380 protein-coding genes, 5 tRNA genes, 2 pseudogenes and 1 riboswitch (2 of these 388 only partly in view) are annotated in these 461,373 nt (G+C 71.8%); of the genes and pseudogenes, 168 read left to right on the top strand and 219 right to left on the bottom strand.

Annotation, left to right across the window (positions count from 1 at the left end; all coding sequences use genetic code 11):
• Positions 1-533, bottom strand: the 5' portion of a protein-coding gene (locus tag ACFFXY_RS06455) for a ferritin-like fold-containing protein (protein WP_382347230.1). The gene continues 151 nt to the left of window position 1, outside the view; 533 of the gene's 684 nt are visible here — the first part of the coding sequence; it begins with the start codon at positions 531-533; its stop codon lies off the left edge, out of view.
• A gap of 370 nt (positions 534-903) precedes the next feature.
• Here ACFFXY_RS06455 and ACFFXY_RS06450 point away from each other — a divergent pair, with 370 nt between their 5' ends.
• Both ACFFXY_RS06450 and ACFFXY_RS06445 read left to right on the top strand, forming a co-directional pair.
• Positions 904-2,583: a DEAD/DEAH box helicase gene (locus ACFFXY_RS06450; protein ID WP_382347227.1), complete on the top strand. Its 1,680-nt coding sequence runs from the start codon at positions 904-906 to the stop codon at positions 2,581-2,583.
• 297 nt (positions 2,584-2,880) lie between these two features.
• Positions 2,881-3,111, top strand: coding sequence for a hypothetical protein (locus ACFFXY_RS06445; protein WP_382347224.1), 231 nt, complete (start codon positions 2,881-2,883; stop codon positions 3,109-3,111).
• Between the two features lie 52 nt (positions 3,112-3,163).
• On the opposite strand, the gene ACFFXY_RS06440 is transcribed toward ACFFXY_RS06445, so the two are convergent.
• The 9 genes from ACFFXY_RS06440 to ACFFXY_RS06400 all read right to left on the bottom strand — a co-directional run bounded on the left by ACFFXY_RS06440 (position 3,164) and on the right by ACFFXY_RS06400 (position 11,949).
• A complete protein-coding gene (locus tag ACFFXY_RS06440) occupies positions 3,164-3,715 on the bottom strand; it encodes a hypothetical protein (RefSeq protein WP_382347221.1) in 552 nt (183 codons plus the stop codon).
• A gap of 23 nt (positions 3,716-3,738) precedes the next feature.
• Positions 3,739-4,371: a MarC family protein gene (locus ACFFXY_RS06435; protein ID WP_382347218.1), complete on the bottom strand. Its 633-nt coding sequence runs from the start codon at positions 4,369-4,371 to the stop codon at positions 3,739-3,741.
• Positions 4,372-4,446: 75 nt separating this feature from the next.
• Positions 4,447-5,628 (bottom strand): hypothetical protein, encoded by a 1,182-nt coding sequence (locus ACFFXY_RS06430; protein WP_382347215.1) that lies wholly within the window; start codon positions 5,626-5,628, stop codon positions 4,447-4,449.
• Entirely contained in the window at positions 5,625-6,170 is a 546-nt protein-coding gene (locus tag ACFFXY_RS06425; RefSeq protein WP_382347212.1) for a SigE family RNA polymerase sigma factor, read from the bottom strand. The genes ACFFXY_RS06430 and ACFFXY_RS06425 overlap by 4 nt, the downstream gene beginning before the upstream one ends.
• 243 nt (positions 6,171-6,413) lie before the next feature.
• Positions 6,414-7,247 carry a PH domain-containing protein gene (locus ACFFXY_RS06420; RefSeq protein ID WP_382347209.1) on the bottom strand — a complete coding sequence of 278 codons (834 nt, stop codon included), beginning with the start codon at positions 7,245-7,247 and terminating at the stop codon, positions 6,414-6,416.
• Positions 7,248-7,260: 13 nt separating this feature from the next.
• Positions 7,261-7,419, bottom strand: a complete 159-nt coding sequence (locus ACFFXY_RS06415) for a hypothetical protein (protein ID WP_176953298.1) — start codon at positions 7,417-7,419, stop codon at positions 7,261-7,263.
• Positions 7,420-7,742: 323 nt separating this feature from the next.
• On the bottom strand, positions 7,743-8,378 hold the full coding sequence (locus ACFFXY_RS06410; RefSeq protein WP_382347201.1) for a TrmH family RNA methyltransferase: 636 nt from the start codon (positions 8,376-8,378) through the stop codon (positions 7,743-7,745).
• A 224-nt stretch (positions 8,379-8,602) separates the two neighbouring features.
• The gene (locus tag ACFFXY_RS06405; RefSeq protein ID WP_382347198.1) at positions 8,603-10,531 is read right to left on the bottom strand and encodes an acetoacetate--CoA ligase; all 1,929 of its coding nucleotides are present in this window, start codon (positions 10,529-10,531) and stop codon (positions 8,603-8,605) included.
• 98 nt (positions 10,532-10,629) lie between these two features.
• Entirely contained in the window at positions 10,630-11,949 is a 1,320-nt protein-coding gene (locus tag ACFFXY_RS06400; protein WP_382347195.1) for an MFS transporter, read from the bottom strand.
• 301 nt (positions 11,950-12,250) lie between these two features.
• On the opposite strand from ACFFXY_RS06400, the gene ACFFXY_RS06395 reads away from it, so the two are divergent.
• The 3 genes from ACFFXY_RS06395 to ACFFXY_RS06385 all read left to right on the top strand — a co-directional run bounded on the left by ACFFXY_RS06395 (position 12,251) and on the right by ACFFXY_RS06385 (position 14,440).
• Positions 12,251-12,919: a FadR/GntR family transcriptional regulator gene (locus ACFFXY_RS06395; RefSeq protein ID WP_382347192.1), complete on the top strand. Its 669-nt coding sequence runs from the start codon at positions 12,251-12,253 to the stop codon at positions 12,917-12,919.
• Positions 12,920-13,020: 101 nt separating this feature from the next.
• On the top strand, positions 13,021-13,479 hold the full coding sequence (locus ACFFXY_RS06390; RefSeq protein WP_382347189.1) for an RrF2 family transcriptional regulator: 459 nt from the start codon (positions 13,021-13,023) through the stop codon (positions 13,477-13,479).
• A gap of 37 nt (positions 13,480-13,516) precedes the next feature.
• Positions 13,517-14,440: a YihY/virulence factor BrkB family protein gene (locus ACFFXY_RS06385; protein ID WP_382347186.1), complete on the top strand. Its 924-nt coding sequence runs from the start codon at positions 13,517-13,519 to the stop codon at positions 14,438-14,440.
• Between the two features lie 63 nt (positions 14,441-14,503).
• On the opposite strand, the gene ACFFXY_RS06380 is transcribed toward ACFFXY_RS06385, so the two are convergent.
• The 4 genes from ACFFXY_RS06380 to ACFFXY_RS06365 all read right to left on the bottom strand — a co-directional run bounded on the left by ACFFXY_RS06380 (position 14,504) and on the right by ACFFXY_RS06365 (position 21,417).
• A complete protein-coding gene (locus ACFFXY_RS06380) occupies positions 14,504-18,226 on the bottom strand; it encodes a rhamnogalacturonan lyase family protein (RefSeq protein WP_382347183.1) in 3,723 nt (1,240 codons plus the stop codon).
• 243 nt (positions 18,227-18,469) lie between these two features.
• Entirely contained in the window at positions 18,470-19,717 is a 1,248-nt protein-coding gene (locus tag ACFFXY_RS06375) for an RICIN domain-containing protein (RefSeq protein WP_382347180.1), read from the bottom strand.
• Positions 19,718-19,889: 172 nt separating this feature from the next.
• On the bottom strand, positions 19,890-20,957 hold the full coding sequence (cds1, locus tag ACFFXY_RS06370) for an L-cysteine desulfhydrase Cds1 (protein WP_382347177.1): 1,068 nt from the start codon (positions 20,955-20,957) through the stop codon (positions 19,890-19,892).
• Positions 20,944-21,417 carry an Lrp/AsnC family transcriptional regulator gene (locus tag ACFFXY_RS06365; protein ID WP_382347174.1) on the bottom strand — a complete coding sequence of 158 codons (474 nt, stop codon included), beginning with the start codon at positions 21,415-21,417 and terminating at the stop codon, positions 20,944-20,946. Before ACFFXY_RS06365 ends, cds1 begins: the two co-directional genes overlap by 14 nt.
• Positions 21,418-21,643: 226 nt before the next feature.
• Between ACFFXY_RS06365 and ACFFXY_RS06360 the strand changes: the two genes are divergently transcribed.
• The 3 genes from ACFFXY_RS06360 (at position 21,644) to ACFFXY_RS06350 (ending at position 25,856) form a co-directional block, all read left to right on the top strand.
• Positions 21,644-21,859 (top strand): BldC family transcriptional regulator, encoded by a 216-nt coding sequence (locus tag ACFFXY_RS06360; protein WP_091048212.1) that lies wholly within the window; start codon positions 21,644-21,646, stop codon positions 21,857-21,859.
• A 386-nt stretch (positions 21,860-22,245) separates the two neighbouring features.
• Complete coding sequence (locus ACFFXY_RS06355; protein WP_382347171.1) at positions 22,246-23,685, top strand: glycoside hydrolase family 6 protein; 1,440 nt, start codon at positions 22,246-22,248, stop codon at positions 23,683-23,685.
• Positions 23,686-24,095: 410 nt separating this feature from the next.
• Positions 24,096-25,856: a glycoside hydrolase family 6 protein gene (locus ACFFXY_RS06350; RefSeq protein ID WP_382347168.1), complete on the top strand. Its 1,761-nt coding sequence runs from the start codon at positions 24,096-24,098 to the stop codon at positions 25,854-25,856.
• A 181-nt stretch (positions 25,857-26,037) separates the two neighbouring features.
• Here the strand turns inward: ACFFXY_RS06350 and ACFFXY_RS06345 are convergent, their stop codons facing one another.
• Positions 26,038-26,694, bottom strand: coding sequence for a TetR/AcrR family transcriptional regulator (locus tag ACFFXY_RS06345; RefSeq protein ID WP_382347165.1), 657 nt, complete (start codon positions 26,692-26,694; stop codon positions 26,038-26,040).
• 14 nt (positions 26,695-26,708) lie between these two features.
• Positions 26,709-28,310, bottom strand: coding sequence for an MFS transporter (locus ACFFXY_RS06340; RefSeq protein WP_382347163.1), 1,602 nt, complete (start codon positions 28,308-28,310; stop codon positions 26,709-26,711).
• Positions 28,311-28,667: 357 nt separating this feature from the next.
• Here ACFFXY_RS06340 and ACFFXY_RS06335 point away from each other — a divergent pair, with 357 nt between their 5' ends.
• Positions 28,668-30,137 (top strand): menaquinone biosynthesis decarboxylase, encoded by a 1,470-nt coding sequence (locus ACFFXY_RS06335; RefSeq protein WP_382347161.1) that lies wholly within the window; start codon positions 28,668-28,670, stop codon positions 30,135-30,137.
• Complete coding sequence (gene mqnP / locus ACFFXY_RS06330; RefSeq protein WP_382347158.1) at positions 30,130-31,014, top strand: menaquinone biosynthesis prenyltransferase MqnP; 885 nt, start codon at positions 30,130-30,132, stop codon at positions 31,012-31,014. Before ACFFXY_RS06335 ends, mqnP begins: the two co-directional genes overlap by 8 nt.
• Here the strand turns inward: mqnP and ACFFXY_RS06325 are convergent.
• On the bottom strand, positions 31,011-31,727 hold the full coding sequence (locus ACFFXY_RS06325; protein ID WP_382347155.1) for an NAD(P)-dependent oxidoreductase: 717 nt from the start codon (positions 31,725-31,727) through the stop codon (positions 31,011-31,013). The two genes, mqnP and ACFFXY_RS06325, sit on opposite strands and share 4 nt — an antisense overlap.
• A gap of 106 nt (positions 31,728-31,833) precedes the next feature.
• Here ACFFXY_RS06325 and ACFFXY_RS06320 point away from each other — a divergent pair, with 106 nt between their 5' ends.
• From ACFFXY_RS06320 to htpX, 6 genes are all read left to right on the top strand, one after another.
• Positions 31,834-32,508 carry a TetR/AcrR family transcriptional regulator gene (locus ACFFXY_RS06320; RefSeq protein WP_382347152.1) on the top strand — a complete coding sequence of 225 codons (675 nt, stop codon included), beginning with the start codon at positions 31,834-31,836 and terminating at the stop codon, positions 32,506-32,508.
• A 188-nt stretch (positions 32,509-32,696) separates the two neighbouring features.
• Positions 32,697-33,032 carry an NADH-quinone oxidoreductase subunit NuoK gene (nuoK, locus tag ACFFXY_RS06315; protein WP_382347149.1) on the top strand — a complete coding sequence of 112 codons (336 nt, stop codon included), beginning with the start codon at positions 32,697-32,699 and terminating at the stop codon, positions 33,030-33,032.
• A complete protein-coding gene (locus ACFFXY_RS06310; RefSeq protein ID WP_382347146.1) occupies positions 33,029-34,813 on the top strand; it encodes an NADH-quinone oxidoreductase subunit 5 family protein in 1,785 nt (594 codons plus the stop codon). Before nuoK ends, ACFFXY_RS06310 begins: the two co-directional genes overlap by 4 nt.
• 85 nt (positions 34,814-34,898) lie before the next feature.
• Complete coding sequence (locus ACFFXY_RS06305) at positions 34,899-36,659, top strand: complex I subunit 4 family protein (protein WP_382347143.1); 1,761 nt, start codon at positions 34,899-34,901, stop codon at positions 36,657-36,659.
• Positions 36,656-38,047 carry a proton-conducting transporter transmembrane domain-containing protein gene (locus tag ACFFXY_RS06300; RefSeq protein WP_417398520.1) on the top strand — a complete coding sequence of 464 codons (1,392 nt, stop codon included), beginning with the start codon at positions 36,656-36,658 and terminating at the stop codon, positions 38,045-38,047. Before ACFFXY_RS06305 ends, ACFFXY_RS06300 begins: the two co-directional genes overlap by 4 nt.
• A gap of 73 nt (positions 38,048-38,120) precedes the next feature.
• Positions 38,121-38,984, top strand: coding sequence for a zinc metalloprotease HtpX (gene htpX, locus ACFFXY_RS06295; RefSeq protein ID WP_382347137.1), 864 nt, complete (start codon positions 38,121-38,123; stop codon positions 38,982-38,984).
• A 95-nt stretch (positions 38,985-39,079) separates the two neighbouring features.
• Here the strand turns inward: htpX and ACFFXY_RS06290 are convergent, their stop codons facing one another.
• The 10 genes from ACFFXY_RS06290 to ACFFXY_RS06245 all read right to left on the bottom strand — a co-directional run bounded on the left by ACFFXY_RS06290 (position 39,080) and on the right by ACFFXY_RS06245 (position 48,239).
• Entirely contained in the window at positions 39,080-39,394 is a 315-nt protein-coding gene (locus ACFFXY_RS06290) for a DUF2516 family protein (RefSeq protein ID WP_106364019.1), read from the bottom strand.
• 44 nt (positions 39,395-39,438) lie between these two features.
• Entirely contained in the window at positions 39,439-39,540 is a 102-nt protein-coding gene (locus ACFFXY_RS06285; protein ID WP_081687713.1) for a 30S ribosomal protein bS22, read from the bottom strand.
• Positions 39,541-39,685: 145 nt separating this feature from the next.
• Entirely contained in the window at positions 39,686-39,889 is a 204-nt protein-coding gene (locus ACFFXY_RS06280; protein WP_091031906.1) for a helix-turn-helix domain-containing protein, read from the bottom strand.
• Between the two features lie 203 nt (positions 39,890-40,092).
• Complete coding sequence (locus tag ACFFXY_RS06275) at positions 40,093-41,832, bottom strand: hypothetical protein (RefSeq protein WP_382347132.1); 1,740 nt, start codon at positions 41,830-41,832, stop codon at positions 40,093-40,095.
• A gap of 133 nt (positions 41,833-41,965) precedes the next feature.
• The gene (locus ACFFXY_RS06270) at positions 41,966-42,886 is read right to left on the bottom strand and encodes a proline dehydrogenase family protein (protein ID WP_382347129.1); all 921 of its coding nucleotides are present in this window, start codon (positions 42,884-42,886) and stop codon (positions 41,966-41,968) included.
• Positions 42,887-43,045: 159 nt separating this feature from the next.
• Positions 43,046-43,666 carry a hypothetical protein gene (locus ACFFXY_RS06265; protein WP_382347127.1) on the bottom strand — a complete coding sequence of 207 codons (621 nt, stop codon included), beginning with the start codon at positions 43,664-43,666 and terminating at the stop codon, positions 43,046-43,048.
• Positions 43,663-44,997: a glycosyltransferase gene (locus ACFFXY_RS06260; protein ID WP_382347124.1), complete on the bottom strand. Its 1,335-nt coding sequence runs from the start codon at positions 44,995-44,997 to the stop codon at positions 43,663-43,665. The genes ACFFXY_RS06265 and ACFFXY_RS06260 overlap by 4 nt, the downstream gene beginning before the upstream one ends.
• Complete coding sequence (locus ACFFXY_RS06255) at positions 44,987-45,517, bottom strand: hypothetical protein (protein ID WP_382347121.1); 531 nt, start codon at positions 45,515-45,517, stop codon at positions 44,987-44,989. Before ACFFXY_RS06255 ends, ACFFXY_RS06260 begins: the two co-directional genes overlap by 11 nt.
• Before the next feature lie 5 nt (positions 45,518-45,522).
• Positions 45,523-46,731, bottom strand: a complete 1,209-nt coding sequence (locus ACFFXY_RS06250) for a glycosyltransferase (protein ID WP_382347119.1) — start codon at positions 46,729-46,731, stop codon at positions 45,523-45,525.
• Positions 46,728-48,239: a glycosyltransferase gene (locus ACFFXY_RS06245; RefSeq protein WP_446685444.1), complete on the bottom strand. Its 1,512-nt coding sequence runs from the start codon at positions 48,237-48,239 to the stop codon at positions 46,728-46,730. Before ACFFXY_RS06245 ends, ACFFXY_RS06250 begins: the two co-directional genes overlap by 4 nt.
• 266 nt (positions 48,240-48,505) lie before the next feature.
• Here ACFFXY_RS06245 and ACFFXY_RS06240 point away from each other — a divergent pair, with 266 nt between their 5' ends.
• Together ACFFXY_RS06240 and ACFFXY_RS06235 are read left to right on the top strand one after the other, a co-directional pair.
• The gene (locus tag ACFFXY_RS06240; RefSeq protein WP_382347116.1) at positions 48,506-50,098 is read left to right on the top strand and encodes a glycosyltransferase family 4 protein; all 1,593 of its coding nucleotides are present in this window, start codon (positions 48,506-48,508) and stop codon (positions 50,096-50,098) included.
• Positions 50,099-50,164: 66 nt separating this feature from the next.
• Positions 50,165-50,755, top strand: coding sequence for an acyltransferase (locus ACFFXY_RS06235; protein ID WP_382347113.1), 591 nt, complete (start codon positions 50,165-50,167; stop codon positions 50,753-50,755).
• Positions 50,756-50,763: 8 nt separating this feature from the next.
• On the opposite strand, the gene ACFFXY_RS06230 is transcribed toward ACFFXY_RS06235, so the two are convergent.
• The 7 genes from ACFFXY_RS06230 to ACFFXY_RS06200 all read right to left on the bottom strand — a co-directional run bounded on the left by ACFFXY_RS06230 (position 50,764) and on the right by ACFFXY_RS06200 (position 61,635).
• Positions 50,764-53,832, bottom strand: coding sequence for a glycosyltransferase (locus ACFFXY_RS06230; RefSeq protein ID WP_382347110.1), 3,069 nt, complete (start codon positions 53,830-53,832; stop codon positions 50,764-50,766).
• A gap of 29 nt (positions 53,833-53,861) precedes the next feature.
• Complete coding sequence (locus ACFFXY_RS06225) at positions 53,862-55,145, bottom strand: nucleotide sugar dehydrogenase (RefSeq protein WP_382347107.1); 1,284 nt, start codon at positions 55,143-55,145, stop codon at positions 53,862-53,864.
• Positions 55,146-55,280: 135 nt separating this feature from the next.
• Positions 55,281-56,750, bottom strand: coding sequence for a glycosyltransferase (locus tag ACFFXY_RS06220; RefSeq protein WP_382347105.1), 1,470 nt, complete (start codon positions 56,748-56,750; stop codon positions 55,281-55,283).
• Positions 56,747-57,751 (bottom strand): Gfo/Idh/MocA family oxidoreductase, encoded by a 1,005-nt coding sequence (locus ACFFXY_RS06215; protein ID WP_382347103.1) that lies wholly within the window; start codon positions 57,749-57,751, stop codon positions 56,747-56,749. The genes ACFFXY_RS06220 and ACFFXY_RS06215 overlap by 4 nt, the downstream gene beginning before the upstream one ends.
• 3 nt (positions 57,752-57,754) lie before the next feature.
• Positions 57,755-58,843 carry a DegT/DnrJ/EryC1/StrS family aminotransferase gene (locus ACFFXY_RS06210; protein WP_382347101.1) on the bottom strand — a complete coding sequence of 363 codons (1,089 nt, stop codon included), beginning with the start codon at positions 58,841-58,843 and terminating at the stop codon, positions 57,755-57,757.
• Between the two features lie 132 nt (positions 58,844-58,975).
• The gene (locus tag ACFFXY_RS06205; RefSeq protein WP_382347099.1) at positions 58,976-60,694 is read right to left on the bottom strand and encodes a stealth family protein; all 1,719 of its coding nucleotides are present in this window, start codon (positions 60,692-60,694) and stop codon (positions 58,976-58,978) included.
• A gap of 146 nt (positions 60,695-60,840) precedes the next feature.
• Positions 60,841-61,635 carry a sugar phosphate isomerase/epimerase family protein gene (locus ACFFXY_RS06200; RefSeq protein WP_382347096.1) on the bottom strand — a complete coding sequence of 265 codons (795 nt, stop codon included), beginning with the start codon at positions 61,633-61,635 and terminating at the stop codon, positions 60,841-60,843.
• 97 nt (positions 61,636-61,732) lie between these two features.
• Between ACFFXY_RS06200 and ACFFXY_RS06195 the strand changes: the two genes are divergently transcribed.
• Entirely contained in the window at positions 61,733-62,572 is an 840-nt protein-coding gene (locus ACFFXY_RS06195; protein ID WP_382347093.1) for a DUF3109 family protein, read from the top strand.
• Positions 62,573-62,620: 48 nt separating this feature from the next.
• Here ACFFXY_RS06195 and ACFFXY_RS06190 read toward each other — a convergent pair whose 3' ends face one another.
• From ACFFXY_RS06190 to ACFFXY_RS06150, 9 genes are all read right to left on the bottom strand, one after another.
• Positions 62,621-64,351 carry a stealth family protein gene (locus ACFFXY_RS06190; protein WP_382347090.1) on the bottom strand — a complete coding sequence of 577 codons (1,731 nt, stop codon included), beginning with the start codon at positions 64,349-64,351 and terminating at the stop codon, positions 62,621-62,623.
• 124 nt (positions 64,352-64,475) lie between these two features.
• Positions 64,476-66,218 carry a CDP-glycerol glycerophosphotransferase family protein gene (locus ACFFXY_RS06185; protein ID WP_382347088.1) on the bottom strand — a complete coding sequence of 581 codons (1,743 nt, stop codon included), beginning with the start codon at positions 66,216-66,218 and terminating at the stop codon, positions 64,476-64,478.
• A 109-nt stretch (positions 66,219-66,327) separates the two neighbouring features.
• Positions 66,328-67,023: a phosphocholine cytidylyltransferase family protein gene (locus ACFFXY_RS06180; RefSeq protein ID WP_382347085.1), complete on the bottom strand. Its 696-nt coding sequence runs from the start codon at positions 67,021-67,023 to the stop codon at positions 66,328-66,330.
• A gap of 179 nt (positions 67,024-67,202) precedes the next feature.
• A complete protein-coding gene (ispD, locus tag ACFFXY_RS06175; protein WP_382347083.1) occupies positions 67,203-67,910 on the bottom strand; it encodes a 2-C-methyl-D-erythritol 4-phosphate cytidylyltransferase in 708 nt (235 codons plus the stop codon).
• Between the two features lie 60 nt (positions 67,911-67,970).
• Complete coding sequence (locus ACFFXY_RS06170; protein ID WP_382347080.1) at positions 67,971-69,041, bottom strand: glycosyltransferase; 1,071 nt, start codon at positions 69,039-69,041, stop codon at positions 67,971-67,973.
• Between the two features lie 386 nt (positions 69,042-69,427).
• Positions 69,428-72,187: a type I DNA topoisomerase gene (gene topA / locus ACFFXY_RS06165; protein ID WP_382347077.1), complete on the bottom strand. Its 2,760-nt coding sequence runs from the start codon at positions 72,185-72,187 to the stop codon at positions 69,428-69,430.
• Between the two features lie 132 nt (positions 72,188-72,319).
• Positions 72,320-74,653 carry a sodium-translocating pyrophosphatase gene (locus tag ACFFXY_RS06160; RefSeq protein ID WP_382347074.1) on the bottom strand — a complete coding sequence of 778 codons (2,334 nt, stop codon included), beginning with the start codon at positions 74,651-74,653 and terminating at the stop codon, positions 72,320-72,322.
• Positions 74,654-74,844: 191 nt separating this feature from the next.
• The gene (locus ACFFXY_RS06155; RefSeq protein WP_382347071.1) at positions 74,845-75,366 is read right to left on the bottom strand and encodes an ATP-binding protein; all 522 of its coding nucleotides are present in this window, start codon (positions 75,364-75,366) and stop codon (positions 74,845-74,847) included.
• Positions 75,363-75,722 (bottom strand): STAS domain-containing protein, encoded by a 360-nt coding sequence (locus tag ACFFXY_RS06150; protein WP_232014141.1) that lies wholly within the window; start codon positions 75,720-75,722, stop codon positions 75,363-75,365. The genes ACFFXY_RS06155 and ACFFXY_RS06150 overlap by 4 nt, the downstream gene beginning before the upstream one ends.
• Before the next feature lie 146 nt (positions 75,723-75,868).
• Here ACFFXY_RS06150 and ACFFXY_RS06145 point away from each other — a divergent pair, with 146 nt between their 5' ends.
• Positions 75,869-78,187 carry a DNA 3'-5' helicase SftH gene (locus ACFFXY_RS06145; RefSeq protein WP_382347067.1) on the top strand — a complete coding sequence of 773 codons (2,319 nt, stop codon included), beginning with the start codon at positions 75,869-75,871 and terminating at the stop codon, positions 78,185-78,187.
• Here ACFFXY_RS06145 and ACFFXY_RS06140 read toward each other — a convergent pair whose 3' ends face one another.
• Positions 78,188-78,778, bottom strand: a complete 591-nt coding sequence (locus ACFFXY_RS06140; RefSeq protein WP_382347064.1) for a heme-binding beta-barrel domain-containing protein — start codon at positions 78,776-78,778, stop codon at positions 78,188-78,190. It lies immediately after the preceding gene.
• Positions 78,779-78,929: 151 nt separating this feature from the next.
• Here ACFFXY_RS06140 and ACFFXY_RS06135 point away from each other — a divergent pair, with 151 nt between their 5' ends.
• Both ACFFXY_RS06135 and ACFFXY_RS06130 read left to right on the top strand, forming a co-directional pair.
• The gene (locus ACFFXY_RS06135; RefSeq protein ID WP_382347061.1) at positions 78,930-79,715 is read left to right on the top strand and encodes an HAD-IIA family hydrolase; all 786 of its coding nucleotides are present in this window, start codon (positions 78,930-78,932) and stop codon (positions 79,713-79,715) included.
• Between the two features lie 24 nt (positions 79,716-79,739).
• A complete protein-coding gene (locus tag ACFFXY_RS06130; protein WP_382347058.1) occupies positions 79,740-80,132 on the top strand; it encodes a DUF3263 domain-containing protein in 393 nt (130 codons plus the stop codon).
• 51 nt (positions 80,133-80,183) lie between these two features.
• On the opposite strand, the gene ACFFXY_RS06125 is transcribed toward ACFFXY_RS06130, so the two are convergent.
• From ACFFXY_RS06125 to mdh, 3 genes are all read right to left on the bottom strand, one after another.
• Positions 80,184-81,434, bottom strand: coding sequence for an APC family permease (locus ACFFXY_RS06125; protein ID WP_382347055.1), 1,251 nt, complete (start codon positions 81,432-81,434; stop codon positions 80,184-80,186).
• 30 nt (positions 81,435-81,464) lie between these two features.
• Entirely contained in the window at positions 81,465-82,244 is a 780-nt protein-coding gene (locus ACFFXY_RS06120) for a phosphatase PAP2 family protein (protein WP_382347052.1), read from the bottom strand.
• Positions 82,245-82,339: 95 nt separating this feature from the next.
• Positions 82,340-83,290, bottom strand: a complete 951-nt coding sequence (mdh, locus tag ACFFXY_RS06115) for a malate dehydrogenase (RefSeq protein WP_382347049.1) — start codon at positions 83,288-83,290, stop codon at positions 82,340-82,342.
• Between the two features lie 249 nt (positions 83,291-83,539).
• Here mdh and ACFFXY_RS06110 point away from each other — a divergent pair, with 249 nt between their 5' ends.
• Entirely contained in the window at positions 83,540-84,436 is an 897-nt protein-coding gene (locus tag ACFFXY_RS06110) for a TSUP family transporter (protein ID WP_382347046.1), read from the top strand.
• 42 nt (positions 84,437-84,478) lie between these two features.
• Here ACFFXY_RS06110 and ACFFXY_RS06105 read toward each other — a convergent pair whose 3' ends face one another.
• Positions 84,479-85,645 (bottom strand): acyl-CoA dehydrogenase family protein, encoded by a 1,167-nt coding sequence (locus ACFFXY_RS06105; RefSeq protein WP_382347043.1) that lies wholly within the window; start codon positions 85,643-85,645, stop codon positions 84,479-84,481.
• 293 nt (positions 85,646-85,938) lie between these two features.
• Here ACFFXY_RS06105 and ACFFXY_RS06100 point away from each other — a divergent pair, with 293 nt between their 5' ends.
• Positions 85,939-87,333, top strand: a complete 1,395-nt coding sequence (locus tag ACFFXY_RS06100) for a UDP-glucose dehydrogenase family protein (protein ID WP_382347040.1) — start codon at positions 85,939-85,941, stop codon at positions 87,331-87,333.
• A gap of 134 nt (positions 87,334-87,467) precedes the next feature.
• Here the strand turns inward: ACFFXY_RS06100 and ACFFXY_RS06095 are convergent, their stop codons facing one another.
• Positions 87,468-87,719 carry a hypothetical protein gene (locus ACFFXY_RS06095; protein WP_382347037.1) on the bottom strand — a complete coding sequence of 84 codons (252 nt, stop codon included), beginning with the start codon at positions 87,717-87,719 and terminating at the stop codon, positions 87,468-87,470.
• 3 nt (positions 87,720-87,722) lie between these two features.
• Positions 87,723-88,322 carry a UbiX family flavin prenyltransferase gene (locus ACFFXY_RS06090; protein ID WP_382347033.1) on the bottom strand — a complete coding sequence of 200 codons (600 nt, stop codon included), beginning with the start codon at positions 88,320-88,322 and terminating at the stop codon, positions 87,723-87,725.
• Between the two features lie 52 nt (positions 88,323-88,374).
• Here ACFFXY_RS06090 and ACFFXY_RS06085 point away from each other — a divergent pair, with 52 nt between their 5' ends.
• Positions 88,375-89,280, top strand: coding sequence for a polysaccharide deacetylase family protein (locus tag ACFFXY_RS06085; protein WP_382347030.1), 906 nt, complete (start codon positions 88,375-88,377; stop codon positions 89,278-89,280).
• 7 nt (positions 89,281-89,287) lie between these two features.
• Here ACFFXY_RS06085 and ACFFXY_RS06080 read toward each other — a convergent pair whose 3' ends face one another.
• From ACFFXY_RS06080 to ACFFXY_RS06060, 5 genes are all read right to left on the bottom strand, one after another.
• Positions 89,288-89,734, bottom strand: a complete 447-nt coding sequence (locus ACFFXY_RS06080) for a hypothetical protein (RefSeq protein WP_382347027.1) — start codon at positions 89,732-89,734, stop codon at positions 89,288-89,290.
• A 106-nt stretch (positions 89,735-89,840) separates the two neighbouring features.
• Positions 89,841-91,823: a CDP-alcohol phosphatidyltransferase family protein gene (locus ACFFXY_RS06075; RefSeq protein WP_382347024.1), complete on the bottom strand. Its 1,983-nt coding sequence runs from the start codon at positions 91,821-91,823 to the stop codon at positions 89,841-89,843.
• Positions 91,820-92,683, bottom strand: coding sequence for an ABC transporter ATP-binding protein (locus tag ACFFXY_RS06070; protein WP_382347021.1), 864 nt, complete (start codon positions 92,681-92,683; stop codon positions 91,820-91,822). Before ACFFXY_RS06070 ends, ACFFXY_RS06075 begins: the two co-directional genes overlap by 4 nt.
• A gap of 120 nt (positions 92,684-92,803) precedes the next feature.
• Positions 92,804-93,133 (bottom strand): hypothetical protein, encoded by a 330-nt coding sequence (locus ACFFXY_RS06065; RefSeq protein ID WP_382347018.1) that lies wholly within the window; start codon positions 93,131-93,133, stop codon positions 92,804-92,806.
• A gap of 14 nt (positions 93,134-93,147) precedes the next feature.
• Positions 93,148-95,610 (bottom strand): glycosyltransferase, encoded by a 2,463-nt coding sequence (locus ACFFXY_RS06060; protein WP_382347015.1) that lies wholly within the window; start codon positions 95,608-95,610, stop codon positions 93,148-93,150.
• A gap of 163 nt (positions 95,611-95,773) precedes the next feature.
• Between ACFFXY_RS06060 and ACFFXY_RS06055 the strand changes: the two genes are divergently transcribed.
• A complete protein-coding gene (locus ACFFXY_RS06055; RefSeq protein WP_382347012.1) occupies positions 95,774-97,273 on the top strand; it encodes a glycosyltransferase family 2 protein in 1,500 nt (499 codons plus the stop codon).
• Positions 97,274-97,282: 9 nt separating this feature from the next.
• Positions 97,283-98,707, top strand: a complete 1,425-nt coding sequence (locus ACFFXY_RS06050) for a glycosyltransferase family 2 protein (protein ID WP_382347009.1) — start codon at positions 97,283-97,285, stop codon at positions 98,705-98,707.
• Here the strand turns inward: ACFFXY_RS06050 and ACFFXY_RS06045 are convergent.
• The gene (locus ACFFXY_RS06045; RefSeq protein WP_382347006.1) at positions 98,624-99,727 is read right to left on the bottom strand and encodes a glycosyltransferase family 2 protein; all 1,104 of its coding nucleotides are present in this window, start codon (positions 99,725-99,727) and stop codon (positions 98,624-98,626) included. The genes ACFFXY_RS06050 and ACFFXY_RS06045 overlap by 84 nt on opposite strands.
• Positions 99,728-100,065: 338 nt before the next feature.
• Here ACFFXY_RS06045 and ACFFXY_RS06040 point away from each other — a divergent pair, with 338 nt between their 5' ends.
• Positions 100,066-101,352 (top strand): nucleotide sugar dehydrogenase, encoded by a 1,287-nt coding sequence (locus ACFFXY_RS06040; RefSeq protein ID WP_382347003.1) that lies wholly within the window; start codon positions 100,066-100,068, stop codon positions 101,350-101,352.
• Between the two features lie 58 nt (positions 101,353-101,410).
• On the opposite strand, the gene ACFFXY_RS06035 is transcribed toward ACFFXY_RS06040, so the two are convergent.
• Together ACFFXY_RS06035 and ACFFXY_RS06030 are read right to left on the bottom strand one after the other, a co-directional pair.
• Complete coding sequence (locus ACFFXY_RS06035) at positions 101,411-102,172, bottom strand: ABC transporter permease (protein WP_382347000.1); 762 nt, start codon at positions 102,170-102,172, stop codon at positions 101,411-101,413.
• A 2-nt stretch (positions 102,173-102,174) separates the two neighbouring features.
• The gene (locus tag ACFFXY_RS06030) at positions 102,175-103,143 is read right to left on the bottom strand and encodes an ATP-binding cassette domain-containing protein (protein ID WP_382346997.1); all 969 of its coding nucleotides are present in this window, start codon (positions 103,141-103,143) and stop codon (positions 102,175-102,177) included.
• A gap of 153 nt (positions 103,144-103,296) precedes the next feature.
• Here ACFFXY_RS06030 and ACFFXY_RS06025 point away from each other — a divergent pair, with 153 nt between their 5' ends.
• From ACFFXY_RS06025 to ACFFXY_RS06015, 3 genes are all read left to right on the top strand, one after another.
• On the top strand, positions 103,297-103,971 hold the full coding sequence (locus ACFFXY_RS06025) for a PadR family transcriptional regulator (protein WP_382346995.1): 675 nt from the start codon (positions 103,297-103,299) through the stop codon (positions 103,969-103,971).
• Positions 103,972-104,135: 164 nt separating this feature from the next.
• A complete protein-coding gene (locus ACFFXY_RS06020; protein ID WP_382346992.1) occupies positions 104,136-105,878 on the top strand; it encodes an acetyl/propionyl/methylcrotonyl-CoA carboxylase subunit alpha in 1,743 nt (580 codons plus the stop codon).
• 184 nt (positions 105,879-106,062) lie between these two features.
• Positions 106,063-107,499, top strand: a complete 1,437-nt coding sequence (locus tag ACFFXY_RS06015) for a GuaB1 family IMP dehydrogenase-related protein (RefSeq protein WP_382346989.1) — start codon at positions 106,063-106,065, stop codon at positions 107,497-107,499.
• Here ACFFXY_RS06015 and ACFFXY_RS06010 read toward each other — a convergent pair whose 3' ends face one another.
• A complete protein-coding gene (locus ACFFXY_RS06010) occupies positions 107,500-108,156 on the bottom strand; it encodes a response regulator (RefSeq protein ID WP_382346986.1) in 657 nt (218 codons plus the stop codon). It lies immediately after the preceding gene.
• Positions 108,157-108,244: 88 nt separating this feature from the next.
• Positions 108,245-109,288 (bottom strand): sensor histidine kinase, encoded by a 1,044-nt coding sequence (locus ACFFXY_RS06005; RefSeq protein ID WP_382346983.1) that lies wholly within the window; start codon positions 109,286-109,288, stop codon positions 108,245-108,247.
• Positions 109,289-109,397: 109 nt separating this feature from the next.
• Between ACFFXY_RS06005 and ACFFXY_RS06000 the strand changes: the two genes are divergently transcribed.
• The 3 genes from ACFFXY_RS06000 (at position 109,398) to ACFFXY_RS05990 (ending at position 112,040) form a co-directional block, all read left to right on the top strand.
• A complete protein-coding gene (locus ACFFXY_RS06000) occupies positions 109,398-110,129 on the top strand; it encodes an ABC transporter ATP-binding protein (protein WP_382346980.1) in 732 nt (243 codons plus the stop codon).
• Complete coding sequence (locus ACFFXY_RS05995) at positions 110,126-110,881, top strand: ABC-2 transporter permease (protein ID WP_382346977.1); 756 nt, start codon at positions 110,126-110,128, stop codon at positions 110,879-110,881. Before ACFFXY_RS06000 ends, ACFFXY_RS05995 begins: the two co-directional genes overlap by 4 nt.
• Positions 110,882-111,032: 151 nt before the next feature.
• A complete protein-coding gene (locus ACFFXY_RS05990) occupies positions 111,033-112,040 on the top strand; it encodes an L-type lectin family protein (protein WP_382346974.1) in 1,008 nt (335 codons plus the stop codon).
• A gap of 58 nt (positions 112,041-112,098) precedes the next feature.
• Here the strand turns inward: ACFFXY_RS05990 and ACFFXY_RS05985 are convergent, their stop codons facing one another.
• Complete coding sequence (locus tag ACFFXY_RS05985; RefSeq protein WP_382346971.1) at positions 112,099-113,484, bottom strand: NAD(P)H-quinone dehydrogenase; 1,386 nt, start codon at positions 113,482-113,484, stop codon at positions 112,099-112,101.
• Between the two features lie 63 nt (positions 113,485-113,547).
• On the opposite strand from ACFFXY_RS05985, the gene ACFFXY_RS05980 reads away from it, so the two are divergent.
• Positions 113,548-113,991, top strand: a complete 444-nt coding sequence (locus ACFFXY_RS05980; protein WP_382346968.1) for a gamma-glutamylcyclotransferase family protein — start codon at positions 113,548-113,550, stop codon at positions 113,989-113,991.
• 253 nt (positions 113,992-114,244) lie between these two features.
• On the opposite strand, the gene ACFFXY_RS05975 is transcribed toward ACFFXY_RS05980, so the two are convergent.
• Together ACFFXY_RS05975 and ACFFXY_RS05970 are read right to left on the bottom strand one after the other, a co-directional pair.
• Positions 114,245-115,435, bottom strand: a complete 1,191-nt coding sequence (locus ACFFXY_RS05975; RefSeq protein ID WP_382346966.1) for an amidohydrolase — start codon at positions 115,433-115,435, stop codon at positions 114,245-114,247.
• Positions 115,436-115,971: 536 nt separating this feature from the next.
• A complete protein-coding gene (locus ACFFXY_RS05970) occupies positions 115,972-117,558 on the bottom strand; it encodes an acyl-CoA mutase large subunit family protein (protein WP_382346963.1) in 1,587 nt (528 codons plus the stop codon).
• 182 nt (positions 117,559-117,740) lie between these two features.
• On the opposite strand from ACFFXY_RS05970, the gene ACFFXY_RS05965 reads away from it, so the two are divergent.
• Positions 117,741-119,696: a serine/threonine-protein kinase gene (locus ACFFXY_RS05965; RefSeq protein ID WP_382346961.1), complete on the top strand. Its 1,956-nt coding sequence runs from the start codon at positions 117,741-117,743 to the stop codon at positions 119,694-119,696.
• Between the two features lie 56 nt (positions 119,697-119,752).
• Positions 119,753-121,426 carry a phospho-sugar mutase gene (locus tag ACFFXY_RS05960; RefSeq protein ID WP_382346958.1) on the top strand — a complete coding sequence of 558 codons (1,674 nt, stop codon included), beginning with the start codon at positions 119,753-119,755 and terminating at the stop codon, positions 121,424-121,426.
• 47 nt (positions 121,427-121,473) lie between these two features.
• Here ACFFXY_RS05960 and upp read toward each other — a convergent pair whose 3' ends face one another.
• On the bottom strand, positions 121,474-122,106 hold the full coding sequence (gene upp / locus ACFFXY_RS05955; RefSeq protein WP_382346955.1) for a uracil phosphoribosyltransferase: 633 nt from the start codon (positions 122,104-122,106) through the stop codon (positions 121,474-121,476).
• Between the two features lie 94 nt (positions 122,107-122,200).
• On the opposite strand from upp, the gene deoC reads away from it, so the two are divergent.
• The 8 genes and pseudogenes from deoC to ACFFXY_RS25410 all read left to right on the top strand — a co-directional run bounded on the left by deoC (position 122,201) and on the right by ACFFXY_RS25410 (position 131,454).
• Positions 122,201-123,115 carry a deoxyribose-phosphate aldolase gene (deoC, locus tag ACFFXY_RS05950; RefSeq protein ID WP_382346952.1) on the top strand — a complete coding sequence of 305 codons (915 nt, stop codon included), beginning with the start codon at positions 122,201-122,203 and terminating at the stop codon, positions 123,113-123,115.
• A 2-nt stretch (positions 123,116-123,117) separates the two neighbouring features.
• Complete coding sequence (locus ACFFXY_RS05945) at positions 123,118-124,536, top strand: aldehyde dehydrogenase family protein (protein ID WP_382346949.1); 1,419 nt, start codon at positions 123,118-123,120, stop codon at positions 124,534-124,536.
• A complete protein-coding gene (locus tag ACFFXY_RS05940) occupies positions 124,529-125,401 on the top strand; it encodes an aldehyde dehydrogenase family protein (RefSeq protein WP_382346946.1) in 873 nt (290 codons plus the stop codon). Before ACFFXY_RS05945 ends, ACFFXY_RS05940 begins: the two co-directional genes overlap by 8 nt.
• A 141-nt stretch (positions 125,402-125,542) precedes the next feature.
• Entirely contained in the window at positions 125,543-126,343 is an 801-nt protein-coding gene (locus ACFFXY_RS05935) for a SatS C-terminal domain-containing protein (RefSeq protein ID WP_382346943.1), read from the top strand.
• Between the two features lie 311 nt (positions 126,344-126,654).
• A complete protein-coding gene (locus ACFFXY_RS05930) occupies positions 126,655-128,187 on the top strand; it encodes a hypothetical protein (RefSeq protein WP_382346940.1) in 1,533 nt (510 codons plus the stop codon).
• Positions 128,184-128,609 carry a roadblock/LC7 domain-containing protein gene (locus ACFFXY_RS05925; protein WP_091048495.1) on the top strand — a complete coding sequence of 142 codons (426 nt, stop codon included), beginning with the start codon at positions 128,184-128,186 and terminating at the stop codon, positions 128,607-128,609. The genes ACFFXY_RS05930 and ACFFXY_RS05925 overlap by 4 nt, the downstream gene beginning before the upstream one ends.
• A gap of 295 nt (positions 128,610-128,904) precedes the next feature.
• Positions 128,905-129,852, top strand: a pseudogene (locus ACFFXY_RS05920) (DUF222 domain-containing protein); the annotation flags it as partial.
• 132 nt (positions 129,853-129,984) lie between these two features.
• Entirely contained in the window at positions 129,985-131,454 is a 1,470-nt protein-coding gene (locus ACFFXY_RS25410; protein WP_512700548.1) for an HNH endonuclease signature motif containing protein, read from the top strand.
• A 12-nt stretch (positions 131,455-131,466) separates the two neighbouring features.
• Here ACFFXY_RS25410 and ACFFXY_RS05910 read toward each other — a convergent pair whose 3' ends face one another.
• From ACFFXY_RS05910 to ACFFXY_RS05900, 3 genes are all read right to left on the bottom strand, one after another.
• Positions 131,467-131,844 (bottom strand): DUF742 domain-containing protein, encoded by a 378-nt coding sequence (locus tag ACFFXY_RS05910; RefSeq protein WP_125249874.1) that lies wholly within the window; start codon positions 131,842-131,844, stop codon positions 131,467-131,469.
• A gap of 216 nt (positions 131,845-132,060) precedes the next feature.
• A complete protein-coding gene (locus ACFFXY_RS05905) occupies positions 132,061-132,459 on the bottom strand; it encodes a roadblock/LC7 domain-containing protein (protein WP_030161947.1) in 399 nt (132 codons plus the stop codon).
• Positions 132,460-132,504: 45 nt separating this feature from the next.
• Positions 132,505-135,642: a nitrate- and nitrite sensing domain-containing protein gene (locus tag ACFFXY_RS05900; RefSeq protein WP_382346935.1), complete on the bottom strand. Its 3,138-nt coding sequence runs from the start codon at positions 135,640-135,642 to the stop codon at positions 132,505-132,507.
• 637 nt (positions 135,643-136,279) lie between these two features.
• On the opposite strand from ACFFXY_RS05900, the gene ACFFXY_RS05895 reads away from it, so the two are divergent.
• From ACFFXY_RS05895 to ACFFXY_RS05875, 5 genes are all read left to right on the top strand, one after another.
• A complete protein-coding gene (locus ACFFXY_RS05895) occupies positions 136,280-137,083 on the top strand; it encodes an MHYT domain-containing protein (protein WP_382346932.1) in 804 nt (267 codons plus the stop codon).
• A gap of 80 nt (positions 137,084-137,163) precedes the next feature.
• Positions 137,164-138,246 (top strand): MHYT domain-containing protein, encoded by a 1,083-nt coding sequence (locus tag ACFFXY_RS05890; RefSeq protein WP_382346929.1) that lies wholly within the window; start codon positions 137,164-137,166, stop codon positions 138,244-138,246.
• A gap of 199 nt (positions 138,247-138,445) precedes the next feature.
• Entirely contained in the window at positions 138,446-138,775 is a 330-nt protein-coding gene (locus tag ACFFXY_RS05885; RefSeq protein WP_359945484.1) for a hypothetical protein, read from the top strand.
• A gap of 11 nt (positions 138,776-138,786) precedes the next feature.
• The gene (locus ACFFXY_RS05880) at positions 138,787-139,491 is read left to right on the top strand and encodes a hypothetical protein (RefSeq protein WP_382346926.1); all 705 of its coding nucleotides are present in this window, start codon (positions 138,787-138,789) and stop codon (positions 139,489-139,491) included.
• A gap of 2 nt (positions 139,492-139,493) precedes the next feature.
• Complete coding sequence (locus ACFFXY_RS05875) at positions 139,494-141,110, top strand: WXG100 family type VII secretion target (RefSeq protein ID WP_382346922.1); 1,617 nt, start codon at positions 139,494-139,496, stop codon at positions 141,108-141,110.
• A 188-nt stretch (positions 141,111-141,298) separates the two neighbouring features.
• On the opposite strand, the gene ccsB is transcribed toward ACFFXY_RS05875, so the two are convergent.
• The 8 genes from ccsB to ACFFXY_RS05835 all read right to left on the bottom strand — a co-directional run bounded on the left by ccsB (position 141,299) and on the right by ACFFXY_RS05835 (position 149,442).
• On the bottom strand, positions 141,299-142,306 hold the full coding sequence (gene ccsB / locus ACFFXY_RS05870) for a c-type cytochrome biogenesis protein CcsB (protein ID WP_382346919.1): 1,008 nt from the start codon (positions 142,304-142,306) through the stop codon (positions 141,299-141,301).
• Positions 142,303-143,904, bottom strand: coding sequence for a cytochrome c biogenesis protein ResB (gene resB / locus ACFFXY_RS05865; protein ID WP_382346916.1), 1,602 nt, complete (start codon positions 143,902-143,904; stop codon positions 142,303-142,305). Before resB ends, ccsB begins: the two co-directional genes overlap by 4 nt.
• A complete protein-coding gene (locus tag ACFFXY_RS05860; RefSeq protein ID WP_382346913.1) occupies positions 143,901-144,665 on the bottom strand; it encodes a cytochrome c biogenesis CcdA family protein in 765 nt (254 codons plus the stop codon). Before ACFFXY_RS05860 ends, resB begins: the two co-directional genes overlap by 4 nt.
• A 40-nt stretch (positions 144,666-144,705) precedes the next feature.
• A complete protein-coding gene (locus ACFFXY_RS05855; protein WP_382346910.1) occupies positions 144,706-144,852 on the bottom strand; it encodes a hypothetical protein in 147 nt (48 codons plus the stop codon).
• Positions 144,852-145,421 (bottom strand): TlpA family protein disulfide reductase, encoded by a 570-nt coding sequence (locus ACFFXY_RS05850; protein ID WP_382346907.1) that lies wholly within the window; start codon positions 145,419-145,421, stop codon positions 144,852-144,854. The genes ACFFXY_RS05855 and ACFFXY_RS05850 overlap by 1 nt, the downstream gene beginning before the upstream one ends.
• A gap of 23 nt (positions 145,422-145,444) precedes the next feature.
• Positions 145,445-146,098 (bottom strand): histidine phosphatase family protein, encoded by a 654-nt coding sequence (locus tag ACFFXY_RS05845; RefSeq protein ID WP_382346904.1) that lies wholly within the window; start codon positions 146,096-146,098, stop codon positions 145,445-145,447.
• On the bottom strand, positions 146,095-147,399 hold the full coding sequence (gene hemL, locus ACFFXY_RS05840) for a glutamate-1-semialdehyde 2,1-aminomutase (RefSeq protein WP_382346902.1): 1,305 nt from the start codon (positions 147,397-147,399) through the stop codon (positions 146,095-146,097). The genes ACFFXY_RS05845 and hemL overlap by 4 nt, the downstream gene beginning before the upstream one ends.
• A 195-nt stretch (positions 147,400-147,594) precedes the next feature.
• The gene (locus ACFFXY_RS05835) at positions 147,595-149,442 is read right to left on the bottom strand and encodes an adenylate/guanylate cyclase domain-containing protein (RefSeq protein ID WP_382346899.1); all 1,848 of its coding nucleotides are present in this window, start codon (positions 149,440-149,442) and stop codon (positions 147,595-147,597) included.
• Between the two features lie 640 nt (positions 149,443-150,082).
• Between ACFFXY_RS05835 and ACFFXY_RS05830 the strand changes: the two genes are divergently transcribed.
• From ACFFXY_RS05830 to ACFFXY_RS05815, 4 genes are all read left to right on the top strand, one after another.
• A complete protein-coding gene (locus ACFFXY_RS05830) occupies positions 150,083-150,937 on the top strand; it encodes a lytic transglycosylase domain-containing protein (protein WP_382346896.1) in 855 nt (284 codons plus the stop codon).
• Between the two features lie 71 nt (positions 150,938-151,008).
• Complete coding sequence (locus ACFFXY_RS05825) at positions 151,009-152,034, top strand: GNAT family N-acetyltransferase (protein WP_382346893.1); 1,026 nt, start codon at positions 151,009-151,011, stop codon at positions 152,032-152,034.
• Positions 152,035-152,130: 96 nt separating this feature from the next.
• Positions 152,131-153,942 carry a potassium channel family protein gene (locus ACFFXY_RS05820; RefSeq protein WP_382346890.1) on the top strand — a complete coding sequence of 604 codons (1,812 nt, stop codon included), beginning with the start codon at positions 152,131-152,133 and terminating at the stop codon, positions 153,940-153,942.
• Between the two features lie 155 nt (positions 153,943-154,097).
• Complete coding sequence (locus tag ACFFXY_RS05815) at positions 154,098-155,363, top strand: trypsin-like serine peptidase (RefSeq protein ID WP_382346887.1); 1,266 nt, start codon at positions 154,098-154,100, stop codon at positions 155,361-155,363.
• A 151-nt stretch (positions 155,364-155,514) separates the two neighbouring features.
• Here ACFFXY_RS05815 and mqnC read toward each other — a convergent pair whose 3' ends face one another.
• The 6 genes from mqnC to ACFFXY_RS05785 form a co-directional block, all read right to left on the bottom strand.
• On the bottom strand, positions 155,515-156,666 hold the full coding sequence (gene mqnC / locus ACFFXY_RS05810) for a cyclic dehypoxanthinyl futalosine synthase (protein WP_359953900.1): 1,152 nt from the start codon (positions 156,664-156,666) through the stop codon (positions 155,515-155,517).
• 93 nt (positions 156,667-156,759) lie between these two features.
• On the bottom strand, positions 156,760-157,530 hold the full coding sequence (locus tag ACFFXY_RS05805; protein WP_382346882.1) for an FAD-binding oxidoreductase: 771 nt from the start codon (positions 157,528-157,530) through the stop codon (positions 156,760-156,762).
• Positions 157,531-157,637: 107 nt separating this feature from the next.
• A complete protein-coding gene (locus ACFFXY_RS05800) occupies positions 157,638-158,489 on the bottom strand; it encodes a menaquinone biosynthetic enzyme MqnA/MqnD family protein (RefSeq protein ID WP_382346880.1) in 852 nt (283 codons plus the stop codon).
• A gap of 76 nt (positions 158,490-158,565) precedes the next feature.
• On the bottom strand, positions 158,566-158,880 hold the full coding sequence (locus ACFFXY_RS05795) for an HPr family phosphocarrier protein (RefSeq protein ID WP_382346877.1): 315 nt from the start codon (positions 158,878-158,880) through the stop codon (positions 158,566-158,568).
• Between the two features lie 149 nt (positions 158,881-159,029).
• Positions 159,030-161,417: a hypothetical protein gene (locus tag ACFFXY_RS05790; protein WP_382346874.1), complete on the bottom strand. Its 2,388-nt coding sequence runs from the start codon at positions 161,415-161,417 to the stop codon at positions 159,030-159,032.
• 107 nt (positions 161,418-161,524) lie between these two features.
• The gene (locus tag ACFFXY_RS05785; protein WP_382346871.1) at positions 161,525-162,889 is read right to left on the bottom strand and encodes an NlpC/P60 family protein; all 1,365 of its coding nucleotides are present in this window, start codon (positions 162,887-162,889) and stop codon (positions 161,525-161,527) included.
• A 243-nt stretch (positions 162,890-163,132) separates the two neighbouring features.
• Here ACFFXY_RS05785 and mqnE point away from each other — a divergent pair, with 243 nt between their 5' ends.
• From mqnE to ACFFXY_RS05770, 3 genes are read left to right on the top strand one after another with little or no spacing between them, the layout of a single operon-like run.
• Positions 163,133-164,308 (top strand): aminofutalosine synthase MqnE, encoded by a 1,176-nt coding sequence (gene mqnE / locus ACFFXY_RS05780; RefSeq protein WP_382346868.1) that lies wholly within the window; start codon positions 163,133-163,135, stop codon positions 164,306-164,308.
• A 2-nt stretch (positions 164,309-164,310) separates the two neighbouring features.
• Positions 164,311-164,718 carry a hypothetical protein gene (locus ACFFXY_RS05775; protein ID WP_382346865.1) on the top strand — a complete coding sequence of 136 codons (408 nt, stop codon included), beginning with the start codon at positions 164,311-164,313 and terminating at the stop codon, positions 164,716-164,718.
• Positions 164,715-164,954, top strand: a complete 240-nt coding sequence (locus tag ACFFXY_RS05770) for a DUF4229 domain-containing protein (protein WP_382346862.1) — start codon at positions 164,715-164,717, stop codon at positions 164,952-164,954. The genes ACFFXY_RS05775 and ACFFXY_RS05770 overlap by 4 nt, the downstream gene beginning before the upstream one ends.
• Before the next feature lie 101 nt (positions 164,955-165,055).
• Here ACFFXY_RS05770 and ACFFXY_RS05765 read toward each other — a convergent pair whose 3' ends face one another.
• The gene (locus ACFFXY_RS05765; protein ID WP_382346859.1) at positions 165,056-165,817 is read right to left on the bottom strand and encodes an oxidoreductase; all 762 of its coding nucleotides are present in this window, start codon (positions 165,815-165,817) and stop codon (positions 165,056-165,058) included.
• Positions 165,818-166,169: 352 nt separating this feature from the next.
• Between ACFFXY_RS05765 and acs the strand changes: the two genes are divergently transcribed.
• The 3 genes from acs to ACFFXY_RS05750 all read left to right on the top strand — a co-directional run bounded on the left by acs (position 166,170) and on the right by ACFFXY_RS05750 (position 170,412).
• The gene (gene acs / locus ACFFXY_RS05760) at positions 166,170-168,128 is read left to right on the top strand and encodes an acetate--CoA ligase (protein WP_382346856.1); all 1,959 of its coding nucleotides are present in this window, start codon (positions 166,170-166,172) and stop codon (positions 168,126-168,128) included.
• Between the two features lie 104 nt (positions 168,129-168,232).
• Positions 168,233-169,153, top strand: coding sequence for an alpha/beta fold hydrolase (locus ACFFXY_RS05755; RefSeq protein ID WP_106364114.1), 921 nt, complete (start codon positions 168,233-168,235; stop codon positions 169,151-169,153).
• Positions 169,154-169,269: 116 nt separating this feature from the next.
• Positions 169,270-170,412, top strand: a complete 1,143-nt coding sequence (locus ACFFXY_RS05750) for an amidohydrolase (RefSeq protein WP_382346853.1) — start codon at positions 169,270-169,272, stop codon at positions 170,410-170,412.
• A gap of 104 nt (positions 170,413-170,516) precedes the next feature.
• On the opposite strand, the gene ACFFXY_RS05745 is transcribed toward ACFFXY_RS05750, so the two are convergent.
• Both ACFFXY_RS05745 and ACFFXY_RS05740 read right to left on the bottom strand, forming a co-directional pair.
• The gene (locus ACFFXY_RS05745) at positions 170,517-170,732 is read right to left on the bottom strand and encodes a hypothetical protein (RefSeq protein ID WP_382346850.1); all 216 of its coding nucleotides are present in this window, start codon (positions 170,730-170,732) and stop codon (positions 170,517-170,519) included.
• A gap of 285 nt (positions 170,733-171,017) precedes the next feature.
• A tRNA-Lys gene (locus ACFFXY_RS05740) sits at positions 171,018-171,092 on the bottom strand.
• A gap of 429 nt (positions 171,093-171,521) precedes the next feature.
• Here ACFFXY_RS05740 and ACFFXY_RS05735 point away from each other — a divergent pair.
• Entirely contained in the window at positions 171,522-172,265 is a 744-nt protein-coding gene (locus ACFFXY_RS05735) for a YaaA family protein (protein ID WP_382346847.1), read from the top strand.
• Between the two features lie 301 nt (positions 172,266-172,566).
• Here the strand turns inward: ACFFXY_RS05735 and ACFFXY_RS05730 are convergent, their stop codons facing one another.
• A complete protein-coding gene (locus ACFFXY_RS05730; protein ID WP_106364117.1) occupies positions 172,567-173,064 on the bottom strand; it encodes an inorganic diphosphatase in 498 nt (165 codons plus the stop codon).
• A gap of 54 nt (positions 173,065-173,118) precedes the next feature.
• On the opposite strand from ACFFXY_RS05730, the gene dacB (ACFFXY_RS05725) reads away from it, so the two are divergent.
• On the top strand, positions 173,119-174,570 hold the full coding sequence (gene dacB / locus ACFFXY_RS05725) for a D-alanyl-D-alanine carboxypeptidase/D-alanyl-D-alanine endopeptidase (protein ID WP_382346843.1): 1,452 nt from the start codon (positions 173,119-173,121) through the stop codon (positions 174,568-174,570).
• 297 nt (positions 174,571-174,867) lie between these two features.
• Here dacB (ACFFXY_RS05725) and ACFFXY_RS05720 read toward each other — a convergent pair whose 3' ends face one another.
• Positions 174,868-176,667 carry a carbohydrate-binding module family 20 domain-containing protein gene (locus ACFFXY_RS05720; protein WP_382346840.1) on the bottom strand — a complete coding sequence of 600 codons (1,800 nt, stop codon included), beginning with the start codon at positions 176,665-176,667 and terminating at the stop codon, positions 174,868-174,870.
• A 251-nt stretch (positions 176,668-176,918) separates the two neighbouring features.
• Between ACFFXY_RS05720 and ACFFXY_RS05715 the strand changes: the two genes are divergently transcribed.
• Positions 176,919-177,962: an Rv3626c family coenzyme F420 biosynthesis-associated protein gene (locus ACFFXY_RS05715; protein WP_382346837.1), complete on the top strand. Its 1,044-nt coding sequence runs from the start codon at positions 176,919-176,921 to the stop codon at positions 177,960-177,962.
• Positions 177,955-179,022, top strand: coding sequence for a tRNA lysidine(34) synthetase TilS (tilS, locus tag ACFFXY_RS05710; RefSeq protein WP_382346834.1), 1,068 nt, complete (start codon positions 177,955-177,957; stop codon positions 179,020-179,022). Before ACFFXY_RS05715 ends, tilS begins: the two co-directional genes overlap by 8 nt.
• A gap of 468 nt (positions 179,023-179,490) precedes the next feature.
• Here the strand turns inward: tilS and hpt are convergent, their stop codons facing one another.
• Entirely contained in the window at positions 179,491-180,105 is a 615-nt protein-coding gene (gene hpt / locus ACFFXY_RS05705; protein ID WP_359950769.1) for a hypoxanthine phosphoribosyltransferase, read from the bottom strand.
• 292 nt (positions 180,106-180,397) lie between these two features.
• Between hpt and ftsH the strand changes: the two genes are divergently transcribed.
• The gene (ftsH, locus tag ACFFXY_RS05700) at positions 180,398-182,377 is read left to right on the top strand and encodes an ATP-dependent zinc metalloprotease FtsH (protein WP_382346830.1); all 1,980 of its coding nucleotides are present in this window, start codon (positions 180,398-180,400) and stop codon (positions 182,375-182,377) included.
• Positions 182,378-182,487: 110 nt separating this feature from the next.
• A complete protein-coding gene (gene folE, locus ACFFXY_RS05695; protein WP_382346827.1) occupies positions 182,488-183,129 on the top strand; it encodes a GTP cyclohydrolase I FolE in 642 nt (213 codons plus the stop codon).
• Positions 183,130-183,222: 93 nt separating this feature from the next.
• Here the strand turns inward: folE and ACFFXY_RS05690 are convergent, their stop codons facing one another.
• On the bottom strand, positions 183,223-183,855 hold the full coding sequence (locus ACFFXY_RS05690) for a hypothetical protein (protein ID WP_382346824.1): 633 nt from the start codon (positions 183,853-183,855) through the stop codon (positions 183,223-183,225).
• 158 nt (positions 183,856-184,013) lie between these two features.
• On the opposite strand from ACFFXY_RS05690, the gene ACFFXY_RS05685 reads away from it, so the two are divergent.
• A complete protein-coding gene (locus ACFFXY_RS05685; RefSeq protein ID WP_382346821.1) occupies positions 184,014-184,586 on the top strand; it encodes a hypothetical protein in 573 nt (190 codons plus the stop codon).
• Positions 184,587-184,675: 89 nt separating this feature from the next.
• Here ACFFXY_RS05685 and ACFFXY_RS05680 read toward each other — a convergent pair whose 3' ends face one another.
• From ACFFXY_RS05680 to ACFFXY_RS05670, 3 genes are all read right to left on the bottom strand, one after another.
• Positions 184,676-185,824 (bottom strand): DNA polymerase III subunit delta', encoded by a 1,149-nt coding sequence (locus tag ACFFXY_RS05680; RefSeq protein WP_382346818.1) that lies wholly within the window; start codon positions 185,822-185,824, stop codon positions 184,676-184,678.
• On the bottom strand, positions 185,821-187,959 hold the full coding sequence (tmk, locus tag ACFFXY_RS05675; RefSeq protein WP_382346815.1) for a dTMP kinase: 2,139 nt from the start codon (positions 187,957-187,959) through the stop codon (positions 185,821-185,823). Before tmk ends, ACFFXY_RS05680 begins: the two co-directional genes overlap by 4 nt.
• A 107-nt stretch (positions 187,960-188,066) precedes the next feature.
• Positions 188,067-188,738 (bottom strand): TetR/AcrR family transcriptional regulator, encoded by a 672-nt coding sequence (locus ACFFXY_RS05670; RefSeq protein WP_359950757.1) that lies wholly within the window; start codon positions 188,736-188,738, stop codon positions 188,067-188,069.
• 357 nt (positions 188,739-189,095) lie between these two features.
• Between ACFFXY_RS05670 and mshA the strand changes: the two genes are divergently transcribed.
• The 8 genes from mshA to ACFFXY_RS05630 all read left to right on the top strand — a co-directional run bounded on the left by mshA (position 189,096) and on the right by ACFFXY_RS05630 (position 196,968).
• Positions 189,096-190,331 carry a D-inositol-3-phosphate glycosyltransferase gene (mshA, locus tag ACFFXY_RS05665; RefSeq protein WP_382347410.1) on the top strand — a complete coding sequence of 412 codons (1,236 nt, stop codon included), beginning with the start codon at positions 189,096-189,098 and terminating at the stop codon, positions 190,329-190,331.
• Positions 190,331-190,804 carry a type III secretion system chaperone family protein gene (locus tag ACFFXY_RS05660; protein WP_382347408.1) on the top strand — a complete coding sequence of 158 codons (474 nt, stop codon included), beginning with the start codon at positions 190,331-190,333 and terminating at the stop codon, positions 190,802-190,804. Before mshA ends, ACFFXY_RS05660 begins: the two co-directional genes overlap by 1 nt.
• Before the next feature lie 91 nt (positions 190,805-190,895).
• Entirely contained in the window at positions 190,896-191,648 is a 753-nt protein-coding gene (locus ACFFXY_RS05655) for a phosphoglyceromutase (protein WP_382346812.1), read from the top strand.
• A gap of 122 nt (positions 191,649-191,770) precedes the next feature.
• Positions 191,771-193,012: a sensor histidine kinase gene (locus tag ACFFXY_RS05650; protein ID WP_382346809.1), complete on the top strand. Its 1,242-nt coding sequence runs from the start codon at positions 191,771-191,773 to the stop codon at positions 193,010-193,012.
• A gap of 12 nt (positions 193,013-193,024) precedes the next feature.
• Positions 193,025-193,711, top strand: a complete 687-nt coding sequence (locus ACFFXY_RS05645; protein WP_359950749.1) for a response regulator — start codon at positions 193,025-193,027, stop codon at positions 193,709-193,711.
• 103 nt (positions 193,712-193,814) lie between these two features.
• On the top strand, positions 193,815-194,807 hold the full coding sequence (mgrA, locus tag ACFFXY_RS05640) for an L-glyceraldehyde 3-phosphate reductase (protein WP_382346805.1): 993 nt from the start codon (positions 193,815-193,817) through the stop codon (positions 194,805-194,807).
• 146 nt (positions 194,808-194,953) lie between these two features.
• Entirely contained in the window at positions 194,954-195,451 is a 498-nt protein-coding gene (locus ACFFXY_RS05635; RefSeq protein WP_382346802.1) for a PH domain-containing protein, read from the top strand.
• Positions 195,448-196,968 carry a PH domain-containing protein gene (locus ACFFXY_RS05630; RefSeq protein WP_382346799.1) on the top strand — a complete coding sequence of 507 codons (1,521 nt, stop codon included), beginning with the start codon at positions 195,448-195,450 and terminating at the stop codon, positions 196,966-196,968. Before ACFFXY_RS05635 ends, ACFFXY_RS05630 begins: the two co-directional genes overlap by 4 nt.
• Positions 196,969-196,990: 22 nt before the next feature.
• Here the strand turns inward: ACFFXY_RS05630 and ACFFXY_RS05625 are convergent, their stop codons facing one another.
• The 8 genes from ACFFXY_RS05625 to ACFFXY_RS05590 form a co-directional block, all read right to left on the bottom strand.
• Positions 196,991-198,211 (bottom strand): NAD(P)/FAD-dependent oxidoreductase, encoded by a 1,221-nt coding sequence (locus ACFFXY_RS05625; protein WP_382346796.1) that lies wholly within the window; start codon positions 198,209-198,211, stop codon positions 196,991-196,993.
• 92 nt (positions 198,212-198,303) lie between these two features.
• Positions 198,304-199,500, bottom strand: a complete 1,197-nt coding sequence (locus ACFFXY_RS05620; RefSeq protein WP_382346793.1) for an LPXTG cell wall anchor domain-containing protein — start codon at positions 199,498-199,500, stop codon at positions 198,304-198,306.
• A gap of 80 nt (positions 199,501-199,580) precedes the next feature.
• A complete protein-coding gene (locus ACFFXY_RS05615; protein WP_382346790.1) occupies positions 199,581-199,850 on the bottom strand; it encodes a hypothetical protein in 270 nt (89 codons plus the stop codon).
• Positions 199,847-200,857, bottom strand: a complete 1,011-nt coding sequence (locus ACFFXY_RS05610) for a hypothetical protein (RefSeq protein ID WP_382346787.1) — start codon at positions 200,855-200,857, stop codon at positions 199,847-199,849. Before ACFFXY_RS05610 ends, ACFFXY_RS05615 begins: the two co-directional genes overlap by 4 nt.
• Before the next feature lie 167 nt (positions 200,858-201,024).
• Entirely contained in the window at positions 201,025-201,768 is a 744-nt protein-coding gene (gene narI / locus ACFFXY_RS05605) for a respiratory nitrate reductase subunit gamma (protein ID WP_382346784.1), read from the bottom strand.
• Positions 201,765-202,376 carry a nitrate reductase molybdenum cofactor assembly chaperone gene (gene narJ, locus ACFFXY_RS05600; protein WP_382347405.1) on the bottom strand — a complete coding sequence of 204 codons (612 nt, stop codon included), beginning with the start codon at positions 202,374-202,376 and terminating at the stop codon, positions 201,765-201,767. Before narJ ends, narI begins: the two co-directional genes overlap by 4 nt.
• A 26-nt stretch (positions 202,377-202,402) precedes the next feature.
• Positions 202,403-204,130: a nitrate reductase subunit beta gene (gene narH / locus ACFFXY_RS05595; protein WP_382346781.1), complete on the bottom strand. Its 1,728-nt coding sequence runs from the start codon at positions 204,128-204,130 to the stop codon at positions 202,403-202,405.
• Positions 204,130-207,804, bottom strand: a complete 3,675-nt coding sequence (locus ACFFXY_RS05590; protein ID WP_382346778.1) for a nitrate reductase subunit alpha — start codon at positions 207,802-207,804, stop codon at positions 204,130-204,132. The genes narH and ACFFXY_RS05590 overlap by 1 nt, the downstream gene beginning before the upstream one ends.
• A 136-nt stretch (positions 207,805-207,940) precedes the next feature.
• Here ACFFXY_RS05590 and ACFFXY_RS05585 point away from each other — a divergent pair, with 136 nt between their 5' ends.
• The 3 genes from ACFFXY_RS05585 to ACFFXY_RS05575 all read left to right on the top strand — a co-directional run bounded on the left by ACFFXY_RS05585 (position 207,941) and on the right by ACFFXY_RS05575 (position 211,278).
• Positions 207,941-209,146: a nitrate/nitrite transporter gene (locus tag ACFFXY_RS05585; protein ID WP_382346775.1), complete on the top strand. Its 1,206-nt coding sequence runs from the start codon at positions 207,941-207,943 to the stop codon at positions 209,144-209,146.
• Between the two features lie 84 nt (positions 209,147-209,230).
• A complete protein-coding gene (locus tag ACFFXY_RS05580) occupies positions 209,231-210,100 on the top strand; it encodes an ABC transporter ATP-binding protein (protein ID WP_382346772.1) in 870 nt (289 codons plus the stop codon).
• The gene (locus ACFFXY_RS05575; protein WP_382346770.1) at positions 210,097-211,278 is read left to right on the top strand and encodes an ABC transporter permease; all 1,182 of its coding nucleotides are present in this window, start codon (positions 210,097-210,099) and stop codon (positions 211,276-211,278) included. Before ACFFXY_RS05580 ends, ACFFXY_RS05575 begins: the two co-directional genes overlap by 4 nt.
• A 77-nt stretch (positions 211,279-211,355) precedes the next feature.
• On the opposite strand, the gene ACFFXY_RS05570 is transcribed toward ACFFXY_RS05575, so the two are convergent.
• Together ACFFXY_RS05570 and ACFFXY_RS05565 are read right to left on the bottom strand one after the other, a co-directional pair.
• The gene (locus tag ACFFXY_RS05570; RefSeq protein WP_382346767.1) at positions 211,356-212,723 is read right to left on the bottom strand and encodes an NCS2 family permease; all 1,368 of its coding nucleotides are present in this window, start codon (positions 212,721-212,723) and stop codon (positions 211,356-211,358) included.
• A gap of 448 nt (positions 212,724-213,171) precedes the next feature.
• Positions 213,172-214,191 (bottom strand): LPXTG cell wall anchor domain-containing protein, encoded by a 1,020-nt coding sequence (locus ACFFXY_RS05565; protein WP_382346764.1) that lies wholly within the window; start codon positions 214,189-214,191, stop codon positions 213,172-213,174.
• A gap of 246 nt (positions 214,192-214,437) precedes the next feature.
• Here ACFFXY_RS05565 and ACFFXY_RS05560 point away from each other — a divergent pair, with 246 nt between their 5' ends.
• Positions 214,438-216,702, top strand: coding sequence for a glycosyl hydrolase family 95 catalytic domain-containing protein (locus ACFFXY_RS05560; RefSeq protein WP_382346761.1), 2,265 nt, complete (start codon positions 214,438-214,440; stop codon positions 216,700-216,702).
• Between the two features lie 72 nt (positions 216,703-216,774).
• On the opposite strand, the gene ACFFXY_RS05555 is transcribed toward ACFFXY_RS05560, so the two are convergent.
• The 5 genes from ACFFXY_RS05555 to ACFFXY_RS05535 all read right to left on the bottom strand — a co-directional run bounded on the left by ACFFXY_RS05555 (position 216,775) and on the right by ACFFXY_RS05535 (position 219,798).
• On the bottom strand, positions 216,775-217,278 hold the full coding sequence (locus tag ACFFXY_RS05555; protein ID WP_382346758.1) for a hypothetical protein: 504 nt from the start codon (positions 217,276-217,278) through the stop codon (positions 216,775-216,777).
• Positions 217,279-217,322: 44 nt separating this feature from the next.
• Positions 217,323-217,877 carry a hypothetical protein gene (locus ACFFXY_RS05550; protein ID WP_382346755.1) on the bottom strand — a complete coding sequence of 185 codons (555 nt, stop codon included), beginning with the start codon at positions 217,875-217,877 and terminating at the stop codon, positions 217,323-217,325.
• 64 nt (positions 217,878-217,941) lie between these two features.
• Positions 217,942-218,319, bottom strand: coding sequence for a hypothetical protein (locus ACFFXY_RS05545; RefSeq protein WP_359950706.1), 378 nt, complete (start codon positions 218,317-218,319; stop codon positions 217,942-217,944).
• Positions 218,320-218,401: 82 nt separating this feature from the next.
• Entirely contained in the window at positions 218,402-218,770 is a 369-nt protein-coding gene (locus tag ACFFXY_RS05540; RefSeq protein WP_359950704.1) for a hypothetical protein, read from the bottom strand.
• 191 nt (positions 218,771-218,961) lie between these two features.
• On the bottom strand, positions 218,962-219,798 hold the full coding sequence (locus ACFFXY_RS05535) for a hypothetical protein (protein ID WP_382346751.1): 837 nt from the start codon (positions 219,796-219,798) through the stop codon (positions 218,962-218,964).
• A 429-nt stretch (positions 219,799-220,227) separates the two neighbouring features.
• Between ACFFXY_RS05535 and glnII the strand changes: the two genes are divergently transcribed.
• The 7 genes from glnII (at position 220,228) to ACFFXY_RS05500 (ending at position 228,541) form a co-directional block, all read left to right on the top strand.
• Positions 220,228-221,241, top strand: a complete 1,014-nt coding sequence (glnII, locus tag ACFFXY_RS05530) for a glutamine synthetase (protein WP_382346748.1) — start codon at positions 220,228-220,230, stop codon at positions 221,239-221,241.
• Between the two features lie 170 nt (positions 221,242-221,411).
• Complete coding sequence (locus ACFFXY_RS05525; RefSeq protein WP_382346745.1) at positions 221,412-222,149, top strand: DUF6270 domain-containing protein; 738 nt, start codon at positions 221,412-221,414, stop codon at positions 222,147-222,149.
• Positions 222,150-222,291: 142 nt separating this feature from the next.
• Positions 222,292-223,008, top strand: a complete 717-nt coding sequence (locus ACFFXY_RS05520) for a DUF6270 domain-containing protein (protein WP_382346742.1) — start codon at positions 222,292-222,294, stop codon at positions 223,006-223,008.
• 50 nt (positions 223,009-223,058) lie between these two features.
• Positions 223,059-224,729 (top strand): asparagine synthase-related protein, encoded by a 1,671-nt coding sequence (locus ACFFXY_RS05515; protein WP_382346739.1) that lies wholly within the window; start codon positions 223,059-223,061, stop codon positions 224,727-224,729.
• Between the two features lie 63 nt (positions 224,730-224,792).
• The gene (locus tag ACFFXY_RS05510; protein WP_382346736.1) at positions 224,793-225,662 is read left to right on the top strand and encodes a polysaccharide lyase family 20 protein; all 870 of its coding nucleotides are present in this window, start codon (positions 224,793-224,795) and stop codon (positions 225,660-225,662) included.
• A gap of 107 nt (positions 225,663-225,769) precedes the next feature.
• Positions 225,770-226,912 (top strand): O-methyltransferase, encoded by a 1,143-nt coding sequence (locus tag ACFFXY_RS05505; protein ID WP_382346733.1) that lies wholly within the window; start codon positions 225,770-225,772, stop codon positions 226,910-226,912.
• Between the two features lie 48 nt (positions 226,913-226,960).
• Entirely contained in the window at positions 226,961-228,541 is a 1,581-nt protein-coding gene (locus ACFFXY_RS05500; protein ID WP_382346730.1) for a glycosyltransferase family 2 protein, read from the top strand.
• A gap of 10 nt (positions 228,542-228,551) precedes the next feature.
• Here the strand turns inward: ACFFXY_RS05500 and ACFFXY_RS05495 are convergent, their stop codons facing one another.
• From ACFFXY_RS05495 to ACFFXY_RS05455, 9 genes are all read right to left on the bottom strand, one after another.
• The gene (locus ACFFXY_RS05495) at positions 228,552-230,138 is read right to left on the bottom strand and encodes a hypothetical protein (protein WP_382346727.1); all 1,587 of its coding nucleotides are present in this window, start codon (positions 230,136-230,138) and stop codon (positions 228,552-228,554) included.
• Between the two features lie 60 nt (positions 230,139-230,198).
• The gene (locus tag ACFFXY_RS05490) at positions 230,199-232,163 is read right to left on the bottom strand and encodes a glycosyltransferase family 2 protein (RefSeq protein ID WP_382346724.1); all 1,965 of its coding nucleotides are present in this window, start codon (positions 232,161-232,163) and stop codon (positions 230,199-230,201) included.
• Positions 232,160-232,765: a hypothetical protein gene (locus ACFFXY_RS05485; RefSeq protein ID WP_382346721.1), complete on the bottom strand. Its 606-nt coding sequence runs from the start codon at positions 232,763-232,765 to the stop codon at positions 232,160-232,162. The genes ACFFXY_RS05490 and ACFFXY_RS05485 overlap by 4 nt, the downstream gene beginning before the upstream one ends.
• A gap of 152 nt (positions 232,766-232,917) precedes the next feature.
• The gene (locus ACFFXY_RS05480; protein ID WP_382346718.1) at positions 232,918-235,200 is read right to left on the bottom strand and encodes an acyltransferase family protein; all 2,283 of its coding nucleotides are present in this window, start codon (positions 235,198-235,200) and stop codon (positions 232,918-232,920) included.
• Positions 235,201-235,374: 174 nt separating this feature from the next.
• Positions 235,375-237,501, bottom strand: coding sequence for an acyltransferase family protein (locus ACFFXY_RS05475; RefSeq protein ID WP_382346715.1), 2,127 nt, complete (start codon positions 237,499-237,501; stop codon positions 235,375-235,377).
• 126 nt (positions 237,502-237,627) lie between these two features.
• Positions 237,628-239,304 (bottom strand): ABC transporter permease, encoded by a 1,677-nt coding sequence (locus tag ACFFXY_RS05470; protein WP_382346713.1) that lies wholly within the window; start codon positions 239,302-239,304, stop codon positions 237,628-237,630.
• Positions 239,291-240,346, bottom strand: a complete 1,056-nt coding sequence (locus tag ACFFXY_RS05465; RefSeq protein WP_382346710.1) for an iron-containing alcohol dehydrogenase family protein — start codon at positions 240,344-240,346, stop codon at positions 239,291-239,293. The genes ACFFXY_RS05470 and ACFFXY_RS05465 overlap by 14 nt, the downstream gene beginning before the upstream one ends.
• Positions 240,346-241,140 (bottom strand): phosphocholine cytidylyltransferase family protein, encoded by a 795-nt coding sequence (locus ACFFXY_RS05460; protein ID WP_382346707.1) that lies wholly within the window; start codon positions 241,138-241,140, stop codon positions 240,346-240,348. Before ACFFXY_RS05460 ends, ACFFXY_RS05465 begins: the two co-directional genes overlap by 1 nt.
• 208 nt (positions 241,141-241,348) lie before the next feature.
• A complete protein-coding gene (locus ACFFXY_RS05455; protein WP_382346704.1) occupies positions 241,349-242,572 on the bottom strand; it encodes an NADP-dependent isocitrate dehydrogenase in 1,224 nt (407 codons plus the stop codon).
• A gap of 347 nt (positions 242,573-242,919) precedes the next feature.
• Between ACFFXY_RS05455 and ACFFXY_RS05450 the strand changes: the two genes are divergently transcribed.
• From ACFFXY_RS05450 to ACFFXY_RS05425, 6 genes are read left to right on the top strand one after another with little or no spacing between them, the layout of a single operon-like run.
• A complete protein-coding gene (locus ACFFXY_RS05450) occupies positions 242,920-244,020 on the top strand; it encodes an ABC transporter permease (protein WP_382346701.1) in 1,101 nt (366 codons plus the stop codon).
• A 32-nt stretch (positions 244,021-244,052) separates the two neighbouring features.
• Positions 244,053-244,931, top strand: a complete 879-nt coding sequence (locus tag ACFFXY_RS05445) for an ABC transporter permease (protein WP_382347402.1) — start codon at positions 244,053-244,055, stop codon at positions 244,929-244,931.
• A 4-nt stretch (positions 244,932-244,935) separates the two neighbouring features.
• Positions 244,936-245,985, top strand: a complete 1,050-nt coding sequence (locus ACFFXY_RS05440; RefSeq protein ID WP_382346698.1) for an ABC transporter ATP-binding protein — start codon at positions 244,936-244,938, stop codon at positions 245,983-245,985.
• Positions 245,978-247,120 (top strand): ABC transporter ATP-binding protein, encoded by a 1,143-nt coding sequence (locus ACFFXY_RS05435; protein WP_382346695.1) that lies wholly within the window; start codon positions 245,978-245,980, stop codon positions 247,118-247,120. Before ACFFXY_RS05440 ends, ACFFXY_RS05435 begins: the two co-directional genes overlap by 8 nt.
• Entirely contained in the window at positions 247,108-247,296 is a 189-nt protein-coding gene (locus ACFFXY_RS05430; protein WP_359950656.1) for a hypothetical protein, read from the top strand. Before ACFFXY_RS05435 ends, ACFFXY_RS05430 begins: the two co-directional genes overlap by 13 nt.
• Positions 247,293-249,077: an ABC transporter substrate-binding protein gene (locus tag ACFFXY_RS05425; RefSeq protein WP_382346691.1), complete on the top strand. Its 1,785-nt coding sequence runs from the start codon at positions 247,293-247,295 to the stop codon at positions 249,075-249,077. The genes ACFFXY_RS05430 and ACFFXY_RS05425 overlap by 4 nt, the downstream gene beginning before the upstream one ends.
• Positions 249,078-249,268: 191 nt before the next feature.
• Here the strand turns inward: ACFFXY_RS05425 and ACFFXY_RS05420 are convergent, their stop codons facing one another.
• The 8 genes from ACFFXY_RS05420 to ACFFXY_RS05385 form a co-directional block, all read right to left on the bottom strand.
• Positions 249,269-249,754, bottom strand: a complete 486-nt coding sequence (locus ACFFXY_RS05420; protein ID WP_382346689.1) for a hypothetical protein — start codon at positions 249,752-249,754, stop codon at positions 249,269-249,271.
• 240 nt (positions 249,755-249,994) lie between these two features.
• Positions 249,995-251,893 carry a Stk1 family PASTA domain-containing Ser/Thr kinase gene (gene pknB / locus ACFFXY_RS05415; RefSeq protein ID WP_382346687.1) on the bottom strand — a complete coding sequence of 633 codons (1,899 nt, stop codon included), beginning with the start codon at positions 251,891-251,893 and terminating at the stop codon, positions 249,995-249,997.
• 70 nt (positions 251,894-251,963) lie between these two features.
• Positions 251,964-253,244 carry a serine/threonine-protein kinase gene (locus tag ACFFXY_RS05410; protein ID WP_382346685.1) on the bottom strand — a complete coding sequence of 427 codons (1,281 nt, stop codon included), beginning with the start codon at positions 253,242-253,244 and terminating at the stop codon, positions 251,964-251,966.
• 231 nt (positions 253,245-253,475) lie between these two features.
• Positions 253,476-254,942 carry a penicillin-binding transpeptidase domain-containing protein gene (locus tag ACFFXY_RS05405; RefSeq protein WP_382346682.1) on the bottom strand — a complete coding sequence of 489 codons (1,467 nt, stop codon included), beginning with the start codon at positions 254,940-254,942 and terminating at the stop codon, positions 253,476-253,478.
• Entirely contained in the window at positions 254,939-256,867 is a 1,929-nt protein-coding gene (locus tag ACFFXY_RS05400; RefSeq protein WP_382346679.1) for an FtsW/RodA/SpoVE family cell cycle protein, read from the bottom strand. The genes ACFFXY_RS05405 and ACFFXY_RS05400 overlap by 4 nt, the downstream gene beginning before the upstream one ends.
• Before the next feature lie 78 nt (positions 256,868-256,945).
• Complete coding sequence (locus tag ACFFXY_RS05395) at positions 256,946-258,175, bottom strand: protein phosphatase 2C domain-containing protein (RefSeq protein ID WP_382346677.1); 1,230 nt, start codon at positions 258,173-258,175, stop codon at positions 256,946-256,948.
• A gap of 115 nt (positions 258,176-258,290) precedes the next feature.
• Positions 258,291-258,773, bottom strand: a complete 483-nt coding sequence (locus ACFFXY_RS05390; protein ID WP_382346674.1) for an FHA domain-containing protein FhaB/FipA — start codon at positions 258,771-258,773, stop codon at positions 258,291-258,293.
• Between the two features lie 187 nt (positions 258,774-258,960).
• Positions 258,961-259,695, bottom strand: a complete 735-nt coding sequence (locus ACFFXY_RS05385) for an FhaA domain-containing protein (RefSeq protein WP_106364180.1) — start codon at positions 259,693-259,695, stop codon at positions 258,961-258,963.
• A gap of 217 nt (positions 259,696-259,912) precedes the next feature.
• Between ACFFXY_RS05385 and ACFFXY_RS05380 the strand changes: the two genes are divergently transcribed.
• The gene (locus ACFFXY_RS05380; protein WP_359950639.1) at positions 259,913-260,251 is read left to right on the top strand and encodes a helix-turn-helix domain-containing protein; all 339 of its coding nucleotides are present in this window, start codon (positions 259,913-259,915) and stop codon (positions 260,249-260,251) included.
• A gap of 37 nt (positions 260,252-260,288) precedes the next feature.
• Here the strand turns inward: ACFFXY_RS05380 and hisC are convergent, their stop codons facing one another.
• Together hisC and ACFFXY_RS05370 are read right to left on the bottom strand one after the other, a co-directional pair.
• Positions 260,289-261,344, bottom strand: coding sequence for a histidinol-phosphate transaminase (gene hisC, locus ACFFXY_RS05375; RefSeq protein ID WP_382346671.1), 1,056 nt, complete (start codon positions 261,342-261,344; stop codon positions 260,289-260,291).
• Positions 261,341-262,201, bottom strand: a complete 861-nt coding sequence (locus ACFFXY_RS05370) for an RDD family protein (protein ID WP_382346669.1) — start codon at positions 262,199-262,201, stop codon at positions 261,341-261,343. The genes hisC and ACFFXY_RS05370 overlap by 4 nt, the downstream gene beginning before the upstream one ends.
• A 506-nt stretch (positions 262,202-262,707) precedes the next feature.
• On the opposite strand from ACFFXY_RS05370, the gene ACFFXY_RS05365 reads away from it, so the two are divergent.
• Positions 262,708-263,346 carry a DUF4190 domain-containing protein gene (locus ACFFXY_RS05365; RefSeq protein ID WP_382346667.1) on the top strand — a complete coding sequence of 213 codons (639 nt, stop codon included), beginning with the start codon at positions 262,708-262,710 and terminating at the stop codon, positions 263,344-263,346.
• 53 nt (positions 263,347-263,399) lie between these two features.
• Here the strand turns inward: ACFFXY_RS05365 and nagA are convergent, their stop codons facing one another.
• On the bottom strand, positions 263,400-264,518 hold the full coding sequence (gene nagA / locus ACFFXY_RS05360; protein ID WP_382347399.1) for an N-acetylglucosamine-6-phosphate deacetylase: 1,119 nt from the start codon (positions 264,516-264,518) through the stop codon (positions 263,400-263,402).
• Between the two features lie 189 nt (positions 264,519-264,707).
• On the opposite strand from nagA, the gene ACFFXY_RS05355 reads away from it, so the two are divergent.
• Positions 264,708-265,493, top strand: coding sequence for a DeoR/GlpR family DNA-binding transcription regulator (locus ACFFXY_RS05355; protein WP_382346665.1), 786 nt, complete (start codon positions 264,708-264,710; stop codon positions 265,491-265,493).
• A 20-nt stretch (positions 265,494-265,513) separates the two neighbouring features.
• On the opposite strand, the gene ACFFXY_RS05350 is transcribed toward ACFFXY_RS05355, so the two are convergent.
• From ACFFXY_RS05350 to ACFFXY_RS05320, 7 genes are all read right to left on the bottom strand, one after another.
• Complete coding sequence (locus ACFFXY_RS05350) at positions 265,514-265,843, bottom strand: nucleoside triphosphate pyrophosphohydrolase family protein (RefSeq protein ID WP_382346662.1); 330 nt, start codon at positions 265,841-265,843, stop codon at positions 265,514-265,516.
• Between the two features lie 72 nt (positions 265,844-265,915).
• Positions 265,916-267,223, bottom strand: a complete 1,308-nt coding sequence (locus tag ACFFXY_RS05345) for a hypothetical protein (protein ID WP_382346659.1) — start codon at positions 267,221-267,223, stop codon at positions 265,916-265,918.
• A 33-nt stretch (positions 267,224-267,256) separates the two neighbouring features.
• Entirely contained in the window at positions 267,257-268,492 is a 1,236-nt protein-coding gene (locus tag ACFFXY_RS05340; protein ID WP_382346657.1) for a hypothetical protein, read from the bottom strand.
• Between the two features lie 136 nt (positions 268,493-268,628).
• A complete protein-coding gene (locus tag ACFFXY_RS05335) occupies positions 268,629-269,183 on the bottom strand; it encodes a DUF3180 domain-containing protein (protein ID WP_382346654.1) in 555 nt (184 codons plus the stop codon).
• A complete protein-coding gene (gene folK / locus ACFFXY_RS05330) occupies positions 269,176-269,697 on the bottom strand; it encodes a 2-amino-4-hydroxy-6-hydroxymethyldihydropteridine diphosphokinase (RefSeq protein ID WP_382346652.1) in 522 nt (173 codons plus the stop codon). Before folK ends, ACFFXY_RS05335 begins: the two co-directional genes overlap by 8 nt.
• Positions 269,694-270,059 carry a dihydroneopterin aldolase gene (gene folB / locus ACFFXY_RS05325; protein WP_382346649.1) on the bottom strand — a complete coding sequence of 122 codons (366 nt, stop codon included), beginning with the start codon at positions 270,057-270,059 and terminating at the stop codon, positions 269,694-269,696. Before folB ends, folK begins: the two co-directional genes overlap by 4 nt.
• Positions 270,060-270,116: 57 nt before the next feature.
• Positions 270,117-270,914 (bottom strand): hypothetical protein, encoded by a 798-nt coding sequence (locus tag ACFFXY_RS05320; protein WP_382346646.1) that lies wholly within the window; start codon positions 270,912-270,914, stop codon positions 270,117-270,119.
• 70 nt (positions 270,915-270,984) lie between these two features.
• Here ACFFXY_RS05320 and ACFFXY_RS05315 point away from each other — a divergent pair, with 70 nt between their 5' ends.
• The 3 genes from ACFFXY_RS05315 (at position 270,985) to ACFFXY_RS05305 (ending at position 274,175) form a co-directional block, all read left to right on the top strand.
• Positions 270,985-272,742: a glycerol-3-phosphate dehydrogenase/oxidase gene (locus tag ACFFXY_RS05315; RefSeq protein WP_382346643.1), complete on the top strand. Its 1,758-nt coding sequence runs from the start codon at positions 270,985-270,987 to the stop codon at positions 272,740-272,742.
• Positions 272,743-272,756: 14 nt separating this feature from the next.
• Positions 272,757-272,832: transfer RNA gene (locus tag ACFFXY_RS05310), tRNA-Arg, on the top strand.
• 164 nt (positions 272,833-272,996) lie between these two features.
• The gene (locus tag ACFFXY_RS05305) at positions 272,997-274,175 is read left to right on the top strand and encodes a hypothetical protein (RefSeq protein WP_382346640.1); all 1,179 of its coding nucleotides are present in this window, start codon (positions 272,997-272,999) and stop codon (positions 274,173-274,175) included.
• A 131-nt stretch (positions 274,176-274,306) separates the two neighbouring features.
• Here the strand turns inward: ACFFXY_RS05305 and ACFFXY_RS05300 are convergent, their stop codons facing one another.
• Positions 274,307-274,582: a hypothetical protein gene (locus tag ACFFXY_RS05300; protein ID WP_382346637.1), complete on the bottom strand. Its 276-nt coding sequence runs from the start codon at positions 274,580-274,582 to the stop codon at positions 274,307-274,309.
• Between the two features lie 559 nt (positions 274,583-275,141).
• Here ACFFXY_RS05300 and ACFFXY_RS05295 point away from each other — a divergent pair.
• Positions 275,142-275,384, top strand: coding sequence for a DUF397 domain-containing protein (locus ACFFXY_RS05295; protein WP_382346634.1), 243 nt, complete (start codon positions 275,142-275,144; stop codon positions 275,382-275,384).
• A 119-nt stretch (positions 275,385-275,503) separates the two neighbouring features.
• The gene (locus ACFFXY_RS05290; protein ID WP_382346631.1) at positions 275,504-276,379 is read left to right on the top strand and encodes a Sco1979 family transcriptional regulator; all 876 of its coding nucleotides are present in this window, start codon (positions 275,504-275,506) and stop codon (positions 276,377-276,379) included.
• A gap of 121 nt (positions 276,380-276,500) precedes the next feature.
• Here the strand turns inward: ACFFXY_RS05290 and ACFFXY_RS05285 are convergent, their stop codons facing one another.
• The 4 genes from ACFFXY_RS05285 to ACFFXY_RS05270 form a co-directional block, all read right to left on the bottom strand.
• Complete coding sequence (locus ACFFXY_RS05285) at positions 276,501-277,319, bottom strand: SAM-dependent methyltransferase (RefSeq protein WP_382346628.1); 819 nt, start codon at positions 277,317-277,319, stop codon at positions 276,501-276,503.
• A 232-nt stretch (positions 277,320-277,551) separates the two neighbouring features.
• Positions 277,552-278,712 carry an LCP family protein gene (locus ACFFXY_RS05280; protein WP_382346625.1) on the bottom strand — a complete coding sequence of 387 codons (1,161 nt, stop codon included), beginning with the start codon at positions 278,710-278,712 and terminating at the stop codon, positions 277,552-277,554.
• Positions 278,713-278,827: 115 nt separating this feature from the next.
• Positions 278,828-279,796, bottom strand: a complete 969-nt coding sequence (locus tag ACFFXY_RS05275) for a UDP-glucuronic acid decarboxylase family protein (protein WP_382346622.1) — start codon at positions 279,794-279,796, stop codon at positions 278,828-278,830.
• An 82-nt stretch (positions 279,797-279,878) separates the two neighbouring features.
• On the bottom strand, positions 279,879-281,450 hold the full coding sequence (locus tag ACFFXY_RS05270) for a sugar transferase (protein ID WP_382346619.1): 1,572 nt from the start codon (positions 281,448-281,450) through the stop codon (positions 279,879-279,881).
• Between the two features lie 186 nt (positions 281,451-281,636).
• Between ACFFXY_RS05270 and ACFFXY_RS05265 the strand changes: the two genes are divergently transcribed.
• Positions 281,637-282,797 carry a glycosyltransferase family 4 protein gene (locus ACFFXY_RS05265; RefSeq protein WP_382346616.1) on the top strand — a complete coding sequence of 387 codons (1,161 nt, stop codon included), beginning with the start codon at positions 281,637-281,639 and terminating at the stop codon, positions 282,795-282,797.
• Between the two features lie 41 nt (positions 282,798-282,838).
• Here ACFFXY_RS05265 and ACFFXY_RS05260 read toward each other — a convergent pair whose 3' ends face one another.
• Complete coding sequence (locus ACFFXY_RS05260) at positions 282,839-283,543, bottom strand: CDP-alcohol phosphatidyltransferase family protein (RefSeq protein ID WP_382346613.1); 705 nt, start codon at positions 283,541-283,543, stop codon at positions 282,839-282,841.
• A gap of 248 nt (positions 283,544-283,791) precedes the next feature.
• Between ACFFXY_RS05260 and ACFFXY_RS05255 the strand changes: the two genes are divergently transcribed.
• The gene (locus ACFFXY_RS05255; RefSeq protein ID WP_382346611.1) at positions 283,792-285,288 is read left to right on the top strand and encodes a glutamate-cysteine ligase family protein; all 1,497 of its coding nucleotides are present in this window, start codon (positions 283,792-283,794) and stop codon (positions 285,286-285,288) included.
• Between the two features lie 51 nt (positions 285,289-285,339).
• On the opposite strand, the gene ACFFXY_RS05250 is transcribed toward ACFFXY_RS05255, so the two are convergent.
• Positions 285,340-286,617: an HMG-box domain-containing protein gene (locus ACFFXY_RS05250; protein ID WP_382346609.1), complete on the bottom strand. Its 1,278-nt coding sequence runs from the start codon at positions 286,615-286,617 to the stop codon at positions 285,340-285,342.
• A gap of 223 nt (positions 286,618-286,840) precedes the next feature.
• Here ACFFXY_RS05250 and glyA point away from each other — a divergent pair, with 223 nt between their 5' ends.
• From glyA to ACFFXY_RS05230, 4 genes are all read left to right on the top strand, one after another.
• A complete protein-coding gene (glyA, locus tag ACFFXY_RS05245; RefSeq protein WP_382346606.1) occupies positions 286,841-288,115 on the top strand; it encodes a serine hydroxymethyltransferase in 1,275 nt (424 codons plus the stop codon).
• Between the two features lie 203 nt (positions 288,116-288,318).
• Entirely contained in the window at positions 288,319-289,914 is a 1,596-nt protein-coding gene (locus ACFFXY_RS05240; RefSeq protein WP_382346603.1) for a hypothetical protein, read from the top strand.
• Positions 289,915-290,094: 180 nt separating this feature from the next.
• Positions 290,095-291,633 carry an LPXTG cell wall anchor domain-containing protein gene (locus ACFFXY_RS05235; RefSeq protein WP_382346601.1) on the top strand — a complete coding sequence of 513 codons (1,539 nt, stop codon included), beginning with the start codon at positions 290,095-290,097 and terminating at the stop codon, positions 291,631-291,633.
• A 147-nt stretch (positions 291,634-291,780) separates the two neighbouring features.
• A complete protein-coding gene (locus tag ACFFXY_RS05230) occupies positions 291,781-292,602 on the top strand; it encodes a hypothetical protein (protein WP_382346598.1) in 822 nt (273 codons plus the stop codon).
• A 156-nt stretch (positions 292,603-292,758) separates the two neighbouring features.
• Here the strand turns inward: ACFFXY_RS05230 and ACFFXY_RS05225 are convergent, their stop codons facing one another.
• Positions 292,759-292,977 (bottom strand): hypothetical protein, encoded by a 219-nt coding sequence (locus ACFFXY_RS05225; protein WP_382346595.1) that lies wholly within the window; start codon positions 292,975-292,977, stop codon positions 292,759-292,761.
• Between the two features lie 327 nt (positions 292,978-293,304).
• On the opposite strand from ACFFXY_RS05225, the gene ACFFXY_RS05220 reads away from it, so the two are divergent.
• Both ACFFXY_RS05220 and ACFFXY_RS05215 read left to right on the top strand, forming a co-directional pair.
• Positions 293,305-294,126 carry a P1 family peptidase gene (locus ACFFXY_RS05220; RefSeq protein WP_382346592.1) on the top strand — a complete coding sequence of 274 codons (822 nt, stop codon included), beginning with the start codon at positions 293,305-293,307 and terminating at the stop codon, positions 294,124-294,126.
• A 35-nt stretch (positions 294,127-294,161) separates the two neighbouring features.
• A complete protein-coding gene (locus tag ACFFXY_RS05215) occupies positions 294,162-295,079 on the top strand; it encodes a glycoside hydrolase family 191 protein (protein ID WP_382346589.1) in 918 nt (305 codons plus the stop codon).
• Here the strand turns inward: ACFFXY_RS05215 and ACFFXY_RS05210 are convergent.
• Positions 295,061-296,563, bottom strand: a complete 1,503-nt coding sequence (locus ACFFXY_RS05210) for a GGDEF domain-containing protein (protein ID WP_382346586.1) — start codon at positions 296,561-296,563, stop codon at positions 295,061-295,063. The two genes, ACFFXY_RS05215 and ACFFXY_RS05210, sit on opposite strands and share 19 nt — an antisense overlap.
• Before the next feature lie 230 nt (positions 296,564-296,793).
• Between ACFFXY_RS05210 and ACFFXY_RS05205 the strand changes: the two genes are divergently transcribed.
• The 4 genes from ACFFXY_RS05205 (at position 296,794) to ACFFXY_RS05190 (ending at position 301,481) form a co-directional block, all read left to right on the top strand.
• The gene (locus ACFFXY_RS05205) at positions 296,794-297,741 is read left to right on the top strand and encodes a hypothetical protein (RefSeq protein ID WP_382346583.1); all 948 of its coding nucleotides are present in this window, start codon (positions 296,794-296,796) and stop codon (positions 297,739-297,741) included.
• Between the two features lie 176 nt (positions 297,742-297,917).
• Positions 297,918-299,057 carry an LCP family protein gene (locus tag ACFFXY_RS05200; protein WP_382346580.1) on the top strand — a complete coding sequence of 380 codons (1,140 nt, stop codon included), beginning with the start codon at positions 297,918-297,920 and terminating at the stop codon, positions 299,055-299,057.
• A gap of 78 nt (positions 299,058-299,135) precedes the next feature.
• Positions 299,136-300,251, top strand: a complete 1,116-nt coding sequence (locus ACFFXY_RS05195; RefSeq protein ID WP_382346578.1) for an LCP family protein — start codon at positions 299,136-299,138, stop codon at positions 300,249-300,251.
• Positions 300,252-300,359: 108 nt separating this feature from the next.
• Positions 300,360-301,481 (top strand): LCP family protein, encoded by a 1,122-nt coding sequence (locus ACFFXY_RS05190; protein ID WP_382346575.1) that lies wholly within the window; start codon positions 300,360-300,362, stop codon positions 301,479-301,481.
• A 57-nt stretch (positions 301,482-301,538) separates the two neighbouring features.
• Here ACFFXY_RS05190 and ACFFXY_RS05185 read toward each other — a convergent pair whose 3' ends face one another.
• The 4 genes from ACFFXY_RS05185 to ACFFXY_RS05170 form a co-directional block, all read right to left on the bottom strand.
• On the bottom strand, positions 301,539-302,483 hold the full coding sequence (locus ACFFXY_RS05185) for a siderophore-interacting protein (RefSeq protein ID WP_382346572.1): 945 nt from the start codon (positions 302,481-302,483) through the stop codon (positions 301,539-301,541).
• Positions 302,484-303,120: 637 nt separating this feature from the next.
• On the bottom strand, positions 303,121-305,085 hold the full coding sequence (locus tag ACFFXY_RS05180; protein WP_382346570.1) for an FtsX-like permease family protein: 1,965 nt from the start codon (positions 305,083-305,085) through the stop codon (positions 303,121-303,123).
• Positions 305,082-305,849 carry an ABC transporter ATP-binding protein gene (locus ACFFXY_RS05175; RefSeq protein ID WP_382346567.1) on the bottom strand — a complete coding sequence of 256 codons (768 nt, stop codon included), beginning with the start codon at positions 305,847-305,849 and terminating at the stop codon, positions 305,082-305,084. Before ACFFXY_RS05175 ends, ACFFXY_RS05180 begins: the two co-directional genes overlap by 4 nt.
• On the bottom strand, positions 305,846-305,977 hold the full coding sequence (locus ACFFXY_RS05170) for a hypothetical protein (RefSeq protein WP_382346564.1): 132 nt from the start codon (positions 305,975-305,977) through the stop codon (positions 305,846-305,848). The genes ACFFXY_RS05175 and ACFFXY_RS05170 overlap by 4 nt, the downstream gene beginning before the upstream one ends.
• Before the next feature lie 114 nt (positions 305,978-306,091).
• Between ACFFXY_RS05170 and ACFFXY_RS05165 the strand changes: the two genes are divergently transcribed.
• On the top strand, positions 306,092-307,309 hold the full coding sequence (locus ACFFXY_RS05165) for a sensor histidine kinase (RefSeq protein WP_382346562.1): 1,218 nt from the start codon (positions 306,092-306,094) through the stop codon (positions 307,307-307,309).
• A 79-nt stretch (positions 307,310-307,388) separates the two neighbouring features.
• Here the strand turns inward: ACFFXY_RS05165 and ACFFXY_RS05160 are convergent.
• Positions 307,389-307,470, bottom strand: a tRNA-Tyr gene (locus ACFFXY_RS05160).
• A gap of 227 nt (positions 307,471-307,697) precedes the next feature.
• Here ACFFXY_RS05160 and ACFFXY_RS05155 point away from each other — a divergent pair.
• Complete coding sequence (locus tag ACFFXY_RS05155; RefSeq protein ID WP_359950534.1) at positions 307,698-308,189, top strand: YajQ family cyclic di-GMP-binding protein; 492 nt, start codon at positions 307,698-307,700, stop codon at positions 308,187-308,189.
• A gap of 4 nt (positions 308,190-308,193) precedes the next feature.
• Positions 308,194-308,379, top strand: a complete 186-nt coding sequence (locus ACFFXY_RS05150; protein WP_382346560.1) for a hypothetical protein — start codon at positions 308,194-308,196, stop codon at positions 308,377-308,379.
• Here ACFFXY_RS05150 and recD2 read toward each other — a convergent pair.
• Positions 308,376-310,595 (bottom strand): SF1B family DNA helicase RecD2, encoded by a 2,220-nt coding sequence (recD2, locus tag ACFFXY_RS05145; RefSeq protein WP_382346557.1) that lies wholly within the window; start codon positions 310,593-310,595, stop codon positions 308,376-308,378. The two genes, ACFFXY_RS05150 and recD2, sit on opposite strands and share 4 nt — an antisense overlap.
• Before the next feature lie 130 nt (positions 310,596-310,725).
• Here recD2 and ACFFXY_RS05140 point away from each other — a divergent pair, with 130 nt between their 5' ends.
• Positions 310,726-311,403 (top strand): exonuclease domain-containing protein, encoded by a 678-nt coding sequence (locus ACFFXY_RS05140; RefSeq protein ID WP_382346554.1) that lies wholly within the window; start codon positions 310,726-310,728, stop codon positions 311,401-311,403.
• Between the two features lie 88 nt (positions 311,404-311,491).
• Here ACFFXY_RS05140 and ACFFXY_RS05135 read toward each other — a convergent pair whose 3' ends face one another.
• Entirely contained in the window at positions 311,492-312,268 is a 777-nt protein-coding gene (locus tag ACFFXY_RS05135; protein ID WP_382346551.1) for a hypothetical protein, read from the bottom strand.
• A 408-nt stretch (positions 312,269-312,676) separates the two neighbouring features.
• Here ACFFXY_RS05135 and ACFFXY_RS05130 point away from each other — a divergent pair, with 408 nt between their 5' ends.
• The 4 genes from ACFFXY_RS05130 to ACFFXY_RS05115 are packed head-to-tail and all read left to right on the top strand — an operon-like array spanning position 312,677 to position 315,682.
• Entirely contained in the window at positions 312,677-313,174 is a 498-nt protein-coding gene (locus ACFFXY_RS05130) for a CarD family transcriptional regulator (RefSeq protein ID WP_091049057.1), read from the top strand.
• A 25-nt stretch (positions 313,175-313,199) separates the two neighbouring features.
• Complete coding sequence (gene ispF, locus ACFFXY_RS05125; RefSeq protein WP_382346548.1) at positions 313,200-313,685, top strand: 2-C-methyl-D-erythritol 2,4-cyclodiphosphate synthase; 486 nt, start codon at positions 313,200-313,202, stop codon at positions 313,683-313,685.
• Between the two features lie 20 nt (positions 313,686-313,705).
• On the top strand, positions 313,706-314,530 hold the full coding sequence (locus ACFFXY_RS05120) for a tetratricopeptide repeat protein (RefSeq protein WP_382346545.1): 825 nt from the start codon (positions 313,706-313,708) through the stop codon (positions 314,528-314,530).
• A gap of 42 nt (positions 314,531-314,572) precedes the next feature.
• Positions 314,573-315,682, top strand: a complete 1,110-nt coding sequence (locus ACFFXY_RS05115) for a fumarylacetoacetate hydrolase family protein (RefSeq protein WP_382346542.1) — start codon at positions 314,573-314,575, stop codon at positions 315,680-315,682.
• 63 nt (positions 315,683-315,745) lie between these two features.
• Here ACFFXY_RS05115 and ACFFXY_RS05110 read toward each other — a convergent pair whose 3' ends face one another.
• Complete coding sequence (locus ACFFXY_RS05110) at positions 315,746-316,240, bottom strand: RidA family protein (protein WP_382346539.1); 495 nt, start codon at positions 316,238-316,240, stop codon at positions 315,746-315,748.
• Positions 316,241-316,242: 2 nt separating this feature from the next.
• Positions 316,243-316,401, bottom strand: coding sequence for a Sp36 family protein (gene sp36 / locus ACFFXY_RS05105; RefSeq protein WP_181245771.1), 159 nt, complete (start codon positions 316,399-316,401; stop codon positions 316,243-316,245).
• A gap of 291 nt (positions 316,402-316,692) precedes the next feature.
• Here sp36 and ACFFXY_RS05100 point away from each other — a divergent pair, with 291 nt between their 5' ends.
• From ACFFXY_RS05100 to ACFFXY_RS05090, 3 genes are read left to right on the top strand one after another with little or no spacing between them, the layout of a single operon-like run.
• Positions 316,693-317,109, top strand: a complete 417-nt coding sequence (locus ACFFXY_RS05100) for a hypothetical protein (RefSeq protein ID WP_382346536.1) — start codon at positions 316,693-316,695, stop codon at positions 317,107-317,109.
• Positions 317,110-317,123: 14 nt separating this feature from the next.
• Complete coding sequence (locus ACFFXY_RS05095; protein WP_382346533.1) at positions 317,124-318,077, top strand: ArsA-related P-loop ATPase; 954 nt, start codon at positions 317,124-317,126, stop codon at positions 318,075-318,077.
• Positions 318,067-319,191, top strand: a complete 1,125-nt coding sequence (locus tag ACFFXY_RS05090) for an ArsA family ATPase (protein ID WP_382346530.1) — start codon at positions 318,067-318,069, stop codon at positions 319,189-319,191. The genes ACFFXY_RS05095 and ACFFXY_RS05090 overlap by 11 nt, the downstream gene beginning before the upstream one ends.
• Positions 319,192-319,297: 106 nt before the next feature.
• Here the strand turns inward: ACFFXY_RS05090 and ACFFXY_RS05085 are convergent, their stop codons facing one another.
• Positions 319,298-319,624: a WhiB family transcriptional regulator gene (locus ACFFXY_RS05085; protein ID WP_359950511.1), complete on the bottom strand. Its 327-nt coding sequence runs from the start codon at positions 319,622-319,624 to the stop codon at positions 319,298-319,300.
• A gap of 341 nt (positions 319,625-319,965) precedes the next feature.
• On the opposite strand from ACFFXY_RS05085, the gene ACFFXY_RS05080 reads away from it, so the two are divergent.
• Positions 319,966-322,428, top strand: a complete 2,463-nt coding sequence (locus ACFFXY_RS05080; RefSeq protein ID WP_382346527.1) for a penicillin-binding protein — start codon at positions 319,966-319,968, stop codon at positions 322,426-322,428.
• A gap of 88 nt (positions 322,429-322,516) precedes the next feature.
• On the opposite strand, the gene ACFFXY_RS05075 is transcribed toward ACFFXY_RS05080, so the two are convergent.
• From ACFFXY_RS05075 to ACFFXY_RS05065, 3 genes are all read right to left on the bottom strand, one after another.
• A complete protein-coding gene (locus ACFFXY_RS05075) occupies positions 322,517-323,215 on the bottom strand; it encodes an ABC transporter ATP-binding protein (protein ID WP_382347396.1) in 699 nt (232 codons plus the stop codon).
• 183 nt (positions 323,216-323,398) lie between these two features.
• A complete protein-coding gene (locus tag ACFFXY_RS05070; RefSeq protein WP_382346524.1) occupies positions 323,399-324,328 on the bottom strand; it encodes an endonuclease/exonuclease/phosphatase family protein in 930 nt (309 codons plus the stop codon).
• Between the two features lie 121 nt (positions 324,329-324,449).
• A tRNA-Ser gene (locus ACFFXY_RS05065) sits at positions 324,450-324,540 on the bottom strand.
• Positions 324,541-324,648: 108 nt separating this feature from the next.
• Here ACFFXY_RS05065 and deoD point away from each other — a divergent pair.
• Entirely contained in the window at positions 324,649-325,356 is a 708-nt protein-coding gene (gene deoD, locus ACFFXY_RS05060; RefSeq protein ID WP_382346521.1) for a purine-nucleoside phosphorylase, read from the top strand.
• Positions 325,357-325,400: 44 nt separating this feature from the next.
• Here deoD and ACFFXY_RS05055 read toward each other — a convergent pair whose 3' ends face one another.
• Complete coding sequence (locus ACFFXY_RS05055) at positions 325,401-327,455, bottom strand: acyltransferase family protein (protein WP_382346518.1); 2,055 nt, start codon at positions 327,453-327,455, stop codon at positions 325,401-325,403.
• A 159-nt stretch (positions 327,456-327,614) separates the two neighbouring features.
• Between ACFFXY_RS05055 and ACFFXY_RS05050 the strand changes: the two genes are divergently transcribed.
• The 3 genes from ACFFXY_RS05050 to ACFFXY_RS05040 all read left to right on the top strand — a co-directional run bounded on the left by ACFFXY_RS05050 (position 327,615) and on the right by ACFFXY_RS05040 (position 330,961).
• Positions 327,615-329,138, top strand: coding sequence for an acyl-CoA carboxylase subunit beta (locus ACFFXY_RS05050; protein WP_382346515.1), 1,524 nt, complete (start codon positions 327,615-327,617; stop codon positions 329,136-329,138).
• Positions 329,139-329,152: 14 nt separating this feature from the next.
• Positions 329,153-330,280, top strand: a complete 1,128-nt coding sequence (locus ACFFXY_RS05045; protein WP_382346512.1) for an acyl-CoA dehydrogenase family protein — start codon at positions 329,153-329,155, stop codon at positions 330,278-330,280.
• Between the two features lie 195 nt (positions 330,281-330,475).
• The gene (locus ACFFXY_RS05040; protein WP_382346509.1) at positions 330,476-330,961 is read left to right on the top strand and encodes a Rieske (2Fe-2S) protein; all 486 of its coding nucleotides are present in this window, start codon (positions 330,476-330,478) and stop codon (positions 330,959-330,961) included.
• Between the two features lie 92 nt (positions 330,962-331,053).
• Here the strand turns inward: ACFFXY_RS05040 and ACFFXY_RS05035 are convergent, their stop codons facing one another.
• From ACFFXY_RS05035 to ACFFXY_RS05020, 4 genes are all read right to left on the bottom strand, one after another.
• Positions 331,054-331,443 (bottom strand): DUF3151 domain-containing protein, encoded by a 390-nt coding sequence (locus ACFFXY_RS05035; RefSeq protein WP_359950498.1) that lies wholly within the window; start codon positions 331,441-331,443, stop codon positions 331,054-331,056.
• Positions 331,444-331,475: 32 nt separating this feature from the next.
• Positions 331,476-332,909, bottom strand: a complete 1,434-nt coding sequence (gene nhaA / locus ACFFXY_RS05030) for a Na+/H+ antiporter NhaA (protein ID WP_382346506.1) — start codon at positions 332,907-332,909, stop codon at positions 331,476-331,478.
• A 39-nt stretch (positions 332,910-332,948) separates the two neighbouring features.
• On the bottom strand, positions 332,949-333,371 hold the full coding sequence (locus ACFFXY_RS05025; protein ID WP_382346503.1) for a Fur family transcriptional regulator: 423 nt from the start codon (positions 333,369-333,371) through the stop codon (positions 332,949-332,951).
• Positions 333,372-333,551: 180 nt separating this feature from the next.
• A complete protein-coding gene (locus ACFFXY_RS05020) occupies positions 333,552-334,142 on the bottom strand; it encodes a helix-turn-helix domain-containing protein (RefSeq protein ID WP_382346500.1) in 591 nt (196 codons plus the stop codon).
• A gap of 107 nt (positions 334,143-334,249) precedes the next feature.
• Between ACFFXY_RS05020 and ACFFXY_RS05015 the strand changes: the two genes are divergently transcribed.
• Complete coding sequence (locus ACFFXY_RS05015; protein ID WP_382347393.1) at positions 334,250-335,026, top strand: TSUP family transporter; 777 nt, start codon at positions 334,250-334,252, stop codon at positions 335,024-335,026.
• Here the strand turns inward: ACFFXY_RS05015 and ACFFXY_RS05010 are convergent.
• Positions 335,023-336,120 (bottom strand): calcium:cation antiporter, encoded by a 1,098-nt coding sequence (locus ACFFXY_RS05010; protein ID WP_382346497.1) that lies wholly within the window; start codon positions 336,118-336,120, stop codon positions 335,023-335,025. The two genes, ACFFXY_RS05015 and ACFFXY_RS05010, sit on opposite strands and share 4 nt — an antisense overlap.
• Positions 336,121-336,270: 150 nt before the next feature.
• Here ACFFXY_RS05010 and ACFFXY_RS05005 point away from each other — a divergent pair, with 150 nt between their 5' ends.
• Positions 336,271-337,662: an aldehyde dehydrogenase family protein gene (locus ACFFXY_RS05005; protein ID WP_382346495.1), complete on the top strand. Its 1,392-nt coding sequence runs from the start codon at positions 336,271-336,273 to the stop codon at positions 337,660-337,662.
• On the opposite strand, the gene ACFFXY_RS05000 is transcribed toward ACFFXY_RS05005, so the two are convergent.
• Positions 337,631-338,137, bottom strand: coding sequence for a MarR family winged helix-turn-helix transcriptional regulator (locus tag ACFFXY_RS05000; RefSeq protein WP_382346492.1), 507 nt, complete (start codon positions 338,135-338,137; stop codon positions 337,631-337,633). The two genes, ACFFXY_RS05005 and ACFFXY_RS05000, sit on opposite strands and share 32 nt — an antisense overlap.
• Positions 338,138-338,233: 96 nt before the next feature.
• Between ACFFXY_RS05000 and ACFFXY_RS04995 the strand changes: the two genes are divergently transcribed.
• Positions 338,234-338,665: a nuclear transport factor 2 family protein gene (locus ACFFXY_RS04995; RefSeq protein WP_382346489.1), complete on the top strand. Its 432-nt coding sequence runs from the start codon at positions 338,234-338,236 to the stop codon at positions 338,663-338,665.
• 313 nt (positions 338,666-338,978) lie between these two features.
• The gene (locus ACFFXY_RS04990) at positions 338,979-340,163 is read left to right on the top strand and encodes a sulfotransferase family protein (RefSeq protein WP_382346486.1); all 1,185 of its coding nucleotides are present in this window, start codon (positions 338,979-338,981) and stop codon (positions 340,161-340,163) included.
• Positions 340,164-340,233: 70 nt separating this feature from the next.
• Here the strand turns inward: ACFFXY_RS04990 and ACFFXY_RS04985 are convergent, their stop codons facing one another.
• Positions 340,234-343,251, bottom strand: a complete 3,018-nt coding sequence (locus tag ACFFXY_RS04985) for an FG-GAP repeat domain-containing protein (RefSeq protein ID WP_382346484.1) — start codon at positions 343,249-343,251, stop codon at positions 340,234-340,236.
• A gap of 238 nt (positions 343,252-343,489) precedes the next feature.
• Here ACFFXY_RS04985 and ACFFXY_RS04980 point away from each other — a divergent pair, with 238 nt between their 5' ends.
• The 5 genes from ACFFXY_RS04980 (at position 343,490) to ACFFXY_RS04960 (ending at position 348,047) form a co-directional block, all read left to right on the top strand.
• Positions 343,490-343,852 (top strand): BlaI/MecI/CopY family transcriptional regulator, encoded by a 363-nt coding sequence (locus tag ACFFXY_RS04980; RefSeq protein WP_382346481.1) that lies wholly within the window; start codon positions 343,490-343,492, stop codon positions 343,850-343,852.
• A complete protein-coding gene (locus ACFFXY_RS04975) occupies positions 343,849-344,793 on the top strand; it encodes a M56 family metallopeptidase (protein ID WP_382346479.1) in 945 nt (314 codons plus the stop codon). The genes ACFFXY_RS04980 and ACFFXY_RS04975 overlap by 4 nt, the downstream gene beginning before the upstream one ends.
• A 128-nt stretch (positions 344,794-344,921) precedes the next feature.
• Positions 344,922-345,941: a coiled-coil domain-containing protein gene (locus ACFFXY_RS04970; RefSeq protein ID WP_382346476.1), complete on the top strand. Its 1,020-nt coding sequence runs from the start codon at positions 344,922-344,924 to the stop codon at positions 345,939-345,941.
• Between the two features lie 132 nt (positions 345,942-346,073).
• Positions 346,074-347,033, top strand: coding sequence for a C40 family peptidase (locus ACFFXY_RS04965; protein ID WP_382346473.1), 960 nt, complete (start codon positions 346,074-346,076; stop codon positions 347,031-347,033).
• Positions 347,034-347,087: 54 nt separating this feature from the next.
• On the top strand, positions 347,088-348,047 hold the full coding sequence (locus tag ACFFXY_RS04960; protein ID WP_382346470.1) for a helix-turn-helix transcriptional regulator: 960 nt from the start codon (positions 347,088-347,090) through the stop codon (positions 348,045-348,047).
• Positions 348,048-348,084: 37 nt separating this feature from the next.
• Here ACFFXY_RS04960 and ACFFXY_RS04955 read toward each other — a convergent pair whose 3' ends face one another.
• Entirely contained in the window at positions 348,085-348,645 is a 561-nt protein-coding gene (locus tag ACFFXY_RS04955; protein WP_382346468.1) for a VOC family protein, read from the bottom strand.
• Between the two features lie 69 nt (positions 348,646-348,714).
• The gene (locus ACFFXY_RS04950) at positions 348,715-350,571 is read right to left on the bottom strand and encodes a heavy metal translocating P-type ATPase (protein ID WP_382346465.1); all 1,857 of its coding nucleotides are present in this window, start codon (positions 350,569-350,571) and stop codon (positions 348,715-348,717) included.
• A 57-nt stretch (positions 350,572-350,628) separates the two neighbouring features.
• Here ACFFXY_RS04950 and ACFFXY_RS04945 point away from each other — a divergent pair, with 57 nt between their 5' ends.
• The 3 genes from ACFFXY_RS04945 (at position 350,629) to ACFFXY_RS04935 (ending at position 354,521) form a co-directional block, all read left to right on the top strand.
• Complete coding sequence (locus ACFFXY_RS04945; RefSeq protein ID WP_382346460.1) at positions 350,629-350,976, top strand: ArsR/SmtB family transcription factor; 348 nt, start codon at positions 350,629-350,631, stop codon at positions 350,974-350,976.
• 126 nt (positions 350,977-351,102) lie between these two features.
• Positions 351,103-351,483 carry an effector-associated constant component EACC1 gene (locus ACFFXY_RS04940; RefSeq protein WP_382346457.1) on the top strand — a complete coding sequence of 127 codons (381 nt, stop codon included), beginning with the start codon at positions 351,103-351,105 and terminating at the stop codon, positions 351,481-351,483.
• On the top strand, positions 351,483-354,521 hold the full coding sequence (locus ACFFXY_RS04935) for a caspase family protein (RefSeq protein ID WP_382346454.1): 3,039 nt from the start codon (positions 351,483-351,485) through the stop codon (positions 354,519-354,521). Before ACFFXY_RS04940 ends, ACFFXY_RS04935 begins: the two co-directional genes overlap by 1 nt.
• Before the next feature lie 106 nt (positions 354,522-354,627).
• Here ACFFXY_RS04935 and ACFFXY_RS04930 read toward each other — a convergent pair whose 3' ends face one another.
• The 5 genes and pseudogenes from ACFFXY_RS04930 to ACFFXY_RS04910 all read right to left on the bottom strand — a co-directional run bounded on the left by ACFFXY_RS04930 (position 354,628) and on the right by ACFFXY_RS04910 (position 358,141).
• Positions 354,628-355,026 carry a (R)-mandelonitrile lyase gene (locus ACFFXY_RS04930; RefSeq protein WP_382346452.1) on the bottom strand — a complete coding sequence of 133 codons (399 nt, stop codon included), beginning with the start codon at positions 355,024-355,026 and terminating at the stop codon, positions 354,628-354,630.
• Between the two features lie 11 nt (positions 355,027-355,037).
• Positions 355,038-355,172, bottom strand: a pseudogene (locus ACFFXY_RS04925) (IMP dehydrogenase); the annotation flags it as partial.
• Positions 355,173-355,299: 127 nt separating this feature from the next.
• Positions 355,300-356,190 (bottom strand): aldo/keto reductase, encoded by an 891-nt coding sequence (locus ACFFXY_RS04920; protein WP_382346450.1) that lies wholly within the window; start codon positions 356,188-356,190, stop codon positions 355,300-355,302.
• A 46-nt stretch (positions 356,191-356,236) separates the two neighbouring features.
• A complete protein-coding gene (locus ACFFXY_RS04915) occupies positions 356,237-357,013 on the bottom strand; it encodes a helix-turn-helix domain-containing protein (RefSeq protein WP_382346447.1) in 777 nt (258 codons plus the stop codon).
• Positions 357,014-357,058: 45 nt separating this feature from the next.
• Positions 357,059-358,141, bottom strand: coding sequence for a hypothetical protein (locus tag ACFFXY_RS04910; RefSeq protein WP_382346445.1), 1,083 nt, complete (start codon positions 358,139-358,141; stop codon positions 357,059-357,061).
• Between the two features lie 128 nt (positions 358,142-358,269).
• Between ACFFXY_RS04910 and ACFFXY_RS04905 the strand changes: the two genes are divergently transcribed.
• Both ACFFXY_RS04905 and ACFFXY_RS04900 read left to right on the top strand, forming a co-directional pair.
• On the top strand, positions 358,270-359,322 hold the full coding sequence (locus tag ACFFXY_RS04905; RefSeq protein ID WP_382346442.1) for a sensor histidine kinase: 1,053 nt from the start codon (positions 358,270-358,272) through the stop codon (positions 359,320-359,322).
• Entirely contained in the window at positions 359,319-359,972 is a 654-nt protein-coding gene (locus tag ACFFXY_RS04900; protein ID WP_382346440.1) for a response regulator, read from the top strand. Before ACFFXY_RS04905 ends, ACFFXY_RS04900 begins: the two co-directional genes overlap by 4 nt.
• A 96-nt stretch (positions 359,973-360,068) precedes the next feature.
• Here ACFFXY_RS04900 and ACFFXY_RS04895 read toward each other — a convergent pair whose 3' ends face one another.
• The 5 genes from ACFFXY_RS04895 to ACFFXY_RS04875 all read right to left on the bottom strand — a co-directional run bounded on the left by ACFFXY_RS04895 (position 360,069) and on the right by ACFFXY_RS04875 (position 364,127).
• Positions 360,069-360,710 (bottom strand): response regulator, encoded by a 642-nt coding sequence (locus ACFFXY_RS04895; RefSeq protein WP_382346437.1) that lies wholly within the window; start codon positions 360,708-360,710, stop codon positions 360,069-360,071.
• Positions 360,707-361,948, bottom strand: a complete 1,242-nt coding sequence (locus ACFFXY_RS04890; protein ID WP_382346434.1) for a sensor histidine kinase — start codon at positions 361,946-361,948, stop codon at positions 360,707-360,709. The genes ACFFXY_RS04895 and ACFFXY_RS04890 overlap by 4 nt, the downstream gene beginning before the upstream one ends.
• 4 nt (positions 361,949-361,952) lie before the next feature.
• Positions 361,953-362,657: an ABC transporter permease gene (locus tag ACFFXY_RS04885; RefSeq protein ID WP_382346431.1), complete on the bottom strand. Its 705-nt coding sequence runs from the start codon at positions 362,655-362,657 to the stop codon at positions 361,953-361,955.
• A 33-nt stretch (positions 362,658-362,690) separates the two neighbouring features.
• Positions 362,691-363,605: an ABC transporter ATP-binding protein gene (locus ACFFXY_RS04880; RefSeq protein ID WP_382346428.1), complete on the bottom strand. Its 915-nt coding sequence runs from the start codon at positions 363,603-363,605 to the stop codon at positions 362,691-362,693.
• A gap of 448 nt (positions 363,606-364,053) precedes the next feature.
• Positions 364,054-364,127: transfer RNA gene (locus ACFFXY_RS04875), tRNA-Phe, on the bottom strand.
• A gap of 271 nt (positions 364,128-364,398) precedes the next feature.
• On the opposite strand from ACFFXY_RS04875, the gene ACFFXY_RS04870 reads away from it, so the two are divergent.
• Positions 364,399-365,646 (top strand): glycoside hydrolase family 27 protein, encoded by a 1,248-nt coding sequence (locus ACFFXY_RS04870; protein WP_382346426.1) that lies wholly within the window; start codon positions 364,399-364,401, stop codon positions 365,644-365,646.
• Here ACFFXY_RS04870 and ACFFXY_RS04865 read toward each other — a convergent pair.
• Entirely contained in the window at positions 365,643-366,032 is a 390-nt protein-coding gene (locus ACFFXY_RS04865) for a VOC family protein (protein WP_382346423.1), read from the bottom strand. The two genes, ACFFXY_RS04870 and ACFFXY_RS04865, sit on opposite strands and share 4 nt — an antisense overlap.
• Positions 366,033-366,122: 90 nt before the next feature.
• Here ACFFXY_RS04865 and ACFFXY_RS04860 point away from each other — a divergent pair, with 90 nt between their 5' ends.
• Positions 366,123-366,875, top strand: a complete 753-nt coding sequence (locus tag ACFFXY_RS04860; RefSeq protein WP_382346421.1) for a TetR/AcrR family transcriptional regulator C-terminal domain-containing protein — start codon at positions 366,123-366,125, stop codon at positions 366,873-366,875.
• A 45-nt stretch (positions 366,876-366,920) separates the two neighbouring features.
• Here the strand turns inward: ACFFXY_RS04860 and ACFFXY_RS04855 are convergent, their stop codons facing one another.
• Both ACFFXY_RS04855 and ACFFXY_RS04850 read right to left on the bottom strand, forming a co-directional pair.
• Positions 366,921-368,780, bottom strand: a complete 1,860-nt coding sequence (locus ACFFXY_RS04855) for a YhgE/Pip family protein (protein ID WP_382346419.1) — start codon at positions 368,778-368,780, stop codon at positions 366,921-366,923.
• Complete coding sequence (locus ACFFXY_RS04850; protein ID WP_382346417.1) at positions 368,780-369,715, bottom strand: hypothetical protein; 936 nt, start codon at positions 369,713-369,715, stop codon at positions 368,780-368,782. Before ACFFXY_RS04850 ends, ACFFXY_RS04855 begins: the two co-directional genes overlap by 1 nt.
• A 150-nt stretch (positions 369,716-369,865) precedes the next feature.
• Between ACFFXY_RS04850 and ACFFXY_RS04845 the strand changes: the two genes are divergently transcribed.
• Positions 369,866-371,944, top strand: coding sequence for a S9 family peptidase (locus ACFFXY_RS04845; protein WP_382346414.1), 2,079 nt, complete (start codon positions 369,866-369,868; stop codon positions 371,942-371,944).
• A gap of 60 nt (positions 371,945-372,004) precedes the next feature.
• Here ACFFXY_RS04845 and ACFFXY_RS04840 read toward each other — a convergent pair whose 3' ends face one another.
• Complete coding sequence (locus tag ACFFXY_RS04840; RefSeq protein ID WP_382346411.1) at positions 372,005-372,208, bottom strand: hypothetical protein; 204 nt, start codon at positions 372,206-372,208, stop codon at positions 372,005-372,007.
• Positions 372,209-372,392: 184 nt separating this feature from the next.
• Between ACFFXY_RS04840 and fbaA the strand changes: the two genes are divergently transcribed.
• Positions 372,393-373,415 carry a class II fructose-bisphosphate aldolase gene (fbaA, locus tag ACFFXY_RS04835; RefSeq protein WP_382346408.1) on the top strand — a complete coding sequence of 341 codons (1,023 nt, stop codon included), beginning with the start codon at positions 372,393-372,395 and terminating at the stop codon, positions 373,413-373,415.
• 106 nt (positions 373,416-373,521) lie between these two features.
• Here fbaA and ACFFXY_RS04830 read toward each other — a convergent pair whose 3' ends face one another.
• The 3 genes from ACFFXY_RS04830 to ACFFXY_RS04820 form a co-directional block, all read right to left on the bottom strand.
• Positions 373,522-375,660: a peroxidase family protein gene (locus ACFFXY_RS04830; RefSeq protein WP_382346405.1), complete on the bottom strand. Its 2,139-nt coding sequence runs from the start codon at positions 375,658-375,660 to the stop codon at positions 373,522-373,524.
• A 365-nt stretch (positions 375,661-376,025) separates the two neighbouring features.
• Positions 376,026-377,573 (bottom strand): glycoside hydrolase family 13 protein, encoded by a 1,548-nt coding sequence (locus ACFFXY_RS04825; protein WP_382346404.1) that lies wholly within the window; start codon positions 377,571-377,573, stop codon positions 376,026-376,028.
• A 15-nt stretch (positions 377,574-377,588) separates the two neighbouring features.
• A complete protein-coding gene (locus ACFFXY_RS04820) occupies positions 377,589-378,590 on the bottom strand; it encodes a LacI family DNA-binding transcriptional regulator (protein ID WP_382346401.1) in 1,002 nt (333 codons plus the stop codon).
• A 154-nt stretch (positions 378,591-378,744) separates the two neighbouring features.
• Here ACFFXY_RS04820 and ACFFXY_RS04815 point away from each other — a divergent pair, with 154 nt between their 5' ends.
• The 3 genes from ACFFXY_RS04815 to ACFFXY_RS04805 are packed head-to-tail and all read left to right on the top strand — an operon-like array spanning position 378,745 to position 382,439.
• The gene (locus tag ACFFXY_RS04815) at positions 378,745-379,977 is read left to right on the top strand and encodes a sugar ABC transporter substrate-binding protein (protein ID WP_382346399.1); all 1,233 of its coding nucleotides are present in this window, start codon (positions 378,745-378,747) and stop codon (positions 379,975-379,977) included.
• A gap of 39 nt (positions 379,978-380,016) precedes the next feature.
• A complete protein-coding gene (locus ACFFXY_RS04810; protein WP_382346396.1) occupies positions 380,017-381,561 on the top strand; it encodes an ABC transporter permease subunit in 1,545 nt (514 codons plus the stop codon).
• Positions 381,561-382,439 (top strand): sugar ABC transporter permease, encoded by an 879-nt coding sequence (locus ACFFXY_RS04805; protein ID WP_382346394.1) that lies wholly within the window; start codon positions 381,561-381,563, stop codon positions 382,437-382,439. Before ACFFXY_RS04810 ends, ACFFXY_RS04805 begins: the two co-directional genes overlap by 1 nt.
• A gap of 110 nt (positions 382,440-382,549) precedes the next feature.
• Here the strand turns inward: ACFFXY_RS04805 and ACFFXY_RS04800 are convergent, their stop codons facing one another.
• From ACFFXY_RS04800 to ACFFXY_RS04785, 4 genes are all read right to left on the bottom strand, one after another.
• Positions 382,550-382,936, bottom strand: a complete 387-nt coding sequence (locus tag ACFFXY_RS04800; RefSeq protein WP_382346392.1) for a hypothetical protein — start codon at positions 382,934-382,936, stop codon at positions 382,550-382,552.
• A gap of 14 nt (positions 382,937-382,950) precedes the next feature.
• Positions 382,951-383,133 (bottom strand): hypothetical protein, encoded by a 183-nt coding sequence (locus tag ACFFXY_RS04795; protein WP_382346390.1) that lies wholly within the window; start codon positions 383,131-383,133, stop codon positions 382,951-382,953.
• Between the two features lie 92 nt (positions 383,134-383,225).
• Positions 383,226-383,438: a heavy-metal-associated domain-containing protein gene (locus tag ACFFXY_RS04790; protein ID WP_382346387.1), complete on the bottom strand. Its 213-nt coding sequence runs from the start codon at positions 383,436-383,438 to the stop codon at positions 383,226-383,228.
• 12 nt (positions 383,439-383,450) lie between these two features.
• On the bottom strand, positions 383,451-383,795 hold the full coding sequence (locus ACFFXY_RS04785; protein WP_382346385.1) for a metal-sensitive transcriptional regulator: 345 nt from the start codon (positions 383,793-383,795) through the stop codon (positions 383,451-383,453).
• Between the two features lie 189 nt (positions 383,796-383,984).
• A riboswitch (cyclic di-AMP (ydaO/yuaA leader) is annotated at positions 383,985-384,150 on the top strand.
• A gap of 39 nt (positions 384,151-384,189) precedes the next feature.
• Here ACFFXY_RS04785 and ACFFXY_RS04780 point away from each other — a divergent pair.
• Positions 384,190-385,098: a C40 family peptidase gene (locus ACFFXY_RS04780; protein ID WP_382346382.1), complete on the top strand. Its 909-nt coding sequence runs from the start codon at positions 384,190-384,192 to the stop codon at positions 385,096-385,098.
• A gap of 211 nt (positions 385,099-385,309) precedes the next feature.
• Here ACFFXY_RS04780 and ACFFXY_RS04775 read toward each other — a convergent pair whose 3' ends face one another.
• The 9 genes from ACFFXY_RS04775 to ACFFXY_RS04735 form a co-directional block, all read right to left on the bottom strand.
• The gene (locus tag ACFFXY_RS04775; RefSeq protein ID WP_382346380.1) at positions 385,310-386,929 is read right to left on the bottom strand and encodes a beta-N-acetylhexosaminidase; all 1,620 of its coding nucleotides are present in this window, start codon (positions 386,927-386,929) and stop codon (positions 385,310-385,312) included.
• 237 nt (positions 386,930-387,166) lie between these two features.
• Entirely contained in the window at positions 387,167-388,456 is a 1,290-nt protein-coding gene (locus tag ACFFXY_RS04770; RefSeq protein ID WP_382346377.1) for a coiled-coil domain-containing protein, read from the bottom strand.
• Between the two features lie 165 nt (positions 388,457-388,621).
• A complete protein-coding gene (locus ACFFXY_RS04765) occupies positions 388,622-389,641 on the bottom strand; it encodes a hemolysin family protein (RefSeq protein WP_382346375.1) in 1,020 nt (339 codons plus the stop codon).
• Positions 389,638-391,020, bottom strand: a complete 1,383-nt coding sequence (locus ACFFXY_RS04760) for a hemolysin family protein (RefSeq protein WP_382346373.1) — start codon at positions 391,018-391,020, stop codon at positions 389,638-389,640. Before ACFFXY_RS04760 ends, ACFFXY_RS04765 begins: the two co-directional genes overlap by 4 nt.
• Before the next feature lie 128 nt (positions 391,021-391,148).
• Positions 391,149-391,469, bottom strand: a complete 321-nt coding sequence (locus tag ACFFXY_RS04755; RefSeq protein ID WP_382347390.1) for a heat shock protein transcriptional repressor HspR — start codon at positions 391,467-391,469, stop codon at positions 391,149-391,151.
• 274 nt (positions 391,470-391,743) lie between these two features.
• Positions 391,744-392,871, bottom strand: a complete 1,128-nt coding sequence (dnaJ, locus tag ACFFXY_RS04750) for a molecular chaperone DnaJ (protein WP_382346370.1) — start codon at positions 392,869-392,871, stop codon at positions 391,744-391,746.
• A gap of 81 nt (positions 392,872-392,952) precedes the next feature.
• Complete coding sequence (locus ACFFXY_RS04745; protein ID WP_382346367.1) at positions 392,953-393,744, bottom strand: nucleotide exchange factor GrpE; 792 nt, start codon at positions 393,742-393,744, stop codon at positions 392,953-392,955.
• Positions 393,744-395,585: a molecular chaperone DnaK gene (gene dnaK, locus ACFFXY_RS04740; protein ID WP_359950359.1), complete on the bottom strand. Its 1,842-nt coding sequence runs from the start codon at positions 395,583-395,585 to the stop codon at positions 393,744-393,746. The genes ACFFXY_RS04745 and dnaK overlap by 1 nt, the downstream gene beginning before the upstream one ends.
• A gap of 168 nt (positions 395,586-395,753) precedes the next feature.
• Positions 395,754-396,203 (bottom strand): hypothetical protein, encoded by a 450-nt coding sequence (locus tag ACFFXY_RS04735; protein WP_382346364.1) that lies wholly within the window; start codon positions 396,201-396,203, stop codon positions 395,754-395,756.
• A gap of 536 nt (positions 396,204-396,739) precedes the next feature.
• On the opposite strand from ACFFXY_RS04735, the gene ACFFXY_RS04730 reads away from it, so the two are divergent.
• Complete coding sequence (locus ACFFXY_RS04730) at positions 396,740-397,231, top strand: DUF1349 domain-containing protein (protein ID WP_382346361.1); 492 nt, start codon at positions 396,740-396,742, stop codon at positions 397,229-397,231.
• A gap of 191 nt (positions 397,232-397,422) precedes the next feature.
• Here the strand turns inward: ACFFXY_RS04730 and ACFFXY_RS04725 are convergent, their stop codons facing one another.
• On the bottom strand, positions 397,423-400,038 hold the full coding sequence (locus ACFFXY_RS04725) for a glycoside hydrolase family 48 protein (protein WP_382346358.1): 2,616 nt from the start codon (positions 400,036-400,038) through the stop codon (positions 397,423-397,425).
• A gap of 520 nt (positions 400,039-400,558) precedes the next feature.
• Between ACFFXY_RS04725 and ACFFXY_RS04720 the strand changes: the two genes are divergently transcribed.
• The 5 genes from ACFFXY_RS04720 to ACFFXY_RS04700 all read left to right on the top strand — a co-directional run bounded on the left by ACFFXY_RS04720 (position 400,559) and on the right by ACFFXY_RS04700 (position 406,614).
• Positions 400,559-401,899, top strand: coding sequence for an extracellular solute-binding protein (locus tag ACFFXY_RS04720; protein ID WP_382346356.1), 1,341 nt, complete (start codon positions 400,559-400,561; stop codon positions 401,897-401,899).
• Positions 401,900-402,223: 324 nt separating this feature from the next.
• On the top strand, positions 402,224-403,159 hold the full coding sequence (locus ACFFXY_RS04715; RefSeq protein ID WP_382346353.1) for a carbohydrate ABC transporter permease: 936 nt from the start codon (positions 402,224-402,226) through the stop codon (positions 403,157-403,159).
• Positions 403,156-404,085, top strand: a complete 930-nt coding sequence (locus ACFFXY_RS04710; RefSeq protein ID WP_382346350.1) for a carbohydrate ABC transporter permease — start codon at positions 403,156-403,158, stop codon at positions 404,083-404,085. Before ACFFXY_RS04715 ends, ACFFXY_RS04710 begins: the two co-directional genes overlap by 4 nt.
• A complete protein-coding gene (locus ACFFXY_RS04705; RefSeq protein WP_382346347.1) occupies positions 404,085-405,509 on the top strand; it encodes a GH1 family beta-glucosidase in 1,425 nt (474 codons plus the stop codon). The genes ACFFXY_RS04710 and ACFFXY_RS04705 overlap by 1 nt, the downstream gene beginning before the upstream one ends.
• A gap of 31 nt (positions 405,510-405,540) precedes the next feature.
• On the top strand, positions 405,541-406,614 hold the full coding sequence (locus ACFFXY_RS04700) for a LacI family DNA-binding transcriptional regulator (RefSeq protein ID WP_382346344.1): 1,074 nt from the start codon (positions 405,541-405,543) through the stop codon (positions 406,612-406,614).
• Positions 406,615-406,670: 56 nt separating this feature from the next.
• Here ACFFXY_RS04700 and ACFFXY_RS04695 read toward each other — a convergent pair whose 3' ends face one another.
• The 6 genes from ACFFXY_RS04695 to ACFFXY_RS04670 form a co-directional block, all read right to left on the bottom strand.
• On the bottom strand, positions 406,671-407,774 hold the full coding sequence (locus tag ACFFXY_RS04695) for an FG-GAP repeat domain-containing protein (RefSeq protein ID WP_382346342.1): 1,104 nt from the start codon (positions 407,772-407,774) through the stop codon (positions 406,671-406,673).
• Complete coding sequence (locus ACFFXY_RS04690; protein ID WP_382346339.1) at positions 407,771-408,421, bottom strand: FG-GAP repeat domain-containing protein; 651 nt, start codon at positions 408,419-408,421, stop codon at positions 407,771-407,773. The genes ACFFXY_RS04695 and ACFFXY_RS04690 overlap by 4 nt, the downstream gene beginning before the upstream one ends.
• Complete coding sequence (locus ACFFXY_RS04685; protein WP_382346336.1) at positions 408,400-410,148, bottom strand: FG-GAP repeat domain-containing protein; 1,749 nt, start codon at positions 410,146-410,148, stop codon at positions 408,400-408,402. The genes ACFFXY_RS04690 and ACFFXY_RS04685 overlap by 22 nt, the downstream gene beginning before the upstream one ends.
• 165 nt (positions 410,149-410,313) lie before the next feature.
• Positions 410,314-412,020, bottom strand: coding sequence for an FG-GAP repeat domain-containing protein (locus ACFFXY_RS04680; RefSeq protein ID WP_382346333.1), 1,707 nt, complete (start codon positions 412,018-412,020; stop codon positions 410,314-410,316).
• Between the two features lie 172 nt (positions 412,021-412,192).
• Positions 412,193-415,804 (bottom strand): FG-GAP repeat domain-containing protein, encoded by a 3,612-nt coding sequence (locus ACFFXY_RS04675; RefSeq protein WP_382346330.1) that lies wholly within the window; start codon positions 415,802-415,804, stop codon positions 412,193-412,195.
• A gap of 126 nt (positions 415,805-415,930) precedes the next feature.
• Positions 415,931-419,545 (bottom strand): FG-GAP-like repeat-containing protein, encoded by a 3,615-nt coding sequence (locus ACFFXY_RS04670; protein ID WP_382346327.1) that lies wholly within the window; start codon positions 419,543-419,545, stop codon positions 415,931-415,933.
• A 264-nt stretch (positions 419,546-419,809) separates the two neighbouring features.
• On the opposite strand from ACFFXY_RS04670, the gene ACFFXY_RS04665 reads away from it, so the two are divergent.
• Positions 419,810-421,963 carry a (Fe-S)-binding protein gene (locus tag ACFFXY_RS04665; protein ID WP_382346324.1) on the top strand — a complete coding sequence of 718 codons (2,154 nt, stop codon included), beginning with the start codon at positions 419,810-419,812 and terminating at the stop codon, positions 421,961-421,963.
• 87 nt (positions 421,964-422,050) lie between these two features.
• Here ACFFXY_RS04665 and ACFFXY_RS04660 read toward each other — a convergent pair whose 3' ends face one another.
• The 6 genes from ACFFXY_RS04660 to ACFFXY_RS04635 form a co-directional block, all read right to left on the bottom strand.
• Positions 422,051-422,590 (bottom strand): nucleoside deaminase, encoded by a 540-nt coding sequence (locus tag ACFFXY_RS04660; RefSeq protein WP_382346320.1) that lies wholly within the window; start codon positions 422,588-422,590, stop codon positions 422,051-422,053.
• A gap of 12 nt (positions 422,591-422,602) precedes the next feature.
• Complete coding sequence (locus tag ACFFXY_RS04655) at positions 422,603-423,109, bottom strand: tRNA adenosine deaminase-associated protein (RefSeq protein WP_382346317.1); 507 nt, start codon at positions 423,107-423,109, stop codon at positions 422,603-422,605.
• 465 nt (positions 423,110-423,574) lie between these two features.
• Positions 423,575-424,960 (bottom strand): PrsW family intramembrane metalloprotease, encoded by a 1,386-nt coding sequence (locus ACFFXY_RS04650; protein WP_382346314.1) that lies wholly within the window; start codon positions 424,958-424,960, stop codon positions 423,575-423,577.
• On the bottom strand, positions 424,957-425,331 hold the full coding sequence (locus tag ACFFXY_RS04645) for an STAS domain-containing protein (protein WP_382346311.1): 375 nt from the start codon (positions 425,329-425,331) through the stop codon (positions 424,957-424,959). The genes ACFFXY_RS04650 and ACFFXY_RS04645 overlap by 4 nt, the downstream gene beginning before the upstream one ends.
• Before the next feature lie 193 nt (positions 425,332-425,524).
• Positions 425,525-426,079 (bottom strand): response regulator, encoded by a 555-nt coding sequence (locus ACFFXY_RS04640; RefSeq protein WP_382346308.1) that lies wholly within the window; start codon positions 426,077-426,079, stop codon positions 425,525-425,527.
• Positions 426,076-430,509, bottom strand: a complete 4,434-nt coding sequence (locus tag ACFFXY_RS04635; RefSeq protein ID WP_382346305.1) for a HAMP domain-containing protein — start codon at positions 430,507-430,509, stop codon at positions 426,076-426,078. The genes ACFFXY_RS04640 and ACFFXY_RS04635 overlap by 4 nt, the downstream gene beginning before the upstream one ends.
• Positions 430,510-430,839: 330 nt before the next feature.
• On the opposite strand from ACFFXY_RS04635, the gene ACFFXY_RS04630 reads away from it, so the two are divergent.
• A complete protein-coding gene (locus tag ACFFXY_RS04630; RefSeq protein WP_382346303.1) occupies positions 430,840-432,864 on the top strand; it encodes a SpoIIE family protein phosphatase in 2,025 nt (674 codons plus the stop codon).
• 110 nt (positions 432,865-432,974) lie between these two features.
• Here ACFFXY_RS04630 and ACFFXY_RS04625 read toward each other — a convergent pair whose 3' ends face one another.
• Positions 432,975-433,943 (bottom strand): C40 family peptidase, encoded by a 969-nt coding sequence (locus ACFFXY_RS04625; RefSeq protein ID WP_382346300.1) that lies wholly within the window; start codon positions 433,941-433,943, stop codon positions 432,975-432,977.
• 332 nt (positions 433,944-434,275) lie between these two features.
• Between ACFFXY_RS04625 and ACFFXY_RS04620 the strand changes: the two genes are divergently transcribed.
• On the top strand, positions 434,276-434,773 hold the full coding sequence (locus tag ACFFXY_RS04620) for a cysteine dioxygenase (protein WP_382346298.1): 498 nt from the start codon (positions 434,276-434,278) through the stop codon (positions 434,771-434,773).
• A 211-nt stretch (positions 434,774-434,984) separates the two neighbouring features.
• On the opposite strand, the gene ACFFXY_RS04615 is transcribed toward ACFFXY_RS04620, so the two are convergent.
• From ACFFXY_RS04615 to sepH, 8 genes are all read right to left on the bottom strand, one after another.
• Positions 434,985-436,445 carry an NAD(P)H-hydrate dehydratase gene (locus tag ACFFXY_RS04615; protein ID WP_382346295.1) on the bottom strand — a complete coding sequence of 487 codons (1,461 nt, stop codon included), beginning with the start codon at positions 436,443-436,445 and terminating at the stop codon, positions 434,985-434,987.
• Positions 436,446-436,475: 30 nt separating this feature from the next.
• Complete coding sequence (locus tag ACFFXY_RS04610) at positions 436,476-436,847, bottom strand: holo-ACP synthase (protein ID WP_106364325.1); 372 nt, start codon at positions 436,845-436,847, stop codon at positions 436,476-436,478.
• A 197-nt stretch (positions 436,848-437,044) separates the two neighbouring features.
• Entirely contained in the window at positions 437,045-438,649 is a 1,605-nt protein-coding gene (gene dacB, locus ACFFXY_RS04605; RefSeq protein WP_382346292.1) for a D-alanyl-D-alanine carboxypeptidase/D-alanyl-D-alanine endopeptidase, read from the bottom strand.
• A gap of 200 nt (positions 438,650-438,849) precedes the next feature.
• Positions 438,850-440,703, bottom strand: coding sequence for a glutamine--fructose-6-phosphate transaminase (isomerizing) (gene glmS, locus ACFFXY_RS04600; RefSeq protein ID WP_382346289.1), 1,854 nt, complete (start codon positions 440,701-440,703; stop codon positions 438,850-438,852).
• A 183-nt stretch (positions 440,704-440,886) separates the two neighbouring features.
• The gene (locus tag ACFFXY_RS04595; protein WP_382346286.1) at positions 440,887-442,797 is read right to left on the bottom strand and encodes an outer membrane protein assembly factor BamB family protein; all 1,911 of its coding nucleotides are present in this window, start codon (positions 442,795-442,797) and stop codon (positions 440,887-440,889) included.
• A 264-nt stretch (positions 442,798-443,061) separates the two neighbouring features.
• Complete coding sequence (thpR, locus tag ACFFXY_RS04590; RefSeq protein WP_382346284.1) at positions 443,062-443,727, bottom strand: RNA 2',3'-cyclic phosphodiesterase; 666 nt, start codon at positions 443,725-443,727, stop codon at positions 443,062-443,064.
• Positions 443,728-444,051: 324 nt separating this feature from the next.
• Complete coding sequence (locus tag ACFFXY_RS04585; RefSeq protein ID WP_382346282.1) at positions 444,052-445,314, bottom strand: MFS transporter; 1,263 nt, start codon at positions 445,312-445,314, stop codon at positions 444,052-444,054.
• A gap of 328 nt (positions 445,315-445,642) precedes the next feature.
• Positions 445,643-446,662 (bottom strand): septation protein SepH, encoded by a 1,020-nt coding sequence (sepH, locus tag ACFFXY_RS04580; protein WP_382346280.1) that lies wholly within the window; start codon positions 446,660-446,662, stop codon positions 445,643-445,645.
• A gap of 208 nt (positions 446,663-446,870) precedes the next feature.
• Between sepH and ACFFXY_RS04575 the strand changes: the two genes are divergently transcribed.
• Positions 446,871-447,194 carry a DUF2530 domain-containing protein gene (locus ACFFXY_RS04575; protein WP_382346278.1) on the top strand — a complete coding sequence of 108 codons (324 nt, stop codon included), beginning with the start codon at positions 446,871-446,873 and terminating at the stop codon, positions 447,192-447,194.
• Between the two features lie 15 nt (positions 447,195-447,209).
• Here the strand turns inward: ACFFXY_RS04575 and ACFFXY_RS04570 are convergent, their stop codons facing one another.
• Positions 447,210-447,998 (bottom strand): DUF3027 domain-containing protein, encoded by a 789-nt coding sequence (locus ACFFXY_RS04570; RefSeq protein WP_382346276.1) that lies wholly within the window; start codon positions 447,996-447,998, stop codon positions 447,210-447,212.
• A gap of 292 nt (positions 447,999-448,290) precedes the next feature.
• Here ACFFXY_RS04570 and mqnB point away from each other — a divergent pair, with 292 nt between their 5' ends.
• From mqnB to ACFFXY_RS04530, 8 genes are all read left to right on the top strand, one after another.
• Positions 448,291-448,905 (top strand): futalosine hydrolase, encoded by a 615-nt coding sequence (mqnB, locus tag ACFFXY_RS04565; RefSeq protein WP_382346274.1) that lies wholly within the window; start codon positions 448,291-448,293, stop codon positions 448,903-448,905.
• Between the two features lie 54 nt (positions 448,906-448,959).
• The gene (locus tag ACFFXY_RS04560; protein ID WP_382347388.1) at positions 448,960-449,775 is read left to right on the top strand and encodes a 1,4-dihydroxy-6-naphtoate synthase; all 816 of its coding nucleotides are present in this window, start codon (positions 448,960-448,962) and stop codon (positions 449,773-449,775) included.
• A gap of 163 nt (positions 449,776-449,938) precedes the next feature.
• Positions 449,939-450,340 carry a cold-shock protein gene (locus ACFFXY_RS04555; RefSeq protein ID WP_382346272.1) on the top strand — a complete coding sequence of 134 codons (402 nt, stop codon included), beginning with the start codon at positions 449,939-449,941 and terminating at the stop codon, positions 450,338-450,340.
• A gap of 152 nt (positions 450,341-450,492) precedes the next feature.
• Positions 450,493-451,407: an ATP-dependent sacrificial sulfur transferase LarE gene (gene larE / locus ACFFXY_RS04550; RefSeq protein WP_382346270.1), complete on the top strand. Its 915-nt coding sequence runs from the start codon at positions 450,493-450,495 to the stop codon at positions 451,405-451,407.
• A 554-nt stretch (positions 451,408-451,961) separates the two neighbouring features.
• Positions 451,962-452,228, top strand: a complete 267-nt coding sequence (gene yidD, locus ACFFXY_RS04545) for a membrane protein insertion efficiency factor YidD (RefSeq protein ID WP_382346268.1) — start codon at positions 451,962-451,964, stop codon at positions 452,226-452,228.
• 22 nt (positions 452,229-452,250) lie between these two features.
• On the top strand, positions 452,251-452,487 hold the full coding sequence (locus ACFFXY_RS04540) for a hypothetical protein (protein ID WP_382346266.1): 237 nt from the start codon (positions 452,251-452,253) through the stop codon (positions 452,485-452,487).
• Positions 452,488-452,669: 182 nt separating this feature from the next.
• Complete coding sequence (gene pulA, locus ACFFXY_RS04535) at positions 452,670-458,318, top strand: pullulanase-type alpha-1,6-glucosidase (RefSeq protein ID WP_382346264.1); 5,649 nt, start codon at positions 452,670-452,672, stop codon at positions 458,316-458,318.
• Between the two features lie 143 nt (positions 458,319-458,461).
• The gene (locus ACFFXY_RS04530) at positions 458,462-459,517 is read left to right on the top strand and encodes a hypothetical protein (protein ID WP_382346262.1); all 1,056 of its coding nucleotides are present in this window, start codon (positions 458,462-458,464) and stop codon (positions 459,515-459,517) included.
• 46 nt (positions 459,518-459,563) lie between these two features.
• On the opposite strand, the gene ACFFXY_RS04525 is transcribed toward ACFFXY_RS04530, so the two are convergent.
• Positions 459,564-461,373, bottom strand: the 3' portion of a protein-coding gene (locus ACFFXY_RS04525) for an AfsR/SARP family transcriptional regulator (RefSeq protein WP_382346260.1). 980 nt of this gene lie beyond the right edge of the window; the window shows 1,810 of its 2,790 coding nt (coding positions 981-2,790); its start codon lies beyond the right edge, outside the window; the stop codon is at positions 459,564-459,566.

Genomic DNA, 461,373 nt, shown 5'->3' with positions numbered 1-461,373 from the left:
CCGACGAGGCGCCGGGCCCACAGGGAAAGGCGGCCGGTGACCGACTCGTCGGCCTCGACGGCGGCGCGGATCTCCGCGGCGGCGAGGTCGGCGGCGCCGGACTCGGCGAGGACGGTCTCGATGACGGTGCGGTCGGCGTCCTCCAGGCCCGAGGAGACGGCGCGGAAGAAGTCGTCGGCGACGGCGTCGCCGAGGTAGACCTTCACCAGGGCTTCGAGCCAGTCGCGCGGCGAGGTGGACGCGTCGAAGGAGCGGAACGCCTCGCGGAACGGGGCCATGGCCTCGGCGGGGTCGGCGCCGAGGGCGTGCAGGCGGTCGGCGATGAGCCGGTAGTTGCGAATCTCACCGACGGCCGCCTCCGAGAGGGCCGCGCGTCGGCCGAGGTCGGGGGCGAGACGGGCGTCGAAGACCATGCGCTCGAACGCGAGCAGCTCGCCGAGGGCAAGCAGCCCAAGGAGTTCGACGACGGCCTCGCGGCCGGGGGGCTCGGTCGCCGGGGCGGCGGTCGGGGCGGGATCTGAAGTCTCGGACACCGGGGCAGGTTACCACTGGGCCGTCGCGGCCCTCGCCTTCACGGGGGTGTCGCCGATCGGACCGTTCCGTGCGTCTTCGCAGGCCAGAAGGGCCGGATCGGGGGCCTGGGAGGGAAGGCGCGCCTCGCCCGGGAACGGCGCACCGAGACGATGGTGCCGGGAGAGCGTACGATGGACGGGAGGGACCGCGGCCCCGACGGGGCGACCCTGTACCAGGCGGTCCTCAAGCGGTACCGGTTTCTTCACCGGGCCGCTCCTGCGAAGCGGCGACTCACCGAATCCGGCGGTCGTCGCCGCTGTGTAAAACGAGACATGATGTGGCGCCGAGTTCCCCGGATCTGGTGACGTCCTCCGCCACGAGGTGAACAGAGTGAACGAAGTGAACAACGACCGGCCCGTGAACGACGGGCCGACATTCGCGGCCCTGGGAATTCGGGAAGAGACCGTCGAAGCGCTTGCAGCGCTTGGAATCGAGCGGGCCTTCGCGATCCAGGAGTACGCGATTCCCATCGCCCTCCGGGGCTCCGACATCATCGGGCGCGCCCCCACGGGCACCGGCAAGACCTTCGGGTTCGGCCTCCCGATCATCGACCGGATCACGTCCGCCGGCGAGGGCTCCGACGGCCGCCCGCAGGCGCTGATCCTGGTCCCCACGCGCGAGCTGGGCCTCCAGGTGGCCCGCGACCTGGAGGACGCGGGCAAGACCCGCTCCATCCGGGTCCTGCCGATCTACGGCGGCCGCGCGTACGAGCCGCAGGTCGAGGCCCTGAAGGCGGGCGTCGACATCATCGTCGGCACCCCGGGCCGCCTGCTCGACCTCTACAAGTCGAAGCACATCAAGCTCGACGGCATCAAGCACTGCGTGCTCGACGAGGCCGACCGGATGCTCGACCTCGGGTTCTCCGAGGACGTCGAGAAGATCCTCAAGCTCCTGCCGGAGCGGCGCCAGACCATGCTGTTCTCGGCGACGATGCCCGACACGATCATGTCGCTGTCGCGCCGCCACATGAACCGCCCGATCACCGTCGCCGCGGACGTCAAGGGCCCCGACGACGAGGCCGTGTCCAAGACCCGGCAGCTCGTGTACATGACCCACGCGCTCAACAAGATCGAGGTGACGGCCCGGATCCTCCAGGCCAACGGCCGCGGCCTGACGATCCTGTTCTGCCGCACCAAGCGCGCCGCGCAGAAGCTCGCCGACGAGCTGGACTTCCGCGGCTTCGCGGTCGGCTCGGTCCACGGCGACCTCGGCCAGAACGCGCGCGAGCGGGCCCTGCGGGCCTTCCGCTCGGGGAAGATCGACGTGCTCGTGGCGACCGACGTGGCCGCCCGCGGCATCGACGTCCCCGACATCACGCACGTCATCAACTTCGACGCGCCCGAGGAGGCCGAGACCTACGTGCACCGCATCGGCCGCACCGGCCGCGCGGGCGCGACGGGCATCGCCGTCACGTTCCTGACGTGGGAGGACCTCCCCCGCTGGAAGATCATCGTCAAGGCCAACGGCCTCGACCTCGGTGAGCCGCAGGAGACGTACCACACCTCCGACCACCTGTACACCGACCTCGACATCCCCGAGGGCGCCCCGCCGGCGCTCCCGAGCGAGCTCCGCAAGCGCGACGGCCTCTCCGCCGAGCGCGAGGAGAACGTCGAGGGCGAGCCGCGCAAGAAGGGCCGCTCCCGCAGCCCGCGCGGGCGCGGCCGCGAAGGCGGCCGGGGCCAGAGCGACCGCCGTGGCGGCGGTCGCGAGGGCTCCCGCGACAGCGCCCCCCGCGGCGGCTCCTCCCGCGACGGTGCTTCCCGTGACAGTGCTTCCCGTGACGAGGGCGACCGCCCCGAGCGCCGCTCCGACGCCGAGGGCGACGCCCCGCGCAGCCGCCAGCGCCGCCGCATCCGCACCGACGAGGACGCCGCCCCGCGCGAGTCCAAGCCGCGCGCGGACGCCCCCGCCGCGACCGCCGACGCCGAAGGCGACGCCCCCGCGCGCCGCCGCCGCCGTCGCCGCCGCCCCACCGGAGGCAACGACCGCCAGGCCCCGAGCCAGGACTAGGCCGTGAGCGAACGCCGCGGGCGGGGTCCCCCCAAAGGGGACACCGCCCGCGGCGTTTCGTCGTACCCGCCGGGCACCGTCGATTCGGGGGCGCTCGAAAACCGCCGCCCGCGGCGCTCCACCCTGCCCGCGTCCTGTCACACCTCCGAGGCACCCTTGTGCCGGGGGCCCAACGCAGCGCCGCCCACGGCACCCCGTGCTGCCCCCGACCTGTCGCACCCCCGAGGCACCCTTGTGCCGGGGCCCAGCGCAGCGCCGCCCACGGCGCCGCGGGCTGCCCGGCGTTAGGCTTGCGCCATGAGCGACGAGAGTCCCGCCTATGAAGGCCCGCCGGTGAGCGTGCCGCCGCCTCCGGGGTGGCGGGTCGAGTCGGTGGCGCTGCCCGGGGAGCCGCGGCGGATGCCGCCGCAGGACCATGCGGCGATCGACGCGGCGGAGCAGCGGGCGCGGCTGGTGACGCAGTGGCTGACGCTGGTGTCCGTGGCGCTGATGTTCACGGTCCTCATCATCGGGCTCGTCGAGTTCTAGACGGACCGAAGCCCCCGTCCCGGTCCGGGACGGGGGCTTCGGCGTGTCCGCGTCAGTTCTGGACGACGCCGCCCCACACCATCTCGGCCCCGGTGTGCCCGGTCTGGAACAGCCACCAGGCCGCCAGGCCCAGCAGCGCCAGGGCGATGAGGCCGATGACGAACATGATCACCTTGCGCCCGCCCGCGGCCGGGTCGTCCGAGCCCGTGGCGGTCTCGCCGTCCTCGGGCGCCGCGGGCTTGGGGGCGTCGCCGCCGCGCAGGAGCGCGGCGCGGCGCCCGCGGTCGAGGCCCGTGAACAGGAACCACACGGGGATGAGCGCCAGGAGCGTCCACAGGAGCCAGTAGGCGTTGTCGTGGTGCTGCTGCACCGCGTCGGGCCAGCCGTCGGGGTAGGTGAAGTCGGCGAACTGCTGTCCGGAGAGGATCGACCCGTACACGGTCGCGGGGGCGACGAGCACGAGGATCGCCGCGGCCCAGCCGATCCGCTGGCGCAGCGGCGGAATGAGCAGGTAGGCGGCGCCGAGGAGCACGAGCAGCGCCACGAAGATGATCGGCGCGTGCACCGCCAGGGGGTGCAGGGGCAGGTCGAGAATCGTCGTCATGGGTTCATTGAACCCTAAAGCGATCACCAACCGGTAGCGCCGGATGAACTTTCGAAGTGGGCGGCGTAGCTCATGACCGCGTCGGCGATCAGCTGGACGGCGATCGCGGCGAGGAGGACGCCCGCGATGCGGGTGAGGACCTCGATGCCGCCGCGGCGCAGGATCTTGACGAGGACGCCGGAGAAGCGCATCACCAGGTAGATCAGGAAGTGGATCACGACGATGGCGAGGGCGATCCACAGGTAGTCGGTGCGCGAGGGCGCCTGCTGCACGAACAGGATGACCGCGACGATCGCACCGGGGCCCGCCAGGAGCGGGGTGCCGAGCGGGACGAGGGCGATGTTGGAGGTCGCGGCCTCGTTCGGGTCGTCGGCCTTGCCGGTGAGGAGTTGGAGGGCCACGAGGAGGAGCAGGAGCCCGCCCGCGCCCTGGAGCGCGGCGAGGTCGATGTGGAGGTACGAGATGATCTGCTGCCCGAGCAGCGCGAACAGCGAGATCACCCCGAGCGACAGCAGGGTCGCCTGGAGTGCCGCCCGGTTGCGCTGCCGCTTGTCCATGGTCCCGGTGAGGGCCAGGTAGATCGGCACGATCCCGGGCGGGTCCATGATGACGAAGAGCGTCACCATGACGGTCAGCAAGTATTCGAGTCCACCCACGCAGCGAGTATGGCAAGTCCGCCGCGTCACAGCCGCGGATTCCGACCCTTGTGTTACGTGCGGCTCAGCGCCGGGTCACCCCGAGGGGACGTAGTCCGCGACCGGGAGCACCGCGCCCGCGGGCGGGGTGAGCAGCGACATGACCGGGGTCTCGCCGGTGTAGTCGATCATCATCCAGGTGGCGTCGTCCGGGTTGTACGACACCTCCCAGCGGTTGTACGGGTCGCTGAACATCATGCTGGAGCTGTAGAACCGGTCCTCGTACTCCCCCAGGTCGGCGGCGTCCATGGGGAAGTACATGTCCCCGCTGACGCTGTCGGTCGTGGCCCTGACGGCCGCGACGGCGGAGTCGCTCCCGGCGGTCGCCGTGAGGTCGTCCTTGATCCGGTCGGTCGCGAACGGCCCGCACTCCTCGCCTTCGCGGGCGACGCCGCCGAAGGCGTCGAGGTCGGCGACGCACACGTAGTCGGGGTTCGTCGAGTCGATGACGGCGACCGACTCGAACCCGGCCGCGGCGACCGAGGCGAGGTTCCAGTCGTTCTGGTCGTTGAAGTAGTAGGTGCTCTCGGAGCCGCCGGTGGTGGACCAGATGTCGGCGGTGAAGACCGCGGTCCTGGCGTCCCAGTTCATGAGGGTCAGGTCGTAGCTGACCGAGAACGTGGTCGCGTCGGCGACGGCGGCGAGGGTGACGTCGTTGAGCGCGTAGGACTCCTCGGTCATCTCCGCGTTCGGGGTGACCAGCGCGTACTCGGTGGCCGCGACGTTGACGGTGCCGTACGTGTTCGGCCCGGGCGAGGCGTAGGACGCGCTCATGGAGCCGTCGAGGCTGTAGACGTCCGTCACCTCCCGCTCGGGGTCTTCGAGGACGTACGCGTCGTCCAGGCGCAGGACGCTCTGCGGCTCGTCCTGGCCGACGGGGATCGTCTCGCCGTCCTCGTTGACGATCGCGTAGCCGTCGTCGCTGCGGACGAGGAACTCCATGCCGAGGTCGTTGCGGACCTCCGCGGTGCTGGAGGTGTCGGCCGCGATGGTGCCCTGGTCCTGGAGGTCCATGAGCGGCTGGAACGCGAACACGCCCGCGCCGATGACGAGGAGGCCCGCGCCGCCCGCGGCCGCGCCGATGCGGCGGCGGCGCCGGATGCGGTGGGCCCCGGCTATGGCGAGGTCGGCCAGGGCCGGGTCCTCGACCGACCCGGGCGCGCGCTCGGCCTGCTCGGCCAGCCCGCTGCGCAGGAGGGCCTCGATGTCCCCGTTCACGCCGCCTCCCTCGGTTCCATGGCCACGCCGAGCGCGGCGGCGGGTGTGCCGAGGCGCTTGCGCATGCCCGCGAGGGCCCGGGAGGCCTGGCTCTTGACGGTGCCGATCGAGATGCCGAGGATCTCGGCGATCTGGGCGTCGGAGCGGTTCTCGTAGTAGCGGAGGACGAGGACCGCGCGCTGGCGCTTGGGGAGGGCGGCGATGTGGCGCCACATGGCGTCGCGGACGGCGCCGTGCTCGGTGAAGTCGCGGGAGAGGTCGGCCCGGTCCTCGAACACCTCGGTGGGCTTCTCGCGGTTGGAGCGCTTGCGCCACCAGGAGGCGTTGGTGTTGTAGAGGATGCGGCGGGCGTAGGCGTCGATCGAATCAGTCGTCCTGATCCGGCTCCACGCCAGGTAGGTCTTCGTCAACGTCGTCTGCACCAGGTCCTCCGCTGTCGCCCAGTTCCCCGTGAGGAGATACGCCGCACGATGCAGCGCGGCCGAGCGCGCCGCCACGTACTCGCGGAACTCCTCGTCCTGAGACGATTTGACCTCGCTCACGCGTCTCCCTGGGGGGGTCGAACAACAGACGACGTACCCCCGGTGGAAAGTTGCCCCGCAGGGCGGAATTCTGCCAAAAGATGGGTGTCATCGGCAACCGAGGGTTGGTACGAAAGCGAGTATACGAAGTAGGTGCCAAGGGCCGCCTCCCGGATTCATGCCACGAGTCCCCCGTCATGCCGGGACGGCGAACGCCCGCCGGCGGGTGCCGGCGGGCGCGCTCGTGAACGGGTCGGGACGCGGTCAGGTGCCGTCGCTCTTGCCGGGGACGGCGGCCTCCCCGTCGGGGATGAGGTCCTCCTCGGGCTCGGCCATGCGCTCGTCGACCGCCTCGGGCTCGTACATCTCCTCGCACATCTGGAGGTAGAGCTCGTTGGGGTTCGGCAGGTGCGGGACGTTCCGCAGCGCCTGGTCCTGGCCCGCGGACTCGATGATGAACTCGCCGTAGTTGAGCATGCGGCCCATCGGCGTCTGCGAGTACTTCATGTCGGTGACGCGCCCGAGGGGCATCATGGCGACCGAGCGGGTGATGACCCCCTGGATCAGCATGATCCGCTTGTTGGTGAGGATGAACCGGTCCATGTACCAGTCGAGGATCTTCCAGCCGACGAAGCCGAGGATCAGCAGCCACACGATGACGGTGACGGACAGGGCGGTGTCGCGGTTCGCGTTGTCCCACTTCGTGAGCATGCCGGAGGCGAGGCCCATGATGAAGGTCGAGAGCGTGCCGATGATGTACCAGGGCATGAGGTGGACCCAGTGGCGGCGCCACTCGCCGCGGTACTTCTCGGTGGGGAAGAGGTAGCGCGCCGAGATCGGCGACGGGACGTCGGGGACGGCCGGGGCGCGCACGCCGGAGAGCAGCCCCCCTGCGGGGCTGTCGTCGAAGCGGACGCCGTCGATGTCGGAGGCGGCGGCCGCGGGGGCGCCGGGCGAGACGCCCGGGGGGAACTGGAATTCGCGCGTGGGGGACTCGGCGCCCGGGGCGGGGCCGTCGGAGGGGGCGCGGGGACTGGGGGGTTCCAGCGGCTCGGTGTCCTTCATGTCCCCCGAGCCGCCTGCACCGGAATCGGTCATGGCGTCGCCGTGATCAGGTCACGAGGTTCGTGAAGAACGCTGCGAAGCCGTTGGCGGCATCGAGGATGCCGCCGGCGAGTGATCCGACGACACCGCTGGCTTCGTCCGGCCTGAAGGCTACAAAGAACACCAGGAACGCAAGTCCGCCCCAGGTCAGAATCTTCTTCAACATCCTCACCCCTCCCGTCAAAGGGTCCTGGCCGATCGTTCGTCTGGCGCAGGCTGGCACGAGTCTACCGTACGAGCATGACTCGGCTTTCAGTTTTCTGATGGGCCCCGACGGTGTGAGCCGAGGGGCCGATCGACGGGCTACAGCGTAACAACATCGTTCCACTTTTGCCCGACTCCGCCTATCTACCAGCGGAATAACCTATTCGGTTGTGCCACGGGCGAGCTTACCCCAAGTCACGTTCCATTGGCTCAATGTAGGCGCATCGCCCCCGCGAACCCCAGGGAAGCGTCAGGTATCCGACACTGCTCCCTGCATCTGCACCTTCAGGGCCGCTGCTCGAACACGTGTTCCCTCACCCACGCGTGCATGGCGATCCCGCTCGCGACGCCCGCGTTGATCGAGCGCGTCGATCCGAACTGGGTGATCGAGCAGACCATCGCGCAGGCGTCGCGGACCGGTTCGGACAGTCCCGGGCCCTCCTGGCCGAACACGAGGACCGCGTTGCGCGGCAAGGAGGCCGTCTCGATGGGCACGGAGCCGGGGAGGTTGTCGATCCCGACGACGGCGAGGCCCTCGGCGGCGGCCCAGGCGGTGAACTCCTCGACCGTGGCGTGGTGCTCCACGTGCTGGTACCGGTCGGTGACCATGGCCCCGCGGCGGTTCCAGCGGCGCTTGCCGACGATGTGGACGGTCTTCGCCAGGAACGCGTTCGCGTTGCGCACGACGGTGCCGATGTTGAAGTCGTGCTGCCAGTTCTCGATCGCCACGTGGAAGTCGTGGCGGCGGGCGTCGAGGTCGGCGACGATCGCCTCGCGGGTCCAGTACCGGTAGGCGTCGACCACGTTGCGGCGGTCGCCGCCGCGCAGCAGCTCCGGGTCGTACCGGTCGCCTTCGGGGAGCGGGCCCTCCCAGGGCCCGACCCCGACCTCCATCGCGTCCTCATCAGTCACGCGGACCATTGGAGCACAGGGCCCGCGGGCGCGATGGGGAGCGGAGGGCATGGCGCCGCCCCGGCGGCTACGGGGGAAACCGACCGGGGCGGCGCGTTTCATACTAACGACCGCACGTCTGCGACTGGGCACACACCCAATTGAATTCCCTTGCCGCAGAAGGAAATCGGGTTACCAGTGGCCCCACGTCACTCCGAGTTCCACTCGTCTCAGAGGTGCGGGGCCGGGCGGGCTCAGGAGGGCGGGAACCAGCGCAGCGCGTCGGGGTTGGCGAGCGCGTCGCGGGCGATGGCCTCCTCGGGCCTGACGCCTTTGAGGATCTTCTTCACCGGCACCTCCACCTTCTTCCCGCTGAGCGTGCGCGGGACCTCGGGGACCTGCCGCACCTCGTCGGGCACGTGCCGCGGCGACAGCTGCTCGCGCAGGGCCGCGGTGATCCGGCGGCGCAGGTCCTCGTCCAGCTCCGCGCCGTCCTTGAGGGCCACGTACAGCAGGAGCCGGTCCCGGTCGTCGTCGTCCAGGTGGACCACGAGGGAGTCGGCGACGCCGTCCACGGCCTCCACGACCGCGTAGAACTCCGAGGTGCCCATGCGGACCCCGCCGCGGTTGAGGGTGGCGTCGCTGCGCCCGGAGATGACGGCGGAGCCGCGGTCGGTGATGGTGATCCAGTCGCCGTGGCGCCAGATCCCGGGGAAGTCGGTGAGGTAGGTGTCCCGGTAGCGGTGCTTGAGCGGGTCGCCCCACAATCCCACGGGCATCGACGGCATCGGGGAGGCGATCACCAGCTCCCCCTCGCGCCCGATCCCCGGGCGCCCCTCGGGGTCGAAGGACTGCACGTCCGCGCCGAGGCACCGGCACGACAGCTCGCCGCGCCACACCGGCACCGTGGGCGCGCCGCCGATGAACCCGGTGCACAGGTCCGTGCCGCCCGACAGGGACTGGAGCTGCGCCGTCGCCGAGACCGACTCGTACACGTAGTCGAAGCCGACCGCCGGGAGCGGGGCGCCCGTGGAGCCGATGCCCTTGAGGCGCGAGAGGTCGGCCTCCTCGGACGGTTTGACGCCGCGCGAGCGGCAGGCCATGAGGAACGGCGCGCTCGTGCCGAAGAACGTCGTCCCCGACGCCTCGGCAAGCCGCCACATCCCGGCCGGGTCCGGCATCCCGTCGAACAGGACCACGCCCGCGCCGACGATCGGCGCCGACACGAGGTAGTTCCACATCATCCAGCCGGTCGTGGAGTACCAGAAGAACCGGTCGCCGGGGCCCAGGTCGTGGTGCAGCGAGTGCATCTTCGCGTGCTCGATCGCCATGCCGCCGTGGGAGTGGACGATCGCCTTCGGCAGGCCCGTGGTCCCCGAGGAGTACAGGATGTAGAGCGGGTGGTCGAACGTGAGCGGCTCGAACGCGACGCCCTCGTCGTAGGCGCAGAACCGGTCCCAGGTCTCGCCCTCGACCGCCGCGTCCGGGTCCAGGTACGGGAGGGTCACGACCGAGCCGAGCCCTTCGAGGCCGCGCACGACGCGGCGCACGTCCTCGGTGCGGTCCACCGACTTCGGCCCGTACCGGTAGCCGTCCACGGCCACGAGGATCTTCGGCTCGATCTGCGCGAACCGGTCGAGAACGGCCTTCGCGCCGAACTCGGGGGCGCAGCTGGAGAACACCGCGCCGAGGCTCGCCGAGGCGAGCATGAGCGCGAACGTCTCGGGGATGTTCGGCATCCAGGCCGCGACGCGGTCGCCGCGGCGCACCCCGTGGGCGACGAGGCCCGCGCGGGCGCGGGCGACGGCCTCGCGCAGGTCCGCGAGGGTCCACTCGACCGGCCCGCGCGTGTCGGAGTAGGCGCGCACGAGCACGTCGTCCTCGGCCACGCCCGGCGCGGTGAGGACCGCTCTCGCGTAGTTGAACGTCTCGTCGGGGAACCACACCGTGTCGGGCATGGTCTCGTCGGCGAGGACCCGGTGCTCGGGGACCGTGGAGCCGAGGCCGAAGTACTCCCACACCGCGCCCCAGAACGGGCGCAGGCGCTCGACCGAGTACTGCCACAGCGCGGGATAGGAGGTGAGGTCGCGCTCCTCCCGCCGCGACAGCCACTGGCCGAAGCGGCCGATGTTCGTCGTCTCCACCGCGTCAGGGCGCGGCAGCCACAAGACCTCGCTGGTCACGATCGCCTCCCGGTCTCCACAGCACTGTGGTCCACAGCACTATCGTGGCACGGCTCGGGTCCGGCGCCGCCTGCGGGGGATCGTTTGCGCGCTTTTGCCTATTCGACCGGTTTCGCCTGGGACAGTTCGTCCTCGATGTACCGCTCGCGCGTCACGTACAGGCCCGTGGCGAACAGGAGCACCGCCAGGACCGACAGCAGCGCGAACGGCACGGTCCATGAGAACGTCAGCCCGTAGACCCACCCGACCGCGAGCGGCCCCGACCCGGCCAGCAGGTACCCGCCCGACTGCGCGAACGACGACAGCGCGCTCGTCCCCGCGGGCGTGCGGGCCCGCAGCCCGAACAGGGTCAGGATCAGCGGGAACACCGAGGTCGCGACCCCGAACAGCGCCATCCACAGCCACGTCAGCGCCCCGCCGCCCCCGAGCCACAGCCCGGCGATCGCGGGCGGGTAGCAGGCCATGAGCACCAGGAACGTCGGCCGCGGGCCCCACCGGACGGTGAGGATCGGGACGACCACCGACACCGGGATCTGCACGATCGTAAGCACCCCGAGCATCGACCCGGCCGCGGCCGCCGACATCCCGTCGGCCGCCAGGATCGTCGTCGTCCACCCCATGAGGATGTACGCGATCGCCGACTGCGCGCCGAACAGCAGCAGCATCATCCACGCCAGGCGCGAGCGGTGCGCCCCGTGCAGGTGCGACACCGGCGCCGCCCCCGGCGCGGCCGGGGCCGGGCGCCACAGCAGCCACGGCACGATCGCGATCACCGCCGGGAGCGCCCACGCCGCCAGCGCGAACCGCCAGTCCCCCGACAGGTGCTCGATCGGGGCCGTGGAGGCGGCCGCGACGGCGGTGCCGACCGCGAGGGTCGTCGAGTACAGGGTGGTCATGACCCCGATGCGGTCGGGGAAGTACCGCTTGACGATCACCGGGATCGCGACGTTCCCGATGGCGCCCGCCGCGAGCGCGAACAGGCTGAACAGCAGGAACAGGGCCGTGTTGGGCGCGTAGGCGCGGGCGACGAGCCCGGCGCTCATCGCCAGGAGCGCGCCGGTGAGGAGCATCCGGGGGCCGAAGCGGCGGGCCAGGCGCGGTGCGAACGCGCCGAGTCCGGCGAACGCGAGGACCGGGAGCGTGGTGAGGAGACCTGCGACGGTCTCGGACATGCCGAGGCCGCCGCGGACCTCGGCGAGGATCGCGCCGACGCTGGTGACGGCGGTGCGGAAGTTGAAGGCGGCGAGGACGACGCCCGCGACGAGCATCCAGCCCGCGGCGGCCACGACGCGGCCGGGCGGCGGGTCGGCGATCTCGGCGGCGGGCGGCGGGACGGGGTGCTCCAGGGCGGTGTTGTCCGGGGCGGTGTCGCTGTCGGGCGCGTCAGCGGGCGCGCTGGCAGTGGCATCGGTCGTCACGAGGACGTCTCCTTCCGAGGCCGGGGTGTTCGCGGCAGGTAGGTCGGGCGGTGCCGGCAATCGCTGTCCGCGCCCTCGGGAGGAGTGCCGGGGGATCGTGACCGACCCGATTCACGGCGCACCGGCGGGGGCGCCGGCAGCCGGGATAGAATCGAGTCAATTCATGGGATGAATTGACGGCCTGTCAACGGTATCGCGACGGCTGTCTGCTTTAATCCTTCTAGTGTCAGGAAACACGCACACCCCCCATGGCGGGCCCCCCGCAAGCCATGGCCCCGATCCGGGAAGGTCAGGTCCGCCAGTGGCATTGCAGTCGACGCGCAAGTCCGCCCTCGTCGATCAGGTGATCGACCAGCTGCGGCAGCAGATCAGCGACGGCGAGTGGGGCCTCGGATCGCGCATCCCCACCGAGAGCGAACTGGCCGAGCTCCTCGGCGTCGGCCGCAACACCATCCGCGAGGGCGTGCGCGCGCTCGCCCACGCCGGACTCCTTGAGATCCGCCAGGGCGCCGGGACGTTCGTGGTCGGCCGCAGCGAGGTCACCGCCGCCGTGCGCCGCCGCATCGCCGCGAGCCCCGCGTCCGACGCCATGGAGGTCCGCCGCGGCCTGGAGGTCGAGGCCGCGCGCCTGGCCGCCCACCGCCGCGACGAGGCCGACATCACCCGCCTGCGCATCCTCCTCGCCGAGCGCGAGGCGACCCACGAGGTCGGCGACACCGAGGCGTTCGTGGCCGCCGACATCGCCCTGCACCAGGCCGTCGCCGAGGCGAGCCACAACAAGCTCCTCGCGGAGCTGTACACCGAGCTGGCCGAGTCGCTGCGCGACACCGTGCGCGCCGGGCTCGGGCCGGTCCTCGCCGAGGAGCCGCACATAGACCACTCGGTGGCGATCGAGGCGATCATCGCCGGGGACGCCGACCTGGCGGCCGCCGAGACCGCCGCGTACCTGCGCCTGCTCGTGGACGACTGACCCGGGCGGCTCACAGCGTCCTTGTGAAGTGCGGGAGCGCGGCGCACCTAGAGATAGAGTCGGAAGCACCGCTCGTCCGAGCGGCACCGAGAGGAGTCCTCATGCGCCTGTCCGCCCGCGTCGACTACGCCCTGCGCGCCGCCGTGGCCCTGGCCGGGTACGGGGACCGCTGGGTGTCGGCCGAGCAGATCGCCGAGGACCAGGCCATCCCCCGCAAGTTCCTGGAGTCGATCCTGCTCCAGCTGCGCCGCGGCGGCATCGCCACCTCCAAGCGCGGCTCCGAGGGCGGGCACCAGCTCGCGCGGCCCGGCGACCAGATCAGCCTCGCCGACGTCATCCGCGCCGTGGACGGGCCCCTCGTGGGCGTCCGCGGCGAACGCCCCGAGCAGGTCGCCTACCCCGGCACGGCCGCCGCGCTGACGAACGTGTGGATCGCCCTGCGCGTCTCCGAGCGGAACATCCTCGAATCCGTGTCGCTCGCGTCCGTCGCCGCCGACGACCTCCCGACCTCGGTCACCAAGCTGCTCGAAGACCCCGACGCCTGGGTCATCCGCGACTGAACGCCCCCGGCGGTTCACGCTCTGCCAGAATCGGCACGTGAGATTCCCTGACCTGGGCGCGTGGTGGGACCGGGTGGTCGACGCCTCCCGCAGGCGGTCCAACCTGGTCGACCACGCCTGGCGCGCCGGCGAGCGGTACGGCGAGGTCCACTGCGGGCAGCTCGCGGCCGCGATCTCGTACTACGCGTTCTTCGCCGCGTTCTCCATGTCGCTGCTGGCGCTCGCGATCTTCGGGTACCTGCTCAACTTCCCCGACATCTACGACTCGGTCGAGAAGTGGCTCTCGACGAACCTGCCGGTGATCGACATCGGGGTGCTGGAGTCCTCGCGCAAGTCGGTGACGATCTTCGCGGCGGTGGCCCTGGTCGTGGCCGGGGTGGCGTGGGTGCAGTCGGTGCGGGCGGCGATCCGGATCGTGTGGGGCCTGGACGCGCAGCCGGGGAACCCGTTCCTGCGCTGGGCGATCGACCTGGGCATCCTGCTGGGGATCGCGGTGCTGCTGCTCATCACGATCGGCGCCACGGCGGGCGCGGAGTTCGTGATCGGGTGGCTCGACTGGGACCAGGTGACCGGGAACCTCGCCTGGCTGGTCCGCGCCGTCTCGGTCGTGGTCGGCCTCATCGCGAACGCGCTGCTGGCGGCGGTGCTGCTCCAGGCGCTCCCCCGGGTCGTCATGCTCCCGCGGCGGGTCGTCTGGGCCTCGCTGGCGGTGTCGATCGGCATGGAGCTGCTCAAGACCGCCGGGCGGATCTACGTGCTGCACGTCTCCGACCGCCCGGCCTACCAGGCGGTGACGACCGCGGTCGGCCTCCTGGTGTTCTTGTACCTGTTCAACGTGATGCTCCTGGCAGCCGCGTCCTGGACGGCGACCTCGCTGCGCGGCAAGGCGATCGACCTGTACGACCGGGAGTCCATCCCGAACGGGCACGGCCGCCTGTACAAGCCGCCGGGGGCGTTCTGACGGCCCGGACGCGAACGCCCGGGCCGTCGTTCCCTATAGGATATATCCTATAGGATATCGGATTCAGGTGGCGGCGCAGACCTGGCCGTTCATCAGGAACATCCCCGGGTCGTCCGGGTCGCCGGTGCCCTGGAAGCCGATCTGCTTCGTGTGGCCGGGCTTGAGCGGGAAGTTCCAGAACGCCGGGTCGGCGGCCATGGCGTCCCCGTCGATCGCGATCTCGCCGCCCCAGTCGTATTCGACCGTCTCCACCCCGCCGGACCTCCAGCGCAGGTCCCACTCGTCGATCGCGGTGTCACCGGTGTTGGTGACCTTGATCTGGACGACGAAGCCGGAGCCCCAGTCGGCCGCGACCCGGTAGTCCACCTCGCACGAGCCCGCCGCGTACGGCGCGGCGGCGGCGTCGCGGGTGGACTCAGCGGCGATCGGGCGCCACTGCGGCTCCTCCATGCCGAAGCCGATGAAGAAGCTCGGCCACGGCGGCTGGTTGTACGAGATGTTCTGCCAGGCGACGCCGAGGCGGTACTGCGGGTCCTGCATGAGCGTCGGGATCGCGTACTCGGTCGGGATCGTCGTGGTGAAGATCCGCACCCCGTCGTTCGACTCCTTGCGGAGCACGACCTCCTCGCGCCAGTCGCCGAACAGGTCGCCGGTGAGGACCGCGTTGCCCTTGGTCCCGTTGTTCGTCTGCACCCCTTCGGGAGTGAAGATCTCCTCCTGCGCGCCCGTCTCGGGGTCCCATTCGGCGATGTACGGGTACACCGGCGTGTACGAGGGCTCGTCGAACTCATGGTCGAAGATCTCGCGGCCCAGGTCGCCGTCCCACCAGACCATCGAGTTCGCTGACGGGATGGTCGTCCCGATGAGCGTCCCGTCGGCGGCGCGCAGCTCCCCCTCGCGCGAGTTCCATGCGCCCGTGGCGGACACGGCCCAGCACTCGGCCCCCGGGTAGGCGGGGTCGATGTCGCCGCAGGTGCCGCGGCCGGTGTCGCGCACGCCCGGGACGTCCCACAGGACCTCCCCGGTCTCGGCGTCGCGGAAGGCCGCGGCGCGGTTGCCCGAGGCGCTCATGGACTCGAAGGGGCTGAAGACCTCCAGGCCCTCGCGGGACGGGTCGAAGTCGGAGACGTGCAGCGCGTCGCCGTGGCCCAGGCCCGCCGACTGGAGGATCGTGCCGTCGTCGTTGAGCGTCAGCGACCCGTACACGATCTCGTCGCGCCCGTCGGCGTCCACGTCGGCCACCGACAGGTTGTGGTTGCCCTGCCCGGAGTACTGCGCGCCCCAGTCCTGCGAGCGGAACGCCCAGCGCTGCTCCAGCTGCGAGCCGTCCCAGTCCCAGGCGGTGAGCTCCATCTTGGTGTAGATGCCGCGGGTGGTCACCAGCGACGGCGTGCTCCCGTCGAGGTAGGCCACGGCGGCCATGATGCGGTCGACGCGGTTGCCGTAGCCGTCGCCCCAGTCGGTGACGTTGCCGCGGTCGGGCTGGAAGTCCACCGACTGGACCGCCGCGCCCGTCCGGCCGTCGAACACGGTCAGGAACTCGGGCCCGGACAGGACGTACCCGCCGGAGTTGCGGTAGTCCGCGTCCGCGTCGCCGATCACGGCGCCCGTCCCGTCGACGGTGCCGTCCGCGGTCTTCAGCGCGACCTCGGCCTTCCCGTCGCCGTCCAGGTCGTAGGCCATGAGGAACGTGTAGTGCGCGCCCGCGCGGATGTTCACGCCGAGGTCGATGCGCCACAGCAGTTCACCGTCGAGCGTGTACGCGTCCACGTAGACGTTCCCGGTGTACCCGGACTGCGAGTTGTCCTTCGCGTTCGTCGGGTCCCACTTCTGGATCAGCTCGTACGTGCCGTCCCCGTCGAGGTCCGCCACGGTGGCGTCGTTCGGCCGGTACTCGTACGCGACGCCGTCGGGGGTCGTGCCGCCCGCGGGGCGCTGCATGTCCACGTCCACGTACTGGTCGCCCCACACGCCGAACTCGGCGGTGTACCCGGTCTCGACCCCGTCCTCCACAGTGGCGATCCAGTAGGTCGCGTTCGCGGTGCCGCCCTGGTCGGTGAGGTTCGTCAGCCCGGTCGGCTCGGCGGTGATGAGCCGGCCGTCGCGGTAGACGTTGAACGCCAGGCCCTCGGGGTCGGTCGCGAGGCTTCGCCAGGACAGGTAGTTCCCGTCCTCGGCGGCCACGGCGACCGGCGCGCGGCCGAGGTCCTCGATCTGCGCGGCGCAGTCGGCGCACGGCTCGTCGGGGCCTTCGCCCCCGGAGCCGGGCACGTCGCCGATCCTGGTGAGCTCCAAGCCGTTCAGGTGCCCGGTCTGGCCGGAGACGTTGACGTTGAGCTGGCCGTCCTCGACGACGATGCCCTCGAAGTCCTTGGTGAGGATCGACTTCGACCCGGCATTCGCCGCCCCGTAGTCGACGCCCTCGAACTTGAGGTTCGTGCGAGCCGAGCCGAGGTAGTCGCCGGTGACGACGCGCGCGGTGTACAGGCCGTCGGCCACGTCCACGGCGAAGTCGTAGGAGCCGCCGAACCAGGCCACGAAGTCGGACCCGAGCGGGTCGGTCGCCACGCCGCGGTCGCGGTCGATCGCGCTGGTCATGTCGGTGGTGAAGCCGTAGCCCTTGGTCGCGTCGTACACGGTGCCGCGGTTGACCTCGGTGTAGCCGGGGGCCACGGTCTGGCTCGCGGGGCCGAAGTCGTACTTGAACCCGGCGGTCGCGGTCGTGGCCGCGAGGACGTCCGAGTAGGCCGACTCGCCCCTGCCGTTGACGGCGGCCACCGCGAACTCGTACGCGGTGTCCTCTTCGAGCCCGGAGACGCGGCCGACGCCGACGGTGGCCGTGGTGCCCAGGCGCCATTCACTGCCGGGCTCGCGCACGTAGACGCGGTAGACGTCGGCGTCGTCCTGGTCGGCCCAGTTGAGGGTGATGCTCGCGTTCGCGACGGTCGCGGCGACCACTCCCGTGGGGGCGGCCGGGACGGCGTCCGGGGGCGCGACGTCCACGACGTGCTCGCTCAACGGGAGCCCGAGCGTCGCGGTCTCCTCGGCGACCAGGCGGGCCATCTGGATGGCGCCGTACTCCTGGAAGTGGGTGTCGTCGGTGGTCCCGTTGGGCCGGTTCGGGTAGACCCCGGCCGGGACGTGGAGGAACACCGACTCGGCCTCTTCGGGGCCGATTTCGTTGAGGTAGGCGCGCGAGGAGGCCGAGAGGTCGACCACGGCGACGCCGGTCTCCTCGTGCAGCTCGTGGACCTTCGCGACGTACTCGGGGAACGAGACGTTGAACTCGCCGGTGGCGGCGTCGAAGCTGCGGCGCGACACCGGGGTCACGAGGACGGGGATGGCGCCCTTCTCGATCGCACCCGCGATGTAGTAGTCACGCAGGTACATCTTGTAGTCGTCGGGCGAGGTGTACCGCTCGGGAACGGAGACCGTCGCGTCGTTGTGCCCGAACTGGACGAACAGGTAGTCGCCGGGCTGGATCACGTCGAGGATCGCGTCGAGGCGGCCCTGCTCGATGAAGGACCGGGAGGAGCGGCCGCCGATCGCGTGGTTCGCGATCGTGACGTCCTCGTCGAAGTACCGGTCGATCACCTGCCCCCACCCGGCCTGCGGCTCGTAGTAGGGGTCGTAGGTCTGGACGGTGGAGTCGGACGCGAGGTAGACGGTGATGCCGTCGTCGTCCTGGGCTCGCGCGGGGGCGCCGGCCGAGAGGACGCCCGCGAGCGCGGTCGCCCCGGCCAGGGCGGCCGCGAGGGCGCGGCGCCAGGGGGGTCGAGGAGTCATGGACCTCATGTTCACTTCCGTAGTGAGAGGAGGACGCTCGCCGGGCAAACATGAATGAAACGATTCAATCACGCGAGAGATTGCGGGGCAAGCGGTTGCTACCTCCGGGACGCTACCGAGTCCGCCTCCGAAAGTCAATACATGTCGATACCTGTTGGAAACGGCGACGGTCTCGCGGTGATTTGCGGGGACCGCGGGATCGTGCATCCTATAGGAAATAGGATGCACGATCCGGTGCGCGCGCTAGCGGACGTGCGCGGCGATCGGGCGGCTCAGGGCCTTCGCGCCCTCGGACACCAGGCGCGCCATCTGGTTCGCGCCGTACTCCTGGAAGTGCGTCGAGTCGGCGAGCCCGTCGGGGTAGGCCGGGTAGGCCCCGGCCGCGAGGTGCATGAACACCTGGGTCTGGGCCCGCGCGGGGGTGATCGCGTTGAGGTAGGCGCGCGAGCGGGCGCCGAGGTCGATGAAGGACACCCCGGTCTCGCTCACCAGCTCGCGGACCTTCGCCGCGTACGTCGCGAACGACTCGTTGAACTGGCCCGACGAGTTGTAGTCGAGCCGGTTGACCGGCGTGAGCAGGACCGGGATCGCTCCCTTGGCGGTGGCCCCGGCCATGTAGTGGTCCCGCAGGTACATCTTGTAGTCGTCGGGCGAGGTGTACCGCTCGGGGTTGCCGGTGCTCGCGTCGTTGTGGCCAAACTGGACGAACAGGTAGTCCCCCGGCTGGATCGCGTCGAGGATCGCCGCCAGGCGGCCCTGCTCGATGAACGAGCGCGAGGAGCGCCCGCCGATGGCGTGGTTGGCGATCCGCGTGTTCGCGTCCATCCAGCCGCCGAGCTTCTGGCCCCACCCGGTCATCGGGTAGACCGAGGAGTTGTAGGTCTGCGCGGTGGAGTCGGAGGCGACGTAGATCGTCGGGACGCCCGAGGCGGGCGCGGCGTCGGCCGGGATGAGCTTCCACTGCTGGTTGATCCCTCCGGCCGAGTCGTACTGCGACAGGCGCGAGCCGAGGGCGATGCTCCACTCCCAGACGTCGAGGGCCTTGCCGGAGTTCCGGTTGACGAAGCGCAGCCAGGTGCCGTCGTCAATGACCTGCCACTGCTGGTTGGTCTGGCCGTTGGAGGGGTACTGGATGACGTCGGCGCCGTTGGCCGCGGACTTGCCGTAGACGTCGAGGACCTGCCCCGAGTGGCGGACCTCGATCCGGTAGTAGCCGCTGTCGGCCGCCACGAAGCGGAACTGCTGGCTCGCGGCGTAGGTGCGGTTGCCCTGGACGAGCTTGGCGGCGTTGGCGGTCGAGGCCCCGGCGATCTCCAGGACCAGCCCGGAGTAGCGGGACTGGAGGTGGTACCAGGTCCCGGGGGTGAACGCCGCGCTCGCGGCGCCCGCGCCGAGGACGCCCCCGGCGGCCGCGCCGGCGCCGAGGCCCGCGAGGAGGCCGAGCGAGCGGCGGCTCAGCTTGGCGCCGAGCGGGTTCGGAAGGTCGGACATGTGCGCTCCAGTGCGTCGAAGGTCGAGGGCCGCGGCGCCCGCGGGCGCCGCGGCCCCTGTGAGAGGCGGGGACCGGCCTGAAACGATTCAAGAAGAATCTACATACTGATGAGTATCGATTTGTTTTGCCGGGTATCGTAACCCGATGTAAGCGCTAACACAAGGCTTCCCGTCAGGGCAGGATCGGGGCGAGGCGCTCGGCCGCCGCGTCGAGGTCGATGCCCTGCTCGGCGATCCACTCGTCGCTGAAGTAGCTGGTGGCGTAGCGCTGCCCGGAGTCGCACAGGAGCGTGACGACGCTGCCGCCGCGCCCGGCCTCGCGCATCTCGGCGATGAGTGAGAGGGCGGCGACGAGGTTGGTGCCGGTGGAGCCGCCGAGGGGGCGGCCGAGGCGCTTGGAGGCCCAGCGCATGCAGGCGACCGACTCGGCGTCGTCCACTTTGACCATGCGGTCGACGAGGCCGGGGATGAACGAAGGCTCCACGCGCGGGCGCCCGATCCCCTCGATGCGCGAGCCGCGGTCCACGGTCGCCTCGGGGTCCCGGTCGCGCCAGCCGGCGAAGAACGCCGAGTGCTCGGGGTCGGCGACGCACAGGTTCGTCTCGTGGCGCCGGTAGCGCACGTACCGGCCGATGGTGGCCGAGGTCCCGCCGGTGCCCGCGCCCACGACGATCCAGGCCGGGACCGGGTGGCGCTCCAGGCGCATCTGCTCGAAGACCGACTCGGCGATGTTGTTGTTCCCGCGCCAGTCGGTGGCCCGCTCGGCGTACGTGAACTGGTCCATGAAGTGCCCGCCGGTCTCGGCCGCGAGCCGCTCCGCCTCGGCGCAGACCTCGGAGGCCTCGCGCACCAGGTGGGCCTTGCCGCCGTAGAACTCGATCTGGCAGATCTTGGCGCGGCTGGTGGACTCGGGCATGACGGCGGTGAACGGCAGGCCGAGCATCCGCGCGAAGTACGCCTCGCTCACGGCGGTGGAGCCGCTGGACGCCTCGATGACGGGCGTGCCCTCGTCGATCCAGCCGTTGCAGATGGCGTACAGGAACAGCGAGCGGGCGAGGCGGTGCTTGAGCGAGCCGGTCGGGTGGGCCGACTCGTCCTTGAGGTACAGGTCCACGCCCCACTCGGGGGGCAGCGGGAACGGGAGCAGGTGCGTGTCGGCGGAGCGGTTCGCGTCGGCCTCGACGGCGGTGATCGCCCAGTTGACCCAGAGGCGGTCGCGGGTGCGGTCAGCCGACTCCATCGAGGTCCCCGTCCTCGGGGATCGGCTGGGGCCGGTCCTCCCATTTCGTGGAGAGCGTGATCGTCGTGCGCGTCTGGGCCACACCGGGAATCGCGCCGACCCGATGGATCAGCTGTTCGAGGTCGGCCATCTTCGGCACGCGGACCTTGAGCTGGTAGCACTCGACCCCGGCGAGGAAATAGCACGACTCGATCTGCGGAATGGCGCGGAGGCGTTCGCAGATGTCCAGGTGGTCCGCCGAATTGTCGGGAATGATGCCTATGAGTGCGGTGATCCCGAGTCCGATCGCCTCGGAGTCGATCACGGCCTTGTAGCCTGCGATGACGCCGTTGCGCTCCAGTTTCACGACGCGGTCCTGCACCGAGGGCGCGGTGAGACCGACCCTGCGCGCCAGTTCGGCGTAAGAGGTCCGCCCGTCGGTCCGCAGGAGGTTCACGATGGTCCGGTCGATCTCGTCCACTCCATGAGGATAACGGGAGTTGCATCTTGGGTCCTGTGCCTACCTCATACCCGGGAACTCCTAGAGCGAAGGAAACAGCTCAGAGCGCCGTTGACATACGCGTGGTACGTTCAGGCAATACCTACCAACCGAAAGTATGTCCAAGAACTCATGGCAGGTTTGACTGAATAGTGGTGTAATGGGTTTAACGCACGAAGTGAGTCTTCATCACGGGGAGGAAGAAATCATGGAGACCGAGGACCGCCTACTCACACCCGGCGAAGTCGCCTCGCTGTTCCGCGTGGATCCGAAAACGGTCACGCGATGGGCCGCGGCGGGCAGGATCGGGAGCATTCGCACACCGGGCGGCCACCGTCGGTTCCGCGAGTCAGAGGTCCGGGCCCTGCTCGAAGGGGATGCCGGAGCGCAGGCCACGTTCGAATCGGGGAACGCCCAGTCCTAGCGCGGCACTCGCCGCCGGGCCGCCGCAGCGGCCGCCAATCAGAAGACCTGCCTGGCACAAGCCGGTCCAGCGCAGCGCACCGCGTCCTCCGGGACGACGGGGGACGCGCGAGCGGACCGGCTTTTCGCATGCCCGGATTCGGACGGATGAATCCACATCGGAGTTGATTTGTTCCATTTAGGGCAATTGCCCACTCTGTGAAGTCGGATCAATACCCTGAGTCGCCATCTATGCCGCCAATCTGACTTTTCCGGATTCTCCGGTCGTGAACCTCTTGACATCACTGTGATACATAGGCAAACTTCGATGTGATGTTGGGAGCGCTTCCGTGGACACCCGGTACACGCGGAGCCGTTCCCCAGCCCCGACCAGCGAAGGGAAGGCACATGACGCTCAACCGAAGCAGACACCACAGCGGCCGCAGGAGAATCGTGGCGCTCGGCGCGGCGGCGGCCGCCGCCGCGACCGCCGGAGCCCTGGCGGTGACCACCGCCGGCGCCGAGGAGATCACCGCCGAGGGGAGTCCCGTCGAGGCGCAGCAGGCGAAGGTCGACAACCCCTACGAGGGCGCGCAGGTCTACGTCAACCCGGTCTGGTCGGCCAACGCCGCGGCCGAGCCCGGCGGCGAGGCCGTCGCCGACGAGCCGACCGGCGTGTGGCTCGACCGCACCAGCGCCATCGAGGGGAACGACTCCCCCACCACCGGCTCCATGGGGCTGCGCGACCACCTCGACGAGGCCCTGGCGCAGGGTGCCGACGTCATCCAGGTCGTCGTCTACAACCTGCCGGGCCGCGACTGCGCGGCGCTCGCCTCCAACGGCGAGCTGCCCGCGGACGCGATCGACCGGTACAAGACCGAGTACATCGACGCGATCGCCGAGATCCAGGGGGACCCGGCCTACGCGGGCCTGCGGATCGTCAACGTGATCGAGATCGACTCGCTGCCGAACCTGGTCACCAACGTCTCGCCGCGCGCCACCGCGACCGCGAACTGCGACACGATGAAGGCCAACGGCAACTACGAGGACGGCGTCTCGTACGCGGCCGCGACCCTCGGCGCGCTGCCGAACACCTACAACTACCTCGACTCGGGCCACCACGGCTGGATCGGGTGGACCAACGACGACCCGCAGTACGACAACTTCCACGCCTCCGCGGCGCTGTTCGGCTCCCTCATCGGGCAGAACGGGATGACCGCCGACGACGTCCACGGGTTCATCACGAACACCGCGAACTACTCGCCGCTGGAGGAGCCGTACTGGGAGGTGGACCAGGTCGTGGGCGGCAAGCCGATCAACCAGAACGGCGACGTCAAGTGGGTCGACTGGAACGCCTACAACGGTGAGATCGACTTCTCGACCTCCTTCCGCGACGAGCTGGTGTCCAACGGGTTCAACTCGGACATCGGCATGCTCATCGACACCAGCCGCAACGGCTGGGGCGGCGCGGACCGGCCCGCGGGCCCCTCGTCCTCGACCGACCCGGTGACCTTCGTGGACGAGTCGCGCATCGACCAGCGCTACAACAAGGGCAACTGGTGCAACCAGGCCGGGGCGGGCCTCGGCGAGCGGCCGCAGGCGAGCCCGGAGGCGGGCATCGACGCCTACGTGTGGATCAAGCCCCCGGGGGAGTCAGACGGCGCCTCCGAGGAGATCCCGAACGACGAGGGCAAGGGCTTCGACCAGATGTGCGACCCCGCGTACGAGGGCAACATCCGCAACGGCAACAACCCCAGCGGCGCGCGCGGCGAGATGCCGCTGTCGGGCCACTGGTCCTCCGAGCAGTTCCAGGAGCTGCTGGAGAACGCCTACCCGCCGGTGAATTGATCGGACCGCCAGCAGCTCCTGGAACCAGGAAGCACAGCCAGGAGCTGCTGGAGAACGCGTACCCGCCCGTGAACTAGGCGCGGGGACAGGGCGGACCGGCACTCCGCCCGCTTGAAGACGGCGGGGCCGCGCATCGCGCGGCCCCGCCGCCGTGCGCGCCGAACTTTTTCTCAGCTACCCTTCGCGTTTCCGCGGGAGCGTTTTCACTGATTCAAACGCTTGCCGGGCGGCCGGTCGGGCGTGAAACGGGTGGTTCCAGCGCTCCCATGCGCGAAATATCCAGCCGGACCTCTTGACAGCCCATCTATATATCGGAGATTATCAATGCACATCTTGGGAGCGCTTCCCTCGATGGACACCCGTTCCTGGCTGCCGGAGTGCGGCCCTTCAACCCCGAAGGACATCGAAACATGCAAGTACCTAAGAAACGAAGGAGATTGGCCATCATCGGCGTCGCGGTCGCCGCGCTCGCCGCCACCGGGCTCACCTTCGCTTCGGCGAACCAGGCACTCGCCGAAGAAGGCTGCAAGGTCGACTACAAGGTGGTCAGCAGCTGGGGCTCCGGTTTCCAGGCCAACGTCACCATCACCGCGCAGGAGGCGATCAACGGCTGGGAGCTCAAGTGGAACTTCCCGTCCGGGACCACCGTCTCCAGCGCGTGGAACGTGAGCTACACCCAGAGCGGCACCGCCTTCACCGGTAAGGACGTCGGCTGGAACGGCTCGATCGCGTCCGGCCAGAGCAAGGAGGTGTTCGGCTTCATCGGTTCGGGCTCCTCCACGACGCCGGCGCAGTTCACCATCAACGGCGACGTCTGCAACGGGACCACCCAGCCGCCGACGAGCGAGCCGCCGACCACCGACGACCCGGGCAACCCCGGCGGCGGCGACAAGGTCGACAACCCCTACACCGGCGCCCAGGTCTACGTGAACCCGCAGTGGTCCGCGCGGGCCGCGGCCGAGCCCGGCGGCGACGCGGTCGCCGACGAGCCGACCGGCGTGTGGCTCGACCGCACCAGCGCGATCTACGGCAACAGCTCCCCGACCACCGGGTCGATGGGCCTGGAGGACCACCTGGACGAGGCGCTCGCGCAGGGCGCGGACGTCATCCAGATCGTCATCTACAACCTGCCGGGCCGCGACTGCGCGGCGCTCGCCTCCAACGGCGAGCTGGCGGCGGGTGAGATCGCCGAGTACAAGAGCGAGTACATCGACCCGATCGTCGACATCATGGGCCAGTCGAAGTACGCGGACCTCAAGATCGTCAACGTCATCGAGATCGACTCGCTGCCGAACCTCGTCACGAACGTCTCGCCGCGTGCGACCGCGGTCGCGAACTGCGACACGATGAAGGCGAACGGCAACTACGTCGACGGCGTCTCGTACGCGACGGCCGAGCTCGGCGCCCTGCCGAACACGTACAACTACATCGACGCCGGCCACCACGGCTGGATCGGCTGGGGCGACACGAACCCGCAGTACGACAACTTCTTCGCCGCGGCCGAGCTGTTCGGCTCGCTCATCGGCGAGAACGGGATGACCGCGGACGACGTGCACGGCTTCATCTCCAACACCGCGAACTACTCGGCGCTGGAGGAGCCCTACTGGGCGGTGAACCAGGTCGTCGGCGGCCAGGCGCTGAACCAGAACCCGAACCTCCCGTGGGTCGACTGGAACGACTTCAACAACGAGAAGGACTTCACCGAGGCGATGCGCGAGGAGCTCATCGCGAACGGGTTCAACGACGACATCGGCATGCTGATCGACACCAGCCGCAACGGCTGGGGCGGCGACTACCGCCCGACCGGCACCTCGACCTCGACGAACCCGGTGACGTTCGTGGACGAGTCGCGCATCGACCAGCGCTTCCAGAAGGGCAACTGGTGCAACCAGGCCGGTGCCGGCCTCGGTGAGCGTCCGCAGGCCGACCCCGAGCCGTGGATCGACGCCTACGTCTGGATCAAGCCCCCGGGCGAGTCCGACGGCGCGTCGGAGGAGATCCCGAACGACGAGGGCAAGGGCTTCGACGAGATGTGCGACCCGGACTACGGCGGCAACATCCGCAACGGCAACAACCCCTCCGGGGCGCGTGACGACATGCCGCTGTCGGGCCACTGGTCCTCGGAGCAGTTCCAGGAGCTCCTGGAGAACGCGTACCCGCCCGTGAACTAAGGGCGCAGCAACCGGGCCCGGCGTTCCGGGAGGCGGATCGCCGGGCCCCCTGACCACATCCTCGGTTCCTTCCGGAGACCGGGCCCCGCGGGACGGCGGGGCCCGGTCGCAAACCTGAGTGCGACGCAGTGCGGCCCCGGCCGGTCGGTGACCGGTCGGGGCCGCATTGTGCTTGCGCGCCTTACGGGTTGCGGGTCTCGCAGAGCGGGCCGCCGATGCCGCGCAGCAGATGGTCGACGAACGCCTCGATGGTGCCGTCCTTCTGGAGGGACGGGTACTGCCCGTAGACGAAGGTCGTCAGGAGCGGGCTGGTGAACATGGCGGCCGCGAGTTCGAGGTCGAGGTCCGCGGCGAGTTCGCCGCGGCCGGCCCAGTGCGCGAAGGTGTCGCGCACGAACTGGCGCCGCTGCTCGACGAGGCGGTCGTGGTGCTTGCGGTACTCGGGGTCGTCCTTGAAGACGGTCATCATGCAGCGGATGACCTTGAGGTCCCGGGGACCGTAGGTGCGGCGCATGCTGTTGCCGATGTGCACGAGGTCGTCGCGCAGCGAGGTGCGCGGCAGGTCGCTCGCGATCGGCGCCTTGACGCTCTCGAAGGCCGCGGCGATGAGCTCCTCCTTGGAGGACCAGCGCCGGTAGATCGTGGCCTTCGAGACGCCCGAGCGCTCCGCGACGGCCTCGACGCTCACGTCGGTGACCGTCCCGTGCTCCGCGATGAGGTCCAGCACCGCTTCCAGGATGGACTCGCTCACCGCCTGGCTGCGTGGGCGGCCCTTGGCGGGGGTCGTCGGCGCAGGGGCCCGGTGGTGGGCGGTCGCATCGCGGAGCTCGGGTCGCATGACTCGATTGTCCCTCAGACCTCGACGAGTGCGGGCTCGGCCGCTTCGGCGGGGGTCTCGGTCCCTTCGGCGCGGCGCTTCCCGGGGAAGAACAGCGCGATGATGACGAGGCCGACCACGCCCACGGCGACCGCGGCGAGCGCGGTGGTGTGGAGCGCGTGGATGAACGAGTCGTTCGCGGCCTGCGCGACCTGGGCGGCGGCGTCGGCCGGGATCGCCCCGGTCTCCAGGGCGCCGTAGGTGGACGCGTAGGACTCGCGGGCGGCGTCGGGCAGCTGCGGGGCCGCGTCGGTGATCTGGGTCCGGTAGACCTGGGCCATGATCGTGCCGAGGACGGCCACGCCGAGCGCGCCGCCGACCTGGCGGAGCGTGTTGGCGAGGGCGGAGCCGACGCCGGCCTTCTCGCGCGGGACCGAGGCCATGAGCGTGTTCATCGCGGGCGGCATGAGGTTGGCCATGCCGGCGCCGGTGATGAAGAACAGCGCGATGACGACCCACACGGAGGTGTCGGCCTCGAAGACGAGCGCGGTCACCGTGAAGTTGGTGATGACCAGGAGCATCGCGACGATGCCGACGGTCTTGGCGCCGAACTTGTTGACGAGGGTGTTCGACAGCGGCGCGAACACGAGCATGGAGGCGCCGAACGGCAGGAACAGCAGGCCGGTCTCCAGCGGCGAGTAGCCCTTCAGGATCTGGAGGTAGAAGGTCATGAAGAACATCAGGCCCATCATCCCGAAGAACGTCAGGGTGATGATCGCCGAGGACGCGGAGAAGCGGGTGCTCTTGAACAGCTTCATGTCGAGGGAGGCGTGCGGGATGCGCCGCTCCCAGAGGACGAAGCCGACCAGGACGAGGACGCCGAGGGCGATGGTGCCCCAGACCTCGACGCCGGTCCAGGACCCGGCGTCGCCGGCCTCGATGATGCCGTAGGTGAGGCTGACGAGGCCGATCATGGACAGGGCCATGCCGACGAAGTCGGCCTTGGCCTGGCTGCCCTTGGACTCGGGCGCGAGGATCGTGATGGCGATGAGGCCGAACACGACGATCGGGACGTTGATGAGGAAGACCGAGCCCCACCAGAAGTGGTCGAGGAGCGCGCCGCCGACGATCGGGCCGATGGCGCCGCCGATGCCGACCGCGCCGGTCCAGATGCCGAGGGCCTTGGGGAACTCCTTGGCGGAGAAGACGTTGCGCAGGAGCGACAGCGTCGAGGGCATCATGACCGCGGCGCCGGCGCCCATGAGGGCGCGGTACCAGATGAGCTGGTCGGGCGTGGAGGCGTAGGCGGAGAGCAGGGAGGCGACGCCGAAGACGACGAGGCCGGCCAGGAGCATCCGCTTGCGGCCGATGCGGTCGCCGATGACGCCGGAGGCGAACAGCAGGCCCGCGAAGACGAGCGTGTACGAGTTGATCATCCACGCGAGGTCGCTCTGGGTCGCGCCGACGCCCTTCTCGGGGTCGGCGAGGGTCTTCATCGCGACGTTGAGGACGGTGTTGTCGAGGACGACCACGATGAGGCTGAGCACGAGGACGCTCAGGATGGCCCACCTGCGGGGGTGGCCGTGGTCGTCGTCGGTTCCGGCCGCCGGGACCGGAACGGAACGGGTTTCGCTCACAGGGTTTCCATTTCTGCGATCGCACCGGGGCAGCGCCGGAGGGCGCTGCCGGATGGTGCGGAGATGTCGCCGCGGCGCCGAGACCGCGGGTGGTGTCGTGTCGTCTATGACGGTCCGCGGGCGGGAATCGTGACTTCCCGGGCGCGGGCGGCGCGTGCTCGTGAGCCTGGGGCTTCGCAGGGCGCGGCCTGGTGTTGCCCAGAACTCTACGGCATTCCGAAACGATACGGTACCGTATCGTTAAGTAGATCACAGGGAATCGTACCGCCGGGGTGCGACGGTCCCGTGAACTCCGCGCGAAGGACCGTGTTCACTCCGCATCGGCCTCGCCGGACGCCCACCGTCCCGGGTGGTTGAATGGGCTCCGTGGCACCCAAGTTCCCTTACGACGACCTCCAGTCGTTCCTGGCCGCCCTCGAAGCCGACGGCGACCTGAAGCGGATCACGGCCGAGGTCGACCCCCACCTGGAGATCTCCGAGATCGTGCAGCGGGTGGTCCGCGACGGCGGTCCCGCCCTCCTGTTCGAGCGGCCCGCGGGCAGCGACATCCCCCTCGCGATCAACCTGTTCGGGACCACCGAGCGCACCGCGAAGGCCCTCGGCGTCGGCGACCTCGACGAGATCGGCCAGCGCATCGGCGAGCTCGCCAAGCCCGAGCTGCCCGTCGGCTGGGCGGGCATCCGCGACGGCCTCGGGAAGCTCATGCAGCTCAAGTCGGTGCCGCCCAAGCGCGTGAAGAAGGCCCCGTGCCAGGAGGTCGTCTTCACCGGCGAGGACGTCGACCTGAACATCCTCCCGGGCCTCCAGGTGTGGCCCGGCGACGGCGGGGTCTTCCACAACTTCGGGCTCACCCACACCAAGCACCCGGAGACCGGGAAGCGGAACGTGGGCCTGTACCGGCTCCAGCAGCACGACGAGCGGACGATCGGCCTGCACTGGCAGATCCACAAGAACTCGACGTCCCACTACGCCGAGGCCGAGAAGCGCGGCGAGCGCCTCCCGGTGGCGATCGCGATCGGCGCGGACCCGGTGATGGCGTACGCGGCGACCGCGCCGCTCCCCCCGGACATCGACGAGTACCTGTTCGCGGGGTTCCTGCGGGGCGAGCGCGTCGAGATGGCCGACTGCCTGAGCGTGCCGCTCCAGGTCCCGGCGAACGCGCAGATCGTCCTGGAGGGCTGGGCCGAGCCGGGCGAGCGGATGCCGGAGGGGCCCTTCGGGGACCACACGGGGTTCTACACGCCGGTGGAGCCGTTCCCGGTGATGCACGTCGAGACGATGACGATGCGCCGGAACCCGGTCTACCACACGATCATCACCTCGGCCCCGCCCCAGGAGGACCACGGGCTGGGGAAGGCGACGGAGCGGACGTTCCTGCCGCTGGTCAAGATCATGATCCCGGAGATCGTGGACTACGACATGCCCGCCGCGGGGGTGTTCCACAACTGCGTGATCGTCTCGATCGACAAAAAGTTCCCGAAGCAGGCGCAGAAGGTCATGAGCGCGATCTGGGGCCTCCAGATGATGAGCCTGACGAAGCTCATCGTCGTGGTGGACGCCGACTGCGACGTGCACGACTACCGCGAGGTCGCCTGGCGCGCACTGGGGAACGTGGACTACTCGCGGGACCTGCTGCTCACCGAGGGCCCGGTGGACCACCTCGACCACGCCTCCTACCACCAGTTCTGGGGCGGCAAGGCCGGGATCGACGCGACCGCGAAGTGGCCCGAGGAGGGCTACACGCGCGGCTGGCCGGAGGCGATGCGCATGAGCGCGTCCGTGAAGGCCACCGTGGACCGACGCTGGAAAGAATACAAAATTGACTGAGACACTGCCCAGAAAAAATCCGGTCAAGGACTTCCTGAAGCTCGTCGCCTTCGAGCACTCGGTGTTCGCGCTGCCCTTCGCGTACCTCTCGACGCTCACCGTCATGCGCCTGGAGGACGCGTTCTCCTGGTGGGACCTGGTCCTGGTCACCCTCGCGATGGTCGCCGCCCGCACCCTCGCCATGGCCGCCAACCGGATCATCGACCGCAAGATCGACGCCCGGAACCCCCGCACGGCCCAGCGCGAGCTCGTCACCGGCAAGGTCTCGCTGAAGACCGCGTACACCGGGTGCGCCGTCAGCCTCGTCGTGCTGCTCGCCTCGGCGGCCGCGCTCAACCCGCTGTGCCTCTACCTGAGCCCCCTGGCCGTGGCGCCGCTCATCGTCTACCCGTACGCGAAGCGGTTCACCGACTACCCGCACGCGGTCCTCGGCCTCGCGCAGATGGTCGCCCCCGTGGGCGCCTGGCTGGCCGTCACCGGGACGTTCGCGGGCTCGGGCCCGGCGATCGTCCTCGGGGCGGCCGTGGGCCTGTGGATCGGCGCGTTCGACCTGATCTACGCGTGCCAGGACGCGGAGATCGACCGAGAGATCGGCGTCCGCTCGACCCCGGCCCGCTGGGGCGTCAGGGCCGCGCTCCACGCCTCCTCTGTCGCGCACGTGGTCACCGTGGGCCTGTTCGCGTGGTTCGGGCTGCTCACCGGCTTCGGGCTCCTGTACTGGATCGGGCTCGCGCTCGTCTCGGCCGCGCTCGTCTACGAGCACTCGATCGTGCGGCCCGGCGACCTGTCGAAGGTCAACCGGGCCTTCTTCACCGCCAACGGCTTCGTGGCCGTGGCGCTGTTCGCGTTCGCGCTGGCGGACCTGCTGCTGCGCTAGGCGGCTTCGGCCGCGTGGGCGAGCGCTGAGGGTGTGAGGCGGCCGTTGATGGCGGGCGCCTCGCGCACGAGCGATTCGTCCTCGATCGCGGCGACCATGAACAGCGCGAAGTCGGTGCGGCGGGTCAGGTTGCTCTCCAGGACCGGGTCGCCGACGTGGCGGCTCCAGACCGGGAGGCCCTGGCTCTCGCCCTCTTCGAGGTCGGAGCCGCGCACGACGGTCCAGCGGGTGTCGCTGTTGAAGATCATGTCGGTGGCCCGGTACTGGTCGGCGATGTCGACGAGGCGCGTGATCTTCATGAGCTTGGCGAAGGCGACGGCGGCCTTGATGCCCCGCTTGTACTTGTCCTCGCCGTCGCGGCTGATGTGCCAGCCGCACGAGAAGACCAGGCGCGCACCGGGCTCCGCGAAGTCCATGACGGCCTTGGCCGTGCCCGAGGCGTAGTCGTGGACGCCCCAGGGGACGAGGACGGAGAGGACGGCGTCGCAGCCGTCCACGGCGCGCTCGATAGCGGCGCGGTCGTCGGTGCGGGCGCCGTGGACGGTGATCCGCCCGGCGAACTCGTCCAGTTTGTGGACGCTCTTCTCGCGGCAGACGCCGACGACCTCGTAGCCGCGGTCGAGCGCGTGCCGCACCATGTATCGGCCGAGCTTGCCGGAGGCGCCGACGATGCAGACCTTCTTGCCGACGCCGGTCTGCGGGATGGGTTCCATGAGGTGCTCCTGGAGTGAAGAGTGAGCTGCTGAAGGGTACTTCCTCCTTTACACTGTACAGGAAAACCTTACGGTGTACAGTACGGCGGACGGATAGGAGCGCCACGTGACCGACGAACCCGCCAACGGCACCGCCCGCGGCACGCTGACCAGGGAGAAGGTCCTGCGCGCCGCCGTCGGCATGGCCGACGCCGCCGGCGGGGAGGTCCCCAGCACCCGCAAGCTCGCCGAACGCCTCGGCGTGCGCGCCATGGCCCTCTACCACCACTTCAAGAACAAGGACGAACTCCTCGACGGCATGGTCGACCTCGTGTTCGCCGAAGTCGACCTCCCCGAGAAGGGCGAGCCCTGGCGCGAGGGCATGCGCCGCCGCGCCGCGTCGATGCGCGCGGCCCTCGGCCGCCACCCCTGGGCCGTCGGCCTCATGGACTCCCGGCTCAACGCGGGCCCCGCGACCCTCCGCCACCACGACGCGGTCCTCGGATGCCTGCGCGCCGACGGCTTCTCCGTCGCCGGTGCGGCCCACTCCATCTCGCTCCTCGACAGCTACGTGTACGGCTTCGCCGTCCAGGAGGCCGCCCTCCCCTTCGACTCCGCGGGCGGCGACGACATGCAGGCCCTCACCGAGACCATGATGGCCCAGGCCGCCGACCGCTTCCCCCACCTCGTGGAGATCGCCGTCGACCACGCCATGCGGCCCGGCTACGCCTACGCCGACGAGTTCGCGATCGGCCTCGACCTCATCCTCGACGGGCTGGAGCGCCGCCGCCCCGACTGGTGACGCGCCGCGGCACCGCCGGTCCCGCGTGGACCGTGGGGCCGGTGGTGACCGGGGGGCGGGCCGGGCCCGCGCCCCCGCGGTCCGGCCGGATCGACACGGCCCCGGGTCTGGACTTTCACGACCCGCGTGGTCCAAGATGGGGCCATGTGGCCCCGATCGACCGATCCCCTCCCCGCCGGGAGGACCGAGTGCATCCGCTGATCGGGTACCTGATCGCCGTGGGCCTCTTCGCCATCGGCCTCTACGGCGTCCTCACGCGGCGCAACGCCGTCCTCCAGCTCGCCGCCGCCGAACTCATGCTCGGCGGCGTCCACCTCGTCCTCGTCACCACCGACCTCGTCGTCCGCTCCCACACCGGGCAGAGCTTCGCCCTGTTCATCGTGGTCATCGCCGCCGCCGAAGTCGGCGTCGGCCTCGCGCTCGTCCTCAACCTGTGGCGCGAACGCGCCTCCATCGACACCGACGGCCTCCCCGGGGAATCCCCCGACGAGCGGGGCGCCGCGGACCGGCGGGTGCCCCGGTGACCGCCCTCGCCTGGCTCCTCATCGCCGTTCCCGCCGCCGCAGGACTCGCCGGACTCCTGGTGCGCCGCAGGGACCTCGCGGTGGTCCTCGCCTACGCGGGCCCCGGGGCCGCGCTGGCCTGCGCCGCCGCCGTCTCCTTCGCGAACCCGCAGGCGTCCTATGTGCTCGCCGACTTCGGCACCGTCACGGCGACCGCCGCGCTCGACCTCTCCCTCGGCGCGTGCGCCGTCGCGCTCGCCACCGGGTTCGTCTCGCTCCTCGTGCAGCTCTACTCGGCCGCGTACCTGCGCGACGACCCCCGCTACGCGCCCTTCGCCGCGCAGGTGAACCTCTTCTGCGCCGCGATGCTCCTCGTCGTCGCCGCCGACGACCTCGTGCTCCTCCTCATCGGATGGGAGGTCATGGGCGCCTGCTCGTACCTGCTCATCGCCCACTACGCGAAGCTCCCGCAGGCGCCGGGCGCCGCCGCGAAGGCGTTCCTGGTGACCCGCTTCGGCGACGTGGCGTTCGTCCTCGGCGTCATGGTCCTCGGCGTCTCCTCGGGCACCTTCCGCATCGGCGAGATCCACGACGCCCCGGCGCTCGCGATGCTCCTGATCCTGTTCGGCTGCATCGGGAAATCGGCCCAGTTCCCCCTCCAGATCTGGCTCCCCCCGGCCATGGCCGGGCCCACCCCGGTGTCGGCGCTCATCCACGCCGCGACGATGGTCGCGGCGGGCGCGTACGTGCTGACCCGGCTCCTCCCGGCCTGGCCCGCGGACCTGCTGCTCGCCGTCGCGGTCGTCGCGGCCGTGACGATGGTCGGCGCGGGGCTGTGCGCGCTGGCGGCGCGGGACGTCAAGGGCGTGCTCGCGTGGTCGACGGTCTCGCAGGTCGGGTTCATGTTCGCGGCCGTGGCGGTCGCGGCGGGCGATGCGGCGCTGTTCCACCTGGTGGCGCACGCGGCGTTCAAGGGCCTGCTGTTCCTCACCGCGGGCGTCGTGATCGCCCTGGCGGGCACGGACGGTTCGCTGCGGGCGACGCGGCTGCGGCCGGGCGATTCGCGGCTCGCGTTCTGGGCCATGACGATCGGCCTCGCGACGATGGCGGGGCTGCCGCCGCTGGGCGGGTTCTTCTCGAAGGAGACCGTGCTCGGCGCGGCCTACGAGGCCGGGACCCCGGCCGGGGTCGTCGTGTTCTGGGCGGGGGTCGGCGCGAGCATCCTGACCGCGGCGTACGCGACGCGGCTGTGGCTCCTCCTGTTCTGGCGCGGCCCCGGGCCCGCGGCGATGCCCGCGGTGCCGCGCGCCGAGTCGTTCAGCCTGTGGGCGCTCACCGCGGCCACGGTGCTTGTCGGTGCCCTCTACTACGCTGGGCCGTTCGAGGTGCCCGCGCTCCACGGGGACCTCATGGCGCTGCTGCTGCTCGCCACGCTCGGCGGCATCGCCGTGGTCGCCGACTCCTGGTGGCGCGACGGCCGCGCCCGCGAACCGGTCCCCGACCGCGACCCGGCGCGTGTGCTCGGCCGCGCGCGAAGCGCGCTCGCCGAGGGCCTGTACGCGGAGCGCCTGGCGTCCAAGGCGACCCGCGGCGCGGCGGCGGCGCTCAGCGCCGCCGCGGCGGCCCTCGACGTGCGCCTGGTCGACGGCGCCGCCGTCGAAGGCTCGGCACGCGCGACCCTCGCCGCTGCCGAGAGCACGGCGGCGGGCCACCGCGGCGGCCTGGTGCGGTACCTGCGCCTGAGCGCCGCCGGGACCCTCGTGGTCGCAGCGGTTGCGATCGGGGTGAGCCTGTGGAACTGACCGCGACGCCGAAGCGGCCCGGAGCGCGGACGCGCGGGAGCCGCGCGGCGGCACCGCGCCGGATCGGGGCAGGCGGATGAACGCGATGCTGGTACTGGCGGCGGCGCTGCCCGCCCTCGGGGCGCTCGCGGTCTGGGCGCTGCGGCGCAAGCCGTACGCGCACTGGATCGGGGCCGGGGCCGCCGCGCTCGCATTCGCGGCGGTGGCGCTGCTGCCGGTCGGGCGCGACACCGGCGCGCTCATCGCCGGGGACGGCGCGACCTGGTGGCACCGGCTCGCGATCCCCTGGGCCCCTTCGCTGCACCTGGAGTTTTCTCTCGCGGTCGACGGCGTCTCCTGGACCCTCGCCCTCCTCACCGCGCTCCTCGGCGTCCTGTGCTGCCTCCACAACGCCGTCGGCGCGGAGCAGCGCGCCGCCGACCTCTACGGCGCCGACCACGCGACCGCTTCAGCCTCCCTTCAGCCCGCTTCAGCTCCCCTTCAGGAACCCGCAGGTAGCGTTGAAAACGGGGGGTCCCCCGGCGGCGGGGGGCCGGTGCTCGGGGTGCGCGCGGCGAGCCCGGCGACTTCAGGCCACCTTCAGGTCGCCTCGGGTGCTTCAGGTTCCCTTCAGGATGGTGCGGGTAGCGTTGAAACCGGGGGGCCTCCCCTGGCGGCGGCGCCGGTGCACGGCGTGCCCGCCGGAGCCGGGGCGGGCGGCGAGGAGCAGGACGGGTGGCAGTCGCCCGTGCTGACCGCGCTGCTGCTGGCCGTGCAAGCCGCCTCGACCCTCGTCTTCCTCGCGGACAACCTCGTCCTGTTCTTCATCGCGTTCGAAGCGGTGCTCCTGCCGATGTGGGCGATCGTGCACCGGTTCGGCGACCCGGCCACGCGGCGGCGGGCCGCCGCGAAGTTCGCGCTGTTCACCATCGCCGGGTCGCTGCTCATGGCGACCGGCCTGTTCGTCGCCGTGGCGGACACCGGGACCGCGGACCTCGGCGCGATCATCGCCGCGGGCGGCGTCAGCGGAGACGTCTCCCTGCTCGTGTTCTCGCTCCTCGCGATCGGGTTCGCCGTCAAGGCTCCCTTGTGGCCGCTGCACTCGTGGCTCCCCGACGCGCACACCGCCGCGCCCACCGTCGGGTCCGTGCTCCTCGCCGGGGTCCTCCTCAAGCTCGGCACCTACGGCCTCATCCGCGTCGCCGGGGGCCTCGCCCCCGCGGGCGCGGCCGAGGCCGCGCCCGTGCTCGCCGTGCTCGCCGCGCTCGGCATCCTCGTCGCGGGCCTGGTGTGCCTGCGCCTGCCCGAGATCAAGCGCCTCATCGCCTACTCCTCGGTGGGCCACATGGGATTCGTGGTCCTCGCGTTCGCCGCCGGGACCGAAGCGGGCGTCCGCGCCGCCCTGTTCGGGAACCTCGCGCACGGCCTCGTCACCCCCCTCCTGTTCTTCCTCGCCGGAGCCCTCAAGGCCCGCACCCACACCGGCAGCCTCACCGCCCTCGGCGGCGTGCGCCTCGCCGCGCCCGCGCTCGCCGGGCTCCTCGGGTTCGCCGCCCTCGCCTCCCTCGGCCTGCCCGGCCTCGCCGGGTTCTGGGGCGAGGCGTTCACCGTGTACGCCGCGGCCGAACGCGGCGGCGCCTGGCTCCTCCTCGCCGCGGCCGCCGCGTTCGGCGCGTTCCTCGCCGCCGCCTACCTGCTGCGGATGCTCAAGCACGTCAGCCACGGCCCCATAGCGCCCGCGGCCTTCGGCATCGGGGACGTCTCCGCCGCCGAAGCCGCCGTCTGGTCCCCGCTCGTCGCCGGGACGCTCCTCCTCGGGCTCGTCCCCGGCCCGCTCCTGACCCTCTTCTCGGAGGGCCTCCTCTGATGCGCGCCCAAGCGATCGACCACGCCGCGATGCTGCCGCTCTACCTCGCCGCGGCCGCCGCCGTCGCGGCGCTGTTCGCGGGCCGGCTCGCCAAGGCCGCCGCCATGACCGGGCTCGGCCTGACGGCCGCGGCGGCCGTGTGGATCGGCGCCGGGCCCGACCGGGCGACGTTCGCCGTCGGCCAGTGGCACTCCTACGTCGCCGACGACGCCGCCATGGGCGCCGCCGCCCTCTTCGCCGCGCTCGCCGTCCTCGTGGCCGCCGTCAGCGGCAGGCGGCCCGGCGAGTACTGGTTCCTCCTCACCGCCTCCGCCGCGGGCGGCGTCGCGCTCGCCGGGGCCCGCGACCTGGTCACCCTCGTCGTCGCCGTCGAGACCCTCACGCTCCCGCTGTACGTCCTCGTCGCCCGCCCCGGCCGCGACGGCGCCGAAGCCGGGACGACCTTCCTCATCGCCTCCGTGACCTCCTCCGCGACCGCGCTCATGGGCGCCGCGCTCCTCTACGCCGCCACCGGGACCGTCCACCTCGAAGGGCTCGCGGCCGCCGCGGGCGGCGCCCACGCGGGCCTCACCGCCGCCGGGACCGCGCTCCTCCTCGCCGGGCTCGCGTTCAAGCTCGCCGCCGCCCCGCTCCACGCCTGGGCGCCGCTCGTCCTCGAACGCGCCCCGCTCCCCGTCGCCGCCTACCTCGCGAGCGCCTCGAAACTCGGCGGCGCCGTCGCGATCGTCTGGGTCGTCGCGTTCGGGCTGCCGCACGTGGCGAGCGCCGGGGTCGTCGTCGCCGTGCTCGCCGTCGCCTCGATCGCGGTCGGGAACCTCGGGGCGCTCGCGCAGCGCCGCACCGTGCCGCTCCTCGCCTGGTCGGGGATCGCCCACGCCGGGTACGCGCTCGCGCCCCTCGCGGTCATCGCAACCGCCGAGGGGCGCGGGCACGCGGGCGCCGCCGCGTCGGCCGCGTTCGCGTACGCGGTGTTCTTCGTGCTCCTGGAGGCCGGGGTCTTCGCGGCCCTCACGGCCGTGCGCGCCGAGGACGGCGGCGCGGTCGCCGACCTCGCCGGCCTGTGGAAGGCCGCGCCGCTGCCCGCCTCGGTGTTCCTGTTCGCGGTGGTCGGCCTGGCCGGGCTGCCGCCCGCGCTCGCGGGCACGGTCGCGAAGGTCGCGGTCCTGGAGGTGCTCGCGTCGTCGGCGGTGTGGCTGGCCGTGGTGGTCGCGGCCGGGGCGGTCGTGGGGCTCGCGTACTACCTGCCGCTGGCGCGCGCGGTGCTCACCGGCAGGTCGGGGCCGGTCCCGCGGCGGTACGCCGTGGCGCTCGCGGTCGCGGGCCTCGCCCTCGCCGCGGTGTCGCTCGCCCCGCAGCTCGTGTTGGACTTCACGTCCGTTTCACGGTGAATTCCCAGTTCGCACAGAAATACTGGCAGTAACCAGGATGTTGCTTTTCCCACCAGGAGGGAAACCAACCAGCATGAAGCACCACAACGGCCTCAAGACGGCGGTGCTGCTCGGCGCGATGTCGGCGATCGTCATCGCCATCGGCTACGCCTTCGGCGGCTCCACGGGCGTCCTCATCGCCGCAGTGATCGCGGTGGGCATGAACGCCTACGCCTACTTCAACTCCGACAAGATCGCCCTGCGCGCGATGCGGGCCCGGCCCGTGTCCGAGGCGCAGGCCCCGCAGCTGTACGCGACGGTCCGGGAGCTCTCGCAGCGCGCCGGGCAGCCGATGCCGCGGCTCTACGTGTCCCCGACCATGCAGCCGAACGCGTTCGCCACGGGCCGCAACCCGCAGCACGCGGCGGTCGCGGTCACCGAGGGGATCGTGCGCCTGCTGACGCCCGCCGAGCTGCGGGCCGTCATCGGCCACGAGCTGTCGCACGTGTACAACCGCGACATCCTCATCTCCTCGGTCGCGGGCGCGCTCGCCTCGATCATCACGATGATCGCGAACCTCGCGATCTTCCTGCCGTTCGGCTCCTCCGACGAGGACCGGCCGAACCCGATCGTGCTGCTGCTGACCATGATCCTCGGCCCCGTCGCGGCCGGGATGATCCAGATGGCCGTCTCGCGTTCGCGCGAGTACGAGGCCGACGCCGACGGCGCGCGCCTCACCGGCGACCCGCTGGCGCTCGCGAGCGCGCTGGAGAAGATCTCCGCGGGTGTCGACCGGATGCCCGCGCGGGCGGACAGCCGGATCGCGGAGCAGTCGCACCTGATGATCGAGTCGCCGCTGCGCGGCGGCGGCCTGGCGAGCCTGTTCTCGACCCACCCGCCGACGGCGCAGCGCGTCGCGCGGCTGCGGGCGATGGCCCGCGGCGTCGTCGACCGCTAGTCGTCGGTCAAGGAACGGGCACACTGAAAGCCGCGCCAGCGCAGTGCTGGCGCGGCTTTCCGCGAGTCAGTTCGCTCCGGCGCGAGGTTCGCACCTTAGTAGGTGCTGCCGCCGATGTCTTTGATGCCTGTGCGCACGTCCAGGAGGTACACCAGTGCCGCCGCGATGGCGACGAGCGCGAACAGGTTGAGCCGGCCGTAGCCGCCGAAGAGGAGCGCCAGCACCAGGCTCACGACGAGGAGCCCGAGCCAGGTGCCCTTCGAGAGGGTGCCGACGGCGTTGAACGCCTCGGGCTTCTGCACTGCGCAGTGGATGACGGCGATCAGGGACAGGAGCGCGGCTCCGTATCCGATGATCTGCGAGATCACGCCCCGGACATCGAAGGCGAACACGGCATCGAACTCTGGCATGTGGCCCAGCCTACCCGCAGGCGCTCGGAAGCCGGTCGCCTCGGTTACTTGCCGAGCTTGCGACGCTGAACGCGGGTCTTGCGGAGCAGCTTGCGGTGCTTCTTCTTCGCCATGCGCTTGCGCCGCTTCTTGATGACCGAGCCCATAGAGCTTCCTCACAGGTGTTGACTAGACGATAGTTAGAGCCCGACCAGCCTAGCCCGTCCTCCCGGCGGCCCCCTCGCCGGGCGAGTTCGAGCGAAGGCCCCGTCACAGCTCGCGCGTGGCGGGGCCGGGACTGGCCGAGCAGGGTCACTCGTCCGTCTGGAGGGCCTCGGAGAGGTAGGTCTTCACGGCGCTCTCGGGGACGCGGAAGGAGCGCCCCACCCGCACCGCCGCGATCTCACCGTTGTGGACGAGCCGGTACACCGTCATCTTCGAGACGCGCATCAACTCGGCCACTTCCGTCACCGTCAAGAACTTGACCTCGTCGAGGAGGTCCCCGGGTTCGCTCATGTGTCTCACCGTTCTGTCGAGGGCTGTTGCGAGCACTATTGCCTGTGCAAGGACGTGGGGTTGTGTGATGTGTTAGAGGTGCGGTGGACGCGAATGCCCTATGAACCGAAACAAGTCGGTCGTCACGAAGCGTGACGTTGATGTCTTTAGATTGGGATGTTGCTCATGTTACGGCAGTCCGCGCCACCCGGCAACACCCGATCTCACACGGTCTGGGCAATGAACGCCGTAATCTCCTCCATCAGCGCGGCGTAGTCCTTGCCGTAGACGGTCTGCGCGGCGTCGACCGCCGGGGTGCCCTCGCGCGCGGTCAGCCCGAAGAACTCGGCGAACGCGTCGACCCCGTAGGTCTCGATCATGTAGTGGACGCCGAGGAACCCGCAGCCGTACTTGCCCGAGCCCGCGAGCGTGTCGTCGTCCTCGTCGGGCGGGAGGATGTCGGCCGCGCAGCCGCCCTGGGCGACGTAGTCGCGGACGTCCCACATGCGGTCGTAGTCCTCAAGGGCCCGGTCGCCGTGGTCGATGTACTCGGCGACGCCCTCGACCATCCACCAGGTGTCGTCGGCGTACCGCTCCGAGGGCGCGGCCCACAGGGTCACGGCGTGGCCGAGCTCGTGGCGGATGACCGAGGTGAGGCCCTCGCCCCAGCCGGTGCGGTCGACGCCCATGACGGTGGCGTACGTGGACGGCTGGCGCTCGCCGTCGTTGGTGCCGTTGAGCGGCAGGGCGAAGCCGAGGACGTCCTCGGAGTCCCACATGCCGCCGAACCAGGTGTCGAACTCCTCGTCGGAGGCGATGTAGATGACGTACCGGTCGGGTTTCTCCCAGTACGCCCACTGGTCGGCGTTCTCGGCGGCGGCCTCGGAGACCGCGAGCGCCTCGTCGAGGCGGGCCTCCATGGAGGCGGGCACGGCGGTGACGGTGCGCTCGCCGACGGCGGCGACGAGGTCGGTGACCTCCCACGGGTGCGGGCCCTGGCCGAACTCGGAGTTCTGGACCTCGATCATGCGCATGCCGTCGTCGTCGGCGCGCCAGCGCGTGTCGAAGACGATGTCGGCGGCCTTGCAGGTCTCGGCGGGCTCGACGAAGCAGTAGGAGAGGGCGATGGAGATGTCGTAGAGAGGGACGGCGCCGGAGGCGTCCTCGATGGGGCCGGACGCGATCTGGTAGTCGAAGCGGGAGACCTGCATGGAGGTGAGCGACTCGTACCGGCCGGTCATCTGGGTGTGCAGGGTCGGGTCGTAGGCGGCGAGCCAGCCGTCGATGCTGCGGTTGAGGAGCGACTCGGCCTGGGCGTCGAGGACGAGCTGGGCCTGTTCGCGCAGGTAGGCGAGGATCTCGGACGCGGAGGCGTCGGGGCCGGGGCTGGGGACGGTGCCTTCGCCGGGTTCGACGGCGAGGCCGTCGATGGTGCCGGTGGGGTTGTCGGCGAAGCCGGGGCGCCAGCCGTTGACGAGGGCGCCGGCGAAGACCGAGGAGGCCACGAGGGCGACGACGACGAGGATGGTGGCGAGGCGGTTGCGCCGGGGTTCGGGGCGGGGCGCGTAGTAGCCGGCGGGGCCGCCGGGCCAGGGGGGCATGGCGCTGACGGGGATGGGGCCGGGTGGGAGCTGTCCGGGTGGCATCTGCCCAGGGTGCCCGTAGCCGGGCGGGACGGCTCCCGGCGGCGCCATGCCGGGGGCGCCGGGGGGCATCATGCCGGGGGCGGCCATGTCGACCGGGAGCGCCGAGGGCGGCTGCGTGGGTTCGATCATGGGCGGCATGGGCGCGGCCTGGGGGATTCCGAGGTCGCCTTCGGCCTGCGGCAGGACGGGGCGCGGCGCGTCGGAGGCGCTGCGCTGTCCGGGCACGAGCGGCGCGGGCCCGGGCGGGTTCGCCGCCGCGGGTTCGGCGGCGGGCTGCTCGGGGGAGGCCGGGGGGAAGTCCTCGGGGGCTTGAGTCACGTTCGCAACTGTAGTCGCCGTTCGCTAGTCGCGCGAGCCGCGAATGCGGGGTGTGCGCTGGGCGTCCACGGGTCGCGGCGCAGCTCACCCGGGCCGGTGCGGCACCCGCCGCGCCGGCCCGGATGGGAATCCTCTAAGACTTGGTCCACAGTGAGCGGAGGAACACGGCGAGGTTCGCGGGGCGCTCGGCCATGCGGCGCATGAGGTACCCGTACCACTGGTCGCCGTAGGGGACGTAGACGCGCATCCGGTAGCCCTCGGCGGCGAGGCGGAGCTGCTCGGAGGAGCGGATGCCGTAGAGCATCTGGAACTCGAAGGAGTCCTTGTCGCGGTCGTACCAGCGGGCGCGGTCGATGCCGATCTCGATGAGCCGGGGGTCGTGGGTGGCGAGCATCGGGTAGCCGTCCCCGGCCATGAGGGCGTTGATGCACCGCACGTAGGAGCGGTCGACGTCGAGGCTGCGCTGGTAGGCGACGGACTCGGGCTCCTTGTAGGCGCCCTTGCAGAGGCGGATGCGGGAGTCGGCGACGGCGTGGGCCTTGCAGTCGTCCTCGGTGCGGCGCAGGTACGCCTGGAGGACGGCGCCGGTGAGGGTGAACTCCTCGCGGAGGCGCTGCACGATCTCCAGGGTGGAGTCGGTGACCGTGTGGTCCTCCATGTCGACGGTGACGGTGGTCCCGGCGTCGGCGGCGGCGGTGCAGATCTCGCGGGCGCGGTCGTAGGCGAGTTCGGCGTCGAGGCGCTGGCCGAGCGCGGAGAGCTTGACGGAGACCTCGGCGGCCTTGGAGAGCCCTTCGCCCTTGAGGGCGGCGAGGAGGCTGAGGTACTCGTCGCGGGTGGCGTCGGCCTGTTCGACGACGACGGTGTCCTCGCCGAGGTAGTCGAGGGTCACGAGGAGCCCGTCGGCGGCGAGGGCGCGGGTGGTGGCGACCGCCTCGGCCGTCGTCTCGCCCGCGACGTAGCGGCGCACGAGCGACCGGGACACGGGCGCGGTGCCGACGAGGCGCTCGATCTTCGAGGACCTGGCGGCGGCGAGGATGACAGAACGCATCATGTGTGCAGCGTAGCCTCCCGGTATGCGGGATCAGGTCACGGTGCCATAACACGTGTGCCGCAACATTGGAAACCAAGCCTTGGAAGGGAAGGAACACTCCTCTTCCAAGGCCCAGTCGTGGCGGTGCCTCGGTTCACAGTGGCCTCGCGGGGGTCCGGGTCAGACCTGCGCGTACGGCCGCTCCGCTGCGGCGGGGTCCCGGTCCAGGTCGGGGGCGGGGTCGGTGACCGGGAGGGCCTCGAAGGCGCTCACGTCCATCGCGCGCGTCACGTCGAGGCCGGGGCGGCGGGCGAGCGTCCACCCGAAGGGGACGGCCGCGGTGTCGGCGATGACGACGCGGCGCACGCCGTCGAGGCGCAGCGCCTCCAGGCGGCGCAGGGCGATCCGGCGGAGGCTGTGGCCGCGCACGGCCTGGTAGCCGCGCCAGAAGAACCATTTGCGGATCTTGCGGACGGCCTTGACGTGGACGCGGCCGAGCCTGCGGCCGGCGCCGCCGACGGGGCCGGGGGCGTTCCCGAGGCGGCGCAGCAGCCCGCCGGGGCCGCGCTCGACGAGCATCGTGTACGTCCACACGAAGGGCTGCCGGTTCTCGCGGTCGCCGATGGAGAGGACCTCGGCGCGCGGGTCGAACCGCGGCGCCTGCTTCCAGCCCTGCCCGTCGGCGACGAGCACGGTGACCGCCACGCCGCGCGAGAGCAGGTAGTCGAGGTAGGAGTTGACGCGCTGCACGGCGGCCTTCCTGAAGGCCACCACGAGGACGCGGTCGGGGGTCGTCGTCACGGCCGCGCCGCCTTCCGGGCGACGAGCTCGCGCGCCCACTGCTCGAACGGGGCGAGCGCCGCCTCCCTGGTGAAGGAGCGGGCGTACGCGCGGGCGCGGGCCGCGGTGTCGGCGTCGCCCTTGCGGGCGGCGTCCCCGGCCTCGATCATCGACGCGGCCACGTCGGCCGGGTCGAGGCTCGCGGGCTCGAACCACAGCGGGTAGTCCCGCAGCAGCTCCTCGGCAGCGCAGCCCTTCTCGTGGACGGAGACGATGGGCTTGCCGGTCGCCATGTACTCGAAGACCTTCCCGGTCGTGACGTACTTGGAGCCGCCGTTGAGGAACACGAGGACGTCGCTGGCGGCGTACGCGGTGCCGATCTCGGACTTGGGAACGGGGCCGCGGTAGGCCACGCCGGGCCGCTCGCGGTCCAGGCCCAGCTCGGCGCGGAGCTTCATCTCCTGGGAGGAGAAGAACCCGATGTGGCCGTACAGGTCCAGGCCCGCGCCGGGGTGGGCGCCGGACTCGGCCATGATCCGGTGGCCCTCCAGGAGCGACCCGATCGGCTGCACGTGGGTGAGGGTCCCGATGAACGCGAACGACAGCGGCCGGGCCTCGTCGGGGGCCGAGGCGATGGCCTCGGCGTCCATGATGTCGGGGTCCCAGCCGTTGAGGACGACCTGCATGCGGTCGGCCGCGAACGGGTACTTGGCGGCGTGCCAGGCCCGCAGGGCGTCGTTGACGTGGACCGCCGCCGACGCGGTGCGGTGGACCGCCTCCTCCCACTTCCAGGCGGCGTGCCCGGGCGGGAACTTGTCCGAGTTGTCGAACTGGTCGAGCGTCCACGAGTCGCGGTAGTCGATGACGAACGGGACCTTCGTGCGCCGCTCCAGCTCCCAGGCGGCCCAGAACGACGCGAACGGGTTCCCGGTGGCGATCACCAGGTCGAAGGGGTTGCCGCGGTGGAGGCGGCGGCCGGTCCTGACGGCGCTCTCGGCCCACGTGACGTAGTGCTCGGGGAAGGTCCGGTCCAGGCGCCGCTGGTACCGCTTCTGGGCGAGGACGGGGAAGTTCCCGCGCCAGAAGGAGTAGTCGCGCAGGTCGTTCTCCCACGCGAAGAAGTCCATCGGCGGCTGGTGGACCTCCACGCGCGGGTCGATCGTCTCCACGAGCGCCTCGTCCACGGACTTGACGATGTCGTAGAAGAACCGGTCGGGCGCGCGCAGCACCGTGACGTCCCAGCCCTGCTCCGCGAAGTGGTTCGCGGTGGCGCGGGCGCGGAAGACGCCGCTGGCGCGCGAGGGCGGGAAGTAGTACGCCAGGTACAGCAGGCGCGGGCGTTCAGCGCTCACGTGCGGCCTCCGCTCGGGGCTCGAAGGAGAAGGTGGTGACGAGTCCGGGGCGCTCGTCGAGGAGCCGCGGCAGCCAGTCGACGCCCAGCTCCACGGCCTGCGGCTCGTGCAGGACCAGCCAGTCGAACTCCGCTTCGGCGACCGCGGCGGCCACGGCCGCGCGCCGGTGCGCCTCGCGCAGCCGCTTCGTCTCGGGCCAGCGGCGCTTCTTCAAAGGACCCAGGACCGTGCGCCGCCACCAGCGCGACAGCCCGTCGGCGGGCCCGCGCAGCGGGCCCCGCCCGACCAGCCGCAGAGCCCCGAGGGGGATCCTGCGCAGGAGGATCGCCGTGGCCTTCGGCTCGGGGGCGCTCACCTTGCTCGACCCGGTCCAGCGGGCCTCGACGCGCGGGTCGAGGGGGGTCGCGTCCCACTCGGGGGACTCCTCGGCGATGACGCGCACCTCGTGCCCGGCGTCGGCCGCGGCGCGCGACTCGGCCGCGAGGGCCTGGCGCCACGCGCTCTTGGGCGCTACGAACACGATCCTCATCGGCGGCCTTCCCGGTCCCAGACCTCGAAGTGGCGCGCGGCCACGGTCTCGTAGGAGTACTTGGCGCGCAGGTGCTCCCGCGCGGCGTCCACGTCGGTCTTCTCCGGGTGCCGCTCGCGCAGCTCCAGGTAGGCGGCCACGAGCACGTCCGGGTCCTCGTCCACGTCGTACAGCTGCCCGGCCTCCGACTCGATGCCGCGCAGCACCTGGTCGGAGCCGCCGCAGCGGCTCACCAGGACCGGGGTGCCCGCCGCGAGCGCCTCGACCACGACGACGCCGAACGTCTCGTGGCGGCTGGTGTGGACGAACAGGTCGTGCGAGGCCATCAGGCCCGGGACCTCGGCGGGGTCCACCGAGCCGAGGAACTCCACGGCGTCGGCCACCCCGAGGTCCGCGGCGAGGGCCTCCAGCACCGGGCGCAGCTTCCCGTCCCCGGCGAGCGTGAGCCGGAGCTCCGGGTCGTCCGCGCGGCAGCGGCGGAACGCCTCCAGGAGGTAGTCGATGCGCTTGCGCTCGTTCAGGGCCGCGACCGACAGCCAGCGGCGCAGCGCCCGCGGGGCCTCGGCCCGGGAGGTCCCGAAGTCGATCGGGTTCGCGATGTACTCCAGCTTGTCCGCGAAGTGCGGGAACGTCGCCGCGATGAGGTCGTGCAGCGGCTCGCCGACGACGAAGAACCCGTCGGCGCGCTCCAGGACCCGCTCGTACCGCTCGCGCGCCGCGGGCTGCGCCAGCAGCTCGGCGAGGAACGAGGAGTGCTCGGTCATGTACACCCGCGCGTCGGGCCGCGCGTTCTCCAGGGCCGCCCAGCCGCCGGTGATCGGCACGTGCGCGTGGACGATCGGCGCGCCGAGCGGGTGCCCGCCCAGGAACGTCCGCAGCCACCGCGATGAAGCGTCCGAGTGCGCGATCCACGCCGTGTCGCGCGGCGTCAGCGTCGGGACCCGGTGCAGCACCGCGCCGCCCGCGGTCGCCAGCGGCGCGTCCGCGCGCGACAGCAGCCGCGCATGCAGGTCCAGGACCCGCGGGTCCGCGTCCAGCGGGGCGCCGACGGCGCCGACCGGCCAGCTCTTCAGGTGGTACACGTCCAGGTCCGCGCATCCCCCGGAGACGGCCTCCACCTGGGCCCTGACGAAGGCCCCCGCGTAGGTCACCTGCGGGTCCGGGTACCAGGGCGTCACCACGGCGACGTGCCGGTCTGCGTTCACGGTCTCGGGTGCTCCTCTTCCTCTCCAGCGGCGCCAAGGAGGCGCCCGTACAGGTCGGTCAGGCGCTTGGCCTGGGAGTCCCAGGTCCACTCGCCGAGGGGGACGCGCTCGGCGTACGCCTTGCGGTACGTCTCCGGGTCGTCGAGGACGGCCCGCACGGCGCGCGTGAAGTCGGCGGTGTCCTCGGCGGTGAAGACCTCCCCCTGGCCGGTGCGGCGCACCAGCCCCGACATGGTCTTCACGTCCGAGACGACCACGGGGATGCGCGCGTGCGAGTACTCGAAGAACTTCGTGATGAGGGAGATCTCGTGGTTCCCCCAGTGGTGGATGGGGATCACGCCCAGGTCCGCCTCGGACAGGAACGGCACCACCTGGCGGTGCGGCACGTATTCGAGGACGTGCACGCGGTCGGCGACGCCCAGCTCCGCGGCCCGCTCCTGCGTCCGCTTGACGTACCGCCACTGCGGGTACGACACGATGAGCGCCGCGTGGACCCCCGGCAGGTCCGGGAGGGCCTCCACGAGGATGTGCAGGCCGCGCTGCTCCAGGGGCGCGCCCGAGTAGACCATGAGCGGCGTCCCCGGGCCGATCCCGCACCGCTCGCGCAGGCCCGGCACGGGCTGCTCGACGCTCCCCGAGGTGTCCGGGACGTTCATGACGACCTCGGGCAGCTCAGTGAGGCCGTGCCGGTCGCGGAGCATCTCGGCGAGCAGCTCCGAGACCGTGACCACCGCGTCCGCGTGCGGCGCGAACTCGTTCTCGTGGCCGATCTGCGCGTCCTTCCACCACGGGTGGCCCTTCCACGACTTCATGCCCGGCAGGTACTCGTGCGCGTCCCACACCAGCTTCACGTCCCGGCCCCCGGCCCTCGCCCGCAGCTTCGCGCGGGCCCCCACGCCGAGCATCTGGAAGTCGTTGGCGTGGATCAGGTCCGGGCGCAGCTCGTCCACCACCGGTCCGAACGACAGCTCCAGGTCCCACAGGGCCGGGTCCAGCCGCCGCCACGCCCGGTCCCCCATCGCCGCCTTCCAGAACCGCGCGGCGAGGCGGTCGACCCCGCCCTTCGCGGCGGCACGGTCCGCCTCCAGCCTCCGGGTCGCCTTGCGGCGCAACCCCGTCCAGCCCCAGAACACCCGGTACGCGGCCTCGCGCGGCGCCAGCGCCGCAGCCGAAGCCCCCCGGGCGCGGGCGGTGTCGAGGTCGGTGCGCCACGCGCGCGCCTGCCGCTGCCGGTACGCGGCCAGCGGCCCCGGCGGGTAGGCGAGCGGGGAGCGCAGCCAGCCGCGGCGCATCTCGTGGCGGCGCCGGTCGAACACGCGGTTGACCGGGACGAGGCGCACCGTCGCGCCCCCGAGCGCCCACTCCTCGGCCTTCCCCGAGGGCGACGCGCCGAGCAGCACGACCTCGTAGCCCGCCGCAGCGGCCGACTCGGCCTCCTTCTGCACGCGGGAGTCGCCGGTGACGCCGTTCTGCACCAGCATCACGATCCGCCGGGGGTGCTCCGCCATCGTTCCTCCGTGTTCAACGTACGCCCGCCGGGCAAACAGGGGGTCCCGGCGCGCACATCGTACGAAACCGACTGCTTCACCTGGCGTTTCCCTAAACTTGGGCCTTTGTACCCGGTCAATTCGGGCCGTATTCGCGCGGCCGCGCCGTGCCCGGCACCATCCACGCCGACCCGCAGGTCCATACGCTAGCGTTGGACGGCCGCCCGCCTCTCGGTGCGCGAACACAGCAGCGGCGCCCACCCCCCGAACCGACTCCGAGGAGATCAGTGAGCAATCCCCGGCCGCGCATCGTCATGCTGGTGCACAACAACGTCAAAGGCGACTCCCGCGTCCAGAAGCAGGCGCGGTCGATCGCCGCGCTCGGATGGGACGTGACCCTCCTGGGGGTCTCCCCCGGCCGCCGCCGCTTCACCGGCGACCTCGGCGGCGCGAAGGTCGAGCTGATCCCCCTCCAGCCCGGCCTCCACCAGCGCCCCCACGAGCTGCGCACCAGCTTCCCCCGCGACCCCCTCGCCTACGGCAACGCCCTCAAGGCCCGCTGGAAGGACCAGCACCTCAAGGCCCGCCGCGCCGACCTCGGCGCCGCGAAGGCCGAGTTCCAGCTCTACGGCGACCGCCTCCCCGCCCCCAGGCGGGCCCTCACCTGGGCCCGGCTCCAGGCCCGCCGCGCCGGATTCAAGATCGACGCCAAGTGGACGAGGCTTCGCGTGCGCCGCACCGACGCGCTCCTGGAGCGGCGCCTCCTCGGCACCGCCCCCCTCGACATGGCGATCACGAAGTTCTGGCTCAAGACCATGGGCGACCGCGCGTGGCGGCGGCTCGACCCCGACCTGTGGCGCTACGAGCTCGCGTTCGGCAAGGCCATCGACAAGCTCGAACCCGACGTCATCCACGCCAACGACTTCCCCGTCCTCGGCGTCGGCGCGCGCGCGAAGCTCCGCGCCCTCGCCAAGGGCCGCGACGTGAAGCTCGTGTGGGACGCCCACGAGTACCTCGCCGGGATCAAGCCGTGGCGGCCCCACCCGCGCTGGCACGTCTCGCAGCTCGCGCACCAGCGCGAGTACGCCCCGTACGCCGACGCCGTGGTCACCGTCTCCGCCGAGCTGGGCGAGCTCCTCGTGCGCGACTTCCACCTGGCCGAGCCGCCCGCGGTGGTCCTCAACGCCCCCGGCGACCCGGCCAAGGCCGGGCAGGAGCAGGAGCTCGTCGTCACCGACGCCAAGGGCGCCAAGGCGTGGGAGCCGACCGTGTCCGACGCGGAGGCCGCGGTCCCGAGCCTGCGCGCGCGCTGCGGCGTCGGCCCCGACGTGCCGGTCATGGTCTACTCCGGTGCGGGCGCGCCCCAGCGCGGCCTCGACACGATGGTCGAGGCCCTCCCGGACCTGCCCGGCGTCCACGCCGCGTTCATCCTCCCGCGGCAGGCCGACGCGTACGCCGCGGCGCTGCTGGCCCGCGCCGAGGAGCTCGGCGCCGCCGACCGGGTCCACTTCCTGCCGTACGTCGAGCACTACCAGGTCGTGGAGCACCTCGCCGAGGCCGACTTCGGGGTCATCCCGATCCACCACTGGCCCAACCACGAGATCGCGCTCATCACGAAGTTCTTCGAGTACGCGCACGCGCGCCTGCCGATCGTCGTCTCCGACGTCGAGGCCATGGGCTCCATGGTCCGCGCCACCGGGCAGGGCGAGGTGTTCGCCGCCGAGGACGCCGCCGACTTCGCGCGGGCCGCGCAGGCGGTCCTGGCCGACCCCGAGCGGTACCGCAAGGCCTACGACGGGGCCGTGGACCTGGACGCGTGGACGTGGGAGCGGCAGGCCGAGGTCCTCGAAGGGGTCTATCGCCGCCTGCTCGAACGCTGAGGGCCCGCCCGTAGAATCGGCGGCCCCGGCTCCCCCGAGCTCGAACCAGTACGAGGAAAGCAGCAGATGTCTTACAGGGTCCAGGAAACCGCGCAGGTCCACGAGTCCGCGAAGGTCGGCGACGGCAGCTCCGTGTGGGAGCTCGCCCAGATCCGCGAGCACGCCGAGCTGGGCGTCAACTGCGTGATCGGGCGCGGCGCGTACATCGGCACGGGCGTGCGCATCGGCGACAACGTGAAGATCCAGAACTACGCGCTCGTGTACGAGCCCGCGCGGCTCGCCGACGGCGTGTTCGTCGGCCCCGCGGCCGTGTTCACCAACGACCACAACCCGCGCGCGGTCGCCGTCGACGGGTCCCTCAAGAGCGCCCACGACTGGGAGGCCGTCGGCGTCGACGTCGCCGAGGGCGCCTCCATCGGGGCGCGCGCGGTGTGCGTCGCGCCCGTGCGCATCGGCCGCTGGTCGATGGTCGCCGCCGGCGCGGTCGTCACCAAGGACGTGCCGGACTTCGCGCTCGTCATGGGCGTGCCCGCGCGCCGGGCCGGATGGGTCGGGCGCACCGGGGAGCGCCTCACCGACCTCGGCGGCGGCGAGTGGGAGGACCCCAAGAACGGGGACCGCTTCCGCGAGAGCGACGGGGTGCTCGCGGAAGCCTAAGGGCCGCTTCAGCTTTCGAGGAAGGGTCGCAGCGCTTCGGCTGCGGCCCTGCCGTCGTGCACGCGGCGCGCGAAGCGCAGCGACTCGGCCCCGATCGCGCGGGCCCGGTCGCGGTCCTCCACGAGCGAGACGACGACCTCTTCGAGGGTCGGCACCGTGGCGTGGACGACCGGCGGCTCCTCCCCCATGCGCTCGGCCGTCGCCTCGTGCAGGTACGCGACCGCGGGCCGCCCCGCGGCCATCGCCTCGACCGCGAGGGTCGAGTAGCAGCCCAGGGCGATCTGGTCCACGATCAGGTCCGCGCCGCGCACCAGGTCCCGCATCCGCGCGGGCGGCAGGCCCTCGGCGAGGCGGAACTCGATCTTCCCGGCCGCGTCGAGGCGCTCCAGGACCGGCAGGATGTCGTCGCTGCCCTTGGTCCAGCGCTTGGAGGGCGCGTGGAGCACGACCGGGCGGGCCCGCTCCATGACCGGCAGGTCGGAGTACCAGCGGTCCACGTCCACCGTCAGCGGCACCCACGTCGCCTCCGGCAGGTCGTCGAGGAGGTCCAGGGTGGTCGCGAACAGCGGCAGGCCCGACTCGCGGGCGGCGGCCCGGCTGCCGGTCGCCTTGAGCCGCAGCACCTCCAGGGTCCCCTCGGGGGCCCGGCGGTACGCGGAGTGCTCGTGGCGGGCCAGGTGCGCGTCGGGGTCGCGGACGTCGGAGCCGTGGAAGAGCAGCGCCGTGCGCACCCCCGCGCCCCGCAGCGACGGCAGGTCGCCGAGGATGTCGTTCCCGTTGCGCCGCCCCAGGACCGGCCCGGCCCAGTCGGAGAGCACGTGCGTGTACCCGTCGAGGACGCGGGCGGCGCGGGCCCGCTGGAACTCGGTCTTATTGAGCTGCGAGGACTCGAAGTACTCGTCGGCGGGGTAGCCGAACACGCCGCGCGGTTCGAGGGCCACCAGCTCGACGCCGGTGTCCGGGTAGTGCCAGGCGACGGCCTTCGCGATCGCCATGAGCTGCCCGGCGCTGTTGACCGGGCCCAGGCCCAGGCGCACCGCGTCGGTCGCTTCGAGCTTCGGCCACGGCGTGGGCGTGCCCAGGCGGGCGCGGGCGCGCAGGTGCCGGACCCGGTCGGGGTCGGCGAGGAGCTGCTTGACGGCGGCGGCCACCGCGCCCGGGTCGTCGGCGCGCGCGGCCTGGCCGACGCGGTGGCGCTCGCAGAAGTCCAGCGCCGCGGGCGTGGCGGGCGCGATCACCGGGACGCCCGCTTCGAGGGCGAGGACCAGGCCCGGCGGCAGCACGTCGTCGCGGGCCGCGGCCGGGAGGACCACTGCGGAGGCGGTGGACAGGAACGCACTGACCGGGCCGGTCGGCACGACCGCGTCGGCGAACGCCGCCGCGCGGGCGGGGTCGGCGCAGACGACGACGGTGCGGGCCTCGGTGAGCGCGGCGAGGCCGCGGACGGCGGTCGCGGTCCACGCGTCGTCCGGCCCGCCGTCGAGGACGGCGACCACGGGCAGGTCCGCGGGGGCGCCGGAGCGCTCGCGGAGCATGTCGCGGGCGGGCGCGGGCGCGGCGGCGCGGGCGGGCGCGGGGCCGAGCAGCTCCTCGTAGAGGGCCGTGTACCGGCGGGCCTGGTGCTCCCACGTGTACTCCGACAGGAGCGCGGGGTCGCGGTAGGCGCGGCGGTAGGAGTTCGGGTCGGCGGTGATCCGGCGGATCGCCTCGGCGAGGGCGGCGGGGTCGCCGGAGGCGTACACCTCTCCGCTGCCGAGGCGGCGGACCTCGGCGGCCATCGTCGCCACGTCCGAGACGACCAGCGGCAGGCGCGCGCGGCTGTACTCGAAGTACTTGTTCGGCAGCGACACCTCGTGGTTGATCGGCCCGGTCTGGAGCGGGTACACGCCGAGGTCGGCGGTCTCCAGGAACCGCGGCAGGTCCTCGTAGGCCACGTACCCGCGGAAGTGGACGCGGTCGCCGATGCCGTAGGACTTCGCGAGGGCCTTGAGCGACTGCACGTACGGGTTCTTGTGGCGGCTGACGATGAGCGCCAGGTGCAGGCCGGGGACGAGCCGCGCGGCCTCGATCATCTCCTCGATGCGCCGCTCGGGCGAGGCCCAGCCCGCGTAGACGGCGAGCGGGTCGTCCGGGCCGAGCCCGCAGGAGGTCCGGATGTCGCCGGGGTGGGCCCGGTTCGGGTCGGGCGCGACGGGCGCGTTGAGGACCACGGCCGGGAGCCGGTCGAGACGGTGCGTGTCGCGCAGCAGCTCGGCGAGCGGCTCGGAGACGGTGACGACGGCGTCGGCGTGCGGCAGGTAGCGGCGCTCGTAGCCGGTGAGCGCGAGCTTCTGCGCGGGCGGCTGCGCGTCGAGGCCGGGCCGGAACTCGTGGGCGTCGTACACGAGCTTCACGTCGCGGCCCTTGGCCTTGAGGTGCGCGGCGGCGCGGGCGCACACGCCGAGCGGGTACACGTCGTGGGCGTGCAGCAGGTCCGGTTCGAGCTTGAGGATGCGGGTGCGCAGCGCCAGCTCGATCCGGGTGGTGTTCACGTCGAGGCGCTTCCACGCGCGGTCGCCCAGGAGCGCGGCCCACCAGCGCCGCTCCAGGCGCTCCAGGCCGCCCTCCTCGATCCCGGTGAACCGCTCGCGGGCCTTCGTGGCCGCGGCGCGGCGCTCCATCCAGTTGCGCTGGACCTTCCGGCCGAGGCGGCGGACCTTCCGCGGGGTGCGCAGGAGGCCGTCGTCGCGGGCGCGGGACCGCTCCCGGTCGTCCGCTTCGAGGTCGATGCGGGCCGCGCGGACCCGGTACCGGACCTCCTTGGCCCGGGCCGGGTCGGCGTAGGCGAGCGGGAACCGGACCCGGGCGACGCGGTCGCGCAGCGCGGCCGGCGCCGCCAGGTCGGGCAGGGGGCAGCGGTGGACCGTGTAGTCGCCCTGGCGGTACTCCTCGGCCTTGCCGGAGACGGAGAAGCCGACGAGGTGGACGTCCCAGCCGTCCTCGGCCATGGACTGCGCGGCCTTCTGGACCCGCGAGTCGCCGTCGATCCGGTTGGCCACCACCATCACGACACGGGGAGGACGGGTCTGGGGCTCCATGCTCGGGCGGGTCCTTCCAGGCGCTCGGCCTAACTGCCGAGGACGATGTGGCGCCGACCTTCCCATGCGTCGGGGTCGGTGACGCGGCGGCCGTCGAGGAGGACCGTCACCCCGGGCAGGTCGGAGGGGGTCAGACCACGGTACTCGTCGTGGTCGGCCTGGACGACGGCGGCCGTCACCTCTTCGCCCCGATGGGCGGGGAGTCCCTCGGATTCGAGTTCCGCGGGCGTGTACATCGGGTCGGAGACGTACGGCACGGCGCCGTGCTCGCGCAGCGACTCCACGAGCGGGAACACGCCGGAGAACGCGGTCTCCTTGACGCCGCCGCGGTAGGCCGCGCCGAGGACGAGGACGCCTCGCCCGGCGAGGTCGCCGCACGCGGCGGCGAGCACGTCCACCGAGTAGGACGGCATGGCGCGGTTCGCGGCGCGGGCGGCGCGCACGACCGTGGCCTCCGGGTCGTTCCACAGGTACATCTGCGGGTAGATCGGGATGCAGTGGCCGCCGACGGCGATGCCGGGGCGGTGGATGTGGCTGTACGGCTGCGAGTTGCAGGCCTCGATGACCTTCATGACGTCCAGGCCCCGCTTGTCGGCGAACCGCGCGAACTGGTTCGCCAGGCCGATGTTGACGTCCCGGTAGGTGGTCTCGGCGAGCTTCGCCATCTCGGAGGCCTCGGCGGCGCCCAGGTCCCACACGCCGTTGGGCCGGGGCAGGTCGGCGCGCTCGTCGAAGTCGAGGACGTCCTCGTAGAACGCGACGCCCGCGGCGGTGGAGGCCGCGTCGACGCCGCCGACGAGCTTCGGGTAGCGGCGCAGGTCGGCGAAGACCCGGCCGGTGAGGACCCGCTCGGGGCTGAACACGAGGTGGAAACCCTCGCCGACAGTGAGGCCCGAACCGGCCTCCAGCATCGGGCCGAAGCGGTCGCGGGTGGTGCCCACGGGCAGGGTCGTCTCGTAGGACACGAGCGTGCCGGGCTTGAGCCCCTTGGCGACCGCCTCGGTGGCGGCGTCCATCCACCCGAAGTCCGGGACGCCCTCGGCGTCCACGAACAGCGGGACGACGACGACCACGGCGTCGGCCTCGGCGACGGCGGCGGTCGTGTCGGTGGTCGCCCGCAGGCGGCCCGCCGCCACGTTCTCCTTGAGCAGCTCCGCGAGCCGGTGCTCGCCGGGGAAGGGCTCGACCCCGTCGTTGACGGACTGGACGGTCCGGGCGTTGACGTCGGCGCCGACGACCCGGTGCCCCTTCGAGGCGAACTGGACCGCCAGCGGCAGCCCGATCTTCCCCAGAGCGACCACACAGATGTTCATGGGATCTCTTTCTGACGAGTTGCGTTGAAGCTATAGCTACGCAGCCGAGAATGAACGGCACCCGAACGCCGGGGGACGTGTCGATGTCGGGTCAGTGCACCAACGGTGCGCGGAACCGCTTCGGGGCCGTCCGATTCACCTGTCGGACAGGAAGCCGAGCAGTCGGGAGGCCCCGTGCCGGGTCGCACGCTGGCGGACCTTCACGACGATGCTCCGCTTCCGGCCCCACTCTACAGAGACCCCGCGGAGCTCCCCCTCCCGCCGGACGTACCCCTGGGGGGCCTTGAGCGGCAGGTCGTACACGTGCGCGCCGAGGCGGACCGAGGCGCGCAGCGCCCACTTGCCGACCCCGCCGGCGAGCCCTTCGAGCGGCAGCCGGGCCGTGGCGACCGTGGCCGTCCCGTCGGGGGCGGTCGCGGTCGCGGCGGCGGCGTCCGGCTCGGGGAAGCCGGTCGAGGCGGCGGCGGGCGCGGGTTCGGCGCCGTCGGGGAGGCGGACCGCCCCGACCCGCACGGCGTCCGCGTCCAGGCCCTCGACGGGCAGGAAGCACGAGTATTCGAGGTGGTAGTCGCTGCGGCGCACGCCGGTCCACACGAGGTAGCGGGGCTCGACGCCGCGCGCGAACGCCTCGGTGAGGGGCTCGCCGTCGGCGGCGAACCACTCGTCGGGGAGGTCGGCGGCGGTGCGGAACCCGGGGTAGCGGGCGTAGAGGCGCCCGTCCTCGACGAGGTACCGGGGGGCGGCCTGGGCGAGGGCGGCTTCGAGGAGTTCGAGGTCGCGGTGCTGGGCGAGGGACACGCGCACGCGCAGGGCCACGGGCAGGCCCGCGCGGAGGCCCTCGGTGAGGTGCGCGTCGGCGAAGTCGGCGGCGGCCCGCCACGCCTCGGCGCGCGCGAACGCGTCGAGGGCCAGGAACCGCGGGTCGAGGGCGGCGGCGATCTCGCGGGCGAAGACCCCGGCGAGGACCGCGTCGCGGGAGTCGGGGCCGAGGGAGGCATGGTCGAGGCCGTCCGCGGCCTCGGCGAGGCGCTCGGCGGCGGCGACGAGTTCGAGGGGGGACGCGGCGGAGGGGGCGGCCGGGGCGTCGTCCTCGCAGACGGCGACCGCGGCGGCCTTCGCGAGCGCCCGCAGCGCGAACAGCTCGGCGGCGGCGGGCCCGTCGGGGTAGTCGAGGCCGTCGAGGAGGTCCCGGCGGAAGAGGCGCGCGGCCCCGAGGTCCGCGAGCGCGGCGGTCCCCGCCGCGCCGCCGAGGTCCGCGCTCGCGCCGCACAGCAGCACGTCGGCGTCCCCGGCGGCGGACAGGAGCCGTTCCAGCCGTTCGGGTGCGGGCGTCTCGGCGTGGTCGACGAAGACCACGTAGCGCCCGCGGGCCGCCGCGAGGGCGGCGGTGCGGGAGGCCCCGCCGGGGGCCCCGGCGCGGACGACGCGGACCAGGTCCGGGTGCTTCTCGGCGAACCGGTCGAGGTCCTCGGCGTCCCCGTCGTCCGCCACGGCGACGACTTCGAGGCGGCCGGGGCCGAGGGTCTGCGCGGCGAGCGCCGCCAGGCAGTCCAGGCTTCCTCGGTGCACCGTCACCGCGGTGAGGTCCGGCGGGGCGTCGGTCATGCGGTCGGGGCCAGGGAGACGGTCTCGCCCGTGGCGGCGGAGTGGAGGATCGACTCGGAGACGGCGACGGTGGCCGCGCCCATGCGCAGGTCCACGATGTCGTTGGACTTGCCGAGGATCGCGTCGCGGAACTGCTCGTGCTCGACCAGCAGCGGCTCGCGCTTGCGGATCGCGTACCGGATCATGTCGCCCTCGGAGACGCCGCGGAAGTTGCTCAGGGCCTCCCACTCGTTGGCCTCGATGCCGTTCGCGTAGAACGTCAGGTCGGCGGTGAGCGTGTCGGCGATGAAGCAGCCGCGGTCGCCGGTGACGACGGTGGTGCGCTCCTTGAAGGGGCTCAGCCAGTTCACGGAGTGGTTCGCGATGACGCCGTTTTCGAGCACGCCGACCGCGGAGACCATGTCCTCGTGGGGGCGGCCGGAGCGGGAGACGGTGCGCGCGGAGACCGACGCGTACCGCTGCCCGGTGACGAACCCGGTGAGGTCGATGTCGTGGGTGGCGAGGTCCTTGACGACGCCGACGTCGGCGATGCGGCCGGGGAAGGGGCCCTGGCGTCGGGTGACGACCTGGAGGATCTCGCCCAGCTCGCCCGCGGACAGCCGCTCGCGCAGGCTCGCGATCGCCGGGTTGAACCGCTCGATGTGGCCGACGGCGCCGACGAGGCCCTTGGCCTCGAACGCGTCCGCGAGGCGGGTCGAGGCCTCCGCGGTGTGCGCGAGGGGCTTCTCGATGAGCGCGTGGACGCCGGCCTCGGCGAGCGCCAGGCCGATCGGCTCGTGGTGCACCGTGGGGCAGGCGACGACGGCGTAGTCGAGGCCCAGTTCGATGAGCTGCTCGACGGTCTCGACGAGGCGGACCCCGGACGGGAGCGAGGAGGCGGCGGCGACCGGGTCCGCCACGGCCACGAGCTCGACGCCTTCGAGGGCGTGGAGGACGCGGGCGTGGTTGCGGCCCATCGCGCCGAGGCCGATGAGGCCCGCGCGGAGCTGGGTGTCGGTCATGCCTCAGACCTCCAGGGCGTTGACGGCGTCGACGATGCGGTCGAGCTGGTCGTCGGTGAGCGAGGGGTGCACGGGGATCGAGAGGACCTCGGCCGCGGCCCTGTCGGTCACGGGGAGTTCGACGTCCATGTGCGCGTACGGGATGAGCTTGTGGATCGGCGTCGGGTAGTAGACGGCCGAGCCGACGCCCGCGGCCTTGAGCTGCTCCAGTGCGCCGTCGCGGTCGCCCTCGACGCGGACGGTGTACTGGTGGTAGATGTGGCGCGCGCCCGCGGCGACCGGCGGGATGGTCACGGTCTTGATGGCGGCGTCGAAGCGCGCGGCGTTGGCGCGGCGCTGCTCGGTCCAGCCGTCGAGCTGCCGGAGCTGGACGCGGCCGATCGCGGCGGCGACGTCGGTCATGCGCATGTTCGCGCCGACGATCTCGTTCGCGTACCGCTGCTCCATGCCCTGGTTGCGCAGGAGCCGGAGGGTGCGCGCGAACTGGGCGTCGTCGGTGGAGACCATGCCGCCTTCGAGCGAGTGCATGTTCTTCGTCGGGTAGAAGGAGAACGTGCCGCCGATGCCGAAGGACCCGACGGGCTTGCCGTCGACGGCCGCACCGTGCGCCTGGCAGGCGTCTTCGAGGATCGCGAGGCCGTGCCGCTCGGCGATCTGGACGAGGCGGGTCATGTCCGCGGGGTGCCCGTACAGGTGCACCGGCATGATCGCGACGGTCTTGGGGCCGACGAGGGCCTCGACGTGCGCGGGGTCGATGCAGAAGGAGCCGGACTCGATGTCGGCGAACACGGGTTCGGCGCCGACGAGGCGGACCGCGTTCGCGGAGGCCGCGAAGGAGAACGACGGGACGATCACCTCGTCGCCGGGGCCGACGCCCATGGCCATGAGCGCGAGCTGGAGGGCCGAGGTGCCGGAGTTGACCGCGACGCAGTGCGCGGTGCCGGAGACGGCGGTGAACTCCTCCTCGAACGCCGCGACCTCGGGCCCCTGCACGACCATGCCGCTGCGCAGCACCGCTACCGCGGCTTCGATCTCTTCCTCGCCGATGTGCGGCTTGGCGGGGGGGATGAACCCCTGGTTGTCCGTTGGCACTGGGCCCCCTGTACTGGTGGATCGGTGATGGTGGATGCGCGGCCGGGGTGCGGACGCGTGACGATGGTACCGACGCTCCGGGCCGGGTCCGCCGCCACACCGCGCGCGCTATGGCGCCGCCGCCCCGCCCCTTCAGGTCTTCTCGTAGGGCGAGGGGAACGGGAAGTAGTGGTCGAGGAAGCGGCGGACCATGAGGGCGATCGCCTCCTCCTTCTCGGGCGGGGTGTCGACGTCGTTGAGGCAGAAGTACTCGGCGTCGCGGCCCTCGGCGAGCTCCGCGAGCTGCTTGGGGGCGTCGCGGTGGCCGATGTCGACGTAGTGGAGCTTCGAGGCGCCGGGGACGGCCCGGCCGGTGAGCATCGAGTAGTGGTGGAGCATCCCCACGAACTCGATGTCGGCGGGGTCGCGGAAGCGCGAGCGGGCGGTGGCGTCCACGGCGGGCGCGTACCGCCCTGCCATCTCGGCGGCGGCCTCGCGCAGCTGCGGGTGCGGCAGGTGCTTGAACTTGCTCACGGTCTGGCGCCCGAAGTCGGCTTCGAGCAGGGCCCGCACGTTGCGGCCCGCGGAGTTCGGCGCGGAGTCCTCGGCGCGGGCGGCGCCGACGCCGATCTGGAGCGGCGAGAACGGGAGCTGCGCGACCCCGGAGGCGTGGAAGAACTTCTCGGCCCGGCTGGGCACGCCGAAGAACACGTCGTCGTTCATGACCAGGTAGTGGTCGGCGAGCCCGGGGATGCGGTGGAGCTGCGTGGCGATCGCGTGGGAGGAGAACACCGGGAGCACCGAGGGGTCGGCGAAGATCTCCGCGTGGTCGACGACCTTGACGTTCGGGGCGTCGGTGTCGAGCCAGGCCGGGACCTGCCCGGCGGTCACCAGGTACACGTTGCGGATGAACGGCGCGAACGTGTGCAGCGAGCGCAGCGAGTACTTGAGCTCGTCGCGGCTGACGTACCGGGACGCGCCCGTCAGGTGCGTGTGGTCGGCCGCGCCGCCGCCGAGGTGGCGGGCGCGCTGCTCGGCCCAGTCGGGGTCCGAGCCGTCGACCCACATGTAGACGGCGTCCACGGGGAAGTCCACGTCGTCGACGAGCCGGTGCGTGAACGCCCGGAACGTGGGGTGCTTGTGGTCGCCGACGTCGGTGCTCGCCGGGACCAGCTCCTCGGCGGGCAGCACGTCGGAGACGCGGTTGGGCCGCGGCGCGACCAGGCCGCCCGCGAGCATCGCGGCCGGGACCTGGACCTTCAGGCGGGCGTTGCGCCGCTCGAAGTCCGGCTCGGCGGCGAAGTCGTCCCCGTCGCGCCAGAACTCGACGTCGCAGCCGTAGTCCAGGCCCGACAGGACCTGCCCCTGCGGGCCGAGCGTGAACCGGCCGAAGCGGATGACCTGCGCGAACTTGACGGCCTTCGGGAGGGCCCCCTCGCAGTACAGCGCCACGGACTGGTGCGCGGCGCTGATCTTCGCGGCGTACACCTCGGTGTCGCCGTAGTGCCCGCGCATGGCGTCGAGCAGGGTCTTCTTGTCCGCGCGGCGCACCCCCACGGCGTGGCGCAGGTGCGACCTGCCGGGGACGAGGAAGTACGGGACGCCCGCGGCCTCGGCGGCGTCGGTGACGATCCGCAGGTTCGCCTCGGCGGCGTCCGCGGCCGTGAAGCCGGCGGCGAGCCGCCCGGCGACCTGGTGCCCGTCGAGGCGGAACGCCCGCAGCGCGGGGTCGGCGGCGACCAGGGCCGCGATCCGGCGGCGGCCGGTGCGGCGGCGGCGCCGCTCCAGGACCCGGTCGCGCAGCCCGGCGGGGAGCACCAGCCCGGCCAGGTGCCGCACCGCGGCACCGGGGCTCCGCTGCTGACCGGGCATCCGTCCTCCTTCGGGATTCGCACGAAATGAGGGTCCGTGCGAAGTTGATAATACAGCGGCAACGCGCAGTGAATGAAACGTGAACGTACAGGGTGTAGACGGCCTGCACCCCCCGAACGGTTGCGCCGCCGCTCCTGTGACCCTCGTCAGGCGCTCGCGCCGAGCGCGTCGCGCGCGAACTTCAGCGACTCGTGCAGGTCGTCGGCCCGGCGGGACCGGTTGCCGCTCTTGCGGGTCGAGACCTCGACGGTGATCGAGCCGTCCCAGCCGGCCTTGCCGAGCGAGCCCAGCAGCTCCCCGCACGGCTGCGTCCCGCGGCCGGGCACGAGGTGCTGGTCCGAGCCGGGCGCGGTCCCGTCGCACAGGTGGATGTGCCTCAGGCCCTTGCCCATGCGCTCGGCCATGGCGAGCGCGTCGGCCCCGGAGGCCGCGCAGTGCGACAGGTCCAGGGTGTAGGAGTCGTACCCGTGCCGGGTGGGGTCCCAGTGCGGCCGGTACGGCACCAGGTTCCGCTTGCCGACCTTGAGCGGGAACATGTTCTCGACCGCGATCGTCACCCCCGGGTACCGGGCCTTGAGCCCGTCGAGGACCGTCGAGAACTTCGCCGCGTACTCCCGCTGCCACGAGAACGGCGGGTGGATGACCACCGTGGGCGAGTCGAGGTACTCCGCGGCCTGCACCGACCGGCGCAGCCGCGTCCAGGGGTCGGCGCTCCACACCCGCTGCGTCACGAGCAGGCACGGGGCGTGGACGGCGCCGATCTTGACGCCGTAGTGCTTCGCGAGGCTGGCCGCGGCCGACGGGTCCTGGGAGACCCGGTCGGTGAAGACCATCAGCTCGACCCCGTCGTAGCCGAGCTCGGCGGCGAGCTCGAACCCCACCGCGGTGGGCTCGGGGTACACGGACGTGGTCGACAGCAGAACCGGGACGGACTGGGTCACGCCCACCAGGGTACGCCGCCCTCCGAACGCGCCGACGGCTTCGTGGTCAGCGCGGCGTGAACCGGACCTGAACCCCCGGTACGGGTACCGTTGAGCGATGACCGACGAGGTGCCCGCGGGCTTCGACCGCGAGTGGGTCGAGTTCTTCGATCCCGCTGACTCCGACACGATGGTCCGCGCGGACCTGACCTGGCTCCTGTCCCGCTGGGGCTGCATCTTCGGGAAGCACCCCGACCAGGGGGGCTGCCCCGGGATCGAGGCGAACCAGCCCGCCGACGGGTGCTGCCTCCACGGCGCGTTCTACACCGACGAGGCCGACATCCGCCGCACCCGCGAAGTCGTCAAGAAGCTCACGCCCGAGACCTGGCAGCTCCACCGCAAGTGGAAGCACACCATCGTCGACGACACCCTGGAGAACGACGAGGGCGAGGAGGAGCCCGCGAAGAAGACCGCGGTCGTGGACGGCGCGTGCGTCTTCCACAACCGCGAGGGCTTCCCCGCGGGAGCCGGGTGCGCCCTGCACCAGCAGGCGATGCGCGACGGCGTCCACCCGATGGAGTACAAGCCCGAGGTGTGCTGGCAGCTCCCCGTCAAGCGCGACTTCAAGACCGAGCACCGCGCCGACGGCACCGACGTGTCCGTCACCCTCATCACCGAGTTCGACCGCGCCTCCTGGGGCCCGGGCGGCCACGACTTCGACTGGTGGTGCACGAGTTCGCCGCTCGCCCACACCGCCGTCGAGCCCGTGTACCTCTCGTACGCCGTGGAGCTGACCGAGCTGCTCGGGGCCGCGGCCTACGAGAAGCTCGCGGACCTGTGCGACGAGCGCGAGCGCCGCGGCCTCGTCGCCCCGCACCCCGCGACGGCCGCGAACGGCCCGACCCCGCTGCCCCCGCCGGTGCGGCTGGTCCCCAGCCCCGCCGAGCGCGCGCGCTAGCGCGGAGGAGGCCCGGCGGATCACCGCCGGGCCTCCCCTTTCCCCGTCTTAAGCCCGCTTCTCCCAAGGGGACGGGAACGGGAACATCCGCTCCAGGAACCCGCGCACGAGCGCGTCGATCCGCGCCGCGTTGCCCTCGTTGGTGTCCACGTCGTTGAGGCAGAACGTGTCCGTGCTCCGGTCCGCCTCCAGCTCCGCGAGCCGCTCGGGCGCGCCCGGCGCGGTCACGTCGATGTACTGGAGCCGGAACGCCCCCGGCACGGCCTTGCCGGTGAACAGCGCGTAGTGGTGGTGCAGCGCCGTCGCGAAGTTGATGTTGTCGGGCGCGCGGAACCGCGACGCCGTCGTCGTGCGCACCTCGTCGGCGTACCGCTCCTCCAGCTCCTCGGCGAGGGTCCGGATCTGCGGGTGCGGCACGTGCTTGAACTTCGAGGCGATGAACCGGTCGAAGTCCGCCTCCAGGAGCGCCCGCACGTTCTTGCCCGCCGAGCTCGGCGCGGCCTCCTCGGCCTGCGGGCGGCCCAGGCCGATCTGCGCGGGCGAGAACGGCACCTTGATGATCCCGTTGGCGTGGAAGAAGTTCGAGGGCGTCGAGGGGCGGCGGAAGAACGTGTCGTCGTTGAGCACCAGGTACCGGTCCGACAGGCCCGGGATGCGGTGGAGCTGCGCCTCGATGGCCTGCGAGTTGAACACCGGGAGCACCGTCGGGTCCGCGAAGATCTCCGAGTGGTCCACGATCCGCACGCCCTGGGCCTGCGGATCGAGCCAGTGCGGGGTCTGCCCGGCGGTCACGATGTACACGTTCCTGATGTACGGCGCGAACGCGTGGAGCGAGCGCAGCGAGTACTTCAGCTCGTCGCGGCTGACGAAGTTCGAGGCGGCGGAGGCGATCTTGGAGACGCCCTCGCCGAGGTGCTCGGCGCGGCTGGCGGCCCAGACCGGGTCGTCGCCGTCGACCCACATGTAGACGGCGTCCACGGGGAAGTCCACGTCGTCCACGAGCTTGCGGTTGAACGGCTCGAACGTGTCGAACTTGCGCTCGCCGACGACGCGGTGCGCGGGGACGCGGGCCTCGGCGGGCAGCACGTCGGCGACCTCGTTGGCGCGCGGGGCGACCCAGGCCCCGGCGAACATCGCCGGGGGGATGCGGACCTTGAGCTTCTCTTGGCGCTCAAGGAACTTCGGGTCGTTCCCGAGCGCGTCGGCCTCGTCCCAGAACTCGACGTCGCAGCCGAGTTCGAGCCCGGACAGGAGCTGGCCCTGCGGGCCCAGCAGCAGGCGCCCGAAGCGCAGGACCCGCGCGGTCGCGAGGCGGCCGGGCAGCTCGCCCGCGAACGGGAACGGGCCCGCCGTGAACTCGTTGGAGATCCCGCCCTCGGGGCGGCCCACGTAGTACTCGGAGGCCCCGAAGCGCTCGCGCATCGCGGCGAGGAACGCCGCGCGGTCGCCGCCGCGGACGCCCACGACGTGGCGCAGGTGGGTCTTGCCGCGGACGAGGAAGTACCCGATCCCGGCGGCCTCGGCCGCGCCCACGACGTCCACGAGGTGCGCTTCGGCCGCGTCGGCGCCGGTGAAGGCGTCCACGACGCGCCCGACCATCGGCAGGCCGTCGGCCTCGACGGCCCGCAGGCCAGGGTCGGCGGCGAGGAGCCGGTCCTGGGTGCGGGCGGCCGCGCGGGCCTCCCGTCTGCCGCGCGCGCCCGTCTTCAGCGACCGCCGGAGCTCGCGCAGCCGCTCCCACAGCGGCGCGGGGACCGCGCGCTTGACAAGCCCTTTCACCGAACCGGCTACCACAGTTCTCCGTCCGATCGTCTACTCGAAGTCGACCATCAGGTTAACCGCTCATGGCGCGCGCGAGGACGCCCCGGGGGCGCGGCGGCCCTGGATCACGCCGGGGCGTCGCTCACGCCACTCCAGACCCTTGCGCCTCTTTGCGGGCCATCGAGGGGATCGCGGACTCGCCGAGCGCGGTCTTGCGGACCGGTTCGGCGTACGTGGCCTTGACCTCGTCGGTGAACACGCCGATGAGCTCGTCGGGCGCGAAGTCCCCGAGGTAGTACTCGCGGACCTCGGCGCGCACCGCGGCCTTGGTGTCGTGCAGCAGCAGCTCGTCGAGGACCTCCTCGATGTTCCCGGCCTTCGGGTCGAGCAGGTACGCGGCCTTCGCGAGCGGGAACTCGTCGAGGTACCGCTCGCGGTAGCCCTTCGGGTCGGTCATCGCGAACGGGCGGCCGCTGTAGAGCCAGTCGGAGGCGGTCCCGGAGATGTCGGAGATCGCGACGTCGGCGGCGTTGATGCAGTCGGTGAGCGACACGCGCGACTCGGCCTGCGCGCCCCACAGGTGCGGGCGGCCGGTCTTCGCGGCGTCGGCGGCGATGATCGACTTGATCTCCGCGGCGAGCGCGAGGTACGCGGCGTTGGTCTTGGTGTACGGGTGGGTGCGGAACACGAGCGTGATGTCGCGCTCCAGCAGCGCCTGCACGATCTTCTTGCCCTGCTTGAGGGACGAGTAGTTGACGTCGGCGGTCAGGCCGGTCCAGGTGGGCGTGTACAGGACCACCTTGCGCTCGCCCTCGGCCTTCTCGCGGTCGCCGACGCGCAGGTCGTGCAGTTGCGGGCGGCCGATCTTCTTGAACTTGTAGTTCGGGATGTCCACGCCGTACCGGTGGTACCGGTCGACCCCGGCCTGCCCGGCGACGAACACCCGGTCGTACATGAGCGAGACGGGGCTGCGGCTGATGGCCTTGTCGGAGTCGCCGTGCATGAGCTGCACGTGGAGGTACTTGTCGAGCTTGATGAGCTGCGCGTTCTTGATCGCGTGGTTGACGTAGTAGCAGGCGCGCACGCTCTCGGGGAGGATCGTGTCGAGCACCGACTGGGCCGGGACGAGCACCACGGGCGCCTCGGTGCGGGACACGATGCCGTCGTAGAGGTACCGGTCGCGGATGAGGATCAGGTACGGGTCGCCGACCTTCTCGAAGTACGGCAGCCACATGTTGAGCTGGTACTCCGAGGCGCGGGCGCCCGCGAAGTAGACGATGAACTTCGGCTGGAGCCGGGTCACGGCGGTCATGACGCGCCCGTCGACCGGGTGGGACTCGCGCCGCCGGTGGAAGTACCCGGAGAGGAACGCCTGGCCGGTCCAGCCGAACGAGGCGAGCGCGAGCAGCAGGAACACCCAGTCCACCGCCGCCGAGTAGCCGGCGGGGACGGCCGCGGCGGCGACGTACGCCAGGCCCAGGGCGCTCATGATGCGGACGATCACCGGCGGCGTGGACCAGCGCTCGCGGGTGCTGCGCTCGACGTCGAGGTTGACCGAGAGCAGGTAGCCGACGTTCAGCGCCCGGTCGACGATGTCGGAGGAGACGGCGAACAGGGCGATGAGCACCCCGGCCGCCAGGAGGGGCCACCGCTCGAACCCGCTGACCTGCCACACCGCGACGAGCACGGCGGTGGAGGCGACGATGCGGGCGGCCCGGAGGTTCGCGATGTTCTCGGTGGTCCGGCGGGCCACGCCCGCGAACGCGACGAGCGCGAGGAGGAGCGGCGGCCACGGGGCCTGCCAGGCGGTGAGGGCCAGGGCCAGCGCCGCGGCCCCCGACGCGGTGGGCAGGAAGGTCCGTGACTTGAGCAGCTTCTTCAACAACTTGGCGTGCCTTTGCTCGAATGGTCGGTGTCGTGGTGATGCTGGGGGGCGTCGGCGACGGTGCCACGCGGGTTCGGGGCGGCCTTCGAGGGCGGGACGGGGGCGGGGCCTACTTGAACGCGCGGTTGACGCTGTTGAGGTCCTCGGCGAAGTCGACTTCGATGACGTTGTGCGCGGAGATGTCGACGGCCTCGAACTTGACGCCGTCCTTCGCGATGGCGAGCTCGATGCCGCCCTCGAAGTAGTCCTGGTCGTCGACCTCGGCGAGGCGCTTGGCGACGAGCGCGCGGTCGTCGGCGGAGACGTAGTTGATGCCCACGGCCTCGCCGAGGGCGCCGTCGTGGACCTGCTTGGAGAGCTTGGCGATGTAGCCGTCGGCGCCGAGGGTGTACTTGACCTCCTCGTCGGAGACCTTCGCGGTGTTGACGGCGACGAACGAGTGGTCCATGGCGATGTGCGGGAGGAGCACGTCGAGGACCTGCGGGTCGAAGACGACGTCGCCGTTGAGCCACAGGACCCCGCCGGGGCCGAGGATGCTGAAGGCCTTGAGGAGGCTCTTGGAGGTGTTGGTGTCGCCGTAGGCCTGGTTGTAGATGAAGCCGACGTCGGGCACCTCCTCCATGATCATCTCCTTCTTGAAGCCGACGACGAGGTGGATGGAGTGGCGGCTGAACCGGGAGGTGAGCAGGCGCAGCGAGCGGCCGAGGATCGTCTCCCCGGTGTTCAGGGGCGTCAGGGGCTTGGGGTGCGGTTTGCCGAGCCGGGAGCCGACGCCGGCCGCGAGGATCACGATGTTCGTGGACATGTCGAGTGCCACCTCGTTCGGTTTAGGTGCTGGATTGGTGCAGTTTACCTAGCTGAACGGCCGGTGACGCAGTCGCCAACGCAAGGTTTACGTGACCGTCACATGAGAATCCGCTGATCATGCGGCCCGTGACCGGGGCCCGACCGGCGGTGACCGCACCGGCGTTTCCGGGGCGCGGCTCACGGCGCTCCGAGGAGCGCCGCGGCGATGCGGAGGTCCTCCGGGCCGGTCACCTTGAGGTTCCGCTCGGCGCCCTCGACGATGCGGACGGGCACGTCAGGGCGGTAGCGCAGGACCACGGAGCAGTCGTCGGTGGGCGTGAAGCCGGGGTCGGCGGCCGCCGCCTCGTGCGCGGCGGCGATGAGCCCGAGCCGGAAGCCCTGCGGGGTCTGGACGCGGGCGAGCCGGGCCCGGTCGGGGACGGCGGTGATGCGCCCGCCCTCGGTCTCCACGACGGTGTCGGACGACGGGACCGCGGCGGTCACCGCCTCCCATTCGTCAAGGGCCGCAGCGACATCGGCGATGATCCGGCCGGTGACGAGCATCCTCGCGGCGTCGTGGACGAGCAGCTTCGCACCGGGTCCGGCGGCCTCCTGGGCCCACCGGATCGCCGCCACGGAGGAGTCGGCGCGGGTCGCCCCGCCGCCGATCACCGCCGAGAGTTTTGTCACATTTGCGGCTTTGGCTATGTTCCAGGCCGCTTCGTGGTGGCCCTCGGCCATGACGAGCACGATCCGGTCCACCGCCGCGCTCGCCTCGAACGCCTCCAGGGTGTGCCGCAGCACGGGCTTCCCGGCGACGTCGAGGAGCTGCTTGGGCAGGCCGGCGCCCATGCGGGCGCCGGTCCCCCCGGCGAGCACGGCCGCGATCGTCGGTTCACTCGGCACAGCGCGTCTCCAAAGGCTCGGGGGCGGGTCGCCGCTCAATCTACAAGCGCCCGCTCCGGCTCAGGCGCGGGCGCGCGCGACCTTCTCGAACACGGCCACGTGGAGCCCGACGACCTCGCCGGGCTCGTACCGCTTCGCGGTGGACCGGCCCGCGTCGGCGAGCTTGCGGCGCAGCCGCGGGTCGCCCATGAGCCGGCGCAGCGCGTTCGCGAGCGCGGTCGGCTTCATCGGCGGCACGAGCAGGCCGTTCTCCTCGCTCTGGATGATCTCCAGCGGCCCGTGCTTGACGGCGCTGCACACCACCGGCAGCCCGGCGGCCATCGCCTCGACGATGACGAGCCCGAACGGCTCGAACCGGGAGGGGATCGCCGCGATGGAGGCCTTCTCCCACTCGGCGTCGAGGGGCGTCACGGGCCCGGGCAGCTCCACGCGGCCGTCGAGGCCGAGCTCGGCGATCATCGCCAGGAGCTTGTCCTTGTTGGGCCCGCGACCGAAGATCTTGAGCCGCCACTCCGGGAACTCCTCGGCGACCTGCGAGAACGCCTTGACGAGCGTGTCGAAGCCCTTCATGCCGGTGAGGCGGCCGGCGGTCATGATGAGCGGCTCGGCGAGCTCGGCGGCGGGCCGGGAGCTCGGCGGGATCGAGTTGGGGATGCACGCGATCTTGTCGCCCAGGCCGGGGAACGCCTCGTGGTAGACGGCGGCGTCGGCCTCGGTGATGGTGACGATCGCGTCGAGCTTGGGGTACTGGGCCTCGATGCGCTTGCGGACCTCGGGCCGGTAGTGGTCGAGGTACATGTGCTCCTGGGCGACCATGGCGTACTTCTCGGGGCGGCCGTACTCGGCCATGTACAGGTTCACCGACACCTGCGTGCCGACCACGACATCGGTCTCGGCGCCTTCGAGATAGCGCTTGACGCGCAGGTCGAGGAGTTTCGAGGACTCGCCCTGGTTGTTCACTTTGTCGACGTCCAGGAATGAATGCCGCTTCGCCTGCCAGCGCTCGACGAATGAAAGGCGCTCGCCGCCCTTCTCCGGAGTGCGGGTGTCCCACAGATTGACCACTGTGATGCGTGGGTCGATGGTGAAGTCGGATTTCTTCTTGTGTCTGACGAATGATGCGATCGTCACGTCGTGACCGAGGTCTACCAGGGCTTCCGCGGTGTTGAGGGTGGTCTTGATGGTACCGCCGATGCCCCAGATGTTACGGACCAGAAATGTGATTCGCATGTACTCGAAACCCGCTTTCGAAGAATTGCCGTCTTCAGCCACATCGGACGATCGTCGCTCCGCATCGAGCGGTGTCCGCAAAGCCTTGACGCGCCGGACCCCGGACGAGGTTGCATCCAAGCAGAAATTAGTTTACGAACGGTTGAACCGTAGGGGGACGCGCCGAGGCGGGACGTGGCCGGGCGCATTCGGGTGTCAGACATGCCACATATCGGCGAAACCCGACCACTCGGGCAAAGCGGAGGCCCGGCCCCGTCAACCGGGGCCGGGCCTGTGGTCCGGGGCCGCTACTCGGGCTTCTGCGCGGCCTTCTTGGCCGCAGCCTTCTTCACCGCGGCCTTCTTGGCCGCGGTCTTCTTCACGGCGGCCTTCTTCACCGCCGTCTTCTTGGCGGCCGTCTTCTTCGCGGCGGTCTTCTTGGCCGCCTTCTTCGCGGTCTTCTTCGCCGGGACGACGCCCGAGGCGACCTTCTCGCGCCGCTCGGCGAGCAGCTCGGCCGCGCGGTCGATCGTCAGGTCCTCGACGGAGTCGGTCTTGCGGATCGACGCGTTCGTCTCCCCGTCAGTCACGTACGGGCCGAAGCGCCCGTCCTTGAGCGAGACCTCCTTGCCGGTGACCGGGTCGGGCCCCAGCTCCTTGAGGAGCGTCTGCGCCCGCTGCTGGCGCCCGCGGGTCTTCGGCTGCGCGAGCAGCTTCTCGGCCTCTTCGAGGGTCAGCGAGAACAGCTGCTCCTCCCGGTCGAGCGAGCGGTAGTCGCGGCCCTTCTTCACGTACGGCCCGTGCGGGCCCAGGCCCGTGCGGATCTCCTCGCCCTCGGCGTCCTTCCCGACCAGGCGCGGCAGCGTCAAGAGCCGCACGGCGTCGTCGAGGGTGAGCTCCGAGAGCTTCTGGCCCGTCAGCAGCGACGAGGACTTCTCGCCCGACGTCACGTACGGCCCGTACCGGCCGCTCTTGGCGAACACCGGCTCCCCGGTCTCGGGGTGCGTCCCCAGCTCGCCCTCGGCGGACCCGAGCTCGTACAGCTCCTCGACCTTCGCCTCGGTCAGCTCGTCGGGGGCCACCGACTCGGGGACCGAGACGCGCTCGCCGGGCTCCCCGGCCTCGGCCTGCGCGGGCGTGGTCCGCTCCAGGTACGGCCCGTACCGGCCGACCCGCGCCACGACCTGCCGCTGCTGGGCGTCGGTGTACAGGGGGATCGAGTTGACCTGGCGCGCGTCGATCTTCGCCAGCTCCTCCTCGACCATGTGCCGGAGCCCGCCCGAGGCCGCGACGGTCCCCTCCTTGTCCTCGCCGCCGAAGTAGAACTTGCGCAGGAACTCCTCGCGGGACTCCTGCCCGGCGGCGACGCTGTCGAGCTCGTCCTCCATCCCGGCGGTGAAGTCGTAGTCCACCAGGCGCGGGAAGTGGCGCTCCAGCAGCCCGACGACCGCGAACGCGCGGAACGCGGGCACGAGCGCCTGGCCCTTCTTGAAGACGTACTCGCGGTCCTGGATGGTCTGCATGATCGAGGAATAGGTGGAGGGCCGGCCGATCCCGCGCTCCTCCAGGGCCTTGAGCAGGCTCGCCTCGGTGTAGCGGGCGGGCGGCTGCGTGGTGTGCCCGACGGCCTCCAGGCCGCGCTCGGCGAGCGCCTGGCGCTCGGCCAGCTCGGGGAGGCGCTTCTCCGCGTCGTCCGCGTCGCCCTCCTCGATGGACTCGACGTAGGCGAGCAGGAAGCCCGGGTTCGTGATGGTCTTGCCGGAGGCCGCGAAGTCGGCCTCCTCCCCCGCCTCGGTGACGCCGCGGGTCCGCACCGACGTGGAGTTCCCGGTCGCGTCGACCATCTGCGACGCGAGCGTGCGCCGCCAGATGAGCTCGTACAGCCGGTACTCCTCGGCGGAGAGCTGCCCGCGCAGCTCCTGCGGGGTCGCGAAGCGGTCCCCGGCGGGCCGGATGGCCTCGTGCGCCTCCTGCGCGTTCTTGACCTTCCGCGCGTAGGAGCGCGGCTCGGCGGGCACGTACTGCGCGCCGTACAGCTCGGCGGCCTGCGCCCGGGCCGCGCTGATCGCGGTCGCGGACAGGTTCGTCGAGTCGGTCCGCATGTAGGTGATGTGGCCGTTCTCGTAGAGCCGCTGGGCGACCCGCATGGCCTGCGCGCTGGAGAGCCGCAGCTTGCGCCCGGCCTCCTGCTGGAGCGTCGAGGTGATGAACGGGGGGTACGGGCGGCGCCGGTACGGCTTCTTCTCGACCTTGAGGACGGTGAAGCCGCGCCCCTCCAGGCGTCCGGCCAGGCCGCGCGCGCCCGCCTCGTCGAGGTGGACGACGTTGCCCTTCACCTTGCCGGTGGTCGGCTCGAAGTCCTTGCCGGTGGCGACCCGGTCGCCGTCGACGGCGATGAGCCCGGCCTTGAACGACTGGCCGTCGGCGGTGGCGAGCTCGGCGGTCACGTCCCAGTAGTCGGCGGCGCGGAACGCCATGCGGGCGCGCTCGCGCTCGACGACGATGCGCGTGGCCACGGACTGGACGCGCCCGGCCGACAACCGCGGCATGACCTTCTTCCACAGGACCGGGCTCACCTCGTAGCCGTAGAGCCGGTCGAGGATGCGCCGCCCCTCCTGGGCGTCCACCAGGTCCTGGTTGAGCTCGCGCGGGTGCGCGGCCGCGTCGAGGATCGCCTGCTCGGTGATCTCGTGGAAGACCATCCGCTTGACGGGGATCTTCGGCTTGAGCACTTCGAGGAGGTGCCACGCGATGGCCTCGCCCTCGCGGTCCTCATCGGTGGCGAGCAGGAGCTCGTCGACCTCCGCGAGGTAGCCCTTGAGCTTCTTCACATGGGCGGAGCGGTCGGGGTTGACGATGTAGAGCGGCGCGAAGTCGTTGTCGACGTCGACCCCCAGCCGCGACCAGGCCTTGTCCTTGTACTTGGCGGGGATCTCCTTCGCCGACCGCGGCAGGTCGCGGATGTGACCCAAAGAGGAGTCGACGATGTAGCCGGGGCCGAGGTACGCGGAGATTTTCTTGGCCTTCGTCGGCGACTCCACGATGACCAGGCGTTTGATGTCCGGCACTGCTCCCACCGTTCACTCGGAAAATGCACTCGAATCGTTACGGTAGCTCACGCTTCCGCACTGCGTCCCCTGAGTATGGGTGTGCCCCGTTCCGATGGAACGGGGCACACGCCGGTTCAACGACCCGGAAAGCTAGCCGACCTCGACCGACTCACGCTGCTCCGGGGTGCGGGCTTCCCCCGCCTCCACCACCGAGGAGCGGCGCTTGGAGACGACGATCGCGGTCACGAGCGCGGCCACGGCCAGGCCCGCGATGATCCAGCGGATCGGGCCGCCGGCCTCGTCGCCGACGCCGTCGACCGTGTAGACCACGACGGCGGGGGCGATGATGAGGCTCACCAGGTTCATGACCTTCAGCAGCGGGTTGATGGCCGGGCCCGCGGTGTCCTTGAACGGGTCGCCGACGGTGTCGCCGATGACCGCCGCGGCGTGGGCCTCGGAGCCCTTGCCGCCGTGCGCGCCGTCCTCGACGTCCTTCTTCGCGTTGTCCCAGGCGCCGCCCGAGTTCGCGAGCATGACGGCCATGAGGACGCCGCACGCGATCGCGCCGGCGAGGTACGCCGCGAGCGGGCCCACGCCGAGGCCGAAGCCGACGGCGATGGGCGCGGTGATCGCGAGCAGGCCCGGGGTGACCAGCTCGCGCTGGGCGTCGCGGGTGCAGATGTCCACGACGCGGCCGTACTCGGGCCGCTGCGTGCCCTCCATGATCCCGGGGAAGCGCGCGAACTGGTCGCGGACCTCGTTGACGACGGACCCGGCGGAGCGGGCGACGGCGTTGACGGCGAGGCCGGAGAACAGGAACACGACGCTCGCGCCGATGATGAAGCCCACGATGTTGACCGGGTCGGCGATGTTCAGCGTCTCGAACAGCGCGCCGCCCGCGAGGCCCTCGGAGGCCACCGCGTCGGTGTAGGACCCGAACAGGGCGGTCGCGGCCAGGACCGCGGTCGCGATCGCGATGCCCTTGGTGATGGCCTTGGTGGTGTTGCCCACCGCGTCCAGGTCGGTGAGGGTGCGCGCGGCGTCGCCCTCGACGTCGCCGGACATCTCCGCGACGCCCTGCGCGTTGTCGCTGATGGGCCCGAAGGTGTCCATTGCGACGATGACGCCGACGGTGGTGAGCAGGCCGCAGCCCGCGAGCGCGACCGCGAACAGGGAGACGAGGAAGACCCCGCCGCCGAGCAGGTACGCGCCGAGGACGGCCGCGGCGATGGTGAGCGCCGTGTAGACCGCCGACTCCAGGCCGAGCGAGAAGCCCGACAGGATGTTCGTGGCCGCGCCCGTGCGGGTCGAGGCCGAGACGGTCTTCGTGGGCTTGTACCGGGTGTCGGTGTAGTAGCCGGTGAGCGCCAGGATCGCGGCGGCCAGGGCGATGCCGATGAGGACCGCGACGATCGCGAGGACCTGCGGGTTCACCGGGATGTCGGCGATGTCCTCGGCGGAGATCTTGCCGCCGAGCTCGGACCACGACGTGGGGACGTACCAGACGACGGCCGCCGCGGTCAGGGCCGCGGCCGCCACCGCGGAGATGTAGAACGCGCGGTTGATCGCGGTCAGGCCCGAGGCGTCGGAGGCGCGCATGCGCGTGATGACGACGCCGAGGATCGCGACGACGATGCCGACGGAGGCCACCAGCAGCGGCAGGATCAGCCCGGTCTCGCCGAACGCGGCGCGGCCGAGGATGAGGCTCGCGACGAGCACGACGGCGTAGGACTCGAACAGGTCCGCGGCCATGCCGGCGCAGTCGCCGACGTTGTCGCCCACGTTGTCGGCGATGGTCGCCGGGTTGCGCGGGTCGTCCTCGGGGATGCCCTGCTCGACCTTGCCGACGAGGTCGGCGCCGACGTCGGCGGCCTTGGTGAAGATGCCGCCGCCGACGCGCATGAACATGGCCAGGAGCGCGGCGCCGAAGCCGAAGCCCTCCAGGACCACCGGCGCGTCGGCGTTGTAGATGAAGACCACGACCGAGGCGCCGAGCAGGCCCAGGCCCACGGTCATGAACCCGACCACGCCGCCGGTGCGGAAGGCCAGGTGCATCGCGGTGGTCGGCTTGCCGTCGCGGGCGGCCGCGGCCACGCGCACGTTCGCGCGGGTCGCCATGCTCATGCCCGCCCAGCCGATGAACGAGCTGAACACGGCGCCGACGATGAAGAACACGCTCCGTCCGACGCGGACGTCCGTGCCGCCTTCGGCCGGGAGCAGGAACAGCAGGACCACGGCGATGACGACGAAGATCCCCAGGGCCTTGAACTGGCGGTTCAGGTAGGCGGAGGCGCCTTCCTGGACGGCGCCGGAGATCTCGCGCATCTTGTCGGTGCCGGTCCCGGCGCCCAGGATGCTCTTGACGAGCGCCGCGGCGCCGCCGAGCGCGATGAGCGCCAGCACGGCCGCGAGCACGACGAGGCTGAGGTTCGCGCCTTCCAGCGCGCCTACGCTCTCGTCGCCGTTGGCGAGCAACGTATGCATGTAGTTCCTCCATAGAAAAGAAGCAGCGCAGGCAGGGCGCGCTCCTTCGCAGACACGTAGGGGGCCGCTCCGGGGAAGCGGGCGGCCGGTGCCGCGCTTGGCGACGCGGCTGACTTAACGTGCGGAGTGTAACGAGATGAGGGCTTTCGGAGTGGGTTCGGTCACGCGCCCCCGCGGGGGTGTGCAGGACCTCAGTGGTCGGACTGCGAACCGGACCCCGGCAGCGGCCACGACATGCTGACGGTGGTCCCCCCGTCGGCGTCGGGACCGGTCACCACCAGGTCTTCGACCAGCCCGCCGAGGACGATGAGGGTGATCTCCTCGGAGAGGGTGTCCTCTTCGAGCGCGTCGTGATCGTTCGCTCGCGCATCGCCGCCGACGGTGCCCGCGCCGACCCGGTCCCCGGAGCGCGCGCGCAGATCCTGCGCGTTGTCGGTGATTTTCGCTACAAAACGATCACCGATCGAAAACTCTACGCGCACGAGGTCGCGCAGACCGCGGTCCCTGTGCCGCAGGACCGCGCGCGTGCACGCCTCGCCGACGGCCTGGCGCACCTCGTCGAGGAGCCCCGTGGCGACGCCCGAGCGGGCCGCGACGTCCGCGGCGACGAGCCGCGCGGCGCGCACGTAGGCGGCGGCGGGGGTGAAGGCGAACCTGACCGTCGCGGGCTCCGGCCGCCTTCCACCGGTGCGGTCGTGCCTGGAGCCGTTCACTCGCCGGGCACCGCTTCCCTCACGTCGAGGACCTTGTCCAGGCCGGTGAGGTCGAGGAGCTTGCGGATGCGGGGGTTGGCGCACACGACCACGAGGCTGCCCCCGGCGTCGGAGAGGCGGCGGCGGGCGCCGATGAGGACGCCCAGGCCGGTGGAGTCGCAGAACTCGGTGGGCGTCAGGTCGATGGCGACCCGCATGCGCCCCTCGGAGGAGAGCTGTCGGACGGCTTCGCGAAGCTGCGGCGCGGTGTACATGTCGATCTCGCCGGTGACGCTGATGACCGCGTAGTCGCCGACGGTCGAAAGGCCCAGCCCCAGTTCGGGCTCGGGCGCCCCGTCGCCTGAAGTTCCCCTCACGCCGTCTCTCCTAGCTGGCTGGAGTGTGTCTTGGCCCATAAGCGTACTGCGTTCCGAGTGGACAGGAGCCGGGAGCGTATGACCGATATGCGGGCGGGCACTGTCGCCGGAGGCCGGGTGTCGGCCCGTTGCGGCATCATTGCAGGATGTCAGCCGACCAGCTCATCGCCGCCCTCGACTCCGAGGACGGCGGGGTGCGCCACCTCCGGAAGCTCCCCGCGCGGGCCTCCGTGCGCGCCGCCTGGCCCGAGTGGGTCCCCGACGAGGTCCGCAAAGCCTTGGGGGACACCGGGATCACGCTGCCGTGGCCGCACCAGGCCGAGGCCGCCACGCACGCCTTCGAGGGCCGCGACACCGTCATCGCCACCGGCACCGCCTCCGGGAAGTCCCTCGCGTACCTGCTGCCGCTGCTCACCGAGGCCGCCGCCGACGGGCCCGGCCGCACCCTCTACCTCGCCCCCACCAAGGCCCTCGCCGCCGACCAGGCCCGCGCCGTCGCCGAGTTCGACGTCCCCGGGCTCATCCCCGCGATCGTCGACGGCGACACCCCGTTCGAGCACCGCCAGTGGGCGCAGCGGTTCGCGAACCTCGTCCTGTCCAACCCCGACCTGCTCCACCACTCGCTGCTCCCCCGCCACCGCATGTGGCGCTCGCTGCTGAAGGACCTCAAGTACGTCGTCGTCGACGAGTGCCACGTCTACCGCGGCGTCTTCGGCGCCCACGTGGCCCTGACGCTGCGGCGCCTCCTGCGCCTCGCCGAGCACTACGGCGCCAGCCCCGTCGTCATCGCCGCCAGCGCCACCGCCGCCGACCCCGCGGCCTCGCTGTCGGTCCTCACCGGACGGCCCGCGACCGCCGTCACCGTCGACTCCTCGCCCTCCCCGGGCGCCACGGTGGCCCTGTGGGAGCCGGTGACGTACGAGGTCGAAGGGGAGCCGCAGCAGGCGTCCACGCTCTCGGAGACCGCGCGGATGCTCGCGCAGCTGGTGCGCCGCGGGGTGCGCACGCTCGCGTTCGTGCCCTCCCGCCGCGGCGCGGAGATCGTTGCGGCCGAAGCGAAGTCGCGGCTCGGCGCGGACCCGGCGGCGGGCCGCGTCGCCGCGTACCGGGCCGGGTACCTGCGCGAGCACCGCCGGGACCTGGAGGCGGACCTGCGCGAGGGGCGCCTGCTCGGGGTCGCGACGACGAACGCCCTGGAGCTGGGCATCGACGTGACGGGCCTGGACGCGGTGCTCCTGTGCGGGTATCCGGGGCGCCTCGCCTCGTTCTGGCAGCAGATCGGGCGCGCGGGCCGCGGCGACACCGAGGCGCTCGCGGTGATGCTCGCGAAGGACGACCCGCTCGACACGTTCCTGGTGCACCACCCGGAGGCGATCTTCGACCGCCCGGTGGAGGCGTCGGTGTGCGACCCGTCGAACCCGTACGTGCTCGCCGGGCACCTGTGCCTGGCCGCCGAGGAGCTGCCGCTCAAGGAGTCCGACCTCGCGTCGATCCCCGGGAGCAAGGCCGTTGCCGACGAGCTGTGCGAGCAGAAGCTCCTGCGCAAGCGGGCCGGGGGCCGGTACTACTGGGTCGGCTCAGAGCGCCCGGAGGTGACGCTGCGCGGGTCGGGGCCGATGGGCGTGGACATCGCGGAGACGAGCACGGGCCGGCTCATCGGCACGATCGACGCGGCCGCCTCGCACCGCCTCGTCCACCGCGGGGCCCTGTACCTGCACCAGGGCGAGTCGTACCTCGTGGACGACCTGGACCTGGAGGAGGGCCTCGCGCTGGTGCACGCGGCGAAGCCGCCGTGGACGACGAGCGCGCAGGAGATCACGCACCTGGAGATCCTCGCGGAGCGCGAGCGCCTGGAGATGGGCGACGTGACGCTGAGCCTCGGGGAGGTGGAGGTCACGTCGTGCGTCATCTCCTACCAGCGCCGCCGCCTGCCCTCGGGCGAGGTGATCGACACGCAGCAGCTCGACCTGCCGCCGCAGACGCTGCGCACCGTCGCCGTGTGGTGGACGGTGGACCCGGAGTCCCTCGACGGCCTGAAGGACCTCGCGGGCTCGCTCCACGCGGCCGAGCACGCCTCGATCGGCCTGCTGCCCTTGATCGCCACGTGCGACCGGTGGGACATCGGGGGCCTGTCCACGGCCGCGCACATGGACACCGAGCTGCCCACGGTGTTCGTCTACGACGGCCATCCCGGGGGCGCGGGCTTCGCCGAGCAGGCGTTCCGCAAGTGGACGGACTGGCTTCAAGCGACCCGCGAGGCCATCGCCGGGTGCGACTGCACTTCGGGGTGCCCCTCGTGCATCCAGAGCCCCAAGTGCGGCAACGGCAACGAGCCGCTGAGCAAACCGGGGGCGCTGACGCTCCTGAAGAAGGTCCTGGCGGCGGCCGAGGGCCCGGTCACCGCGAAGACCTTCGCCGAGAAGGCCGAAGGGCCGGAGGACGACCTCTGGCCCGGCGACTTCTAGCTACCCCGCGACGCGGTTGAGGCTCGCGCTCAGGTGCGGGCTCATCGGGTGGCCCTCGGCGGCCATCTCCTGCGCGTACATGAGGGCCCCTTCGACGATCCCGTAGAGCCGCTTGCCCGCGGTGACCTCCTTGGCCTGCGGGCTGCGGACCACGGCGTCGGTGGCGATCTCGATCCTGGTGCCGTCGACGTGCCCGTAGTACAGGTCCAGCACCCCCGTCGGGTGCGCCAGGAGCACCTCGATCTCGGGCTTCTTCGGGTCCTCGCCCTTGACGACGCGCCACCAGCCGGTCTCCTGCGCGGCGGGCCGGACCGGCTTCCCGTCGGGGTCGACGATCCACGAGCGCGAGTGGTAGCGCAGGAACGGGCGGCCGTCGTGGAGGAACGACGCCTCCTGCGCGAACAGGAAGTCCTCGGACCCCGGGTACCCGCCCTGCCCGCGCCCGCGCCAGCGGCCGACGAGCGGCAGGAGCGGCAGCAGGTCGTCGTGCAGGTTCGGGCCCTGCCTGAGGTCGTCGGTCTCCTCGAACGGGTAGGGCTCGACCTTCTCGAAGGTCGAGGCGAACTCCGCCGGTACTTCGCGCTCGCTCATTTGTTCCTCGCGGTTCGGATGGTCCAGTAGCCGAGCGCGCCCGCCATGGCGCCTGCGGCGATGACGAGCGCGGCTGTCAATGCCGTCTCCACGGCCACCACTTTACGTCCGCACCTCGCCGTTCGGCCGATGCGATGGCAAGATGTTGTCCATGACTACACCTGGACCCTTCGACAACTGGCTCTCGGACATGGACGGCGTGCTCGTCCACGAGGGGGTGCCCGTCCCCGGCGCCAACACGCTCATCGAGAAGCTCCAGTCGGCGGGGAGGGGGTTCCTCGTCCTCACCAACAACTCGATCTACACGCCGAACGACCTTCATGCGCGCCTGAAGAAGTCGGGTCTGGACGTACCGGCGGGGAACATCTACACCTCGGCGATGGCGACTGCTGACTTCCTGCACTCGCAGCGCCCGAAGGGCTCGGCGTACGTCATCGGCGAGTCGGGGCTGACGACCGCGCTGCACGAGATCGGGTACGTGCTCACCGACTTCCGCCCCGACTACGTGGTCCTGGGCGAGACCCGCCGCTACGACTTCGGCGCCTTGACGACCGCGGTGCGGCTCATCAAGGCCGGGTCGCGGTTCATCTGCACGAACCCGGACACGACGGGCCCCTCGCTGGAGGGCATCCTCCCCGCGTGCGGCGCGATGGCGGCGATGATCACTGCGGCGACCGGCGCGGAGCCGTACTTCGTGGGCAAGCCGAACCCCCTGATGATGCGGAACGCGTTGCGGCGCATCGGGGCCCACTCCGAGTCGACCGTGATGATCGGCGACCGCATGGACACCGACGTGCTCTCGGGCCTGGAGGCGGGCCTCGAAACGGTCCTCGTTCTGTCGGGGGTCACTGACAGTATGGAAGAGGTCGAGCGCTACCCGTTCCGGCCCAACCACGTCAAGGACTCGGTCGCCGACCTCATCGACTGGATCGAGTGAGCCGAGCCAGCAAGGAGCAGCCCCATGCCTCCCGGTCAACGCCCCGCCGCCAGGACCCCCCGCACCCGCCACGAGGACGACGCGCCGCCCGCACCCCAGCGAGCCCCGCGCGAGGCCCCCGTCCGGGAGGCCCCGCAGGCCCAGGCCGCCCCCCGCCAGCAGGCCGCGCCGCGCACCCCGCGCGAGGCCGAGTCGAAGCTCTCCGGCCCCGAGGCCCGCATCCTTGAGTTCGAGGCGCGCTGGTGGCGCGCCTCGGGCGCGAAGACGCAGGCCATCGCCGACGAGCTGGACCTCACCCCCGAGCGGTACTACCAGCAGCTCGCCCGCCTCATCGACCACCCGGAGGCCGCCGCCGAGCAGCCCGCGGTCGTGCGCCGACTCCGGGCGGCCCGCGACGCGAGGCGCGCCGCGCGCTAGACCGCGCTGCCGGAACCGCTGCGCCTCAGCAGAACTGCGAGGGCGAAGCCCTCACTGGTCCGGGGTGCGGGTGGGGTGACGGGTGTGGGTCACCCAGAACCACACGGCCCCGGCGACGAACACCGCGAGCCCGCCGAGCACCGACGCGGGAGGCAGGCTCGCGGCCACGAGCAGGCACCCGGCCAGCCCCAGCCACGGCAGCGGGGCCCGGGTGTCGAGCGTGGCCGCGGCGGCGTTCGCCACCGCGTAGTAGATCAGGACGCAGAACCCCGAGAACCCGATCGCCCCCGTCAAGTCCATCGTGGACACCATGACGAGGACGACGGCGCTCGCGGCGATCTCGGCCGCCCACGGGACCCCGAACCGCTCCGAGACCGCCGCCAGCGGCCCCGGCAGCCGCCCGTCGCGGGCCATCGCCAGCGCCGTCCGCCCGATCCCCGCCAGCAGACTCAGCAGCACGCCCGCGGTCGCGATCCCCGCGCCGACCGCCACCAGCGGCTTCACCGCGGGGGCCGCGGCACCCGCGAGGTCGGCGAGCGGCGCGTCCGACTCCGCGAGCGTCCCCGCCCCGAGCACGCTCAGCGCCGTCACCGCGACCGCCGCGTACACGACCACCGTGGCGCCCAAGGCGATCGCGATGGCCCGCGGGATGGTCTTCTCGGGCCGCGACACCTCCTCGCCCAGGGTCGCGATGCGCGCGTACCCGGCGAACGCGAAGAACACGAACCCGGCTGCCGTGAGCACGCCCCACGGGTGCGTGTCCCCCAGCGGCCGGGCCGCGACCGGGCCGGTGAGCCCGGCCGCCACGACCGCGGCGAGGACCGCGACGGTGATCGCCGCGAACACCGCCGAGGCGAGCGCGGTCCGCTTGACGCCCAGCAGGTTCACGGCGCAGAACGCGACGACCGCGGCCGCCGCGAGCGCCCGCGGATGGTCCGGGAGCAGGTACGCGCCCAGCGTGAGGGCCATCGCGGCCCCGGAGGCGGTCTTCCCGACCAGGAAGCCCCAGCCCGCGGCGAACCCGGCGGCCGGGTGCAGGCGCACCGTCCCGTACACGTACGCGCCGCCCGACTGCGGGTGCAGCGCGGCGAGGCGGGCCGAGGACCGGGCGTTGCAGTACGCGATGATCGCGGCGACCGCTAGCGCCGCAAGGAGTCCGGGGCCCGATCCGGCGGCGCGTGCGGCGGGCGCCCAGACGGTGAAGACCCCGGCGCCGAGCATCGAGGCGAGGCCGATCGCGACGGCTGAGAACAGGCCGAGGCGGCGCTGGAGGGGCGGCCGCGCTCGCGGCGGAGTGGGCATGCCGAGACGATACCGCGCACGGGTTTCCGCTCAGGGGCGGCGATATCGCCGCTCGGGTTCGAGCCAGAGCGGCAGGGGGACGGTCGTCCAGTGGACGCGCTGCATGACCCTGATGAGGGCCAGGCCCATGAAGAGCCCCGCGATCGAGTCGGTGAGCCAGTGGAACCCGAGGTACGTCGTGGAGAAGAACACGATGGCGACCGGCGCGGTGAGCAGGAGCCGCCGCTGCCAGGTCTTGAGGACCGCGCCGGTGAGCATCACCAGGAGCCCGTACCAGATGAGCGTGTTCACCACGTGCCCCGAGGGGTACGCGCCGACCGCGGTGTCCCCGAGGTCGCCGAGCTCGGACCGGTCGGGGTAGTACAGGAGCGCCTGCGCGGCGTCGGCGTACGGCCCGGGCTCGGGGCGCGGCCAGTGCGGGTAGATCCGCGGGAACGCGAGCTTGAGGACGAGCACGAGCGCGGTGAGGATGTACGCGCCGAAGAACATGACCACGGGCCGCACGGTCTGCTTGAAGTAGCCGATGATCGCGGCGATGCCGAGCGCCAGTCCCGAGAGGAACCCGCCCTGGCCGAGCTTGTTGGTCTGGACCAGGAACCAGTCGAACCAGGGGGGCCGGTGCGCGTCGGAGAAGTCGCGGACCCAGATGTCGAGGTCGATCAGGGGGCTGTGGAACGCCGCGAGCCACGTGCACAGCGCGAATCCGGCGGTCAGGAGGATCTCCGGCCACCACGAGACCGGTCGCCGCACGACGAACGGCTCCCAGCCCCCTGGGGCGATTCGACCGATGCGCTGCCTGATGCCCGTCACGGGCGTAAGCCTAGCGACGCCGGATCGGGGACCGGACCGCATGTCGGAACGCGTGAGGGGCGCCCGCGGTCCGCGGGCGCCCCTCACGAGAGTGCTTACAGCTCGGCGACGTCGGCCTGCTTGGCGCGGACGGCCTCGGCGGCCTCCTTGAGGTTCGCCAGCTCGCCGTCGGTGAGGGGGGTCTCGACGACCTCCTTGACGCCCTCGGCGCCGATCTTGGCGTTGACGCCCAGGTAGACGCCGGAGATCCCGTACTCGCCGTCCACCCACGCGCACACCGGGAGCACCGCGCCGGAGTCCTCGGCGACGGCCTTCGCCATGCGGGCGGCCGCGGCCGACGGCGCGTAGTACGCGGAGCCGGTCTTGAGCAGGGCCACGATCTCGGCGCCGCCGTTGCGGGTCTTGGTCACCAGCTCCTCGACCTTGTCGGCCGGGAGGAGCTCGGCGAGCGGCTTGCCGTCGACCGAGGACTGCGAGGGGACGGGCACCATGGTGTCGCCGTGCGAGCCGAGCGTCAGGGTCGTCACGGACTTGACGGGGACCTGGAGCTCCTCGGCCACGAAGTTCGTGAAGCGGGCGGTGTCGAGCATGCCCGCCTGGCCCAGGACCCGGTTCTTGGGGAAGCCGGAGGCGAGCTGCGCGAGGGCGGTCATCTCGTCGAGCGGGTTCGAGACGACGATGATGACGGCGTTCGGGGAGTGCTTGACCAGGTTCTCGGTGACGCCGCGGACGATGCGGGCGTTCACTTCGAGGAGGTCCATGCGGCTCATGCCGGGCTTGCGGGGGAGCCCCGCGGTGATGACGATGACGTCGGACCCGGCGGTCTTCTCGTAGCCGTTGCCGTCGTTGTCGGTCGTGGCCCCGACGACCTTGGTCTCGAAGCCCTCGATGGTGCGGGACTGGTTCATGTCCAGGGCGATGCCCTCGGGCTTGCCCTCGACGATGTCGGTGAGGACGACCTCGTCGAAGACGTCGTACTCGGCCAGGCGCTGGGCGGTGGTGGAGCCGTAGAAACCGGCGCCGACGACCGTGACCTTCTTACCCATCGAATGCTCCTCTGCATCTCTAGGAAACTCTGCGCGAATGCCTGTGGGCTGCCGCAGGCTGGTTGCTGCCGGTAGGGGCTACGCGAGCGTAACCAGGACCGTTCCCCCACGCTATGACCCTGGTCTCGCCCAGCGCATCCGGCCCCTCACCGGGTGGCGGGCGCCTCTGATCCGGCACTTCGGACGCGTGCGGGGACGGCTCGCCGCCCCGTTCTATCCTGGTGCCGTCCGAACCGGAGGGAACCGCACGTGTCCGTGTCGATCGCCGTCGTCTCCGCCGCCGCCGCGGGCCTGGTCGCCCAGCTCGTGGACGGCGCCCTCGGCATGGGCTTCGGCACCGTCTCGGCCGCGCTGCTGACCGGGATCGGCCTCGCGCCCGTCGTGGCCGCCGCCGCGCTCGCCTCCGCGTCCCTGGTCGCCGGGACCATGTCCGCGGCCGCGCACACCCGCTTCGGGAACGTCCACTGGCCCACCGCGACCCGCCTCGCCGCCGCCGGTTCGGCCGGCGGCTTCGTCGGGGCCTGGGCCCTCGCGTCCCTCGCCGGGCTCGACGGCGCGACCCCCGTCGCCAGCGCCGCGCTCATCGCGGTCGGCGCGGTCCTCGCCTGGCGCGGCTACCGCGGCAGGCTCCCCCTCGGCGCGGCCCGCACCGGCTTCACGCTCCCCACCGGCCTCGTCGGCGGCTTCGCCGGGGCCGTCGCGGGCGGCTGGGGCCCGGTCACCGTGCCCGTCCTCATGGCGGTCTCGCGGCTCGAACCCCGCCGCGCGGTCGGCTCGGCCGCCGTCGGCCAGGCCGCCGCCGCCGCGGGCGCGCTCCTCGGCTTCTGGATCTTCGCCCCGCAGTCCCTCGCGGTCGGCATGCCCCTCGCGGAGGGCCTCGCGATCGGCGGCGCGCTCGCGGCCCCGTTCGCCGCCTGGCTCACCGGCCGCGTCCCGGCCGCGCAGCTCACCGCCACGATCGGCATGCTCGCCGTCGCCCTCCACCTCCGCGCCCTCCTCGCCGACGTCCCCCTCCCCTGGCCCGCCGTCGCGGGCGCCTACCTCCTCCTCGCCGCCCTCTGGGCCCTCGCCCTCACCGGCCCCCGCAGACGCACCGCGCCCCACATCCCCGAGCAGCGCCCCGAACGCGTCGAAGCCGGGGCATAGCGAAAGGCGGGCCCCGCAGGACCCGCCTCCGCTCTCAACTCGCTAGAACGCGTTGCCGCGCTGCAACTCCCGCGCGATGACGATGCGCTGGACCTGGTTGGTGCCCTCGTAGATCTGGGTGATCTTGGCGTCGCGCATCATGCGCTCCAAGGGGAAGTCGCGGGTGTACCCGTAGCCGCCGAGGACCTGGACCATGTCGGTGGTGATCTGCATGGCGGCGTCGGAGGCGAAGCACTTGGCGGCGGCGCCGAAGTAGGTGAGGTCGCCGTCGCCCCGCTCGGAGCGGGCCGCGGCGGCGTAGGTGAGCTCGCGGGCGGCGCTGATCTTCATGGCGGCGTCGGCGAGGAGGAACTGGACGCCCTGGAACGCGGCGATCGGCTTGCCGAACTGCTCGCGCTCGGCGGCGTAGGCCGTCGCGGCGTCGAGCGCGCCCTGGGCGATGCCGAGGGCCTGCGCGGCGATGGTGACGCGGGTGTGGTCGAGGGTGCGCATGGCGAGCGAGAACCCTTGGCCCTCTTCGCCGATGAGCCGGTCGGCGGGCAGGCGCACGCCGTCGAAGTAGACCTCGGCGGTCGGGGAGCCCTTGATGCCGAGCTTCTTCTCGGGCTTGCCGAAGGAGACGCCCGCGTCGTTCTTCTCGACCACGAACGCGGAGATCCCCTTGGGGCCCTTGCCGGGCTCGGTGACGGCGAAGACCGTGTAGTACTCGCTGACGCCCGCGTTGGTGATCCAGCGCTTGACGCCGTTGAGCACCCATTCGTCGCCCTCGCGCACGGCCCGGGTCGTCATCGAGGCGGCGTCGGAGCCCGCCTCGGGTTCGGAGAGGCAGTAGGAGAACATGGCGTCCCCGGCGGCGACCGGCGGCAGGTAGCGGCGCTTGAGCGCCTCGGAGCCGTCGAGGAGGACCGGGAGGGACCCGAGCTTGTTGACCGCGGGGATGAGCGAGGAGGAGGCGCACGCGCGGGCGACCTCCTCGATGACGATGGCGGTGCCGAGCGCGTCGATGCCGGCGCCGCCGTACTCGGCGGGGATGTGCGGGGCGTGGAGGTCGGCGGACTTGAGCGCCTCGTAGGACTGCTCGGGGAACGTCGCGGTCTCGTCGGCCTCGGCGGCGTGCGGGGCGACCCCGGCGTCGCAGACCGAGCGGGTCGCGGCGCGGATGTCGTCGTACTCTTCTGGCAGCTGGTACGGGGTGAACCCGGTGGACATCGATGGCTCCCGGCAGTGTCTGTCAGCGATTGTTACTCGTCGGTAATACAGGGCGAGTGTAGCCCATGGAGTGGCCGCCCGGTGACGGCCGACACCGTGAATTATCCGCGGCTTCCCCGCAACGTCATCCGAAGTTCAAGCGTGGAGCTGAATATACGATGGCGCAGGCCATAGGGACGTTCACGTACAATTCGAGGTCGCCGCGCGATGCGGGATCATGTGTACGGGCGCCGCAGCACCCCGGACCCGCACCGACCAGCACTGCACCGATCTACAGACAGGGCACGCATCTGATGGCCAACGCGAACCAGACCCCCTCGCAGAACCCCACGACCCGGCCCCGCATCTCGTTCCTGGGCTGCGGCTACCTCGGGGCGACCTACGCGATCTGCTTCGCGGAGCTGGGCTACGAGGTGATCGGGTACGACGTCGACACCGCGAAGATCGAGTCGTTCGCGTCCGGCACCGTCCCCTTCCACGAGCCGGGCCTGCCCGAACTGCTGAAGAAGAACCTCGAATCGGGCCGCCTGCGGTTCACCACCGACGTCGGCGCCGTCGCCGACTTCGCCGACGTCCACTTCATCTGCGTGGGCACCCCCCAGCGCAAGGGCGAGCACGGCGCGGACCTGTCCTACATCGAGGCGGCCGTGGTCGACCTCGCGCGGCACCTGACGCGCAAGGTCCTCATCGTCGGCAAGTCCACCGTCCCGGTCGGCACCGCCTCCTGGGTCCAGGAGCTGGTCGACCGCCACGCCCCCGAGGGCCTGGGCGTCGAGGTCGGGTGGAGCCCGGAGTTCCTCCAGGAGTCGAACGCGATGCACGACGTCCTGCGCCCCAACCGGATCGTCTACGCCGCCCAGTCCGAGTGGGCCTCGCAGCTGCTCAAGGACGTCCACCGCGGCATCCTGGAGCTCGCCGCGGTCGAGGACCGCGAGGTACCGGTCGTGGAGACCGACCTGGCGACGGCGGAGCTGGTGAAGGTCGCGGCGAACGCGTTCCTGTCCACCAAGATCTCCTTCATCAACGCGATGGCCGACCTGAGCGAGGCCGCCGGGGCCGACGTGGTCGACCTGGCCCGCGCGATCGGCTACGACCAGCGCATCGGCAACAAGTTCCTGCGCGCGGGCATCGGCTTCGGCGGCGGCTGCCTGCCCAAGGACATCCGGGCGCTCTCGGCGCGCGCCGGGGAGCTGGGCGTGGGCGAGTCGTTCCGGTTCCTCGACGAGGTCGACGCCGTGAACACCCGCCGCCGCACCCACACGGTGCGCTCGGTGGCGAACCTGGTGGGGCGCACGCCGGGCCCGAACGGGCCGGACCTGTCGGGGGTGCGCATCGCGTACCTGGGCGCGACGTTCAAGCCCGACACCGACGACATCCGCGACTCCCCCGCCCTTGACATCGCCCGCCGCCTGCGCGCGGCGCGCGCCGACGTGGTGGTCTACGACCCGGAGGGCCTGGAGAACGCGAAGGCGTTCGCGCCGGAGCTGTCGTTCGTAAAGACCCTCGCCGAGGCCGTGGCGGGCGCCGACGTGGTGTGCGCGATGGTCCCGTGGGAGGAGTTCCGCACCCTCGACCCCGAGGCCCTCGGCCGCCAGGTCTCCGAGCGCCGCCTCCTCGACGGCATGAACGCCTACGACCCGGAGCAGTGGCGCAAGCACGGCTGGACTTATCAGGGCATCGGCCGCTAAAAGCCCTAAAGGCCACATTTCGGACTCTAAAGGGACCCCTGGCTCAATACTGACACAGGGGTCCGACAAGAACACTTTCGCACAAGTCGCGACGAACCCTCGCGACCAGCCGCGCCCGGTGCGCGCCGCGCGGTTCAGGTCGCGGTGTTCACCCGCGTGAACGGCCACGCGTGCGGGGGCCGCGCGATGAGCTCCTCCGGCGGGTCGGGAAGCCGCCGCGGCGGCTCGTCGGCGACGGCGATCACGACGACGCGGTCGCCCGAGACGAAGACCTCGGTGCGCACCGCCGGGTCGGCAATCGCGCGGACGCCTTCGTCGAGGACCCAGCGCAGCAGGGCCGCGCCGCGGCCCTCGGCGGCCTTGGCCTCCCACATCAGGGTGTCCACCGGCTACTCCTCGTCCCCAGGTTCGGCAGTGGACCCATTGTCCCCCAAGCCGTCCCAGCGCCGCGCCTTGGCGTGGTCGAGCCCGAACTGGTCGAGGGTCCGGGCCACCACGTGGTCCACGATGTCGTCGATGGTCTCGGGCCGGTTGTAGAACGCGGGCACCGGCGGGAGCACGACCGCGCCCATGCGCGAGAGCGCGAGCAGGTTCTCCAGGTGGATCTCCGAGAGCGGCGACTCGCGGGCCAGGAGCACCAGGCGCCGCCGCTCCTTCAGCGTCACGTCGGCGGCCCGCCCGATGAGACCCTCGGTGTACCCGGTGCGCACGGCCGCGACGGTCTTCATCGAGCACGGCGCGATGATCATCCCGTCGGTGCGGAACGACCCCGAGGAGATCGGCGCGGCCTGCTCCGAGGCGCCCCACGTGAAGTCCGCGAGCGCCGCGACCTCAGCGGGCGAGTAGGGGGTCTCCAGGCGCAGCGTCGTGCGCGCCCAGCGGCTCATCACCAGGTGCGTCTCGACCCCGCCGGCCGCGCGGAGCGCTTCGAGCAGGCGCACCCCGAACACCGCACCCGTCGCACCCGTCATTCCCACGACCAGTCGCATCGCCACTCCTCGAATCACCGGACAGATGGCCCGGGACACCTACAATCACGGCATGGGACGCCACAAGTTCGGCATTGCCGCCGCGCTGCTCGCGCTGCTCCTGCTCGCCTGGATGTGGCCCGAGGGCGACGCGCCGCCCGCGGGGACCCTGACCGCGACCGAGCCTACCGGGAGCGAGGCGCCCTCGTCCGCCGCCGAGGACGCCGGGGAGTCCGCCGACACCGGGAGCGACGGCGCGCAGGACCCCGGGACGACCGGCGCGGAGGACCCGGCCGAGACGAGCGGGTCCCCGTCGCCCTCGTCCGAGGCCCCCGAGGCGCCGTCGTCGGCGCCCGCCGTCGAGCGGGCCGCGAACACGTACGACGGCCCCCTGGGCACCCGCAACCACACCGGGGACGACTCGGTGGCCCTGACCTTCGACGACGGCCCGTCCCCGGAGTGGACGCCGCAGGTCCTCGACATGCTCCGCGAGCGGGGCATCAAGGCCACGTTCTGCGTCATCGGCGCCTACGCGGAGTCCTACCCCGAGCTGGTCGCGGACATCGTCCGCGAGGGCCACACGCTGTGCAACCACTCCTGGTACCACGAGTTCGACCTCGGCACGTGGAGCGAGGCGGAGATCCGCGCGAACCTCCAGCGCACCAACGACGCCATCACCAAGGCCGCCCCGGGCGCGACCGTCGAGTACTTCCGCCACCCCGGCGGGCAGTGGACCGACCGGGCCATCGCGGTGGCCGCGGACATGGGCATGGAGTCGCTGCACTGGGCCGTGGACCCCTCGGACTGGGACAACGCGACGACGGAGTCGCAGATCAAGGACCGCGTGCTCGACGCGACGAAGCCGGGCGCGATCATCCTGCTGCACGACGGGGCGTCGAACCAGAAGGACATGTGCGGGGCGCTCGGGTCGATCCTCGCCGAGTTCGAGCGCCGCGGCTACACGTACTCGGCGCTGTAGACCCGGTTCAGCGGAGGTTCGCGGGCATCCTGCGGCCAGGCAGGAGCGCCAGGAACGCGAGCGCGAGGAGGCCGACGCTCATGCCGGCCTGCACGGGGAACGAGAGGCCGAGGAGGCCGCCGGTCTTCTCGCCGCCGGAGCCGCCGTCCACGGGGCCCGAGCCGGGTTCGCCCGCCTCGCCCGTGGGGCCGTCGCCCCCGGGGCCCCCGTCGCCGTCACCGTCGGTGCCCCCGTCGTCGCCGTCGGCGGTGCCGTCGCCGTCGTAGCTGGGGCTCTCGGTGAGGTCGGTGCCGGGCGGCCACGGGTTGGTCTCGTCGGCGTTCACCCAGTCCACACGGGATATGGGCTCGCCGTCGGTCCCGGTTGCGGCGCCGTACCAGGGCAGGGAGAGCAGGCCCACCGCCCCGATCACGGACGCGACGAGCACCAGACGCCGGAGCCCACACTTGCGCACACGTACACCTTAGTCGCGCAAAGCGAGCGGCGCCCGCCCGTCCGGGCATGTACGCCGAACGAGTTCGCTTGGAAGTCAAGAGGACGCGGGCCCCGGAGGGTCCGCGTCAGGCGGCCGCCGCGCGCGAGGCGCGCACCGTCCCGGCGACGACCGCGCCGACGAACACCGACGCCACGTACACCGCGAGCACCCCGTAGACCACAGTGGCCACCACGGGCGCGGTCGCGACGGCGACCGCCGCGGCGGCGAGCGCGATGAGGCTGCGCACCGGCCAGCCCAGGCCCAGGTCCCGGCGGGCCACCGGCGAGGCGGCCTTGTCGAGGCCAGCGGCCAGGTCGTAGAAGTACAGGGCGATCACCGTCAGCAGCAGGTACAGGACCGGCCAGGCGACCTCCGCGGCGATCCCGGCGGCGCAGATCGCGCCGAGCTCGACGGCGCGCAGCCCGGCCGGGATGTACCAGTCGAGGATGCCCTCGTGGTCGGTGCGGGCCACCGACCCGGCGAGGACCAGCGCGAGCGCGGCCAGGCCGAACGGGACCCACGGCGGCGTCCCCAGGGACGCGGCGAGCACGGCGGCCCCCGCGGCGAGGACCGCCGCGGCGGTCGCGGCGAACGGCGTCATGTCGCCGCCGAAGCGGGCGCGCGGGGCGAGGCGGGCGATCGGCCCGTCGTCGCGGTGCGCGGACCGGTCGGGGCGGCGCAGGGCCGCGGTCCGGGCCGCGAGGGACCGGAGCGTGCGGCCCGCGGTCGTGTACGCGAGCGCGAGGAGCTGCCAGCACAGGAGCGCGGCGAGCGCGACCTGGGGGCCGAAGGCGACGGCGGCGACGGCGAGGAGGAGCCAGCGCTCGCCGACGGGGGCGACGACGGTCCGCTTGGCCCAGTACAGGACCGAGCGGTGGGCGCCCATGACCTGCTCGGAGGCGGAGCCGAGGCGTTCGCCGAGGTGCGCGGCGCGGCCCGCGGGCGGCGCGGACTCGCGCCTGCGGGCCTGGCGGACCACGGCGGTGTCGAGGAGCACGGCGTACCAGGTGTCGGCGGTGTGCCTGACGGTCTGGGTGGCCATGGCGGCGACGGCGAGCCCCCATGCGGCGGGCGCGGGGGTCCCTCCGGCGACGGCGCCCGCGGCGAGGCCCGCGTAGATGAGGAACTCCTTCGAGCGGTCGGCCATCATGTCGAGCCAGCCGCCGAAGGACGAGAAGTTCTGGGTGTACCGGGCCAGCTGGCCGTCGACGCAGTCGAAGACGAAGCTGAAGTACATGAGCGCGGCCGCCGCGACGTACCACCAGGACCATCCGGTGGCGAAGATCCCGGCGGCGGCGACGGCGAGCGTGATCGACACCCACGTGATCGGCGTGGGGGTCCAGCCCAGGCGCGCCGAGAGCTTCACGAGCTTCGGGGACCAGGTGGACACGGCGTAGGTCGCGAAGAAGTCGTCGTCGTGCTTGACGGCGTTGCGCAGGCGCCAGGCGTCCATGTCGACGGCCTCGAACGCGGCGATGACCTCGCGGGCCTCGTCGCCGGTCGCGGCCTGGCGGTGCTCCAGGCCCGGCGTCCGGTACGCGTTGACGGGGACGGCGCGGGCGTGCAATGCCGCGAGGACGCCGTCGAAGGCGTCCCCCTGGGTCTGGCGCGGCCAGTGCCGCTCCAGGCGGGCGAGGTGCGCCGCGGAGACCTTCGCGAGGCCGCCGAGGCGGGTCGGGCCCGGCCCGGGGCCGGTGACGAGGCCGCGTTCGACCTGCACGGGCGCGGCGGACGGGTCGTCGCCGCCGACGAGCACGCCGGAGCGGCGCGAGGAGTCGGAGAGGACGGCCGCGACGGTGGTCTGCGAGGCGACGAGGTCGGCGCACGCGACGAACAGGGGCCCGTCCCCGGAGAACGCGATCTCCCCGAGGTGGGCCAGGTCGGCGTCCGCGTCGGCGGACGGGAGCTGGGTCGCCTTGACGGGCCGGTCCGTGCCGGGCCTGGTGAGGACGGTGACGTCGTCGCAGCCGGCCTCGCGGATCTGGGCGATGAGCCGGTCGAGGACCGTGCGGTCCTCATCGATCTCGGCGAAGCCGCCCGGGGCCGGCAGGATGACGGCTCGGCTCACGCGCCCGCCTCGGCCGCTCCCGGTACGAGGGCCGGTGCGGGGGCGGGGGCCTGCTCGGCGGCCTTCGCCGCGGCGGCGGCGCGGCGGGCCTTGCGCTCCTCCTTGGCCTTGGCGTCGCGGGCCTCGGCCTCCTTGTACGCGGCGAGGGCCTCGGCGACGGTGCCGTCGGTCTCCAGGGTCCCGGCGTCGAGGAAGATGCCGCGCTCGCAGTACTTCTTCAGGTCGCCTTCGGAGTGGGACACGAACACGAGGGTGCGGCCCTGGTCGAGCAGGCCCTTGATGACCTGCTGGCACTTGCGCTTGAACGCGGCGTCGCCGACGGCGAGGGCCTCGTCGACCAGGAGGATCGGGTGCGGGAGCTGCGTGATGACGCCGAAGCCGAGGCGGACCTTCATGCCCGAGGAGTAGTACTTGACGGGCGTGTCGATGAAGTCTTCGAGCTCGGAGAAGTCGACGATCTCGTCGAACTTCGCCTTGATCTCCTTGGTGGTCATGCCGTGGAGGGCGGCAACCAGGTTGACGTTCTCGCGGCCCGTGAGGTCGCCGGAGAACCCGGCGGACAGGGCGATGAGCGGCGCGACGCGGCCTTCGCGGCGGACGTACCCCTCGTCGGGGATGAGGACCCCGGTGATGAGGCGCAGCAGCGTGGACTTGCCGGTGCCGTTGCGTCCGATGATGCCCACGGCGTCGCCGGGGAAGATGTCGAAGTTGACGTGGCGCAGCGGCCAGAAGTCCTGCTGCTGGGCGCCCTGCTTGTTGGCGGCGCGCCGCACGAACAGGTCCTTGACCCGGCCTTTCTTCTGCTTGCCCTTCGCGAAGCAGATGCCGAGGTCACGAGCCTGAATGATCGGCTCCTCCATGGGGGCGGCCCTCCGGGACTGATGGTGGCTGTGCGGCCTTTCGATGGCGCGCCAATACTACCGCCCGGTCATCGGGGCCGGTCCACGGCCGATAAGAGAGGAATCTCGCAGGTCCGGGGCTCAGGCAGCGCGGTCGGTCCCGGCGCGGCGGCGCTCGGCGGCCAGGCGCTCGACCTCGAACGCGGCGAGGATGCGGCGGTAGGTGACCTCGGCGCGCTCGGCGGACGCGCGGGCTTCGAGCCGCGCCTGCCTCGCCTCGCGCCACACCAGCGCCAGCGCGGCCAGCGTGATGAGGCTCATCGCGAATGACGCGGCCCACACGAGCCGCTGCGGTCCGAGGAGCGCGACGGCCATGAGCCCGGCGGCGGCCAGGACGGCGAGCACGGCCCCGGCGCGGGCGGGCGAGGGCCGGCCGAGGCGGCGGTGGACGGCCTTGAGCAGTTTCTTCATCGACGCTCTCTCGGTCAGGCTGACGCGGTTCGGACGGGGCTGTCGGCCAGCAGGTCCGACACGAGCTTTCGGTAGGAGTCGTGGCTGAACCGCTCGCGCACCCGCTGCTGGGCGAGGGCGCTGCGGGCCAGGTACCGCTCGGGGTCGGCGTACAGGCCGTCCACCAATGGGACCACTTCGGAGGGCTCGCAGTACAGGGCCGCGTCGCCGAAGACCGGCTCGAACCGGGGCGGGAGGACCGTGACGCACCCGGCGGCGAGCGCTTCGAGGACGGCGCGGCCGAACGCCTCGTACTGCATCGGGTGCGGGAAGTAGATCCAGAAGTCCAGCTGGTACAGGAACGAGTCCACGTCGGTCTCGTTGAAGCCGTAGCAGGTCCACTCGGGCGGGACGGGCTCGCCGGTGATCTGGGGGACGGCTTTGACGCCGCCCATGATGCGCACGTCCCAGCGGCCGTCGCCGGGGTAGACGAGCGGCAGGTCCGCGGCCTCGGGCCATTTGGTGCGATCGTCGCGGGAGTGTCGCCCGACGACGGGCAGCACGGACCGGAACCCGGTGCGGGCGGGCGCGATGTCGGCGGTGTCGAGGATGCCGGGCATGTCGAAGTCGGCGAGGCGGCCCGCGGTCAGGCCTGAGAGCGCCTCACGCACTTGGGGCCCTTGGGGGACCCACAGCGGTTCGGTGCCGAACATGTCGGTCGCGTTGGCGTGGCAGCCGTCCGGGTCGTAGCGGACGTCGGTGCCGTCGCGTTCGGCCGGGGCCTGGTTGGCGAGGACGATCATCCGGTCGGGGCGCACGTTCGAGCGCTCGCCGGAGCGGAACTGGAGGATCGGCGGGTAGCGCAGGACGAGGAGGTCGCACGCGACGTCGTCGGTGGGGAGCACCTGGTCGACGTCGCCGTCGTTGACCATGCGCTGGATCGGCTCGCACATGGGCCGGTCCTCGGTGGTCATGTGCCGCCACGACTCCAGGTGCATGACGGCGATCGACATGCCTTCGGCGCGCAGGGCCTTGATCTCCTCGATGGTGGACTTCTGGGGGCCGCCGAAGGGCCGCCAGTCTAGGCAGTAGACGACGTCGAAGCGGCGCGGCCGCTGGTCAGCGCTCGCGACGGCCGCGTGGTACGGGGCCCAGAACGGGCGCGGCTCAGGGTGCCGCGGCAGGTGCGGGTCGGCTTCGCCCGCAGCGATCTTCTTGTGCCACAAGGGGTATGCGGACTGGTAGGCGCGGCGGGAGGGGTGCTTCCAGCCGGGCCCGAACTCCTCGCGCGAGAGCGACCCGGGCGCCTGGCGCATGAGCGTGTCGGTGGCCTTGAGGCGCTGCACGGCGTCCTGGCCGTAGGCGGCGGCGAAGCGGTGCAGCAGTTCGGTGTCGGCGCCCTTGCGGATCTCGTCGTAGTAGCCGAGGCGGTCGAGTGCGCTGCGGCGGAACGTCATCGACGCGGTGGACGTGGTGGTGAGGACCCGCCCGGGGCGGGTCGCGGCGAGGTCCTCGGTGAACAGGAACGCCTCGCCGTACGTCAGTTGCAGGCCCGGGTCGGCCAGGAGCGGGGCGACCGAGCGCGCGATGCGGCCGGGCGCGGCCCAGTCGTCGGAGTCCAGGCCGGTGACGAACTCGCCCGTGGCGGCATCGAACGCGGTGTTGCGGGCGGCGAACGTGCCGCCGTTGGCGTCCTCGCGGATCACGCGGACCCGCCCGTCCAGCGCGGCCGCGGCGTCCAGGACGGCGTCGTACTCCGCCCCCGAGGCGTCGTCCACGACGAGCACCTCCAGGTTCCCCCAGGTGCCTTCCAGGAGCGACCGGACGGCGGTGAGCAGGGCCCGGCCGGGCCGGTACGCGGTCACGACGACCGAGACGTTCGGGCCGTCCACGCTGGCGGGCACGGCGTCCGAACGCAGCCGGTCGAACCACGGCAGCGACGCGTCAGGGTCCAGACGGAGCTCCGGCTGCCCGCACAGCGCCGCGATCCGCCTGGTCCAGGCGCGCTCGTCGCCGCCCGCGTCCGGGTGCTCCAGGTCCGCCAGGAGCGCGTCGCGCTCCAGCTCCGGCAGGTGCCGGTAGCGGCGCATGAGCCGCCGCACGCGCTCGGCGTCGCCGGTGGCGTGGGCGAGCTGCGCGTGGACCGCGGCGTTCCGCGCGGCGATCCGCTTCGGGCCGCCCAGCTCCAATGCGAGGTCGAACAGGGCGAGCGCGTCCGCGCGGTCCTCGCCGGTCCCGAACTGGAGGCCGACGACGCGGGCGAGGTCGGCCAGGGCCTCCGGGTCCGCCTCGACGCGCCGCCCCTCCCGGGCCGCCGCGATCAGCCCGTGCAGCGTCAGCTCCCGGGTCGCGGCCGCGGCGAGCAGGTACCGGCCGCCCGGGGAGCGCGTCCGCAGGGCGGTCGACACGAGCGAGCCGCGCCTGCGGGCCCGCGACTGCCGCAACTGGTCGTCGATCAGGCGGGCCGGGTAGCGGGCGTCCTCGCTAGCTGGAGTCATCTCGTCCGTTCATCTCTGCGTCGCTTTCGACTGAGATCCTCGCGTGCCCAATGGCCGCCAAGTTGAATTGAAAACGAACGGTCTCCCTCACCTGCGTAAACAGATGTTGAACTGGGAAGCCGGTCAATGTCCTCCGCCGCTGCCGGGATATCGTGGGCGCGAAATGAGCGACTCACCGAAACGCCCGCGCATCGTCCGCAACGACTATAGGGCCCTCCACCCGCCGCAAGGCGAAACCTGGAAGCCGAGTCTCGCGGTGAGCGTCGTCATCCCAGCTTACGGGGCCCAGGAGAAGCTGGACCTCACCCTGGCCGCCCTCGCCGCCCAGACCTACCCGGCCGAGCTGACCGAGGTCGTCGTCGTGGACGACAACTCGGCCCCGCCCCTGCGCCTCCCCGAGCTGCGCCCCGAGCACACCCGCCTCGTCACCACCACCCCCGACTCGTGGGGCTCGGCGCACGGCGTCAACACCGGCGTCGCCCACGCCGACGGGCAGGTCGTGCTGCGCCTGGACTCCGACATGGTCGCCTACCGCGACCACGTCGAGCAGCAGATGCGCTGGCACCACACCGCCGACTACCTGGCCGTCCTGGGCCACAAGCGGTTCACCGCGTGGGAGCCGGGCCGCCTCACCCCCGAGCAGGTCCACGAGAAGGTCCTCGTCGGCGAAGGCGAGGCCCTGTTCGCCGTCGAGGACTCGACCGCGCACTGGATCGAGAAGGTCATCGCCGACACCGACGACCTGACCGCGCACCACCCCACGAACTACCGCGTGTTCATCGGCGCCACCGGCTCCCTGCACCGCGACTTCTTCAAGACCGTCGGCGGCCTCGACACCGACCTGCGCCTGGGCTCGGACACCGAGTTCGCGTACCGGCTCGCGCAGGCCGGGGCCGTGTTCGTGCCCGAGACCCGCTCCTCCGCTTGGCATCTGGGCATGCCGCAGATGCTGGAGCGCCAGGACGAGGGCCGCCAGCAGCGCGTCCCCTACATCGCGCAGCGCGTCCCGCTGCACGGCTGGCGCCGCACCGCCGCGCCCCGCGCCTGGCGGGTCCCCCTGGTGGACATGGTGATCGACATCGGCGAGGCGACCGCAGCCGAAGTGGACGCGGCCGTCGCACCCGTCCTCGGCGGCCCCGACGGGGACGTGCGGATCACGCTCGTCACCGGCCAGGGCCCGGCCCCGCAGGACCGCGCGTCGATCCTCGCCGGGGACGGCGCACAGCTGCGCCTCATCGAGGAGCTGTACGACGCCGAGGCCCGCGTGCGGATCGCCCAGCAGGCGCCCGAGGCCGACCCGGCCGTCCCGTACCGGCTCCTCCTCCCCAGGCCCGTGCCGATGCGCGCCAAAGGGCTCGGACGTATGCTGCACCTCATCGAACGCGTCGACGCCGGGCTCGTGCTCGCCGAACTCCCCGACGGGCCCCCGGCCCGCCTGGAGCGGACCGCCGCGTTCGCCCGCGCCCGCCACATCACCGGCGGCGCCGGCCTCGACCAGGTCGTCGCCGGGATCTGGGGCGCCACCGTCTTCGAGGGCCTCCTCGCCCCCGAACCCGAAGGCTCCGTGTTCAACCCGCCCCCGGCGGACCTCGCGCGCCGCTTCGCCCGCAAGTACTTCGACGCCCGCCAGCGCGCCCGGCTGCGGGCCCTGCTCAAACGCTAGGAGCCAGCAGTGACCGTCCTGCGCCGCAACGACTACGGCCCCCTCGACAGGCCGGGCGCGGACTGGCGGCCGAAACTCACCGTGAGCGTGGTGATCCCCGCCCACGGCCACCAGGACAAACTGGACGTCACGCTCGCTTCCCTTGCGGCGCAGTCGTACCCGTCGTCGCTGGTGGAAGTGGTCGTGGTCGACGACGGCACGGAGCCGCCGCTGCGCCTGCCGGACCTGCGGCCCGAGTCGACGCGGATCGTCAAGCCGCTCCCGGGCGGGTGGGCCTCGGCGCACGCCACGAACTCCGGTGCGGCGCAGTCGGACGGCGACGTGGTCCTGCGCCTGGACTCGGACATGCTCGTCTTCGACGACCACGTCGAGTCGCAGCTGCGGTGGCACCACGCCGCCGACTACCTGGCCGTGCTGGGGCACAAGCGGTTCGTGGACTACCGGCCCGGGGACCTGGACCCGGTGGACGTGTTCGAGGCGGTGCGCGCCGGGAAGGCCGCGTCGCTGTACGACCGGGCCGAACCCCAGTGGATCGAGCAGATCATCGACGCCACCGCGGGCCTGCGCGATGCCGACCACCGCGCGTTCCGGGTGCTCGTGGGCGCGTCGTTCTCGTTGCGCCGCAGCATGTTCGACGCCTCCGGCGGGATGGACGCGGACGTGCTCCTCGGCTCCGACACGATCTTCGGGTACCGGCTGCACCAGGCCGGGGCGCTGTTCGTGCCCGACGAGGACTCGTCGGCGTGGCACCTGGGCCCGCGCCAGATCGCCTCCCGCGGCGACCTCGCGAAGGCGTACCGGCGGCCCCGCATCGCCGACCGCGTCCCGGAGGTGGACCTGAAGCGGCCCAGGGCCAACCGAAGCTGGGGCACCCCGCTCGCCGACGTCGTGGTCGCCTCGGGCGAGGGCGCCGAGTCCTGCGTGGACGCGATCCTCACCGGCTCGGTCCGGGACGTGCGCGTCACGGTCACCGGCGATTGGCCCGAGCCGCACACCGGCCGCCATGCGCCCCTTGACGACCCGCACTTCGCGGCCCGGAACCTCCAGGAGGCGTTCGGGGGCGAGGCCCGCGTCCGCTTCGCGGCCGAGGCCGAACGCGACCGCGGCGTGCCGTACCGCATCGAGGTCCCCGCGGGCGCCGAGCCCGGACCGGAGGCCGTCAAGACGCTCCTCGCCCACGCCAACGAGCACCGGCTGGGACTGCTGGAAGTCGAACTCCCCCAAGGGACCGTGCGCCTCGAACGCGCGGCCGCCGCGGCCCGCGCGGCGCACCTCGGCGCGTCCATCGCGGACGTGTGGGGTGCGGAGCGGGTGGGCGAGGGCCCCCTCGCGGCGGCGTTCGCCCCGGACTCAGGTGCCGGTGACGCGGGTGGCGGTCGGGAGCGCGGTCTCGGACCGCTGCGCCGGGCCGTCAGGCGCGGCCTCGGCCGCTGAGTCCCGCTCGCTCACCTCGGTGTGCTTGAGGCGCTGGGCGAGGCGGTACACCTGGCGCAGGGCCTCGTACCCGAGGTAGGCGCGGGCGGCGAGGAGCCGCTGCTTGAGGCCGGTGACGCCCTCGGCGGGGTGCCACGCGTCGGGGCCGGGGTGGTAGCGGCGGTACAGGCCGGAGGTGCGGCGGAAGAACTCGCGGCGCTTCTTCGGGTCGACGCGCTCGGTGTTCCCGATGACGAGCAGCAGGTGCCACACCATGTGGTTGAACAGCGCGACGCGCACGCCCTGGTCCTCGACGCCCTCGAAGTCGTCCCAGACGCGCTGCCACTGCGTGAACACGTCGAAGTGGCGGTCGTCGCGGGTCCGCGTGATCGAGGACCCGGCCCGCTGGCGCCACTGGTAGCAGCACTCGGTGACGACGCTGATCCGCTCGGCGCGGCGCAGCAGGCCGTACGTCCACGGGATGTCGGTGTACCAGCCCGCGGGGAAGCCCAGGTCGATGCCGGTGAGGAACTCGCGGCGGGAGACCTTCGTCCACGGGGTGTGCGTGTAGTCCACGATCTGCGGCCACTCGGCGAGCGTGAACGCGGCCGGGTCGGCGGGGCTGTGCGCGGCCAGGTCGGCGAGCTCGCCGGTCTCGACCACGCCGGTGTCGCGGACCTTCTCGTGCTGCACGAGGACCACGTCGGGCCGCTCGGGCGCCTGGACGGCGGCGAGCACGCGCTCGACGGCGCCGGGCTTGAGCTCGTCGTCGCCGTCGACGAACCACACGTAGTCGCCCTTCGCCTGCGTCAGGCCGAAGTTCCGGGCCGGGCCCGAGCCCGCGTTCTGCGGGGTCGAGACGACGCGGATGCGGGGGTCCTCGGCGGCGAAGGCCTCGGCGACGGCGCGGGAGCCGTCGGGCGAGCAGTCGTCGACGACGACCACTTCGAGCCGGTCGCCCCCGCCGGTGATCGTCCGGAGGCAGCCGGCGAGGTACGCCTCGGCCTCGTAGACGGGGATGACGATGCTCAGTGCGGGCATGCACCGATCGTAGCCCTCAGAGAACACCCGGACCGGCCGGAGAATGGGGCCCGGGTCACGCCGCGCACCGGGCGAAATCGCATGTGAACCGTAGAATTCAGGAGGCGGTTCCCGCAGGTGGGCGCAGCCGCGGGCGCACCCGGGGAATGGTGAACATTCGCCTATCAATCGGTGAACAGACTCGCACGGCGACGATTTCGCGCACATTACATGACGAATGAATGAACGAACAGCCAACAAGAATTGACGTTTGCCCTGGTTGGACCCCTGGGCGTTGCCGTTGCTAATCTCGATTCACCCCCGAGCACCCACCCTGCCGATTCGCAAAGGACTCCACTGTGGTTAACGACGCGGCACCGAACGAGCCGGCCCTCGACGTCGACCTGGTCGTGGTCGGCCAGGGCTATGTGGGCCTGCCCCTCGCGCAGGCGGCGACCGCCAAGGGCCTGAGCGTGGTCGGCCTCGACCGCTCGCAGGGCGTGGTCGACGCCCTCAACGGCGGTGCCAGCCACATCGACGACATCGCCGACGCCGAACTCGCCGTCATGATCGGCCAGGGCTACACCGCCACCACCGACGCCTCGGTCCAGTCGCGCGCCAAGGCGATCGTCATCTGCGTCCCCACGCCCCTCGGCGAGGCGGGCGGCCCCGACCTGGCCGCCGTCATCGGCGCGTCCCGCTCCGCGGGCCAGTACCTGCGGCGCGGCGCGCTCGTGGTCCTGGAGTCCACCACCTACCCGGGCACCACCGAGGAGGTCGTGGCCCCGATCCTCGAAGAGGAGTCGGGCCTGACCGCGGGCACGGACTTCCGCCTCGCGTTCTCGCCCGAGCGCGTCGACCCGGGCAACCCGGTCTACGGGATCGTGAACACCCCCAAGGTCGTCGGCGGCCTCACCCCCGAGTGCACCGCCGCGGCGAAGGACCTGTACTCGCGGTTCATCGAGACGATCGTGGAGGCCAAGGGCCCGCGCGAGGCCGAGATGGCGAAGCTGCTGGAGAACACCTACCGGCACGTCAACATCGCGCTGGTGAACGAGATGGCGGTGTTCTGCCGCGAGCTCGGCGTGGACCTGTGGGACGCGATCGGCCTCGCCAAGACCAAGCCGTTCGGCTACCAGGCGTTCTACCCGGGGCCGGGCGTCGGCGGGCACTGCATCCCGATCGACCCGAACTACCTGTCGTACAAGGTGCGGACCCTCGGGTACCCGTTCCGGTTCGTGGAGCTGGCGCAGGAGATCAACAACCGGATGCCCGAGTACGTGGTCAACCGGGCCATGGCGAAGCTCAACGGCAACGGCATCGCGCTCTCGCGCGCCCGCGTCCTCCTCCTCGGCGTCACCTACAAGCCCGACATCGCCGACCAGCGCGAGTCGCCCTCGACCCCGGTGGGCCGCAAGCTCATCGAGGCCGGCGCCGAGGTCGCCTACCACGACCCGCACGTGACGGCCTGGAACGTCGGCGGCCACGAGGTCGAACGCGTCGCCGACCTCGCCACCGCGAAGGCCGACCTCATCGTCCTCCTCACCAACCACGCCGAATACGCCCCCGACACCCTCCCCGCGGGCGTCCCGGTCCTCGACACGAGAGGCGCCCTCCGCGGCGCCGACGGCGTCGAGACCCTCTGATACGCAGGAAAAACCGCCGCGAACCTCACGGTTCGCGGCGGTTTCCGGTTTCCTGGTGCTATGCCACGGCGCGGGCGAACTTCCGGGTCGCCCACCAGACGAGGAGGATGGCGAGGGCGCCGATGTAGGCGGCGGCCTGCCAGATCGCGTTCGCGCCCATGTCGCCCTCGAAGAGCGAGCGGGCGGCCTCGACCGCGTAGTAGAACGGGTTGAAGTCGGCCACGTTCTGGAGCCACTGCGGCGCGAGCGCCATCGGGAGCATGATGCCCGAGAGCAGCATGATCGGCTGGACGAACGTGTTCAGGACCGGCGCGAGCGTGTCCTCGCTCTTGAGGACGATCGCCACGCCGTACGAGAGCGCGCCGAGCATGAACGAGGTCAGGAGGATGATCCCGAGCATGAGGAACACGCCCGGCCAGTAGATGCTCAGGCCGCCGATCGGGGCGGCGAGCCCGACCAGGATGAGCGCCTGGATGATCGTGGTCGTGACCGTGGCCAGGGTCCGCCCGATGAGGAGCGCCGCCCGGCTGACGGGCGTGACGCGCATCCGCTCGATGACGCCCGCGCGGAGTTCGGCGATGAGGCCGAAGCCGACGAAGGTGGACCCGAACAGGGCCATCATGATGATGAGGCCGGGGACGAAGGTCTCCATCGCGCCGGCCTCGAACCCGGGGGCGCCGTCGAGGCCGTTGAGGAGCGGGGCGAAGAAGATCAGGAAGTACAGCGGCTGGATGAGCATGACCACCAGCCAGACCGGCTGCTTCAGGTTGAGCTTCATCGCCCGGGAGTAGACGAGCCAGGTGTCGCGCAGTGCCTTCATGGTCAGGCCTCCTCTCGCAGGGACCGGCCGGTCTGCTTCAGGAAGACGTCGTCGAGGCTGGGCCGGTGCAGCTCGATGGACGCGGGCGCGATGTCCTTGCCGTCGAGGGAGCGCAGGAGCTCCGGCAGGGCGGCGGCGCCGTCGTCGACGTACATGCGGAGCGTGGCGACCCCGGTGGCCGGGTCGGCCTCGCCCGCCTCGATCTCGCGGACGAAGTCCTTGGCGCCCAGGAGGTCGACCGCCTCGGAGGCGGCCCCGACGATGCCGATGGCGACCACGTCGCCCGCCACTTCCTTCTTGAGTTCGAGCGGGGTCCCCTCGGCGACGACCTCGCCGTGGTCGATGATCGCGAGCCGGTCGCACAGGGCGTCGGCCTCGTCGAGGTAGTGGGTGGTGAGGAAGATCGCGGTGCCGCGCTCGCGCAGGGCCCGCACCTCGTCCCACATGTGGGCGCGCGACTGCGGGTCCAGGCCCGTGGTCGGCTCGTCGAGGAACAGGAGCTTCGGCTCGTGCATGATGCCGAGCGCGATGTCGAGGCGGCGCTTCTGGCCGCCGGAGTAGGTCTTGACGTTGCGGTCGGCGAACTCGGTGAGCTGGAACGCCTCCAGGACCTCGGCGGCGCGCACGGCGGCGCGCTTCTTGGTCATGCCGTAGAGCCGGCCCTGCATGACGAGCTCCTCGCGGGCGGTCACCTCGCCCCAGGTGCCGCCCTCCTGGCCGACGTAGCCGATGTCGCGGCGGACGGCGGCGGACTGCTTGGCGAGGTCGTGGCCGCAGACGACGGCCCGACCCTCGGTGGGCTCGATGAGGGTCGAGAGCATCCGCATGGTGGTGGTCTTGCCGGCGCCGTTGGGGCCGAGGAGGCCGAAGACCTCCCCTTCCTTGACGGCGAGGTCGACGCCGCGCACGGCCTCGACCTCCTTGCCGCGGGACTTGAAGGTCTTCTTCAGCCCCTTGGTCTCGATGAGCATTGGTACCTCACGGGTGGTGGACGGGTTCAGTGGACGGTGTTGGATGAACCTGTTTCCTTGTTCAAGTTTGACTATAACCACTCCCCTGAGACGACTGCAACTCGGTTTCGGTGTCCGTAGCGGCATAGTCAACGTTGAAGTACCATGGTCGGCATGTGGAGCACGCGCTTGCTTGTCCTCGGCCTGGTCAGGTGGCTCGGCCCCGTCCACGGCTACCTCGTGCGCCGGGAGCTCGACTCCTGGCGGCTGCCCGGCGTGTCCGAGATCGGCGCGGGCTCGATCTACCACGCGCTCAAGCGGCTCACCGCCGACGGAAGCATCGAGGTCGTCGGCACCGAGTCGGTCGACGCGCGGCCCGCGCGCACCACGTACAAGGTCACCGCCAAGGGCGAGGCCGAGTTCCAGCGGACCCTCCGCGAGAAGCTGTGGGAGGTCTCCGCCTCCGAGGACCCGTTCCACACCGCGTGGACGTTCGCGCAGGTCCTCAGCCCGGCCGAGAACATCGCGATGCTCAGGCAGCGGGCCGAGACGCTGTACGAGCGCGTCGAGACCGTCACGCAGGTGCTCGCGGCGACGACCTCCGACTTCAAGGAGGCGAACGCCGGGTCGTTCGTCCCGGCCCACGCGCGGGCGATGATCAAGCGCCAGGCCGACCTGTGGGCTGTGGACGCCGAGTGGTGCGAGCACACCGCCGAGCGGATCGAGTCCGGCGACCTCGAACTCGGCCCCGACCTCGATGCGCAGCAGGCGCAGTACTGGCGCGAGTCGATCCAGGGCGACAAGTTCGTGGAGCAGGTGGCGATGTGGCGGGAGGGGACCGGGAAGTGACCGCCCGGGGCGCCCCTGAACGATCGTTTAACAGATCACTCTAAAAAATCGACAACCCGTCTTATGGAGACCCTCTAAAAACAGTCCGGTTCGTGCCGGTTCTTCCGGGCCTTGCGTCTCGTGGTCCTCCCGGTCCCGGATACCCGGCAACTACACTGCGGGACGTGCGCAAGGTTTTGATCGCCAACCGCGGCGAGATCGCAGTGAGAGTCATCCGGGCCTGCCGTGACGCCGGCTTCGAGTCCGTCGCCGTCTACGCCGACGGCGACCGCGATGCCCCCCACACCCTCCTGGCCGACGAGGCGTTCGCCCTCGACGGCCTCACCGCCGCCGACACCTACCTGCGGATCGACAAGCTGCTGAAGATCGCGCAGCGGTCCGAGGCGGATGCCGTGCACCCCGGGTACGGGTTCCTCTCGGAGAACGCCGAGTTCGCCCAGGCCGTCAACGACGCCGGGCTGACCTGGATCGGCCCCACCCCGCAGTCCATCAGGGACCTCGGCGACAAGGTCACCGCCAGGCACCTCGCCATGAAGGCGGACGTGCCCCTGGTGCCCGGCACCAAGGACCCCGTCGCCGACGCCTCCGAGATCCTCGCGTTCGCCGACGAGCACGGCCTGCCCGTCGCGATCAAGGCCGCCTTCGGCGGCGGCGGGCGCGGCCTCAAAGTCGCCCGCACCCGCGAGGAGATCCCCGACCTGTTCGAGTCCGCGGTCCGCGAGGCCGAGGCCGCGTTCGGGCGCGGCGAGTGCTTCGTCGAGCGGTACCTCGACCGGCCCCGCCACGTCGAGGCGCAGGTCCTCGCCGACACGCACGGGAACGTCATCGTCGTGGGCACCCGCGACTGCTCGCTCCAGCGCCGCCACCAGAAGCTCGTGGAGGAGGCCCCCGCTCCGTTCCTCACCGACGAGCAGCGCGCCGTCATCCACAGCGCCGCCAAGGCCATCTGCAAGGAGGCCGAGTACCACGGCGCCGGCACGGTCGAGTTCCTCGTGGCCGTGGACGGCACCATCTCCTTCCTCGAAGTGAACACCCGCCTCCAGGTCGAGCACCCCGTCTCCGAGGAGACCAGCGGCCTCGACCTGGTCCGCGAGCAGTTCCGCATCGCCTCCGGCGAGCAGGTCCCCGTCACCGAGGACCCCGCGCCGCGCGGCCACTCCATCGAGTTCCGCATCAACGGCGAGGACCCCGGCCGCGGGTTCCTGCCCGCCCCGGGCGCGGTCGCGAAGCTGCGCCTCCCGGCCGGGCCCGGCGTGCGCGTCGACACCGGCATCGAGGAGGGGTCCGTCATCGACGGGAACTTCGACTCGCTGCTCGCGAAGGTCATCGTCACCGGCGCCACCCGCGAGGAGGCCCTGCGCCGCTCCGCGCGCGCCCTCGCCGAGATGGAGGTCGAGGGCATCGCGACGGTGCTCCCGTTCCACCGCCTCGTCGTCGAGGACCCGGCGTTCGCCGAGGACTTCACCGTCCACACCCGGTGGATCGAGACCGAGTGGGACAACACGCTGGAGCCCTACACCGCGGGCGGCGCCGGGAACGGCGACGCCGAGGAGCGCACCAGCCTCGTCGTCGAGGTCGGCGGCAAGCGCCTCGAAGTGTCGATCCCGGCCGGGCTCCTCAACCCGGTGGCGTCCAGCAAGCCGAAGAAGCGCGCCGCGAAGAAGCAGGCCGACGGCGGACCCGCCATCGGCGGCGACGCGCTCCCCTCGCCGATGCAGGGCACCATCGTGAAGGTCGCCGTCTCCGAGGGCCAGTCCGTGGTCAAGGGCGACACGATCGTGGTCCTGGAGGCCATGAAGATGGAGCAGCCCATCGAGGCGCACAAGTCCGGGACGGTCTCGGGCCTGGAGATCGGCATCGGCGACGTCGTCGCCGCGGGCGCCCAGATCTGCCGCATCTCCGAGTAGCGCCACGAGACCGTAACGGATCTGTCGGGTCCAAGACTTACAACCCGGCATCCCGCGGGGGACAATGGTCAGTGCTGTGCGTAGCACCACAAGCACTGCATTTCACGACCGGAAACGGGTTAGGGTACCCGGCGGCGGTTACTCGGCCGCCGGACCTCGACCACTCCCTACAGGGGGCCTCGCCATGCGCTTCATCGACCGCCAGCCCGAGCACGACCTCACCTACTCGGACGTGTTCATGGTCCCGAACCGGTCGAACGTGGCGTCCCGCCTCGACGTCGACCTCTCGACGAACGACGGCACCGGCAACTCGATCCCGATCATCGCGGCCAACATGACCGCGGTCTCGGGCCGGCGCATGGCCGAGACGCTCGCCCGCCGCGGCGCGCTCGCCGTGATCCCCCAGGACATCCCCGCGGACGTCGTCGCCGACGTCATCGCCCGCGTCAAGTCCCGCCCCCTCGACTGCGACGCGGCCCTGACCCTCCCGCCGACCGCGACGGTCGCCGAGGCCATCGCCCTGTTCCCCAAGCGCGCGCACGGCGCGGTCATCGTCACCGACTCCGAGCGCCGCCCCCTCGGCGTGGTCACCGAGGCCGACTGCCGCGGCGTCGACCGGTTCACGCAGCTTGAGCAGGTCGCCTCCGACCGGCTGGTGACCCTCCCGATCGGCACCACCGAGGCCGAGGCGTTCCGCGTCCTCGAAGAGACCAACGTGAAGCTCGCGCCGGTCCTCGACGCCGACGGGCGCCTCCACGGCGTCGTCACCCGCGCCGGGGCCCTGCGCAACACCATCTACCGGCCCAACACCGACGCCGACGGGAAGCTCCGCGTCGCCGTCGCCATCGGCATCAACGGCGACGTCACCGGCAAGGCCGCGCAGCTCGTCGAGGCGGGCGCCGACGTCATCGTCGTCGACACCGCCCACGGCCACCAGGAGAAGATGCTCGACGCGCTCAAGCTCGTGCGCGACGCCGCCCCGCACCTGCCCGTCGCCGCCGGGAACGTCGTCACCGCCGAAGGGGCCATGGACCTCATCAACGCGGGCGCCGACATCGTCAAGGTCGGCGTCGGCCCCGGCGCCATGTGCACCACCCGCATGATGACCGGCGTGGGCCGCCCCCAGTTCTCCGCGGTCCTCGAATGCGCCGCCACCGCGCGCCACATGGGCCGCCACGTGTGGGCCGACGGCGGGGTCCGCCACCCCCGCGACGTCGCCCTCGCCCTCGCCGCGGGCGCCTCCAACGTCATGATCGGCTCCTGGTTCGCCGGGACCCACGAGTCCCCCGGCGACATGCACTACGACGCCAACGGCAAGCCGTACAAGGAGTCCTTCGGCATGGCCTCGGCCCGCGCCGTCAAGGCCCGCAGCGCCGGCGAGACCTCCTTCGACCAGGCCCGCAAGGCCCTGTTCGAGGAGGGCATCTCCACCGGCCGCATGTACCTCGACCCCCAGCGCCCCGGCGTCGAGGACCTCCTCGACTCCATCGTCGCGGGCATCCGCTCCGCCGCCACCTACGCGGGCGCCACCAACCTGGAGGAGTTCTACGAGCGCGCGGCCGTCGGTGTCCAGTCCGCCGCGGGCTACACCGAAGGCGCCCCGGTCCCCTCCAGCTGGTAGTCAGCTCCGGGCGTCCCTCGCGAGGAGGGCCGCTTGGACGCGGTTCGTGCAGCCGAGTTTGGCGAGGACGCGGCTGACGTAGGTCTTGACGGTGGCTTCGCTCATGTGGGCGCGGGCGGCGATCTCGGCGTTCGGGAGGCCCTCGGCGAGCAGGTCGAGGACCTCGCGCTCGCGCGCCGCGAGGCGGTCGACGCGGGCGAGCGCGTCCCTGCGGCGCGGGGCCGCTTCGGGGGCGACCAGGCCCAGGACCATGCGCGTGACCGCGGGCGAGAGGTACGCCTCCCCGGCGGCGACCGCGCGGACCGCGGTCACCAGTTCCTCAGGGGTGCACGACTTCAGCACGAACCCGGCCGCGCCGCGCTCCACCGCGGCGAGCACGTTCGCCTGGTCGCCGAACGAGGTGAGCACGAGCGCCCGGGTCAGCGGCGAGGCCGCGGCGAGCCGCTCGGCGACCGCGAGGCCCCCGAGGCCCGGCATGTGCAGGTCCAGGAGCGCCACGTCAGGGCGGTGCCGCTCGGCGGCGGCGACGGCGGCGCGGCCGTCGTTGGCGGTGGCCGCGACGCGGAACCCGGCCGCTTCGAGGACCGTGCGGACCCCCTCGACCACGAGCGGCTCGTCGTCGGCGATGAGGACCGAGGTCGCGGGCGCGGCCGTCATCGGACCGCCGAGGCTGCTGAAGTGCGCGCGACGGACGCTGCGAGCGTCGGTCCCCCACGGCCGACGCGAACGGGACGGGCGTGGCCGGTCATCGGACCCCCGCGACGGACGTGAGCGGCACGAGCACCAGCAGGAGCACGAGCGTCGCGAACGCGGCGGCCTTGACCCGCCGGGCCACCTTCGGCTCCCGGGCGCGGGGCAGCATGGCGCTCAAGCGGAACCGGCCGTTCTCGGCCCGGTGGTCGAGCAGGCCCCCGGCGGCGTCCACGCGTTCGCGCAGGCCCGTGAGCCCATGCCCGCCCGCGAGCGGCGGGAGCGCCGAGTCCGCGGCGGGGACGGCCGCGGCGGGGACGGCACTGACGGCCGCGGCGTCGGCCGAGCCGAAGACACCGGCAGCGGCGTCAGGGCCGGAGCCGGAGGCGAATTCCGGGCCGGAGGCGGAAGCGAGATCGGGGCCAAAGGCCGTGTCGGGAGCGGGAGCCGAGGCAACCCCCGGGAGCGGGTTCTCCACCGTCACCAGCAGCGCGTCGTCCTCCCACGCCACCGTCGCGACCACGAGCGTCCCGGGCGCGTGCTTCGCCGCGTTCGCCAGGCCCTCCTCCAGGACCGCGTAGGCCGCGCGCGACCCTGCCGCGGTGAACGGGCCGGGTTCGCCGCGCTGGCGGAACTCGACGCGGGCGCCGGCCTCGATGAAGCGGGCCGCGAGCGAGGCGGCCGCGGCGTGGTCGAAGGCGGCGTTGAAGTCGACATCAGCCGCTTCGTCCGCGCCGCGCAGGACCGCGACGAGACCGTGGAGGTCCTCGACGGCCCCGCGGAGGGAGTCGCCGACGCGGCGGGCCTCGGCGCGGCGTTCGGGGTCGGTCTCGCGGACTTCGAGGGCCGCGGCCTGGACCGCGGCGAGGCCGAGGCGGCGGCCGATCCGGTCGTGCATGTCGCGGGCGAGGCGCAGCCGCTCCTCGTTCACCGCGGCCTCCTGCTCGCGCTCCGCGCGCCGGTACCGCTGCCACAGGGCCACGACGACGGCGGCGGCGAGCAGCGCGAGGACGCCCGCGGGGACGGGACCGGTCGGGATCATGGCGAACACCGCGAACTCGACCAGGACGACCGCGACCGCCGCAAGGAGACCTCTCATGCGGCCAGGGTACGCACCCGGCACCGGGCCCGGCCGTCCGCTTTCGTCGCGCCGGCGGGCGACTTTCGGGGACTCCCCTGCCGCCCTTCGGCGTCCGTACGTTGGCGGCGTGATCGAAGTCCACAACCTGACCAAGCGGTACCGCGGCGGCACGGCCGTCGACGGTCTCACCTTCACCGTGGAGCCGGGCCGCGTCACCGGCTTCCTCGGACCCAACGGCGCGGGCAAGTCCACCACCATCCGCATGATCCTCGGCCTCGACCGGCCCACGGCCGGGACCGCGCTCGTCGGCGGCCGCCCCTACACCGCCCTGGAGCGGCCCGTGACCGTCGTCGGCGCGCTCCTGGAGGCGGGCGACCTGCACCCGGGCCGTTCGGCCCGCGAGCACCTGACGTGGATCGCGAGGTCCAACGGCCTCGGCCGCGCCCGGGTCGCGGCGGTCCTGGAGGAGACCGGCCTGACCGAGGTCGCGGGGAGGGCGGCCCGCACGTTCTCCCTGGGCATGAAGCAGCGCCTCGGGATCGCCGCGGCCCTGCTCGGCGACCCGGAGGTGCTCATCCTCGACGAGCCGGTGAACGGCCTCGACCCCGAGGGCGTCATCTGGATCCGCACGCTCGCGAAGCGCCTCGCGGGCGAGGGCCGCACGGTCCTCGTCTCCAGCCACCTCATGTCGGAGATGGCGGTGACGGCCTCGCATCTGGTCGTCATCGGCCGCGGGCGCCTGCTCGCCGACCTGTCCACCGAGGAGTTCGTGGCCGCGCACTCCGGATCGAACCTGGAGGAGGCGTTCATGCGCCTGACGAGCGACGCGGTCCAGTACCGCGCGGGAGGGACCCGATGAGCGCGTTCACGCAGGCCGCGTCCGCCGAGTGGGTGAAGGTCCGCTCCGTGCGGTCCACCGCGATCACCCTGGGCCTGTTCGCGCTCGTCGCGCTCGGCCTGGCGCTCCTCATCGCCCGCGGCTTCTCGCCGGACGGCCCGAAGGAGGACGCGGTCCTCCCGATCTTCTTCGGGCTGCTCACCGGGCAACTCGTGCTCGTGACGTTCGCGGTCGCCACCGTCGGCTCGGAGTTCTCCACGGGCACGATCCGCACCTCGCTCGCGGCCGTGCCCTCGCGCGGGCGCTTCTACGCCGCGAAGATGACCGTCATCGGCCTCACCCTCGCGGCCGCGGCCCTCCTCGTGGAGTCCGTCTCGTACACGCTCGTGCGGCTCGTCATCGGCGACGCGGCCGCGCCGCTGGACCAGTGGTGGACGATCCAGGCGCTCCTCGGCGGCTGGCTCCACCTCACGCTGCTGGGCCTGTTCACCGCGGCCGTCGCGGTCATGCTGCGCAGCACGGTGGTCGCGCTGTCGGTGCTGCTGCCGATCCTGTTCCTGGGCTCGCAGGGCCTGGGGAACCTCCCGGCGATCCAGCCGGTCGTGCAGTACTTCCCCGACCAGGTCGGCATGGTCATCATGCACCTGACGGTGCCCGGCGACGACCGCTTCGGCCGGGACTACGGCCCCTGGGAGGGCATCGCGATCCTGGTCCTGTGGACGGCCGCCGCGCTCGTCGGCGGGTGGATCGCCATGCGCCGCAGGGACGCCTGAACGGCGGGCGCGGGGCGGCCGGAGCCGTCCCGCGCCCTTGTGGACCGTCCCCAATTGAGGGAAGATCCCCACTTCGCGCACCGTTCTCATATAACTTCGCTCTGTAGTCGGCCCGTCACTGAGGTCGCGCGACAGGAACGAAGGAGCACCAGTGAAACGCATTGCCATCCTCGGCGCAGGCTCGATGCTGCTCGCCGCCGCCCTGGCCGCGATCCCCGCGACCGCAGGCGCCCAGGGAGCGGAAGAACTCACCAAGAAACTGCTGTTCACCGCCCCCATGACCGACGACGGCACGAACGTCCCGGCCGACGCCGTCTCGATCGACGCCTGCCTGACCGGCGCGACCGAGATCCTCGGCACGAACTTTTTCGACTCCTGCGCGGACCAGGCCACCGGCCCGGTCCCGGAAGCGGGCAAGACGCCCGGGTACCTCCAGCTCACCGACGCCAGCGAGTACAACAGCGGCGCGGCGTTCCTGAACAAGGCGCTCCCGAACAAGGGCGGCATCGAGGTCACGTTCGCGCAGTACCAGTACGGCGGCACCGGCGCCGACGGCATCTCGTTCTTCCTCGTGGACGGCGACACCGACCTCACCGAGTCCGGCGCCCTCGGCGGCAGCCTCGGCTACGCGCAGAACAAGAACTTCGACGGCGTCGACGGCGGCTACCTGGGCCTCGGCCTCGACGCCTGGGGCAACTTCTCGGCCGACACCGAGGGCCGGGGCGTCGGCTGCCCCGAGGACTACCGGGCCCCGTCCTACCTGAGCGTCAACACGAACAAGGCGCCCGACAACGTGGCGCTGCGCGGCCCGGGCCAGGGCAAGGAGGGCTACTGCCTGCTCGCGACGACCGCCACCGACGAGAAGATCGGCGAGTACACCGGCGGCGACATCTACGGGACGGACTTCCCGGAGAGCCTGCGCTCGGAGACGCTCGCCGACGCCAAGCGCCTCGTGAAGCTCAAGGTCGGCGACGGCGATCACCCGAAGGTCACCGTCGACATCGACTTCCAGGACGGCGCGGGCTGGACCCGGGTCCTGGAGTCCGAGGTGCCGTTCGCGGCGCCCGACACGTTCAAGATCGGCTTCGCGGCCTCCACCGGCCGCGCGACCGACGTCCACCTGATCCGCCACCTGCGCGTCGAGACCTTCGTCGACTAGGGAACCAATGAAAGAGGGGCCCGCGCCGAGACGGCGCGGGCCCCTTTCGCGTCGCCTGCTAGAACTCCATGAGCTGGCGGGCGGCCTCGGCGACCGAGCCCGACAGCGACGGGTAGATCGTGAACGTCCGCGCGACCTGCTCCACGGTGAGCCGCTGCTCCACCGCGAGCGCGATCGGCGTGATGAGCTCGGAGGCGCGCGAACCGACGACGACGCCGCCCGCGACGATCCCCGAGGACTTCCACGCGAACAGCTTCACGAAGCCCTCGGTGCGGTCGAGCATCTTCGCGCGCGGGTTCGACGCGAACGGCAGCATGACCCCGCGGCAGTCCACTTTGCCCGAGTCCACGTCGGCCTGCGTGACGCCGACGGAGGCCAGCTCCGGGTCGGTGAACACGTTCGCGGCGACGTGGGCGAGCTTGATGGGGCGCACGGCCTCGCCGAGCGCGTGCCAGATCGCGATGCGGCCCTGCATGGCCGCGACCGAGGCGAGGGCGTGGACGCCGGTGACGTCGCCCGCGGCGTACACGCCGGGGACGTTGGTGCGGGAGACCTTGTCGACGGGGATGAACCCGCGCTCGTCCACGGTGATCCCGTAGGCGTGCAGGCCCAGGTTGTCGGAGTTGGGGATCGAGCCGACGCAGATGAGCGCGTGGCTGCCCTCGATGACGGTGCCGTCGTCGAGTTCGACCTCCACGCCGGTGTCGGTGCGGCGGGCCGCGGCGGCGCGGGAGTGGTTGCGCACGTCCATGCCGCGGCGCACGAACACGCGGCCGACGGTCTCGGCGGCCTCGGCGTCCTCGTGGGGCATGACGCGGTCGCGGGAGGAGATGAGGGTGACCTCGGAGCCCATGGCGAGGTACGCGGAGGCGAACTCGGCGCCGGTGACGCCGGAGCCGACGACGATGAGGTGCTCGGGGAGCTCCTTGAGGTCGTAGAGCTGACGCCAGGTGAGGATGCGCTCGCCGTCGACGGGGGCGGAGGTGAGGGTGCGGGGGGTGGCGCCGGTGGCGATGAGGACGACGTCGGCGTCGGCGTCGAACGGCTCTCCTTCGAGAGGGACCACGTGGAGCTCGTGGACGTAGTTGTAGCCCTTGTCGACGCGCAGGGCGCCGCGCCCGTAGACGATGTTCACGCCCTGGTTGACGAGCTTCTGGGCGATGTCGGCGGACTGCTGGGTGGCGAGGCGGCGCACCCGGCCGTTGACCGCGACGGGGTCGGTCGAGGCCTCTTTGGCCGCCACGCCGAGCTCGGCGGATTCGTGGATCTCGGTGAGCACGTTGGAGGCGGCGATGAACGTCTTCGAGGGGACGCAGTCCGACAGGACGCAGGCCCCGCCGGCGCCCGTGGCCTCGATGAGGGTGACGTCGGCGCCGAGCTGGGCCGCCACGAGGGCGGCCTCGTACCCGGCCGGGCCTCCGCCGATGATCGCTACTCGTGCCACGGGGCGCGCCTTTCGGTGTTCGGGATGCTTCAGTGCGGGCAGGTTTAAGGGTATCTTCGAGTCGTGCATCTCTATGCCGCGTATGGCTCGAATCTCGACCCTGCCCGCATGCGCGCGACCTGCCCGCGGTCGCCGCTGGTGGGCACGGGCTGGCTGGAGGGCTGGCGACTCACCTTCGGCGGCGCCGACCTCGGCTGGGAGTCCGCGGTCGCCACGGTGGTCGAGGCCCCCGGCGAGCGGGTCTTCGTGTCGCTCTACGACCTCGACCCGGCCGACCGCCAGGTCCTCGACGAGCTGGAGGGCTTCAACTCCAAGCTCTACCGCAAGATGCACTCCCAGGCCGCGACCCTGGAGGCGAACCGCCAGGTGTGGCTCTACGTCTTCGAGGGCTTCGAGGGCGGCCTGCCCTCCCAGTGGTACCTGGACGAGATCCTCCGCGCCGCCGAGGCCGCCGGAGCCCCCCAGGACTACGTCGAGGCCCTCCGCAAACGCCCGACCGCGGAGTAGCCGCAGCTCACCACCACATGTCGCCCCTACCGGATACGGTTCGGATAGGGGCGCTTCGGATGTCCGTTTTGCCCGGACCCTCCGTTCACGTTCGCCGCGCTGGCGACGGTGTCGCACCTCGCGGATAGCGTTGAAAACGGGGGTCCCCCGGTGTCCGATTTGCCCCGGACGCTCCGTTCACTTTCCGCCGACCGGCGGCCCGGACACGGCAGCGGGGCGGGCGCATAGCGCCCGCCCGCTCCCTTGTCTGCGTCTAGAACGCCGGGCTCTGCGCCGCGGCCAGGGCCGTGTGGGTCATGACGCGCACGCCGTGCGAGAGGGCGTCCTCGTCGATGTCGAAGTTGCCCTGGTGGATGTCGAGCCGCTCCCCCGGGCGCCCGACCCCGAGGCGCGCCATGGCGCCGGGGATCTGCTCCAGGTAGTACGCGAAGTCCTCGCCGCCCATGGACATCGGGGCCTCCACGACGGCGTCCGGGCCGAGCGCGGCGGCCGCCGCACCCGCGAACATCGCGGAGGCGGCGCGGTCGTTGACGACCGGCGGCACGCCGCGGCGGTAGTCGATCTCGCACTCCACGCCGGAGGCGCGGGCGACGGAGCGGGTGACCTCCTGGACCAGGTCCGGGATCATGTCCCAGGTCTCGCGGCCGTGGACACGGACCGTGGCGCGCGCGAGGGCCTCCTGCGGGATCGCGTTCGCGGCCTCACCGGCCTGGACGGCGCCGAAGACGATCGCGACGGACTGCCGCGGGTCGAGGCGGCGGTTGACCAGCGCGGGGACGTCGACGACGACGCGGCCGATGGCGTTCACGAGGTCGTGGGTGAGGTGCGGGCGGGACGTGTGGCCGCCGCGGCCCTTCATGCGGACCTCCATGACGTCGCACGCGGCCGTCAGGGGCCCGTTGCGCACGCCGACCTTCCCGGCCGGGAACTGCGGGTCGCAGTGGAACGCGAAGATCGCGTCGACGTCGGTGAGCGCCCCGTACTTGATCATCGTGGGCGCGCCGGACGGGAACTGCTCCTCGGAGGGCTGGAACACCAGGCGGAACCGCCCGGGCAGGCCCTCGCGGGCCTCCAGCTCGTGGAGGACCCGGCCGACGCCGAGGAGCATCGCGGTGTGCGCGTCGTGGCCGCACGCGTGGCAGACGCCGTCGACGGTGGACCGGTACGGGACCTGCTTCGGGTCGTGGATCGGCAGGGCGTCCATGTCGGCGCGGATCGCGATGACCCGGTCGCCGGTGCCGATGTCGCAGGTCAGGCCCGTGCCGTCGGGGATGATCTGGGGCTGGAGCCCGGCTTCGAGGAGCCGCGCGGCCACGTAGTCGGCGGTGTCGTGCTCCTGGCGCGACAGGCGCGGGTTCGCGTGGATGTGGCGGCGGGCCGCGACGACCTCGTGCGCGTGGGCGTCCAGCCAGGCGTCGAGGAAGTCCGGCAGCGATGTGGACATGACCTGCTCCGAAGCGGTGGTGCCGGAAACAGCGCTCCCGGCTGCGGTGTCGAACGAGGGCAGTGCGGCGGGTACCACGAGACAGGACTCCGGTGCGACGGCACTCGGCAGCGGCTCATTGGCTTTCGTGGCGGTACCCATCTCGACGACTTTCTCCGCAGTGAGCGTGTGCATTTCCTTCGCGCCTCGCAATTCGCGTTCGAGGATCAAAGCCAATGGAGTGCGATCCGGCAAGCTTAATCCGATCGCGCTCCGTTGCGGCTAGCGCCGTGATTTGCGACGCCCGGCGGCCGCGTCCGGGTTCATCGTGGCGAGCCCGGGGTCACGGCCGCGCGACAGCCGGTCACGGCCCTGTGGGCCGAACCTGCCGTCATAAGGCATAACGCTTGCCGGGCCGATAAGTTACGGCCGAGATCCGACTTTTGAACAGACGGCGGACGCGTCGCCGTTCGATGACGCGTCCGCACCGAGTCTTTCCCCGCGAGGGCATTCCGGCGACAGACGCGATGTGCGTTCACCGGTCCGGGTCCGTTCGGTCACCAGTTGTCGGCGGGGACGTGGCGGCCCCATTCGGCGGCGAGCGCGGTGCACACCTCGCCGACGGTGGCCCCGGCCTTGAGGGCGCGCTTGAGCGGGTAGAGCACGTTCGCGGTCCCGGCGGCGGCGGCCTTCACGTCGGCGAGGGCCGCTTCCAGCTCCGCGGCGTCGCGCCCGGCGCGGTGGGCGGCGAGGCGGTCAACCTGCGCTGCCTCGATGGCGGGGTCCACTTTGAGCGGTGAATAGGGGGCTTCGTCCCCGTTGAGGATGTATTTGTTGACGCCGACGACGGTCTGCTCCCCGGAGTCGATGCGCTTGGCCGTCTCGTAGGCGCTGCGCTCGATCTCGCCCTTCTGGAAGCCCTCTTCGATGGCGGCGACGGCGGAGCCGTGCGCGAAGACCGCGTCGATGAGGCGCAGGGCCTCGGCCTCGACCTCGTCGGTGAGGGCCTCGACGGCGTAGGACCCGGCGAAGGGGTCGACGGTGGCGGTCAGGTCGGTCTCGGCGGCGATGACCTGCTGGGTGCGCAGGGCCAGGCGCGCGGAGGCGTCGGTGGGCAGCGCGATGGCCTCGTCGTAGGCGTTGGTGTGGAGCGACTGGGTGCCGCCGAGGACGGCGGCGATCGCCTGGACGGTGACGCGCGCGAGGTTCACCTCCGGCTGCTGCGCGGTGAGCTCGACCCCGGCGGTCTGGGTGTGGAACCGCAGCCGCATGGAGCGGGGGTCCTTCGCGCCGAAGCGGTCGCGCATGACGTGGGCCCAGATGCGGCGCGCGGCCCGGAACTTCGCGACCTCGGTGAGGAGCGTGGAGCGGGCGACGAAGAAGAAGGACAGGCGCGGCGCGAACGCGTCGACGTCGAGCCCGGCGTCCAGGGCGCAGTTGACGTACTCGATGCCGTCGGCGAGCGTGAACGCGAGCTCCTGTGCGGGGGTCGCCCCGGCCTCGGCCATGTGGTAGCCGGAGATGGAGATGGTGTTCCACTGCGGGAGCTCGGCGGCGCAGTACGCGAAGGTGTCGGCGACGAGCCGCAGGGAGGGCGCGGGCGGGAAGATGTACGTCCCGCGGGCGATGTACTCCTTGAGGATGTCGTTCTGGATCGTCCCGCGCAGCGCGGCGGGGTCGACGCCCTGCTCCTCGGCGACGAGCTGGTACAGGAGCAGCAGCACGGCAGCGGGCGCGTTGATCGTCATCGACGTGGAGACCTCGCCGAGGGGGATGTCCGCGAAGAGGGTCCGCATGTCGGCCACGGAGTCGACGGCGACGCCGACCTTGCCGACCTCCCCGGCGGCCTCGGGGGCGTCCGAGTCGTAGCCCATCTGGGTGGGCAGGTCGAACGCGACGGACAGGCCGGTCGTGCCCGCGGCCAGGAGGTCCCGGTAGCGGCGGTTCGACTCGGCGGCCGTGGCGAAGCCCGCGTACTGGCGCATCGTCCAGGGGCGGGAGGTGTACATGGTCGGGTGGACGCCGCGCGTGTAGGGGAAGGACCCGGGTTCGCCGAGCCGCTCCGCCAGATCGTCCGCGGCGTCGGCGGGGCCGTAGACGGGTCGGATCTCGATCCCGTCGCGGCCTTGCGGTGACGACTGCATGGCTGCCATCCTAGGTGGTGAACCGCGCCTCCGGGAAGCAGTGCGCCCCCCGGCGGCGCCTTCGCGCACCTGGCCCAGCGCCGCGCCCGGGCCGTGACCGAGGATCACTTGTGTATCCCCGGTCCCGCACCGGTGGCCGGGACGCGGCAGACTAGGGGGGATCCCTCGCGAGGAGTGGTTGCATGACGTACTCATCTGACTACGGTCGCGGTGGTCCCGGCGCCTATGAGGACCCCCGATCCGGCCCGGTGCCGTCCCCTCGGTACTCCCCCGAGTCCGAAGGCCGCCAAGGCGACCCGTACGGCTCGGAGCCCCGGCGCGACCCGCACCCGTCCCTGGGCGGGAGGTTCACGGGCTCCGACCCGTACTCGTCGAGCCAGCAGGGCTACAACCGCGACCCGTACGGCGGGGACTCCTACGGCGACTCCTCGTACCGGCACAGCTCCTCGTACGGCAACTACGGGAACCTCGGCCAGTCCTTCGCCGTCGGCGGCGAGCCGGGCCAGCGCCCTCCGGGCCCCGGCGGCCCCGCGAACCGGGCCCGCCCCGGCGACCTGGTGGGCGACCGGTACCGGCTCGAAGACCTCGTGGGCAAGGGCGGCAACGGGTCCGTGTGGCGCGCGACCGACACGGTGCTGCGCCGCGAAGTGGCCCTCAAAGAGGTGTTCCTGCCCCCGGACCTGCCGCCGCACGAGCGGGTCCAGCTCATCGACCGGTCCCGACGCGAGGCCCAGATCGCGGCGGGGCTGTCGCACCCGTCGGTGATCCGCGTGTTCGACGTCGTCGAGCACGGCGGCCTGCCGTGGATCGTCATGGAGCTGCTCCAGTCGCGGAGCCTCGCCGAGATCCTCTCGCAGGACGGGCCGCTCCAGCCGCGCGTCGCCGCGAAGATCGGCCTGGCCCTCGTGGGCGCCCTCCAGGCGGCGCACGACGCGGGGATCATCCACCGCGACGTCAAGCCCGGGAACGTCCTCATCTCCACCGACGGGCGCTGCGTCCTCTCCGACTTCGGCGCGGCCCAGCTCCACCAGGTCTCGGGCGGCACGACCCCGGGCAAGGTGCTCGGCTCGGCGCACTACATCGCGCCCGAGCGGGCCGTGGGCCACCCGGCCGAGCCCGCCTCCGACGTGTTCAGCCTCGGCGTGACCCTGTACGCGGCCGTCGAGGGGCGCCCGCCGTTCGACCGGGGCGACGCCGTCTCCACGATGCGCGCGGTCGTCCAGGAGCCGCCGGAGAGCCCCCGCAACGCCGGGCCGCTCACGCCGCTGCTGGGCGGGATGCTCGCGAAGGACCCGGGGCAGCGCATGCAGCTCCCCGAGGTGCGCCACGAACTCCAGACGCTGCTCTCCGGGCAGTTCGCGGGCCCCGGCGGGCCCGGCCACCAGTCGCCGCCCTACCGCCCCGACCAGGGCTACCAGGAGGGGCCGCCGTCCACGACGGGCCCGCGCCCGCGTGTGCGGGAGGCCGAACCCGAGCCCGAGCGCGGCAACCCGTGGAAGTCCGGGGCGGTCATCGCGATCTGCATCCTCCTCGTGCTCGTCCTCGGCTGGGGCGCCTACAAGCTCCTCACCGGCGAGGACGGCGGCGGGTCGGGCGCCGAGGACCCCGGGACCAGCGACAGCGCATCCGACGGCGGCGGCGAGTCGCCCGAGGGCGGGGGCGAGTCCCCCGAGGGCGACGACGGCGCCGCGCCGTTCGAGACCACCGTGTACGAAGGGGACGGCTTCTCCGCGGCTTACCCGAAGGACTGGTCCGAGGGCGAGGGCGGCGACGACTCCGTGTCGTTCTTCAACCCCGAGGACGACACCCAGTGGGTGCGGTTCTACTCCGGTTCCGACCGCGGCGCGGGCGATCCCGAGGGCTACCTGTCGGACTACTTCGACGGCCTCGGCGCCGAGATGACCGACCTGGAGCGGGTCCGCCTGGAGGAGACCGAGATCGGCGGCATGAGCGGCGCGGTCCTGGAGTACACCGGGACGAACCTCGACGACACCGGCGCCGAGCGGCACTCGGTGTGGGCGATCGTGGACGCCGGCGACGGCACCACGTTCGGGATCTTCGTGTCCGGCGACGCGGACACATGGGACCTATCACAAGGGGTGTACGACACCGCCGCCTCCTCGTTCGCTACCGGCTGAGGCCACACCGTCCGCAACACCGGTCTCCCAGGCTGCGGATATGCGACCATTTCCCCATGACCGACTCTGCGCCAGCCATCGACGCGAACCTTGATGCGCTGCGAGCCGAAGCGCTCCAGTGGATCACCGACGACCCCGACAAGGCCGGCCGCGACGAGCTCTACCGGCTCCTCGACGGCCTCCCCGGGACCACCGCCGAACTCGCCGACCGCTTCTCCGGCCGCCTGAAGTTCGGGACCGCGGGCCTGCGCGGCCCGCTCCGCGCGGGCCCCAACGGGATGAACCTCGCCGTCGTCCGCGCCGCCGCCGCAGGGCTCGCGAACTGGCTGGACGCCAAGGGCGCCGAAGGGCCCGTCGTCATCGGGTACGACGCCCGCCACGGCTCCCGCGACTTCGCCGTCGAGACCGCCCGCGTCGTCACCGGCTCGGGCCGCCGGGCCCTGCTCCTGCCCGGCCCGCTGCCGACGCCGGTGACCGCGTTCGCCGTCACCCACCTCGACGGCGCCGCCGCCGTGCAGGTGACCGCCAGCCACAACCCGCCGCAGGACAACGGCTACAAGGTGTACCTGGGCCGCGAGCTCGGCGGGGACCTCGGCGCGGGCGCGCAGATCGTCCCGCCCGCCGACACCGAGATCGAGGCCGCCATCGAGGCGCTCGGGCCGCTCTCGGAGATCCCCCTCGGCGACGAGGGCGAGACCCTCGACGGGACCGTCCTCGACGCGTACCTCGCGGCCGTCGCCTCCGTCGTCGACCCCGACGACCCCAAGCGCCTCGCCTCCGTCGCGACCCCGATGCACGGCGTCGGCGGCGCCACCTTGGTGAAGGCCATGGAGCGGGCCGGGTTCGGGGCGCCGACGCTCGTGCCCGAGCAGGCCGAGCCCGACGCGGACTTCCCGACCGTGGCGTTCCCGAACCCGGAGGAGCCCGGCGCGATCGACCTGCTCAAGGCGCTCGCGGCCGAGGAGGGCGCGGACGTGGCGCTGGCGCTGGACCCGGACGCCGACCGCTGCTCGGTCGCCGTCCCCACCGGCGACGGCGGCTGGCGCCAGCTCTCCGGCAACGAGGTCGGCGTGCTCCTGGCCGACCACTGGATGCGCAAGGGCCGCACCGGGACCTACGCGACCACGATCGTCTCCTCCACGCAGCTCAAGGCCATGTGCGAGCGGCGCGGCCACGCCTACATGGAGACCCTTACGGGCTTCAAGTGGCTGGCCCGCACCAGCCCGGACCTGGCGTTCGCGTTCGAGGAGGCCCTCGGGTACTGCGTCGCGCCCCAGTTCCTGCGCGACAAGGACGGCATCTCCGCGTCCCTCGTGGTCGCCGAGATCGCCGCCGGGCAGGCCGCCCGGTTCGCGACGCTCCAGGACCGCCTGGACGAGCTCGCCGAGGAGTTCGGCGTGTACGAGACCGGGCAGCTGTCGGTGCGCGTGGAGGACCTGAGCGAGATCGCCGCGTGCATGAAGCGCCTGCGCGCCAACCGTCCCGCGTCGCTGCTGGACGAGCCCGTCACCGACTACCTCGACCGGCTCCCGGAGGCGGACGTGGTCACGGTGACGACGGCCAACGCCCGCGTCGTGTGCCGCCCGTCCGGGACCGAGCCGAAGCTCAAGGCGTACCTGGAGGTCCGCGAGGACACCGGCGGCGACCTGACCGCGGCCCGCGAGCGGGCCCGCGCGGGCGTCGAGGCGCTGCGCGCGGAGGTCGCCGGCATCCTCGGCGTCCCGCACTAGAGGACACGCAGAAGGGGGCCGCGGGATGCGGCCCCCTTTTGCTTCGTCTAGAAGCGGCGGTAGGCGCCGAACTGGCGGTCGCCGGCGTCGCCGAGACCGGGGACGATGTAGGCCTTCTCGTTGAGTTCGGGGTCGACCGCGGCGGTGGTCATGCGCATCGCGATCCCGGAGGCTTCGAGGCGCGCGATCCCGTCGGGCGCGCACAGCACGCTGACCAGGTCGATGTCCGTGCAGCCGCGGGAGGCGATCATCTCGCAGCAGCGCAGGAGCGAGCCGCCGGTGGCGACCATGGGGTCGAGGACGATGACGTGGCGTCCGGCCAGGTCGTCCGGGAGGGATTCCATGTAGGCGTAGGGCTCGTGCGTCTCCTCGTCGCGGGCGAGGCCGACGAAGCCCATGGAGGCGTCGGGGATCATGGCCTGCGCGGCGTCGGCCATGCCGAGCCCGGCGCGCAGGACCGGGACCAGGAGCGGCGGGTTCCCCAGCCGGAAGCCCTTCGCCTTGGCGACGGGCGTCCTGATCTCGTATTCGGCGACGGCCACGTCGCGCGTGGCCTCGTAGACGAGCATCATGGTGAGCTCGTGCAGGGCGGCCCGGAACCTCGGTGAGTCCGAGCGCTCGTCGCGCATGGCGGTGAGCCGTTCGGCGGCGAGCGGGTGTTCGACGATCTTGACATCCACGGTTCATAACCTTAACGCCCAGTTCGCCGCGCTAATGTGAGCTGGTCACCACAGTCTGATTCACGCGTCTGACAGATACGGATACGATCGGGTCATGGGATCAATTCTGAGCGGCGCCGAGGCCGCGTCCCTCGTCCGCGCCCTCCCGGGCGTCGACGCGGTGGGCCTCGAAGCGCGCGCGGCGGGGCTCTCCACCCGCTCGGTCAAGACGACGTCGAAGGCGCACGCCATCGACCTCGCCATCAGCATGATCGACCTCACCACCCTCGAAGGGGCCGACACCCCCGGCAAGGTCCGCTCGCTCGCCGCGAAGGCCGTGCGCCCCGACGGCGACGCGCCCGCCACCGCCGCGGTCTGCGTCTACCCGTCGATGGTCGCCACCGCCAAGGAGGCCCTCGCGGGCAGCGGCGTGCTCGTCGCGTCTGTCGCGACCGGGTTCCCCGCCGGACAGGTCCCCCTCGACGTGCGGCTCGCCGACACCGAGTCCGCGGTGCGGGCCGGGGCCGACGAGATCGACATGGTCATCAACCGCGGCGCGTTCCTCGCCGGGGACCTCGAACGGGTCTTCCACGAGATCAAGGCCGTCAAGGCCGCGTCCGGCGAGGCCCGGCTCAAGGTGATCCTGGAGACCGGCGAGCTCGCCACCTACGACGCGGTGCGCCGGGCCTCGTGGCTCGCGATGTACGCGGGCGCCGACTTCATCAAGACCTCCACCGGCAAAGTGGGCGTCAACGCGACCCTGCCGGTGACGCTGCTGATGATGCAGGCCGTGCGCGACTACCGGGCCGCCACCGGCGTCCAGGTCGGCGTCAAGCCCGCGGGCGGCATCCGCAACACCAAGGACGCGATCAAGTACCTCGTCACCGTGAACGAGGTCCTCGGCGACGACTGGCTCTCGAACCACTGGTTCCGCTTCGGCGCGTCCAGCCTCCTCAACGACCTGCTCATGCAGCGCCAGAAGCTCAAGACCGGCCACTACTCCGGCCCCGACTACGTGACGGTGGACTAGCCATGTTCGAGTACGCCCCCGCGCCCGAGTCGGTGCGGCCCCACATCAAAGAGCACTACGGGCTCTTCATCGACGGCGAGTTCACCGACAGTGACGCGGTGTTCAAGTCCGTCAACCCCGCCACCGAGGAAGTCCTCTTCACCGTCGCCGAGGCGGGCGAAGCGGACGTCGCGCGCGCCGTCGCCGCGGCCCGCCGCGCCCAGGAGACCGTGTGGGGGCCGATGAGCGGCGCCGAGCGCGGCAAGTACCTGTTCCGCATCGCCCGGCTCCTCCAGGAGCGGGCCCGCGAGTTCGCCGTCGCCGAGTCCCTCGACAACGGCAAGCCCATCAAGGAGACCCGCGACTTCGACGTCCCGACCGCCGCGCAGCACTTCTTCTACCACGCCGGATGGGCCGACAAGCTGGAGTTCGCGGGGCTCGGGTCCGACCCGAAGCCCTTGGGCGTGGTCGGCCAGGTCATCCCGTGGAACTTCCCGCTGCTCATGCTCGCGTGGAAGATCGCGCCCGCGCTCGCGTGCGGGAACACGGTGGTGCTCAAGCCCGCCGAGACCACGCCGCTCACTGCGTTGATGTTCGCCGAGCTGTGCCAGGAGGCCGACCTGCCCGCGGGCGTCGTCAACATCCTCCCCGGCGCCGGTGCGGCTGGCGCCGCGGTTGTCAACAGCCCTGTGGACAAAGTCGCCTTCACCGGCTCCACCGCCGTCGGGCGGGCGATCGCGAAGGCCGTCGCGGGCTCCAAGAAGAAGGTCACCCTGGAGCTGGGCGGCAAGGCCGCCAACATCGTCTTCGACGACGCCCCGATCGACCAGGCCGTCGAGGGCATCGTCAACGGCATCTTCTTCAACCAGGGGCACGTGTGCTGCGCCGGGTCGCGGCTCCTCGTGCAGGAGTCCGTCGCCGACGAAGTGCTGGCGCGGCTCAAGGAGCGCGTCTCCACGCTGCGGGTCGGCGACCCGCTCGACAAGAACACCGACATCGGCGCCATCAACTCCGCCGAGCAGCTGGAGCGCATCACCGCCCTCACCGAGGCCGGGCGCGGCGAGGGCGCCGAGGTGTGGCAGCCCGCCTGCGACCTGCCCGAGAACGGCTTCTGGTTCCGGCCCACCGTGTTCACCGGGGTCCAGCAGTCCATGCGGATCGCGCAGGAGGAGATCTTCGGGCCCGTGCTCAGCGTCCTCACGTTCCGCACCCCCGACGAGGCGATCGCGAAGGCCAACAACACGCCCTACGGCCTCTCGGCCGGGGTGTGGACCGAGAAGGGCTCCAAGATCCTGTGGGCGGCCGAGCGGCTGCGCGCGGGCGTGGTGTGGGCCAACACGTTCAACCAGTTCGACGCCGCCAGCCCCTTCGGCGGCCTGAAGGAGTCCGGATACGGCCGCGAAGGCGGCCGCCAGGGACTGGAGGCGTACCTCGATGTCTGATCGACTCCAGGTCAAGAAGACCTACAAGCTGTACGTCGGCGGGAAGTTCCCCCGCTCCGAGTCCGGAAGGACCTACCCGGTGAGCAGCCCCGACGGGACCGAGCTGGCGAACGCCGCGCTCGCCAGCCGCAAGGACGCCCGCGACGCCGTCGCCGCCGCCCGCAAGGCCCAGCGGCCCTGGGCGGGGCAGACCGCGTACCTGCGCGGGCAGATCCTCTACCGGGCCGCCGAGATGCTCGAAGGCCGCGCCGGCCAGTTCGCCGAGGAGCTCGCGGACGCCACCGGCGCCGAGCCGCACGAGGCGCTCGGCACCGTCGAGGCCGCGATCGACCGGCTCGTCCACTACGCGGGCTGGACCGACAAGTACACGTCCGTGCTCGGCGGCGCGAACCCCGTGGCCGGGCCGTACTTCAACCACACGACCCCCGAGCCGCTCGGCGTGATCGCCGTCCTCGCCCCGCAGGACGACCCGTTCCTGGGCCTCATCGAGGTCATCGCGCCCGCCGTCGCCACCGGGAACACCGTCGTCGTCCTCGCCAGCGAGGCGAAGCCCCTGCCCGCGTTGAGCTTCGGGGAGGTCCTGGCGACCTCCGACCTGCCCGGCGGAGTGGTGAACCTGTTGAGCGGCAAGGCCGCCGAGGTCGCGCCGCACCTGGCGTCCCACGCCGACGTCAACGGGCTCGACCTGACCGGCGCCGACGCGGACCTGGCGGCCTCCCTGGAGGCCGCGGCCGCCGAGACCCTCAAGGTCGTGCGCCGCCCCGGGAAGGGCGGGAACGCCCTCGACCTGCTGCGGCAGTGGACCGAGTACAAGACCGTGTGGCACCCGGCCGGGATGGCCGCGGGCGCCGGGGGCGCGTACTAGTGATCGATCCGGGGCCCTTTCCGCCACCGCGGAAAGGGCCCCGTCGCTATCCACAAAGAAAAGCGCACACCGGATGCGATGGGGCGCGCCCTTGCGTCGTAGGCTGTTCCCCAGCTAGACGACTTACGGGAGGGACGCGACATGGCGGCCGAATCTGACGCGCCGGAGCGCGGTGCCGACACCGAGAAGCTCTGGAACGAGACCGGGGTGGACCCGGTGGAACTCCATCTGGGCAAGGACTCGGGGTACACCCTCCGCGCCTACCGGATGTCGGACACCCTGCCGGGACCGGAGAAGGAGGAAGCGGCCGAGGAGGAGCCGGAGGACGACGACGAGGACGCCGAGGACGCCGTCCCCGAGGACCCCGACGCCGACGAGCCCGACCCCGCCGACTTCGAGGACGACGAGCCCGAGGCCGAGGAGGACGACGACGAGGACGCCCTCGACGCCGCCCCCGAAGAGGTCCCGGTCTTCCTGACGCGCAAGGGGAAGCTCCTGGTCTTCCGCGAGCCCGCCGCGCTCGTCGCGTACGTCAGGGACAACGACGACCACGACCTCGCCGCGATCGAGGAGTGGGCCGACCTCAAGGACCGCGTGTCCGAGGACGACATCGTCTGTGACGAAGCCGACACCTACGAGCTCGACCTCGTCGTCGCCAACCTCCGCGGCGGCCAGGACGCGTGGGAGCCCGAGCTGCTCATCAAGGCCGCCGAGGTCGGCCGCGACCTCGGGTACGCGCTCAAGAACGACTCCGTGATCGCCGCGCTGGCACCGGGATCGCCCCTCGACGACCTGGACGAGACGTTCCGCGTGGTCGTGGACGGCGGCCTCAAGGGCAAGTTCGCGAAGCGGCGCCTCAAGCGCAACGACGCGCAGCAGGCGGCCATCGCCTGGCGCGGCGTCATCGCCAAGATCAACGACCATGTGGAATGGCGCGGATAGGGCGCGTCCCCACTCAGCCGAACGGCCACACTCCGATGGCCGCCGAGTCCGATTTCACGAGCCGCCGCGGCAGTCCCGCGGCGGCTCCGCTGCGTTATTCCACAAGGGAATGGGCAGGTCGGGACTGCCAGCGAATTGACGGATATGTGTGCTATGGCCTTCGCTCCGTAGGCGAACCCGCACAGGCAGTCCGCTTGCAGAACCGAGTATTCTGCGGAAAACTGATAACGGACTGGTAAAAACGGGCCGGGCACCAGCCCCGGCGACAGGGGACAGCGCCGGCTGCGCGCCCTACGAGAGGAGCTCCGCGGGTGCAAGTGTTCTGCGGCATCACCACCGACCAGCAGGTGTCCGGGGCCGGGCACGGCGACACCGCGTGCGCCGTCGCCCTCGTGGCCGCCGGAGGCGGCCTCATCGCCACCGACACCTTCGGCGACGACCCCCGCGGCTGGGTCCGCTTCAACGGGCTCCTCGCCAGGTCGGCCCCCGGCCAGTCCGTCTCCATCTCCGTCGCCGGAGACGTCGTCCAGCTCGCCGAGTTCGCGGCCGCCGCAGGACAGCTCGTCGTCCGCGCCGACTCCCGGGCGCTGCGCTCCAAGGACGCCCTCGACGACGCCATCGCCATCGCCCGCGGACTCGCCACCGGCGAGGTCGCCGGGCAGCCCCTCGCCGCACGCCCTGAGGTCGCCGCTCTGCGCCCGATCCTGGACACCGTGGCATCGGCCGCCCGTGCGCGCCACGACGCGGCAGAGGCCCTCACATGCCTCCTGCGGGCCGTGTTCCCGGCGGCGCTGGCCGCCTGGGACGACCCGAGCGAGGCCAACGCCGTCGCGATCCTCACCCGGCTCCCCCAGCCCGGCGCCCTCCAGTCGATCTCGACCGAGGAGCTCGCCGCCGACCTCGCCACCGTGGCCGACCCGGGACAGGTTGCGGCGATGGCAGGTGCCCTGACCGAGGCCATCAGGGAGATCGGCGGCGGCGACGACCCGTCCGTCGCCCCCTCGGTGTCCGCCACCGCCGAGGCCGTCTCGGCCTGGGACCGCTCGCTCGAAGGGCTCATCGGCCTCCTCCAGGCCAAGCGCCCCAAGCCCGAGTCCGCGCTTCCGCACATGTCCCCGCCCCAGGTGGACGAGGACCGCACGTCCCGCCGCCGCGGCCGCGGGCACGACTCCGACACGCACCGGACGGTCCGCCTCCCCGGCGACCTCCCCGACCGACAGAGCCTGCGCGCCCTCGACCCCGCGTCGCAGCTCCACTCGGTCGTCATGCCCGACCTCGAAGCGACGCAGGTCCTCCCGGACTCGTTCTCCTCGCCGTCGATGCAGCAGCCGGTCGACAGCGAAGGCAGCCAGACCCGCTCGATCCGCCGCCGCCGCGCCGAGCCCGCCGAGCTCCCCCACGAGGAGCCGCCGCGCCGCCACCCGTGGCAGCCGCGGGAGGATGTCGCCATGGTCGACGTCGCGGCGCTCGCCGCCGACGACGACGGCCTCCTGATCTTCGGCCAGGCCAAGAGCGCCTGGTTCAAACGGCCCGAAAGCGAAGAGCCCGAATCCGAGTCGTGGAACCTCCCCGGCGACGACGGCTGGCGCACCGCCCGCTCGGCCACCGAGACCCCCGCCACCGAGGAGCCCACCACGGCAGCCGGCCTCCCGCGCCGCAAGCCGCAGGCCAACCTCGTCCCCGGTGCGGTCGTCGCCGACGAGCACCCCCGCTTCGACGAGCCCATCGACCGCGACCCCGAACTGCTGGCGCAGAACACCGCCGGCTACTTCCGAGGCTGGGGCCGCGCCCGCGGCGGCCGCCCCGGCAGCCCCGCCAGGACGGAGAGGATGGCCGCCCGATGAGCGCCAACCTCGGCGTCTACGAGCGCTCCCTGAGCATGCTCCTCGGCTCCCTCGTCGCCCGCACCCCTGGGCTGTCCCATGCCGTACTGGTGAGCGTCGACGGCCTGCCGCTGGCGGTGTCCGCCGGACTGCCGAAGGAGCGCGCCGATCAGCTGGCGGGCATCGGCTCCGGGCTGCTTTCTATTGGCGAGGGCGCTGGGCGATCGATGGATCATGGCCCTGCGCAGCAGGTCATCGTCGAGATGGCGGAAGGCGTGCTTCTGGCGGCCCCGGTGGGGCCGCAAATCTGCCTGACGCTTCTCGCTGTGTCGCAATGCGATCGAGAACAGCTCGGGTACGAGCTCGGGCAGTTCACGATGCAGGTGGGGCCATTGTTGAACGAGGCCCTGACCAATACCGGTTCGATCCCGAAGGTCGTCTAAGCAAGCGCTGATACGGCCCTGAGGCAGCTCTGCTGCTTTGGGGCCGTTTTGTTTTGGGTTAGAGCGGGCAGCGACGAAGAGGTCCCAGGGCGGGCGGGGTCGGGTTGGCGGCCATGGGGTCCGCGGTGGGAGCCTGGCATGGTGCGGGTGAGGCGGGTCGAAACTTCCTCACCAAAGATCACCCTTCTGGGTGTTGACGCACTTTAGCACACAGAGTCACAATTGAAGCACGGCAATCGAACAGGCAGACAGAAAACAGCAAGACATTCGAGAACAGTACGAGGGGGTGATCCCGATGGCGACCGATACGATCCACAGCCGGACCAGCACCAGCGACCAGGCCCAGACCATCCGGACCCTCCTCGAAGACGCCGCCACCGTGGTCAACTCCCAATACGCGGCAGTCCTGTCCTCGGTCATCGCGATGAAAGAGGCCAACCTCCACCGCACCGCCTTCGGCTACTCGGCCCTGCGGGACCTCCTGCTCTCCCAGTTCGACTTCACCCACCGCACCGCCTCGGACATCGCGGCCATCGCCCGCCTCTCCTCCAAGTTCCAGGCCCTCGTGGAGGCAGCCGTCTCAGGCGACGCGAGGATCGACCAGGTCGCCTACGCCGTCCGCCAACTCGACCGGACCCCGGCGATGCGCCTGTTCACCCTCACCCCCTTCCGCACCCCCGTGGCCTCCCCCTTCAATGCCGACACCCTGTGCGCGACCCCTGAGCACCTGATCGCCCAGTACTGCACCCACGCCCCCTTCAAAGACCTCCAACGCCACCTTGACGAGCTGGCCGCGCATCTGGCCGAGGAGACCGAACTCCTCGACACCCTCGGCGAGCAGTCCCTCCAGTGGATCGAAGTCGCCGAACAGGACAACGGCATGTGGGCCCTCTCCGGGGAACTCTCCTCCGACACCGGTCGCCTGCTCGACAAATACTTGAAGACCGCCTGCCCGCCACCCAGGCAGGACGAGCAGGACCCCGACGAGGTCCTTCCGGCCCAGCCCAACCGCCACGCCGAAGCCCTCCACCAACTCCTCGCCGGATACGGCACCTCCCCCGACGCCGTGAAACGCCACGGGCACACCGCCACCCTCGACCTCATGGTCGACATCGAAACCCTCAAGGGCGAAGACACCGGCCGCACGCCCCTCCTGGAGGGCCAGCCGGTCAGTGTCGCCAAAGCCCGCCACCTCGCCTGCGAAGCCGGTGTCATCCCCGGCGTCTTCGACTACGAGACCGGGGAAGCGATCGAGCTGGGCAGGGAGAAGCGCCTCCCCAACGCGGCCCTGCGCCGCAAGCTCGAACTGGAGCAGCGGGAAGGCTGCGCCTGGACGGGCTGCTCGCGGCCGGTCGCCTGGACCGAAGCCCACCACATCCAGCATTGGGCCGACGGGGGCGAGACCAACGCCAGCAACCTGATCCTGCTGTGCCGCTTCCACCACGGCCGCATCCACACCGCAGGCTGGACGGTAGCGAAGACCGGGCCCGGCCAAGCCACCATCACCCACCACAACCACCCCGACACCCACACCGGGGCCGAGGAGGCCAGAGAGTGCGGATGCTCCGACTGGCGGACCGATGCCGACATGGACACCGAACACCGGGGATCGGACTGGGATGTGTTCCCGACCGGGCTCTACCGCAGCGAATGGTCGGACACACTCAAACCCGACCTGGACTCACGAACCGAAGCAGCCGAAAGGCAACGAGCCCTCGCCGCCATCCGCGCCGCCCGAGCCAAATGCCGAACACGGTTCACACCCCAACCCAAGGAACCCGCACCGGTCCCCGCAGGCAGCCGAGGCGACCCGCCTTCCTTAGGAGGCCCGCCCCGGCCAGCCAACCGGGCCGGGAGGACCAAGCAAAGGCCCAGGCGCACAAGCACACCAGACCCCAGGCCCGACACCCCAACCCCGGCCCGCCCCCACATCCCTCCGTCGCCGCCAAAAAGACCCGCACCCCATCACCCCCCGAAGGCCGCAGCACCCAACCCCACCCCACCACCCACCCCGTTGTCGCCGCCCGCTCTAACCAGCACCACCCCTCAACGGCAAAGCTGCAATCCACTCCCGTCCCCTCCCCGCCCCACCCACTCCGCCCCGACCCGCCCCGCCCCGCCCAGGGAACACCAAAGGGGCGCAAGGCAGATGAGTTGCCTTGCGCCCCTTCGTTATGGTCCAGGTGTTTTGGGTCAGCCTAGACGGTCGCCGCGCGGGTCAGGCGCGGGTCGCGATTGTTGTCGGGTGTCCGTTTGTGGGCACTTAGTGGACGCCGACGGTGCGGGTGCGGCGCATCGAGAGCACGTACTCGACGAGCTTGATGAGCACCTGCTTGGTGGACTCGCGGTTGCGCGCGTCCGTGTAGACGACGGGGACTTCCTGGGAGATCTGGAGGGCATCGCGGATGTCCTGGATCTCGTGGAGCTGCTTGCCGTCGAAGCAGTTGACCGCCACCAGGTAAGGCAGCTTCCGGTGCTCGAAGAAGTCGATGACCGAGAAGCAGTCGGCGAGGCGGCGGGTGTCGACCAGGACGATGGCGCCGATGGCGCCGCGGACCAGCTCGTCCCACATGAACCAGAACCGGGTCTGGCCCGGGGTGCCGAACAGGTACAGGATCAGGTCCTGGTCGATCGTGATGCGGCCGAAGTCCATCGCGACCGTGGTCGTCGCCTTGTCGGGCACCAGGTTGTTGTCGTCGACGCCCTCGGAGGCGGAGGTCATGATCGCCTCGGTCGTCAACGGGGTGATCTCGGAGACCGAGCCGACCAAGGTCGTCTTGCCGACGCCGAAGCCACCGGCGATGACGATCTTGGCAGAGGTCACACGAGAGGTGTCTGCGGGTGAGTTCATTAGGGTCTATAGCCTCCTGAGTCCACTGAGAACGCGCTCAAGGAGCTCGGTTCCGACCGATTCGTCGGCGCCGTCCGCGTCGAAACCGGTGGGTTCGTGCACTGCCAGCAAGCCGTCGGCCGCCATGTCGGCGACCAGCACGCGGGCGACCCCGAGGGGCACCTCCATGCGTGCGGCGATCTCGGCCAGGGACTGGAGGCGGCCGCCGCACAGGTCGACGATCACCTTCTGCTCCCTGCCGCCGAGGAACTGCCCGGACCTGCCGCGCGCGGTGGTCTCCACCAGCGCTTCGAGGGCGATCTCCAATTGCGGCCGCGTACGGCCGCGCGTGACCGCGTACGGTCTGACGAGTGAGCCAGTAGGCTCATCACCACCGAGGACCATTGTTACCTCCAACTACGGCCTCGGATCCCACAACCCTTGTGCCGCAGTCTTGTCAGTTATCCATGTACCGGATGCCCGGGGAGGCACCGGCCCGTCGCCTGGGGATGCGACGGAGGGGTCGTTGTTCAGTTCGTCCCACTCGTGCTGCGTTCCGCTCGAATGGAGCCTACCGTGCCGCAACCCGTTGCGCCAAGCGCGCACCGGAAGCGGCCCGGATCAGCTTCGGGCCGAAGGCGTCAGGGCCTGGCCGACCCGGTCGACCAGGAGGGCCATCTCGTAGCCGACCTGGCCCACGTCGCAGTTCTTCGACGCCAGCACCGCGAACGAGGAACCGTCGCTGATGGACATCAGGAAGAGGAAGCCACGGTCCATCTCGACAACCGTCTGGAGGACGGCGCCGCCCTCGAAGCAGCGGGACGCGCCCTGGGTCAGGCTCACCAGACCCGAGGTCACCGCCGACAGCTGGTCGGCGCGGTCCCTTGGCAGGTCCCGGGAGGACGCCAGCAGCAGACCGTCGGCGCTGACCGCCACGGCGTGGGCCACGCCCGGCACGCGTTCGGCGAAGCCGGCCAGCAGCCAGCCCAGGTCCTGGACCGAGGTTCCACCAGTGCTCATCGTTTGCGCTCCTTAGTAGCGTCTGCCGTGTTGCGGATCAGCGACTCAGTTGCCGTCATTGCCACGTCCTCGCTGCACCCCACGGTGATAGGCCGACAGCAGGCCCCGAATGCCCTCGGGGTTGCGCTTCTGCGCGCTGACGGTCTCCTGAGATTCCTCCACCGCGCCGGGAACGAGGCGTTCCATGGGGCGGCGCTTGGGAAGACCGACCGTGGTCGTCTCCTCGATGGTCTCCGCGAAGGCGTCGTCGACGCGCGACCACCCGTCGTCGGCGGCGGTGCGCCAGGCGTAGGACCCGGTGTCGGTCTCGGGGGAGGTCAGGCGGCGGCGTTCCATGCCCGGGGCAGCGGCCGGCGACTCGTCGGCGGCGGGGGTGTGCTGCATGGTCGGGCCTTCCGTGGGCTGCGGAGGGGACGGCGGCGCCGCGTCCCAAGCCGGGGCGGGGGACTCGGCCGCACCTGACTGGTCAGCGTAGCGCGGCGAGGTTGCGTCCGCCACCTCCGCGGGTGCCGCTGGGGCGGCCCGGAAGGACGACGCGGGGGCGTCCTCGACCTTGGCGGCCTCGTCCTCGACCTTCTTGGGCGCGGGGGTGACCGCCTTGAACCAGGCGGACTCCACCTCGCGGAAGATCGGCAGCTCGGTCGTCGCGTCCAGTGCGGACACGCGGTCCCGGCGGGCGGCGCGGGGCGCCTCGGTCCCGGCGGGGGCCGCGGCCACGTCGGGCCACGACGGGGGCGCCGGCTCCGGCTCGGGGGTCCACGCTTCGAGCTGGATCTTCGGCAGGGCCACGTGCTCGGAGGAGACGATCTCCCCGGTCACCTCCATGACCTTGCCGTTGGCCTTGCGCTCGTCGGCGAGGCCGCCGGGGCGGAACATGAAGCCCGGCTCCTCGTCCGCCGGGGCGGTCTGCGGGAACGGCGGCTGGAACGACTGCTGCTGCGGGCGCTGCATCGGGTACTCGCCGGTGACGGGCTCGACCGGGTGCGGCGGCACGTTCGGGCGCGAGGGCATCGGCGGGGCGCTCGGCTGCCACGCGGGGGGCGTGGGCTGCGGCGGCGGCGGGGAGTGCGGGGCCTGGGGCGCGGCGGTGTCGAACAGGCCCGCGGGGCTCTCGGGGACCCGCGGCAGCGCGCCGGTGGCCTCCATGCCCGACAGGAGCTCGCCGCGCGGCGCGGAGCCGTTGACCGCGTCGAGCGGGACGCCGGAGCGCAGGCCGCGCTCGGGGAGCTTCGCCTCGGTCAGGACGGCGTCGCCGAGGATGACCTCCGCGACGGTGCCGCGCTGCTCGCCGGGGCGCAGCTCGACGTGGACCTCGTGGCGCTTCGCGAGGCGCGCGACCACGACCAGGCCCATCATGCGCGAGGACGCGAGGTCGATGACGTCGGCGGACTCGGAGAGCTGCCGGTTGATGTCCTCGATCTGCGCGGGCGGCATGCCGATGCCGACGTCGTGGATGCGGACCCGGATGGCGCCCTGCGGGGCCTCGGCGGTGCGCATCTGCTCGGCCTCGACCAGGACCGGGGACTCCGGCGGGGAGAACGCGGTCGCGTTGTCCATGAGCTCGGCGATGAGGTGCACGAGGTCGTTGACGGCGGCCGGGCGGATCTCGCGCTCGGCCTCCAGGGACCCGAACTCGATGCGGGTGTACTGCTCGACCTCGGACTGGGCGGCCTGGAGGATGTCGCCGATCGGGGCCGGGTACCGCTCCTGGCGGGTGGAGTCCGCACCGGCGAGCACCAGGAGGTTCTCGTCGTTGCGGCGCATGCGGGTCGCGAGGTGGTCGAGCTGGAACAGCTCGGCCAGGCGGTCCGGGTTCTCCTCGCCGCGCTCCAGGTGGTCGAGGTGGCCGATGAGCCGGTCGACCAGGTTCTGGGACCGGCGGGCCAGGTTGATGAACATCTGCGAGACGTTGGCGCGCAGGGCGGCCTGCTCGGCCGCGATGCGGATGGCCTCGGTGTGGACGATGTTGAACGAGTGCGCCACGTTGCCGATCTCGTCGCGCTGGTCGATGTCGATGACCGCGCCGGTGTCGGCGGCGACCTCGTCCGGGGTCCGGTTGCCGATGGTCTCCGCGTCGCGCATCTGCGCCACCGCCTGGGGCAGCGACACGTGCGCCACGTCGAGCGCGCCTTCGCGCAGGCGCCGCAGCCCGGTCGCCATGTTGCGGGCGATGAGCAGGGCGACCACGGTCGCGACGACGAACGCCGCGAGGATGAGCACGGCTTCGAGCAGGAGCTGGAAGATCTGCGCGTTCAGGTCGCTCTCGGCGTCCGCGAGGACCTGCTCCGACTCGTCGTTGATGTAGTCGAGGCCGTTCTCAAGGATCGCGTTGTACGAGTCAATGACCGCGGCGTTCACTTCGAGCGGCTTCGCGGTGCCCGCGTTGACGGCGTCGTTCTCGAACGTCAGGGCCGCCTCGGCCTCGCCGGTGTTCAGGCCGCCGGGGCTGAAGAAGAACGCGAGCTGCTCGTCGCGGTCGGCGACGGTCTTGAACTCGTCCTCGGCCGTCTCGCGGAGCTTCGCGAAGGCGATGAAGTTCTGCCAGCGCGTGTTGTTGATGAAGTTCTTGCCGTTGCCGACGTTGATCGCGATCGACCGCTCCTCCTCCAGCGTCTCCAGGACGGTGGTGGCGGCGGCGATGGCCTGGAGGTTCCGGGCGATCTCGGGGTCGTTGACGATGCGCGAGGAGATGTCGGTGATCGTCACGAGCTCGGCGACGAGCCGCTGGTAGACGCGGGAGGTCTGGTCGATGGAGACGCCGTCGGGGCTGTCGGCGGCGGCCTGGCGGATCTGCACGAGGGTCTCGTACTGGGTCCGGACGGCGTCGATGCGGTTGGAGATGTCGTCCGAGATGTCGGGGAGGCCGTCGGCCTTCTCGTTGAACTGGGCGAGGGCGTCGTCGGTCTCGGCCTGGCGGGCGGCCACGGCCGCCTCGTCGTACTGGGAGACGTCGATGTCGGCGACGTGCTCGTCGCCGATGCGGAGGTGCGTGACCAGCAGGGACCGCTCGACCTGGAGGTCGTAGCGGAGTTCGGCGGTCACGGCGTTGAACTCGACGAGGCTCACCATGTCCTGGGACTCGAACACCCGGTCCGCGAGGTCGTACAGGCGGAGGCCGGCGACCGCCACCAGGACGACGAGGGGCACGAGGAGGATCAGTCCCAGCTTGGACCGGATTCGCATGTCGGCGATGCGGGGCAGGCCGAGCGGTCCTCGTCGAGCCGCTGAACCCGCACGGTTCGAGCTGCGCTTGCTCACCTTGTCTAGCCTCCTGGGGTGGTCCTCTGTGTCAGACCGACGGGCCCGTGCCGGGCCGGGCTCGGTCTCGGGCCGACGGCGCGCGCCGGCTGCCGTCCTGCCGCCGGGGGCGGCGGGGGTTCGGCATGTGAAGCCCAGCAGATTCCATCATGACGAATGAGGGCGTCGAAATCCAGGGGCGTACCGGAGTACTGAACTCGGGCCCGTATCGCACCGAGTTACCGGGCGGATCACAAGAAACGCTGGTATTTCGGACACACACCTACCGCGTATTCGGCCGTCCGGTCGAGAAAAGCGACTACTCGGACGATGAGGCTCAGACCAACGGCCCCGTCCGCGGAAAATCACCGCCGTCGATACGTTGCGCGGCATCGCGAGCACGGTCGGTAGCGACCGTTTCGCCACCTTAGTCCAGTGACGCAGCGGGTCCATGCGACCACGCGTTCCGGACAGATCCTGCATATCCCCGGCCGCGCGCCGGACAAATCGCACCTCTTGTGCGACAGACTCCACCCCCCGTTGAGGCACCGTTGACCCACAACGCCTTCCAGGAGGTAACCCCATGGACCCGCTCGCGGTCACCCTAGAGCACCACCACTTCACGTACGGCTGGCTCAATCCGGCGATGGGCCTCGCCTTCGCCGCCGCCGGGTCCTACCTCGGCCTCTCGGCCTCCCGCTACGCCCGCGCCGCTGCGACGCGCGGCTCGCGGCTGCGCTGGACCCTCATGGCGTCCTTGGCCATCGGGGGCATCGGCATCTGGATGATGCACTTCATCGCGATGATCGGCTTCACCGTCACCGGTGCGGACATCGCGTACGACCCCGCGCTCACCGCCCTGTCCTTCGGGCTCGCGGTGCTCGCCGTGGGGACCGGGCTGTCCGTCTCGGGCGGCAGGCGCGCTGGCTGGCCGCGCCTGCTGCTCGGCGGGCTGCTCTGCGGCGCGGGCGTGGTCGGGATGCACTACACCGGCATGGCGGCGGTCGCGACGGGCGGGCGGGTCGTCTACGACCCGGTCCTCGTCGCGGCGTCCGCGGCCGTTGCGGTCGTCGCGTCCACGGTCGCGCTCCGCTTCACGGCGGTGGTGGACCGCCGCGGCTCGATGGCGCTCGCCGCGGCCGTCATGAGCGTCGCCGTCGTCGGCATGCACTACACGGGCATGGCGGCGGTGGAGGTCGAGGGCCCCTCGCGCGGGGACATCGCGGGGATCAGCCCGCTGATCCTGCTGCTGCCGATCCTCCTGCTGGCGCTCATCGCGATCGTGGGCATGGTCTTCGGGGTGCTGGCCTCGCCGAACCTCGACGGATCGGACCGAAATGACCGTCCTAGTGCAACTGTCCGTCTTGCGGATGCAGCCGGACAGTAGTCGTATAAGTTTCAAATCGCGTCGATTCCAATCGCGCAACATTCCGGATACGGGCATCTGCCTGAGGAGGAAGACCACTGATGGAACATGTGAGTCACTTCACTTATGGGTGGATCAACCCGATCATGTCGTTCGGGTTCGCCTTCGCGGGCTCGATCCTGGCGCTGATGTGCATGACGCAGGCGCGCCGGCAGGACGGCACGGTGAAAGCGGCCCGCAAGCGCGTGCAGTGGATCGCCCTCGCCGCATTCTCCTTGGGCGCCACGGCGATCTGGATGATGCACTTCACGGCGATGATCGGCTTCAAGGTCCTCGGCTCCGACATCGCCTACGACCCGCTCGTCACCTTCCTGAGCCTCGTGGCCTCCGTCGGCTCGGTGTTCTTCGGCCTCCTCGTGGCCGGCACCGGCACCCGCGGCACCGTCGGCAAGATCCTCATCGCCGGGCCGCTCACCGGGCTCGGCGTCGTCGTCATGCACTACTCGGGCATGGCCGCGATCAACGTCTCGGGGCACATCACCCACGACCAGACCTACTTCGTCGCCTCGGTCGTCATCGCCGTCGTCGCCGCCACCGCGGCCCTGTTCTGCGGCATGTACCTCGAAGGCTGGAAGTGGCACACCGCCGCGGCGGTGGTCATGGCGATCGCGGTGTGCGGCATGCACTACACGGGCATGGCGGGCGTGCGCGTCACCCTCTACAACGAGGGCCGCGACACCGTCGAGGGCATCGACCCGATCATGCTGATCCTCCCGATCCTCGGCGTCGCCACCATCGGCATCATCGTGCTCCTGTTCGCGCTCATGGGGACCACCCCCAAAACCGTCAGCCGCCGCGAGCAGCTCGGCATCCACGTCGAGGACGAAGAGGTCCTCCCGACCGCCACCGGCGCCATCCGCGTCGACCGCCTCCGCTCCCAGCAGCAGCGCGCCCGCACCCCGGGCCGCGTCCGCAACCGCACCGAGCGCACCCCCGGCTACGTCCCCGACCAGCGCCCCGCGACGCCCCCGGTCCCCGCCCCCCAGGGCCACGACGACATCCCCCGCATCGTCCCCGACCACCCCCGCGCCCAGCGATCCTTCCAGCAGGCCGACCTCGACGTCACCGCCGAACGCTACGGCGCCGCCCGCAACGGCACCTCCCCCAACCCCCGCGGCCACTGACCCGCGCACCCGGCAAGCAGCCCGAACGGCCCCCGCTCTGGAGAGCGGGGGCCGTTCCCGTGCACCTTATATATATGCGCGGCTACGCACCGTCGATTCCATGCGCCCGACCGGGTTTCGGTGTACCACACGATCAGTGACGAGCCGATACCATGAAGCTCAGAGCAAATGATCCCGATTTAACCCCGGAGGTCCCGTCATGGCCCAACGGATCCTCGATCCCGCATACCTGGAAGCCTTCCGAGACGAGCTGGTCGCGAGGCTCAACTTCGTCACCGAGCTGACCCAGAAGCTCGTGTCCGGCAACGAACTCGGCGTCGAGCCCGGGTTCGGACTACTCGAAGCCTCGCAGCAGGCCCGCGCCGACTACGCACGCGCGCACGAGGAGACCTGGAACAACCTCCAGAAACTCCGCCAGGACCTGTACGGTGCGATCGTGACGCTCAACGACTCGCTCGGCGTCCACACGGACTCCGAGGAGCTGAACGTCCAGATCCTCAGCGCACCAGACGCGGACACCGAGAGCTAGGACCCCTCACCATGAAGCGATTCACGAAGACCGCCGCGGCCGCCGGAACCGCCGCGCTCCTGCTCGCCGCCTGCAACAGCGCCGACGAGCCCTCCGGGGAGGCGACCGACGGCGGCGGCGACGACCCCGTCTACGCCGCGATGGCCTCCTGGAACGCCTGCGAGGTCCTCGGCGACCTCCAGCCGGTCACCGACTACATGGGCATCGTCGGCTGGGGCGCCTCGACCTCCGAGGGCGGGCTCCCCGGCAACTCCGAGCTCGGCAACACCTGGGACCCGGACGCACTGGGCTGCAACGGCCTCTTCAACCTCGGGGACTACGAGGGCTACTCGATGAGCGGCGAGTTCAGCGTCGGCATCATCCCCGCCGAGAGCGAGGACGCGGCGGCCGACCTGTTCACAGGACGGGTCTCGCGCATCGAGTCCGATGCGGCGGAGGGACAGGACCTCGTGCAGGAGGAGATCGGCGACCCCTGGGACCAGGGCGCGGCCTATTCGTGGGTCGGCGACGCCGACCAGCCGTACACGCAGGTCATCGCCCAGGACGGGCAGTGGGTGTTCCACATCGACCTTTACCACTCCAACGATTACGGGCTCCGCGGCGGCGGCGATCCCGCGCTGGCCTTCACCGAGGACGGCCTCCGGCAATGGTTCATCGAGACCTATCTGCCGCAGGTGAACCAGACCGTCAACGAGCGGATAACGGAGGTGCAGTAGCCATGGGCGACGACATCGAGTACGCGACCGAGGACTACAGCGGCATGGAGGGCGGGACGGCGTCGGGGGGCGTGGCGTCCGCCGAGGAGTCGTACCTCGTGAACGGCGAGGGCTGCGCCGACTCCAACTGCACGAACCGGCAGAGTCCGGCAGAGGTGGCCTGGATCAAGCTGGTATCGGCGATCCCCGTCGCGGGCCAGGCCGAGAGCTTCCAGTGCGTCGCGGGCGGAACGGCGGCCCCGACGCCGCAAGAAGTCCAGTCGATGGTCGCCCAGATCCGGCCGGCCAACGGCGACGACTACGCGCTCCGCACGATCGCCGAGAAGTGGACGACCGCGCAGTTCGACTTCGCCGCCAACGAGTCCACGGCCGTCGCCTCGATCCTGCGGACCAAGCTCTCGGAACTGTCGAACGGCTGGCAGGGCACCGACTTCGACGCGTTCGCCGAGCAGATGGAGACCGTCTTCACCAACTGCGAGCAGATCGGCGCGGAGATCGGCGACGGCACCGACGGCATGTCGGGCCTCCTCAACCAGGCGGCCGACGAGATCTACGCCCTGCAAGGCGGCGACTCGAAGGAGCTCCCCTACCCCGCGCCCCAGTACTGGGTGAAGGACGAGGGCGGGCTGTTCTCCGATCCCGAAGTGCACCACCGGCCCCCCTTCACCGACGGCGGGTGCGAGGTCACCGACGGCTGCTCGTGGGACGGCGAGGACGACTCCGCGAACCGGGCCATGGAGCTCGGCGGGTTCGACGGCGACTACGCCAACGAGCTGGGCCAGTACGTCACCGACCAGACCGAGTACCACCTGTCGCGGCTGAAGAGCGAGAACCCGGACGCCACCGACGCCGAGCTGCGCACCGAGGCCGAAGATCTCGCCAAGAGAGACGGCGACACGCGCGCGAAGCGCGACTACGACAGCGGCTCCGAGGACTACCAGGACCGCGCCGCCGAGCAGAACGACACGGTGATCGCCCGCTGGGAAGACGCGGAGATCACGACGCAGGAGTTCAGCCCCACCGTCGAGACCGTGCAGGACACCACCTTCCGCGAGTCCGGGGCCGACCTCGACGGCGGGGGCTACTCCCCTCCCAGCGGCGGGGACTTCAACGGGTCGCCGACGAGTTCCGGGTCGAGCGGGCTGAACCCGCCTGCGAGCACGACGAAATTCGGGGAGGGGACGACCACGTCGACCGTGCCGTCCTGGTCCCCCGACGACGCGGGGAACGGAGAAGACGACCCGTCCGGAGGTCTCGCCAGCGGCGGGCTCGGGGCGGGCGGGCTGCCCGGTGGCGGTGCGGGCGGCGGGGCCGGTGGGCTTCCCGGCGGTGGCGCCGGGGGCGGGATGGGCTCCGGGATGGGGCTGTTCGGGCCCGCGGGCGGCGGAGTCGGTGCTGGCGCCGGGGCCGGTGCCAAGGCCGGCGGGGCCGGGCTCGGGAAGGGCCAGGGGCTGTTCGGGAAGACCGCGGGCGGCGCCGGGATGATGGGCGGCGGCGCGGGCGGACGCCCGGGGGCCGGTGGCGACGAGGACGGCGAAGGCCAGGACACATGGCTGACCGAGGACGAGGACGTCTGGGGCCTGGCGAGGTTCGAGGACGACAACGACCCGCTCGCCTAGCCGAATACTGACAGCAGCCGACAGCAGCCGTCCTGACTGAACCAGTTCCGAACCGGCCGGGACCTGCCCAGACCTGCCGGACCGACCCGAACTGAATCGACCTGATGGAGCGATCGGGCCCCCTTGCACTGGCGCGCAAGGGGGCCCGATCGGTGTCCGTGTCCGTGTCGGCGTTCCGTGGCGGAGAGTCAGACCCCCGCGTAGGAGTGGAGGCCGCCGAAGACGAGGTTGACGGCGGTGAGGTTGAACAGCATGACCGCGTACCCGAGGATCGCGATCCAGGGGGCGTTGGCCTTGGCGGACTTGCCGGAGACGCGCGCGTGCAGGTAGGCGGCGTAGACGACCCAGGCGATGAAGGCCCAGACCTCCTTGGGGTCCCAGTTCCAGTAGCGGCCCCAGGCGAGGTGGGCCCAGACCGAGCCCGCGACGATGCCGAAGGTGAGGAGCGGGAACGCGAAGACGTGGATCTTGAACGTCAGGCGCTCAAGCACAGTGGCGTCGGGCAGGCGCTCGGCGATGTTGATGGGGAAGCGGACCGGCTTGCCGTCGGAGACGCGGCGGTCGTGGCCGCGGCGCAGGAGGTGCAGGATCGCGAAGACGCAGCCGATGAGGAGGATGCCGGAGGCGACGATGGCGGCCGTGACGTGGATGATGATCCAGTACGAGTCGAGGGCCGGGACGAGCGGTCCGGCCTCGGTGTAGACGCGGACCGAGGTGCCGAGGACCATCGTGACGGCGAACGTCGCGAACAGGCCGAGGCGCCGCGGGACGGAGCCGCGCGAGACGAGGATCAGCCAGGTGACCATGCCCGCCAGGGCGACGCCCACCGTGTACTCGAACATGTTGCCCCACGGCCACCGTCCGGTGTAGACGACCCGGACGACGATGCTCGCGGCGAGGGCCGCGGTGCCCAGGAACGTCAGGACGAGGCCGAGGCGGCCCGCGCCGCGGGCGGCCGCCGGGCTGATGGGGGCCTCGGAGGAGCCCTCGTCGGAGGCGTCGGCGGCAGCGGATGCGGTGTCGGCTCCGCCGCCGGGGGCGACGGTGCCGCTTGAGCCGCCGGAGGCGGCGAGGGCCTTGGCGCGCTTGGGGGCGCGCTTGTCGAAGGCGTATTCGACGGCGTAGGAGAACATCGCCGCCGCGTAGACGAGGATGGTCGCCACGAACAGGGCGTTCGCGACTTCGGCACCGGTCATTGGTCACTCCTGTCGGTACTGGTTCCCGGCGGCTGGAAGTCGGGAGCGATCGCGGCGGTGAGTTCGTCGCACTCCTCGTCGAGGCCGTCGAAGTCGTTGCGGTTGAGGCCGGCGGTCTCGACGGTGCCGTCGGGGTTCCACCGGATCCAGTAGCGCCTGCGGCGCACGGCGAGTCCGGGCAGGAGGCCGAGGAGCAGCAGGACCGCGCCCGCGAGGACGACGGGCCCGCCGGGGTCGTGGCGGACCTGGAGGACCGCGTACTGCTCGACGCCGTCGAAGGTGAGGGTGGTCCCGTCGGGGAGGGTCATGGCGTCGCCGACGCCGATGACCTCGACGTCGTCGTTGACCTGCTCCAGTGCGCCGGAGGCGATCTGGTCCTCGTTGACCGAGTACACCGACTCGGGCAGCCCGTCGCCCAGGCCGAGGTCGCCGGTGTAGGCGGTGAGCGCGAGGACGGGGTTGTTCAGCTCGGGGTCGGAGCCGAGGAGCATCGCGGTCGAGTCGTCGAAGGTGGGCACGAGGATCGCGTCGAAGCCGACCTCGGCGTCCTCGTCGACCGCGCCGGTCTCAGGGTTGACGTTCGCGTCGGGGAACTTGAACGCGCCCTCGGAGTTCAGGGCCGCGTCCATCGACAGGAACTCCTGGTGGAGCGTCTGGGTCTGCCCGTAGCGGTCGGTGTAGGTGACGACGGCGGTGTAGCCGTGGCCGATGAGGAAGACGTTGGTGCCGTCGATGTTCAGCGGGTGGTTGACCTTGAGGTCGTACTCGCCGGTCTCGGTCCCGTCGTCGCCGGTGGTCTCGTAGGTGACGTCGGCGTCGAAGGCGGTGGGCCCGCCGTTGGTGAACTCGGCGTCGAACTCGTCGAGGGTGACGCAGAACCGCGGCAGGTCGGTCTCGTCGACCCACGCGCCGAGCCCGTACTCGTCGTACTGCTGGAGGTTGTTGCAGTACGCCTTGTCCTCGGAGAGGATGCGGTTCCCGTACCAGCTCATGAGGCTCCCGGCGGCGACGCCGACGAGCACGAAGATGATCGAGGTGTGGAACAGGAGGTTCCCGGTCTCGCGCAGGTAGCCCTTCTCGGCGGCGATGACGACGGTGCCGTCCTCGTGCTCGCGCACGGCGGTGCGCCAGCGCCGCTGCTTGAGGACGGCGCGGGCGCGGCCCTGGTTGGCGTCGGTCCCGGGGTCGAGGACGCGGTGGTACGGGAGGATGGAGAGGCGCTTGGGGGCGTCGGGGACCTTGGCGCGCAGGGCTTTCCAGTGGACGCCGAGGCGCGGGACGATGCAGCCGACGAGGCTGATCATGAGCAGCAGGTAGATCGCGGAGAACCACGGCGAGGTGTAGACGTCGAAGGCCCACACGCGGTCGAGCCACGGCGCGAGGTCGGGGTGCTCGTCGAAGTAGTTCGCGACGTCGACGGTGCTGATGGACCGCTGCGGGAACGTCGATCCGGGGATCGCGGCGAGCGCGAGCGCGAGGAGGAGGATCAGCGCGGTGCGCATGGCGGTGAGCTGGTGCCACCAGCGGCGGCCGAACGCGCGGAGGCGCTTGGCGGCCTTGGGCTTCCTGCGCGGCGGGGAGGTGAGCGTGGCGGTCACAGCATGCTCACCCCGGTCCCGACGGTGGCCCTGAGCCAGTTGGTGAACTCGCCCCAGGCGCCGGTGGCGAGCATGACGCCGACGGCGACGAGCATGACGCCGCCCGCGACGGAGATGGCGCGGCCGTGGCGCTTGAGGAAGTCGAGGGCGCGGGCGAGGCGGTGCATGCCGACGGCGAAGAGCACGAACGGGAGGCCGAGCCCGGCGCAGTAGGCGATCATGAGGCCGACGCCGCGGGCGGTGCCGTCCTGGATGACGGCGAGGCTGGTGATGGCGGCGAGCACCGGTGAGGTGCAGGGGATCCAGGAGAGCGCGAAGACCGCGCCGAACAGGGGCGCCCCGGCGAGGCCGACGGCGGGCCGCCATCTGGGGGCGAAGCCGCCGCGGGTGGGGATGAGGCCGATGAACATGAGGCCCATGGCGATCATGACGACCCCGGCGACGGTCTCCAGGACGGAGGTGTTCTGGAGGAGGGCGCGTCCGGCGCTCTGGAGGGCGAAGACGAGGACGGTGTAGACGGCGGTGAACCCGGCGACGAACAGGAGCGCGCCGGTGAGGACGCGTCCGATGCGGCGGTCGGCGGGGCGTGCCGCGGGGTCGTCGCCGCGCAGTTCGGTGCCGCTCATGCCGGTCACGTAGGACACGTACCCGGGCATGAGGGGGAGGGTGCACGGGGACGCGAAGGAGACGAGCCCGGCGAGCGCGGCGACGCCGAAGGCGAGCAGCAGCGGCCCGGAGGCGGCGGTCTCGGCGGGGTTCACGCGGCCACCTGCGGCCGGGGCCGGGCGGTCTGGGGGCGGGTCACTCGGCCTCCTCGCGGACGGGGGGCTCGGGTGGGTTGAGGCGGCGCTTGACGAGGGAGGTGACGGCGACGGCGGCGGTTCCGGCCATGACGGCGCGCTTGGCGGCCTTGCGGAGGGCGGGGTTGCCGGAAGGGTTGGCGCTCATCAGGACTCCAGGGCTTTGGTCACGTCGGCGACGATCGTCTCGGTGTCGTCGAGGCCGCCGCGCCAGATGGAGAACACGCGGTGCTGGGCGTCGATGACGATCGTGGCGGGGATGTCGTTCGGGGAGAGGCCGTAGTCGACGAACTGGTCGGCGATGCGGCCTGCCTCGTCTTCGATGGACGGGTACTGGACGCCCCAGCGGTGCTCGAAGGCCTTCGCGGCGTCGGCGGTGTCGCGGATGTTCACGCCGAGGAACTGGACCGGCTCGCCCGCGAGGGTCTCGGCGGCCTCGACGAGGTAGGGGGCCTCGGCGACGCAGGGCGGGCACCAGGAGCCCCAGAAGTTGACGACGAGGACGGTCCCGGCCCACTCGTCGGTGTCGACCGGGTTCCCGTCGAGGTCGGTCCCTTGGAGGCGGGGCGCGTCGAAGCGCTCCTCGGGGTCCTCCCACCGGTAGTTCGAGCCGTCGCCGGAGACGAAGCGGTCCCGGTTGATCTCGTTGACCCGGTCGGCGTTCTCACCGGACTCGCCGCAGGCCGCGAGGGCCAGCAGCGGTGCCGCAGCCAGCATGGTCCTCCGCCGCAGCCCCACGGTCAGGCGCCCTTGGCCCGCCGGGCCGACGCGGACCTGAGCACGAGGTGCGCGGCCGGTTCGGAGTACTCGACGCGGGCGAGCGACTCGCCTTCGTAGACGAAGCTGGTGACGGACGCGAGGGCGCACTGGCGCTTGCGCGGGTCGTGCCAGAGGCGCTTGCGCTCGGCGAAGCGGCGGACCGTCCAGATCGGCAGCTGGTGGGAGACGATGACCGCTTCGGCGCCGTCGGCGGCGGCGCGGGCCTTGTCGACGGCGTCCATCATGCGGCGGGCGATGTCGAGGTACGCCTCGCCCCAGGAGGGGCGGAAGGGGTCGCGCAGGCGCCACCAGTAGCGGGGCTCGCGCAGGGCGCCGTCGCCGACGCCGACCTTGAGGCCCTCGAAGGAGTTCCCGGCCTCGATGACGCCGTCGTAGGTGACGGTGTGGAGGCGGTGGGAGGCGGCGACGGGCTCGGCGGTCTCCTGGGCGCGCTGGAGGGGGGACGCGCCGACGTGGACGATGTCGCGCTTGGCGAGCCGCTCGGCGGCGGCCACGGCCATCTCCCGGCCGAGCTCGGACAGGCCGTACCCGGGCAGGCGCCCGTAGAGGATGCCCTCCGGGTTGTGGACCTCGCCGTGGCGCAGCAGGTGGACGATGGTCTTGGAGCCGCTCATGAGCGCACCTTAGCCGCGGCTTCGGCGGCGGGTTGCAGCGCCTGTTCGATGTGTGACAGGGCTTCCTCGTCGATCGCGGCGGACGTGAACCAGCACTCGAACGCGCTGGGCGGCAGGTACACGCCGTGTTCGAGCATCGCGTTGTGGAACGCCCCGAACGCGGCCGTGTCCTGGGTCTTCGCCTCGGTGAAGTCCTTGACGGGCGTGTCGGTGAAGAACACGGAGAACAGGTTCGAGGGCGCGGACACGTAGTGCGGGACGCCGGCCTTGGTGAGGGCTTCGGCGGCCATGCGCTGGATCTCGGCGGCGGTGGCGTCGAGGGTGCGGTAGACGGCGTCGTCGCAGGCGCGGAGGGTCGCGAGCCCGGCGGCGACGGCGAGGGGGTTGCCCGAGAGCGTCCCGGCCTGGTAGACGGGCCCGGCGGGGCTGATCATCGACATGAGGTCGGCGCGGCCGCCGAACGCGGCGGCGGGCAGGCCCCCGCCCATCACCTTGCCGTACGTGTACAGGTCGGCGGGGGCGGCGAGGCCGCCGGGGGCGACGCGGAAGCCGGTCATGACCTCGTCGGAGATGAGGAGCGCGCCGCGGGCGTGCGCGGCGGCGTAGAGCTTCTCGTTGAACCCGTCGAGGGGGGCGACAGCGCCCATGTTGCCGGGGACGGCCTCGGTGATGACGGCGGCGATCTGCCCGGGGTGGGCGGCGAACGCGGCCTCGACGGCGCCGAGGTCGTTGTAGGGCACCACGACCGTGTCGGCCGCGGCGGCGGCGGGGACGCCGGGCGAGTCGGGGTGGCCGAGGGTGGCGACCCCGGACCCGGCTTCGGCGAGGAAGTAGTCGGCGTGGCCGTGGTAGCAGCCCGCGAACTTGATGACCTTGTCGCGGCCGGTGGCGGCGCGGGCGAGGCGCACGGCGCTCATGGTGGCCTCGGTGCCGGAGGACACGAGGCGGACCATCTCGCAGGGCGTGCGGTCGATGATGAGCTCGGCGAGCTCGATCTCGCCGACGGTCGGCGCCCCGTAGGAGGTGCCGCGGGCGGCGGCCTCGGCGAGCGCGGCGACGACGTCGGGGTGGGCGTGGCCGAGGATGAGCGGGCCCCACGAGCCGACGAGGTCGACGTACGTGTTCCCGTCGACGTCGGTCATCCGCGCGCCCTTGGCCTCCGCGATGAACACGGGGTCCCCGCCGACGCCCCGGAAGGCCCTGACCGGCGAGTTCACGCCGCCGGGGATGACACGCGCCGCCCGTTCGGCGGCGGCCTTCGAGCGGGAGCGGTCGAGCGGCCCCGGTTGCCTGTCAGTCACGGCCCCAGCATCGCACACGCCCCGCGCGGCTCACGGGTTCGCCTCGGACGGCATGGCGGACGCGACGCGCGCCGCCCGCAGGGCGGGTGGGCGGGGTAGTAGTGGTTCCATCCCCAGCCCCCACCCACCCCGGGGACCGGACCGGACCAGCCTCCCGCGCGGGTACGACAGAAACGCCGCCCCGGGCCGCCCGTGTCACCCGGAAGAGTGGCGGCGGCGGGGTGTGAACCCCGCCGCCATGCTTTCCGGTGCCCGGAAGACGGGTGCGGACCCCGCCATGTCTTCCGGTGCTCGGAGGGCGGCCCGGGCCGGATCGGACCGGCCGGACCGCTGCCGCGACCGCGCCCCGGTAAGGCGACCGCGCGCAGGCGCGGACACCAGTCGGGCCGCTCGGCGGTGAGCAGGTGCCCGTAAGGCGACCGCGCGCAGGCGCGGGGCGTTGAACGGGACCGGGTGGACGAGGCGCTCGGCGAGGTCGAGGCGGGCCGCGGGGGCCGGTTCCGGGACCGCGTCGGGGCCGGCGAGGAGCCAGCGGAGCGGCGCGGGGACCCGGTAGACGGCCTGGTCCATGGCGGGCCGCTCGATGACCACGAGGGCGGCGTCCACGAGCTCGACGAGCGCTTCGAGGCTGCCGTCCCTCTGGCGGCACAGGTCGAGGACCTCGTCGACGCTCGCGCCCCGCTCGCGCGCGGCGAGTTCGAGGAGGACCGCGCGGGCGGGGCCGGAGATCGCGGCGACGGCGTCGTCGATGGCGGCGCGGAACCGCCCGCCCGCGTCGAGGACCGCGACCGGGTCGTCGCGCAGCCGCCGCAGGGCCGCCTGCGGCGAAGCGAGCGCGACGAGGTCGGCGAGCGCCAGGAGCGCGGGCGGGAAGTTCTCGACGGCGGCGGCCAGGCCGCGGCAGTCGGCGGCCGTCCACGGCGCGCCGCGGTCCTCGCAGAACCCGGCGAGCATCGCGGCGCCCACGGCGCCCGCGGGCAGGTCCAGGGAGCGCTTGACGGCCCCCGGCAGGTCGATCGGCCTGCGGCCCACGGCGAGCAGGTGGAGCTCCGGGCAGGACTCCAGGAGCAGCAGCAGCTCGGAGCGGCGCTCGGCGCCGAGGCGGTCGGTGCCGTCCACGACGAGGAGCGCACGCCGGTCGCGGAAGTGGTCGGTGACCGTGGCCATCGGGTCGCGCAGCGGCTCCGAGCGCAGGTCCAGGGCGTCGAGGAGGGCCCGGCCGAGGTCGGGTCCGGCGTCGGAGTACCAGACGCCGTGCTCGTAGCAGGCGAGGCGCTTGCGGGCCCAGGCCTTCGCGAACACGGTCTTGCCGCACCCGGGCAGCCCGGAGAGGGCGACCATGCGGCTGACGGCGAACGCCCGGTCCAGTTCGCGGGCGTCCTCGGGGCGGTCCACGGGCGGCTTCAAAGCGTGCGGCAGGTTGTGGCGGCGGGGGCGCGACGACGGCGGCGGGAAGGACTCAGGAAGGCCGGGCGTGTCGATCTGGACCAGTTCGGTGGCGCCGGGCAGGCCGCGCAGCTCGAAGTCGCCGAGGCGGCGCACCCGGGTCGGCGGCAGGCCCGCGGCGGCCGCGCACGCCGCGGACGCCAGGATCTGGTCGCCGTGGGCCGCGGAGCAGATGCGCGCCGTCCTGTGGACCTCGGGCGTGGCGTACCCGCCCGCGGAGGGCCAGGCCTCGCCGGTGTGCAGGCCCATGCGCACGCGCGGGCGCAGCGGCCCCGAGCCGTGGTCGGGCCAGTCTGCGCCGTGGAGCGCCGTCTGGATCCCGGCCGCGGCGGCGCAGGCCGAGGCCGCGTCGTGGAACGCCACGAAGAACGAGTCGCCCTCGGTGTCGATCTCGACGCCGCCGCAGTCCCTCAGGACCTCGCGGACGAGCGCGCGGTGGCGGTGGAGGACGACCCGGTAGCGCTCGGCGCCGAGCCCGGAGGCCAGGCGCGTGGAGCCCTCGATGTCGGTGAACAGGAACGTGACGTCCCCGGCGGGCAGCAGTGCCGGTCCCGACGGGCCCTCGCCGCCCCCGCCGGCCGCCGGAAGTCCGGCCACATCGGACGGAGAATCGAATGCGGGCGCCGCATTCGCGAACGGCCGGACCCCGCCCCCGTCCGACGGGTTCCGAAGATCCGGTCTCTCGTTGCCAAGCATCGAAAAGGAAGCCAGTGCGGCGTGCGATGCCGTTGTCGTATCCACGTGTCGGTCAACTTTCGTTCAGCCCCCGTATGCCGGGCTGTGGCGCGCTGGTGCGCGGGCACAAATGCCCAGCGGCCTCACAGTGTCACCCCCATCTCAGTCGGTTACCTGCCGTGATGGGAACTGGCACTCCGCATGGCCGTGTCTCCTTGCCCTTCCGCGGACGTGAGGCCTTCTCGACGCGGGTTTGCTCGTGGCAACCACCGATCCGATATAGGAGAACGATCCGGCCGCCCGCCGGTAGCGGGCAGCCGGGAGAATTGTTGCCCCTCAGGCGTTGCCCGCGGGAACGAAACTAGGGAATACTCGCATTCAGTCCGGTCCCGCCGCGGCGCCGCACGCGCGCCGCCCCGCGGGTGCATACTGGGCGCGCCGCACCGCGCCCGCGCGCTCCCGCCAGCGCCGACTCCGCTCCGCCCCGGGCGCCGACGCGTTCACCGCCGCAAGCCCCGCCGCACCACCGGCCGCCACGATCGAGAAAGGACGACCCGCACCCGTGCTGCACCTCCTCCGACGCCTCGCACGCCGCCTCGCACTCCTCCCCTGGCGCGCCCTCAAGGCCGCCGGCAGGGGCGTCCGCGCCGCCTGGCGCGCCCTGCGCGCCCCCGCGGGCCGCCTCGGCGTCCAGGTCGCGCTCACGGTCCTCGCGGTCACCGGCGCGCTCGCCGCCGGATGGCTCGTCGTCCCCGGCGCCGGACCCGCCTGGTCCTTCGGCACCGAGCCCAGCCCCGAGGCCGAGGAGGCCCCGCTCGTCCTCACCCCCGAGGACGCCCCCGCCGCCGGGCTCCCCGCCGAGACCGACGACCTCGACGAGGCCGCCACCGGCTCCCCCACCGACGGCACCACCACCCAGGCCGGCGCCACCGACCTCGACTCGTGGGCCCGCAGCCTCGCCCACCTCGGCATCCCCGAGCGCGTCCTCGTCGCCTACGGCCGCGCCGAGCTCGTCTCCGCGGTCGAGAACCCCGGCTGCAACCTCTCCTGGACCACCCTCGCCGGGATCGGCGCCACCGAGACCAACCACGGCACCACCGGCGGCAACCGGGTCCAGGCCGACGGCACCACCCTCACCCCCATCCGCGGCGCCGACTACGACGAGATGGGCCCCATGCAGTTCCTCCCCAGCACCTGGGAGACGTGGAAGGCCGACGGCGACAAGGACGGCCTGTTCAACCCCGACGACATCGACGACGCCGTCACCGCCGCCGCCAACTACCTCTGCCACGGCGACCGCGACCTCGCGACCCCGGACGGCTGGCAGAAGGCCGTCAACTCCTACAACCCCAGGGACGACTACGTGCAGAAGGTGTTCGACCGCGCCGACCAGTACGGCAGGACGAGCACCGCCTGACAGAGGCCCCGACCGCTGCGATCGGTGAGCCGGGGGTTCCGTTCGGTGACGATTTCGGGTAAGGATAAGAGATGCCCCTGAAGCAGCTCGCTCCCGGCGAGATGACGGACGACGACCTCCGCGACTGGTGCTCGGTGCTCAACGACATGACCGCCGCGGACATGCCCGCCGAACCGCGCTGGCGCACCGACCGCCTCCGCGACTACCTCGACGCGACCCTCCCCGAGGACGAGCGGCACCTCTTCCTCGACCGCGACGCCGACGGCGACCTCGTCGGCCACGCCAGCCTCATCGTCTTCGGCGGCGAGCAGGCGGGCACCGGCGTCGTCGAGATGTCCACCAGGCCGTCCGCGCGCGGCAAGGGCGTGGGCACGCGACTGCTCCGCGCCGTCGCCGAGTGCGCCAAGGCCGGCGGCTGCCGGACCCTGTCCGTGGAGGTCATCGCGACCACCCCCGCCGTCGGCTTCTACGACCGGCACGGCTTCGCCCGCTCCACCGTGGAGCAGCGCCACCTCCTGCGCTGGGCCGACATCGACTGGGAGAAGATCGAGCACGCCGCCGGTCGCCTCGCCGCCGGGTACCGCCTCGAATACCACGCCGGGGGCGTCCCCGACCGCCTCATGGACTCCTACGCCGACGTCAAGGCGAACCTGCGGTCGGCCCCTGGGAACGTCGCGTTCGTGCCCGAGTGGCGCGGCTCGGCCTACGCGCCGGCCCTCCGCGACTCCTTCCAGACGCTCGCGCGCCGCGGCATGCGCTCGCACATCGCCGTGGCCGTCTCCGAGCCGTACGGGAACGTCGTGGGCCTCACCGAGCTCGTCGTCTCCGCGCAGCGGCCCACCCGCGCCGACCAGTACGACACCGTCGTCGCCCCCGCCCACCGCTCCTACGGGCTCGCGATGACCATGAAGGCGCGCCTCCTGACCGAGCTGCGCCGGGCAGAACCGCAGCTCGTGGACGTCCAGACCTGGACTCTCGACTCCGCCGACGACGTCCGCTGGATCAACGGCGAGCTCGGCTTCGTCCACGACGTCGACTGGTACGACTACGAGGCGGACGTCGACAAGCTCCTGTCCCGCCTCGCCCGCCCCGCCTGACCGGCCCGCCGGGCGGGCCGCTCGGCGGGCCGCTTGTGAAGATTCTGTGAACATCTGTACCGCAACCGTTTGCGAATGTTCTTTACACTGACGGTCATGCACCCCCGCCACACCGACCCCGACGACGCGCGCCACGAGCGCCGCGTCATCGTCGTCGGCGACAACGGGCTCACCCTCAGGTTCATCAGGAACCTCGTCGACAACTTCGCGTTCCACGTCGTCGCCGTCATCCCCTCCGGCCCCGGCGGCCAGCGCGAGGAGATCCGCCGGGCCGCCGAGCACAACCACCGCCTCACCATCCGCGAGGCCCGCAACGTGGACGCCGACGTCATCCGCGACGCCGGGCTCACCGACGCGTACGCGGTCGCCCTCATGGACCAGAACGACGTCGGGAACCTCCACCTCGCGCTGAAGCTGCGCGAGATGTCCCGCTACCTCAACGACGACACCCTCCCGCGCCTGGTCATCCGCATGTACAACAGCGGGCTGCGGGCCCACATGCAGAAGCTCCTCGGCGACGACGGCGTATTCGTCAAGTCGGACGCCGACATGGTCGCCCGCACCTACGCGGCCGCGGCCCTGGAGCAGATCCCGCCCGGCGACATCGTCATCTGGGAGCGGCGCCTGTACCTCGCGCGCGCGGGCGACCCGCGGGCGCAGGCGCAGTGGGTCGTCGCCACCGGCAACGAGTTCGGCGTCGACATGATCCCCCCGGACCCCGACCGGCCCGAGGACGCCGACGAGGCGGTGCGGCTGCTGTGCCTGGAGCCGGTCGCCGCGCGGCGGTGGGTCGGTCCGATGTGGGAGCGGGTGCGGCAGTGGTTCCGGCAGTCGCTGCACACGCTGCGGCGCACGTTCTCCAAGGGCCTGTGGATGGCCGCGGCCGTCCTCATGGCGGTGATGCTCGGCGGCATGACGACGCTGCTGACGGTGAACAGCCTCAACGCGAGCCGGGAGGTGAACGGGGACTTCTGGGACGCGCTGTACATGCTCGCGATGATGGCCGCGGGCGGCGCCGACCCGGACACGACCGACCACTGGGAGCTGCGGCTGACGCACGTCGTCGTGGTCGTCTCGGGGGCGCTGCTCATCCCGGTGGTCACCGGTGCGATCGTCCAGGCCGTGGTGGAGCGCCGGTACGCGCTCGCCGAGGGCCGGATGGTGCGCGCGGTGCGCGACCACGTCATCGTCGTGGGCCTGGGCAACATGGGGACGCGCGTGGTGGAGACGCTGCGGGAGCGGCGCATCCCGGTGGTGGCCATCGAGAAGGACCGGGACGCGATCGGCGTGCGCGCGGCGCGGGCCGCGGGCGCGCAGGTGCTCCTGGGGGACGCGAGCCGCCCGGCGACGCTCCAGGAGGCCGAGGTCAAGTACTCGCGGTCGCTGGTGGCGATGGCGAAGCAGGACTCCGCGAACCTGGAGACGGCCCTGTCGGGGCTGGAGTGCAAGCCGGACCTGCGCACGGTCATGCGCATCTACGACCCCGAGTTCGCGGCCCTGATCCGCCGGAACCTGAACAAGAACCGGTCGCTCCACGAGGCGTCGCAGCACTCTTCGTACAGTGCGCCGCAGGTCGCCGCGGGGTCGTTCGCGCGCGAGCTCACCGACGACGAGATCCTGGAGACGATCCCGGTGCGCGGCCAGATCGCGTACATCGCGGAGGTGACGGTGGAGGAGGGCGCGTGGCTCGACGACGTCCCCGCCCGCCAGGCGACCGTCCCCGGCTCCCACCGGCTCCTCGCGGTGCGCCGCCCGACCGGGAACGTCAGGTGGAACCCCGACGCGGGCTTCCAGATCACCCACGGCGACACGCTCCTGGTGCTCGTCACCCGCAAGGGCCTCAACGAGGTTCGCGCATGCTGCGCGCCGCGCCCCGCAGAGGACGAGGACGACTTCGGCCGCTTGTGAGTCTCGCCGGTCGGGTGAGTGCGCCCCACCCTCCACCGGCGATCCGGGCCGCGTCCGTCCGCCTGTGACCCTCGCCGGTTGGTGTGAGTGTGCGCAACTTCCGGGCCGCTCGCTCGTTTCAACCGTGGAAACATCTCTCACGGAAGGGGCCGGCAGTGGCGGCGAGCGAGCGGAGACCGCGGGCGGATCGAGACGGCGCCGGAGGCGCGGGGAGCCTGAAGCGCAAGCGCCGCAAGGCCGTCCTCGCGGCGACCGCGGGCGCTCTGGCGCTGGGGGGCGCGGCGGTCGTGGTCCCCACGGCGTTCGCCGACGACCCGGTGTCCGAGGCCCTCGCGGGTGCTTCGGAGCTCCTCCCGGTGGACGACTCGCTGCTGGGCCTGGTCGACGTCGGCGAGGTCGAGGCGCTGACCGAGTCGCTGACGTACGCGGACGCGCAGGACGCGGTGACGGTCTCGGGGCCCGACGCGGGGTACGTGAAGGTCCACTTCGAGCGGCTGCTGCTCGACGACGGCGACTACGTGACGGTGTCCAGCCCCGACGGCGCCGAGTCGTACCGGTATGAGGAGTCCCTGGTCGACACGTGGGCGACCTCCATCACCGGCGACACCGCGATCGTGGAGCTCCACCGGGCCGAGTCGAGCCCGGCGTCCGACGCGCTCGGGGTGCTCATCGACCGGGCCGCATACGGGTTCGCCTCGGACGTGGTGGACGCGCTCGTGGCCGAGCAGGCCGACGCGGCCCGCCCGGAGGAGAGCGTCTGCTCGGGCGACGAGAAGAAGTCCTCGGCGTGCTACCGGTCCTCGTACCCGGAGGTCGTGGAGCACGCGGAGCCGGTGGCGCGCCTGCTCATCGACGGGACCGTGCTGTGCACGGCGTTCCGGGTGGGCGAGGACAACCGGATGCTCACCAACCACCACTGCTTCACGGAGACGTGGGAGGCCCAGCAGACGGAGGTCTGGTTCGGGTACGACTGCGTCGCGTGCGGCGCCGACGCGGCGAACATCCCGGTGAAGGTCTCCGGCCAGCAGGTCCTGAAGACCTCCAAGCCCCTGGACTACACGCTGTTCACCGTGGACAACTTCTCGCGCATCGACCAGTTCGGGTACCTGGAGCTGGCCGACGAGCCCGCGAAGGCGGGCGAGGCGATCTACATCCCGCAGCACCCGGCCGGTCGGCCCACGGAGATCGCGATGGAGTCCTCGGTCGACGGCGGCAACTGCGTCGTCAAGAACGCCGTCTACGACGGCTACGTCGCGGGCAGCGACGTCTCCTACTACTGCGACACCGAGTTCGGGTCCTCCGGCTCCCCGGTCATCTCCCGCGACACCCACGAGGTCGTCGCCCTCCACCACTTCGGAGGCTGCCCCAACTCGGGCGTCAACGCCCAGCTCATCAAGGCCGAGATCGGCCACCTGCTCTAGCGACGGCGAACGGCGGGGGGGCGGACCGATGGTCCGCCCCGCCGCCGCCGTCGTATGCACTTCGTTGTCGTACCCCTGGGGCACTGTTGAATCGGGGGCGCCTCGCGGCGCCCGATTTGCCCGGAACCGCCGTTCACATTCCGGCAGTGCCCTACTTGACCTGCAACTCCGCGACGATCGTCGAGTAGTGGGAGCGGATGCGGTCGTCGGTCGGGTCGTCCTCGGGCGTCCAGTGGATCGCCATGCGCTCGTACAGCGTGTCGCGCTGCGCCGGGATGCGGTCGGCGGAGCGGATGAGGCCGATGAGCTCCGAGAGGCGCGACTGGTGGCGGGCGCCCGCCGAGGAGATGACGTTCTCCTCCAGCATGATCGAGCCGAGGTCGTCCACGCCGAGGTGGAGGCTGAGCTGCCCCGAGGCCTTCCCGGTCGTCAGCCACGACGACTGGAGGTGCTTCACGTTGTGGAAGAACAGGCGCGCGGTCGCCAGGAGCCGCAGGTACTCCAGGGTCGTCGCCTGGGTGCGGCCCTTGAGGTGGTTGTTCTCCGGCTGGTACGTCCACGGGATGAACGAGCGGAAGCCGCCCGTGCGGTCCTGCACGTCGCGGATCATCCGCAGGTGCTCGATGCGCTCGGCCGCGGTCTCGCCGGTGCCCATCATCATCGTCGCGGTCGATTCGAGGCCCTGCCCGTGCGCGGCCTCCATGATCTCCAGCCAGCGCTCGCCCGACTCCTTGAGCGGCGCGAGCGCGGTCCGCGGCCGGGCCGGGAGCATCTCGGCGCCGGCGCCGGCGATCGAGTCGAGCCCGGCGGCCTTGATGCGGCGGATCGACTCGTCGATCTCCACGCCGGAGACCTTCGACATGTGCGCGATCTCGGAGGGCCCGATCGAGTGAATCATCAGCTGCGGGTACTCGCGCTTGACGGAGGAGAACAGCTCCTCGTAGTACTCGACGCCGAAGTCCGGGTGGTGCCCGCCCTGGAGCATGACCTGCGTCGCGCCCAGGCCCACGGCCTCGCCGCAGCGGCGCAGAACCTCCTCCATCGGGTGCGCCCAGCCCTCGTCGTGCTTGGGGGCGCGGTAGAAGGCGCAGAACTTGCACGCGGTGACGCACACGTTCGTGTAGTTGATGTTGCGGTCGATGATGTACGTGACGATGTTGTCGCCGACGACGCGCCGCCGGGCCGTGTCGGCGGCCTCGGCGAGGGGGTGGAAGGGCGCTTCGGTGTAGAGCAGCAGGGCTTCCTCGGCGCTGATGGCGCCGCCGTCGGCGGCGCGGGCGAGGATGTCGTCGATCTCGGCCATGCACGAAGCGTATCCGCCGCGAGGCCCTGCGGGACAGTGCGCCCGAGCGGATTGACTCGTGGGTTACCCGACGGCGCCGCTCGGCCGCGGCTCCTACACCGTGTAGAGCTCGGTGTGGATCTCGCCGGTCCCGGCCTCTTCGAGGACCTCCTTGACGCCGAGGACCATCTCGTACGGGCCGCACAGGAACCACTCGTCGACCTCGCGGGCGTCGACGACGGTGCCGAGGACCTCGCGGAGGCGTTCGGGCGTGAGGCGGCCGGTGAGCAGCGGCGTGGGGCCGTCGGTGCGGGTGCGCACGTGGTGGAGGCGCAGGCGGTCGCCGTGGACGCGTTCGAGTTCGCGCAGTTCGGGCGCGAACATCGTGGTGTCCTCGGTGCGGTTGGAGTACAGGAGGGTCACGGTCGCGCCGGATTCGAGGGCGGCGGTGGCGATCGCGATGATCGGGGTGATCCCGGACCCGGCGACGACGGAGCCGTAGTGGCGCTCGGGCCGGATGTCGGTGCAGAAGTTCCCGAGCGGCGGGAGCACTTCGAGGACGTCGCCGGGCAGGAGGCTCCGGTTCGCGTACCCGGAGAAGGAGCCCTTGGGGATCGAGCGGATGCCCAGGCGCAGGGTGCCGCGCTCGGCGAGTTCGCGCGGGGTGGAGGCGAGGGAGTAGGAGCGGCGGACCTCCGAGCCGTCGGGTTCGACGCGCTGGAACGTGAGGTGCTGGCCGGGCTTGAAGTCGAACTTGGGCCGCAGGTGCTCGGGGACGGCGAGCGTGACCTCCACGGCGTCGTCGGTGAGGGCCCGGACGGCGCTGACGGTGAGCTTGTGCCACGCGGGGCGGTTCTTGCGGGGCTGCTTCAGCTCGATGGCCACGGGGCGGTCCTCTCGTCGCGCGGGGTGTCGGTGGCGGGGTGTTCGGTCGCGGAGTGTCGGTCGGTGCGGTCGCGCATTCGCTGCGTCCGCGCAGATGTCACTGGTGTTCAGATGTCACTGTCGAAGAATTCGGGCCCTTCGGGCGAAAGGTCTTTCACTTCCGTGTAACGGGCGGCGCGGGAGGCGAATTCCCGCAGGCCCGCGAGGTGCCGCTCACTGAGGCCGAACTGGAGGCGGTCGAAGTACTCGGCGAGCGCGGCGGGCGCGAAGGGCTCCCAGCGGGCGGCGGAGGCGACGACCGCGTCGATCTCGGCGCGGCTGAGGCGCACGGAGTCGCGGAAGGCGAGGTGGACGTCCTTGACGAGCCCGGGGTGGGCTTCGGCGTAGTCGCGGCGCACGGCCCACACGGCGAAGACCATGGGCAGGCCGGTCCAGTCCTTCCATTCGGCGGCGAGGTCGAGGACGTGGTTGCCCTGCGGGTCGTGGTGGACGCGGAGGGCTTCGTCGCCGATGAGGACGGCCGCGTCGGCGCCGTCGAGCGCGGAGTCCACGTCGGGCGCGGTGACCCGGTAGGCGGGCTTGCGGCCGTAGCGGTCCTCCAGGAGCATCTTGCCGAGGAGGACGCCGGTGCGCGAGAACGACGCGAGCGAGACGCGCGGCTCGGCGGGCAGGTCGGCGAGGGGGACCTTCGAGACGAGGTTGACGCTGAGGACCGGGCCGTCGGCGGCGACCGCCGGGTCGGGGATGAGCAGCAGGTCGTCGGCGTGCTTGAGGTACTCGACGAGGGTGATCGGGCCGATGTCGAGGTCGCCTTCGACGAGGAGGCGGCTGAGTTCGTCGGGCGCGTCGCGCCGCAGCTCGAATTCGAGCAGCGCGCCCGTGCGGGCCAGTCCCCAGTAGATGGGCATGCAGTTGAGGAAGGCGATGTGGCCGACCCTCGGGCGTCGCGCGTTGTTCACGGTTCCGACCGTATCCCCCCTCGGAGTCCTAGGACGGTCCCGAGAGGGCGACGGCGTCGCCGGCGTCACCAAGGTTTCAGCGTTCGTCGATGTCCGCGAGGTCCTTCCCGCCGTCGGACCCGGCGTGCTCGCCGTCGGCGCCGTCGGCGGTGACGAGCGCGACGAGCCGGTCGAGGACGTCCTCGTCGTCGCCGGTCAGGACGATCTCGTCGCCGGGGCGCACGTCGAGGACGAGCACCTGGAGGATCGACTTCGCGTCGTGCGACTGGTCGTCGCCGGTCTTCGCGATCGTCACCTCGCCGGGCGACGAGGCCGCGGTCTCCACGAACACCGTCGCGGGCCGCGCCTGGATCCCGACCTCTGTGCTCACTTTCACACGGCGCTCGGCCATGCTGCTCCCCTCCCCCGGTTCAGCGGCGCCCGGACCTGGTGGTCGCCGCCGCCGGGCCGCCGCGGCGGCCCTCCAGCAACAGCATGGACCGGGCGCGGGGACGGCGGGCGTGTTTTCGGGCTATTGCAGCGAGAAGCGGGACAGAGCGGTCAGCCCTCGGGGGCGTCGTCCTCGGGCTTGGCGCCGTAGACGGTGGGCCGCGGGAGCGGGATGTGCTCGGGCAGCTCGGAGCGGTCGAGGTGGTTCTGGACGCGGGCGCGGCCGCGCCGGTAGCCCTCCTCGTCGGCGGGCGGCCAGGATGCGGGCGGCAGCTTGTGCGCGCCGGTCTTGGTGGTCGGCTCCTCGAAGAGGCTGATGTCGGGCGCGTTCACGATCTTCTTGCGCGAGGACTCGGCCTCGGTCCGCGGGCCCTCCTCGGGGGCCTCGGACGGGGGCGTGTCGGCCTCGACCGGGGCCTGCGGGGCGGCGGGCGTGGGCGCGGGGACCGGCTCCTCGTACGGGGCGGCGTCGGAGAACGGGCTGTCGTCGGCGTACAGGTACGACGGCGGCGGCGTGGGCTCCGGGCGCGGCACGGGCTCGGGGTCCGGGACGGGGCCGGGCTCGGGGCGCTGCGGCGGCGTCGGCTCGGGGTGCGGGACCGGTTCCGGCTCGGGGACCGGGGTCGGCTCCGGCGGCAGCGGGTCGGGCACCGGCGGGGTGGGGACGGGCTGCGGCGGCGTGGGTTCGGGGGCCGGGGTCGGCTCGGGGGCCGGGGTCGGCTCGGGGGCCGGGTCCACGGCGACCGGGTCGGCGCTGCGCTCGTTGAGGGTGACTCCGGATTCGAGGTCCGCTGAGGCCTTCGCGACGGCGTCGCTCATCACGGCGTCGCTGAACGCCTTGGCGCCCAGGCCGATCACGGGCTCGGGGACGTCGTCCACGGGGACGCCGGCGATGTCGGCGGCGGCTCCGGCGGTCTCGACCAGGTCGGCGCCGGGGCTCGGGGCCTCGACCACGGCGGCGACCGCGAGGGCCTCCTCCAGCTCCGGTTCCACGACGGACTCCGGGTCGTCGCCGAGGCCGGGCGCGTCCGCCGGGGCGGGCGGCAGGGACTCGCCGGGGACCTCGTCGCCGAGGCCCGCCAGCGCGGACTCGTCCTCGTCGCTGAGCTCGGCGTCGTCGTCGGGCTCCTCGGGGTCGGGGAGGGTGTCCCAGGCGCCGTCCTCGTCGTCGTCCTCCGCGAGCGGCGCGGGGACCGCGGGTGCGGTGGGAGGAGCGGGCGGGGCCGGTTCGGGCTCGGGGGCGGGCGCGCTGAACGCGGCGCTCTCGGCGGCCGGGGTGCCGAAGACGGCGCTCTCGGCGCCCGGGGTGCTGAACGCGGGACCGGCGGCAGGGGCGCTGGTCGCCGGGTCGCCGAAGGCGGGACTGGTCGATGCAGGGGTGCTGGGCGCGGGACTGCTTGGCGCAGGGCTGCTGAACGCGGGACTGCTGAACGACACCGCCGGTTCGGCGGGTTCGGCGCCGGGGACGGTGAAGCCGGGGGCGTACGCGGCGCCGGGGCTGCTCTCGGAGGAGGGCACGCTGAACCCGGGCGGGGCGGCCGCGGGGACGGCGGGCGCGGTCGGGCCCGGATCGGCGAAGGGCGCTTCGAGGGGCGGCGGGGTGCGGCGCAGGATCTGGGTGCCGTCGGGGGCGGGGGCCGGGAGGTCGGGCGCGGGCGGGGCGCCGGGCGGCGCGAACATGCCGGAGTCGGCGGACGGCAGGCTGAAGCCGCTGCTCGCGGGCGGCGCGTAGGGCGGGCCGGTGACCGGGGAGGACGCCGAGGGCGGTTCGGTGAACGTCGGGTTCGCGGCCGGCGGCGGGAAGGCCGGAGGCGGCGGGGAGACCGGCGGGACCGTCGAGGGCGCGGACGCGACCGGCGGCAGCGACTGCGAGGACTGGTACGGCGGCGGGGCCGACTGGTAGGGCTGGCCGGGCGGCTGCGGCGGCTGGTAGGGCGGGTACTGGCCCTGCTGCGGGGGCGGCGGGTAGGCGGGGACCTGCGCGGCGCCGTATGCGGGCGGCGGGGGGACCGGGGCCGAGCCGTACTGCGGTGCTTGCGGGACCGCGGCCTGGCCCTGCGGTGGCATGGGCGGGGGGACGGCGGCCGAGCCCTGGGCGGGCGGCGGGGCCCACTGCTGCTGTTGCTGCGGGGCGCCGTACGGCTGGTTCGGGGGCGGGACGGCCGCGTAGCCCTGGTTGGGGCCGCCCTGGTTCAGGGGCGGTTCGGGGTGGGCGGTCGGCTGGTAGGCGCCGGGCGGCGCGTACTGGGGCTCGGGCGGGGGCGCGTAGGCCTGGGGGTCGCCGGGCGGGGCGTACTGGGGGACCGCGGCCGCGCCGTACGCCTGGGGCGCACCGGGGGGCGCGTAGGACGGCGGCGCGCCGTACCCGGCGGGCGGCGGGTAGTTCGGCTCCGCGGGGAAGCCGCCGATCGGGGGCGGCAGGGGGGCGCCGCACTGGGGGCAGCGGCGCTGCCCGGACGTGAGCCGCTGGCCGCAGGAGCTACAGCTGTTTCCGTCCACGGAAGCCTCCTCGGGGCTGGAGCGTCGTCATTCGGGCACCTCGGTGACCATCGTGCCATCATCCGGTCGCGTCGCGTGCACGCCTTCCCACTACCCGGGGACGCCTCTCAGGCCGCGGTCTGGCGCAGGAGCGCCCCGGCGACCGTGTCGGCCAGCGTCGGCGTCGGCGACTCGCCTTCGTCCTCGGTGGGCGTCTGCGGGTCGTCGGTGGGGCTCGGCGAGGGCGACTCGGACGGCGACTCGCTGTCGGTGGGCTCGGGGTCCGGGCTGGGCGACTCGGTCTCGCTGGGCGTCGGCCGGGGCGTGCTCGTGGTCGGGTCGTCGTCCGGGGAGCTGGGCTCGCCGGGGGTCTGCGTCGGGTTCCCGGCCCCGGGGTCGGTCTGGATCGCGTCGACCACGCGGTGGGCGCCCGCGAAGTTCGTGAACCAGATCGAGGAGATCTTCACGACGTCGCCGGTGCGCGGGGCCTGGATCATCTTGCCGTCGCCGAGGTACATGCCGGTGTGGTAGACGGACTGCCAGTTGCCCGGGTCGTCCCACCAGTAGAGGAGGTCGCCGGGGAGGAGCTTCTCGACGTCGACGGGCTTGTCGCGGGTCGCGTTGTACTGGTCGGCGGCGACGCGCGGGAGGCTCACGCCCGCATAGGCGTACGCGGACTGGACGAGCCCGGAGCAGTCGAAGGAGTCGGGTCCCTCGGCGCCCCACACGTACGGGTCGCCGAGCTGCGCGAGCGCGTACTCGACGGCCTTCTTCGCCTCGGGGGCGGCGTCCCAGCCGTCGACTTCGGACGAGAAGTCGTCGGAGTACTGGGCGGCGGCGGCCTCGCGTTCGCGTTCGAGCTGCTCCAGGGCCTCGCGGTTCTGCTCGACGAGCAGGTCGAGCGCGGCCTGCGCGGCGTCGAACTCGGTGTCGAGGGCGAGGTAGCGGGTCTCGGCGCGGTCGGCGGAGAGGACGGCGGCGTCGTAGGCGGCGCGGGCGACCTGCTCGGCGGTGGCGGCGTCGTCGAGGTCGGCGGACAGCGCGGGCAGGTCCCACTCGCCCCCGACGGGCGCGAGCCCGGTCAGGTCCGGGAGCTCGGCCTCGGGGACGCCCGCGGTGTCGGCGTAGGCCTCGCCCGCGGCGAAGTCGAGGGCGTCCTGCGCGGCGGCGAGCTCGCCGGTCGTCGCGGTCCACTCGGTCTGGGCGGCGGCGAGGCGGGTCTCGCGGGCGGTCCACTCGTCCTGCGCGGCGGTGGTCTCCTCGGCGAGCTGCGCGAGGTCGATCGAGGCGGCGGTGACCTGGTCGCCCAGGGGGCCGTCGGCGGTCTCGGGGTTGGTGACGGGCGTGTCGTCGCCCGCCCCGCCGAGGGGCCGCGAGCCGTCGTCGGGGACCGTCACCCCGGGTTCGGCGAACGCGGGCAGCGCCCCGCCGAAGACGACGGCCGCCGCACTGGCGGCGGCGATCATGCGGGCACCGAACCGTGAAACGCGCATGTGAGGTGTCCTTCTGTGGGGGAAGCCACGGATACTGTACCGAAGACACGCAACTCTCGCGTCCACGGTTGCCCCCGGCCCCCGATCGTGTTGCCCGCCACTCGAACTCACACCACCCCGGACGAACCGCCCGAATCGGTCCCACACCGCCGGGCCCGCGGCCTCACAAGCGAATCGTGCGCGGCGGCCGCCGCGTGTCCGCGGGGCTACGCTGGCACCGAACGCGACAACGTTGGGAGCGCCATGGACGACACCGCCAGGTTCAAGGCCGGGATCGAGGAGAAGCTCGCCGCGGGCGAGCGGTTGAGCTTCGAGGACGGCGTCGGGCTGTACGAGGTCGACGACCTCGCCTGGCTCGGCCGCCTCGCGCACGGGGTCCGCACCGCCAAGAACGGCGACCGGACCATGTTCAACGTCAACCGCCACCTCAACCTCACCAACGTGTGCTCCGCGTCCTGCGCGTACTGCTCGTTCCAGCGCAAGCCCGGCGAGACCGACGCGTACACGATGCGCGTCGAGCAGGCCGTGGCCCTCGCCGAGCAGATGAAGGGCGACGCCCCCACCGAGCTGCACATCGTCAACGGCCTCCACCCGACCCTCCCGTGGCGCTACTACCCGCGGGTCCTCAAGGCGCTCAAGGAGACCCTCCCCGAGGTGAACCTGAAGGCGTTCACCGCCACCGAGGTCCAGTGGTTCGAGAAGATCTCCGGCCTGGGCGCCGACGAGATCCTCGACGAGCTCATCGAGGCGGGCCTGGAGTCGCTCACCGGCGGCGGGGCCGAGATCTTCGACTGGGAGATCCGCCAGCACATCGTCGACCACGACTGCCACTGGGAGGACTGGTCGCGCATCCACCGCCTCGCCCACGCCAAGGGCCTGCGCACCCCCGCGACCATGCTGTACGGCCACATCGAGGAGCCTCGCCACCGCGTCGACCACGTGCTGCGCCTGCGCGAGCTCCAGGACGAGACCGGCGGCTTCGCCGTGTTCATCCCCCTGCGCTACCAGCACGACTTCCACGACTCCAAGGACGGGAAGATCCGCAACCGGCTCCAGGCGCGCACCACGATGGCGAGCCCGGCCGAGTCGCTCAAGGTCTTCGCGGTCTCGCGGCTCCTGCTCGACAACTTCGACCACGTCAAGTGCTTCTGGGTCATGCACGGCCTCGACGTCGCGCAGCTCTCGCTGTCGTTCGGCGCCGACGACCTCGACGGCTCGGTCGTGGAGTACAAGATCACCCACGACGCCGACGAGTACGGCACGCCCGACAAGATGACCCGCGACGACCTCCTGGAACTCATCCGCGACGCCGGCTTCCAGCCCGTCGAGCGCAACACCCGCTACGACGTGGTGCGCGAGTACGAAGGGCCCCAGTCGATCGCGGAGCGCCGGGCCGAACCGCAGTCCGTGAAGTTCTAGCGGTGCAGGCGAAACCGGAGGAGTCCAAGGCGGCCGGGACGCTCGGCCAGCTCGTGGGGACCGCGCTCGCGTACTTCGTGATGGGCGCGGTCGTCCTCGCCGTCATCGACCTGCTGTTCGTGTTCCCCAGCGGGCGGCCGTTCGGCGAGACCTCCGGGTGGATCGCCGCGCTGCCGACCGTGTGGGCGTACAGCGAGCAGTTCCGGCGCTACGGCGGCGCGGCCCGCTGGGGCGTCATGCTCGTCGGCGTGGTCCTCGGGATCGGGGCCGGGCTCGCCGTCGGGGTGCTCCTGCCCCCGACGTGGCCGCCGATGCTCGCCGGCGGCCTCGCCGGACTCACCGCAGCACTCGTCTACGCGCCCCTGTGGTACGCAGGGGTCCGCACCTTCGGAGAGGAGCGGCCCGCATGAACCCGGTCGCCAAGTTCTACCTCGCACGCGTGGCGCTCGTCGCCGTCGTCGCGATCCCCTTGATGTTCTTCATCAACGCGCTGCTCGCGGTCGCCGCGGGCCTGCTCGTGTCGATGGTCCTCGGCTTCGTGCTGCTGCGCAGGCAGCGCGAGGCGATGATCGAGCACATCGACGCGGGCGTCAAGCGCCGCCGCGAGGAGAAGGAGCGGCTGCGCGCCGAACTCGCGGGAGAGTAAGGGACTCAGGGCGCCTTATGGGGTGAGGGACTCACCTCATAAGGCGCCTTCCGCGTCCTTGCAAGCCGTCCTTGCGGGTCCCTGCGGGGCCGTGCCCGGCCTTACGCGTCCTTCATCAGCTCCGAGCAGATCTGGAGCGTCTCGCCCGCCCCGGCCTCGAGGGCCTTGCCGTAGTGCTTGAGCCAGGACCGGACCCCGTCGGGCGTCCCGGTCGACCAGGCGCGCTGCGCGCCCACGTACTCGGGCTGGCGCTCCAGGTGCCCGGCGTCCACGGTGATGAGCAGCTTCGGGTCGAGTCCCTTGCTGGCCAGCGCGAGGCGGGCCGCCGCGCGGGCGACCACGTTGTTGGCCACGGGGAACGGGCGCACGGACAGGAGCTCGCCGTGGACGACGGCGGCGGCCATCGCGGCGGGGATCTCCTTGGTGGGGTTGGTGACCAGGGCGCAGAGGGCGTTGATGCGCGCCGAGCCGGACTCGTCGACCTCGATGCGGCCGGGCTCGAACTCGACGCCGGCGTCGGGGAGGTCGCGGGTGGCGAGCAGGTGGAGCTTCGCGAGGACGTACCGGGGCGAGACGGGCCAGACGCCGGCGAGGGAGGGGAGGGCGTCGGTGACGGCGAGGACCCCGGAGACGACCGGGTCGTCGAAGTCCCCGGCGCGCAGGCGCTCCACGTCGCAGTCGTACCCGTCGAGGGCGAGCGTCGCGGACGCCGAGTGCAGTGCGACCTCCGCTTCGACGAGGGCCTCGCCCTCCTCGCCGCCGCGCAGGGCCTCGTGCCAGAGCATGCGGTCGACGCCGGCTCGGGCATTCTCAAGGGCGTCGGCGACCTCGGAGAGTTCGAGGAGAGGCGCGAGAGGATCCACGGGCGGAACCTTACCTTTAGTGCGGAGCACGCAAACGGCGCACCGGGCGGGCTAGAGGGCAGTCACAGAACAGTATCGGACTTCGCGGGTCGACACCGCTCCGACGATACCCGGCGAATCGGCGCGCAAGGGTCCCCGAGTCGAGGGAACACAGGCGGGGAGCGGGCGGGCGCCCCGACCGCTCGGCGGCCGCCGGACGCCCGCCCGCGGGCCGTTCGGCGACGGCAGGTCCCAGATGCCGGTGGCGCCTCAGGGGCACGTTCCGTGTCGCCCTGTTCGCGGTAGTGTTACCGGACATAGACCCGCCTCACAGTCGCGCACAGGCGCGTAGATCTGTAAGGAGCCAATACCAGTGGCAGATACCCCGCAAGAGACGCTTGCCAATCTCCTGTCGGAGGACCGGACCTTCCCGCCGTCCCCCGAGTTCACCCAGGCGGCGAACGTCACGGCGGCCGCCTACGACGAAGCCGCCGCCGACCGCCTCGCGTTCTGGGAGGCCCAGGCCCGCCGGCTCGACTGGGCGAAGGACTGGGACCGGGTCCTCGACTGGGACAACCCGCCGTTCGCGAAGTGGTTCACCGGCGGGGAGCTGAACGTCTCCGCCAACTGCCTCGACCGGCACGTGGCCAACGGGCTCGGGGACCGGGTCGCGATCCACTTCGAGGGCGAGCCGGGCGACACGCGCGCGGTCACGTACGCGGAGCTGCTCGACGAGGTCAAGCGGGCCGCGAACGCGCTCACTGATCTCGGTGTGGGCGCGGGCGACCGAGTCGTCATCTACATGCCGATGATCCCCGAGGCCGCGGTGGCGATGCTCGCGTGCGCGCGCATCGGCGCCCCGCACTCGGTGGTGTTCGGCGGGTTCAGCGCGAACGCGCTGTCGAGCCGCATCGACGACGCGGGCGCGAAGCTCGTGATCTGCGCCGACGGCGGGTTCCGCAAGGGCAAGGCGTTCGCGCTCAAGCCGACCGTGGACGAGGCGCTGGAGTCGTGCCCGTCGGTGGAGCAGGTCCTCGTGGTGACCCGCACCGGGCAGGAGGTCGCGTGGAACGAGCGCGACGTCAAGTGGGAGGACGCCGTCGGCGGGGCCTCCAATGAGCATGAGGCGCAGCCGTTCGACGCGGAGCACCCGCTGTTCATCCTGTACACGTCGGGGACGACGGGCAAGCCCAAGGGCATCCTGCACACCTCGGGCGGGTACCTGACGCAGGCGTCGTTCACGCACCACGCGGTGTTCGACCTGAAGCCGGAGACGGACGTGTACTGGTGCACCGCCGACATCGGCTGGGTCACCGGGCACTCGTACATCGTCTACGGGCCCATGTCGAACGGCGCCACGCAGGTCATGTACGAGGGCACCCCGGACACGCCGCACACCGGCCGGTTCTGGGAGATCGTCCAGAAGTACGGGGTGACGATCCTGTACACGGCGCCGACGGCGATCCGCACGTTCATGAAGTGGGGCGACGACGTCCCCGCGCAGTACGACCTGTCGAGCCTGCGGGTCCTCGGGTCGGTCGGCGAGCCGATCAACCCCGAGGCGTGGGTCTGGTACCGCGAGCACATCGGCGGCGGGAACACGCCCGTGGTGGACACGTGGTGGCAGACGGAGACCGGCGCGATCATGGTGTCGCCGCTGCCGGGCGTGACGTCCACGAAGCCGGGCTCGGCGCAGCGGCCGCTCCCGGGGATCAGCGTCGACGTGGTCGACGAGCAGGGCGAGTCGGTGCCGGACGGCGGCGGCGGGTTCCTGGTGATCCGCGAGCCGTGGCCGTCGATGCTCCGCACGATCTGGGGCGACGACCAGCGGTTCCTCGACACGTACTGGGCGCACTTCGACGGCATGTACTTCGCCGGGGACGGCGCGAAGAAGGACGACGACGGGGACCTGTGGCTCCTCGGCCGCGTCGACGACATCATGCTGGTCAGCGGGCACAACATCTCCACCACTGAGGTGGAGTCGGCGCTCGTGAGCCACGCGACGGTCGCGGAGGCGGCGGTCGTGGGGGCGTCGGACCCGGTGACGGGGCAGGGCATCGTCGCGTTCGTGATCCTGCGCGGGCAGTCCGAGTCGAGCCCCGAGCACCTCGCGGAGCTGCGCGCGCACGTCGCGAAGACGTTGGGCGCCATCGCGAAGCCGCGCCAGGTCATCATCGTGGCCGAGCTGCCAAAGACCCGCTCGGGCAAGATCATGCGGCGGCTCCTGCGCGACATCGCCGAGGACCGCGAGATCGGCGACGTCACGACCCTCGCCGACAACACCGTCATGAGCCGCATCAAGACGGGGCTGCAAGGCGGCAAGGAAGACTGAGGCGCCCCGGATCGTAGATCCTATAGGAAATAGGATCTACGATCCGGGCCACCGCGCGCCCGGCGGCCCGCCGTGACCTCACCGTCACCTCGTACGCTGTCCGCGTGACCCGCAAGACCTTCGCCGACAGCGCCGCCCTGAAGCAGGGCCCCTGGACCCACCGGCAAGTCGACGCCAACGGCTCGCGCTTCCACGTGGCCGAGGCCGGAGAAGGCCCCCTCATCCTGCTCCTGCACGGCTTCCCCGAGTTCTGGTGGGCGTGGCGCCACCAGATGCCCGCGCTCGCCGACGCGGGCTTCCGCGTCGTCGCCGCCGACCTGCGCGGCTACGGCGCCTCCGACAAGCCGCCGAAGGGCTACGACGCGTACACGATGGCCGCCGACGTCGTCGGGCTCGTCCGGGCCCTCGGCGAGCGCGAGGCCACGGTCGTCGGGCACGACCTCGGCGGCATCCTCGCGTTCGCGGCGGCCGCGTTCCACCCCAGGCAGTTCAAGTCCCTCGTGGTCCTCGGCGCGGCGCACCCGCTGCGCCAGCGGGCGGCGCTCGCGGTGGACCCGAAGGGGCAGCTCTCGGCCTCGCGGCACCTGTTCGCGTTCCAGATGCCCCGCTACGAGCACAAGCTGACCGCTTGGGACGCAAGGAAGGTCGCGGACCTGATGTACGCGTGGTCAGGGCCGGGCTGGCGCGGGACGCGGGACTTCCAGGAGTACGTGCGCGCGTGCCGGGACGTCATCCAGATCCCGCAGGCCGCGTTCTGCGCCCTGGAGGCGTTCCGGTGGCCGTTCCGCACGTCGGTGGGGCTGGCGGGGCGGCGGTTCGTGAAGCTGCTCCAGCGGCCGACGCCGGTGCCGGTGCTCCAGCTGCACGGCGCGCTCGACACGTGCGTGCTGCCGCGGACGGCGCAGGGCTCGGGGCGGTACGTGCACGGGCGGTACGAGTGGAAGCTCCTCGACGGGGTGGGGCACTTCCCGCAGCAGGAGGCGCCGGAGACGGTGACGAAGGAGATCATCCGGTGGGCGTCGTGAGCCGCGGTCGCCGCTCCAGGTGAGCGCCGGTCACAATACGGTCAACAATTAGCCGCTCGGCTAGTTCGTGCGGCAGGATTGGGCGGCAAGCTGCTGTCGAATCCGAAGGCGGGTCCATGTCCCATGCCGCGTACGCGCTCACCGGCGCGACGATCGTCCCCATCACGTCGGCTCCGATCGAGCAGGGCGTCATCATCGTCGAGGACGGCCGCATCAGCGCCGTCGGCGGCCCCGGCCTCGCGGTCCCCGCGGGCGCCGAGGTGATCGACGCGACCGGCAAGTGGATCGTCCCGGGCCTCATCGACGCCCACACCCACCTCGGCGTCCACGAGACCGGCGAGGGCTGGGCGGGCGACGACACCAACGAGATGACCGACCCGAACACCGCGCACGTGCGGGCCCTCGACGGCATCAACCCCGCCGAGCCCGGCTTCGCCGACGCGCTCGCGGGCGGCGTGCTCACCGCGTGCGTCAACCCCGGGTCCGGGAACGTCATCGGCGGCGAGTGCGTCGCCGTCAAGACCGCCGGGAGCCGCCGCGTGGACGACCTCGTGGTCCGCTCCCCCGCCGGGATCAAGTCGGCGCTCGGCGAGAACCCCAAGCGCGTGTACGGCGACAAGGGCCAGACCCCCAAGACCCGCATGGGGACCGCGGGCGTGCTCCGGTCGGCGTTCGTCGCCGCCGAGAAGCACCGCGCCGCCGAGGACCCCGACCGGGACCTGAAGCTGGAGAACCTCGTGAAGGTCCTCGACCGCGAGATCCCCTGGCGCCAGCACTGCCACCGCGCCGACGACATCGCCACGGCGATCCGCGTCGCCGACGAGTTCGGGTACGACCTGGTCCTCGACCACGGGACCGAGGCGCACCTGCTCGCCGACGTCATCGCCGAGAAGGGCATCCCGGTCCTGTTCGGGCCGCTGCTGACGGCGCGCGCGAAGGTCGAGACCGCGAAGCGGTTCCCCGCCAACGCCGTGAGGATGGCCGAGGCGGGCGTCAAGCTCGTCATCATGACCGACCACCCGGTGGTGCCGATCCAGTACCTCATCGTGCAGGTCATGGAGTGCGTCAAGGCGGGCCTGGACCGCGAGACCGCGCTGCGGTCCGTGACGATCAACCCCGCCGAGGTCCTCGGCGTGTCCGACCGGCTCGGCTCCCTTGAGGCGGGCAAGGACGCCGACTTCTGCGTGTGGTCGGGCGACCCGCTCGACTACTACTCGACGGTGGAGCGCGCGTACATCGACGGCGTGCAGGTCAACTGAGACGACAGAGAGAGGCCCGGAAGGCGATGCCTTCCGGGCCTTTGCGGTACTTCGCTCCGGCGCACTCCGCTCGGGAATCGCCCCGAGCTCGCCCCGGGTCTCCCCTAGGCGGCGCGGCGGACGTCGGCGCGCGACGGGAGCGTCGCGAACTCGCCGCGGACGCGCAGGTCGCGGGCGATGAACCCGTGCCGGGCGGCGGCGAAGCCCCCGACGATGCGGTCGAGCAGTGTGGGACGGTCCTCGACCACGGGTGCGTCGGGCAGTGCCGACATGGCCTCGGTCTTCAGCATCGGGAGCGCGAGAATCGCGTAGTGGTCCATGGTGTTTCCTTCCGGGCGGTGATGCAGGTTCGCGTGCCGCGCCGGTGCGGCGTGAGGCCCGACCGGATCGCGGTCCCCCGGGGCCTCGCCGACAACTCTGCCCGTCCGGTGTCACCGGCTCATTACGCCCCAGCAAACCCTCGGGCAAGCCTCGTGAACACCAAGGTGCCGATCATGCCCCCGGTCACACTCCACGGGGTTCCGGCGGGCGACCGGCCCTCTACCCGGGGCCGCTCGCCCGGGGCAAGGAAAAAGGTGCGAGCCGACCGCCCGCACCGTCCAAGATGGTGGGCCCCCTCGGACTCGAACCGAGAACCTACGGATTAAAAGTCCGCAGCTCTGCCATTGAGCTAGAGGCCCTTGCCGGGGACCTTACCGCATCCGGGAGGACGGGGCGCAGGTGGCGGGGTCCGGATGGCCTGGGGCACTCGGAATGTCGGAGGGGCCGGGCAGGATGGCGGAAGCGGCTCGCGGACCGGGTCCGGGCGGCTTCCGGGCAAGCTCCACCGCCGGGCCGGTGGCGGTGGAACCCGCGGCGGGCGGTGTGGGCTCGGCGCCGCCGCTGGACGGCGCGGCGGCAGTCGCGGAGAACCGCCGCCGCGCCTATTCGACCCGGCGTCACACGTGGCCCTCGGTGGGGGCGGGCCCGCTCCCGCTGGAATCGAACATATGTACTATAGCGGATCGCCGCCCGCCCGTGCACCCCCGGTCGGGTGAAAACCCGGGAGGCCCGCCGCGCGGGTGCGGCCCCGACGGCACCAGGCGAACGGGCCGGTAGACTCGCCTGCTGTGCTCATACTGCTGCCGCCGTCAGAGGGGAAGGCCGTCCAAGGCGACGGTCCGTCCCTCGACCTCGGGCGACTCTCCTCACCGGCGCTGAACCCCATCCGCGAACTCCTGGTCGACCGGCTCGTCGAGCTGTGCGCCGACGAGGAGACGGCCGTGCGGACCCTGAAACTCCCTGCGACGCAGCGGCATTACGTCCAGGCCAACCGCACGCTCCGCAGCGCCCCGACCCTCGCGGCCTGGGAGCTCTACAACGGCGTCCTCTACGACCGGCTCGGCCTCGGCGACCTGCCCGACGGCGAGCAGGTCCTCATCGCGTCGCCGCTGTGGGGGCTGCTGCGGCCCTCCGACCGGGTGCCGCCGTACCGGATGCCGATGAGCGCGAAGCTCCCCGGGACCGAGACCCTCGCGAAGCTGTGGCGCCCGGCCGTCGCCGAGGTGCTCGGCGCGCGCGACGAGCTCGTGGTCGACCTCCGCTCCGGCGCGTACGCGCAGGTGTGGGGCCCCAAGGACCGCGGCGTGTCCGTGCGCGTGTTCAAAGAGGACGCCGACGGGCGGCGCAGCGTCGTCACCCACATGGCGAAGGCCACCCGCGGCGAGGTCGCCCGGGCCCTCCTCGCCGGCGGCGCCCGCCCCGAGTCCGCGGCCGAACTCGGCGACTTCCTCGCCGGCCAGGGCTGGAAGGTCGAACTCTCCGAACCCGCCACCCGCTCCAAGCCCTGGCTCCTGGACATCGTCGGCGCCTGACCGGCCGAAAGCTACCCTCGCGTGTAGTAACCAGCACCCCCGGTGCCGATGATGCCCGCGAGCACCTGAAGCCCCGCTGAAGACGGACCCGACTTACCCTCGGGTGTAGTAAGCGGGACCCCCTGCGTCAAGGGTGCCCGCGGGTAGCTGAAGGGCGGCTGAAGAGGGTCGCGACCTACCCTCGGGTGTAGTAAGCAGGGCCCCCGGTGCCGATGGTGCGTCGGGGTTGCTGAAGGGGAGCTGAAGATGACGGAAGGGGCGGTCCGGGCGAGAGCCCGGGCCGCCCCTTCGGTGCGTCCGTCTAGTGGTTGGAGTGGTATCCGGCGGCCTTCGCGCGGTCGAAGGAGCGGCGGACCTCTTCTTCGGCCTCGGCGCGGCCGGTCCAGGTGGCGCCTTCGACGCTCTTGCCGGGTTCGAGGTCCTTGTAGACCGTGAAGAAGTGCTGGATCTCCAGGCGGTCGAACTCGGGGACGTCGGCGATGTCCTTGAAGCGGTCCTTGCGCGGGTCCTCGGCGGGGACGCAGAGGACCTTGTCGTCCACGCCCTTCTCGTCGCGCATGCGGAACATGCCGATCGCGCGGGCGCGGATCACGCAGCCGGGGAACGTGGGCTCGACGAGCACCAGCGCGTCCAGCGGGTCGCCGTCCTGGCCCAGGGTGTCGTCGATGAAACCGTAGTCGGCCGGGTACACCGTGGCGGTGAACAGCGTCCGGTCCAGGCGGATGCGACCGGTCTCGTGGTCGATCTCGTACTTGTTGGCGCTCCCCTTGGGGATCTCGACGGTCACGTCGAACTCCATCGGCCGACCTCCTCCAGGCTCCTGTGCAGTGTCTCCATGGCTTAGTCTCTGTGCATGTCCCTCAGCGACAACGCCGACCCCAAGGTCGCGAGTAGTACGCCACACGCCCGGCCCGCCGCGCCCGCTCCGGCGCGGCCCCAGAAGCAGGGACCGCGGCGGCGCCGCCGGGTCCTGACCGGCGTGCTCGCGGCGCTGGCGGTCCTGGTCACCGTAGCCGCCGCCGGCGGCCTGTTGTGGCAGATCTCGGCGGTCGCCGCTCCGCGAACCGGAACGTTCACCACGCCCGAGGCGTACCCGCCTGCCGCGGTGGCACCGGTGCTGGCCTCGACGAACGCCGACGCGCCGGTGCCGGACCTCCAGTCGGTGCTCCCGGCGCTGCTCGCGGACGCGGGCCTGAACGGGAGCCTGTCGGCGTCGTTCGCCGACGCGCTCACCGGCGAGGTCCTGTTCGAGCAGGAGGGCACGACGCCGCTCGCGCCCGCGTCGTCGATGAAGGTGGTCACGGCCGTCGCGGCCCTGGAGCACCTCGGCGCCGAGTACCGCATCCCGACCACCGTGGTCGAGGGCCCGACCGAGGACAGCGTCGTGCTCGTCGCGGGCGGCGACGTGACGCTGACCGTCGACGGCGAGGGCTACTACACCGAGTACGCCGACGGCGCGAGCCTCCAGGAGCTCGCCGACCTGGTGCTGGAGGCGCGCGGCGGCACCGCCCCGGCCACGGTGTACCTGGACACGAGCGTGTTCACCGACAACCCGAAGGCCGAGGGCGTGCCGACCACGGACCTGGAGACCGCGACCGCGCCGATGGCGCCGTTCATGGTCGACGGCGGCCGCGTGGACAACACCCAGAAGTACGCGCAGCACTACCCCGACCCGGCGCAGGTCGCGGCCGAGCAGTTCGCGGACCTCCTCGGCGCCGCCACGGTGGCCGACGGGACCGCCGAGGCGGGCGCGGCCGAGCTGGCCGTGGTCTACTCGGCGCCGCTCGCGGCGCTGGTCGACGAGCTCATCCTGACCTCGGACAACCTGCTCGCCGACGCGGTGTCGCTCCAGACGGCGCTGGTCGTCGAGGGCGAGATGACCTGGGCGGCGATGTCCTCGGTGCACCTGGCGACCCTGGAGGGCCTGGGCGTCGACAACACCGGGCTGGTGTTCTACGACGGCTCGGGCCTGTCCCCCACCAACCGCATGACCGCGAACGGGTTCACGCAGCTGCTGCTCGGCGCTGCCGGGTCCGGGTCGTCGGCGGTCTTCGGGTCCCTGCCGGTCGCCGGGTACTCCGGGACGCTCCACGACCGGTTCGGCTCGGCCGAGGAAGGCAAGGGCGTCGTGCGGGCCAAGACCGGCACGCTCACCGGCGTGAGCTCCCTGACCGGGACGCTGACCACCGTTGACGGACGCCAGCTCATCTTCTCCCTCATCAGCAACGGCGCGACCTCCGGCGAGGTGGCGGTCGAGGCGGCGCTGGACGGGATCGCGACGGGCGTCGCGCTCTGCGGCTGCTAGGCGGTCGGCTCGCGGTCACCAGTCTCTGGTCACCGGTTGTGTCGGTCGTCGGTTGCCCGTTGCGGGGCGTCGGCCGCCGATGGCCGGTCGCCTGCTCGCTCTATTTCATCGGCCTCCTCCTTTCTGCGGCCCGTCCATGATGGGTCGCCGGGCCTGAAGCTGGGCTGAAGGCGCCTGAAGGGCCCTTCAGGAAGGCGGCAATGCGGGAGGGCCGCTGCCCGAACCGTTGCGGGAGTACGGCATAGGGGCCCCGGGCGCTTCGCGCCCGGGGCCCCAAAGCCGTCGGTGGGGGCGGGGTCAGGCCGTGTTCCAGGTCTGGTTCAGGGCCAGGCACCCGGTGCTCGGGACCGTGGCCGACCGGTTGCCGATGGACTCCCACGTGAGGCTGCCGTTGGACCGGACGATCACGTACTTGTACTGGAACGATGTGCCGGCCGGGACCGCGACAGTGGCCTTCCAGTACGGGTAGCCGGTGCCCGACAGGTGGGCGGAGGCGATCGGGGTCCAGTTGCCGAGCTGCGGGATCGAGCCGACGATGTAGACCTCGTCGCCGACGCTCGTGCCGGTCACGTACGCGCTCACCTCGACGCAGTCGCCGGTGCCGCCGCCGTTGCCGCCGCCCGAGTCGTTGCCGACGTAGATCGCCAGCGCGGTCTTGGCGGCGACGGTGGCGGTGAAGGCGCCGCCGGAGACGGTGACGGTCGAGCCGGAGATGACGTCGATGTAGGAGCCGTTGGGGAGCGACGTGGTGAACGTCTGGGTGATCGGGGAGGTCCCGGCGTTGATGACGACGTGGCCGGAGTCGCCGCGGCCGAAGGCGAGGGCGTCGCCCGAGCCCCAGATGTTGACGACGGCGTCGCCCGCGGTGGCGGCGCGGAATCCGGCCATGCCGCTCATGTACGGGGAGCGGTGGATGCAGGTGAAGGCGTCGGCGCCGCAGTTGACGTCGGCGACGGAGCCGTCCGCGTTGAGGGGCGGGCCGGAGTGGTTGGCGGAGAAGGAGTAGCCGGTGTAGGAGGCGGGGGTGCCGAACGGGTAGGCGAGCATGAAGGCCTCGCCGAGGAGGTAGTCCTGGCCGTTCTTGTAGCTCATGGTGAGCGAGCCGCGCTCGGTGTCGTGGTTGGCGACGAAGACGCCCGCGGGCGAGGTGTAGCCCCAGGAGGTGCCGAGGGTGGTGAGGTGGCGGGCCTCGGAGGAGCCGTTGATGTGGTTCTTGAGGTCGTAGGAGTAGGAGAACTCCTGGACGTCGCCGATGCCGGTGTACTCGGCCTCGGTGATGGGTTCGCCCGCGGCGCCGATGACTTCCTGGACGATGTAGGGGTCGCCGTCGACGAGGTCCATGATGGCGTCGAGGTCGGTGGCGGAGATGTGCTTGGCGGCGTCGACGCGGAATCCGGCGACGCCGAGGCTCATGAGGTCGTCGAGGTAGGCGGCGATGGTCTCGCGGACGTGGGTGGAGCCGGTGTTCAGGTCGTTGAGGCCGACGAGGTGGCACTCCTGGACCTGGGTGCGGTTGGTGTAGTCGGTGATTTCGCAGTAGTTGGAGCCGGTGTTGTGGAAGTCGTCGGCGTCGTATCCGGCGTCGGGGTAGTAGAACTGGCGGTATTCGCTGCCGTTCCAGCCGTGGCGGGTCTGGGTGGCGGACCCGGCGGCCATGTGGTTGATGACGACGTCGGCGATGACGCCGATGCCGTTGGCCTCGCAGGTGGCGACCATGTTCGCGTATTCGGCGCGGGTGCCGAGGCGGGACTCGATCTCGTAGCTGACGGGCTGGTAGTGGATGTACCAGGCGTCCTGTTCGCCGGAGGAGGCGTCGGTGCCGAGGATGTGCTCCTGGGGCGGGGAGGTCTGGACGTAGGTGTAGCCGGTGTCGGCGAGGGCGCCGTCGCATTCGGCGGCGATGGAGTTCCAGGTCCACTCGAACATGTTGAGGATGGAGTCGCCGCCGCCGAGGGCGGCCGCGGCGGCGAGGTCGGCGGCGGTGTCGGCGGTGGGGTCGGGGGCGGTCTGCGGGTAGGCGGCGGCGAGCACGGCGGTCGCGGCGAGGGCGGCCCCGCCTGCGGCGGCGAGCATCCGCCTGGCGATGGATTGAGGCATTGTTGCTCCCTGTGCAATTCCTGCCCGCAATCTATGCAAGATGTTGCGAGCTTGGAGAGAACGTAACATCCGCAGCCCGAAACTTTCAAGACGTTCGATATTTGAATTCGTGAGCACCGGGTCCGGCGAGCCAGGGCGGCCGGGGCGGGTTCGCCGGGACTGGCCCGGTTCGGACCCGCTTGCGCGGGATGGTGGCGAGACGACTGCGCTGTGGATAGGCTTGGACGATGGCGCCGCCCGCAGGAAACCCGATGCTGCCGTCAGTCGACTGGCGGACCGCCGCGTCGTGCTCGCGGGCGTTCAGCAAGGGCGGGCCGCGCATGAGCCCCGAAGGCGCCCTCGACGTCGTCGCCGACCTCCACCGCCACGCGCGCACCGCGATCGACCTGGTCACCGATTACACCGGTCTCGTCCCCGCCGCGCAGGCCCCCGTGGACGTCGTCGACCGCATCCGCTGGAGCCGCATCAACATCGCCGGGTTCCGGCGCCTCCTCACCGGCCTCGGCGCCGACGTGGAGGAGACCGGCGTCCCCAGCGCCGCCGCGCGGCTCACCGGAGTCCAGGCCGGGGCCGTCCTCGCGTTCCTGTCCTCGCGGGTCCTCGGCCAGTTCGAGACGTTCTCCTCCGACACCGGGCGGCTCCTGTTCGTCGCCCCCAACATCGTCGAGGTCGAACGGCGCCTGCGCCTGCCCTCGCGCGAGTTCCGCCTGTGGATCGCCGTCCACGAGGCCGCGCACCTCACCCAGTTCACGGCCGTCCCGTGGATGCGCGGCCACTTCGAGGGCCTCATCCAGACGTTCTTCGACGCCGCCGAGCCCGACCGGTCCTCCGCGGCCGGCCTCGCGCTCGCCGTGCGCCGCGCCCTCGCCTCCGCCCGCGAGGACGAACCGCCGCAGGGCTCCGGCGCCGACGTCATGACCGCGGTCACCAGTCCCGAACAGCGCCAGGCGATCTCGCAGATCCAGGCGCTCATGACGCTCCTGGAGGGGCACGCCGAGGCCGTCATGGACGGCGTCGGACGCACCTCCATCAACCACGTCGCGCTCCTGCGCCGCCGCTTCGACCGGCGCCGCACCAACCCGACCACGTTGCAGCGGTTCGTGCGCCAGCTCCTCGGCCTCGACGCGAAGATGCGCCAGTACGCGGCCGGGCGGCGCTTCGTCGACCACGTCGTGGGCGAACGCGGCCTCGACGGGTTCAACCGCGTCTGGGACGCCCCCGCGAACCTCCCCACCGAGGCCGAGATCGACCGCCCCGAGCTGTGGACCGCCCGCGTCCTCGGAGCCCGTGGCTAAGCTCCCGCCCGCGGTGGCGCGCCTGCGCGCCGCCGTCCGGGACGGCCTCGACGGCCTCCCGCCCGGATCGCTCGTCCTCGTCGCCTGCTCCGGCGGGCCCGACTCGCTCGCGCTCGCCGACACCGTCGCGTTCTGCGCCCCGCGCATGGGGCTGCGCGCCGGGCTCGTGAGCGTCGACCACGGGCTCCAGGACGGCTCCGACGCGCGCGCCGCGTCGGTCGCGGCGTGGGCGCGGGGGGCCGGGCTCGACCCGGCCGAGGCCGTGCGCGTGGAGGTCGGCGCGGACGGCGGGCCCGAAGGGGCCGCCCGCGCGGCCCCGTACGCGGGGCTCGACGCGGCCGCCGAGCGGTGGGGCGCGGCGGCGGTCCTGCTGGGGCACACCAGGGACGATCAGGCCGAGACCGTGCTGCTGGCGCTCGTGCGCGGCGCCGGGCCGCGCGGCATCGCCGGGATGCGGGCCGTGCGCGGACGCTACCGGCGGCCCCTGCTGGGGATCGCGCGCGCCGACACGCATGCGGCGTGCGCCGAACGGGGCCTGCGGCCCTGGGCCGACCCGCACAACGAGGACCCCCGGTTCCTGCGCTCGGCCCTGCGGCCCGCGCTCGACTCGCTCGTGGCGGTCCTCGGCGACGGACTCGTCGCGAACCTCGCCCGGACCGCGGCGCTGGTCGGGGAGGACACGGACTACCTGGACGCGCTCGCGCTGGCGGCGCTGGACGAGTGCCGGGACGGGGACGCGGCGGGCGAGGGCGGCCCGGTCGGCGGCGAGGCGAAGGGCGGCGACGGCCGGGATGGCGGCTCGGGCCGCGGCGGCGCGCTGGACGCGAAGCGGCTCGCGGCGCTGCCGGGGCCGGTGCGGACGCGGGCGCTGCGTGCGTGGGTCCTGGAGTCGGGGGTGGACGGCGCGGAGCTGAACCACCGGCACCTCGCCGCGGTGGACGCGCTCGTCGCGCAGTGGCGCGGGCAGGGCCCGGCGTTCCTGCCCGGGGGCATCGAGATCACGAGGGCGGACGGGCGCCTGCGGGCGCGCCGCGCGTATGCACGCCGTCAGCCACACTGAGGCCCGCGCCGCCGGGCGCCTGCGCACGGCCATCGCAGCCGAGGCTCGCGCCTGCGCGCGCCGCGCGTATGCACGCCGTCGGCCACACCGAGGCCCGCGCCGCCGGGCGCCTGCGCACGGCCATCGCATGGGCGCGCGGGCGGGGCGGGACGTGCGCCGCCCGGAGGGCGGGTGGGTGGGGTAGACGTCTTTCCATCCCCAGCCCCCACCCGCCCAGGGGAGATATAGGTGCGATCCTCCGGCGGGGGTCCGACAGTTCCGGGGCCCTCCGGACCGGATGTGATCCGGTGGTTTCCGCTTATAGCGAAACTGGGAGAACTCCCAGTGAACCGAAACGGGGCGGGGAGGCGAACCGGAAGCGGGGAGGCTCGGAGCGCGGGGGCGGGCGCGGCGCGAAGCGGGCCCGCAAAAGAGAAAGGGCCCGCGCTTCGCGCGGGCCCTCGGACGGTTGGGTGTGGGGATGCTCCCCTACTGGTAGACCTCGGGGTTGAGGACGCCGATGAACGGGAGTTCGCGGTAGCGCTCGGCGTAGTCGAGGCCGTAGCCGACGACGAACTCGTTGGGGATGTCGAAGCCGACGTATTTGACCGGGATGTCGACGCGCTGGACGCCCGGCTTGCGGAGCATCGAGACGACCGAGACCGACGCCGGGCGCAGGCCCTCAAGGTACTTGAGCAGCCACGACAGGGTCAGGCCCGAGTCGATGATGTCCTCGACGACGAGGATGTGCTTCCCGGCCACGTCCGAGTCGATGTCCTTGAGGATGCGGACCGTGCCCGAGGAGGTCGTGGAGCTCCCGTACGAGGACAGCGCCATGAACTCCATCTTCACCGGCACCGTCAGCGCCCGCGCGAAGTCGGCCATGAACATGACCGCGCCCTTGAAGACCCCCACGAGCAGCAGCTCGTCGGTGGTGTCGGCGAAGTCCGCCGAGACCCGCTCGCCGAGCTCGGCGACCTTCGCGCGGAGCTCCTCCTCGGTGATGATGGTGCGCTCGATCTGCCCGGCGTACCACGCATCCGGATCGAACACCGCGTCCTGCGCCGCGGCTGACGGCACCTCGTTGACCAACTCCGACGTCATGCAACAAGGGTGCCACCCGTTCGCTCGCGCCGCAGGCTTGGGTGGGCGAAGTCAAGCCGCCCGTGGTACTAATTACGGACTATCGGCGGGGCGGGTAAAAGGCGGCGACCGGCGCGAAGCGCCATCTTCGGGGTGCGAACGCTACGGGACGCCGATCCTTCACACCGTGTACGTTCGAGGTGTCAAAGCCTTGCGGCCAAGGAAACCCAGCAAGGCCACACAGCGAGGCCGTCGCGCCGTGCACGACCGCGGCCCCGCTCGAATACGCGACGAACGCAGCAGGAGGAAACGAGTGGTCGACGCCGGGAGACCCACACCTGAGCGGAAGCGGTTCTTCCGCAGGCCGCTCGTATGGATCGTGCTGATCGCCCTCATCGCGGTCCTCATCGGCAGCTTCTGGTCCGGCGGCTCCGACTACGACGAGGCCACCACCTCCGAAGTCCTCAAGGACATCAACGACGGCAGCGTCAAGGAGGCGAACCTCCTCGACAAGGAGCAGCTCGTCCAGTTGACGCTCACCAACGGCGACCAGGTCGAGGCCTACCTCCCCGCGGGGATGATGGAGACCGTCGCCACCGAGCTGGAGGACGCGGGCGTCAAGTTCGACACCGAGGTCAACGAGACCTCCGTGTTCGTGAGCTTCCTGCTCAGCCTCCTGCCGATCGTCCTCATCGTCCTGCTGCTGCTGTTCTTCATGTCGCAGATGCAGGGCGGCGGCTCGCGCGTCCTCAACTTCGGCAAGTCGAAGGCGAAGATGGTGTCCAAGGACACCCCGAAGACCACGTTCGACGACGTGGCCGGCGCCGACGAGGCCGTCGAGGAGCTCCGCGAGATCAAGGACTTCCTCGAAGACCCGAAGAAGTACCAGGAGCTCGGCGCGAAGATCCCCAAGGGCGTCCTCCTGTTCGGCCCGCCCGGCACCGGCAAGACGCTCCTCGCGCGCGCCGTCGCCGGCGAGGCCGGGGTCCCGTTCTACTCCATCTCCGGCTCCGACTTCGTGGAGATGTTCGTCGGCGTCGGCGCCAGCCGCGTCCGCGACCTGTTCACCCAGGCCAAGGAGAACGCGCCCGCCATCGTGTTCGTCGACGAGATCGACGCCGTCGGCCGCCACCGCGGCGCCGGCATGGGCGGCGGCCACGACGAGCGCGAGCAGACCCTCAACCAGCTCCTCGTCGAGATGGACGGGTTCGACACGCGCGGCGGCGTCATCCTCATCGCCGCGACCAACCGCCCCGACATCCTCGACCCGGCGCTCCTGCGCCCCGGCCGCTTCGACCGCCAGATCCCCGTCGACGCCCCCGACAAGGAAGGGCGCCAGGCGATCCTGGCCGTCCACGCCAAGGGCAAGCCGTTCGTCCCGAACGTCGAGTTCGAGACGATCGCGCGCCGCACGCCGGGCTTCTCCGGCGCCGACCTGGAGAACGTCATCAACGAGGCGGCCCTGCTGACCGCCCGCCACAACGAGAAGGCGATCTCCGCGGACGCCCTCGAAGAGGCCATCGACCGCGTCATCGCCGGACCCGAGCGCAAGGGCCGCGTCATGGGCGACGCCGAGAAGAAGATGACCGCCTACCACGAGTCGGGCCACGCGCTGGTCGCCCACGCGCTCCCCCACGCCGCGCCCGTCCACAAGCTCACGATCCTGCCGCGCGGCCGCAGCCTCGGCCACACGCTCGTCCTGCCGACCGAGGACAAGTACACGCAGACGCGCTCCGAGATGATCGACACGCTCGCGTACGCGCTCGGCGGCCGCGCCGCCGAGGAGCTCGTCTACCACGACCCGACGACCGGCGCCTCCGACGACATCTCGAAGGCCACCAAGGTCGCCCGCGCCATGGTCACCGAGTACGGCATGTCCTCCAAGCTCGGCGCCGTCAAGTACGGCTCCAGCGGCTCCGAGCCGTTCCTCGGCCGCGAGTACGGGCACCAGAAGGACTACTCCGACGAGATCGCGGCCCTCGTGGACTCCGAGGTCAGGGCCCTCATCGAGATCGCCCACGACGAGGCGTACGCGATCGTCACCGAGTACCGCGACGTCCTCGACCAGATGGTCACCGAGCTCCTGGAGAAGGAGACCCTGAACCAGGAGGACCTGGAGCGGATCGCGGCGCGCGTCGTCAAGCGCCCGCCCATGTCCCCGTTCAACGGCACCGACAAGCGCAAGCTCGGCCAACCGCCCGTCTCCACGCCGAACGGGTCCCGCCCGGTCGACGGCCCCGAAGAGGGCATCGAGGTCGGCCCCGGCACCGAGGGGCAGACGCCCCTCCCGTAACACGGAGCGAATATTTCCCGGGCCCGCCTACCTGCGTAGGCGGGCCCGCGTGTTTCCAGCCCGTGACGAAGCGCACTCGGATTGTCGGGGCGGAAACGTAAGCTTGCGCCATGGCTGAACTCGACAACCTCGCCGCGCGGCTCATCGACGGCAGAATCAACGGCGGCCCCGTCGAGGACGCGGTCGACCTCGACCGCATCGAGGGCGCCGTCCGCGAGATCCTCGCCGCCATCGGCGAGGACCCCGACCGCCCCGGCCTCAAGGAGACCCCCCGGCGCGTCGCCCGCGCCTACGCCGAGCTGTTCGCCGGGCTCCGCGTCGACCCCGCCGAAGTCCTCAAGACCTCCTTCGACGAGAACCACAACGAGCTCGTGCTCGTCCGCGAGATCGAGGTCCAGTCGTTCTGCGAGCACCACCTGCTGCCGTTCACCGGCGTCGCCCACGTCGGGTACATCCCCGGCGCGAGCGGCCAGATCGTGGGCCTGTCCAAGCTCGCGCGCCTCGTCGAGGTGTACTCGCGGCGCCCCCAGGTCCAAGAGCGGCTCACCAGCCAGATCGCCGACCAGCTCTACCGGTCCCTCGAAGCCAGCGGCGTCATCGTCGTCGTCGAGTGCGAGCACACCTGCATGTCCATGCGCGGCATCAGGAAGCAGGGCTCCAGCACCATCACCTCCGCGGTCCGCGGGACCCTCCAGTCCGACGCGCGCACCCGCGCCGAGGCCATGTCGCTGCTGCGCGGCACCAGCGGCTGAACCCGGACGCGACGAAGGGCCGGATGCGTCGCATCCGGCCCTCGCGTATGGAAGGACTGAGGCCAGGGGTGTCCGGTCTCAAGCACCCGGTTGTTAGATGACCTGCCCGGTCTGGGACTGGAACGAGTCGCCCTCGGGGGTGGTCTCGGTGTAGACGGTGTCCAGGAACGCGTCCTGGTTCTCGTCGGTCAGGACCGCGTCGGCCACGCCGTCGCCGTCGGAGTCGATCGAGATGTCGTCCACGAAGCCGTCGCCGTTGGTGTCCGAGGCCACGACGTCGGTGTAGCCGTCGCCGTTGGTGTCGGTGGCGACCGAGTCGATGTAGCCGTCGCCGTTGGAGTCCACCGAGACCTGGTCGACGAAGCCGTCGCCGTCGGTGTCGGACTCGTAGGTGTCGATGTAGCCGTCGCCGTCGGCGTCGGAGGCGTAGGACTCCAGGGTCCCGTCGCCGTCCGCGTCGAGGATCAGCTCGTCGCTGACGCCGTCGCCGTCGTAGTCGGTCGCCACGCCCTCGGCCTCGCCGTCGCCGTCCGAGTCGATCAGGGTCACGCCGTCGGCGGTGATCGTGTTGTCCTCGTAGCCGTCGCCGTCCAGGTCGAAGGTCTCCTCGACCGTCGAGACCGACGTGTCGTCGTAGCTGTAGTCCTCGGTGTACGAGGTCTCTTCCTCAGCGGTGTAGTCCTCGGTGGCGTCCGCCTCGACCGCGGGCTCTTCGTACTCGCTCATGTCTTCCATCCTCAGGTGCTTGAAGTGTTCGGTGCTTGTGAGAAGAACTTTACGACCGGCCCCCGGGCCGTGAATCCCCAGAGTGTGCCAACCCCCTATGCTTTCTCCGGTCCCCCTTGCGCGCAGTTGTCACAGAAGGTCAGGAGCGTTCCTTGGGCTTGCCGGACAGCTCATTCGCGGTCCCGGACCCGCCTCCGGCCCTGGTCCCGGTGCCCGCGGGGCGGGCGTTCGACCTCCACTCCTCGCGGGTCCTCACCGGATCGCCCGGATGCGGGTGGGTGTTCGACCTCCGCGCCGACGACCCCGTCACGCGCGACGGGACGCTCCTGGTGCCGCTGATCTCCGAGGCCGACTACTACCGGGCCGTGGACGGCGACGGCGACGCGTACGCGAGCCTCGTCCCCGCCGAGGACGTGTGGGTGCAGCGGCCCGAGCCCGGGACGGGCGCCCCGCGGCCCGGGTACCTCATCGAGCGGCTCTCCGACCCCGACGCGCCCCCGGTGCGCCGGCCCTACCCGGCGTCGGACGTGCCGAACCTGATCGGGCGGCGCGTGTGGAACTGGACCGACGGGGTGTTCCGCGACGACTTCCGGTGCGTCTCCGAGCCGTTCGAGACCGACGGGGACTTCTGCGTGCGCGTGGTCGAGGAGCGCGCCTGGTACCGGTGGCGGCGCAGCGGGCAGATCCCGAAGGCGCAGGACGCGTTCATCCACCACCTGTGGACGCAATGAGCCGCTGACGGCCCCCGCGGTCGGGCGTGTCGCGAACGAGCGTCCCCCGGTTCAACAATGGCGCGGGGGTGCGACATCGGGGAACGGGGTCAGGCCCGCCACAGCGACAGCATCATCGCCTCCACGGCGATGCGGGGGCGCACGTTCGCCTCGATGGCCTTGCGGCAGGCGAGGATCGCGTCGATGCGGCGCAGCAGGGACTCCGCGGAGAGGCGGGCGGCCGCGGCGCGGGTCGTGTCGGCCATGTCCGGGTGGACCGGGTCGACGCGGGCGCCGAACCCGGCGGCGAGGGCGTCGCGGTAGAACGCGGCGAGGTCCACCAGGGCCCGGTCGAGGGAGTCGCGCTGGGCGCGGGTGTCGCGGGTCTTCTGCTTCTTCTCCAGGTCCTTGAGCGCAGCGGAGGCGCCGCGGGCGGCGCGGGACGCGCCCTTGCCGGTGCCGCCCTTGCCGAGCGCGGTCTCCAGGGCCTCGCGTTCGGCGGCCGACCGCTCGGTGTACGTGCCGGAGGCCTCCGCCTCGGCGGCCTCGATGAGCTCGACGGCGGCGGTGAAGCACGCGCCGAGGCCGGTGAGGCGGCGCGGGATCTGGAGGACGTCGTGGCGTTTCGCGCGGGCCTCGGCGTCGGTGGCGAGGCGGCGCGCGCGCCCGACGTGGCCCTGGGCGGCGGCGGCGAACAGCTCGGCCTCGCGGCGGTCGAGGCCGTCGCGGGCGACGAGGAGGTCGGCGATCGCGCCGGGCGGGGGCTGGCGCAGGCCCATGACGCGGCAGCGGGAGCGGATCGTCACGGAGATCTCGGCGGGGTTCGTGGACGGCGCGCACAGGAGGAACACCGTGCGCTCCGGGGGCTCCTCGACGGCTTTGAGCAGTGCGTTCGCGGCGGCCTCGGTGAGGCGGTCGGCGTCCTCGACGATGAGGACCTGCCAGGGCCCGGAGGTGGGGGCGCGGGAGGCGTCGAGGATGAGGCCGCGGACCTGGTCGACGCCGAGGGACAGGCCCTCGGGGATGACGCGCGTGACGTCCGGGTGGGTGCCGCCCAGGGCGGTGCGGCAGGCGTGGCACTCGCCGCAGCCGCCGTCGGGGCACTGGAGGGCCGCGGCGAACGCGACCGCGGCAGTGGAGCGGCCGGACCCGGGCGGGCCGGTGAACAGCCATGCGTGGGTCATGCCGGTGCCGCGGGCGGCGTCGGAGAGGGCCCGGCGGGCCTCGTCCTGGCCCACGAGTTCGTCGAAGACGCTCACGCGCGCCCGGCCTCTTCGGCGACGCTGCCCCAGCCGTACTCCTCGTCGCTGCCCCGCTCGGGGGCCTTGTCGGAGTCCAGGCCCGGCCAGCCGGCGTCGGTGCGGGCGGTCTGGGTGCGGATGTCGAGGCGCTCGGCGACGGCCTCGCGGACGGCGGCGGCGATCTCGTCGGGCGTGCCGCCCGCGGGGATCACCAGGTAGCGCTTGGGTTCGGCGGCGGCGAGGCCGAGGAACGTGGCGCGGACCTTCTCGTGGAACTCCAGGCGCTCCTGCTCCAGCCGGTCCCCTTCGCCGCCCGCCTTGGCGCGGTGCAGGCCCTGCGCGGGGTCGACGTCGAGGAGGACCGTCAGGTCGGGCTTGAGCCCGCCCGTGGCCCACTGGGAGACCCACGCGACCTCGTCTTTGCCGAGGTCGCGGCCCGAGCCCTGGTAGGCGATCGAGGAGTCGATGTAGCGGTCGGAGACGACGACGGCGCCGCGTTCGAGGGCGGGCCGCACGACCCGCTCGACGTGCTGGGCGCGGTCGGCCGCGTACAGCAGGGCCTCGGCGCGCGGCGACGGCGCGGAGTCGCCGCCGGAGTCCAGGACCAGGGAGCGGATGCGCATGCCGATGTCGGTCGCGCCGGGCTCGCGGGTGAGGACCGCCTCGTAGCCGCGGAGCTTCAGCCACGCGGCGAGCTTCACGGACTGGGTGGACTTCCCGGCGCCCTCGCCGCCCTCGAAGACCACGAAGAAGCCGTCGCTGGCGAGCGGCACGGCCGCCGAGAGCGGGCGGCCGCGCAGCGAGGACCACAGGTCGGCGAGGACCGGGACGCCCGGCTTGTCGTCCATGGACCGGAACGCGGTGACGCCCAGCCACACGACGAGCCCGGCCGCGACGAACAGGAGGATGCGGCTCATCGACACCTGCACCTCGGTGAACCCGAGGTTCAGCTGCCGGGCGGCCTGCCAGCCCGCGAGCGGCGCGGAGATCGTCATGGCGAGCATGAGGATGACGCGCGCGGAGACGGCGATGAACGCGAACATGCGGCCGCGGATCTCGTCCTCGGTGGAGCGCTGGAGCAGCGTGATCCCCGCGAGGAACGCCATCCCGGCCCCGAGGCCGATGATGACCGACCCGATGACGGAGAAGACCATGTGCGGGGCGACCGCGTCGATGGCGAGCCCGGCCCCGGCGAGGACGATGCTCATGCCGAACCAGCGCAGGCGCGAGAGCTCGCCGATGAGCTTGGGGCCGAAGGCGATCCCCGCGCCGAGGCCGAGGAACAGGAACACCGCGAGCGTGTAGAACGCGGCGTCCCCGGCGCCGAGCGTGGCCGCGTAGACGGTGCCGACGCCGATGAGGATGCCCGCACCGCTGAACGCGCCGAGCATCCCGAGGATCAGGCCGCGAACGCGTTCATTGGTGCGCAGGTAGGACCAGCCCTCGACGAGGTCGTACCAGACGCTGGTGGCCTTCGCGGCAGTCTGGCCGTAGCGGCCGGAGATCTGCGGGATGAAGAAGTACACGGTGACGGCGAGGATCGCGAACATCGCCGCCGTCAGGTACAGCGCGATGACCATCGGCTCGGCCCAGGAGCCGAGGTTGGACCAGACGTTCGAGCCGCGCTCCAGGACCGCGAGGACCGCGAACGCCAGCGGCGGGGCGATGCCGTACGTGGTGGCGAGGCTGAGCTGGTTCGCGGCCTCGTACTTCTCCGCCGGGAGGAGGTTCGGGACCGCGGCCTCCTTCGCGGGCGACCAGATGAGGACCGCGCCCTCGATGCACAGCTGGGCGACCGCGAGCCACACGACGGTGAACGCGGTGTTGTCGGTGATGAGGTAGACCGTGGGGACGGAGGCGATGAGCAGGAACCGGGCGGTGTCGCACGCGGCCATGGTCTTGCGCCGGTCGAACCGGTCGGCGAACACGCCCGCGACGGGGCCGAGCACCAGCGACGGCAGGAGCCGCAGCACGATCGTCGCGGAGAACGCCGCGCCCTTGGCCGCGGGGTCGTCGAACAGGGACTGCGCGAACCCCGCCGTGGCGAAGATCGCGAGCCAGTCGCCGAACGAGGCCAGGCCGAGCACGGTCCACAGCCGCCGGAAGGGCCTGATCCGCAGCACCGTCTGGATGTCGGCAAGGGTGTTCGCCATGCTGCTCCTCGAAAGTCAGAAGACCGCACCGGGTCGACTACGAGACTAGTCGGCCCGATGCGGCCTCATGTCCCGGCGCGGTGTTGAGAGTGGCCTGGGACGTGCCGCTACGGCAGGCGGCGGGCGAGGTAGTCGCAGACGACGCCGTTGGCCTCGGCGATCGACGCCGTGCAGCCCTCGGGGTCGCGGCGGAACGCCAGGCGGACCAGGGCCTGCCCGGTCTCGACGGCCACGGTCACGGTCTTGCCGAGCTCGTCGTCGCCGCCGATGCCGAAGCGCTGGGCGAGCCCGGCGAGGATCTGGTCGGCGATCACGTCGCCGCCGGTGGTGACCGCGTCGGCCCGGCCCGGGTCGATCGCGTCGGCCAGGTGGAGGACGCGGAAGCCCGGCGCCGTGCGGTACATGTGCACGTACTCGCCGATGGCGGCCTCGACCCCGGCCCGCCAGTCGGCGGGGGGCTCGGCGTCGAAGCGGGCGGTCAGGCGCTCGAAGTACAGGTCGATGTACCGCTGCGAGAGCGCCTCGGCCAGCGAGCGCTTGTCGCCGAAGAACTGGTAGACCGAGCCGATCGCGACGTCGGCCCGCTGCGCGATGGCGGTGGTCGAGAGCCGGTCGTAGCCGACCTCCTCGATCAGGTCGGCGGCGGCGTCGAGCATCCGGCGCACGCGGGCGGCCGAGCGCTCCTGGACGGGCAGGCGGCGAAGCGAGTGCGTCTGGCCGAACTTGGACACCGGTGACATCGTGGGCTGCCTCGCGGCCGGCACGGTGGCAGTGCTCATGGTGTTGTCTCCCCCCTCGTGATGACAAGTCACCCCATCATGGACGACTTGCCCGGATTTGAGGCTCATTCCCGGTCGTGTCGCGAGAGAAATTCCGGCTTCCCCCGACCGAGTGTCACCATTCGGCCACGAAATCGAACGAAAGCGTCATGTCGCCTCCCGTCTTGCGGGAATGCGGAGTTGGTCACTCCCGCGCGTGCGGCGGTTGTGCCCGGACGCCCGGAGGCGGAAGGATGACGAGTGTTTTGCGCGTTGCTCTAGGGGATGGCAGCCGCGGGAGAGGAAGCACACGTGAGTCAACGGCGCACACCGGCGTTCCGGGCACGATGCCGAAAGCAGGCCGTCCACCGCGTGGCGATGGTCTCGGTCCACACCTCCCCGCTCGCGCAGCCCGGCACCGGCGACGCCGGCGGCATGAACGTGTACGTCCTCAACACCGCCCGCGAGCTGGCCCGCGCCGGCGTCGAGGTGGAGATCTTCACCCGCGCCACCTCCTCCGAGGAGCCCCCCACGGTCGAGGCCGCCCCCGGCGTCCTCGTCCACCACCTCCCCGCCGGGCCCTTCGAGGGCCTCTCCAAGAACGACCTGCCCACGCAGCTGTGCGCCTTCACCGGCGGCCTCCTGCGCGCCGAGGCGCACAACCGGCCCGGCCACTACGACCTCATCCACGCCCACTACTGGCTCAGCGGCCAGGCCGCGTGGGTGGCCTCCGAGCGGTGGAACGTCCCGCTCGTGCAGACCTTCCACACCCTCGCCAAGGTCAAGAACGCGCAGCTCGCCGAGGGCGACAAGCCCGAGCCGATCGGGCGCGTGTGCGGCGAGGAGCAGCTCACCACCGAGGCGGACCTCCTCATCGCCAACACCGCCGCCGAGGCGGACGAGCTGCACCGCTACTACGGCGCCGACGCCCGCCGCGTCGAGGTCGTCCACCCCGGCGTGGACCTCGGCGTGTTCCGGCCCGGCGACCGGTACGCCGCGCGCGAGGCCCTGGGCCTGCCCCAGGACGCGCTCGTCGTCGCGTTCGTCGGCCGCATCCAGCCCGCCAAGGCGCCGGACGTGCTGCTGCGGGGCCTGGCGCGGCTGCGCGAGACCGACCCGGGCCTGGCCGAGCGGATCGTCCCCGTGTTCGTCGGCGGGCCCTCCAACACCGACCTCTACTGGCTGCCGAAACTCGCCGGCGAGCTGGGCCTGGGCGACCGCGTCCAGTGGCGGACCCCGCGCTCGGGCGAGGCGCTCGCGCAGGTCTACCGGGCCGCCGACGCCGTCGCCGTCCCCTCCTACAACGAGTCGTTCGGGCTCGTCGCCCTCGAAGCGCAGGCCACCGGCACGCCCGTGCTCGCGGCGAAGGTGGGCGGCCTGACCACCGCCGTCGCCGACGGCGTCTCCGGGATGCTCGTCGACTCCCACCGCTCCGACGACTGGGCCGCGGCCCTCGGGCGCCTCATGGGCGACGGCGCGCTGCGCGAGCGCCTCGCCGCCGGGACCCGCGCCCACGCCGCGCTGTTCTCCTGGCAGGCCACCGCCGAAGGGCTCGGGGCCGCCTACCGGCGCACCGTCCTGCGCCGCTCCCAGGCGATTACGCTGAACCGGTGATCGAGCGACTCAAGGCCGCCCTCGACGGGACCGGCGCCGACTACCGCCTGGACACCCCGCGCTCGGCGGTCGTCACCCTCCCCGGGAACCGCAAGCTCACCACCGAGTGCGGCCTCATCCTCGAAGACCACGCCCTCCGCGTCGAGGCCTTCGTCGCCCGCCGCCCCGAGGAGAACCGCGAGGCCGTCTGGGCGGAGCTCCTGCGCCGCAACGGGAAGCTCTACGCCGTCGCGTTCGCCACCGACGCGAACGACGACATCCACCTCGTCGGCCGCCTCCCCTTCGCCGCCGTCACGGCCGACGAGCTCGACCGCGTCCTCGGCCAGGTCCTCGAAGCCGCCGACGACACCTTCAACACCATCCTCGAACTCGGCTTCGCCTCCTCCATCCGGCAGGAATGGCGCTGGCGCCTCGCCCGCGGCGAGTCCACCAGGAACCTCGAAGCCTTCGCGCACCTCAAGCCCGAGGACTGATCCCGCCGGGCGGGACGCGCGGGGCGACGGCCGCCACACCTTCGCGGCGACCGGGGGACGCTCACTGCGTGGGAGCGGCAGGATAGGGGGCATGACTTACACGCTCGTGCTGCTTCGCCACGGCGAAAGCGAATGGAACGCCAAGAACCTGTTCACCGGCTGGGTCGACGTCAAGCTGTCGGCCTCGGGCGAGGACGAGGCGCGGCGCGGCGGGCGGCTGCTCGCCGAGGCCGACCTGCTCCCCGACGTGGTGCACACCTCGCTGCTGCGCCGCGCCATCAACACCTCCGAGCTGGCGCTGGCCGAGGCTGGGCGCTCGTGGATCCCGGTCAAGCGGTCGTGGCGGCTCAACGAGCGCCACTACGGCGCGCTCCAGGGCAAGAACAAGGCCGAGACGCTCGCCGAGTTCGGCGAGGAGCAGTTCATGACGTGGCGCCGCTCGTACGACGTGCCGCCGCCCGTGATCGAGGCGGGCTCGGAGTTCGCGCAGGACGGCGACGCCCGCTACGCCGACCTGGCCCCCGAGGTGCGCCCCGGCACCGAGTGCCTCAAGGACGTCCTGGAGCGGATGCTCCCCTACTGGTACGACGGGATCGTCCCCGACCTGCGCGCCGGGAAGACGGTCCTCGTGGCCGCGCACGGCAACTCGCTGCGCGCGCTGGTGAAGCACCTCGACGGCGTCTCCGACGAGGAGATCGTGGGCCTGAACATCCCCACCGGCATGCCGCTGCGGTACGAGCTGGACGAGGAGACCCTCAAGCCGGTCAAGGCGGGCGGGGAGTACCTCGACCCCGAGGCCGCCGCCGAGGCGGCCGCCGCGGTGGCCGCGCAGGGCAAGAAATAAGCGGACATCGGCGCGTTGGGTGAACAACGCGTGAATTGCGCTGAGCTGTTTTTTCGGCTCGCAAGCGTCGCAGAAACGGCCCGGTGCTCGACGCCGGGCCGTTTCCTGCTTAATCTGGGCTCGTGGCCCACAACGAACCGCAGCCCAAGAGCCTCGGCAGAGGCATCGGGCGCGTCCTGACCGGTCTCGCCGCCGGCGCCGCTTTCGGCGCCGCCGCGACCGCCCTCATGCGGATCAGGCACCGGGGGACGCCCCACCCCGAGCCGCGCACCGCGCCCGTCCCCGACACCCGCCCGTGGGAGGCCGCCGTCGGCCTGCTGCGCACGGGCGTCTGCCTGGTCGACGACCACAACCGCGTCCTGTACACCAACCGCGCGGCGCGGGACCTGGGCCTCGTGGACGACCACGAGATCGTGTCCCTGACGCTGCGGGCGCTGCTCGCGCAGGCGCGGCGCTCCGGACGCTACCGGGACGCGGAGATCGAGGTCCCTAAGCAGGTCATGGGCGAGCCGAGCGCGGTGAGCGTGCGCATCACGCCGCTGCCCGACGGCGTCTCGGTCGCCGAGTTCCAGGACATCTCCGAGCTGCACCGCGTCGAGCGGGTCCGCCGCGACTTCGTGGCGAACATCAGCCACGAGCTGAAGACCCCCGTGGGCGCGATGCAGATCCTCTCCGAGGCGCTCAAGGACGCCGCGGAGGACCCCGACGCGGCCGCGCGCTTCGCCGACCGCATCCGCTCCGAGTCCAAGCGCATGAACCACCTGGTCACCGACCTGCTGGAGCTGTCGCGGCTCCAGGGCGCGGAGAAGCTGCCGGACCCCGAGCCGGTCGAGGTCGACCGGATCGTCATGGAGGCGTTCGACCAGACGCGGATAGCGGCCGAGGAGAAGGGGATCGAGCTGCGGCTCACCGGCCTGGAGGACATGGAGGTGCTCGGGAACGAGGCGCAGCTCGTCACCGCGGTGAAGAACCTCGTGGGCAACGCCATCTCCTATTCACCCGAGAACACGGCCGTGGAGGTGGAGACGTCGATGACGTCCCCCACCGGTCATCTGGCCGGTGTCAAGATGGTGTGCATCAGGGTGCGCGACCAGGGGATCGGCATCCCCGCGGAGGAGCTGGACCGGATCTTCGAGCGGTTCTACCGGGTGGACGCGGCGCGGTCGCGCCAGACCGGCGGCACGGGCCTCGGCCTGGCGATCGTCAAACATGTGGCCGTCAATCACGGGGGTAGGGTGGAAGTGTCCAGTATGCCCGATGCCGGATCAGTGTTTACCTTGATGTTGCCTGCTCGTTCCCTTCCGTCCGACGCCACGGCACCGGACTCGGCTGAAATCGGAACAAGCCAGCAAGCCGCCCGTTAGGAAGGTTCACTCGTGACCCGCGTGCTCGTAGTTGAAGACGAGGAATCGTTCTCCGATGCCCTCTCCTACATGCTCCGCAAGGAGGGCTTCGAGGTGGCCGTCGCCGCCGACGGCGACGCCGCCATCAAGGAGTACGAGCGCGCCGGCGCCGACGTGGTCCTGCTCGACCTGATGCTGCCGGAGAAGTCCGGCACGGAGGTCTGCCGGGAGCTGCGGGCCAACTCGAACGTCCCGATCATCATGGTCACCGCCCGCGACTCCGAGGTCGACAAGGTGGTGGGCCTGGAGCTGGGCGCCGACGACTACATCACCAAGCCGTACTCTTCGCGCGAGCTGGTCGCCCGCATCCGGGCCGTGCTGCGCCGCTCCGCCGAGCCCGACGACCCGATCGTCACGGTCCTGGAGGCGGGCCCGGTGCGCATGGACGTCGACCGGCACACAGTCACCGTGGGCGGGGCCGACGTGCAGCTCCCCCTCAAGGAGTTCGAGCTGCTGGAGATGCTGCTGCGCAACGCCGGGCGCGTGCTCACCCGCGGCCAGCTCATCGACCGGGTCTGGGGCGCCAACTACGTGGGCGACACCAAGACCCTCGACGTGCACGTCAAGCGCCTGCGCTCCAAGATCGAGCCCGAGCCGGGCAAGCCGCGCCACCTCGTCACGGTCCGCGGCCTCGGCTACAAGTTCGACCCGCACGCGTAAGGTCCCCTCAGGGCCTTCACCCGCCGTTCACCTCCGGAAATCGCATATCCTATACGATATAGGATATAGGGATAACGCTTGCCGCATCGGATAGGCTGCCTTCGTGACCTACCTTCCCGCGGACGACCGCTACGAGTCCATGCCCTACCGCCGCTCCGGACGCAGCGGCCTCAAGCTCCCCGCGATCTCGCTCGGCCTGTGGCACAACTTCGGCCACACCCGGCCCCTCGACACGCAGCGGGCGATCGTGCGGCGCGCCTTCGACCTCGGCGTGACCCACTTCGACCTCGCCAACAACTACGGGCCGCCCGGCGGCAGCGCCGAGGAGAACTTCGCGCGCCTCCTCGCCGACGACCTCAAGCCGTACCGGGACGAGATCGTCGTCTCCTCCAAGGCCGGGTACTACATGTGGCCCGGCCCGTACGGCGAATGGGGCTCGCGCAAGAGCCTCATCGCCTCCGCCGACCAGTCGCTGAAGCGCCTCGGCCTCGACTACGTGGACGTGTTCTACCACCACCGGCCCGACCCGGACACGCCCCTGGAGGAGACCATGGGCGCGCTCGACGCGATCGTGCGCTCCGGCAAGGCCCTCTACGTGGGCGTCTCGAACTACACCTCCGAGCAGGTCACGGCCGCCGCCGCGATCCTGCGGGACCTCGGCACGCCGCTGCTCATCGACCAGCCGCGCTACTCGATGTTCGACCGCCGCATCGAAGAGGACCACCTCCTCGACGCCCTCGAAGGGGCCGGCGCGGGCTGCATCGTCTTCAGCCCCCTGGAGCAGGGCGTGCTCACCGACCGGTACCTGCGGGGCATCCCCGCGGACTCCCGCGTCGCCACCAGCCACTTCCTCAACGAGGACCGCCTCGACGACGCCACCATGGCGAAGGTCAAGGCCCTCAACGAGATCGCCGCGGCCCGCGGCCAGTCGCTCGCGCAGACCGCGCTCGCCTGGGCCCTGCGCGACGACCGCATGACCAGCGTCATCATCGGCGCCAGCTCCGTCAAGCAGCTGGAGGACAACGTCGCCGCCACCGCGAACCTCGCGTTCACCGCCGACGAGCTCGCCGCGATCGACGCGGCCTCCATCGGATAGCAAGGCCCGCAAGGCCGCGGCGGGACCGTCCGGGTGCAGCGGCACCTGCGGCGGTCCCCCACCCGATACCTCGGTATGACACGCCACGCCGGGAAATCCGCCGCAAGTCGGAAGCAGCGGCCGCGGGCATTTCCTACTATTCGGGCATGACCGCTCCACGGACCGCCCTCCGCCCGCCCCGGCACCGCTTCGACCCGCGCGTCAAGCCCTGGTGGCGCGCCCAATGGCTCATCACCACCGCCGTCCCCGTCGTCCCCCTCGCCGTCCTCGGCCTGCTCATCGCCCCGGCCCGGACCTGGCTCCTCCTGCCCGCCGCGGCGATCCTCGCGCTCGGCCTCGCCGCCGCGTTCACGATGCCCGCGTGGTGGTTCCGCGTGCACCGTTGGGAGGTCACCGACACCGCCGTGTACACGCTGACCGGGTACTTCTGGCGGACCTGGCGCGTCGCGCCCATGTCGCGCATCCAGACCGTCGACACCACGCAGGGCCCCGTGCAGCGCTCCTTCGGACTGTCCACGGTGGTCGTGACGACCGCGTCGTCGGCGGGCGCGGTCAAACTCGAAGGTCTCGACCAGGACGAGGCGTCGGCCCTGGCCGAGCGGCTCACCGAGCTGACCGACGCGACCCCCGGGGACGCGACGTGATCGGCATCGAGCACGCCGAGGGGAACGAGCCGTGGCGACGGCTCCACCGCGACGGCCTCAAGGTCACCGCGCTGTACATGATCGGCGTGATGATCGGCGCGGGCGTGCCCGTCGCGATCGGGATCGGCTCCGGCCCGGGACTGCTCATCGCGCTCGCGTTCGTCGTCCCCGGCGCGGCGCTCGTCATCGGCCTGGTCGTCGGGTACGAGGCGATCCGCCTGCGCGTCACCAGGTACCGCGTCACCGACGCGCGCGTGGAAATGCACACCGGCGTCCTGTTCAAGACCCGCCGCTCGCTCATGCGCGAGCGCATCCGCTCCGTGGACCTCACCGCGAACCCGCTCGAACGCGCCTTCGGCCTCGCGAAGGTCAAGGTCGGCACCGGCGAGACCGGCGGCGGCTCCGGCTCGACCAGCGAGCAGACGCTCACCCTCGACTCGGTGGGCCGCGCCGAGGCCGAGCGGCTGCGCGCGGAGCTGCTGCGGCGCAGCGCGGCCGAAGTCGGCGCGGACGGCGAGCAGCGGCTCGCCACGTGGGAGCCCGGCTGGCTCAAGTACGCGCCCCTGTCGTTCCTGACGCCGGCACTCGCGGGCGCCGCCGTCGGCGGCACGTTCCAGATCGCCGACTGGTTCGGCAAGGGCGGCCTGCCCGTGGAGATCGTCGGCGGCCTGGTGGACGAGTACGGCCCGTGGGCGGTCCTCGGGCTGGGCCTGGTCGGCCTGCTGCTCCTCGGCGCCATCGCCAGCCTTGCGCTGCAAGGCGAGGCATGGTGGGGGCACCGGCTCGACCGGGAGCCCGGCGGCACCCTCCGGGTGCGCCGCGGCCTGCTCGTGTCGCGCTCGCTCAGCCTGGAGGAGGAGCGCATCCGCGGCGTGGAGATCGTCGAGCCGCTCGGCGTGCGCTCCGCGGGCGCGGGACGCCTCGACGTCGTCGCGATCGGCCTCAAGACCGACCAGGAGGGCTCGGACCTGTCGACGCTCGTCCCGGCCGCGCCGCTCCCGGCGGTCACTGACGCGGCCGAGGCGGTCATCGGGCCCGTCGACTGCGCTTTGGCAGCGCACCCGCGGACGGCGCGGACGCGGCGCCTGCGCTGGGCCGCCGTCGCCGTCGTGGTCCTCGCGGCCGCGGCCGTGGTGCCGCACCTGCTGTGGTCGCTCCCGGCGCTGCTCAGCGCGGCGATCGTCCTGGCGGCCGTGCTGAGCGCGGGGTTCGCGGCGTGGACGGCGTTCGACTCCTATGCGTCCCTGGGTCATGCGCTCACTGCGCGGCACCTGGTGTCGCGGCGCGGGAGCACCCGCCGGGCCACCGTCCACTTGGACCGGTCGGGGATCATCGGCTGGCGGATCACGCAGTCGGTGTTCCAGCGGCGCATGGGGCTGATGACGCTCGACGCGACCACCGCGGCCGGGAAGGGCCACTACGCGGTGATCGACGCCGACGAGCACGAGATCCTCGACTTCGCCGCCGAGGCCGTGCCGGACCTGCTGCGGCCCTTCCTGGCCACGCCGCCTGAATGACCACGCCGCCTGAATGACAGTGTCACAGGAATGACCGGAGCGCGTCCTCCCCGGGCGGCTCCTCGGCCCGGATGAGCGCCTCGATCTCGCCGATGCGGTCCCACGTGTTGATCGCCATCCCGGCGAGGACGCGGCCGGCCTTCGTCCAGAACGCCACGAACTCCAGGGACTCGACGGAGCCGGAGACGACGACCTCGTCGTAGGCGTCCGGCCCGGCCACGAACCCGAGGTACTCCATGCCCAGGTCGTACTGGTCGGTGAAGAAGTACGGGAGCTTGTCAAAGGCCGCGTCGGACCCGAGCGCGGCCTTCGCGGCGTGCTCGCCGGTGTCGATCGCGGTCTGCCAGTGCTCCACGCGGATCGGGCGACCGTAGTGCGGGTAGGGGGCGCTCGCGACATCGCCTGCGGCCCAGACGTCTTCGGCGCTGGTGCGCAGCGTGGCGTCCACGGCGAGGCCGCCTCCGAGCGCGCGCTCGCGCTGCTGGAGCCCCGCGGCGGCGGCGAGCCCGGCGTTGGGGACGACGCCGACGGCGACGAGCACCAGGTCCGCGTCGATGCGCTCGCCTGCGGTGGTCTCGACCCCGACGGCGCGGCCGTCCTCGCCGACGATCTTCGCGATCTCGGTGCGGCGGTGCAGGTCCACGCCCTTGTCGAGGTGCAGCTGCGCGAACACGAGGCCCATCTCGGGGCCGAGGACGCGTTCGAGGGGCTGCGCGCCCATGCCGAACAGGGTCACGTCGCGGCCGAGCTGCCGCGCCGACGCGGCGACCTCCATGCCGATCCAGCCGTCGCCGACGATGACGACGCGTCCCTCGCCGCCTTTCAGTTCGGCCGCAAGGAGATCGGCGTCCTCGACGGTGCGCAGCAGGTGCACGCCCCGCAGGTCCGCGCCCGGCACGGGCAGGGCCCTGGGGCTCGACCCGGTGGCCAGGATCAGCTTCGCGTAGTCGAGTCCGCTCCCGTCGGCCAGCGCGACCCGGTGCGCGGCGGTGTCGAGCCCGGTCGCGGGCGTGCCGACCCGCAGGTCGGCGTTCTGCCGGTACCACTCCTCGTCCACGGTGAACAAGGCCCCGCGCCCGGCTTCGCCGCGCAGGTAGTCCTTGGACAGCGGCGGCCGCTCGTAGGGCCGGTGCGGCTCCCCGGTCACGACGACCAGGTCGCCTTCGTACCCCTCGTCGCGGAGGGTCTGCGCGGCCTTGGAGGCGGCGAGGCCGCCCCCGACGATGACGAACGGTGCATTCATGACGACTCCGGCTCCCGTAGGCGGTATGGTCCGCCTCCCATTCTCACCCCGAACGGGTGACCGCGGCACGGCCTCCCGACACTCGGTCCGCGCTAGAGATTTCTGAGGGTGCGGCGGCGCAGGAGTGCGAGGAGCAGCGCTCCGGCGGCGATGGTCCCGGCTCCGGCGAGGCCGATCGCGGTGAGGTCGTCGCCGGTCTCGGGCAGTTCGGGGCCGCCGGGGCCGGGTGCGGCGCCGGTGACGTCGAGGTGGAGGGCGGCGGTGTTGTCGGCGGGGTCGGCTTCGAAGTCGGGGTACTCGGGGAGGGCCGTGCCCAGGTGCTCGGGCGGGGTCTCCTCCCAGATCCGGGACTGTTCGAGCATCGAGATCGCGCCGTCGTTCGATACGGCGTCCTCGGTGATGCGGAAGTCGATCGGCAGGGGCGCTGCTTCGCCGGGGTCGAGGATTCCGGGTCCGAAGCAGAGGAGGTCGATGCGGTCGAGGCCGTACAGCGAGGCGTCGGGCGGCGGGTACTGGTAGTCGGGGTAGATGAGGCAGTAGTTGTCCATGTCGATGTCGAAGACGCCCGGTGGGATGCCGGGTCCCTGGTGGACGACTTCGAGTCCGGCGGGAAGGGTGATCGCCATGGTGAAGTTGCGCCCGCCGGTCTCGGGGTTCTCGTAGGCGACGGCTCCGGCCGGGCCGAGGTTCGTGTAGGCGAGGTCGGCGGTGAAGACGTCGCCGGGCGCGCCCTCGATGGTGTGGTCGGCGACGGCGATGTCGTAGGCGCCGTCGGCGACGGTGACGAGCATGTAGGGGTGCTGCTCGATGTCCTGGTCGTCGCTGGGTTCGAAGGCGAGGACGGTGTCGGCGTCGTCGGGTTCGGGGCCGTCGGCGGCTTCCGCGGGCAGGTCGCCGATGGTGAAGTCGTTGGCGAACGCCTTTTCGACGGCGTCTTCGGCGAGCGTGGTGGTGAGCGGGGCGGTGAGTTCGTAGACGACGCCGGGTTCGGGGGCGAAGTCCTCGAACGCGCAGTAGCCCTCGCCGCAGTTGGCGTAGTCGGCGGTCGTCGTCAGGTACCGGCCCGAGGTGAAGGTCAGCTGGACGCCGTGCTCGGGCGCGGTCGCCCCGTCGTACCGGAACTTCAGGGTCGAGGTGAAGGAGGCGCCGGGTTCGACGCCGGCCATGTCCTCGACCTGGAGCGTGTACGTCGCGGGATCGTCTTGCGCCTGCGCGGGCACCGCGACCAGCACCAGTCCGGCCGCGACCACCGCCGCCGCGATTCGGATGAGACGACGCTGTCTGTCCATTCGGGAAGGGCTCATGATTCCGACACGCGCGGCATCGGGCGGCCGTTGCACCCCCGGTGAACTTCCGGTGAACGCGGCGGTCAGGGTTCGGGGCGGAAGTCGTAGTAGGTCATGTTTCGGGGTTCGAGGAGGGCTTCGATGAAGAGGTCGGGGTGGTCGGGGGTGACCATGGCGCCGAGGCGTTGGAGGAGGATGCCGTCGGTGAGGTAGCCGCGGGCCATGCGGGCCCAGCGGTCGTCGAGAACGGTGAGGGTGATGCCGTCGGCGGTGCGGTCGTAGACGGCGACTTTGCGCATGCCGTCGGCTTGGAGGGCGTAGAAGCCGACCTTGTCGGGAATGCTGCTGGTCACGGTCTCGTCTCCCTTGCCACGTAGAGCGGGTGGGCCTCGGTGATGCGGCCGGGCCAGTTGGCGCCGGTGATGCCGCCGTTCTGTCGGATCTCGTCGAGGCGGCTGAGGGCGCCGTCGATCGCCGGCTCCTCCAAGCCTAGTCGCGCGAGGTCGTCGCCGAGGCGGTCGGAGTCGACGCGGTTGAGGCCGTCGACGATGTCCTGGTCCATGTAGGTGCCGTACTCGTTGGCGACGAAGTCGGAGCGGATGCCGCGGATCGGGCCGCGGTCGAAGGAGTCCTGGTCGACGGGGAAGCTGTAGCCGTGGTCGATGGGGACGACGCCGCCGTTCTGGTCGGTGAGGTAGTTGCCGTTGTGCCTGTCGCTGTTGCCGATCACGTAGTCGAGCACGGCCATGCGCTGCTGCTCGGAGGAGGTGTAGTCGCCGGGGTCGTTGCTCGGGGTGTTCGGCATCGCCATGCGCTGCAGCGAGCCCGGTCCTTGGGGCCCGTCCCAGTTGGTCGTGGCGGGGGTGAGGCCGAGCCCGAGGTGCCGGTCCACGACGGAGGCGCCGACCTCGCGCGGCGCCAGGCCGGAGGGCGGCACGCCGGTCACGGTCGTGGTGTCTTCGCCGGTCACGGGCTTGTAGAGGCCTTGCGACCCGTCCTCGAAGGTCACGACGTACGCCTCGTTGAGGTGCGCGTTGGCGTTCATCGGGGCGATGCTCTGGACGGCGAGGTCCATCGGGTCCGGCCAGGGTTCGGTGTGGTGGGTCCCGTGGGTCGCGCCGGAGGGGTGCGTCCCGGGAGGGTTGGCGGACGCGGAGGACGAGGGCCTCGGGGTGGCGCTCGTGTTGGAGGGGCGGGACGCGGTGATGCGGTCGCGGGTCGCGCGGGCGTCGTCGGCGTGGCTGCGGCCGGGGAGGGGGCTGCGGGGGCGGCTCGGGGCGCCGTCGTCCCCGCGGGTGTTCGGGGAGTCGGTGTCGGGGGTGCCGGTGCGGGGTGCGTCGGTCCCGTGGTGGCGGGTCATGGCTGCTCCGTTCCGCTTGGAGGCCAAGGGTCTCGCCCGGCCCGGCGGTGGCTGCGAACCAACAATATAGACGCTGTTCATCCATTGTGGGGGTCGCGCGTGGGGCGTCCGGCTCCTGGTGGGGGTAACGGGATCAGCGGGGCGGCATGGACCGAAGTTGGCACGTTCTAGGTCCAGCCGCGGCGGATCGGGCGGGTCGACTGCGTGGGCTCCTTGTCGCGGGTGCGGTACACGACGTAGGGCCGGAAGAGGTACCAGACGGGTGCGCTGAACGCGTGGACGAGGCGCGTGAACGGAAACAGCGCGAACAGGGCGAGGCCGATGAGCGCGTGGAGCTTGAACGCGCCGGTCGCGGCGCTCATGGCGGCAACGTCGGGCTGGAGGTAGAAGACGCTGCGGAACCACGGCGAGACGGTCTCGCGGTAGTCGGCCTCGTGCGCGCCGGTGAGGCCCGCGACGGCGCTGAGGAGGGTGGTGGCGATCCCGGCGAGGATCGCGGCGACGAGGACGAGGTACATGACCTTGTCGTTGACGGTGGTGGCGCTGAAGACCGGGCCGGTGGTGCGGCGTCGCCAGATGAGGAGCGCGATGCCGCCGAGGGTCGTCACGCCCGCGATGCCGCCCAAGGAGAGTGCGGTGACGTGGTACTGGTCGTTGGTGATGCCCGCGGCGTCGGTCCAGGACTCGGGGATGAGCAGGCCCACGACGTGGCCGACGATCACCACGAGGAGTCCGAAGTGGAACACGGGGCTGGCGATGCGCAGCAGCCGCGACTCGTACAGCTGCGAGGAGCGGGTGGTCCAGCCGAACCGGTCGTACCGGTACCGCCACACCGTCCCTCCGATGAGGACGGCGAGGACGACGTACGGCAGTGCGCCCCACAGCAGGTAGTCGACGGCGGTCGGGTTCATCTCGCGGCTCCGATCTTCGCGGGCATGCCGAGCGCCACCGCCCCGGAGGCGCCGGCGCCGTACGGGTCGAGCCCTACGTCCTCGGCGGGAGGTCCGGCGGCGGCCAGGCGGGCGGCCTCGCGGCGGGCTTCGTCGGGGGGCGGGAGGGTTGCGGCCACGGTGTCGAGGACAGCGGCGTACGCGCTGGCGCCCTCGTGGAGGGCGGCGCGCAGGAGCTCGATGCCGGGCTGGAACCGGACGAGGAGCCGTCCACCCGCCTCCACGTCCCCTCTGGCGGCGAATTCGAGCACCACTGCCAGGTGGTCGGGCAGTTCGGCGGCGTCGAGTCTCCAGCCGCAGGCGCCATAGATCTCCTTGATGCGCGCGAGGGCGTGCCCGCGCCTGCGGGTGTCGCCGTCGGTGTAGTAGGTCAGGTGGAGCGCCCTGCGGCGCTTGAGGTCGAAGGTCCGCACGTACTCGCGGCCGAGGTCGAGCGCGGTCTGGGCCCGCGCGTAGGAGCAGAACGCGGTGAGCGCCTCCCGCGCGTCGCCCGGTTCCAGTTCGGCCGCAGCGGCTTCCACCAGCGGCAGCCGCTCGAAGAACGCGGCGTCGGGGTAGCACAGGAGCATCGCGGCGGCCTGGCGGATCACGGCGGTCACCGGGCCTCACCGCTTCCTTTGAGGTGCTTGCCGTCCGAGGAGTTCTGGTCCGCGTCCTGCTTGTCCCTCTCGGGGAACAGCCCCGGCGGCCGGCCGTTGCCGTCCCAGTTCAGGAGGTTCAAGCGCCGCGCCGGACCCGAGCGCCCGTCGCTGGTCTGGCGGTCGCGCAGGGCGTGGAAGTTCTCCACGGACGCGGGCTGCGGCCGCCCCGACGCCTCCCCGAACGGCACGCCGCCGCCCATGCCGCCCATGCCGGGGCCGCCCTCGAAGTCGAGGCTGCACCCGATCTCGTCGATGACGCCGCGGTCGGCCTCGTCGACGCCGTACGCAGTCGGGATGACGTACCGGTCGTCGTACTTCGCGATCGCCAGCAGCCGGTACATCGCCTCGATCTCCGTGCCGCTCATGCCGACCGCCTCGGCGATCGACTCGTCGGGCTCCTGCCCGAGGTTGAGGCGACGCATGTACGCGCGCATCGCCGCGAGCTTCGCGAGCACCGCCTTCACCGGCTCCGGGTCGCCCGCGGTGAACAGCTCCGCGAGGTACTCGACGGGGATGCGCAGCGTGTCGATGGCCGCGAACAGGTTCCCGGCGTCCTCGCCGTCGTGCCCGGTCTCGCTCAGCGCGTCGACCACAGGGGACAGCGGCGGCACGTACCAGACCATCGGCATCGTCCGGTACTCCGGATGCAGCGGCAGCGCGATCCCGAACTCCTTGGCCAGCTTGTACACCGGCGAGCGCCGCGCCGACTCGATCCACCGCTCCGGGATGCCGTCGCGGATCGCCGCCGCGGCGACCTCCGGGTCGGACGGGTCGAGGAACACGTCGAGCTGCGCCGCGAGGAGGTCGTGCTCGTCCTTGACGGCGGCGGCCTTCCCCACCCGCTCGACGTCGTAGAGGATCACCCCGAGGTACCGCAGCCGCCCCACGCACGTCTCCGAGCACACCGTGGGCATCCCGACCTCGACGCGCGGATAGCAGAGCGTGCACTTCTCGGCCTTGCCGGTCTTGTGGTTGAAGTACACCTTCTTGTACGGGCACCCCGTCACGCACATGCGCCAGCCGCGGCACTTGTCCTGGTCCACCAGGACGATGCCGTCCTCGGCGCGCTTGTACATCGCCCCCGACGGGCACGACGCCACGCAGCTCGGGTTCAGGCAGTGCTCGCAGATGCGCGGCAGGTAGAACATGAACGACTGCTCGTACTCGAAGCGGACCTTGTCGCCGATCTTCTGCACGATCGGGTCGTTCGACGCCAGCTCCTCCCCGCCCGCGAGGTCGTCGTCCCAGTTCGCGGACCACTTGATCTGCATGGGGTCGCCGGTGAGGAGCGACCTGGGCCGCGCGCCGGGGATGTCGTCGCCCAGCGGCGCGGTCACGAGGTGCTCGTAGTCGTACGTCCAGGGCTCGTAGTAGTCCTGGATCGCGGGCATCTTCGGGTTCGCGAAGATCGTGGCGAGCTTCTTCAGCCGCCCGCCCGCGCGCGGCTTGAGACGCCCTGCGGCCGTGCGCTTCCATCCGCCCTGCCACCGCTCCTGGTCCTCGTGGCGGCGCGGGTACCCCTGGCCGGGGCGGGTCTCGACGTTGTTGAACCACACGTACTCGACGCCGGAGCGGTTCGTCCACGCCTGCTTGCACGTCACGGAGCACGTGTGGCAGCCGATGCACTTGTCGAGGTTCATGACCATGGCGACCTGGGCCATGACTTTGCCGATGCGGGCCATCAGTACGTCACCTCGGTGCTGCGCTTGCGGACCACCGTGACTTCGTCGCGCTGGTTGCCGGTGGGGCCGATGTAGTTGAACGCGTAGGAGAACTGCGCGTACCCGCCGATGAGGTGGGTCGGTTTGACGAGCAGGCGGGTGAGCGAGTTGTGGATGCCGCCGCGCTTCCCGGTGGTCTCGGTCTTCGGCACGTCCACGACCCGCTCCTGCGCGTGGTACATGTACACCGTGCCCTGCGGCATCCGGTGCGAGACGACGAGCCGCGCGGCCACCACGCCGTTGCGGTTGACGGCCTCGACCCAGTCGTTGTCCCCGGCGCCGATGGCCTCCGCGTCGGCGGGGCTCATCCAGATGTTGGGACCGCCGCGCGAGAGCGTGAGCATGAGCAGGTTGTCCTGGTACTCGGAGTGGATGGACCACTTCGAGTGCGGCGTCAGGTACCTGACGGCCACGGCCCGCTCCCCCGTCGGCCCGATCTCCGGCTCCCCGAACAGCGCCGCCATGTTCAGCGGCGGCCGGTAGACGGGCAGGGCCTCGCCGAACTCGTGCATCCAATCGTGGTCCACATAGCAGTGCATGCGCCCGGTGAGGGTGTGCCAGGGCTTGTCGTGCTCCAGGTTGATCGTGAACGGCGAGTACCGGCGGTCGTGCGCCTCCTTGCCCGACCACTCGGGGCTCGCGCCCACGGGCGTGGGCCCGTGCTGGGTGTCGGAGAAGACCACGCGGCGCTCGGACGCGCCGTGGATCAGCTCGTCGAAGTCGGTGCCGGTGCGGGCCGCGAGCCGCTCGAACCCCTGGGCCGCAAGGCGTCCGTTGCTGGTGCCGGAGAGCGCGAGGATCATCTCGCAGGCCTTGACGTCGGTGTCGATGAGCGGCCGCCCGATCGCCGGATGCTGCCGGGAGGCGCCGTTCCTGGCCGCGAGCCAGCCGATCTCGACGTCGGGTGTGAACGCGACGCCCTTGACGGGCAGGCCCTTCTCCTCGGCGAGCGGGCCCAGCGCGGCCATCTTCGCCGCCACGGCCGGGTAGTCGCGCTCGACGGCGATGATCGCGGGCATCGTCTTCCCCGGGACCGGCCGCCGCCCCTCGGCCTTCCAGTCGGGGGCGGTGCCGCCGGGCTGGGCGAGCTCGCCGGGGGTGTCGTGCTGGTGCGGGGCGGCGACGAGGTCGGTGGCGACCCCCAAGTGGTCCTCGGCGAGCTCCGAGAAGCGGCGGGCGAGCGCGTGGAAGGCCTCGAAGTCGGTGCGGGCCTGCCAGGGCGGGTCGATCGCGGGCGAGAACGCGTGCACATACGGGTGCATGTCCGTTGTGGACAGGTCGTGCTTCTCGTACCAGGTGGCGGCCGGGAGCACCAGGTCGGAGAGGAGCGTGGTGGACGTCATGCGGAAGTCCAGGGACAAGAGCAGGTCGAGTTTCCCCTGCGGCGCTCGGCCGTGCCACGTGACGTCGGCGGGCCGGTGGTCCGGCCCGGCCTCGGCGCCTTGCACGGAGTTCTGGGTGCCGAGGAGGTGCTTGAGGAAGTACTCGTCGCCCTTCGCGGAGGACCCGAACAGGTTGGCGCGCCACACGGTCAGGACCCGCGGCCAGTTCTCGGGGGCGTCCGGGTCCTCGGCGGCGAACCGCAGCTCCCCGGATTCGAGCTCGTCGGCGATGTACTCGCCGGGGGCCTTGCCCGCCTCCTTGGCCTCCTGCGCGAGCAGGAGCGGGTTGCGGTCGAACGTGGGGTACGAGGGCATCCAGCCCATGCGCGCGGAGGCCGCGACCATGTCGGCGGTGTGCGTGCCCGCCAAACGGTTCGGGCCCGCGGCCGACAGGAGCGCGTCGGCGTCGTACGTGTCGTAGCGCCACTGGTCGGTGTGCAGGTACCAGTAGGGCGTGGCGGCCATGAACCGCGCCGGGCGCGTCCAGTCCATCGCCGAGGCGTATGCGGCCCAACCGGTCTGGGTGCGGCACTTCTCCTGGCCGACGTAGTGCGCCCAGCCGCCGCCGTTCTTCCCCTGGCAGCCGGTGAGCAGCAGCAGGGTGAGGAACGAGCGGTACATGGTGTCGCCGTGAAACCACTGGTTCGTGCCCGCGCCGAGCACGATCATGGACCGGCCGCCCGAGTCCCTTGCGGTGGCGGCGAACTCGCGGGCGATCCGCGCGATCCGGTCGGCCTTCACGGAGGTCACCGACTCGGCCCACGCGGGCGTGCACGGCTCGGCCGCGTCCTCGTACCCGGTGGGCCAGCGCCCGGGCAGGCCCGGCCGCTGCACGCCGTACTGGGCCAGGAGCAGGTCGAACACGGTGGTGACGAGGCGGCCGCTGACGCGCCGGACCGGGACGCCGCGCTCCGTCAAATCGGCTTCGCCGTCGTTCGAGCTCACACTGTCGAAGCGAGGCAGGGAGATCGCCGCGGACTCGCCGCCCTCCGCGTACAAGGTCAGCGCGGGGGTCACCCCCTCCAGGTCGAGGTTCCACTTCCCGGGCTCGTCGTCGTTCCAGCGGGTCCCGAGGGTCCCGTTGGGCGCCACCGGCTCCCCGGTGGCCTCGTCGAGGAGCACCGGCTTCCACTCGGCGTACGGGTCGTCGGCGGCGTCGCTGCGCAGGAACTTCCCCGGCACGAGGCGGCCGCCGCGCTCCTCCAGCTCCACGAGGAACGGCAGGTCGGTGTACTTGCGCACGTAGGCGTCGAACGCCTCCGTGCGCTGCTCCACGAAATGCTCCTTGAGGATCACGTGGCCCATCGCCATGGCCATGGCGCCGTCGGTGCCCGGGTGCGGGGCGAGCCATTCGTCGGCGAACTTCGCGGCGTCGTTGTAGTCGGGGGCGACGGTGACGACCTTCTGGCCCCGGTAGCGGGCCTCGGCCATCCAGTGCGCGTCCGGGGTGCGGGTGACGGGGACGTTGGAGCCCCACAGGATCAGGTAGGCGGCGTCCCACCAGTCGCCGGACTCGGGCACGTCGGTCTGGTCGCCGAAGACCTGCGGGGAGGCGACGGGCAGGTCGGCGTACCAGTCGTAGAAGGAGAGCATGGACCCGCCGAGGAGGTTGACGAAGCGGGCGCCGACGCCGTGGGAGACCTGCGACATCGCGGGGATCGGGGAGAACCCCGCGATGCGGTCGGGCCCGTAGGCGCCGATGGCGTGGACGTGCGCGGCGGCGGCGATCTCGACGGCCTCGTCCCAGGTGATGCGCACGAGGCCGCCCTTGCCGCGGGCGGACTGGTAGCGGCGGCGCTTCTCGGGGTCGGCGGTGATCTCGGCCCACGCGGCGACCGGGTCGCCCAGGCGCGCTTTGGCCTCGCGGAACATCTCGACGAGGACGCCGCGCCCGTACGGGTAGCGGACGCGGGTCGGCGAGTACGTGTACCAGGAGAAGGCCGCGCCGCGGGGGCAGCCGCGGGGCTCGTACTCGGGCCGGTCGGGGCCCACGGACGGGTAGTCGGTCGCCTGGGTCTCCCAGGTGATGATGCCGTCCTTGACGTACACGTTCCAGGAGCACGAGCCCGTGCAGTTGACGCCGTGGGTGGAGCGGACGACCTTGTCGTGGGACCAGCGGTCGCGGTAGAACACGTCGCCTTCGCGGCCGCCGTCCTTGATGATCGCGCGCAGGTCGCCGGTGGCCTCGGAGCGGGTGAGGTGGACGCCGGTGCGCAGCAGCAGCGCGGAGGCGGGCCGGTCGGTTCGCGCCACGCTGGTCTCCCTCTCGGTCGCACGGCCCGCGCGGCAGCGCGGGAGTCCGCAGCCAGATTAGGGTCTTCAGCCTCCGCAAAGGGGACTAATCGGCATACTGTCCTCGGCAGTGGAGACCGCACCGAGGAGGCCGCCCGTGGGCACCACCGACACCGTGCAGCGCGGCGCCGGGAGGAACCTGGCGCTGGCGACGGCCGCGTTCGCGCTGACGTTCTGGGCGTGGAACCTCATCGGGCCGCTGTCGAAGACCTACGCGGACGACCTGGGCCTGAACCCGACGCAGACGTCGGTCCTCGTGGCGTTCCCGGTGCTGGTCGGCGCGGTGGGGCGCATCCCGGCGGGCATCCTCACCGACCGGTTCGGCGGCCGGACGATGCTCACGGCCGCGTGCTTCGCGTCGATCGTGCCGGTCCTGCTGGTGGGCCTGTCGGGCGGCTCGTTCGCGGCGCTGCTCGCGTCGGGGTTCCTGCTGGGCCTGGCGGGCACGTCGTTCGCGGTGGGCATCCCGTTCGTGAACGCCTGGTACCCGCCCGCGCGGCGCGGGTTCGCGACGGGCGTGTTCGGCGCGGGCATGGGCGGCACCGCGTTGTCGGCGTTCCTGACGCCGCGCCTGGTGGACGGCATGGGGCTGCTGCCGACGCACCTGCTCATGTGCGCGGCGCTCGCGGTGATGGGCCTGGTGTGCTGGGCGTTCGCGCGCGACGCTCCCCAGTGGAGCCCGAATGTCGATCCGGCGCTGCCGCGGCTGCGCGCGGTCGCGAAGCTCAAGGTCACGTGGCAGATGTCGCTGCTGTACGCCGTCGCGTTCGGCGGCTTCGTGGCGTTCTCCACGTACCTGCCGACGATGCTGGTGACCGCCTACGACCTGGCGCAGACCGACGCGGGCCTGCGCACGGCCGGGTTCAGCCTGGCCGCGGTGGTCGCCCGCCCGGCGGGCGGCATCCTCTCGGACCGGGTGGGGCCGTTGAAGATCTGCCTGACGTCGTTCTTCGGGGCGGCGATCATGGCGGTGCTCCTGTCGTTCCAACCGCCCCTTGAGGTGCCCGCGGGCGCGTGCTTCGTGCTCATGGCGCTGTTCCTGGGCCTGGGCACGGGCGGGGTGTTCGCGCTGGTCGCCGAACTGGTGGAGCCCGCGCGGGTCGGCGGCGTGACCGGGATCGTGGGGGCCGCGGGCGGCCTGGGCGGGTACTTCCCGCCGCTGGTGATGGGCGCGGTGTACCAGGCGACGGGCTCGTACGCGGTGGGGCTGCTGCTGCTGGCGCTGACGGCGCTGCTGGTCGGGGTGTTCACGCTGCGGGCGTTCCGCCGGCCGGCGGTCGCGCCGCGCCCGAAGCTGACCTGATTACTTCTCGGGAATGAAGCGGGCCGGGCCGGAATCCCTCTCAAGCAGGAGGAACCGGCCCGCGTGCGCGCTTAGGGTGAAGTCATGTTGGAAATCAAGGACCTGCACAAGCGGTTCGGCGACACCGTTGCCCTCGACGGGGTGTCGCTGTCGGCCGCCCCGGGCGAAGTCGTCGGATTCGTCGGCGCCAACGGGGCCGGGAAGACCACCACCATGCGCATCGCCATGGGCGTGCTCGCCGCCGACTCCGGCGAGATCGTCTACGACGGCGCGCGGCTCGGCGTCGAGCAGCGCCGCCGCTTCGGCTACATGCCCTCCGAGCGCGGCCTCTACCCCAAGATGAAGACCGGTGAGCAGGTCGCCTACTTCGGTGAGCTGCACGGGATGACGAAGGCCGCGGCGAAGCGCTCCGCCGCCGAGCTGCTGGAGCAGCTCAACCTCACCGAGCGGATGGGCGACTTCGTGCAGGACCTGTCGCTGGGCAACCAGCAGCGCGTCCAGCTCGCCGTCTCCCTCGTCCACGACCCCGAGGCGCTCATCCTCGACGAGCCGTTCTCCGGCCTCGACCCGATCGCGGTGGACGTCATGGGCGGCGCCCTGCGCGACCGCGCCGCCGCCGGGGCGCCCGTGATCTTCTCCAGCCACCAGCTCGACCTCATCGAGCGGCTCTGCGACTCCGTCGTCATCATCGGCAACGGCCGGATCATCGCGTCCGGGTCCGTGGAGGAGCTGAAGGCCAAGGAGGTCAAGCAGCTTCGCATCAGCGTCGAGTCCGACCGCGACCTGACCGCCGAGTTCACCGGCACCGTCACCCGCGACGGCGACGACTACCTCATCGAGGACGGCGACGACCAGGAGGCCCTGCGCATCGCCGCGGCCGCCGGGCGCGTCACCCGCTTCGCCTACGACCAGCCCACCATCGCCGAGATCTTCCGAGAGGCCGTGACCCGATGACGCAGAACGAACCGTCGAGGATGCGCGGGCTCATGCTCGTCGCCGGGCGCGAGATCCGCGTCCGCGGCCTGTCGAAGTCCAACATCGTCAGCCTCATCGTCACCGTCGTCATCGTCGGCGTCCTCGCGGCGCTGCCGAGCCTCATCGGCGGCGGCTCCGACGACGAGAAGATCGGCCTCGCCGGGGACACCGCCCCCGCGATGCAGGCCCAGTTGGAGGCCATGGGCGGCTTCGACATCACGGTGTACGACACCGCCGCCGAAGCGGAGCAGGCCGTCGAGGACGAGACCGTGGACTCGGCCGTCGCCGACGGCTCGCTCTACAGCCGCGACGGGGTCGGCAACGAGGTCGAGGCGAAGATCGACGCCGCCTGGCAGGCCGCGAGCGTCCAGACGAACCTCTCGGACGCCGGGCTCAGCGACCAGCAGATCGCCGACGCGCTCACCGTGCAGCCCCTGGAGTGGGTGACCCTGGAGTCCGAGGGCGGCGTCGGCAGCACGCTCGACTACTTCACCGGCCTGATCATCTCCATCATCATGTTCATGATGCTCATGACCCCCGTGCAGTACATCGCCATGGGCGTCGTCGAGGAGAAGTCCAGCCGCATCGTCGAGATCCTCCTGACCAGCCTCAAACCGTGGCAGCTCCTCGGCGGCAAGGTCATCGGCCTCGGCGTGATCTCCCTGGTCAACCTCATCGCGATGGTCGCCGTCGGCCTCGGCGTCTCGGCCGCCACCGGGATGCTCTCCGATCTGCCCGCGGGCACCGCCTCCGCGGCGGTCTCCACGATCGGCTGGTGGCTCATCGCGTTCGCCCTGTTCGGCACGCTCGCCGGCGGCGTCGGCTCGCTCGTGTCGCGCCAGGAGGAGTCCGGGTCGGTCCTGACCCCGCTCATCATGTCGCTGACGCTCAGCTACCTCGGCGCGATCTTCCTGCTCAACGCGCCGACGAGCACGTTCGCGGAGATCCTGTCGATCGTCCCGCCGTTCTCCGGCATCGCGATGCCCACCCGCATGGCGATCACCGACGTCCCGGCCTGGCAGATCGGCCTCTCCGGAGTGCTCCTCGCGCTCGCCGCGGCCGGGGCGCTCGCCCTCGGCTCGCAGCTCTACAAGCGGTCCGTGCTCTACACGGGCTCGCGCATGAAGATCAGCGAGGCGCTGCGCCGAGCCGCCTAGCGCCGCAACACCAACCGCGGGCCCTATATCCTATAGGATATAGGGCCCGCGGTTCGCGTCCGTGAAGTAAGGCGGCCTTACTCCGTCAGGAACAGGAAGTAGCCGATCGAGGCGAGCATGAGCACCCAGGCGATCGGGTGGACCTCCCGCCAGCGGCCCTTGGCGGCCATCATGATCGGGAAGAACACCAGGCCCAGGGCGATGCCGTTGGAGATGGAGTAGGTCAGCGGCATCGCGGCGACGATGAGGAACGCCGGGATCGCGTACTCCAGCTTCGCCCACTCGATCTCGCCGAGCGCCTTCGCCATGAGCACGCCCACGATGATGAGCGCGGGCGCGGTGACCGCCGGGTTGTTCGCGACCAGGCCGAACACCGGGAACGCCACGAGCGACACGATGAACCAGAACCCGGTCGTCACGGCCGTGAGGCCGGTCCGGCCGCCGACCGAGACGCCCGCGGTCGACTCGATGTACGCGGTCGTGGTCGAGGTGCCGAGGACGGCGCCCGCGGAGGTCGCGATCGAGTCGGTGGCGAGGGCGCGGCCCGCGCGCGGCAGCTTGCCGTCCTTGACGAGCCCGGCCTGCCCGGCGACGGCGAACAGCGTCCCGGCGGTGTCGAAGAAGTCCACGAACAGCATGGTCAGGATGACCGCGATCATGTGGACGGTGAACGCGTCCTCGAAGCCGGTGAAGGCCGCGCCGAACGAGTCGAGGTTCGGGGTGAAGCCCTCGGCCAGCTTGAAGTCGATGACGCCGGTGAGGACACCCAGGACCAGCGTGGCGAGCATCCCGTAGAACACGCCGCCCTTCCAGCCCAGGACCATGAACACGGCCGTGGCGACCAGGCCGAACACGGTGAGCAGCACGGTGCCGGAGGTGAAGTCGCCGATCGTCACGAGCGTGGCCTCGGAGCCGACGACGATGCCGCCGCCCTTGAGGCCGATGAACGCGATGAACAGGCCGATGCCCGCGCCGACCGCGAGCTTCAGCTGCGCCGGGATCGCGTTGATGATCGACTCGCGCGCGCCGGTGACGGCGAGGACGAAGAACAGCACGCCCGAGACGAGCGTGCCGGTCAGCGCGGTCTGCCACGGGATGCCGAGGGTCATGACCACGGTGAAGGCGAAGAACGCGTTGAGTCCCATGCCGGGGGCGGTGGCGATGGGGTAGCGGGCCCACAGGCCCATGACGAGGCAGCCGAGCGCCGAGGCGAGCGCGGTCGCGGTGAACACGGCGCCCGGGTTCGGGGCGTCGAACCCGGCCTCGGACAGGCCGAAGCTGAGGATGCCGGGGTTGACGGCGAGAATGTAGGCCATGGCCAGGAACGTGGTGGTCCCGGCGAGGACCTCGCGTCTCCAGTTGGTCTTGTTCTCGGTCATCCCGAAGTATTGGTCGAGGCGCCCGGACTGGGGCGCCTCCTTCTTGTCTTTGGCTTCAGTGGCCATGTCTCGGGCACTCCTGTGCAGGCGAGTCTTCGGATGCCGGGCAGCTGGCACCCCGGGGACCAGGGTAAATGGATAGGCGCTGAACCTGCGGGTAATGTACCGGGTCCGCCACGGAAAGAAAAGCGAGCTGGCCTCGAAGTTGTGAGTTTTACACAGTCTTCACGGGGCGGGCACACGCTTCGGGGGCCGGGGACAAGGCGACGCCCCGGAGCCAAGGGGGGGACGGCTCCGGGGCGTCGACTTAGGGTCGAGCCCCCGGTGGCAGGATTCCGGGGGCTCGACAAGGACCGCACCGTCAAGCAGCGGGCGGTAGTCGGAGGTCTCGCCCCGGCGCAGAGGCGCCGGGCTTCCTGCCCTGAGACAACTGCTAAACGCGGCGGCGTCTTGTGCGGTTGCATAACGGTTCGATAACGGGCGCGGCTTTTCTCACGGCCGCGCCCGCACGCTCCTACTCCTCGTCCGGCTCAGTCCTGCGGCGCAGGACGACGAGGATCACGATCCCCGCGAGGATCACGATGCCGCCGCCGACCAGGAAGTAGGTCAGCGACGAACCCGTGGTCGGCAGCTGCGAGACCGGCGTGGTCGAGGCCCCGGCGGGCGCACTGCTCGTCGCGGCCGGCTCGGAGCTGGACTCGGCCGGGCCCTCCGAGGTCGGGGCCTCGGAGGACGGCTCGTCCGTGGTCGGCCCCTCGGACGAGGGCTCGTCGGTCGTCGGGCCCTCCGAGGACGGCTCGTCGGTGGTCGGGCCTTCGGAAGAGGGCTCGTCCGTGGTGGGCGCGTCGGTCGTGGGCTCCTCGGTGGTCGGTGCCTCCGTTGACGGTTCCTCGGTCGTGGGCGCCTCGGTGGAGGGCTCCTCCGTAGTCGGCGCCTCCGTCGAAGGCTCCTCGGTCGTCGGGGCCTCCGTGGACGGCTCCTCAGTCGTGGGCGCCTCGGTGGAGGGCTCCTCCGTGGTCGGGACCTCGGTCGAGGGCTCCTCGCTCGGGGTCTCCTCTCCCGGGGGCTCCTCGGTGGCCGGGCAGGTGTGCGTCAGGTTGAAGCGGTTCTTGCCGTCGCGGTCGCGCTTGATCTCCGCCTCGGCGTCGATGAGGGTCAGGCCCGCGGGCGTGATGATGTACGCCTTGTTGTTCCCCGAACCCGAGACGATCCCGCCGTCGTCGTTCGTGTTGTAGCGCAGCGTGTTGCCGTCCTCGTCCTGGAAGACGGCCTCGATGTACCTGAAGTTCCCCTCGGCCCTGACGTCGCCGGGGAGCACGAACACCCAGCCGTCGAGCCAGTCCTCGGTGTCCCGCGGGATCTGGTCGCAGCTGTTCTTGAAGTCCTCGGCGGTCGTGGGCACGTTGCCTTGGTTGATGTAGATCGTCTGGGTCCCGCCCGCGAGCGCGGGGACGGCGAAGGCGAGCGCGACGGCTCCCGCCAGACCGGCCGCGGCCGCGGCGCTGAATGCCTTCTGTCGGCGTGTGAATCTCAAGGGAGTGCTCTCCGTGATGGGTCGTCGGAGGTGTCGAACGTGCCGGGGTCCGACTGCGCCTGGGCCAGGCGCGGACGCAGTGTTCACGCCCCCGACGTCACGGGAGTTGCGGTTCCATGAGGCTGATTCAGAATTCGCCCGAACGGCTGACCTGCCAATTCACCGCGAAATCGGCGGAAGGGGCCGAAGCGCCGGGGGCAAGAGCGCCGCACCCGGGCCGGATCGTAGATCCTATAGGATATAGGAATGCCGCAAGCACTGAAGCTGAGCTATGACAAACCCGCGGAAGCCTGGCACGAGGGTCTCCCCTTGGGCAACGGCCGGGTCGGGGCGATGCTCGTCGGGGACCGGATCGAGCTGAACGAGGACGGATTCTGGTCCGGGGACGGCAACAAGGGCGTCCCCGACGGCGTCGAGGGCGTCGCCGCCGAGGCCGCGGAGCTGGTGCGCCGCGGCGAGTTCCACGCCGCCGACCAGCTCATCACCAGGCTCCAGGGCCCGAGCACCCAGGCGTACCAGCCCGCGGGCGCGTTCACCGCCATCCACACCGGCGGCGGGGGCGAGCACCGCGAGCTCGACCTGCGCGACGGCGTCGCGACCACCGTGCGCGGGCGGGTCCGCCAGGAGGCGTTCGCATCGGTCGCCTACGGCGTCATCGCGATCCGTTGGAGCGCCGAGGAGCCCTTCGACCTCGACCTGGGCTTCGAGTGGCCGCACGAGGGCGGCTCCAGCGCCGCCGACTACGACGAGCTGAGCTTCACCGGGCACGCCCCCGCCGACGTCCACAAGGAGGGCGGCGGCAGCGACTACTCCACGGTCGAGGGCGTGCGCCGGCTCGGCCTCAACGCGCAGCTGCGCTGCGACGGCGACCTGGCCCCCGCCGAGGGCGGGCACCGCTTCACCGGCTGCCGCGAGGTCGAGGTCTTCCTCGCGCTGCACTCCGACTTCGACGAGTCCGCGGCCCTGGACCGGGCGCAGTCCGACGCCCGGCGCGCGGCCGCGAACGGCTGGAAGGCGCTCCTCGCCGACCACCTCGCATCGCACCGGGCCGTCATGGACCGCGTCGGCCTCGACCTTCCGCAGGGCACTGCGGGCGACTCCACCGCCGAGCGGCTGCGCCGCCGCGCCTCCGGCGAACCGGACGAGGGGCTCGCGGTCCTCGCGTTCCAGTTCGGCCGCTACCTCCTCGCCGCGTCCTCGCGCCCCGGCACGCAGGCCGCGAACCTCCAGGGCATCTGGAACAGCGAGGTCCGGCCGCCGTGGAACTGCGACTACACCACCAACATCAACGTCGAGATGAACTACTGGCCCGCCGAGACCTGCGGCCTCCCGGAGTTCCACGGCCCCCTGTTCGACCTCGTGGACGAGCTCGCCGTCCCCGGCGCCGAGACCGCGCGGAAGCTCTACGGCGCGGGCGGCTGGTGCTGCCACCACAACACCGACTACTGGCGGCTGACCACCCCGGTCGACGGGCGCGCGTGCTGGCAGGCGTGGCCGATGGGCGGCCTGTGGCTGTCGATGCACGTCGCCGAGCACTGGCGGTTCGGCCGCGACGAGGAGTTCCTCGCCGACCGGCTCCCCGCGGTCCTGGGCGCGGCCCGCTTCGCGTACGACCGGCTCTCAGAGGGCAGCGACGGCACCCTCGTGACGAACCCGGCGTCGAGCCCGGAGAACGAGTTCGTCACGCCCGCAGGGAACTCCGCGCTGGACGAGTCCACCGGGATGGACGCGACCCTCGTGCGCGAGCTGTTCGCGTTCGTCGTGGAGGCCGCCGACGTCGTCGCCGAGACCCTCCACGGCGAGGACCTCCAGCTCGTCATGGACATCGAGGCGGCCCTGCCGCGCCTGGCGGGCCCGAAGATCGGCGCCGACGGGCGGCTCCTCGAATGGGCCGCCGAGCGCGAGGAGGCCGAGCCGCACCACCGCCACGTCTCGCACCTGTACGGGGTCTTCCCCGGCGACTCGTTCGCCGACTCCCCCGAGCTGCTGGACGCGGCCCGCAAGAGCCTCGAAGCGCGCGGCGACGCCGGGACCGGATGGTCGCTCGCGTGGAAGACCGCGCTGTGGGCGCGCCTGGGCGACGGCGACCGGGCGCACCGCCTGCTCGGGGAGTTCCTGACCCCCGTGGGCTTCCGCGGCGCGGGCGCCGAGTACGCCGACGGCGGCGTCTACTCCTCGCTGCTGTGTGCGCACCCGCCGTTCCAGATCGACGGGAACTTCGGGACGACCGCGGCGATCGCGGAGATGCTCGTGCAGTCGCACCGCGCCGTCGACGGCGAGCCGGTGATCGAGCTGCTCCCGGCGCTGCCGTCCGCGTGGCCCGACGGGGAGGTCCGGGGTCTGCGGGCCCGCGGCGGGGTGACCGTGGAGCGACTCGCGTGGCGCGGCGGCGCGGTGACCGCGGTGGAGCTGGCGTCGAGCGTGGACGTGCGGGTCCGCGTGCGCCGCGGCGGCGCGGACGACCTCGCCGTGAGGCTCGACGCCGGCGTCCCGTGGGCCGCCGACGTCTGAAGTCTTTGAGAGCAGAGGGGAGCGGCTGGGGTCCGATCGGACTCCGGCCGCTTTGGTATGAAGGTTGACCCGCTAGCAGGTCGTGTCGACGCTCGCCTGTCCCACGGCGACGCCGCAGACCGACCAGTGGAACGCACCGGTCGTGTCGGCGTTCACCAGCGAGATCCCGCTTCCGGGACCCACCGGCTCCTTCGGGCCGTCGATCGAGTTGTCGCATTCGAAGCCCTCGGACTGGGCCGCGACCGCGATCCCGCAGACCTGCCACTTCGCGAAGTCGCGCAGGTCGATGTTGGCGACCGACGGCATGCCCGCGGCGTCCGGGGACTCCGGGACGGTATGGCCCGTCGCCTCGATCTCGTCCGCCGAAGGCGAGCCGAGAACGGTGCCGCAGGCCGTGGCGGTGAGCGCACCGACCTGGTCGGCCTCGCAGACACCGGGCAGCACCGAGTCGTGCTCGGACTCCACAGTGGCGAGCGTCAGCCAGTCGGGGGTGGACGCCTGGGCGGCCCCTCCCGTGAACGCGGCCGCTGCCGCGGCTGCGGCGGCCGAGACCGCCACCATGGTGGTGTTGCGCATGTTCCTACCCTTGTCTCTCGCCTGAACCGTTCAGCGCGGTCGGACTAGTAGTCGCCCTGGTCGTCGCCCTTGGACGGGTGGTCGTCGTCGTCCGAGACGTGGTCGGCGTTGAGGCACTGCTGGTCGAGCGAGGGCGCGACGCCGACGTTCTGGCCGCAGATCTGCCAGTGGGCGGCGCTCGACGCGTCGAGGTTGCCCAGGGAGGTCGAGCCCGCGTTGACGCCCGAGCCCGCGTTGTCCCCGAAGTGGTCGCGGTTGTCGCAGACCTGGCCGAAGGACTGGGTCAGCACGTTCTGGCCGCAGATCTGCCAGTGCGCGGCCGACGAGGCGTCCACGTTCACGGCGGAGACGTCCCCGGCGTTGACGCCCGAGCCCTGGTCTTCGCCGAAGTGGTCGCGGTTGTCGCAGCTCTGGTCGTACGACGTGGTCAGGATGTTCTGGCCGCAGATCTGCCAGTGCGCCGCGTCCGAGGCGTCGATGTTGACCAGGGAGACCGGGCCGGCGTTGACGCCGGAGGCCGCGGCCATGACGGGCGAGGCCGCACCGAGGGCGGCGACGGCGCCGGCAGCGGCGGCCGTGACGGCGAGGATCTTGCGCATGTGATGAGTTCCTTTCGTGAAAGACGGGGCGGGCCCTCAGGTCGAGAGCCCGCCCCCGGTCGAATTACTCGGCCGCGTGGGTCAGGTGGTCGTAGTTCTTGCACTCCTGGTCGAGCGACGGCGCGACGCCGACGTTCTGGCCGCAGATCTGCCAGTGGGCGGCGTCCGAGATGTCCAGGTTGCCGAGCGACACGTCGCCCGCCTGCACGCCGGACTGCGGGCCCATACCGATGTGGTCGCGGTTGTCGCAGTCCTGGCCGAAGGACTGGGTCAGCACGTTCTGGCCGCAGATCTGCCAGTGCGCCGCGCTGGAGGCGTCGATGTTCACCAGGCTGACCGGGCCCGCCCAGACGCCCGAGTTCTGGGCCATGGCGGTGCCGGCGGAGCCGAGAGCGGCGACCGCTCCGGCAGCAGCGGCGGTGACGGCGAGAGCCTTGCGCATTGTTTGTTCCCCGTTCTGTGTCGGATTACTTGGTTGCCCCCTCGGCGGGCCGTCCGCATCGGACGGCCCGCCTCGGGAAGTCCTACTCGTTCAGGTGGTCGTAGTTCGCGCACTGCTGGTCGAGCGACGGCGCGACGCCGACGTTCTGGCCGCAGATCTGCCAGTGGGCGGCGTCCGAGATGTCCAGGTTGCCGAGCGACACGTCGCCGGCGGTGACGCCGGACTGCGGGCCCTCGCCGATGTGGTCGCGGTTGTCGCAGACCTGGCCGAACGACTGGGTCAGCACGTTCTGGCCGCAGATCTGCCAGTGCGCCGCCGAGGAGGCGTCGATGTTGACGAGGCTGACCGGGCCGGCGGTCACGCCGGAGTTGTTGCCACCGGCCATCGCGGGGGCGGCGGCGGCTGCGACGGCGCCGGCGGCGACGGCGGCGACAGTGAGAACCTTGCGCATGATGTGCGGTTTCCTTCTGGGTCGTGCGCCCGATCGTTCGGGCGACTCATGTGGTTTCCCCGCCTCTGTGGAGGCGGCGGTGACGGCCTGCCGCGCGTCGGCGCGCCGGACTCGCCGGGGATCTGGTCCCCGGGTTCCGTTGGGAGTTGCGAAGGCGGACTTCGGTTCCCGCGCGTCGACGCGCGGCGGCGCTAGTCTGGGGCGACGGACTGCTCGGCGGCGCGGTCCAGCGGCCGCCCCAATTCCCCGATCACCGTGCGGGAGAGTGACACCTCTTCCCCCCCGGCGGACGGGGAGACGCAGACAGCGTTGTGGCCGCTGTCGACGCTGATACCGGCGGTCGAGCCAGTGGCTCCACCGGGGATGATCTTCAGGTCCGGAAGCGCGGCGCCGTGGTACCCCCACGGCTCGGCAGCGGTGCGCGGCGTACCGTGCACCTCTTCGACCTCGGACCGGTCCGTCCCCCGCATGTGGTCTGCGGAGCACTCGAAGGCGGCGGCCGGCCGGCCGCTGGGCGCTCCGTAGAGCGCCGCCGCCACCTCGCTGGAGTCTGCATTCGCCGCAAGTGTGGTGAAGCTCGGCTGTCCTGCGGCAGCGGCGAGGACGCTCCCGGGCGTCGTCGCGTCGCCGAACCGCAGGCCATCGGTCACCAGTCGCGCCAGGTCGCCGACCGGATCGGTCGGGGGCGCGACAGTCTCATAGACACCGGACACCGCGGGGGCGGGGCGGTCCGCAATGGACGCCGTTCCCTGCACGAGGGTTCCCACCAGCGGTGCCACTACTTCGGCGGTGCCGTCTCCGACGGACTTGTCGTCCAGGTCGAGCAGGCCGGGGCCGCCCGGCAGCATCGTGCGCACGTCGCCGTCCGTCTCGTCCACCAGCGATCCCGTCGAATCGGCAAGGCCCGACACCAGCCCCGTGACCTCCCCCTGCACCGCCGCTGCCCGATGTCCCTGCTGGTTCTGCGGGATCAGTCGCGCGGCCAGGCGCGACATGTCGGACACCTCTGCGGTGAGGGGGTCGGTCATCGCGGCTAGGCCCTGTGATGACGCGGAATCGTCTGATGCCCAAGCGGATGTCGCCATGGCGAAGGCCCCCAGAAGCAGGGACCCGAATGCTGTGAGCGCGGCGCCGAGGAGGAACCGGAGCACGCTGGTGCGGCGGGTGTCCCCGCTGCCGCCTGCGATGCGTCCCATCGTCTCCCCCGTCGTCCTGAACCTGAGCGCGAGCGGTCTGGCCGCTCGCACCTAGAGAACGAGAACGGACCAACGGTGGATACGGGGTGAATCAGATTTTCTCCCCGAAATAGGGTGAACAGGACTCACAGCCCCACCTTACTCACCCGCAGCACCGCTTAACAGACTGTTTACATGTGATCAACGAGGGGGAAATTGCCTTCTGGGAGCGTGGCAGCACAGCCTCACGGCTGGACCTCGTATGAAGAAGGGCTCCCACCGATGGCCATCAAAGCCGAGTACATCTGGATCGACGGCACCGAGCCGACGGCCAAGCTGCGTTCCAAGACCAAGATCCTCGGAGCCGGTGAAGAGCCGCCGATCTGGGGCTTCGACGGCTCCAGCACCAACCAGGCGGAGGGCCACACCTCCGACTGCGTGCTGCGCCCGGTGAAGACCGTCCCGGACCCGATCCGCGGCGGCGACCACATCCTGGTCCTGTGCGAGGTCCTCGACATCGACTTCACCCCCCACCCCTCCAACACCCGCGCCAAGACCGCCGAGACCGCCGAGAAGTACGCGGGCCAGGAGTCCTGGTTCGGCATCGAGCAGGAGTACACCTTCATGGTGGGCGACCGCCCGCTCGGCTTCCCCGAGGGCGGCTTCCCCGCGCCGCAGGGCGGCTACTACTGCGGCGTCGGCGCCGACGAGATCTTCGGGCGCGAGATCGTCGAGAAGCACCTGGACAACTGCCTCGCCGCGGGCCTGCCGATCTCCGGCATCAACGCCGAGGTCATGCCCGGCCAGTGGGAGTTCCAGGTCGGCCCCGCGTCGGCCCTCGAAGTCTCCGACTCGCTGTGGCTGGCCCGCTGGCTGCTCTACCGCACCGCCGAGGAGTGGAACGTCTCCGCGACCATCGACCCCAAGCCCGCCAAGGGCGACTGGAACGGCGCGGGCTGCCACACCAACTTCTCCACCAAGGCCATGCGCGAGGACTACGAGCCCATCATCGCCGCGTGCGAGGCCCTCGGCGAGAAGGCCGCCGAGCACATCGCCGTCTACGGCGACGGCATCGCCGACCGCCTCACCGGCGCCCACGAGACCGCCCACTACACCCAGTTCTCCTACGGCGTCTCCAACCGCGGCGCCTCGATCCGCATCCCCTGGCAGGTCGAGAAGGACAAGAAGGGCTACCTCGAAGACCGCCGCCCCAACGCCAACATGGACCCCTACCTCGTCACCGGCAAGATCGTCGACACGGTCTGCTCGGCCCTGGAGAAGAAGGGCCTGGTCTAGCACCAGCTCACAAGGGGCGCCGCGGATGCCGCGGCGCCCCTTTCCGCGTCCCGTCCGCCATCCGGGACCCGCCCCGCTTCGCACCCGGCCCGCCGGACCCCCTCTGCTATGGTCGTTTCGGTCATAACCGAATAACCCTCGGAAAAGCAACCGGCAGGAAGCGAACGACCATGACCCCGGACGAACCCTTGCAATACTCCATTTTGGGCACCTGCGTGACCCGCGACGCCGCCGACGTCGGCCGCGCCCCCCTGCCCAAGCCCGTGCACTACTTCTCCCGCACCAGGATCCAGAGCCTCGTCTCCCCGCCGTCGCCCCTCGACCCCGACGACGTCAAGCTCAAGTCCCCGTTCCAGCGGCGCGTCATCATCGAGGACCACGACAAGTCCGCGGCGCGGACGCTCGCGACCCTCGACCACCCCCTGGTCGTCGACCTCGGCGACGAGCGCTCCCCGCTCGTGCGCACCCGCACCGGCGGGCTCGTCACCGCCACGCTCCACTTCAACCAGCTCGGGCTGGGCGACCGCCCGGACGTCACGCCGGTCCCCGAGGACTGGGAGCTGCGCGACGACGGCCCGTTCGCGGAGGCGTGCCACTACTTCGCCTCCCGGTTCGTGCCGAACCACCCGGTGGTCCTCCACGCCGGGTACTGGGCCACGCACGACGCCGACGGCAAGCCCGTCGAGAAGATCAAGATGGCCCAGCGCTACAACGCCTGGCTGTACCGGGCCTACGAGATCTTCGGGAAGGCGCTCGGCCCCCGCATCCGTTACGTCGTGCCGCCCGAGGAACTGCGCGTCCCCGACCCGCAGCACCGGTGGGGCGAGGAGCCGTTCCACTTCCCCGTGGAGTACTACGACGAGCTGTCCCGCCAGATCCGCGAGGTCCTCCAGCCCGCCGCCGCCTGAGACCGCCCGAGGGGGCGCCGTGACCGATCGTGCCGACCGGTGCGGACCCGCCGACCTGCTACAGTCGACACGGCCTGATCCGACGCCCCCTCACCCCCGACGGATCCGCACGGCCGACGACCTGCGACGAACGGCCCTCAGCATGAAGTACTCCCTCATCGGCTCCTGCGTCACCCGCGATGCGGGCGACCTCGGCGCGCACCCGCTGCCCCGCCCGGAGTACTACTTCTCCCGCACCAGGATCCAGAGCATCGTCTCGGACCCGACGCCCCTGGACCCCGCCACCGTCAAGCTCGACTCCGAGTTCCAGCGGCGCGTCATCATCCAGGACCACGACAAGAGCGTCGCCCGGATCGCGCCCACCCTCGACCACCCCGTCGTCATCGACCTCATCGACGAGCGCGCCCCGCTCGTCGACACCGGGCACGGCCTCGTCGCCGCCACCCTCCACTTCAACCAGGCCGGGCTCGGCGAGCGCGGCGACGCGCCGGTCGCCGAGGACCGGGAGCTCGCCGACGACGGCCCCTTCGCCGAGGCCGCGCGGCGGTTCGCGGCGCTCCTGCCCGACCAGCCGGTGGTCGTGCACCGTGCGATGTGGGCGACCGAGGACACCTCCGGGGCGCCGCTGTCCAACCACGAGCTCGCCGCCCGGTCCAACACCTGGCTCGACCGCGCCTACGACCTCCTCGAAGCGGCCGTCGGCCCCCGCGCCACCAGCGTCACCCTGCCTCCGGAACTGGTGGTCGCCGACCCCGGCCACCGCTGGGGGCTCGCGCCGTTCCACTTCCCCGACCGGTACTACGACGAGCTCGCGGACCGCCTCCGCGCCGCGCTCGCGCCCGCGTCCGCCCGCCGCTGAGCGGACCGCGTCCCCTCCCCCACAAGTGAAACCCCCAAGGAGCCGGTCCGATGCGACACGCCCCCGGCGGCCGGGCGATCCGGTACCGTTCCCGCCCTTACGTGTGCGGCGCCCTCGGCGACTGGGACCGGCGGCGGCTCGACGAGCTGCTCGCCGCCGCCCCGACCGCCGTCAAGCGCACCGCCGAGCACGACGGCCTCGTGCTGCACGCCTCCGGCGGGACCGACCGGTGGCGCTCGGGCGACCACCGCGGCCGCCTCTGGGGCCCGCTCGCCGACGGCCCCGCGCCCCGCGGCTGGCGGGAGGCCGCCGAGTCGCGCATGGCCGCCGGGGCGGCGGCCGGCCCCGGGTACGCGGCGCTCCACACCGACGCCCTCGGCCTCCAGGACCTCTACTACCGGCGCATCGGCGACGCCGTCTACTTCTCCGGGCGCATCGAGCCGCTCCTGCCCGTCGGCGGCGCCCGCGCGCACGTCGACTGGGGCGCCTGGGCCTCGACGCTCGCCATGTCCTCCCCCGTCGACGACCGCACCCCCTTCGCCGAGATCAAGCGCATGCGCGCCGCCGGGGCCTGGACCTGGCGCGACGGCCGCCTCCACTGGGAATCGTTCGAGCCGTCATGGGCCGGAGCAGAACCCGACCCGGACCTCGGCCCCGAAGAGGCACTCGCGGTCCTCGAAGACGTCCTCGCCCCCGACCGGCGCACCGCGGTCACCCTCAGCGGCGGCTGGGACTCGCGGCTCCTCGGCGTCCTCGCCACGCGGAAGGTCGCGCGCATGCGCGCGTGGACCGTCAGCACCGACGACGGACTCGACCTCGACGTGCGGTACGCCCCGGCCGTCGCCGAGGCGCTCGGCTTGCGCCACCGCGTGATGATTCCCGCGGACACCGCGTGGAACGACCACCACGCCGCGGTCTGGCGGCGCACCGGCTACCAGACCCTCTTCCACACCTGGCTCATGCCGCTGGCCGAATCCCTCCGGCGCGAGCGGGTCCGGCTCCTCGACGGCCTCGCAGGCGACGTCCTCTTCGGCGGCTCGTTCCTGTCGGAGGCGACACTCGCCGAACCCGACCCCCGCGACCGGTGGCAGCTCCTGCGCGAGCGCATGGAGCGCAAGCGCGACGAGGTCAAGGCCCAGCTCCACCCAGGCGTCGAGGCCGCGTTCGAAGAGCTCCACGCAGGCGCGTTCAAGCAGGCCGTCGCGCCGTTCGACGGCCACCCCGCGGCCCTGACGCTCGGCGCGCTCCACACCCGCACCTGCCGCTCGATCGGCATCTCCCCCATGTGGATCTTCGCCCCCGAGACCGAGACCGCCCTGCCGTTCGTCCACCCCGAGGCGGTGCGGACCGCGCTGCGCATCCCGCCGGAGGCCAAGGTGGGCAAGGCGTTCTACCGTAGGATGCTCGAAGCCGCCGACCCGCGGACCGCCGCGCTCCCGTCCACCAACGACCCGCTGCCGGTGCCGCGGCCCGCGATCGGCCCGCGCCGCCAGACCGGGCCCGCCGCCATCGCCGCCCTCACCGACCGCGTCAGGTCCTCCGAGACCGTCATGGGCCTGCTCAGCGACGACCTGCGCGCCGACCTCGCGGGCGCCGACTTCGCCGAGCGGGTCCGCAAGGACACCGCGCGGTTCCGCGTCCTCGGCTGGGCCGGGCTGCTCGCGGCCTGGCTGGAGGACTTCGCGCCGCACCTGGACCTCGACGGCGGCGCGCGCCCGTGAGCTCCGGTACCCGCCGGACCGGTCCGCCCGACGTGCGGACGCGTGATCGATAGCATGGGCCGCATGAAGCGGACCGCCCTCACGTACGCCGCGGTCGCCTTGGCCGCCGCGGTCATCGCGGTGGCCGCAGTGGTGGTCGCCGACCGCTCGGCCGACGCCGACACCACGTTGGAGTCCCCGCCGCCCGAGGCCGGGTGGGGCCCGCGCCACGGCGCCACCGAGCACGTCGACTGGGACTCCGAACTGGCCTTCCAGGGCTGCTGCGACGACAGCGTCGAGGAGAGCGACTACTCCCGGGACGGCGGCCCGGCGTTCCGCAGCTATCTGCGATACGGCGACGAGCGCGTCGCCGACGGGCCCCGCGCCGAGACCCACACCGCCCGGTGGGACGAGAGCCGCTTCGGCCCCGGCGACACCGTCTACTACGGGTTCAGCGTCTACCTCGTCAGCACATGGGAGCCCGACAGCTCCGAGGACATCGTCTTCCAGTGGCACACCGAGCCCGAGGACTGCGAGACGGACAAGCCGCCGAGCGCGTTCCTGTCGGTCCAGCCCGAGGGCATGTGGCGGCTGCGCGTCAACTCCGACGACGACCCGTGCACAACCGCCGACTCCGTCGAGAAGACCGGCTTCGACCTCGCCGACGCCGCGCCCGGCCAGTGGCACGACTTCGTGTTCGCGTTCCGGTGGGACTCGACCGACACCGGGGTCGTCAAGGTCTGGCACCAGACCGACCTCGCCCCCGGCTGGGAGCAGGTCCTCGACACCACCGGCCCCAACACGTTCAACGACGCCGAGGCGAGCGGCTACCTCAAATGGGGCCTGTACAAGCCCGCGTGGAACGACGGGCCCACCGACGTGCCCTCCCGCGTGGTCTTCCACGACAACATCGCGTTCGGCGCCGGCTTCGACGCCGTCGACCCGAGCGGGTGACCCGCACGACTGCTAGTCTCGCCGCACCGACACTCCTACCTCGACACCCTCGCCGACGCGGACGCCGCCCCGCGCCGCCGGCAGCGATCGAAACGCAGGCACGCCATATGACCCTTCCCCGCCGCCCCCTCCTCGTCCCGCTCCTCGTGCTGGGCACCGCCGCAGCGGCCGCCGCCCTCGGCCTCGCCGCAGGCGGCGTCCCGGGAGCGGTGCTCGCCGCCGGGGTGCTCCTCAGCGGCGCCGTCGCCGCGTCGGCACTCGTCCTGCGCCGCCGCCAGCGCGAGCAGGAGCGGCTCCTGCGCGGCCTCGCCGACGCCGTCGCGGCGGTCGAGCGGACCGCGGCGAACACCCGGTCGCGGCAGATCGAGCTGTCCGAGCGGCTCGACGCACGCTTCGAGGAGGCCCGCCGGTCCTCCGGCGACGTGCGCCTGGAGCTGGCCGCCGCCGAGCGCCGCGCCGCCGAGCGCCACACCCAGTCGCGGCACTGGGCCGAGACGGCGCTGGCCCGGCACGAGGCGCTCTCAGAGCGCGCCGTCCACATCGCCGCGGCCGTCGACGCGACCCGGTCCGAGACCGACCTGCGCGGCCGGGCCAACCGCGACGCCGTCACCACCGAGGCCCGCCGCGTCTACGGCAAGGTCGAGGACCTCCTCGCGCTGTACCACGACATCGACCCGGGCCGGGCCCTCCCGCACACGCAGGGCTGGGCCGCGGGCGTCGACCTCGCCCGCTACCTCTACACGCAGGTCCGCGAGCACGGCCGCACCCGCGTCCTCGAATGCGGCTCGGGCAGCTCGACCGTCCTGTTCGCGTACGCCCTGCGGGCCCTGGGGACCGGGAGGGCCGTGGCCCTCGAACACGAGCCGCGGTTCGCCGAGATCACCCGCGGCATGCTCCGCGAACGGGGCCTTGAGGAATGGGCCGAGGTCGTGGACGCGCCGCTGGTGGACGTGGCGCTCGCCGGGGAGTCCTGGCGCTGGTACGACCCGCAGGCGGTCCCCGCGGGCGAGTTCGACCTCCTGGTGGTCGACGGGCCGCCCGGGAGCACCGGGCCGCAGGCGCGCTACCCGGCCGTCCCGGTCCTCTACGAGCATCTCGCCCCCGGCGCGCTCGTCGTGCTCGACGACGCGTTCCGCCCCGAGGAGCGGGCCACCGCCGAGCGCTGGGCCGCCGAGTTCGACGGGTTGGAGCCCGAGCGGATCGGGCACGAGCGGGGGACAATCGTCCTGCGGAAGCCCACCGGCGCCTAGCGCCGCGGCCGACGCGCAGCCCACGAACCCGACAGACAACCGAGGACCATGACGCATACACCGTCCGAGCGGCCCGACCGCGCGATCGTCCGGCGCAACGGCTACGAGGCCGTCCGCCCCGCCGGGGACCTGCGACCGACCCGGACGGTGTCCGTGGTCGTCCCCGCCTACCTCAACCAGGCCAAGCTCGACTTGACGCTGGCCGCGCTCACGGCGCAGACCTACCCGGGCGACCTGATGGACGTCGTGGTCGCCGACGACGGCAGCGAGCCCCCGCTGCGCCTGCCGGAGGTGCGGCCCGAGCGGACCCGGATCGTGCGGACCCCGGAGGGCTCCTGGGGAATCGCCGCCGCCGTGGACGCCGCGATCCGCGCTTCGGAGGGGGAGGTCGTCCTGCGCCTGGACTCCGACGTGGTCCCAGTGCGCGGCCACGTCGAGGCGCACATGCGCTGGCACCACGCGGGCGACGGGTTCGTCGTCCTCGGCAAGCTCGTGTTCGTGGACACCGACGCCGCGGACCTCCGCCCGGAGCAGGTCCGCGACGCGGTCGCGGCGGGCGGGACCCGGGCCCTGTTCGAGGGCCTTGAGTACGACGAGGACTGGCAGATCGGCCTGGTCCGCGAGTCGGGCGGCCGGATCGACGACGAGGTGCGGGCGTTCATCACCGCGAACGGCGCGACGGTCTCGTTCACCCGGGGGATGCACGACGCCTGCGGCGGCCTCGACCGGTCGATGCCGCTGGGCAGCGACACCGAGTTCGGGTACCGGCTGGCCCAGCAGGGCGCGGTGTTCGTGCCCGAGGCCGAGGCGGGGGCCTGGCACCTGGGCGTGTCCCAGATGAAGTCGGCCCGCAAGAAGGCCGGGACCCGCTTCCGCCACCAGTACATGGCCGGGCGCGTCCCGAGCCTGCGGTACCTGCGCAACCGGCCCGGCCTCCAGTGGCCCGTCCCCTATGTCGAAGTGGTCGTGGAGATCGGCGAGGCCAGGCTCGAACACGTCCGCACGACGCTCACGTCGGTGCTCGGCGGGTCGCTCCAGGACGCCTCGGCGGTCCTCGTCGGGCCTTGGGGCGAGCTGGGCGCCGAGCGCGTCGCCCCGCTCGACGACCCGCTGCTGGAGCTGCGGCTGATCCGCGAGGCGTTCGGCGGCGACCCGCGCGTGTCGTTCAGCGAGGCCCCGGACCGCACCGCCGCGCCGACCCCGTTCCGGCTCACCCTGGCCGCGGGCGCGGCCCTGGAGTTCGACGGCCTCCAGTCGCTCGTGGCGCACGCCGACGGGCGGCGCCTGGGCCTGGTCGAACTGGAGGACCCGGTGGAGGGCCGCGTCGCGGTCCTGGAGCGGACCGCCGCGGTCAACCGCGCGCTCCGGCTCGGCCTCGGCGCGGACGCGGCGGCGATCGAGCGCGTCTGGGGTTCGGGCGTCGAGCCCGCGGACCGGTGGCTGCGGGCCGCGAAGGGCGCCGAGGGGGCGCTGGCGCGGCGGCGGCGCATGGCGCGGCTGGAGCTCGAACTGACGCGGCTGCGCGCCGACGAGCGCTACGCGGCCTTCGAGGCGAACCGGTTGGGGCGCTTCGCGGTCCGGGTGCGCCGGGGCCTGGGGCGGCGGGTCAGGCGGGTCCTCGGCCGCTAGGGCGGCGCGGTCAGGCCGCCACGACGCCGTCGGCGGCGGCCGTCCGCAGCCGGTCCACGCCGAGCCCGGCGACCCGCGCGAGCTGCGCCTCGTGGGAGAAGTGCTCGCGCACGTACCGGACGGCCTTCTCGGCCTGCTCCGCGTAGTACGCCGGGTCGGTCCGGAGCCGGTCGAGCACGCCCCGGACCTCCTCGGGCGAGCAGTAGATCGCGGCGTCCCCGAACAGCTCCTCGAAGCGGTGCTCCATGACGCACGGCAGGCCCACGGCCATCGCCTCCAGAGGCGCGCGGCCGAACGCCTCGGCGCCCTCGCTGGAGATGAAGTAGACCATGGCGTCGACGTCCGCGAGGAAGTCGCGGGAGGGCATCGAGTTGAACGGGTGGTCGACCCAGTTGGCGGGCAGCCCGCCGAGGATCTCCTTGGGGATCTCGGCGCCGCCGAGGATGCGGACCTCGTAGTCGTCGCCCTCGGTCGGGTAGCAGGCGCGCACCAGGTCCGCGGTGTCCGGCCACTTCAGGCGGGCGTCGCGGGAGTGGCGGCCGATGCGGAACGGGCCGCCGTCGCGCTCGCGCTGCCCGGGGCGGCGCCATTCGGCGGCGTCGATGCTCTCGTACCAGAACGCGTCGGCGAGGTCGACGCGCTCCATCTCGTCGGCGTGGTGCTCGCGGAGCGCGTCGCGCACCACTGGGCCGATCGCGTACCAGGTGTGGTCGCCGACCCATTCGGTGAGGTTCTCGTAGACGGTGCGCACGTCCCACGCGACCGAGGTGCCGCCCTCGGGACCGTAGAAGGAGTACGGGGTCTGGTTGACGACCAGGACGGTGCGGGCCGCGGTGATCCGGGGGCGGTCGTCGAGCAGCCGCATCACCGCGGGCGGGAACCGCACGATCATGAGGTCGCATTCGGCGGCGTCGGCGGCGTCCAGCAGGCGCACCTGCTCGCCGTCGACGAGGTCCAGGATCTTCTGGTCGATGGGGCGGGCGACATCCCAGTGGTACACGGGGTGGTGCAGGAGGCCCACGGTCAGCCCGGCCTTGCGGTAGGCGCGGATCTCCTCGGCGTTGGCCGAGGTCGTCCCGCCGGGAAGGGCGAAGTGCGAGGTGATGACGATGTCGAACCGCAGCGGGTCGCGGTCCTCGCTTCGCGCCTCCTTCGCCGCGTACCAGTCCATGACCATCTCGGCGACGGCGAGCCGGTACGCGGGGGACGCCGACGCGGAGGTGACCACGGGCCGCAGCTCGCGCATGGCGGTCGCCGAGAAGCCGCCGAACAGCCGCGCGCGCCAGTTCTTGAGGATGCGGCGCTGCTCGTCGGTGAGCTGCACCGAGCGGAACGGGCCGGAGCGGCCCTGCACCGACTCGGGGCGCTGACGGGCCTCCTCGGCCCGGCGGACGCCCCGGTACGTCCGCAGCGCGACGAGGACGACGACCCCGGCCTCGGCGACGAGGACGGCGGCGGTGAGCGCGATGGCGAGGCGCTGCGGCAGCAGGTAGGCGAGGACCGCCGTGACGAGGCTGAACAGGGCGAGGACCGCCAGGGCCGTGCGCACGCCTGAGCGGCCGAAGCGCGTCCGGACGGTCTCTGAGATTCTCACCATGCTCGTTTCACCAGTTGTCTTCGGTCGGAAGGGTTCGCGGAGCGGCCGGGCCGCCCGCGGTCATCTGCGCCAGCGCGACGCGGTCTTGACGGCCGCGAGGGCGGCGGCCCCGCAGGCGAACACGAGTCCGCCTGCGGTGAGGGCCAGGCCGAGCGGCCCGGGGAACCCGGCGAGGACCGCCGCCGCGACCGCCGCCGCCGCGAAGGTCACGGCGAGGGCGGCGAGCGCGCGGGGTCCGGGCTGCCTGCGTCCCCGGCGGCGGGGCGCCGGGGGCCGGGGCAGGCGACGGTCGAGGGCTTCGGCGGCGACGGCGGCGCCGTCGGGGCGCTCGATGCGCAGCGCCTCGTCGGTCTCCTGGTCGGCGACGACGACCTTGGCGGCGTCCACGGCGACCGGGTCGACGAACTCGATGCCCTCGTCGCGGGCGAACGCGAGGACTTCCGCCGCGATGGGGGTCCTGAGGAGGGTGTGCTCCCACGGCTTCGCGTAGTGGGCGAGGGCGATGGTGCGGCCTTCGGCGAGGGCGGCCTGGGCCGAGCGCAGCAGCGCCTGGCGGCGGCGGTCGAAGGTGCGCCAATCGGCGATGAAGACCCGGTCGACGGGTCCGGGCTCGTATCCGGGCTCGGTGAGGCGGCGCGGGGCGTAGACGCGGCGCGGGCCGTCCTCGGGAAGGTAGGCGTCGGCGCCGCGGCGGATGGCGGCGTGCCAGAGGCGGTAGCCCGACTCGTAGGCGACGCGGGCGGGGTGGAGCCAGCCCTGGCCGATCTCGCCGTGGGAGAGGGTCCCCGAGTGCTGGCGGACGATCGTGTGCCGGCCGGCGACGGCCGCGACGGCCTTGTCGCCGAAGGCGCTGACGAGGCGGAACCGGAACTCGGAGTCGGCGGCCTTGCGGGTGCGGTCGAAGCGGCCGAGTCGCGGGAGGACCTCGGCACGGCGGTACATGATCGAGGTGGAGCGGATCTCGGTGAGGGCCCGCCCGGGTTGGAGGAGGATCCGCAGGTCGGCGGTGGCGCGGATGCCTTCGGAGTAGGTCATGACGATCTCGCGGGAGCGGACCATCGGCTCGATCTGGGCCTCGATCCAGCGGGGGTGGGCCCAGTCGTCGGAGTCGAGGCCGGTGACGAACACGCCGGTAGCGGCCTTGAGGGCGTCGTTGCGGGCGGCATAGGTGCCGCCGTTCTCCTCGCGGCGCAGGAGCCGGACGCGCCCGTCGAGCCCGGCGGCCTCGGCGAGGACGTCGTCGTAGTCGGGGCCGGAGGCGTCGTCGACGAGGAGGAGCTCCCAGTTCTGCCAGCTCTGCGCGATGACGGAGCGGACGGCGGTGAGCAGTTCGGGGCCGGGCCGGTAGGCGCTCATGAGGATCGAGACGCGCTGTCCGCCGTGGACCGGCTTCAGGCCGGTGAGGGCGAGGCGGTCGAGCAGAGGGGCGTCGCCGTCGCGCAGTTCGAGGTCGAGGTCGGCCCAGGCGGCGAACTGCTGGAAGCGCCGCAGGAACTCGCCGGTGTCCTCGCCGGGCGCGGGGTGGTGGAGTTCGGCTTCGAGGGCGCGGCGGACGGGACGGTCGATGTTCTTGTAGGCCGCGAGCGCGTCGGCGACGCGGTCGGCCTGCCCGAAGTGGAACATGAGCTCGGCGTGCAGGCCCTGGTGGGCGGCGTTGACGATCTCGTTGCCCTCGTCGAGGACCCGGTCGTACAGCTCCAGGGCGCGCTTGCGGTGCCACGGTTCGAGCGGCTGGACGGCGAGAACCCTGGTGAGGGCGACCGCGGAGGCGCAGTGGAGGCGGCCGGTGCGCGGCATGGGCTCGGGGGAGAGCAGTCCGCCCGGGTCGCCGGGGCAGGCGAGGCGGGCGAGCATGTGGCGGGCGAGCCGGGACTTCCCGGAGAGGGCGGAGACGGTGAGGGCGTTGAGGGTGGCGCCGCTCCGTTCGAGCCTTGCGAAGTGGGGTTCGAGGGTCTTGACGACGACCGGCCCGCCCCCGGTCGGGGCGCGCCGGTCCTCGTCGGTCGTTTCGGCGACGAGGGTCACGCAGTCCACCCGTCGGGGAACGGGAAGGTCGTCAGGAGGGACTTGCAGGCGTCGTAGACCGCGACGAAGTCGGAGTTCGACCACTGGCAGGTCACCTGGATGGCGTGGGACGCCTCGAAGAAGTAGTGGTTCTGCTGCACGACCTCGGTGCTGCCCAGGGGGAAGCCGGTGAGCATGCCGACGCCCGCGCGCCCGTGGGCGATGGTGCCGCGGTCGTTCTCCAGCGTGTACTCGTACCCGACCTGCGCGTCGTAGTCGCGGATGTAGGAGACGGCGCCCCGGTAGTCGGAGTCGTCGACCGGGTCGGGGAGCACGTACGTGCTGACCTGGATGACCGCGGTGTCGGCGCCGCCGTCGAGGCGGAAGCTGTAGGTGTTGACCGCATCGGACATCGGCACCTCGCGGACGAGGGCGTCGTCGGCGGTGAAGCCCTCGGGGGCCTGGATGTCGAGGGCGACGGGGTCGGTGACGCCCGCGAACGGGGAGTCCTCCTCGGCCGCCTGCGGGTGGCCCCCGGCAGGGGCCGTCAGGTCGGCGTCGGTGCTCGCCGAGCAGCCGGCGGCGGCCAGGGCGACGACCGCGATGGGCAGGAGCGGTCGCATCAACCGGTTCAGGTCCATTGGTCTGGGGGTCCCTTCGGGGAGTCGCGATGTCCCGATGGTATCAGGGGAACGCTCGCGGTCCGGTGCCCCGAGCACCCGGTCCGACCTGGACCGCGGCCCGTTTTCGGGGTGGGCGTCCCGATTGCCGCTCCTCACTGGACGGGGAGGCGCTCGGCCAGCAGCGGAGCGAGCGAGCTGATGTACGAGACCGTTATATGGTTCCGGTCACGGTAGACCTGGAGGTGTTCGACGACCACCGGGCAGACGTCCTCCAGGCAGAACCACGGGACCACGTCGATCACGGTGGCGCCGGAGGCGCTCTGGGCGACCGACTCCGCGTCGCGCAGGTTCCCGTTGGGCAGGGCGTCGGCGCGCGGGGGCACGCACTCGGGGACCTCGTCCTGGTGCGTCGCAAGGCAGTCGGGGACGTTCCACGGGGTCCTGGGGGTGTCGCTCAAGGTGACGACCGCCGCGCCGGAGTCCTTCAGGCCGGTGAGCGTGCGCTCCCAGCCGGAGGCCCAGGCCGCCGCGTCGTCCTCCCCCGGCAGGTCGTAGAACACCGACGAGGTGGCGATCACGAGGGCGGGCTTGAGCGAGCCGAGGTAGTCGACCACGTCGCCGCGCCACTGGTCGCACTCGGAGTACTCGCGGTCCTCGCTCGGGTGGTCGACGGTGACGTCCGGGACGGGGCAGGAGGCCTTGGAGCGGACGACGACCCGCCAGTCGCGTTCGAGCGCGATCGACTCGACGGCGGGGAACCACTGGGCGGCGTGCGAGTCGCCGAACAGGACCACCGTGGTGTCGGCGTCGGCGCTGCCGTACACGCAGTCGGCCTCGCTCGCGGTCTGGTTGAAGCTGAGGAAGCACCCGTCGGCGAACACCCGCGGGTAGTCCTCGGCGACCGATTCGAGCGGCGGCTGGAGGTCCTCGGGCAGCGTCTGCGTCTGGGCGCCCTCGGTGAGCGTCGCGGTGAGCCCTTCGATGTCGTCGACCTGGATCTCCTGCGAGGCCTGGTTCTCCTGAGCGGTCCGCAGCTCGGTGACCGAGGTCGCCACGACCGTGCCGAGGGCGAGCAGGGAGCAGAGGATCCCCGCCCCGATGCCGTACCCGGAGTGGGACTTGAGGAGCTTCGCACCGCGCATCGGCTGCTCGACCAGGAGGTACGAGAGCTGGGAGAGCGCGAACACGGCCGCGAGCAGGGCGAGGTTGAGCACGAGCGAGGGCTCCGCGCCGATCGCCAGCGGGATGAGGATGAGGACCGGCCAGTGCCACAGGTACAGGCTGTAGGAGATCTTCCCGACGTACTGGAACGGGCCGGTGGCGAGGAGGGCGGCGGCCGGGTGGCGGTCCCAGCCGGTCCCGGCGGCGATCACGAGCATGGTCCCGACCACCGGCAGCAGCGCGGTGTAGCCGGGGAACGGGGTCGCCGCGTCGTAGAGGAACGCGGACCCGACGACCGCCGCGAGCCCGGCGATGCCCAGCACGGCCGCCACGGCCTTGGGCAGGCGCCGCCAGGTCGGAAGGGACAGCGCCAGGAGCGCCCCGGCGGCGAGCTCCCACACGCGGGTGTGGGTCGCGTAGTACGCGGCGGCGGGCGTGGCCTCGGTGAGGAACACCGAGGCGACGAGCGACAGCGCGAACACGGCGGCGATGGCGCCCAGGCCGATGCGCACGGCCTTGCGCGGGTCGCGCTTGGAGAGGGCCGCGGCGCCGAGCAGGAGCAGCGGCCACACCAGGTAGAACTGCTCCTCGACGGCGAGCGACCAGTACTGCTGGAACGGGGACGGGAGCTGGTCGGCGTTGAGGTACTGCGTCTGCTCGGCGACGAACCGGAAGTTGACGACGTAGACGACGACGGTGAACGCGTCCTGGAGGACCGATTCGAGGCGGGTGATCGGGTACCACAGGGCCGCCCCGGCGACCGTCGCGATCGTGACGACGCTGGCGGCGGGGAGGATGCGGCGGGCGCGGCGGGCGTAGAACCCGGCGATCGAGACCGTGCGGGTCGCGAAGACCTCCTCCACCAGCAGCGAGGTGATGAGGAACCCGGAGACCACGAAGAAGACGTCGACGCCGACGTAGCCGCCCGCCATGAACGGCAGGCCCGCGTGGGTGAGCAGCACCAGGACGACCGCGACGGCGCGCAGCCCCTGGATGTCGGGCCGGAACCCGGTGCCCTGCCAGCGGGCGGCCGGAGCGGGTGCGGCCGGGACGCCGGGACCGGGCTGCACGGGCGCGACCGGCGGGGGCCGGATCGGGTCGGGCGCGCGGAACGGGGCGCGCGCCGGATAGGGGCTCGGCATGGTCCTGCGGGCGGTCCCGGGCGGGGGCACGGCCTGCCCCGGGGTCGTCAGCGGCAGGTGCAGCGTCGACTCCTCGTTGACCGCAGGCCCCGCGGCCGCGCGCCGGGGGTCGGGGGGCTGGGGCGAGGTCATCGTGCAACAGTCTCCGTCTTGGGGTGCCGGGTCGGTCGCACCATACTAGGCGTCCGCGTCCTGCCTTCAGGCTCGGCGGTGTCGGATGGTTTGGGCCCGTCCGCAATCCTACCGACCGGTGGGCTTTCGCGCTGGCCCCGGACGGTTCCGTCTCGGCCCCTTGGCCTCCCGCGCCTAGCCGGGGAGGGGGAGCGCATCGCCCAGGAGGGTTGCGAGGGACGCGGCGTACGGGGTGCTGACGTGATGGCCGTCGCGGTAGACCGCCATGTCGTCCACGACCAGCGGGCACTGCCCGTCGACGCAGAACCACGGCTCGGTGTCGATGGTCGTCACGCCCGCGTCGGCCTGCGCGGCGAGGCTGAGCCCGCGGTAGTCGAGGTGGGAGAGCGCGTAGGGGTCCTCCGAGACGCACTCCTGGACGGCGCCTGGGTTGAGCGCGAGGCATTCGGGGGCCGCTTCGCCTGTCGCCCAAGGGGTGTCGGTGAGGACCGCGACGGCCCCCGCGTGCTCGGCGGCGGCGCCGAGGGCCGCAGCCCACCCTTCGGACCAGGTCCGCTCGGGGTCGTCGGCGCCGAACGGGGTGCTGTTGTCAGTGCTGCCGAAGACGACCAGGTCGGGCCGCAGGTCGGCGATCTCGTCCTGGACGCGCTGCTTCCAGTCCCAGCACTCGGTGTACTCGCCGTCGCTCTGGGTGGAGCCGACGTGGACCTCGACGGGCGTGCAGGAGCTCTTGGTGCGGCTGACCAGGGCCCAGCCCTCCCGGTCGGCGAGTGCGTCGAGGGCCGGGAACCACTGCGCCGCATGGGAGTCGCCGTAGAGCAGGACGATTGTGTCGGAGCCGGGGTCGCCGTAGGTGCAGTCGGCGGGCGGTTCGGTCTCGTCGAAGTCGAGGTGGCAGCCGTCGTCGTAGGTGGCGGGCCGGTCGCCGTCCATGCCCGCGAGGGGCGGGAGGAGGTCGGCGGGGAGGGCGGTGGTCTCCAGGCCGTCGCGGAGGCGCTGCTCCTGGGCGGTGAGGTCGTCGGCGGCCTCGATCCTTGCGAGGTCGACCGGTTCGGTGCCGCCAGGGGTCTTGGGGAAGACGTGGAGGAGGGCGAGGACGGCGGCGGCGCAGGCGAGGGAGGCGGTGAGGCCCATGAGGAGGCCCGGCGCGTTGCGTTTGAGGGGGTGCCAGTTGCGCACGGGCTCTTCGATGTACGCGTAGGAGAGCTGGGCGACGCCCACCGTGGCGACGACGAGGACGAGGTTGAGGCGCAGCGTGGGGTCGGTGCCGAGGGCGAGGGGGGCGAGGATGAGGATCGGCCAGTGCCAGAGGTAGAGGCTGTAGGAGATGCGGCCGAGGAACTGGAACGGGGCGGTGCTCAGCAGGGCCGAGGCGGGGTTGCCGCCGGGGCCTGAGCCCGCGGCGATGACGGCGGCGGTGCCGAGGACCGGGGCGAGGGCGGCGTAGCCGGGGAAGGGGGTGGCCTCGGTGAACATGAAGCCGGACAGGAGGATCGCGGCGAGGCCGCCGAGGCCGAGGACCCACGCGAGGGCCCGCGGGGTCTTCTTGAGGGCGGGGAGGCTCAGGGCGAGGAGGGCGCCGGCGGCGAGTTCCCAGCCGCGGGTGTGGGCGGCGTAGTAGGCGGTCGGCTGCGAGGCGGCGGTGACGGCGACCGAGAGCGCGAGGGTCGCGGCGAAGATGACCGCGGAGCAGACGATCGCGGCGGCGACGAGGCGACGGGGGCGTCTTCCGGTGCACACCAGGAGGACCAGGAGGAGCAGGGGCCAGACGACGTAGAACTGCTCCTCGACCGCGAGGGACCAGAACTGCTGGAACGGGGAGGGCGCCTGGTCGGCGTTGAGGTACTCGGTCTGCTCGGCGACGAAGCGGTAGTTGACGACGTAGACGACGACGGCGAGGGCGTCCTGGAGGACCGATTCGAGGCGCGTCACGGGGTAGAACACCCACGCGCCCAAGGCGGTCGCGACGGTGACGACGGCAGCGGCGGGCAGGATGCGGCGGGCGCGGCGGGCGTAGAACCCGGCGATGGAGACGCGGCCGGTCGCGTGGACCTCCTTGACGAGCAGGGAGGTGATGAGGAACCCGGAGAGGACGAAGAACACGTCTACGCCGACGTAACCTCCTGCGGCCCTGGGGAACCCGGCGTGCGAGAGGAGGACCAGGCCGACGGCGACGGCGCGCAGGCCCTGGACGTCGGGCCGGAACCCCAGGCCGGGCCAGCGGTCGGGCGCGGGGACGATGCGGGGCAGCAGGAGCGTGTCCGTGCGTCCGGGGTCCGTGCGGCTCGCGGTGGTCGTCATCGGGCGGTGCGCCACGTCGAAGGCATCGGGACAGTGTCCAGGAGCGAGGTGGCCCGGGGGTGAACGCCGCGCGGACCGCAGGGAAACGAAACGGCCCCGACCAGGAGGTCGGGGCCGTCATCTCGCCTAGAGCGCCTTGAGGACGCGCGGTTCGAGCTTGTAGAAGATCCAGCGGCCGAAGAACAGCAGGAAGATCGAGAAGCCGACGGCGACGGCGACCTGGTAGGTGGTCGGGGCCAGTTCGGGGTTGAACGCCGCGCGGTGCATCGAGAAGATGCCGACGAGCGGGTTCGAGGAGAACAGGTCGTAGATCCACGGGTTCTCCTTGACCGTGGGCGCCTCGGCGACCTTGGAGACCGGGTAGATGATCGCGGAGCCGTAGAACAGGAGCCGCATGACCAGCGGCATGAACCGCTGCACGTCCTTGAAGAGGACGTTCGCGGCCGAGAGCACGAACACCATGCCCGTGGTCAGCATGGCCTGCACCAGGATCGCCGGGACGAGCCAGAACAGGTTGAGGCCGAACACGCCGCCGTCGAGGATCGCGACGATGATGAGGATCGGGAAGCCGACCACGTACTCCGCGAAGCGCGCGAAGACCTTCGAGACCGGGAAGACCTCTCTGGGGACCTTCATGACGGTGATGAGGCTGGCCTGCCCGCCGAGCGCCTTCTGTCCCTCGCCGACCGCGGAGCTGTACCACTGGTAGGCGAAGATGCCGGAGACGATGAACAGCAGGTACCCGGAGCTGCCCGGGAGGGTGCGGCCGCCGCCGAAGACGAGGTCGAACACGAACCAGTAGATGAGGGTCAGGCCCAGCGGCTCGATGAGCGACCACACGTAGCCCATGACGGTGGACTGGTACTTGACGGCGAGGTCGCGGCGGACCAGGACCGACATGGCGTACCGGTGGCGCAGGAGCGCCGTGAACCCGGTCGTCAGCGGGAACTTCCGCTTGAGCGGCTTGGCCTCGGCCTCGCGGGTGTTGTCGATCGGGCCCTCGTCGCGGCGCGCGGAGTCGAGGAACGCGGGGAGCTCGGCGGTGTCGTCGATGTTCCGGCGGATCGGGGAGGCCCCGGCCATCGGCATCTCGCGGCCCGGCTCGGCGCGGGTCGCGTACGGCGCCTGCGGGACCTGGCCCGGGCCGCCGACGGCCTGCGGCACGGGGGGCGCGACGGCGGGCGGCGGCGGGGGCGTCTGCGGCTGGTAGTGCTGCTGGCCCGGCTGCTGCTGGCCGGGGTGCGGCGCGGGCTGGGCGTACGGCTGCGGCGGCTGCCCCGGCTGCTGCCCGTAGCCGGGAGGCGGGGGCGGCTGCTGGCCCGGGTGGGGCGGGGGCGGCGTCTGGTGGTGCTGGGGCTGCCCGGGGTGGGGCGGCTGCGGCGACTGGTGCTGCGGGGTGCTGTAGGGCGCCTGCGGGGCCCCGTAGGGCTGCTGCGGGGAGCCGTACGCGGCGGGCGGCGGCGGGACCTGGCCCGGGTGCGCCGCGGGGTGGGGCGGCGCGGCCGGGTTGTAGCCCGGCTGGGGCGCATAGCCCTGCGGCGCGGGGGCCTGCGGGGCGCCCTGGGGCTGCCCCGGGCCGCCCGGGTGGGGCGGCGGGGTGATGCCGGGCGCGGCCGACGGCGGAGGGCTCGCGAACGCGGCCGAACCGGAGCTCATGGCCCCCGGCGGGTATCCCGCGGGAGCGGCCGAAGGCCCGGCGCCGAAGCCGCCCTGGGGGGCGGCCGCGTCGGTGGGGTCCGGGCTCCCGTCGCGGTTCCCGGCTGGGCCGGAGACGCCGTCGGGGTGCGGGCTAATCGAGCTCATGCATCATCTCCGTCAGGTGTCGCTCCAGCGCCACCGAGTCCAGTTCACGATGTTCGAGAATCGTATAACGGCCTGGCCGCGTCCTCGGCGCGTAGGCCACCGCTGTGGCGAGCTGGGCGGTGGTCAACCCGAGTTCACTCGCGGTGCGCGGCAGGCCGTGCCGTCCCATGGCCGCGGCGAGCTCGGCGAACAGGGCCGCGTCGCCGCGCAGCCACGTGCACACGAGCGCCCCGAGGGCCCCTTCGGCCCCATGGGTCGCGAGGCCGGGGTGGAGCGCTTCGAGGGCGTGCGCGATCTCGTGGCACCCGCCCGAGCAGGGCCGCGAGGACCCGGCCATCGAGGACGCGAGGCCCCCTTGGATGAGCGCGTCGGCGAGGGTCGCCAGGAACGCGTCGTCCGCGATGGTCCCGGGGTGGCGCAGCACCGCTTCGGCGCCGGTGCGGGCGATGGCCGCGGCGAGGCCGTCCACGGGCTCGCCGTTGACCTCGTGCGACAGGTGCCAGTCGGCGACCGCGGAGAGGTTCGTGAGGGCGTCGCCGATGCCGGACTGGAGCTGGTGCGCGGGGGCGCGGCGGATGAAGTCGAGGTCGGCGAGGACGGCGAGCGGCGGGTGGACCCCGTAGGAGACCGAGACGCCGTCGCGTTCGAGCGAGGCCGTGGGGGACGCGAGCCCGTCGTGGGCGAGGCTCGTGGCGACCGAGACCATCGGCAGGCCCAGGTCGGAGGCCGCCCACTTGGCGGTGTCGAGGAGCTTCCCGCCGCCGATGCCCACGAGCGCGTCCACGCGGTGGTCGTCGCGCAGGCGCTTCGTCAGCTCCTTGGCGCTGTCGAGGCTGCCGGGATCGACGGTGTGGACCGTGGCGTCGGGCAGGTGGTCGAGCTGGTCGGCGATGGTCTCGCCGAGGCCCGGCCCGAGGGCGACGGCGACGCGGCCGCCCGAGGAGATCCGGGAGTCCGCGAGGAGCTCCGGGAGGCGCGCGACGGCGCCCGCGGAGACCTCGACGGTGATGGGGGCCAGCACCGTGCGGGCGAACGTGGGCACTAGAGCGCCTCGGCGCTCTGCTGTCCGGATCGCTCCGCACGCTCCGCGCTGTGCCGCCTGGATCGCTCCGCAAGCTCCGCGATCTCTCGCGCCACGGCCCAGTCGGCGTGGTCGTCGACCTCGGTCCAGGCGACGGGCCCGGTGGAGACCGTGCCGATGCGCCCGGCCTCGGCCAGCAGTTGGAAGGCGTCCTCGTAGTAGAGGGTCGAGTCGCGCGTGAACGTCGCTTCGAGGGCCTTGGTGAGCTCCTCGGCGATCCCGGCGGGGATGAGGCTCACGCCGATGTACTCGCCCGCGGCGGCCGCGATCGGCTGCTGCTTGTGGATGAGCTCCACGCCGTGCTCGCCGATGCGGACCTTCATGGCCTCGTCGGTGAGCTGCTTGTGGTCGTCGAGGGCCAGGAGCAGGCGCGGGTCGTCCTCGGCGGCGGCCAGGAGGCGCCGCTCGATGCTCGCGGGGTGGACGGTGTCGCCGTTGACGAGGATCGCGCCGCCCTCGTACCGCTCGCGGGCGGTCCACAGCGAGTAGGCGTTGTTCCAGTGCGGCTTGTCGTTCTCGACGATCGTCACCTGGACGCCGTAGCGGGACTCCAGCTCGGGGGCGTGCTCGCGGATCTTCTCGGCGGCGTGGCCGACGGTGACCGCGATGTCGGTCACGCCGACCTCGGCGAGGCCGCGGACGATGGTGTCGAGGATCGTCTCGGTCCCGGCGACCGGCAGGAGCGTCTTCGGGAGGCGGTCGGTGTCGGGGCGCAGGCGCTGCCCCTGTCCGGCGGCGAGGATGACGCCTCTCATGTCTGCCTTTCGGTCGGGGGGCACCGGCGGCGCAATCTGCGCGAACCGGTGTGCAACCCGGCTAGTTTACAAGCCGCGAAAGGGGGGAGGCCCCTGCCGAGTGTGCGCCTGCACACGTCGGCCGGGGCCTCCAACTGGGAAGGGGCGGGCACCGTGCGAACGGTGACCGCTCCCTCTACAACGAGTCCGGGACGGACCCGGTTACGCCCTACTTGGCGGCGATCGACTTGGCGAGGTTCTCCGAGAGGGTGTCGAGGAACTCGTCGGTGGTCTGCCACGGCTCGTCCTTGCCGATGAGCAGCGACAGGTCCTTGGTCATCTTGCCGCCCTCGACGGTGTCGATGACGACCTTCTCCAGCTCGTTCGCGAACGCGGTGACCTCGGGGGTCCCGTCGAGCTTGCCGCGGTGGGCCAGGCCGCGGGTCCACGCGAAGATCGAGGCGATCGGGTTGGTCGAGGTCTTCTCGCCGCGCTGGTGGGCGCGGTAGTGGCGGGTCACGGTGCCGTGCGCGGCCTCGGCCTCGACGGTCTGCCCGTCGGGGGTCATGAGGACCGAGGTCATGAGGCCGAGCGAGCCGAAGCCCTGCGCCACGATGTCGGACTGGACGTCGCCGTCGTAGTTCTTGCAGGCCCAGACGTAGCCGCCCTCCCACTTGAGCGCCGCGGCGACCATGTCGTCGATGAGGCGGTGCTCGTAGGAGAGGCCCTTGGCCTCGAACTCGGCCTTGTACTCGTTGTCGTAGATCTCCTGGAACGTGTCCTTGAACATCCCGTCGTACGCCTTGAGGATGGTGTTCTTGGTGGACATGTACACCGGGTAGTTCCGCTGGAGGCCGTAGCGGAACGAGGAGTGCGCGAAGTCCTCGATGGACTTCTTGAAGTTGTACATCGAGAGCGCGACACCGCCGCCCTCCGGGTAGCGGGCCACCTCGAACTCGATCGGCTCGGTGCCGTCGTCGGGGGTGAAGGAGACGGTGAGCGTGCCGGGGCGGTCGACCTTGAAGTCGGTGGCGCGGTACTGGTCGCCGAAGGCGTGGCGGCCGACGATGATCGGCTTGGTCCAGCCCGGGACCAGGCGCGGCACGTTGCTCATGATGATCGGCTCGCGGAAGATGGTGCCGCCGAGGATGTTGCGGATGGTGCCGTTCGGGGAGCGCCACATCTTCTTGAGGCCGAACTCCTCGACGCGGGCCTCGTCGGGGGTGATGGTCGCGCACTTGACGCCGACGTGGTGCTCCGCGACCGCGTTGGCGGCGTCGACGGTGACCTGGTCGTCGGTGGCGTCGCGGTGCTCGATCGAGAGGTCGTAGTAGTGCAGGTCCACGTCCAGGTAGGGGTGGATCAGCTCGTCCTTGATCTTGCTCCAGATGATGCGGGTCATCTCGTCGCCGTCGATCTCGACGACGGGGTTCGCGACCTTGATCTTCGCCATGGGTTTCGGCACCTCTCCTTGCGCTTCGCCGCGCGTGGTCGGGACGGGGAGCTACAGCTCCTAACAGTACGAGCGTACTGGGCGCGGGTGAAGGTCCGTCGGCCGCCCGGCGAGTCGTTGGCCACAGCCGTGCGCGCGATGATGGATCGATCCCGTCGCCGACCGGCTACCGTCGGACAGCGCCTCCCGAGTGAGACCAGGGGAAACGTTCCCTGAAGTTCAACGTAACGATTCCGTCTCAAGGCTGGCGTGCCTCGGGTCACGACAGGTAAGTTCGTTAACTAGAAACAATCTTTCCAATTTGTTTCGGGATCTCAGTCGAAACCCCACGCACGAAGGAGTGCCAGGTGACCGCACCTACCGCACCCCCGCCGCGGTCCGATGACGCGGCGGTCGGTTCGCCCGCCGCCGCGCGCCCGTCCGTCCTGCGCCGGATCTGGGCCTCCTACGCGTTCCGCCGCATACGCCAGTCGGTGTTCGTCATCTGGCTGGTCGCGACGATCACGTTCCTGCTCATGCACTTCATGCCCGGCGACCCGATCGAGATCATGGCCGGGCGCCTGAACAGCTCCGGGATGAGCCACGAGCAGGCCGTCGCCACGGCGACGAACATCATCGCGTACGACCCGAACGCGAGCGTGTGGGTCCAGTACCTCGACTTCCTCAAGGGCCTGGTCACCTTCGACCTCGGGAACTCCCTCACCAACCCCTCCAAGACCGTGTTCGAGCACGTCATGGAGTACCTGCCGTGGACGCTGTTCGCGGTCGGCGCGGGCGTCGTCCTCGCGATCGTCGTCGGCCTCACCGTCGGCATGGCGATGGCCTACCGCCGCGGCTCCTGGTTCGACCACGCGATGACCTCCGTCGGGTCCTTCCTCACCGGCGTCCCCAACTACATCCTCATCGCCGCGGTCATCGTCGTCGGCTACACGATCCTCGGGGTCCTGCCGTTCCTGGACATGCGCGGGCGCATCACCGCCGGCGTCGAACCGGGCTTCGACTTCGTGTTCTTCGGCGACGCGCTGTTCCACGCGATCCTGCCGATCCTCGCCTTCGCGTTCACCGCCACCGGCTCGTTCATGCTCAACATGAAGGCCGCCACCACCGAGGTCCTCACCGAGGACTACGTGACCGTGGCCCAGGCCCGCGGCCTCAAGCCCGGCCGCATCAGCCGCAGCTACGTGGGCCGCAACGCGATGCTGCCGATCATCCCGCAGATCGCGCTCCAGCTCGGCACGCTCGTCGGCGGCTCCATCGTCATCGAGCAGATCCTCCAGTACCCCGGCGCGGGCCAGATGCTCATGCAGGCCATCTCGAACCGCGACTACCCGGTCGTCCAGGCGTCCGTCATCATCCTCGCGACCTCCGTGGTCATCGCCAGCCTCATCGTGGACCTGTTCCTGGTCCGGATCGACCCGCGCATCAAGACCGAAGGGCAGGAAGCGTGACGACCACCCTCGACCCCGCTCTCGAAGCCGTTATCGCGAAGCCCCGCAAGCACTTCAGCGAATCGTTCTTCGGCCGCCTGTGGATCGGGCTCACCCGCTCCCCCGCCGGGTTCGCCGGGACGCTCCTGGTCCTCGCGATCGTGCTGTTCTCCTTCGTCGGGCCGCTCCTGATCGACCAGCACAACCCCACCGACACCACCCAGATCTGGACCTCGCCGTCCGCCGAGCACTGGCTCGGCACCCAGTACGAGGGCAAGGACACCTTCACGATCCTGGTGAACTCCGGCGCCCAGCCCATCTGGGTCGGGACGCTCGCCGCGCTCATGGCGACGTTCGTGGCCGTCACCCTCGGCTCGATCGCCGGGTACTTCCGCGGCCGCGTCGACGCGGTGCTCCTCCAGCTCACCGACGTCACCGTCACGATCCCGCAGTTCCTGCTCATGCTCGCGGTCGTCGCGTTCTTCGAGGACATCCCGCCGTGGGGCATCTCGATCGTGGTCGGCTCCACCATGTGGGCCTTCCTGTTCCGCTCGATCCGCGCGCAGGTCATGTCCCTCAAGGAGCGCGAGTTCGTCGAGGCGGCCCGGCTCCAGAACCTCGGGGCCGCGCGCATCGTCTTCCGCGAGATCCTCCCGAACATGGCCGGGTTCATCTTCGTGAACTTCGTGATCTCGGTGAACCAGGCGATCTACGCGATCGTCGGCCTCTACGTCCTCGGCCTCATGCCCTCCGGCACGCCGAACTGGGGCCTGATGATCCACCAGTCCTGGGGCCAGAACTTCTACCTCAACCCGGTCGCCCTGCCGTTCGTCGTCGCCCCGCTCATCATGATCGTGCTCTTCACGATCGGGCTCGTGACGATGGGCCGCGGCCTCGACCAGGCCCTCAACCCGCGCCTCCGGGAAAGGTGAGACCATGACCGACCCGATTCTCAGCGTCCGCGACCTCGCGATCGCGTACCGGACCGGCCGCAAGGAGTCCGTGACCGCCGTCAGCGGCGTCGACCTCGACCTGTACGAGGGCCAGTCCCTCGCGCTCGTCGGCGAGTCCGGCTGCGGCAAGACCACGCTCGGCCTGGGCCTGCTGCGGCTCCTCCCCGGCCTCGGCGAGATCACCTCCGGCTCCCTCACCTACCGGCTCAAGGACGGGACGCGCGCCGACCTGCTCAAGATGAAGAAGGAGCAGCTGCGCCGCTTCCGCTGGAGCGAGGCCGCCATGGTCTTCCAGGGCGCGATGAACGCCTTCAACCCGGTCATCAAGATCGGCGACCACTTCGCCGACACCCTCCGCGACCACGCCGACGACGGCAAGCGCTGGACGAAGGCCGCCGTCGAGGCCCGCGCCGGGGAGCTCCTGGAGACCGTGCGCCTCGACCCCGACCGGGTCCTCCAGTCCTACCCGCACGAGCTGTCGGGCGGCATGAAGCAGCGCGCCCTCATCGCGCTCGCCATCGCCCTGGACCCGCAGGTCCTCGTCCTCGACGAGCCGACCACCGCGCTCGACCTGCTCACGCAGCGCTCGATCGTGCAGCAGCTCCACGAGCTGCGCAAGAAGTTCGGGTTCACGATGGTGTTCATCACCCACGACCTCGGCCTCGCCGCCGAGCTCGCCGACCGCGTCGCCACCATGTACGCGGGCCGCATCATCGAGACCGGCTCGGCGCGCGACATCTTCTACACGCCGAAGCACCCCTACACCGCGGGCCTGATCAACGCGGTCATGCCCGTCAAGGGCGAGCGCCCGGCCCTGGAGTCGATCCCCGGCTACCCGCCGAGCCTCAAGGCCATGCCCGACGGCTGCGCCTTCAACCCGCGCTGCGCCTTCGCGACCGAGGAGTGCAAGCGCGACCGCGTCCCGCTGGAGCTGCTCGCCGAGCGGCCGCTCGCCATGGGCCACGCCGTCGCGTGCGTCCACCACGACCAGGTCCGCCTCCAGCGCAAGGCGAAGGAGAACGCCAATGTCTGAGACCGCCGCCCCCCTGCTGAAGCTCCGCGGCCTGGAGCAGGTCTTCGACACCAAGAAGGGCCCCGTCGCCGCCGTCGGCGGCGTGGACCTCGAAGTGCAGGCCGGGAAGGTCCTGTGCCTGGTCGGCGAGTCCGGCTGCGGCAAGACCACGACCGCCCGCGCGGCCGCCGGGATCACCCGGCCCACCGCCGGGGCCGTCGAGTTCCGCGGGAAGTCCCTCACCGACATGACGCCCGGGGAGAAGACCGCCTACCGCCGCGCCGTCCAGTACATCCACCAGGACCCGTACGCGGCGCTCAACCCCACCCGCACCGTCGCCTCGACCCTCACCGCCGGGCTCAAGCGCCACGGCCTGGTGAAGAACCGCACCGAGGCGCGTGCGAAGGCCGCCGAGCTGCTCCAGCTCGTCGACCTGACGCCGCCCGAGTCCTACCTCGACTCCTACCCGCACCAGCTCTCCGGCGGCCAGCGCCAGCGCGTGAACGTCGCGCGCTCGCTCGCGATGAACCCGGAGCTGCTCATCTGCGACGAGTCGACCTCGATGCTGGACGTCTCGATCCGCGTGAGCCTCCTGAACACCCTCGGGCGGCTCCGCGACGACCTCGACGTGGGCTTCCTGTTCATCACGCACGACCTGGCCGTGGCCAAGTACTTCGCGTGGGACGGGGAGATCGCGGTGATGTACCTGGGGAAGGTCGTCGAGCACGGCCCGACCCCGGAGGTCATCGGGAACCCGCAGCACCCGTACACGAAGGCCCTCATCGGGGCCGTGTGCGAGCCGGACCCGGACCTCGCGAAGGCCAACGCGGCCGCCGAGCAGCTCCGCTCGGCCGAGATCCCGTCCCTCACCGACCTTCCCGCCGGGTGCGCCTTCCACCCCCGGTGCCCCGCATACGAGCCGGGCCTGTGCGACAGCACGGAGCCCGCGCTCGAACGCACGGGCGCTGCCGGCGGGCGCCGCCGGGTCTCGTGCCACATCGTGGCGCGCGACCAGCGGCGCGGGAGCGTCCAGGCGGCCGCGGGCCGCGATGACAGGACGCTCACCCTTGAGGCCCTTCCCAAGTCGCGGCGCCCGGCGCCCGCGGGGGCGGCCGACGATCCAAACAAGTCACCGGGAGCGGCATGGTCGGCCTGATCGCCCGCGCGGGGCTGGCGTTCGGGGTCCTGCTGACCCTGGCCGCCGGGCTCCTCCTGCTCCTGACTCCCAGCGGAACCGCGGAGTCCTCCGTCAGCGCGCTGACCGTCGGACTCGGGCTGTTCCTCATCCTCATCACTTCTATCGCCCTCTACATTGAAAGGAACCGGCGATGACCTCTCAGCGATTCGAGCTCAGCCGACGCAACCTCATGCAGGCGGTCGGCCTCGGCGCCGGCGCCGTCGCGACCACCTCCGTGCTCGGCGCCTGCCAGGCCGACAGCGGTGACGGCGGCGACGGCGCCAGCGGCAAGTTCGTGTACGTGTACCCGTTCGACATCTCGGTCGAGCACTACAACGCGGCGCTGAACACCGGCGTGCTGCTGACCGCCGCCCCCGTGGCGGAGCTGTTCATCCCCCGCTGCGCCATCCTGAACTGGGACACGCTGGAGTGGACCCCGCAGCTCGCCGAGTCGGTGACGCTGGACGGCACGACCCTGACGATCAAGCTGCGCTCGGGCATCAAGTGGACCGACGGCGCGGCCGTGACCGCGAAGGACGTCGTCGGGACGATCTACCTCCAGAAGCTGAACGCCGCGCAGGGCACCATCGGCTGGGACCAGCTGGAGTCGGCGACCGCCGACGACGACACCACCGTGACCGTGACCTACACGGAGGCGTTCACCGGTGTCGAGCACGGCGCGCTCAAGGCGCAGGTGCTGCCGTACGCGCGCTACGGCGAGTGGATGGACGAGGCCCAGGGCCTGGTCGAGGCCGGCGAGGTCCAGGGCGGCACGGGCCAGGTGGCCCTGGCCGAGAAGATCGCGGCCGAGGACTTCCTCGACGAGGACTTCATCTCCTGCGGCGCCTACAAGTTCGACCAGATCGGCGAGACGGTCATCACGCTGACCGTCCACGAGGACGGGCTGTTCGCCGACCAGGTGAAGTTCTCCACCGTCGAGGTGCAGAAGGGCGACAACGCCGCTTCGGTGCAGTTCCTGCTGTCGTCCGAGGTGGACTACTCCACGCAGGTGCTCGGCGCGACCGACCGCTCCACGATCGCGGGCGTCGACGGCCTCAAGGAGATCTCGACCCCCGGTTACGACGGCATCGGCCTGATGCTCAACGAGGGCCGGTTCCCCGAGTTCGCGGACGCCAAGGTGCGCAAGGCGCTCATGTACGTGTTCGACACCGAGGTCATCGGCGAGATCGCGAAGGGCGCGGGCGGCTACTACATCCCGGCGACCTACTCGGGTCTTCCCGACCCGCACGCGGAGGGCCTGTTCGCCGACGGCGAACTGGAGTTCTACGCGACCGACCACGCCAAGGCCGAGACCCTCCTGACCGAGGCCGGCTGGGCGAAGGAGTCCGACGGCTGGCACAAGCCGGACGGGTCGCTCGCCGAGTACAAGATCATCGGCGTCGAGGGCTGGACCGACTTCTCGCTCACCGGCGAGCAGGCGGCGTCGCAGCTGGCCGAGTTCGGCCTGGCCGTGTCCTACGAGAACGTGCCCGCGGACAACCCGTGGGGCATCTGGGGCGCGGGCGACTTCGACATCGCGGTGCGCCAGTGGGCGAACCCGTTCGTGCCCTACGTCTACGGCTCGTGGCAGATGACCTGGTTCACGGACAACTCGCAGACGCCGGACCAGCCGGGCATGGGCCTGAACACCAAGGAGGTCGTGACGACCTCCCTGGGCACGGTGAACGTGGACGACCTGTACCTGGCGTCGCAGAAGGGCACCGAGGAGGAGCAGGCCGAGGCGAACAAGACGCTCGGCATCGTCTTCAACGAGACCCTGCCGCGTCTGCCGCTGTTCCTGAACCAGCGCGTCTCGTACGCCATCGAGGGCGAGCGGGTCAAGAAGATCGACGCGGGCGACTACTCGCTCAACGACATCTACTTCGACAACCCGATCATGGTCCGCATCCTCGAAGGCGGCATCGAGCCCGTCTAGGACCCACCAGGAAACCAAGACCCGTTCCCGGGGACGCTGCTCGTCCCGGGGACAGGACTCGGCGGCGGGGCCCCACAGGGCCCCGCCGCGGGCCGCGCAGCACCGAGGCGGGTTCGGCGCGGCACACGAGGGAAGCGAAGGGCCCCGGTCGAACAGACCGGGGCCCTTCCGTCCGCGCGGGACCCGTGCCGTCAGGCCACCGCGAGGTTGAGGGCTTCTCGGTCCGCTTCGTCGAGGCGGTTCTGCAACCGCCGCGCGCGGAGCATCGCGTCGGCGACCTCGCAGATCCGCGCGATCTCGATGTCGGCGGGGGACATCGCCGCGAGGCCGTTCGCGACCAGCCACATGGTGACCTCGGCCCACGAATAGAGGCTCACCCGCGGCCGCGGCACCCGCGGCGCGGGAAAGTCGCCGGGCCCGCGGCGACCGGTGGCCCAGTGGTCGACGGCGGAGAGGGTCCGGTTGGTGCGCTCGGCGATCTCGGTGAGCGAGACGTAGTCCTCGGTGACTCCGAGCGGCTCCACTCCGGCCTTGCGGCCCTGCCTGATGGCGGAGACGACCGCTTGCAGCCCGGAGGGGGCTTCGCGGTGGAAGGTCGCCCAGCCTTCGCCGCCCGTGTCGACGTCGAAAGCGACTGAAGCGTCGGCCCAGCCGGCCTCGTACAGCGCATCGATCACATGTTCACCGGGGCCGGCGGAGAAATGCAGCTCAAATGAGTAAACGGTCACCCTCTCATGCTCCTTCGCCTCCATGTACTCGATTGCCGCGCGGATGTGCTTGTTGGGATGTCTCGGCATGTACTGATAACACTACAGAAGTTTCGGCCGGGCCGGTAGCGACACGCGTCGGGTTCATGTTTGTGACACAGCGCACGCGAAGGGGCCCGGTGCGATTGCACCGGGCCCCTTCAGCGTTCGCTAGGCGCCGTCGTCCTGGCAGAGCGGCGGCATGCAGGTGTCCTCGTCAGTGGCGGTCTCGTCGCCGCCTCCGCCGCCGTCGTCCGCTGCGGGGACGATGGTGATGACGGAGCCGGGGGCGACGGCGGTGCCGCTGGTGAGCTGGCCGTCGGGTCCGGAGACCGACTCGATGGTGGTGAGCGTGGCGTCGCCGTTGACGGTCGCGTCGAGTCCGAGGCCGTTGAGGGTGTCCATGAGCGCCTGCGGCGTCGTGGAGGCGTCCCAGCTGACCACCACGCCCTGGGCGGTGATGGTGACGGTGGCGCCCTTGGACTCGGTGGAGTCCTTGCTCGGGCTCTGGCTGTAGACGACGCCGACCGTGGTGCCGCCGCTGCCGTACTCGACCACGTAGTCGAAGCCCGCGTTCTCCAGCGTCGAGATGGCGGTGTCGACGACCATGCCGAACACGTCCGGGACGGTGGCCTGGCCGCCGGCCGAGACGGTGAGCGTCACCTCGGTGCCCGGCGGGACCATCTCGTCGGCAGGGGGGTCCTGGCTGAGGACCTGGCCCTCGGGCGCGGTGTCCTCGACCGGGTTCTCCTTGACGACGAGGTTGTCGCCTTCGAGTTCGGCCTTCGCGTCCTCGTACTGGTCGCCCACGACGTTGGCGACCTTGACGTCCTCGGGCGCCTGGAGGATGGTGATGACGACGGTGGTGCCCTCGTCGACCTCCTCGCCCGACGACGGCGTCTGGTCGATCACCTCGCCGATGCTCGTGTCGTTCGGGTCGGTCGCGACCTCGTACTCGGGCTCGACCTTGAGTTCCTCAGAGGTGAGCTGGTCCGTGGCCTCCTGCTCGGACAGGCCTATCACCCCCGGCACGGTCACCAGGGCCGCCTGGTTCATCGCCTGCATGATCCCCCAGGCCGCGGCGGTGACCGCGACGAGCGCGAGGACCACGCCGAGTGCGATGAGCCACGGGCGGCGCTTGCTGTTGGAGGTGGGGAGCTGGCGGATCGGGGCGGTCGCGTCGGGGTCGATGATCGCGGTCCGGTCGGCGGGGCTCATGACCGCGGGGGCCATGACCTCCTGGCCGCGGGCGGCGCGGATGAGGTCCTCGCGCATCTGGCCCGCGGAGTGGTACCGGTTCTCGGGGTTCTTCGCGAGGGCCTTCATGATCACGGCGTCGACGGACGGCGGGATCGCCGGGTTGAGCTCCGACGGCGGCCGGGCCTCTTCGCGGACGTGCTGGTAGGCGACGGACACGGGGTTGTCGCCGGTGAACGGCGGGTGCCCCACGAGCAGCTCGTAGAGGACGCAGCCGACCGCGTACACGTCGGAGCGGGCGTCGACGGTCTCGCCGCGCGCCTGCTCCGGGGAGAGGTACTGGGCGGTGCCGATGACGGCGCTGGTCTGCGTCATGGTGGCCTGGCCGGACGCGAGCGCCCGCGCGATGCCGAAGTCCATGACCTTGACCTGGCTGGTCTCGGAGAGCATGACGTTGCCGGGCTTGACGTCCCGGTGGATGATGTGGTGCTTGTGGGAGAAGTCCAGGGCCGAGCACATGTCGGCGACGACCTCGCAGGCCGCGGCCGGGTCGAAGCGGCCCTCGGCGAGGAGGACCTCCTTCAGGGTGCGGCCGTTGACGAACTCCATCACCATGTAGGGGATGCCGGCCTCTTCGCCGGTGTCGAAGACCGCGACGATGTTGGGGTGGTTCAGGGACGCCGAGTTCTGGGCCTCGCGGCGGAAGCGGATGAGGAACGACTCGTCGCGGGACAGGTCGGCCCTGAGCAGTTTCACCGCCACGTCGCGGCCGAGTCGCAGGTCCCGGCCACGGTGGACTTCAGCCATCCCCCCGTAGCCGATGACCTCGCCGATCTCGTATCTGCCGCCGAGCAGGCGGGGCTCTGTCGTCATCGCGTTTTACGTCCTCGTGTTCCGTTCATCGCGGATTGATTCTAGTGGCAGCGCGCGGCCCGGAAGCCCGCTATCGGTCGTTGCAGTCCGCTCCGGGGAGGCAGTCTCCGAGGCCTCCGCTCTTGGTGGTCTGCTGCTCGTCGGGAGTGGGCTCGTCCTCGGAGGTCTCATTGGTGCCCTCGTCCGTCTCCTCCGCGTCGGTGGAGGTGCTGGTCGAAGGGTCGTCGGAGCCGCCGCCGGGGTCCTTGTCGTCGTTCATGGACAGCAGCAGCCACACCATACCGCCCACCACGACCAGGGCCACCACGCCCACGATCGCCGCGAGCAGCGTCTTGTTCGGTCCGGGATTGGACGCCCCGGGGGGCTGCGGGGCTCCCAGGTCGATGCCGGGAGGGGTCGGCGGGCCGGGCGGCAGCTGCTGCGCGGGCTGGGCGACGCCCGCGGGCGGCCCGCCCATGGCGACGACGCCCGCGCGCTGCGGCAGCTGGCCGACCGGGGGCATGACGGAGGTCGCCGGGGGCGCGTCGACTGCCACGCGCGCCGAGGCGGCCATCTCGTCGCCGGTGGCGAACCGCCGGTGCGGGTCCTTGGACATGGAGCGCTCGACGAACGCGCGCACGCCCGGCGGGATCTCCTGCGGCAGCGGCGGCGCGGGGGTCCTCACGTGGTGGAGGGCGAGCTCGATCGGGTTCTCGGCCTGGAAGGGCCGGTGGCCGGTGAGGCCGTGGAAGGCGACGACGCCGAGGGAGTACATGTCGGAGGCGGGGAGCACGCCGGTGCCCTCGGCCTGCTCGGGCGCGATGTAGGAGGCGGTGCCCATGACCGCGCCGGTCTGGGTGAGGTCCCCGGAGGCGCCGGAGCGGGCGATCCCGAAGTCGGTGAGGACGGCGCGCCCGTCGCGGTCGCGCACCAGGATGTTCCCGGGCTTGATGTCGCGGTGGATGACGCCGTGGACGTGGGCGTGGTGGAGGGCCTCGGCGGTCGCGGCGATGATCGGCATGAGCTCGCGGGCGTCGATGCGGCCGCGCTCGGCGATGAGGTCGGCGAGGGACTTGCCCTCGACGAACTCCATGACGAGGTAGGCGGTGGTCTCGCCGCTGGGCAGGTCGGCGTTGCCGAAGTCGTGGACGTTGACGATGTGGGGGTGGGTGAGCGCCGCGACGGTCTTGGCCTCCGCGGTGAAGCGCTGGGTGAAGCCGGGCTCGCTGAGCAGGGACGGCAGCATGGCCTTGACGGCCACGGTGCGTTCGAGGACGGTGTCCTCGGCCCGCCAGACCTCGCCCATGCCGCCCACGGCAATGCGTTCGCGCAGGCGATAGCGCTGCCCGAGAAGCATTTCGGGGCTCAACACGGCGTCTCCTCATTTCTTCGGCGGATCGGTGTCCGGGCTGATCGGATCCGGGGGGATCGCCGCTTCAGTGTACTTGCAGGTCGCCCGGCACCTGGGCGCTCGTTATCCGGTCGCCGTCGAACCGTCTCCGAAGATCCACGTCCCGGGGGCCCCTCCGGTTGCCGCTCCCGGGGATCTTGAGGAAACTGTGTCCTTCTCGTCTTCCCTACGCCCCCAAGCGTTGGCGCGGCGTCAGTCGCCGCTGCCTTCGAGGACTTGCTCCATGAGCGTCCCGGATATCTCGGCGGCCTTCGCGGAGGCGCCGTCGCCGTACGAGTCGAGGAACACGGCGACGGCCACGGCGGGCTCGCCGTCCTTGTCCATCGCCCACCCGTGGAACCACCCGTGGTCGGGCAGGGTGTTCTCGCTGGAGGCGGACTGCTCGGCCGTGCCGGTCTTCCCGCCGACGGTGTACCCGCTGATCTGGGCGTTGGAGCCGGTGCCGTTCTCGACGACGCCCTCCATGATCGTCTGGAGCTCCTGGGCGGTGTCGACGTCGATGACGCGCCCGGCGGAGTCCTCGGGGCCGTTCTGGACGGTCTCGCCCTTGGAGTCGGTGAGGGCCGCGATGAGCTGCGGCTCCATCCGCTCGCCCTCGTTGGCGATGGTCCCGGCGATGATCGCGTTCTGGAGGACCGTCTCGCGCACGTCCTGCTGGCCGATGCACGCCTGGGCGCGGAACGCGTCCTCGGACAGGTCGCCGGTCTGGGAGGCGAGGCTCGTCAGCGGCGTCTCGAACGCCTCCCCGAACCCGAACTTCGCGGCCATCTCGGAGATCTGGTCGGCCGACAGCTCCTCGACGCACAGCCGCGCGAACGTGGTGTTGCACGACTTCGCGAACGCCTCGGCGAGCGTGTACTCCTGGTTCGGGCACTGGTTGGAGGAGTTGGTGATGGTGTGGTCGGTGTTCGGGGCGGTGTACTCGTTGCCCGCGGGGACCTTCGTGTCGGCGGTCGCGCCCATGTCCTCGATGAGGGCCGCGGCGACGATCGTCTTGAACGTCGAGCCGGGCGGGTACCACTCGGAGCGGGTGCGGTCGAGCGCCGGGTTGTCCTCGTCGTCGTTGATCGCGGCCCACGCCTCGGTGGCGGTGTCGCCGTTGTTGGAGGACACGTCGGTGGGGTTCCAGCCGGGGTAGGACGCCTGCGCGAGGATCTGCCCGGTCTGCGGGTCGATGACGACCGCGCCGCCCTTGACGCCGGTGTCGGCGAGCGCGTCGTACGCGGTCTGCTGGAGGGCCGGGTCGATCGTGGTGACCACGTCGCCGCCGGGCTTCTGGTCCTTCTTCACGGTGGCCCAGAAGTCGTCGAAGGCCAGGAGTGAGCTGGAGCCGTTGAGGATCGAGTTCTCGGCCTCCTCGATGCCCGAGGACCCGTAGTTGAAGGACTTGAAGCCGGTGATGTTCCCGAACGCGTCCCCCTCGGGGTACTGGCGCTCGTACACGTAGAAGTCGCCGTCGGTCTCCACGGACGTGGCGATGACGGTGTCCCCGGCGAGGATGTCCCCGCGCGGCACCGAGTACTCGGCGATGAGGGTGCGCGAGTCCGCGATGAGGTCGTAGTCGTCGTGGTGGAAGAAGCTCACCCACGTGGACTGCGCGATGAGGGCGGCCAGCAGGATCAGCGCGATGACGCCCGTGCGTCGCAGGGCAGGGTTCATCGGTCGCCCTCCTTCGGTTCGGTTCGCGGCCCGAACGCCGAGGGCGGCGGCGGGGGCGGGGTCTGGGGGGCCGGGCGGGTCGGGGGCCGCTGCGGGTCCCCGGGGCGGCCGTACGCGGAGCCGGGCGGCGGGGGCGGGGTCTGCGGGCGGTACGGCTGCGTGCCGGGGCCCTGGGGCGAGCCGGGGCCCGCGGGGGGCGGCGAGTAGGGGGCCGTCGGGCTGCCGGGGCCGGGCGGCGGCGAGTACGGGCCGCTCGGGGGCGAGGACGGGCCCTGGCGGGTCGGGGAGACGACGTCCTCCTCGACCGTCCCTCCGGGGCCGCTCGCGGTGCCGGTCCCGGGCGAGCCGGGGAGGTGCCCGGGGATGATGAGCTCGGTCGGCTGGTCGCCGCCGGGGATCGGCCCGGAGTCCATGACGCCCGCGGCCTCGGCCTTCGCGGCCTCCTCGGCGGCGCGCTTGGCGGCCTGCTGGGCGAGGAACTCCGGCGGCGCCTCGGTCTTCATGAGGCCGTAGGACGCCTGCCAGGGCTTGCGGGCGTCGTCGGAGACGCGTAGGAGCAGGCCGATGAGCAGCCACGAGCCGACCAGCGAGGAGCCGCCCGCGGCGAGGAACGTCGTGGTCTGGCCGGTCATCGGGATGAGCCCGGTGACGCCGCCGAACACCACGAAGAGCTGGAACGCGACCAGGAACGCCAGGCCCCCCGCCATGAGCTTCCCGAACAGGTCGCGCGACATGATGCCGGTCTTGAAGCCGCGCTCCACCAGCACCGCGTACAGCAGCAGGATCGCGGTGAGCCCCAGGAGCCCGACCTCCTCGCCGATCGCGGCGAGGATGAAGTCCGACTCGGAGGCGGGAATGAGGTTCGGGTTGCCCGAGCCGGGGCCGTTCCCCAGCAGCCCGCCCGAGTTCAGGGCCACCAGGCCCTGCACGAGCTGCCACGAGGTGCCGGTCTCGTAGACCTTCACCGGGTCCCACGGGTCGAGCCAGATGTCCACGCGCACTTGCAGGTGCGAGAAGAACGGGAAGATCGCGATGCAGCCGCCGATGAACAGCGTGAGGCCGATGACGATCCACGACGCGCGCCGCGTCGCCATGTACAGCATCGACAGGAAGATCGCGAACAGCAGCAGCGAGGTGCCCAGGTCGCGCTCGAAGATGAGCATGAGGAGGCTCGCGGCCCACACGATCACGATGGGCCCCAGGTCCTTCATGCGCGGCAGCTGGAGGCCGAGGATCTTCTTCCCCGCCACCGACAGCATGTCGCGCTTGCGCACCAGGTACACCGCGAAGAAGATCAGCAGCATCAGCTTCGCGAACTCGCTGGGCTGCACCGAGAACGACCCGAAGCGGATCCAGTTCTTGGAGCCGCCCGACTCCGAGATCGACGCGGGCAGGAAGCCCGGCAGGGCCGCGAACGCGATGCCCGCGAACAGGAGGATGTACGCGTACCCGCGCAGCAGCCGGTGGTTGCGGACCACCGCGAGCAGCACGGTCATGACCACGACCGCGGCCATGTAGTACATGAGCTGGCGCCCGCCCGACCCGGCGAACACGCCCGCGTCCTGCGGGAGCGGGTTGTCGGTCAGCGCGGTCCGGTCGATGCGGCGGATGTAGACGATGCCGATCCCGGTGAGGAACGCGGCGATCGGCACGAACAGCGGGTCCGCGTAGGGGGCGAGGAACTTCACGGCCGTCCACGCGCACATCGACACGATGAAGATGAGGATCGGCAGCATGAACGTCACGGTCGTCGTCTCGCCCGCCAGCGCCATGTCGATGGTGAGCTGGAAGCAGAAGACCCCGACGCCGCCCATGAGGAGCATGACGATCTCGCGGCCGATCCGCTTGGGCATCCCCGACAGCGGCGTCAGCGGCGTCTCCGACGGGCCCGCCGGTCGGGCGGTGGCCGACATGGGCTGGGCCATCGGTTCCCCTCGCGTCTCGAAGTGTTACGGGCGCCCCCGCGCCGGTCCGTCTGCGCTGTGAGCGTACAACGGTGACGCTCAGTCGTCGCGGCAGTCCTTCGACGCGGTCGGGACCGCCTCAGTGTCCGAAGCGGAGCAGATCGGGTCGAGGTTCGCATTGGACGCGGAGGGGTCGGTCAGCTCCGCGATCTCCTCTTCCGCAGCGGTCTGGCCGCCGACGCGGATGCCCTCCTCCAGGTCGGCTTCGACCTCGTCGGTCGCCTCGGAGGCGGGGCGATCGGACTCGATGTCCAGCCAGGCCGCGCGCAGCCCGGCCACCTCAAAAGGGAGGCCCCGGTAGACGCTGATGTTGCCCGCGTCCGACACTCCGATGAAGTACTGCGTGCGCACCCAGTACGCGCCCGCGCCGGCCGCGAGGACCAGCACGATCAGGCAGGACAGGACGGTCCGCCACACCCGGCCGCGCTTCTTGGCCTTCTTCCCGTCCTCGGGGGCCTCGGCGCGCAGGTCGACGGTCTCGTCCCCGCCGGGCTCGGCGGCGTCCTCCTTGACCGCGCGCAGCACGGCCGTGTCGGACTCGGCGAGCCGCTGGTCGGCGGCCGCGCCGCCGATGATCTGGCGCTGCTCGCCGGGGTCCTCCGCGACGACGTCGGCGATCAGCACGGTCACGTTGTCCGGGGCGCCCGCGTCGAGGGCCTGCTGCACGAGGGTCTCGGCGGCCTCCTGCGGGGAGGCGGCGGTCTGGAGGGTCCGGGCGATGTCGGCGTCCGACACGGGCCCGGAGAGCCCGTCGGAGCACAGCAGCAGCCGGTCCCCCACGACGCCCTTGATGGTCTGGAACGCGGGCTCGACCTCGGAGGCGCCGAGCGCGCGCAGCAGCAGCGAGCGCTGCGGGTGCCGCTCCGCCTCCTCGGCGGTGATGCGGCCCTCGTCAACGAGCATCTGCACGTATGTGTCGTCCACGGTGACCTGCTCGAACGCGCCCTCGCGCAGCCGGTACGCCCGCGAGTCGCCGATGTGCACGAGGTTGAACCACTCGCCGTCGAACCACAGGGCCGTGAGCGTGGTGCCCATGCCCTCCTTCTGCGGGTCGTCGGCGACGCAGCGGCGGATCGCGCGGTTGGCGTCCGCGACGGCGTCCGCGAGCTCGTCGACCACCGAGTCCGGCGGCGGGGCGACGTCCAGCCGGGCCACGGTGTTGATGACGATCGCGGAGGCCAGGTCACCGGCGGCCATGCCGCCCATCCCGTCGGCCACCGCGATGAAGTGGGACCCGGCGAACACCGAGTCCTGATTGCCTTGCCTCACCACACCGCGGTCGGAGACGGCCGCGTATCGCAGGTGCAAACTCATGTTTCAACCGCCGTAGCGCGGGGCACGCCCGCTGATCGATGCCGACATCGCCGCGTCATTCGCTCGGGTCTCAGGGGCGCAGCTCGAAGGAGGAGCGCCCGATCCGGATGGGCACCCCGAGCGGGACCGGCGTGGGTCTGGTGACTCTAGCGCGCCCCAGGTACGTGCCGTTCGTGGAGCCCAGGTCCTCCACCATCCACTGGCCGTCCATGGGCACGACCCGCGCGTGCCGGTTCGACGCGAAGTCGTCCCGGATCACGATCGTGGAGTCGGCCGCGCGGCCGATCGAGATCGGCTGCCCGGTGAGCCCGATCCGGCGGCCCTGGAGCTCGCCGGTGGTCACCACCAGCCACTGCGCGGCGTGCGCCTGCTGCGGCGCCGCCCCGCGCCCGGGGGCCGGGGGCGCCGACACCGAGCCCGCGCCCGACCCGGCCGCGGCCGGGCGGCGCTGGGCGAGCAGGTCCCGCGTGATCGTCCGGGCCGCCGCGAACACGAACAGCCACAGCAGCACCAGGAAACCGAACCGGGCCACGGTCTGGACTATCTCAGGCATTCGGTGCTCCCAGTGGATGAACGAACGGTCTCAGACACGGTAGCCCACCGGCGCGCGCCCCAGCAGGGGAGCCGCCGAAGGCACCCGGTCATCCCACCGCTACCCGCAAGGGCCCGTGGGGTTCTCATTGTGCGGAAACGACGGCGCCCCGATCACCGCGGATCGGGGCGGGCCGTTCGTGCTCGGACTACCCCGCCTGGAGGGTGAGGGAGGTCGTCCCGATCTGGATGACGTCGCCGGGCTGCATGGAGACGGTGGCGATCCGCTGGCCGTTGACCAGGGTGCCGTTCGTCGAGCCGAGGTCGGTGACCGACACCTGGCGGCCGTCGAAGTCCACCCGGACATGGCGCCGCGAGATCCCCACGTCGGGGAGGCGGATCTGCGCCTGCTCGCCGCGGCCGATCACCGTGGCGCCGTGCGCGACCGTGAACTGGCGGCCGTCGGCGGTCACCAGCACCGGGCCCGTGGGGGCCTGCGGGTGCGCGGGGCCGTAGCCGCCGCCCGACACCGGCTGGTCCACGCCCTCGTTGAGGGCCGCGACCTCGGCGGTCACGCGGAACATGCCCGTGTCCAGGCCCTCGCCGCGCTCGATCTCGACGATCACGTCGCCGTACACGGTCCAGCCGTTCTCGCCGATGAACTCGGCCTGCGACTGGGCGAGCTCCTGCGCCAGCGCGGCCGCATACGGCGCGAGCCGGTCGTGGTCCGGCGGCGAGAGGTCGATGACGTATCGGTTCGGCACCAGCACGCGGCCACCGGCGAGGACCGCCTTGTGGGTCTCGGCCTCGCGCTGCATGGCGCTGGCGATCTCGACCGGGTGCACAACGCCCTTGAACATCTTGTTGAAGGTGCCCTCGAACAGGCCCTCCAGTTGTTTCTCCAAGCGTTGCAGAACGCTCACCGGTTCTCCCCTCCTCGTCATGTCCTCGTCATGGCGTTGCGAGGACGCACTACGCGTCGACTTCCGATGGTATCGGCTGGCTTCCCGCGGCGGCGAGGGGTTGAGACGCAACCGCCTCGCGAGTCGCTTTCATATCGTCTGATCGGGTGAGCCCCGTGTCGGCCGGTAGTACCGAATGTCGGCAAAGTCAGGCAGGGGCAGGTGGCGGCGGCGGGGCGAGGCGCGTATGGTGACGCGGGTGACAGATCGCGACTTCAGCTCATTCGTCCGGGACGTGCGCAAACGCGCCCACGTCTCGTTCCGCGAGCTCTCCGACTCCGCCGGGGTCTCGAACCCCTACCTCCAGGGCGAACGCGGCGTCCGCCGCCCCAGCGGCGCGGTGCTCCGCCAGCTCGCGCTGGCCCTGCGGATGACCACCCCGATCATGTACCTCCGCGCCGGCGTCGGCAGCGGCGAGGACGGCTCCGCGACGCCCCTGGCGATCGCCACCGACCGCGAGCTCACCGCGAAGCAGAAGCAGACCCTCACCGAGATGTACGAGGCCTTCTGCGACCAGAACGAGCGCACCGCCAGGTAACTCCGGCTCCGGGCGCCGGTGGGGCGCCCGGATCACCTCACTCCTTGACGAACGACCGCAGCGCGTCCAGGATCGCGTCGTTCTCCTCGGGCAGGCCCACGGTCACCCGCACGCCGTCGCCCGCGAAGGGCCGCACCAGAATCCCCCGCGCCTCGCAGTGCGCCGCGAACTCGACCGCCCGCTCTCCCAGCGGAAGCCAGAAGAAGTTCGCCTGCGTCTCCGGCACGTCCGGCACCAGTTCCCTTGCGGCCGTGACGATCCGCTTGCGCTCGGAGGTCACCAGCGCGACCCTGCGGCGCATCTCGTCCTCCGACGCCAGCGCCGCGAGCGCCGCCGCCTGCCCTGGTCCGTTGACCGCGAACGGGATCACGCACCGCCGCACCGCGTCCGCGACCTCCGGCCGCGCCACCATGTAGCCGATGCGCAGGCCCGCGAGGCCCCACGCCTTCGAGAACGTCCGGAACACCACCGCGTTCGGCCGGTCGCCGTACCGCTCGACCCCGTCCGGCAGGGCCGGGTCGGTCACGAACTCGCGGTACGCCTCGTCCAGGACCACGAGCACCGTCTCCGGCACCGCGTCGAAGACCCGGTCGATCTCCGCGGCCGTCAGCGCCGGCCCGGTCGGGTTGTTGGGGCTGCACAGGATGACCGCGCGCGTGGCGGGCCCGACGGCCGCGATCATCGCGTCCACGTCGTGCCCGTGGTCGGCGGTGTTCGGCACCTGGACCGACTTGAGCCCCGCCACCGTCGCCGCGATCGGGTAGGCCTCGAAGGACCGCCACGAGTAGACGACCTCGCTGCCGGGGCTCGCGACCGACTGGAGGAGGTGGCCGATGAGGGCCACCGACCCGGTGCCGGTGGCGATCCGCTCGGCGTCCACGCCGAGGCGCTTCGACAGCTCCTCGCGCAGCGCCGCCACGCCCATGTCGGGGTAGCGGTGCACGTTCGCGACCGCGTCCGCGACCGCTTCGGCGACGCCGGGGAGCGGCCCGTACGGGACCTCGTTGCTGGAGAGTTTGAGCGCGTCGGGGAGCGCCTTGCCGGGGACGTAGCGGGGGATCGCCGCGAGGTCGTCGCGGATCGGATCGGTCATGCTGCGGGCTCCTTTTGGGGTCCCGCCTCGACGACGGCCGTTCCCGGCGACTTGTCGTGGAGGCATTGACGGAAGGGTTGGTCTCGGATGCACCATATCCCGTCCATGATCCAGAGGATCGCGCCGAACGGGAAGCACAGCAGCGGCAGCGCCGCGTACGACCAGCGCAGCAGCAGGCGGCCCCAGCCGAGCCCGGCGGGGGCGAGCGAGACGACCTTGATGCCCATGAGGCGCTTGCCGAGGGTCTGCCCGGAGTTGAGGGTCGCGGGGACCTCGTACGCGAACCACAGGCCGAGCGAGATGAGCAGGACCACCCACCACTGGTCGGAGGCGCGGGCGGGCAGCTGCACGTCGTTGGGGTCGTCGGCGCCGGCCATCTCCAGCACGTACGGCCAGACCGTCTGCATGAACTGGTAGATGAAGTAGCCGTTGACGACCGCGTTCAGGGCGATGAGCGCGAGGGTGTCGACGATCCGGGCGACGAACCGCTGCCCGGGGTGGGCGAGGACGCGGCCTTCGAGGATGCGGTCGACGTCGGGCCGGGAGATCCAGCCGACGGTGACGCCGAGGGACCGGATGGGGATCGTCCCGGGCGGCTGGACCGCGCCGGGCGTCCGCTGGATCACCTTCGGCGGCGGGCCCGCGCCGAAGCGCGGGTCCGGCGGGAGCTCCTGGACGCTCCGGTCCGGTGTGGAGGGTTCGGGGAGCGGCTCCGGTTCGGGGTCGACCGGCTCGGGCTCGGCGGGCGGCTCGGCGCCCGCGGGGATCGGCTTCCCGACCCAGGCGGAGCCGTCCCAGTAGCGCTGGGTGGACGGGTCGGCGGGGTCGGCGTACCAGCCGGGTTCGATCGTGGTCATCGTGGCCCATTCTTGCAGCCGCGGCTGAAGGTTCCCAGTCAGTTCGGACACAGCACGCCGGGAACGGGGATCGCGGGAGGGGCGGGACCGCTTGGCGGGCAAACGACACGGCCCAGTCGGTCAATAGCCTCGACTGGGCCGCACGCAACTTTCAGCACTTCCGACCGAGTTACCAAGCGTGAAGTCTTTTATAGCGGTGTCCTGCTCCTAGGTGCTGGACCCGCTGTGCCTCCCGACGGCTCAGGTCGCACGTGGGTGCTCGGCGGCGGTGCACGAATCCTTCCGATCTCTGGAGACCGTGTCCCCGGGAAGTCCTTCCGGATCCGTAACTCATTTCTACTCGTCTACTGACGGGTAGTAAACCCCTAACCCCAAAAAATCCGAACGGAGTTCTCGAATCGGCGGAGGCCCCGGCCGGTTCCCCTGATTCGGCACACGACGAGTGAGGTTTGGGTTACCTTGCGGGGCATCGGCGCCGCGCGCGCATCCGAGCCGAGGAGGGCACCATGACCACCTACCCGCCGGCCTCCGACCCGCCCGAACCCGAGCGGCCCAAGGACGACGGGGGGTACTGGAGCCCGAACGCCGAGGGCTCCCCCGGGCAGGAGCCGTTCGCCGGGAACACCGACGGCGCGCCCTCCGGCGAGCCGCGGCCGCCGACGCCGCCCTCGGACCCGTCCGGCGCCCCGTCCGCCCCGGACCCGAACCTGCCGCCCGCGCCGCCGCCGCCCGGCCCCGCGGGCATCCCGCCCGCGCCCCCGCCGCCGGGCGCGGGGTACACGCCGTACGCCGGAGGAGGCGCGGTCCCGCCGCCGCCACCGCCCCCGCCCGCCTACAACGCGGAGGGCGCGATCGGCGGCCAGCCGCGCAACGGCCTGGGGAAGGCGGCGCTGGTCTGCGGGATCATCGCGGTCGCGCTGTCGTTCGTGCCGGGCGTCAACTGGTTTGTGTGGCCGCTCGGCGTGCTCGCGATCGTGTTCGGCGCGATCGGCTGGTCGCGGGCGAACAAGGGGCAGGCGACGAACAAGAAGTTCGCGATCGCGGGGCTCGTGCTCGGCATCGTCTCGTTCTTCACGTTCTGCCTGATCTGGATCGTGATCTTCGGCGGCGCGAGCACGTCCATGTACAACACGGCGCCGATGTAGCCGCCGCACGCGAAAGGGGCGGGAGCGGATCGCTCCCGGCCCTTTCGGCTCGTCTAGACCTGGAGCCAGGCGCCGCGGCGCATGACCGACACCAGGTTGAGGTCGTCGTCCAGGACGACCGCGTCGGCGTACTTGCCGGTCTCGATCGCGCCGACCTCGCGCAGGCCCAGCAGCTCCGCGGGGGTCGCGGACGCCATCTGGGAGGCGGCCTCGACGGTCTGGCCGCCGAGGCGGACGGCGTTGCGGAACGCGTCCAGGAGCGTGATCGTGGACCCGGCGATGGTGTCCGTCCCCGCGACCGTGGCCACGCCGTCCTTGACGTCGACCTCGTGGCGGCCGAGCACGTAGCGGCCGTCGTCGAGCCCGGCGGCGTCCATCGCGTCGGAGACCAGGAGCGTCCACGCGGGCAGCGACAGGTCGAACGCGAACCGCATCGCGCCCGGGTGCAGGTGGACGGGGTCGGCGATGACCTCGGAGAGGATGCGCTCGTCGTTCATGAGCGCCGGGATGGGGCCGGGGTCGCGGTGGTTGAACGCGCGCATGGCGTTGAACAGGTGGGTGGCGGCCTGCGCGCCCGCGTCGATCCCGGCGAGGGTCTCCTCGTAGGAGGCGTCGGTGTGGCCGATGGAGGGGACCACGCCGTGGCCGTCGAGGAACTCGATGGCCTCCAGGGCCCCTTCGAGCTCGGGCGCGATCGTGACCATCTTGACGGCGCTCGCGCCCTCGTCCAGGCGACTGGCCTCGATGAGCTCGGTCAGCTCCGCGATGTCGGGGTCGCGCAGGACCTCCTTGGCGTGGGCGCCGCACTTGGACGCGGAGATGTAGGGGCCCTCGTAGTGGACCCCGGCGAGGACGCCTTCGGCGACGAGCGGGGTGAGGGCCTTGGTGGCGTCCATGAGGAAGCCGTGGGTCTGGGAGACGAGGGACGCGATGAGCGTGGTCGTCCCGCGGGAGGCGTGGAACGCGGCCGCGGCGCGCGCGGACTCGGCGTCGCCGTTGGCGAGGGAGTACCCGCCGCCGCCGTGGCAGTGGGCGTCGACGAAGCCGGGGAGGACCCAGCCGGTGGGCTCGCCCTCGCGTTCGAGGATGCCCTCGAAGCGGTCCCCCTCGACGACGAGGGTCCCGTTGACCACGCCGTCGGGGGTGACGATCCGGCCAACGGCCGGGAGCATGACGCCGTCCACGGGCGCTCCTTCCAATCGATCCGGCGTGTGCAGGCCCACCCCGGTGCGGCACAATGATCGTGAGCGCGCGAGCACCGCTTGAGCACGGCCCGAGCGCCCCAGAGCATACTTTGAACACTATCGTGCAGACGGCGGCGGCCCGCCGCCGTCCCGAACCAGTACTCCCAGAGGAGCGACGTGGACCGCTACGCCCGGTGGAACACCCTGCTGGAGATCCTCGCAGAGACCGGCCGCATCACCGTGGAGGGTGCGGCCGAGCGGCTCGGCGTCTCGCAGGCGACGATCCGGCGCGACTTCGACCAGCTGTCCCAGCAGCAGATGATCACCCGCACGCGCGGCGGCGCCGTCGCGGGCGGCATCTCCTACGACCTCCCGCTGCGCTACAAGACCGCCCGGCACGTGGAGGAGAAGCACCGCATCGGCACCGCCGCGGCGGGCCTGGTCAGCCCCGGCCAGGTCATCGCCCTCAACGGCGGCACCACGATCACCGAGGTGGCCCGGTCCCTGGCGATGCGCACCGACCTGGTCGCCACGCCCGGCTCGACGGGGCTGACGATCGTCACGAACGCGCTCAACATCGCCAACGAGCTGATCGTGCGCCCCCACCTCAAAGTGGTCGTCGTCGGCGGCGTGGTCCGGCCCCAGTCCTACGAGCTCATCGGCCCGCTCGCGGCCCCGATCCTGCGCGAGATCACCCTCGACATCGCGTTCCTCGGCGTCGACGCCATCGACATGAAGCTCGGCGCGACCAGCCACCACGAGGGCGAGGCCGCGATCAACGCCCTCATGGCCGCCCGCGCCCGCAAGGTGGTCGTCATCGCCGACGGCTCCAAGATCGGCGGCCACGCGTTCGCCCGCATCTGCCCCACCGACCGCGTCCACACCCTCGTCACCGACGGCAATGCCCCGCCCGAGCAGCTCCGCGGCTTCGAGGAGGCCGGCATCCGCGTCATCGTCGTGTGATCACGGCCGTCTGACGCGCCTCACCGGTCGTCCCCGCTCCCGCCGAGCACGCCGCGCCGCTGCCGGTCGGCGAGCTTCGCGATGTTGTGCTCCGCGACCTCGCCCAGCGACAGGTCGAAGAAGTCGGCGAGCACCGCGAGGTACCAGAGCGCGTCCCCCAGCTCCTTCTTCAGGTCCTCGGGGTCCCACCTTGAGAAGTCGCCCCCCTCGTCCCGCACGATCTTCTTCGCCTTCTCGGCGATCTCCCCGGTCTCCCCCACCAGCCCCAGCAGCAGGTGGAACACCTCGTGCGGCTTGTCCTTCGTCGCCGCCGTCAGCAGCGCCGCCTTCTGGTACTCGTCCATCTCCATGCGCCCGATCGTAGGGGCGCGGGGACAGAGCGGCCCGGGCGCGTCGCGCCCGGGCCGTTCGGCTTGCGCCGCTTAGCGGTTGGCGGCGGCCGGGTCCTGGAGGCTCGGGTCGAAGAGGCCCGTGCCGGGGTCGGCGGGGTCGTAGGTCGCGGGGAGTTCGGTGGTGGCGGAGGTGTCGTCGTCGGCGGGCTCCTTGGGGCGGCCGAGGCGGTCGAGGCCGAAGGCGACGAAGAGGCCGAGGAGGAGCAGGCCCGCGTAGAGGGCGCCGGTCCAGCTCTGGAACAGCTCCGGGTCGGAGGCGGGGCCGGTGAGGCTGGACCACACCAGGAGCAGCGCCCACACCGCGACGGTGGCGAGGACGGTGCCGAACACGGGCCCGCGGCGGCCCCAGGGGCTCGTGCCCGCGAGGAGGACCGCGATGAGCGCGAACGGGGTCAGGTCGAGGCCCGACAGCACGCCCACCGAGAGCGGGGCGGACGCGAACCACTGCACCGACTCCGCGCCGCCGTTGAAGACGATCGGGAGGAACCCGGCCAGAGCCGCGAGGAGCAGCGCGAGCAGGTTCCCGCCGAGGAGCATGAACACCGACCCGGCGTCGCGGTCGCCCGTGCCGTCCGCGGCGCCCTTGACCTTGGTGAACCGGTCGCGCACCGCGGGCACCAGGCCCAGGAGGCCGCCCGCGACCGCGAGCGCGGCCGCGCCCAGGAGCACCCACATTTCGCCGGGGTTGTTCCAGGTGCCGCCGTCGGTGGCGCCGACGAGCTCCGCGAGCTCGGTGAACGCCTGGAACGACCCGGCGAGGATCACGAGCGAGGCGAGGCCCGCGAGCCACGGCGGGACGCGGAAGACCACGGTGAGCACCGTGAACACGATCGCGAGCGCGAGCGAGGCGCCCGCCAGGTAGCCGAGGCCGACCAGCGGGTTCTCCCCGATGAACAGCGACGGCAGCATGAGCGCGAGCATCGGCATGGCCGGGACGGCGAGGTTCACCGCGCCCAGGCGCAGCGTCAGCCCGAAGCCGGTCGCGATCAGCAGCAGCGAGGTGAGCGTCGTGAAATGGGACCCGAGGGCGTCCATCGTGGCGTCGCCGCCGAAGATCTCGTCCTGCCGCTGGTAGACCAGGAACAGCGCGTTCAGGGTCAACAGCAGCAGGATCGCCTCCCACACGAACTGGAAGACCGTGCGGTCGCGGGGCGCGGCCGGGGAGTCGGCGTAGCCGACGGTGACCGCGGGGCGGCCCGCGAACGGGTCGACCGGCTGCGCGCTCTGGGCGTCGACGCCGTTGCCGACGGCCGGGAAGGCCGGAGCGGGCGTCGTGTCGAGGCGCTGCGTCTGGTCCAGGACGACCTCGTCGTCGCGGTCAGGGGGTACGTACGTCATATCGTCTGTCCTCTATGGGGGGATGGAGGGCGGTCAGCGGCCGTAGCGGCGGTCGTTGTCGAAGCGGGTCCCGTAGCCGTCGCGCAGGTCGTCGAAGGCGCCCGAAGCGCCGAACGGGTCGGCGGGCTGCTTGGGGATGCCGCCGGTCGTGCCAGCGCCCGTGCGGATGCCGCCCGTGCCCGTCGACCACGACTCGCCGCCCGAACCCAGGTCCGCGAGGTCCTCGTCGTAGCGCTCGTACGAGCCCGTGTCGCGCGGGTCCTCCTCGCGCAGGTCGTCGACCGACCCGGCGCGCGAAGCGGACGCCGCCTCGTTCTCGTCGACCTGGTTCATCGCCTCGACGAGCCGCGTCACCAGGAACCCGGCCACGATGGCGCTCAAAGCGATCCAGCTCGGGTCGAAGCTCCACCCGCGCGCCTGGGCCAGCCACATCATGGCCAGCACCAGCAGCGAGGCGAACACCGTGCCGCACACGCCGCCGCGCCGCCCCACCAGGCTCGTCCCGCCCAGCAGCGCCGCGCCCAGCGCGAGCACCGTCAGCAGGATCGGGTCCGGCAGCCCGGCCGCGCCCGCGTCCGGCACCGACGTCCACGCGGCCACGACACCGGCCGCGCCCGCCAGGGACGAGGAGATCAAGAGGCCCAGGAACACCAGGCCGCCGCGGCCGTGCCGCTCGCCGACCGGGGTGTCGCGGATCGGCGCCAGCCGCGAGCGCACGCCCGCGAACGCGCCGACCAGGCCCAGGAACAGCGAGATGCCCGCCGCGCCCGCGAGCGCCGCCAGGACGCCCGTCTGCGGCAGCTCCGAGAGCGAGAACGCCCCCGGGTCGCCTTGCGTCTCGGCCCACAGGCCGATCGCGCCGCCGACCGCGCCGCTCGCGGCCCAGCCGGGCGCGCGCAGCCACGCCGTCAGCGTCGCCAGGACGATGCCGGTGAACGCCGCAGCGCCGAGCCCGAACGCCAGCGCCATCGCCGAACCGGAGCCGGACGCGTCGGTGAACAGCCACGCCGACAGGAGCGCGATCGGCCCGACCGCGAGGTTCACGGCCCCGACGCGCAGCGACACGGACATGGCGCAGGCCAGCATGAGCACCGGCGCGAGCGCCGCCGAGAACGCGGACCACCCGCCCTCGGCGAACGGCCCGGAGGACGAGCGGGTGAGGGCGAACAGGACGCCGCCGCCGAGGAGCAGCAGGCCGATCTCCCAGACCACGTGGACCGCCATGCGGTCGGCGGGAGCCTCGCCCCCGGCCTCCGACACGGCGCTCATCTGCGTGGTGGAGTCGCGCTCTTGGGATTGGCGATCTTGAGAAGGGCGATCGAATTTCATGGGGCGCACCTCTAAACGCGCGAAATATTGGGGATATGGGGGGATGGGTCCAGCATCGGGTCGGGGAAGGAACAGGTCAGGGTCGGTCGCGGCGGTCCTCGTCGCCGTCCTGCGGGGGGATGCGGCAGGAGTGCTCCAGCCAGACCGCCGCGGCGGTCAGCAGCGCACAGGCGACGGTGCCGAGCACCGCGTCGGGAAGGTCGTCGGCGGCGGCGGTGAGGCGTCCTGCCTGGACCGCCAGCCACACCGTGAACCCCAGGTACGCGCCGAAGAACGCGGCCCCGGCGATCGAGGCGGCCTTGCCGAGCACCGCGAAGCGGGCGATCTGGAGCGCGTGCTCCGGACCGTCGAGCCGCCCGGCGCCGGGCGGCGGCTTCGCGTCGACCGCGGCCTCCTGGAGACGTTTCCCGCCCGGGTGCAGCGCCTTCCGGGTGGTCCACGCCAGCCACGCCAGCAGCACGGCCAGCGCGAGGATCACCGCGGAGTTGTACCAGGTCAGGTCGGGGGCCTGCTGGTAGTAGCGGGCGACGAGGAGCAGGGTCAGGGCCGCTCCGGCCAGGGCCGCCACCGCGATGGTGGACGCCGCGGTCGGTCGAAGGCTCGGCTGCGGACCGTGCTTCCCGTCACTCATGATGCTCTGACCATATCGGGTGTAGACGGCGCAGCGCGCGCGCGTCCGCGGCAACCGTGGCGTCCCGTAGCAGGTCCCTCACCCTGCCCTTGCCGGGCAGCTCCGCGTCGCGGTCCACCGCGAACCACGGGACCAGCACGAACGCGCGCAGGTGCGCGAGCGGGTGCGGCAGTTGGAGGCGCGGCTCGTCGGAGTGGACGGCGCCCGATTCGTCCCATACGGCGATGAGGTCGACGTCGAGGGTCCGGGGCCCGTAGGGCCGCTCGGGGTCGCGCACGCGCCCGGCCTCGGCTTCGAGGCGCTGGCCGAGTTCGAGCCAGTCGCCGGGGCCTCTCGCGGGGTCGTCGGCGATGACGGCGATGTTGTAGTAGGCGGGCTGCTCGTCGTCGCCGCCCCACGGGGGCGTCTCGTAGACGTCGGAGACGGCGGCGGGCGCCACGGCGGCGATGGCGGTCCGCAGTGCGGCCTCGCGGTCGCCGAGGTTGGCGCCCATGCTGAAGACGACCCTGCTCATGGGGCACTCCGCTCGATGGTGACGGCGACGTCGGCGAACTGCTGGGCGATCGGCGCCTGTGGCTTGTGGACGGTGACCTGGACCGACGCGACCCCGTCGAGGGCGGTGCAGGCGTCGGCGAGCCGCTCGGCGAGCGTCTCGATGAGGTTGACGGGCTCGCCCGCGACGATCGCGGCGAGCGTGTCGGCGAGGGCGCCGTAGTCGACGGTGTGCTTGAGGTCGTCGCTGGCGGCGGCCGCGGCGGTGGAGGTGCGGAGGGCGACGTCCACGACGAAGTCCTGCCCGGCGTCCCGCTCGAAGTCGAAGACGCCGTGGCGCCCGTGGACGCGCAGGCCGGTCAGGGTGATCAGGTCGGTATCCACGCGCCCGAGCCTACTCGACACCGCCGTGGAGTCGAGGAAGGACGATCGGAGGGCCGGTCAGGGGGCCTCTGCGGGCGCGGCGGCGGGCAGCGGGGACGCGGCCGCGGGAGCGGCCTCCGCGACGACCTCGGCGACGGCCTCCGCCGCGGTCTCGACGGCGGTCTCCACGGCGGCCCCCAGGGCCTCGACGGGGGCGCGCTGCTCGGGGACAGGGACGGCGGCGCGCGCGGTGCGGCGGGCGGCGGTGCGGGAGCGCACGAAGTACCAGGTGGCGACGGCGAGCACGGCGCCCGCGAGGAGGATCGGCAGGAGCCGCAGGTTCGCGTCGAACCAGTGCAGGAGCTCCCGGTACTCGGCGTCGGGGTCGAACAGGAGCACCGCGGCGATCCCGGCGGCGACCACGCCCGCGCCGGTGAACAGCCCGGACTTCCACCACAGGCCCAGGCTGAGGCGGCGGGCGAGGATGCCCGCGGCGTCGAAGATCCGCTTGGCGCGCAGGGCCCGGATCGTCCCGACCAGGTAGGCGAGGCGCAGCACCTGGGCGCCGCCCGCGGCGAGGACGAGGCTGACGACGGTGAGCATGCAGACCAGGAGCATCCACTTGTGGCGCCACAGCCATTCGCGCTTGTGCTCGGCGGCCAGGAGCAGGACCACCGACTCGAACCACAGCACCGCCCCGGCGGCCCAGCCGATCGCCTTGCCCGCCAAGGCGAAACCGCCGTCGGTCCAGACCGTGAGGAACACGGCGGGGATGGAGGCGCACACCGCGACGAGGACCGGGACCTTCAGCTTGAACTGTACGAACCGGGCGAAGACGGTGAGCTTGTCTGGGCGCGCAGGGGCATTCGTGCTCACCCTTCCAATTTACGCGTCTCGTACTCGGAGACGGGTGTCAGCCCAGCTCGCTGCCCGTATCGTGAACCCCATGCGCACGCCCGTGTCCTGGTCCCGGTCGCAGGCCGGCCGCCTCTCCCCCGAGCGGCGGCGCTCCGACCTGGAGCGGCTCGCCTCCGAACCGTTCGATGTGGTCGTCGTGGGCGGCGGCGCCACCGGCGCGGGCGCGGCCCTCGACGCGGCCTCGCGCGGCCTGCGGACCGCGCTGGTGGAGGCGCGCGACCTCGCCGCGGGGACCTCGTCGCGGTCGAGCAAGCTCGTCCACGGCGGCCTGCGGTACCTGGAGCAGCTGGAGCTGGGCCTGGTCCGCGAGGCGCTCACCGAGCGCGGGCTCCTCGCCGGGACGCTCGCCCCGCACCTGGTCAGGCCCGTGCCGTTCCTCCTGCCGCTCAAGGGGGTCTGGGAGCGGGCGTACTACGGCGCGGGCGTCGCCGCCTACGACGTGCTCGCCACCGCGCTGGGCCCGCGCTCCGGGCGCGGGGGCCTGCCGTGGCACCGGCACCTGTCCCGTTCCGGTGCGCTGCAAGCCTTCCCCGACCTCGACCAGGGCGTCCACGGCGCGATCCGCTACTACGACGCGCAGGTCGACGACGCCCGCCTGGTCGTGGCCCTCGCCCGCACGGCCGCGTCGCTCGGCGCGGCCGTCGTGCCCTCGGCGCAGGCGGTCGGGTTCGGGCGCGAGGACGGGCGGATCACCGGCGTCGAGGTGCTCGACGTGGAGACCGGCGTGCAGCGGTTCGTCAAGGCCCGCACCGTGGTCTGCGCGGCGGGCGTGTGGAGCGACGAGCTCGCCCGGACGCTCCCGGAGCGGCCGGGCCTGGCGGTGCAGGCGTCCAAGGGCGTCCACCTGGTGCTCCCCGGCTCGGCGATCGAGGGGTCGGCGGGGATCATCTCGCGCACGAAGTGGAGCGTCCTGTTCATCATCCCGTGGGACGGGCACTGGCTCATCGGGACCACGGACACCGAGTGGCGGCTCGACCCGGCCCACCCGGCCGCGTCGGCGAGCGACGTCGCGTACCTGCTCCAGCAGGCGAGCGAGGTCCTCGGCCGCCGGCTCGACGTGTCCCAAGTGGAAGGGGTGTACGCCGGGCTGCGGCCGCTGCTGCGCGGGGAGACCGAGGAGACCTCGAAGCTCAGCCGCGAGCACGCCGTGTTCGAGCCCGAGCCGGGGCTGTTCTTCGTGGCGGGCGGGAAGCTCACCACGTACCGGATCATGGCGAAGGACGCGATCGACGCCGCCGCGGTGAGCCTGGGGCCCGAGGTGCCCGAGAGCGGCACGCGGCTGCTCCCGCTGCTCGGCGCGGACGGCTTCGCGTCCTACTGGGGCGCGCGCGAGCGGATCGCGGCCCGCAGCGGGCTCGCGCTGCCCGTGGTCGAGCACCTGCTGCGCCGCCACGGGAACCTCGCGCCGCAGCTCCTGCGCATGGTCGCCGAGCAGCCGCAGCTCGGCCGCCCGCTCGCCCGCGGCGAGCACTACCTGCGCGCCGAGGTCGTCTACGCGGCCCGCGCTGAGGGCGCGCTGCACCTCGACGACATCCTCACCCGGCGGCTGCGCCTCTCCATCGAGACCTTCGACCGCGGCACCCGCGCCGCCGAGGACGCCGCGTCCCTCGCGGGCGCCGTCCTCGGCTGGGACGAGGCCCGCCAGGCCCTCGAAGTCGAGACGTACGTCCACCGCGTGGCCGCCGAGCGCCGGTCCCAGCAGCAGCCCGACGACGACGCCGCCGAGACCGCCCGCCTCGCCGCAGTCGACCTGCGCCGCCTCGCCCGCCTCCGGCCGATCGGCTAGACTCGGCTTCCGTCGCCCCCGTAGCTCAGGGGATAGAGCGTCGGTTTCCTAAACCGTGCGTCGCAGGTTCGAATCCTGCCGGGGGCACCATCCCACTCAGGCGACAGCCGCTTCCGAACCGCTCGGGTTCGCCTCCTCGCTCCGCATCCGCCGCGCGGTGGGCCGCGCCCCGGGTCGCCCGCGTGTCGCGCATCGATTCCAAGTGTCCGGTTTGCAACGATCGTTCCATGTGGAAGCAAAGTTCACAATGGATCATGACCGGAGTCGTCGCCACTGCCGCCGCCACTGCCGCCGCGGTGCTCGTGCCGTCGGCGCCCTTCGCCGCCGAGTACGCCGCCTGGTCGGGCGGGTCGGGCTCGTTCCAGATGTCGAGCCCCGCCGCCGGGTTCCCGGGCGCGGACCTCACGACCGACGGCGCGCCCGTCACGACCCCGTCGGGGAAGTCGATCTGGATGGGCGAGGGCACGCCGTTCGGCGCGGAGTTCGGCTCGTCCCGGGACCAGGGGTACATCGGCATCGGCACCACCGGCGGGAACCTGCCGTCCACGACCACGGTCGTGTTCGACTCGCCGACGCCGCCCTCTGACTGGGGCTTCGCCCTGGGCGACATCGACGTCGACATGGTCCGGATCTCCGGGACCACCGCGGGCGGCGGCGCCCTCGCCGCCGCCGACCTCGGCTACCAGAGCTCGTTCAACCTCTGCCAGGACTCCCCGCGTCCCGCCGGGTGCAAGTCCGCGGCCACCGACCAGCCCGTCTGGGACCCCGCGGCCATGACGCTCACGGGCACCAACTCCGGCGACACGGTCGGCGCGACCGGCTGGTTCCAGCCCACCGCCTCCATCGCCTCCTTGACGTTCACGTTCACCGACTTCTCCGGCATCCCGATGTTCCAGTTCTGGCTCGCGGCCCACGCCTACGAGGTCGTCGCCCCCGTCACGCCGGTCCTCATCACCGCCCCGGGCGACCCCGGCGGCGACCCCGGCGACCCCTCGGCCCCGGCCGACGTCCTCGGCCGCTGCGACGACATGGCCGGCGAGGTGAGCCTCGCCCTCCTCGACGCCGGCGGCGACCCGGTCATCGGCGACGACGGCGAACCCGTCGTGGCCGCCCTCGACGACGGCGCCTTCCGCTTCCCCCAGGTCTTCCCCGGCAGCTACCAGGTCCAGGTCGTCACCGACGAGCACTACCCGGTCGACGGCCCCGCCGTCCAACCCCTGGAGGTCACCGACGACGCCGCCGAAGGCCCGTCTTTCTCCATCGAATGCACCCCCGAGCCCCCCGCCGCCTCCCCCGCCGCCGACGACCACGACTCGGCAGACGACACCCACCCCGCCCTCCCCACCACCGGCCCAGGAGCCGGCCTGTGGATCGCCGCCCTCCTCGCCATCGCAGGAGGAGCAATGGCGATCCGAAGGGCCCGCAGGCTCTAGCGGTACTGAGGGAACGAGAACGGGCGGGGCCTGTTGGGTCCCGCCCGTTTTTCAGTGTGTCAGCACTGTTCGCGATGTGTTCTGGTCTTGGTGAAGAGCTCGGGGAGGCCCCCACCGGCCTCCCCGAAGCTCTATCCCACCAAATAGAGAAAGGTCTCGGGGGCGCGCTGCGATAAGCGGAAGCGCGCCGTGTAGATGTCGCCGTCGCGGATCCAGGCGAGCTGGAGGGAGGCGAACATGTCGTCGACGATGTCCTCGTCGGGGAGCCCGTAGTGCTCGCCGAGGCTGCGACCGCGGTAGTGCCACAGGAGTCCTGCCTGGACCTGGACGGCGTCTGCGGTGTGCTTGCCGCACGAGCGGGCGCAGCGGTAGAGCACCTGGCCGCTGCGGTCGTATTCGATCGCCATCACCTGCTGGCACATCGAGCTCCGCAGCTTGCCTGCCGCGGCTGCCTGTAGCAACGTCTGCGCCTCAAGACGTTCCATGTGGCACCCAACCCCTCTCCGGGCGACGATCGGGCCTCGCCGGAGCGGGTCCGGCCAAGCTCTGCACTGGTGTGTCCGGTTATGAGATGCAGGACGCCGGTTCGCGAAGGCGATTGCCGATCCGAGAACCCGGAGGTTTCGGACGGTTCCGCCTGTCGCTGCCCGAAGCGTCGGTTAGCGGCATTTGAGTCCGTGACAACGGTCGCATACCTTCTACGGCCGTGTCTATGTGCATTGTCACATTCATCGTAACATGCATCGACACCGGGCAGATGCACGTGCATTTGCGCGGCCATCCTCCCGTGCAGTTACGGTGTGTAATGTGCGACACTTGATCCGATCGACTACGGGGATGTCGGAATCGTCCGCCTGGGCGACCGTCTGGTATGCCCGCGGCCCCGGTTCCACGCCTCCGACGGTCGGTCGGAACTGCAAGAAGAGAATCCGGCCGGACCTACCGGCCACTGGTGGAAGGATCTCTATGAACAAGGCACACAACGGAATCCTCGCCGGGGAACTCCCCTCGACGCTGGCATGGCGCAAGAGCAGCCGCAGCGGCCCGAACGGCGGCAACTGCGTCGAGCTGGCCGCCCTCCCCGACGGGGACATCGCGGTGCGCAACTCCCGCTTCCCGGAGGGTCCCGCCCTCATCTACACGATCGCCGAGATCCGGGCCCTCGTCGAGGGCGCCAAGGACGGCGAGTTCGACGACCTGATCGTTTAGGACCGAGAGACGGAAGCCCAAGGGCTGCACACTCACCCTGGCAGGAGGGGCCCGACGGGCTACCCTGTCAGGGTGAGTTGCTCGTTTCCGGGCGACCGATGCGAGAGGAGGTGGGACGAATGGCGAAGGAAGACAACCCGACCGGTCCCACAGCCCTGCGCATGATCATCGGCGGCCAGCTCAGGCGCCTGCGCGAGGCCGCGGGCATCACCCGCAAGGCCGCCGGGTTCGAGATCCGCAACTCCGAGTCGAAGATCAGCCGCATGGAACTGGGCCGGGTCTCGTTCCGGCTCAGGGACGTCGAAGACCTCATGGTCATGTACGGCGGCACCGACCAGGACGAGATCGACCGCGTCCTCATGCTGTGCCGCGAGGCCAACAAACCGAGCTGGTGGCACCCCTACGGCGACGCGCTGCCCGACTGGTTCCAGACCTATCTGGACCTGGAGAGCGCCGCCTCCACGATCCGCACCTACGAGGTCCAGCTCGTCCCGGGCCTGCTCCAGTCCCGCGACTACGCCCGCTCGCTGCTCATGCTCGGCTACGGGCACACGCCCCTGCGCGAGATCGACAACCGGATCGAGCTGCGCCTGGCGCGGCAGAAGGTCCTCGACCGCGAGGTCGACCCGCCGACACTGTGGACCGTCATCGACGAGGCCGCGCTGCACCGGCCCTTCGGCGGGTACGGCGTCATGCGCGACCAGCTCAAGCTCCTCATCGAGGCCTGCGACCGCCCCAACGTGCGCATCCAGGTGGTGCGCTTCGACAGCGGCGCCCACTCCGGCGCGGGCGCGCCCTTCACCTGGCTGCGCTTCGCCTACCCCGAGCTCGACGACGTCATCTACATGGAGCACCTCACCGGCGGCCTGTACCTCGACCGCGACTCCGACGTGGACGCCTACCAGGCGGCCATGGAGCACCTGTGTGTCCAGGCGTCGCCGCCGCGCGACACCCAGGACATCATCAACTCGATCATCCGCGACCACTACTCCTAGTGACCGCCCCCCGGGCGTGGACGATCCTGTCCGCCTGAGGGAAGTTCACCCCTTCGGGTGAGCGACACCCCCGGACACGCCGAAGGCGCACGGCCGCGGCCGTGCGCCTTCGCATGGCGGTCTACGCCTTGTAGCCGATGCCGCCGACGATGATCTTGTGCCACGGCTCGATGTCCTCGACCGCGGGCACCTCCCGGTCGGGCTCGCCGGGGAACCAGCGCGGGATGAACTCCAGCTTGTCGTCCACCAGCGGCAGGCCCAGGAAGTGCTCCCGGATGCGCTCGGGCGTGCGGATCCACCCGTTGCCGAGGGACTCCAGGCCCGCCTGCTCGATGGCCTTCTGGAGCGGCTCCCCGGTGTCCACGAAGTCGGTGATGAGCAGGTACGAGCCGCTCGGGCAGGCGTCGAGGAGGACGCGCACCCACTCGTCGGGCTGCTCGTCGTCGTGGAAGTGCATGTGGAGGCCCACGACCATGAGGCCGACGGGGCGGGTGAAGTCGATGTTGGCCTTGACCTCCTCGTGGTCGAGGATGCTCTGCGGGTCGCGCAGGTCGGCGGTCACGATCGTCGTGGTCTTGTTGGTGGCGAGCAGGGCCCGGCCGTGCGCCAGCACGATCGGGTCGTTGTCCACGTAGACGACCTTCGCGTCGGGGTTGATCCGCTGCGCGATCTGGTGCGTGTTCTCCATGGTCGGCAGGCCCGCGCCGATGTCGAGGAACTGGTCGATGCCGTGGTTCGCGATGTACTCGACGCCCTTCTTCAGGCCCGCGCGGTTGTCCTCCGCGACCTGCTTCGCGTTGGGCACGTACTTCACGTAGGCGTCCCGGCCCTCGCGGTCGGCCGCGAAGTTGTCCTTGCCGCCGAGGATCGCGTCGTAGACGCGGGCGATCGTGGGCCTGGAGATGTCGAATTCGGGCGTGAGGTCTTCGTTCTCTGCCATGACACAGCCTCTTCGTCGAAGGAACGTTGCGCACATCGTACGACCTTGATCACAGTGCCGGGCTTCGGGATCACCCCACGAAGTCGCACAAGCACCAATGGCCGCAAGGGAATCGGTGACCACTAGTGCCACATCGGACTACAGGAGGGCTCTGGGGACACGACGCTGGGCCCGGCCGGAAGGCCGGGCCCAGAGTTCGGGAAGTCGAGTTCGGAACCGGGTTCGGGACCCGCTACTCCTCGCCGCCGCCGACGAGGTCCGGGTTCTGGTCGATCCAGGCGCTCACGGTGTCCTCGCGGATGGCGTCCCAGAGGGTCGTCGCCTCCGGGTTGTCGTTCGCGGGGTTCTCCAGGTCGTACGAGTACACGACCACGGACTCCCCGCCCATGGTGTCCGTGCCCAGGTTCGGCGTGGTCATGAAGACCAGGTCGTCGCTGCGCAGGTCCATGAGGCTGATCGCGGTCGCGACGACGTTGAACTCCGTGTCGACCTTGACCGCGTCCGACGTGGAGTCGATGAAGCTGGTGAGCTTGCCGCGGTCGGTGAGCACGCCCGCGCTCAGCGCGGAGTCCATGATGGCCTTGATGAGGTCCTGCTGGTGCTGCATGCGCGCGAAGTCGCCGCGGTTCCACTGCTTGCGCTGGCGCACGTAGTCGAGGGCCTCCTCCCCGGTGAGCTCGTTGGGGCCCGCGGGGAAGAACCGGTGGTCGCCGTGGATCGACTCGACGCCGGGCTCGCTCGTGATGTAGCCGTCGGCGTCGGCGGCCTCGATGTCGATGGTGACGGTGCCGAGGGCGTCGACGACCTGGACGAGGCCCGCGAAGTCGATCTCGACGACGTGGTCGATGCGGACGCCGGTGAAGTCCTCGATGGTGAGGACGGTGAGCGGCACGCCGCCCCACGCGTACGCGGCGTTGAACTTCGCGTCGGTCCCGGTGTACTCGGGGTAGTTGCTGGCCTCGGCGTACTCGGGGATGTGCACGTACAGGTCGCGGGGGATGGAGACGCCGTACGCCTCGGTCCCGTCCTCGGCGACGTGCATGATGATGTTCGTGTCCGAGCGGGCGTCGGCCTCGTCGTTGCCCTCGCGGTGGTCGGAGCCGACGATGAGGATGTTCAAGGCCGCGTTGAGCTTCTCGGGGCGGTCCTCGTCGGGGATCGCTTCGAGGTCGAACGGGCGGTCGAGGTCCGCGTCGGTGGTCTTGGCGGTGGACCAGATCGCGAACCCGCCGCCGGTGGCCGCGATGGAGGCCACGAGGCCGATCCCGGAGCCGATGAGGCCCCGCCGGGTCGGGCCGCCGCCGGCCGCCGCGGCGGCGACTCGCGCGCCGCCTCCGCCGCCCGCGGGGGGCACGGAGGCGCTGCCGCGGTAGTTGGAACCGGAATACGTCATGGTGCCAGCTTACGTGGTGTCCGCCCGCGCGCCGGACCGCGCACGCGGGGCGGCGGCGCCGTGTGGCTCAGACGACTGTGTTGTCCAGACGACCGCGTTCCTCGACGGCTGCGTTCTAGACGACGGCGATCCCGCCGTCGGCGCGGCGCGCCACGAAGTCGTCGATCGTGGATTTGAGACCGGCCTCATAGTGGACCTGCGGCTCGTACCCGAGCAGCTCGCGGGCCTTCGTGAGGTCGGGGCGGCGCCGCTCGGGGTCGTCGGAGGGCCGGTCGGTGTACTCGATCGTCGAGGACGAGCCGGTGAGGCGCAGCACGACCTCGGCCATCTCGCGGACGGTGAGCTCGTACTCCGTGCCGAGGTTCACGGGCCCGTACTCGCCGGACTCCAGGAGCAGCACGAGGCCGGCGACGAGGTCGTCGACGTAGCACAGGGAGCGGGTCTGGGAGCCGTCCCCGTGGATGGTGAGGGGCTCGCCCGCGAGGGCCTGCGAGATGAAGCTGGGGACGACGCGGCCGTCGTCGGGGCGCATCCGGGGGCCGTACGTGTTGAAGATCCGCACGATCGCGGCGTCGAGGCCCTTGTGGCGGTGGTAGGCCGCGACGGCGGCCTCCGAGAAGCGCTTGGCCTCGTCGTAGCAGGAGCGCACCCCGATGGGGTTCACGTTGCCCCAGTAGGACTCCGGCTGCGGGTGGACGAGCGGGTCGCCGTACACCTCGGAGGTGGAGGCCATGAGGAACCGGGCGCCGTCGGCGAGCGCGCGGTCGAGCGCGTGCAGCGTGCCGACGGAGTCGACGCGGAGGATCTCCACCGGGAGGGTCGCGAAGTCGACCGGGCTGGCCGGGCACGCGAAGTGGAGGACGGCGTCGAAGGGCGCCTCGCCCACGGGGAGGCCCTCGGTGACGTCCGCTTCGACGACGGTGAGGCGCTCGTGGGGGTCGAGGTTGGCCTTGGAGCCGGTGGAGAAGTTGTCGACAGCGGTCACGTCGCAGCCCTTCGCGAGGAGCGCGTCGACCAGGTGGCTGCCCACCAGGCCCGCGCCGCCCGTCACGAGGATGCGGCTGCCGGTTCCGTAAGTAGTCATCAAGATCCCAGATTATCAGGGTTGGCCTGGCGTTCACCTGGGCGCAGGCTGTGCATTCGCGAGGCGTACGCCCATGGGCCCGTCAGTACGCGCCCTTTCGTCGCAATACTACGGCGACGGTGCGGAAAAGGATCTGGAGGTCGGTCGTGAGCGACCAGTTGTCGACGTAGTACAGGTCGAGGCGCACCGCGTCGTCCCAGGACAGGTCCGAGCGGCCCGAGACCTGCCACAGGCCGGTGATGCCGGGGCGGACCAGCAGGCGGCGGCGCACGTCGCCGAGGAAGTCGCCGTTCTCGGCCGGGAGCGGCCGGGGCCCCACGAGGCTCATCTCGCCGCGCACGACATTGATGAGCTGCGGGAACTCGTCGATGGAGGTGCGGCGCAGCCACTTGCCGACCTTGGTGATGCGCGGGTCGTCCTTCATCTTGAACAGGAGGCCGTCGGTCTCGTTGTGCATCATGAGCGCGGCCTGGCGCTCCTCCGCGTCGATGTACATGGTGCGGAACTTCCAGCACGAGAACGTCTCGCCGTCGCGGCCGACGCGGTTCTGGCGGAAGAACACCGGGCCGGGGCTGTCGGTCTTGATGGCGATCGCCACGGCCAGGAACAGCGGCGACAGGAGGATGAGCCCGAACGTGGAGGAGGAGATGTCCAGGATGTTCTTGATGAGCCAGCCGACGCCGGAGATCTTCGGCTCCTCGACGTGCAGGAGCGGGAGGCCCTCGACGGGGCGGATGTGGACGCGGGGGCCCGCGATGTCGGTGAGGGCCGGGGCGACGACCAGGTCGCGGCCGGTGCCTTCGAGCTGCCAGGCGAGGCGGCGCAGGTCGGCGGCGTCGGCCGAGGCCGAGCCGCACACGGCGAGCGTGTCGGCTTCGAGGCGCTCGGCGCAGGTGACGACGTCGGTCCCGGCGAAGACCGGGACCGGGGTGTCGAGGTTGCGGACCGAGGACGCGCCCTCGGTGACGTATATCCCCACGGGGACCAGGCCCGCGGCGGGCGCGCGGCGCACCGTCCGGTACACCTCCAGCGCCTCGGGGTAGGCGCCGATGAGCAGGACCCGCTGCACGCCCTTGCCCGCCAGGCGCATCCGGTGCAGGCCGTACCGGGCCGCGTAGCGGAACCCGATGACGAGCGCCGCGGCGGCGAGGAGGATGACGGCGACCGCGACACGCGAGACGTCGGCCTTGAACGTGAGGGCCGCGAAGGACACGAGCGCCAGCATGAACATGGCGGCGCGGGTGACGCGCTTGAACTCCTCGTTGCCCATGCCGAAGTAGCGGCGGTCGTAGGAGCCGGTGCCCCACAGGGCCAGCAGCCACGCGAGGGGCAGGATCAGCCAGACCGTGAGGTAGAAGAAGTGGAGCTGGTCGTCGGTGTCGAACCCGGCGCTCGGGGAGTGGGTGAGGTTGACGGCGATGACGGTGGCGAGGAGGGCCGCGAGCAGGTCGGCGCCGACGAGGGCGCCCTGGTAGTAGCGGTGCCAGTTCGAGGCGCGGACGAGGCGCCGCCAGGTGCGGCGGGTGGCGCCGTTGGTGACGAGCTGCGGGTCGCCGCCTACGCGAGTACCGGCCACCTGGGTCCCCGTCCGTCCGTACGGAACACTGCCGCTTCCCTGGATATTGTTTGCTGGACGTTCCAGGCTCGTAGCCACTGCACATCCCTGCGGTCGTCAGCTTACGGTGGAGGTGAGTGTCCGCGGGCGGAGATCGACGCTGCGTCTCCTGATCACCGGGCGGCCCGCCGACACGGTACCCGACAACCTACACCTATTCGGCTCCTGCGGTATCTTCGGCCGAGCTGAAAGCCGTTCCCGCCACCCCTGCCGTGAAGGATGCCCGTGAAGATCGTCATCGCGCACAACCGGTACTCCTCGGCGCAGCCCTCGGGCGAGAACGTCGTCGTGGACTACGAGATCGGCGCGCTCCGTGAGGCCGGGATCGAGGTCGTCCCGTTCCTGCGCTCCTCCGACGAGATCGGTTCCCTTCCGGCCCATAAGAAAGCGCTCCTCGCGGCCTCCCCTGTGCACGCGGCCGGGACGCAGCGGCGCCTCGCCGAGGTCCTCGAACGGGAGCGGCCGGACCTGCTGCACCTCCACAACCCGTACCCGCTGCTGTCGCCGTCCGTGGTGACGACCGCGCACCGGCACGGGGTCAAAGTGGTGCAGACCATCCACAACTACCGGCACGACTGCATGAACGGGCTCTACTTCAGGGACGGCCACGACTGCCGCGACTGCCACGGCAAGCGGTGGAACGGCCCCGGCGTGCAGCACGCCTGCTACCGGGGCTCGCGCGCGCAGAGCGCCGTGATGGCCCTCGCCCTCGGCGTCCACCAGGGCACCTGGCGGTCCGTGGACCGGTTCGTCGCCCTCACCGACGCCATGGCCGGGTACCTGGAGGGCATCGGCATCGAGCCCGGCCGCATCCGCGTCAAGCCGAACGCCGTCGCCGACCCCGGGGTCGCCCCGCTCGGCGAGGGGTTCCTGTTCGGCGCGCGCCTCGTCCCCGAGAAGGGCGTGGAGCTGCTGCTCGAAGCGTGGCGGATCGCCCGGCCCGCGGTGCCGCTGCGGATCGCCGGGGACGGGCCGCTGCGGGGCCTCGTCGAGGACGCCGCCGCCGCGAACCCCGAGATCCACTACCTCGGCCAGCTCGGCCCGGTCGCGCGCGACGCCGCCGTCGCCGCCTCCGCGGCCGTCGTCGTGCCCTCGATCTGGCAGGACATCCTGCCGACCTCCGGCATCGAGGCCCTGGCCGCGGGCCGCGCGGTCGTCGTCACGAGCATGGGCGGGGCCCCGTTCATCGCCGGGGAGGGGACGCCCGCGCCCGCGGGGATCGTCGCCGCGCCCGAGCCCGCGGCGCTCGCCGCGGCCATCAACGAGGTGGCGAAGGACCCGTCGTACGCGGCGAACGCGCGCGCCCGCTACGAGTCGGTGTTCGCGCCGGAGGTGACGCTGCGGCGGCTCGTCGAGATCTACGAGGAGCTGCTCGCCGAGGGGTGAGGGCCGCGATCGTACATCCTATTTCCTATAGGATATAGGGTTCAGCGGAGCGTGGCCCGTGCGCTCACGGCGATGCTCGCCAGGAGGAACAGGCCGTTGACGGCCCCGAAGAACAGCATCACCGCGGCCATCGACTCCGGCCACAGGAGCGCGAGGGCGATGACGGCGACGACGAACCCGTAGTCGCGCACCAGTTTGACGAGCCGCACGACGATGCCCGTGCTCGTCACCATCGACACCGACGCGTCCTCTTTGGCCATGACCGCGGTGACCAGGTTCGTCATCCACAGGGCCGCGAACGCCGCCCCGCACCAGGCCGGAACCCAAGCGGCGTACGCGTCTGCGACGGCGACGACGACCGCGACGACGGACGCCTGGATCGCGACGTCGCACAGGATGTCGACCCGCGCGCCCGCGTCGGAGCCGGTCCCGGTGACCCGGGCGAGCTGCCCGTCGGCGCAGTCGAGCATGTACGCGGCGTGCCACAGCACCAGGGCGCCGAGGGCCACGGGCCACCACGGGGCGCCGTCCCTCGCGGCCGGGATGTAGGCGATCACGGCGGCGCTGACGGCCAGGCCGAGCACCAGGTTGAGCAGAGTCAGGTGGGTGGGCCGCAGGCCGGTCCGCCATGCGGCGTAAGCGAAGAGCGCGCCGCCGCGCTGGTCGAGGTGCAGGGTCACGAGGCCGCCGCCGCGGTTGGCGGCGAAGAACTCGGCGGGCCCGCGGGACTGGCGCTCATCGGTCACGCGGCGATCCTATCGGGAGTGCCGGAGGCTCCCGGGTGGCCTCGGTCGCAACGCATCCGACCTGCGCGGCGACGGTCCGCAGTCAAGGGGAACCCGCTTGTGTCAAGATCCCGACACCGCCGCGCCGGACGACTCCCTAATATGAGCGCGACCTACGCCATTTGGGACGAAACAACTTCTCCTTTGGTAGCCAGCGCATGACCAAGCGTCCTAGAGTTGATGGACGTTCGATTCCTGGGGAGGGACATATGGGCGACGAGGTGACCGGCTCTGCCTTGAAGCACTGGGATCACCCGGCATATTCGGCGAGACTCCAGGCGGGACGAGCGGCCCTCGCGCAGCTGCTGGCCGACGAGCGGCTCGACCGGGGCAGACCGATGACGGGACTCGAACTGGAGCTGGATCTCGTTGAGCCCGACGGGGACCCGGCGTTCGCGAACGACGCGGTGCTGGAGCACCTGCACACCTCCGGCGACGAGGACGCCCTGTACGGCGCGCAGCATGAGCTGGGGGCGTTCAACATCGAGCTGAACCTCCCGCCGCGGCTGCTCGACGGGGCCGGGCTGTCCTGGTACGAGAGCGACCTCGCGGCGGTGCTCGCGGAGGTGCGGGAGGCGGCCGGGAAGGCCGGGGTGCAGATCTGCCCGATCGGGACGATGCCGACGCTGGCGACGGACCACATGAGCGTGGACGCGCTCTCGACCGCGCGCCGGTACCGCATCCTCAACGAGGAGATCATGTCCCAGCGCGGGGAGGACCTGCGGATCGACATCCGGGGCGCGGAGTCGGTGGACTTCACGTCCTCGTCGATCGCGCCGGAGTCGGCGAACACGTCGGTGCAGTTCCACTTGCAGGTCGCGCCGGAGGACTTCGCGCGGCACTGGAACGCCGCGCAGGCGTTCGCGGGCGTGCAGGTGGCGACGGCCGCGAACTCGCCGTACCTGTTCGGGCGGCAGCTGTGGGCGGAGACGCGGGTGATCCTGTTCGAGCAGGGCACGGACACGCGGCGGGCGAACCAGCGGGCGGCGGGCGCGAAGCCGCGGGCGTGGTTCGGGGAGCGGTGGATCGGCGGCGTGCTCGACCTGTTCGACGAGAACTACCGGCACTTCTCGCCGCTTTTACCGCTGTGCGACGAGGAGGACCCGGCGGCCGTCGTGGCCGGCGGCGGGGTCCCGGTCCTCCAGGAGCTGCGGTACCACAACGGGACCGTGTACCGCTGGAACCGCCCGGTGTACGACGTGTTCCGGGGCAGGCCCCATGTGCGCGTGGAGAACCGGGTGGTCGCGGCGGGGCCGACGGCGGTGGACATCTGCGCGAACATGGCGCTGTTCTACGGCCTGGTGGCGCATTTCGCGGACGCCGAGCCCCCGCTGAGCGAGCGCATGGACTTCGCACAGGCGGCGGCGAACTTCCGTTCGGCGGCGCGGCACGGGATCAACGCGGACCAGTGGTGGCCGGGGCTGGGCCTGGTGCCGGTGCGGCGCCTGGTGCTGGACGAGCTGCTGCCGAAGGCCGCGGAGGGCCTGTCGGCGCTGGGCGTGAGCGCGCGGGACGCGGACCGGTACCTCGGGGTGATCGAGTCGCGGTGCCGCCGCGGCGTGAACGGCGCGACCTGGCAGGTGGCGCGGGTGCAGGTCGCCGAGCACCGGCAGCGGCTGGAGCGCCGGGACGCGCTGCGGGCCATGGTCCTCGACTACGCGGCGCGGTCGGCGGACGGGCGGCCCGTCCACGAGTGGGAGGTGTAGGCGCGTGAGCGGCCGGGCCCGAAGGGGCCCGGCCGCTCTGTCCTGCGGCGCTTAGGACTCGGCGTCGCCGGAGTCGATCTTGCGGCGGGTGCGGGCGGTGGTCTTCTTGGCGCGGCGGGGCTTGGGGGCCTCCTGCGGCTGGTCCTCCATGTCGACGGCCTTGAGCTCCTGCACCCAGTCGACGTCGGGGTTGGGGGTGTCGTCGCCTTCCTGCGGCTCCCATTCGGCGCGCTTGGCGGCCTCGTGCTTGGCGGCGCGCTCGGAGTCCTTCGCGGCCTGCTTCTCGCGGCGGGTGGGGCGCTTGGGCTTGGCGGGCGGGGCGGCGAGGTCGGCGGTGTCGCCGTCGTTCGCGTCGTCGTAGGCCGAGGCGGGGACGGGGACGGTCCAGCCGGGGGCGGTCTCGGCGAGGCCGTCGGCGCGCGGCTCGGCCTGGGCCTGCGGCCGGTCGTCGATCTGCCCGCCCGCCTTGGGGAGGGCGCAGACGATGAGGGAGCCGAGGAGCCCGGCGATGGCCGCGTAGGGGCCGACGAGCATGACGGCGAGGGACTCGGCGTTGTCGAGCCGGGAGGGGCCGGCGACCAGGTGGGCGACGGTGACGATGAGGGGCCCGGCGATGCCGGAGGCCGCGGCGATGCGGTACCCGGAGGAGGAGATGTGGCTGCGGCGCGCGAACGCGGCGACCACGGCGCCGATGAGGAGCGAGCCGGTCACGAACGGGATCGCGATGGAGAACCCGCGGGTGCCCAGGAACGTGTCGGATGCGGCCCACGAGCCCCACACGCCGAGCTCGGTGACGGGCGAGACGCGGTCGCCGACGTCCACGAACACGGCGAGGACCGCGAGGACCCACACCAGGGCCGCGGAGGCGCCGACGTTCACGGCGACCGAGCGGGACGAGAGGCCGATGAGCGCGAGCGCGAACCCGACGGCCGCGCCGAGCCCGGCGGCGACGAGCGGGTCGGTGGGGAAGCCGTCGGAGACGGCGCCCTGCTCGGCGGAGAGGGCCACGAGCGGGCCGACGGCGAACGCCCCGGCCGCGGACGCGAGGACCGCGGCGAAGCGGGTGCCGGGGGTGGCGCGGGCGGCGGCGCGGGAGCCGATCGCGCCGGACGCGAGGCCGCCGACGACGCAGGAGGCCGCGGCGAACCAGGCGACCCACGCGAGGTTGGCGTTCCAGCGGTAGTCGAGGACGGGGTCGGCGGCGCCGGGGGCCGCGTCGGCCCAGGAGAGGAGCCCGAAGCCGTAGGCCAGGCCGAGCTGCGCGAGCGCGGCGAGGGCCGCGACCGCGAATCCGGCGCCGACGGTCTTCGCGGCGGATCTAGGTGACATACGTCGCACGCTACTGCGTGTACGCAATGGAGTCTCGAACGGCCGATCGCGTGAGGGTGAGGCCGGTCGCGGCGTCCCACACGTGAGGAAACGGGCGCGGCCCCCACAGCACACATTGACGTCTCGCAAGCATCGACGAGACTGTCCTCCGGCTATGCTCGGGGCATCAAGGCCACCTGCCCGGTCGCCGTGCGAGATCATGCCGATCAGCGAGGAGCATTGCATGTCCGACGCCTACGAGGCCCTCACCGCGAACCTCGCGGCCGCCGACCCCGAGATCGAGCGGCTCATCGAGGCCGAGGGACGCCGCGAGTCGGAGAAGATCCGCCTCATCGCGTCCGAGAACTACGTCTCCCAGGCGGTCATGGAGGCGACGGGCTCGATCCTGACCAACAAGTACTCCGAGGGGTACGCCGGGAAGCGCTACTACGAGGGCCAGCAGCTCATCGACCAGGTGGAGCAGCTCGCGATCGACCGGGCGAAGGCCCTGTTCGGGGCGGAGCACGCGAACGTGCAGCCGTACTCGGGCTCGCCTGCGAACCTGGCCGTGTACATGGCGTTCCTGTCCCCGGGCGACAAGGTCCTGGGCATGGGCCTGCCCGCGGGCGGGCACCTGACCCACGGGTCGAAGGTCTCGGCCACCGGCAAGTGGTTCGACGCCGTCTCCTACGGGGTCCGCCGCGACACCGGCCGCATCGACCTCGACGAGGTCGCCGAGATCGCCCGCGCCGAGCGCCCGAAGCTCATCATCTGCGGCGGCACCGCGATCCCCCGCACCGTCGACTTCGCGGGCTTCCAGGCCATCGCGGAGGAGGTCGGCGCGGTGCTCATGGCCGACATCGCGCACATCGCCGGGCTCGTCGCCGGCGGCGCGCACCCGACGCCGGTCGGGCACGCCGACGTGGTCACCACGACCACCCACAAGACGCTCCGCGGCCCGCGCGGCGCGATGATCCTCACCACCGAGGAGCACGCGAAGGCCATCGACAAGGCGGTTTTCCCGGGCCTCCAGGGCGGCCCGCACAACCACACCACCGCGGCGATCGCGGTGGCGCTGCGCGAGGCGGCGACCGAGGCGTTCAAGGACTACGCGGCGCAGATCGTCAAGAACGCGAAGGCGCTCGCGGCGGGCCTGACGGCGCGCGGCTTCGACCTGGTGTCGGGCGGCACGGACAACCACCTCATCCTGGTGGACCTGACGAGCAAGGACATCCCGGGCAAGCCCGCGGCGAAGGCCCTGGACGCGGCCGGGATCGAGCTGAACTTCAACTCGGTGCCGTTCGACCAGCGCAAGCCGTTCGACCCGTCGGGCCTGCGCATCGGCACGGCGTCGGTGACGACCCGCGGCATGACCGAGGGCGACATGGACCTCATCGCCGGGTGGATCGACCGGGCTGTCTCGGCGGCGAAGGACGGCAAGGACGCCGAGCTGGACGTGGTCGCCGGGGAGATCCGCGAGCACACGAAGGCGTTCCCCATCCCGGGCTGGAAGGCGTAGCCGCAAAGGCCAAGCGGCGCAAGCGAACAGGGGCGCCCGTCCATCCGGACGGGCGCCGTTCGCGTGTGCCGTGCGCTACAGAGCGGAAAAACTTCGGCGCGGGGTGCGTCAGGCGGGCGGTTCGCGGCGTCTAGTAGTCATCGAGTCCCCGCGAGTGACAGCCCACAGGGGACTGTCCTCTCACACCTGTCTGGAACACCGCCATGAACGCACCCTCCCCCCGGGCCCGGCGCACCGCGCGCCTGGCCGCGACCGCCGGGGCCGCCGCCCTCGGCGCCGGGCTCTTCGCCCTCCCCGCCTTCGCGCAGGCCCCCGTCCCCGTGGACGTAGTCCACCCGAGCAGCCACCTCATCACCGCCGACGGCTCGGAGCTCGAAGGCTCCCTGACCGTCGTCTTCGGCGAGGACTTCGCCGAAGGCGAGCACGACGTGACCGCCGTGTTCGACCTCGCCCCGAGCACGGGCGTCGTCTACTGGGCCGACAGCAACCCGTCGTACGGCGGCTGCGGCCCGGACGCGACGAGCGGCCTGCTCCACTGCGCGGCCGAGGACGCCGACCGCACCGTGGACTTCAGCTACATGTACGCCGCCGAGCCGGAGGCCGCGGCGGGCGAGTACCCGTACACGATCACCATCGCCGTGGACGGCGAGACCGTCCTGACGGTGGACGAGACGATGGGCGTCGTCGCCCCCCAGTCCGGCAGCCCGTTCCTCCACGGCGACCTCTTCTTCGAGGACGTCGAGCCCGGGTCCTCCGCCGACGTGCGGCCGGAGTTCCTCCAGGACGCCGCGCTCCCCTCGGACACCGCCGCCCTGGTCGTGACCGTCCGCGGCTCCGAGTACGTCTCCTACGGGCTGGCCTGGCCGCGCGCCGAGTACGACAACTGCATCCCCGCGGACTCCGCGCCCGAGGCCGTCTGCGTCGTCACCGACTTCGAGGACCTGCCGGGCACCGCGTTCGTCTTCCGCGACTCGCTGTGGCTCGACGTGGACGCGGCCGCACCCGGCCCGATGAACCTGTGCGGCTGCTCCTACTCCGTGGAGGCGATCGACGAAGGGACCCTGGACGACCGGTTCGGCGGCGTGTTCTGGGACGAGGGCGGCGACCTGTTCGGCCTCATGGCCGCAGGCGACCCGGAGTCCGAGTTCTCCGACCCCTACAACGGCTACCTCGACATCCGGACCGCCGAGCACCCCTACGACCTGGCGCTGACCGACCGGACCGTCAAGGGCGCCGAGGGCGACGAGGTCACCGTCACGATCCCCGTCCAGAACCTCGGCACCGCCGACGCGCCGACCGTGTTCGACGGCCCCGGCTCCTACGCCCTCGTCGGGGACCTGCCCGCGGGCACCCGCCTCGTCGGCGTCGAGGGCCCGGACGACGGCTGGTTCTGCGGCGACGACGGCGAGTCCTACCCGGGCGACGCCGCCGAATACGTCGACGTCTCGATGCCGCAGGTCGATGCGGACGGCGCCGACTTCGTGTGCCTGTTCCACCGGATCGACGCCGGAGCGACCCTCGACGTCGAACTGACCGTGGAGATCACGGACGGGTCGGCGCGCGGCGCGGGCTCGCTCACCGTCGCCGCCCTCGGCTCCGCCGACTACCCGGGCGACCTCGACGCCGACCAGGGGAACAACACCGCCGCGCTCCGGCTCGACGGGTCCGGGGCGCTCCCGAAGACCGGGTCGCCGCTGACGTGGGTCCTCACGGGCGCGGCCGCCGCGCTCGTCGTCGGGATCGCGCTGTACGTCGCGACGACGCGCCGGCGCAGGGGCACCGGCGACGCCGCCGAGTAGACCCCAGGAAACCAGGAAGCGAAGCGAGCGCCCGTCCGGCCGGACGGGCGCTCGCTTCGCATACCGCAACAAAATATGAGAAAACTCTGGATCGGGTGCGTCAGATCCGCGGGCCCCCTCGTCTAGGTACCAAGACCCCCGCAACGGACCGAATCCGTTTCACCGCAAAGGAAGCCACCCATGTCACCCGTCAAGACCGCCGCCCGCGCCGCGGCCGCCCTCGCCGCCGCGGCCCTCGGGGCGGGCGCGTTCGCGCTCCCGGCCCAGGCCCAGACCTTCACGCCCACGGAGGTGTTCGTCGAGGACTACTCGCCGATCGCCTTCGGCGACGAGCCCGAGAAGTTCGGCCTGCGCATCGCGTTCGGCGACGACTTCGCCCCGGGCGAGCACGACGTCACGGCGACCGTCGTGATCGACGCCCTCGACAACGCGTTCACGATCGGCCTGCCCGACGGGTCGGGCAGCGACTGCCCCGTGAACGACGCGCGCACCGTGGTCACCTGCACGGCCGAGGACGCCGACGCGGTCTCGTTCTGGGAGTTCCGGTACGGGGCGACCGCCGAGCTCGTCTCCGGCGAGTACGACTACACCGTCACGTTCGCCGTGGACGGCGAGACCGTCGCGGTCCGCGAGGACACGATCGAGGTCGTCGGCCCCGACGACGACGCGCCCTACCTGCACGGCATCGCCGACTACACGGGCGTCGCCCCCGGCACCTCCATCGGCATCGAGGCCGAGGTCCTCCAGCAGGCGGCCCTGCCCGCCGGCACGGCCGCGGTCGTCGCGGTCTTCACCGGCCCCGACTTCGCCGTCACCGAGGGCGTCGAGGTGACCGCCGGGTACGGCAACTGCACCAAGGGCGCCTTCGGCGGGCCCGGCGCGACCTGCGTCATCACCGACTTCCCCGACGAGCCGGGGACCGCGTTCGCGCTCTCGCCCGTCGACTACGCGCTCGACGCGGGCCTGCCGGGCCCGTTCTGGTACTGCGACTGCGAGTACGAGGTGTTCCCGGTCGACGCGGACGGGCTCGCCGCGTACGGCGGCGTGTCCTGGGACGAGGACTCGGACGACCTGATGGGCTTCACGGCCTCCGACGGCCCCGACGAGTACAGCAACCCGTTCACCGGGTACATCAACGTCCAGAGCGGCGAGCAGCGGTTCGACCTGTCGGTCCAGGATCTGAACGCCAAGGGCGCGAAGGACACCGAGACCACTGTGGTCGTGGAGGTCGCGAACGCCGGACCGGCGGGCGCCGTCCCGTTCTTCGAGGAGCCCGGCTCGTACGCGCTCCTGGGGACGCTGCCCACCGGCCTGGAGCTCGTCGCGGTCGACGACGAGGACGTCGTCTGCCCCGACGCCGCCGAATGGGCCGACCTGCTGCCGCTGGAGGACCTCTCGGGCCTCGACTTCGTGTGCTTCTTCGACGCGCTGCCCGCGGGCGAGTCGCTGGACGTGGCGCTGCGCGTCGAGGTCACGAGCGGCGCCTCGGCGAACGACGGGACGCTGGCCGTGGTCGAGCGCCGGTACGAGGAGGGCGGCTTCGAGGCCGACCCGGCCGACGACGAGGCCGTGTTCAGCGTCAACGCGGGCGGCTCGGCGAACCTGCCGACCACCGGCTCGTCGATGACGGTGCTGCTCGGCGGCGCGGGCGCCGTCCTCGCCGCGGGCGCGGGCCTGGCGTTCGCCGCCCGCAAGCGCCGAATCCCCAGCGCCGCATAGCGACACCGCGAACCACCGAGTGAACCCGCTGGGCGCCCGGCCCCCACAGGCCGGGCGCCCGTTTTCGTTCACTTGAAGTTGGTTTCGGAGGTCGCAACCGGTGACGGCTCCCGCACGTTCCAGTGATGGACGGAAAGGAGCAACCCCATGAAGGCATCGCACCCGATCCGGCTCGCGGCGGCTTTCGCCGCGGTGGTGCTCGCGGCCCTGGCGGCCGCGGTCACCGCCGCGCCCGCGCAGGCCCAGGGCGACCCCTACCACCCGTACCTGCACTCGGACCTGTCGTTCACGGACGTCGCGCCCGGATCGACCGTAGAGGTGAACCCGCGGTTCCGGCAGGAGGAGCCGCTCGCCGACTTCACTGCGGCCGTGGTCGTCTCGTTCACCGGCTCCGCCCGCGACGGCTGGCCCGTCGACGGGGCCGAGGCGACCGCGGACTACGACAACTGCAAGCGCCTCTCCTCCGGCGACAACTGGAACGGCGTCTCCTGCTACTTCCTCGACCCCCCGGACCTGCCGGGGCAGCTCCTCACCCTGACCGGGCCGGTGGACTACCTGGTCGACGCGGACGCGCCGGGATCGACCGCGGTCTGCGCCTGCGGGTACGGCGTCTCCGCGATCGACGCGGACGAACTGGCGTGGCAGATCGGAACGCCCGACTGGGACCCGGACGCGCCGGACCTCCTGCGCCTGACGACCGCCGACGCCTGGGACGGCCCGAGCGCGGACCCGTATCCGCGGCTGGGCGGCACGATCTCGATGGAGACGGCCGGCGGGCCCGACGATCCGGCGACCGATCCGAGCACGGCCGCCCCGACCGCGGACTCGGGCGCGGGCGGCGGGGAGGCGCCGGCCGCGAAGCTCCCCGCGACCGGGGCGCCGACGGCCGGGTGGATCGCCGCGGCCGCGGCCGCGGTCCTCGCGGGGACGGCGCTGACGGCGCTGGCGCGGCGGGGCCCGGCGGCGTGAGGGCGGCATGACTGCGGGCCCCGGCCGTTCGGCCAGGGCCCGCTCCCGTCTCCGGGCGGACGAAACGCGCCGGGCCCGCAGGCCGGCGCGTCGCGTTCGGTGGGTTGAGTTGTGCAGTCGGGCGCGGCGCCTTGTGGGCGCGCTCGCCTTTCGGACCTAGCGGGCCAGGCCGGCGAGGGCGCGGCCCTCGACGCGGTCGGCCACGCGGCGCAGGACGCCGGCGGTCGAGAGGCGGACCTTCTCGGGACGGGTGACGCCGAAGACATACGGCTTGTCGGCCCGTCCGTCGTCAACGACCGGCGCGTTCGGCAGGGCCGAGGTGGCGGCGGTGTTGGCGGCGTCGACTGCGAGGAAAGCTCCAACGAGCTCGTTCATTGCTGATTCCTTCCCGGCGGGGTGCGCCGGATCGTGGATCTTCTGAAGGGGGACCGCTCGTCGATGACGCCATTGTCGACGGCGGGGAACCGTCGCGATCGCCTTGGACCGCTTCGGGAGGCCGCTTGCGGAAGCGGTTCGGGTTCGCCGTTCCGGCTCCGCGTCTCCGTGCCTCTGGAATCAATGGTAAGCGCCTTCGGCCAGGGAAATCCAGGGATTTCGCGTGGGTCACATGTAGTCCACGACACTGTCCACAAAGCACTTAGTTACCGTTCGGTTATCGAATTCCACGGGCACTGCGGACCCCCCTGGCGGTACGCTGTCCGGATGCGGGACTTGGGAGTTCGCGTCGGACACTGGACCGGCGAGCACACCGGCTGCACGGTGCTGCTGTTCGAGGAGGCCGTGCTCGCCTCCGGCGAGGTCCGCGGCGGCGCGCCCGCCAGCCGCGAGATCGAGCTGCTCGACCCGCTCCGCACCAACGCCGGGATCGACGCGGTCCTGCTCACCGGCGGGTCCGCGTTCGGGCTCGCCGCCGCCGACGGCGTCATGCAGTGGCTCGCCGAGCGCGGCCGCGGCGTCCCCACCCCCGGCGGCCCCGTCCCGATCGTCCCCACGCTGGGCCTGTACGACCTCGACGGCTCCGGGACCGTCCCGGGCGCCGCGCAGGGCTACGAGGCGTGCGACGCCGCCATGGCCCCGTTCGAGCCCGCGCTCGACGGCCCCGTGGGCGCCGGGCGCGGCGCCACCGTCGGCCAGTGGCGCGGGGTCACCCTCCCCTCGGGCCTGCGCACCGCCGCGGTCGCCGCCGGACCGGTCGTCGTCGCCGCGCTCGTGGCCGTCAACGCGTTCGGCGAGCCCGGCCCGCTCGACCGGGAGCTGCTGCACCCCGAAGGGTTCGCGACCGGGTCGTTCGGACGCAACACCACCATCGGCGCCGTCGTCACCAACGCCCGCCTCGACAAGGTCGAATGCGCGCTCGTCTCCCAAGGCGCCCACGACGGCCTCGCGAAGGCCATCAGCCCCGTGCACACCCGCATGGACGGCGACGCGTTCATCGCCGCGTCCACCGGCGCCCTCGCCGCCTCGGTCGACGTCGTCCGCGCCCTCGCCGTCGAGGCCGTCGCCGAAGCCATAGGCGGCGCCTGAGCGCCCGAATCGCACGGTGCGCCTATGCTGCTGCCATGAGACGCCTCCCCGCCGCGCTGCTCGCTCTGCCGCTCCTCCTCTCCGCCTGCACCCAGGACGCCGGAGCCGATGAATCCGGCGAAGCGCCCACCGAGGACACGACGGTACAGGCGACCCCCGACAACTGGCTCTACCAGCTGTCCGGCTACGAGGACGGCACCCTCGACGCGGTCGCCGCCGCCCCCCAGCCCACCGCCGTGGTCGACCTGGCCCGCGACGGCGGCGACGACTACTGGACCGCCGCGGAGATCGACGCCCTCCACGACGCCGGGAAGACCGTCTACGCGTACTTCACCATGGGCTCCATCGAGACCTACCGCCCCGAGTACGACGCCGTCGCCGCCAGCGGCGCCGGCCTGATCCTCAACCAGTGGGGCGACTGGCCCGACGAGTACTTCGTCAAGTACTGGGAGCAGGACTGGTGGGACCTGGTCATGGAGCCCCGCCTCGACCAGGCCGCCGCCGCCGGGTTCGACGGCGTCTACCTCGACGTCCCCAACGCCTACGAGGAGATCGACCTGGACCTCGTCCCCGGCGAGACCCGCGAGACCCTCGCCCGCAAGATGGCCGACCTCGTCATCGCCGCGGACGAGCACGCCGGGGACGGCCTCGCGATCCTCCCTCAGAACTCCCCCGAACTGGCTGACCAGGACGGCTACCTCGACGCCATCGACGGCATCGGCATCGAGGAGCTCTGGTTCCTCAACGCCGACACCCCCTGCGACGAGGACTGGTGCGCCGAGAACCTCGCGAACACCCGCGCCGTCCACGACGCCGGGAAGCTCGTCCTCGCCGTCGACTACGCCGCCGACCCCGCCAACAAGGCCGCCGCCTGCGCCCACTACGCCGAGGAGGGCTTCGCCGGAGCCGTGGCCGGAGTCGACCTCGACACGGTCTACGAACCGTGCCAGTAGACCGCCCCGAAGTCCTCCGGGTCCTCGCCCGCGTCAGGCATTAAAAGGCCCTTGCGGGACCGCTTCATCTGGTACATCGCCTGGTCGGCGGCCCACAGGGTCTGGGAGGGGTTGCCGCCCGCGGCCAGGCGGGCCCAGCCGATCGAGACGTCCACGGGCGTCCCGGGCACCGAGTACTCCCAGTTCTCGGCCGCCACGGCGACGCGGATGCGCTGGGAGACCGCGTCCGCGTCGTACTCCGACGCGCCGGGCAGGACCATGATGAACTCGTCGCCGCCGGTGCGCGCCAGCAGGTCGCCCGAGCGGACCACGCTCGACAGGAGCGCGGCGAGCCGCTGGAGGATCGCGTCCCCCGCCTGGTGGCCGTGCGTGTCGTTGACGGCCTTGAACCCGTCGAGGTCCAGGACCGCGATCATCCCGTCGCCCTCGACGTCGGAGAGGAACGCGTCGAGGCGCCGCCGGTTCGGCAGGCCCGTCAGCTCGTCGGTGTTCGCCCGGTCGGCCCAGCCCGCGGCCGCGCGCCGCAGCTGGTCGTGGTCCACCAGGGCCGCCGCCGACGCGAGGTAGATCGTGTGGAACTCGTTGATCTGCTTGTACAGCGCGTACGTCGTGGCGTGCGCGGCGAGGATCGACGCCGCGTGGTCGCCCTTCGCGACCAGCGCGAGCGACCGCAGGTGCTGCGGCTCCATCACCCCGAGCGTCTCGTCGCCGATGTCGCGCGCCTCCAGGACCTCCAGGGCCTCCAGGCCCCGGGCCTGCGCGATGAGCCGGGACGCGCGCGCCATCGTCCGCAGGTCCATCGCCTCCACCGACGACGTCTCCTCCGGCAGCAGGTGCTCCACCGACCACTGCTCGCTGAACCCCAGGAGCGAGAGGCGCGCGAGCGCGTAGTGCACCCACTCCAGCTCCCGCGTGTCGAGGTCGTGCAGGTTCGGCTTGACGCGCCGCAGCTCCTGGCGCAGCAGTCCCGTGCAGGCGCGCGGGTCGCCGGTGTAGTAGCGCAGCAGGGCGTCCCGCACCCGGATCTCCACGCCCTCCACAGAGGACCTGGTGACGCCGGCGCGCTCGGCGAGCGTGTGGCACTGGTCGAGCGCCTCGGCGGCCTGCTGCTGGTACCCGCAGTTGGAGAGGATCACCGCGAGGTCGTACCAGGCGTCGACGGCGGCCTGGCTGGCCTCGGTCATCGACCGCAGCGCCCGCGAGGACAGGACGAGCCGCTGCGCCGTGAAGTCCAGGGACTTGATGTGGTGGTGGTAGTACCAGGCCGAGAGCGCGTGGTACTTCCCGTCCAGGCGCGGGTCGCGGCAGCGCGTGACGGCCGTGCCGGCCTGGTCGATGGTGCCGGGGATCTTGTCGATGGCGCGCTGGTTGATCTGGCCCTGGAGGATGAACAGCCACGCCTGGGCGCGCTGCTGCGCGGTCTCGGAGTTGTAGACGATCCAGGTCGCCTCGCTGACGGCCTCGGCCACCTGGCCTGACCGCATGAGTCCGCGCAGACGCCGGTACTGGTCGGCATAATCACGCGCTGACGTGAGCTCCCTCCGTGGCGTCACGCGTCTATCCTGCCACCGCCGCGGCGATATATCCAGTGCCGCAGGTCGCAGGGGCCGCGCCTTGCGGCCTCGGATGGTCATGGGCGCGAAGCATTTCCGTCCGGCGGGCCGGTCGGGCGCTTAGAGTCGGGGCAGGACCCGAGATGGAAGGACGGTGGGCTTTGCTCCCTGCGTGTCCGTGCACGTCCTGCGGCGCGCCCCTGGCGGTGGCCGCGGGGGCGACGGTGCTGGCCTGCGACGCGTGCGGGACGTCCCTGCACGGGCGGCCCGCGGCCCGGCGGCTCGTCGACCCGGACTGGGCGGCGTTGGCGCCCAAGGCGAAGGCCCGGTACGCGGACGACACGCCGGAGCCGATCGCGGTGCCCGACGCGCTGGTGCCGTTCAGGATCGAGCGGGCGACGGCGCGGCGGCTGCTGCGCGACCGGGTGCGGCGGCGGTGGCTGGCGCCGCGGGCGTTCCGGCGGGTCGACGAGTCGGAGTCGTTCCGGGCCGCGTACCTGCCGCACTGGGTGTGGGGGGCGTGGACGCGCTCGCGGTACCGGGCGGCGCGCGGGGACTACGAGTGGTCGCAGGCGGGCCGGACGGGGGCGGCGCGGGGCTCGCGGGTGCGGGGCGTGCGGTGGCGCCCGGCGGCCGGGACCGTGGACCGGTCGTTCACGGACGTGTCGGTCGCGGCGACGGTGCGCGTGGACGCGCGGATGCTGGAGGACCTGGCGCGGGACTGGACGCTCGGCGACGCGGTCGCATTCGACCCGGGACTCCTGGAGGGCTGCTGGGTGCAGCGGTACGACCTGGAGCCGGAGGTGGGCCTGGAGCTCGCGAAGGCCCGCATGGCGGCCGCGGTGGAGCGGGAGGTGCGGGCCTTGGTCGGCGGGGACGCGCAGCACGTCCCGGTGATCGACACGGCCTACGCGGGGCTGGGGTACCGCCTGGTGCTGCTGCCGGTGTGGCTGGCGTCGTACCCGCACCGGGGGCGGCGGCGCATGGTCGCGGTCCACGGCGAGACCGGGCGCGTGGTCGCGGACCGGCCGTGGAGCGGCCCGAGGCTCGCAATCGCGTTCCTGCTCGCGGCGGCTGTGGCAGGCGTCATACTGTATTCGCTCTGGTAGTCCCGTTTCGACCGGTCGCAAGGCCCGCGGGGCTGTGCACAGGGCGGTTACCGGGTGAACATGAACTACTGTTCGGTGAACGCAACCCCGCCGGAGGACCACGCGTGTTCCCCGCAGAGCGGGCCAGCCTCCCCCGGCTGCGCCGCGACACCCCACTTGTAGTCCCGGGAGAGGCAATGGGCGACCCGATCAAGCACGCTGCGAAGGCGACCTCGCCTTGGTGGGCGAAGGCCATGGTCATCACCGGCTCGATGGTCATGGTCGTCGCCGGCGGCGGCGCCATCGCCGCGCAGGTGAGCCTCAACCTGGTGAACAACGCCGTCGACCAGCAGGACCTCCTGGGCGACCAGGGCGTCGACGTCGAAGAGGGCGAGCCGATCAAGGGCCCCCTGAACTTCCTCGTCCTCGGCACCGACGAGCGCGTGGACGCGGGCGGCGAGGCCCGCACCGACGCCGACATCATCGTGCACATCAACGAGGACCTCACGCAGGTCTCCATGATCTCCCTCCCGCGCGACCTCCTCGTCGAGATCCCCTCCGGCGTCCCCGCCGACCAGACGAAGCTCACCGAGGCGTTCGCGTACTCCGAGGACTGGAACGAGTCGTTCCAGAACACCGCCGAGACCATCACCAACCTCACCGGCGTCCAGTTCAACGGCGGCGCGATCGCGAACTTCGAGGGCTTCCTCGACATGGTGGACGAGCTCGGCACGATCGAGCTGTGCCCCTGGCACGACATCACCTCGATCCACACCGACAAGACGTTCCCCGAAGGCTGCGCCGAGTACGACAAGAAGGACGCCCTCGACCTGGTGCGCCAGCGGTACGGCTGGGACTCCGACGAGGACTACGCCAACGGCACCTGGGGCGACTTCGGGCGCCAGAAGATGCAGCAGCAGGCCATCAAGAAGATCCTCGAACGGGCCAAGGAGCAGGGGTACGCGTCGAACCCGCTCAAGGCCGTGGAGCTGCTCAACAGCTTCGGCGACGCGCTGAGCGTCGACGTCGGCGGGTACAACCTCGTCGACATGATCACGCAGATGCGCGACGTCGACCCCAACGAGATCCTCTCCGTCGGCACCCCCTCCTCCGAGGGCACCATCAACGGCACCTCGTACGTCCTCATCCACGAGGGCACCGACGAGGAGACCGCCTCCGACGCGCTCTGGGAGGCGATCCAGACCGACACCATCGAGGAGTGGGCCTGCGCCAACCCGACGTGGCTGTCCGGCGACTCCGCCCCCGACTGCACCGCCGTGACCGGCGGCACCACGACGGCACCCCCTACCGACGGCGCCTCAGAGACCGCCGATTAGCCTGGGGCGGGGCGCGGCCGGGGGGCGTCGCCACCACGTGAACACCGCGGTCGATGCCGCCCGGACCCTGGGAGAAGCATGGCAGTGAAGAGCGGCGCACCCTGGTGGGCCCACCTGATGATGTACGCCGGAGGCGTCACCATGGTCGTCGCCGGCGCCACCGCGGGCATCGCCCAGTACGCCGCCTACACCGCGAACAACACCATCCAGTCCGAGGACATCCTCGGCGACAACCGCGCCGAGATGGACGTCGAGAACATCGAGGGGCCCCTGAACATCCTCGTCCTCGGCGTCGACAAGCAGGGCGGCTCCACCCGCTCCGACACCATGATCATGGTGCACGTCAACAAGGACCTCACCGAGGTCTCCATGGTGTCCCTCCCCCGCGACCTCTACGTCGAGATCCCCGACTGCGGCCCCGACTGGGGCAACAACACCTGCATGCAGAAGCTCAACCACGCCGCGTCCATCTCCGACGACTGGGAGGTCACGCGCGCCAACGTCGTCCAGACGATCTACGACCTCACCGGCGTCGAGTTCCACATGGGCGCCACCGTCGACTTCAACGGCTTCATGGACCTCGTCGACCTCGTCGAGGAGATCGAGCTGTGCCCCTGGCACGAGATCCAGTCCATCCACGGCGACAAGCGCGTCTTCCCCGAGGGCTGCAACTACTACAACAAAGAGGAAGCCCTCGACCTCATCCGCCAGCGCTACCCCTGGGACGACCCCGAGGACTACGAGTCCGGCCTGTGGGGCGACTACGGCCGCCAGGCCATGCAGCAGCAGGCCATCAAGGCCCTCATCAAGGAGCTCAAGGCCGACGGCTACGCCTCCGACCCGACCCGCCTCACCCAGGTCCTCGACGGCCTCGAAGGCAAGCTGACGATGGACATGCCCGACGGCCTCTCCACCATCGACCTCGCCCTCAACCTCCGCGACCTCAACCCCGAGGACATCACCTCCATCCGCGTCCCCGCGACGTCCCAGGAGACCGAGGTCGGCTCCTCGGAGGTGATCGCCGACGGGGAGCAGAGGACGGCCGCCGACGCGCTCTGGGAGGCCCTCCAGAACGACACCATGACCGAGTGGATCGCCCAGTACCCCGAGTGGGTCAAGCAGACCGGCAGCAACACCACCCCGTCCACCGAGACCCCCTCCGGCGACGGCGCCTCCGAGACGACCACCGACTGACGCCGCCGAACCGGCCCCGCCGGGACGTGACGACACCGGTCCGCGGCAACCCGCGGACGCCCCCGGAGCGTCTCTAGAATCGGAACACTTCCGACGACTTGGAGACGCATGGCCGGCAAGAGCGGCGCGCCCTGGTGGGCCCACTTCCTCATGTACGCGGGCGGCCTCACCATGGTCGTCGCCGGCGCCACCGCCGGGTTCGCGCAGTACGCGCTCGACCGCGCGAACAACACCATCGAGCAGGAGGACATCCTCGGCGACAACCGCGCCGAGATGGACGTCGAGAACATCGAGGGCCCCCTCAACATCCTCGTCCTCGGCACGGACAAGCAGGGCGGCTCCACCCGCTCCGACACCATGATCATCGTCCACATCAACGGCGACCTCACCCAGGCCACCATGGTGTCCCTCCCCCGCGACCTCCTCGTCGACATCCCCGACTGCGGCCCCGGCTTCGGCGGCAACCCCTGCCAGAACAAGCTCAACCACGCCGCCTCGATCTCCGACGACTGGGACGTCACGCGCGCCAACGTCGTCCAGACGGTCTACGACCTCACCGGCGTCCGCTTCCACATGGGCGCCACCGCCGACTTCAACGGCTTCGTCGACATGGTCGACCTCGTCGGCACCGTCGAGATCTGCACATGGAAGGAATTCCAGTCCCACCACACCGACCGCGTCTTCGAGAAGGGCTGCCACGACTACGACAAGGAGGCGGCCCTCGACCTGGTGCGCCAGCGCTACCAGTTCTACGACACGATCGACTACGACCTCAACCTGTACGGCGACTACGCGCGCCAGAACTTCCAGCAGCAGGCCATCAAGTCGCTCCTGGAGCAGGCGAAGGCGCAGGGCTTCCTCCAGGACCCCGCGAAGCTCACCGAACTCCTCGAAGGCTTCGGCGACAAGGTGACCCTCGACCTCCCCGAGGGCGTCACGGTCACCGATCTCGCCGTCAACCTCCGGAACATCGACCCGAGCACCATGACGACGGTCCGCGTCCCCGCCAGCTCCGAGCAGGGCACCGAGTGGGGCGACATCGAGCGCATCCACGACGGGCCCGAGGCGGAGGCGGCGGCGTCCCTGTGGCTCGCGCTCCAGAACGACACGCTCGACGCGTGGATGGCCGCGAATCCCGAATGGGTCAAGAGCGACGCCGCGAACCCCGACAGCTACACCGACGGGGAAACTGAACTGGGCACGGAGTCGGCGTCCCCGGGGACCGACTGACGCGGACGGACCGAACCGCCGCGGAACGACTCCAGCGCCGACCGCTGAAAGGGCGGCTCAGCCCTGGGCAGTCGCACCGCTCGGAGCGGTCGCGGCAGTGGTAATGGTCGCGCTAGTCGCGGCGGTTGCGGCGGTTGCGATAGTGGCGGTGCTCGCGGCGGTGGCGGCCTTGGCCTCGTCGGCCTCGTCCACGGCGTTCCACTCCCGCTTCGACGAACGCCAGCCGTCCTCGTCGTGCCCCGCGCGCCAGTACCCCGAGACCGACATCCGCTCGCGCGACAGCTCGCACTCGAAACGCAGGTAGCGGCGGATCTCTCTGACGAACCCGGCCTCGCCGTGCACGAACGCGTGCACGTCCCCCGCCGGGAACTCGAACCCGCGGACGGCCTCGACCAGCTTGCGCCCCAAGGCTTCCGGGCCGCGGTGCAGCCACGTGACGGAGACGTCCCCGGCGGACTTGAACTGCTGCTCCTCGTCCGGTCCGTCGACCTCCAGGAACACGTGGGCGCGCGCGCCGGGCGCGAGGCTCTCGACGGCGGCGGCGATCGCGGGGATGGCGCTGGCGTCCCCGGCGAGGAGGTGCCAGTCGGCGGCGGGGGCGGGCGCGTAGGCGCCGCCGGGTCCGGCGAAGCGCAGGAGCGAGCCGGGCTCGGCTTTGGCGGCCCAGGGGCCGGCGACGCCCTCGTCGCCGTGGTAGACGAAGTCGATCCACAGTTCGCGGGCGGCGGGGTCCCAGCGGCGGACGGTGTAGGTGCGGGTGACCGGCCACTGCTCGGGCGGGAGCTCCTCGCGGATGCGGGCCATGTCGAAGGGCTCGGGGTAGGCGACGCCCTCGACCGGGAACTGGAGTTTCAGGTAGTGGTCGGTGAAGTCGCCGCACTGGAAGTCTGCGAGGCCGTCGCCGCCGAGGACCACGCGGATCATGTGCGGGGTGATCCGCTCGGTCCGCACGACTTCGGCGGTCTTGAGGATCGGGCTCCTGCGCTCACGACGTTCAGCCATTCGGGCTCCTTCGGTCAAGCGGCTCACGACTCCGTTCGGCGGGGCCCCCGAGCCGCGCAATCGGCCTCGCCTGGAGAAGCATGGTTAGGCGAACCTAACCCTCACACCTTCAGTTGTACCCCGCCGCCCCACCCCCACGCCCGCCGCGCCCCACCGCATTCCGCCCGGCCAAACCGCCTTAGTAGGCACACTCGCCCCAAAAGCCCCACCACCAGCACAGACAAAAGTTATCCACAGGCAGAAAAACAAACCTTGGCAGGACAATCCAGGCATGTGATTGTAGATATCAAAAACACCTGTCTCCGGTGGTGGTGGAGAGGAGGCAGGTGGAGCCGGTTCCGGTAGGACTGGCGGTGAATGCGGGAGACCCCGGGGGCCGCCCCCGAAGACCGCGAGCGGGTGCACCCGCTCGCGGCTCCTACCGGAAGACACCTCGCGAGGTGAGCAATACGCGGGCGCATCGGCACCCAGCCGATGCGCCCGCACCACACAACCACCCAAACCCAGACCCGCCCCGGCAGGCCGACCCGAAGCGGGCCCGCAGGACCGATCCCAGCGGCCGTTTGAACCGGTCATGCCGCTCGATCGCCGGGCTCGCCGGTCGGTCACCTGGCCGGACCCGGGTCGGGCCCGGGCGTTAGTCGGGCCGGGGGCTCACGTCTTGCATGACCGACCGGAGCAGGGGTCGGGCCAGGGCTCCTGCGGCGATGACCGATGCGGTTCCTGCCGCGAGGGTGGCGCCGAGGATGAGGGCGCCGCTGATGTCGAAGCCCATGACGCCGATGACCGGGGCGGTCAGGAGCATGCCGGTGAGGACCGATGCGCCGCCGAGGAAGGCGAGCGGGAGGAGGGTCTCTTGGCGGCGGGCCTGGTCGAGGACTTGTTGGGGGGTTCCGGCGAGGTGGAGGAGGCGGTAGGTGCGGCGGCGGTCGAGGACTGAGCCGATGGCGCTGATCGCAGTGGAGACGGCGGCGGTGATGAAGACCACGGCGAGGACGACGGTGACGCCGGTGCGGACCGAGCTGACGATGCGGTTCGACATGAGGCTGGAGTCGATCTCGCGCTCGGGCGGGTCGCCCGGGAGGATCGCGGTCATGGTGCTGCGAACCGCTTCGAGGTCGTCGCCGGAGGTGGTCGCTTCGAGGACGGCCGTGCCGGGGTCGGCGGTGAGGAAGCCGCTGCTGTCGACGACGGCGACGTCGGCCCGGTCGCCGAGGTCGGCGGCGAGGGTCGCGGCGAGGGCTTCGGCGTCGGCTTCGGGGACCATCGCGGCGATGGACTCGGCGGCCTGGGTTCCGGTGTCGGCCACGAGCATCGGGAAGAGGGCGACCGAGCCGGCGACGAAGCCCGCGATGGCGACGCCGGACACGGTGCGCCAGGCGGCCTTCGGGTCCTCGGCGAGGCGGCGGGCCGCCAGGAGGCGGGCCGGGCCGCGGGCGGTGCGGGCGAGGGTGCGGCCGAGGCGCTGGACGAGCCAGGGGCCGATGAGGTTGACGGCGGCCAGGGTCGCAGCGAACAGTCCTATGAGGATTGCGACGGCGACCATGCTGCCGCCGACCATCTGCGTCGCGATCATGAACAGGACGGCGAGCCCCGCGAAGATGAGGACGCGGATCGCCTTGAGGCCCTTGGGTTTGACGCGCCGGGCCACGCCGAGGGGGCTGATGACGACGCCGCGGAGGCCGATGAGGGCCGAGACGGCGACGAGGACCGGGACCGCGAGGGCCACGGCCGCCATCCAGGGCGCGCCCGCCCACAGGTCGGAGGCGAACCAGCGGCCGCCGTCGATGGGGATGAGCGCGACCAGGGGCGTCGAGAGCATCCACAGGGCCGTGCCTGCGACCGAACCGGCGACCGCGGCGAGCACGGTCTCGATGAGCGTCAACCGCATCACCTGCCCCGGGGTCGCGCCGATGAGCCGCAGGGTCGCGAGGCGCTCGTCGCGCCGCGACACCGTCAGCCGGGCCGCCGCCGCGCCGAACACCGCCGCCGGGACGGCCATGAGGATCGCGGCCAGGACCATGAGGATCAGGTAGAACCCGTAGACCGTGTCCGGCTGCCCGCCGCCGAACCCGTCGACCACGCGCGGCGAGACCGTGTCGGCGTTGAACCGCTCCCCGGCCATCGCCGGGTCGTCGGCGCTGCGCCCCACGACCACGACCAGCTCGTTCGGGTGCGCGAGCGCCTCCGGCCCGAGCTCGCCCGCGACCTCGACGTCGCCGTAGCGGGCCAGGAAGTCCGAGTCCGGGACGCCGTCGAGGAGGTCGGCCGCGGCCGGGGACAGCCACACCTCGCCGACCGCCGGGAACGCGTCCATGCCGGGCGGCGCAGGGGCGTCGTCGGCCAGCGCGGCGAGGTCGACCCGGGTGACCGAGGCGCCGCCGTAATGGTCGGAAGCGGTCGCGAGAAGGACCGGGCCTCCGGCGGCTTCGGGGACGTCGCGCCAAGTGGTGCGGTCGGCGCGGGCGTCGAATGCGAAGTTGCCCGCGACGGCGAATTGGAGGAGGAGGGTGGCGACCGCGACGGCGAGTGCGGTCAGGCCGGTGCTCAGGAGGGCGCTGCGCCCGCCGAGCCGGGTCAGGCGCCAGGCGAGTTCGGTCATCGCCAGACCTCCGCCACCGGTTCGGGGCCGAAGCGGCCGTCTCCTGCTATCACGGGGCGTTTCCCGGCGGCGGCGTCGATGCCGGTGCCGGTTCTCGGGAGGCCTCCGAGGCGGCCGTCTCGGATCTCGATCGTGCGGGTGCATCGTGCGGCGATCTGGGGGTCGTGGGTGACGACGACGAGGGCCGCGTCGAGGTCGGCGACGGTTTGGAGGAGGACGCCCATGACCTGGTCGCCGGTGGTGCGGTCGAGGGCGCCGGTGGGTTCGTCGGCGAAGACGACGGCGGGGCTGATGACGAGGGCGCGTGCGAGGGCGACGCGCTGGGCTTCCCCGCCGGAGAGTTCGCCGGGTCGGCGGCCTTCCTTGCCTTCGAGGCCGAGGCGGCGGAGCTGTTCGCGGGCGGGGCCGAGGGCGGCTTTGCGCGGGGTGCCGTCGAGCATGAGCGGGAGGGCGACGTTCTCTTCGGCGGGCAGTTCGGGGAGGAGCTGCCCGAACTGGAAGAGGAACGCGAACCTGGTGCGGCGCAGGTGGCTGCGGGACCGTTCGGAGAGGGTGTCGATGCGTTCGTCGTAGAGCCGGACTTCGCCGGAGTCGGGTCGCATGATGCCGGCGAGGCAGTGGAGGAGTGTGGATTTGCCGGACCCGGAGGGGCCGGTGACGGCGACCGATTCGCCGGGGGCGACGGCGAAGTCGACGCCGTCGAGGGCGGGGGCGGTGCCGAAGTGCTTGACGAGGGCGCGGGCGCTGAGCATGGGGGGTCTCATCGGCGGGCCTTTCCGTGTCCGGGGCGGAGGGGGTGGTCGGGGAGGAAGGACACGGCGGTGCCCGCGATGAGGAAGACCGCGGTGAGCACGAGGCCCAGGGCGGTGCCGATTTCCAGGATTCCGTTCATGGTGCAAGCTTCGCGGCGGGAGGGGCCGGTCCGCTTCGGCTCGGCGACGGGTTTCGGGCGGCTCGGGTCGGCCGTTCGGCCGAGGACGCGTGTTCCCGGGCTACCTTCGAGCCCATGAATGCTCCCAGGGCGGCCGCGGGCGGCCGTTTCAACCGGCTCGTGATGCGGCTGCTGAAGATCGGCACGGTCTCGGGTCTGCTGCTGGTGCTGCTCGCGGAGATGAGTTCGCACATGGTCGGCGAGAAGCCGCCGTACACGTCGTGGGTGTCGTGGGTCCAGTGTGCGACTTCGCTGTACGCGATCGGCGTCTACACGTGGTACCGCCCGGGGCGCAAGACGTGGATCGCGGTCGCGGCGGTCGTGTCGCTCGCGGCGACGGGGATCGACGCCGTCTTCGACCAGGGGCCGCGCGGGGTGGGCACCGCGGAGCTGATGGCGCTGGGCCTGCTGCTGCTGTTCGCGGTGCGCCATTGGGACGCGGCGCCGGGCCGGTGGGTGGCGTTCGCGCTCGGTGCGGCGATCCTGGTGATCGGGGTGCGCCTGTTCGTGTACGACGGGTCGGCGGTGGCCGGGACGGTGCTCATCGGCATGGGCATCTCCACGGTGGTCGGGTTCGGCGCGTATCTGCGGAGCATGGACAAGCTGCGGCGGGAGACGCAGGAGGAGGTGCGGCGGGCGGAGCGGCTGGAGTTGGCGCGGGAGATGCACGATTTCGTGGCGCATCACGTGACGGGGATGGTGGTGCTGGCGCAGGCGGGGCAGGTGGCGGCGACCGATCCGTTGAAGTCGTTCGCGGACATCGAGGAGGCGGGGCTGGCGGCGCTGGCGTCGATGCGGCGGATGGTGCGGATGCTGCGGGACGACGACGCGGCGGGGGGTGTGAACCCGTTGGGGGACTTGTCGCAGATCGAGGACCTGGTGGACCGGTTCACGCGGGAGGGGACGGACGCGTCGTGCTTCATCTCGCCGGAGTTGGCGGGGGCGGTGGCGCCGGAGATCGCGGCGACGGCGCACCGGGTGGTGCGGGAGGCGTTGACGAACGTGCGCAAGCACGCGCGGGGGGCGACGCGGGTGCGGGTGGTGGTGGCCGCTGCGGGCGGGCAGGGTGTGGAGGTGTCGGTGCGGGACGACGGCCGGGCGGCGCGGGGCAGGCTGGGCCGGGAGGCGCTGGCGGCGTCGGGCGGGGGTCTGGGTCTGGTGGGGTTGCGGGAGCGGGTGGAGACGGTCGGGGGGCAGTTGCGGGCGCAGCCGCGGCCGGAGGGCGGCTGGGAGACGGCGGCGTGGCTGCCGCGGGCGGTGCCGGAGGTGCCGGTCGGCACCGCGGGATCGTAGATCCTATTTCCTATAGGATGTAGGGTTCCGTGCGGCGGGAACGTGAAAGGCCCGCATCGGGTGATGCGGGCCTTGTCGGTGGCAGGTGCAGGATTCGAACCTGCGAAGTCGATGACGGCTGATTTACAGTCAGCTCCCTTTGGCCACTTGGGTAACCTGCCGTGGCGTGTAGCGAGAGCAAGAATAGCGTCCCCTCCCACCGGGTCCGCAAGCGGGTTCTCCCCCGTTGAGACGGCGTTCACTGCCCGGGCCGCGGGCGCGGTCGCCCGGTGCGGCGGCCCCGGACTAAGCTTGGCGGTCGCGCCCCTTGCGCGGCGCGCGCCGCCGCGCCCGCGGCCGCCGCAGCGCCGATGCTGAGCCGCCTACGACACTGGAAGGACCGGACGCCATGGCCGACGCCTCGTTCGACATCGTCTCCGAGATCGATCTCGCGGAGCTCGACAACGCGATCAACCAGACCCAGCGGGAGCTGGGGACCCGGTTCGACTTCCGCGGGACGGGCGCGGGGGTGGAGCGCTCGGGGGACGAGGCGGCCGTGATCTCGGCCGAGACCGAGGACCGCGCGAAGGCGGCCCTGGACGTCCTGAAGGAGAAGCTCATCAAGCGGGGCATCTCCTTGAAGGCGCTGGACGCGGGGGACCCGCGCCAGTCGGGCAAGGAGACGAAGATCGACGTCGCGTTCAAGCAGGGGATCTCCACGGAGGACGCGAAGAAGATCGGGAAGATCATCCGCGACGAGGGCCCGAAGGGCGTGAAGCCGCAGGTGCAGGGCGACAAGCTGCGGGTGACCGGGAAGAAGCGGGACGACCTCCAGGAGGTCATCGCGCTGCTGAAGGGCAAGGACCTCGAAGTGGCGCTCCAGTTCACGAACTACCGCTGACGCTATGGACGTCTCCGACCTGGTCGCGCTCGCCCTGTTCGTGGTGGGCGGGGGCCTCGTGGCGCTCATGGTCGTGGTGACGCAGCGCTCGTACAAGAAGGACGAGCGCTCGGAGTTCTGGGTGGTGTACCCGACGGCGAAGGGCGAGCGGCCCGCGGACCGGCGGGTCGAGGCGCCGCAGGAGGACTAGGCCGCGAGGCGGTGCGTCAGGCCCGTGTGGCGCTTCCCGGTGCCCGCGGTGCGCACGGCGACGGCGAGGGCCTGCTTGGAGCCGACGAGGACGACGAGGCGTTTCGCGCGGGTGATGGCCGTGTACACGAGGTTGCGCTGGAGCATCGTCCAGGCGCTGGTGGTGACGGGCACGACGACCGCGGGGTACTCCGAGCCCTGCGAGCGGTGGACGGTGAGCGCGTACGCGTGCTGGAGTTCGTCGAGCTCGGTGAACTCGTATTCGACGTCCTCGTCCTCGTCGGTGCGGACGGTGAGGGTCTGGGCGACCGCGTCGATGCCCTGGACGATGCCGATGGTGCCGTTGAAGACGCCCGCTTTGCCCTTCTGGTAGTCGTTGCGGATCTGCACGACCTTGTCGCCGGTGCGGAAGACGCGGCCGCCGTGGCGGCGTTCGGGCAGGCCCTCGCGGGCGGGCGTGAGCGCTTCCTGGAGGCGGGCGTTGAGGTTCCCGGCGCCGGGGCCGCCGCGGTGCATGGGGGCGAGGACCTGGACGTCGCGGACGGGGTGGAGGCCGAAGCGGGCGGGGATGCGGCGGGAGACGATCTCGACGATCCGGTCGGCGACGAGGTCGTTGTCGTCGCATGCGAACCAGAAGAAGTCCGGGTAGCCGTCGAGTTCGGGGAACTGGCCGCGGTTGACCTTGTGGGCGTTGGCGACCACGCCCGACTCGGCGGCCTGCCGGAAGATCCGGGTGAGGCGCACGCGGGGGATCGTCTCGGCGGCGAGGAGGTCGCGGAGCACTTCCCCGGAGCCCACGGACGGCAGCTGGTCGACGTCGCCGACGAGCAGCAGGTGCGCGCCGGGCGGGACGGCCTTGACGAGCTTGTTCGCGAGGACGGTGTCGAGCATGGAGGACTCGTCGACGACGAGGAGGTCCACGTCGAGGGGGTTGTCGCGGTCGTAGGCGGCGTCGCCGCCGGGCCGCAGTTCGAGCATCCGGTGGAGGGTGCGGGCCTCGAACCCGGTGAGCTCGGCGAGGCGCTTCGCGGCGCGCCCGGTGGGGGCCGCGAGCATCACCTTCGCGCCCTTGGCCCGCGCGAGCGCCACGATCGAGGACACCGTGAACGACTTGCCGCAGCCGGGCCCGCCGGTGAGGACCGCGACCCGCTCGGTCAGGGCCAGGCGCACCGCGTCGGCCTGCTCGGGGGCGAGTTCGGCGTCGGTGCGGCGCCGCAGCCACGCGAACGCCTTGTCCCAGTCGACGCCGCCGAAGACGCCGAGCCGGTCCTCGCCGGTGCGCAGCAGCGCGAGGAGCCCCGCGGCGAGGCCGCGTTCGGCGTGGAAGAACGGCGCGAGGTAGCGGGCGGGGACGGTGGCGTCGCCGACGGGCACGTCCTCGGCGATCACCCGCTCCCCCGCCGCGGCGAGCTCCGCGAGCGCGGCCGCGACGGGCCCGGAGGGCTGGGCGAGGAGTTCCACGGTGTCGGCGACGAGGTTCGGGGCGGGCAGGAAGCAGTGGCCGCCGTCGGAGGCCTGCGAGAGCGTGTACTGGAGGGCCGCTTTGATGCGCTCGGGGGAGTCCTCGGGGACGCCGACGGCGCGGGCGATCGCGTCGGCGGTCTTGAAGCCGATGCCCCACACCTCGTTGGCGAGCCGGTAGGGCTCGTTCTTGACGACGCCGATCGACGCGTCGCCGTACTGCTTGTAGACGCGCACGGCGAGGGAGGTGGACACGTCGACGGACTGGAGGAACACCATGACCTCCTTGATGGCGCGCTGCTCCTCCCATGCGGCGCCGATGGCCTTGGTGCGCTTGGGGCCGAGGCCGGGGACCTCGATGAGGCGGCCGGGGTCGGCGTCGATGACGTCGAGGGTCGCGGTCCCGAAGTGGGCGACGATCTTCGCGGCGGTCTTGGGGCCGACGCCCTTGACGAGCCCGGACCCGAGGTAGCGCTCGATGCCCTGGACGGTGGCGGGCAGTACCGTCCGGTAGGACCACACGTCGAACTGGCGGCCGTACTTGGGGTGGCTGGTCCAGCGGCCGGTGAGCGACAGGGACTCGCCGACCTGCGCGCCCAGGAGCGGCCCGACGACGGTCACCAGGTCGGGGCCGCCGCGGGCGGGGCTGGCGCGCGCGATCGTGTACCCGGTCTCCTCGTTCGCGTACGTGACGCGTTCGAGCACGGCCTCCAGGACCGTGCCCGGCGCGTCGTCCTTCCGATGCTCCTGCGCCATCCCGCAACGGTAGCGGCGGGGTCCGTCACGCCCTTTCGAACACCGGGGCCGTCTTGCGCGGTTCGCGGCGGTTCGTCGTGCGGGCCAGCGCATCGGCGGGATTGTCGGTGGCGGCCGGTACCGTGTGGACATGAGCGAGCGATGGTTTGAGGGGCCCCTGCTGGGGTTCGACACCGAGACCACGGGCGTCAGCGTCGAGCGGGACCGGATCGTGCAGGCGGCCGTGGTCACCGGCACGGGCAGCGCGGTGTGGCTGATCGACCCGGGCGTCCCGATCCCCCCGGGCGCGACGCGCGTCCACGGCATCACCGACGAGCAGGTGCGGGCGCAGGGGCGGCCCCCGGCCGAGGCGCTCGCGGAGGTCGCGGCTGCGTTGCGGGCCGCGGCGGACGCGGGCACGCCGGTGGTGGCGTTCCGCGCCGGGTTCGACTGCACGCTCCTGTCGTACGAGCTGGAGCGCCACGGCCTGGAGCAGCCCGCGTGGGAGCGGCTGGCGGTCGTGGACCCGTCGGTGCTCGACAAGCGCGTGGACAAGTACCGGCGCGGCAAGCGCACCCTCGGGGCGACGTCCCTCCAGTACGGGGTCGTCCACGACGGGGCGCACTCCGCGGCCGGGGACGCCGAGGCGACGGTGGCGCTGGCCCGTGCGATCGGGGCGCTGTACCCGGAGGTCGGCGACCTGACGCCGCAGGACCTGCACGCCTCGCAGGTGCGGTGGCACGCGGAGGACGCGGCGAGCCTGGAGGCGTACTTCAAGCGCAAGGGCCGCGACGAGACGGTGGACCGGCGGTGGCCGCTCCAGCGGTGAGCGCGCCCCGGGCCTGAGACGCGGGGAAGGCCCGAGGCCCCGGTCCGCGCGGACCGGGGCCTCGGGTCGAAGCTGCTGGGCGCCGGGCCTAGTGGCCTTCGGCCTCCTCGGCGGGCTCGTAGTACTCGCGGTCCTCGTCGCCGGTGGTGTCCTGCCCGGTGGGCAGGGCCGCGAGGACCTCGGAGCCGTCGGCGAACACGAACTTGACCCACAGCTGGGAGCCGACGGGCAGGTCGGTGCCGAGGTCTTCGACGAGGAGGTAGTCGCCGTCCTCGACGGCCTGGTCGAGGCGCACGTACTCGGCGGGGGCGATCGCGATGTCGATCGCGGGGTCGCCCTCGAACGCGGGCTCCTCGACGGCGGGCTCCTCGGCCGCGGACGACTCGGCGTCCCCGGACGGCGTCTCGGCGCCCGTCTCGGTCTCAGTGCCCGTCTCGGTCTCGGAGGCGTCCCCGGAGGGCTCCTCCTCCGCGGAGGTCGCGGGCTCGACCGGGGCGGTCGGGCTCACGAACGTGACGGTGCCGGCCCACAGGGAGTCGTCGGACTCCTCGGCGTCGGCGGCCGCGTCCTCCTCGGTCGCGTACGCGTAGACGCCGGTCAGGCTGACCTCGGCGTCGCCCTCGTTGCCGATCCACACGCGCAGGGCGGCGCTGTCGCCGACGGCGTAGCCCGCGGCGGAGTCGAACTCGACCTGGAGGTCGCGCAGCGCGAGGTCGCCCTCGTCGACGTTCACCCCGGCGATCGCGCTCACCTTCATGTCCGTCTGGGTCTCGTTGCCCGCGGCGCACGCCGACAGCGCCGCCGCGGCGGCGCCCGCGAGCGCGATGGCGGCCGCGCGGCGGGCCGTGATGATCCCCTTGGCCACTGCTGGTCCTCTCCGAGTTCCGACAGGAATGCTCACGACAGCGTAGACGACTCGCTCTCACCTCTCGCCCGGGCCGGTGCGGCGGTGGAACGCACGTCTCAGGGACCGGCCGGTCCCGTTGCGGCCGTGCCGCATCCGGGGCGGCGGCCTACTGCCGGGGCCGTCCCGGGCGGTTACGGTTCGTCCGCAGCCGCGAACCCGCATCCGGGCGCCGCGTCCGCGGGGCGGCGGCGCGCACGGGGGAGCGACCTGGGCCTCATTCGCCGCATCCGCCCGCCGCCCGAAAGCCCAAGGTGCCGTAGAGTAATCAGTCACATACCAATTGACCAGGGAATTCGTGGCGATCCGATGTCGGGAAAACCCCGGCTGCCGTGTTAGGCTAGACACAGCGAAAGGGGTTTCGATCCTATGGGTTTTAGTGTCGGCGAGACCGTTGTCTACCCCCACCACGGGGCCGCACTCGTTGAAGCTGTAGAGACTCGCACCATCGGTGGTATCGAACAGGAATACCTCGTGCTGCGCGTCGAGCAGGGTGACCTCACGGTCAAGGTTCCAGCCAAGAACGTCGAGCTCGTCGGCGTCCGGGAAGTCGTCGGCGCCGAGGGCCTCGAAGAGGTCTTCGAGGTGCTGCGCGCCCCCCACACCGAGGAACCCACCAACTGGTCGCGGCGCTACAAGGCGAACGTCGAGAAGCTGGCCTCCGGTTCCCCGCTGAAAATAGCAGAGGTCGTCCGCGACCTGTGGCGGCGCGACCGCGAGCGGGGCCTCTCGGCCGGGGAGAAGCGCATGCTCTCCAAGGCCCGCGAGATCCTCACCGGCGAGATCGCCCTCGCCGAGGACTGCGTGAAGGACGAGGCCGACAACATCCTCGACAAGGTCCTGCTCCAGGAGGCCCCGGTCAAGTAGACCGGCACCGCCAGCAGACCGCACCGTGAGCAGTCCCAATACGCCCTACGTCATCGGGCACGGCACCGACGTGCACCGCTTCGACACCGCGCGGCCCTGCCGCCTCGCCTGCCTCGAATGGCCCGGCGAGGCCGGGCTGGCCGGGCACTCCGACGGCGACGCGGCCGCGCACGCGGCCTGCGACGCCCTGCTCTCCGCCGCCGGGCTCGGCGACCTCGGATCGAACTACGGCACCGACCGCCCCGAGTGGGCCGGCGCCTCCGGGGCCGCGCTCCTCGCCGAGACCGCCCGCCGCGTCCGCGACGCTGGATGGGCCGTCGGCAACGTCTCCGTGCAGGTCGTCGGCAACCGGCCCCGCCTCGGGGCCCGCCGCGCCGAGGCCGAGGACGCCATGGCCGCCGCGGTCGGCGCCCCCGTCCGGCTCTCCGCCACCACCACCGACGGCCTGGGCTTCACCGGACGCGGCGAGGGCCTCGCCGCGACCGCGGTAGCGTTGCTGTACCAGCCCTGAGACCTGTCCGGGAGTAGCCCATGGACGCCGACCCCAACCGCACGGTCGCCGAGCACCTCCAGAGCGCCGAGCTGCTCTACGAGCTCGGCCAGGTGCCCGACGCGCGCGCCGAGGCCGACGCGGCCCTGCGCCTCGACCCGCTCAGCCCCGACGCGAACGCCATGGCCGCCGCGTGCGCCCTCGCCGACAACGACCCCGACGAGGCCCTCGTGTACGCGGGCGCGGCCCTCGCGCAGACCCCCGGGCACCGCCGCGCCATGATCACCCGCGGATACGCGCTCGCCGACGCGGGCCGCAAGGACGAGGCCATGCAGGCCGCCGCGTCCCTCCTCGACCTCGACCGCACGTCCTGGCTCCACCACGTCCACTACGCGCTCATCACCCGCCGCGCCGGGGCCGCCCAGCCCGCCCTCGACGCCGCCTGGAACGCCGTGAACATCGCCCCCGACCAGCCGCGCACCCACCGGGTCCTCGCCGCCATCGCCGAGGACCTCGGCATGGACGACCTCGCGAGGCGCTCGCGCCGCGCCGCCGCCGAGCTCGACCCCGGGCTCGCCGTCGAGGACAACGTGCACGTGCTGCCGCCCGAGGCCCGCCGCGTGCGCCGCCGCTGGGTCGACGCCGACGCCGACGACCCGGCCTGGCGCGGGAAGCTCTACGGCCGCGGCCTCTTCCGCGGGGCCCTCGGCCGGTCCGTGCTCCTGGGCGTCGCCGTCGTCTTCGCCGTCCCCGCGCTCCTGGGCTCCGAGATGGACTCGACCGTGCGCCTGTGCTTCGCGGCCGTCGCCGTCGCCGCATGGGTGGGCTGGTTCACAGTTCTGCGCCGCCACCGCCGCCCCGAGTGACCTCGGGGCGCCCGCGCTCGTTAGTCCTTCACCACCGATCCGATGGAGGACACCAAAGTGACGACGTGCTGGGTTCCCGGGGCCGACGAGAGCCCCTACAACATCCACAACCTGCCGTTCGGGGTCTTCTCGACCGCCGACGAGACCCTGCCGCGCATCGGCGTGCGCATCGGCGACCACATCCTCGACATGCACAAGGCGGTCCTCTCCGGCGACTGCCAGACCTGCGCGGCCTGCACCGCCCTGCGCGACCCGGCCCTGAACCGGCTCCTGTCGCTCGGCAAGGCCGCGTGGAAGCAGGTCCGCGCCCAGGTCCAGGAGGCCCTGACCGAGCCGAGCCTCCAGGACGTCGCCTCCGACTGGCTGACCCCCGTCGGCGAGGCCGTCATGCACGCCCCGCTCCTGGTCACCGACTACGTCGACTTCACCATGCGCGCCCCCGGCTCCGACCGGGTCTACCCGCGCGCCTCCAACGGCCGCCCCTCGACGCTCATCCCCTCCGGGATGGACCTCGTGCGGCCCGCCGGGCACCGCCGCGGCGAGGACGGGCAGGCCGTGTTCGGCCCCACCCGCGCCCTCGACATCGAGGCCGAGGTCGGGTTCATCATCGGCGGCGAGTCCGAACTGGGCCGCCCCGTCTCCCCCGACGAGTTCGAGGACTACGTGTTCGGCGCGGTCCTGCTCAACGACTGGACCGCCCGCGACTTCCAGGAGCTGGAGACCGACGGCCTCGGGCCCGTCGCCTCCAAGTCCTTCGCGACGTCAATGAGCGCCTGGATCACGCCCATCGAGGCCCTGAACGCGGCCCGCACCGCCGCGCCCCAGCCCGCGCCCGACATGGCCTCCTACCTGAAGGAGTCCGACCGGTACGGCTTCGACCTGCACCTGGACATCCACGTCAACGGCGTGGCCGTCGCGGGCGCGGACTTCGCCGAGGCCTGCTGGACGCCCGCGCAGCAGCTCGCGCAGCTCACCGCCGGCGGCGCGGTCCTGCGCCCCGGCCTCATGTACGGGTCCGGCGAGGCCGTCACCGGCCAGTGGCGCCTGGAGAACGGCGACGTCGTCAAGGTCACCGCCACCGCCCCCGGGCCCCGCGGCACCTCGATCGCCCTCGGCGAGGTCGAGACCCGCGTGCTCCCGTCCATCACCTGACCGACAGCGCACCGGCCGGTCCCCTGCGGGACCGGCCGGTGCGGACGGATGCGGATGAGAACGCTAGACCAGGACCGTCTTCGCGCTCGGGGCGAGCCGGGCGATCAGCTCGACCTCGACGGGGGCGTCCAGCGGCAGGACCGCCACGCCCACCGCGCTCCGCGCGTGGACCCCGGCGTCGCCGAACACCTCGCCGAGGAGCTCGGAGGCCCCGTTGACGACCTTCGGCTGGCCCGTGAACTCCGGCGCCGACGCCACGAAGCCCACGACCTTCACGATCTGCACGACCTCGTCGAGCGGCGCCACCGACGCGACCGCCGCGAGCGCGTTCAGGGCGCAGATGCGCGCCAGGTCGTACGCGTCCTCCGGGTCGACCTCCGCGCCGACCTTCCCGGTCGCCTTGAGGGCGCCGGCGACCATCGGCAGCTGGCCCGAGGTGTAGACGTGGTCGCCCGCGCGGACCGCGGGCTGGTAGGCGGCGACCGGCGGCACGACCGCCGGGAGCTCCAGGCCCAGGCGCGCGAGCGCCTCCGCAACGGCCCCTTCGACACCCGCCACGGCTACTGCTCCTTCTTGCGCTTGAAGTACGCCACCAGCTGCTCCGAGTTCTGGCCCGGCAGGACCGTCACCAGTTCCCAGCCGTCGTCCCCGAACGTATCGAGGATCATCTTGGTGTTGTGGATCAGCAGCGGCGCCGTGAGGTACTCCCATTTCTCCATGCCGCCCACAGTACGGCGTCTTGATTCGCCCGCGGCGCACCGCTACGCTCAGAGTGCGTCGCCTCCCCGAAGAGTCCCCGCGGCCCCCGTGCCGCACCAGTGAACCAGGGAGTCCCCATGTCGTCAGACACTGCGGCGCCGTCGTCAGGGGCGCAGCCGCCAGGGGCGCGATCGCCGCAGCCGCGACCGCAGGGCGCCGCCGAGGCGCCGTCCGCGGGGCGCGTGCCGCGCCAGGAGCCCGCGCCGCGGCCGACCGGCCCGCCCGGCCCCGCACCCGAGCATTCAGGTCTCATGTGGACCGTCATCACGGCGGTGGCCGTCGTCCTGTTCTGCGCCGCGGTCGTCTTCGGCGCGACCCGCCTGTTCATCGGCGACGCGTCCGGCGACGTCACCGACACGCCCGAGCACACCGTCTCGGCGTTCCTCGGCTCGCTCCTGGACGACCGCGACGCCGAGGCCGCGGCCGCGTGGCTGTGCACCGACAAGGCCGACCGCGACCTGGGCTCGGCCGTCGCCGCCATGGCCGACGCCGCCGACCGCGGCTTCGAGTGGGGCGAGGTGGCCGAGACCGGCCGCACCGTCGGTGCGGCCACCGTCACGGCCGAGATCGGCATCGACGGCGGCGCGTCCCCGGCGACCTGGGCGTTCACGCTCGTGGCCGAGGAAGGCGACCCGCAATGGCTCATCTGCGGGATCGCCGCCGGATGACTAGACTCCGATGAATGACTGCCTCTGCGCTCCCGGTGCCGCGCCTGCACATCGTCACCGGGAAGGGCGGCACGGGGAAGACCTCGGTCGCGGCGGCGCTCGCCCTGGCGCTCGCCGGGCCCGGCAGGCGGGTCCTGCTCGTGGAGGTCGAGGGCAGGCAGGGCATCGCGCCCCTGTTCGGGGCCGCGTCCCTCGGATACGAGGAGCGGCACCTCGCGGCGGGCACGGGCGGCGGTGAGGTCTTCGGGCAGTCGGTGGACGCCGACGAGGCGCTCCTGGACTACCTGACGCTGTTCTACCGGCTCGGCTCGGCCGGGCGGGTCCTCCAGAAGTTCGGGGCCATCGACTTCGCCACGACCATCGCGCCGGGCCTGCGGGACATCCTGCTCACCGGGAAGCTCAAGGAGGCCGTCTCGCGCGCGGAGTCGGGGCGGATGGCGTACGACGCGGTCGTCCTCGACGCGCCGCCGACGGGCCGGGTCGTGAAGTTCCTCAACGTGACCGTGGAGTCGGGGCGGCTGGCGAAGACCGGGCCGATCGGGAAGCACTCCAGGTCGGTGGCGCGGATGCTGCACTCGTCGCTGACGAACGTGCACCTGGTGACCACCCCCGCGGCGATGCCCGTGCAGGAGACCGTGGACGCGTACCGGGAGCTCGCGGCCGCGGACCTGCCGGTGGGCCGCATCCTCCTGAACAAGGTCGCGGGCGCGAAGTCCGGCGAGGTCGCCGAGGAGGAGCTCGCCGCGGGCCTGGCCCGCGCCGGGATCGCACCGGACGGCGCGCTCGTGGCCGGGCTCATGGCCGAGTACGGGGCGGCGCGCGAGGAGATCCGCGCCGTCGACGCCTACCGGGACCGCCTGGAGCGGCTCGGGCGGCCCGTCGAGGAGCTGCCGCTCCTGCCCGAGGGCGTGGACCTGTCGGGCCTGTACCAGCTGGCGCGCGCGCTCGGGGGCCGCAATGAGCAGTGACGTCCTCGATGTCGACGCCCTCCTGGGCGACCAGGGCAAGCACGTCATCGCCTGCTGCGGCTCCGGCGGCGTGGGCAAGACCACGACCGCCGCGGCCCTGGCGCTGCGCGCCGCCGAGGTCCACGGGCGGCGCACCGTCGTCCTGACGATCGACCCGGCCCGGCGCCTGGCCCAGTCGCTGGGCATGGAGGCCCTCGACAACACGCCCCGGCCGGTCGCGGGCGTGCGCGACGGGTCCCTGGACGCGATGATGCTCGACATGAAGCGCACGTTCGACGAGGTCGTGGCCTCCCACACCTCGAAGGAGCGGGCCGCGGAGATCTTCGCGAACCCGTTCTACCAGGCGGTGTCCTCGACGTTCTCGGGCACGCAGGAGTACATGGCGATGGAGAAGCTCGGGCAGCTGCGCGCGACCGGGCAGTGGGACCTCATCGTCCTCGACACCCCGCCGTCGCGCTCGGCCCTGGACTTCCTCGACGCCCCCGCGCGCCTGGCCCGGCTCCTCGACGGCCGCGTCATCCGCCTGCTCTCGGCCTCCACGCCCGGCGCGCGCCGCTCGATGCTCTCGCTCATGGGCGCGAGCGCGGCGGTGTTCACGCGGGTGTTCAACAAGGTCCTGGGCGGGCACCTGCTCACCGACGTCGCGGAGTTCACGGCGAGCCTGGAGGACACGTTCGGGGGCTTCCGCAAGCGGGCGGAGGCGACGTTCCGGGCGCTCCAGGACGACCAGACGTCGTTCCTGGTGATCGCGGCGCCGGAGCCGGCCGCGGTCGGCGAGGCGGTGTACTTCACGCGGCGGCTCACCGAGGAGCGGATGCCGCTCGACGGGATGATCCTCAACCGGCTGACGCCGCTGGCCGCGGACCTGTCGGCGGAGCGGGCGCTGGGGGCGGCGGCGCAGCTGGAGGAGGCGGACCCGGAGGACCCGGTGGCGGCGGTGCTGCGCACGCACGCGGACCTGGCGCGGCGGCGGGCGGCCGAGGAGCGGGTGGCGGCCCGGTACGCGGCGGCGTGCCCGGAGGTGGCGCAGCGGTGGCTGCCGTCGCTGGGCGTGGAGGTCGTGGACCTGGCGGACCTGCGGGCGTTCGGGGCGGCGGCCGCGGGCGTGGAGTGAGCGGTCGTCCACAGGCTGTGGACAACCCTCTGGACATGGACGCGCCCGGACGGCTGGGCCGTCCGGGCGCGAAAGCGTATACGGCCGCCGATGCGCGGCCCGCCGGTCAGAAGTTGAGGTTCACCGGTATCCGGCGTCGGCTGCTCTTGCGAGCGCTCCGCTGCTCCTCGTCGAGGGCGACTTCGAATATGGCCCGCCAGGAGCGGACGTCGGAATGCTTGCGCAGGAGCGCTCTCCGTTCCCTTTCGGTCATGCCGCCCCACACGCCGAACTCGATGCGATTGTCGAGTGCGTCGGCAAGGCATTCAAGCCGGACCGGACAGCCGCGGCATACCTTCTTCGCATTGTTCTGCTCCGCCCCTTGTACGAACAAGGCGTCAGGATCTCCATCCTGACAAAGTGCCTTGGTCGTCCAGTCGATCAGCAGTCCCATCTGCATGACCTCCCCGTGAGATCTACCCTTCATACCCCCCGACGACTACAGTCGAGTGACCTCTCGATCACACAACGTCGCCGTCAGAACGGACCCTACACCTCTTGTAAGTGTTTGACTACTCTCCGAGACGAAAATCGGACTCCATGGGACGGCTTCACCCCTACGGTTCGCTTAGCGAATGCGACTCGCGATAATAACGATTCCAATACGGGGGCACCCTCGATCCGCGTTCACGGCGTACCACTTCTGGGCGCCGCCCTGCGCGGATTCCGCGGCCGTGCTCAGCACAAGTGCCCGGCAGTCCCCGCCCTTCCCGACGTCCGTTCTAATCTGAGGCGGTGGAGACCTTGAAACGCGACCGCAGTCCCCTCGGGGATGCCGTAGCCCTGCTCGTGTGCGGTGTCCTCGCCGGAATCCTGGCGGCCGCGGCCGCCTTCCCCCTGGCGGGGCTGTTCGGCATGGCCGCCGAGAACGGCATCCAGTCGTTCGAGTCGCTGCCGACCGAGCTCACCAAGCCCACGCTGCCGCAGACGTCCTATGTGTACGCTTCTGACGGAGAGACCCTGATCACCTCCTTCTACGAGGAGAACCGCCGCGAGGTGACCCTCGACGAGGTGTCCCCGCTCATGATCGATGCGCTGCTGGCCGCCGAGGACTCGAAGTTCTACGAGCACAACGGCGTCGACTGGGCCGGCATCATCCGCGCCGCGGTGGCGAACCAGGGCGGCGACTCGCAGGGCGCGTCGACCCTCACCATGCAGTACGTGCGCAATACCCTGATCTACTCGGCCTCAACCATCGACGAGGTCATCGCCGCCTCCGAGGACACGTACGAGCGCAAGCTCCGCGAGGCCCGGTACGCCATGGCGATCGAGGACTCCATGTCCAAAGAGGACATCCTTGAGGGGTATCTGAACGTCATCTACCTCGGCAACCAGGCGTACGGCGTCCACGCCGGCTCCTACTCCTACTTCAACAAGCCGCCGAGCGAACTGGAGCTGTGGGAGGCCGCGACCCTCGCCTCGCTCCCCAAGTTCCCCTCCTACGCCGACGGCCTCCTCGACGGCGAGGGCGACGACTCCCAGATCATGGAGCGCCGCAACTGGATCCTCGACCGCATGGCCTCCCTCGGCTACATCGACCAGGCCGACGCCGACGCCGCCAAGGAGCAGCCCCTCGGCCTCAACCCGCGCCCCGTCCGCAGCGAGTGCGTCGACGTGGCGACCTCCAACTGGGGCTTCTTCTGCGACTACTTCAAGGCCTGGTGGGGCGATCAGGAGCTGTTCGGCGAGACCGAGCGCGACCGCATCTCCCTGCTCAAGCGCGGCGGCTTCCGCATCGTCACCTCCCTCGACGCCGAGCTCCAGAACGACGCCACGGAGCGCCTCGCCGACGAGGTGGACGTGGACAACTCCGCGACCCTCGGATCGGTGACCATCACCCCGGGCACCGGGCACGTCAGGGCCATGGCCGTCAACCGCGTCTACAGCCTCGACCAGACGGACAACGGTCCACGCACCGACGGGGACGACTCCAAGCCCTCCAACTACCCGAACACCACCATCCCGCTGCTCAGCGGCAACGAACGGGTCGCCGGGTACCCGGCGGGCTCGACGTTCAAGATGTTCACCATGCTCGCGGCCCTCGAAGAGGGCTGGCCGCTGGAGACCCGCATCCCCTCGCCGGGGAGGTACACCTCGCACTACCTCACGGCCGCCGACGACCCGTCCGCGTGCGGCTCGGTGCTGGAGAACGACCAGAAGCACTGGTGCCCGTCCAACGACGGCAACTGGTCGGCCTCCCCGATGAACATGTGGGGCATGTTCGGGCGCTCCTCGAACACCGCGTTCGTGCAGCTCCAGGAGATGGTCGGAACCAGCAAGGCGTACGACGCGGCCAAGCGCGCCGGGATCGACTTCTACAACAACGAGGGCCTCGACGCCCGCGTCGAGAGCGGCACGCTCGACGACTACGGCGTCTTCACCCTCGGGTTCGACGCGACCACCCCGATGGACATGGCCGAGGCGTACGCCACGGTCGCCGCGGGCGGCCTCCACTGCAACCCGCTGCCGGTCATGCAGGTCATCGACGCCACCGGTGAGGAGTGGGCCGAAGCCTCTGCGCCCCAGTGCGAACAGGCGTTCCCCGAGGAGGTCGCGTACGCGGCCGTCAGCGCCGGGCGCTGCGTCGTGGGCCAGAGCGCCGACGGCACCCAGTGCTCCGGCAACGGCACCGCCGCCGCCTACACCGGCGGGTTCGACCGGCCGCTGTTCGGCAAGACCGGCACCTCCGACTCCGACCGCGCCTACTGGTTCATCGGCTCGACCCCCAACGCCACCACCGCGACGTTCGTCGGCGACACCGACGCGACCTACCGGTCCGGCACGGCCACAGCGGGGTTGAAGGTCTCCGTGAAGGAGGTCGGCGTCGCGATCCTCAAGAAGGCCGTCAAGGGACTCGACGAGGAGGGCTGGCCGAAGCCCTCGGACGAGATGGTCAACGGCAAGAACCTCACCTCGATCCCGTCCGTCAGCTGCATGGACGCCGACGAGGCCCGCTCCCGCGTGGCGAACGCGGGCTTCGACGCCTCGATCGCGCCGGGCAGGTTCGAGTCCGACTGCAAGGAGGGCGAGGCCTTCGCGACCTCCCCGTCCGGTTCGGCGCCGAAGGGCGCCCCGGTCTACATCCTCGTCTCCGACGGCTCCGGTTACGAGGAGGAGCCCACCGGCGACGAGACCACCGGCGGCCCCGGAGGCGGGGGCGGCGGCGGAGGCGGCGGCGGAGGCGGCGGGGGCGACTGACCCGCGGCCCTGACGGGCTTGCACCACAACGGGAGAGGGCCCGCGCCGTATGGCACGGGCCCTCGTTTTCCTTGGGAGGGTGTAAGGCTCAGGGGGCCGTGGACACGAGGGTGCCGGGGCCGGGCTCGTCGGTGGGGACCGCGACGTGGTTGCCTTCGCGCAGTTCGCCGTCGCGGATGGTGACCGCGCGCTGGGCGCGCTCGGCGACGTCGTGGTCGTGGGTGATCATGAGGACCGTCAGGCCCCCCGAGTGCAGCTCGTCGATCGTCGCCAGGACCGCGTCGGCGGTGTGCGAGTCGAGGTTGCCGGTGGGCTCGTCGCACAGCAGCAGGCTCGGCTCGGCGGCGAGGGCGCGGGCGATGGCCACGCGCTGGCGCTCGCCGCCCGAGAGGGTGGTGGGGAGGGCGTCGAGGCGGTGGCCGAGGTTGACCAGTTCGAGCTTCTCGCGGGCGATCTGGCGGCGCTTGCGGCGCGGGATGCCCTGGTAGACCAGGGACATGGCGACGTTCTCGGTGGCGGTGCGGTGCGCCATGAGGTGGAACGACTGGAAGATGAACCCGATCTTGTCGGCCCGCAGGCGGGTCCGCATGGACTCCTTCATCGCCGACGTGTCGTGCCCGTCGAGCCAGTAGGTGCCCGCGGTGGGGGCGTCGAGCAGGCCCAGGAGGTTGAGGAGCGTGGACTTGCCGGAGCCGGAGGGGCCGACGATCGCGACGTACTCGCCGTCGGCCACCTTGAGGTGCACCGGTTTCAGGGCCTCGACCGGGGGCGGGCCCGGGTAGGTCATGCCGACGCCGTCGAGCTCGATGAGCGCGCGCGGGCCGGGGTCGGCCTCCGGCGACGCGGCGACGCGGGCGAACACGGCGGTGTCGTCCGCGGCGCCCTCCGCGGTCACGGTCGGCAGGATCAGCGTGGCGTCGTTCTCGGTCACGTCAGTGAGACGCCGCGGCCGCGGCGCGGGGTTGCCCGGTCAGAAGGCGAAATCCGCGGAGACCGGCCGGTGGTCCGAGGCGGTCGCGTCGAGGACGCCCGAGCCGGTCGCGTCCAGGCCCCGGTACAGGACCTGGTCGATGCGCGCCAGCGGCGTGTCCGCGGGCCAGGTGAACCCGAAGCCCTTCCCGGCCGACGCCTGCGCGGATTCGAGCTGGTACGTGATCGGCGCGAGGGACCGGTCTTGGACGGTGCCGTTCAGGTCCCCCGCGAGGACGACCCGGTCGAGCTCCTCGTCGGCGATGGCCTCGCCGAGGAGCTCGGCGGTCTCGTTGCGCTGCTCGGAGGTGAAGCCCTCGGAGTTGACGCGCACCGACAACAGGTGGGCGACGTAGAACGCGACGCTCTCGCCGTCGATGTCGACCGCGGCCCGGAACGCGCGCGCCCACCCGAGGTTGAGGTCCACCTCGTTCGAGTCGGTCACCGGGTACACCGACCACAGGGCGACCGTGCCGTACGCGACGGAGTACGGGTACCGCTCGGCGAGCGCGTCGCCCCAGGCGATCCGCTGGTCCTCGGTGAGCTCGACGAGGACGATCACGTCCGGTTCGGCGGCGAGGAGGGTCGCGGCGGTGGCCTCGGTGTCGGTGTTCTCGGCGTTGACGTTGTGGGCGACGACGCGGAAGTCGCCCTCGCCGTCGTGCTTGTCGGGGATGAGGCTCGCGTACATCTGGAACCACACCATGGCCGGGAGGATCGCGCAGACGATCGCGAAGGGCCTGCGCCGGACCGCGGCGAGGAGGATGAGGACCGGGACGCCGAGGCCGAACCAGGGCAGGAACGTCTCGATGAGGCTGCCGAGGTTGTACCAGCGGTTGGGGATGAAGCGGTGCAGGAGCAGGATCGCCGCGAGCAGCAGCGACAGGGCGATGACGACGCCGCTGTAGATCTTCCCGCCGGTCTTGGCCATCCCGGTCCGCCCTTCGCACGGTCGGCGGCCCGCACCGGCCGCTCTGGAGTTTCGACAGCCTAGCGGGACGCCGCCAGGAACGGCGAACGCCGGGCCTCGGTGAGGCCCGGCGTTCGGACGTTGGCGGTAGCGGTGGGATTTGAACCCACGGTCAGGGGTTACCCGACACTCGCTTTCGAGGCGAGCTCCTTCGGCCGCTCGGACACGCTACCGCCGAAAACGTTACCGGATCGGCGATGCGGGCGCGCAACCGGGATCGGGCGATTCAGCTCACAGGTGGTCTCCGGGAATTCATGGGATGTTTATGAGAGGCTGGCGGCATGACTGCACACATCTCCGCCGCACCCGGCGACATCGCCGAGAGCGTCCTCCTGCCCGGGGACCCGCTGCGCGCGAAGTGGATCGCCGAGACCTTCCTCACCGAGGCCGAGTGCTACTCCGAGGTCCGGAACATGTTCGGGTTCACCGGCACGTACAAGGGGAAGCGCGTCTCCGTCCAGGGCACCGGGATGGGCCAGCCGTCCGCGTCGATCTACACGCACGAGCTGCTCGACGTGTACGGCGTCAAGACCGTCGTCCGGGTCGGCTCGGCCGGGGCGATCCACGACGACATCGAGCTGCGGGACGTCGTGGCGGGGATCGGGGCGTCCACGAACTCCTCGATGAACCGCATCCGCTTCAACGGGGTCGTGGACTACGCGCCAGTCGCCGACTTCGGGCTGCTGAGGAACGCCGTGGACGCGGCCGCCGCGCGCGGCGTGAACATGCACGTGGGCCAGTTGTACTCCTCCGACACGTTCTACACGGACGCGCCCGAGGTGGAGGCCAAGCTCGCCGACTACGGCATCCTCGCGATCGAGATGGAGGCCGCGGCGATCTACACGCTGGCGGCGAAGTTCAAGGCGCGGGCGCTGGCGCTGTGCACGATCTCCGACCACATCCTCAAGGGCACGGAGCTGCCCGCGGCGGACCGGCAGGAGTCGTTCTCGGAGATGGTCGAGATCGCCCTCGACGCCGTCACCGCGTAGCGAGACCTCAGGCAGGCCCGGTCCGAGCGGACCGGGCCTTCGCGCTATCCGAGGGCCGCGGCGAGCTCGGCCTCCAGGTAGGGGCCGAGGGTCGCGGCGTACGTGTTCGTCAGGTGGGCGTCGTCGCGGTAGACCAGGACGTTGCCGACGACGGGCGCGCAGGTCTCGGGGCCGCAGATCGCGTCGGTGAGGTCGATCTTGTGGACGCCCTCGGGGACGTCGAGCTCCGCGAACGCGCCCTCCTCGTAGTAGGAGTCGCGGTCGACGGCGCACTCGGCGGACTCGGGGCCGTGGAGGTCCACGCACAGCGGGATGTCGAAGCGGGGGCTCGGGGTGTCGCGGACGACCGCGACGCTCGTGCCCGTCGCGAGGAGCTGCTCGTACCGGTCGGTGTAGTCGGGGAACGTCTCGTACGCCTCGTACCCGACGCGGGAGCCGTAGGTGAAGACCAGGTCGGGGGCGAGGCCGCCGATCTCGGCGACGACGGCGTCGTTCCAGGCCGCGCAGGAGCGGTACCGCTCCTCGCCGAGGTCCTCCTGGCCGGTCTCGATGATGCACGCGTTCTTCGTGTACGCCACGACGTGCCAGTTCCGGGACTCGGCCGCTTCGAGGACCGCCGGGAGCCACTGCCAGATCTTCGAGCCGCCGTACATGACCACGGTGGCCGCGGCCTCGGCTTCAGGGGAACCGAAGTCGCAGCGGATCGGCTCGTACCCCTCCATGGTCTGGTTGCAGTCGCCCGAGAGCGCCGGGTCGTAGTCCTCGGCCGCGTCGAGCGTCGAGGGCGCGAAGTCCGCTTCGGGGAAGGCGGCGTCCTCGGCGAGCGCGGCGGCCCCGGGGTAGCGGGCCGGGTCGGCGGCGGCCTCGGCGAGGCGGGCCCGCTCGTGGGCGATGTACCAGGTCATGGACGCGCACGCGGCGAGGACGAGCGCGATGCACGCGGCCCCGAGCGCGAACGCGCCGCGCGCGGTCGACTGGCCGAGCCCGGAGGCGGGGAGGCGGACCTCCACGGCCCAGTGCGTGAGCGCGGCGAGGACCGTGGCCGCGGCGAGGATGAGCAGGCCGCCGGCCAGGGTGGCGGTGTCGCGGCCGGTCGCCGTCAGGTAGCAGACGAGGATCGGCCAGTGCCACAGGTACAGCGTGTACGAGAGGGTGCCGAGGCGCTGGAGCGGCCACGTGTTGAGCAGCAGGCCCGCGCCCTTCCCTGGCGCGGCGGTGGCGGCGACGATGACCGCGCAGGCCCCGGCGACGGGCGCGAGCGCGGCCCAGCCGGGGAACTGGGTGGATTCGAGGAACGCGCCCGCGAGCACGAGGACCGCAACCCCGGCCCAGCCCAGGGCGACGGCGGCGAGGCGCGGGAGGCGCGCGGTCCAGCCCCGCACGGCGGGCCGCAGGGTCAGGGCGAGGAGGCCGCCGGCGGCGAACTGCCAGATGCGGGCGCGGGTGTCGAAGTACGCGTACGCCTGGTTCTCGGCGGTCTCCCACAGCGCGAACGCGAACGAGGCGGCGAGGACGAGTGCGAGGACGGCGGCGACGGTACGCATCGGCGGGAGCCCGGCGCGGCGGGCGGCCCACAGGACGAGGCCGACCAGGACCGGCCAGAGGATGTAGAACTGGGTCTGGACGCCGAGGGACCAGTAGTGCTGGACGATGCTCGCGCCGTTGTTGGAGGACAGGTAGTCCACCGAGTGCGCGGCGAGGTTCCAGTTGCCGTAGTAGAGCGCGGACGCGGCGATGTCGCCGAGCTGCTGGCCCCAGGTGGCGCGCGGCAGCCACCAGAGCACCATGAGGACGGTGCCCGCGGCGACGACGAGCGCGGGCGGGAAGATGCGCCGCACGATCCGGGCCGCGTACGGCAGGTATCCCGGGCCCCGTCCGGCGTCGGCGGAGCGCAGGAACCCGGCGGTGATGAAGAACCCGGACATGAGCAGGAAGATGTCGACGCCGCCGGAGACGCGGTCGAACCAGATGTGGTAGACCGCGATGACCGCGATGGCGAGGCCGCGGAGGCCGTCGATCTCCCGCAGGCGCGGGGGCCTGGCGGCGGTGGCGCGGCCCGCGCTGTCGGCCGCGGGTTCGGCGGTGGAGGTGGCGCTCATGGGTCTCCGGGGCGTGGCGGGGGGCGGTCGCTGCGGGGGTGTCGACACCGAGCGTAGAAGGCGGTTCGCGGATGCGTTGACACGGGGCTCCGGGCGGGCCACAATATCCATGACCTTAACGATCGTTCAGGTCGGAGGATCGTCAAGGAGGACGTCATCGTGGACTTCAGCGGGGACTACCCGGCCGAGCGGGCGCGCATCGAGCGCGGCGGGGCCGAGAAGTACCACCAGGCGGCGGCTGCGGCGGGCAAGTACCACGCCCGCGAGCGGATCAGGCGCCTGTGCGACCCCGACTCGTTCCGCGAGGACGCCCTGTGGGCCAACCCCGACCCCAGCCTGCCTGCCGACGGCGTGGTCGTCGGGTCCGCCACCGTGCAGGGGCGGCCGGTGCGGATCGTCGCCAACGACTCCACCGTCAAGGCCGGGTCGTGGGGCGCGCGCACCGTCGAGAAGATCATCCGCACCATCGAGGCCGCCCAGCTTGAGCAGCACCCGATCGTCTACCTCGTGGACTCCGCGGGCGCGCGCATCACCGACCAGGTGCAGCTGTTCCCCGGCCGCCGCGGGGCCGGGCGGATCTTCCACGAGCAGGTCCGCGCCTCCGGGAAGATCCCGCAGGCGTGCGCCCTGTTCGGGCCCAGCGCCGCCGGGGGCGCGTACATCCCCGCGTTCTGCGACATCGTCGCGATGGTCGACGGCAACGCGTCCATGTACCTCGGCAGCCCGCGCATGGTCGAGATGGTCACCGGCGAGAAGACGACCCTGGAGGACATGGGCGGGGCCCGCGTCCACACCGAGCGGTCCGGGGTCGGGCACTTCCTGTGCCGCAACGAGGACGAGGCCATCGCTGACGTGCGCCGGTGGCTGTCGTACCTGCCGTCGAACTGGACGCAGCCCGCGCCGGTGCGCGCGGCCCGCCCGCCGCTCCCGGTGGACCTCGCCGCGGCGATCCCGCCCAGCGAGTCCGCGCCGTTCGACATGCACGCGTTCCTCGACGGCCTGGTGGACCGGGACTCGGCCCTGGAGGTGCAGGCGCGGTGGGCCGGGGAGCTCATGACCGTCTTCGCGCGCCTCGACGGGCGGCCGGTCGGCATCGTCGCCAACAACTCCGCGGTCCGCGGCGGCGTCCTGTTCTCCGACTCCGCGGACAAGGCCGCCCGGTTCGTGAGCACGTGCGACGCGTTCAACGTGCCGCTGTTGTTCCTCGCCGACGTCCCCGGGTTCATGGTCGGCTCCGCCGTCGAGCACGCCGGGATCATCCGCCACGGCGCCAAGATGATCGCCGCCGTCGCCGAGGCCACCGTCCCGAAGATCTGCGTCGTGGTCCGCAAGGCCTACGGCGCGGGGCTGTACGCGATGGCCGGGCCCGCGTTCGGGTCCGACGCGGTGCTCGCGCTCCCGACGGCGCGCATCGCCGTCATGGGCGCCGAGGCCGCCGTCAACGCCGTGTACGCCAACAAGATCGCCGCGATCGACGACCCCGCCCAGCGGGAGCAGTTCGTCGCCGACCGCCGCGCCGAATACGAAGCCGACGTCGACCTGCGAAGGCTCGCAGGAGAACTCGTCGTCGACGACGTCCTCGCCCCCGAGGAGCTGCGCGATGACCTCATCGCGCGGTACCGCCGGCTGACCCACAAGGACCGCCGGTTCGCCGACCGCCGACACCCGATCACACCGGTGTGAAACAGGAGCCAGCAATGAAACTCGACATCGAGCAGACCGAATTCGCCGCCGCCGTGCGGGCCTACGCCCAGGAGCAGATCCGCCCCGTCATCGGCGACTTCTATGAGCGCGGGGAGTTCCCGATCGAACTCGTCCGGGGCCTCGGCAAGCTCGGCGTCCTCGGGGTCACCCTTCCCGAGGAGCACGGCGGGGCCGGCATGGGCCTGTTCATGCTCGGCCTCGCACTGGAGGAGATCGCCCGCGTCGACGCGTCCGTGGCGGTCACCGTCGAGGCGTCGGTGACGCTCGGCGCGGAGGCGATCGCCAAGTTCGGCACCCCTGAGCAGCAGGCGAAGTGGCTCCCGAACCTCGCCGCCGGGCAGGGCCTGGTCGCGTTCGCGCTCACCGAGCCCGGCGGCGGCACCGACGCCGGGTACACCGACACCAAGGCCCGCCTCGAAGACGGCGAGTGGGTCATCGACGGCGCGAAGTGCTTCATCACCAACGCGGGCACCGCGATGACCGACCTCATCATCACCACCGCGCAGACCGGGCCCGGCGAGGTCACCTGCATCGCCGTCGAACCGGGCACGCCCGGCCTGGAGATCGGGCCCGAGTACTCCAAGGTGGGGTGGCGGGCCTCGGACACGCGACCGGTGTACTTCGACAACTGCCGCGTCCCCGAGGCGAACCTCGTCGGGCAGCGCGGGCGCGGGTTCGTGCAGTTCCTCGAACTCCTCGACTCCGGGCGCGTGGCCATCGCCGCGCTCGCCACCGGGTCGGCGCAGGGGTGCCTGGACGAGGCGCTCGCGCACGCGAAGGAGCGCGAGGCGTTCGGGCGGCCCATCGGCGAGAACCAGGCGATCGCGTTCATGCTCGCGGACATGAAGCTCCGCGCCCACACCTCGCGCCTCGCGTGGCAGGACGCGGCGGTCAAGGCCGAGTCCGGGGAGCCGTTCGGCACGGACGCGGCGCTCGCGAAGCTCCACGCGTCCCTTGCGGCCGTGGACAACGCGCGGGACGCGACGCAGATCTTCGGCGGGTACGGGTTCATGAACGAGACGCCGGTGGCGCGGGCGTGGCGGGACGCGAAGGTGCTGGAGATCGGCGAGGGCACCAACGAGGTCCAGCGGATGCTCATCGCGAGGTCCCTGGGGCTGTAGCGGTTCCGGGCGCCGTCCGGGGCTCTGGACGGCGCCTGGGAACTTACTGAAAACTTCAACTAAAGGTCTTGAGTTTCCGCCCCGAATCATGACAAGCTCGGCTCTTCGGCAGTAGCGTTGCCGCCGCGGCCCGAAATCCCTCCCAGGCGCGCAGGCTGCCGCGGGGGACGGGCCGCATGGACAAGGAGCTCAGACATGACCGACAGCAAGACCGGTAGCGACCTCGCGCGGCGGGTCATCGCCTCGCGGCGCGGGTTGATGTGCGGCCTGGCGGGGCTCGGGGCCGCAGGGGCCCTGGCCGCGTGCGGGACGGCCGAGTCGCCGTCCGATTCGAGTACCTCCTCCGGTTCGGACGCGACCACCGGGGGTTCGGGCGACGGCTCGTCCGCCGACGCGGGCGGGGACGCCATCGCGGCGACCGCGGACGTCCCGGAGGGCGGCGGGATCGTCGTCGCCGACACCGTGCTCGTGCAGCCGAGCGCCGACGAATTCCTCGCGTTCTCGGCCGCGTGCCCCCACATGGGCACCATCGTGAACCCGCCGGACGCCGCGGGGGACATCATCTGCCCCAACCACGGCTCGACGTTCTCCCTCGAAGGCGAGCTGGAGAAGGGCCCGGCCGAGACCGGCCTGACCCCGGTCGACATCACCGTCGAGGACGGCCAGATCTTCCTCGCCTAGCAGGGCGGGACGGAGCGGCCGGGAAGCGATCGCTTCCCGGCCGCTTCGCGTGCTGTGCCCTGGAGCAGGGCTCGCAAGCGTCGCCCTGTTGTCTACGTCAGGGCGTCGGCCGCGGCCGGGTCCGAGTCGCGCAGGAACTGGGCGCAGCGCGCGGCCTCGTCGGCCTCGCCGATCGCGGCGGCGGCGCGGGAGAGCTGGTGCAGGGACTTGAGGAACCCGCGGTTCGGCTTGTGCTCCCACGGGATCGGGCCGTGCCCCTTCCAGCCGCTGCGGCGGAGCTGGTCGAGCCCCCGGTGGTACCCGGTGCGCGCGAACGCGTAGGCGGTGACGTCGTCGCCCGACTCCAGGGCGTTCTTCGCCAGCCGCGCCCACGCGGCGCAGAACCACGGGAACTGGCGGACGGTGTCCTCGGGCGTGTGCTCGTCGAGGTACGTCCTGGCCTCGGTGTCCTCGGGCATCAGCGTCGCCGGAGGCTGTGACATCAGATTCTGCGGAGCCAATTCGGGTCCTCACTCTAGGGTCGAGTCGCTCGTGAAAAGCAGTCGGACAAGCCTAACCCCGCCACGGGAGCGTCCTCCCGGTCCGGGTCGGCGTCGTCCTCCTGGGGCGTGCGGGGCGCCGTGAAGTGCACGGCGATCCCGCCGATGAGCGCCGCGAGGACCGACGCGGCGAGGACGCCGATCTTCGCCTCGTACGCCAGGACCGGGTCGCCGCCGTAGAACGCGAGCTCGGCGATGAACAGGGCCACCGTGAACCCGATGCCCGCGACCGCGCCGATGGCGGCCAGCAGCGGCCACGTGGTCCCCCGCGGCATCCGGCCCAGCCCCAGCTTCACGACGAGCCAGGTCGTGAGCGTGATGCCCGCGGTCTTGCCGAGCACGAGGCCCGCGATGATCCCGAGCGTCACCGTGGACCCGAACGCAGCCCCGACCAGGTCCGAGGACAGCGGGATGCCCGCGTTCGCGAGCGCGAACAGCGGCAGGACGACGAAGGAGGAGAACCGGTGGTGCTGGTGCTGGAGCCGCGCCGCGGGCGGCTGGGCGTCGCGGGTGAGCCTGACGAGGCGCTCGGTCTCCTCGACGGTGAGGCCGTCCTTGGCGAGCTCCTGGGCCTCGTCGTGGGCCACGGCCGGGTCCAGGAGGGGGCGGGCGGCGATGACCAGGCCCATGATGACGCCCGCGATGGTCGCGTGGACCCCCGATTCGAGCATCGCGACCCACAAGAGGACGCCGATGACCAGGTACACGGCCGGGGACCAGACGTTGAGCAGGCGCATGAGGACCGCGAGGGCGGTGAGCGCGGCCGCGGCGATGAGCCACTCGGGCGAGAGGTCGTCGGTGTAGAACACGGCGATGACGGCGATGGCGCCGAGGTCGTCGACGATCGCGAGGGTGAGCAGGAAGATCCGGGCCGCCGAGGGGATGCGGGAGCCGAAGAGGGCGAGGACGCCGACGGCGAACGCGATGTCGGTGGCCATGGGGATGCCCCAGCCGTGCGCGCCCTCGCCGCCCGCGTTCAGGGCCGCGTAGACCAGGGCCGGGACGGCCATGCCGCCGACGGCGGCGGCGATCGGGGGGACGGCGTTGCGGGGGCTGGCGAGCTCCCCGGAGACGATCTCCTGCTTGATCTCCAGGCCCACGACGAAGAAGAACAGGGCCATGAGGCCGTCGTTGATCCAGTCCTTGAGCGAGTGGTGGAGCGTGAAGTCCCCGAAGGAGAGCGTGATGTCCAGGCCCCACACGGCCTCGTAGGACGCCGACCAGGGCGAGTTGGCCCAGAGCATCGCGGCGACGGCGCAGACGACGAGGACGACGCCCGCGGCGGGCTCGATCTTGAGGAACTCGGCCGCGGGGCGGCCGACGTACCGGGCGATGGGCCGCCGCGAGTACAGGAACGCTGGGCGGTTCCTCCAGATGTCGGACTTCCAGGGCTCCTCGGGCGGTGTCATGCGCCAGAGCCTATCCGGGCGAAAGGGCCCGTACCACTCCTATGAGGACGCGGCGCGGCAGTCGGGGCACAGGCCCCGGTAGGTGACGGCGGCGCTGGTGACGGTGAAGCCGTGGCGCTCGTCGCCGGGGAGCCACTCGATCGGGTCGGCGACGGCGTGGACGTCCTTCATGAGGCCGCAGCCGTCGCAGATGAGGTGGTGGTGGTCGTGGTCGGCGTTCGGGTCGTACCGCTTCGAGCGGCCCTGGAGGGAGAGTTCGAGGACCTCGCCGAGGGCGACCATCTCGTTCAGGGTGTTGTAGACCGTGGCGCGGGACAGCTCGGGCATGCGCGCGACGGCGCGTTCGAGCACCTCGTCGGCGGTGAAGTGCACGTGGGAACCCTCCAGCGTCTCGGCGATGACGCGTCGCTGAGGGGTGATGCGCCAGTTGTGGCGCCGCAGTCGGGTTACCAGGTCGCTCATGCTGTTCTCTCAACGGGTCAGGAAGTCGAACCCCACTCTAGCAGGACAAACGGGCCGCGCACCACTCATGCTGGACGGCTTCTCACTTTAGAATAGATCTAGGAGGTGCGGCTGACCAGCTCAGGCCGGGCACGGCGGCGGCCCCCGGCGCTCGCGCACGGGGGCCGCAGTGCACCGGGCTCAGTCCTCCAGGACGCGCCCGCACTCGCCGCATTCCGGCGGCTTCTGCCGCGGGACCTCCACGAACTCCTCGGCCACGATCCACAGCTTCCACCGGTCGTGCTCGCGGATCACCGTGATGGAGGTGATGTCGTCGCGGCCGGGCCGCTCCAGGCCCCACATGATGTCCAAGGGCTCCTTGTGCTTCGCGAGCTTGACCTCGCGGCCCTTCAGGTAGTACCCGGCCCGGGAGTACACGAGCTGCTCCTGCTCGCCGTGCTCCTTCGGCGCGGGCTCGCGGCTGCGGCCGTTGAGGAACGCGTGGTACTCGGTGTGGAGCTGACGCGCGATCTGCTGGAGGGGCACGGACGAATAGGCCTTGACCCACCGGTTGGGCGCCTGGTTCTTCCACTTGGTCAGGCGGGCGGAGATCTCCGCGTACGAGATCTTCTCCCCCTTCGCGCGCCACTCGCGCTGGAACACCGACAGCGACCAGTTGTACACGGCCCGAACCGCTTCCAGGGTCTCTTCAAGGTTCCTGAGCTGCTGCTCGTCCGGGTCGAACGTATACTCGTACCCGCGTTTCACCAAGTGGGTCATAGGCTTCGTCATGTCCATGACCTGTTGATATCAGACGATTACGCACCGCCACGTGTTCCTCACCTCATCGGCGTGTCGGCTGACCGTGCGGCAAGTAACTTGGCCTGGTGCCCTTCGACATCGACCCCGGCGTGTTCGCCCTGCTCATCGTCGCGGCGGTGTTCGCCGGATGGGTCGACGCGGTCGTCGGCGGCGGCGGGCTGATCCAGCTCCCCGCGCTGCTGGTGGCGTTCCCCACAGCGCCGGTGCAGCTCATGCTGGGCACCAACAAGATGGCGTCGGTGTGCGGGACGACGATCTCCGCGATCACTTACTCCCGCAAGATCAAACTGGAGCACCGGCTCCTGTGGCCCACCGTCGGCCTGGCCCTGGCGGGCTCGGGCGCGGGGGCCGTCGCGGCCCTCGCGGTCTCCGCGAGCGCCTTGAAGCCCATCATCATCGCGGTGCTGCTTGCGGTCCTGGTGCTGGTCATCGCTCGACCGCAGCTCGGCCTGGAGCCGCAGCCGCGGCTGCGGACCCCGCTGCGCGCCGCCGCGCTCATGCTCACCGCGGGCGTCGGGGTCGCGTTCTACGACGGGATCATCGGCCCCGGCACCGGGATCTTCCTGTCGGTGGCGTTCACGACGATCATCGGCTTCGACTACGTGACGGCCGCGGCGCACACCAAGGTCGTCAACGCGGCCACCAACATCGGCGCGGTCGCCGTGTTCGCCCTCCAGGGGAACGTGTGGTGGCTCCTGGGCCTGGTCCTGGGCGCGGGCTGCATGGCGGGCGCGTGGTTCGGGGCTCGCACGGCGATGGCGAAGGGCTCCCGGTTCGTGCGGATCGTCCTCGTGGTCGTGGTGCTCGCGCTCCTGGCCCGGCTCGGCTGGGACGTGTGGGCCGCGGCCCGCTAGGGGTTGATCGCCAGGAACAGGTACGCGGCGAGGAGCGCGAGGTGGACGCCGCCCTGGAGGCGGGTGGCGCGGCCGGGGACGATCGTGAGGACCGAGACGACGAGGGTGAGGCCCAGCAGCACGATCTGCGTCGGCCCGAGCCCGAGCAGCAGCGGCCCGTCCATGAAGAACGAGGCGATCGCGATCGCCGGGATCGTCAGGCCGATCGAGGCCATCGCGGACCCGTAGCCGAGGTTGATGGAGGTCTGGATGCGCTCGCGGCGGGCCGCGCGGATCGCCGCGATCGACTCGGGCAGCAGCACCAGCAGGGCGATGGCCACGCCGACGGAGGACGCGGGGAAGCCCGCGGCGTCGACGCCCGCCTTGATCGCCGGGGACTCCACTTTCGCGAGGCCGACGACGCCGACGAGGGCGACCATGAGCATCCCGAGGCTGAGCAGCGCGGTCTTCCCCGAGGGCGGGTCGGCGTGGGTCTCCTCGGTGACCGGGCCCGACTCGGTGATGGGGAGGAAGAAGTCGCGGTGGCGCACGGTCTGGGTGAACACGAACAGGCCGTACAGGACGATCGAGACGACCGCGGCGAACACGAGCTGCGAGGAGGAGAACTCGGGGCCGGCCTCGCTGGTGGTGAAGGTCGGCAGGACCAGGCCCAGGACCGCGAGGGTCGCGACGGTGGCGAGGGCCGCGCCCGAGCCCTCGGGGTTGAACAGGGTCGTCCCGTACTTGAGGGCCCCCAGGAGCAGGGAGATGCCGACGATGCCGTTGGTGGTGATCATGACCGCGGCGAACACGGTGTCGCGGGCGAGGGTGTCGGCGTCGTGGCCGCCGGAGGCCATGACGGTGAGGATGAGGGCGACCTCGATGACCGTGACGGCGACGGCGAGGACGAGGGAGCCGTAGGGTTCGCCCACGCGGTGGGCGACGACCTCGGCGTGGTGGACGGCGGCGAGGACGGTGGCCATGAGGGCGACGGCGGCGATCACGACGAGCGCGGTCTCCGACTCGCGGCCCCAGGTGAAGGCCAGCACGATGATGCCGACCACCGGCGCGATGACGGTCCAGGACAGTAGCGGGGATCGTTTCGCGGCGCTCATACGCGACATCCTGTCACGGGGCGGTCGCACTGTCCCGGGGACCGAGGCGGGGCCATGCGCCATGACACACTCGTTCTGTCCCTTTTGTGCTGTGCGAAACGGTACGAGCGCACGGCGCCGCTTGCGTGCGGGAGTCGCTAGAGTCGTCCCATGGCGAGCGAGTTCACACCTGAGTCCCCCTCGGACACCGTCTCGCGCCTGCGGGCGCACTTCGACACCGGCCGCACCAAACCGGTGCCGTGGCGCCTGGAGCAGCTCAAGGGCCTCGACCGGATGCTGCGGGAGGCCGGGGAGGAGCTCGCCGACGCGCTGCGCGCGGACCTGGGGAAGGCCGCGCCGGAGTCGTTCCTCGCCGAGATCGACTTCGTGTCCGCCGAGGTGCGGGCCCTGCGCAAGCACCTGCGGTCCTGGCTGCGGCCCAAGCGGGTCTACACGCCGCCGCACCTCCAGCCCGCGAAGGCGTACGTGCTGCGCGAGCCGCTCGGGGTCGTCACCGTCATCGGGCCCTTCAACTACCCGGTGCAGCTCCTGCTCGCGCCGCTCGCGGGCGCGCTCGCGTGCGGGAACGCCGTGGCCGTGAAGCCCTCGGAGGCGTCGGCGGCGACCGCGTCGGTGCTCGGGCGGCTCATCGGCGAGTACCTCGACCCCGAGGCCGTCGCGGTCGTGCAGGGCGGGGCGGCCGAGACGGCGGCGCTGCTGGCCGAGCGGGTCGACCACATCTTCTTCACCGGTTCGCCGCGCGTGGGCCGGATCGTCGCGAAGGCCGCCGCCGAGCACCTGACGCCGGTGACCCTCGAACTGGGCGGGAAGAGCCCCGCGATCGTCGAGCCGGGCGCGGACCTGGCGACGGCGGCGCGGCGGATCGCCTGGGGGAAGTTCATGAACGCCGGGCAGACGTGCATCGCCCCCGACTACGTGCTCGCCGTCGGCGGCACCGGCCCGGAGCTGGAGAAGCACCTCGCCGAGGCGGTGCGGGAGATGTACGGGCACGCGCCCGCCGACAGCCCCGACTACGGGCGGATCATCGACGAGCGGGCGTTCGACCGCCTGGAGCGGTTCCTCGGCGAGGGCCGCCTCGTCGTCGGCGGCGGCCGCAACCGCAGCGACCGGTACATCGCGCCCACCGTCCTCGCCGACGTCTCGCCCGAGGACGCGGTCATGGGCGAGGAGGTGTTCGGGCCGGTCCTGCCGGTGCTCGCCGTCGACACCCTGGACGAGGCGATCGCCTACGTCAACTCCGGCGAGAAGCCCCTGGCGCTGTACGCGTTCACCAACTCCGACGCGACCCGCCGCAAGCTCCTGACGCGGACCTCCTCGGGCGCGGTCGGGTTCAACATCCCCATGGCGCACATCGACGTCCCGGGCCTGCCGTTCGGCGGCGTCGGGAGCTCCGGACTCGGCGCGTACCACGGGAAGCACTCGATCGAGGTGTTCTCCCACGCGAAGTCGGTGCTGGACAAGCCGCTCGCGCCCGACACGATGCGGGTCGTGTACCCGCCGTTCACCTCCCTCAAGGAGCAGGTGATGCGCCGCCTGCGCTAGCGGCGAGGTGGGCGTTGACGCGCCCGAGGAGCGAGAACAGCTGGGCGCGTTCGGCTTCGCTGAGCGGGGCCGTGATGAAGTCGTTGACGCCGTCGAGGACCGCCTCGATCTCGGCGAGCCGCTCGCGCCCCGCGTCGGTGATGGTGATCGTGTTGCGGCGCTTGTCGTCCGGGTCGGGGGCGCGGACGATCCACCCGCCCTCGGCCAGCTCGTTGAGGACGGCCACGAGGTCGGAGCGGTAGACGCGGGCGCGGTCGGCGAGCACGGCCTGGCTGGCGGGCCCGGCCTCGTCGAGGACGGCGAGGACCACGAAGTGGGCCTTGGGCGCGCCGAGCGGGGCGAGCGCCTCGGCGGCGACGCGGCTGGTCTGCGCGCTCGTCATGCCCAGCAGGCGCGAGAGCTGGCGCCGCAGCCGCTTCGAGGCGCCGCCGCCGTCGAAGGCCGGATCGAACCGCAGTTCATCGCTGGTGTCCATGCGGACAGCCTACCCCGCTTGCGTTAGTCCCACTAACGATGTAGATTCGTTAGCGACACAAACGTTAGTCTTACTAACGACCTGAAGGAGACCATCATGAGCGACACCGACACCCTGGTCCGCCTGCTCGCCGACCGCGCCGAGATCGAAGACCTCGTCGCCCGCCACACCGTGTGGATCGACGAGCAGCGCTGGGACGAGACCGGCCGGATCTTCACCGAGGACGTGGCCGTCACCTCCCCGCGCGGCGAGGCCCGCGGCATCCCCGCGCTGGTCGCCCTGGTGAGCGGCGGCAACGGGTACGAGGCCACGCTGCACACCAAGGCCAACGTCGTCATCGACCTCGACGGCGACACCGCCGCCGTGCGCGCCAACGACCTCGGCGTGTTCCTCAAGGAGGGCAACGAGGCGGCCGTGGCCGCCGGGACCCACCACTACACCGCGCGCCGGACCGGGGCCGGCTGGCGCTTCGACGGCCTGCGGGTCGCGCCCTTCGCGGTCACGGCGGGCCTCCCCCGGGCGATCTGACCCGGTGCGCCGCACGAAAAACAGGCCCTGACCGGCGCAGGACGCCGGTCAGGGCCCATACCCCTCGAAGACAAGTCTGCGCTCAGGTTAGCACCTGCCTTGCGCGCGCTATCGCAGGGGATGCCCCTTCGATCAGCAACGCCCCCAAGGGAAAAGACTCCATACCGGATCGTCGTGAGTCTAATGGGGACTTCAGGTCCGGCGAGGGCGATTCGGGTTGCGGCGACCGGGTATGTACACGACCGGGGCGCATCGGTAACATTGCACCGATTGGGAGTGACAATCCATTCCTTTTAGGATGCAAGGACGCCCCATGCGACGAATGGTGCTCAACGCCGCCCTCGGCCGGTCCGCGAGGGTCCGCCGGGACCCTTCCGAGACGCTCGCGCTGTGGCGCAAGTGCATCCGCGAGGCCGTCGCCGCCGCGGACACCGAGCCGGACCTGCGCGACTGGGAGTTCATCGAGGACCTCGGGTTCCTCCTCCAGTGCTTCGCCGCGGTGCCGGAGCTGACCCCGCTGGGCTGGACGCTCCAGCTCCGCGGGGCCGTGCAGCGGTTGGAGAACCGCCTGCGCGTCAAGTGGATCCACGCCCAGAACCCGCTGGTCGGCGCCGCGCCGGTCGAGCGGCCCGTGTTCATCGTGGGCCTCCCCCGCGCCGCGACCGGCCTCGCCCACCGCGTCCTCGCCGCCGCCCCCGGGCACCGCGCCCCGCACCTGTGGGAGATGCAGCGCACCGGCCTCGCCCGCGAGGACGCCGGGCGCGGCCGCACCGCCGTCGAACGCCAGGTCGCGGCCATGCGCCGCCTCGCCCCCGGCTACGACGCGGTCCGGCCCCTGTGGGCCGACCGGCCCGAGGAGTCCACGGCGGTCCTGTGGCGCACCTACGCGCCGATGGCCAGCGCGCCGCTGCCGGAGTACCGGGAGTGGGTGGCGCACGAGGACGTCACGGGCGACTACGAGTACTTGAAGCTGGTGCTCCAGGTGCTCCAGTACGGGGCGCCGCCGCGGCGGTGGGTCCTGCGGTTCTCGGGGGACGTGGCGCATCTGGACGTGATCCGGCAGGTGTTCCCCGACGCGGTGTTCGTGTGGATGCACCGGGACCCGGTGGCGGCGGTGCCGTCGTTCTGCTCGGCGGTGGAGCGGCTGACGGCGCTGCACTGCAAGGAGGTCGATCCGCTGGTGATCGGGCGGACGTGGCTGCCGGTGCTGGCGGAGTCGATCGAGCGGGGGCGCAAGCTGCGGCGCTCGCTTCCGGAGGACGCGGTGGCGGACGTGAACTACCACCGGTTCACGGGGTATCCGCACGAGTTCGCGCCGCGCCTGTTCGAGCGCCTGGGCGCGCCTTGGACGGTGTCGGACCGCAACGGGCTCAACGCGATCCTGGACGAGCACCGGACGGGGCACGAGTACTCGATGGAGCGGTACGGCTTCGACAAGCGGGAGGTCGAGGCGGCGTTCGGGGACTACCGGGAGCTGGTGGCGGCGCTGCGCGGCTGAAGGCCCGGGCCGCAAGGCGAGAGGGGAGCCCCGCTGGTGCGGGGCTCCCCTGGTTCATTCCTTGACGCCGTTAGGCGATGGTGAACGAGTTCCAGCCGGTGCCGATGGCCTTGCGGGTCCCGGCGCCGTGGTTGCCGTTGCCCGGGTACAGGTACAGGGCCCCGTCGGACTTGCGGCGGGCGAGCCAGTCGGCGTGGCCGTCGCGGTTGAAGTCGCCGACCCCGGTGATCTGGTCGTAGCCGCTCCAGCCGCAGGAGACCTTGGCGGCCGACTTGAGCGTCCCGTTCCCCTTGCCGCCGTAGAAGTACAGGCAGCCGTCGGAGGTGCGGAGCGCGAGGAGGTCGGCGTGGCCGTCGTGGTCGAGGTCGCCGACGGAGGCGATCTCGCTGAAGGACTTCCAGCCGGTGCCCATCTTGATGCGGGTGCCGAACTTGCCGTCGCCCTTGCCCGGGTAGAGCCACAGGACCCCGGTGGAGGTCTCGCGGGCGACCAGGTCGTCCTTGGCGTCGCCGGTGAAGTCGTGGCCGCCGGTGAGGACGTTCATGACGTTCCAGCCGCTTCCGGCGGTGATCGTGTCCGCGAACCCGGATTCGCCTTCGAGGCCGGTGGCGATGTACAGGCCGCCGGTGTACGAGCGGTACAGCATGTCGGCGCGGCCGTCGGCGTTGTAGTCGCCGCCTGCGGAGGCGAGGGTGATGCCGTCGCAGTTGTCGCACATGTTCCAGCGGGTGCCCAGGCCGGAGCCGGTGCCCCAGTAGAGGTACAGGTCCTTGTCGGACTTGCGCTGGGCGATGACGTCGCCGAACCCGTCGTAGTCGTAGTCGTACGTGCGGTCGAGCAGGGTCACGGGGAGGCGCATGGCGTTCCAGCCGGTGCCGACGGACGTGCCGGAGGAGCTGGCGGGCGACTCCGGGTCGAAGGTGCGCAGCACGAGCTGCCCGGTCCGGAGGTCGACCGACGCGATGTCGGGCGCGCTGTCGCGGGTCACGTCGCCGACGCCGACGACCTGCTCGTACCGGCGGGTGTAGAGCCAGTCGTACAGGGTCTGGTCGAGCTCGTAGACGTCGCCCGTCGACGAGTAGACGTAGTAGTGCCCGTCGTAGTTCCAGCGGGTCAGGAACTCGTCGTAGCCGTCGCCGTTCAGGTCGCCGATCGAGGTGAGGACGTCCATGCCGTCCCACCACTCGCCTTCGAGCCCGCGCGCGCCGAACTTGCCGTTGCCGAGGCCCGGGTAGTAGTACAGGTTCCCGTCGGCGTACGAGGTCGCGTACAGGTCGGGGATGCCGTCGCCGTCGTAGTGGCCGACGGAGATCTGCCCCATCCGGTTCCAGCCGGTGCCGACGGTGATGCGCGAGCCGAAGCCGCCGTTCCCGTTGCCCGGGTAGGTGTAGAGCGTCCCGGTCTTGTTGTCGCGGGCGAGCAGGTCGGGCACGCCGTCGCCGGTGAGGTCCCCGGCCATGACGATGTCGAAGCCGCCCCAGCCGGTGCCGACCGAGACCGCGGAGCCGTAGGTCCCGGCGCTGGTGCCCTTGTACAGGCGCAGCGCCCCGTCGGACTTGCGGATCACGAGGAGGTCCTCGTAGTTGTCCCGGTTGTAGTCGTAGCGGGCTTCGTAGGCGTCGTTGTAGATGAGCGCGAAGTCGCTGCCCGGGGCGCCTTCGTACTCGCCGTCGTTGTAGACCGCGCCGATCTCGACCGCGCCCTGGTAGGCGGTGGTGTCGGTGAGCTTCACCGTGTACGTGATGTACAGCCGCGACCTCGACCCGAACTCGTCGACGGCGCAGGCGAAGTCGAACCGCTCAAGGGCGGTGTCGGTGGCGGCGTGGAGCGCGGCGAGCTCGCTGTCGTCGTAGCACTCCCAGGTGCCTTGGCCGTCGCTGTCGACCCCGACGAGCTCGACGCCCTCGGGGAGCTGCGCCCGGACCAGGTACGAGTTGCCGTCCGGGTCGAGGTCGGAGCCCGCGGCCGGGCCGTTGTTCTCGATCTCGGTGGTCACGGTGACGGTGTCGCCCACGGAGCCTTCGATGACGGTCTCGGAGACCTCAAGGTCGTAGGTGCGCTTCGCGCTGGTGAGGGTGATGCCGCCGGCGTAGTAGGCGATGGAGTCCTCGGCGCCGTCCCAGCCCGCGGCCGCGGACACGAGGCTGAGCTTCGTGCCGGTGGCCGGGACCCACGAGAGGCCGTCGAACTCGTCGGCGAGGGTGCCCGCGTCGATCGTCTTCACGCTGTAGTCGCAGCCGCACACTTCGAGCGGGCCGACCAGGCCGTTGGCGAACTGGTAGTTGACGGCCTTGCTGAGGGTCAGGAACTGGCCCTTGGCGTCGGTGACGTCGGTGATGACGCATTCGAGGCCGGTCGCCGTGCCGCCCTCGTACGTGGTCCGGCAGTTGGCGTACCCGTCGACCGCGGTCGCGAGGCCCGCGGTGTTCAGGGCGCCTTCGTCGGGGGCCGGGTTGGTGAAGGTGACGACCACGGCTTCCGCGGTGGGGGCCAGGTCGAAGTCCTGGTAGACCACCGGGTTCACGCCGACGCTGGCGCCCGCGGCGACGCCGGTGACGGCGACGTCGCTGTGGGCGTACGGGTTGTGGACGTCGTAGGTGGACACGACGTCGACCGTGCCGCTCTGGTTCGCGACCTCGATGCCGTCGATGGTGACCTTGAGGGTGTAGGAGAGGGTCTCGTCGTCGGCGCTGGGGACGGCGGCGAGGTCGAAGCCGAAGGCCGTGTTCGCGTCGGCGGCGGCGTCGGTGCAGGCCACCAGGTATGCGGTGGCGGCGTCGCAGGCGGCGTCGGTCGAGGTCAGCTCGATGACGCCGGCGCTGCCTTCGATCGTGAACTCGGCGGCGACGGCGTGCGTCTGGTCCGCGGAGCCTTCGGCGGCGGTGTAGTCGACGGTGATCGTCCCGGGGGTGCTCTCGCCCGCGGTGACGGAGGCGGCGACGCCGGGGTTCACGACCGGGTCGCCGGCGATGCCGGGGACCTCGGCGAAGGCGGGGGTCGCGAATGCGGACGCGACGACGAACCCGGCCGCAGTCGCGGCGAGCAGGCGTATGCCGCTGCGCCGGACAAGGGGGGTTTGGGGGGTCATGGGGCTCCTTGTTCAATTGGGACAGAACTGAGGGGTGTGGACACCGGTGCGACCGGCGACGATTACACGCCGCCGCGCGGGAACCGGTTGCACCGGATCGCACACCTGTCGGCAACGCGTCGCGGACCGGCGGCCTCCGGGCGGCCCTCGCCGCGGTCTGACAGGGCCCCGACCGGCTACTATCGTCGTTCGTAGCGTGCCGTGCGGCGCGCCGGGGACCACGGGAGGCAGGGCGGCGATGCGCAGACTGGGCGAGCTGGAGGCCGCGATCATGGACGTGCTGTGGGCCGCGCCCGGCCCGGCGACCGTGCGCGGGGTCCTCGAAGCGCTCGACCGCGACCCCGAACCGGCGTACACCACCGTCATGACCGTGCTGGACAACCTGCACCGCAAGGACATCGTCACGCGCGAACGCGACGGCCGGGCGTGGGCGTACCGCCCGGCGCTGTCGCGGGAGGACTTCGACGCCGAGGCGATGGCCTCGGTCCTGGAGTCCTCCGCCGACCGCGGCGCGACCCTCCTGCGGTTCATCGGCAAGATCGGCCCCGACGAGCTCGCCCGCCTGCGCGCGGCCATGGACGAGGCCGAGGAGTCCGCGTGATCGCCGCGGCGCTCCTGCTCGCCTACGCCGCCGCGCTCGCCGTCCTCGGGCCGCGGCTGCTGGGCCGCGCGCGCTGGGCCTCGGCCGCGCCGCGCCTGGCGATCGCGACCTGGTTCGCGCTCGCGGCCTCGTTCGTCCTGGCCGCGGTCCTCGCGGGCGTCGTCATCGTCATGCCGCTGGAGGTCCACGACAGCGCGACCGGCCGCGGGCTCATCTGGCACTGCCTGCGCGAACTGCGCGAGCACTACGGGACGGTCGGCGGCGCCGCGCTCGCCCTGGGCGCGGGCGCGCTGGTGTGCGCGGTGCCCGCGCGGCTGGCCGCCTCGCTGGCCGCGGCCTGGTGGGCGACCGGCCGCGAGCGGGCCCGGCTGCGGAGGAGCCTGGAGGGCTACCCGTTCGACCCCGCTATCGGGGCCGTCGTCGTCCCGGGCGAGCGGCCCGCGGCGTACTGCCTGCCCGGCCGCGGGGGCCTGGTCGTGGTGACCTCCGGCGCGGTCGCGGTGCTCGACGGGGCGCAGCTGCGCGCCGTCGTCGCCCACGAGCGCGCCCACCTGTCGGGCGGCCACCACCGGATCGCCGGGATCGCCAAGGCGCTCGGGTCCGGTTTCGGTGTGCTGCCGCTGTTCTCGCACCTGTCCGAGCGCGTCGCGCACCTCGTGGAGCTCGCCGCCGACGACACCGCCGCCCGCGCCGCGGGCCGCCGGGTCCTCGCCGGGAGCCTCCTCAACGTCGCGGCCGCGCAGGCCCCCGGCCCGGCGCTCGCCGCCGGGGGCGGGGACACCGTCGCCCGGATCGAGCGGCTCCTCGACGCCCCGCAGCGGCCCGGCCCGGCCGGGGTGGGCTCGATCCTCGGCGGGAACCTCGCGGCGGTCGCCGCGCCGCTGCTGGTGGTCGTCACGCCCGTCGCGACGGCGGTCGGGTTCGTCTGCTGCCAGGTCTGACACCCGGGTCCGAGGGTGTCTCAGGTTGCACTCCGTTATCTACTATCTTCCTTAGTAGTTCAGTCCGCGCGCGGCCCCGCCGGGCCTTCCGCGCGGGCGCGGCGACGACCTGCCGGAGGCATCACGTCTTGCACCACGACCCCGATCCCACTGCGCCGCAGACCGTCAGGCCACCGGCCGCGCGGCTCCTCCCGCTCGCCGCACTGGCCCTCCTCCCGCTGCTGGCCGGGCCCGCGGCGCCCTCGGCGGCGCAGGAGGAGGGCGGCTCGGACTCGCTGAGCGCGGCGATCGGCGCCTACCTCGACGCCCAGGACGAGCTCGCGGCCCTCGAATCCGACCAGGAGGAGCTGGAGCAGGAGCTCGCCGACTCCGAGACCGAGGCGGCGGCGCTGGAGGCCGAGCTCGGCGAGTTCGCGTACATCGCCTACACCGCCTCGGACTTCCAGTCCACGGCCGCGCTCATGTCCTCGGGCAACCCGACCGAGACCATCGACGCCATGTCGACCCTCCAGTTCCTCGGCGAGTCCCGCGCCGACCGCCTCGACGAGCTGATCGCGCGGCTCACCGAGATCGAGGCGATGCGCGAGACCCTGGCGGACAACATCGCCGAGCAGGAGGACCTCGCAGACGAGATGGAGTCCGCCGCCGAGGAGGCCGCGCGCGAGCTGGCCGCGGCGGGCGGCGACGACGCGGTCGGACCGTCCCCCGGCGACTTCCCCGACCCCGAGGACGCGCCGCGCAACGGCGACGGGACGCTCCCGTCCGAAGGCTGCTCCGAGGACGACCCGACCACCAGCGGGTGCGTCTCCCCGCGCACCCTCCATGCGCTGGAGCAGATCCAGCTCGCCGGGTTCACCCGCTACGTCAAGTGCTACCGGGGCGGCGGCGGCGGGGAGCACCCCCTCGGCAAGGCCTGCGACCTCTCCTCCGAGCCCGGCGGCTTCGGCGGCGTCGCCTACGGCGAGGACTTCGACTACGGGGAGAACCTCGCCGCCTGGCTGGTCGAGAACGCCGACGAGCTCGGCGTCCGGTACGTCATCTGGTACGAGCGCATCTGGCAGCCCGCCACCGGCTGGCGCGCCTACAGCCTCGGCAACGGCGACCCGAACTCCGACCACACCAACCACGTCCACCTGAGCATGCGCTGAGCCGCCCCGGCCCATTGTCTACTAACTAAGTTAGTAGTAGGGTGGGCTCGTCGTCGGCGGGGCGCCGCCTCAGGTGATGTCACCGTCCCGCCGGCACCTCCCCCGCATCCCTCCCGAAGGAGCGACCCGACCGTGAACCCGACCCCCTTGCGCCGCATGTGGACCGCCGCCGCCGTGGCGGGCGGCCTCCTCGTCTCGGCCGTGGGCTCGGCCCCCGCGTGGGCCCAGCGGGACACCGAGGAGATCAACGACGAGATCGAGCAGACCGACGGCGACCTCACCGCCGCCGTCGAGGAGTACAACCGGCTCGCCCAGGAGGCCCAGGACAACCGCGAGATGGCCGCCCAGACCGAGGAGTCCCTGGCCGCCGCCGAGGCCGACCTGAACGCCCTGCGCGACCAGCTCGCCGACTACATCACCGCGACCTATGTGGACCAGGGGATCGGCGACGCCGCGCTCCTCCTCGAATCGGGCTCCCCCGACGCCTTCGTCGAGCGCCTCGACCGCCTCAACTCCGCCAACCTCTACAGCTTCGACCTCCTCGACGAGCTGCGCACCGCCGCCGACGAGTACACCGCCCAGCTCGACCTCCTCGGCGACCTCCAGGCCGACCTCGACGAGCAGGAGGCGGAGCTGGAGCAGCGGCAGGAGGACCTCAACGCCCGCATGGACGACCTCTCCGAGGAGTGGCAGGCCGCCGCGGGCGACGAGATCGCCGACTACGACCTCCCCTACATGTCCGACGACGAGTACGCCGTCGTCTCCTTCGCCCTCGACCAGGTCGGCAAGCCCTACGTCTGGGGCTCCGCGGGCCCCGACTCCTACGACTGCTCAGGCCTCGTCCTGCGCTCCTACGCCCAGATCGGCATCGACCTGCCCCACAACGCCGCCGCCCAGTTCAACTCGACGGCCAACATCAGCCGCGACGAGCTCCAACCCGGCGACCTCGTCTTCTACAACGACCTCTCCCACATGGGCATGTACATCGGCAACGGCCTCATCGTCCACGCCCCCAACTCCAGCACCGTCGTCAAAGTCGTCGAACTCGACCACGGCAACGTCTACTACGGCGCCACCACCGTCCTCCACTGACCGGAGACGCGAACGAGGCCGGGAACCGTCACCGTTCCGGGGCAGAATCGGGGGATGTCCGCCACGACCGGGCGCGCGCTCGCGCTCCTCAACCTCTTGCAGTCGCACCGCCACTGGCCCGCGCCCGAACTCGCCCAGCGCCTCGGCGTGACGGTCCGGACCGTGCGGAGGGACGTGGAGCGGCTGCGGGAGCTGGGGTACCGGATCGACTCGACCGCGGGCGTGCACGGCGGCTACCGCCTCGCGGCGGGGGCGTCGCTCCCGCCGCTGCTGCTGTCCGACGAGGAGGCGGTCGCGATCGCGATCGGGCTGCGCCTGGTGGCGGCGGGCCGCGTGCGCCGCGGCGCCGAGTACGCGCTGTCGGTCCTCGCCAAGTTCGAGCAAGTGCTCCCCGCGCGGCTGCGCCGCCGCGTCAGCGCCCTCGCCTCCGCGTCCCCGCGCCCGCCCGGAGACGGCGGCGTCCCCTCCGAGGTGCTCACCGACCTGGCGCTGGCGTGCCGCGATCGCGAGCGCGTGCGCATCGCCTACACGCCCGACGGCGGCGAGCGGCAGGACCGCCGCGTCGAACCCCACTCGCTCGTCCCGGTCGGCGGCGACTGGTACCTGGTCTGCTGGGACCTCGACCGCGCCGACTGGCGGACCTTCCGCACCGACCGCGTGCAGGGCGTCGAGCCGCTGCGCGTCGGGTTCGCACCGCGCGATCTGGCGCCCGAGCGGGTGGACGCGCTGGTCGCCGTCGCGCGGACCTGGGGGCCCCGCGCGCAGGACGCGGCGGCGGTCCTCGACATGCCGGTCGAGTCGTTCAAGGCCGCCTTCGGCGAGTGGGCGCAGGGCGCCGAGGCCGACGGTCCGGAGCGGACGCGCTGGCCCGTCGGCGGTGCGAGCGTGCGAGACGTCGCCTACGGCCTCTCGTGGCTGCCGGAGGGGACCCCGTACCGGGTGGAGCTCGCCGACGCCGACCGGGACGAGATGCGCCGGATGCTGCGCCGCATGCTCGCGGCGCTGGACCGGTGACGGCGCGGGGCCGCCGGTCCAGCGCCGCCGGGGCGCGCTAGCCGGCCTTCCTGGGGTCGGCGAGGCCGGTCAGGGCCTCGTCCAGGCTCGAATGGAGGTATTCGAGCTCGGGCGTGGTGAAGCTGCTCCAGTCCTCGACCCCGTCGGCCTGCCAGGCTTCCGCCGCACCGTCGGATTCCGGTGCCTGCAACCAGTCCTGGGCGGCGTCCGGGTGGTGGCGGTACACCCACCAGAGGTTCGCCGCGGGGTCCTGGAACCGCGCGAGGGTGTCGCCGAAGAAGTCGGTCGGGCGCGTCAGGGTCCTCCCGCCGAGCTTCTCCGCGCGGGCGAGCACCGCGTCCACGTCCTCGACGTAGACGCGGACGAGCGCGGGGGTGAACGGCCAGTGCGGCTTGCGGTCGGCGACGGTGAGCAGCGAGTCGCCGATGCGCAGTTCGGCGTGCAGGATGAGGCCGTCCGTGTCGAGCGTGCGGGCCTCGGGAACGTCTTCGGCCACGAAGACCTCGGTGAGGAAGTCGATGAGGGCGGCGGCGCCGTCGGCCAGGAGGAACGGGTTGACGGTGTTCGATCCGGCCGGGGCGGGAGGCGGTGCGGTCATGGCGGGTCCTTTCGAATGGTCGCTGTCGCCCCCATGTTCATCGTGAACGAGGTCGGTTCCTGTCCGCGTTCAGGCCGGTTCGCTCCAGTTGCGGCGGTGGAGGAGCCGGAGGCCGTTGAGGCCGACGACGACGGTGGAGAGCTCGTGCCCGGCGACGCCGAGGACGAGCGGCAGGTGGCCGAGGAGGTCCCAGGCGGTGAGGGCGAGGATGACCGCGGCGGCGAACGCCAGGTTGGCCCTCGCGATGCGCGTCGCCTTGCGGGAGAGGTCGATCGCGGCGGGCAGGGCGGTGAGGCGGCGGCCGACGAGGACGACGTCGGCGGACTGGAGGGCGAGGTCGGAGGCCGTGCCGCCCATGGCCGCGCCGACGTGGGAGGCGGCGAGCGCGGGGGCGTCGTTGACGCCGTCGCCGCAGTAGAGGGTGCGGGTCCCGGCGAGCCGGTCGGCCTTGTCGCCCGGCAGGAGACTCGCTTCGACCTCGCGGATGCCGACGGCGTCGGCGACGCGGCGTCCGGCGGCGGCGTGGTCGCCGGTGAGCAGGCGGGCCTCGCCGCCGAGGCGGGCGGCGAGCGCGGCGACGGCGCTGGCGGCGTCGGGCCGGACGGTGTCGGTGAGGCCGACGACGCCGACCGGGCGCTTGTCGGCGACGACGACGGCCACGGTCAGGCCCTCGGCGGCGAACGCGTCCACCGCGGTGCGGGCGGCGGTGTCGTCCTCGGCCTCCTCCAGCAGGACCGGGTGGCCGACCAGGACTTCGGCGCCGTCGACGCGGGCGCGCACGCCGCGCCCGGGCACGGCCTGGAAGTCCTCGACCGGGCCCGGGTCGCCGAGGCGGGCGAGGACGCGGCCCACGGGGTGCTCGGAGCGGGCCTCGGCCGCGGCGACCAGGCGGCGCAGGTCCGCCTCGGCGCCGGACAGGACGGTGATCCGCTCGATGCGCGGGGTGGCGTCGGTGAGGGTGCCGGTCTTGTCGAAGGCGACCCGGTCGACCTCGGCGAGGCGTTCGATCATCAAGGCGCTCTTGACGAGCACGCCACGCCGCCCGGCGAGGGCGACTGCGGCCAGGAGCGGGGGCATGGTCGCCAGGACGATGGCGCAGGGGCTCGCGACGATCATGAAGGTCATGGCGCGCAGCAGGGTCGGCTCGAACGCCGCCCCGAAGGCGAGCGGGACGGCGGTGAGCGCGAGGGTCGCGGCGACGACGGCGAGGGAGTAGGGCTGCTCGACGCGTTCGATGGTCGACTGCGTCTTCGACTTCGCCTCGGAGGCCTCCTCGACCTGGCGGGCCACGCGGGCGAGGACCGAGTCGGCGCTGGAGCGGGCCACCAGGACTTCGAGGGCGCCGGTGCCGTTGACCGTCCCGGCCAGGACCGCGGCGCCGACGGCCTTGCGGCCGGGCAGGGCCTCGCCGGTGAGCGTCGATTCGTCCACTTCGGATTCGCCGGAGGCGACGGTGCCGTCGGCGGGGACGCGGTCGCCGGGGCGGACCAGGACCAGGTCGCCGGGGGCGAGGTCGGCGGCGTCCACGGTCTCCTCGCGGCCGTCCGCCAGGCGCACGGCCCGGTCGGGGGCGTGTTCGAGGAGGGAGCGGACGGCGTCGGCGGTGCGCTCGGTCAGGACCGCTTCGAGCGCGCCGGAGGTCGCGAAGATGACGATGAGGAGCGCGCCGTCGAACCACTGGCCGATCGCGGCGGCGGCCGCGGCGGCGATGACCATGAGCAGGTCGACTTCGAAGCGCGGCTTGCGCAGCGCGGTCAGGCCCTCCCACGCCGGGCCCCAGCCGCCCGCGAGGTAGCAGGCGAGGTAGGCGGGCAGCCACACCTGCGTCGGGGCGCCGCCGAACTGGGCCGCGATCCCCGCGGCGAACAGGGCGAGGGCCGCGGCCGCCCAGCGGACGTCGGACAGCCGGAGCATCGAAGCGAACATGCGTGCCATCGTATATTCGCAACTACGCAGATAGCAAACTCCGGTAGGCTCGCCTCCATGCACGAGGGCATTCCCGACTTCGCCATGCCGGACGACGAGCAGGTCCAGGCCGCCGCCGACGCGCTGCGGATGCTCGCCGACCCGACCCGCCTCAAGCTCATGTGGGCGCTCCTCCAAGGGGAGGAGAACGTCGCCTGCCTCGCCGACCTCTCCGGCGCCCGCCCCACCGCGGTCAGCCAGCACCTCGCCAAACTCCGCCTCGCCGGCCTGGTCACCACCCGCCGCGAAGGCACCTTCGTCTACTACTCGGCCGCCGACCACCACCTCCGCCCCCTCATCCAGCAAGCCCTCGCCCACGGCGCCCACACCCTCGACCACCGCACCGCCACCGACACGTCCGCCTGACCGCCGCGTGCTTGAGACCCGACCGCCGACTCCGCAACTCCGGTGCCGCAGAGGCATTGCGCGGGACCGTGTCTCAAGTCCGCGCGAAATAGAATGGGCTCCCCCCTCCGGAAAGGTGCCCACACCGTGCAGGTAGCAGTGGAGATCACAGCGTCCACCGGCAAGTACGCGGACGACAGCCCGCAATGGCGCTCCGAGCTCGGAGCCCTCTACCGCGAACTCGAAAGCCGGGCCGGGCGAGTCGCCTTGCGCTCCGGCGAAACGCAGGAGGGCCACCGCGGCACCACCGAGGCCGTGATCATCGCGCTGGGATCGTCGGGCGCGATCACGGCCGCCGTCACCTGCTTCCGGCTCTGGCTCGACCGGGACAAGACCCGCACCCTCGACGTCGAATGGACCGACCCCGACGAGACGAGGCACCACCTCCGGCTCACCGGGGAGAACATCGACCGGCAGTCGTTCCAAGCCCTCGCCGAAGCCATCGGACGGGCCTTGGAGGGCCGCTGATGAGCATCGCCCGGTACCGGGCGATGCTCATCGGCAACGCCCTCTACCTCCGCGACCCGGTGGGACTGCCGCGCTTGCGGGGCCCGGGAGCGGATGTCGCCGCGCTCTACGAGGCGCTCACCGACCCAGCAGTGGGGCTCTTCGACCCCGACGGCGTCGAGGCGCTCCTCGACCGCCCGGCACAGGAGCTCCACGAACGCCTCGAACGGTTCTTCATCGAAGAGGCCACCCGCGACGACACCCTGCTCCTGTACTACAGCGGCCACGGCAAGATCGACCTCAACGGCAGGCTGCACCTGTGCGCCCTCGACTCGCAGACGAGCCGGCTCCACTCGACCTCGCTCAGGTACGCCGCCGACATCGAAGCCCTCATCGACCAGTCGCCCGCCAGGTCGATCGTCACCGTGATCGACTCCTGCCACAGCGGCGCGTTCCGCGGCGACGTCGCCGTCACCGCCACCGGCCGCGGCCGGTGCGTGATGGCCAGCGCCGGCGCCGACCAGCTCGTGAGGGACGAGGTGCGCCCCGACGGCCCGAGCCCCTTCACCGCTGCGTTCGCCGACGGGCTCCGTCTCGCGGAGTCCTCCGGGCACTTGACGACGCAGGAGCTCTACCACTACATCGAGCGCGATCTCAGGTCGGCCGGCGTCTCCCGTCCCCAGTTCCGCTTCGACGGCGAAGGCTCGATCACGCTGGCCCGCCGCGATACCGCGCGCGCACCGGAGGAACCGATCGCGGCGGGGACTCCGGAGCTCCGACCTGCCGGTCTCGTCGAGACCCCGGAGCCCGCTCCGGCCGATTTCGAGTTTCCCGCCGCGAGAGACCAGGTCTCCGATCTCCTGCGTCGCTCGCTGCGCGCCGCGCTGGACGAACCGGACGAGGAGGACGAGGTGCCGGCGACGGCGTATCTGTTCTTCCTCCGCGCCGGCCCGCTCGACGAGCGCTGGTGCGCCGAAGTGCTCACCGCCATGCCGCGAGGCGAACTCAAGGAGGCGGCCGTCGAGGGATACGTCCAGGGCCTCGCCGCACTGGACGGCGACCTCCCACCGCACCTGACAGCGCTGTTCAAGGAGCGCCCCTTCGGCATGACCGCCAGGATCGCCGCCGCGCGCGGCCTCGGCGAGGATCGGTCCCGGCTGGCGACGGACCTGCTGGGGAGCGCCAGGGAGGAGATCGAGCATGTCGGCGGCGACCGGTTCGAACTGCGCGGTCTGACCACGCTGCTCATAGCGCTGCTCTCGGCCCACGATCCGAGGTTCGCCGCGATGGTCGACCCCGAGGCCTTCCCGCCGCAGCTGCTGTCGGCGACGCGGACGGCGTTTCCGGAGAGGGAGCGGTGGTACGCCAATCTCGTCGCGGGCCTGCGTCGGGCGTTGCGAAAGGTCCCGGCGGCGTCTCGGGCCGAGACGGCGGCCGAGACCGGAGTCAGGCTCGCACCGCTGCTTCCGACCGTCGCGCTGGAGTTCCTCGCTCCGGACGACGACCTCCTTCCCGACGGCGCGTTCGACGGAGAGACCGTCCACGACCTCGCCGCGGCCGCCGCCGCCATCCATCGGAAGCATCCGGCGCTCGCCTACCGGTTGCTCAAGGTCGCGGGCCGAAGGACCGACGGAGACACTGACCCGGACGACATGCTGGGGGCGCTCCTGATCCAGTTTGAGCACTCGGACCCCGCGGACTCCAAACTGCACGACCTCCTGCTCCACGAGGTGGAACTGCTGGTGACCGAGTCCGACGGCGTCGGCTTCTGGTTGGTTCAGCACCACGCCGAGACGCTGTCGAGCACACTCCCCTGGATCTCCGAGCGCCTGTTCCAGCTCGATCCCGACGACAGCCGCACGATCAGCAGCATCGAGGAGGCATGCCAGCGCGCCGCGACCGTCGATGTCGAAGCGGCTCGTCGGATGGCGTCGGCGGCCGAGCGCATGGCGGTCTCGATCCCGAAGCGGAAGGCCCGCAACCGGGCCAAGGTGGGCGTCGTGCGGGCGTACGCGGCGTTCAGTCTCAGCGATGCACTCCGCGTCGCCGCCGGCATGCACCAGGGCGACAACTGGATCTCCGTGGCCCTTCAGTACGCCGCGACCATCATCGGGAAGCGGGCGCCAGAGCAGATCGACGCCCTGATCGCCGGGCTCCCGGCGACAGAGAACCCCGATAGGTTCCTCTCGTCCGTCGTCCAGGGGATCGCCGAGGCCGATCCGCACCGGGCGCTGGAACTCGTGCCCCGCCTGGGCGATCCGGTGGACCGCTCCGCAGCACTTGTCGAAGTGGTCAAGGCCCTCGCACCCAGCGCCCCCGGGGCTGCGGCGGACATCGCCCGCAGCATCGAGGACCCGTACTACCGCGGTCAGGCGCTCAGGAAGGCCGCCATCTGCCTGGCCGCAACTGAACCCGCCGCAGCGGAGGCGGCGGCGAGGCAGATACCCGATGACCCCTCCACACTCGATCACAAGATCATCGTCCTGGCATCGCTGGCGGGCCGGCTCAAGTCGCCGAAGCGCATCCTCGCCGTCCTTTCCGAAGCCGAACGGCTCCTTGACATGCTCCCGGACGACGAGATGGCCAAAGCCGAGGCGGCCCGGTCGGTAGGGGAAGTGCACGCCGTCTTCGACCCGGCGAAAGCGGCGAGGCTCTTCGCGTCCGCCGAGCGGTACGCACGTGCGATCGAAGACGACCACGAGTATTACCGCTCAGCGCAACTCGCGGACCTCATGATCGCCTGGGCGGCCGTGGCCCCGGCGCGGTCCGAGGACCTGGCGCGTCGAATTCCTACAGACTGGACCCGCTTCGATTCGCATGTCGAGGATGCGGGCCTTGCGATGGCGCACCTCGACCCCCGGCGTGCCGAGCGGATGCTCCATCTGATGCAGGACGAGGGCCGTCGCGTCCAGGCGTCCTCCAGACTCGCCGAGAAGCTCAGCCGAACCTCCACCGCCCGAGCCGAGCGCATCGCCATGTCCCTGCCGCACGGCCGGACCAAGGCCCTGACTCTGCTGACAGTGGCCGAGGCGCTTTGTTCGAGTACGCCGCCGCCCTGATCAAGGGCCTTCCTGGGGAACGGTCTTGGCCGCACCGGGCTGCGGGGACGCCTTGGCCGACGCCGAGTTGTCGCTGTTCCACGGCTCCTGCTTCCGGAGATCGGTGTCAGTGTGCGAGGGTCCGGCCGCGCCTGTAGTCGGCGTCGGTGACGGCTTCGTTCCAGGTGACGTCGTCGTCCTCCCACATGGCAAGGTGGGCCATGAACTGGTCGCCGGTCGCGCCGTGCCAGTGCTCCTCTCCCTTTGGGGTCCAGACGGTGTCGCCGGGGCGGGCCTCGATGACGGTGCCGTCGCGGGTGCCGACGAGGGCGATGCCGGAGACGATGTGGAGGGTCTGGCCGAGGCTGTGGCGGTGCCAGTGGGTGCGGGCGCCGGGCGTGAAGCGCACCAGGCCCGCGCGCAGGCGCGCCGGTGCCTCGGCGGCGACGAGCTGGTTGATGTAGACGGCGCCGGTGAACCAGTCGGCGGGGCCGGTGGCGGTGGGCTGCTTGGCGATGAGTTCCATGGCGTCTCCTGCTAGAACCGGATCATGACTTTGAGGGCCTCGCGGTCGTCCATGGCCGCATAGCCTTCGGGGGTCCGCTCGATGCCGATGGTGCGGTCGAAGACCTTGCCGGGGTCGACGGCCCCGTCGAGGACGCCGGGCAGGAGCGGACGACGCGCACGACCGCATCGGTCGGCCGCTCGATCACCGGGTCGGGCGCGTCTTCGACGCGGACGTCCCCGGGGCCGTACATGAACGTGGCCTTCATCGGTGGTTCCTTTCAGGCGATGCGGGTCAGGCTTCGGGGATGTCGCGGCCGAAGGCTTCGAGGGTCACGGCCTCGGGTTCGGGGCCGCCACGCACGCCCGTGTCGAGGGCGTCGATCGCCGCGGTCTGGTCGGCGGTGAGCGCGAAGTCGAAGACGTCGAAGTTCTCCGCAATGCGGTGCGCCTTGACGGACTTCGGGATCGCCGAGCGTCCGGCCTGGAGGTGCCAGCGCAGCATGACCTGCGCCGGGGTCTTGCCGTGGGCCGCGGCGATCGCGGTGATCGTCGGGTCCTCGAAGACCGAGCCGGTGCCGGTGTCCCGATAGGCGGTGATGCCGCCGATCGGCGACCACGCCTGGGTGAGGATGCCGCGGTCGGCGTCGGCGGCCTGGACGTCGGGCTGCGTGAAGTAGGGGTGGACCTCGACCTGGTTGACGGCCGGGACGACGCCCGCATGCTCCATGAGCCGCGCGAGGTGGACGGGCATGAAGTTGGAGACGCCGATCGACCGGGCCTTCCCGTCTTCGAGGAGCGTCTCCAGGGCCCGGTAGGCCTCGACGGTCTTGTCGAACGCGGTCGGCAAGGCCTGGTGGAGGATGAACAGGTCGAGGGTGTCGACGCCGAGTTTGGCGGCGGACTTGTCGAAGGCGTGAAGGGTCTGGTCGTAGCCGAAGTCGGAGATCCAGACCTTCGTCTCGATGAACACCTCGCCTCGGTCGAGCCCCGACGCGCGGATCGCCTGGCCCACTTCGCGTTCGTTGCCGTAGGCGGCCGCGGTGTCGATGAGCCGGTAGCCGACGCGGAGGGCTTCGGCGACCGCGTCCCGGGTCTGGTCGGGCGGGGTCTGGAAGACCCCGAATCCCAGCAGGGGCATCCGCAGGCCGTTGTTCAGCGTCGCGTGGAACTCGTGTTCGCTCATGGCACCGACGCTAAATGCATTCGGGGCCCCAGGGGAGGGACTGGTGTTACTCCCCTGGGCCCCGCGTCCCTCGGGAGCGATCGGCGCTTACAGCAGTGTCATCCGCCCCCGCCGAGGCCGCGAGACTGCCGAGGAGGGCGAGGCGCTCGGCGCTGGGGGTGCCGGGCGCGGCGGTGTAGGCAGTCAGGCGCAGTTCGGGGCTGGCGGGCAGGTCCATCGCCTCGTAGTCCAGTTCCAAGTCGCCGACCTCGGGATGGCGGAGTCGCTTGACGCCGGCGCGGTGGAAGCGCACGTCGTGGGCGGCCCACCGGACCCGGAACTCGTCACTCCTGGTCACGAGCTCGCCGATGTAGTCGGTGACGGTCCTGTCGTGCGGGTGCTGACCCGCGATCGACCGCAGCGACGCGACGTTCTGGTCGGCGATGAGCGGCCAGTCGGGCCAGAAGACTTGGGCAGCGGGGTCGAGGAACAGGAACCGGCTCGTGTTGCCGCGCCCGGCGGGGCTGTCGAACACCGGCTTGTCGCGGCGCCTGCGGGCACCGGGCCCGGCGGCGTGGGCGAGATCGTGGAGGTAGGCGGTCTCGGCCTCGTCCAGTTGCAGGGCCCTCGCGAGCGCGTCGAGGACCTCCGGGGAGACCCCGCGCAGGTCGCCGCGCTCCATGCGCACGTGGTAGTCCACGCTCACCCCCGCCAGGAACGCGACCTCCTCGCGCCGCAGACCGGGCACCCGGCGGCGGCCCGACCCGAACACCCCCGCCCGGGTGGGGCTGACGCGGTCCCGCCGCGACTTGAGGAACGCGGCGGCGTCCTGGTTCCTGTCCATGCCTCCACCGTACGGCCGCAGGCGCGCGGCAGGGAGGCACTGGCATTACCGGGATGCCGCTTCGCCGCGACCGCAGGTGCCGCAGGTGCCGCAGGTGCCGCGCCTGCGTTCGCGGTAGGCCATCGCGGCGGCGAACAGGGCTGCGCCCCAGATGATCCAGAGGGTCTCGGGCAGTTCGAGGGGCCAGGTCTCGGCGGTGACGCCGCCCCGGCTGACGACCAGGCGGATGTACATGAACCCGGCCGACGTCACGAGGACCGCGACGAACGTCGCGGGGACGACGGCGAGCATCGGCGGGACCCGCCTGCCGCGCAGGCCGACCATCCAGCGCGGGAACACCTCGCCCCAGCGCTGCATGAGGCCGAGCGTCAGGATCGCGCCGAGTCCGCCGAGGGTCGCCAGGCCCGCCCCGGCCAGCCACAGGCCCTCCTCCTTGCCCTCCTGGTAGAACACCGGGTCGATGCCGAGGCTGAAGCCGAGCGCCCAGGCCCAGCGGGTCAGGCAGTAGACGAGCGGGACGGCGAAGGCCGTCCACACGGCGGGCCGCGCGATCCGCTGGAGCAGCGTCGAACCCGGGCGCGGCCCGCGGCCGCAGTCGAGGCAGTCGCCCGCGGCGGCCCGCCGGTAGGCGGTCGCGGCCAGGGCCCAGCCGATGCCGACGACCAGGATCATGAGCAGGTTCAGGCGCGGCAGCCGGTACAGGTCCCCCCAGTCCGCGCCCTCGGGCCAGCCGAAGAACGGCTTGCCGACGAGCATGATCGGCGTGTAGGCGACGACGATGAGCGTGCGGAAGTCCTGGACGGCCACGGTCATGCCGAACGCCGTCGTCCACGCGAACGCGGGCAGCGCCCACCGGGCCGGGCCCCGGGTGAAGCCGCGGGCCATGAGGACCGCGGCGACCGCCCCCGCGAGTCCGAGCGCCGCGATGACGGGCCCGGCGGCCTCGGGCGTGGCCTCGCCGAGCAGGGAGACCTTGAGGGCGAAGTCCGGTTCCATCATCAGTTCGGCGTCGCCCGTGCCGAAGGGGAAGCCCGCGCCGCCCAGCGCCCAGAACAGGCCGAGCGCGCCGTAGAGGAGCGACCAGGCGGCGGTCGCGTACCCGATCCATTGGTGCCATTGCGTTCTCATGCCCCAATCCTCGGGCGCCACCTGCGGTTCCGTCAGATGCCGAACGGCACGGCCCCGCCGCTCGGGACGGCCGCAATATGCCGTTCGGCATATCGGCGGCCCCGCCGACCACAGGTAGTGTTGCGGCCGTGACCAACCGGCGCCCCCTCCTCACCCCTGCCGTCCTGGCCCGCTGCCGGGCCCTCCTGTTCCCGTCGGCGATCGGGGCGGGGGCGCTCTCGGTGCTCCTCACCTTCCTGCCGCTCTGGGCCGGGACGCGGGACGGCGGGTCGGCCCTGTGGGTGCTGGCCGAACCGGCGGCGCTGACGGTGCTGATGTACACGGCCGCAAGGTGGTCGCCGCCGCGCGCCGCGGTCTGGTCGGTGGCGTGGCTCTGCACGGCGTTGGCGCTCATGATGTTCCGGCTGTTCGAGGGGTCTGTGTGGGAGACGCTCGCGGCCGGGGCGTCCTGGTGCGTACCGGGACTCGCGCTGGTCGTGCTGGCGGCGTACCAGCGCGGGCAGGAGCGGCGGCGCTTCGACGCGGTCGCGGCGGCCCGCCGGGAGCAGCGGTTGGAGCTCGCCCACGACCTGCACGACTTCGCGGCCCACGACATCAGCGAGGTGGTCGCCCAGGCCCAGGCGGGCCGGATGGTGCTCGCCGTCGGCGACGACCGGGTGGCCGCGCTCCTGGAGCGCATCGAGAAGGCCGGGCTGCGGGCCCTCGACTCGATGGACCGGACGGTGCGGCTGCTGCGCGCCTCGGACTCGGCGGCACTGGCGCCGGTCGGCGGGGCCGCCGACATCGCCGCACTCGTGCTGCGCTTCAACCGGGTCGGCTCCCCGGTGGCCGTGCTCGACGAGCGGCTGTCGCGGCCGGTCGGGCGCGAGGCCGGGGCGGTGGCCTACCGGCTCGTGTCGGAGGCCCTGACGAACGTCCGGCGGCACGCCGTCGGCGCCGAGAACGTCTATGTCGGACTCGACGACGGCGGCGGCCTCCTCGCGGTCGCGGTCGCCGACGACGGCCGGAGGCGGTCCCGCGGCGGCCGGCGGACCTCGTCGGGACTGGGCCTGCCGGGCCTCGCCGCCCGGGTCGAAGCGCTGGGCGGGGAGTTCGCGGCGGGTCCGCGCGAGGGCGGCGGCTGGCGGGTGGAGGCCCGCATCCCTTCGCGCCGCCTCCACACCGAAGGAGTGACGACGTGACGATCCGAGTGCTCATCGCCGACGACCAGCCGGGGGTCCGGGACGCCTTCCGGATGGTGATCGACGCCCAGCCGGACATGCGCGTGGTCGCCGACGCCGCCGACGGCAGGAGCGCCCTCGACCAGGCCCTGCACCTGCGGCCCGACGTGGTGCTCGCCGACATCCGTATGCCGGGCCTCGACGGCCTGGAGCTGACCAGGCGGCTCGCCGGGCCCGAGGCGGCTGATCCGCTGCGCGTCATCGTGGTCACCACGTTCGACCTGGACGAGTACGTGTACGCGGCGCTGCGCTCGGGCGCGTGTGGATTCATCCTCAAGCGCTCGGCGCCGACGCTGCTGGTGGAGGCGATCAGGGCGGCGATGGCAGGGGACGCCCTCATCAGCCCGCAGGTCACCGTCAGGCTGCTGCACCGGCTGCTGCCCGCGAGCGCCGCCGGGCCGACCGGGGACGCCTTGAGCGAGCGGGAGCTCGAAGTGGTTCGGCTGGTGGCGCGGGGGCTGACCAACGCCGAGATCGCCGAGCGCCTGTTCATCAGCGCGGGGACCGTGAAGAACCACGTCGCGGCCGTCCAGCGGAGGCTCAAGACCGCCAACCGGGTCGGCATCGCCGCCTGGGCCTGGTCGAACGGCCAGATGCCGTCGCTGCCCTGACCCCTCCTTCCGCCACCACCGTCGATCGGAGCCGGGCAAGAGGAAACCCCGGTGCTGCTGCCTGACCTCGCAGAGGATTCGGATCCTCTCGTGAGGTCAGCGCTGTTCGAGGTCGAGGAGGCCGCGCCGGAAACCGGTGGCGACGGCGGCCGCTCGGTCGTTGACGCCGAGTTTCGCGTAGAGGCGGAGCAGGTGGGTCTTGACGGTGGCTTCGCTGAGGAAGAGCTGTTTGGCGGCTTCCTTGTTGGAGGCGCCGTCGGCGATGAGTTTCAGGATTTCGAGTTCTCTGTCGCTCAGCTGTTCCCGGGGGGCGCGGAGTTGGCTCATCATGCGGTTCGCGACGGCAGGGGAGAGGACTGCTTCGCCGCGTGCGGCGGCGCGGACGGCGCGCAGCAGCTCGTCGCGGCCGGTGTCTTTGAGGAGGTAGCCGGTGGCCCCGGCTTCGATGGCGGGACGGACGTCCTGGTCGGTGTCGTAGGTCGTGATCACCAGGACGCGGGCGGCAGCGCCCTTGCGGGCGAGTTCGCGGATGGCCTCGACTCCGCCCATGACCGGCATGCGCAGGTCCATGAGGATGACGTCCGGGTGCAGGGCTTGGGCCATGGCCACCGCTTCGGCGCCGTTGGCGGCCTCGGCGATGACTTCGCAGTGGGGCTCGGTGGCGAACATGCCTCGGAAGCCGTCGCGGACGATCGGGTGGTCGTCGGCGATGAGGATTCGGATCGGTGTCTCGGTCATACCGACTCCATTGCTGACTTGGCGACCCGATCGCGCGCGACCACAGGCAGCGTCGCTGAGACGGCGGTGCCTTCGCCCGGGGCCGATTCCACTGCGAGCGTGCCGCCGAGGCGTTCGACTCGGCGCCGCATGGCGGTCAGGCCGAAACCCCCTGCCTCGGCAAGGCGTGCGGGGTCGAAGCCGCGGCCGTCGTCGAGCACGTCCAGGGCCACGACGTCGTCCATGTACGACAAGGTCACGCCGATGCGTGCGGCGTCGGCGTACTTGGCCGCGTTGGCGAGGGACTCCTGAGCGACGCGCAGGAGGGTGCCTTCGACTTCGGGGTGCATGTCAGCAACGGTACCGGTGACGGTCAGCGCCGCTGGGACGTTGCGCAGCTCGGTCCACTGGTCGGTCACCGCTTTGAGCGCTTCGGGCAGCGAAGCGGATTCGAGTTGGGTGGGTACGACGGTGTGGACGGTTCGGCGGGCTTCGGCGAGACCCTCGCGGGCCAATCGCAGCGCCTTGTCCATGCGGGAGCGGGAGTCGGCGTCGTCTCCGGCGGCCTGGAGTTGCGCGATGATCCCGGCGAGGTGCTGCGCGAGTGTGTCGTGGATTTCGGCGGCGATGCGCTGGCGCTCGTCCAGGATGCCGGCCTCACGGGCCTGGACGAGGAGTTGAGCGTGGAGTCCGGCGTTCTCAGCCAGGGCTGCCTCCAGCCGCTCCACGGTCCGCTTGCGTTCAGCGCTGCGTTCGGTCGTGACGTCGCCGACGAAGCTGAACAGGGCGACCAGGGCGGTGATCGCGGCGGTGAAGAGCACTGCAACGGCAGCTTCGGCGGCATCGCCCGGAACGCCCAGGTAGATGCCGACGCTCGCTGCGGCGTTGGCCGTGACGCCCGCGAACTTCCACGGTCCCTTCAAAAGCCACCACGAGTGGAGGTAACCGGTGAAGCCGAAGAATGTCGCGAACCACACCGCCTGCGCACCGAGCAATGCGATGCAGGCGACCAGCCCGGCGATGTAAACGCCCTGCCAGAGCGGTTCGCGGGCCCGGGACGGCTTGGCGGAGGGGAAGAACCGCATCCATGCCACCGCGGCCGCTGACACTCCGAGCACCGCGAGCCGCTCTCCCCATGACGCGTCTTCGGTGAGCCAGTACAGGCCGAGCGAGACCGCCAGCAGCGCATATGGTGCGAGGCGCAACTGCGACTGGAGTAGCCGCTCCCAGCGGTCGAGCCGCCCCGCATCGCTTGACATCGCTTTACTCCCATCGGAAGCAGCGCGCCGCGATCGCGCTGATGACCAGTGTGTACACGGCCAGCAGTATCAGCGGCAGGGGGTCCGGGATCTGGCCCGCCCACGCCTGTTCCAAGGCCGCCCGGAACGCCCCGAGCGGGGTGTACTCGCCGAGCCGGGCCAGGCTAGCAGGCATCTGGTGCACCGGCTGGATGAGTCCGGCGAGGTAGGCCAGGGGGAAGTACAGCAGTACCCCGATCCCGTTGGCGGCCCGTCCGTTCGGGGCCAGCGCGGCGATGAGCAGCCCGATCGCGAACATCGCTGCCGTGCCCAGCGCGAGCACCAGAGCCGCGACACCGAATCGAGAGGGCAGCGCCAGGCCGAGCAGTCGGTCGGCGACCGTCAGCTGGAGTGCGGTCGAGGCCGCGAGCAGCACCAGTTGCAGCAGCAGCTGGACGGCGAGAAGGTTCCCCGGTTTGACCGGGGTGGTGGCCAGGCGTTTGAGGACACCCCTCTCGCGGTAGCCGGCGAGGGTCGTCGGCAGCAGGTAGAGCCCGATGAGGGCGACGGCGATGGCGGTGCCCATCGGCAGGAGGATGGTGTCGGTCCCGTCGGCGGAGGCCCCGAAGACGACGAGGAAGAACAGCGGGATGAGGACGCTGACGAGGGAGCCGGGTTCGCGCAGGAGCAGTTTGGTCTCGACGGTGGTGAGCTTGGCGAGGGCGTTCACGGTGCGGATCGCTTTCTTGTCGTGGGGTGGGGTCTAGTGGTCGAACGGGCGGCCGGTGAGGGCGATGAAGGCGTCTTCGAGGGAGCGGCTGTCGATGCGGAGGTCGGCGACGAGCACGTGGTGGCGGGCGAGCTGCGCCGTGACGGCAGTGGCGAAGTCGCCGGTGCCGGTCACGATGACGCGATCGCCGTCGCGGCGGACGTCGGTGACACCGGGGACGGCCGCTACGAGGTCGATCGGGTCATCGGTGCCGCCCGGGAGCGTGAACCGCAGCTGCTGCGGCCCTGCCGCACTGCCGACGAGGCCGGCCGGAGTGTCGAGGGCGACGACGGTGCCGCGGTCGATGACGGCGACCCTGTCGCACAGCTCCTCGACCTCGTCCATGTAGTGGCTGACCAGGATCGTGGTGACACCGCTCGCCTTGATGCGCTTGACGTGCTCCCATGTGTCGCGCCGGGCCTGGGGGTCGAGGCCGGTCGTGAGCTCGTCCAGGAAGGCGACCTTCGGGTCGCCGACGAGGGCGAGGGCGATGAACAGCCGCTGCTTCTGACCGCCCGAGAGCTTGCCGAAGCGGGTGTTGCGCTGCCTGGCCAGACCCCATTCGTCCAAGAGGGAACGCCAGTCGCGGGGCTCGGGGTAGAAGGAGGCGTACAGGTCGAGAGCTTCCCAGACCTTGAGGTTGTCGGGCAGCTGCGTCTGCTGGAGCTGGACGCCGATGTGCGGCCTGAGCGCGGCGGCGTCCCTGTGCGGATCGAGACCGAGCACGGAGATGCGGCCGGAGTCGGGGCGGCGCAGACCTTCGATGGACTCGACGGTGGTCGTCTTCCCAGCGCCGTTGGGACCGAGGATGCCGAACACCTCGCCCTCCTCGACGGCGAAGGTGACCCCGTCGAGCACGGACCGCCCGTCGTAGGACTTCTTGAGGTCGTCGACTTCGATGATTGCCATGCCTCAAGCCTCGTCGAGGATCGGCGCGGCAGGATCAACCCGCGGGCTCCGTTCAACGCATCGATCTGACGACCTTGAAAGAACCGATCGGTTGATGCGGGCATACGGCGAGTCCAGGTCACCGGCACCCAGCGCGCTCATCAAGGAGCTGTTCCCCCAGCAAAAATGGAATCGGCCGCTGAGTGGCTCGAATGGGCCCGAGCCATGCCGCCGAGATCGATCCGCTTCAGATCCTGATGCTTCAACAGGCCAAGAGATCATTCTTCAGGAGGTGACCTACTCCCATTTGAAATGACCGTATTGCAAGATTTGCACTATTTGACTGAAATGCTGGGATCGCTATAGGCCCGTAGATCGGCCGTTTCCGGCCGGACTCGCCGGTCGGAGCCGGGCAAGAGGAAACCCCGCCTTCCAGTGTTCGTGCTGGGAGACGGGGTGACGCTCTCGGTGGCCAGGGCCGGGGTCGAACCGGCGACCTTCCGCTTTTCAGGCGGACGCTCGTACCAACTGAGCTACCTGGCCAGGAAACACGCGCTGCGCGTTGCCGTGAACACTGTACAACATCGGCGGTCGGGGGGCCGAGGAGGTATTGCGGGGAACGTGACGTCCGCCCCGATGGGGGGCGGGGGCGGGGGCACCCGATCGGGTGCGATGCGGCGGGGCCGCGCGGGGGCAAGGCGGGTGAAGTGCTGATCAACCAAGTCAAAGCGGCGCAAGCATTTTCGGTGCGACGGTGGAACCCGTCGGCGGTCGCGGGTAGCGTACAGGGCACCCTACCCCCGAGGAGGTTTCCGTGACCCGACTCGCTGCCGTCCCGCCGATGGGCTGGAATTCGTGGGACGTGTTCGGGACCTCGGTCACCGAGGCCGAGACGCGCGCGAACGCCGAGTTCATCGCCGAGCACATGGCCGAGCACGGCTGGGAGTACGTCGTCGTCGACATCCAGTGGTACGACCCGGCCGCCCGCGCGGGCGGGTACAACTCCGGGACGAAGCTGGTGCTGGACGAGTACGGCCTCCCGCAGCCCGCGCCGAACCGGTTCCCCTCGGCCGCGGGCGGGGCCGGGTTCAAGCCGCTCGCCGATTACGTGCACTCCCTGGGCCTGAAGTTCGGCGTCCACATCCTCCGGGGCGTCCCGCGCCGGGCCGTCGCGGCCGACACCCCCATCAAGGGCAGCGAGTACTCCGCGGCGCACATCCCCGACCGGGAGCGGATCTCCTCCTGGATCGACGACAACTGGGGCATCGACCACTCCCATCCCGGCGGCCAGGCGTACTACGACTCCCTCGCGCGCCAGTTCGCGGACTGGGGCGTGGACTACGTGAAGGCCGACGACATGATCGCCCCCTACTGGGAGGACGAGGTCGAGGCGTTCTGGCACGCGATCGACCGCGCCGACCGCGACATCCTCCTCAGCCTGTCCCCCGGGATGAACCTCTCCACCGACCACGCCGAGCACCTCAAGGCCCACTCCCACCTGTGGCGCATCTCCGCGGACCTGTGGGACCGGTGGCGGGACGTCAACGCCCAGTTCGACCTCCTGCGCGAGTGGGCCCCGCACGCCGGGCCCGGCCACTGGCCCGACGCCGACATGCTCCCCTTGGGCCGCATGGGCGTCCGCGCCGAAGTGGGCGAGCCCCGCGAGAGCCTGCTCACCCCGGACGAGCAGCGGACGATGCTCACGCTGTGGTGCATCGCCCGCTCCCCGCTCATGGTCGGTGCCGACCTGCCGAACTCCAGCGCTGAAACGATCGAACTGCTCACCAACCCCGAGGTCCTCGCGGCGCAGCGCCACCCGGCCGGGGCGCGCGAGGTCTGGCGGGAGGGCAGGCTCGTGGCCTGGGCCTCCGAGGACGGCGCGTTCGCCGCCCTCTTCAACCGCGGCACCGAGCCCGCCGAGATCCAGGTCCCGTGGGACGTCCTCGGGACGGCGCGGCCCGGAAGCGTCCGCGACTGCTGGAGCCGCGCGGACCTGGCCGTCGGCGACGAGCTGCGGGTCAAGTTGCAGCCGCACGGCTCGGCGCTGCTCCGGCTCTCCTAAGCTCCCGGCTCGGTCATCCACTGGACGAGCTGGACGACGACGCCGTTGGGGTCGGCGGTCTGGAAGTAGCGCTCGCCCCACTCCTCGGTCTCGATCGGGGTGGTGATCGCGACGCCTTCGGCCTGGACGCGCTCGTACTCGGCGTCGATGTCCTCGACGACGAAGGCGAGGAGGAGGCCGTCGGCGTGGCCCTTCGCGCTCTCGGGCTTGAAGGTGGCGAGGCCGGTCTTCAGGAAGATGACGTTGAACCCGGCGTCGGGGCGCGAGAGCGAGACGAAGCCGTCGGCGGCCATGTCCTCGGTGAATCCGTAGTGGCGCTTGAGGAAGTCGGCGGAGGCGGTCGGGTCGGCGACGTTGAGCGAGACGGCGGACGAGGTGATTCGCATGGGCGCTCCTTGGCGGTGATTTTCTCCGTACGTTGTATATTGTACTTAGTACGTCGTACGGCGTACAACTTTTCCGGCTAGGATTTCCGCGTGAGTGCCGCCACTGAGACGCCGAAGCCGAACCTGCTCGAACTGCTGTGGAGGGCCGGGCCCGAAGGGAGCCGCGGGCCCCGGAAGGGGCTGACGGTCGACGCGGTCGTGGCCGCCGCGATCGACATCGCGGACCGCGAGGGGCTGGAAGCGGTGACCGTGCGGCGGCTGGCGCAGGAGTTGGGGAAGGCGCCGATGACGCTGTACACCTACGTGCCGGGGAAACCCGAGCTCGTCGCCCTGATGGTGGACTTCCTGTTCGCGTCCATGAAAAGAGGCGAGGTCACGGGCCTGCCCTGGCGGGCGCGGCTGAGCGTCGTGGCCCAGGACAGCTACCTGCTGTACCGGGCGCACCCGTGGGCGGCCGCGGCCTCCCCGAGCCGCCCGCCGCTCGGGCCCGGGCAGTGCGCCAAGTACGAGCACGAGCTGCGGGCCCTGGAAGGCCTGGGGCTCAGCGACGTTGAGATGGACGACGTCCTCGCGCACCTGCTGGGGTTCGTGCGCATCGCCGCGCAGGACGCGGCCCAAGCGGACGCCGAGCGCGCCGCCAGCGCCATGAGCGACCAGGAGTGGTGGGAGGTCAACGGGGCCCTGCTCGCGAAGGTCCTCGACCCCGAGCGCTTCCCCACGGCGGTGCGGGTCGGGCGGGCCGCCGGGGAGGCCCACGACTCGGCCTACGACGCCGAGCACGCGTTCCGCTTCGGGCTGGAGCGGACCCTCGACGGCCTGGCGCCGCTCGTGGAGCAGAGATGAGGCGGGGGCCCGGTCCGGAGGCGGCTCCGGTCCGGGCCCGCGCGTTCAGACTTGCAGCGGCTCGTTGAGGCTGTCGGGCTTCCAGCGCCGCCTGGCGGCAACCACCAGCGACGAGAGCGCGAGCGCGCCGACGAGGTAGACCGCCAGGATCACCAGGGCCCTGACGACGTGGGCCGTCTCGCCTCCGCTGATGGTCACCCGGAGCGCGTCGACCACGTAGCTCATCGGCAGCAGCGGGTGGAGCGCCTGGAAGAACTTCGGCGTCGTCTCCACCGGGTACAGGCCGCCCGCGCTGGTCAGCTGGAGCATGAGCAGGACGACGAGCAGCAGGCTTCCGGCGGTGCCGAAGGCGAGCTTGAACAGGTGCGCCATCGCCGTGAAGGTGAGGATCACCAGGATCGACAGGCCGACCGTGTCGAGCGCGTCCTTCGGGTTCAGGCCGAGGCCCAGCTCCACCGCTAGGTAGAGGACGACGGCCGACAGGACGCCGAGGAACGCGCCGGGCAGCCAGCCGCCGATCGCGATCGGGACGGAGCGCAGCGGTCCGGCGAGGGCCCGCTGGTTGACCGTGGACAGGACGAGGTAGGCCATGAGGCCGAAGACCCATAGGGCGATCGCGATGAAGAACGGGGCGAGGCCGCGCCCGTAGGTGTCGGCCGGGTTGAGGTTCTTCTCGCTGATGGCGACGGGGCTGCCGTAGGCCTCGGCGTTGTCGGCGTCGTCGGCCGGGTTGGTGCTGGGCACGGAGTCGGCGGCCGTGGCGAGTTTGGAGGCGAGCGTGGTGGCGCCGTCCTGGAGGTCGGTGAGGCCGTCGGCGAGGTCGCCCGCGCCGGATTCGGCGGTGGCGGCGGCCGTGGCGACCTGGGAGGCGCCGTCGGCGACGTCGCTCGCACCGGTCTGGAGGGTGGTGAGGTCCTCGGACGCCTGGTCGAGGGTGTCGGTGGAGGTGGACTGGATGCGGTCGTTGGCGTCCTGGATGTCGGAGTTGGCGGTGTCGGCGTCGGAGATGAAGCCCTGGAGCTGCGCGCAGGCGTCGGCGTCCGCGTCGGCGTTGTCGGTGCAGAGGGTCGCGTAGACGGTGTCGAGGTCGGTGTCGGCGCGGTCGGCGAGGTCGGCGGCGCTGGAGGCGCCGGTCTGGATGTCGGACCAGTTGTCGGCGAGGGTCTGGACGACGGGCTGGGCGACGTCCACGGCCTGGTCGACGCCGTCGGACACCTGGGACGCGCCGTCGGCGACCTGCTGTGCGCCGGTGGTGAGCTCGCCGAGGCCGGATTCGAGGTCGCTCGCGCCGGTCTGGGCGGTGCTGGCGCCGTCGGCGAGTTCGCTCGCGCCGCTTGAGGCCTCGGTGAGGCCGTCGTGGAGCTGGGTGAGGTCGCCGAAGATGGTGGTGGCGAACGTGACGTAGACGGCGGTGTTGATCTGGTTGCGCAGTTCGGCCTCGACGGTGGAGGCCATGATGCCCGCGACGTAGCCGTTGGCGTCGTTGAGGTCGAACTCGACGGTGGCCTGCTCGGGGTCGTCGCCGGAGAGGCTGGCGAGGTGGGCGGAGAAGTCCTCGGGGACGGTGATGACCATGTAGTAGTCGCCGTCTTCGAGCCCTCGGGCCGCTTCGGAGGCGGAGGTGAACCGCCAGTCGAAGATGCGGTCCTCCTTGAGCTGGTCGACGAGCTGGTCGCCGCCGTTGATCTGCTGGGTCTCGCCGTCGACGTCCACTGAGGCGCCGGTGTCCTCGTTGACGACGGCCACGGGCATCTGGTCGAGCTTGCCGTAGGGGTTCCAGGCGAACCACAGGTAGAGGCCGCCGTAGACGAGCGGGATGAGGACGATCGCGACGAGCGCGAGGGTGCGGATCGGGTGGCCGCGGAAGCGCCGCAGTTCGGCGGCGGCGAGTGTGAAGGGGCTCATCATTGGTGGCCTCCGTTGCGCTCGTGGTGGCCGCGTTCTCGGTGGTCGCGGCGGCGGGTGTGCCGGGCGTGGTCTTGGCCGCGGAGGTCGACTACGGTGTCGGCGGGCGGGTCGGTGCGGGTGCAGGCGGCGATGACGAGCTGGCCGGCGTCGGCGACGGTGCGCAGGGCCTCGAAGACGCGTTCGCCGCCGCAGTGGTCGAGGCCGGTGTCGGCGTCGTCGACGAGGATCGCGGGGGTGCGGGCGGCGGCGGCGCAGGCGACGGCGAAGCGGATCTGGTCGATGCGGGGCAGGAACCCGAAGGTGTCGCCGGTGTCGACGCCGACGGCGAGGCGGTCGAGCCAGGCGTGGATGTTCGCGGGCGTGGCGGCGCCGCCGGAGACCGCGGTCGTCTCCTTGATGCAGGAGGCGACGGTGTGGTACTGCGCGAAGCGGATCGGGGGTCCGGCCTGGGCGACGGTGAAGCGGCGGCGGATCTGCGCGGGGCGGGTCTGGCCGTCGACGGCGAGGGTGCCGCCGGAGGTGCGGAAGCGCCCGGCGAGGGCGAGGAGGAGCGACGAGCGGCCGTCGCCGCCGTCGCCGCAGACGGCGACGACCTGGCCGAGGCGGGCGCTGACGTGGACGTCGGTGAAGATCGCGCCCTGGCGGCCGGAGGCGGTGAGGCCGCGGGCGTCGAGGAAGGGGTCGCCGTTCGGATGTTCGAGGAGCGCGGTCCGGTCGATGACCGCAGTCGCGTCGAAGGCGGGGACGGCGGCGGGCGGCGGGGCCACGGCGGCGCCTTCGCGCGGGAGTTCGGGCGGCTCCGGGGCGGCGTCGCCTACGGGGATCGACTCCGTTGGGGCCGTTTCATTCTCGGGTCCGGTGGGCCCGTTCCCGCCGGATTCACTGGCGGACGTTCCGGGCACGGGCCCCTCGTCGTCGCTCCTGTCGCTCATGGGCACTATCCTCACAGGCCGGTGCGCCCTGGTTCGGGCGTTTTCACGGGATTCCAACCACGCGGATATTACTCATGAGTAACTTATGATCGAGTGGAGGGAGGCGCGCTGTGACCGGCACGTCCCGCGCCGGGCCCTTATTGTTAAGGCATGTCGGAAACGCAACCCGCGAAACCCGCGGCGCCCCGCCGCGCGCACCCGCGAACCCACCACGGCGACACCGTCGACGACCCGTACGCCTGGCTGAAGGACCCCGAGGACCCCGAGACGCTCGACTACCTGCGGGCCGAGAACGCCTACGCCGAATCGCGGACGGGGCACCTCGCCGCGCTCCGCAAGGCGATCTTCGGCGAGATCAAGGGCCGCACCCAGGAGACCGACCTCTCCGTCCCCGTCCGCAAGCGGGGCTGGTGGTACTACGGGCGCACCGAGGAGGGGAAGCAGTACGGCATCCAGTGCCGCGTCAAGGCCGCCGGGGACACGCCGCCCCAGGTGGAGGCCGGGGTCGCGGTCGAGGGCGAGGAGATCCTCGTCGACGGCAACGAGCTCGCCGAGGGCCACGACTTCTTCTCCCTGGGCACCTGCGACGTCTCCCCCGACGGGAACCTGCTGGCCTACGCCGTGAACTACTCCGGGGACGAGCGGTTCACCCTGCGGTTCAGGGACCTGCGCACCGGGGACGACTTCCCCGACGACATCCCGAACGTGTTCTACGGCGGCTCCTGGTCCCTCGACGGCTCGGTGTTCTTCTACACCAAGGTGGACGACGCCTGGCGCCCCCACCAGGTGTGGCGGCACGTCCTCGGCGAGCACGAGGACAAGGACGTCCTGGTCCACCAGGAGGACGACGAGCGGTTCTGGACCGGCATCGACCTCACCCGCTCCGAGCGGTACCTGTTCATCGTGTCCGGCTCCAAGATCACCACCGAGGTCCGCTACCTCGACGCCGCCGACCCCACCGGCGAGTTCACGGTGTTCGGGAACGGCCGGGAGCAGGGCGTCGAGGTCTCCGTGGACCACCAGGGCGACCGGTTCTGGGTGCTGCACAACCGCGACGCCGAGAACTTCACGCTCGGCTGGACCCCCGTGGACGACACCACGCAGTTCCACGAGGTCATCGCCCACGACGAGGCGGTGCGGCTGGAGTCGGCCGACGCGTTCAGCGACCACGTCGTGGTCTCGATGCGCCGCGCGGGGCTGTCGCAGGTCGGCATCCTCGACGAGTCCGGGGCCCTGACCGAGATCGCGTTCGACGAGCCGATCTACTCCGTGGGCCTGGGCGAGAACCCCGACTACGAGTCGCGGCAGATCCGCCTCGGGTACACCTCGCTCGTGACGCCGTCCTCGGTGTACGACTACGACATCGACACCGCCGAGCTGCACCTGCGCAAGCGCACCCCCGTGCTCGGGGACTTCGACCCGGCCGACTACGTGCAGTACCGCGAGTGGGCGACCGCCCAGGACGGCACGAAGGTCCCGATCTCGATCGTCGCGAAGGCCGGGGTCACCGCCGACGGGACCGCCCCGTGCCTGCTGTACGGGTACGGCTCCTACGAGCACTCCATCGACCCGTACTTCTCGATCGCGCGCCTGAGCCTGCTCGACCGCGGCGTCGTCTTCGCCATCGCGCACGTGCGCGGCGGCGGCGAGATGGGCCGGCAGTGGTACGAGCAGGGCAAGCTCCTGCAGAAGAAGCACACGTTCACCGACTTCGTGGACTGCGCCGAGCACCTCGTGTCCGTCGGCTGGGCCGCCCCCGACCGGATCGTCGCCCGCGGCGGGTCCGCCGGGGGGCTGCTCATGGGCGCGGTCGCGAACCTCGCCCCCGAGCGGTTCACCGGCATCCTCGCCGACGTCCCGTTCGTGGACGCGCTCAACACGATCCTCGACCCGACGATGCCGCTCACCGTCATCGAGTGGGAGGAGTGGGGCAACCCGCTCGAATCGCCCGAGGTGTACGCGTACATGAAGTCGTACTCCCCGTACGAGAACGTCACCGGGGTCACCTACCCGGCGATCCTCGCGGTGACCAGCCTCAACGACACCCGCGTGGGCTTCCACGAGCCCGCCAAGTGGATCGCGAAGCTGCGCCGCGAGAGCCCCGACTCGGACGTGCTCCTCAAGACCGAGATGGAGGCCGGGCACGGCGGCCGGTCCGGGCGCTACGACGCCTGGGAGGAAGAGGCGTTCAACCTCGCATGGATCCTCGACCGGCTGGGTACCGCGTAGGGACCGGAATGCACAGGGGCCCGGGTCCGCAGCGCGCTGCGGACCCGGGCCCTCTTCCGTTCACTGGTCGGGGGACTCGTCGTCCTCGCCGAACTGGATGATGACGAGCTGGTCGGCGGCGTCCGCCGGGTCGGCCTCGTCCGGCGGCTCCGGGTCCGTCACGGGCGCTTCGGGATCGTCGTCACCGGGCGGCTCGGCGGAGTTCGCGAGGTCGAACTCCGACAGCTCGTCGTTCTCTTCGGCCCATTCCTGGTGATAATTCATAAACCAACCGTAGTGCCGAGGGCCGCGTCCGGCCAGTGAACCACCAGGTAGCCTGGGACGTGCCTTCACATGTTCGTGGGCGATACTTCACCTCGACGCAACAGTTCGAGGCCATCAGACAGCGGCGTCTGGGTCTGGCCCCCGGTCGGGGAGCAATCATCGACTTGTAAAAGGAGCAGGCAGCATGCCTATCGCAACACCCGAGGAATACAACGAGATGCTCGACCGGGCGAAGGCCGGCTCCTTCGCCTATCCCGCGATCAACGTGACCTCGACCCAGACCCTCAACGCCGCGCTCGCCGCGTTCGCCGAGGCCGAGTCCGACGGCATCGTCCAGGTCTCCACCGGCGGCGCCGAGTACCTCTCCGGCCCCACGATCAAGGACAAGGTCACCGGCGCCGCCGCGCTCGCCGCCGCCGCGCACGAGATCGCCAAGAACTACCCGGTCAAGGTCGCCCTGCACACCGACCACTGCCCCAAGAACCACCTCGACGGCTTCGTCCGCCCCCTCCTCGCCATCTCCGAGGAGCGCGTGGCCCGCGGCGAGGAGCCCCTCTTCCAGTCGCACATGTGGGACGGCTCGGCCGTGCCGCTCGCCGAGAACCTGGAGATCGCCCAGGACCTCCTCGCGCGCACCTCCAAGGCGAAGGTCGTCCTCGAAGTCGAGATCGGCGTCGTCGGCGGCGAAGAGGACGGCGTCGAGGCCGAGATCAACGAGCAGCTGTACACCACCGTCGAGGACGCCCGCGCCACCGTCGCCGCCCTCGGCTCCGGCGAGAACGGCCGCTACATGACCGCGCTGACCTTCGGCAACGTCCACGGCGTGTACAAGCCCGGCAACGTGCACCTGCGCCCGGAGATCCTCAAGGAGATCCAGGACGAGATCGGCAAGGAGCTCGGCAAGGACAAGCCGTTCGACCTGGTCTTCCACGGCGGCTCCGGCTCCACCGCGCAGGAGATCTCCGACGCCGTCGACTTCGGCGTCATCAAGATGAACATCGACACTGACACGCAGTACGCGTTCACCCGCCCGATCGTCGACCACATCTTCAAGAACTACGACGGCGTGCTCAAGGTCGAGGGCGAGGTCGGCAACAAGAAGGCGTACGACCCGCGCGCCTACGGCAAGCTCGCCGAGGCCGGCATGGCCGCCCGCATCATCGAGGCCTGCCAGCAGCTCCGCTCCGCCGGAACCAAGATCAAGTAGCACCGCGCCGCAAGGCGAAGCGAGGGCCCGGCCGCGATGCGGCCGGGCCCTCGCGGGTGTCGGGCCCCGCGGTCCCGTCGGGCCGCGGGGCCTCCTGCTGCCCGGTTCAGCGCTCCGGTTCTCTGAAGCGGCGGCCCGGGCAGCGGTCCTGGGCGGTGGCGGCGGCCTGGCGGTGGTGGCAGCCGCGGGCGGGCGGGTCCTCGGCGTCGCGGGCGGCGGCGGGAAGGGGGGCGGTCTCGGCGGCGAAGAAGACGTTGTCCTGGAGGTCGCCCGCGCCGATGCCGGTGTTGCCGGTGATGAGCTCGGCGAGGGTGGCGACCGGTTCGACGTCGTAGCGGTCGGCGATGAAGTCGAGGGCCTCGTCACCGCGGTAGAAGAAGCGGTCGCCGTCGCGGAGCATCGTGAACTCCGCGGCCCACATCGCCTGCTGGAGCTCGCCGAACTCGGAGCCGGGGAGGTGCGGTTCGGCCATCATGCCGGTGATCGCGTCGAGGGAGTCGGTGTCGCCGTAGAGGGCCGCGAGGCGCGCGGCGAGCGTGGAGGCGCGCGTCGCGCTGACGGCGGCGCCGTCGCCGCGGGCCTCCTCCTCGGTGACGGGGTTCCCGTCGGCGTCGGCGAACGCGGTGAACGCCATGATCTCGGGCGAGTCGATCGTCAGGCCCTCGGGGAGCGCCTCGGTGTCCTCGCCGGTGATGTCGGTGAACGCGGCGGCCGGTTCCAGGCCGAACGCCTCGCGCAGCGCGTTGTACCCGGGCAGGCCGTGGTCGCGGGCGCGCACCAGGTCGAGCGCGGGCAGGTCGGTGACCATGGTGAAGCACTCGGAGGAGTCGAGGCAGTCGGTGGCGTCGCCGACCGGCACCTGGTTGAGGACCGAGCGGAGCTGGTTGTCGACCATCTCGTCGTTGTTGTACTCGGTCTGCACGGACATGCCGTGGACGAACGCCTCCAGGCCGACGTCGCGGAACAGGTCCGGGTTGAAGAACATGAGGCCCGCGGGGGCCTCGGCCTCCACGCCGTCCTCGCCCGCCTCGACCTCCAGGCCCGCGGCTTCGAAGGCCTCCAGCTCCTCGTCGGTGTAGTAGCCGTCGGCGACGTCGATGAGGAAGTCGCCGTGGATCATCGAGTGGGCCCGGAACGCGACCGTCGCGAACTCGTTCGAGACCTGCACGCGCGTGTCGGGGTCGTAGCCCTCGTAGTCGGGGAGCTCGACGCCGAGCGCGGGGAGGAACTCCTCGTAGGTGATGCGCTGGATCTCGGCGACGACGACGCGGCGGGCGATCGCGAACTTGGCCTCGTCGGTGAGGCGCCGCGGGAGTTCGGCGACGATGCGGTTGTGCTCGCGCGCGAACAGGGTCGAGAGGGCGAGCAGGGAAGGCGACTGGTTGGCGCGGACGTCGCCGGTGACCATCGCCGCCGCCGGGTCGGCCGTGAGGCGCCCGCTCGCGTCCATGTAGGGCGCGGCGGCCGCGTCGCCGCGCAGGTCGGCGGTGGGGAGGTAGCCGCCGTCGAGCATGAACGTGGCCGCGTTGTCCGCGAGGTCGCCGTTCACCTCGCCGTCGCGGAGCCATTCGAGCCGGTCCTCGGTGCCGCCGTAGACCTCGAACCCGCCGAGGTAGGACGGCAGGAGGTCCACCTGCTCGCGCGGGGAGTCGACGCCGGTGCCCTCGGCGGGCACGGACCGCAGGAACGGGAGCGTCTCGGCGTCGTTGGTGAACTCCTCCAAGGGGTCGGCGTTGTCGAAGGGGACGGTGACGGCCTCGGCGGCCGGGTCGTCGTGCGCCGAGGTCCGCCGGAGCGCGATGTTGTGGACGACGAACTGGCCCCAGGCCCAGTTCCACTGGGACAGGCCGCGTTCAGAGAAGAGGTTGACGTGGTCGTCGGCGAACACGCGGTTCGAGACGTACCGCGGGTCGGGGCCCTCCTGCATGGCGCCGACGCCGTCGGCGTAGGCGGCGGGGGCGAGGCGCTGGTACGGCTGCCCCGCCGCGCCCCAGTCGGGTTCGGCCTCGTTGTTGCCGGTGCCGTCGAGGGAGGCGATGTCGAAGGGGAGGGCCCGGGACAGCTCCACGGGCCGGGCGGGCCGGTTCCCGCGCCCGCCCGCCTCGGCCATCACGGCGAGGGCGGCGGCGAGGAGGAACACGAGCGCGAAGGCGGCGAGCTTGAGGACGGTGCCGCGTCTTCTGCTGCGGCGCAGGGGTCCGGGCCGCGGGGCGGCCCGTCGGGTGAGGAGGTCGGGTCGGGTCATGGCGGGTCTCCGTCGGGTCAGCGCAGCGGACCGCGGGCACGGGCGCCGGCTGCGCCCCGGCTCCGCCGGAGTCGGCTTGTGCGATGGAGAACCTGGGAGGCCGCGCCGGACGGCCTCGCATCGCGGGGTATGCGATTGAGGCCCCGAATCTAAACCCGGAGGTCGCGGGAGGGCAATACCGGTTCAGTCACCGCCCGACTGCACGCCCGAACGGGAGGTGCGGGGCGGTACGGGTGCGGCGCGGCGGCACTGGCGGGCGTCCGCATCGGACCGGGCGTGCGACATGGAAAGGGCCCGCAGCGCTTGCCGCGGGCCCTCACGCTCGGATCGTAGATCCTATATCCTATAGGATCTACGATCCCGTGCTACTTCTCGAACCAGACGGCCGCGCCGCCCGGCAGCTGTCCGTCGACGAGGTCGGCGCTCGCGAGGAGCACCTCGGTGCCGTACTGGGCGACCGGGACGGGGTCGGCGCCGAAGTTGACGACCGCGACCAGGGCGCCGTTGTCGAACGCGAACGCGTCCTCGCCCGGGTCGGCCAGCCAGGTCAGGCCGGTGGCCTTGTGGGCCTTGCGGATCGCGATGGCGGCGCGGTAGAACTCCAGGGTGGAGCCCTCAGTGCCGTCCTCGGCCTCGGCCGAGAGCGCGCCCCACTCGGCGGGCTGCGGGAGCCAGGAGCCGTTCGCGCCGAAGCCGAACGAGGAGCCCTCGCGGGTCCACGGGAGGGGGACGCGGCAGCCGTCGCGGCCGATCTGCGCGCCGCCGGTGCGGAAGAACGTCGGGTCCTCGCGGACCTCCGCGGGCAGGTCGAGGACCTCGTTCAGGCCCAGCTCCTCGCCCTGGTAGACGTATACGACGCCCGGGAGCGAGAGCAGGAGCTGCGTCGCGGCCTTCGCGCGGGCGAGGCCTTGGGCGCCGCCGCCGTAGCGGGTGACGTGGCGCTGCACGTCGTGGTTGGAGAGCACCCACGTGCAGGGCGCGCCGACCCCGGCGTTGTTCGCGATCTCGGAGTCGATGGCCTTGCGGAAGTCCGCGGCGCTGAACGGCGCGAGCACCAGGTCGAAGTTGAACGCCTGGTGGAGCTCGTCGGGCCGCAGGTACAGGGAGCGGCGCTCGGCCGAGTCGGTCCACGCCTCGGCGACGAAGATCCGGTCCCCCTCGTACTCCTCGATGATGGGCCGCCACGTGCGGTAGATGTCGTGGACGCCGTCCTGGTCGAAGAAGGGCGCCTGCGTGGTGCCGATCATCTCGATCGTGCCGTCGCCGCCGGTGTCGGGCAGGCCCTCGGCCTTGACCATGCCGTGGGCGACGTCGATGCGGAAGCCGTCCACGCCCCGGTCGAGCCAGAACCGCAGCACCGACTGGAACTCCGCGTGGACCTCCGGGTTGTCCCAGTTCAGGTCCGGCTGCGAGGCGTCGAACAGGTGCAGGTACCACTGCTTGCCGTCATCGGTCTTCGTCCACGCCGGGCCGCCGAAGATCGACTGCCAGTTGTTCGGCGGCACCTCGGGGTCGGTGACGTCGCGGAAGTGGTAGCGCTCTCGCTCCGGCGAGCCGGGTGCCGCAGCGAGCGCGGCCTGGAACCACTCGTGCTCCGAGGAGGTGTGGTTGGGGACGAGGTCCACGATGAGGCGGATGCCCGCGGCGTGCGCGTCGGCGAGCATCCGGTCGAAGTCGCCGAGGTCGCCGAAGCGCGGGTCGATCCGCCGGTAGTCGGAGACGTCGTAGCCCGCGTCCTTCTGCGGCGAGGCGTAGAACGGCGAGAGCCAGATGGCGTCGACGCCGAGCTCCGCGAGGTAGGGGATGCGGGAGCGGATGCCCTCCAGATCGCCCATGCCGTCGCCGTTCGCGTCGGCGAACGAGCGCGGGTACACCTGGTAGATGACCGCGTCGCGCCACCAGTGTTCACTCATCGGTGAGTTTCCCTTTCAGTCTTCTCGGGGTGCCGCACCGGTGGACCCGCGTACGACCAGTTCGGGCCGGAACAGGTATTCCGACGACGGGGTGGGCTGCCCGGCGATCTCGTCGAGCAGGGCCCGCGCGGCGGCGGTGGCGATGTCGCGCACCGGCTGCCGCACGGTCGTGAGCGGGGGGTTGGTGTGGGCGATGAGCGGCGAGTCGTCGTAGCCGACGACTGAAAAGTCTTGCGGGACGTTGAGGCCGCGCTCCTCGGCGGCGCGGATCGCGCCGAGGGCCATCATGTCCGAGCCGCAGACGACCGCGGTCGCGCCGCGGTCGATGAGGCGCGAGGCGGCGGCGTGGCCGCCCTGCTCGCCGAAGAGGGTCAGCTCGATGAGCTCGGGGCCGACGTGCTGCATGGCGGCGCGGTACCCGGAGATCTTGCGGCGCACCGGCCAGTACCGGTCCGGGCCCGAGACCAGGCCGATCCGCTGGTGGCCCAGGCCCGCGAGGTGCTCGACGGCGATGCGGGCCGCGACGGTGTCGTCGCAGGAGAACGAGGCGGCCTCGACGCCCTCGGGGTGGCCCGTGACGAAGGCCACCGGGAGGCGCTTGTCCTTGAGCTCTTGGTAGCGTTCGGTGCTCGCGGACGTGTCCGCGTGCAGTCCCGAGACGAAGATGATGCCGGCGACCGCCCGCTCGCGGAGCATCTCCACGAACTCGTCCTCGGAGACCCCGCCGGGGGTCTGGGTGCACAGCACCGGGGTGTACCCCGAGCCGGCCAGGACGTTGGAGATCGTCTGCGCGTAGAGCGGGAAGATCGGGTTCTCCAGTTCGGGCACGACCAGGCCGATCAGGCCGATAGCGTGCTTGCGGAGGGCCTGGGGGCGTTCATAGCCGAGCACGTCGAGGGCAGTGAGGACGGACTGTCGGGTCTGCTGACCGACGCCGGGCTTGTCGTTGAGCACCCGGGACACCGTTGCCTCACTGACCCCGGCCTGCCGGGCGATGTCAGAGAGTCGAAGCCGCATGATGACAGACTAGCCTATCTGAAAGATGGCAACAGTTTGGTTGCAAGGCTTTCCTCATTCTGAAACGTCTTGCTAATGTCGTAGGAAGTCGGGACGCGAGTCCCCGCACCAGCGGCCCCCGCCCCGGGGCCCCTCAATGAGGAGAAAAGAAGACATGCGCAGAAGGACCCTGGGTATCACCGCCGTCTCCGCCGCCGCTCTGGGCGCGGCCGCCGCCTGCGGCGACGACAGCGACAGCGGCTCCGACACCGGCACGGAGTTCTCCGGCGAGCTCGTCATCTGGGCCGACGAGACCCGCACACCCGTGCTCAAGGAGTTCGTCAAGGACTTCGAGACCACCGTCGGCGTGAAGGTCACCGTCGAAGAGCACGTCGAGACCCTCCGGCAGGACTTCCTCACCGCCGCCGAGCAGGGCCAGGGCCCCGACATCGTCGTGGGCGCCCACGACTGGGCCGGGCAGTACGCCGCCGCCGGCGCTGTCGCCCCCGTCACCCTCACCGCCGACCAGCAGGCGGCCCTCAACGAGACCGCCGTCAAGGCGTTCACCGTGGACGGCAACCTCTACGGCGTCGCGTACGCCCTGGAGAACCTCGGCCTCATCCGCAACACCGCGCTCGCCCCCGAGGCCCCCGCCACCTTCGAGGAGCTCGTCGCCGCCGGCCAGGCCGCGGGCACCGACGAGGTCCTCACCATGGAGGTCGGCGTCGACGGCAACGCCTACAGCGCCTACCCGCTGTTCTCCTCCATGGGCGGCTACCTGTTCAAGGACGACGGCGCGGGCAACCTCGACCCGACCGACGTCGGCGTGGACTCCCCCGGCGGCGTCGCCGCGTTCGAGAAGTTCGCCGAGCTCGGCGCCTCGGGCGTCCTCAAGACCACCTTCGACGCCTCCAACGTCATCCCGTTCTTCGTGGACCAGAAGACCGCGTTCATGATCTCCGGCCCCTGGGCCCTCACCGACGTCCAGGGCGCGGGCCTGGAGTACGAGGTCACCGCGATCCCCGGCTTCGAGGGCCAGAACCCGGCCTCGCCGTTCCTCGGCGTCCAGGGCTTCTACGTCGCCTCCGGCGCCAAGAACGCCGTGTTCGCGCAGGAGTTCGTCACCAACTACGTCCTCACCGAGGACCTCCAGCTCAAGCTCGCCGAGGCGGGCGGGCGCCTCCCGGCGCTCACCGCCGCCGCCGAGACCTACGCCGAGGGCAACGCCGACGCGCAGGGCTTCGCCGCCGCCGGGGAGAACGCCGTCCCGATGCCGAACATCCCCGCCATGGACTCCGTCTGGGAGCCCTTCGGCCGCGCCGAGGCCGACGCGATCGACGGCACCACGCCGGGCGCCGACGCGGCCGCGACCGCCGCGCAGACCATCCGCGACGCCGTCGGCGCGTAGCGGCCCCGGCCAGTCCACAGAGCGAAGGAACGCGCAGCAGTGCTCGACCAACGTGCCCAGACGGCCGGCTCCACCACCGCCGCGGGCCAGATCACCAAGATCGCGGTGCTCGCGGCGGTGGCCGCACTGGCCGTCTGGGCGGCGTTGCCGCTCATCGGGGCCGGGGCCTGGTGGGGCCTCGGCCTCGAAGCGGTCATCGTAGCCGTCGTCTTCTACACCTACCTCCAGCGCCGCTCCATCCCCCTGAAGTACCTGGTCCCCGGGACGCTCCTGCTCATCGCGTTCCAGATCGCGCCGGTCGTCATGACCGCCGGGACCTCGTTCTCCAACTACGGGGACGGCCACCGGACCGACAAGGAGGGCGCGGTCGAGGCGATCATCGCCGCGGGCGTCCAGCAGACCCCCGGCGGCGCGAACTACCTCCTGGCCGTCGGCGAGTCCGCCTCCGGCGAGCTGACCCTCCTGCTGACGAACACCGCCGACGGGTCCACCTGGGCGGGAACGGAAGAGGGCCTCACCGAGATCGACGGGGCCACCGTGGACGCGAGCGGGCGGATCACCGCCGCCCCCGACTACACCGTGTGGACCCTCGCCGACCTCAACGAGCGGCAGGGCGAGCTCGCCGAACTCGCGGTCCCGACCGGGCCGGACACCGGCATCAAGGTGCAGGGCCTCTCGGCGTTCGAGGGCGTCTCGACGCGCTCCTACGACGAGGGCTGCGACTGCATCACCGACTCGGCGACCGGCACCGTCTGGTACGCCGACGACGAGGAGGGCAGCTTCCTCACCGAGGACGGGCAGGCCGCGCTCGTCGGCTGGCGCGTCAACGTCGGCCTCGACAACTACCTGTCGGTCATCACCGACCCCGACATCCGCGGCCCGTTCCTGGGCGTCTTCGCCTGGAACGTCATGTTCGCGGCCGGGTCGGTCCTGTTCACCTTCGTCATCGGCCTCGGCACCGCCATGGCCCTGAACAAGCCGTCCATGCGCGGCACGAAGGTGTACCGGACGCTCATGATCCTGCCGTACGCCATGCCCTCGTTCGCGATGCTGCTGGTGTGGGCGCAGATGTTCAACCGCGACTACGGGCTGGTCAACGAGCTGTTCGGGCTGAGCGTCAACTGGTACGGCGAGACGTGGGCCGCCCGCGCGATGGTCCTCATCGCGAACACGTGGCTCGGCTGGCCGTACATGTTCCTCATCTCCCTCGGCGCGCTCCAGGCGCTCCCGGCGGACTCCCTGGAGGCCGCGAGGATCGACGGCGCGACGGGGGTGACGGCGTTCCGCCGGATCACGCTGCCGCTGCTGCTCATCGCGCTCACGCCGCTGCTGATCTCCTCGTTCGCCTTCAACTTCAACAACTTCAACGCGATCCAGCTCCTCAGCGGCGGCAACCCGTTCCTCGCGGGCGAGTCGGTCGGCGGGACCGACCTGCTCATCACGTACGCGTTCCGCCAGGCGTTCGGGGCGACCTCCGCCGACTACGGCTTCGCCAGCGCGGTCAGCGTGTTCATCTTCCTGATCGTCGCCACGATCTCGGCGGTCATGTTCCGGACCACCCGCAGCCAGGAGGACGTGTACTGATGGCGACTCAAGCGCGACGCAAGCGGTCCAACTGGGTCGCGGAGTTCGGGTGGCGGCACCTGGTGGCCGTGGCGGTCCTGGTGTTCGGGCTCGTGCCGATCCTGTACGTGGTGTCGGCGGCGTTCAACCCGAAGGGGACGCTCTCGGCGACGGGGCTGATCCCGACGGACCTCAGCCTGGTGAGCTTCGACCGGCTGTTCTCGGACCCGAACATCCCGTTCGGGTCGTGGTTCGCGAACTCGCTGATGATCGCGGTCCCGGCGGCGTTCCTGTCGATCCTGATCTCCTCGCTCGCGGCGTACGCGTTCAGCCGGTTCCGGTTCAGGGGGCGGCGCGGGATGCTGCTGTTCCTGCTGCTCATCCAGATGTTCCCGGCGTTCCTGTCGGTGGTGGCGCTGTACCTGATCTTCGGCGCGATCGGCGAGTACTACCCGGTGGCGGGCCTGAACACGAAGCTGGGCCTGATGCTGGTGTACATGGGCGGGGCGCTGGGCGTCTCGACGTGGCTGATGAAGGGCTTCTTCGACACGATCCCGAAGGAGCTCGACGAGGCGGCGACGATCGACGGGGCCTCGCACGCGCAGATCTTCTTCGGGATGATCCTGCCCCTCGCCGCGCCGATCATCGCGATCTCGGGCATCCTCGCGTTCGTGGGCACGATGAACGACTTCATCCTGGCGTCGCTGTTCCTCACCGACCGGCCGGAGATGACGCTCGCGGTGGGCCTGAAGACGCTGACGGCGGACAACTCGCCGGCCTCGTACTTCGGGATCTTCGCGGCGGGGACGCTGCTGACCTCGGTCCTCACGGTCGGGGTGTTCATGAGCCTCCAGCGGTACATCGTCTCGGGTCTGACCGGCGGCGCCGTGAAGGGCTAGGAAGACTGCTGCTCGACACGCGCCCTCCGGGGCGCACGGGCCCGGACCGGCGGGAGCCTCCCTCCCCTGGTCCGGGCCTTTCCGCTTGCGCGGGAACGGTGCTCGCGGGTTCAGTCCCGGAAGAGGTCGGAGAGGAGGGCGAGGGGGGTCTTGAGGTCGGCGTACTCCTCCAGCTCGATGACGGTGTGCTGGAGCTGTTCGAGGCCGTAGGCGACGACGGCGATGTCCTGGGCGGGGGATTCGAGGAGGTCGATGACGCGGTCCATGAGGCGCAGGGCGTCGCCGAGGGTCCGGAGGTCGTCGGCGTTCTCGGTCCGGGCGCCGGGGTGGGTGTTGAGGGTGACGGCGTCGGGGTCGTCGACCGAGGGGGTCCTGTCGCCGGTGAGGCGGTCCCAGTTGGCGCGGCGCTCCTCGTGGAAGCGGGCGAGTCCGGCGCGGAGCAGGACGGCGCGGGCGACGAGCTCGACTCGTTCGCCGGGCGGGAAGGCGTCGGACATGCGCGTGCCGCCGCTCAGGACCAGTGCGGGGGGCGCTCGGCGAGCAGGTCGCGGTCGCGGGCGGAGAGTTCGCCGCGGGTGCGCCGGGGGGCGGGGGCCTCGCCCCAGCCGCGGTCGGTGTCGTCGGAGGTCTGGTCGGGGAGCACCGAGAAGTCCTCGTCGAGCTCGACGGAACGGTCGTCGTCGGAGACTGCCATGCACCGACTGTACGTCAGGGGGTCTCGGCGGGTGCAACGGTGAGGCCCTGAACACCCGGTGAACGGGTGGTCAGGGCCTTGCGGTCGGGTCCTCAGGAGGCGGTTCCGACGAGTTCGTAGCCGGCCTCGTCGACGGCGGCGCGGACCTGGTCCTCGGTGAGGGCGCCCTCACTGGTGACGGTGACCTTGCCGGTGTCGAGGGCGACGTCCACCCCGGAGACGCCGGGGAGGGCGGTGAGTTCGGAGGTGACGCTGCCGGCGCAGTGGCCGCAGGTCATGCCCTTGACGACGTAGACGGTTTCCATGTGGACTCCTTGTCAGGTTCTGAGCAGGCGGGCCACCGCGTCCGAGGCTTCCTTCACCTTGGCTTCGGCGGCGGTCGGGTCACCGGAGGTCTGCGCCTCGGCGACGCAGTGGGCCAGGTGGCCTTCGAGGAGGCTGAGGGCGACGGCCTGGAGTCCCTTGGTGGACGCGGAGATCTGGGTCAGGATGTCGATGCAGTACTGGTCGTCGTCGACCATCCGCTGGATGCCGCGGATCTGGCCCTCGATGCGTTTGAGGCGTCGCGTGAGCGCGGCCTTGTCGCCGTGGTACCAGTAGTGGTCGTGCCCGTGACCGCCGTCGTCGGGTTCAGGGGCGTGCGCGGTGTCGTCGCTTGCCATGTCGCTTCCCTCCGTTCGTCAGTGTATACCCCTGCGGGGTATTGCGGCAACTGCTCGTTAGCCCTGAGCAGCGGCCCGTAGTATTCCGTGCCATTGTGCGAGAAATTCTCCCCCCGGGCTTGTCTCGACTCATATTGGGCTCTAACGTGAACCCGTCGCGTCGGAAACTCGGGTGCACCCCGCATCCGCCGCGCGGCACCGCCGAGTCGGCCCGGGTCCCGTCGGGTTCGAGCCGGGGAACCAGCAGTCGGCCGCGTGCAGGGGCCGACGGGGTGAATCGCATGCAAGCGTAGGGCGACCCTTCCTTCCGCCCGAACCCGACAGCTAACCCGGTAGGCGGCCAGAGGAAGGAGCGCATCCCTTGGTGCGTACCCGGCGTATCGCTGCCGCCGCCTTGGCCGCAGCACTGATCCCCGCGACGGCGGCGCTGTTCACGTCCTCGCAGGCGTCGGCGCAGACCAGCGACGAGATCCAGGCGGAGATCGACGAGCGGCACTCGGACCTGGAGAAGGTCATCGAGGACTACAACGCCAAGCGCGAGGAGCTCGACGACGCCAACGCCCTGATCGCCGAGATCCAGGAGCAGCTCCCGGCGCTGGAGGAAGCGGGCCTCGCCGCGCAGGACCGGATGGCCGAGATCGCCTCCACCGCCTACACCGGCGGGGACTTCGCGATGGTCAACTCGGTGCTCGCGGGCGACCCGTCGGACTTCGCCGACCGCCTCATGTACCTGTCGAACCTCTCGAACGCCGAGAACGCGGCGCTCCAGGACTCCCTCGCGCAGATCGAGGAGCTGGAGACCCGCCAGGCGGAGCTGGAGGCCCTCCAGGCGAGCGCCGACGAGATCCTCGGCGAGATCGAGACGCAGCAGGAGGAGATCGAGGCCGAGATCGACGCGCTGGAGGAGGAGTACTCCGACGCGTACGCCGAGGAGAACCCCGAGCCCGACTGGGGCGACTACTCCGGCGACTCGGCGGTCGTGGCGTTCGCGTACGACCAGCTCGGCGACCAGTACGTGTACGGCGCCTCGGGACCGGACGAGTGGGACTGCTCGGGCCTGACGCAGGGCGCGTGGGGCGCGGCGGGCGTGGGCCTGTCGCACAACACCGCGATGCAGTGGGACGAGACGGCGCGGATCTCCCGCGACGAGCTCCAGCCCGGGGACCTCATCTTCTACAACAACCTGGGCCACGTCGCGATCTACATCGGAGGCGGCGAGATCATCCACGCCCCGAACTCCACCACCGTGGTGAAGATCGCCGACATGGACATCATGTCGATCGACGGGTACGGCCGCCCCTAGCGGCCGCGTCCGTCACCGGCCGCGAGGCCGGGCGCCGAACCCCCCGGCGGCGGCGCGGGCGCTCCCGATTGCTGACCCTGCTGCTGACCCGCAATAGCCCCACCGCCGCCGGGGACCACCTCATAGTAAAGAAGCCCTTGCGAACCGCTCAGGCGGGCCGCAAGGGCTTCTCACGTTTCGGTTGCCGGCCGGTCGGAACCGGCCCGGCCGGTCACTCCGGCTGGTGCTCCTCGAACGTCCACGAATAGCGGGCCCGGCGGCCCGTGCCGCCGCGCTGCCAGCGCTCGGGCCCGGTCGGGGGCCGGTAGTCGATGCCCATGGCGTGCAGGCGCTCCAGGTGGTCGCCGAGGCGGTCCTGCACCGGGTTCGCCTCGCGCACGGCCATCCCGGTCCACCCGACCTCGGCGAGGACGGACAGTCGCGGGAACGCCGAGTACTCCACGTCCCGCGGGGTCGGCAGGTACTCCGACCAGAGCTGGCACTGGATGCCGAGGACCTTCTCGCCGTCCACGCCCGCCGGGACCGGGTCCCAGCCCGCGACCTTGTCCACGGTGGTCAGGCCGTGGATGCGCAGGGGCTCGGCGGGGTCGTCGCTCTCGTAGTGGTCGTAGTACGCGTACGGCTCGGGCGAGGCCACGACCATGTGGCCCGCGGCGATGGCCTTCTTGACGTAGGCCTCGTTGCGCCACACGTGGACCACGGCCTCGGCGGGCGCGCCGCCGTCGAGGATCTCGTCCCAGCCGATGACCCGCTTGCCCATGCCGGCGAGGTGGTCGCAGAACGCCTTCGTGAACCAGGCCTGGACGCCGCGCACGTCCTCCATGCCCTCGCGCTCCATGAGCTCGCGGGCGACGGGGGAGGACTCCCACTGCGTCATCGGCACCTCGTCGCCGCCGATGTGGACGAACGGGCCCTCGAAGACCTCGCCGATCGCGGTGTACGCCTCCAGCGCGAAGTCCAGGGACGCCTGGGTCGGCTCCAGGACCTCCTCGAACACGCCGAACGTGGGCGAGACCGGTTTGTCCTGGCCCGCACCGAGTTCGGGGTAGGCGGCGAGCACGGCGCGGGCGTGCCCGGGGAGGTTCACCTCGGGGACGATCATGATGTGGCGCTCGCGCGCGTAGGAGGCGATCTCGCGCAGGTCGGGGACGGAGAAGATCCCGCCGTGCGGGGTCGGCTCGTACCCGGAGGCCTCGTCGCGGGCGTGCCCGATCTTCGTCTCCTCGCGCCACGACGCGATCTCGGCGAGCTTGGGGCGCGAGGGCACGTCGAAGCGCCAGCCCTGGTCGTCGGTGAGGTGCAGGTGCACGACGTTCATCCGGTGCAGCCACGCCCGGTCGATCATCTTGAGCACGAAGTCCTTCGGCTGGAAGTGCCGGACCACGTCGATCATGACGCCGCGCCAGCGCAGGCGCGGCTCGTCGTCGATCGCGACGAGCGGCACGACCGGGGCGGCCGCGGGGGCCTCGCGCAGCGAGTCGGCGGGGAGGAGCTGGCGGAGGGTGGCGATGCCGCGGGCGATGCCCGCCGGGTGCGCCGCGGCGAGGACGACGCCGCCTTCGGCGATGTCGAGGCGGTAGGCCTCGGCGGCGGTGGTGAGGTCCTCGGGGCGGTCGCCTTCGAGGCGCAGGCGCAGGACGCGGCCGTCCGCCTCGGGCCCGGTGACGGCGAGCCGCAGGCCGGTGCCCCGGTTCAGGAGGTCCGACAGGAGCCAGGCGAGCGGGTGCAGCTCGGGGTCGGCGGCGATGGCGTCGAGGGTGCTCAGGTCCAGGTCGCCGTCGGCGAGGACGAGCTGCTGCGGTTGCGGGATCAGCGAGATGCGGCGCTGCATGGTTCGGGGGCTCCTGTGGTCGAGGTGCAGTTGTCCGGCCCGCTCGCCGCCGGGGGTGCGGCCGCGCCGGGAGGAACCGGTGTCCGCGGGGGTGCGCCGGTCGGTACGGCGACGCTCCCACGAATTAGTTCAGTTTATTTATAATATAGGACCGCGCCGCGGTCGGCCAGTGCATCGAGCGGGGAAACCCGCCCGGACCGGCGACCGCGGCGCGCGGTGGAGCCTCGTGCCGAACTTCTAGTGCACCTTGGGCAGGTGCTGCGTCGCGTCCAGGTCCTCGGGCGACTCGCGCTGCCGGTTGATCGGCAGCGGCGCCGACTCCGACTCGAACACCCCCGAGACCGACGACAGGGCCGAGAGCGACGGGGAGGTCTTCTCCTCCTCGCCGGAGACCAGGCCGAGCTGGCGGCGCAGGTCGGTGAGGTTCGAGCCGGCGGAGTCGCGCTGGCGCTCCAGGGCCGCGACCTCCTCGGCGAGGGGCTGCACGCGTTCGGCCGCGCGCTCCCCGGCGCTGCGCCTGAGCCGCGCCGCCTCGGTCTCGGACTCCGACTTGATGGACTTGGCCTGCTCGGCCGCGCGGTGGACGGCGTCCTTCGCCTGCTGGTCGGCCTCCTCGCGGCGCTCGATCGCCCGGTTCTCGGAGGAGCGGGCCCGCTCCTCGGCGAGGGCCAGCCGGTCCTCGGCCTCCGAGACGATCCGCTGCGCGGTCGCGATGGCCTGCTGGTGCCGGTCGGCCTCCTCCTTCTGCGCCCGCTCGCGGCGGTCGGCCTCGGCGAGGGTCAGCTCCTGGGTCTTCTTCTTGCGGAACTCCGAGGCCTCGGCCAGGAGCTGCCCGGCGGCGCTGCGCTGCTGGTCGGCCTCGCGGGAGGCGAGGGCCCGCAGCTCGGTCATCTCGCGCTCGGAGGTCGCGCGGGCGACGGCGATCTCGCGCTCGGCGGCCGACCTGGTCTTCTCGGCCTCCGAACGGGACTGGCTCTGCGCGGTCTGGACCTCGCGGTGGACGTCGGCGAGCGCGAGGTCGTGGCTGCGGCGGGCGTTCTCGCGCAGCTCGGTGGTCTCGTTGACCGCGCGGGCGCGGATCTCGGTGACGTCCTGGTCGGTGGTGGCGGTGATCTCGGCGGCCTCGGCGTGCGCGGCGCGCATCATCGCGTCGGCCTCGCCGCGGGCCTCCTGGATCAGGGACGCGGCCTGGCGCTTGGCGTCGGCCTTCTGGACGCCCGCGTCCTGCTCGGCGGCCCGGAGGATCTTCTCGACGCGGGCGCCCAGGCCCGCGAGGGTCGGCTGCTCGGCCTCGGCGATCTGCGTGGCCCGCTCGGAGACGCGCCGCTCCAGGGCGCCGATGCGCTCCTCGGCGCGGCGCAGCTGCTGCTCGGCGCTGTCCAGTGCCCGCACCGCCTCGTCGCGGTGCTGCTCGTGGGTCTTGATGTTCTGATACAGCCGGGAGGTGAACTCGTCGACCTGGTGGCGGTCGTAGCCGCGCATGGAGACGGCGAATTCGGGCCCGGTTTCCTCGAAGAATTTCGACATGGTCTTCCAGAGTCACAGGAAACGGTTGATGAATCATGATCACGCCCCGAGGGCCCGAATCCGGCGACGAACACGCCCGGGGGCGCGTGTCGCGGTGAAAACGTCCAGGCGGCAAGGCGAAGGGCCCCAGCCGAAGCCGAGGCCCTCTTCCGTTCCGGTGCGCCGCTACGCGGTCTTGTCGGTCTCGTCGTAGAAGTCGCCCATGATCTCCTCCAGGAGGTCCTCCATGGCGACCAGGCCGGTGACCTCGCGGTCCGCGCCGGTGACCAGGGCGAGCTGGGCCCGCTGGCGGCGCATGAGGGTCACGGCCCCGGCGACGGTGGTGTCGGCGGCGACCAGCAGCGGGGCCGCGGCGAGGTCGGCGACCGAGGCGTCGGGCGCGGCCTGCACGGCCTCGCGGACGTGGACCAGGCCCACGGGCTTGCCCTCGGCGTCCACGACGACGAGGCGGGAGCGGCCGGTGGCGCGGCTGCGCTCCTCGGCGTCCACGGCGGTCGAGGAGGCCGGGATCGTGACGACCTCGGCCCACGGGATCTGCACCTCGCGGACCCCCTGGCGCTGCACGGCGATCGCGTGGGCGAGCATCTGGTGCTCCTCCTCGCCGAGGACGCCCGCGGCCGCCGAGGACCGCAGCAGGTAGCGCAGCTCCTCGGGGGAGTGCGCCTGCGCCTTCTCGTCGGCGGGCTCGACCCTGAACAGCTTGAGCATGGCGTTGGCGCCGTGGTTGAGGCCCAGGAGGATCGGCTTGGTGACCCACACGTAGCCGGTGAAGGGCCAGATGAGGGCCATCGCGGAGGCCTCGGGGTGGGTGATCGCCCACGACTTCGGCATCATCTCGCCGACGACCATGTGGAGGAACACCACGATCACCAGCGCGATCGCGAAGGAGATCGGGTGCGCCGCCGCTTCCAGGCCCACGGCCTGCAAGGGGACCTCGATGGAGTGCGCGAGGGCCGGTTCGGCGAGCGCGCCGAGGCCGACGGTGCACGCGGTGATGCCGAGCTGGGCGCCCGCGAGCATGAGCGAGAGGTTCCTGGTGCCGCGCAGGGCCGCGCGGGCCGCCGCGGAGCCGTCCTGTTCGAGCCGGTGCTGCCGGGAGGCGACGAGCGCGAACTCGGCGGCCACGAAGAACGCGTTGGCGGCCAGGAGGATCAGGGAGACCAGGAGGGCGGGACCGGTGCTCACCGGGCGTCCTCCCCCGGGAGCGGCCGCAGCTCGATCGCCTGCGGCACATGGCGGGCGGAGGAGACGACGACGAGCTTGACGCTGCGCGGGGCCGGATCGGCCTCGCCGTCGCCGTCCTCGTCGTAGAACTCCCCCGCGGCGGCGGTCGGGACCTCGACGGTGTCGCCGGGGTGGGCGACGCGGCCGAGCTCGGCCATGACGAGCCCGGCGATCGTCTCGTAGTGCTCGCCTTCGGGGAGCTGGATGCCGGTGGCGTCGGCGACCTCGTCCACGCGCCAGCGGCCGGGGATGAGCCAGCCGCCGCCCGCGAGCGAGACCGGGACGGCCTCGAAGCGGTCCTGCTCGTCGCGGATCTCCCCCACCAGCTCCTCGGCGAGGTCTTCGAGCGTGACGATCCCGGCGAAGCCGCCGAACTCGTCCACGACGCACGCGAGCTGGCGGTGGCGCCCGCGCATCTGGTCGAGCAGCTGCGGGAGCGGGAGCGAGGCGGGCACGAGCATCGCGGGGTCGGCGATCTCGGCCACGGTGACGACCTCGCGGGCCTCGCGGGGGACCGCGATGATCTGGCCGATGCCGACGACGCCGAGGAGGTCGTCCACGTCGGCGCCCACGACCGGGAAGCGGGAGTGGCCGTCCGCGAGCGCGGCGACCGCGTCCGCGACGGTGGCCGCGGCGGGGAGGGTCTGGACGCCGACCCGCGGGGTCATGGCCTGCTCGGCGACGGTGTCGGAGAAGTCGAGGCCGCGGTCGAGGAGGACCGACAGCTCCTCGTCGAGGGCGCCCTCGTCGCGGGAGACGTCGATGATCCGGTGCAGGTCCTCCGCGGTCGCGTTGTGCTCCAGCTCCTCGACGGGCTGGATGCCCAGGAGCCGCAGCAGCCGCGTGGAGGCGGCGTCGAAGAAGCGGATGATCGGCCCGCACACCGTCAGGTACGTGCCGGTGGGGACGGCGAGGGCGAGCGCGAGGGCCTCGGTGCGGGCGATCGCGAGGTTCTTGGGGCCGAGCTCGCCGAGGATCATCTGCACGATGTTGGCGATGACGAACGCGACGACCGTGCCGAGGGTGACCGACACGGCCGCGGGGACCCCGGCGGTGCCCAGGAGCTGCGCGAGCCCCTCACCGAGGTAGGGCTCGGCGAAGAAGCCGACGAACAGGGCGGTGACGGTGATGCCGAGCTGCGCGCCCGAGAGGGCGAACGACAGCTGCGAGGAGACCTTGAGGGCCCGGCGGGCCCGGGACGCGCGCTTGGCGTCGGGGCCGGCGGCGAGGTCCTCCAGTTTGGACCGGTCGACGGCGGTGTAGGCGAATTCGAGCGCCACGAAGAAGCCCGTGGCGGCGGTGACGGCCAGGATGATGACCAGTCCGACGGCTATGAGCACTGCTCACGCCCGCTGGGAGGCTCCGATGCGCGGAGCGGGCGGCCGCCGGGCCGCGGACTTCGGGATCGTCGTCTTCTGCGTCGCATGGGCCCGATCTTAACGGTGGCGGGGAGGGGGGCAGGCGGCGATCATTGTTCGCCCCGCCACAGCACGATGTCGGTCGAGCGGCCGAACGGGCCTGCGATGGCGCGCAGCTCGGCGAGCTGGGCGCGGGCCCGCTGGAGCTCCTCCACGACCGCCTGCGCCTCGGCGCGGATCGCGTGGACCTCCCGTTCGAGGTCCATGATCCGCTTGATCCCCGCGAGGTTGACGCCCTCGTCCTGGCTGAGCCGCTGGATCTCCCGCAGGCGCGAGACGTCGCGCGCGGAGTAGCGCCGGCCCCCGCCGGGCGTGCGGGCGGGCTCGACGAGGCCGAGCCGGTCGTACTGGCGGAGGGTCTGCGGGTGCATCCCCGCGAGTTCGGCGGCGGCGGAGATCGCGAGGATCTTCGCGTCGAAGTCGAGGTCCTCGCCCGGTCCGCGCCGGCCGTAGGAGATCTCGACGCGCACGCGCGGATGGTTCGCATCGGACGGTCCGCTGCGGTCGGCGGCGTTCACGCTCCACTCCTCTCTCCGGTGCCCGGGGCGCCGTGCGGCGCCGCGCGTCCGGTACAACGCCGGAGGGCGCACCGGTTGTTCCGGCGGGCCCGCGAGAGGGCCCGCCGTCCTTCCGGAACCGCGGGACTCACTGCCCCGTCAGCTCTTCCAGTTTCGAGCGGTCGGCCGCGGGGGCGGCCGCCGCGTACTTCTCCAGGGCCTCGCGGGCCTCGGCGGTCAGCGACACGGGCACCTCGACGTCCACGGTCACGAGCAGGTCGCCCTTGCCGGGGACGCCGCGGCCCTTGACGCGCAGCACCCGCCCGGTCGGGGTCCCCTCGGGGACCTTCAGGGTCACGGGGCCGTCGAGCGTCGGGACCTTCACCTTGGCGCCCAGGGCGGCCTCGGGGAAGGAGACGGGCAGGCGCACGGTGACGTTGTCGCCGTCGCGCGCGAACAGCGGGTGCGAGCGGACGGTGACGCGCACCAGGAGGTCCCCGGCGGGCCCGCCGCGCTCGCCCGGCGCGCCGCGCCCGGCGAGCCGGATGGTCTGGCCGTCGCCGATCCCGGCGGGCACCCGCACAGTGATGACGCGGTCCTTCGTGGTCGCACCGGTGCCGCCGCAGTCGGGGCACGGGTCGGTGACGACGGTGCCGGTGCCCTCGCACTCGGGGCACGGCTGCGCGAAGCTGAACGCGCCCTGGTTCTCGGTGACCAGGCCGCGCCCGTTGCACTTCGGGCACGTGGTCGGCGCGGTGCCGGGCTTGGCGCCCGACCCGTGGCAGGTCTCGCACTCCCCGGGCGCGCGCATCCGCAGCTCCGTCGTGGAGCCCTTCACGGCGTCGGCGAAGTCGAGGGTCACGTTGGTGCGCAGGTCGTTGCCGCGCGCGGCGCCCGAGCGGCGCCGCTGGCCCGGGCCGCCGCCGAACAGGCCGCCGAAGAGGTCGGAGAACCCGCCCGAGCCGCCCCCGGCGTTCCCGAACAGGTCTTCGAGGTTGATGCCCCCGGGCGCGGCGTGCGCGCCTCCGAACCCGCCCCGGCCGGACTTCATCAGCTGGATCTGGTCGTACTCGCCGCGCTGCTTGTCGTCGTGCAGCACCGAGTACGCCTCCGAGATCCCCTTGAACCGCTCCTCGGCGTCGGACGCCGGGTTGTGGTCGGGGTGCCATTCGCGCGCGAGCTTGCGGTAGGCCTTCTCGATGTCCTTCTTGGAGGCGTCCTGCGGCACGCCGAGCACAGCGTAGAAGTCCTTCTCAAGCCACTCCTGCGATGCCACCGGACGCCTCCTCCAATCACTCCTCCGGCCCGGCCCGCCCCACCCGCCCGTGAGGGCGGCGCGGGGCGGGCCGGCGACCGGCTACTTCTTCTTTTTCTTCTTGCCTTCGGGCTCGGCCTCTTCGGCCGGGGGCTCCTCCGCCTCGGCGGCCTCGGTCTCCACGGCCTCGGACTCCGCGGCGTCCTCCGCCTCGGCCCCGTCGGCCTCCGCTTCGGCGACCGGCTCGGCGTCCTCGGCCGGGGACTCCTCGGCCTCGCCGGCCTCGGGCTCCTCGTCCGGCTCGGCCGCAGCCGCGGGCTCGGGCTCGTCGCTCGGCTCCGCGACCGCCACCAGCGCCGCGCGCAGCAGCTTGTCGCCGAGGCGGTAGCCCGAGCGCATCACGTCGATGCACGTCGGACCGTCCACACCGGGCATCTGCATGTGCGCGACCGCTTCGTGGATCTGCGGGTCGAACGGGTCGCCCTTGACCCCGAAGGCCTCCAGGCCCTGCTTGGTGAGCGCGTTCACGAGCTGGTCCGCGACGGCCCCGAAGGGCCCGTTGAGGTCCCCGTGCTCCCGGGCCCGGTCGAGGTCGTCGAGCACCGGCAGGAGGCTCTGGAGCACCCCGGCCGTCGCCAGCTCGCCCGAGCGCGCCTTGTCGCGCTCGACGCGCTTGCGGTAGTTCTGGAACTCCGCGGTGATCCGCTGGAGGTCGCGCGTGCGCTCCTCCAGCGTCGCCTGGAGCACCAGGACCGCGTCGTCGGCGGCCTGGCCGTCGTCGGAGGCGGCGGCGAGGATGTCCTCGACCGTCAGCTCCTCCTCGGCCCCGCCCTCGGCGGCCGCGCCGTCCTCGGGCGGCCGCGCGTCGTCGGCGTCCTTCTTCTCGTCCGCCACTACTTCTGGTCCTTGTCGTCGTCGACGATCTCGGCGTCCACGACGTCGTCGGCGCCGCCCGCGGCACCGCCGGCGGGCTGCTGCGGGGCGCCCGCCTGGTCGGCCTGGGCCGCCGCGTACATCGCCTGCCCGGCCTCCTGCGAGACCTTCGACAGCTCCTCGGTGCCGCGCTTGATCGCCTCGATGTCGGTGCCGCCCAGCGCCGCCTTCAGCGAGGACGTGGCGTCGTTGATCTTGCCCTTGAGGTCCTCGGGGATCTTGTCGCCGGACTCGGCCAGGAGCTTCTCGGTCTGGTAGACCAGCGACTCGCCCATGTTGCGGGCCTCGGCCTCCTCCTTGCGCTGGCGGTCCTCCTCGGCGTGCTCCTGGGCCTCGGCCATCATCCGCTGGATGTCGTCCTGGGCCAGGCTGGAGCCGCCGGAGATCGTCATCGACTGGGCCTTGCCCGTGGCGGAGTCCTTCGCGGACACGTTCACGATGCCGTTGGCGTCGATGTCGAAGGTGACCTCGATCTGCGGGACCCCGCGCGGGGCCGGGGGCAGGCCGGTCAGCTCGAACGTGCCGAGCTTCTTGTTGTAGGCCGCGATCTCGCGCTCGCCCTGGAAGACCTGGATGAGCACCGACGGCTGGTTGTCGTCGGCGGTCGTGAAGACCTCCGAGCGCTTCGTCGGGATCGTGGTGTTGCGCTCGATGAGCTTGGTGAAGATGCCGCCCTTGGTCTCGATGCCCAGCGACAGCGGGGTGACGTCGAGGAGCAGCACGTCCTTGACCTCGCCCTTGAGGACGCCGGCCTGGAGCGTGGCGCCGATCGCGACGACCTCGTCGGGGTTGACGCCCTTGTGGGCGTCGCGGCCGATGAGGCGCTTGACGAGCTCGGAGACGGCGGGCATGCGGGTGGAGCCGCCGACGAGGATGACGTGGTCGACCTCGGAGACGTTGATCCCGGCGTCCTTCACGGCCTGCTCGAACGGCTTCTTGCAGCGGTCGAGGAGGTCGGAGGTCATCTGCTCGAACTCGGCGCGCGAGAGCGACACGTCGAGGTGCAGGGGCCCGTCGGGGCCCGCGGTGATGTACGGCAGGTTGATCGAGGTCTGCGTCGCGGACGACAGCTCGATCTTGGCCTTCTCGGCGGCCTCCTTGAGGCGCTGCATGGCCATCTTGTCCTTGGACAGGTCCACGCCGTACTGGCCGTTGAAGGTCTTCACCAGGTGCTGGATGACCCGGTCGTCCCAGTCGTCGCCGCCGAGGTGGTTGTCGCCGGAGGTGGCCTTGACCTGGATGACGCCGTCGGCGATCTCCAGCAGCGAGACGTCGAAGGTGCCGCCGCCGAGGTCGAAGACGAGGATCGTCTGCTCCTCCTCGCCCTTGTCCAGGCCGTAGGAGAGCGCCGCGGAGGTCGGCTCGTTGATGATGCGCAGGACGTTGAGGCCGGCGATCTCGCCCGCCTCCTTCGTGGCGGTGCGCTGGGCGTCGGAGAAGTACGCCGGCACGGTGACGACCGCGTCGGTGACGTTCTCGCCCAGGTACGCCTCGGCGTCGCGCTTGAGCTTCATGAGGATGCGCGCGCTGATCTCCTGGGACGTGTACGACTTGCCGTCGATGTCGACGGTCCAGTCGGTGCCCATGTGGCGCTTCACCGAGCGGATGGTGCGGTCCGGGTTCGTGACCGCCTGGCGCTTGGCCACCTCGCCGACGAGCACTTCGCCGTTCTTGGCGAACGCCACGATCGACGGCGTGGTCCTCGCCCCCTCGGCGTTGGTGATGACCGTGGCCTCCCCGCCTTCGAGGACGCTGACCACGGAGTTCGTCGTGCCGAGGTCGATGCCGACCGCACGTGCCATGTTGATCTCCTGATGTAGTCGAACAGATGATGTCTCTGTCTCAAGCGGCCGGGCGGGAACCCCGAACCAAGTTGAGCCGGATAGACTCAATGTTCATCCGGTCGGTAACGGCTGTCAAGCCGGTCACAGGAATTGTGATCAAATGCACTAAAGTTGAGTCGGGTCGACTCAACTCTGCGTCAGGTGGTGCTGGCGGGCCGCGGCGGGCGCGCCCCCGGCGGCCTCGCAGCACTCGGTGAGCAGGTCGTCGGCGATCTTCCAGGTGTCGCACGGCCACGCCTGCTTGCAGGAGGCGCAGTCGATGCCCAGGAGCTGCTCGGGCAGGTGGTCGCGCCACATGAGGGACGCGAGGTGCCAGCCGGTGATCTCGGTGATCCCCGCCGGGGCCTCCAGCGGCGGCGGCTCCTCCAGGGAGAACAGCTTCGAGGGCTCCTCGCGGCGGGCGCGGCGCGAGCGCGCGGGGATCGGGACGACCATCGAGCCCTGCGGCCCGGGGGCCGCGGGTTCGGCGGTGTGGCGCGAGCGGCGCGGCGGAGCGGTGCGGTCCTGGCGCGGGAGCCCGCGCCCGTGCTCGGGCGCCTCGGCCTCCGGCGCCCCCTGCCTCGCTGAATGCTGCATACTCACGCTATCTCCTCATTCGCCTTCGCTTCCGTGCCTGCGTACTCCTCCATCCGGATTAACGGTCGAGCAGCCCGGAAGGACACGGGTATGAGCACTCGGCACTCTAGTCCGCCCCCGTCCGCCGAATGCGGAGCAGAACGCGCAATCCTCCGCACATCACATGGAACGGGAATGGCACTCGCATTGCCGGAGGCGCCGTTGGCAAGGGGAGGGTAGCCTGGACCGGTCGCGCCGAAACCGCGCGGCGCACGGGGCGGGCCGCGTTTCCTGCGCATTGGACATGCTTGCGGGACAAGGGATTCGCAACGGCATTCCCGGGACGCGGCCAGCGTTCTCCAAGGGGCGTAACGCAAACCGCTTTTCGTGCTTGCAGAAGCGCATTGAGCTGGTATTTCAGCCATGTAACCGAGCCGAACGGCGGATTAACTTTGGGTTACCATGTCTGTTATGTCCTGTAACGACCTATTCGCGTGTGGCATCATTGGAAGATGCAGTCTCCTTCAGAAGAAGTACAATGGACGGTTGACGGTGGATTGATCTCCCCCTACTTCGAGCACAAGACCACCCTCGTCCGCAGCGCCGGGAGCGAGCCCCAGCGCGACCACGTCTACATCTACGGGCTGGAGCTCAAGGGCGACGGCGAGATCGCGCTGCGCCTGCGCCCCGAGCACCGCCACCAGCACGCGGAGGCGTCCCTCGCCATCCGCGTCGACGAGTCCAACTGGGTCCGCACCGGCGCGGAGTACCTCGGCGGGCAGCACCTCATCAGCACGGTCACCACGCGCGGGCGCACCGACTGGTCCCTGTTCCCGGTGGACACCGAGTCGGACGAGATCTGGCTGCGGCTCATCAGGGCCGGCGACACCGTGACCGTCGCCCACGCCGACGACGGCGTCGACTACACCACGATCGCCTCGACCTACCTGCCCGGCGGCGTCCCCGCCATGACCGGGATCGCCAGCACGCGCCCGGTCGCCGAGACCTTCTGGGACGCGGGCATGGACCTCGACATCGACGTCGACTGAGCGCGATCGCGCGCAGCGGTCCGGCAGAGGGGTGCCGGACGCCGCTGAGCATAGAGGTCGGGTCCGGTGGGCCGGATGATCCGGGCGGGCCCGACCTGTGTGCTCAGACCGATCCCGAGCGCCGCGGCTGGCGCAGAGCAGGGGAGCGGCCGGTCGCATCGGCGACCGGCCGCTCCGCTCATTCGGTCTCCTTACTCGAAGAGCGCGGCGTAGGTCTGGAAGGCCGTCGCGACCTCGACCTGGTGCCAGTAGCGGTGGTAGCTGAACTCCGGCGCGGGGCCGGTGCAGCCGCCGTCGAGGTACGCCTGGACCTGGTCCCAGCCCTCGAACTCGGTCATGAACGACCGGGTCTCGATGAACGTGACGCCGTTCTCCAGCACGTCGCCGTTCGGCATGGTGCCGGTCCAGCCCTCGGGGATGTAGACCTCGTCGCCGAAGCGGCAGTAGTCCGCCCGGGCCTCGGTCTGGGTCACGCCGACGCCGTCGTTGGCGGCCCACAGCGCGTCCAGGAGGTTCTTCGCCGCGGTCTGCGAGGCGGTGTCGCCGGTGGCCGCGGCGTGGTAGGACAGGATCTTCGCGAACGCCCCGGCCACGCCCGGGTCCTTGGACATGGTGGCGACGGTGGCGGACAGGCCCGCCCCCGGCTCGCCGCTCCAGTCCAGGTCGCCCGGGATGCTGTAGTCGGTCGCGGTGATGTCGGACTCGGACAGGGCCCACTCGACCCACTCGTCGAGCAGGTCGCACGCCCGCGCGTCGCCGGTCTCCATGCAGTACTGCGCGATGCGGTCCATGCCCCAGACCTGGAAGCCGAACCAGCGGTTCGACGGCGGGTCGTGCCACACGGGCTGCTCGTCGTAGTACAGGCCCTCGAACTCGGCGCTCGTGGTCGGGCTGCCGTAGTTGCCGCCCCAGTTGTTGGTCGCGCCGCCCGCGATGGCGCCCGCGCCCTGCGAGCCCTGCGGGACCTGGAGCCACTCCAGGAACTCCAGCTGCTGGTCGAGGCTCGTCGCCCAGTCGCTCGCCGCGGTCGGCGAGGCCGGTTCGAGGCCGCCCTCGGAGAGCGCGTACGCGGCCATGACGTTCTGGTAGCCCTGGTGGACGCCGGAGCCGCCGATGCGGAACGACCAGTCGCCGTTCGCGCCCGCGCCCCACGAGTAGTACCAGGAGAGCAGGTAGTGGAACGAGTTCTTGCCGCTGCCGTCGGGGCAGTTGTTGATCCCGATGCAGTCGCCCGCGATCTGCTTGAAGTACTTGTCCGCGAACGAGTACCGCAGGAAGTCGCCCATCTTGGAGGCGTTGTCGAGCGAACCGGAGATCGTCGACTCCTGGCCCTGCTCGGCCGCCCACTGCTGGGCCATCCACGCGACCTGGACGGCGCGCGCGTCGGCGTCGGGGGCGTCGGTGTACCGCTCCTGCTGGGAGTACTGCGAGTCGCCCACGAACAGGTCCAGGTAGCCGTTGTCGCCGCCGAAGTCGAACGTCTCGCACGAGGGGTGCGCGACGGTCTCCCACGTCGACTCCTGCGAGCCGCGCTGGAACGTGTTCATGTACGCGGGCTCGGTGGTCCCGTCGCCGCACTCGCCGAAGCCGTACGCGTTGTCCACGTCCAGGATCCAGTGCATGCCGTACACCTGGTTGTTCCCGTAGGTGTTGCGCAGCTCCTGGCCCAGCGGGTCGACGCCGACGGACGCGTTGAAGTCGAGCTGCGTCGGGTAGTCGGTGACGTCGTCGGACTCGGGCGCGTACGAGGCCGGGGAGGACGGGTTGTACGCGGACGGGTTCAAATCCGGGATCGCGTACTGCTCGGTGATGTCCCACGACTCGTTGTAGCCCGACCAGTCGCCGGTGACCTGGCCGTACGCGGCCTCCAGCCACTGGAGGTAGCTCAGGGCCTCGGAGGTCGTCTCGTGGCCGTAGTCCGGCGCCTCGACGATGAGCTCCTCCACCGAGTGGTAGGGGACGCCCGTCTCGTGCAGGTACGGCGAGTCCGCGCCGGTGAGCTGGTCGTACATCGCGAGGAAGCGCTCCTCGTTCTGCGTGACCTCGCCCAGGTCGGCGACGGAGACCGTCACGGTCTTGGACGCGTAGCCGGGGGAGGCCACGGTGAACACCGCGGACTCGCCGGGCTCGGCGCCCGCGGCGGCGCTGAACACCAGGGGCTTGGGGTTGGTGTCGCCCGCGGCGAACGAGAGCGAGCCGCCCGAGGACACCGAGATGTCCGTGGAGCCGGAGGTGCGCGTCGTGGTCACGGTGGCCGCGGCCTCGGTCGCGGCCGAGAAGCCGACCTCGACGGAGGAGGTCGAGCCGGCGTCCACGACGACGTTCGCGCGGCTCACTTCGAGCTCGGCCTCGACCGGCTCCTCGGCGCCGTCGCAGGACTCGCCGTTGACGGTGATGCCGGTGGGCGCGGTCGAGGGGCCGGCGCCGATGAAGCCGAAGACCTCGCGGCTCTGGTTGGCCGCGATGGTCCCGTTCCAGCCCACGTCGGAGCCGGTGAAGGTGCGCCCGCTCTGGCTCCAGCCGACGTTCCACGCGCTGGAGACGGTGGTGCCGGCCGGGAAGTCCCATTCGATGTCCCAGCCGTTGAGCCCCGCGGTGCCCGCGGTGAGGACCACGTTGGCCTGGAAGCCCGAGCCCCAGCTGGAGACGACGTTGTACTGGACGCCGCCGCAGTACTGGGCGGCGAAGGCCGACGGCGCGGCCACCGCGGTGAACGCGCCGACGAGCGCGAGCGGCAGCGTGACCGCCGCCGTCCTGCGCCATCGGCGGCCCCGCCGGCGCGGCGGGGCCAGGTTGTCGGTTTCCATATCGGCTACTCCTACGCGTGGGGTTGAATGTCCGTTTTCATGGGAGCGCTCATGCCGGGTTCGCGGTCGTGGAATCGCACGAGTGGAACGAATCGGACCACAATGCGGAAGCGCTCCCAAGTCATGCTCCCAAGCAGGCACCCCGTATGTCAATACATTGACATCCCTAAATTTCTCCCCCAACGAGGCAAACTGTTGCCGTTTGCCAGGCATTTTCCCTGCTAATTGAGTCGTTGATCCGGATTCACAGTTACGGATTCGCGACCCTCGATTCGTTCGGAGCGATCACGAAGGCAACGATCCGGTAATGACCCTCACATCCGGGCTTGCATCATGGAACACGCTCCCGTACGATCCTGGTATCGCTCCCAAGGGCGATCGCCTCGGCGGTTTCAGTCCGCGGGCCGCCGCGCACTCATGGCGGCCCGCACCACCACCGCCTTGCGCACCAACCGGAACGAGTCCCTCAAACCCCTCGACAACAGCATGGCGCCGAGGCGCCTGGAAGGAACCCGCAAAGATGCATCTCCTCAACCGCAGGCACGGCAAGGTGGCCCTCGCCGCCGCTGCCGCCGGCGCGCTCGCCCTCACCGCCGCCTGCTCGGACGGCGGCGACGGCGGCGACGACGGCACCACCGCCGACGGCAAGATCCAGCTCACCGTCTCCACGTTCAACACCTTCGGCTACGTCCAGGCCGGCTTCGAAGAGGCCTACGAGTCCACCCACGAGAACATCGACGTGGTGTTCGAGGGCGACGGCGTCGGCTTCGACGCCGAGTACCGCCCCGGCCTGGAGACCGCGCTGGAGACCGGCTCGGGCTTCGGCGACGTCGTCGCCATGGACGAGCAGGCCACGCCGCAGCTCTTCAGCAACCCCGACTACTGGTACGACCTGGGCGCCTACGAGTCCCGCTCCGCCGACTACACCGAGAACACCTGGAACCTCGGCCACACCGCCGACGGCACCCTCGTGGGCTTCGGCACCGACATCGGCGGCATGGCCATGTGCTACCGCTCCGACCTGTTCGCCGCGGCCGGCCTCCCGACCGACCGCGCCGAGGTCGCCGCGGCCTGGTCCACCTGGGACGGCTTCAAGACCCTCGCCCAGCAGTACGTCGACGCCGACACCGGCACCGCGTTCCTCGACAACGGCACCCAGATCCAGAACGTGCTCCTCAGCCAGTTCGCCGGCAACGGCGACGGCGAGATGTACGTGGACGACGAGGGCAACCTGACCCTCGACTCCGCCGCCGCGACCGACTCCATCGACCTGGTCCTGGAGCTCATCGAGATGGGCGCCGTCGGCAACTACCCGTCGTGGGGCGAGGAGTGGAACGCGGCCATGGCCGAGGGCGGCTACGCCGTCATGCCGTGCCCCGGCTGGATGGCGACCGCCGTCATCGAGCCGACCTCCGGCCCGGACAACGCCGGCAAGTGGGACATGGCCGCCGCCCCCGGCGTGGCCGGCAACTGGGGCGGCTCCTTCCTCGCCGTCCCCGCCGCGGGCCCGCACCCGGAGGAGGCCGCCGAGCTCGCCTCGTGGCTGACCGAGCCCGAGCAGCAGATCGCGGTCTTCGAGGCCGTCGGCAACTTCCCGTCCTCCCCCGCCGCGCAGGCGGACCCGCGGGTCGCCGACTTCACCAGCGACTACTTCAACGGCGCCCCGGTCGGCCAGATCCTCAGCGCCTCGATCCAGTCGTTCCAGGCCCTGAAGTACTCGTACTTCCACCCGCCGGTCAAGGGCGCGGTCGAGACCACCATCAACGGCATCGTCGACGGCTCCGTGCCGGTCGCCGACGCCAAGAGCGCCATCCAGTCCGCGGCTGAGGAGGCCGTGGCGCTGGCCGGCGAAGGCCTGTAGCCCCGCCGGTCCCGGCCGGAGGAACCTGCCACCTCCGGCCGGGACCGGACCCGGCGCCGCTGCGGCGGCACCGGGTCACGTGCCGCCGTCAGGGGCCGGCGCCGAGCGGTTCCCGGCATCCGCTCGACGCGACCCCCAGGACCGGCCCCGCACCCCCTCGGCGGCACCGTGTCGGCCCGCCGCGCCCCAACCCGCGGCGGGCCGGCTCCCTCCCGAGGCCCCGGGCGGGCCCGGCGGAACCGGAACCCGCACCACGGCGGCGGCCCGCAGGAGCAGGCGGGCGGCGCGGCAGGCGTCACCGCGACCGTCCCAAGGAAGGCCCTCATGACCACCCAGAACGCCGCACCGCGCCTGAGCTGGCGCCAGCGGCTCACGAAAGCCGACTTCAAGGCCATGCCGTACGCGCTGGTCTCCCCGTACTTCATCCTCTTCGCCGTGTTCGGCGTCTTCCCCATGGCGTACACGCTCTACGCGTCCCTGCACTCCTGGAAGCTCGGCAACCCCAACCGCGAGTTCGTGGGGCTCGACAACTACGAGTTCCTGCTCACGACGTACGACCGCTTCAACTGGTCGATCGTGAACACCCTCGGCATGTTCGTCATGGCGACCGTCCCGCAGCTCGTGTGCGCCATGATGGTCGCCAACGCGCTGAACAAGCGCCTGCGCCGGCCTCTGCTGTGGCGCATGCTCATCCTCGCGCCGATCGTCACCTCCGTGGTCGCCGTCGGCGTCATCTTCGCCCGCATCTGGGGCAACGAGTACGGCATGATCAACGGCGCCCTGGAGTTCATCGGCCTCGACGGCGTCGACTGGCGCACCGGGCGCCTCTCCTCGTGGCTGGCCATCTCCTCGATGGTGGACTGGCGGTGGATGGGCTACAACGCGCTGATCTTCCTGGCCGCCATGCAGACCATCCCGAAGAACCTCTACGAGGCCGCCACGGTCGACGGCGCCTCGCCCCGGCAGCAGTTCTGGAAGATCACCGTCCCCCAGCTCAAGCCGGTCCTCATCTTCACCGTCTTCGTCTCCTCCGTCGGCGGCATGACCATGTTCGTCGAGCCGATGATGTTCGGCTCCGGCGCCCTCAACGGCGGCGCGAACGGCCAGTTCCAGACCACCGCGATGGTCCTGGTCGACATCCTGCGCACGCACGGCAACTACGGCATCTCCGCCGCGGCCGGATGGCTGCTGTTCCTGGTCGTGGTGATCGTCGCGGCCGTCAACTTCCTCGTCGTCAACCGCATCCAGGGGAACAAATGAGCACCGCAACCGCCCCGCGCCCCACCGCCCCCGCGCAGCGGCGGACGCCGCCGAAGCCGCCCCGCCGCAAGAAGGGGCGGGACCCGATCGAGTCCGACGGCGTGTTCGCGCCCACGGTGATGACCCGCATCGGCCTCGCGTTCGTCGCGGTCCTGTCGGTGTTCCCGCTGTACTGGATGATCGTCATCGCCTCCCGGACGACCGGCGACGCCGCGGACTTCCCGCCGCCGTTCCTGCCCGGCGGGAACCTCGGCGAGCACATCCAGGCCGCGTTCGCCCACCCCGAGGCGGACCTGCTGCTGGGCCTGCGGAACTCATTCATCATCACCGGCACGGTGACGTTCTCGGTGGTGCTCATCTCGACGCTCGGCGGGTTCGCGTTCGCGAAGCTGAAGTTCCGCGGCTCGAAGCTGCTCATGGGCACCGTCCTGTTCTCGATGATGGTGCCGCTCCAGCAGCTCGGCATCGTGCCGCTGTACATGATCATGGTCCAGCTCGAATGGCTCGACACCCTCCAGGCCGTGATCCTGCCGTTCCTGGTCAACGGCTTCGGCATCTTCCTGATGCGCCAGTACTGCGAGCAGGCCGTCCCCGACGAGATCATCGAGGCGGCCCGCATCGACGGGGCGAGCACCATCGGCATCTGGTGGCGGATCGTCCTCCCGGCCCTGCGGCCCGCGATGGTCGTGCTCGGCCTGCTCACCTTCATGCTGAACTGGAACGAGTTCCTGTGGCCGTTCATGGTCCTCAGCGGGGAGAACCCCACGATCCAGCTCGCGATCCGGCAGGCCTCCACGGCCATGTTCTCCGCGGACCTGTCGATGGTGTTCACCTGCACCCTGATCTCGATCATCCCTATCGCGATCCTGTTCGTCGTGTTCGGACGGCAGATCGTGCACGGCATCATGGAAGGCTCTGGCAAGTAATGACTACCGAATACGAAGGGCTCGCCGCACTGGCGAGCCGGTTCCCAGCCGGGTTCACGTGGGGCGCGGCGACCTCCTCCTACCAGGTGGAGGGCGCCACCGGCGCCGACGGGCGCGGGAAGTCCATCTGGGACTCGTTCGTGAACGAGCCCGGCCGCGTGGTCGACGGCTCCAACGGCGACACCGCGATCGACTCCTACCGCAACATCGCCGGGGACGTCGCCACCATCAAGGCCCTCGGCCTCAGCAGCTACCGGTTCTCCCTGTCGTGGCCCCGGATCTGCCCCGACGGTGACGGGCGGGTCAACCCGGCCGGCCTGCGCTACTACTCCGACCTCGTCGACGCCCTGCTCGACGAGGGCATCACCCCCTGGATCACCCTCTACCACTGGGACCTCCCGCAGGCCCTGGAGGACCGCGGCGGGTGGCCCGCGCGCGACACGGCGCTGCGCTTCGCGGACTTCGCAGCTCTAGCGCACACCGCGCTCGGCGACCGCGTCAAGCACTGGATCACCGTCAACGAGCCGTGGTGCGCCGCGTTCCTCGGCTACGCCTCCGGCGAGCACGCCCCCGGGCGGCGCGAGCCGGCCGAGTCCATCGCCGCCGCCCACCACCTCATGCTCGCCCACGGCCTCGCCGCGCGCGCGATCAAGGCCGCCGACCCCGAGGCCCAGGTGAGCATCGGCATCAACTTCTACCCGGTGTACGCCGCGACCGACGCGCCCGGCGACGTGGACGCGGCCCGCCGCGTCGACGGCGTCCAGAACCGCTGGTTCACCGACGCGGCCCTGCGCGGGGCCTACCCCGAGGACGTCGTGGAGGACTTCAAGGCCCTCACCGACTTCGACTTCATCCTCGACGGCGACATGGAGCTCATCCACGCGCCCGTGGACGTCCTCTCCGTGAACTACTACAGCCGCTTCACCGTCACCGGCAACGGCGGCTCCGCCTCCGCCTCCGCGGCGCCGACCGGGGCGGGCTCCGCGTGGCCCGCGAACGACCACATCGGGTTCGTGCCCGCCGGGCTGCCCGTCACCGACATGGGCTGGGAGATCGAGCCCTCGGGCCTCACGGACGTGCTCACCCGCCTCCACGCCTCCTACCCGGAGGTCGCCCTGGCGGTGACCGAGAACGGCGCCGCGTTCCCCGACAAGCTCGACGACGGCCGCGTGAAGGACCCCGAGCGGCTCGACTACGTGGAGCGCCACCTCGCGGCCTGCGCCGACGCGCTCGACTCGGGCGTGCCGCTCGTCGGGTACTTCGCCTGGTCGCTGGCCGACAACTTCGAGTGGGCCTGGGGCTACACCAAGCGCTTCGGACTCGTGTACGTCGATTTCGAGACCGGCGAGCGCACCGTCAAGGACTCCGGACGCTGGTACGGCGACCTGGTGCGACGCGCGCGTACGAACCGTGAGGCAGAATAGTTCCACGCGACGAAGCCCGAGGTGATGCACGATGACCGAGACCCGACTTGAGGCGCCAGGCGAACCTGGCGAGCGCTCCGGCCGCAGGCGCAGCGGCGGGCGGCCGACGCTCGACACGGTCGCGCGCCATGCCGGCGTCGGCCGGGGCACGGTCTCCCGCGTCATCAACGGCTCCCCGAAGGTCGCCGAGGACACGCGCGCGGCGGTCCTGGCCGCCATCAAAGAGCTGGGGTACGTCCCCAACCAGGCGGCCAGGACCCTCGTGACGCAGCGGACGGACACGGTGGCGCTCGTCGTCACCGAGTCGCAGGAGTGGCTGTGGTCGGAGCCGTTCTTCGCGGGGGTGCTGCGCGGGATCACCGAGCAGCTCGCCGAGGAGAACATGCGGCTCATGCTCACGTTCGCGCCCCGCGACGGCAACCGCACCGACCTGGAGTCCTACCTCATGGGCCAGCACGTCGACGGCGTCATGATGGTCTCCAGCCACTCCGGCGACCCGCTCCCCGAGCGCCTCGAAGAGGCCGGCATCCCCATCGTCCTGTGCGGCACACCCGTGGGCTTCCGCCCCGTCGCGTACGTCGACTGCGACAACCGCTCGGGCGCCCGCCAGGCCGTCGAGTACCTCGCCGAGCGCGGCCACAAGCGGATCGGCATCATCGCCGGGCCGCAGGACATGGCCGTGGGCGTCGACCGCCTCAACGGCTACCGCGACGGCCTCCGCGGCCACCGCCTCCCCGTCGAGGAGGGCCTCGTGTCCGTCGCCGAGGGCTTCGACGAGGCCAGCGGCATCAAGGCCGCCCGCCACCTCTTCGACACCGCCGGCGACCTCGACGCGGTCTTCGCCAACTCCGACCCCCTCGCCATGGCGACGCTCCGCGTCGCCCGCGAGCGCGGCATCGCGGTCCCCGACGACCTCGCCCTCGTCGGCTTCGACGACTCCCCCCTCGCCGAGTTCGCCGAGCCCCCCCTCACCACCGTCCACCAGCCCACCGAGACCATGGGCCGCGAAATGGCCCGCCTCCTCTGCGGCAGAATCCGCGGCGAAGAGGCCGGCCCCCTCGTCACCATCCTCGGCACCAGAATCGTGGTCCGCGAATCCGCTTAGGATGCAGGACAGAAGGCCCCGGCTCCTTGCGGAGCCGGGGCCTTTTCGCCTGGTTGTCAGGCGATGAACTTGATGGAGTTCCAGCCGGTGCCCACCGACTTCGAGGACGGGAAGCCCCCGGCGCCGTTGCCCTTGTAGAGGATCAGGGCGCCGTCGGCGGCTCTGCGCGCGAGAAGGTCGACGTGCCCGTCGCGGTCGGCGTCGCCGATCGCGGCGAGGGCGTTCATCTTGTTCCAGCCGCACCCGACCTTGACGGTGCCCGAGAAGCCGCCTTTGCCGTTGCCGCGGTACAGGTAGAGGCAGCCGTCGGAGGTGCGGGCGGCAAGGAGGTCGGCGTGGCCGTCGTGGTCGAGGTCGCCGACCGCGGTGAGTTCGCGCATCGCGTTCCAGCCGGTGCCGATCCGGGTGCGGGAGCCGACGCCGCCTTCGCCGGTGCCCGGGTAGAGCCACAGGTAGCCGGTGGCGGCCTCGCGGGCGACGATGTCGGGCTTGCCGTCGCCGGTGTAGTCCTGGCCGCCGAGGATGGCGCTCATCTTGTTCCAGCCGGTGCCGACGTCGGTGATGCCGCCGCCCTGGTCCCAGTCGTTGCCGCCCGCGTGCGTCGAGAGCAGCCCGTCGTCGTACCGGATGAGGAGGTCGGGAAGCCAGTCGCCGTTCATGTCGCCCGCGGTCTCGATGAGGGTGATCCCGTCGATGAGGTACTCGTGGTCGCGGCGGGGGCCGAAGGTCCCGGTCCCGGTGCCGGGGTAGCGGCTCAGGTCGGTGGGTTCGGCGGACCTGACGGCGTAGAGGTCCGAGGTGTAGTCCTGGTCGTAGTCGTACGTGTGGTCGTAGACCGTGGCGGGGAGCCGGTGGGCGGTGCCCGCCGCGGCGAGCCTGGTCTTGTACCGGGCGTTGCCGTACATGTCGCCTTCGAGGAGCAGCAGCTCGCCGGACTGCCGGTTGACGGCGACGAGGTCCTGGTAGCCGTCTTCGTTGCGGTCCCCGGCGGCCGTCACCTGGAGGAACTGGGTGGGGTCGTCGAAGCTGTAGAGCGAGCTCGCGTAGTAGCCGTAGGACGTGAAACTGCCGTCGCCGTCCGATCCCAGGTGCAGGTAGCCGCCCCTGACCATGCTGTGGAGCAGCAGTTGGGGTCCGGTGCCGCGGTCGACGGTGGTCATGGAGTCGAAGAAGGCCCAGTCCTCGCCGAACCGTCGATGCCGGGCGCGGTGCGGGCGCCGAAGGTGCCGTCGCCGTCGCCCGGGAACACGTAGAACTGCCCGTCGGACTTGCGGACCGCGGCGATGTCGAGGAGGCCGTCGCCGGTGAAGTCCCCGGCGGAGCTGAAGGCGGCCATGGTGTTCCAGCCGGTGCCGAGGTTGATGCGCGGCCCCAGGCCGCCCGCCCCGTCGCCGGGGTAGGTGTACAGGGTGCCGGTGCGGTTGTCGCGGGCGAGGAGGTCGGGGGTGCCGTCGCCGGTGAGGTCTCCGGCCATGACGACGTCCATGGGACCCCAGCCGGAGGCGACGGAGACGGGCGCGGGGAGGGTCTCGTCGCCCCGGCCCGCGGAGAACAGGAGGGCGCCGTCGGACTTGCGGACCGAGTAGAGGTCCTGGTATCCGTCGCCGTTGTAGTCGAAGTGGTCGCCGGGGGTCTCGGCCGCCTGCGCGGGGCCCGCGCCGAACGCGGTGAGCAGGGCGGCGCCGAGCGCGGCCGCGGCGGTCGCCGCGGCGAGCCGGGGGGCACGCCGCGGCCGGGAGCGGTGGTTCATGCGGTCGTCCTCATGTCGTCGTGGGCTGGTGGCGGTCAGGCGAGCAGGTTCATCCATGACCACTCCTCGTCGCCCCATGCGGCGCTGATCGGGGTAAACGAGTCGTAGTCGCCCCTGCCGTTGCCGTAGTAGAGGTTGGTCCGGCCGTCCGAGGTGCGGCGGGCGACCCAGTCGGCGTGGCCGTCGAGGTCGAGGTCGCCGACCGAGGCGAGGTTCTCCCAGCCCGCGAAGCCGCACGCGATCAGCGTGCGCGACTTGAAGGTGAGGTTCCCGTTGCCGCCGTAGAAGTACAGGCAGTTGTCGGCGGTCCTGACCGCGATCAGGTCGTCGCGGCCGTCGTGGTCGAGGTCGCCGACGGCGGTGAGCTGGCGCATCGAGTTCCAGCCGGTGCCGATCTTCACGCGGGAGCCGAGCCCGCCGGTGCCGTTCCCCGGGTAGAAGTACAGGTCCCCGGTGGACGCCTGGCTCGCGACCACGTCGGTCCTGCCGTCGCCGTTGAAGTCCTGGCCTCCGACGATGGCGCTCATGGAGTTCCAGCCGGTGCCGACCTTGATGCGGGCGACCGCTCCGGCGATGTGGCCGTCGCCGGGGTAGAGGTACAGGTTGCCGGAGGAGTCGCGGGCGAACAGGTCGGGGAAGCCGTCCCCGGTGAAGTCCCCGGCGGTCTCCAGGAGCGTCATGCTCCGGAACCCGGTCCCCCACGAGTCGCTGCCCCACCAGGAGCCGGCCTGCGGCTGCTGGGTGGAGACGAGCCCGTCGGTGCTGCGGTAGACGATCTCGTCGACGGCGTTGCCGTCGTAGTCGTAGGTGCGGTCCGTGTCGGTGGAGGCCAGGCGCTGCCCGCCCCAGCCGGTCGCGATGACGACCGGATCGCGGAGCGCGGTGGCGGTCCCCTCCTGCTCGTCGAAGGAGACGGTGTGGAGTTCGAGTTCCCCGGTGCGCGAGTCGATCGCGACGACGTCGGGGACGCCGTCGCCGTCGAGATCACCTGCCGGCGCCACCTGGGAGTATCGCTCCGCGGTGCCCTGGCCGAGGGAGCCGTCGAGGACGGAGGTCACGTTCTCCTTCCACGTCCTGCCGCCGCCGGAGACCATCACGTACTCCCCGGTGGTCTCCCGGACGAGGATCTCGTCGCGCGGCCAGCCGTCGGTCGAGCCCACCGTGATGATGGTCTCGGCATCGTCCCAGCCGCGGTACTGCTCGTCGGCGAGGTAGCGGGTGCCGAAGGTGCCGTCCCCGCGGCCCGCGTACATGTACAGCCGCCAGTCGGCCTTGCGGACCGCGTACAGGTCGAGGTGCCCGTCGTTGTTGAAGTCGCCCGCGGAGGCGATCACGCTGATGCCGTTCCAGCCGGTCCCGGCGGCGATGCGCGCGCCGAAGCGGCCGGTCCCGTCGCCCGGGTACGTGTAGAGGGCGCCGGTCCGGGTGTCGCGGGCCAGCAGGTCCGCGCGGCCGTCGCCGGTCAGGTCTCCGGGGGTGACGATGTCCATCCCTCCCCAGCCCGCCCCGCGGGAGACGCCGGCGGCCAAGGTCCCGCCTCCGTTGCCCGCGTAGAACACCAGGTTCCCGTCGGACTTGCGGACGGCCAGGAGGTCCGCGCGGCCGTCGCTGTTGAAGTCGTTGGAAGCGGAGGCGGCCGCGGTCTGGGCCGCTGCGTCCACGCCGCCCGGATCGGCGGCCTGGGCGCCCGCGGCGCTCAGGAACACGGCACCGAGCGCGAGCGCCGCGACGGCGGCCGCACGCCGTGTCGCGGCACCGCGGCGGGGGGATTCTGGAATGCGCATGGGTGGTCCTGTGAGGTGCTGAGGAGGGTGGGGTCGCTGAGGCGCGGGGAGCGCCGTCTCGTACACGCGTCTGAGAACCGGACGGTTGCGTACGGTTCCACGGTAGACGAAGAGCGGTCCGGCCGCCGTCCTCGCGGGCGGCGGCCGGGCCGGTCGGGAGGCGGGTCAGACGATGGTGCTGAGGGTGTTCCAGCCGGTGCCGACGCGGACGGAGGACAGGAAGCCGCCGTTCGCGTCGCCGCGGTACAGGAACAGGTTGCCGTCGGAGGCGCGGCGGGCGACGATGTCGCCGCGCCCGTCGCCGTTGAAGTCCCCGACGGCGGCGACGGCGTTCATGCCGGCCCAGCCGCAGCCGATCTTGACGGCCTGGCCGACGCCGCCGCTGGCGTTGCCGCGGTATAGGTACAGGCACTCGTCGTCCTTGTTGACCGCGACGATGTCGGGCTGGCCGTCGCCGGTCAGGTCCCCGGCGAGGGTGATCTCGCGCAGCACGTCCCAGCCGGTGCCGAACTGGAGCGCCGTCCGGAACGTGCCGTCGCCGCGCCCTGCGTACACGAACATCCAGTGCGTCTCGGTGCTGCGGGCGACGATGTCGGTCCAGCCGTCGCCGTTGACGTCGTGCCCGGAGACGATCGCGTCGAAGGAGTTCCAGCCGGTGCCGATCTTGACCGGGCCGTTCAGGCCGCCGTCCACGCCGGTGCCGCGGAAGAACCACAGGACGCCGTCGGCGCTGTGGGCGAGGACGTCCTGGTGGCCGTCCTCGTCGATGTCGCCCGCGGTCTCGACGAGCGTCAGGCCCGCCCAGCCGGTGCCGACCTGCACGGACCGGCCGAAGCCGCCCGCCCCGTCGCCGGGGTAGTAGAACAGCGCGCCGTCGGAGGAGCGGACCGCGTACACGTCGGTGCGACCGTCCGCGCCGAAGTCGTACTCGCCGCCGCCCTGCACGGACGGGAGGCGCTCGTCGCTCCACCCGCCGCCCAGGCCCACGGCGTCGACCACGGGCGTCGGGTCGTCGGCGAGGGTGCTCAGCGACAGCTCCCCGGAGCGCCCGTCGACCGCGAGCACGTCGGGGAGGCCGTCCCCGTTGTAGTCGCCGCCGCCGGACACGTCGGAGGCGTGGCCGCCCGAGCGCGCCACCAGGTCCCCGTCGACCGCGATCTCCTCGCCGAAGCCGCTCGTGCAGTCGCCGAGGAGCACGGCGTACCCGCCGTCGGCCCGGTCGCGGCCGAGGACGTCGTCGCACCCGTTCCCGTCGACGTCGCCGAGGACGGTGAGCACGTCCCGCTCGTTCCAGGCCGACCCGACCGAGGACCGGGCCCCGAAGGTGCCGTTCCCGAGCCCGGGGTAGAAGAACAGCTCGCCGTCGGACTCGCGGACGGCGAGGAGGTCGGCGGCGCCGTCGCCGTCGAAGTCCCCTCCGGCGGCGAACATCCCGATGGAGTCCCACCCGTACCCGACGAACACGCGCTGGCCGAAGCCGCCCGTCCCGTTGCCGGGGTAGGTGAAGAGGGTGCCGGTCGCGTTCTCGCGGGCGACCAGGTCGGGGAGGCCGTCGCCGGTGAGGTCCCCGGCCGCGGACACGTCGTACCCGCCCCACCCGGTGCCGATGGAGGCGCCCGGGTCGAACGTGCCGTCGCCGTTGCCGGCGTGGAGGATCAGGCGCCCGTTGCGGCGCACGGTGAGGAGGTCGTCGACGCCGTCGCCGGTGTAGTCGCGGCTCACGTCGGCCGCGGCGGGCTCGACGGCGTCCGCGGTGGGGTCGGTCACCTGCGCGGCGGCCACGCCGGGCGCGGCGATGATCGCCGCACCCGCGGCCACGGCCGCGGAGCGCAGGAGGCGGAGGCGGCGCCTCCAGGATGAGAGTCGTTGCATCGCAATGCATCCTGTCAGGTCAAGGGATCCTGGTCGGGCCGCTTCCGGCGACCCTGTAGATAGGACGCTCACGCTCCGCAATCTGACGCACCCGTTTCCGTAAAGGGGCCGAACGGATGAAGAAGGCCCGGTCACCCCCTACGGGACGACCGGGCCTCAAGTGAACAGCCGGTTAAGCGATTGTGGACATCCGGTTCCACCCGGTCCCGATCGCGACCGCGGACGCGAAACCGCCCGCGCCGTTCCCCTTGTACAGGAACAGCTTCCCGTCCGAGTTGCGCCGGGCCGCCAGGTCGGCGTGCCCGTCCCCGTCGAAGTCCCCGACACTCGCCAGCGCATCCAGCCCGGCCCACCCGCAGCCGACCTTCACGCCGCTCTGGAGCGCGCCGGTCCCGGTGCTGTCGTACCGGTACAGGCAGTTGTCGGAGGTGCGGACCGCCAGCAGGTCGGCGTGCCCGTCGTGGTCGAGGTCCCCGACCGCGGTCAGCTCCCGCATGGCGTTCCAGCCGCTGCCGGTCTTGACGCGGGCCCCGACCGTCCCGTCGCCCTTCCCGGGGTAGAGCCACAGGTATCCCGTGGCGGCTTCGCGGGCGACGATGTCGACCTTCCCGTCGCCGTTGAAGTCCTGGCCGGAGACGAGGGCGCTCATCTTGTGCCAGCCGGTGCCCACGGCGCCGATGCCCCTGTTGAAGTTCCCGCCGATGCCGCCCCTGAACACTTCGAGGTCGCCGCCCTCCCAGCGGACCAGGAGGTCGGGCAGTCCGTCGCCGGTCATGTCCCCGGCGGTCTCCACCAGGTCGGCACCGCCGACGTAGGCGACGTCGTCGCCTGCGACGAGTCCGCTGCCGGCGCCCTCGTAGATCTTCAGGACCCCGTCGGCGGCGCGCAGCCCGTACACGTCGGTGTGGAGGTCTCCGGTGTAGTCGTACGGGTCGGCGGCGTCGACCGCGGGGACGCGGAAGGCGCCGCCGGTCTTCGAGAGGACGGTGACGGCGGGCGTGTAGTCGGCTCCGGCGATGAGCAGGAGTTCGCCGGTCCTGGCGTCGACGGCCACGAAGTCGTCGCGGCCGTCGGCGTTCTGGTCGCCCGCCGCGGTGATCTGCGCGTACGTGCGGTAGGTGCCGTCGCTGCGGACGGTGGCCATGCCGAGCGCCGCCGTCGAGTTCTCGACGCCGCCCCTGCCGTTGCCGTTCAGGACCTGGTAGTCCCCGTTGGTGTCGCGGAGGAGCAGGTCCGGCAGCGCGTCGTTGTTGCCCCTCGGGCTGAGCGTCATCATGCCGGTGTAGCTCCCCCACCCGTTGCCGCCGGTCGGGAGCGCCGGGAAGGTCCGGGCGCCGAAGGTGCCGTCGCCCTTGCCGGGGTGGAACAGCAGCCTGCCGTCGGATTCGCGGATGGCGAACAGGTCGACGGTGCCGTTCCCGTCGAAGTCGGCCGCCGAGGTGAAGACGCTGATCGCGTTCCAGCCGCCGCCGGCGAGGATGCGGGGCTCGAAGTTCCCGGCGCCGTCACCCGGGTAGGTGTACAGATTCCCGGTCCTGGTGTCACGGGCGAGGAGGTCGGGGTCGCCGTCGCCGGTGAGGTCGCCCGCCATGACGACGTCCATCGCGTTCCAGCCGCCGCCTCGGGAGACGGCCGTACCGAGGGCGCCGTCGCCCTTGCCGGGGTAGAAGAGCAGGTGCCCGTCGGACTTGCGGACCAGGTACAGGTCTTGGAACCGGTCGCCGTTGTAGTCGTACGTGTTCACGGTCGCGGGAATGACCACCGTGGACGAGTAGTCGTACTGGCCCGCGTCGTCGGTGGCCCTGAAGGACGCCACGCCGGAGCCGTCGCGCAGTTCGAACGCGAATTCGGCGGTGGTGCCATCGCGCAGCACGACCGTCTCGACGCCGTCGCACAGGTCGCCGGAGGCGCAGGCGACGTCGATCTCGGCTCTGCCGTCGGGGAAGCCGTCGTCGCTGACGGTGACGTCGACCGCGACGGTGTCGCCGATGTAGTGCGGACCCGGCGCGACCGCGACGCCGACGACTTCGGGCCAGGCCGTGTCGACGCCGAAGTAACAGGTCTTCACGGTGCTGAAGGCGGTCGTCGAGGACTCGACGGTGTACACCGCGCGGTAGCGTCCGGGGCCGAGCGGCTCGTCGAGCTGCCCGGCGGGCCGCGAGCCGTCGGGGGCGTCGAGCGGTCCGGCCGCGGCGACCGGTTCTCCGGTGTAGGCGTCGAACACCTCGGCGGACCAGGTGAGACCGAGGTCGATCAGGTCGGGGCGCCACGTCTCGATGCGGTGGTCGCCGCCGAGGCTCGCGACCGCGCTCCGGTAGTACCTGGGCGCCGAGGAGGTGCCGCAGGAGGAGGTCGGGATGCTGAAGAGGTATCCGACGATGTCGAAGTAGACGTCAAGGCGCGCGGTGGCGCCGTCGAAGCGGGCGGTCTCGGCGCTGTCGGCCATGGCGAGCAGGGCGGGCGAGTAGTCGCTGTTCCCGTTCGACCACACCGGCGCCAGCAGGTCGGAGACGTCGTAGGCGGCGGTGCCGTCGGCGCAGGTCCCCGCGGCCGTCGCGCCGGTGGCGGACGGCCTGCTCGACCAGGTCGTGGTGAGGAGGTATCCGGCGGGACGGGCGAGATCGGGGGCGCGGCACTCGGCGCCTTCGGCGGCGTCGATCCGGAACGACGCGGAGGCCACCGGGTAGGTGAAGCCCTCGACCGCGGTCGCACGCAGCGACTCGATCATCGGCCACGGGAAGCTCCAGTAGGAGGCGGCCTGGTGGACCGTTTCGCACGCGGGGTCGGCGAGCGCGTCGCAGTACGGTCCCGCGAGCACGTCGCCGGTCTCTCCGGCCGCTTCGAAGTACGGCTCGTCGAGGCCGCCCTCGCCGCGGTGGAGCGCGAGCTCGGCGGCGGAGGTGACCGATCCCCAGCCGGGGACGGGGAACTCGCGGAGCGCCCACTGCGCGGTCAGCTCCAGCGGGTACGCGGCTGTCGCGAGCACCTCCTCGGGGACGGTGACGGTGAGCGCGCCGGACTCGTCCTGCTCGATCTCGGCCGGAGTGACGGCGCCGTCGGCGTCGCGCACGGTGAACGGAGTGGTCCCCTCGACCTGCACGCCGTAGGCGTAGTCGGTGTCGGCGAAGACGGCGAGCGCACCGGAATCGGTCACGTACGCGGAGTCTTCGGGGCCGACGGCGAGCCCCTCGGCGACGGCGTCCCAGGCAGCGCGGTCGGCGACGGTGAACCGCAGGTCCGCGGCGGCGGTGTCGACGTCGGCGGCGAAGTCGAGCCCGGGAGCGAGCCCGCGGTAGGCGGCGGTGGTCCCGGAGTAGGCCGGAACCGGGGTCGCGCCGTCCCAGTACAGCTCAGCGTAGGGCGTGTCGAGCAGCGGGAGCCCGGCGGCGTCGTAGGGGAGCCGGAACGGCCAGTCGGTGGCGGCAGGGGCGAGTGCTCCGTCGGCGGCGACGAGCGTCGGGTCCAGCGCACCCGCCTCGGCGTGCCCCTGGACCGGCGCGGTGGTCGCGACGTAGTGGAGGCGGTTCTCGGGGGTGACGTACACGGTCGCGTACGGGGTGCTGCGTCCGGTGAGGCGCACTTCGACGCCGCAGTCGCGGGCCGCTTGGAGTGCGGACTCCAGTCCGGCCGCGGCGGGGTCGTCGCCGAGCGCGGCGCAGTCGGTCGACCCAGTCTGGGCGGCCGCGGGGGCCGCGAGGATCGCCGCGCCGAGTGCGGCGGCGGTGAGCGCTGCGGCGGTCCTGGCGGAGGTCCGGCGCCGCGTTCCTGTGACGGGTGCGTTCATTCAGATGTCCCGGTGGTCGAGGGGAAGGGTGCCGGTCGCCCGCCCGCGGGGCGGCCGACCGGCTCCATGGAGACGGGGATTCGGGTCCGGCCGACGCACCCGCGAGTGCGGCGGCCGGACCCGCGATCATGCGATGGAGTTCATGGCGCTCCAGCCGGAGCCGATCTGCACGGACGACGTGAAGTCGCCCTTGCCGTCGCCCTTGTACAGGAACAGCCTCCCGTCGGACTTGCGCCTGGCCACGAGGTCGGCGCGACCGTCCCCGTCGAAGTCGCCGACGGCGGCGAGCGCGTCCATGGACGCCCAGCCGCAGCCGACCTCGACACCGCTCTTGACGCCCCCGGCGGACTTGCCGCCGTAGAAGTACATGCAGTTGTCGGAGGTGCGGACTGCGATCAGGTCGGCGATCCCGTCGTGGTCGAGGTCCCCGACCGCGGTGATCTCCTTCATCGCGGTCCAGCCGGTCCCGATCTTGACGCGCGCGCCGACGGCGCCGGAGCCGGTTCCCGGGTACAGCCACAGGTATCCGGTGGAGGTCTCGCGGGCGACGATGTCGACCTTCCCGTCGCCGTTGAAGTCATGGCCGGAGACGATCGCGCTCAGGGAGTTCCAGCCGGTGCCGATCTTGACGGCGGTCCCGAGGGCGCCGTCGCCCTTGCCGGGGTGGAGCCACAGAGTCCCGTCGGCGGCCTTGCGGGCGAGGAGGTCGGCGAAACCGTCGCCGTTGAGGTCCCCGGCGGTCTCGATGAGGTTCATGCCGGACAGGCCGGCGCCGAGGGACGAGCTGGTGAGGAAACCCCCCGTGCCGGTTCCGGTGTACAGGTACGTCGTGCCGGTGGAGCTGCGCCGCGCGGCGAGGTCGCTCGCGCCGCTGCCGTCGAAGTCGTACGCGCGGTCGTCCCCGACCGCGCTGAGGCGCTGGCCGCCCCATGCGGTGGCGACGGTCCGGCCCTGGTGGAGGGCGGTGCCGTCCTCGGCGAGGGAGTGCAGTTCGAGCTCACCGGTGCGGGAGTCGACGGCGAGGAGGTCCTCGTAGTTGTCGCCGTCGACGTCCCCGGCGCCGACGACCTGGGTGTAGCGGTCGGTCCCGGTGCCGTCGAGCGACGCGGGCACGGTCGCGCGGCTGTGGAACTGGGAGCCGCCGTTGTTGAAGTACAGGTAGTAGACGCCGGTGCGGTCGTCGTGGGCGAGGAGGTCGTCGTACCCGTCGCCGTCGACGTCGCCGGGGGTGGTGATGGTGTCGGCGCGGCTCCAGTCGTAGGCGATCTGGCTCTTGACGTAGGCCGCGGCGCCGAAGGTGCCGTCGCCCTTGCCGGGGTAGAGGTAGAGGGAGCCGGTGGAGGGCTTGACCGCGACGAGGTCGATGTTCCCGTCGTGGTCGAAGTCCCCTGAAGCGGTGAAGGCGCCCATGGCGCTCCAGCCGGTGCCGATCTGGACGCGGGTGCCGAGTCCGCCGGACCCGTTGCCGGGGTACAGGTAGAGTGCGCCGGTCGCGCTGTTGCGTCCGAGGACGTCGGGCCGGTCGTCGCCGTTCAGGTCGCCGGCCATGACGAGGTCGAATCCGCCCCATCCGGCGCCCTTGGCGACTCCGGGGGCGAAGGTCCCGTCGCCCTTGCCGGCGTGGAACACGAGGTTGCCGTCGGAGCGGCGGACCGTCATGAGGTCCTGGTGCCCGTCGCCGTTGTAGTCGTTGCGGGACCATGTGGCCTGGAGGCCGGGGGTGGGCATCGATGCCTCATTGCCCGCGGCGTCGTACATCCAGAAGCTCAGCCACGGATCGGAGGCGGGCGGGACGAGCTCGCACGTGCCGGTCGTGGCGCTGCTGAGGACCACCTCGCCCCTGGCGGGATCGAAGTTGCCTGCGGCGCAGCCGATCCGGAGCCAGTTGGCGCCGTCGGGGAAGCCCGTGTCGGTCGCGGTGACCTCGATGGCGACGGTGTCGCCGACGTAGTGCTGCCCGGGTGCGACCTCATAGCCGAGGAACTCGGGGTCGCTGGTGTCGACGTAGAGGCCGCACGGGGGCGCGGTGAAGGTGAACCCGCTGTCGGCGGTGATCGCGTAGACGACCTCGTAGCGGCCGTCGGGCAGCGCGTCGGCGTCGTCGACGCTGTACCAGTCCGTGGGCGAGTCGATCTCGGCGTCGCGGGGGGCGGTGCGGTGCACGGTCTCTCCGGTGGCGGCGTCGCGGAACTCGGCGGTCCAGGTGAAGCCCCGGTCGATGATCTGCCATTCCCAGGACTCGAAGGTGAACGCGCCGTATCGAGGGGTGTCGTCCGCGGTGTGGGTGAGCGCGGTGGAGCACAGGCCCGAGGTCGACTTCCAGTACTTGGTCCCGTAGACGCCGAAGTAGACGTCGAGGCGGGCCGACTCGCCGTCGAACCGGGCGGTCTCGTCGGCGCCGGTGATGCCGAGGGTCAGGGGTGCGAAGGAGTCGAGGCCGTCCCAGCTGTCCCGGACCGCCCCGGTGACGTCGTAGACGGCGCGGCCGCCGTCGCAGGAGCCGCTCATCGGGTCGCCGGTGGCGGCGGGGCGGTTCGCGTACGCGACGGCCGGGGTGTACTCCCCGGTGGCGCTGAGGTCCGGTGCGGTGCAGTCGGATCCTGCGGCGTCGACGCTGAAGGACGCGGACTCGACCGGGTAGGCGAAGGTGTAGAGCGACCCGGAGAAGTCGGGGTCGACGTACTGCTCGCCGGGGCCCTGGAAGTTCCAGTAGGCGTCGGCCTGCGCCGGGGCGGCGCATCCGGGGTCGGCGAGGGCGTCGCAGTAGGGTCCTGCGACGATGTCGCCGGTCTCTCCGGCGGCCTGGAAGTACGGCGTGTCCAGTCCGGCGTCGCCCTGGTAGAGGGCCAGGTCCGGTTCGGCGGAGGTGACGGCGCCCCATTCGGTTGTCGCGTGGTCGCGGTAGGCCCACTGGGTGGTGAGCGCGAGCGGGTACGCGGCGTCCGCGAGGGCGTCCTCGGGGAGGCTCATGGTGAGCACGCCGTCGGCGTCGATCGCGAGGTCCACCGGGGTGACGGCGCCTGCGGCGTCGCGGACGGTGAACGGGGTGGTCTGCTCGGCCATGTCCTCGGGGTAGGCGCCGTTGTCGAGGCGGATCGCGCCGTCCTCGACGACGAGTTCCACATCGCCGTAGTACTCGTCGATGACGAGGCCGGTGGACAGGGCGTCCCAGGCGGCGGCGTCCGCGGCGGTGAACACGAGTTCCGCAGAGCCGACCGCGAAGTCGAAGGAGAGGTCGAGTCCGGCGGAGAGCTCGTCGAACACGGCGGTGGTGCCGGAGTACGACGGCTTCGGGACGGGGCCGTCCCATTCGACGTAGGAGGTCCGGGTCTCGAACAGGAACCTGTCGATGTCGCGGTACGGCAGCGTGAAGTAGTAGCCGCTGCCGTCGACGTGCAGCTGCGTGCCGTACTCGACGATCGACGGGTCGGCGATGCCTTCGAGCGCGGTCGAGGTCTGCGAGGGGGCGGCGGTCCGCACCAGGTGGTACTGGCCCTCGGGGGTCGCGTAGAGGGTGGAGTGCGACTGCGAGGAGTGGTAGAGGCGGATCTCGACGCCGCATTCGGCGGCGACCTCGAAGGCCCTGTACTCCTGGGACCGCTCGTAGGGGTCGTCGCCGAGGGCAGCGCAGTCGTCCTGGGCGGTCGCGGTGCCCGGGGCGGCGAGCATGGCCGCGCCGATCGCGGTCGCCGCTGCCGCGGCCATCCGCCGGGGGCGGCGGTTGCGGGGGGCTTCGTTCATTCAGATGTCCTGTGGGTCCGTCGAGGGGTTCTCGGTTGTGGGGCGCCGCAGTGCGGCGAGGTGTACACGCCTGCACGTCGGGAACGGTTGCATCCGTTCACTTGCGACCCGTGCGGCGGCGGGCGCGGCCGCGGCCCGGGGACGGGGCCGGGGAGGCGCGGGGTGGTTCGACAGGATTGCTACCGACCAGTAACATGTAGGGTGATCGGCAGCACCGGACTGTCGTGTGACAGCACGTGTGAGCACAAGCGTCGAGAGGTCGCCATGGGAGTCGTCCAAATCGTCACGGCCGTGATCGCGTTCGCGTACACCGCGCTCGCCATCTGGCTGTTCGTCCGCGCCGGGCTGGGCATGCTCGCGCTCGTCAGGCTCGGGGCGCCGGACCTGACGCGGAAGGGCGACCGCGGGACGCGGGTGAAGACGATGCTGCGGGAGACCCTGGGGCACACCAGGATGCTCCAGTGGAGCGGCGTCGGGCTGGCGCACTGGGCCGTGTTCTTCGGGTTCTTCCTGCTGTTCCCGGCCCTGGTGCAGTCGTACTTCGAGGTCCTCAACCCGCACTGGAGCCTGCCGGTCGTCGGCCACTGGGACCTGTGGCTGCTCGGCTCCGAGCTCCTCACGGTGCTCACCGGCGTCGCGATCCTCTCGCTGTTCCTCGTCCGGATCCTCCGGCTGCCGCGCGCGCACCGGGTGCCGCCGGAGGGCGCCGCCTCGGACGCGGGCCAGCGGCGCTCCTCCTCCCGGTTCGAGGGCTCCCGGCAGTGGATGGCCTTCTACATCGAGGCCACGATCTTCACGATCGTCCTGTCGCACATGACGGTCCGCACGATCAAGGTCTCCCTCGGGGAGATCGACCACGAGTGGACCTCCCCGGTCTCGACGCTCCTCGCGGGCGTGTGGGACGGCGCCTCCGAGAACGCGCTGCTGACCGCGATCACCCTGGTCGGGCTGCTCGACATCCTCGTGTCGTGGACGTTCTTCCTGATGCTCGCGCTGCACCCGTCGATGGGCATCGGCTGGCACCGGGTCACCGCGTTCTTCAACATCTACTTCAAGCGCAACGCGGGCGGCGCGGTCTCCCTCGGCGCGGCCAAGCCGATGCTCGTCAAGGGCGAGCCCGCCGACTTCGAGCAGGCCGACCCCGAGACCGACCCGTTCGGCGTCGGCACCATCGCCGACTTCTCGTGGAAGGGCCTCCTGGACTTCTCCACGTGCACCGAGTGCGGCCGCTGCCAGTCGCAGTGCCCCGCGTGGAACACCGGCAAGCCCCTGTCGCCGAAGAAGCTCATCACGGACCTGCGCGACCACCTGTACGAGCAGGCCCCGTACCTGAAGGCCGCCGCCATCGCGAAGGAGCGCGGCGCCGACACCGTCGAGATCGAGCCGATCTCGATCATCGGGACGGTCATCGACCCCGACGTGCTGTGGTCGTGCACGACCTGCGGCGCCTGCGTCGAGCAGTGCCCGGTCGACATCGAGCACGTCGACCACATCCTGGACCTGCGCCGCAACATGGTCATGATGGAGTCGGACTTCCCGGCCGAGGCCCAGACGATGCTCCGCAACCTGGAGAACAAGGGCAACCCGTGGGGCGAGAACCCCGCGCAGCGCCTCAAGTGGGCCGAGGGCCTCGACTTCGAGGTGCCGATCGCGGAGGCGGGCGGCGACTTCGAGTACCTGTACTGGGTCGGGTGCGCGGGCGCGTACGACCCCAAGGCGCAGAAGACGTCCCGCGCGGTCGCGACGCTCCTGCACGACGCGGGCGTCAAGTTCGCGGTCCTCGGCGAGGCCGAGACGTGCACGGGCGACTCGGCGCGGCGCATCGGCCACGAGTTCATGTACCAGATGCTCGCCGAGCAGAACGTGGAGACGCTCAACGAGGTCGGCGCGGTGAAGATCGTCGCGACCTGCCCGCACTGCCTGAACACCATCGGCAACGAGTACGAGGACATCGGCGGCCACTACGAGGTCGTGCACCACACCGAGCTCCTCGGCGACCTCGTGCAGGCCGGGAAGATCACTCCGGTCGAGCAGCACGACGGGAAGCTCACCTACCACGACCCGTGCTACCTGGGCCGCCACAACCGGATCTTCACGCCGCCGCGCGAGCTGCTCGGGACGTTCGCGGAGGTCACCGAGATGCCCCGCAACAACGAGCGGTCGTTCTGCTGCGGCGCGGGCGGCGCCCGCATGTGGCTGGAGGAGCCGCTCGGCAAGCGCGTCAACCGCGAGCGGGCGGACGAGGCCGTGGCCACGGGCGCGAACACGGTCGCGGTCGGCTGCCCGTTCTGCTCCACGATGCTCCGCGACGGCGTCGCCGACGCCGGCCGCGAGGACGTCGAGGTCATCGACATCGCCCAGCTCCTCGCCCGCAGCCGCGAAGTGAAGGCGGAGAAGGCGGGCTCGGCTAGCGAGTGACCCTGTGCGGGAGGGCGGTACGAGTGCGTACCGCCCTTTCGCCTACCGTCCGCTGCGCCTCTGGTTCGGACTGCGTCCGCTGTACCTCTAGTTCGGACTTCGTCCGAAGTGCTCCCGCAGGAGGGCCGCGGATTCGGCTTCGAGGACGCCGGCGTAGACGTCGGGGTTGTGGTTGAGGCGGGGGTCGCGGACGACGTCCCAGAGGGAGCCGACCGCGCCGGTCTTGGGTTCCCAAGCGCCGAAGACGATTTCACCCACCCGGGCGAGCACGGCGGCGCCCGCGCACATCGTGCACGGCTCCAGGGTGACCACGAGGGTGCAGCCTTCGAGGCGCCAGCCGTCGCCGTGGACGGCGGCGGCCGCGCGGAGCGCGAGGACCTCCGCGTGGGCGGTGGGGTCGCCGAGGGCTTCGCGGGCGTTCGCGGCGGCGGCGAGCTCGCGCCCGTCGGGGCCGACGACGACCGCGCCGACCGGGAGGTCGGGACGCGGTGCGGGGGCGGGTTCGGCCTGGCGTGCCGGGCTGCCTGGCCGTGGGTGCGCCTCCGGGCCCGCCGGGAGGCCGGTGCCGCGCGCCGCGTCGAGGGCGCGCCGCATCCAGTGCTCGTGGACCTCGCGGCGGGACTGCATGTCGGGGGCCGGCTAGGCGCCGGTGGCGTCTTCCAGGGCCTCGGTGAACCCGATGGACTTGGCGACCTCGGAGACCACGTCGGAGGGCATCATGCCCTCCTTGGCGCACAGGGCGAGCAGGGTCGAGCCGGGGACGCCCAGGTCGCCCATGAGGTCCGCCTCGCCGACGGGCTCGGCGTCGAGCTCGGTCGGGCGGGCCGCGATGGACTCCTCGTCCTCGGAGTCGATCTCCTCGGTGTCCTCGGGTTCGAGGTCGCCCAGGAGGGCCTCGCCCAGGCGCGACTGCGACGCGTACTCGGCGTCGGACCCGAAGGTGCGCAGGTCGTCGCCGTTGTCGAGGCGCATCACCGTCAGGTACTCGTCGTCGGCGTCGACGAAGAGCAGCGTGAGGTCGGCGTCAGGGAAAGCCTCACGCATGACCTCGGCCGCGTCCTCGACGTCGGCAACAGCGTCGAGGTCGACCTCCGCGGCCTCCCATTCACCGCCCTCGCGGCCTACGGCCACAGCGAAATACGACACGATCCGTCCCCGTCTTCTCACTCAATGGAACCAGTCGCGCGTGGCGACTGCTCAAACGACCTACTGAAGGATGTGGCGGCCCGCGGTCGATGTAACCACAGGATCCAGTCGCCGGTCAGCAAAAGATACAGCTCGCATGAGAGCCCTGCGACCCCAGCGGCAGTCCCTGCGACGGCGGCTACGCCGACCGCAGCTCCGCGGTCACCGTAGCGCGCCAGCGCGGCTGCGGCGACAGCCCCGATCGTACTCGCGGCCAAAGTCACCCAGGCGAAGCCCGCCCCCGTCAGGCCGCTGCCCGACCCCTTGGCGTAGGCCAGGAGCCACAGGAGCACCCACAGGCCGCACAGTGCGGCTCCGGCGGCGACGGGGCCGACGCGGACGGGGTGGGGCTCCCTCCAGGAGGGGCGCCCGGTGCGCGCCGGGGGCGCGGCGGGGCCGGTCCAGGAGGTGGGCCCGATGGGTCCCTCATGCATGGGTGACAGGGTATGCGACGAGATAGGTCGGCGGGGGCGGCGGCGGGGCCAGCGGGAGGGGCATGACCGGCTGCGCGGGCGGGTCGATGGGGCGCATCACGCCGTCGGGGAAGGCGACGTGGTAGCGGCGGCCGTCCCACAGCGCGGGCGGGGTGCGGGGGTCGCGCCCGGCGTAGGCGGTGCGGGCGGTGTGCATGCGGTGCACGCCTTCGCGGACCGTGGGCTCGCTCCAGGGGGCGCCGATGCTCGCGAGGTCGTACTGCTCGGCGACGTCGGAGGCGGCCCGCTGGAAGTCCTTCATGGCGTCCTCGCCGGGCTTCCCGGCCCAGCGGCGGGCCCAGGCGCGGGCGGCGGCGCGGCGGGAGAAGCTGGCGAGGGACGCGAGTTCGGGGGGCGAGAGCTGCGCGGCGTGGACGAGGGGGAGGAGGCTGGTCTGGGTGCGGCGGGCGTCGGCGGCGCGGAGCCAGAGGGCGGCGCCGACCATGGTGAAGAACAGGGGCGCGAGGAACGCGGGGTAGAGGGCGAACCAGAGCGCGGGGAGGTCGAGGGCGACGCCGAGGACGGAGGAGCCGTTCCAGAGGGCGTGGAGTCCCATGCCGCACAGGAGCATCCCGATGATCCAGGCGGTCTGCTTGCCCTTGCGGCCGGGGAGGCGGGCGGCGCGGCCGAGGCCGATCGCGGAGAGGCCGGTCATGAGGGGGTGGGCGAACATGGTGGCGAGGCCGCGGACGGCGACGAGGATGGTGACCTGGGCGATGCCGGCGGCGTCGCCGAGGGACGCGCCGTAGACGTAGGCGCCGGAGGCGTAGAGGACGTTCTCGGAGACGGCGAAGCCGGCCCCGGCGAGTCCGCAGTAGACGATGGCGTCGAGGGTGCCGGTGAGGTGGCGGCGGGCGGTCCAGTAGACGAGGAGTGGGCCGAGGAGTTTGGCGATCTCCTCGATGACTGGGGCGGAGACGACGGCGGCGAGGTTCTGGTCGAGGCCGCCGCGGTGGAGGAGGTAGGCGGCGCCGGTGTTGACGCCGAGGGCGATGGCGGTGGCGACGCAGGCGCCCCAGCCGAAGCAGAACGCGAGGACGAGCCAGGGGCGGCGGCGGTAGCGGCCGAGCCAGAGGAACGTGCCGACGAGGATCGGGGCGGGCAGGAGCGCGGCGACGAGGCCGACGGCGGCGGCGCGCGCTCCGGCGCCGTCGACGATGGCCCAGCCGAGGACGGTGAGGCCGCCCGCGAAGAGGAGGGCGACGCCGGTGACGGTGCGGCCGCGGGCGCCGCGGGCGGTGCCCCACCAGGCGAGGGCCGCGCCGGTGATGGCGAGGCCGACGGCGACGCCGAGGACGGTGATGAGGGTGAGGAGTTCGTCGGAGATCGCGAGGTTCACGGCGCGGTCCCCTGCCCGGTTCCGGCGGCGGGGTCCTCGGGGCCGTCGCCGTCTTCGCGGATGACGAAGTGGTCGCCGATGCCGGAGACGGCGAGGAGCCGTTTGAGGAAGTCGCCGAGGTTCGCGAGGACGAGGACGGCGCGGGCGCGGGCGGCGGCCCTGGCGAGGATCACGAGGGTGCCGAGGCCGCGCGAGTCGCAGAACGTCACGCCGCGCATGTCGAGGACGACGCGCACGGGGTCGTCCGCGAGCGCGGCGTCGACGGCGCCGGTGAGACGGGGGGCGGTGTGCAGGTCGATTTCTCCGCTCAGCGCCACGATCGTCTCGTTCGACTCGCGGTATACCGAGATGTCGAGCTTCTGGTGCACCACGGCACAACCCTAGCCGGTTTTCCGCCGGGACAGGAGGCCCGAGGACATCACGAACGCGAATCGTTGTCGCGGTTGCGGTGTCGCGGTCGCGTTCCGGGCACGGCCGGTCACGGATTGTCGTACCCCCGAGGGAGGCTTGAATATCGGGGGGTCTCGCGACCCCCTCCCACGGGGGTGCCCTCGGGCGGGGCGGTCAGGCGGCCCCGGGTTCGAGGAGGGCGAGGATGCGTTCGATCTCGGGGTCGGTGGCGCGGCCCTCCTGCCAGGCGGCGAGGGCGTCGCGGGCGAGGTCGAGGCGGTGGGTGAGGTGGCCTTCGCGTTCGCGGAGGTCCTTGGTGCGCTCGGAGGTCTGGCGGAGGGCCTGGCCCTGGGCCCACAGGTCGATGAACACCTTGACCTTGGTGCGGAGCATCCACGGGTCGAACGGCTTGGTGATGTAGTCCACGGCGCCGACGGAGTAGCCGCGCATCGCCAGGTGCGCGTCGCGGTCGGCGGCGGTGAGGAAGATGATCGGGGTGTGGCGGGTCTTCTCGCGCTGCTTGATGTGCCGCGCGGTCTCGAAGCCGTCCATGCCGGGCATCTGCGCGTCGAGGAGGATCGCCGCGTAGTCCTCCGAGAGCAGCCGCTTGAGCGCCTCCTCCCCGGAGGTGACCGCGATCGTGTTCACGGGCAGCCCTTGGAGGATCGCCTCAAGGGCGAGGAGGTTCTCGGACCTGTCGTCAACGAGCAGGACGCGGGCGGTGCTCATGCGGTGCCTCCAGAGGTCGGTTCGCCATTGTCGCGCCCGGCGGCGCGGCGGCGGGCCGCGGGTGCCGCGCCGTGTGCGCCGCCCCGCCCCGGGCCGTCGGCGCCGATCCAGTGGGACATGGTGTCCAGCAGCAGGTCGAGGTCGACGGGCTTGGTGAGGTACGCGCTCGCGCCGGCCTCCACGGACTGCTCCCGCTGCTCGGCGAGCGCCTGCGCGGTGAGGAACACGATCGGCAGGTCCGCGAACTGGGGCATCCGGCGGATGACGCGCGTGGTCTCGTTGCCGTCCATGCCGGGCATCATCGAGTCCATCAGGACGATGTCGATGCCCGGGTGCTGCTGGAGCGCGTCGATGCCGTCGGCGCCGTTCTCGGCGTAGTGGACGTCGATGCCGTGCAGCTCCAGGGCCGCGGTCAGCGCGAACACGTTCCGGATGTCGTCGTCGACGATGAGGACGGTGGTCCCCTCCAGGTGCTGCGCGGCGGCGGAGGACGAGGGCGTCTCGGGCGCGCCGGTGAGGATGCCGGGCTCCACGACGGGGACGGGCAGCTCGGCGGGGACGAGCGGCAGCTCGCCGTCGGCGTCGATCTCCACGGGCACCACGAACGTGAACTTGGACCCGGCGTCGCCGGTGTGCTCGATGAACACGTCGCCGCCGAGGGCGTTCGACAGGGACTTGGAGATCGACAGGCCCAGGCCGGTGCCGCCGAAGTTGCGGCGGGTGGTGCCGTCGGCCTGCTGGAACGGCTCGAAGATGATCGACTTCTTCGCCTCGGCGACGCCGATGCCGGTGTCGATGACGCTCAATGCGATCCGCTCGGCGGCGGTGTTCAGGTGCGGGGCGTCGAAGCGGAGGTCCGCGGGGATGCGGCGCACGGCGAGGGTCACGGAGCCGACGCGTGTGAACTTCACCGCGTTCGACAGGAGGTTGCGCAGGACCTGCTGGAACTTCTGCCCGTCGGTCTGCATGAGCTGCGGCACGCCGGTGCCGACGTCCACGTTGAACTCCAGGCCCTTGTCCTCGGCCTGGGGCCGGAACGCGGCCTCGATGTCGCCGAGGACCTCCGCGAGGTCCACGGGGTGCACGGACACGACCATCCGCCCGGCCTCGATCTTCGACAGGTCGAGGATGTCGTCGATGAGGGTGAGCAGGTCGGTGCCCGCGTTGTAGATGGTCCGCGCGAACTCGACCTGCCGCTCCGAGAGGTTCCCGTCGGTGTTCTCCGACAGGAGCCGCGCGAGCAGCAGCAGCGAGTTCAGGGGCGTGCGCAGCTCGTGCGAGACGTTCGCGAGGAACTCCGACTTGTACTTGGAGGCCTGCGCGAGCTGGTCGGCCTTCTCCTCGATGTCCTTGCGGGCGGTCTCGACCTCCTCGTTCTTCAGCTCGATGGCCTTGTTCTGCGCCGACAGCAGCTGCGCCTTCTCCTCCAGCTCGACGTTGGTCTCCTGGAGCCGGTTGGACTGGGCGCGCAGCTCCTGCGCCATCCGCTGGGACTCGCGCAGGAGGACCTCGGTGCGGGCGTTGCCCTCGATGGTCGCGAGGGTGACGCCGACGTTCGGGGCGAGCGCGTCGAGGAACCGCTTGTGGAGCCCGGAGTACGTGTTGAACGAGGCGAACTCGATGACGCCCCTGACCTTGTCGCCGAACTGGACGGGCAGAATGATGAGGTCGGTCGGGGTGGCCTGCCCGAGCCCGGAGGAGATCTCCAGGTAGCCCTCGGGGATGTCGTGCAGGTGGATGGTCCGCTTCGAGGCGGCGGCCTGCCCGACCATGCCCTCGTTGTCCTCGATGAGCTTCTTCTCGCCGGGGTTGGGGTGCCCGTACACGGCGTTGAGGCGGTACGTGACGTGCCCGGCGACGTCCTCGTGGCGGACGTAGAACGTGGAGGTCTGCGCGTCGATGAGCGGCGTGACCTCGTCGAGGACCATGCGGGTGACCTCCTCGACGCCCCTGCGGCCCTGGAGGAGCGAGGAGATCCGCGCGAGGTTCGAGTTGAGCCAGTCCGCGTCGGTGTTCTGGCGGGTCTTGTCCCTGAGCGCGGTGATCATCTGGTTGATCGACTCGGTGAGGTCGGCGATCTCCCCGGCAGCCTCGAAGTCCACGGACTGGGTGAGGTCGCCGCGGGCCACGGCGTGCGCGACGTTCGCGATGGCGCGCAGCTGGAGCGTCAGGGTCGCGGCCAGCGAGTTCACGTTGCGGGTCAGGGCGAGCCAGGTCCCGGAGACCCCGGCGACCTCGGCCTGCCCGCCGAGGTTCCCCTCGACGCCGACCTCGCGGGCGACGCGCGTGACCTCCGTGGCGAAGCTCGACAACTGGTTCACCATGGTGTTCACGGTGTTCTTCATCTCCAGGAACTCGCCCTGGGCGTCCACGGTGATCTGCTGGTTCAGGTCCCCGCGGGCGACCGCGGTGGTGACCTCGGCGATGTTGCGGACCTGGAGCGTCAGGTTCGACGCCATCGAGTTCACGTTGTCGGTGAGGTCCTTCCACGTGCCCGAGACGCCCTGGACGTTCGCCTGCCCGCCGAGCTGCCCCTCCGTGCCGACCTCGCGCGCCACGCGCGTCACCTCGTCGGCGAAGGACGAGAGCCGGTCGACCATGGCGTTCATCGTGGACTTCAGTTCGAGCATCTCGCCCTGCGCGTCGACGGTGATCTGCCGCGTCAGGTCGCCGCGGGCGACGGCGCTGGCCACGGAGGAGATGTTCCGCACCTGGCTGGTCAGGTTGGAGGCCATGGAGTTCACGTTGTCGGTGAGGGCCTCCCAGATCCCGGAGACGCCCTGGACGTTCGCCTGCCCGCCGAGCTTCCCGTCCGTGCCCACTTCGCGGGCGACGCGGGTGACCTCGTCGGCGAACTGGGAGAGCTGCGCGACCATCGAGTTCATCGTGGACTTCAGTTCGAGCATCTCGCCCTGGGCGTCCACGGTGATCTGCCGGTTCAGGTCGCCGGCGGCGACCGCGGAGGCCACGGACGAGATGTTCCGCACCTGGCTGGTCAGGTTCGCGGCCATGAGGTTGACGTTCTCGGTGAGGTCCTTCCACGTGCCCGAGACGCCCGGCACGTCCGCCTGGCCGCCCAGGCGCCCCTGCGAGCCCACCTCCCTGGCCACGCGGGTGACCTCGTCGGCGAAGCGGGAGAGCTGGTCGACCATCGTGTTGACGGTGCTCTTGACCTCGGCGACCTCGCCCTGCGCGTCGACGGTGATCTTCTGCCCCAGGTCGCCCTTGGCGACGGCGGTGGTGACCTTCGCGATGTTGCGGACCTGCTCGGTGAGGTTCGCGGCGAGCTGGTTCACGTTCTGCGTCAGGTCCCGCCACGTCCCCGACACGCCGAACACCTGCGCCTGGCCGCCCAGGCGCCCCTCCGTGCCGACCTCGCGCGCCACGCGCGTCACCTCGTCGGCGAAGTTCGACAGCTGGTCGACCATGGTGTTGACGGTGGTCTTGAGTTCGAGGATCTCGCCCTGCGCGGGCACGGCGATCTTCTGGTTCAGGTCGCCGCGCGCGACCGCGCCGGTGACCTTCGCGATGTCGCGGACCTGGTCGGTGAGGCTGGAGGCCATGTCGTTCACCGACTCGGTGAGGTCCTTCCAGGTGCCCGAGACGCCCGGCACGTCCGCCTGGCCGCCCAGGCGCCCCTCCGTGCCGACCTCGCGGGCGACGCGCGTGACCTCGCCGGCGAACACCTGGAGGGTCTCGGTGAGGGAGTTGATGGTGTCGGCGAGCTCGGCGACCTCGCCGGAGGCCTTGACGGTGATCTTCTGGTTCAGGTCGCCCGAGGCGATCGCCTGCGTCACCGTCGAGATCGACCGGACCTGCTCGGTCAGGTTCGAGGCCATGGTGTTCACCGCGTCGGTCAGCGACCGCCACGTGCCCGAGACGCCCTGGACGTCGGCCTGCCCGCCGAGCGCGCCCTCCGTGCCCACCTCGCGCGCGACGCGCGTCACCTCGCCCGCGAAGGACCGCAGCAGCCCGACCATGCGGTTGACGGTCTCGCCGAGGCGCCGGAACTCGCCGCGCAGCTGCGTGCCGTCGATCTCCAGGGCCGCCTCCTGCGACAGGTCGCCCGCGGCGACCGCCTCCAGGACCCGCCCCAGCTCCGTCGTGGGCCGCACCAGGTCCTCGACCAGGCGGTTCACGCTCGCGGCGCCCTCGGACCAGCCGCCGTCGAGGTGCTCGATGACGAGCCGGTGGTTCCACGACCCCTCCTGGCCCACCGCGCGGGCGATGAGCGCGAGGTCGCGGGTCTGCCGGTCGGCCTGCTCGACCACGGCGTTGAACCGGTCGACGACCTCCCCGGCCAGGCCCTCCCCGCGCGGCAGACGCACCGAGAAGTCGCCCCGCTCGACGGCGCCCAGCGCATCGGCCAGGCTCCTGAGCAGGTCGGACTCATCGGTCGGGTTCGCTGTACGGGAAACGGTGTCCGTCATGGCGTGGTTCCTCAGCTGCGGTGACAGGCGGCCCTTCCAGCGTGTCACATCCAGGGGGCAAACGTGAAGGCAGGTTACTCAGGGGGAGGTATCCGGTCACGACACGTCACGGGAAGGGGACGCAGCGGGAGCCGCGCCGGCGCCCCCGGGTTCCCACCCCGCGACCGGCTCAAACCGGGCCCGTCTCCTCAAGCGGCGCAAGGCGACCGGACCGGGACGCACCCGGCGCGGGCCGCGGCGCCCGCGGCGGACCGCCCACCCGTCGAGCGGCAGGTAGACCGCCCCGAACGGGTGCAGCAGGCCGATGCGGGCCGGGCATAGACTGGCCCGGTGACGTACCCCGAGAGGGCCGCCCGTCGGCTGCGGCTGCCGGCCGACGACCGCTCCCCCGCCGCAGCCCGCGCCGCCGTCCGCGCGGTCCTCGCCGAGGCCGGGCTCACCGAGCTGCTCGACGAGACCCTGCTGCTCACCACCGAGCTGGCGACCAACGGCGTCGTGCACGCCGGCACCGACATCAACCTGACCGTCGCCGCCGACTCGATCGGCGTGCGCGTCACCGTCACCGACTACCGCTCCGGCGGCATCGACCCGCTCGACACGGCGATGCCCGAGGTCACCGCCGAGGGCGGGCGCGGCCTGCTCCTGGTCGACCGGTTCGCGTCCTCGTGGGGGACCACCCACGACCAGACCGGCAAGTCCATCTGGTTCCGCATCGACCGCGACCCCGACGCGCCCCCCGCGCCCCGCCCGGTCCCCGACGACGGCGGCGAGTCCGAGCCCGACCTGGGGCAGCTCGCCGCGCTCCTCACCGTCGCCCCCGCACTCCAGTCCCGCCTCCCGGTCGACCAGATCGTCACCGAGCTGCTCGCCCGCTGCCACGACGCCACCGGCGCCGACGGCGGCGCCATCGAGTACGACGCCGGGGACGGCACCGGCGCGCAGGTCATCGCCCAGTTCGGGGACGTCGGCGCCGCCGCGGTCAGCGCCGCCCTGCCGCTCACCGCGCCCGCGAACGGCCGCCTCGTCCTCGCCGGGGACCCCAAGCCGTCCTGGCGGCCCCTCGCCGACCTCGTCGCCGAGCGCGTCGCCCTCGCCGTGCAGATCGACCGGATGCGCACCGACGAGCAGCGCCGCTCCGGGTGGCTCACCTACCTCGCCGAGGCCGGGGAGCTCCTCGCGCACTCCCTCGAAGAGCACCTCACGGTCGCGCTCATCCCGCAGCTCGTCGTCCCCCAGCTCGGCCGCTGGGCCGCCGTCAGCCTCACCGGCGACGGCGCGGGCCTGCGCCTCGCCGCCCTCACCCACGTCGAGGAGGGCGAACTGGAGCACCTGCGGACCCGCCTCGACGCGGCCGCCGAACCGCTCGGCGCCGCCCTCACCTCCGACGGGTGGACGGGCATGGAGCTGCCAGTGCCCCGCGGCCTCGACGGCATCGCCGTGCCGCTGTCGGCGCGCGGCGCGACCATCGGCGTCCTCACCGTCGGCCGCCACGCCGACCGGCACCACTCCTCCGAGGAGCGCGCCGTCATCGCCGACCTCGCGAAGCGCTCCGCGCTCGCCCTCGACAACGCCCGCATCCACGCCGAGCGCCAGGCCGTCGCCCACGAGCTCCAGGCCGCGCTCATGCCCGGGTCGCTCCCCGACGTCGCCGGGGTGTCCTTCGCCGCCGAGTACCTGCCCGCGACCGCCCGGCGCCTGCCCGGGTCCGGGCCCGGGCCCGTCGTCGGCACCGAGGTCGGCGGCGACTTCTACGACGCGACCGAGCTGCCCGACCACCGCCTGTGGGTCGCCATCGGCGACGTGTGCGGCAAGGGCGCCCAGGCCGCGGCCGTCACCGGCGTCGTCCGGGACGTCCTGCGGGTCATGGCCCGCGACGGCCGGCCCCTCCCGCGCGCCCTCGAACTGCTCAACGCGACCCTCCTGGAGCAGCCCGGCGACCTCCGCTACGCGACCATCGCCTCCGCGCTCCTCGACCGCGACAGCCTCGGATCGATCACCGCGACGCTGTGCCTGTCCGGGCACGAGCGGCCCCTGCTGCTGCGCGCCTCCGGCGGCCTCGAATGGGTCGGCCGCGAGGGCACCGCCGTCGGCCTCTTCCCGGACGTGAAGGTCAACCCCGAGGAGGTCCGCCTCGACACCGGCGACGCCCTCGTGTTCTTCACCGACGGCGTCACCGAGCGCCGCGACGGCGCCGCCATGTTCGGCCACGAGCGCATCGAGCGCGCCGTCCGCGGCGCCGCGGGCAAGAGCGCCCGCCAGATCGCCACGGCCCTCCTGGAGGCCGTCGAGGCGTTCTCCCCCGAGTCCCCCCGCGACGACATCGCGATCCTCGTCGTCCGCTGCGACCCCGAGTAGCGGCGCGCGCAGGCCGCGCGCCCTCGCGGCGCCGGAACGACCCCTGACCCGGAGCCGGGCACGGAAAAGCCCCGCGACCGGAGCCGCGGGGCCTGAAGACTGTCGGACCCCTAGTGCAGGATCGTCGTGGCGCCGTAGTACGAGTTCCCGTGGTGGAGCGGGACCACCTTGACCACCGTGGTCGAGTTCGGCGCGTGCACGATGTACCCGTTGCCGATGTACATGCCCACATGCGCGAGGTTGTTGTAGAACACCAGGTCGCCGGGGCGCAACTCGTCCTCGGAGATGCTCGCGGTCTGCCCGTACTGCGCGGCGGCGTTGTGCGGCAGGTTGATCCCCAGCTCCGCGTACGCGCCCATGATCAGCCCCGAGCAGTCCCACGAGTTCGGGCCCGCCGAGCCCCACACGTACGGGTCGCCGAGCTGGTTGAGCGCGAACTTCACGACCGTGTACTCGTCGTCGGTCATCGCCGGGAGGTCGTACTCGCTGAAGCTCGGCACCTCCTCGCCCGCGACGGTCATCCACTCCTCGTTGAGGTCGTCGATCCGCGAGGTCAGCTCGTCGGTCTTCGCCTCCAGGGCCGCCTGGTCGGTCTCCAGGTCCGCCTGGAGCTCCAGCAGCAGCTCGTTCTGGGTGTTGTACTCCTCGGAGGCCGCGCGCAGCTCGTCCATCAGCTCGAAGTTGTACAGGTTCGCCGAGTTCAGGCGGTCCATGCGCTCCACGAACGCGTCCGGGGAGCCCGAGTCCAGCAGCATCGCCGCGTCCCCGATCCCCTGGTCCACATAGGCCGACTGGATGTACGCCGACAACTGGTCGCGCAGGGCGTTCAGGTTCTCCTCGGCGTCCGCCAGGTAGACCTGCGTCTCCTCGATGAGGTGCTGGTTGTCGTCGATCTCCTCGGCGAGCTGGTTGTACTCGTCGACGACCGCAGCCAGGTCGTCGTTGGTCTGCTCGACCTCGTCGCTGATGTCACCGGTGTCGCGCTGCGCCCACGCGGGGGCGGAGGCGGCCGTGGAGACCAGGAGCCCGCCGATGACGGCGGCGGATGTCCACTTGCGGCGGACGGACGACTGCTTCACGAGGAGGGTGCTCCTTCGGGATTCGGGAGGTCGGGATGGACCGGGGCTACCGAGGGCGGGGCCGGGCGCGACGACGGCGCGGCGAGGCCAGACATGAGCCTAGCGCGGCCGATTCGGCTCCGGTAGACCCCGGTCGTGACAAATTCGCAGCGTAGCGACCCTCCCACCGGAGGTGTGTCGCTCCTGTGAGTTGGCTGGGAATTGCTACGATGGGGCCATGGCCTTCATGTCGTGCCCCTGTCCCCGCTGTCACCAGCGCTGACCCGCCCCGTGCGGCTCGGCGCGCCCAGACACCGACAACCGTTCCGACGCACCGAAGGTCCATCCGACACATGCGCACGCCCGCCATGATCTCCGCCGCACCCGCCGTCCTCGACACCGAGCGTCTCGAAGCCCTCGCCGGGTTCTACGCCGCGAACCTCACCCTCAGCCCCCGCTTCACCAAGGCCAGCCGCTGGGCCCGCCGCGTCCTCGCCGGACCCGACCACGAGGCCTGGCTCCTCGCCTGGCTCCCCGGCCAGGGCACCGAACTCCACGACCACGGCGGCGTCGCCCGCCCCGCCGCCGCAGCGGTCGCCGTCGTCTCCGGCCACCTCACCGAGTACACCGTCACCCCCGGCGACTTCCCCGGCCTCCACCGCCAGCGCCTCGCCGCAGGCGACGTCACCGCCGTCGACGACCGCACCGTCCACGCCATGCGCAACGACTCACCGGCCCCCGCCGTCAGCCTCCACGTCTACTCCCCCGGCCTCGAAGCCATGCGCACCTACCTCCTCGACGAAACCGGCCTCGCCCCCGCCCGCATCAAACGCGCAGGAGAAGACTGGTAACCCGAGGGCACCCCGACTGGCGGGGGGCGCGAGCTCCCCCGATACTCAAGCCTCCCTCGCGGGTACAACATCCCGCCCCGCCGCCCGCCGTTCGGGCCGTAGACCCGCCCGCAGGCACCCCCCTGGGAGGGGGTCGCGAGACCCCCCGATATTCAAGCCTCCCTCGCGGGTACGACACTCCCGCAGGCGCTTACGTCCCGCCGGGACCGGCTTACGACCGGGCCGCCGTCAAGACTTCCCCCACCGCGCCCGGCAGGGCCCGCGCCACGTCCGAGGCCGTCACCGTCCGGTGCCCGGCCGCCGCCGCGCCGCCCGCACGGCCGTGGAGGAACGCCGCCGCCACCGCCGCCCGCACACCGTCCATCCCGGACGCCAGCAGCGACGCCATGAACCCCGCGAGCACGTCCCCCGACCCCGCGGTCGCCAACTGCGGCCGCCCCGTCGGGTTCGCCCACACCGCGCCGTCGCTCGACGCCACCACCGTGTGGTGCCCCTTCAGCAGCACCGTGCAGTTCAACCGCTTCGCCAAAGCCGCCGCCGCGGCCCCCCGGTCCTCGCTCGGCGGCGACCCGTACAGCCGCTCGTACTCCCGGTCGTGCGGCGTCAGCACCACCGGCGCCTCCCGCCGCGACAGCACCGACGGGTACTCCCCGATCAGCGTCAAAGCATCCGCGTCCAGCACCACCGGCGCGGGCGACACGAGCACCGACCGCAGCTCCCCGAGCGCCGCCTCGTCCGTCCCGAACCCGGGCCCGGCCAGCCACGCCTGCACCCGCCCGGCCTCCTTCACCGTCGGCGTGCACACCACCTCGGGATGGCTGCGCCGCACCGCGTCCGAAGCCCCGCCCGCATACCTGACGTACCCCGCCGGGCCCGCCAGCGCGCCCGCGGTCGCCAGGACCGCCGCGCCCGGGTACCGGTCCGAGCCGGCCGCGACGCCCACGACGCCCCGCGTGTACTTGTCGTCGTCGGGCCCGGGGCGGTGCCACCACTGGGCGATGTCGGTCTCGCCCGCGACCCGCACGGCCGGGTTCGGGTCCAGGTGCGGGCCCAGGCCGATGTCGACGAGGACGAGGCGCCCGGTGAGGAGCGCGGCCCGCCCGAGCACGTGGCAGGGCTTGCGGGAGCCGAATGCGACGGTGGTGTCGGCGGTGACGGCGCTGGCGGGGACGGCGCCGGTGTCGACGTCCACGCCGGAGGGGACGTCAACGGCGACAACGGTTCCGGCGTCGAGGCGGGCGAGCTGGTCGATGGCGCGGCCGGGGAGGCCGGGGCGTCCGCCGATGCCGAGGACGCCGTCGAGGAGGAGGTCGCAGCGGCGGGGCGACTCGGCGACGAGGCGCCCGCCCGCGCGGGTGAGGGCGGCGGCGGCGACGGGGTGGACGCGGCCGCCCATGACGGGGACGGCGAAGACGCGGGCGCCGCGGCGGGCGAGGCGGGCGGCGGCGAAGAGCGCGTCGCCGCCGTTGTCGCCGGGTCCGGCGAGGACGGTGACGGTGGCGCCGTAGACGCCTGCGCGTTCGGTGCGGGTGGATCGCTGTTCTTTGAGGAGGGCGGCGCATTCGGCGGCGAGGCCGGCCGCGGCGCGCTGCATGAGGGTCCCCGGCGGGAGTGTCGCCATCAGTTGGGCTTCCGCGCGGCGGACCGCCGCTGCCGTCCATGCACCGTCCATGGCTGTTCCTCTCCGGAACGTCGTTGGCCGTCAGGCCGTCTCGGCGATCACCACCGCTGTCGCTATACCGCCATCATGCGACAGCGAGACGTGCCAGCGCGAGACGCCACGCTGGGCGGCGACGGCGGCCACCGATCCGGTGATGGTGAGGGAGGGGCGGCCGTCGGGTTCGGAGAGCACTTGGCAGTCGGCCCAGCGCATTCCGCCGGGGGCGCCGAGGGCTTTGGCCACGGCCTCCTTGGCGGCGAAGCGGGCGGCGAGGGATTCGGTGCGGCGTCGGCGCCCGTCGGGGGCGCTGCGCTCGGCCTCGGTGAAGAGCTTGTCGGCGACGTGGGGGGTCCGTTCGAGTACGCGCTCGAACCGGTCCACGGCCACGACGTCTATGCCCACGGCGACGATCACCCGTCAAGAGTGCCACGGGATCGGGCGTCCCGCCCCTGTTCGGGCGGGTTCATCCGCGAGCGTGGTGGTCTGACCGGCCGTCAGGTCGGGGCGGGTTGTGGACGGTGCGGGACCGGCTGGGGCCGTTCGGTGTCGAATGGCAGGGGACGTGGGAGGGCCCGGCCGCGTCGGCGGCCGGGCCCTGGCGCCTTGGGGTGCTAGCAGGTGCTGGGCTCGTACCAGGAGCATTCGAGGCCGGCGGGCATCTCGCCTGCGGCGGGGAGCTCGTCGGCTTCGGCTTCGAGCGCTTCGAGGTCGGGGGTGTCGATCTCGGAGGCGAGGGTGCCGATCTCGGCTTCGGTGGTGTCGGCGGCGTGGGCGGCGACGGCGGTGGCGATCTTGTCCTCGATGTCCTTGACGCTGGAGTAGAGGAAGTCGTTGAGGACGATGCTGAAGACGAGTTCGCGGCCGTCGGCGTCGGTGGCGTACCCGGAGAGCGCGGAGACGCTCGTCATGGAGCCGGTCTTGGCGCGGACGTTGCCTGCGGCGGGGGTGCCGCACATGCGGCCGGCGAGGGTGCCGTCCTCGCAGGCGACGGGGAGGGCGTCGTGCCAGGTGTCGAACCAGGGGGCGTCTTCGGCGCCGACGAGGAGGTCGGCGATGGTCCCGGCGGTGAGCATGTTGTGGCGGGAGATCCCGGAGCCGTCGGCGATGCGGACGGGGCCGTTGTCGACGCCGTACCCGTCGAGGGCGGCGTAGACGGCGGCCTTGCCGGACGCGAAGGTGCCCTTGCCGGTCGCTTCGTGGCCGAGGGTCTTGAAGAGGGCTTCGGCCATGGAGGCGTTGGAGGGCTTGAGGATGTCGACGACGAGGTCGGACAGGGGCGCGGAGGCGTGGGTGGCGAGGACGTCGCCCGCGGCCTGGGGGGTGGGTTCGCCGTAGCGCAGGTCGCCGGTGAGGTCGATGCCCGCTTCGGCGAGGGAGTCGGCGAAGACGTCGGCGACGAGCTGCGTCGGTTCGATGACGGCGCGGGTGGCGTAGGTGCCGCTGCCTCCGGCGGCGACGGTGCCGGAGATGCGGACGGTGTTGTCGTGGGGGTCGCGGTTGACGTTCACGCTGGTGGAGGTGCCGGTGGTGGCGGTGGAGACGATGTCGAGGTAGTCGGTCTGGGGGACGGTGGTGACGACGGCGGGGTCGCCCGCGGCGGCACCGGGTTTGACGAAGAGGCGCACGGACCCGGCCTGGTGGTCGTCGCCGGAGGCGATGTTGAGGGCGGTGACCTCGGCGGCGTAGGTGAACTGGAGGTCGGACCAGCCCCATTCGGCGCCGGAGCGGACGTCGTCGAAGGCGGTGTCGTCGGCGACGAGGTCGCCGTCGACCGTGGTCACTCCGGCGGCGGCGAGGTCGGCGGCGAGGCGGTCGTAGTCGGCTTCGAGGGTCGTGGGGTCGCCGGTGCCGCGCAGGTACAGGTCGCCGGAGACGACGCCGTCGACGGGCGGTTCGCCGATGACGTCGGTGGCGTACGTGTAGTCGCCGCCGAGGGCCTCCAGGGCGGCGGCGGTGGTGAAGAGCTTGTCGTTGGAGCCGGGGATGGCGCGCTTGTCGGGGTTGCGCTCGTAGAGGACTTCGCCGGTGGCGGCGTCGGCGACGACGACGCCCGCTTGGGAGTCGGTGAGCCTGGCGTCGGCGAGGATCGCGTCGAGCGCGGCCCCGAGGGCCTCGTCTCCGGTCTCCTGGGCCTGTGCGACGACGGTCCCGGCGAGGGTGATGGCGCCCGCGGCGGTGATCGCCACGGCGCCGGAGATCAGGGTGCGTTTTTTCACCCGCCGAGCATAAACGCCGCGCACGACTTGCGGGTGTTCGCACGCAAGTGTCCAATATCGCCGCGGCGGCGGGCAACTGGAACGGCGGCGGGGAGCGCAGTCCCCGCCCCCGTCGCGGATCGTGTTGCGGCGCTTCGGGAGCGCCGCCGTGCTGCTTACCGCACCGTGCTCCGGTCCACCGCGCTCTACTCGACTGCGCCCTACTCGACCGTGACGGACTTGGCGAGGTTCCGCGGCTGGTCGATGTCGCGGCCGAGGGCCGTGGCGAGCTCGGCGGCGAACTCCTGGAGCGGGACGGCGGTCAGCAGGGGCGCCAGGAGCGTCGGGGACGCGGGCGTCTCGATGACGTGGTCGGCGTGGACGGCGGTGATCTTGTCGCCTTCCTCGCACACCGCGATGACCCTGGCGCCGCGGGCCTTCACCTCCTGGATGTTGGAGATGATCTTGTCGTGCAGGAGGGACCGGCCCCGCGGGCTGGGGACGATCGCGATGACGGGCGTGCCGGTCTCGATGAGCGAGATCGGGCCGTGCTTGAGCTCGCCCGCGGCGAAGCCCTCGGCGTGCAGGTACGCGAGCTCCTTGAGCTTGAGCGCGCCTTCGAGGGCGACGGGGTAGCCGACGTGGCGGCCGATGAACAGCACGCGGTCGCCGTTGGCGGCGCATTCGCGGGCCATCTCGCGGACCGGGTCGAGGTTCTCGATGACCTTGGCGATCTTGCCGGGGGCGGCGACGAGCTCGTCGAGGATCGCGGAGACCTCGTCGGCGTACTTGATGCCGCGGACCTGCGCGAGGTGCAGGCCGACGAGGTAGCACGCGGCGAGCTGCGTCAGGAACGCCTTCGTGGACGCGACGGCGACCTCGATCCCGGCGCGCGTGTAGAGGACGGCGTCGGACTCGCGGGGGATCGTGGACCCGACGGTGTTGGAGATGGACAGGACGCGGGCCTTCTGGTCCTTCGCGTGCCGCACCGCCATGAGCGTGTCCATGGTCTCGCCGGACTGGGAGATGGCGACGACGAGCGTGGAGCGGTCGAGGACGGGGTCGCGGTAGCGGAACTCGGAGGCGAGCTCGACCTCGCAGGGGATGCGCGTCCAGTGCTCGATGGCGTACTTGGTGACGAGCCCGGCGTGGTAGGAGGTGCCGCACGCGACGATGAAGACCTTGTCGATGTCGCGGAAGTCCTGGTCGGACATGCGGACCTCGTCGAGGACGATCTGCCCGGACTCGTCGATGCGCCCGCGGAGGGTGTCGGCGACGGCCTGCGGCTGCTCGTGGATCTCCTTGGCCATGAACGTGTCGTAGCCGCCCTTCTCGGCGGCGGCGATGTCCCAGTCGACGCTGAACGGCTTGCCCTCGGAGGGCTCGCCGTCGAAGCCGGAGACGGCGACGCCGCCGCGGTTGATGGTGACGATCTGGTCCTGGCCCAGCTCGATCGCGTCGGTCGTGTAGGCGATGAACGCGGCGACGTCGGAGGCGAGGAAGTACTCGTCCTCGCCGAGGCCGACCACGAGCGGGGAGTTGCGGCGGGCGCCCACGACGGTGTCGGGGTCGTCGGCGGCGACCGCGAGGAGCGTGAACGCGCCTTCGAGGCGGCGGCACACGCGGGCCATGGCGGCGGTGAGGTCCCCGTCGACGCCGTACTCGGCGCCGAGGAGGTGGGCGGCGACCTCGGTGTCGGTGTCGGAGAGGAACTCGACGCCGTCGGTTTCGAGCTCGGCGCGCAGCTGCCCGAAGTTCTCGATGATGCCGTTGTGGATCAGGGCGATCCGGCCGTCGTGCGAGCGGTGGGGGTGCGCGTTGCGGTCGGAGGGCACGCCGTGCGTGGCCCAGCGGGTGTGGCCGATGCCGCACGTCGACTCGGGGAGCGGGTGGTCGGCGAGGGCCGCTTCGAGGTTCGCGAGCTTCCCGGCGCGCTTGTCGACCTCGACGCGGCCGTCCGCCGACACGAGCGCGACGCCCGCGGAGTCGTAGCCGCGGTATTCGAGACGGCGCAGGCCGTCGAGCACGACGTCGACGGCGCTGCGGCGGCCGACGTATCCAACGATTCCACACATGCGAGAAACACTACCGCAGTTTCGCGCATCACTCGTGCGCGGTTCCTCGGTAATCGATCACACAGTTTGATCATTGTCGCCGTTCCCGCTGCGGTCGCGCGGCGTTCACCCCCCGGTCACGCACCGTTCGCCCCGGGGCGGCCGGACAGTGCGCCCACGTCGTGCGCGCCCCGGGGGCCGCGTTCAGGAGACGACGGCGATGCCGCGGGTCCCGTCCTCGTCCACGTAGCTGATGGCCGCGCCGGTGGCGACGGCGCTGATCTGCGCGTCGTGGCACCAGTTCGCGGGCACCGCGGTCCCCTCGGTCCCGGCCGCGGGGAGCGCGACCTCGGCGACGTCGCCCCCGGCGACCTCGTACAGGTGGCAGTCGGGCCGGTTCGGGTCGAGCGACTGGTCGGCGGCGAGCACGGCCCGGTTGTCGGGCAGGACGGTGCCCCAGCCGCGCGCGACCTCCGGGTCGAGCGGCGTGTACCCCAGGCGCACGGCCTTCTTGTAGAGCCGCTCGCCGGTGTCGGCGTCGTAGGACATGACGCCCAGCCAGGAGCCCTCGCGGTCCTTCGCGGTGTAGCACTCGATGATCTGCACGGTGCGCCGCTCGGCCTTGGGCACGTCGGCGCGCGCCTCGCCCCCGGCGGCCACGCCCGCGCCGAGCGCGGCGGTCGGCTGCGACAGGTGCAGGGTCCCGCCGCACGCCGAGGAGTTCGTGGACCCGAAGGACTGGTCCCTCATGTGCCAGCGCTCGGCGCCGTCGTCGAGGCCGTAGGCGATGAGCTGGTGCTCGAAGCGGCGCGCGGAGAACGGGCCGTCGGTGACGCGGTGCTCGATGCGGCTGTCGATGAGGACGGTGTCGCCGGAGACGAGGAACGAGTCGGGGACGACCTCGGCGGCCTTGTCGACCTCCTGCTCCCAGGCGGTGGCGCCGTCGTCGAGGTCGAAGGCGAGGACGTAGTCGCGGGCGACGGGCCGGTCGGGCGCGGGCACGCACTTGGCGAGGAGGGCGACGCGGCCGGCGGCGACCTGGGCGGCGTTCCCTTCGCAGCCGGGCGGCATCTCGGCGTCCCACAGGAGGTTCCCGCCGAAGTCGTAGACGTGGAAGACGGCGCTGCCGTCCTCGGCGAACAGGAGGCGGTCGTCGGCGAGGGCCAGGAGGGTCCCGGGGGAGCCGTCGAACCCGGCGGTGGCGACCTCCTCGCCGTCGCGGACGCGCAGGACGCGCACCTGGAAGTCGCCGCGGTCGTCGGCGCGGGGGCCGGTGAGGGCGACGAGGTCCTGCGGGTGGGAGAGGACCGGCGGCTGGGAGGCGAGCCAGTTCCAGCGGCGGTGGTACCAGACGGCGGCGCCGGTGGCGGGGTCGAGCATGGTGACGGCCTGCGGGGTGGGGTCGGCGGGGTGGTCGGTGCGCAGGAGCCCGTAGGGGGTGTCGGTGAAGCGCTCGACGCCGGAGAGCGCGGCGAGGCCGTCGAGTCCGGCCTCGTTGACGGCGGTGTCGCCGGTGCGCACGTCCTGGTTGGCGAGCTCGGCCCACCGCTGCATGGCGGGGGCGAGGGCGGCGGCGAGGAGGAGGACCACGGCGACGGCGAACACGCCGACCTTGCGGCGCATGGACTTCGGGGGGCGGGCGCGCCCGCCCGCGTAGCCTTCGACGACGAACTCGGAGAGCGCGAGGAGCCCGCCGCCGACGACGCCGAACCCGTAGGCGAGGGCGGCGACCCCGGCGCGGTGGGTGATGAACTGGCCGGGGCCGGCCTCGGGCATGGAGGAGTAGACGGCCCATCCGGCGGCCGCGGCGAACACGGCGGTGGCGAGCGCGGCGATGATGATGCGCAGCCCGGTGTGGGCGGCGGCGGTGGCGATGACGGCGGCGGCGATGAGCACGGAGCCGACGGTCCCGATGATCATGTACACGCCGGAGGACCCGGTGCTGGTCGCGCCGGTCCCGAACGACGCCCAGACGAGGAGCACGGCCCAGCACGCGAGTGCGGTGATCCCGGCGGCGCGGAGGAAGACGCGCGCGAGCGGGCGCCCGTTCTTGGGCGCGCGCGGCGGCGCCGCGTCGGTGCTGGAGCGGCCGGCGCCGGAAGCGTTGTGGGACATGCCCTCTTTCTACCGGTCACCGGCCCCCCGATCCGGGCTTTCGCGCAGATCGCGAGCGGGTTTCTCCCTTGAGGGCAGCAGCTATGGCAATCGGAGCGCTGGGCCCCCGGCAACAACCCTGGCACGGGGGTCCGACATCGGCCGGACGCCCGCCTGTGGCCGAGGTTTTCAGGGCAGAGGCGGAGCCGGGGATCGCGGAATCGCGGGCCCCCAGTTCAACACCCTGACATGGGAGTACGACATTTCCTGCGCTGCGGACCGGGGTCAGCCGCCGAGGGGGGCTGCGGCCATCGGGGTGTAGTGGGGCTGGGTGCCGGCGGGGGCCTTGCCGAAGTCGGAGCGGTAGAGGACGAGCTCGTTCGCGGTCCAGCTCGGGCCGTAGTAGCGGCGGAGGGTGAGCAGGTCCTGCGCGGCCTGCTGGTTGGTGACGCGGTCGCCGGGGCGGGCGAGGGTCACGTGCGGCCGGTACTGCTTCTGGTCGACCGGGAGATCCGCGGCGGTGAGGCCGGCGCGGATGCGGTGGACGAGGTCGACGAGGGCGGCGACGTCGCCGTCGAGTCCGGCGTAGACCACCGAGTAGCGGCCGCGCCCGAAGCGCCCGCCGCCGGAGACGCACAGCCGCATCGGCGCGGACTCGCGCGCGGCCGCGGCGACGGCCTCGGCGGCTTCGGCGCAGCGGGTGGCGGGGACGTCGCCGAGGAAGGCGAGCGTGAGGTGCCAGTTCTCGGAGCGGACCAGGCGGCCGCCGGTGGCGGGCCTGCGGCCCGCGGCGCCGGGGCGGCTGGGGGCGCCGCGCCGTGCGATGTTGAGGTCGGAGACGACTTCGGCCAGATCGGCGACGGCGTTGTCGGGAAGCGGGAGCGCAGCGAAGAGGCGCTCGGTCCGCACCTGGGGCGCGGCCTGTACGGCCGTGGTGGCGGAGGCACTCACTGGATTCCCTCCAGGGGCTCTACTCGGGATCGGTGACCCGCGCCTGCGGCGATTGGTGCGTCGACGCGACGTGGTCGAGGGCTGTCACGATGTGCCTATCCTCGCAGCAACCGCCGACGTTCATTCAGTGAAATCCCATTGGACGGGACAGTAATTTCGCGGAAGTAACGTTCGAGTTGACTCCTGAGGTGCTAGAGCCGCAGGAGGTTCGGGGCGATTGCGGCGAAGTCGGGCACCACGCGAGATCACTCGCTTCACTCTGGTTCACCTGCTGGGATTCACCGATATGAACCGTCACGCCCTTTGTGGAGCCCCCGCGGGGCCTTACGGCATGGCCTTCCCGGCGAGCGCGGTCGCGCGGCGGCGCAGCTGCGACCGCTTGGCGAGGGCGACGGCCGCGGGCGCGATGATCGCGATGAGGCCGCCGAGCCACAGGCCCGAGCGGGCGCCGTACTGCTCCATGAACCAGCCGACGATCGGCGCGAACACGGCGGTGGAGCCGAGGAACACGAGCATGTACAGGCTCAGGACGCGGCCGCGGTAGTCGGCGCGCACGCCCATCTGGACGCGCTGGTTCGCGGCCTGCGCGTAGAAGACCATCGCGAAGCCGGTGGGCGCCAGGAGCGCCATGGCCGTCCACAGCGAGGGCGAGAAGCCGACGGCGAACGTGCCGACGCCCAGGAGCGCCGAGGACAGGAGCATCGTGTTCAGGGTGGGCCGCCCGGAGCGGCGCCCGGAGGCGAGGGACCCGGCGAGCGCGCCGACCGCGAGCGCGGTCAGCAGCAGGCCGTAGGAGTCGGCGCCGGTCTCGAACTCGGTGCGCGCCAGCATGGACAGGGTCAGCGCGAAGTTGAACGTGAAGCCCGAGACGAGCAGCGAGACGACGAGGACGGCGATGATGTCGGGCCGGGCGCCGGCGTAGCGCAGGGCCTCGCGGATGCCGCCGGAGTCGGCGCGGCGGTGCACGGGGTTGGAGAGGCTGCGACGCAGCAGGACCGCGCAGGAGACGGCCGGGCCGAGCGCGAGCGCGGCGCAGCTGACGATCACGGTGCCGGTGGAGGTGACGGCGATGAGGACGCCCGCGAGGGCGGGTCCGGCGATGCGGCTGGTGTTGAAGATGGCGCTGCCGAGGCCCACGGCGTTGGGGAGGGCCTCCAGGTCGACGATCTCGGAGTAGAACGCCTGGCGGGCGGGGCCCTCGACGACGGCGACGGACCCGAAGGCGAACATGCCGACGTACACCATCCACAGTTCGATGTGGCCGGTGAAGACGACGGCGCCGAGGACGGCGATGACCGCGGAGGAGCACAGGGAGCACAGGAGGAGGACGCGGCGCTTGTCGAAGCTGTCGGCGATCTTTCCGCCGTGGAGGCCGAAGAGGAGGTAGGGGCCGAACTGGAGCGCGAGGGTCCAGCCGAGGGCGGTCCCGGAGTTCCCGGAGAGTTCGAGGACGAGCCAGGAGACGGCGGTCGTCTGGAGCCAGAACGCGAGGGTGCCGACGAGCTGCCCGGCGGCGTACACCCGGAAGGCGGGGTAGGCGAGGGCTCTGAACGTGTGGCGCAGCTGGCCGAGGAGGACCGGAGACATCGCATTCAATGATATTTACTTACCGGTCGGCAAGCCAGTAAGTGAGACCGATTTCTCTCACCCGTCCCGCCCCCGCCCCCACCCGCTCCCGAATCCTGGGACACCCCCGGACTGTCACACCCCCGCGTCAGGGTTTTGACCGGGGGCCCAACGCACTCCGAGCCATGAAGGCTGCGCGCGTTTCGCCGCCCCGCCGGCACTGTCACACCCCTGTGCCAGGGTTTTGACCGGGGGCCCGGCGTTCTCCGGGCCATGAGGGCTGCCCGAAAAAAGCGGCGGGGCGGGCCCGAAGGCCCGCCCCGCCGCTGAAGCGGTCGGCGCCGGTCGGCTAGTCCTTGCCGGCGGTCCCGAAGAGGACGTCGTCCCAGCCGGGCAGCTGGTTGCGCGGCTTCGACCCGGCCGCCGCGAGCGGCAGGGCGTTCAGGTCGTCGTCGGCGACGGTGCGCTTGTTGGGCCGCAGCACCGCGAGCGAGGGGACCTCGGGGGTCTCCCGCTGCTCGGGCGCGGTCGTCCCGGGCAGGCCGAGCTGCGACGTGCGCTTGCCGCGCCCGCCGACGTCGTCGAGCGGGCGCTCCAGGACCTCCCGGAGGCGGTCGCGCCGCAGCGGGTCGGGCCGCGAGTCGTCGTCGTGCTCGCGCAGGCCGTGCATCGGGTCGCGCGAGGGCCGCACCGGGTCGCCCGGGCGCACGCCCAGGTCGCTCGGGACGTCCTTGGGCGCGGCGACCTGCACCGGCAGCGGCGTCGAGAGGAACTGCGCCATCTCGTCGTCGGGAGTGACGGTCTGGCGGGCCCGGTCGAGCTTCCAGCGGGCGCGCGCGGTCGTCTTCCCGGAGGACCACGACGCCTGGACGAGCCAGGAGCCGTCCTCGGTGCGCCACGCGTCCCACGAGACGGCCTCGGGGTCGACCCCGTGCGTGCCGAGTTTCACGTCCACGACGTTCGACATGCGCTCGCCGCGCTCGGAGGTCGCCAGCCGCGAGCGGCGGGCGGCCTGGGCGAGCATGGCGCGCTCCTGGAGGACCGGCCCGGCGTAGCGCAGGACCCGGTCGACGGCGACCTGCGCGGACGCGGCGATGTCCTCGGCGGACTCGCCGGCGCGGATGCGGGTCTGGATGTCGCGGGGCGAGAGGTTGACGGCGGCCGGGCGCTGCGGGACGGGGCGGCTCGCGGTGGCGGGCTTGGACGGCGGGGCGTCCATTTTGGCGCGGAGCGCGCTGCCGCCCTCGGGGACGTCGACCACGGCGGCGACCCGCTCGTCGAGCGGGAGGGCCAGCAGGCGGCCGAGTTCGTCGGCGAGCACGAGCGCATGACCGTCCTCAGAGAGGGCTACGAACCGTACCGGCCTCATGCCTTCCACCCCTCGTGTCTTCGTCAGCGCCGCATTGCCAGCTCATCCGAGCGTACGCCCAACCCTACCGGCGGACCACAACCGGCGGGGTGCCTATACGCGATCGCGGCGGCGCGACCCCCGGCGGTGTCCGTCCCCGGCAACGCGATCCCGACTCGCGTCGGCGTGACCGATTGTCGCGGGGACTGTCGCAGCGTACATTGGCAGCGTGTCCACCGACGGAAGTTCCCAGCCCCCGGCCGCGTCCGGCTCGTCGGCGAACCCCCGCGCCGCCTACCACCGGGTGAAGAAGACGCCCGAGCTGCCCGCCGCCGACGCCGTGCGGCTGCGCATGACGCCCATCGCCGTCGCCGGGACTCTGGTGTGGACGGTCGCCCTGGTGCTGACCCAGCTGTTCCGCGAACCGCTCGCGGACTCGGGGAGGGAGTGGTGGGGCGCGTGCGCGCTCACCGGCGTGATCGTCGGCCTCCTCGGCACGGCCGCGATGGTCGTCGCCGACCGGCGCCACTTCGGCCGGGACCGGCGGAGCTGACCCCCGGCCGGGACCCTAGAGGATCTCGGAGCCCTCGTCGTCGTAGACGATCTCGGACTTCTCCACGCCCTGCGGCGTGGTGTCCACGAACTCGCTGATCTGGGAGTGCGCGCCGCAGCCGTGGTCGGCGGAGACGACGCGGGCGTCCTCGGAGGAGTAGAGGTTCGCGCAGGCGCCGAACGCGAGGCGCATCGACCCGGCGAGCGGCATGAAGAACCCGCACGTGCCGCAGCGGGCGGGCGCGGGCGCGGCCTCGGCGATCGGGGCGGTGGGGCCGCGGTCGCCGTCGTACCAGCGCTGCGCGGTCTCGGCGCGGCCCTCGCGGTTCATGACGCGCTCGCGGCCGAGGCCCAGCTCGTACGCGATGTCCTCGACGGCGTCGTCGTCGGAGAGCTGGTAGGCGGGCATGAGGCGGTCGTCGTCGTCCTCGGTGGGGAGGACCTCGCCGGTGCCGACCTCGCCGCCTTCGAGGCGGTCGGCCCACGGGACCCACGCGGGGGCGCGGAGCGCGTCGGGGCCGGGCAGGAGCGCGGTCTCGGAGACGGTGGCGGCGCGGGCGCGGGGGGCGCGGGTGAGCACGACGGCCCAGCGCCAGCCGCGGTAGCCGGGGAGGGTGCACTCGAAGTAGTGGGTGACGACCCGCTCGGACTCGGCCTCGACGCTCAGGTGCTCCCCGATCCCGTCGCCGGCCTCCTCGGCGGCCTCGCGCGCGAGGTCGAGGGCGTCGGCGAGGGCCTTGTCCAGCCGCGGCTTGCGGGCGCGGGCGGTCTTGGCGGCGGCGGAAGTGGTGGAGCTGTCAGGCACGCTTTCAAGCATAGGTCAGCTCGCGCCCGCACCCGGCGGACGGTGCGCCCGCCGGGGAGCGGAATGCGCCACACCTGCCGCCGCGGCGGCCCGGAAATGTCGCACCCCGGAGGGACGCTGGAAACCGGGGGCCCTTACCCAGAGGTCAACCTCGGGCTGCCCGCCGGACCCGGGACGGTCGCGCTGCGCGGAGCGACCGGCGGCCCCGGCATGCGGACCGCGGCACCGGTGCGGCAGGCGCCACGGTCCGTGCGGCGGCCGGGGGCGGGGCCGGGCCGGTACCGTTTCAGGCATGCGAATACTCGTCGTGTGCGCGGTCGCCGAGGAGGCCCAGGCCGTCGAGGCCGGGCGCTCGCTCCGCCACGAGCTGGACATCCTCGTCTGCGGGGTCGGCCCAGCCGCGGCCGCCGCCTCCACCGCGCGGACCATCGCCGAGAACAGCCACATGGGCCGCGCGTACGACGTCGTCGTCAACGCGGGCATCTGCGGGGCGTTCCAGGGCCGCGCCGGGATCGGCGACGTGCTCATCGGCACCGACTCCGTCCACGCCGAGCTCGGCGTGAACCTCCCGTGGCGGTTCCAGCCGATCGACGAGATCGGCTTCGGCACCAACCGGATCGGCTGCAACACGGTCCTCACCGTCGCCGTCGAGGGCGTGCGCGGCGAGATCCTCACCCTCGCGTCGATCACCGGCTCCGACGGGCAGGCCGCGAACCTCGCCCACCGCTACCCCGACGCGGTCGGGGAGGCCATGGAGGGCTTCGGCGTAGCGACCGCCGCCCAGCAGGCGGGCCTGCCGTTCGCGGAGATCCGCACCGTCTCCAACTTCGTCGGCGACCGGAACGTCGAGGGCTGGGACTGGGGCTCGGCCCTGAAGTCCCTCACCGGCGCGGTCAGGGAGCTGTAGGCCATGGCCGCACTGGGCATCCCCTTCGACACGTACCCGCAGGACGGCGCCGCGCTGCACCTGGCGCACTCGCCGTGCCCCAACGACACGTTCATCTACCACGCGTGGACCTCCGGCCTCATCGACGGCGCCCCCGCCACCCGCCTGACGTTCGCCGACATCGACGTCACCAACAGCGCGTGCGCGCGCGGCGAGTTCGACGTCGCGAAGGTCTCCTACGCGGCCCTGCCGCACCTCGGCCCCGAATGGCGGCTGCTGCCCGCGGGCGGGGCGCTCGGGCGCGGGTGCGGGCCGCTGGTCCTCACCGGGCCCGGCGGGCTCACCGGCCTCGAAGGGAAGCGCGTCGCCGTGCCCTCGGACCGCTCGACCGCGTTCCTCCTGTTCAACCTGTGGCTGCGCGACCTCGGCTCACCGGACGTGGCCGTCGAGGTCGTCCCGTTCGACCAGATCATGCCCGCGGTGCGCGACGGCCGCTTCGACGCCGGGCTCGTCATCCACGAGGCCCGGTTCACGTACGGCGAGTACGGGCTCGCGTCCATGGTCGACCTCGGCGAATGGTGGGAGGACGCGACCGGCTGCCCGATCCCGCTCGGCGCGATCGTCGCGAAGTCCCACCTCGACACCGACGCGGTCACCGCCGCGATCCGCGCCTCCCTCGACTACGCGTGGGCGCACCCGGAGGCGAGCCGCGCGTACGTCGCCGAGCACGCGCAGGAGATGTCCGACGAGGTGTGCGCCAAGCACATCGAGCTGTACGTCAACGAGTTCTCCCGCGACCTCGGCGAGGAGGGGCGCACGGCGGTCGAGCGGCTCCTCGGCGGCGCCGCGGAGCTCGGGCTCGTGCCGAAGCTCGGCATCGCCGTCCCCTGACGGGCGCGCCCACGGCGCTTCTGCGCGCGATCCCCAAGGGCCCGGAGGGGTATCGCAGTGCGTGTCGGCGCCCTCACCCGGGCGTTCCGGACCGTCCGGTCCATGCCACGCTAGGCTTGACGGACTCATCAGTAGCCGGCAGAGAGAAGTTCGAGGTTCAGCGGTGCCCAGTGGTCGAGTGAAATGGTTCGACGCCGAGAAGGGATTCGGATTCGTCTCCCGCGACGACGGCGGCAAGGACGTCTTCGTGCACCGCGACGCGCTCCCCGAAGGCGTGGAGGAACTCGCCAAGGGGACCAAGGTCGAGTACAGCATCATCGACACGCGCCGCGGCGTCCAGGCGATGGGCCTCCACGTGCTCGCCGCCCCGGCGAGCGTCGGCGCGGCCGCGGCCCCCGAGACGCCCAAGCGCTCCCCCGAGGAGCTCAACAGCCTCCTCCAGGACCTCATCGGCGTCCTCGAACAGCAGGTCATGCCCCCGCTCTCCCGCGGCCGCCGCCCCGACCGCAAGACCGGCGCCAAGATCGCCGAACTCCTCCGCGCCGTCGCCACCGACCTCGAATAGCCCCACCGGAACCCGCTTCCGAGGACCGCTCGCGAACCCCGACATGTCGGACCTCTCGGGCAGGGTTGTTGAACCGGGGGCCCATCGGTTTGGACATATCCGTTATGTCTGTAGAAAACGGTGCAGGCGTGAGGCGGGCTAGTCTCTGAGGGGTGACCTCGGATCCCCAAGCGACCCTTCCCGCATCCGGCCGCGCCGACGCCCCGGCCGCCGCCGCAGACGGCACCGGGCCCGGTGCCGGACAGGGCCTCGACGCGCTGCTCGAACGGCTCGCCGCGCTGCCGTCGCTGATGGTGGCGTTCTCCGGCGGCGCCGACTCGGCGTTCCTGCTCGCGGCCGCCGTGCGGGCGCTCGGGCCGGAGCGGGTCGAGGCCGCGACGGCCGTGTCGCCGTCGCTGCCGGCGGCCGAGCTGGAGCGGGCGCGGGCGTTCGCCGAGGGCCTCGGGGTGGCGCACCACGCGCCGGCCACCGACGAGCTGTCGCGGGAGGGCTACCGCGCCAACGAGGGCGACCGGTGCTTCTTCTGCAAGACCGAGCTGATGAGCGTCGTCGGGCCGCTCGCCGAGGCGCGCGGCGTGGCCGCCGTCGCGACCGGCACGAACGCCGACGACCTCGCCGCCGGGTTCCGGCCGGGCATCCGCGCCGCGGCGGGGGCGGGGGCGATCACGCCGCTGGCCGACGCCGGGCTCACGAAGGCCGCGATCCGGGCGGCGTCGAAGTCGTGGGGTCTGTCTACTTGGGACAAGCCCGCGGCGGCCTGTCTGGCGAGCCGCATCGCGTACGGGGTCGAGGTCACCGCCGAGGGGCTGCGGCGGGTCGCCGAGGCCGAGGAGGCGCTGCGCGACGCGTTCGGGGCGGCCGCGATCCCGGTGCGGAACCTGCGGGTGCGCGACATGGGCGGCGGGGCCGCGCGGGTGGAGATCGACGCCGAGCTGGTGGCGGCGGTCGCGGAGCGGCCGGTGCTGCTGGAGGCGGTGACCGGGTTCGCGGAGGTGCGGCTCGACGCGCAGGGGTTCCGGTCGGGGGCGATGAACGAGCTGCTGCCGGACCCGGAGCGGTACCGCTGAGACGGAAATTTCGGCATATTCCCGAAATGTCCAGTGCGATGGGCCCCCCGGTCGACAACCCTGACCTATGGGTGTGACAGTCGGGGGCGCTGGGGCGCAATGTGATCGTTGTTCGGGACGGGGTGCGAGTACCCGGTGGGGCCGGCGGCGATCGTCAGTGGAGGATGATTCCGATGGCCCCACCGGGTCCATAACCCCTCGGGAACCCCTCATTCCCCGAGGGCTTCACCGTGGCTCGTGAGACTGAACCGGGCCTGTGCCGAACCTGGCAATTCCCTGATACAGGGGTGTTCGGGTTACAACGGGCAGTGGTTCCTTTTCGGACATGGACGGACGCGCGGGGGCCGGGGGCGGGCGGCGTGTAGAACTGTCGGGTGGAGTTCTCCGGGTGCGTCAGCGTGTACCAGCCAGGCTGCTCGGCCGGGTGCGGGGCGCCGCTGGAGGCCGCGTGCGATCCGGGCGGGCCGTGCAATGCGTGCGCGGGGCCGTGCGGGGGCGCGACCGATCCGGGGCCGTTCCATGCGATGGCGCTGGGGGCCTTGGGGTTCGGGCGGTTGACGCCGGAGCGACTGGCGCGCGCCGAGGCGGCGCGCCGGGAGGGGCCGCGGCGGTTCGGGCTGCGGGGGATCGCGTGCTACCGGCGGTACCTGTCGCCGCGGGTGCAGGTGCAGTGCCGGTTCGTGCCGAGCTGCTCGGGCTACGGGTACCGGGCCGTGTCGCGGTACGGGCTGTGGACGGGCGGGAGGCTCGCCGTCGCCCGCATCCTGCGGTGCCGCCCGGGCGTGACCCGAGGCACCCGTGATCCGGTTCCCGGCCGCTGAGGCGCCCGTTAAGATCCAGGTCATGAGTGACTCGAACCTGGTGGGCCGCGAGGCCGACAACGCGCCCGCAACGAAGGCCGCCAAGACCCGCTCCCGCGAGGTCAAGCCCGGGCACCTGGAGGTCGGGGAGTTCACCTCCGGCATCATCGGCGCGGCCTCGCCGTTCGGCACCTCCGCCTTCCCCGCGCCGATCAAGTCCGTGTACTACGAGCACTCCGCCCCGGTGCCGACCCGGCACCTGGAGGACGAGCGCCACTAGCCGCTCCCCGATCCGTTGCAGCCCTCCGCATCCGCGGGGGGCTGCGCTGCGTTCCGGGGAAGGGCAGCGCAATGGACTATCAGAATCTTGTAAGGAAATTGCAGAGGTGGTATGTTCTTGCGCACACGGGGTGCGCCACCCGTCACCAGGCGCCCCCGCTCGACCCCGGAGGATGACACGCAATGCCGCGTACCGCCCGAACCGCGGCGGGAGTGCTGGGCGCCGCCCTGGCACTCACCGCCTGCACCGGCCCCGGCGACCCGCCCGACGACGGCGGCTCGTGGACCGACGAGCCCACCGACGCCCAACTGGCCGCGCTCGCCCAGGCGCCCGCCGAGGACGCCGAGCAGTTCTACTTCGTCATGACCGACCGCTTCGCCGACGGCGACCCGTCCAACAACACCGGCGGCATCGACGGCGGCGCAGCCGAACACGGCTACGACCCGACGCAGCGCATGTTCTACCAGGGCGGCGACCTCGCCGGGGTCGAGCAGCGGCTCGACTACATCGAGGGCCTCGGCACCACCGCGATCTGGCTGACCCCCGTCGTCGTCAACCAGCCCGTGCAGGTCTCCGAGACCTGGACCGGCGCGGGCTACCACGGCTACTGGGGCACCGACTTCACCGCCGTGGACCCGCACCTGGGCGACGACGCCGAGCTCCAGAGCCTCATCGGCGCCGCCCACGAGCGGGGCATCGAGATCTACCTGGACGTCGTGGTCAACCACACCGCCGACGTCATCGAGTACGCCGAGGAGGGGAGCGGGTACGTCTCCACCGAGGACTCCCCTTACCTGGACGCCGAAGGGCGGCCCTTCGACGACGCGAACTACGCGGCCTCGGACGAGTTCCCGGCCGTCACGACCGAGGGAGCCCCGTACACGCCCGAGCTGGAGGCGGGCGAAGCGGACCTGAAGTCCCCCGACTGGCTCAACGACCCGACCAACTACCACAACCGCGGCGACTCGACCTACACCGGCGAGTCCTCCACGTACGGCGACTTCTCCGGACTCGACGACCTGTGGACCGAGCGGCCCGAGGTCGTGGACGGGTGGATCGACGTCTACGCCGACTGGATCGCCGACTCCGGCGTCGACGGGTTCCGCCTCGACACCGCCAAGCACGTCAACCTGGAGTTCTGGCCGCAGTTCATGGCCGGCATCCGGGACGCCGCCGCAGCCGAGGGCATCGACTTCTTCGCGTTCGGCGAGGTCTACTCCGGCGATCCCGCATATACGAGCACGTACGTGCGCCAAGGCGACCTCGACGCCGTCCTGGACTTCGGGTTCCACGGCGCCGCAACCGGGTTCGCGACCGGCGCCTCCGGGGCCGAGGGCCTCGCGACCGTCTACGAGTCCGACGCGCTGTTCACCGCCGAGGGCACCGACGCCCTGTCCACGCCCACGTTCGTCTCGAACCACGACATCGGCCGCGTCGGCCGCACCATCGTCGAGACCACCGACGAGGCCACCTGGACGCAGCGGGCGATCCTCGCCCAGCAGCTCATGTTCCTCACCCGCGGCCAGCCCGTCGTCTACTACGGCGACGAGCAGGGCTTCACGGGCTCCGGCGGCGACGACTACGCCCGCCAGACCATGTTCGCGTCCCAAGTGGACGAATACCTGGACGACGAGCTCATCGGGACCGAGCACACGCACGCCGACGACAACTTCGACACCGAGCACCCGATCTACCAGGCCATCGCCGAACTCGGGCAGCTCCGCAAGGACCACCCGGCGCTCGCGAACGGCACCCAGGTGACCCGCTCCTCCGAGGACGGCGTCCTCGCCTTCTCGCGCATCGGCGACGACGGCGTGGAGTACCTGGTGGCCGTGTCGAACTCGACCGAAGCGCAGACGATCGCCGTCGAGACCTACTCCGACTCGTTCTCGGACCTCTACGGGGACGGCTCGATCGAGGCCGCCGACGGCGCCGCCACGGTCACCGTCCCGCCGCTGTCGGCCGTCGTGTTCCGCGCCGACGACCCTGTGCGCACCGGGGACTCGCCGACCGTGTCCCTCACGGTCGCAGCGGAGTCGGCCACCACCGCGTACGTCCGGGCCGACACGACCGGGGACCCGCTCGCGCGGGTCGCGTTCGCCGCGTCCGTCGACGGCGGCGAATGGACCTACGTCGGCACCTCCCCCGGGCCCGACCACCGCGTCGCCTACGACCTCCAAGGGCTGCAAGGGGACCAGAGCGTCGAGTTCAAGGCCGTCATCGTCGACCGGGCCGGACGCAGCGCCTCCGCGAAGGCGGCCACCGCCGTCGCGACCCCCGACCAGGCGGGCGGCTCCCTGACCTGGGCGAACGTCCACTACAACGGCGACCCCGAGCAGTGGGGCCTGTACGTGTGGGGCGACGTCGCCGAGGAGTCGAGCACCGTGTGGCCCGCATCGAACCCGTTCTCCGGCAGCGACTCCTACGGGTCCTTCGCACCCGTGAAGCTCGCGGAGGACGCGAACGAGGTCGGGTTCCTCGTCATCGACGCCGACGGGAACAAGGACCACCCGGCCGACCGGTCGTTCGATCCGGGCGCGAACCCGGAGATCTGGCTCGACGCCGGGACCGGCGACATCGCCTACTCCCTGGCCGAGGCCAACGGGCACGTCACCGTGCACGCCCCTGACGACGGCACCGACTGGGGCCTGCACCTGTGGGGCGACGCCCTCGCCGACGGCGTCGCGACCGACTGGGACGCACCGAGACAGCCCGACGGGACCGACGAGTGGGGCCGCTACTGGCAGGTTCCCGTGGACGACCTCGACGCGCAGATGGGTCTCATCGTCCACGCCGGGGACACCAAGCTCTACGGCTCCGACGTGCTCCTCACCCCCGCGCAGCTCGGCGAGACCTGGGTGACGCCCGCGGGCGCGCACGACACGCAGGCCGCCGCCGACGGCAAGGCCGTGATCCACTACCAGCGCCCCGGCGGCGACTACGACGGCTGGACCCTCCACACCTGGGAGGGCGCCGTCGACCCCACCGACTGGAACGCCGGACTCCGTCCCGCGCGCACCGACTCCTTCGGCGCCGTCTACGAAGTGGACCTCGCCGACGACGCCGAGGCGCTCTCCTACATCCTCCACAACGGCGACGAGAAGGACCTCCCCGCCGACCAGCGGCTCGTGTTCGCCGAGTACGGGCAGGAAGTCTGGATCACCGCCGCCACCGACGGCTACGTGCGCCCCGCCGGGGCCTCCACCGGCCGCGGCCAGGACCTCGACCTCGGCAAGGAGCAGGCGGTCTGGCTCGACGCCGACACCGTCGCACTCGATACGGCGTCGTTGGGAGGCGCAGTCACAGACGGGAAGGTCTTCGAGCTGCTCGCCAGCGCCGACGGCTCGATCGCGGTCGAGGACGGCGCCCTCACCGGCGACTACACCTCGATTTCCCTGACGCCCAAGGGCGGTCTCACCGAGGCGCAGCGCCGGGCGTGGCCCGCATACTGGAGCTACCGGGCGTTCGACGTCGACGCGGACGGGGACGCGATCCGGGAGGCCCTGCGCGGGCAGCTCGTCGCGGTCGAACGCGACCACACGGGCACGGCCTGGTACGCGACCGGCGTGCAGACCGCGGGCGCGGTCGACGACGTGTACGACGCGGCCCTGGACGCCGACCTGGGCGTGACGTGGAAGGGGAAGAAGCCGCAGCTGGCGCTGTGGGCGCCGACGGCGCGTTCGGTGTCGCTGGAGCTGTACGACTCGCCGGAGGACACCACCCCTGAGCTGCACGAGATGTCGTTCTCGGAGCGGACCGGGGTGTGGACGGTGAAGGGCGCCAAGGGCTGGGACCGGAAGTACTACCGGTTCGCGGTCGAGGTGTGGCATCCCGCCTCGCAGCGGGTCGAGTCGTACTCGGTGACGGACCCGTACTCGGTGTCCCTCGCGGCCGACTCGACGCACAGCCAGATCGTGAACCTGGACGACGCGGACCTGAAGCCGCGCGGGTGGGACCGGGAGGACCCGCCCGCGGAGGTCGATCCGGCCGCGGCGCAGGTGTGGGAGGTGCACGTGCGGGACTTCTCGATCGCCGATGAGTCGGTTGACGAGGAGCTGCGGGGGACGTATGCAGCGTTCACGCAGGAGGACTCGGTGTCGGTGCGGCATCTCGCGGAGCTGGCCGACGCGGGGCTGAACTACGTGCACCTGCTGCCGACGTTCGACATCGCCTCCATCCCGGAGACGGGCCAGTCTGTTGTGGACTGCGATCTGGACCTGATGGCGGGGAACTCGACGGAGCAGCAGGCGTGCGTCGGGGCGGTCCGCGCCGACGACGCGTACAACTGGGGCTACGACCCGCTGCACTTCAACGTCCCGGAGGGCTCGTACGCGACGGACGCCCAAGGGGCGCAGCGCGTCCTGGAGTACCGGCAGATGGTCGCGGCCCTGCACGGCCTGGGGCTGCGGGTGGTGAACGACGTGGTCTACAACCACACGGCGGCGTCGGGCACGGACGGGAAGTCGGTGCTGGACCGGATCGTGCCGGGCTACTACCAGCGCCTGGACGCGGACGGCGAGGTGTACACCTCGACGTGCTGCGCGAACACCGCGCCGGAGCGGCCGATGTTCGGGAAGTTCGTCGTGGAGTCGACGGTGCTGTGGCAGGACGCGTACCACGTGGACGGGTTCCGGTTCGACCTCATGGGGCACCACCCGAAGGCGAACCTCCTCGCGGTGCAGGCGGCCCTGGACGAAGACGTGCTGCTGTACGGGGAGGGCTGGGACTTCGGCGAGGTCGCCGGGGACGCCCTGTTCGAGCAGGCGACGCAGTCGAACATGGCGGGCACGGGGATCGGGACGTTCAACGACCGGATGCGCGACGCCGTGCGCGGCGGGGGCCCGTTCGACGAGGACCCGACCGTGCAGGGCTTCGGCTCGGGCCTGTGGACGGCCGACAACGACGGCGAGGCCACCGATGGAGAGCTGGCGGCGCTGCTGCACGCGCAGGACCTGGTGAAGGTGGGCCTGGTCGGGAACCTCGCGGACTACTCGTTCACGGCCTCGGACGGGTCGGCGACGACCGGTGCGGGCGTGGACTACAACGGGGCCCCGGCGGGGTACGCCGCGGACCCGGCGGAGTCGGTGAGCTATGTGGACGCCCATGACAACGAGATCCTGTTCGACGCGCTCGCGTACAAGCTGGGCCCGGACACGTCGGGGACGGACCGGGCGCGGATGCAGGTGCTGTCGCTGGCGGCGGCGGTCCTGAGCCAGGGCGCGGGGTTCACCACGGCCGGCTCGGAGCTGCTGCGGTCGAAGTCCCTGGACCGGGACTCGTACGACTCGGGCGACTGGTTCAACGCGATCCGCTGGGACTGCACCGGGGCCGAGGGGTTCGGGTCGTCGTCGAACGGGTTCGGGTCGGGGCTGCCGCCGGCGTGGACGTCGGAGGCGAAGTGGCCGTACGCCGAGGACGCCCTCGCGGCGGTGGACGCGCCCTCGTGCGGGGACATCGCGCTCGCCGGCGACCGGTTCCTGGAGCTGCTGCGGATCTCGTCCTCGACGGGGGCGTTCAGCCTCGCCACGGGCGAGGAGGTCGCGCAGCGGGTGTCGTTCCCGCTGTCGGGCACGGCGCAGGAGGCGCCGGGGGTGATCCTGATGCGGATCGACATGGGCGGCCTGGACGACGCGTTCGGCTCGGTGACCGTGGTGTTCAACGCGTCGCCGGGCGCGGTGGTCCAGACGGTGGCGGACGCGGCGGGTTCGGGGGCGGGGCTGCACCCGGTCCTGGAGGACTCGGCGGACCCGGTGTTCGCGGAGGCGGCGTTCGACGACGCGACGGGCGCGTTCACGGTGCCGGGGCGGACGGTGGCCGTGTTCGTGAGCTAACGAATCCGATCTTGACAGGTCGGTGATACTGGGGTGAGTTTCGGATCCCTGAAGCCGGGGCGGGTGTCCACCCGTCCCGGTTTAGTGTTTTCTCAGGAGAACGGACGAGGACGGCGGCGGCGGGGTCCGGATACGATCGGTCCATGACGTACCCCCCGCAAGACCCCGGCGCGGTGCCCCCTGGTGGCGCCCCGGACCCGTACGCGCAGAACCCCTACTCCGCGGACCCGTACGCGCAGAACCCCTACGGCCAGTCGCAGCCCGCTTCGCAGCCGCCCGCGGGGGGCTACGCGCCCGGGCAGGCCGGCGCGGACCCGTCGTACGCGGTCCCGTCGCAGCAGACTTCGCAGCTCCCGGGCGGCTACCAGCCGGGCGCGCCGTACCAGCCGGGCTTCGACCCGAACCAGCCGTACCAGCAGTACCCGGGGTACGGGCCGCCGCCGGTGCAGGCGACGACCAGGGGCGGGGGCGGGACGGCCCTGCTGGTCATCGGGGTGGTGCTGCTGATGGCGCTGGGCGCGGTCGGCGGGTACTTCTGGCTCGGCGGCGGCGACGAGGGCGACGACGACACGGCGGGCGGGCAGGACCCGGGGACGTCGCAGGAGAGCGCCCCTGACGACGGCGGGGAGTCCGGGGATGAGGAGGGCACCGGCGAGGAGGCCCCCGGGCCGACCGGGACGGCCCTGTTGGTCGCGTCGATCGGGGCGGTCACGCCGCTCCCGGCGAGCGGCGACTGGCAGCCGTACTACGGGCCGGGCGTGGCGTACGAGCCGATGACCGACTCGGAGGCGTACGTCCTCCAGCACACCGACACGTGGATCTCGTTCCTGGGGACGGGCCTGTTCTCGGGGGCGGTCGCGCAGTACGACCCGGCGGACCTGAACGCGTCGGCGGCGAACGCCGCGGAGGTGTGGCTGGACGGGGCGTTCTCGACGGTGGTCGGGTACGAGATGAGCGAGATCGCCTACCAGGACGTGGAGGTCGACGGGAAGGCCGGCGTGCTGGCGACGTGGAAGAACTCGTGGACGTCGACCGACGCGAGCACCGACACGTTCGAGGACACGGCGATCCTGGTGGTGGACGTGGACGGCGTGAACGGGTTCCTGGGGATCGCGTCGATCGCCCAGTCGGGCACCGACTCCTACCAGGCGGCCGTGGACGCGCTGCTGGCCACGGACTTCGACGCCGAGACCGCCTAGGGCGGCAAGTGTTCCGGTGAGGGGCTCCGCCTTCGGGCGGGGCCCCTCACGCGTTCGGGCGGGCCCCGTTCCCGGCGAGGCGGGCGCGGACGCGGGCGAGTTCGAGGACGCTCCCGAACTCGGTGTAGACCGCTTCGGCGGCCCGCCAGTCGGCGCGGGCGGCGGCGGCCGATCCCGCGGCCATGCGGACGTCCCCGGCGAGCTCCTGCGCGTACGCGGCGGCGGGCAGGTTCCCGCCCTCGGCGAGGGCCCGGCCCGCGGCGTCGTACTGCGCGAGGGCCTCGTCGTGGCGGCCCTGGAGGTGGTCGAGGTACCCGAACCCGAGGTGGGCGTTGCCGACGCCGATGGGCGACCCGGCCGCCTCGGCGACGGCCATGAGCTCCTCGAAGCGGCGGCGGGCCTCGTCGTGGCGGCCGAGCGCGGCCGCGTGCCAGCCGGTCCCGGCGTGCGCCCGGTACGCCCAGAACCGGTCCCCCGCGGCGGTGAACGCGGCGGCGGCGGCCCGGCAGCCCGCGAGCGCGGCGGCGTCGTCGCCGGTCTTCGCGGCGAGGACGGCCCGGCCGTACGCGCAGAACCCGGCGGCCCACGGGTCGGAGCCGGCGAGGGCCTCGGCGCGGTCGAGGCGGCGGGCGGCGGCGGGCGCGTCGCCCGCGAGGATCGCGGCGACCCCGAGGTAGCCGTGGGCGACGACCTGCCCGAGGGCGTCGCCGCGGCGTTCGGCGGCGGCGAGCGCGGCGGTCTGGGCGGCGTGGAGGTCGGCGCCGAGGGCGCGCATGACCATGTACTCGGCGAGGCGCCGGGCCAGGCCCTGCACGTCCGCATCGGTTGCGGCCGAGGGCCGCAGGACCAGGCCGAGGAGGACGGGGTACTCGGTCTCGAACCAGGCGAGGGCCTCGCGGGGCCCGGCGACGGGCTCGGGCCGCACGCCCTCGGGGGCCAGGTCGGGTTGCGCGCCGTCGCCGGAGAGGAGCAGGACCCGGTCGGCGGCGTGCGCCGAGTGCAGGTAGTAGGCGACGAGGCGGCGTTCGGCGGCGGCGCGGCGCTCGGGCGCGACCTCTTCGGCGAGGCGCTCCTTGGCGTAGGCGCGCAGCAGGTCGTGCATGGCGTACCGGTCCTCGCCGGGCTGCTCGACGAGGTGGACGTCGGCGAGTTCCTCAAGGGCCGCTTCGGCTTCGGCGGCGGGCGCGCCCATGAGGCTGGCCATGGCCGCGGGGGTGGCCTCGGCGCCGGGGTGGAGGCCGAACAGGCGGAACGCCTGGGCGGCGCGGGAGCCGAGCTCCTGGTAGGAGCAGGCGAACACCGAGCGCGGGTCGGAGGCCGGGTCGGTGTCGGCGAGGATCTTGAACACGTTCGTGGTCTGGTCGAGCCGGTCGGCGAGCGAGGCGATGGAGAACCCGGGGTGGCGGGCGGCCCACGCGCCGATGAGCGTGAGCGCCAAGGGGAGGCGCCCGCACGCGGCGACGATGCGCCGCACGGGGGCCTCCTCGGCGAGGGCGCGGGTGAGGCCGATGCGCCGCACCAGCAGCGACCACGCGTCGGCCTCGGACATGAGGTTGAGCGAGACGGTGTCGGCGCCCTCGCCCGCGTCGAGCGCCGAGAGCCGGTCGCGGCTGGTCACGACCGTGAAGCTCCCGGGCGCGGAGGGCAGGAGGGGCCGGACCTGGGCGGCGTCGCGGGCGTTGTCGAGGACGAGGAGGACGCGGCGGCGCGCGAGCACCGTCCGGTACAGGCCGACCCGCTCCGAGAGCGACGCCGGGACCTGCTGGGCCGGGACCCCAAGGGCCGCAAGGGCTTCGGCGAGGACCGCGGCCGGGTCGGCGCCGTCGCTGAGCGGGTCGAACCCGCGCAGGTTGAAG

The sequence above is a fragment of the Glycomyces mayteni genome (genome assembly GCF_042428885.1).
GTDB classification, from domain to species: domain Bacteria; phylum Actinomycetota; class Actinomycetes; order Mycobacteriales; family Micromonosporaceae; genus Glycomyces; species Glycomyces mayteni.
Note: the sequence above shows the minus strand (reverse complement) of the source record. Positions and strands in the feature narration are given on the sequence as shown.

What these genes read in the sequence shown, in the direction of transcription:
- ACFFXY_RS04855 (WP_382346419.1), bottom strand. Translation starts at nt 368,780, where the DNA reads ATGAGCCCCTTCACACTCGCCGCCGCCGAACTGCGGCGCTTCCGCGGC.
- ACFFXY_RS06005 (WP_382346983.1), bottom strand. Translation starts at nt 109,288, where the DNA reads ATGAGAGGTCTCCTTGCGGCGGTCGCGGTCGTCCTGGTCGAGTTCGCG.
- ACFFXY_RS06280 (WP_091031906.1), bottom strand. Translation starts at nt 39,889, where the DNA reads ATGAGCGAACCCGGGGACCTCCTCGACGAGGTCAAGTTCTTGACGGTG.
- ACFFXY_RS05690 (WP_382346824.1), bottom strand. Translation starts at nt 183,855, where the DNA reads ATGAGCGAGTACGAAGAGCCCGCGGTCGAGGCGGACGCCACCGAGGAC.
- ACFFXY_RS05290 (WP_382346631.1), top strand. Translation starts at nt 275,504, where the DNA reads ATGGCGAAGGAAGACAACCCGACCGGTCCCACAGCCCTGCGCATGATC.
- ACFFXY_RS05505 (WP_382346733.1), top strand. Translation starts at nt 225,770, where the DNA reads ATGACCCTTCCCCGCCGCCCCCTCCTCGTCCCGCTCCTCGTGCTGGGC.
- ACFFXY_RS05120 (WP_382346545.1), top strand. Translation starts at nt 313,706, where the DNA reads ATGGACGCCGACCCCAACCGCACGGTCGCCGAGCACCTCCAGAGCGCC.
- ACFFXY_RS05275 (WP_382346622.1), bottom strand. Translation starts at nt 279,796, where the DNA reads ATGACTACTTACGGAACCGGCAGCCGCATCCTCGTGACGGGCGGCGCG.
- ACFFXY_RS05535 (WP_382346751.1), bottom strand. Translation starts at nt 219,798, where the DNA reads ATGACCGACCCCCTCACCGCAGAGGTGTCCGACATGTCGCGCCTGGCC.
- ACFFXY_RS05720 (WP_382346840.1), bottom strand. Translation starts at nt 176,667, where the DNA reads ATGCCTCAATCCATCGCCAGGCGGATGCTCGCCGCCGCAGGCGGGGCC.
- sepH (WP_382346280.1), bottom strand. Translation starts at nt 446,662, where the DNA reads ATGAGGCCGGTACGGTTCGTAGCCCTCTCTGAGGACGGTCATGCGCTC.
- ACFFXY_RS05520 (WP_382346742.1), top strand. Translation starts at nt 222,292, where the DNA reads ATGAAGTACTCCCTCATCGGCTCCTGCGTCACCCGCGATGCGGGCGAC.
- deoD (WP_382346521.1), top strand. Translation starts at nt 324,649, where the DNA reads ATGACTGCACACATCTCCGCCGCACCCGGCGACATCGCCGAGAGCGTC.
- ACFFXY_RS04800 (WP_382346392.1), bottom strand. Translation starts at nt 382,936, where the DNA reads ATGTCCGACGCCTTCCCGCCCGGCGAACGAGTCGAGCTCGTCGCCCGC.
- ACFFXY_RS06060 (WP_382347015.1), bottom strand. Translation starts at nt 95,610, where the DNA reads ATGACTCCAGCTAGCGAGGACGCCCGCTACCCGGCCCGCCTGATCGAC.
- ACFFXY_RS06285 (WP_081687713.1), bottom strand. Translation starts at nt 39,540, where the DNA reads ATGGGCTCGGTCATCAAGAAGCGGCGCAAGCGCATGGCGAAGAAGAAG.
- ACFFXY_RS04670 (WP_382346327.1), bottom strand. Translation starts at nt 419,545, where the DNA reads ATGAACGAAGCCCCCCGCAACCGCCGCCCCCGGCGGATGGCCGCGGCA.
- ACFFXY_RS04990 (WP_382346486.1), top strand. Translation starts at nt 338,979, where the DNA reads ATGCGACGAATGGTGCTCAACGCCGCCCTCGGCCGGTCCGCGAGGGTC.
- ACFFXY_RS06205 (WP_382347099.1), bottom strand. Translation starts at nt 60,694, where the DNA reads ATGCCCGGTCAGCAGCGGAGCCCCGGTGCCGCGGTGCGGCACCTGGCC.
- ACFFXY_RS05025 (WP_382346503.1), bottom strand. Translation starts at nt 333,371, where the DNA reads ATGAGCGACCTGGTAACCCGACTGCGGCGCCACAACTGGCGCATCACC.
- ACFFXY_RS06160 (WP_382347074.1), bottom strand. Translation starts at nt 74,653, where the DNA reads ATGCATACGTTGCTCGCCAACGGCGACGAGAGCGTAGGCGCGCTGGAA.
- ACFFXY_RS05250 (WP_382346609.1), bottom strand. Translation starts at nt 286,617, where the DNA reads ATGTCACCTAGATCCGCCGCGAAGACCGTCGGCGCCGGATTCGCGGTC.
- ACFFXY_RS05365 (WP_382346667.1), top strand. Translation starts at nt 262,708, where the DNA reads ATGACCACCTACCCGCCGGCCTCCGACCCGCCCGAACCCGAGCGGCCC.
- ACFFXY_RS04795 (WP_382346390.1), bottom strand. Translation starts at nt 383,133, where the DNA reads ATGGCAGTCTCCGACGACGACCGTTCCGTCGAGCTCGACGAGGACTTC.
- ACFFXY_RS04805 (WP_382346394.1), top strand. Translation starts at nt 381,561, where the DNA reads ATGGCGACTCAAGCGCGACGCAAGCGGTCCAACTGGGTCGCGGAGTTC.
- ACFFXY_RS05085 (WP_359950511.1), bottom strand. Translation starts at nt 319,624, where the DNA reads ATGGGACTGCTGATCGACTGGACGACCAAGGCACTTTGTCAGGATGGA.
- ACFFXY_RS05960 (WP_382346958.1), top strand. Translation starts at nt 119,753, where the DNA reads ATGACCGACTCTGCGCCAGCCATCGACGCGAACCTTGATGCGCTGCGA.
- ACFFXY_RS05730 (WP_106364117.1), bottom strand. Translation starts at nt 173,064, where the DNA reads ATGGAGTTCGACGTGACCGTCGAGATCCCCAAGGGGAGCGCCAACAAG.
- ACFFXY_RS05035 (WP_359950498.1), bottom strand. Translation starts at nt 331,443, where the DNA reads ATGTCACAGCCTCCGGCGACGCTGATGCCCGAGGACACCGAGGCCAGG.
- ACFFXY_RS05510 (WP_382346736.1), top strand. Translation starts at nt 224,793, where the DNA reads ATGAAGCGGACCGCCCTCACGTACGCCGCGGTCGCCTTGGCCGCCGCG.
- ACFFXY_RS05900 (WP_382346935.1), bottom strand. Translation starts at nt 135,642, where the DNA reads ATGCGAATCCGGTCCAAGCTGGGACTGATCCTCCTCGTGCCCCTCGTC.
- ACFFXY_RS04890 (WP_382346434.1), bottom strand. Translation starts at nt 361,948, where the DNA reads ATGTCAAGCGATGCGGGGCGGCTCGACCGCTGGGAGCGGCTACTCCAG.
- ACFFXY_RS05255 (WP_382346611.1), top strand. Translation starts at nt 283,792, where the DNA reads ATGGGCGACGAGGTGACCGGCTCTGCCTTGAAGCACTGGGATCACCCG.
- ACFFXY_RS04640 (WP_382346308.1), bottom strand. Translation starts at nt 426,079, where the DNA reads ATGAGCACCGCCCGCGTCCTGCTCGTTGACGACAGGTCCGAGAACCTC.
- ACFFXY_RS05425 (WP_382346691.1), top strand. Translation starts at nt 247,293, where the DNA reads ATGACCTCTCAGCGATTCGAGCTCAGCCGACGCAACCTCATGCAGGCG.
- ACFFXY_RS06415 (WP_176953298.1), bottom strand. Translation starts at nt 7,419, where the DNA reads ATGTTGAAGAAGATTCTGACCTGGGGCGGACTTGCGTTCCTGGTGTTC.
- ACFFXY_RS05200 (WP_382346580.1), top strand. Translation starts at nt 297,918, where the DNA reads ATGGGCGACCCGATCAAGCACGCTGCGAAGGCGACCTCGCCTTGGTGG.
- ACFFXY_RS06035 (WP_382347000.1), bottom strand. Translation starts at nt 102,172, where the DNA reads ATGAAGGCACTGCGCGACACCTGGCTCGTCTACTCCCGGGCGATGAAG.
- ACFFXY_RS05905 (WP_030161947.1), bottom strand. Translation starts at nt 132,459, where the DNA reads ATGAGCACTGGTGGAACCTCGGTCCAGGACCTGGGCTGGCTGCTGGCC.
- ACFFXY_RS06225 (WP_382347107.1), bottom strand. Translation starts at nt 55,145, where the DNA reads ATGAACATCTGTGTGGTCGCTCTGGGGAAGATCGGGCTGCCGCTGGCG.
- ACFFXY_RS05610 (WP_382346787.1), bottom strand. Translation starts at nt 200,857, where the DNA reads ATGACCCGCCACCACGGGACCGACGCACCCCGCACCGGCACCCCCGAC.
- cds1 (WP_382347177.1), bottom strand. Translation starts at nt 20,957, where the DNA reads ATGGAGTCGGCTGACCGCACCCGCGACCGCCTCTGGGTCAACTGGGCG.
- deoC (WP_382346952.1), top strand. Translation starts at nt 122,201, where the DNA reads ATGGGATCAATTCTGAGCGGCGCCGAGGCCGCGTCCCTCGTCCGCGCC.
- ACFFXY_RS05965 (WP_382346961.1), top strand. Translation starts at nt 117,741, where the DNA reads ATGACGTACTCATCTGACTACGGTCGCGGTGGTCCCGGCGCCTATGAG.
- nhaA (WP_382346506.1), bottom strand. Translation starts at nt 332,909, where the DNA reads ATGACACCGCCCGAGGAGCCCTGGAAGTCCGACATCTGGAGGAACCGC.
- ACFFXY_RS05195 (WP_382346578.1), top strand. Translation starts at nt 299,136, where the DNA reads ATGGCAGTGAAGAGCGGCGCACCCTGGTGGGCCCACCTGATGATGTAC.
- ACFFXY_RS05090 (WP_382346530.1), top strand. Translation starts at nt 318,067, where the DNA reads ATGAGCAGTGACGTCCTCGATGTCGACGCCCTCCTGGGCGACCAGGGC.
- ACFFXY_RS06125 (WP_382347055.1), bottom strand. Translation starts at nt 81,434, where the DNA reads ATGCCCACTCCGCCGCGAGCGCGGCCGCCCCTCCAGCGCCGCCTCGGC.
- ACFFXY_RS04690 (WP_382346339.1), bottom strand. Translation starts at nt 408,421, where the DNA reads ATGGATGAACCTGCTCGCCTGACCGCCACCAGCCCACGACGACATGAG.
- ACFFXY_RS05515 (WP_382346739.1), top strand. Translation starts at nt 223,059, where the DNA reads ATGCGACACGCCCCCGGCGGCCGGGCGATCCGGTACCGTTCCCGCCCT.
- ACFFXY_RS05670 (WP_359950757.1), bottom strand. Translation starts at nt 188,738, where the DNA reads ATGAGCACTGCCACCGTGCCGGCCGCGAGGCAGCCCACGATGTCACCG.
- ACFFXY_RS05045 (WP_382346512.1), top strand. Translation starts at nt 329,153, where the DNA reads ATGAAACTCGACATCGAGCAGACCGAATTCGCCGCCGCCGTGCGGGCC.
- ACFFXY_RS04615 (WP_382346295.1), bottom strand. Translation starts at nt 436,445, where the DNA reads ATGGACGGTGCATGGACGGCAGCGGCGGTCCGCCGCGCGGAAGCCCAA.
- folE (WP_382346827.1), top strand. Translation starts at nt 182,488, where the DNA reads ATGGCTGAACTCGACAACCTCGCCGCGCGGCTCATCGACGGCAGAATC.
- ACFFXY_RS05580 (WP_382346772.1), top strand. Translation starts at nt 209,231, where the DNA reads ATGTTGGAAATCAAGGACCTGCACAAGCGGTTCGGCGACACCGTTGCC.
- ACFFXY_RS06025 (WP_382346995.1), top strand. Translation starts at nt 103,297, where the DNA reads ATGTGGAGCACGCGCTTGCTTGTCCTCGGCCTGGTCAGGTGGCTCGGC.
- ACFFXY_RS06015 (WP_382346989.1), top strand. Translation starts at nt 106,063, where the DNA reads ATGCGCTTCATCGACCGCCAGCCCGAGCACGACCTCACCTACTCGGAC.
- ACFFXY_RS05390 (WP_382346674.1), bottom strand. Translation starts at nt 258,773, where the DNA reads ATGCCTGAGATAGTCCAGACCGTGGCCCGGTTCGGTTTCCTGGTGCTG.
- ACFFXY_RS05130 (WP_091049057.1), top strand. Translation starts at nt 312,677, where the DNA reads ATGGGTTTTAGTGTCGGCGAGACCGTTGTCTACCCCCACCACGGGGCC.
- ACFFXY_RS04770 (WP_382346377.1), bottom strand. Translation starts at nt 388,456, where the DNA reads ATGTCGAAATTCTTCGAGGAAACCGGGCCCGAATTCGCCGTCTCCATG.
- ACFFXY_RS06230 (WP_382347110.1), bottom strand. Translation starts at nt 53,832, where the DNA reads ATGGAGCCCCAGACCCGTCCTCCCCGTGTCGTGATGGTGGTGGCCAAC.
- ACFFXY_RS04960 (WP_382346470.1), top strand. Translation starts at nt 347,088, where the DNA reads ATGTCCGCCACGACCGGGCGCGCGCTCGCGCTCCTCAACCTCTTGCAG.
- ACFFXY_RS05770 (WP_382346862.1), top strand. Translation starts at nt 164,715, where the DNA reads ATGAACCCGGTCGCCAAGTTCTACCTCGCACGCGTGGCGCTCGTCGCC.
- ACFFXY_RS06245 (WP_446685444.1), bottom strand. Translation starts at nt 48,239, where the DNA reads ATGGCGGAGCACCCCCGGCGGATCGTGATGCTGGTGCAGAACGGCGTC.
- ACFFXY_RS04845 (WP_382346414.1), top strand. Translation starts at nt 369,866, where the DNA reads ATGTCGGAAACGCAACCCGCGAAACCCGCGGCGCCCCGCCGCGCGCAC.
- ACFFXY_RS04930 (WP_382346452.1), bottom strand. Translation starts at nt 355,026, where the DNA reads ATGGAACTCATCGCCAAGCAGCCCACCGCCACCGGCCCCGCCGACTGG.
- ACFFXY_RS05875 (WP_382346922.1), top strand. Translation starts at nt 139,494, where the DNA reads ATGGGCGACGACATCGAGTACGCGACCGAGGACTACAGCGGCATGGAG.
- ACFFXY_RS05625 (WP_382346796.1), bottom strand. Translation starts at nt 198,211, where the DNA reads ATGAATGCACCGTTCGTCATCGTCGGGGGCGGCCTCGCCGCCTCCAAG.
- ACFFXY_RS05970 (WP_382346963.1), bottom strand. Translation starts at nt 117,558, where the DNA reads ATGCAGTCGTCACCGCAAGGCCGCGACGGGATCGAGATCCGACCCGTC.
- ACFFXY_RS04530 (WP_382346262.1), top strand. Translation starts at nt 458,462, where the DNA reads ATGACGTACCCCCCGCAAGACCCCGGCGCGGTGCCCCCTGGTGGCGCC.
- tmk (WP_382346815.1), bottom strand. Translation starts at nt 187,959, where the DNA reads ATGGCGAACACCCTTGCCGACATCCAGACGGTGCTGCGGATCAGGCCC.
- ACFFXY_RS05240 (WP_382346603.1), top strand. Translation starts at nt 288,319, where the DNA reads ATGAACGCACCCTCCCCCCGGGCCCGGCGCACCGCGCGCCTGGCCGCG.
- ACFFXY_RS04685 (WP_382346336.1), bottom strand. Translation starts at nt 410,148, where the DNA reads ATGCGCATTCCAGAATCCCCCCGCCGCGGTGCCGCGACACGGCGTGCG.
- ACFFXY_RS05220 (WP_382346592.1), top strand. Translation starts at nt 293,305, where the DNA reads ATGCGGGACTTGGGAGTTCGCGTCGGACACTGGACCGGCGAGCACACC.
- ACFFXY_RS05000 (WP_382346492.1), bottom strand. Translation starts at nt 338,137, where the DNA reads ATGGACACCAGCGATGAACTGCGGTTCGATCCGGCCTTCGACGGCGGC.
- ACFFXY_RS04895 (WP_382346437.1), bottom strand. Translation starts at nt 360,710, where the DNA reads ATGACCGAGACACCGATCCGAATCCTCATCGCCGACGACCACCCGATC.
- ACFFXY_RS05890 (WP_382346929.1), top strand. Translation starts at nt 137,164, where the DNA reads ATGGAACATGTGAGTCACTTCACTTATGGGTGGATCAACCCGATCATG.
- pulA (WP_382346264.1), top strand. Translation starts at nt 452,670, where the DNA reads ATGCCGCGTACCGCCCGAACCGCGGCGGGAGTGCTGGGCGCCGCCCTG.
- glyA (WP_382346606.1), top strand. Translation starts at nt 286,841, where the DNA reads ATGTCCGACGCCTACGAGGCCCTCACCGCGAACCTCGCGGCCGCCGAC.
- recD2 (WP_382346557.1), bottom strand. Translation starts at nt 310,595, where the DNA reads ATGGCGCAGGAGCATCGGAAGGACGACGCGCCGGGCACGGTCCTGGAG.
- nagA (WP_382347399.1), bottom strand. Translation starts at nt 264,518, where the DNA reads ATGCTCCCGGCCGTTGGCCGGATCGTCACCCCCGACGGCGTGGTCAAC.
- hisC (WP_382346671.1), bottom strand. Translation starts at nt 261,344, where the DNA reads ATGACCGATCCGATCCGCGACGACCTCGCGGCGATCCCCCGCTACGTC.
- ACFFXY_RS05785 (WP_382346871.1), bottom strand. Translation starts at nt 162,889, where the DNA reads ATGCGCGTTTCACGGTTCGGTGCCCGCATGATCGCCGCCGCCAGTGCG.
- narJ (WP_382347405.1), bottom strand. Translation starts at nt 202,376, where the DNA reads ATGCTCCTGTGCTACCCCGACGCCGCGTTCTTCGAGCGGCTGCCGCTG.
- ACFFXY_RS05945 (WP_382346949.1), top strand. Translation starts at nt 123,118, where the DNA reads ATGTTCGAGTACGCCCCCGCGCCCGAGTCGGTGCGGCCCCACATCAAA.
- ACFFXY_RS05190 (WP_382346575.1), top strand. Translation starts at nt 300,360, where the DNA reads ATGGCCGGCAAGAGCGGCGCGCCCTGGTGGGCCCACTTCCTCATGTAC.
- ACFFXY_RS05055 (WP_382346518.1), bottom strand. Translation starts at nt 327,455, where the DNA reads ATGAGCGCCACCTCCACCGCCGAACCCGCGGCCGACAGCGCGGGCCGC.
- ACFFXY_RS05405 (WP_382346682.1), bottom strand. Translation starts at nt 254,942, where the DNA reads ATGAACCCTGCCCTGCGACGCACGGGCGTCATCGCGCTGATCCTGCTG.
- ACFFXY_RS05855 (WP_382346910.1), bottom strand. Translation starts at nt 144,852, where the DNA reads ATGAGCGCCAACCCTTCCGGCAACCCCGCCCTCCGCAAGGCCGCCAAG.
- ACFFXY_RS06325 (WP_382347155.1), bottom strand. Translation starts at nt 31,727, where the DNA reads ATGGAACCCATCCCGCAGACCGGCGTCGGCAAGAAGGTCTGCATCGTC.
- narI (WP_382346784.1), bottom strand. Translation starts at nt 201,768, where the DNA reads ATGAACCCGACCGCCGTCGACTACCTGCTGTGGGGCGCACTGCCGTAC.
- ACFFXY_RS06420 (WP_382347209.1), bottom strand. Translation starts at nt 7,247, where the DNA reads ATGACCGATTCCGGTGCAGGCGGCTCGGGGGACATGAAGGACACCGAG.
- ACFFXY_RS06215 (WP_382347103.1), bottom strand. Translation starts at nt 57,751, where the DNA reads ATGACCGACACCCAGCTCCGCGCGGGCCTCATCGGCCTCGGCGCGATG.
- ACFFXY_RS04675 (WP_382346330.1), bottom strand. Translation starts at nt 415,804, where the DNA reads ATGAACGCACCCGTCACAGGAACGCGGCGCCGGACCTCCGCCAGGACC.
- ACFFXY_RS06290 (WP_106364019.1), bottom strand. Translation starts at nt 39,394, where the DNA reads ATGCCAGAGTTCGATGCCGTGTTCGCCTTCGATGTCCGGGGCGTGATC.
- ACFFXY_RS05655 (WP_382346812.1), top strand. Translation starts at nt 190,896, where the DNA reads ATGACTTACACGCTCGTGCTGCTTCGCCACGGCGAAAGCGAATGGAAC.
- ACFFXY_RS05895 (WP_382346932.1), top strand. Translation starts at nt 136,280, where the DNA reads ATGGACCCGCTCGCGGTCACCCTAGAGCACCACCACTTCACGTACGGC.
- narH (WP_382346781.1), bottom strand. Translation starts at nt 204,130, where the DNA reads ATGGCCCGCATCGGCAAAGTCATGGCCCAGGTCGCCATGGTCATGAAC.
- ACFFXY_RS06335 (WP_382347161.1), top strand. Translation starts at nt 28,668, where the DNA reads ATGGGCTCCGTGGCACCCAAGTTCCCTTACGACGACCTCCAGTCGTTC.
- ACFFXY_RS05115 (WP_382346542.1), top strand. Translation starts at nt 314,573, where the DNA reads ATGGAGGACACCAAAGTGACGACGTGCTGGGTTCCCGGGGCCGACGAG.
- ACFFXY_RS06345 (WP_382347165.1), bottom strand. Translation starts at nt 26,694, where the DNA reads ATGCGACCCGAGCTCCGCGATGCGACCGCCCACCACCGGGCCCCTGCG.
- mqnC (WP_359953900.1), bottom strand. Translation starts at nt 156,666, where the DNA reads ATGGCCGAGATCGACGACATCCTCGCCCGCGCCGCCGACGGCGGCGCC.
- ACFFXY_RS05100 (WP_382346536.1), top strand. Translation starts at nt 316,693, where the DNA reads ATGTGGACCGTCATCACGGCGGTGGCCGTCGTCCTGTTCTGCGCCGCG.
- ACFFXY_RS05975 (WP_382346966.1), bottom strand. Translation starts at nt 115,435, where the DNA reads ATGTCCACATCGCTGCCGGACTTCCTCGACGCCTGGCTGGACGCCCAC.
- ACFFXY_RS06235 (WP_382347113.1), top strand. Translation starts at nt 50,165, where the DNA reads ATGTCTTACAGGGTCCAGGAAACCGCGCAGGTCCACGAGTCCGCGAAG.
- ACFFXY_RS06355 (WP_382347171.1), top strand. Translation starts at nt 22,246, where the DNA reads ATGACGCTCAACCGAAGCAGACACCACAGCGGCCGCAGGAGAATCGTG.
- ACFFXY_RS05140 (WP_382346554.1), top strand. Translation starts at nt 310,726, where the DNA reads ATGAGCGAGCGATGGTTTGAGGGGCCCCTGCTGGGGTTCGACACCGAG.
- ACFFXY_RS04955 (WP_382346468.1), bottom strand. Translation starts at nt 348,645, where the DNA reads ATGACCGCACCGCCTCCCGCCCCGGCCGGATCGAACACCGTCAACCCG.
- ACFFXY_RS04585 (WP_382346282.1), bottom strand. Translation starts at nt 445,314, where the DNA reads ATGTCTCCGGTCCTCCTCGGCCAGCTGCGCCACACGTTCAGAGCCCTC.
- ACFFXY_RS05715 (WP_382346837.1), top strand. Translation starts at nt 176,919, where the DNA reads ATGCTGCCGTCAGTCGACTGGCGGACCGCCGCGTCGTGCTCGCGGGCG.
- ACFFXY_RS04715 (WP_382346353.1), top strand. Translation starts at nt 402,224, where the DNA reads ATGACCACCCAGAACGCCGCACCGCGCCTGAGCTGGCGCCAGCGGCTC.
- dnaK (WP_359950359.1), bottom strand. Translation starts at nt 395,585, where the DNA reads ATGGCACGTGCGGTCGGCATCGACCTCGGCACGACGAACTCCGTGGTC.
- ACFFXY_RS06220 (WP_382347105.1), bottom strand. Translation starts at nt 56,750, where the DNA reads ATGACCGACGCCCCGCCGGACCTCACCGCGGTGACGGTGCACCGAGGA.
- ACFFXY_RS05925 (WP_091048495.1), top strand. Translation starts at nt 128,184, where the DNA reads ATGAGCGCCAACCTCGGCGTCTACGAGCGCTCCCTGAGCATGCTCCTC.
- ACFFXY_RS04920 (WP_382346450.1), bottom strand. Translation starts at nt 356,190, where the DNA reads ATGAGCGAACACGAGTTCCACGCGACGCTGAACAACGGCCTGCGGATG.
- ACFFXY_RS05560 (WP_382346761.1), top strand. Translation starts at nt 214,438, where the DNA reads ATGCCGCAAGCACTGAAGCTGAGCTATGACAAACCCGCGGAAGCCTGG.
- ACFFXY_RS05345 (WP_382346659.1), bottom strand. Translation starts at nt 267,223, where the DNA reads ATGACGTACGTACCCCCTGACCGCGACGACGAGGTCGTCCTGGACCAG.
- ACFFXY_RS06140 (WP_382347064.1), bottom strand. Translation starts at nt 78,778, where the DNA reads ATGAGCGAGCGCGAAGTACCGGCGGAGTTCGCCTCGACCTTCGAGAAG.
- ACFFXY_RS06100 (WP_382347040.1), top strand. Translation starts at nt 85,939, where the DNA reads ATGGCCAACGCGAACCAGACCCCCTCGCAGAACCCCACGACCCGGCCC.
- ACFFXY_RS04840 (WP_382346411.1), bottom strand. Translation starts at nt 372,208, where the DNA reads ATGAATTATCACCAGGAATGGGCCGAAGAGAACGACGAGCTGTCGGAG.
- ACFFXY_RS05435 (WP_382346695.1), top strand. Translation starts at nt 245,978, where the DNA reads ATGTCTGAGACCGCCGCCCCCCTGCTGAAGCTCCGCGGCCTGGAGCAG.
- ACFFXY_RS06045 (WP_382347006.1), bottom strand. Translation starts at nt 99,727, where the DNA reads ATGCCCGCACTGAGCATCGTCATCCCCGTCTACGAGGCCGAGGCGTAC.
- ACFFXY_RS05880 (WP_382346926.1), top strand. Translation starts at nt 138,787, where the DNA reads ATGAAGCGATTCACGAAGACCGCCGCGGCCGCCGGAACCGCCGCGCTC.
- ACFFXY_RS05295 (WP_382346634.1), top strand. Translation starts at nt 275,142, where the DNA reads ATGAACAAGGCACACAACGGAATCCTCGCCGGGGAACTCCCCTCGACG.
- ACFFXY_RS05940 (WP_382346946.1), top strand. Translation starts at nt 124,529, where the DNA reads ATGTCTGATCGACTCCAGGTCAAGAAGACCTACAAGCTGTACGTCGGC.
- ACFFXY_RS06105 (WP_382347043.1), bottom strand. Translation starts at nt 85,645, where the DNA reads ATGTCCACCGGGTTCACCCCGTACCAGCTGCCAGAAGAGTACGACGAC.
- ACFFXY_RS05180 (WP_382346570.1), bottom strand. Translation starts at nt 305,085, where the DNA reads ATGACCGAACTCGCCTGGCGCCTGACCCGGCTCGGCGGGCGCAGCGCC.
- ACFFXY_RS05430 (WP_359950656.1), top strand. Translation starts at nt 247,108, where the DNA reads ATGGTCGGCCTGATCGCCCGCGCGGGGCTGGCGTTCGGGGTCCTGCTG.
- ACFFXY_RS05385 (WP_106364180.1), bottom strand. Translation starts at nt 259,695, where the DNA reads ATGACGAGGAGGGGAGAACCGGTGAGCGTTCTGCAACGCTTGGAGAAA.
- ACFFXY_RS04995 (WP_382346489.1), top strand. Translation starts at nt 338,234, where the DNA reads ATGAGCGACACCGACACCCTGGTCCGCCTGCTCGCCGACCGCGCCGAG.
- ACFFXY_RS04680 (WP_382346333.1), bottom strand. Translation starts at nt 412,020, where the DNA reads ATGCAACGACTCTCATCCTGGAGGCGCCGCCTCCGCCTCCTGCGCTCC.
- ACFFXY_RS05555 (WP_382346758.1), bottom strand. Translation starts at nt 217,278, where the DNA reads ATGCGCAACACCACCATGGTGGCGGTCTCGGCCGCCGCAGCCGCGGCA.
- ccsB (WP_382346919.1), bottom strand. Translation starts at nt 142,306, where the DNA reads ATGACCGGTGCCGAAGTCGCGAACGCCCTGTTCGTGGCGACCATCCTC.
- ACFFXY_RS04820 (WP_382346401.1), bottom strand. Translation starts at nt 378,590, where the DNA reads ATGCGGCTTCGACTCTCTGACATCGCCCGGCAGGCCGGGGTCAGTGAG.
- ACFFXY_RS06090 (WP_382347033.1), bottom strand. Translation starts at nt 88,322, where the DNA reads ATGCGACTGGTCGTGGGAATGACGGGTGCGACGGGTGCGGTGTTCGGG.
- ACFFXY_RS05075 (WP_382347396.1), bottom strand. Translation starts at nt 323,215, where the DNA reads ATGACCTACCCGGGCCCGCCCCCGGTCGAGGCCCTGAAACCGGTGCAC.
- ACFFXY_RS04755 (WP_382347390.1), bottom strand. Translation starts at nt 391,469, where the DNA reads ATGCACCCGCAGACCCTCCGCCAGTACGACCGGCTCGGCCTCGTCGAG.
- ACFFXY_RS06410 (WP_382347201.1), bottom strand. Translation starts at nt 8,378, where the DNA reads ATGGTCCGCGTGACTGATGAGGACGCGATGGAGGTCGGGGTCGGGCCC.
- ACFFXY_RS05460 (WP_382346707.1), bottom strand. Translation starts at nt 241,140, where the DNA reads ATGAGAGGCGTCATCCTCGCCGCCGGACAGGGGCAGCGCCTGCGCCCC.
- ACFFXY_RS05440 (WP_382346698.1), top strand. Translation starts at nt 244,936, where the DNA reads ATGACCGACCCGATTCTCAGCGTCCGCGACCTCGCGATCGCGTACCGG.
- ACFFXY_RS05230 (WP_382346598.1), top strand. Translation starts at nt 291,781, where the DNA reads ATGAAGGCATCGCACCCGATCCGGCTCGCGGCGGCTTTCGCCGCGGTG.
- ACFFXY_RS05495 (WP_382346727.1), bottom strand. Translation starts at nt 230,138, where the DNA reads ATGGTGAGAATCTCAGAGACCGTCCGGACGCGCTTCGGCCGCTCAGGC.
- ACFFXY_RS05340 (WP_382346657.1), bottom strand. Translation starts at nt 268,492, where the DNA reads ATGAGCGCCGTGTCGGAGGCCGGGGGCGAGGCTCCCGCCGACCGCATG.
- ACFFXY_RS04825 (WP_382346404.1), bottom strand. Translation starts at nt 377,573, where the DNA reads ATGAGTGAACACTGGTGGCGCGACGCGGTCATCTACCAGGTGTACCCG.
- ACFFXY_RS06390 (WP_382347189.1), top strand. Translation starts at nt 13,021, where the DNA reads ATGCGCCTGTCCGCCCGCGTCGACTACGCCCTGCGCGCCGCCGTGGCC.
- ACFFXY_RS05845 (WP_382346904.1), bottom strand. Translation starts at nt 146,098, where the DNA reads ATGAGCGGCTCCAAGACCATCGTCCACCTGCTGCGCCACGGCGAGGTC.
- ACFFXY_RS06375 (WP_382347180.1), bottom strand. Translation starts at nt 19,717, where the DNA reads ATGTCCGACCTTCCGAACCCGCTCGGCGCCAAGCTGAGCCGCCGCTCG.
- ACFFXY_RS06130 (WP_382347058.1), top strand. Translation starts at nt 79,740, where the DNA reads ATGCCTCCCGGTCAACGCCCCGCCGCCAGGACCCCCCGCACCCGCCAC.
- ACFFXY_RS05300 (WP_382346637.1), bottom strand. Translation starts at nt 274,582, where the DNA reads ATGGCGATCGAATACGACCGCAGCGGCCAGGTGCTCTACCGCTGCGCC.
- ACFFXY_RS05175 (WP_382346567.1), bottom strand. Translation starts at nt 305,849, where the DNA reads ATGAGACCCCCCATGCTCAGCGCCCGCGCCCTCGTCAAGCACTTCGGC.
- ACFFXY_RS06145 (WP_382347067.1), top strand. Translation starts at nt 75,869, where the DNA reads ATGTCAGCCGACCAGCTCATCGCCGCCCTCGACTCCGAGGACGGCGGG.
- ACFFXY_RS05820 (WP_382346890.1), top strand. Translation starts at nt 152,131, where the DNA reads ATGCACCCCCGCCACACCGACCCCGACGACGCGCGCCACGAGCGCCGC.
- glnII (WP_382346748.1), top strand. Translation starts at nt 220,228, where the DNA reads ATGGCCATCAAAGCCGAGTACATCTGGATCGACGGCACCGAGCCGACG.
- ACFFXY_RS05170 (WP_382346564.1), bottom strand. Translation starts at nt 305,977, where the DNA reads ATGAACGGAATCCTGGAAATCGGCACCGCCCTGGGCCTCGTGCTCACC.
- ACFFXY_RS06030 (WP_382346997.1), bottom strand. Translation starts at nt 103,143, where the DNA reads ATGCTCATCGAGACCAAGGGGCTGAAGAAGACCTTCAAGTCCCGCGGC.
- ACFFXY_RS04830 (WP_382346405.1), bottom strand. Translation starts at nt 375,660, where the DNA reads ATGACCCGACCCGACCTCCTCACCCGACGGGCCGCCCCGCGGCCCGGA.
- pknB (WP_382346687.1), bottom strand. Translation starts at nt 251,893, where the DNA reads ATGACGACAGAGCCCCGCCTGCTCGGCGGCAGATACGAGATCGGCGAG.
- ACFFXY_RS04790 (WP_382346387.1), bottom strand. Translation starts at nt 383,438, where the DNA reads ATGGAAACCGTCTACGTCGTCAAGGGCATGACCTGCGGCCACTGCGCC.
- ACFFXY_RS06360 (WP_091048212.1), top strand. Translation starts at nt 21,644, where the DNA reads ATGGAGACCGAGGACCGCCTACTCACACCCGGCGAAGTCGCCTCGCTG.
- ACFFXY_RS04635 (WP_382346305.1), bottom strand. Translation starts at nt 430,509, where the DNA reads ATGACGGACACCGTTTCCCGTACAGCGAACCCGACCGATGAGTCCGAC.
- ACFFXY_RS04620 (WP_382346298.1), top strand. Translation starts at nt 434,276, where the DNA reads ATGCGCACGCCCGCCATGATCTCCGCCGCACCCGCCGTCCTCGACACC.
- ACFFXY_RS04735 (WP_382346364.1), bottom strand. Translation starts at nt 396,203, where the DNA reads ATGCAGCATTCAGCGAGGCAGGGGGCGCCGGAGGCCGAGGCGCCCGAG.
- ACFFXY_RS05470 (WP_382346713.1), bottom strand. Translation starts at nt 239,304, where the DNA reads ATGAGCTCGATTAGCCCGCACCCCGACGGCGTCTCCGGCCCAGCCGGG.
- ACFFXY_RS04865 (WP_382346423.1), bottom strand. Translation starts at nt 366,032, where the DNA reads ATGCGAATCACCTCGTCCGCCGTCTCGCTCAACGTCGCCGACCCGACC.
- ACFFXY_RS05400 (WP_382346679.1), bottom strand. Translation starts at nt 256,867, where the DNA reads ATGGCCCAGCCCATGTCGGCCACCGCCCGACCGGCGGGCCCGTCGGAG.
- ACFFXY_RS06305 (WP_382347143.1), top strand. Translation starts at nt 34,899, where the DNA reads ATGCTGGTACTGGCGGCGGCGCTGCCCGCCCTCGGGGCGCTCGCGGTC.
- ACFFXY_RS04540 (WP_382346266.1), top strand. Translation starts at nt 452,251, where the DNA reads ATGAGTGACTCGAACCTGGTGGGCCGCGAGGCCGACAACGCGCCCGCA.
- ACFFXY_RS05750 (WP_382346853.1), top strand. Translation starts at nt 169,270, where the DNA reads ATGTCCCATGCCGCGTACGCGCTCACCGGCGCGACGATCGTCCCCATC.
- ACFFXY_RS05315 (WP_382346643.1), top strand. Translation starts at nt 270,985, where the DNA reads ATGCGCACGCCCGTGTCCTGGTCCCGGTCGCAGGCCGGCCGCCTCTCC.
- ACFFXY_RS05795 (WP_382346877.1), bottom strand. Translation starts at nt 158,880, where the DNA reads ATGGCCGAGCGCCGTGTGAAAGTGAGCACAGAGGTCGGGATCCAGGCG.
- ACFFXY_RS05210 (WP_382346586.1), bottom strand. Translation starts at nt 296,563, where the DNA reads ATGCGGTCAGGCCAGGTGGCCGAGGCCGTCAGCGAGGCGACCTGGATC.
- ACFFXY_RS05235 (WP_382346601.1), top strand. Translation starts at nt 290,095, where the DNA reads ATGTCACCCGTCAAGACCGCCGCCCGCGCCGCGGCCGCCCTCGCCGCC.
- folK (WP_382346652.1), bottom strand. Translation starts at nt 269,697, where the DNA reads ATGAGCAGGGTCGTCTTCAGCATGGGCGCCAACCTCGGCGACCGCGAG.
- ACFFXY_RS05370 (WP_382346669.1), bottom strand. Translation starts at nt 262,201, where the DNA reads ATGACCACGATCGAACCCGGCTGGTACGCCGACCCCGCCGACCCGTCC.
- ACFFXY_RS05545 (WP_359950706.1), bottom strand. Translation starts at nt 218,319, where the DNA reads ATGCGCAAGGCTCTCGCCGTCACCGCCGCTGCTGCCGGAGCGGTCGCC.
- ACFFXY_RS05480 (WP_382346718.1), bottom strand. Translation starts at nt 235,200, where the DNA reads ATGACCTCGCCCCAGCCCCCCGACCCCCGGCGCGCGGCCGCGGGGCCT.
- ACFFXY_RS05010 (WP_382346497.1), bottom strand. Translation starts at nt 336,120, where the DNA reads ATGAGCGCCGCGAAACGATCCCCGCTACTGTCCTGGACCGTCATCGCG.
- ACFFXY_RS05020 (WP_382346500.1), bottom strand. Translation starts at nt 334,142, where the DNA reads ATGACGAAGCCTATGACCCACTTGGTGAAACGCGGGTACGAGTATACG.
- ACFFXY_RS04880 (WP_382346428.1), bottom strand. Translation starts at nt 363,605, where the DNA reads ATGGCAATCATCGAAGTCGACGACCTCAAGAAGTCCTACGACGGGCGG.
- ACFFXY_RS04710 (WP_382346350.1), top strand. Translation starts at nt 403,156, where the DNA reads ATGAGCACCGCAACCGCCCCGCGCCCCACCGCCCCCGCGCAGCGGCGG.
- ACFFXY_RS05095 (WP_382346533.1), top strand. Translation starts at nt 317,124, where the DNA reads ATGACTGCCTCTGCGCTCCCGGTGCCGCGCCTGCACATCGTCACCGGG.
- ACFFXY_RS06055 (WP_382347012.1), top strand. Translation starts at nt 95,774, where the DNA reads ATGAGCGACTCACCGAAACGCCCGCGCATCGTCCGCAACGACTATAGG.
- ACFFXY_RS04980 (WP_382346481.1), top strand. Translation starts at nt 343,490, where the DNA reads ATGCGCAGACTGGGCGAGCTGGAGGCCGCGATCATGGACGTGCTGTGG.
- ACFFXY_RS05910 (WP_125249874.1), bottom strand. Translation starts at nt 131,844, where the DNA reads ATGGTCCTCGGTGGTGATGAGCCTACTGGCTCACTCGTCAGACCGTAC.
- htpX (WP_382347137.1), top strand. Translation starts at nt 38,121, where the DNA reads ATGAAGCACCACAACGGCCTCAAGACGGCGGTGCTGCTCGGCGCGATG.
- ACFFXY_RS05285 (WP_382346628.1), bottom strand. Translation starts at nt 277,319, where the DNA reads ATGGCAGAGAACGAAGACCTCACGCCCGAATTCGACATCTCCAGGCCC.
- ACFFXY_RS04720 (WP_382346356.1), top strand. Translation starts at nt 400,559, where the DNA reads ATGCATCTCCTCAACCGCAGGCACGGCAAGGTGGCCCTCGCCGCCGCT.
- ACFFXY_RS05455 (WP_382346704.1), bottom strand. Translation starts at nt 242,572, where the DNA reads ATGGCGAAGATCAAGGTCGCGAACCCCGTCGTCGAGATCGACGGCGAC.
- ACFFXY_RS05475 (WP_382346715.1), bottom strand. Translation starts at nt 237,501, where the DNA reads ATGACGACCACCGCGAGCCGCACGGACCCCGGACGCACGGACACGCTC.
- ACFFXY_RS05825 (WP_382346893.1), top strand. Translation starts at nt 151,009, where the DNA reads ATGCCCCTGAAGCAGCTCGCTCCCGGCGAGATGACGGACGACGACCTC.
- ACFFXY_RS04665 (WP_382346324.1), top strand. Translation starts at nt 419,810, where the DNA reads ATGGGAGTCGTCCAAATCGTCACGGCCGTGATCGCGTTCGCGTACACC.
- ACFFXY_RS04695 (WP_382346342.1), bottom strand. Translation starts at nt 407,774, where the DNA reads ATGACCACCGTCGACCGCGGCACCGGACCCCAACTGCTGCTCCACAGC.
- ACFFXY_RS06010 (WP_382346986.1), bottom strand. Translation starts at nt 108,156, where the DNA reads ATGACGGCCGCGCCCGCGACCTCGGTCCTCATCGCCGACGACGAGCCG.
- ACFFXY_RS05165 (WP_382346562.1), top strand. Translation starts at nt 306,092, where the DNA reads ATGAATGCTCCCAGGGCGGCCGCGGGCGGCCGTTTCAACCGGCTCGTG.
- ACFFXY_RS05995 (WP_382346977.1), top strand. Translation starts at nt 110,126, where the DNA reads ATGAGCGCGTTCACGCAGGCCGCGTCCGCCGAGTGGGTGAAGGTCCGC.
- ACFFXY_RS06445 (WP_382347224.1), top strand. Translation starts at nt 2,881, where the DNA reads ATGAGCGACGAGAGTCCCGCCTATGAAGGCCCGCCGGTGAGCGTGCCG.
- ACFFXY_RS05550 (WP_382346755.1), bottom strand. Translation starts at nt 217,877, where the DNA reads ATGCGCAAGATCCTCGCCGTCACGGCCGCCGCTGCCGGCGCCGTCGCC.
- ACFFXY_RS05745 (WP_382346850.1), bottom strand. Translation starts at nt 170,732, where the DNA reads ATGGACCACTACGCGATTCTCGCGCTCCCGATGCTGAAGACCGAGGCC.
- ACFFXY_RS05575 (WP_382346770.1), top strand. Translation starts at nt 210,097, where the DNA reads ATGACGCAGAACGAACCGTCGAGGATGCGCGGGCTCATGCTCGTCGCC.
- sp36 (WP_181245771.1), bottom strand. Translation starts at nt 316,401, where the DNA reads ATGGAGAAATGGGAGTACCTCACGGCGCCGCTGCTGATCCACAACACC.
- fbaA (WP_382346408.1), top strand. Translation starts at nt 372,393, where the DNA reads ATGCCTATCGCAACACCCGAGGAATACAACGAGATGCTCGACCGGGCG.
- ACFFXY_RS04785 (WP_382346385.1), bottom strand. Translation starts at nt 383,795, where the DNA reads ATGGCAAGCGACGACACCGCGCACGCCCCTGAACCCGACGACGGCGGT.
- ACFFXY_RS05005 (WP_382346495.1), top strand. Translation starts at nt 336,271, where the DNA reads ATGGCGAGCGAGTTCACACCTGAGTCCCCCTCGGACACCGTCTCGCGC.
- ACFFXY_RS06135 (WP_382347061.1), top strand. Translation starts at nt 78,930, where the DNA reads ATGACTACACCTGGACCCTTCGACAACTGGCTCTCGGACATGGACGGC.
- ACFFXY_RS06350 (WP_382347168.1), top strand. Translation starts at nt 24,096, where the DNA reads ATGCAAGTACCTAAGAAACGAAGGAGATTGGCCATCATCGGCGTCGCG.
- hpt (WP_359950769.1), bottom strand. Translation starts at nt 180,105, where the DNA reads ATGACGTCGGAGTTGGTCAACGAGGTGCCGTCAGCCGCGGCGCAGGAC.
- ACFFXY_RS05350 (WP_382346662.1), bottom strand. Translation starts at nt 265,843, where the DNA reads ATGGAGATGGACGAGTACCAGAAGGCGGCGCTGCTGACGGCGGCGACG.
- mqnE (WP_382346868.1), top strand. Translation starts at nt 163,133, where the DNA reads ATGGACGACACCGCCAGGTTCAAGGCCGGGATCGAGGAGAAGCTCGCC.
- ACFFXY_RS04725 (WP_382346358.1), bottom strand. Translation starts at nt 400,038, where the DNA reads ATGGAAACCGACAACCTGGCCCCGCCGCGCCGGCGGGGCCGCCGATGG.
- ACFFXY_RS04950 (WP_382346465.1), bottom strand. Translation starts at nt 350,571, where the DNA reads ATGTTCGCTTCGATGCTCCGGCTGTCCGACGTCCGCTGGGCGGCCGCG.
- ACFFXY_RS06380 (WP_382347183.1), bottom strand. Translation starts at nt 18,226, where the DNA reads ATGACTCCTCGACCCCCCTGGCGCCGCGCCCTCGCGGCCGCCCTGGCC.
- ACFFXY_RS05155 (WP_359950534.1), top strand. Translation starts at nt 307,698, where the DNA reads ATGGCCGACGCCTCGTTCGACATCGTCTCCGAGATCGATCTCGCGGAG.
- ACFFXY_RS05280 (WP_382346625.1), bottom strand. Translation starts at nt 278,712, where the DNA reads ATGACGTATTCCGGTTCCAACTACCGCGGCAGCGCCTCCGTGCCCCCC.
- ACFFXY_RS04985 (WP_382346484.1), bottom strand. Translation starts at nt 343,251, where the DNA reads ATGACCCCCCAAACCCCCCTTGTCCGGCGCAGCGGCATACGCCTGCTC.
- ACFFXY_RS05620 (WP_382346793.1), bottom strand. Translation starts at nt 199,500, where the DNA reads ATGGACAGACAGCGTCGTCTCATCCGAATCGCGGCGGCGGTGGTCGCG.
- ACFFXY_RS04815 (WP_382346399.1), top strand. Translation starts at nt 378,745, where the DNA reads ATGCGCAGAAGGACCCTGGGTATCACCGCCGTCTCCGCCGCCGCTCTG.
- ACFFXY_RS04775 (WP_382346380.1), bottom strand. Translation starts at nt 386,929, where the DNA reads ATGCAGCGCCGCATCTCGCTGATCCCGCAACCGCAGCAGCTCGTCCTC.
- ACFFXY_RS06070 (WP_382347021.1), bottom strand. Translation starts at nt 92,683, where the DNA reads ATGGAGGAGCCGATCATTCAGGCTCGTGACCTCGGCATCTGCTTCGCG.
- ACFFXY_RS06195 (WP_382347093.1), top strand. Translation starts at nt 61,733, where the DNA reads ATGACCGACGAGGTGCCCGCGGGCTTCGACCGCGAGTGGGTCGAGTTC.
- ACFFXY_RS05850 (WP_382346907.1), bottom strand. Translation starts at nt 145,421, where the DNA reads ATGCTGGCTGCGGCACCGCTGCTGGCCCTCGCGGCCTGCGGCGAGTCC.
- mqnB (WP_382346274.1), top strand. Translation starts at nt 448,291, where the DNA reads ATGCGAATACTCGTCGTGTGCGCGGTCGCCGAGGAGGCCCAGGCCGTC.
- ACFFXY_RS04660 (WP_382346320.1), bottom strand. Translation starts at nt 422,590, where the DNA reads ATGCAGTCCCGCCGCGAGGTCCACGAGCACTGGATGCGGCGCGCCCTC.
- ACFFXY_RS05885 (WP_359945484.1), top strand. Translation starts at nt 138,446, where the DNA reads ATGGCCCAACGGATCCTCGATCCCGCATACCTGGAAGCCTTCCGAGAC.
- ACFFXY_RS06270 (WP_382347129.1), bottom strand. Translation starts at nt 42,886, where the DNA reads ATGATGCGTTCTGTCATCCTCGCCGCCGCCAGGTCCTCGAAGATCGAG.
- ACFFXY_RS05500 (WP_382346730.1), top strand. Translation starts at nt 226,961, where the DNA reads ATGACGCATACACCGTCCGAGCGGCCCGACCGCGCGATCGTCCGGCGC.
- ACFFXY_RS06085 (WP_382347030.1), top strand. Translation starts at nt 88,375, where the DNA reads ATGGGACGCCACAAGTTCGGCATTGCCGCCGCGCTGCTCGCGCTGCTC.
- ACFFXY_RS05570 (WP_382346767.1), bottom strand. Translation starts at nt 212,723, where the DNA reads ATGGCCACTGAAGCCAAAGACAAGAAGGAGGCGCCCCAGTCCGGGCGC.
- ACFFXY_RS05070 (WP_382346524.1), bottom strand. Translation starts at nt 324,328, where the DNA reads ATGGCCAAGACCGGCGGGAAGATCTACAGCGGCGTCGTCATCGCCCTG.
- ACFFXY_RS05540 (WP_359950704.1), bottom strand. Translation starts at nt 218,770, where the DNA reads ATGCGCAAGGTTCTCACTGTCGCCGCCGTCGCCGCCGGCGCCGTCGCA.
- ACFFXY_RS05215 (WP_382346589.1), top strand. Translation starts at nt 294,162, where the DNA reads ATGAGACGCCTCCCCGCCGCGCTGCTCGCTCTGCCGCTCCTCCTCTCC.
- dacB (WP_382346843.1), top strand. Translation starts at nt 173,119, where the DNA reads ATGTCCCTCAGCGACAACGCCGACCCCAAGGTCGCGAGTAGTACGCCA.
- ACFFXY_RS04935 (WP_382346454.1), top strand. Translation starts at nt 351,483, where the DNA reads ATGAGCATCGCCCGGTACCGGGCGATGCTCATCGGCAACGCCCTCTAC.
- ACFFXY_RS04595 (WP_382346286.1), bottom strand. Translation starts at nt 442,797, where the DNA reads ATGTCCCACAACGCTTCCGGCGCCGGCCGCTCCAGCACCGACGCGGCG.
- ACFFXY_RS05525 (WP_382346745.1), top strand. Translation starts at nt 221,412, where the DNA reads ATGACCCCGGACGAACCCTTGCAATACTCCATTTTGGGCACCTGCGTG.
- ACFFXY_RS05485 (WP_382346721.1), bottom strand. Translation starts at nt 232,765, where the DNA reads ATGCGACCGCTCCTGCCCATCGCGGTCGTCGCCCTGGCCGCCGCCGGC.
- ACFFXY_RS04910 (WP_382346445.1), bottom strand. Translation starts at nt 358,141, where the DNA reads ATGAGAACGCAATGGCACCAATGGATCGGGTACGCGACCGCCGCCTGG.
- ACFFXY_RS05040 (WP_382346509.1), top strand. Translation starts at nt 330,476, where the DNA reads ATGACCGACAGCAAGACCGGTAGCGACCTCGCGCGGCGGGTCATCGCC.
- ACFFXY_RS05635 (WP_382346802.1), top strand. Translation starts at nt 194,954, where the DNA reads ATGACCGCTCCACGGACCGCCCTCCGCCCGCCCCGGCACCGCTTCGAC.
- mdh (WP_382347049.1), bottom strand. Translation starts at nt 83,290, where the DNA reads ATGGGTAAGAAGGTCACGGTCGTCGGCGCCGGTTTCTACGGCTCCACC.
- ACFFXY_RS06180 (WP_382347085.1), bottom strand. Translation starts at nt 67,023, where the DNA reads ATGTCCACGAACATCGTGATCCTCGCGGCCGGCGTCGGCTCCCGGCTC.
- ACFFXY_RS05935 (WP_382346943.1), top strand. Translation starts at nt 125,543, where the DNA reads ATGGCGGCCGAATCTGACGCGCCGGAGCGCGGTGCCGACACCGAGAAG.
- ACFFXY_RS05225 (WP_382346595.1), bottom strand. Translation starts at nt 292,977, where the DNA reads ATGAACGAGCTCGTTGGAGCTTTCCTCGCAGTCGACGCCGCCAACACC.
- ACFFXY_RS04850 (WP_382346417.1), bottom strand. Translation starts at nt 369,715, where the DNA reads ATGAGCGACAGGAGCGACGACGAGGGGCCCGTGCCCGGAACGTCCGCC.
- ACFFXY_RS04915 (WP_382346447.1), bottom strand. Translation starts at nt 357,013, where the DNA reads ATGGACAGGAACCAGGACGCCGCCGCGTTCCTCAAGTCGCGGCGGGAC.
- ACFFXY_RS06440 (WP_382347221.1), bottom strand. Translation starts at nt 3,715, where the DNA reads ATGACGACGATTCTCGACCTGCCCCTGCACCCCCTGGCGGTGCACGCG.
- ACFFXY_RS05335 (WP_382346654.1), bottom strand. Translation starts at nt 269,183, where the DNA reads ATGAGTGACGGGAAGCACGGTCCGCAGCCGAGCCTTCGACCGACCGCG.
- ACFFXY_RS06065 (WP_382347018.1), bottom strand. Translation starts at nt 93,133, where the DNA reads ATGAAGAAACTGCTCAAGGCCGTCCACCGCCGCCTCGGCCGGCCCTCG.
- glmS (WP_382346289.1), bottom strand. Translation starts at nt 440,703, where the DNA reads ATGTGTGGAATCGTTGGATACGTCGGCCGCCGCAGCGCCGTCGACGTC.
- ACFFXY_RS05150 (WP_382346560.1), top strand. Translation starts at nt 308,194, where the DNA reads ATGGACGTCTCCGACCTGGTCGCGCTCGCCCTGTTCGTGGTGGGCGGG.
- ACFFXY_RS04700 (WP_382346344.1), top strand. Translation starts at nt 405,541, where the DNA reads ATGACCGAGACCCGACTTGAGGCGCCAGGCGAACCTGGCGAGCGCTCC.
- ACFFXY_RS04705 (WP_382346347.1), top strand. Translation starts at nt 404,085, where the DNA reads ATGACTACCGAATACGAAGGGCTCGCCGCACTGGCGAGCCGGTTCCCA.
- ACFFXY_RS04945 (WP_382346460.1), top strand. Translation starts at nt 350,629, where the DNA reads ATGCACGAGGGCATTCCCGACTTCGCCATGCCGGACGACGAGCAGGTC.
- ACFFXY_RS05185 (WP_382346572.1), bottom strand. Translation starts at nt 302,483, where the DNA reads ATGGCTGAACGTCGTGAGCGCAGGAGCCCGATCCTCAAGACCGCCGAA.
- ACFFXY_RS05305 (WP_382346640.1), top strand. Translation starts at nt 272,997, where the DNA reads ATGACCGGAGTCGTCGCCACTGCCGCCGCCACTGCCGCCGCGGTGCTC.
- mshA (WP_382347410.1), top strand. Translation starts at nt 189,096, where the DNA reads ATGGTCTCGGTCCACACCTCCCCGCTCGCGCAGCCCGGCACCGGCGAC.